Here is a 454666-nt window from a genome sequence, read left to right on the forward strand (position 1 = left end):
AACACCGTGTGTCGAGGGATGGATGGTGAGTCTGCCTCCGCACCGGAATCCGGTCGGAGGGGACGCGGCGCGATGACCACGTCGTTCGCATTCAAGACGAGGACGGGGTCCATACATAAGGCCGTCGTCTCGAGGAGCCACTGTTCCACGTTGACCGTTCTCGGGGGGAAGCCGCGCGTCTGACGCGACCCGTTCGATCCGGATTCGTTCGGGGGCGGTCAACTATCACCGAGCGGCCGCGTACGGCTCCGTTTCGGCATGCGACGTCCGAGCACATCCGAAATCGGGTGTGGTGTCGGTTCAGGTGGAGCTATGGTGGTCGCGTTCGGTCTCTCCTGTATGGATCGGTCGGGATTCGTCAGGCTCGCGGTGGTTGCCATCGGACTCGTCATCGCGAGTTTCTTCGTTCGCGGGTTCGGTCAACTCGTCGTCGGGCGGGGTAGTGCCGAGATGCTCCAGGCGCCGATACTCTTTGCTGGCTTCGGACTGTTAGTCTACTTGTTCGTGCGCGCAACCCTCGACGCGATCGGTCTCTGGTCGATCGGAAAGTGAACTCGAGCGGATAACAGTCAGTATTTACCACTGCACGGTCGGTCGTCCGTTCGCTCTACGATCTCGTGCGGACACCCCTAGTGGAAGGGCAATCGTTTTTTCGGCGCGCGCGAACGCTCGTGTATGAGTATCGAGATACAGGACGTAGCCGACCTCGGGCCGAACGAGCGTGTTGCCTTTTTCGACCGGGACGCAGGCGTGGAGGCGGTTCGAGGAGACGTTCGGAAGATCGTCGAGCGGGTCCGAGACGAAGGCGACGTCGCTATTCGCGAGTTCACGGGCGAGTTCGACGACGTGGCGGTCGGGAACATCGAGATCACGGATCAGTGCGAACGGGCGTACGACGGTCTCGAGGGCGATATTCGTGAGGCGATCGAGGACGCCGCGACAAACGTCAGGGAGTTCCACGAAGCACAGGTTCCGGAGGACTGGCGAAAAGCGTTCAGCGAGGGTCGAGAGCTGGGACGACGGTTTCGTCCGATCGACCGCGCCGGCGTCTACGTTCCCGGTGGGTCGGCGGCGTATCCCTCGAGTGCGATCATGGGGGTCGTTCCGGCCGTCGTCGCGGGCGTCGATCACGTCGCGGTCGTGACGCCGCCGGCCGACGAGATGAGTCCGGTGACGTTAGCAGCGATTCACGCGGCGGGGGCGGACGTCGTCTACAGTGTCGGCGGCGCACAGGCGATCGCCGGGTTGGCCTACGGAACCGAGACGATCGATCGGGTTCAAAAGATCGTCGGTCCCGGAAACAGGTGGGTTACCGCGGCGAAAGCCGAGGTTCGAGGCGACGTCGAGATCGATTTTCTGGCGGGGCCGAGCGAGCTGGTCGTCGTCGCGGATGAAACTGCAGATCCGGAGCTAGTCGCCGCGGAGCTGGTCGCACAGGCCGAGCACGATCCGAACTCGTCGGTCGTGGCGGTCACGGACGACGAGGGGATGGCACGGGACATCGAGGCTGCCATCGACGAGCAGACGAACGCGCGCGAGCGCGAAGGAACGATTCGCGATGCCCTCGACAACGACGCGAGCGCGGTCTTGCTCGCCCGGTCGATGAGCGAAGCGATTCTGTTCACCGAGGCATACGCCCCGGAGCACCTCACGATCATCGCTCACGACGACGAGTCGATCCTCGAGCGAATCGACAGTGCGGGGAGCGTGTTCCTTGGGCCGCACACGCCGGTCGCGGCGGGCGACTACGCGAGCGGGACCAACCACGTGTTGCCAACGAACGGCGGCGCTCGCGTGACGGGCGGGCTCTCCGTCGAGACGTTCCTCAGGTTGACGACGGTGCAGCGACTCTCCGCCGAGGGTCTCGCCGGACTCAGCGGGACGATCACGACGCTTGCCGACGCCGAGGGACTCGAGGCTCACGCCGAAAGCGTCCGGTTGCGAGTCGACGACCCGAATGGACGGTAGTTCCGTATATCCCCTGTGACGGTCTCAGCTCTCTAAGCACGTCTTACCGGATCTGTGGTGAACTGGTTTTACGTCGCTAGGTATCGTAGTCGAGCCATGGAACCGCGTGACGTCGATCCAACCGACAAGCGCGTCCTCGAGCGAAATTACGATTACGCCCAGAAGAACGTTCGACTGCTCTCGATGTGGTACGATTGTGAGCCGGAGCGAATGGTCGAACTGCTCGCAGACCGGGACATCGAGCTGTCTGGAAACGACTGGCGGCGTTTCGGTGCGTACTATCGATCGATCAGACGGCGCTCGAGGCGATGACGTCGCACCCACGGGGAATATCGTTTCCCCATGGCGTCACAGTTAACATCGTTGCGACGAAAGAGTCGTGTATGAGCACGGACAGTCTAGACGGCGGCGAGGCGGAGACGCGTCCCACGATCGAGGTGACCGAAGACGCGGCCGATCAGGCCCTCGCGTTGCTCGACGGTGAGGGACTCGACGCATCCGAAGCGGGATTGCGGCTGTTCGTCCAGCAAGGTGGATGTGCAGGACTCTCCTACGGAATGCGATTCGATGACGGACCCGACGAGGACGACACGATCTACGAACACCACGAGCTGCGAGTGTTCGTCGATCCGGCGAGCCTGAAGTACATCGGTGGGAGTATCCTCGACTACGAAAGCGGCCTTCAAGCCGAAGGGTTCAACGTGGAAAATCCGAACGTCGTCAGCGAATGTGGCTGTGGCGAGTCGTTCCGAACGTAACGCACGGTCGAGACGGCCGTCTAGTCCTCGAGTTCGAAGGCGACGGTGACTTCTGCCTGATACTCCCGGTTTTCGACGCTTGCGATCTCGACTCCGAGTTCGTCGACCTCGATCCAGTAGACGTTCTGGAGCGTTTCCTCGGCGCGATCGATGGCGTCGTCAGCGGCGGCGTCGAAACTTTCGGTGCTTGTTCCGATGAGGGTGATCTTCTTGAAAACCATTGCGTGTCGTAGTACATGATAAAACAACTTAAACGTACGCGCCGGTCGCCGTCGCGGGTCGGCCGGAGGTTTGGTTCGCGCGATGAACGTTTTTATGGGGGCGACACCAGTGTGAGCGTATGACAGAGAGAGCGGGGTCGACCGACGCGCCCGCCGTCGACGAGCTGACGCCGCCGAACCGTACGCTGATGGGGCCGGGTCCGAGCGACGTTCATCCCCGCGTGCTTCGGGCGATGAGTACGCCGCTGGTCGGTCACCTCGACCCCGCGTTCGTCGAGATCATGAACGAGGTCCAGGAGCTACTCCGGTATGCGTTTCGAACCGACAACACGTGGACGATTCCGGTCTCGGGAACCGGCTCGGCCGCGATGGAGGCGGCGATCGGAAACGTCGTCGAACCGGGAGAGACCATGCTCGTTCCGACGAACGGATACTTCGGCGGCCGAATGGCCTCGATGGCTCGACGCGCGGGTGGGACGGTCGTCGAAGTCGACGCACCGTGGGGAGAACCGCTCGAGACCGACGCGGTCGCTCAAGCCATAGCCGACCACGACCCCGACGTCTTCGGCTTCGTCCACGCCGAGACGAGCACGGGCGTCTGTCAGCCGAACGTTCCGGAGCTTTCGGCCGTCGCTCACGATCACGGCGCGCTGGTCGTTGCGGATGCCGTTACCTCCCTTGGCGGAGTCGAACTTCGCGTCGACGAGTGGAACGTCGACGTCGCCTACGCCGGTCCGCAGAAGTGTCTCTCCTGTCCGCCCGGAGCGAGCCCACTCACCCTTTCCGACGAGGCGATGGAAAAGGTTCTCGCGCGCGAGGAGGACCCCCGGTCGTGGTATCTCGATCTGTCGCTGCTCGAGGGGTATTGGGGTGACGAGCGCGCCTACCACCACACCGCGCCGGTTACGAACGTCTACGCGCTCCGGGAGGCGCTGCGACTGGTCGCGACGGAGGGGATCGAAAACCGGTGGGAACGCCACGAGCGGCTGGCGGGCGCGCTGAAAGCCGGAATCGAGGCGATGGGACTCGAGATGAACGCATCCGAGGAATACTGGCTTCCGAGCTTGAACGCGGTTCGGGTTCCCGACGGCATCGACGACGGCGACGTCTGTCGCGAACTACTCGAGCGCTACGACCTCGAGATCGCAAGCGGCCTCGGGGACCTGGACGGCGAGATTTTCCGCATCGGCTGTATGGGCCACTCCGCGCGTCCGGAGAACGTCGTCTACGTCGTGACGGCGCTCGGTGACGTTCTCGACCGGATGGGTGCTGCCGTCGATCCGAGCGCTGGCGTCACGGCCGTTCGACGGACGATACAATAGGATCGAAACGAGGGTTACGCCGATGCGCGCGGTCCGGGCGGGGCTCGTTCGACCTGATACTCGTCCCCGTCGACGACGATGATCGCCCACTCGTACGCCGGGTCGACGTTATTGAGTCTGTCCTCGAGGCGATCGGCATCGTCGGGTTCCGCGACGAAACAGTGGAACTGTCCCGCCGACGATGTCGGAAGTGAATCGGTCTCGAGGACCGTATTCACGTGGACGACCTTCCACGCACGCTCTGCGCGAAACGCCGGTCCGGTTCCTTCGATGGTGTATCCGAGTTCTGCGAAAATCGACCTGGCCTGCTCGACGAGTCGCATGTTAACAGGACCCATTCAATAGTCGATACACGGCCGACCACCATAAGTGTTAGTCCATACCATGGTATTAACGGTCGGCCGAACGCGAACGACAGCTGACCGGAAGTGGGTTCGAACTGACGCGAAGGTTACTCGTGGGCGGCGTCCCACTCCGTCGGCTTGCGAAAGTTTTCACAGACGTTGCACTTGATGCGCCCCATCGAGTCCATCGCGTTGTCGACGCTTTTGCAGTTCGTACAGAACCAGCCGTACCGGCTGTCGGCGTCTCGAGACTCGTAGGCGACGAGAAACGTGCCCTTGGACCCTCTGGCACCGTCGGCTTCGGAGACGTATATCGTCCCGGTGCCGTCGATCGAGATCGGCTGCATATCGACAGCTACCGTCGCGTTTGATAAATGGCTGTCCCTCTTCGCCGCGGGTCGTGAGGACGGCCACCGACAGCTCGGGTCGTCAGATCGCCAGCGTCCTCCTGTCGTTCCTGGTCGGACGGAAGTATGGTGTGCTTACACACCGCTTCACACACCATTTCCGGACAAACTGAAAAGTTTACCCGCGCGGGAATCGTTCTGGTTCGTAATGGCGCTGGTCGTGGTCCCCGTTCGATATCCCCTGACGAAGCACTCACGGCGAACTCTCGAGCGGGCGCTCGAGGTGGCTCGCGATCGTGACGCGGCGTTGACGATCTTACACGTCGATCTCTATCAGAACGGGCGGAAAGTCACCAGAATCGATCTCAAAGAGGCAGTCGAGGGGACGTTCGGTCCGCTCGAGAACGTCCGGTACATCGTCCGGAGCGGATTTCTGGTCGAGGAGAGTATTCTCGAGGAAGTGGCCGCCGAAGAGGCCGATGCGGTCGTGATCGGGGGCCAACAGGCGAGTCGACTCCGACGAATCTTTCGACGGTTCACCGACAATCCCGACATCAACCAGTATCTTCGGACGCACCTCGATTGTGAGGTCATCACCGTCGAACCTTCGAGGACGTAGATTGATCAGTGGCCGCTGACTCCCTTCATCGGCCGGCGACTCCCCATCTACGCCGGCGACGCGACCGGGCGCGACTAGTCGCTCGAGTCGACGTCCCGAACGACGAATACCGGAACCGACGCGTTGTCGACGACACGCTCGGAGACGCTCCCGAGCGAGGTTACCTTCTCTCGCGGACTCTTCCCTTTCGTTCCGATGACGATCAGGTCGATCCCCCGTTCGTCGGCGTAGTCGAGGAGTATCTTCGAGGGCGTTCCCTTTCGAATCTCGCTTGCGGTCTCGAGACCGGCGTCGGTGGCGCGTTCTTCGACCGTGTCGATCGCCTCGCGTCCGTCGGCCTCGAGCGATCGCTCGATCGCGGAACTGTTTTCTTCGCCCGCAGCTGCCGTTATTCGGCTGTCGACGACGTACAACGCATGAACGGTAGCGTCGTTGTCAGCCGCGATCGGAATGGCGTGTGCGAGCGTTTCTGTGATCGTATCGCTGCCGTCCGTCGGAACGAGAACGTCGTCGTACATCGTGGATCGATGAAGAATTGGATCACGAGGTGTATAATACGCCCGGCGTCACTCCTCGACGGCGTCGTCGTGGGATTGGGGGGACGGATCTGATTCTGGAGTGTCGACGGTCTCGGGGGTTCTGGATACCCGCGCAACGCCGCTGGTCTCGTCGAAGACGTGGTGTCGGTGGGGGTAGGCGAACTCGATGTCGTTCTCGAGGAACCGTTTGCGAACCGCGGCGTGAACCGACGAACGCGCGAGCGTCTGCTTGTACGGCCGTTTGGTCCAGAAGAACAACTCGAGTGCGATTCCGTCGTCGGCGTACTCGCGGATGGTACAGACCGGCGCGGCGGCGTAGCGTGCGCTTCCGATCCGGATATCCGGACCGCCGGAGATGACGGTGTCGACGCTGCGGGCCGCTCGTTCGGCGTGACGTCGTGCGGCCTCGAGATCGCTTTCGTAGGTGATCTCGAACTCGACCGAGATCCGCGTCCGTTCGTCCTCTGCCGAGTAGTTGATGACGTCGCGCTGTTGAATTTCGGAGTTCGGGATAACGATGAACGTGTTCTGGAGCGTGAATATCTTGGTGTACCTGATCGTGATATCCTCGACGAACCCCCGGTGGCCTTCGTCGGTGATCTCGATCATGTCTCCGATTTCGTAGGGACGATCCGCCAGGATGAACAGCCCGTTGATGAGGCTACCGACGAGCGGTGCGAGAACGACCGCGATCACGGCCGAGATGACGGTCACTTGAAGCAGGATTTCGCCGCCGCTGAGACCGAGAATCGCTGCGACGACGATCAGCGTGACGATCAACACGGAGACTCGGACGCCGCGTAACACCGTTCGCGTGACGCTCGGACGCTCGATACGGCGTGCGATCGTTCGACCGGCGAGCCGAACGACGAGCTTCGAGAGGAACCACCCGAAGATCAAAACGACGAGCGCGAGGCCGAGCTCGGTCGGTTCGGGGAAGGTAGACGGAAGCACTCCGTTTACGTCGTCCCCGTTGGATTCGCTCGTCTGGAGAACCTCGAGCATGGCAAAACAGTAATCTTCCCGGTGGTTAAGCGTTCTGAACGGCCCTGTCCACTGCCGTAACCCACGGTTGGGGCTGAGCGAACGGTCCGGTTCGAGGCACGAGCTGCGGCCCGTCGCTCGGGACAACTCGATTTCGAAAACAGGTGCTACTCGAGACATACTAAATCATTTATCCGTTCGGTTCGTCTGTTCCGATATGGCATCAGACGAACTGCGCTCGACCGTCGAGCGCGTGGGCGATCGATTCAACCTCGGGGAGTACGAAATCGACGCCTATCTCACCGTTCTCGAGCAGGGTCAGTTGACGGCCAGCGAGATTTCGGATCGAACCGACATTCCACAGCCGCGGGTGTACGATACGGTTCGCAGCCTCAGCGATCGAGGGCTCGTCGAGTTGCGGGAATCCCGGCCGATGAAGGTCGTCGCGCTGGATCCCGGTGACGCGTTCGACGACGTCCAGGAGTCGCTGACGAAGATGATCGACGAACTCGAGGCACGGTACACGGCACCTGCGCGAGATACCGAGGCCGTCTCGCTCGTCAAGTCGCGCTCGACGATTCTGCGATACTTCGAGGAGGTCATCGGGTCCGCAGAGTACGAACTCTCGCTTTCGTTGACGCCGGATCTCCTGATGCGATTCGAGACGGAACTCAGCGCCGTCGTCGACGCCGGTGTGAGCGTCGACCTGCTAGTGACGCCCGCGAGCGAGGCACCCGATCCGGACGAGTTCGATTACACGGCCGTCGCGACGTCCGCACGCGCTCGCCGCGGTATCACGACGCCGGTGATCGCCGTCGCGGACGGAAACTACTCGATCTACGCCACCCAGGATGCGCTCCGGGACGATCAGGATCGATACGGCGTCATATTCAACCGATCGGCGCTCGGGTTTCTCGTGTCCGGGTTCTTCGGAACCGTCCTCTGGACGACCGCAGAGGAAACTCTCAGCGAGGACGGTGCCGCGAGAACGTATCCTCGGAAGTACGCCTCGATCCGCCGGTGCGTCAAGGATATTCTCGAGGAAGGGGGAGAGTTCTACGCGACGGTCGAGGGACGGGACGTCGAACGCGGCGGCTCGCGGGTCGTTCGTGGCCGAGTTCTCGACGTGTCGTTCGAGGTGAGCGAAGAGGTCGCCGGCCTCACACTCGAGGACGACAGCGGCGAAGAGATCACCGTCGGCGGGCGCGTGGCCGCCCTAGAGGACATCGAATCCCACGAGATCCACATCGGTCGGAACGAACCGCCAGCGATAGACGAGTGACGGCGATTTGCGAGAGGGGACGACGGGAGAAAGCTCCGAAATGCCGTGTACGTTCTCGTTATACCGGTCCGAAAACGGGACTCTCACTGGTACGTTCAGCAATCCGCCCAACGATTAAAGCCCTCAAGCGGTGTGGTGTCCCGCCGGATGCCCCCCGGAAACGCAGGTCGCGAGGGTCCGGACGGGTCCTCACGTCGCCGCTTCGTCAGATCCGTTTCGGCCACGGCGATAGCCGGTGGGGCGGCGATCGCGGGCTGTCTCGGTCGGACGCGGGACGAGGAGACGGTCGTGATGAGCGGCGACACGGACTTCGAGGGTATCATGCACACCGACGACGGGGAACCGTCGGTTCAGGAGGCGTTGTGGGACGCCGGCCTCCCGGAGGAGATCACCGTCGAGGTACAAGCGAGCGTCGACGACTCCGCACAGCGGATGCAACAGTACCAGTCGGCGCTCCAGGCGGGTCGGTCACCCCCCGACATCTTCATGATGGACAGCGGGTGGACGATTCCGTTTATCCTGCGCGAGCAGACGATCAACCTGACCGACGCGCTCCCAGCGAACGTCGTAGAGCGAGTCGAGCGCGACTATCTCGAGGCGGCAGTGGAGACGGCGCGCCATCCCCAGACCGGCGACCTCCACGCGGTACCACTGTTCCCCGATTTCGGCACGGTGCTGTACCGACGCGACCTGCTCGAGAGCGCCGGCTACGACACCAGTGAGTGGGACGCCGATCCGCCAACGTGGCAGGAGTTCTCAAACGCCGTTTCTGACGCCCAGAACGAGGCTGAAACGGATTTCGGATTCACCACACAGGCCGCCGCCTACGAGGGTCTCGCCTGCTGTTCGTTCGTCGAAGTGATGTCCACGTGGGGCGGCGCGTACTTCGGCGGTACGGACACCCTGTTCACGGCCGGCGATCGGCCGATCACCGTCGACGAGGAGCCCGTACTCGAGGCGATTCGCATGATGCGGGCGTTCGTCCACGGCGAGGACGACGAGTACGCGCTCGAGGGATATCCACAGATCTGTCCGAGCGCGATCGTCCAGTGGTCAGAACAGGAGTCCCTCGACCCGTTCGCGAACGGCGACGCCATCGCAAATCGGAACTGGCCGTTCGCGATCGCCCAGACCGGCGCGGAGGACGCGTTCGGGGAAGACCTCGGCGTGACGACCATGCCCTACGCCGTTCCAGCTGAAGAAGCCGAGTTCGAGGGGGTCGGCGGCACTGCGGCAGGACTCGGCGGCTGGCACCTCGCGCTCAATCCGAACACCGATCGAACCGACGAGGCGCTGGCGGTCCTCGAAGCGTTCACTCACGACGACGTCATGCTCACCATCTTCGAGTTACAGGGGTTTCTCCCGCCGGTCTTGGAGCTTGTCGACGAGGCCGATCCGGCTGAGATCGGCCCGGTTGCACGGTACGCAGACGAGATTCGTCTCGCCGGCGACAACGCGGTTCCGCGACCGGTCACCGACGTCTGGCCCGAGCAGTCCGCGCTGATCTATCAGGAGGTCAACGCCGCCTACCGCGGCGTAAAAACGCCAGCGGATGCGATGACCGATCTCTCGGCGCGCCTCGAGCGAAGCGAACGGGACGTGGAGGGACAAAATGACGACTGAAACCGACTCCGATGCGACGACCACCGACGGCGAACGCACCGAGTTTCTGTCCGGTGGCGAACGAACTTCGCGCGATCGAACGGGGAATCCGCTGGTCAACTGGATGGAAAACCTGAGTGAGGCGGCCTACGCGTACCTCCTGTTGCTTCCGGCGTTCGCGTTGCTCGCGTTGATCGCGTTCTATCCGCTCGTGATGACGTTCGTCATGTCGCTCCGAGAGGATCGAACCCGGGGGCTCGAGCCCCTCGGTGGCTTCGTCGGCCTCGAAAACTACGCGGACATTCTCACGGGGAACGCACGCCTCGCCCGGCAGTTCGTCGACGTCACGGTGTCGACGTCGTACCCGTTCGTCGATCTCGGCGTTCCGTTCCTTCAGCAGGCGTTGTTCGTCACCCTCGCGTTCGCGATTATCAGCGTGGTCCTCGAGACGACGATCGGGTTCGCACAGGCGTACGTTCTCGATCAGGACTTTCGGGGGCGACGCTGGGTCCGCGTCGCGATCATCCTTCCGTGGGCCGTACCGATCGTCATTCAGGGGATGATATTCTTTCTGTTGTTCCAGCCGACGGTCGGGTTCGGGAGCGACCTCATGCAGTGGCTCGGCGTCTTCGGTCCCGATCCGCTTGCCGACAGCCAGGACGCGTTCATCATCATCCTCGTCGCTGACGTCTGGAAATCCGCCGCGTTCATGGCGCTGTTGATTCTCGCTGGTCTCCAGAGCATCGACCGAAGCCTGTACAACGTCGCGCGCGTGGCCGGCGCGTCGCCCTGGCAGCGGTTCAAGCTGATCACGCTGCCGCTTGTGATGCCCGCGCTGTTGGTTGCGATGTTGTTCCGGACGATGGACGCGATGCGCGTATACGGATTGATCGAGTCGACTGCTGGATGTACCACCGTTCCGTCCCTGACGTGTCTGGTCGTCGAAGCGATGTTCGGCGGCACCCGGATCTACGCGACGGCCGCTGCGGTGGCCTTTGCGACCGCGGTCGTGATCGGTCTGATCATCTCGGTCTACGTCGTTTTCTTCCGGGACACCGAGGGAGGGCTCTACTGATGAGCGACGAACCATCCACAGACGGCGGCTCCGAGGAATGCCCGTCGAGTGAGGAAACCGCTGCGGACCGACGCTCGAAAGGAGGGTCGACTGACGCCGATCGGTTCGGTGGGGATGCCGGCGGGATATTCGACGAAGAGGCTGACCGCGAACTCGACCGTGGCCCGTTCCAGCGGTGGGCCGCGAACGCAATCACGCATCCCGAGCGCGTCTACCGGTCGATGTTTTACGTCGCGACGATCTTTTTCGTGTTCACGACGCTGTTTCCGTTCTACTGGCTGCTCATGGTCGCGCTGACTCCCGAAGGGCGACAACAGGACATCGTCCTCACGCCGAACGGCTTCAACCCCGGTGCGTTCGTCGAGGTCTTCGAGGTCATCCCGTTTCACTGGTACATGTTCAACAGTTTCGTCATCGCGGCGGCTTCGACGATCATCGTCCTGGTCATCGCGAGCCTGGCCGGCTACGCCTTCGGACGACTCGAGTTTCCCGGAAAGGTTCCGCTCATGTTGATCGTACTGGTGATCTCGTTTTTCCCACCGGCCGCCTTTTTCATCCCGCTCAACGATCTGTTTAACACGCAGTTGGCGGTTCTCGAGCCGATTACGGGCGATGGAAGCCTCTACAATACGCCCGGGGCCATGGTGTTGCCGCTGTCTGCGATCTTCATGCCGCTCGCTATTTTCATTCTCACGACGTTTTACGCACAGATTCCGGACGGACTCGAGGACGCTGCGCGAGTGGAGGGGACGACCAGACTCGGTGCTCTCGTCCGCGTCATTATCCCGCTTTCGGCTCCCGGCGTCGCCACGGCCGGCGTGTTGACCTTCATCGCCGTCTACAACGAATTCTTCTTTTCGTTTCTGATGACCGACGGCCAGCCCGAAAACTGGGCCCCGATTCTCGAGGGTATTCTCGGCTATCAGGGGCAGTACGAGGTGCTGTACCATCTGATGGCCGCCGCGAGTATTATCGGGGTCATTCCGGTCGCGATCCTCGTGATCGTGGCCCAAGAAAAGATCGTCAGCGGACTGACCGCGGGCGCACTCAAAGAGTAAGTTATGGCACGAGTACGACTCGAGAACGTGACGAAACGCTACGAAGACGTCACTGCGGTAGACGACGTTAGCCTCGATATCGACGACGGCGAGTTCGTCACATTCGTCGGTCCATCGGGCTGTGGGAAATCGACGACGATGGAGACGGTCGCCGGACTCACCCGTCCATCAGGGGGACGAGTATACATCGGTGACGACGACGTCACCGATCTCGCCCCGAAAGACCGGGGGGTGGCGATGGTCTTTCAGAACATCGCGCTCTTTCCACACATGGACGTCTTCGAGAACATCTCCTTTGGACTTCGACTCCGGAAGTACGACGACGACGAGATCAGAAGACGGGTCGAAGGAGCCGCGGAAATCGTCCAGCTCGAGGGAATGCTCGATCGGATGCCCGACGAGCTGTCCGGCGGCCAGCGCCAGCGCGTCGCGATCGCGCGGGCGATCGTTCGGAATCCGGACGTCTTCTTGATGGACGAACCGCTCGCGAACCTCGACGCAAAACTCCGCGTCCACATGCGAACGGAACTCCAGCGACTCCATCGCGAACTCGGCACGACGGTCATCTACGTCACGCACGATCAGGCCGAGGCGATGACGATGTCCGACCGGATCGCCGTCCTGAACGAGGGAAAACTTCAACAGATCGCGCCACCGCTCACCTGTTACAACGAACCGGCCAACCGATTCGTCGCCGGTTTCATCGGATCGCCGTCGATGAACGTTGCCGAGGGAGAGCTGGTCGAAGGGGGGCTCGAGACGGAGCACTTCCGGATCGAGGTGGATCGAGCGGTCGTTTCCGACGCGAGCATCGGAGATGCCCTCACGTTCGGTGTTCGTCCGGAAGATGTCCACCTCGAGGCCGAATCGTCGTCGATCGAGTATCCGACGGATCCGATCACCGCCCGGACGGATGTCCTAGAGCCGATGGGCGACGAGGTGTTCGTCTACCTCGTCCTCGATGAGGGAAGTTCCCGGTCGATGGCCCAAGACCCCGCGACGGCAGCGGACCAGCTGTTGATGAGCGTGACGCCCGACACGGAGATCCGAGCAGAACAGTCGGTCGAGGTCGTCCTAGATCGATCGAAGTGCCACCTGTTCGAAACTGAGACCGGCGACGCACTGACACACGGAGTCGTCCGCCGTTCGGGAAGCGACTCCGGAACGGCTGAGACACAGGCAGATGACTGACGATCGGTCGCCGGCCGTCTGCGGACACGGTGGTCTCTCGCACAGGTACGTTTGCCAATGGACAGAAGGTACTCGAGCACGTATATTGGTATAGCTACATATGATGTATGCGGTTGAAGTAAGACGTCGCTTTCGCCCGCGATAATGACAACAAATTTGAAAGACATTCGAACCGGTATCGTCGGCCTCGGAAACATCGGCCAGTACCACGCCGAACGCCTCGTCGAGCTTGGAGTCCCGCTCGTCGGCGGGATGGACATCTCTCCGGAGGCGCGAAAGCGATTCGCGCGCCGATACGACGTCGACGTCTACGACGATCACACGGAGCTCTACGACACCGTCGATGCCCTGGTCATCACGACTCCGAACAAGTATCACGAGGAGTACGCGGTCGACGCCCTCGAGTGTGACCGCCACGTTCTCCTCGAGAAGCCGCTGGCTCACTCGCTCGATAGCGCCCGACGAATTGCCGAGGCGGCCGCGGCGGCCGACAGTCGGTGCATGGTCGGCTTCAACAATCGCTTTGCGAACACCGTCCGGATCGTTTCGGATCGAATCGACCGCGGAGAACTCGGAGCGCTGTCACACATCGAGGCGAACTACGTCCGACGGCGGGGGATCCCTGGCCGAGGCACGTGGTTCACCCGGCGTCAGATCGCCGGTGGCGGCGCACTCATCGATCTGGGCGTTCACGCGATCGATCTCGCACTCTACGTGCTCGACTATCCCCCCGTGGAGGAAGTAAGCGGTGTCACGCGATCCGAGTTCGGCTCGCGAAGCGAGTACGCCTACCTCGAGATGTGGGCCGAAGACGCGGGACCCGGCGGATTCGACGTCGACGACTCCGCGAGCGCGTTCATCCGCTGTGCTGGGGGAAAAACGATCTCCCTCGAAGTGGCGTGGGCGACGAACCGGCCGGAAAACCACGAATTCGTCATCCGGGGAACCGATTCCGCCGCTCGGTTCGATCTCCTCGACGGGGATCTCAGCTTCTATTCTGCGAAAAAGCACGGCCCGGACCACCTCGAGAATACGGTCATCGAAACCCCTCAAAACGATACGCACTCCGACGAGCAGGCTGCCTTCTTCGATCGGATTATCGCCGGTGAGGACGACCAGAGCGTCGAGCAGGCACTCGTCGTTCAGCGCGTCGTGGATGCGATCTACTCCTCGAGCGAGCTGGGAGCGTCGATCTCGATGGACGAATACGACACGTAGTGAGTCGTGACCGCGACCGACCTTTTTGTCGACGGACGTGGTCCGCGTGCACATGAGGACCGAACGAGACCTGATTCTCGAGATCGACCGACGCGAGACGACCGTCGAAACGCCACTCACCGTCCGGGTCCGGGATCGAGAGAACCGACCGATCGAGGACGCGATCGTTTCGGTGGGAACACAGCGCAGACGAACCGACTCAGCGGGTCGGTGTGAGATAACGATCCGGTCGCCCGGTTTCTGGAAACTGACTGCAACCAGACGGTCGTCGAACCGGGTGAGCTATCGCCCGACCGCCGCACTGGTGCGAGCCGTCTCGAGAGCAACACCGGTCAGACGAACACACCGTCTCCCCTCGCGATGAGCGACGGCGTCGTTCCGACGCTGAACGCACTTTTTTGACGGTAGCCGTCTAGCGGTAGACAATGGCCCGGATAGCGAACCTGTGGGTGTATCCCGTCAAAGGACTGGACCGGATGTCGGTCGAGGAGATCCGGATCAACGACGCTGGAACATTTCAGGGAGATCGTGCCTACGCGCTCGTCGATCCCGAAGAACGTTCCCGTATCGAAGATCGGACCGATTCGGTCGAAAAGACGTTCAACGGCAAGGAGATCGACGATCTGCACTCGTTCGAGTCGGCGTTCGATCCGGAAACCGAGACGCTCACCCTCCGAATAGACGAAACCAGCGAAACGTCACGGTTCGATCTCTCGACGGACCGCGATGAGGCGAGCGACTGGTTCAGTGAGTTCGTCGGAGAGGCCGTCGAGTTACGCGAACGTGGTCCACCGTCGTTTATCGATCGGCCGAAACTCGGTCCCTCAGTCATCAGCACCGGAACGCTCGAGGAGGTCGCCTCCTGGTTCGATTCGATGTCCGTCGAGGGTGCTCGCCGGCGGTTCCGACCGAATATCGAGATCAGCGGCGTTCCGCCGTTCTGGGAGGATCAGTTCCTCCGGGAGAATCCGTCAGGGTTCGACGTTGGACGGACTCGCTTCGAGGGGGCTGAGGCGTGCGCCCGGTGTGTCGTTCCATCGAGAGATCCCGACACTGGCCGGGAGACCGAGAATTTCTCGGCGCGGTTTTCCGAGCGACGCGAGCAAACCCTGCCCGAGTGGGTCGACGAGGACGCGTTCGAACACTTCTTTACGGTCATGCTCATCACGAGCGTTCCGGAACGCTCCCGTGGTACCACGGTCCGAGTCGGAGACGAAGTTTCGGCCAACCAGGACCTCGAAACGGCGTAGCTGGTCGCTTGCTGGTCGGCGAGTTGATCCGTTTCGAACGAGCGCTTTCGGCCAATACTGACGCGATCAGTCTTCGATCGGCGTACCGACCGAATTGTTGGAGTGGGATGAATCGGTCACCTCGACGCGACCGTCGCCATAGACAGTCACGTCGTAGCCTTCGTACTCGAGCAAGAGACGAGTGGTCTCTGACGTGCGCGCTGGTGTACGAAACAGAGAATCGAGGGCTTCCGGGTTCACGACTTCGTACAGCGGTTCGTACTCCGGAGGCTCGATTTCGGTCACATCGACGCCTTCGTGTGCAGCGATCGCTTCGATAATCGCCTGTGATGGAGGGACCGCGTCACGTGGCGGCGACGTCTTGTCCGGTGAGGACATATTCGCATCTAACACCTTCTGCCGGATAAGCATGATGGCGCGGCGGTCAGACACCACTGTCGACAGTTGTACTACTCTGTCCCCTTCGCACGTTTGAAGGTAGCAATCGCTCGTTCCCGCCGCTCTGCGTGGTCCACGATCGGGGCCGGATACGACGGTGCAACGCGCTCGCGCTCTGTGCCTGAGAGTTCGTGCCAGCCGTGAATCCGGTCGGGAGTGGCCGCCTCGAGTTCCGGAACGTAGGCTCGGATGTACTCGGCGTCGGGGTCGTACTCGCGTCCCTGTTTCATCGGGTTGAACACCCGAAAGTAGGGCTGGGCATCGGTTCCGGTCGATCCCGCCCACTGCCAGCCACCGACGTCGTTCGCCGTGTCGTGATCCGCGAGCTTCCGTCGGAACCAGTCGTATCCCTCACGCCAGTCGATGAGGAGATCCTTAGTCAGAAAGGATGCGACGAGCATCCTGACGCGATTGTGCATCCACCCGTCGTCTACGAGTTGGCGCATTCCCGCGTCGACGATCGGGTATCCCGTCCCCCCGTTCCGCCAGGCCTCGAGTTCGTCCGGGTCGTCTCGCCACTGTATCTCGCGATCGAACTGAGAGAAGTTCTCGGCCACCGTTCCTGGATTGTACGACAGGACGTGCGCGTAGAACTCGCGCCAGGCCAGTTGGCGCTGAAACGACTCGACGCTTTCGCGGTCGGTCGTCGACGAGGCCCGGTCGGCAGCCCGCTGGGTCGCTTCGAACAGCTCCCGAACTCCGATCGTCCCCCACTTGAGGTGGACGGAAAGCCGTGACGTTCCACCAGTGGCAGGATAGTCCCGAGTCCCTTCGTACTCGTAAATCGGCCCCGAACAAAAGGATGAAACGCGTTCACGTGCGGCTGACGGCGTCACGGTCGGAAGCGTCGCGTCCGGTTCCTCGAACCCGAGATCCGACAAAGAGGGGATCCCCTCAATCGACTCAGAGTCGGTGCTGACTTCGTCGTCGGCCGAGGGTACTGCAGCCAGGTCGGTTGGCTCCGGCGGGTCCACTGGCTCGCGTTTGTCCCGGTCTCGCCACTTCTTCCAGAAGTACGAAAAGATGGAGTAGTGGTCACCGCTGTTGGGCGTGATCGAACCCGGCTCGTGATGGATAGCGTCGTGAGCCGTCTTGCAGACGAACCCCTCGTCTTCGAGCGCCGCTGTCACTGCTCGGTCGCGCTCGCCCGCAAGCCCGCTGTAATCTTCGTTCCAGTAGACGGCATCCGCGTCGTACGCGGCCGCCACTCGAGGGAGAACGTCACTCGGCTCACCGTATTCGACGAGCAGGTCACTTCCCAGATCGAGGTACCACTCTCGAAGCGCACCCACGGCCTCGCGGAGACACGCGACCCGCGGCGGCGTTGCGTGCTCGAGGATCGTGGGATCGAAGACGAACAGCGGGACGACGGGATCGCCAGATTCGGCCGCTCGAGCGAGCGAGAGATTGTCGGATGTCCGCAGATCACGACGGTGCCAGTGGATGCCCATGTCTACGTAATACGCTTCGGAACGTGAAAACGTCCGGATACCGGCGAGGAGGTGGAATTATTCATACGGACTGCTGTGTGTTGTTTTCGGCGCAACCGAGACCAGTTCTGCGGTCGCTCCGGTGAACCGTTACAGCAGACCGCATCACTCACCGCCCGTTCGTCGCAACCGGTCATACCGCCGGTCGAGATACTGTCGCGTCGATTCGAGGATTCCGTCGACCGTGTACGTTCGGCCGATATAAACGCTGACGGCGGCGAGGATCGTTCCAGCGACTACGTCCGAGAACCAGTGAATTCCGAGATACATCGTCGAAAGCGCAACGCTGATCGCGAGGACGCCGGAGATCGGAAGCCAGAGTGGATACTTCGCTCGGGTCAGCCACGCGACGAAAAAGACCGTCATCGACAACGACGTGTGTAAGGACGGGAAGACGTTCGTATTCTGATTGACCCGATGAGTCAACAGTCCCGATTGGGGAAACGCATCGTAGAGCACTCCTTCGATGATCGTCGGATCGACGTTTCGCGGACCGTACGCGATAAAGAGCGCATAGCAGATCAATCCGATTCCGTAGTTCGCAGTAAACGCGAGCAACAGCGTCCGGAGGTCCTCTGAGTCCTCGAGTGCGAAGTACGCGATAAACGGAAACAACAGCAAGAATGCGTAGCCGTAGACGTAAACGAAGATGAAAAACGACGTTACCTCCGGTGACTGGATCGACTGGAGGAGGACGATCGGGTTTACGGGGAGAAGCGCCTGCTCACCGAACTCGAGTTCGAACAGAAGCGGCGTAATATTCGTTCCGAGTACCCGCCGCTCGAGGCGCATGAACGGATCTACCGTCGACCATCGGAGGGCGAGTACGACAGCGAGGGCGGCTAGAGGGAGCGTACAGACCTCGATACGTCTTCGAAATCCCGACAGAGAGGCCATAAACCGTCGAGGGCCGACGATGACGAGCGTTGCCGTTACGAGCATCGTCACCACGACGATCACCAGTTCTAGGACGAGACCGACGAGGGACATTCGGGTACGGTGCTAGCTATCGCCTGCAAGACACTAATACCGATCGGTTACTGCGTTCGGACGTTCCAGAGGCGATATCGACTCGGACGGTTCCGGGAGCCCGACTCGGGGGTTCCGAGAGCCGACTCGGACGATTTCGATAGTTCGACGGTCATTCGAGCAACCTTTCTTCTTCGTAGTGGTAGCCAGCCGCCTCGAAGAGCGAGCGTACCTCTTCGACGTCGATCTCACCGTCCGTTCCAGGAAACGTCGCGACCGTCGAGGTGGTATCGTCCTCCCGATCGTCCTCGAAGATGCCCAAAAGTGATCGTTTCGTCGTCGCCGGTTCGGCAAACCCATCAAAAAATTCCTCGACGACGTAGTCGCGATCGACCAGGCGAGAGAGGATCTGTCGGAACCGATGGTTACCAAGCGGTGTACGCTGATGGTTGTATCCAACCATGTAAAACGCAGGAGTTTGTCCCGTGAGAAGCCGCGTCCCGTCGTCGTTTTGAACCGTTTCGATCTGATCGGATGGTAAGGTGGTCGCAGTAACGTCGGTCATGCCCTCCCGTAGCGCATCGACCATCGCTCCCGGATTGGGATCGATTCGAAACTGGATCCCCGTATACTGCGAAAACCCGTCGAATACGGCGGGTCGATCCGCTGATTGTTCCCGGAGGACGTGCTCGTCGAACGGCTGGAGATCGACTTGATCACTCGTCACGTCGTCGATCGAGAACAGCCCCGATCCGACGGGTTCCTCGTTGTCCGAGACGAGCGCATCGGTCTGGCGCTCAGCGATCACTTCCGATCGAGCGTCCCAGATATGTTCCGGTAACAGCGGGACCGTTAATGCACGAACGGCAACGGATCTGTTCGGATACGTCTCGGGGTCTGTGACGGTGTTGCCAAACGAAAATCGCACGGTGCTGGCGTCGAGCCGTTCGATCTCCGAAACGAGCGTTTGGCGACTTCGAAACCGTTGTGCTGGAATGTGTCCCTCGACGTCACCCAGCGCCGTATCGTTGAGAAACCGGTTCGTAAAGACGACATCGTCGGCAGTGAGAGGAGTTTCGTCGTGCCACGTCGCCCCGTCTCGAAGCGTCACCGTTGCCCGCAGTTGATCCGCTTCGTGCCAGGAAACGGATTCTGCGAGCCACGGAACGTACTCTTCAGTGTGGGGGTTTCGAACCAACGGATCGTAGAGCAGATCCAACAAACCGGGTATCCGGTTTCGATCGACGACCACCGGATTCAACCGGTTAGCAAGCGCCTCGCCGGAGACGCCAACGGCGATCGGATTCTCGCGGGGACCATCAGCGGGCTCTCGAGCCATGAGATCGACGTACTCGTACGGATCGTGTGGTGGGACCGATGCGTCGGTCTCACGACGAGTTCCGCCGGTTCGTTCGGGAAACGCGACGACTGTATACGGGGCGGTTTCTTCGAGAAACTCGACCAGCTCGGAGAGAACGTCCCGACGCCGGTTCTCGGCCGAACGTTGTTCCTCTAACAGTTCGTCGACCGTTCGATCGGAAAACTGGAAGGGGTTTTGCCATCCACGTTCGCTGACGAACTGCGAGTGAAGCAGACCATACAGAGCGTCGTAGTCGTCGAATCCGGGATGACGAACGACGAAGACGTCGTAATCTCGCTCGAGGAGGACCTCCCTGTGAAGGTCGGCTTTCGCACTCGGGACGTGAGCGACGTCGATCCCAGCCGCCTGGAAGTTCTCCCGGAGCTGACTCAGAATCATCGCTGCGAACGGATCGTCGTCGGCGGGAACCGTCTTGATATCGAGTTCGATCTGATCGGGACCTGCGTTCTCGGCGCGAGACCAGAACACCTCCGAGCAGCCGGCGAAAGCACTAGAAATGCCAACACCAGTACCAGCAAGTAGATCTCGTCGCGTCGTCGACGAAGCGCCCTCGTCCATATATGCTTGTCCGTGGATATGCCACCGCCCTGTATATGGCTTACTCTCGAGGCGATGGCCCCGATCACTGCCTTCGATCGGGGTCGGTTCCGTCCTCGAGGATGCTGTCGGTTGGAGCGAACCGTCGTTAATGAGTGACTATTCGGCTGTCAGTAGTTTCTTCGATCGAAGAATCTCTTTTCCTCGTGTGTATGGAGGCCATAACAATGGCTGTAATCAGGTACTACGGTGACGTGGCATCCGTTCCCACGAACGTCCGATTCGTTCGGTAGAACCGGTCGGCTGTCCTGGGAGCGGCCACGAGAGACAACCATGAAACTCGCACTAATCGGCTTCGGTCAGGCAGGCGGGAAGATCGTCGACGAGTTCCTTGCGTACGACGAGCGGGTCGGTGACGGATTCGTCCAGACCGCGATTGCGGTCAACTCTGCAACGACGGATCTCCACGGACTCGAGCACATCCCGCAGGATAATCGCGTTCTGATTGGACAGGCACGCGTCAAAGGACACGGCGTCGGTGCCGACAACGAACTCGGTGCCGAGGTCACCGAAGAGGACATCGACGAGGTACAGGGCGCGATCGACAAGATCCCCATCCACGAGATCGATGCGTTCCTCATCGTCGCCGGAATGGGCGGCGGGACCGGCTCCGGCGGCGCTCCGGTTCTGGCGACGCATTTGAAACGAATCTACACCCAACCCGTGTACGGACTGGGCATCCTTCCCGCAACGGACGAAGGCGGAATCTACACGCTCAACGCGGCTCGCTCGTTCCAGACGTTCGTCCGCGAAGTGGACAATCTGCTCGTCTTCGATAACGACGTCTGGCGCAGCGCCGGCGAAACAGTTGCAAGCGGTTACGACCGAATCAATCAAGAAATCGTCGAGCGATTCGGACTCCTGTTCGCCGCCGGCGAAGTCAACCAGGGTGATCACGTCGCAGAGAGCGTCGTCGATTCCTCGGAGATCATCAACACGCTCGACGACGGCGTTTCGACGATCGGATACGCCCGCGAAACCGTCGACTCCTCGAGCGACGGCCTCCTCTCGACGTTTCGCGACACCGACGAGTTCGACGAGGGAGCAGCGACGAACAGAATGACGAGCCTCGTCAGAAAGGCTGCTCTCGGACGATTGACCCTGCCCTGTGATGTCGCGAGCGCAGACCGAGGACTCGTCGTCACGACCGGCCCGCCGGAGCACCTGAATCGGAAAGGTGTCGAACGAGGTCGACAGTGGCTCGAAGACGAGACCGGCAGCATGGAGATTCGCGGTGGTGATTATCCGATTCCGGATTCGAACGAAGTCGGTGCGATCGTCCTCCTTTCCGGCGTGACGGACGTTCCCCGGGTCAACCAGCTCCAGCAGGTAGCGATCGAAACGCAGGACAGAACGAACGCGCTTCAGGCCAAAGCCGACGAGGATCTCGCGTCGCTGGTCGATACCGGCGGGGAACTCGACGCGCTGTTCTGAGTTATACCCTTGGGATCAGCTGGTTTGCTCACGAATCGATCGGTTTTTCACAGCCCTCACCGACACGAGCGTTCGGTGAATCGCCTCGGGGTCTAACGGATTAGCTAAGTCCTGGGAATAGTTCTACTCCACCTGCCGACGGCTGGTTCCTGTAGTGGTACTATCTCGGACAGCTGTTCCCAATACTTCTCTCGATCATTAAGCCCCGAGGTATTCTCGGAGACCCTCGATAAACTTGATGCCACGATATCGAGCGGTGCTTTCGAACGGAGAGACCACAGGCGATAGTACTTCTGTACGGGAGTCACACGATTTCTCCCCGCCATCCGAACCGCAGAGCCAGCAGTCACCGATCAGTAATGGCCGCCTTCGTTCATTAAGTACGATATTTCTGTCTCGTGAGAACGATCAGTTCTCGTGTCACTCATAGTAACAAGACAATAACGAACTACGATATCACGGTTCGTTGTATCATGAACGGCCAGAAACAGACGAAGCCAACGACGTCGTCCACCGTGCGTGAAACCGTCAAGTCAGTGCTCTTTCGATCCGACAGCGTCACGGTCATCGAAGAATGTCGTCGGTGCGGGACGACGATCGAAACGTCGTGTTCGGACTGTCCGACCTGTGGCTGTGACGATATCGTCACCTATCGCATTCGGTAACTCGAGTATACTCGATCCCGTTCAGTGATCTCGGTCGGACGAACGAGTCTCGAACGCGCCGATCGATTCGATAGCGTCGCGTCGGCCGTCGAGTACGTCGAACCGTTCTTCGCGCCGTCGCTCGAGCCAGTAGAGTAGCCGCTCGGCCCACGCCAGCTTGTTCGCTTTGAGCTGATCGACGGTCGGGTCGTCGAACTCCCAGCCGGCGAAGACGAGTCGATCCGCGCCGAGGGAATCCGCGAGAAACGCCGCGCGATCGCCGTCAGTGAACCCGCCGAAATTTCGGACCGGACCGTTGGGACTGGCCTGTGTCGTGGGGAGGACGAACTCGTCGACGCAGTCGGGAACGGTCCGCCGAACCGCCGGGATGTTGTCGCCGTGGGCGTGAACCGCCGCGGGAACGGATCGCTCGGTCAACAGACGAACCGTCACCGGATTCTTGTCGAGGTCGGTGACCATGCAATCGACGCCGACACCGTTCGTCTCGAGGACGTCTGCTGCCGTCGAAGCCGCGAAAACGACGTCGGCGCACCGGACCCGCTCGAGTTGACCGGTCTCTTCGAGCGACGGTGCCCCACCCGCGATCGCGACCGTCGCTCCTCGAGCCATCGAGAGACGATCGGTATCGAACGGACCGGTCAGTGATCCGAGAACGTCCCGCGCACGTTCGTCGGCCACCCGATCGTAGCCGAAGTCCTCGAGAATATCGACGTAGACTGACTCCCACTCCGCGAAGTTCATGCGTCTTCTTGGCACTCGAGGCGGTAGTGGTTACTGATTCTTTGGATGGGACATCGTATCGTGGACCGCGTCACCGACCGGGTGCTCGAGAGTACCGTGTGACTGCAACGAGTGTCGCCACTCGGCGAGTAGTTCCACAATAATTCCATGTTGTGGGCCGGGAGTCGCCTCCAAAGTACCCCTACCCGGGAGGCCGCCCGGCGTCCACTCGTTCCTTTCGAAGCCTCCGGCATAAGCTTTCTCTTACTGTGGCATCTTTCCGAGCACTTCAATGAGTTGTCCAGTTTGCTCGGTTTCGGCCTCGATACGCGCTCTAACCTCCGAAAGACCACCAGGTGTGCCGATAAATAACACGGAATCGTCGGGAGTGCGGTATACCGTAGCATCCGGACCGACAGTTTCAGCGACGAGTCGGTCGATAGACTGCTCAGCCAGTCCGTCGATCTCGAGAACGCGCGTCTGCCAGTCGGCTGCGACGTCGGGGTCGATGCCGCGCTCTCCGAGGTGCGCTCGGAACGTTCGCAGCGAGTCGATCTCGAGCTCGGACACCGTCACCCCGCCTTCGGACGCGCTCGAACGAGTACGAAACTCCGAGCCGATCAGTGCAGCATCACGGGTTTCTGCAACGTCGTGGGTTCGAACGACGTGTGCACCTCGTTCGACGGCCAGCCCGGTCGCAGCGAGGCTTACCGGGAGTCGCGCATCGGTTTCGCGATCGGCAATCTCTCCGAGGAAGTTCTTGCGGTTGATCGAAACGAGCACCGGCTGTCCGAGTGCACGGAACTCGCGAAGTCGTCTGAACGTCTCTCGGTCGTCCTCGAGCGTCTGCGTTTGACTCCAGCCGCCGAATGCGGGATCGATGATCGTCCGTCCCGTCAGCCCGTTCTGTTTCAACGCCTCGTACACCTGGTCGACGTAGGATGCCCGTTTAGCCCAGTCAGGCGACCGTCTCGTGGACCAGTCGGTTGCTCCGACCGCACCTGGACGCTCGAGATCCGGTGGGCTCGCCATCTTCACAACGGCGGCGTCGCGTTCCGAACAGACTGTTGGCATCGCCGGATCAGCGAAACCACAGATGTCGTTGACCATATCGAAGCCCATCGAGAGCGCTTCGTCTGCGACCGACGCGTATCGGGTTTCGATCGAAAAGACGGCGTCGCCGGAAACGCTCTCGATCGTCTCGAGGGCGAGGTGGAGTCGCTCGAGTTCTTCGTCCGCAGAAAGCACTTCGAACCGTTTGTTCGCGGACTCGAGGCCGATGTCGACGATATCGGCGCCCTCACTGATGAGTTCGTCGTCGACGTACTGGGCCGCCTCGCCGGGGTCGTCGTAGACGCTTGGATCGTAGGGTGACTCCTCGCTGACGTTCAACACGCCCATGATCCGAGGCGGGTGGCCGTCTCCGATCTCGAGTCCGGCCGCATCGACGGTGTTCATACCCCCGTCTGAGCAGAGCAGACGGAAAGGAGCCCCGATTGCGGCGAAGCGAGTCGAACGGAGGAATCACCGACGGTGGACGCGAGTTGGTTCGTCAGGTCCGCCGGTTCGTCTCCGGCGAACGGGTGCTCGAGTCAGCGTTCTCGAGCGGTGCGAGCCGCGAATCACGTAGTAACACCTTTTTGACGATCGAGGGGTTCTCGAGGAGCCGGTGTTTCGCGTGAGCACCGCGACCGCGGCCGCGCCCCTCGCGTTCGGACTGAATAACGTTGAGGAAGTTTTGCTCCTGGAGAATCTCCTGGACGCGTCGTTCCGAGAGCACGTCAAAATCGAGTCGGCCGGCGATCTCTTTGTACTGGTTGTAGATAATCTTCGTCGGGAACTCCTTTTGAGTGCTGTTTTCGGTGAGCAGCGTTAGCGAGTAGAGGATCGCTTTTGCCTGCTGTGGCGATCCCTCGATCAGTTCGTTGAATCGGTCAGCTTCGGTCTTTTCTTTCGCATCGCGAACGTGTTCGGCGGTCACGCGAGTGTTAGCTTGCTTTTTCGCGATTCTACCGGCGTTGCGAAGGATATCGATCGCCTTGCGCGCGTCGCCGTGTTCCTGTGCCGCCAGCGCAGCCGTAAGCGGGATCACGTCGTCGGAAAGGACGCCGTCGTGAAACGCGTCTCGTCGCTTCTCCAGAATTTCGACGAGCTGGTTGGCGTCGTAGGGCGAAAAGACGAGTTCGTCGCGCGAGAGACTCGATTTAACTCGCTCGGAGAGGTGATCCGGGAAGTCAATCTTGTTGGAGATACCGATAATGCCGATGCTCGAGTCCGAAATTCGTCGGTTTTCACCCGCTCGCGAGAGCTTCCTGAGAACCTCGTCGTCCTCGAGCATATCGATCTCGTCGAGGATGACGATCGTGACGTCGGTACAGCGGTCGATAGCCTGCCAGAGGCGTTTGTAGTAGTCACCGGTACCGAGGCCCCGATCCGGAACTGACACGCCGCTTTCCGTCGAGTCGTTGACGATCTGTGCGATGGTTTTGATGATCGATGCCTCGGTGTTTTGCTCCCCACAGTCGATAAACGCGTACTTGACCGTCACGTCGTCGCGTTCGGCTTCCGAGATCACTCGCTTGGTGACCGACCGCGAGATGAGCGACTTGCCGGTTCCGGTTTTGCCGAAGATAAACAGGTGGTTCGGCTCGCTCCCGAAGATGGCCGGATTGAGCGCGTCCGCGACTCGTTGCATTTGTTCGTCGCGTCCGACGATCCGGTCGGGGCCGGGAAGGTGTGTGATCTCGAGCAATCGCTCGTCGGCAAAGACCGGATCGTCGTACCGAAAGAGTGGATCACGATCGTCGTTGGCGGACATTACAGTATCCAGTGTCTTTCAGCGGGGTTGAAATAAATGTGTGGGGTTCGGTCGCGGGTGTAAATACGGCGGTTCAGGAACCGGCTGCCTACTTCTGACCAAAATTTGATCGATCACAGTGAATCGCCCGCCTCGCGGGTGTGAGACGGAAACCGAACGTCGAAGCTACGGGAGAACGTGCCGACTGCGTCGATTCATACGGCTACGTTCGATGGTACCGACACCCCCCTCGCGGATGTAAGGGGTAGTTATCCACGTGCTCGAGCGGGTGATGAACCGTTGCATCGACCCGTCAGTTCGGGGAATTCGATCCCGAAAGCTGTCAACGCCTTATTCCAGAAAGGAAATCGGAGGCCTGGAACACCAATGTAGGTGGTCGGTAGGATCGGGACAGAAAACGACGAGGAAAGCGTTGAATCAACATTGCGGCCGGTATCGTTCGATATCGACGACCGATTCCTCACTACCGGACAGGACACACACCACCGTCGCGTTTGTAACGACATACTGACGGGTGGAGTACGATCGATTACCGAAATTCCGGAAGATAGGATCGATAAATACGTGGATTTTACATCCGCGACAGAGGTGTGTTCCACGACAGAACACCCACACAGACTCACCGTTACAAACGCGAGGGGGGTGTGTCCCCCTCACAGTGTACCCAAAAATCAACCGCGATGACCCCTCTAAAATCGATTCTGGGTAGACGATGGCGAGCAGGCAGCCGTTTCGGTACTGAATACGACCGCGTCGAGCCACCAGCCGACAGTCAGAAACCAGGCCTACGTCACGATACGGTTTCTCAGCTCATTCCCGAATCACGAAAACGATCGTTTGCATATCGGGAACGAACTGTTATCCTACTATCCTATCTAGTACTCTCTAGTCTCTAGTACTATCTCTACCTAGACACTAACCACTCCTATCATATATCATCATTATTATTAATGGTGCATGACTCGCCTCGGGTCTGGACCGAAACTAGTAACCCCCTTCTCGTCGCACTCGAAACGAATGAGCGACCAGTCGTCCAGATCCGACTCGACTACCCGATCATCGAAGCCAGCCGTCGCCGTCGTGGATGCTCAGTCGCCGGGTAACGTTGGAACCATCGCTCGAGCGATGAAGAACTTCGGCTTCGAGGAACTCCTTCTCGTCGATCCTCCCGAACTCGATCCCGACGGCGACGCCTACGGCTTTGCGGGGCACGCTCGAGAGGACGTTCTCCCGAACGCGACGGAGGTCACCTTCGACGAGATAGTCGAGAACTACCACACCGTCGGCTGTACGGCAGTCACGAACGAAGACGACCGTAGCCACGTTCGGTTTCCGTTCTCGACGCCTGCGGATCTGTCCGATCGGCTCTCGACCGTCGACGGACGGACCGCACTCGTCTTCGGCAGAGAGCGGGTCGGGTTGACCAACGAAGAACTCGCACGGATCGACGAGATCTGTTCGATTCCGGCGAACGCCGACTATCCCGTGCTCAATCTCGGTCAGGCGGCGACGATCGTCCTCTATGAAATCCGTCCACTGACACTCTCCGACGAGGATATCCAGCTCCCTGACGTAGAGCGTGTCCGGGCATCCGAGCCGACGCTGGATCGATTGTACGGTCAGTGGGAATCGCTCCTCGCGGAGATCAATCACCCCGAAGAGAAACGCGAGAAAACGATGCGAATGCTCAGACGCGTTCACGGTCGAGCCGATCTCACCGAACGGGAAGTGAACACCCTTCTCGGACTGGTCCGCCGCGCAACAGAGCGACCTGACCAACAGTGACCGAGACGGTCCGTTGGACCGACGTATCGGCGCAACCGCCGAACGGTTGCGGTCCCACGGAACCGACGGACGGCAACCCTCTCAGGCTCGCTTTTGAATCTCTTCGCGGAGGAGCTGACTGACGAGATCGCCATCCGCCTTTCCACGCAGTGCTCCCATACACTCGCCCATCAGTCCGGAGAACGCCCCCATCCCTTCCGTTTCGACCTGCGCTTCGTTTCGCTCGACGACCTCGACGACCGCTTCTCTGACCTCGTCTTCACCGGCCGAACCGAGTTCGGCGGCCTCCGCTGCTTCCTCGGCGGTGCGATCGGGGTCCTCGGCCAGCACGGTAAGGAGATCCGGAATCCCTTCCCGTGCGAGGTCGCCACCCTCGGCCAGCGCGAACGTTTCCTCGAGATTGGGTCGCGTCAGGCGTTCGACGGGGACTCCGTCACGTCGGAGTTCAGTCAGCGTCGACTCGAGGGTCGTCGCGGCGAGCGTCGGATCGACTCCGTCGTCGACGAGGTCCTCGAATAGCGGCATGTGGGTACCGTAGGCGACTTGTTCTGCGAGTCCCGTACCGAGGTCGTACTCGGCCGCGTAGCGGTCGACTTTCTCGGTCAACAATTCGGGTTCGGGAACGTCGCTGGGGTCTGGCTCGACCGGGGGGACGTCCGTTTCCGGGTACATCCGTGCCGCACCCGGAAGCGGTCGCAAATACCGGGTCGTGCCGTCCTCGTTGGCACCGCGGGTTTCCTCGGGAACGCCCTCGAGCGCGGTCGTGGCCCGATCGGTTGCGGCCTCGATCGCGGCTTCTGCGACGTCGCTTGCGGCGGCAACGATCGCAACGGCGTCTTCGGAACCGGCATCGACGGCGTCGCGAAGTGCGTTGACTTCCGCCTCGGTGATGCCGTACGCTGGCAGTTCGTCCGTATGGAAGATCCCACCCGCCCCGTGTCGCTTCGCGTGATCGGAGAACTCGGTTCCGAGACGCCGGTCGGGTGCGATTTCGCGTCCCACTACGCCATCGTATCCCACGAGCGGAACGGCCAGGACGGAGCCGCCGTCGTCCAGTGCGCTCTCGATGACGCCGCTTTCAGTCCCCTCGAAGACGTCCGTGACGTCCTGGACGTCACCGACAGCTGCTCCGCGCGCGGTGAGTTCGTCCGCAATAGCCACGAGTTCGGCCTGTCGAGCGACCTCGTTACGGACGATATCGTCGATGTCGTCCAGGCTCTGGACTCCCTTGACCTCGACGCGTGCACCGTCTGCGATCGAGACGTTGACGTCCTGACGGATCGTTCCCAGACCCCGTTTGACCTTCCCGGTCGACCGCAACAACATCCCGATCCGCTCGGCCGCCTCGAGCGCCTGTTCCGGCGAGGAGATGTCGGGGCTGGTCCCGATTTCGACCAGCGGAATACCGAGTCGATCGAGGCTGTATCGAACCCCACCGTCGGTCTCCGAGACTCGCTGGGCGCTCTCTTCTTCGAGCAGGAGATCCTCGATACCGACCGGACCGTCGCTCGTTTCGATCTGACCGCCGGTCGCGATCAGCGTCGAGCGCTGAAAGCCCGACGTGTTCGAGCCGTCGACGACGATTTTACGCATGACGTTCGCCTGATCGACAGGGTGCATATCCATGAGCTGTGCGACCTCGAGCGCCGTCTCGAGTGCTTCCTCGTCGAGTTCGTGCGGTGGTTCGTCGTCTTCCTCGACGAGACAAGTCGTCTCGTAGGCGAGATATTCGAACTCGCGGTCGACGCGGCTCTCTTCTACGGCGGCGTCGTCGATTTCGCCCAGTTCGCTCCGGGTGGGATGGAGATACCGGGTGAACGTCCGTGTCGACGCATCGGGCTCGCGAATCTCGGTGGGGCACTGACAGAACAGCTTCGTCGCCGTATCGAGTTGCTGGTGGATCTCCAGCCCGGCGACGAGTCCGAGTTCCTCGTAGTCGTACTCGCTCTCGGTCATTGGCGTCCACTCGGTGGCGGAGTGGTAAAAAACCGTCCAGTTGCGACCGGGTAAGGCCGTGGTGTCACTCCCGTCGAGTACCGATCGCCGGACCCGCGAGGAAGGTGGGACGTGAACCATCCGAACTGACCGTACGGGTTCGAATCTTCGGCATCGAACCGACGCTCGAGAGCAGCCTACTCCGGAACCGAATCCGACCCAGAGCCGAGTCGGTCCCGCACCGTCCCGAGAAGACTCTCGGGAGCCACGCTGTGTGCCCGGTCACGACACCCCTCGTATCGGCGGGCGACGGCACCGTCACCCGTGGTCAGCTCTTCGCTCGCTCGTCGCTCCAGAACGATCACCGGATCGGCGTCCTCGAGTGACTCGAGTAGCCGTCGGCTCTCGTCGGTCGGTCCTACGACGAGATCCGCGATGACGGTCGCGTCGGCGGTCCGAACCCGTTCGTCGAACGCGGCGAGTTGCCTCGAAGAAATCGTCGAGAGCGGATCGATCTCGATCCGGTCGACACCGAGCCCTCCCGCGGTTTCGGCCGCTACATCCCCCGCCGGAACGGGTCCTACCGAAACCTCGAGTCCCGCGCGCTCGAGACGAGTGAGCGCGCCGGCGGCGGCCGGTCCGGAGCCGACGATGTGTACGTGTGGACGGCCCCATCGTCCGCCGTCGGTTCGCTCACCCTCGCCCGATCGATCGCCGTCGGTGGCGCGTGTGGCCCCGTGAGGGAGTGTCGTCACCGTCGTCGTTCCGGTGACCGGATTCGGCGTCACCGTGGCGTTCGCGTCGAACGCCTCCGCGAGCGTCTCGGTCGTGAGAACCTCCGATGGAGGACCGGTGCTGTGTAGCGAGCCGTTCGCCAGCAGAACGAGCCGGTCGCAGTATCGCGCAGCTAAATCTAGATCGTGGATCGCTGCAACCACCGTTCGATCCTCCTCGACGAGTTCGCGGACCAGCTCTAGCGTCTCGACCTGATGGTTGATATCGAGGCTCGCCGTCGGCTCGTCGAGCAAGAGTACGGGCGTCTCCTGGGCGATTGCGCGTGCCAGGACGACCCGCTGGCGCTGACCGCCGCTCACTTCGTCGATCGACCGAGCCGCGAGTTCCGCGGTCCGCGTTCGCTCGAGGGCGCGTTCGACGGCCGCACGATCGTCGGCCGTCGGCGTCGAGAACCGCGATCGGTGGGGATGGCGTCCCATCTCCACGACGTCCCGGACCGGAAACGAAAACGAGAGTGACGTATCCTGGGGAACGACGGCGACCAGTCGACTCGTGGTCCGCGATGAAACGGCGTGAACGTCGGTGTCGTCGATCGTTATCGTTCCCGACGACGGCGCGATAGCGCCGCTGATCGCGCGAAGCAACGACGTTTTGCCGGCCCCGTTCGGGCCGACGAACCCGACGAACTCGCCCGGATCGACGCTGAGCGAAACGTCTTCGAGGACCGATAGCTCTCCGAACGTGATCCCGACGTCTTCTATACCGATCGGCGTCGGCTGGTGGAGCCGACGCTCGTTCCGTTGGAGGCGTCGATCCTCGGTCATACCGAGTGCACCTCCCTTCGTACGAGCAAGAACAGGAAAAACGGCGCGCCGAGTGCGGCCGTTACGATTCCGACCGGGACTTCGGCGGGGCCGGCTCGAGCGATCGTATCGGTCGCGACCAGAAACGAAGCGCCGGCCAGCGCGCTCGTCGGGAGCAAGATCCGGTGATCGGGACCGACGATGAGTCGCATGATGTGGGGAACGACGAGGCCGACGAATCCGATGACGCCGGCGACGGCGACGCCGGCTGCGGTGACGACGCTTGCGAGTGCGAGCAAGAGGAGCTTCGTCCGCTCGACGTCGACGCCGAGATGGTGGGCGTCTTCCTCACCGAGCAACAGGACGTTCAGTTCCCGGGTATACGCGAAGAGAACGAGAACGCCGACCAGCGTAACCGGAAGCGCGAACCCGACGTCGCTCCAGGTACTGTTGTGCAGGTGCCCCATCATCCAGATGATCGCCTGTCTGAGATCGTCGCCGCTGTGGACGAGCATGTACGAGATCATCGCGCCGAGAAACGCCTGGATCGCGACGCCCGCCAGCAACAGCGTCGCGACCGGCGTTCGGCCGCCGTCGGTCGCGATCGCGTAGACGAGAAACGCCGTGACGAGCGCACCGACGAACGCGGAGAGGTGGAGGCCCCCGAACGGAACGAGCGCCGGAAACGCGATGGCGGCGACTGCACCCGCTGCGGCTCCCGACGAGACGCCGATGATCGACGGATCCGCGAGCGGGTTTCGGAAGAACCCCTGCATGACCGTTCCGGCGGCCGCAAGCGCGAACCCGACGACGCTCGCGAGGACGATTCGCGGTAGTCGAATGTCGGCCACGATCGTCTGGTGCGTTTCTGGTACGTCGAACCCGAAGACGGCCGCGTACTCGAGGCGAGGGCCGTGAACGGTCCATCCGAAACCAGGGACGGTTACCGGCTCCTCCATCGTAAGCCCCGTCGGCACGGTGATCGCGTTCAACACGGCCTTTGCGACCACGACCGCGTCGATCGTGACCGGCCCGAGAGCGGCGCTGGCGATCGCTACGATGATCAGGACGATCACCAGGCCGACGGTCCACGACAGCGTTCGGACCGGCCGCATCATAGATACAATCTCGGTTGGAGTAGACAAATATTTGTTGAAGTGCCTGTTCGTACACACCGATGCAATACGGACGTGTCCTCCTGGTCGTCGCACTCCTGATCGTCGCAACGACAGTTCCCGTCGTGGGTGCTGGCGCGAGTCCGAGCGCGGCGGCCGATCCCGCCCCCAGTGTCGCACAGTCGATCGACGCCACCTGCGAGTATCCACTCGAGCGCACCGACGCACGTGGGGAGACGATCTCGCTCGAGGCCGAACCCGACGAGGTCGTGACGCTCTACCCTGGTGATGCACAACTCGCCTTCCAGATCGGGGCCGAAGACCGCGTCGTCGGGATGCCGGTCGGTCAGTACACGGACGGACTCGAGGCCGGAGATCGAACCGATATCAGCGCCGACGATGGCGTGACGCCGGTGGCAGAAGAGATCGTCGCGCTCGATCCCGACGTCGTTCTGGCGGCGAACGTCGCACTCACAGACGAGGACTTCATCGAGCAACTCGAGGATGCGGGAATCGCGGTGTACGTCCTGGATACGGCGACGTCGGTCGACGACGTCCGCGAGAACGTCGAAGTGGCCGGCGAGCTAACCGGCACCTGTGACGGTGCCGAGGAAACGGTCGCGTGGATGGACGACCGACTCGCGGTGATCGAGGACGCGCTCGAAGACGTAGACGAGCCACTCGCGTACTACGTCAGCGACGACGAGGGAACCACGCCGGGAACCGAGACGTTCCAGCACGACGTCCTGACGAGCGCCGGACTCGAGAACGTCGCAGAGCGTGCTGGTATCGATGACTGGCAGACGATCAGTGCGGAAGTCGTAGTCGAAGAAGACCCGGATTGGATCGTCTATCCGGACTGGATCGACGAACCGCCAGTCGAAGAGGGAATCGAAGCGACGACGGCGATGGAAGACGGGAACGTCGTTTCGGTCGACGACAACGCGATGAGCCAGCCCGCTCCCGAAATCGTCCACGTCGTCACGGCTCTCCTCGAAACGGTTCATCCCGACGTGTACGCAGACCTGGAAGCCGATCTCGATTCGATCGACGAACGGTACGACGTCGACACGGAGGTCGGTACTGAGGACGTGATCTCCGACGTCGGCTACGAGACGGACGACGAACCGAGCGCTGACGACGGATCGGACTCCTCGGACGACGCACAGGATGCCACCGATGAGGCGGAGGCGCTCGACGGCGAGGACGACGATGAAGGGGCCTTCCCGGTCCCCGGGTTCGGCATCGTCGCCACAGTGATTGTTCTGTGTTCGATTCTGGCAGTGTACGGATTGCGGTCCGAGTGAGCGCCGTCACGGACGATATTTCGCCGTCGTCGGTTCGCACGCCACGCCTCTCTGTCGGATTACTCGCGTCGATTCGACCCGAACGGCCGTTTCGTTTTGAAAAGGGTTTACTCGTCGGCCTCCACAGGTGAACGTATGGTCGAGAACGTCATCTGGCCCGCCTATCTCGATGTGGAACTCTCGCGGGCCGAGGGACGCCGTGTATCAGGGGAGTTGGCAGTCGACGAACCGACGGTCGACGAGATCGCGAAAGCGGTCCAACAGATCGGTTACGACGCCACGATCGAACGCGACAAAGCCTACTCGAGAGAGCCCTGGGCCGAGCGCGGTCGCGTCGTCGTTCGCGGAGCCGACGACTCCTCGAAAACCGACCTCGTTCAGGCCGTCGCGGCGTACGTCGTCGCGATGCGGGACTGATGCGTCGGGTTGGTTCCGTCGTCAGGACGGCTCAGGGACTCGCGATCCTCCGGACGGACGACACGGACGAGAGTGGGGTTAGCGAACGTCGTGGGACGGACGACGAGTATCGAGGCGAAATCGGAACCGTCGTCATCGACGACTCGCTCGAGAAAGTCGGCCGCGTCGTCGACGTGTTCGGTCCGGTCGACAGACCGTACCTGGCTGTGACGCCGGACGACGGCGTTCATCTCCCCTCGCTGGTCAGTTCGACGCTGTACGCCCGCTAGCGGTTTGGACTCGCAACTCCGTAACACCCAGAAGAAAACACCCATAGGACCGGGGGACGAACGCCGGGCTATGAACGACCGGATTCGGGTACTCGTGGCCGTTGGCGTGACGGTGTTGCTCTTTCTCGCCGTTCAGATCGGTGCACTGGCGCTGATCGAGCCGTTCCACGAGTCCGAACGGCAGGCCGTCGAGAATCCCGACGACCCGACGAACAGTTTCATCTACTTCGGTATCATCCTCGTTGCGACCGCGCTCATGCTCGCGGCGTTCAAGTACGATCTCCAGTGGCTGATTCGAGCGCTCATCGTTGGCGTCAGCGTAATGCTCGCCTGGTTCGTCTTCACCGAGTTCGTCCCGCCCGTGATTACCGTCGGGCCGGCCAACGTCCTCGCCGTTCTCGCCGCACTCGGGTTGGGGGTGGCTTTGCTTTCGTATCCCGAGTGGTACGTCATCGACGCCACGGGGGTGTTAATGGGCGCGGGCGCTGCTGCCCTCTTCGGTATCAGTTTCGGCCTCTTGCCGGCGATCCTCTTGCTCTCGGTGCTCGCGATATACGATGCCATCAGCGTCTACGGAACCGAACACATGCTCGACCTCGCGGAGGGCGTCATGGACCTGAAGATTCCGGTAATTCTGATCGTCCCGACGTCGCTTTCGTACTCCTATCTCGCGGCCGGGAGTACCGACGACGTCCTCGAGGGCGATGGCGACGGTGACGACGATGGCGACGACCGGTCTCGAGTCAGCGGTGACGAGCCAGCGGACGAAGACGACGGTTCCGAGGAGGCTGGCCATTCGGACGACGGCTCTCTCGATCGCGATGCCCTCTTTATCGGTCTCGGTGACGCCGTTATTCCGACGATCCTCGTCGTGAGTGCCGCCTTCTTCCTCGAGGCTGGAACGCTCGAGGTTCCCGGCATCGCCCTGAACCTTCCCGCACTGGGTGCGTTGCTCGGGACGATCGCAGGACTGCTCGTGCTTCTGTACATGGTTCTGAAGGGACGTCCACACGCGGGGCTCCCGCTGCTCAACGGCGGTGCGATCGGTGGCTACCTGATCGGCGCTGTCGCGAGCGGCCTCTCGATCGTCTCTGCACTCGGTTTGTAGTTTGCACTCGGCTTGTCCCCCTCCACCCGGCTTGTACGCGGACACCGAGTGTTTCGGATGCGGATTCTCGTTTCGACGGACACACCAACATTAACACTGATCCCGCCACTGTGTAGAATATGAACGTTCGCTTCGCGATACTATCCGAACGCCATCGTCACCAGCTATGAAGGGACGAATCACGATTGCGTTCGGCATTTCGGTCGTTCTTCTCGGGTTTTTGATTCTGGCCGTCGGCTGGGAATCGGTTCTCGCGTCGATAGGTCAGGCAACCCTCCGGATCTACGCCGTCGCGTTCCTCGCGATCTCCGGGTGTCTCCTCTTCCGGGCGCTCGTCTGGCATCGGGTGTTGAGCGTCGTCGACAGGCCGCGACCGTACTGGCTCGTTTCCGGCATCGTTCTCACCGCGACCTTTGCGAAGTACGTCGCGCCTTACGGACTGGTGACCTCCGGCGTCGGCGTTGCAGCCGTCGTGAGTCGATACTACGACTCGGCATACGAGGAAGGTCTCGCTGCGACAGTGAGTGCCGATTTCCTCAATTACCTTCCGTACTACTCCTTCGGAGCGGTCGGAGCTTCCTACGTGTTGTTCGTCTACTCACCGTCGATTCCGCTCCGTCAATATACGACGGTTGGCGTTCTCGTCGGATCGGGAGTTATCGCTCTGGTCCTCGTCGCCTGGCGCTCACAGCGGATTTTGATCGATTGCCTGCTGAGAATACTCGACAGCGCTCGCCGTGTCGTTGCGCGCGTCTCGAGTACCAAATCCCGCCACCTCCGTCGAGAGAACCTGTCCGCGCGCTTCGAGGGGTTCTCGACGACGGTCGAGCTCGTCTCTCGAAACCGATCATCGATGGCCATCGCGCTGGTGTACGCACACCTCGCCTGGCTCGGTCTGGCGATCGCTCTCTACGCCACCGCACAGGCTGTGGCGATGCCGATTCCGTTTGGCGTGGCGATACTCGGCGTTGCACTTAGCAAGCTCGGATTTCTCGTGCCGACGCCGGGCGGCGTGGGTGGTGTCGAGTTCACGCTGGCCAGCGTACTGTATCTGTTGACGCCGATGGGAATGGCCATTGCGACGTCTATCGCGATCCTCTTTCGGTTCGCTTCGTACTGGTTCCCGATGTGTCTCGGCGGTGTGATCTCGATGGCGCTCACGCTTTCCGATCCGCTTCCACCGGACGCAGAGTGACCGTGAGAGTGCGAAAATCGAGATCTCAGTCGTCTCGAGTGAATGATTTTTCCGGTCCGATAATGCGGCCGCGGAACGGAAGCGTCTCCTGGAGCCACCGAACGCTCGGCCGTTGTTCGATCCGGAGTCCGAAATGGGGGACTGCCATCACTGTCGCGGTGAGCGTCGCGTAGGCGATCACCTCGAGAACGAGCACGCCGGTGGTGTTGGTTCCGCCGGATACACCGTAGCCGATCAGGGCGGAAAGCCCACGCAACGCGATGATTCCACCGATTCCCACGAGACCGAGAACGAGTATCGACGCTCCCACGGTCGTGGTCCGGCGATTTCGGACGTAGTACCAGCCGATCGTTCCACCAATCGACGCTCCGAGAGTCAGCGTCACGAACACGCGCGACCCCAACAGCGCGGCGACCACGGCGATGGCCGTCGCGATGAGAAAGAGCGGACCGGGATCGAACAGCTCTTCTTCGCGAACCCAGAGCCCCACGCCGACCAGCGCCAGTCCGAGACCGACGCCAACGACGACATCACCTGCGTAGTGGACACCCATCACTACGCGAGAAACGGCAACAACCGTGATAATTGCACCTGCCATAAGATACCGAATCCCCTTGGTACCGCGTTCCATACTTACTGCCAGCGCACCGTAGAACGCCGCTGCCCCCATCGCGTGAGCGCTTGGAAAGGTAAACCCTGGATAGCCGTCCGGCGAAAACGCGAGTTCCGGACGTGGAATCTCCATGATCCCTTTCATGCCCGCAGAGAGGGCAAGCGCTGCCGTCCCCACGGCGATTACGAAGGCGCGCTTTCGACGGTTCCCTCGCGCGCCGAACCAGTAGATGAGGATTCCAGCAACGAGCAATACGGCCCCGTCTCCGAGGTGAGTGAGTAGTTCGAACGCTGGTGCGGCCGGCCCGACCGCGTCGCGTACGATCTCGTTCGTCGTTTCGTCCCACAGATACTCGAGTCTCATTCCCGACATCCGCCATAGAACCCCCGCGTGAATTTATTCTACTGGTTCTCGATTCCACCGCTACCCTCTGAGACCGAGACGTCGATGCGAGCGATTATTTGCCGGATGGCAGTCGATACGTCGCTCCCTCGTCGGTGTCCTGAACTTCGATTCCAAGCGCCTCGAGCTCGTCGCGCAGCTCGTCGGCGCGCTCGTAGTTGCCGTCATCACGCTCTCGCTCGCGGACGTCGAGAACGAGCTCGACGACGTCGCCAGCGAGGGTTGCGGTCCCTGAGGTTTCACCGACGAACGATAGCCCCAGTACGTTTCCGAGTTCCTCGAGCGTTTCCACCGCTCGACGAAGTCCGCGGTAGTCGAAGCCACGGTATTCGTCACGGCTCTCGCCGTTGCTGTCCGATATCGGCCCGTCCTCCAGATGGCGATTGATAGCGGTCGCGACCGACAACAGCGCTGACTGCGCCTCGCGCGTGTTGAAATCGTCGTTCATCGCGGCCGTGAACTCATCGCGAGCGATCGAAACCGCCGTTCGAAGGCCGTCGTCCTCGACGTTCGTCCGTGCGTCGGCCGAGTCGAGTGTCTCGACTGCGGATTCGTAGCCGCGCTCGAGATGTCCCCAGCGTTCTTCAGCTTCGGCAATCGTCTCGTCGGAATAGAGCTGTTTGCTGTTGTACGAACCCGCCGTCAGGAACGTTCGAAGGACGTTCGTTCCCCAATTGCTGACGGCCTCCTCGACGGTGACGAAGTTACCGAGACTGGAGGACATCTTCTCATCGTCCATCTGAAACAGCTCGCAGTGAAGCCAGTAGTTGGCGAACCGTCTGCCGGTCGCGGCTTCGGATTGGGCGATTTCGTTTTCGTGATGGGGGAAGACGAGATCCCGGCCGCCAACGTGGATGTCGAGCGTTTCACCGAGGTGTGTCATGCTCATCGCTGAGCACTCGATGTGCCAACCGGGACGACCATCTCCCCATGGTGAGTCCCAGGTCTGTCCGGTCGGTGGCTCGCCACCGTGATCGACGCACTCGTGTCGATGTTCGCGGACGGCGTCCTCGTCGACGCCACCGGCTTTCCAGAGCGCGAAGTCGGCCGGATGTCGTTTCTCGGACCGCTCGTCCGGCTCTCCCTGGGATTCGATCTCTTCGAGTTCCTGATTCGAGAGCGTTCCGTACTCGTCGAAGCTCGCCACGTCGAAGTAGACCGAGCCGTTCGACTCGTAGGCGTATCCCTTCTCGATCAACGTTTCGACGAGATCCACGATTTCGGGGACGTGCTCGGAGACGCGTGGGTAAACTTCCGCTCTGAGGAGGTTGAGCGAGCGCATATCCGCGATCGTCCGCTCGATGTACGTCTCGGCGACGTCGGCTTCGTCCCCGCCGAGGTCGTCCTCACCGACGCGTGCGACGATCTTCTCGTTGACGTCGGTGAAGTTCTCGACGTGACGAACGTCGTAGCCGAGATACTCGAGCCAGCGGTGCATGACGTCGACGTGGACCCACGACCGCGCGTGACCCAGGTGGGGCGGATCCGAGACGGTCAGGCCACAGTAATAGAGGAGAACGTTTTCGGGGTCCTGTGGCTCGAACCGTTCGATCTGGCCCGTTAACGTGTTCGTCACGTGCAGCGTCATTACGCTAACTTCCCGGCGACGAAAGTTAAAGCGTGTGATGGATGCCGAAACGAGGCTCGTTCACGCTGTACGTTCCGGAGTCGGTATCTTCTCGAGAGCGTTTTCGACCGCGCGGAGCGCGTTTGCACCCTTGAGTCGATCGACGACGACGATCAACGTATCGTCGCTGACACCTGCCGTGATCGGTTCGATCTCCTCGAGCGCGAGCCGACGAAGCACTCCGGCCAGAGCCAGGGCGTCGACGTCACCGGTGGCGAGGATCGCCGTGAGATCGTCACCGCCGGAGCCGAGTGCAGCGCCGGCGACCGAGACGAATGCGGTGTCGTCGGCCGGATCCACGGGTCCGATTCCGCTTTCCATCCTGACTCGAGCGTCCCGTGGCCTCGTCTCGTACGCCGGTAGTTCCTCGGCGTACCGTCGGAGTGCCGTCGCGATCGCGTCTGTCTCCCCGTCGATCTCGAGAAATCGAGCCGCAGCGGTGTAGTTAACGACGCCCGCACGCAGTGCCGTGACGAGAAACGGATGATCCTCGATTGCACGGCGGGTTTCGCCTGCCAGTGACATGGTCTCGATGGTGAGCCGCGAGAGTATAAAATCGCGGGCCGTTCCCGACCCGAGTCTCCGAACGACACCTGCTCCGAGATTGTAACCGTTGAGACGAGTGACGTGCAGTGGCTACTACGGGTGGCGGGTACGGACCGCGATATTTTTGCCTCGGGCGCTCTATCGGTTTCCTATGAAGCCAGCAGCGGTCGAGGAAATCATCGAATCGAAACTCGACGATTGCGAGGCGACGGTCACGTACGCGCGTGACGAACACGACGACGATCATCTGGCGGCCACGGTCGTCTCGCCGGCGTTCGATGGGATTCCGTTGGTCCAACAACACGAGACGGTTTACGACGCGCTCGACGGACACATGACCACCGACATCCACGCACTCGAACTTTCGACGTACACGCCGAACGAGTACGACGACCTCGAGTGACCGGGCCGACCGTCCGGTCTTCTCGGCCGCTCGGCGCGGCCGTCGTCGACCGCGGTTTCGGGTCGTCTCACCTGCGGAGTGGAACCGCAGGTTTATCCTTCGATGCTGATAGGATATCCGTATGGAATCGCTTCATCCTCGAATACGAATTCTCTGGATCGCTCAGTGGGCGATCACGGCGGGCATACTCGGCCTGATGGCGGCCGGCGTCGACCGGTTCATCGTCGACGTTCCGCTCTCCGTACAGGGCGGGATCGTCGCCGTGGGGATCGTCCTCGCGACGGTGTACGCGCTTCGCTTGTATCAGGTCTGGCAGTTCGAACTACAGCCCGACGCACTGTATCTCGAACGGGGCGTCGTCACGTTCGTCGAGACCGCAGTCCCCTTCGTTCGCGTCCAGCACGTCGATACCCAGTTCGGTCCGATCGAACGCGTTCTGGGTCTCTCGAGCGTCGTCGTCTATACGGCGGGCTCGCGCAACGCCGACGTCCGAGTGCCCGGGCTGACGCCGGATCGCGCCCGCGAGTTACAGGATACCCTTCGCGAGCTTGCAGTCGAGAGTGAAGCCGACGACGCCGTCTAACATGACCCGACTTCACCCACTCAGTGCAGTGACGATGGCCCTCCAGCAGGCGATCACCGGCTTTACCATCCCGTTTTTCCTCGTAATCTTTCTCGCGAGCGTGTTCGACGGCGTTACGACCACCTGGGGTTTCGTGCTCGTCCCGCTCGGTGTCCTACTCGGCATCGGGTATGGGTTCGCGTACTACTACCGCTTCGAGTACGAGATCACGTCCGATACGTTCGACGTACAGTCCGGTGTGTTTTCTCGACGATCTCGCGAGATACCGTACGGACGCATCCAGAACGTCGATGTCGCACGCGGCGTTCTCCAGCGCCTCCTCGGCCTCGCCGTCGTCTCGATCGAGACCGCCGGCGGCGGGAACACCGAAGCGACGCTTCGCTTCGTCAGCGAGGACGAGGCGACCCGGTTGCAACAGCAGATCCGTCGACGGACGGCGGAAGCGAAGAATCGTCAGCGAACGAGACGAGAATCGGCGTCCGATACAGAGGCTGAACCCGAACCGGAGACGGTCGACGACTCGAGAGACCGAGACGAGTCCGGACGGACTACCGAGACGCAGCCAGCCCCGACTGACGAACCGGAGCGAACCGCTGATCGCGACTCGCGGTCCGACGTCGCGGGCGTCTCTCGTCCCCAGCGACTGTTCGACCTCGAGTCCAGAGAGCTCCTCCTCTATGCGTTCACCTCGTTTCGACCTGCGGCGGTCGCCGCGGTCCTATTCATCTTCTTTCTCGCAACCGACACGATTCTCGAGTACTTCTTGACGGTCGCACAGCCCGTCGGTGGACCGACAGACCTCGAGAACGGAACGACCGGAAGCTACGGCGTCCTGACCGTGGTCTCGTTCGTCAACGGTCTCGTCATCACGTATCTGCTCAGCGTTGCCTACACGTTCGCGACGTACTACGGGTTCCGCCTCGGCCGGGTCGACGACGACTTCGTCTACGAGCGTGGACTGATCCAGCGTTATAGCGGATCTATTCCCGCCGAGAAGGTCCAGTCGGTGACCGTCACCGACAACCCAGCACAACGGCTGATCAGCTACGCCGGTCTGTGGGTCGAAACGGCCGGATACGGGCCGGACAGCGGTTCCGGAAGCCAGTCCGCCGTCCCACTCGCCGCCAGTCGGCGCGTCTATCGGTTCACCGAGAACCTCACCGGCGTCGAGCGACCGACGTTCGAGAGTCCACCGCCGATCGCCCGCCGACGGTATCTGGTGCGCTACTCGTTGCTTGCCGCCGTCGTCGTCGCGTTCGCCTTCGGCGTTACGCACGTGACCGGTCTCGAGCGATGGTATCTCGCCGCTCTCGTCTTCGTAGCCGTTCCACCCGCCGCCCATTTACGATACGTCAATCTGGGTTATTTCGTCGGGACGGACCATCTCGTGATCAGACGCGGTTTCTGGCGGCGGCGAACCACCGTTATTCCCTACTACCGGATTCAGACGGTATCGACGCGTCGTTCGATCTTCCAGCGCCGGCTCGGACTGGCGTCGCTCGTCGTCGACACCGCGAGTTCTCGAACGTTCTTCTGGGCGACGCCGACGATCTACGACGTGGATCTCGGAGACGCCCGAGACGCGAACGAAACCAGTCGGCACCGTCTCCAGTCGGCACTTCGCGACCGTGCTCGGTCGGACGAGATCGGTTTCTCGGTCGACTTCACCTGAGGGTTCGAACGTATCGTCGATCCGAGACTCCATCTCGACCGTTTCGGTGGATTTTACCTCGCTCACCGTGAGAGCCCGCGTATGGGAGACGAAGACGATTATCGACTCGAGCAGGACAGTCTCGGTGAGATGCGGGTTCCGACGGACGCCTACTGGGGCGCACAGACTCAGCGTGCTATCCAGAACTTTCCGATCTCCGGTATCTCGTTCGGCCGACGGTTCATTCGAGGACTCGGCGTGGTCAAAAAAGCCGCCGCTCAGGCCAATCGCGACCTCGATCTAGTCGACGACGATGTCGCGGACGCGATCGTCGAAGCAGCCGACGAGGTCATCGCCGGCGAACACGACGATCAGTTTCCGGTCGACGTCTTCCAGACGGGCTCGGGAACGTCTTCGAACATGAACGCGAACGAAGTCATCGCGAACCGTGCTGCCGAGAGAATGGGCGCCGATATCGGTGACCGAGTCGTCCACCCGAACGACCACGTCAACTACGGCCAATCGAGCAACGACGTGATCCCAACCGCGATGCACGTCGCCTCCCTCGAGGCGATCGAAAAGGACGTCATTCCGGCGCTCGATACGCTTCGAGAGGCTCTCGAGGAGAAAGAATCCGAGTTCGATGACGTCGTCAAAACCGGTCGCACACACCTTCAGGATGCGACGCCGGTCACCCTGGGACAGGAGTTCGGTGGCTACCGGACTCAGGTCGAAAAGGGGCTCGCCCGCGTCGACAAGGTCCGTGAACACCTCGCTGAACTCGCACTCGGTGGCACTGCAACGGGAACCGGACTGAACACGCACCCCGAGTTCCCCGGACGCGCTGCGGAGTACATCACCAAAGAGACCGGTGTCCAGTTCCGCGAGGCGGACAACCACTTCGAGGCTCAGGCCGCCCACGACGCGATGTCGGAAGCCCACGGTGCGTTGCGTGTCGTCGCCGGCTCACTCAACAAGATCGCAAACGACCTTCGCCTGCTCGCTTCCGGGCCGCGAAACGGACTCGGTGAGATCGAACAACCACAGAACCAGCCCGGCTCGTCGATCATGCCCGGCAAAATCAATCCGGTCGTCGCTGAAGCCGTCAATCAGGTTCACAAACAGGTCGTCGGCAACGACGCCGCGGTCACAGCCGGGGCAGCAGAGGGACAGATCGATCTCAACCTCTACAAACCAGTTCTCGCACACAACTTCTTGCAGTCGGCTGAACTCCTCGCGAACGCGAGTACCGTCTTCGCCGATCGGTTCGTCCGACCGCTCGAGGCGAATAGCGAACACTGTGCTGGGGCGGTTGAACAGTCGATGGCGCTTGCGACTCCGCTCAACGTTCACATCGGCTACGATAAGGCGAGCGAGGTCGCAAAGATCGCAACCAACGAAGGAAAGACCATCCGAGAAGTCGCTCTCGAGAAGGGATATCTCGACGAAGACGAAGCTGATGAGGTTCTCGACCCAGCCAAGATGACCGAACGGGGCATTCTCGGACAGGACGACTGAAAGATCGCACCGTCAGCGTACTGATCTCTCGCAGACGGCCTCCGTTCGCGATCTCGACATCCATTATCTCCGATGTGTCGAGAAAGCAGGTACTCGAGTCCGAATATACGCCCTCACGAACAGCTCTTTTTTGCCTGACCTTGAACGGCAAATCAGCGTAGCGAGTCCGAACCAACCGCGATACGAGCGTAATAAACGAACCCAAGCAGTTTTGCCCGATGCTCGCGTCTGACGACACATGCACACCTGTCGCAACTGTAACCAGTCGTTTCAGACCGAACTCGCACTCGAGTTACACCGGGATACGTGTCGGAAAGGACAACTGTTCTGCCAGATCTGTGGTGAGCGCTTCCGTGAGGGAGACGCGACGCAGGACGGCTGGCACTACGAATGTCCGAACGAGGACTGCGATGGCGACGGCCTCCAGCAGGACTTATATCACGTCGAAGACGTCAGAACTACAACTCACTAGTCCGTTCCCGGTTCGCTCCTGCCGCCGTTTTCGTATGCTCTCTTGAGAGATGCGCTGGATACTCCTCGTTAGCAATCCAGGATAGCGCGTCGCGGGTCACTTCAGTAACCCGTCCCCGGACCATCCCAGCGTATCAACGAACTCGCAGTCCGCAGTCGCGCACCGATCGCTTCGAACGGTCGCCCCACGAAAGCCATCACTCACCGGTCGGGCGTCCGTCAGCGACGACACAAGCTTCGACGTGCTCTCAGCAGACCCATTATGTATAGCGGAATATGATTTAGAATTCTACTGGTCTTCTAAGCGAAGTACAAGATCGGTTGACCGATCGGTGAACGTGTTTCTCGAGGTGGACTGTGCCGTCGAACTGCTCTCGAGTTGCCGAGATACGTTCTGACTCTCGTTTGCCAGAGTCGAGTAGACGGAATACGGGTCAACTGTCTCTCGGTGAACCATTCCGATCTCCTGAAGGAAGGTGTTCCATCGGAAACTCGACAACGGGCTTCGAAAACTCTCGTGCAGCCACCGGACTCTGATCGTTCATCGAACGACGACATAGTAGCTTAAAACGTATAGCAATATGAACGACGTGACGCCTCTTTTCTGCAGTTACATTCGGCTTCTCTCTACTGGCTCGCGCTAGTTGACTAATGTAATCCATTTATTACTATCTTTTTGCCGAAAAACGGACTCGAGGCGATGTCGGTGACGAATTTCGTCGATTCTCGGATGTAACTCGTCTGTCGAAAGACCAGAAAACCCACTGTTGCTCTGGTGCTTTCCCGTCGAGACGTCCAGGCCCGACGCTGGCCGGTTCGTTGTCCATGACCGTCCCGATCATCTGAAGGCGAATCAGTTGGATATCGAACTTCGATCAGTCGAATCTCGTAGCACTCATCAAAACTCCCACCGGAGCGAACCGAGTCGGGCCCGCGAAATCCGATAGGGCACTCGTACATCGGTGAATCGTTCCTCAGCGAATCGGTATACACACGGTCACATTGGAAGTGCTATACACCGGACATATGATCTCATTGTGCCTTTCAGCCGTCCAGTAACCCCACTGGTGCATTATCCTAACTAGTGACACCAATTGACTGACTTTACCTATCTTGTGTTATGGGCCGTTATTGAACCTTAATCTTATATTATGGGTTCTTAGGACCGATTTTCTATCACCAGAAAATGAGATAAGGTCACTTAGATGCATTCATAGATACATTGAAGGTCATCCCGTTTGATGAATCGCGTATGACCGATCGACCGGACACATCTAGAAAATCAATCAAAACGTACGTTCCGGCCTACCAGAAAGACGAGTGGCGATCTCATGCCGACGAACTCGACATGAGCCAGAGCGAGTTCGTTCGAACGATGGTTCAGGCCGGACGAAAGGGGTTTACATCCGGCTCCGAGGAACCCGATTCTCCGGCCTCTGACCCTGGGGGTAACGTCCTCGAGACCCGGGTCCTCGAGTTACTTTCGACTGACACGTATTCGTGGGACGAGTTGCTGGAGGCGGTCAGCGACGATATCGAATCCCGCCTCGACGAAACGCTCGAGGATCTTCAGTCTACCAATCGAATTCGATACAGTGGTCGACACGGCGGGTACACGCTCGTGGGGGACGGCGATGGCGACTGAGGCGACGACCGAGGACGTCGACGATCCGATCGTCTACTTTCTCGACGACCAGCGCTATCACGGGAAAAGCGATCGAACGATCGAGGCCTACGAACGTGTTCTCAGGGGGTTCGAGGCCTTCGTTTCCGAAGAATTCTCGGTCGAATCGCTTCCCGATGCGACCAGGCGGGAGTGTATGGCCTGGGTTCACTCGCTCCGTGGACAGTACGAACCGAGCACGGTCGCGACGTATGCGTCGTATCTCAACCGATTTTACGATTACATGAACCGCATCGGGATGTTCGAGGCCAACCCCATGGCGCTGGTCATGGAGGAAATGTCGGAATCGATCGATTCGGATCCGACGAGACGGGATATCTCGATCGACGAGATGCGCTCGTTCGTCGACACGATCACGCACCCGCTCGAGCGAGCGATCGTTCTCACGCTGTTGAAAACCGGAATGCGCGTCGGTGAGCTCTGTAATCTGGATCTTCGCGACCTGACCGTCGACTGTGACGAACTCGAGCTCCAGTGGGATGCAAGAGTCGAACTCGATCATCGTCCATCCTCCGTGTTCGTTTCATCTGATCCCGCACGCGGAACGGAAATCAACGGTGACGAACGAACTGCCTCGAACAAGAGAAAGCGTGATACCGTAATTCCCGTCGACGATGAACTCCGAAGCGTACTCGTGGCGTGGCTCGCGATTCGTCCCGATCCAATTTCACCAGCGAGACCGCTGTTCGTCGACACCCGAAACTCGTGGGGAGAACGAATTACACCGTCGGACGTGCGGTACGTCGTCGAAAAACACGGCCGAGAGTTCGGTTGGTATCGAACTGGTGGCGGAACGACCGAGAACGTAACACCTCACTATTTCCGTCATTTCTTTACGACGCATTTGCGGGATCGAACCGGTGACCGAGGTATCGTCCAGTATCTTCGGGGCGACGTCGCGAGCGAAGTGATCGATACCTACACGCACGACTGGGGTGATCGCGTCCGAACCACTTACCTCGAGTACATTTATTCGCTGTCCAGATGAGGGCGGTCACGTCCGATATGGTTTTGAACGTCTTTTTTACTGTGCCTATAGTAACATCTCGTGTTGCGCATGAGCCTCATAAAGTATATACTGATATATCTAATTTCTCGTGTTGTGATGCGAATGCCGGCCAAAACGTTCACGGGAATCGGATAGTCACCTTCGAAAACGGGTCATGACTGGTCGAAAACAGCGTCGCTAACTACAGACATCTCTCACGAAATGCAAACCAGAACGAGAATTAAATGAGCGTAATCAGCTCTTTATTGAGCCAATTGATAAATATGAGAGGGAGTACGGGGTTTCTTTCTCGTTTCGATCACCCAATCCGCTCCTGGGTGAGAAAGTCAACCAGCAGCCAAAAATTGTAAATGATACAGTCAAATCCAAAATGGAACTATCGGACTTTAAACTCTTTCGGGGTCGTCCAGGCAGCTGCCTCCTTAACCGAAGTGGACGAGTTCTCAATTGCCCCGCGATCAATATACTCTCATTTTCTGTTTCGCCCAGTGACGGTCTAATGCGAGCTCGTCTCTCACATCAAGGCTCGTGAGATGGTTGCGGAGATCTCCTCTCCGTGGACGTTATCTTGAATCGGTTGGAGATACAGACTGAATCATCATTGCCGCCATTCAATGTTAGATCAAAAACCTTGAGCAACCGAATATCGCGATTCAAGCCTGTGGAAATCTCACACCAGGTATTCAACTATTACTTATTGAAGGTTGAATCACGCCCATACCAATTCAGCGCACCTTGAACGGCCGACCAACTCATTCAACTATAATCGCTAAACCTTTAGTGAGATGGAACTGACCGTTGTATATGGACCGGAATCGCTTTGCAGAGAGCGCCCCCGGAGAACTCGTCACAACCACTATCGACGGGTACGAGACCCCCTCGTTTATTCCCGATTCCCTTGACACAATCGAACTCGATCAGGGAGAATTCACTAAGGAGATCGGGCAGGCAATGCGAATGCTCGGTGCGCTCGAATACATTGGCCCGAAAGCAGGTTCCAGCACGATGCTTATCGAAGCCTTTGCTCGTAAAGAAGCGGTTCACTCTTCCCGTATCGAAGGTACTCAGGTCACTCTCTCAGATATGTATCGATACGAAGCGCAGCAAGCAGTCGGCGAAACCTCATCTGATCACGAGGGGGCACGACAAGCAGAAAACTACCTCGAAGCACTTCAGACTGGACTCAAAGCCATTGAACGGGACGAGAGAATTACTGTAGACACGCTCTGTGAGATGCACTCAATCCTCCTTGATGGCGTCCGAAGCGAAGATCCGTCACCCGGAGAGATTCGGGACCAGCAGAATTATCTCGCCCCTTTCGAGGACGCCGACATTTCACAAGCGACATTCGTCCCCCCACCACCCACGCAAGCTCACGAAAAACTCGACGCGCTCCTCGAGTATGCGAATGCTCCACAGCCGATTCATTCGCTTCTCAAACTCGGAGTCATCCACTACCAGTTCGAAACCATCCATCCGTTCCGCGATGGAAACGGACGCCTTGGCCGTCTCTTAGTTAGCCTCGAACTTCAGCGAGAAGAACTGCTCACGGAACCATATCTGTACCTCAGTGCATATTTCAACGAGTACCGTGGTGACTACACGAACCTCCTCACGCAAGTCCGGACTCGTGGTTCGTGGGACGACTGGCTTCATTTCTTTCTTCGGGGAATCTGGCAGCAAGCCAAAGAAGGCGTCAAGCGTGGTGAACGGCTGTTGGAACTTCGACGAGAATACGTTACTGAATATCAAACTCACCGCTCTGAATATATTCTCCCGGTAACGCAACAACTCTTCAAAAATCCATATATCACCGCGAAACAGGCCGAACAACAGTTTAAATTCTCCCACACGACCGCGTACTCGCTGATTGAAACACTCGAAGAAGATGGAGTACTCACCGAGGTTGAGAGCGACGGAAGTAGCCGGCTCTACCAAGCAACCGAAATTTACGAACTCATCGATACACCTCTTTCAGAATCGTGATTTATAATCGCGAATGTGTTCCATCAGACATTAAATCACGACCCCGTCCGCCTCCGTATCCAGCTCTTCCGGAATATCTGTCATCAGTCGAAGTGGAACTGATTCCATTTCAGATAGAATACGATCAGGCATCTTCAAAGTCGCAATCGAATAGATATCGAACTCAGTACGATCACAAGCTATAGATATACATATACAGTACGGCCTTATATCAGAGGAATCATAACTAAAGTAACATTAAACGGAGTCGTGCACGTTTTCGTGTCGTTCGCAGCTCAACTCTAGCCTCACTCCCAGAAGTTCGGAAGATAGATTCCCACAAACTACTAAATTACATATTTTTATTCGAAGGAACAAACCGTCTTATGGGGTTTCGGTAGAGACCTGTCGGTCAAATGTACAATGTGGTGGTCCTCGTTCCAATATCATCCACAATGCATCCTGTGTTCAGATCGGCATAGGTATCCGTAATTCTGCTATCCTCGATCACATCGATAAACACCGTGTCTTGGCGGTTCTGGATCAATTGATGGTGTACTTGAGAAGGTTGGTTCTCTCGGAGAAATTTTTTGACGATGCTGGCTGGCTGGTAGCTGATTGTTGGAACCTTGGACTGTCGTTAACAGTAGATAGTACTGAAATTCTATTTAGAATCCCGTGCAAAAATTACGTGTGGTACAGATGCTTATTGACAGCAGATCCTCATACCGCCCGAAGTAACACTAGGGTAATCACCTGACACCGGTATCCGGGAGTGCTTAAGGTATTAATAGCCTCATTCAAGCATACGGATAGCTCACATGTCACAGCAAAAATCCGATTTTGTAGCCGAGACCGAAATCGACGCGACACTCGACGAACTACCGACCGACGAGGCTATCGAGGAGACCGTCAACAACCTCGAGAGTAACGGCTTCGACGTCGTCGTCACGGACTCGGCCGAGGACGTCCTCGAAGTGCTTCAGGCGCGAATCCCCGCCGACGCGTCGGTGATGAACGGCCACTCCACGACGCTCGAGGAGATCGGCTTCGACGAGCACCTCTCCGAAGGCGACCACGAGTGGGAGAGTTTGGCGGACGAAGTCTGGAGTATTAACGACGACGCGAAGCGCCAAGCCGCTCGTCGTGAGTCACAGACTGCGGATTACTTCCTCGGCGGGATTAACGCGATCTCCCAGACCGGCGAACTCGTCGCGGCCGACCGTTCCGGTAGCCGGATCGGCGCGTACCCCTTCGCCGCGAGCAATGTCGTCATCGTCAGCGGCGTGAACAAGATCGTTCCGACGCTCGAGGACGCACTCGATCGCCTCGAGTCCGTGGCCTACCCCCTCGAGAACGAACGAGCGAAAGAGGCCTATGGCGTCGAGTCAGCCATCGCCAAGCAACTCATCTACCGACAAGAACTCGAAGACGGCCGCACGACCGTCGTGCTCGTTCGCGACCAGCTGGGGTACTAACGAGCCAACAAGGCCGGATACAGGTTTCCGTAGTGCAGAGATTGCTGTGGGAAGTTTCTGTCCTTAGTAGGGGAGTGCAGCGTGAATCTCTCACTCAAGCACGAGGTCTGCAGCAATCTTGCTACCCTTTATACATGCGACAGTCCCGAGCCCCGGCCACGTGGTGTCTCCCGCAAGGTAGAAGCCATCTACACCGATATCCTGCGGAACAGCATGTTGATTAGAGTTTTGTATCGTTTGTCTGTATCCACCGGTCGCCCCACGTGGCCGATTTGTGAAGGATTCGTAGGTAACAGGCGTGCCAATATCGTACACGACCGGGTCAGTTGCCAAATCTGGATAGACCGTTCTGGCGTGTGAAATCAGTCGTTGACCTATTGCATCTTTGCGTCGTGCATACGTCTCATCGTCGAGTTCTTGCCAGAATTCGACATCACAGTGTGTCGATAACATCACCGCACGATACCCTTCAGGGGCACTCACCGTGTCTTCTGGCGCTGAGACGGTAACGAACATATTGTTTCCGTCGCCGAGCGGTTCATCGTACGCTGTGAGGATCTGATGATGGGTGATATCGTGATCATCGACCTCTGTCTCTGGGACACCGAGAAACACGACGGCAGCACCGCCTTCGTGAGCTCGAAGCATCTCGATGTGCTCGTCCAATGCATTACCCACGATCGATGATGCGATTGATTTAGTGAGATTGATCGGTACCGCACTCACGACTTGTCTGGCAGTGTATTGTTTGTCCTGTGTCGAGACCGTGTATGCACCATCGGTTCCCGTGATATCAGTTACTGTCTGCCCGGTTTTGATCGTTCCACCAAGCGTATGATACTGCTCCGTAAACGCGCCCCAGAACCCGTACATTCCGCCAGTGGCACGTCCGATCCCAGCCCGTCGGATCGTGATACCGAGAATCGAGTTCAACAGTGGCGCGTTGTCGAGCGTCGAATGAACGGTATCCTCAACCAACATGGCGACCGTTTTACGAAGCGGCGTGTCGTCGTAGACATCATATTGCCGTAGGGCGTCCGCCATAGTCCATTGGAGATACCGAACCAGGGGAATATTCGTCACACCTACCGCACGTACATTTTGGATGACATCTTGAACGCTCTGTATCGGCATCTTGATGTCCTGTCTCGTCATTTGCCAGAGCGTCTCAGACATCTCATCTAGAAATTTGTAGAATTCGAGGTGGCGGTCTTCGTTTCCGAGCTTTTCTCGTCGCTCCCGTCGCCATTTCTCTTGATCTCGATACAACGTCACCGTGCGGTCGGGAAGCCACACGCTGTAGGCATCTTGAATGGTGATATCCGAATATTCGAATCCGATTTCATCCAAGAGTTGTCCACCAACACCATCAAGGTGGAAGTCAACCAGCGTCGTCGCTCCAACATCGAATGTGAACTCGCCGGATCGGTAATAGCCGGCACAGCCGCCGATATGATCATGCTGCTCCAAGACCAGTGTCGAGCGTCCTTTCGACTGTAGCCGTGCGGCAGTGCTCATGCCAGCGACACCTCCGCCGACGATAATCACATCAAACCTGTTTCCGGTCATCTGTCGTTACAAGGACCGCTACTGATGCTGTGCCCAGTTCGTCATGGATCGCTTTTAGACACAGTACTGTCATCAAGAGGACCACCATTCACTGACCGTCTGTAAGGCGTTCTTACCGGACAGTGTGAACAAAGACACAGCAATACCAATGACAGCATACATTACCGTAAGAGAGACAACAAAGAGGCCAGCAGAACCGCTCGGTCCAAGCGCTGATGCAGTCTGATAGAACGTTTGGTCCATGATCGGATTGAGAACGAGGATTGAAAATATCGATGCCGGAAGGTAGGTAAAAACGAACCAGATGAACTGGACGACCTCGAAGGCGAGACTATCCTCAACACTGGCTGTTATGAATACGTATCCCAGGCCTATCGCAACGAGCTGGAGTGCCCACAGGCCGAGAATGATTTCGCCAACCAGTCGGTTGACAGTGATCCGCCGACCAACGTCCAAAACAGCACGTGTTCGGTGTTGGAGGACCGATCCCTGCGTCGTGGGAACCATGTCGAATTTCGGAAGGGCACGAAGTTAATGACATTCCTCGTCGGTTACGGCAAAATGGACACCCCGTGTCGATAATCCATCATTCGTCATTCGATGACCGGAGTTGCTGTCCCTCGGTTTTTCTGATATGTTTCCTTGGCTGCATTGACGACGGCTGGTTCGGCGGTCGAGAACGTTGCCTGAAGGATGCCATCCTCGTACGCCCCGAAAACCACCTGTTCGTCGCAGATGATCAACCCGAACCCCACATCATCGTGAACTGCGAGAGAGATATCAGCGAGGGTGGCAGCTAGCCGGATCCCCGCGTGGAGTTTCCCGCAGAACTCTTCGTAGGCGGTTGCATCGACGACTGCCTCAATATCGGCCCCATCTCGAACGCGTTCAGCGAATGGCCGCACGTATAGCGGTGACGCGATCGGAGCTAAGACTCGAATCGACGTTGCATCGGTAAGTGTATCGATGACGTTTGAGACCGGACCGTGTGGTTGAACGGATAAACGGCGAGTCGCAGTTCCACTAACCGTTTCAAAGTCAACGTCGACGGCATCTCGGGGAAAAGCATTCAAAAACGCTGCCCGATCGCGGCGTGACTCGATCTGCTCAATTAGCTCAAACACATCGGAGGCGGTGAGTTCGGCGTACGTCGTTGCGGAGTACGTCCGGCTGTTACTCGTCGCCAATCCTTCGTTCTCAAGTACATCTAACGCGCGAGAAACAGTTCTTCGTGACGCGTCCACGTGATCAGTGAGTTCGGTTGCGTTTGCCGGTCCGTAGTCGAGAAGGTGGCGGAGCACATCAAGGCGAACAGGAGACCGTGTCAGTTCCCTGAGTGTCTCAAACCCTTCCATAGGTAGATATCTTTTCAGGAGGACTAATAAAAGCACTATTGTTACTCATCAAACAGCACCAGTGGATATCAACGAGCCGGCGCAACACAGGTGTTGGTATGGTATCGACAACGATGACCGAGCGATTGAGCATCTAATCGCTTGCTCGAGTAACCCGGAAATCAATCCGTATTACCGTCCGACTGCGAGTGCCGTCTCGAGGTCGGTACCGTTCAACACCGTTCGAACCGTGGCGACGGATTCTGTGATTTCGGATTCGTTCTCGAGCAAGACGGTTTCGCTCGGAAAGAGCCGTTCTCCGAGTAAGAGACCGTGATCTCTGGCGGTCGATCCGGTCATCGTGAGGTAGACGCCCAGTCCCGTCTCTGCGATCGCCGCCTCTTCTTCGCGGTCGTCTCGAGGATACGAAAAGTCGACACCATCGAGGGTTTTTGTTCCGAGGACGGCTTGAACGAGCCGTTCGTATCGCGGTTCGATACAGAGTTCTCCCTGGTACGCTTCGAGAAAGTCCCGATCGATCGACGTGGCCGACGGGACGGTTTCGGGTGTTCCCATCAGGGTGTGATAGACGGTATCGCCAAGCCCCGTCACGACCTGTACGTCCGTATCGGCGGGATCGATCCGGGCGTTCACGTCACCGATCCGATCGAGCGGCTCCGGTCGTAGTTCGACGACTTCCTCGAGGACGAGGTCGGCGCTGTCGAATCCGAGCGCGAACTCGTGGGTCCGTAGCGCTCGGAACGGTTCTTCTCGGCCGACGAGCAAGACCTCCGTCCCATCGGAAACGCCCTCGACCTCGGTGAGCGGAATCGTGACGCTATCGAAGACGATTCGGCGGGGTTTGCCGGTCCGGTCGTCCCGTATGAGGGTGTACTCCGGCTTCGTCGGATCGGAAACGGTGCTGTAGTCTTCGAGACGATGGTAGACGCTGGTTCCCTCGCGCTCGAGGGTTCCCTTCGTGAGTGCTTTTTCGTGTCGAAGTGTCGACGTAATCTCGTCAGCGAGATCCGCGACGTCGAGTCGACGTGCGAAGCGCTCGAGAACGGTCTCGAGTGGCCGTCCTTTTCGAGGTACAGCAACGGGAATCGTCTCGCCCATCGACCGAATTTCGGCCGGCGACGGATAAACGAGTTGCGTTTTCGAACCTTCGATCAGCTGTCCGAGAACATCGATCCCAGCTGATCACGCCAGTCCTGGACGTCGGTGACGTCCTCGCGCAGGTCTTCGAGATCCGATTCGACGGCTTCGAGCGTTCCCTCGACGTCGTCGACGTCGGATTCGACTGCCGCGAGTCCGTCGTCGAGAGTATCGACCTCGCTTTCGAGCGTGTCGACGTCGCCCGTCAGATCCTCGACATCGTCCGTGGCGTCCGTGACGTCTTCTTCGACCGATGCGAGCGCTTCGTCGAACTCGGCAACGTCGCCTTCGACGGCGTCGACGTCCGTTTTCACCGTTTCGACGTCCGTCTGAACGCCCTCTACATCAGTCGTAACGGATTCGACGTCCGCTTCGACGTCGGCGGTTCGTCCGGCGATCGCATCGACTTCCTCTTCGAGTTCGAGGGCGTCCGAGACGTCGCGTTCGAGATCGGTGGTCCACTCGGTCAACGTCTCGAGTTCCGACTCGAATCCATCGACGCGTTCGTCGGTGTCGTCGAGACGGCCCGACAGCGACGCGAGTTCGGATTCGACCTCGCTGAGATCGGATTCGAGGCTCTCGATGAGCTGCGTGCCGGTACCGTATTCTCCGATGAACGTTTCGAGCGCGCCGGTGTACGCTGCGACCTCCTCGACTCGGGACTGGAGGTGATCGATCTTTACCTGTTCGAGGGTAGCGTTTCCTGTTTCGAACTCCGATCGAAGGACTTCGAGATCGTCCTCGTCGATTTGGCCGCTCTGGATCTCCGTGGCGAGGCGCGCACCGAGCGCGCCGTCGAACTCCTCTGGCACCGCCTCGTCCGTCACCGCCGGTGAGTGGTCGTCACCGTCTTCCGTCGGTGACTCCTGGTCGTGGATACCGTCTGACGGTTCGTCAGCTTCAGATGCATCCGCTTCGAGATCTCCGTCGTCCGTATCCGTTTCGACATCGTCGTCAGGATCGACCTCGAGTGAGTCCGACTCACTGGAGTCGGTCGACTGCTCCTCTTCGAGACTCGACTCGAGATCGAGCGTGATTTCCGGCTCGTCGTCTCCGTCTTGGTCGTTCCCACCGGCGTCAGCTTCGGCCGCGTCTGCGGAGTCGGGCTCCGGAATCTCTTCTTCACCGAAGTCGAGATCGATATCCGGTGCGTCGTCTGCGTCCGACTCCTCGTCGGAGACGTCGACGGGCTCCGTATCGACGTCGCCGAGATCGAGATCGAGTCCGCCCTCTTCGTCGTCCCCGTTTGGCTCCGCGAGCGGATCTACCTCGTCGGTTTCTTCGGTCTCGTCTTCGAGGCCCGGTACCGATTCGGTATCGCCAGCGAGCATGTCTTTAACGGGCTGGTTGCGGTCTTCGGAGACGATGGTGTCGATGACGCCGTCATCGACTTCTCTCCGGTCAGATCGACCGTCGTCTTCGGAGCTGACTTCGACGATGGTCGGCTCCGAGAGGAACTGCGTCGCCGCTTCTTCGTCGTCGATGCGGATCCCGTACACCGTGACGATCGTCTCGTCGGAGTCGAGCGTTCCGAGGAACTCGACGTGATGGTCCTGAAAGGCCGTCCAGTCGTCGCTGTGATAGTCGGGATGGAACCCGACTTTGTCCATCGGGAACGATTCGGGGATGTCTTCCGACAGTCGAAATGTGACCTGTTCGTCGCGGCTCGAGTCGATTTCGAATCGGATAGCAGGAACGGGAAACTCGTCCGCCGTGAACGTTTTCTTGACGGTCAACCCGTCGGCGCTGACTTCGATCACGTCGTCCGTGTCGGCGGTCGTACTCATGGAGACAACGTTACCTTACCATTACTATAAATGGTACGGACAGTATCAAATATGATTCATTAATTCTGAGCGAACGAATTAAGCGCCGGTGATGTCCACACGATCACCGATTTCGGTGATCTCGAGCCGGCTCGGATACTCGAAACTCTTTGCGTGGTGGTGCAACGTTTTCGGATCGGAGGTGAGTCCACGCCACATGTCCCAGTGGCTCGGGAGGAGCCGATCGATCTCGAGCGCTGTGGCGGCTTCGATGATCTGATTCTCGTCGTTGTACCAGCGCGTTCGCCGGTCGAGAACCATCCCGACGGTTCCGAAGGCGAGAACGCCGAGATCGATGTCGTACTCTCGACCGATCCGCTCGAACTCGTCGCTCGGTTTGGTATCGCCGCCGTGGAAGAAGGTGCCCGCATCGTGTTCGATGACGTAGCTTACGGGATGGCTCGCGTCGGAGTCGTTCGCGTGTTCGACGTGGACGGTAAACTCTCCGATCTCGACCGTCTTCCCTTCGGTGACCTCCGAAAGCTGACCTTCGTCGACGTTCCACTCCGTGAGCCACTCCTCGTCCTCGCGGACGACGCTGAGACTCTCGTCGGGCGCGTACAGGGTTGCCCCCGTCCGCTCTAAGATCGGTGCCTGGGTCGGTCCGTGGACGTGATCGGTGTGTTCGTGCGTGGCGAGAACGGCATCGGCGTCGGTCACGTCGTCGGGATCGAACGGAACGGGGATCATACGGACGGTCCGCGGTGGATCGCCAAGGCCGACGTACGGATCGATGAAGACGGTCGTTCCGTCGCTGCCTTTGAGAATGAATCCGTTACAGCCGAGATACCAGACCGCAAGGCCGTTCGGCTGGGCCGCTTCGACGTCTCGAATGAGCCAGTCTCCCCAGTCGCTTCGAATCTCCGTCATACTCGAGGGTGTGCGGACCGACCGTGTAAGTGTTGTTGTCTCGGCGCTCACTGAGTACGTATCGGAGCCTCGTCGCTCGCGGATTGTCAGTCGGCATGTCGGGAGAGCAGTTCGATCTCGAACTCGTCGTCGGTGATACTCCGATCTCGCTCCAGAATCGTCTCCGATCCGGCCGACAGCGCGGGGTGTCCCTCGTAGCGGACCCGTCCCGAATCGGGGTCGTACGCGATGAGATCCGCGTCGGACAGAATCGGGAGGTGAACGTGGACGAGAGAGACGTACACGTCGTCGACGTCGTCGCTCGATGATGGATAGACGACGAATCCGCTTTCGTCCGCGGTGACGGCTCGAGCGAGTGATCTCGTCGAAACCGATCCGTTTCGACGGTGGAGTACCGCGAGGATCGACCGTCGTCGCGAGTGAGCCAACGCGTCGGACACCGCTTCGAATCCGTCAGGGGGTTCCGTCGCGAGGATATCTAGGTGATCGAACAGTGAATGCCCCGTCGCGACGATCGTTCCGTCGTCCGCCGTGGTGAGTAACCCGACGTCGATCAAGGCTGGAAGGTCCCGATGGTGAAGCGAGGCGAGCATCTTCCGTCGTCCTTCGTCGGTCACTGATCCAGATCGGACGTCACCAGTTTCACAGAGTCGCGCGGCCAGTGTTTCCTTCGAAATTCCCGACGGCGACGCTCTGGCCACCAGACGGAGCAGTTCACGACGACGATCAGACGAAAGGACCGTACGTAACGCCTGGGGACGAGCGGTCGAACCGAGCGCGTGTGCCGAGTTTCGATCGGGTTCTGTGGTCGTCATCGATCGCTAGTCGGAACGTACCGACCATAAGAACTCTTCCAAACGTATTTGGGTTCAAATAATATAGAACAGGTGGGGAATGTATCCTGAAACTGAGTGTCTCCTGAGAATCAGTATGCGAGCGAGATCCGAATCGACTCGCGTTCTCCTCCCGACTTACCAGGTTCCGTGGAACGTATCGAACGACAGGTTCTCGAGCGGTTCGTTTCCGACTGCGATCTCGTACTCGCCGGGCGTCAGCATCGGTTTGTGGAACTGCGGGCCGTCGTCGGTCGTGATTCGGGGACAGCCGGTGTTGACGAAGGCGTCCATATCGAAGTTCCGCAGGCGGTCGGGCGTCACCTCGTCCATCGTGATTAGGTAGGCGTCGTCGTTGTCCGCGATAATATCCTGGGCCTGTTCCCAGCGGCCCTGACCGATCTTCGTACAGAAGATAACGCCCCACTTTTTCGCGTCCATGGCCCGGTGAACCGCGCCGTAGCGTTGTTTCATGAACTTATCGGTATCGGCAGGTGTGACGACGTTGTTGACCGGATCCGCGATGACGACGTGCTTGTCGGGATGTTCCATCGCGAGCCCGAGCGGGTGGAACTTTCCACCGCCGACGTAAAGCACCTGGTCTGCGGGAACGTCCGCGCTCGCGTAGTTACAGCCCAGTACCTGTCCTTCGTGGGTGAGCCGTTCGTCGCCGCGTCGGCTGTGGACTTCGTAGCCACGCTCTTCTAGGAACTCGGTCATCGCGTCGTAGCGGTTCATGTGCTGGGCGGTCGTGACGAGGCCGACGTCCTTCGTCTCCGAGGGATCCTCGAGGGTCTCGAGTGCCTCCTCCATGATCGGCAGTACGTCGACGTTCGAAAAGAGCGGGACGTAGATCACCTTGTCCGTGTTCTTCATCGGAGAGTGGCCGAAGTGGACGAACACGTCGGTCCGTTTCATGAGGTACGTATCCAGGTCACAGGCCCCATAACAGGGCTGACCGGAGAGCATGAACGTCACTCCGTCGTCGGCCAGTTTTCGGAGGTCGTCGGCAACGGAGGGACCGCGTCGTTTCAGGCCTTCCGGAAACTGCAACCCGACCGTCGTCGCGTCGCGGTCGTCGATCGCATCGACGATCCGCTCGAGTTCGTAATCCCACTCGCGATCGTGTTTGAGACGCATTCCGGTGTTCCGGAGGTCTCCGTCGGTGTAGGCCGAGTCCTGGCTCATTAGCCGCCATAACGGCCACGAACGTATAACGGCGGCGTTTTCGGATTCGAACTCGACCGTCGGCCGTTTCAGATCGATCACCGACAGGTAAGTTCAACCCAACAGTCATAGTACTGGAGTGAAAACAGGACGGTAATGCCAGCGGAATCGCTCGAAAGCGGGTATCTTTTCGACCTTTACCGCCGATATATCGGTGAACCCGAGGACAGAACCGACGTCTATCTGGGTTTCGGACTGTTCCTCGGTGGAATCGGACTGGCCATCGTTGCACTGGTGCTCTTTCTCTGGAGTAGCACGCTCGACGCGCAGTCGCCCGCCTACTCGTGGGCAGAGCCGGCCTACGCGCTCGTAATGATCTCCTTACCCGTGACCATGCTCGGTATCGTCGTCCTCTTACCGGCCGAACGACGGGTTCTGTACACCTCGGTCGTCGGCGTCGGCGTTACCCTGGCCGCAACGGCGGGATTCGTCTACGCCTATCCGGAGGACTGGTACTTCCACGGTGCCGATTACACCGTCGAAGTCATTGCGACGTACGCCGTCGGTCTCGCCGCGATCAGCGCTTCGACGGGGGCTGCGCTCATCGCACATTATCTCGACATGGCTCGAGCGGCAGAGCGGGTCGACCACGAGGACTCACCGGGAGAGTCCGAGGCAAAATCGTACTCGGACGAAGAGATTCAGGCTGATATCGACGAGGCGATGGAGGACGTAGAGCTCTCGTGGGGTGGCGTCGAAAAAAACGAGCAGACGCGATTGAGCTTCTCCGAGGACACGTTCGACGACGTCGACGTCGACGGTCAGGCGAAAACGACCCGCTCGTCCGGCGTCGACGCACAGGTTGCCGGGCTCAAGGGACTCAAAGGAGGCGAAACCACGACCACGACCTCGAGTTCCACCGTCGACGACCAGACCGAAAAGCTGCGCCAGCTTCGCGAGCAACAGCGCACGGAGGACGCGGTCGACGGTGACACCGATCGCTGGGCGTCCGTGAGGACGCTTCTCGACCGGATTCGGTCCGTTCTAGGCCGGAATTAATACTTTGCTACGTCAATAAATATCGCATTGTTCCTCCGGCTGTTCAAATATATTTAAGGCACATAGATTTATAATCCGTCGGGCACCTTGACCATTATGGCCAAAGGCCTAGACGTCGGAACAATGAACATCCTGTCTGCACAACAGGATGGGAACGACACGGTCTTCGTGCAACAGCGTAATTCCTTCGTGGAAATCGAGTACTCGGATATGGCCGAGCAGATGCTCTCACGGAGTGAAGTGCTTCACATTCGAAAAGACGACAAAGTGTACGTCGTCGGTGACGACGCTCTCAACTTTGCGAATATTTTCAACAAGGAAACCCGTCGGCCGATGAAACACGGGATCCTCTCGAACGACGAAAAGAGTGCGATCCCGATGATGAAACTCATCATCGAGCAGGTCGTCGGTGAGCCCGCCTATCCGGACGAGAAGCTCTATTTCTCCTCGCCGGCAGACCCGATCGATTCGGATCTCTCGACGCTGTATCACCAGAAAACGATCGAATCGTTCCTCGACGACATGGGGTACGATTCCGAACCGATCAACGAGGGAATGTCCGTCATCTACTCCGAACTCGCGGACAACAACTTCACCGGATTGGGTATCAGTTTCGGTGCCGGTATGACGAACGTCTGTCTGTCCTACTACGCGGTTCCCGTCATGAAGTTCTCCGTCGCCCGCGGTGGCGACTGGGTCGACGAGCAAGCCGCGCGCGCGACCGGCACGCCCGTCGACAAGGTCACCTCGATCAAAGAGGACGACTTCGAACTCGACTTTACCACGGACGTCGGTGGCGTCGAAGGTGCCCTCTCCATTTACTACGAAAACCTGCTCGACTACGTCATCGAGAACATCGTCGCAGAAGTCGACGACGAGGACGTCGAGGAGGGACTCGACGTCCCCGTCGTCGTCACCGGCGGAACCTCGAGTCCGAGCGGCTTCGAAGCGTTGTTCCGTGACCACCTCGAGGACGCGAACATTCCGTTCTCCATCAGTGGCGTCTCCCACGCGAACGAGCCGCTCTACAGCGTCGCCCGCGGTGGCCTCGTTGCTGCGCGTTCGGACGAGGATGTCGATCACGAGGAAGACGACGAGGCGGAAGCCGCCACGACGAGCGAATAGACGCCTCGGCTATCGTCGGTCTCGAACCGCGATTTCGGATGCCGTCCCGATTGAAATCTCGCTCGACGGCTCGATGGATACCTCTCGTCTCGAGGTGGAGTCTCGAAATAGTCTTCTTTAGCGCTGATAGAAGCGATTGAGTGCATCCCGCCAGGATTCTGGTTCGTCCCTCGGACGGTCGTGCTCGACCGGAATGTCTGCATAGCCACAGTTTGAACAGGCGACGGTCGACGCCTCTCCGAGAGACAGTCGCTCGAGCGAGCCCTGGCATCGGGGACACTCGTCCATACTGAAACTTCTCGCGGGCTGTCCTTAACTCTATTCGAACGTGTCGTGAAACCATACTGTTGGTCGCGGTCGATCGGGCCTTCGACCGCTCGAGTGATGGCTATCTCGGATTTGCGAGGACTTTTGGACGCGACTCGCGTAGCTGGTGCTAATGAGTGACACGTCTAATTTGGATCCGTCGTCGACGGTCGCCGGCATTCGCTCGACTCGCGTTCGGTCTCCCCCGTCCGGAGGTGTACGACCGGCGGTGGTGGTCAAAACGCGAGAATCGATCGGCCGATAATGGCTCCCCCCTCACGCCGGAATCTGGCCCGAGTCCTCGAGTCACTCGAGGACTTCTCGGATCCGTCTCCAGCGCTCGAGCAGTATCTGACGCCGTCGGATCTGGCCGCTCACCTCTGTCACCTGGCGAGGCTACAGGGTGATCTGGATCGTCGTGTTCTGGACCTCGGGACGGGAACGGGGATGCTCGCTATCGCCGCGGCGATTTCGGGGGCCGACGCCGTCGTCGGCATCGACGTCGACCCCGACGCGCTCGAATTGGCTCGACGAAACGAACGGGCGGTCGAACCCGGACTCGACAGCGGTCGAACCGACGGAATCGACTGGGTCCGCGGCGATGTCATCCGACACCCGTTTTCGGAGGAGGCGGGAACCGTCGTCTCGAACCCGCCGTTCGGCGCACAGCGTGGCAATCGCCACGCCGACCGTTCGTTTCTCGAAACCGCGCGCGAACTCTCTTCGGTCTCCTATACGATTCACAACGAGGGGAGTCAGTCGTTCGTCGAGTCCTACGCGGCGGATTTCGGTGGCGACGTGACCCACGCGTTCCGCGCCGAGTTACCGATCGATCGCCGTTTTGCGTTTCACACGGAGCGGACGGAAACGCTCGAGGCGGAAGTATTCCGTATCGAGTGGCCCGAGTGATGGCGCTTTCATACGGCCGTCAGGTCTCGAGTTTCCCGGACTACTCGAGGTGTTCGATCCGGGCGTATCGCCCGGCTCGCCAGCCGGTGACGAGGGCGACGGTGGTTCCGAGCATCAGCGCCAGTCCGATGCCGAGGACGTAGACCTCGAGTGGGGTTCGAAGGAGGCGCTCGAAACCGATGACGGCGGTCGAAATGTGGTTTAACCCCCGAACCAGCGGTGGCGTCGCTGCGAGGCCGACGATACCACCGAGCAGCCCGATACTGAGGCCCTGGACGCCGATCGTTCCCGCCAGAACGGGCCGCGAGAGGCCGATCGCTCGGAGCGCGGCGAGTTCGGTCCGCTGGTGGTAGGTGACGAGCGTGAACAGGTTTACCGTGAGAACGCTGCCGCCGAGGACGGCGAGCCCGACCAGTGTGAGACCACTGGCGATGACGAGCGGGCGCTCTTCGAGCATCGCGCCGACCTGTTCGTCGCTCGTGCGGACGTCGTAGTCGGGATACGCCGCTGTGAGTTCGTTGCGTACCTCGTCACGGTCGGCGTCGTCGGTCACGTTGGCGGTGATGAACGTCGACCGATCCGTTCCCGTCGTTCCGGCGACCGCCTGCAGATCGACCAGCGGGAGCGTCACCGTGTCCGAGCCGAGAAACTGCGAGTAGTACGCGGACGTTCCAACGACCGTGAACTCGTACTCCGGCGCGGACTCGCGGCTGGTCCCGACGTACACCGTATCGCCGGTCTCCGCGTCTAATTCGCCCGCGATGGCCGGATCGAGGACGATCTCTTCGACCACTGGATCGTCTGCTCGCGCATCCTCGTATGCTTCCTCGGGGGTTTCAAATCCGTCACCGTCCTCGAATCCGAACCCGTCGTGGGTTCGCTGGACGCCGACCGCCGGATTCCGCTCGAGATCGTCGGGTTCCGTTCCGATGTAGACGTCGTGCATCGCGATCGGAGAGGCTCCGGTGATATCTTCCCGTTCCGAGAGTTCGGCGGCGACGGCGTGTGAGCCCACGACGGAATTCTCCGTTCCGCTCGCACCAGGATCGACCGGATCGCTCGAGATCCAGATGTCTCGATCGGCGGTGTCGAGTCCGTCCTCCCCCATCGCGACGACGCCGGCACCCAGGCTCGTCAACAGCGTCACCGACAACACCGCGACCGCGACGGCGAGTATCGCGAGGACCGTTCGGCTCGGTGATCGGCGGAGTTGAACGAGGGCAATTCCGGCTACCGCGCGAGCCCGTACCGATCTCCCGCGAACGCTCACTGTCCGACCTCCTCTAGCACGGATGTTCGCGCGGCGACGGTGAGTGGGTACGGTATCGCGAGTAATCCGGAGACGAGCGAGATGACGACCGCGTAGGGGACAAGTATCGGATGGGAAAGCGCGATGGCTCCCGATGCGACGGTGGCGGTCGCGGCCGCGTTGACGGCGTGGATACCGACGATCCCGAGTCCGGCCCCAAGAAGTGCCCCACAGAGTGTAGTCGCGATCGTCGAGAGGGCGACCACCGATAGCCGGCCCAGAGTGGGAACGCCGATCGACTCGAGGACCGCGAGCGTGCGTCGGTCTTCGTTGACGGTCATTCCCGCGGTCGTCGCGACGAAGGAGGTGCAGATAGCGATGCCGACGACGAGGGCGAGAACGCTCGTCGCGAACGCCAGCCCGTCGTCGAACAGCGACGACGGATCGGCGGTGCCGGACGTTTCGACGGCGGCGTCCGGATACGCGTCAGCCGAACCCGACTGTGCTGCACCGGTTTCCCCCCAGATCAAAACCTCATCAGCGAGTTCGTCGTCACTCGATCCGGCGAACGACTGGAGCTCGCTCAGGTGGACGAGGGCGATCGGAGCGGACGCGTCGTCGTCTCGTTCGTCCGCGACCGCCGTCACGGTAAGCGAGAGCTGCGACGAACCGTCTTCGTGGGGCATCGGAACTGCGAGTTCGTCACCTTCGGCGGCCGCGAGTCGATCCGCAGCAGCCGCCGAGAGGACGACCTCGCCGCTCGGTGGTCCGTCGAACGAGCCGTTCGCGTAGTGGGGATCACCCGGTTCGAGGCCGTCGGTCGACAGCCCCGCGACCGTTCGCGGCTCTTCATCTGCGACCGCACCGACGAAGAGGACGGACCGTGCCTCCCCACCATCGGCGGTCTCGAGGCTCCCCGTTTCGGCGAGCACGGGTGAAGCGTGATCGACGCCGCTCGCGGAGCGAATCGTCGTGGCTCGATCGGTTGCGTCCCCGAGCCGCGGCCCCTCGACGCCGTCGACCGTCGACAGCACGCCGCTTTTTTCGGGGACGATACGAACGTCGGCATCGTTCTGACTCGCTACGCTTCCGTCTGCCAGCGCGAGTGCGACTCCGGAGACGATCACCAGTAGTGCGATCGTGAGTGCAACTGCACTGATCGTTGCGAGTATCCGACCCGAGCGTGTCCTGGTCGTCAGCGTCCAGAGCCGCGCGAGCGAGAAGCCGACGAGACCGCGCCAACGGCTTCGTCTCGTTCCCTCGGTATCATCACGCATCCGGTACCACCGCGCCGTCCCGGAGAGTGACGACTCGATCGGCGGCCGAGAGTGTGTCGTCGTCGTGGGAAGCGATTACGACGACGCGATCGCTGCCGACGTCCGTCAGCACCTCGATCACCTCGGCTCCGGTCGCCGTGTCGAGTTCGCCGGTCGGCTCGTCGGCCACGACCACGTCCGGATCGGTCGCAAGCGCCCTCGCTATCGCGACTCGCTGTCGTTCGCCCCCGCTCAGCTCCGAGGGGAGATGCGTGATCCGCTCCGCGAGACCGACCCGCTCGAGCAGTGTCGTCGCTCGGGTTCGTCGACGCGATCTCGGCACGCCCAACTGAACGAGCGGCAATGCGACGTTTGCCCGCGCCGAAAGCGATGGGAGCAGATGAAACCGCTGGAAGACGATACCGACGTGTTGGCGTCGATGACGCGTTCGCTTGCGATCTGAGAGTTTCGTGAGATCGGTCCCGAGCAATTCGACTCGACCCTCGCTCGGGACGAGCAATCCCGAGATCGCGTGTAAGATCGTCGACTTTCCGCTACCGCTTGGTCCCTGTAGCCCGACGATCTCTCCGCGATCGCAGGTTACCGTAACGTCTCGAAGGGCCCTTACCGCTCGATCCGGGCCCGAGCGCAGACGGCCACCGGTGTCACCGTACTCGTGGGACACGTTCTCGAGACGGACCGCAGGGATCGAGGCGTTGTCACTGTCCGTCTCGGAACTCCTCGAGGGCGACTGCCGTAGTACACGTTGAATCATCCGTCCACTCTCAACCCGATCGTGTCGACGGGACTCCGGACCATTGTTTCTGTCCGGCTTCCCGCCGTGGTCCGATCGTTAACCGCTGCCGGATCGTTCTCGGGACGGCCTGATACGGATCCTGAGAGGGGGTGAGTGCCCGAAACGTACACGTACAGTGGACTGTTCGTGGTGCATACCGTTCGGTTGCCCAGTGAGCATCTCGGTAGCGAGCACTCGAGAGCGCGATGTAGCGCTGGATCTGCGTCGATGGTTGCGTTTCCACTCGTTGTGGTTCCCTATCCGTTGTATGCCACTAGCCGCTGTGATCCACTAACCGTCGTAACTCTCCTCGTGAGCCACCGCAACCGTCGTTCCAGCGGTTTCGGCGTACAGGGTTCCGTCCTCGTTCTCGACGGTCAGCCCACCTGCGACGGCCGACTCGTTCAGTTCCGGAACGGGGACGCTCGAGACCGACTCGTCGCCGTCCGAATCGATCTCGAGGAGGAACTCTCCCTCGTCGGGGGCGATCGCGACCGTGCTGTTGTCGATGCGGACGTCCGCACGGGAGGCGTTCGACTCGTAGGCGAGTTGACGATCGGTTCCATCCTGCCAGAGCCACACCTGATAGACGGTGTCGTTTCCGACGGGGTCCCAGCCGGCGCGCTCGACGTGGACGGTTTCTCGCCAGCCAGGGCCGCCGACCGAAACCGTCTCCGATCCCGAAAACTCGAGCCGAGCGGCGGTGATCGCTTCCATCCAGAGGTTTCGCCGGTCGCTGGAGACGATTACGCCGTCTCCGGAGAGTCCAGCGTCGTCTTCGATCGCGTCGATTCCGATCCCGGAAACGAGTTCGTTTTCGACTCCTTCGGCGTACTGAACGGTGTAATCTTCGATCTGAACCGTCGGTCCGTCGGCGTCCGTGGCCCCCTCGATCACCAGCAGGTTGAGCGGGATCGCGACCCCGCCGAGGACGGCGAGGACCAGCAACACGCTCACGAACGCGGTGCCACGACGAGTGAGCGTCCCCGCCCCCCGTGATCCCGCGTCAAAACTCGAAGCTAGCTCCCGGATTCGCTCGAACCGAACGCCCGCTTCGCTGTGGGCGCTTTCCTCACCATCCAGTCGATCGATTGGACGATCGACAGGAGAGCCAGGTGCCCCGTCACGCGAACTTCGAGCGCGTTGAATCCGGGTTGCGAACCGGTCGGGGAGCACCGGCCGGTTCGAGGCGGCGATCGCGAGCGTGATAACGAGGGCGAGTGCCGCGACGAGTGCGACGCCGGGCCCCCGAAACAGATAGTACGTGTTCCCTTCTCCGAACCAGTATATCTGCCAGAGCCCCTTCGAGAACGCATAGAGGAGCACGGCGATCCAGATGCGCATCGCGCTCGGAGCGACTCCGGAGCCGCCGGTCCGATTTCGCCGGCGCTCGAGGAGCGCGATTCCGAGGACGAGCCCGATGAAAAAGCCGAGTGCGTGGCCCTGAATGGCGACGTTTGCCCACGACGGAGCGGATGGTGGACTCGCTTCGGCCGCGTAGACGAAGACCGGTGATCGAAGCGAGTTGTACACCGTTACCAGAGCGCTCTGAATTCCGATCGTTGCGATGAGCGTCGTAATCGGATATCGGACGATTGCGAACCCGGCAAACGCAAAGACGAGGCCCGAAAATCCGATGACGGGGCCGAGCGCGAAGAGACTCGTCACGATCCCGATACCGATGACCGCGAGCGGAAAGAGAACGAGTGCCCGAACCCACGGATTCGAACGCCACCACGGGAGGGTTTCAGCGATCTCTTCGTCGGGGTAGTGTCCCCAGACGTACTCTGCGATCGGCGCGACGGCCACCGTCGCGATCAGGTTCCCGACGAGGTGACCGAAGCTCGCGTGAGAGAACGACGACGTCAAGATACCCAGTGGATAAAAATACGACCAGGCTCGGTACGGGATCGTTACCGGATCGGAGAGATTCGATATCCCGTCCTGGACGAACAGGTAGACGGTGAGGACGATGGCGATGACGACCAGCGTTCCCCACGGCACTCCGAGGACGAACCTGGCTCGAGCGATATCGCGCCAGCGTCGATCAGTGTCGTCGAGTCGGCTCACGACTGCGAGTGATCCGAAAATCGCCACCGCGACGAGCAGCGTGAGCGCGACCGAAAGCATGTGCCTGTGGTTCGACCGGACGCCTATATACTGCTCGCTGTCCGTTCGTCCACTCGGGAGGTACCTTCGAAAGGTACAAGCGGCCGACGAACGCACGAGTAGGTATGGAACTGCGGGTTACCGAGAGCACCGAGGACGAACTCTCGATCGAGATCGCTGGGGAGGATCACACGTTCATGAACGTCCTCAAAGGCACATTGCTCGAGCACGACGACGTCAGCGCAGCGACCTACGACATGAATCCCGAACAGTCGGGTGGACAGACCGACCCCATCCTGACGGTCAAAACGGAAGCGGGAGTCGACCCACTCGAAGCGCTCGAGGAGGCCGCGGTTGACGTCCGTGAGAAAGCGGTTTCGTTTCGCGACGCGTTCGACGCTGCAACCTAATCCGGGCCGTCCCAGTAGTCGACGTCATCGTCGATTCGATAGTAGCCGGAGAGCGACCGCTCGCCTCGTTCCCCGGGTGCCAAACCGGCGAACACACCCAGTTTTTCCATCTCGGGATAAACCGTGACGTCGGGTTCGTTCATCGTCGAGAACAGAAGATAGCGAAGCGGACCGTCGGAGCCGTTGACGACGCGGTGATAGCCCGATTCGTCCGCGGGAAACGCGACGTACTCTTCCTCTCGGAAGTCGTACATCTCGCCATCGAGTCGAAGCGTCCCGTTCCCCGAACGGATGTACATCGCCTCTTCGTTGCCGTGAGATAGTGGTAGGGCCAGGATCGACAGCCAGCTGGAAGCTCGTAGAGACTACAGCCCGGCTGATCGGAGTCGGCCGCCCCTCCCAGTTGTTTCCGTCTGAACCGTACGTCGTCTCGCTCGAGATCGGATTCGTTGATCGGATCCATACGAGCCAGAAGAGATCTGGACGTATTAGTTCCAGTGGCTGAACTGACAGATGCGTGCGTCTGGTCCAACTGAATCCTAACAGGTGGCGTAGTAGACGTAGACGTCGCCGCCGGGGCCGACGTGAACGTCGATCCCCTCACCGTCGTATCCGTCGCGAACGTCGTCGCCGATACTAGAGACGAGTAGCCGATCGGTGATGTCGTCTGCGAGATCGGCTTCGTCGGCGTACTCCTGGATCGTCGGGCCGTCAAGTGAGAGCTGTCCGCCGATCGGTTCTCCGTGGCAGTCGGCTCCAAACTCGCCTGGGTCGGCCAGACCGGGGCGTTCGTCCTCGTACTCGACCGACACGAACGCCCTGTTTTGATACTCCGCGTAGGCGGCCAGTGCTCCATCGTACTCCCGCGGCTCGCCGCTGGTCGCTCGTTCGCTTTCCAGACGCTCGTGTACCTCATTTGCGGTGACCTCGAGATCGATGCCGGCCGCCTGTGTCCCCTCCCCAGGTGCGTCGGGTGGAGCGGGTGACCCGATGCCCGGAATAATCGTCGGAGAGACGATTCCCGTCGCGAACAGGACTGCGACGATACCGATGACGGCGAATATCGGCATATACGGCTTTGCGACCTCGAGCCAGCTCGGCGTCTCGAGGTCGCGGTCGACGTCGGCGTAGGTCTGTTCGGTCTTTTCGAGCTCGGGGTTCCCACACCGCGAACACGGCGGATTGTTCTTGACGTGGTCGCGGCCGCAGTTCGAACAGCGCCAGACGTACGGCGTGCCGGTATCGACGGTTCTGGCCGGCGAGTTGCGCGGCTCTTTGCCCGCCCTGACGACCGCCCGTTCGAAGGCGTTGTGCCCACACTCGTCACAGGGCGGATCGTTCTCTTCGTGGGGTTTCCCACACCACGTACACCGCCACTTCACTGAATGAAGGGCACAACTGCGAGAATATAAGCGTACTGGAAGGTCGACGAGGGACCGCTCCGGCGCTCACAGACGAACGGGCACGTCGTGTTCGTCGAGATAGGTCTTCGTCTCCTCGATCGAGTACTCGTCGAAATGAAAGATCGACGCCGCTAACCCAGCGTCCGCGTCGGCTTCGGTGAACACGTCGTACATGTCCTCGGGACTGCCACAGCCCGAGGAGGCGATAACGGGCGTCTCCACGGCGTCACAGACAGCACTGGTCAACGGAAGATCGTACCCGTCTTTGGTTCCGTCCTTGTCGATCGAGTTGACGAACAGTTCGCCCGCTCCGCGGGCCTCCGCCTCGCTTGCCCACTCGAGGACGTCGATCCCGGTTCCCTCGCGGCCGCCCTTTTTGGTACACTCGAACCAGCAGGACTCCCCGTCGATATCGACGTAGTGCTCTCCCTCCTCGTCGAAGCGGCGTCTCGCGTCGACGCTGATGACGATACACTGACTGCCGAACGCGCGTGCCCCTTCGGTGATCAGTTGGGGTCGCTCGATGGCACCCGTCGTGATGGACACCTTGTCCGCACCGGCACGAAGCGTTTCTTTGATGTCGTCGGTCGTCCGGATGCCGCCGCCGACGGTGAGCGGAATAAACACTTCGTCCGCGACGCGCTCGACGACGTCGAGCATCGTTTCGCGACCCTCGGCCGACGCGGTGATGTCGAGGAAGACGAACTCGTCGGCTCCAGACTCGTTGTACGCTTTGGCCATCTCGACCGGATCGCCGGTGTATTCGAGGTCCTCGAAGTGTACACCGGTATACACCGCCGGGTTCCCGTCTTCGTCCAGATCGACGTCGATACACGGGATGATTCGCTTGGTCAGCACCATTTCTTACGTGCCGGTTCGTTCCAGAGATAGTAAAGCCGACTGGATCGATCGTCTGACGCTCTGATACAGTTATACATATAATTTACAAGAAAATACTAAATAACCTATCGTAGTATTAAGAACGGTGCCTGATAACAATACACAGGTACAGTATCGAGCACCGTTCGGTCGACGACTGAACGCGAGGAGAGATCATGGGAATCGGGATTGGCCCATCTCAGGAACGCTGGCCGACATCGAAACCGCGCTCGAGGTAGCCCGACGAATGGCGGCGAACGAAAAATCACGTGATCAGACATGACAAAAGCACACAAACTCGATTGTGAATCGGTATCCGACGAGTGCCGATTCATCATCCAATCGGAAAACGAACAGGAAGCGATCGAACTGGCAAAGAAGCACATGAAGGAGGTCCACGAAGCCGATTACACGGATGAGGAGCTTCAGAACGAGCATCTACAGGTCGTCTGAGAAACGTCGTCTGGCCACGACCTTGGCCCCACGGTCGAGACGATCCCTGTCTCGAGTCGCTGTAGGTGTCTTTATGGTCGTGAGACGAAAAGACGCGCGTATGACAGACGACACCGACCAAGAAGTGGACCACGACTCGGGCGCAGATGTGGGTCACGACCTCGAGGCGGAACGGACGACGGCACCGATGAGCGAGTATTCAGCCCGAAGCGTCGCCGTGGGATTCCTCGTTCTCGTACTCGGTGCGCTGATCGCGTTCGGAATCCCGCTTGCAACGCTCGCAGCGTAGCGCCAGAACCGCAGTATTAGAAGACGTATTCGTCGTCGTGGCCCATCATTCCGTCGTCTTCGAGGCCAGGGCCGCCGGCCCCGTCCTCTTCGTCCATCGGTCCACTCGTCTTGTAGGCCTTGATACCCGTCGAGAGCAGGTCTTCGATGGCCTCTTCGCGGTTGACGAACTCGCCGCGTTCGACCATCTGGGCGATCTGCATCTCGAGGTGTTCCGGAATCGTGATCTCTACTTTCGGCATCTGATTCGGCTTTCGGCAAGGGGGTATTTAGGTTTGACGGGGATTTTCCACGAGTCGGATTCCGTCGGATCGTCCGGAAAAACCGAGAGACGAGAACGTGACTGTCTGCCCGACTCGGGAGCTACCGACTCCCCATCATCGAGTCGATCGCGTTCTTGATCGACGTGCCAGGTTTGGTTATCGTATCGAGTTGCTGGCGCATCTTTCGCTGGTTGAAGTAACTCGCGAACGCGAGGATCGTCGGCGGCCACAGGCCGATAAAGAGCCCTCGTTCGCGATCCCCGCGGAGGAAAAAGTAGTACCACGAGAGACCAACCGAGGCGGCCGACGCGAGAAAGGCGGGACCCATCGCCTGTTGGCCGAGTTCTTCTGCTCTCTCCGTGGGGACATCCCGTTCTGTCATCTGCTGTTTGGTCGCCATGCAAGGTTCGCAGTCGTGGAGGTCGTACTAAGGGATGGCGAGGGTTTCGATGGGAAGGATTCGACTTGCCTGAACAACAAGACGGTTTCGAACCGTTTCGACCGCGCTCTCGTCCTGTGAATCTCTGATTTCTCCGGCCGGAATAGGGCCGGTTCTTGGACGACGACCGACCTCCGACCGCCTGTGCGTCACATCTACGTCGGTTCGTCCCGATCCTCGAGTATGAGAGCGAACGACGTCACGGATGGAGGCGGCGATGAGGTCGAAGATGTAACCGACGACGCCACAGACGCGGTCGACAGCGACGTCACGGATCTCTATCGGGAGTTCGGTGACGAACGACTGCCGCCGGGACAGCGTGAGACGACGGCGTTTCCGGTTCTCTCGAAGAGCGGAACGCCGCAGTGGGACCCCGAGACCTGGGAGTTCACCGTCACCGGTGCCGTTGAGGAGGAACGCTCGTTCACCTGGGAAAAGTTCCGCGCCTTGCCGAGTGAAACTCAACGTCAGGACTTTCACTGCGTCACCGGCTGGAGCAAGTTCGACTGTGCGTTCACCGGCGTCCCGTTCACCGAGCTCGCAGACCGGGTCGGCGTTTCGTCGGATGCAGTCCACGTCATGTTCGCCGGACTCGACGGCTACACCACTGACCTGCCGCTCGAAGACTGTCTGCGCGAGGAGGTACTGTTCGCGTGGGGCTACAACGGCGAGCCACTGCCGGACGATCACGGTGGTCCGCTTCGGGTCGTCACGCCACACCGGTACGCGTACAAGGGTTCCAAATGGGTCGACAGCGTCGAGTTTCTTACCGAACCCGAACCCGGCTACTGGGAACGCCGCGGTTACTCACAAACGGCGAACCCGTGGGGTGAGGAGCGATATAGTTAGGCTGAAGACGCGTCGGTCCTGAACCACGGTCGATGGAGCGTACGTCGGGCGGGCGAGGGCTCGCGGCTGAATCGGCGTCGGTCGAGCACGAAGAGCCGATCGACCTCGTCAGCTGCAGTCGCGACGTGACGGACGTCTCGTTCGGTGCGATCGTCGACACCGACGACGAGCCGCGGATTCTGTGGACCGCACCGAACGGCCTCGAGATCGCCGGTCGGGGCGTTGCAGCCCGATTTACCGCAGCCGGTCCGAACCGGTTCGAACGAATTCGGACGTCAGCCGATCGGGTGTTCGACGCGCTCGAACACGACGGACCACCGGTCGCACGGCCACGAGCGTTCGGCGGGTTTTCATTTCACGATGGACACGCGCCCAACCCGCCGTGGACGGGGTTCGACGCGGCGTCGTTCGTCGTCCCGCGCGCATTCGTCACCAGAGACGATACGGGCGGGATCTGGGTGACGGCCGTCGGGAACGGTCCTGACGACGCTTACGATCGTCTCGATCACTGGCACGAGCGTCTTACCAGCGGTCCGGCGATGCGTGCGAGCGGATCGGGACCCGGCGTGACCTCGACCCGACGATCCACCTCGCCCGAGGAGTGGAACGAACAGATCGAGTCGGCGCTGGGACGAATCGAGGACGGCCGACTCACCAAGGTCGTCCTCGCCCAGGCCCTCTCGATCGATCTCGAGTCATCAGTCGACGTACCGACGATGTTAGAGCGGCTTCGACGCCAGTATCCGAACTGCTATCGGTTTCTCGTGAGCCACGAAACCGGCGGCACGTTCTTCGGAGCACCGCCCGAGCAACTGGTCTCGAAACGCGACGACCGCGTCGAGACCGAAGCGCTTGCCGGCTCCGTCGCGCGCGGTGAGACCCCTGAATCAGACGACGAACTCGCGACTCGCATGCTGGCCGACGAGAAACTCGAGCGCGAACACGAACTCGTCGTCGAAGCGATCCGCGACCAACTCGAGGCGCTCGCTTGCGAACTGGCGATCGGGGATCGAAGAGTTCGGAAGCTAAATACGATTCAGCACCTGCGAACACCACTGTCAGCCACGCTCGCGGGAGACCACCACGTCCTCGAACTCGTCGAGGCGTTACACCCAACGCCGGCCGTCGGTGGCGTTCCACCGACGAACGCCTGGGAGACGATTCGACAGACGGAAGCGTTCGACAGAGGCTGGTACGCTGCACCGATCGGCTGGTTCGACGCGGACGGTAACGGGGAGTTCGCGGTCGCCCTTCGATCTGCGCTCGCGGTCGACGACACCGTGACGCTGTTTGCGGGTAACGGGATCGTCGCGGACAGCGACCCGGCGGAGGAGTGGACTGAGGTACAGCTGAAGTTTCGACCGATCCTCGACGAACTCAAGACGAGGTGACAATGACCGCTCCGAACCGATCGACACTGTGGGGACGGATTCTGGTCGACGAACTGGCGAAGGGGGGACTCGAGGCGGTCTGTCTCGCGCCGGGAAGCCGGTCGACGCCGTTGACGGTCGCGTTTTCCGAACAGCCGGATATCGAGGTCTACTCGCATCTCGACGAACGTTCGGCCGCATTTTTCGCCCTGGGCCGGGCACGCCGAAACGGCGAATCGACGGCGCTCGTCTGTACGTCCGGAACGGCCGCCGCGAACTTTCATCCCGCCGTGATCGAGGCCGATCGGGCTCGGGTTCCACTGCTCGTTCTCACCGCGGACCGCCCGCCGGAACTCAGAGACAGCGGAGCAAACCAGACGATCGATCAGCGACGGCTCTACGGAAATGCGGTCCGCTGGAACGCCGATCTTCCCGAACCGAACGCGAACGAACGAACGGTTCGAAGTCTCCGAACGACCGCCGCGAGAGCGCTTTCGGAAACCCACGGCGTTCCTCCCGGTCCGGTCCACCTCAACTGTCCGTTTCCGAAACCGCTCGAGCCGACGCCGGTTTCCGACGCGATTCCGGAACGTTTCGTCGAGACGCTTGCGGGCTCGGGTCGGGAGGACGCGTTCGTCGAAACCAGTTCAGCGACGCAGACGCCCGATTCGGACGTAATCGACGCCGTCGCTCGAACGCTCGCGACCGCCGATCGGCCGCTGATCGTTGGCGGACCATCCGACCCCGAAGAGCTGTCGGCGATCGAACCCGAGACCGTCGTCGACGTCGCCGCTCGCGTCGGTGCGCCGATCCTCGCGGATCCACTGTCGTCCCTTCGATTCGGCTTGCATCAAAGAGTCACCGACGCCGAAGCGCCCGGTAATTCCAGTACCGATACCCGCGACGATCGACCGCTGGTTTACGGCGGCTACGATAGCTACGTCGACGCACTACCCGCGCCGGATACCGTTCTCCGGTTCGGAGCATCCCCGACATCGAAGTCCCTGCGTCACGCGCTCCGGGATGCGGAGGCGAGACAGTTCCTGATAGATCCCGCGGGAGGCTGGCGCGAGGCGACGTTCACGGCGACCGATCTGGTGTCTGGCGCGCCGTCGGCCGTGTTCGAACGACTCCGGACGACGCTCGAGGAACGCGAGACGAACGCGACCGACGATTCCTGGCTCTCGAAGTTCGCTGACGCGGAGGCACGTCATTGGAGCGTTCGAAACCGCGCAACGACCGTCGACTCGCTCGAGTCCGACCCGTTCGAGGGCGCTATTCTCGCATCGGTTCTCGACCACGCGCCGGATCCCGCGACGGTCTTCGTTTCGAACAGCATGCCGATCCGGGATGCCGATCGATTCGGTCGACCGCGAGAGGCCGAGTTGACCCTGCTTGCCAACCGCGGCGCGAGCGGCATCGACGGGATCACCAGTACGGCCCTCGGTGCTGCAAGCGCGACCGACGACCCGCTCGTCCTCGTGACGGGTGATCTCGCGTTTTACCACGACTCGAACGGGCTGCTCGCGGTCGGCCGCTGTGACGTCGATGCGACGATCGTCCTACTCGACAACGACGGCGGCGGCATCTTTCACAAACTCCCGATCGAGGAGTTCGATCCTCCGTTCACGGACCAGTTCAAGACACCTCACGGTCTCGATTTCGAGGCGCTCGCGGAGTTCTACGGGCTCGCATTCGAGCAGGTCGAGCCCGCAGCCTTCGAAGACGCATATCGCAGGTCGCTCGAGTCGACCGGAACGCAGATTCTCTCGGTCTCGTTCGACTCGGATCGGAGTCACGACCGACGCCGAGCCCTGAAAGATCGGACCAGGGACGGACTCGCGAGCGATCGACGATAGCTTACGGTCGTAGCGCCCACCAGACCGCCACGGCGTATCCAAACGGAATCCAGACGAACGCGACAGAAACTCCGCCGTGCAGTGAAAGTGGCTCGATCAGCTGGAGTTGGCCGACGCCGAGCGGAAACAGCACGCTCAGACTTCCGAAGACGAGCATCGCGACTCGCGGCATCGTAAGCAGGTAGCCGATCACACCGAGCGTACAGACGAGCAAAAGACCGTTGAGAATCGGTGAAACCATCGGCGTCAGGCTCGAATAGACGAACACCGGATACAGTATCCAGAGACAGGTAACCGTCACCGCCGTCGAGTGGTCGATCGATCGTCCCTCCCACTCGAGGTCGACGTCCTCGTCCCAGTCCTGAACCGTATACCGAAACGCCGAATTCGTCTCGCCGTTCGACGCTTCACTGTTTGTATCCTCCGTCGTTTCGCTCGACGCCCCGGGGTCGAACGATCGGTTCGATTCGGCCGACCGTCCGGTCGCTGTTCGCTGCTGGCGGTGCTGACGATGATTTCGCTGTCGGTTGGTTCGACGATTGCTTCGTTGTTGACGGTGTCGACGATGCGTTCCCTTGCTCCCCGTTCTCCGGTCCGAGCTCATCCCAGCCGACTCGCTAGAACGCCGATCATCGGTTCGCTGACCGGGAGATTCGGAGCTGGATGTCGGTCCTGCGTACCGTCCGAGTCGGACGTAGGCGTCGTGTCCGAGTCGGTCGTAGCGCGCTCGTTCGTCGCCGTCGGTGAGTATCGACTTCGCCGTCGAAACGCGCTGGAACTCGTCGATCGCATCGGGGTCGTCGTTGTGGTCCGGATGAGTCTCGAGAACACGCCGCCGGTAGGCGTCTTCGATATCCGTCCGCGTCGCGTCCGGTTCGATCTCGAGGACCTCGTAATAGTTCTCGGCCATCCGCCGGAAGACGATAGGGTTGCTCCGTTGAAATGTCCACCGGCTGTCGGATTCAGCGATCCTGTTATTCCGTGCCGTGGTAACCTGGAACTACCCGGATCGGTGGATCTCGGCCAGCGACTGATTGGGGGCTCGTAAATATCCTCTTATGGCGGATAACCGATGCAAACCTCCACTCGAGAACCCGTCTCTCAGGGTCAGTAGGTCCGGATTCCGGGGTGGGCGCTGCAACGGTCGATACGCTTTTTGGCGGCACGCAGGCAATCGCCAGACCGGGATCAACATGAGTGAATCCACGACGACCGATCCGGCCGGGGAGACACCACAGATGCAGGGACGAGACGAGCCCGAGGCTCAGAAGTGGCTCAGCGGAATCGTCTCGTTGATCGGCCTGTGGATCGCCGCGTCACCGTTCGTCTACGAAGCGGTGGTCGCGTTTACGTGGAACAACGTGGTCATCGGTGGGGCGATCTTCCTGCTTGCTGGCTACAACTACTACCGGATCGTGACCGACCATCCGACCAGCACGAGCGTGATGTCACTCGTCGCGTTGCTCGCACTGTGGACGCTCGTCGCCCCCTTCGCACTGGAGGGCCAGTTTGCGATGGAGGGCCTCGAGGTCGCGGCGTCCGCGCTTGTCTGGAGTAACGTCGTCTTCGGAATCATCGCCGCGGCGATGGCTGCGTACATCGCATACGCTGGCGGGCGTGGCGTCCGCGCCGGAACGGCGGCCGGAACCCGATAGCACGCGACTACGCGCTCTATCTGGGTTCACTTCCCGTAAAGGTGGATACCGACGACTGCGAGCGAGCTAAAGACCATTGCGGCGGCGAATCCCCAGGCCGCTTCGATGTCGGGTGCACCAGTGATCATCAACAGTGCGCCGATGGAAGCGAGCGCACCGAGCGCGAGCGCCAGTCCGACGCCCTTGTCCGTCGACTCCGATTGCGCGGTCATGCGCGCCAGTTCGAACGGGGGTCCCTTAATAGCATTTATTCGCGTCGGCGTCACCGCCCCTGCGACTCGACCCTCATTTGATCGTCGTGTGTTCGGACTCTTCGTTCAGTGCGAGGTTCGCGGCGATTTCGGCGTTTCGCATCGCGTACTGGGCGGTTTGCTGGAGGCTGACGAGAACCTCACGAACCCGAAGAAGCTCCGTATTCGGCATCTCCGGAAGATCGGCCAGGATCTCTTTTTCGCGGTCGGAAATCTCGTGGAACAGTCGTCTCACCTCGTTGGATTTGTCGTAGTCGCGTTCGACTGCGGACTCGACTGCAAGCGACGTGATCTCATCGACGAGATCGTTCAGCTCGCGGATATCCCGCATGACCGAGTTGTCCACGTCGAGCGTGTGACCCTCGGTTTCGATGACGATATCCGCGATGTCCTCGCCGTTGTCCGCGGTCAGTTCCAGGTTCTTCGCGATCGAGCGGTATCCGATCAACGGAAAACCGCTATCCAGGCCCACCGCACGGGCGAGGTTCGGATTCTGGTAGGCCGTAAAGATCAACCGAAGCAACAGGACGAAGATCTTGTTCGCCTGCCGTTCCCGGTTGAGTGCCCGCTGTGCGAGATCTGGGTTGCCGTGTGCAAGCGCTTTGATACCCTCTCCGCGCATCGTCTGTCCGGTCCGTTCCAGGCGCTCGAGCAAGTTGTCGAGCGTGAAGTCTTCGGGATCGACCGAACAGCGTATCGCGATGTTCTCGGGCGTCTCCTCGATGACCCCCAGTCCCATCAACTGCGTCTCCGCCTGGTAGACCGCGTTGATGTGTGCGGATTCGAGGGCGCCGTCTTCGCGTTCGATGCGGATCACGCGACGGCCGAGGACGTACTGGGCGACGATCGCACGCTCGACGGCGCTCGCGTCGAGATCGTCGGTATGGATGATCGCTTCGGTCTCTTCGGAGCTGGCTGACTCCGGCATCACCGTCAGGGTTCCCTTTCCGCTCGTACGAAGCGACACCTCGTCGCCCTTTTCGACGTCGTGCTCGGATGCCCACGCCGCAGGGAGCGTCATTGCGAGCGTGGAGGGACCGAGCCGCTGGACTTTCCGCGTTTCCATACCGGCTATAGTCGTGGCGCGGTCTTAATATTGACTATATCCACATTACCACGCCATCAAATAGTTATATTTTGCATCTACCATGACCTCTCTCCAATGGGCCTTATACTACTTTGACGAGCCGAGTCGTAAACCGGCCGGTTCGGACCCGTAGCCAGCCACGGAGTGCCTCATCGATCTCACCGTCGTCCGTATCGACGCGAAGGACGTCTATCCCGTCGAGTTTTTCGCCGGATGCGACGACCTCGATCTCGTCGGCACGTCCGATCACCGCCGGCGAAATCTGGTGGTTGCCACGGCCGAAGACGAATCCCTGACCGCCGATGGGCGAGACGATAATCGTAACCGGGTCCTCAAGAACCTCGAGAATCTCCGACTCCGCGGCGTCGCGAGCGAGTACCTCACCGTCTCGCCAGACGTCGACGCCGAGCGGTGAGGGTTCGATCTCGAGTTCGGTTTCGATCGCTCCGACGGTGCCGCCGGGACCGAACACGTACGTCCGGCTTGAATCGATCTCGCGAGCGAAACCGGCCGCAAGCGAGTCGACGCTCCCGCCGGAAATCTGCTTGCTCGACTGGACAGCGGGTGCGACGGGAACCGACACCACGGCCCGTAGTTGCGTTCTGACCTCGCCGTCGCGGTAGGCCGCTTCGTCGATATCCGTCACCTCGCGGGACTCGACGCGATCGAACTCGGCAGCGATCCGGCCTGCGTCGGACGGCGTCACGGCGAAGACCGACGAGTAGATTTTGACGCCTGCCGGGACACCCAGCATCGGAACCTGACTTTTGTCATCCGCGGTGTCGGTGAGTACGGACGCGACGTCGACGGCCGTTCCGTCGCCACCGACGAACAAAACGAGATCGACGCCCTGCTCCAGAAACGCACCGACCGCACCGCGAGTATCGTCCGCAGTCGTTCCGGCCTCGTCCGGTTCGAGACCGGACGAGTCGTGACCGGTCCGTTCGGACCGGTTCTCGAGACTCGAGGCGGTGTACACGACTTCGGGTTCGTAGCCCGCGTCTCGAGCAGCGTCCTCTCCCATAACGGCGGCGGCCGTATAGACGGTCAGGTCGGGCGTGCGTCGGTAGAGCGAGCGGAGCGCCTGGCGGGCGCGCTCCGGTGCTCGTGGCTCTGCACCCCGTTGCCGCGCCTCCTCGAGCGTTCCGTCGGTTCCTTTCAGGCCGACCCGACCGCCCATTCCAGCGATCGGGTTGACCACGACACCGAGTGAGTCCATAGCCGTGGTAAGGAGGGTCGGCCCAAAAGAAGTCTGATGTCCCTACGGGCGGATCAGGTCGATCTCGAGGCGAGTTCCTGTAGAACTAAGGGGGCTCGGAACCGAGCGGCGGACATGAACGCACTCACCGCAACGCTCCTTCAGACCGAACCGGCGTTACCGATGGACGTCGTTGGCTGGGGTACGTTAGTGCTGGCGCTGGTCGTCGTCCTCGTCTGGCTCGCGTACCTGTATCGCTAAGCATCTCCCGAGACGGTTTCCGATCGTTCCCGTAACCACGCCGTGGCCCGTTCGACGCTCGTCTCGTCGGTGCTTTCGATGGCGATCCGAACGAACTCCCCCGGATAGCTGCCGACGGAGACGTCGAACTCCGCACGGAGCCGTTCGACCCGGTCGAGCAGCGCGCTTTCGGGTTCGTCGATGACGACCACCTCACGGTGTGTCGGCGTCCCCGAAAACTCGGATTCCACCGTCTCGAACATCGCTCGCATTTCGCTGGGGACGCCGGGGAGAACGTAAACACCCTCGAGTACCGCACCAGGTGCGACCCCGACGTCGTTGTGAAGCGCCCGCGCACCTGCGGGAAGATCAGCCGTCCCGTCCGTCAGATCGTCGTTCGAGTACCCCTCCTGTTCGAGCCAGACGAGTGCGCCGTCGTGTTCCTCGAGTGATCGTCCGAGAGCGGCGGCGACTCCCTCCATCGTGACGTCGTCGTGAGTCGGTCCGAGCCCGCCGGTGACGATCACGGCGTCGTATTCGGCGCGATACTCGTTGACTACGCGGGCGATGTCCCCGATTCGGTCGGGGAGTGTCGTAATCCGGTCGACGGAGACGCCACGGTCCGTGAGTCGTTCACAGAGCCAGGTGGCGTTCGTATCCGTCGTCCGTCCCGCGAGCAGTTCGTCACCGACCGTTACGACAGCCGCGTTCATACGCCCCGTTTGTACCCCGCGTTCATAGGTATCTCGTCCGCCGGTCGTTGCCCGGGACGTGGATCGAACTGAATACCGGGCGGACGGCTGATACGGTCTGTTATGCTTCGGTACCGGTGATCGCTGCCAGGTCCGAGCCATCACCGGTAAAACGTTATAACGGTCCGTACGACGCAATCTCTGATCACGACTGTTCAGTACTGATGAGACTCACGACAACCGCAAGATTCAATTCTGATAATTGGGAACAGTGCAACGATGTCTCATCCGGACACAACCCCCACCGAGTCGGCTGGCATTCTTTCCGCACTCGGAAGCAAGTACAGTGCAGAGATACTCTGTGCTGCAGGAACCCCGAAATCGGCGCAGGCACTGAGCGACGACATCGAGATTCCGATCGCGACCTGCTATCGACGAATCGAAGAACTCGTCGACGCGGGCCTGTTGAGTTGTGAGGGACGGCAACTTTCCGAAGAGGGTCGTCGAACGAACATCTACCGGCGAACCCTCGACGAGCTCGAGGTCGATTTTGCGGACACGCGGCCACGGTTCTCTCGGAAACGACGCACCGAAGCCAAAAATCAACTCCAAGACCAACTCGAGGACTGATACGGCCTGTTATGATTCGTTACCGGTGATCGCTACCCCGTCCGAGCGAACACCGTAAAACGTTATAACGAACCGTACGGTTGCTCGACAGCCAGTGCATCGACAGCACAGTATTTCGTTCCTGCCTTCGATATCCCCGTCAGTACCGACCAACGGGGATCACGTAGAGTTAAGTATTCTCGAGAGAATATCTTGGTATGGCCACAGACTTCTCTGAAGATGGTGTGGATGTGTCCACCGATTCTCAGACAGCCGGGCTGCCAGTAGCAGGAACACGGCGTGTCCTGCACATCGGTCGCGACCGACCAATACGGGTCAGTGCTGGCCATCGGATTCTCCATCACGACGGCAAGTGTTCGCGACCGCACGGACACAACTACGAACTGACCGTCACCATCGCCGGAACCCTAACCGACGAGGGGTGGGTCGTCGACAAGAGCGAGGTCACGGAGGTCATCGACCAGTGGGACCACATGTTCTTGCTCGAGCGAGGAGACCCACTCATCGAGGCGTTTTCTGCGGCGGGTGACGAGGACGCGCTCGTCGTCCTCGAGCACCCGCCCACGGCGGAGGTGATGAGCCTCGTCCTCGAGGATCGCCTCGAGTCGGAACTCCCCGGGAACGTCTCTGAGGTGGCCGTGACGGTCAGCGAGACGAGCGAACTTTGTGGGGGGAGCGATCGCTGAGATGCCGGTATCGGAGACGACCGATCGGAAGGCCGTCGCGGGCCTCGACGGGACCGCGTCCGAAAGCGACCGAGATGACGCTACGACAGATCCCAACGGGCTCCCGATCAACGAGTTGTTCTACTCGCTCCAGGGCGAGGGTCGCCTGGCTGGAACGCCATCGGTGTTCGTCCGAACGAGCGGCTGCAACCTTCGGTGTTGGTTCTGTGATTCTTATCACACCTCCTGGGAGCCGACCCATGCCTGGCTCGAGCTGAGCGAAATCGTAGCCGAGATCGAAACCTACGACGCCGACCACGTCGTTCTGACCGGCGGTGAACCACTCCTTCACGAGCGAAGCGCCGATCTCCTCGACGAACTTGCCAGCCGCGACTATCACACGACAGTCGAGACGAACGGAACGATCTACCGGGATGGGCCGATCGATCTCGTTTCGATCAGCCCAAAACTCGAATCCAGTACGCCGACTCCGGAGCGCTCCCCGTCGGACGAGGACGATACTAGCTGGGAGCGCCGTCACGAAGCCGATCGGATCGATCTCGAGTCGTTCACCGCGCTCATCGAGGACACCGAGTTTCAACTCAAGTTCGTCGTCACCGACGACGGTGACCTCCCGGAGATTCTGTCCGTGATAGCGGAACTTCGGGACGCTGCCGACGTTCCGATCCGTGACGATGACGTCCTCCTGATGCCCGAGGGTGCGACGCGCGAACGGCTCGCGGAAACGCGCGGACGGGTCGCAGAACTCGCGATGGAGTACGGCTTCCGATATACACCGCGTCTGCACGTCGATCTCTGGAACGACGCGCCCGAAACGTAATTCGATACAGACCCGAACACACCATGACGATAGACGAAAACACTGACAGCGATACCGGAACCGACGATCCGGTCGAACCCGCCCTCGAGTTCGCGGCCGAACCGACCGACGGACGCGCCGTTGTCCTCCTGTCGGGCGGCATGGACAGCGCGACCGCCGCCTACGCCGCCCGCGACCGCGGGTACGAACTCTGTTGCTTGCACACCACCTACGGCCAGCGGACGGAAGACCGAGAGCACGACTGCGCCCGGAAACTCGCGAGCGAGCTCACAGCCTCCGATTTCCTGCGGATCGAGACCGACCATCTTGCAGAAATCGGTGCCTCGAGTCTCACCGACGACGGGATGGCACTCGAAGACGCCGATACGGAACGCGACGAGATTCCGTCTTCGTACGTCCCCTTTCGGAACGCGAACCTGCTCTCGATGGCCGTCTCTTACGCCGAGGCGACCGACTGTGAGACGGTGGTCATCGGCGCACACAGCGAGGACTTCTCGGGTTATCCCGACTGTCGTCCCCAGTTTTTCGAAGCGTTCGAGCGGCTGGTCGCGGTCGGAACGAAACCCGGAACCGAGATCACGATCGACGCACCGTTCGTCGACTGGTCGAAAACCGAGATAGCGGAGTACGGTATCGACCTCGGGGTTCCGTACGAACACACCTGGAGTTGCTACCGCGAGAACGAACCCGCCTGCGGGACCTGCGATGCGTGTGCGTACCGGCTGCAGGCCTTCCAGCGAATCGGCGTACGCGATCCGATCGCGTACGAGCGTCGACCGTCGTACACCGACGGCTGACGCTGTCGGATGGTGGTGCGGTGGGCGGACGTCTCCGAGACGGACGTCGACACCGATCTTTGTTACTTACGGGACCGAACACTGGTCGACACCAAAAATCGTGCACAACAGTTCCTCGTCGCCGGCATCGTCGTTGCTCGAGAACCCTACCAGGCTCGTTCGAGAACCCCTTCGATCTCCTCCGGGTCCGGGTCGAATCCCGGTGGGGCATTCGCCATGAACGAATCAGCGAGGATCGCTTTCGCGACGGCGGGGAACTCCGCGCGGGCAGGACCGTCGACGTCCCGAAGGCGGGTCGGAAGCCCCAGCGCGTCGCGAACGTCCATCACGCACTCGAGAACCGCTTTCGCCGGATCGGCCGCGTCGTCGACACCCAGTCCGGCCGCGAGCGTCGTCACTCGTGCGTCGACCGCGTCGTCGTCGAAGAGGAACTCGAGAACGTGGGGAACGACGATCGCGTGGGCGGCCCCTTGCTGGACATCGTACGTTCGAGTGAGTCCGTGACCGAAGGAGTGGACGACCGAGAGCGTCGTTTCGCCCGGACGCGAGATGCCGTACTGAACGAGAACGGTGCCCTCGAGCAGCGTTTCGAACGTGCCGATCCCGCGATCGCCGCGGCCGTACGAACGTATCCCGTCCGCGAGCAACCCGATCCCTCGGGAGGCCGTCGCGTCCGTCACCGGCGTCGCGTTGTTCGCATAGACCGTCTCGACTCCCTTGTCGAACCCGTTCATCACCGATCTCGACAGTATCGATTCGGGAGTCGTCGCGACGAGGCTCGGATCGTAGAACGCCGCCGTCGGCATCAGTTCCGGTCCGGAAATCCCGCCGCCGATCTCCTCGTCGACCAGTCCCGACTCGGGCGAGGCGGTGACGCCTGCGACCTGCGAGAGATCCGCCCCGGCAAGCGTCGTCGGAATCGCAACGATCGGAATCAGTCCCTCATCGGGAACGGTAATCGTTCCTCGATCGGAAAACTCCGCGCCGATGTCCGAACGCGAACGTCCGGACGCGGCGAGGGTGCTGAGTACCTTTGCGACGTCGAGGCTGCTCCCGCCACCGAGACTGATCAGAACGTCGACATCCTCCGCGTGGAGGCGCTCGAGTCCGTCGAAGGCGGTTCCGAGACGTTTTTTCGGCGTCGTTTCGTCGAAGACTGTCGCTAACCGGCTTCCCAGACCCGATTTCACCGGATCGATCACGTCTGGTGATCCTCCGACCGTCGATCCACAGACGATCATCGCTCGCTCGAATCCCCGTCGTTCGAGTTCGTCCTCGAGCCCGTCGACGGAATCCGCACCGAATCTGAGCGCGGGTGGCTCGTATTCGAATCTGAACGCTGATGTCCTCTCGTGATCGTCGATTTCCGAATCCGATCTCGTCATGCTCAGCCCTACGAACCGGGTCGTGTTAAAGACACGAACAGCGGCGATTCACTCCCTCGAATCCGGGACTCGAAAATACCAACGAGTATTCACCATCTAATGGTAATAGCTGTTGAGTCAATGACAACTATATGGTCCTTAGACCCGATATAATATCAAAAGTCTAATATTACTCGAAACTGAGCGCGTTTCATCCTGCTCAGAAGCGAGAATATGAACACAAAATATTACGTTTCTGAACGAGGATTGCTGATTGCAGGGGTGCGATGTGCGGTCTTATCTGGAACCTCGAACTCGAAATATTAAAAATATAACAACATAGGTGAAAACGATTTATACTGGGAGTGTAAGTATCCAGTACGACATTCAATAAGGTATCTACAGTATGACTATTAAACAGAGTAACCGCGGCCAAACTCATTTCGACTTTTTGATTGGATTTTCCGTTTTTATCGTTGCAGTCATGCTCGTCTTCGCCTCGGCGCCGCAGTTGATCGCCCCCTTTAGCGAGAGCGATGCGGCGGACCCGCTTCGAGCCGACCGAGTCGCCACCGATCTCGCGGAATCGACGTTCGTCGATACGCCATCCTCGACGCAGATCAATACGACGGCGGCTACGGCGTTCTTCGACGAACCCGACGACGTCCACACTACGGTCGGTCTCGATACCCGAACGCCGCTCAACATCTCTGTCGTCAGCACGGAGTCCGGAGAGCCGCTCTCGAGTAACGGCGTCGAGTACACGTTCGGTGAACCGGTCCCCGAACGAGCGGGGCAGGTCTCCGTCACGCAGCGGGTTCTTCAGGTGGACGACGAATCGTACTGGCTGTCCGTGAGGGTGTGGTAACGATGGCACGAGGACAGATACACGCACTCGAGGGGATTTTGGCCGCGGTGTTGCTCGTGTTGAGCCTCGTCTTCGCACTCCAGGTGTCGGCAGTCACTCCGATGACCGAGAGTACGTCGAGCCAACACATCGAGAATCAACAGCGAGCCGTTGGACAGGGGCTGCTCGAGGCGGCGGCCGAAGACGGATCGCTCAAAACCGCACTGTTGTACTGGGACAACGACGCCGAGACGTACCACGGTTCGAACGAGGATCACCGCTACACCAGCGGTTTGCCGGACGACCTCCGGTTGGGATCCGAGCTTCGGCGGACGATCACCGAGCGGGGAATCGCTTTCAATCTCCACGTCAACTACGTCGACGACGGGGAAATCAGTTCTCGAACGCTCGTTACGCAGGGTGAACCAAGCGACCACGCCGTGACCGTGACCGAGACGGTGACGCTCTTCGAGGACGACACGCTGTTCGATTCCAGCGGTGATCCCACCGACGTAACGCTTCAGGACGCCGAAGAGTTCTACGTTCCGAACGAAGCCGACGGGGCGCTATACAACGTGGTCGAAATCGAGTTGAGACTATGGCGGATGTGAGGGGACGGGATGCGCCCCGGAGAGACGAGGATGGGTCGGTCCACCGCGGACAGCTCCTCCTCGTCATGGGAGTGATGATCGCGCTCACACTCGTGTTCCTCGCCGTCCTATTGAACAGCGTCATCTACGCGGAAAACCTCGGAACACGAGGGAGCGATATCGGCGGCAACGACGCCGTTCAGTTCGAATCGGCGGTTCAGGACGCCGGTGAAGGTTTCGTAACCGCGACAAATCGGGACGCGGACTCTCAGGATCACGACCCCCTCGTCAGTGAGTTCGACGAATCGATAGCGGACTGGGACGACCTGTCGAGATCTCATCTCGTCCGGGACGGACACTACGCTTCGCTTTCGTTCGATCGGACGCCATCCAGCCCGTCGAATGGATCACAGATCCGACAAAGTGAGAGCGGCTCGTTCCAGAACGCCAACGACGAGAGCGCTTGGGCCGTCGTCGAGAACGCCGACGTTCGAAACTACTCGATGACGATCCACGACGTGAGTGACGACTTTCTGCTGTCGGTTTCGACCGCCGACGGGGAGTGGAACCTGACCGTTGGGGACGGAAGCGAGACGACGGTAACTACGGAGAGAGACGGAAACGTCATCGCCGACTGTACGGTGCACGACGAACCGTTCGAGATCGATTTCGTCGCCGGAACGGTCGATGGCGACTACTGTAACGGTGAGCCGGTGACGTTCGCGGGAGATCTCGAGGCACCCTACGGAACGATCGAGTACGCAAACGCCAGCGCGGTCGAAGGGACGTACACGCTGACGGTGAACAGTACCGACCCCCTGTCGTCGAACAGCTTCAACCAACCGGGCGAGGACGAGCCGGTTGCCGTCGCCGGAATCTACGCTGCCGACGTTTCGCTGATGTACGAAACCGAGCGAATCGAGTACGAATCGACCGTCACCGCCGCCCCAAACACTCATTATGGACGATAGAGCACTTTCGACCGCGTTGAGTTACGCCCTCTTGCTCGGCGTTACCGTGATGCTCATGGGTGGTCTCTCGGTGGCCGCCGGCGGATTGCTCGAGTCCCAACACGAACGTGCCGTCGAGGCCGAACTCGACGTGATCGGAGAACGCGTCACAGCGGACCTCCAGACTGCGGACAGACTCACGCACACGGCGGGCGAAACCGAATCCCTCGCCGTTCGCTCTTCGTCACCGCAGCTCGTGAGTGGTGGCCACTATACGATCGACGTCGTCAACGGTGGCGAGGAGACGACGCTCGTGGTCGAGAGCGCGGATGTCGACGTCACCACCGAAACGACCGTCCCGACCACGACGCCGGTCGCAGAGACGACGGTTATCGGGGGGGAACTCGAGATCACGTACGACTCCGAAAGCGACGAGCTGGTGATTGCGAATGGATGACCGTGGAGTAACCGAACTGATCGGGTACTCGATCATCTTCGGTCTGGTGTTGCTGTCGTTCAGCATGCTCTTTCTCGTTGGCACGACGACCGTGAGCGATTCTCGAGACCGAACCCAGATCAACAACGCCGAGGCCGCGTTCGAAATCCTCGCTTCGAACATGGACGATCACGCGAACGATCGGGAGGTCGGCCGAGCAACCGAGATCAGAGTTACGGATGCAGCCCTCTATTTCGGTCCGAGCGAATCGGTCAACGTAACCGTGTCCCCGGACGGATCTGAAGACAACGTGACAGTGTACGATCGGTCCACGGAACCGATCGTCTACGAAACTCAGCAGGGAGAACGTGTCGTGTACTCGAACGGAGCGGTGTTTCGAGAGGACACGGACACCAGCCGAATGGTCCGAGAGCCACAGACGAAAATCGACGAGAATCGAACCGTACTTCCACAGGTTCGGTTTACGAGTACAGAAGGTGGAATCTCGGTCGGCGGATCACAGACCGTCCTCGTCCGAACGGAACGCCTCACGTCGAGATTCGAACAGAACACCACCTCCGATGGCTACGAACTCGAAATCGAGATCACGACCGACGAACGTCGCGGGGACGCCTGGAGGTCGTACTTCGGATCGTACGAACTGCTCGAGTGTGCCGAGAGCGACGTGGTCGAGCAGCCCGACGGGAACGTCGCCGTAACCTGCGAGACGACTGGTCAAATGACGAGTGAAATCTACGTTCCTGAAACGAGACTTCAGGGGGAGATCAACTGAACCGGACGTCGGCCGTGTTCTCCGTGATCTGTAGATACGTCACGAATCCTTCGGCTTCGTAATCGATGTACCCCTCCGACTCGTCGTGATCGACCCGTTGAGCGCCGGATTTGTCTTCCACCGTTAGATCCACGTTCGGTCCGTACGCTTCGATCGTCTCGTTGAACAACGCCCCGAGTTCTCTCTCCGAACCGCTCGCGTTCTGTGCGATCACGTCGCTCGTCAAGTTGATCGTGACCGTTTCCGGGTCCGCACTCTGATTCACTTCGAACGCGTCCTCTGCCGTCCACTCCTCACCGGTTGCATCCGTGATCGTCGTATCGACGCCGCCGTGTCCCTGTCCGTGGACGTTAGCCACCTCCGTTCCGTCGACCTCGAGGCTCCAGTCGAGATTGTTCAGCCCCGAACTCCCGTCGCCGGCCAGCGTGAGCGTGAACTCGTTTATCGGGTCGTCTTCCTGAGCGGCCCGTATCCTGATGTCTCCGCCGTCGCTCAGCGGTGTGAGGCCCTGATCGCCCAGCGTGATTAATTCGACGTTCACCGTTTCGTTTTCGTGGTCGACCGACACGTTCCCTTGCGTTCGGTCCTGGAAGTAGCGCTCCCAGCCGAGGTAGTACTCGCTGTGAACCGTCACCTCGACCGTTCCGTTCTCGATCGGGTTTTGATACACCGTTCCATCGTCGTACGTTCTCGAGCTGTTGGGAAAGATTCGTTCCGTCTCGCTCGTTCGCTGAGCGACGATGTCGGTTTTCCCTGTTCGCTGTCCGTCCCCCGTCACGTTGATTATCGGCAAGGTGAGCGTGCCGTATCGGTAGTGGAATTCGGGCGGGGAGACCATCGTGGTGTGGTCCCCATCGTGCTTCCAGACGCCACCACCCTGGTACGCGATCGTCTCCCCATCGGTGGCGTACGTGATCTCACCGAGCGAGAACGTCTCGTTTCCGATCAACTCGCCAGTATCAGTCCCGGTCCGATTGTAGTGAGTGATCTCCATTCGACCCGCCGTTTCGTTGACGCCGTACGTGCCGCTCTGACCACTGACCGAAACCGTCTGCGCCGTCGACTCTCCGAGCGTCACTTCCGATATCTTCGATCCGACGAGCGAGAGTTCGTTTTCGGCGGCACCGACTTCGGTCGTCTGCTGGTGGCCGTCCACGATCGCCATTCCAGCCAAAAACAACCCCGTCGCTGAAATGATCGAAAATCCCAAAAGCAATACCAGGCCGATGATCTCCGATTGCGAACGCTCGTCCGGATTTGTTTCCGCGATCGAATCCGGGCGTGGGCCACTACTACTCACTGTGCGTGAGTCACAGCACACTGATAAAATAGTATCGGTAATTAGTATGTCATGCAAGTAACCGGACGCACAGATCGCGAAGAGACTGACACGTTAGTCTGACCCATGTGTCAGTGAATCATTAGAATACCGGCTTCCGTCTGCCGGGTCGAGAAGGTCTTTTTATACTGGATTACAAGGCGAATACCCCGACCTACCGTGGTCGGGGATGAAGCCGACAACTCGTGAGACAAACCATTAACTGAACACATATGTAATCAAGAGACAGCGATGGAGTACAGTCACCGCTACCGCGCCTACCCGACAAGTGAGGTAGCGGAGCGACTGGAACATCATCTCGATGTTCATCGCCAACTCTATAATCACGTCCGCTGGGACTACGAGCAAGCCCCAGAGGACGACAAACCGTCCGAGTACGGCCAGAACAACAAACTTCCCGAGTGGAAACGCAGGTGGCCGATATTCGCGGAGCTACACTCGAAAGCCGCCCAGGCCACTGTCGCCCGCTTCCACCACAACCTCACCGTCCTGAGCGAACTCAAAGAGAAAGGATACAGCGTCGGTCGGCTCAAACGGCAAGTACCCATCGACTACCGAAGCGTGACGTACAACCAGAGTGGCTTCGACCTCGATGAAAAGAAGGCCACGACAAGTACGCGTACGTCCGCTTCAGCAAAATTGGCTGGGTGAAAATCAGGTACTCACGCCCGATTCCCGACCACACCACCATCAAAGAAGTCACATTCAAAAAGGAGACGACCGGCGAGTGGTTCGTCTCCTTCGGCCTCGAAACCGACGACGCCAATCTGTCCGAGAAACCCGCTGTAGACTCACTAGATGCGAGCAATAGCGTTGGGATTGATCTCGGTATCCAGAACTACATCCACACCTCGGATGGTAAGACGGTGGATTGGCTCGCCCTCAAAGACGAGTACGAGCGATTGCGCCGAGAGCAACGCAAACTCTCACGGAAAGAACACGGCAGCCGAAACTACGAGAAGCAACGGCTGAAGGTTGCCAAGGCAAAGCGTCGTATCCAGCGGAAGGTGCTGGACTTTCAGCACAAGTTGACGACGTGGCTCGTCAAGGAGTACGATGCCGTGTTCGCGGAAGACCTGAACGTCCAGAGTATGCTTCAGGGCGATGGGAACGCTCGGAATAAGCAGGATGTGGCGTGGCGACAGTTCATCACACTCCTCGAATACAAGGGCGACCTGTACGGGACGCACATCGTTCAGGTAGAAGCGCGAGGTACTACCAAAGAGTGCGCGGCATGTGGCGTGGAGACACCAAAGCCTATCTGGGTCAGGGAACACTCGTGCCCTTTGTGTGGGTTCGAGACAGACAGAGATGCGAATGCGGCGATAAACATCTTACAGCGTGGGTTTTCTAAGTTAGGGCTGGGATGGCCCGAAACAACGCCTGTGGAGACTGTGACCGCTACGGAGGCCGATGACTTTCGAGAGGTGTCTGCAAGTCGCGTCATCGAAACAGGAAGCCTGCCCTCGTGAGAGCAGGATTCCCCGCGCCACCGTGCGCGGGGTAACATTCAACGAAGGTGGCTAGGGCGATCAGGACACTGTGGACCGTCGAATTCCAAACCCGATCCGTCTCTGTCTGCTCTGGATCGGGCTCGCGCTCGCTCGAGTCGGTCTGATCGACCCGGATCGAGCGCGTCGCGTGACGTCGCTCGCCTGGCCCCGAATCGTCACCGGTCTCGCCCGGATGTCAAAGAGCGCCGTCGACGTCGCGATGGTCGGGATCGCCGTCGGCTCGGCGGCCATCGCCGGCGTCGGCTTCGCCGCCCCCTTCTGGGGGCTCGCATTCAGCATCGGCGGCGGCGTTGCGGGCGGTACGATTGCGCTGGTCTCACAGCGCTACGGGGCCGAAACGTTCGATCAACTGGGGCAAGCAGTCCGCTCGAGTACCGTATTGGTGGTCGTCGTCTCACTGCCGATCACTGCGGCGTTCTGGCAGTACTCGGCCGAGCTGATCTCACTCATCAGCGACGATCCGGAGGCGATCGAACTGGGTGCTGCGTACCTTCAGATCGTCGGTCTCGGCGTCCCCTTCGCCGGGCTCAATCTCGTGGGAAGTCGCACGTTCGTCGGGATGGACGACGCCTGGAAGCCGATGATTATCCGGGCGGGGGGAGCCGTCGCCAACATCGCGTTGAACGCCCTCCTCATCTTCGGTCTCGAGATGGGCGTCGTGGGTGCGGCCCTCGGGACCGTGCTGGCGAACGTCGTCGTCACGGCGATGTTCGTCCTCGGGTTGACTGCGGGATGGCTCCCCGGTGTCGGTTCGTTTCCGACCGCCGTCGATCCGTACGGGAGCTACCTCCACGGACGGACGATCTGGGATCTGACGAAGATCGGGCTCCCGGTGTTCGGGACGACGCTGGTCTGGACCGTCGCGGAGTTTCCGATGCTGGCGATCGTCGACCTCTTCGGCCAGGATACGGTCGCCGCCTACGTCATCGTGCGTCGAATCTGGGGACTGATGAACACGCCCAGCTGGGGCTTCGGGCTCGCGGCCTCGAGTTTGGTCGGCCAGGAACTCGGCGTCGGAAACGAAGGCCGTGCAGCGCAGTACGGCCGGGAGATCGTCCGGTTTTCTGTGGCCGTCTACGTCCTCGCGGCCGGGATCGTTTTCGTCTTCGCAGGACCGATCGCGCTCGCGTTCGTCGACGATCCGTCGGAACTATCGATCCCGACGACGGTTTCGCTCATCTACGCCGCCTGCATCGCCGTCGTCCTCCAGGGAGTCTATACGGGTGCCGAAGGCGCACTCAGGGCCAGTGGCGACACTCGCTGGCCGTTTTACAGCCAGTTGCTCGGAATGTTCGGGCTCGCAATCCCACTCGCGTATCTCGGTGCGGCGGGGCTTACGATCCCGGCTCTCGGTCCGATTCCGGGAACGACAGTCACCGTGCCGGGCGTCACGGTTCCGCCGCTCGGACTGGCGGGCCTCGCTCTCGCGTTCCTCGCTGAAACGACCGTGCCGGCGGTCATCAACTACTACCGGTTTTCGACCGGCCGCTGGAAAGCGATCAGTCGAGACTATCGGCCACAGACGGAAACGTCCCCGACCGACGATTGAGACGGACTGCTGTAAGTCGTTACGAGCACAACTGCAACCGTCCGGCGGTCGCACCGGTAAACCGTTACAGCGATCCGTACGATCCCCTGCTCGAGCGGATTTTCCGACCCAGAAAACGCCCGTCCGTTTCTAATACGGTCTTCGACGAATGCTCGATTGGGGGGCGAAACAGGCGCACTGTCCGACGCCGTCTCGGTCCCCACTGCCCAACGAGCGAACCGGACGATGACTGCCCTCGAGGATCGTTCCTCATCACGTCATCCCTCTCCCGACCCGTCCGATTCGCCGCCACCACGCAGTTGGTCGTGCTGTTCGAGCCACGACAGTGGCCATCGACAGCCGTCTTCGCTGTTCGCTTCGGCCCTCATCCGCTGGGTGACCTTTTGGCGCGTTCGGAGATTGGACGAATCTCGAGTAACGATCGGTAAGCTCTCAGACGGCTTGCCGTACCGATCTACCGCCCTATCTACGTCCCGTTCTCGGGTGTGTGGAGACCTGACGTACGACGCGCTGTTTCATACGGATTGCTGTAACGATTTACCGGCGCACCCGCGACCCGGGCAGCGGGTGCGCCGGTAACGACTTACAGTAAACCGTATCAGTGGTGTCCGTACAGCGAGTACATGATCGCGACGAGGCCGAGCAGCCGACTCACGTTCTCGAAAAAGACCGTCACGATACGGGCCGTATCGACGAGCGTGTTGATCCCGACGTTGATCAGGAACGGACACAGGGTGAGCAACAGAAGGCCGATCGAAAGATAGAGCATCGACGGCACGCCGTTCCGCCGGTAGCCGCGATACGCCTGGTAGGCGATGAGCGTTCCGAGGACCGCAACGAGAAAGAGACTACCGACGGTTAACAGTTCGAACAGCGACGCCTCGTCGATTCTGACAATATCGCCGCTCATCGCATTCCCTCCCACATCCTCGTAAACCGATCCGCGACGTCTTCTTCCCGGTAAGTCAACTCGAGGTCGAAGCTCCCCTCCTCGAGCGAGAGTTCGAAACGATCGAGGTTCGCACTGTAGACGCTGTAGTGATTCCCATCCGGTGCGAGTTCGGTTTCTTCGGTGACGAGTCGGGATTCCTCGAGACGCTCGAGTCGCCGGTAAATCGTCGGAAGAGAGGCATCACACCGTTCACTCAAGGTACTGGCAGACATGGGTTCGACGCTCGTATGGGTGAGGATATCCCGTGCGTACTCGTCGTCGAGAATCGCGAGTATTCTCGACAGGTCGATCTCCTCACTCACTTGTAACTGTTCGTTCTGGCATCGGTATCAAAAGCAACCCGGTTTCTCTCAACGAGAAAACGCTCCGGTCAATGACCGTCCCGTTCTACGTCGGTGAATTGAGGAGTCGCACGAGTCGTCACTCGTCGATCTACCGAGGAGCGAGCGTAAGCGAGGATTAACGCCGTTCACTACGGACATAACTATTCCCTCGAGAGCGGCCTAGTCGACCGATGTGGCCGTGGGAACACGCGATCGTCGGCTACCTTGCGTACTCGGTCTTCAGCCATTGCTATTACCGCCGATCACCGGACGGACTCGAAGCCTTCACGGCAGTTTTTGCTTCGGTGTTGCCGGATCTCATCGACAAGCCGTTGGCGTGGGAGTACGGCGTCTTCACCACGGGCTACGCCCTGGGTCACTCGATTTTCTTTGCGGTTCCGCTTTCGATCATCGTCGGTCTCCTCGCGAGACGGGCGAGGCGAACGGGGGTCGGTATCGCGTTCGGTCTCGGCTACCTCCTTCACCTTCCGGCGGACGTCCTCGATGGCTATCTCAGAGGAGGTCGAGTTCGAACGGAACTGATGCTCTGGCCCGTCGAGACGGTCGGTTCGGCGGACGAACGCACCGGATTCTCGGCCGAGTTTTTACGACTGTTCGGTCGCTACCAACAGGAGCTGCTCGCCGGAGAGCTGTCGACCTACGTCCAACTCCAACTCGCGCTCGCGGGGGTCGTCTTCGCGCTGTGGATCGTCGACGGTGCGCCCGTTCTCCGCGAGTGTCTCGTCGGTAGCAAACGGCTACTGCGTCGGCTTCTAGGGCGCTCCGAACGGTCGGTTCCGTCCAGCGACGAGCGAACGTGAGCGTTGGTCTCTCGCACTCGAGACAATCCATCCGACGACGCCTCACTCTTGATGTGGCGGCTTTCGACCTTCCGTGCGTTCGAAATCACCGACCTTCGGATACCGGAAGTTCTCGTGCGTTGAACGGTCAGTCGAACGAGTACGTTGTCATTTACTATCGTATTCGTCTGGATGAGTGTACAACTGTGATGACTGATACGGTTCCCTCCGGTCTCCTCGAGCCGACGGGTACGTTCCCGCGGACTCGAGAGACGGCGCGAAGTCACGACCCGTGCACGTTCTCGTGGGTGAGCACATGACGAACGACTCAACCCGCCGACGAGACGGTGAGCCGAACGGTCCGGAGAACCGCGAGACGACCGGAGAGCAAGACAGGTACCACGCTTCGGAATGGACTCGCGTCGAGACGCTTCCAGTCGATGGAGAGTTCGCGCTCTGTCTGACCCACGACGTCGACCGGCCGTACAAGGGATTTCGATCGCTGTACTACGCGGCCGGCGGGCGACCGGGGTATCACCTTCGCACCGCGTTCTCGTCGTCGAACCCGTACTGGCAGTTCGAGGAGATCATGACGCTCGAAGACGACCTGGGCGTCCGCTCGGCGTTCTATTTTCTGAACGAACAACACTTGCTGTTGGACCGTCCGATCACCGAGTGGCTATCCCCGTCGAACTGGGTACAACACCTCGGTCGCTACGACGTTACCGGCGAGGACATCGTCGAGGTGATCCGGGCGCTCGAGGACGGCGGCTGGGAGGTCGGACTCCACGGTTCGTATCACACCGCCGACGATCCGGTCAGGCTCTCCCACGAGAAAGAGCGCCTGGAGACGATTCTCGAGGGGTCGGTGGTCGGTGGCCGACAGCACCACCTCCGACTCGAGGGAACGGACACCTGGGACCACCATCGGCGGATCGGTCTCAGCTACGATACGAGCCTCGGCTCGGGAACCGAATGCGGGTTTCACGATGGATACCGGCCGATTCGTCCCTTCGGAGACGAGTTCGTGGTCTTTCCGCTGACGATCATGGATCAGGCCCTTCCGGATCCTGGATCGGATCCGCAGGCGGCCCGTCGGGTGTGCGAACGCCTCTTGCTCGACGCGGCGAGAAACGACGCGGTGATGACCGTCCTCTGGCACCCGAGATTCTTCAACGAACGCGAGTTCCCGGGCCACCGGGCGCTTTACCGATGGTTCGTCGAGCGTGCGCTCGAACTCGATGGCTGGGTCGGACATCCGCACGCGTTCGTCCGGGCACTCGAGGAGCGCGCGCCGGTGCATGCGGAATCGGCGGTCGAGCGGCCGGACCGGCAACCGGGGTCAACGGTCACCGGACCGCTCGAAACCGGCCCGACAAACGATACGCCGTTGCGGGGTGACCCATGAACTCGGACGCCCTCGCGACGCTCGCCGTCGTTGCGCTCCTGGTGGTCAGTGGGATCGGCGGGTTCGCAGGCGTAGGATCGGCAGCTTCTCCCGCGACAACGCAGTCGTCCGACTCGTACGTCGTCGAACAGGGTGAGCTCTGTCAGCCCATCGAACCGCTGTCGACGAACAGAACGGTCGATTCGTTCTACGACTACCGGAATCACGAAACCAACCCCGACAGTGATCCGGAAGATCGGCAGTACAGCTCCTACGGAACGGCCCACCTCCAGGAGGACGATACGAGCCTTCTCATGCTCCACGAGGGGACTGATGGGATGAGCCTCGTCGTCGTCCACGACCGGGTTCACGGGGACAGCGACGGCGGTGTTGCGACGTTCGACATCGTCGGCCTCCCGGGCGAAAGCGAGTGGGTCGTCCAGGACGACCTCTACGAGGGCGAGTCGAACATGGCCGAGTGGGACGACGGGGACGGCTGGGCCAGTGCGTCCTGGATCTGGGCCGACGGACGAACCGACGGCGGCGCGATCAACGGTGGACTCAACGACGAGTTCGCCGTGACGATTCATCCGGCGTTCAACGAGAATTCGCCGTTCTATGACGACGACGACCTGTACGATCCGGAGTTCCACGAGGGCGGCGAGATCACCGACTGGCAGATCCTCTCGGGGGACTCGGACGATCCCGATCGAACCCCGCTTCCGTCGCTCGAGGAACCGGTTACGATCCGAACCGGGACGTGTGACGATCCGTCGATCACGTACGATCGGTCGGACGACGACGTAACCGCGACGATCACCGACGCCAGTCCCGAAGACGAGTTCTCCCTGGAAATCACGGGCGAATCCGACGGGGTCGTTCAGTTCGAGCGACTCGAGCTAACCGATCTCGACGGTGATCAGTCCTTCGCGTTCGAGCACGCCGCTCCCGACGGACTGCCGGCATCGCCAGACGACGCAGACTCCCTCGGCGGGCTGACCGTCACTGGAGAGTCGACCGATCAGCCCGGAGCGGTCACGTTCAGCGTCGACGCCGAACTGTTCGACGAGGACGACCTCGAGCCGGAGGCGATCGCCCTGTACGAGGTCAACGGCTCCAGCTGGAACGAATCGGAGACGACGATTCACGACGAATCGGGCGAGACGTACCAGTTCTCGGCATCCGTTTCCTCGCTGGACGGGTTCGTCGTCGCTCAACAGGACGTGGAGCCGGCCGAAGACAGTCAAACGTACCCGATGCCAGGGTTCGGAGCCGGAGCGGCGATCGGCGTCGTGGCGACCCTCTCGCTGCTGTGGGCTGTGAGATACCGAGAGTGAACGCGTTCGTGTTCTCCCTCCGGTGATAACCAAAGGAGTCGCCCGTACGAGACAGTGTCGAGTTAGCTACTCGAGGTCGCAAGCCACCTACTCGAGGTCGTACTTTGTGGCCAGATGCCCAACAAGCGAAGAGACCAGATCGGGATCGTAGGTCCAGAATCCGTAATACCGGCCCGGTTTGCGTTCCTCTGCGAGTAGCGCACACCGTTGGAGTTCGACTCCGGCCCCGTCGAAAATCACGAACCAGTAGTCACCGATCTCACCGTCCGTGTCCGTTACGACGGTCACGTCCCCGCTCCGTTTACTCCACTTTCCGTCGACAAAGACGGTCACGGAGAGCGATTTGTGGTTCGCCAGCCGGTCGTATACGGCAGTCTGCTCGAGCGCTGCGCGTTCCCGTTGGAATCCAGTATACAGCCGACCGTCACCGATACGAACGGCACGCTCTTCGATTTCGCGCGACGTGGCGAGCATCTGTCGACGGCTGTAGGATCCAAACAGCGTGTTCTCGAGGAAATCGAACAGCACGCTGGTATTCGCTGGCGAGTCCGAAAGCACCCACGGTGGATGAATGTCGGGGGAGAGAATCTCCGCGAACTGATCGAGGCCGAGCGCTCCGCGGAATTCACCGCCGGAAGTTCGGATCACGACGAAACCGGGATCACCGAGGATCGTCGTCGGTCGGTGTTCGACATCGACGTTCTGGGTCGAAAACTGCCGTTTCAGTTCCGCTGCGGTCCGCGGGTCGTCGGTGTATACCTCGAGACGCTTTCGATGGGCTTCGATCTCGTCGATCGCGTCACGAAGGCCGTTCATCGGTATCGACTCCGAGAAACGAACGGATCGCCTCGTGGATATCGGTTTCAGTAACGGTTCCGCTGTCGTACTCGTAGGTGATCATGTCGTGGTCGTCGAGCCGTGGTAATACCACGTGATGGAGACGAATACGTTCGCGTTCGTACTCCGACTCCGTCGCGATCGTCGCCTCGTCTGCGGCCTGTTCTGCGACGATAACCGAAGCGAGTTCGTCGATCGTCGTATCCGGTCTCTCGTAGAGCCATCTGATCGTCGCTCGGACGGACGGGTCCGAGAACAGTCGAAGGAGTTCCTCGACGGAGTGGTCGAGGTCGGCCTCCCGAAGCTCAGAGACGGATACTGAACGATCATTCATCCATGTTTGGACGGAGTTCGCTAGACGTTCGTAAATATTCGCGGGTGGAATAGGCCGACGTTTGACATCCTTCCCGCTTTACGGACGGGACGTTCACCTCGAATCGTTTGGACGGGTCTCGACGGTCGTCGAACGAAATCCCCCGATACGGTCTGTTATAAGTCGGTACCGGTACGCACAGACAGCAATCCGTTCAGTCGCTGCCGATACCGACCGATCTCGAGGGCTCCGAGGCGACGTCGCCGTCGAATTGACGAACTGACTCGAGTTCGTCCACCCGACCGTGTGCGGTCGCGACGTCGACGATCACGTCCGTGAGGTTTTCTCTGTCCGAAAGGAACTCGTCGCGCCGGCGCTGCCACACCTCGTCGACGGTTTCGCTCTCGAGTATCGCACTCGAGCGTTCGATGATCTCCTGGGCTGACGTGACGTTGTGAATGAGTCCGTGGTTCTCGAGTTCGACGAAGTTCCCCATGTCGTCGTCACCGACGAACGAGTTCGATCGGATCGCCGGCGTTCCGAGCAGTGCCGCTTCGGTGACCATCGTCTGGGTATCCGCGACGAGCAGCGTCGCCTCCGAGAGCGCATCGTGCATCAGCGCGGGGTGAAGGTCGAACGGACGAGCGGGCAGTCCCTCAAGGTCGGCATCACCGCCCTCGTCGGAGACGAAAACCGTCGCATCGTCGCTCAGCCGATCGACGATCCGATGCCGATCGTCGCCGGAAATCCCCGCTTTTCCAACGTCGTGTTGTGATCCGAAGGCGTTGAGCCGGAGGATGACGTACGACTCGTCGCGTCCGATCTCGAGTCGGTCTCGAATCGACGGATTCGGCTCGTAGACGTCCGGGTGCAGGTACGCACACTCTTTGAATCCAGAGAAGACGTAGTGACGTTCACCGAGATCCTTCTGGAACGTGTTGGGTGTGAGAACGGCGCGGGCGAACGGCGTCGAGATCGTGTGATCGAAGGACGCCGGCTCGGAATCGATGAACAGGACCGTCGGCGTCACGATCACCGCACCGGTGTGGGCGGCGTACCCGCCCATGCCGACGACCAGATCCGGATCGAACCGAAGCGCGAGTCGGATCGCACGAGCGTAGTGTGCCGGAAGCCGACTCAGCAACGACCCCTTCGTCGTTCCACAGCGACCGTAGATCTCGTAGGGGAGATCGTACCACTCGAGCAGGTCGACGGTGCAGGTGTAATCGCGTGCGAGGACGAGCACATCGTGTCCCCCCTCACGGAGCGTTCGAACCGCGTGTTTGTACAGATGGACGTGCGCTGGCGTGTTCGTAAAGAACAGATATCTCATTTGGAGGCCACCGTATCCTGTCCGTGAGATGCCGGACCGACGAGGTTTGTTATCTAGCTCATACCCGAACGAACGCTCTTCCAGCATCGAAACAGTACGGCTGTAACCGAGGTTCGCCGGCACGCGTTCTGGTCCTGTACTCTCGAATTCGCCGGTAGCGAGCGTATAATAATGTGAATACGTTCTGGATCTGTTGTGGATGCAGTCGCACGGCGTTACACAATCGGAGGCGAAGAACCAGACGATACCGCGTTCTCGAGCGCTCGACCGGTACGTTTCCGTTCTCGACTCGACTCTCGAGTACAGTCGTCGTCGCGGGTACGCCGGCCCGGACTACGGCGACGGAATGAGCAGCGAGCTCCTTCAGGCGTTCCCCCTCGAGAACCGACTCCTCAATCTGGGTGTTCAGGAGATCGTCAAACGGACGCCGGTGGACGTCAGACCGCTCTTGCGCGTCGAACACCGGCGAAACTACAAGGGAGCGGCCCTGTTTGCGATGGCCAACCTGAACTATCACGAACTGGCGTGCGCCCTGGGAACCCGGGCCGACGTTTCGTTCGATCCACAGGCCGAGGCCGCAACGCTGGCCGATTGGCTGCTCGAGGAACGGATCACGGGATACAGTGGCTTCTGCGGCGGTCACCGTCACGAGATCCAGCACTTGCACACGAAAGGCGTTCCGAGCGATCCGGACATCGTCTCCACGACCTACGCGGTCAGGGCGCTCCTTCGAGCGGCATCACTCGACGACCGATACGCCGAGATCGCTCGAACTGCGTCCTCGTTCCTGGTCGAGGACCTGAACTACCGGGAGGTGTCCGAAGGCGCGAAGATCGACTACCACATGAACCATCCCGAGGACTCGTATACGCTCAATTCGGCGGCGCTCGGCGCCGGGATGCTCGTCGACCTCTATGCGGACACCGGAGAGGACGAACTCCGACACCGGGCGGCACGGATCCTCGATCACGTCGCAGCCCACCAGACGGAGATCGGCGGCTGGCCGTACCGTCTCCCGGCCGATGCCTCGCACCTCTCGATGGACAGCCACCACAACGGATTCATCATCGAGTCCTTCCAGCGGTATCGAGACGTCGTCGACGACGGGCGATACAGCGACACGCTCTCGTCTGCCCTCGAGTTCTACCGAAACGAACTGTTCGAACTGGACGGCGCGCCGAACTTCGACGAAACGAACGCCTATCCCCGCGACATCCACGCAAGCACCCAGGGAATGCTCGTTTTCACTCGCGAGGGCGACCTCGAGTTTGCAGAGCGTCTCCTCCGATGGGTGCTCGCGAACTTGCAGGTCGAACCGGGACGGTTCTACTTTCGGAAACATCGATATCACACGAAACGGGTGACACTGATGCGGTGGTGTCAGGCGTGGATGTCGTACGCGGTCTCGGAGTTTCTCCTCGCTGCCTCCGATCGGATGGCAACCGAAACTGACGGATTTCGGTAACGTCACCGATCCTCCCCTACCGATCTGTGAGCGTTTATGACACTCTTCGATCGGTTACAGACCGGATAACAAGGGGGGTCGTGACCCCACGAGAAGATAGATCCCGATGGACGTCACACGAATCGGTCTCGAGGACTGGCGCGACGCCCTCCCGTCGAGCGGCTACGAATTCTTTCACGACCCGGACGCCCTCTCCGTTCTGGACGATCACACGACGGCCGATCTCAGACTGTACGGGGCGTACAAAGGTCAGCAGTCGGTCGGACTGTTGCCCGTCTTCGTCGGTGAAAAGTCTCTCGGGACGACCGCGCTCTCGCCTCCGTTGTCCCTCGGCGTGCCGCGCCTCGGCCCGTTGATAACCCCGAACAGCCCGAAACCACGGAAAGCAGAGCGAATCAATCGGGAGCTAGCGACGGCCGTCGTCGACGATCTCGCCGCGGACCGACGTTCGACGCTCTTTCGAATGACCTGCCCCCTCGAGTACACAGATCCGCGACCGTACGCCTGGAACGGGTTCACGGTCGAGCCACAGTTCACCTACGTCGTCTCCCTCGAGGACTGTGACGATCTCGAGGACGTCATGGCCGGCTTCAGCAAGAGCCTTCGAAACGAGATGCGTCGGTACGACGAGATCGACCTCACGATCGATACCGAAGGAATCGACGCGGCCCTTCGGGTCTACGACGACGTGGTCGCCCAGTACGAGGAGTACGGAGATACCGCGCCGATGTCTCGGCCGTTCCTGCGCGATCTCCTCTCGACGGTCGATGACGATCGATGGCGAGTGTACGTCGCCAGAACGCCCGACGGAGCGTACCAGAGCGCGATCCTGACGCTGTACTCTCCCGACCTCGCCTCCTACTGGCAGGGTGGCGTCACCGCGTCCTACGAGCACGTCAGTGTGAACAACCTCCTGCATCGGGCCATCCTCGAGGACCTCGTCACCGATCCCGAACTCGACTCGATAACGGGGTACGATCTCGTCGGCGCGAACACCGAGCGCCTCTGTGAGTACAAAGGGAAGTTCAACGGCGAGCTCAGCCCCTACTACGTGATCGAATCGTCGGGTCTCGAGATGTCGATCGCCAAATCGGCCTACCGGAAGTTCTCGAGTATGAAATGACGGGGCTGATCGATCCTGGCCTGCAGACGAAACTATCGATCGGAACCGTCCCGTCGAGAGCCTGATGATTCCCTCGAGAACTACGTTACGAACGTCCCGTGACGGGCGCGAGCGTGCCACGGACGGTGACACCCGTCGTCACTCGAACTCCGCAGTATCGCCGCGTCGGTAGCGGTCGAGTCGACGGTAGCCGTGGATCGTCGAGCCCTCGTCGAGCTCGATCTCGTACCGACCGATGATGTCCTGCGTGTCGGGGACGGCACGTCGTTCGACGACCTCGACGATGGCCCGCCAGCCGTCGTCCGTCGGCACGATCTCGCTGACGCCGTCGAACTCCCGACCGATGAGTTCCGTCGCGGTCGACTGGACGGTCTTTCGAACCGCGAGAACGCCCTCGATCTCCTCGTGATCGGTGTCAACGTCGGCGTCGACCGACTCGGGATCGGTCTTCTCCTCGGCCGTCATATCGACGCTCAGATCTCGACTTCGCTGTTGTGCGTTTTGGTCGTCGTCCTGTTCTCGTTCGTCGACTGTCTGACTATCGCTCACGGTTGAATCACTCTCGTCGTGCTGGTAACAGAAGCCGTCGTCCTGAGCCGGGCGCGAACAGCGCTCGCCGTCCTCGGTGAGCGCTTGGCACTGGTCCGGCGAGCGTTTGGTGTCGGCTTCAGCCATTGTCGGTGGTCGTGGGTCGGGTCGGTGGATTGCTTGTTCGTCCGTCGTCGTTACTCAAACCGCCTCGGTGATGGTCGATCGCAACTCGTCGATGCTTTCGGCGTCCTCGCTCGCAGTCTTCGGGGAGAGAACGTCCGTGAAAACCTCCGCCAGGAGGTCGTCGTCGAACTGGCCGCCGTCGTCATCGTCGTCGAAGACCGCAAGCCCCTTCGCGGCCGTGATCGCCGCTCGAGTTCCGACGACGATCTCGAGTTCTTCGCGGAGCGTTCGCGTCGTCTCGACAACTGCCTCGACGGATTCGTCCGACAGATCCACGTGTGCACGAACGATCTCTCCCTCGGTCTCGCCGTCGTAGTAGCCGACGTGAACGCCGACGAACCGATCCAGCAGCGCGTCTTGCTGGCGGTGGACGCCGGCGTACTCGACGTCGTTCGACGTGACTATCGCCCGGAACTCCGGATGGACGTCGATCGTTCGATCCTCGCCGCGTTTTCCCGGTCGCTCGAGGACGCCTTCCTCGAACACCGAGAGCAACACGTTGTGGGCCGCGGGGTTGCTGCGCGAGAACTCGTTGTAGACGAGCGTCGCGCCCTCTCCGACCGCGACGGAGAGCGGGTTGTCGACCCAGCGCTCGCGTACGATCTGGGTCTTTTTGTTCACGCCGCCGACGAACCGATCGTGTTCCTCGTAGCGCTCTCCGCCGGCGTGTGCGCCGACGAGCGCCGCAGTATCGACGGCGTCGTCGCCGTTCAGCCAGACGACCGGTCGTCCCCGCTGTGCCGCCGCCGAGAGCGCGAGCGCCGTCTTTCCACAGCCCGTCGGTCCGATCAGATGAACCGGCTGAGCCGCCTCGAGCCAGCCGTCGATCCTGTCTCGAACCTCGACGACGGCGTCGGTCTCGACGAACGGCTCGGGACGGACCTCGTCGGGGCTCTCGAGTGGACGGTCTCCGGTTCGCTCGCTCGCCGTGACTTTCGAAGCCGTTCGAGCGAGCTTCTTCCTGGCTCGTCGGCTCTCTTTCCGTTCGCGGTCGGCCCTGATCTTGCGACCGCGGACCGTTCGCTTGCGCGAGGAACCGTCCACCATCGGGATTACTCTGAAGCGGACTGTGGCGACGATTCGGGTCGGCGCTCGACCTCGAGCTGCTCGAGATCTTCGAGCTCTCCCTCCGCCGTCGCTTGCTCAATTTTTGCGATCTCCTCCGCGTAGTGCAGGAACGTATCGACCGATGCGACGACGACTCGTGCCTCGATCGTCAGGAGTTCGATTCCGACGACGGAGACTCGAGCCCAGACGTCGATGACGACGCCTTTGTCGAGAATTCGATCGAGCACTTCCGCGAGACTCGAGGAGTCGGGTCTGCGTTGTGGGTGTGCCATAAGACATCCATCCGTTCACGACTCGCTCGTAACACGGCTCGCGCTGCGATTGCAAGGTGCCTCGGCTGCTCGTTGTCGTGGCGAGTATCGACGGAATCCAACGGGATCTGTAGAGAATCGGCGGCCGACGCCCAGTCGCTCTTTCGGTGTCGAGTGGAGGCTGCGACTGCAAGCACCACGATGACACCACGAGCGATCGAAAACACCGCTACGAGTTGCTCGAGTACCCGCGGATACCGATCCCTCTCGAGAGAGTCGACAGCTCACACCCATGATATCCCCACGACACAACCCCCTCGAGATCGGCGGCGAACCGGACCGACGAGTGCGGAAGAGATCGGTGGATCACCGCCGGTGCGGTTTCGGGGTGAAGCGGCGATGAACAACCGGTACGTCTACGGCATCATCGACGGCGAACCGGTCGAGTTCGACGCGCAGGCGGTCGGCGGCGCTGATCGCGTCTATACGATCTCGCACCGGCGTCTCGGTGCCGTCGTCTCCGACATCGAGACGACCGATCCCGAGGAGACGGACGAAGACGCGACGCGACACGACGAGGTCCTTCGAACGGTTATGGATTTCGACGGTGGACGGCCGGTCGTTCCGATGCAATACGGCATGGCCTTCGAAAGCGATCGGGCGCTGAAAAACGTCCTCCGAGGAGCCCGACCCGCGTTCAGGCGCGCGCTAAACGACGTCGAAGACCGCGTCGAACTCGGCGTCAAAATCGTCCGCGACGAGGACGCCGTCGTCGACGCCGACGAAATCGACGCGACGGTCGAGTCGCGTCTCGAGCCGATCGCCGCCCAGTCGGTTCCGAACGATCTGTTCAGCGATCGACTCGTTCTGAACCGATCGTACCTGGTCGAGCGCGACGAACGCGAGATGTTCGACGAGGCGGTCGCCCGCTTCGAGGACGACCACGACGACCTCACAGTTCAGTACTCCGGGCCGTTCGCACCGTATAGCTTCGTCGACGTCGCGATCGGAGCCCAACGATAGCCATGTTCATCCTCGATGATCTCCTGTTTCGGCCGTTCGTGGGCATCGTCGATGCCTTACACACCATCGCTCTCGACGAACTGTACGACGTAGAGGGCCTCGAGGACGACCTCAAAGAGAACCAGTTGCTGTACGAACTCGGTGAGCGCTCCGAAGACGAGTACCGGCGTCGCAAGGACGAACTCGAGACGGAACTGGAGGTCGCCCGCGACGTCCACGAGCGGCTTGCGAGCGGTCGCGTAGAGGTGAAACGATAATGACCGAGGACGATCCCGACGTTTCGGACGACCGGTTCGATGAATCGAACGACGACCACTGGCTCTCGAGCCTACTGGCTGCCCTCGAGAGCCTCGAGCGGAGATCGGCGTCGGATGTCGATCGGCGCGGTCGATCGACCGTCGAATACGATCTCTCGATTCGAACGCTCGACGACCTGCTGGATAGCGGATCGGCGTTCGGGGGGGACCCGGTCGCCAGCGAAGGCTTCGACCAGCGAGATCCGGCGGTCAATGACGGTTCGGACGAGCGGACGAACGACCACAGACGCCGTCGTCGTCGACGATCGCGTTCATCGCGTTCGTATCATCTGACGACTCGACGGTACGACGACGAACTGGTCATCTCGGCCGACGTTACCAGTGCGGATCCCGGCGAGGTCACCGTCGGACTCGACGACGACGCGATCGTCATCGCCGTCGACACTCGAGAAATCGGCCGCGTGAACGTACCCTGGCCCGAACACACGACCGAGGCGGCGGTCCGAAACGGTGTCCTCACCGTTCGAATCGAGCCCGAATCCAGCGCGGGTTCGGCGGCATCGGGAACGGAAGTGGACCCGAACGAAGACACGGAGGACACCGATGAGTGACGGCTCTTTCGTCGACGAGGGATTCGACGAACTCCTCGAGGATGCCACCCGGAGCCTCGAAACCATCGAGGAACGTCTCGGTGGACTCGAGAGTCTCGACGAACTCGATGACGACGAACGGCAATCGATACTCGGTGACGTCGAGACGCTCACGACGGTCGCGATAGAGGCCGAAGAGTTGCTCGAGACGGTCGACTTCGGAGAGCTTCCCGAGGCGGTCGACGGCGACGATCTCGTCGAAGCGATCGAACTCGGAGAGCTTCCCGAGGTGCTGGGGGACGAAGACAGCGGCCCCGGCGACGTCGTCGATTTCGAACGCGCGTTCCGGGCGATCGATCTGCTTTCGGCCTGGGACGCGACCGATCTGGCCGACCTGTGGGAAGAAAAACGCGAACTCGAGGGCGCTGTCGACGACGTGGCTGCCGACGACGAAGACGCGAACGTCCTCGAAGAGACGGTATCCGCGGTAACGGACGAGAGTGACGATCTCCTCGAAGGAAACGACGACCTCCTCGGTGACGCCGAACCCACGGACATTCTCGGTGATATCGACGTCATGGAGGATCCACAGGCGTACCAGATCGCCATCCAGCAGGCGGCAATCGAGGGGATCGACGCCTTCCGCGAGGGCTTGCTCGAGGCCCACGAGACGTTCGAACGGCTCTACGAGCGAAACCGGGAGACGATGCGCCGACAGGACGCGAGCGCGAACTCGCGGAACCCGACCGCAGCGTCGACGGTACCGGTCGAACGGAGAGACCTCGGCGGCGGCGCCCGACACGCGACGGTTCCCCAGCAGGTTCGGCTCTCGACTGCGCCCAGCCGAACGCGAATCTACGGCCGTCGGTTCGAACTGGAGCGAGAGAAACGGAGGAACGACGATGGTCGATGACTTCCAGCCGAGCCGACAGAAGACCGACCTCGCGGAGGTCGTCGAGATGTTGCTCGACAAGGGGATCGTCATCAACGCCGACATCGCGGTCTCGATCGGTGACACACAACTGCTCGGCGTTCAGGTTCGTGCCGCGATCGCCTCCTTCGAAACCGCCGCGAAGTACGGTCTCGAGTTCCCCGAGGGGACGGACATGCGACGCGTTGCCGAGGCGGTCGACGACCCCGAAATCCTCGAACAGGAGCGACCGAACCCGGCGATCGATCCGACTCGAGGTGTCAACGTCTCCCCTGACAAGCGCTCCGACGACGAACGCGCCGAAGCCGACGAGGGAGGCGACGAAAACGCGGATCAGAGGGCCAATAGTCGATTCGAACGGTCCGACCGCGGAACCGAACGCGTCGGCGCGCGGCCGGATCCCGATCGGCCGACCGGCGGCGGGTTCGACATGGTCGGTGAGGACACCGAGACCGGACACGACGGGGGCGATGGCGGGGACGAATCGAACGCGGGGGACGACGCCGCGGCCGCAAAAACGGAGGGGAGCTAACGTGAACCAGATCGACGTCGGAGACGGTGAGGACGCGCGACAGGGGCTCCTCACGCTCGTCGTTACCGTCGTCGAGATTCTGATCGGCGCACTCGAGCGCGAGGCGGTTCGACGAATGGAGTCGGGAACGCTCTCGGAGGAGGAGATCGAACGCCTCGGATCCCAGCTCGCGACGATCGAGGCCGAAATCGAACAGCTAAAACGAGACGAGGAGATCGAGGAGGGTGTCGACGATCTTCGAGGAGATCTGGACGGGCTGGTTACCGACGCGATCGAACAACTTCACGGCGATCCCACAGGCGTTTACGAACCCGGCTACTCCGTCTTCGGAGGGGATCCGGAATGAGTTTCGACGACGGTTCCGATAGACTCGAGGGCGTCGACGCCGGAGCGCAAGGGGCTATCGACGCCGGAGAGCGGACGGCTACCGGCGCTGATACGGGCGACGTCCCGGCACTCGAGGAGGGCCGGTACCTCTACTGTCTGGTTCGTGCCGATTCTGAGGACACCCTCGAGACGACCGGCGTGGAATCACAGCCGGTCTCGCTCGTCGCATACGACGAGGTCGCCGCCGTTGTCCATCCCTGCGACGAGATCTACGACTCTGCGGACCTCGCACAGGTCCGGCGCTGGCTCGTCCGCCATCAGACGGTCGTCGACGAGGCCGGCGACCGATTCGGGACGCCGATCCCGTTCCAGTTCGATACGATCCTTCGCGGCGACGACGATGACGTTCGCGAGTGGATAAATCAGGAGTACGACACGATCGAGCCAACCCTGTCGGAGCTGGCAGACCACTGGGAGTATCGCGTCGAAGTCGTCGAAACCGATCCCGTCGACGATGAAGCGCTGGTGCAGCGCGACGATCGGCTGCGGGAACTCGACGCGAAAATCGGTAATTCTGAGGAGGGAACGGCGTATCTGCTCGAAAAGCAGTTCGACCAGCGGATCACCCAACTGCGGGTGTCCCGTCGGGAGTCGCTGACGGCCGATCTCGAGGATCGACTCGCCGACGAAGCCCGGGAAGTCCATTCACTCGAGCGATCACCGACGGTGTCGCTCTCCGACGATCCGGCAGACGAAACGAACGGGACGGCCGGCGAAGAGACGCTCTGTCGGCTCACGATTCTGGCTCACGAGGACGACGAGGGAGCGATCGGCTCGGTACTGGACGATGCGGCTTCGAACGACGGTCTCGAGATCAGGTTTACCGGCCCGTGGCCACCGTACACGTTCGCGCCAGAGCTGGGTGAGGACGCCTCGAATCGGGGACTGGCACGCGATCAGCGACCATGAGGCCGCGAAAGGACGACGAGGCGCTCGTGGACGTACTCGACGTGGTACTCAGGGATGGCGCAATTCTCCGCGCCGACGTGATCGTCTCGATCGCTGATATTCCCCTCGTCGGGATCAAACTCACCGCCGCCATCGCCGGAATGGAGACGATGACGGAATACGGCCTCTTCGAGGAGTGGGACGTCGAGCGAAGGCGATCGACGATCACCCGCCGTCAGTACGGGCGACGAGACGCCCTCGAGAGCGATCGAACCGGATCGGTCACCGTCGGCAGTCGAAACCGAGAGGAGACATAGCCAGACAGATCTGGACGTCCGAGGCGCTGGAAACCGAAGAAAGACGGGACAGAACGGAGCACGCTTGCTGTGGTGTCGACGATCACGTTTCGATTCAACTGCGTATTCGAACTGCCGTTCGTCTTCGTCCCTGCGGGGGCACGCTGTCAGGCGAACTTCGGCCGCTCGGTCGTCAGCTCGACGTCGCCGGAAACTCCCTCTTCGTTGTGTTCGTCGTCGTAGACGTACTGTCCGGTCGATCCACAGAGCGTACACTCGTACGACTCGGAAATCTCGTTGATCATCTCGCCGTTTTCGAAGTAGACGCGGCTCTGGGTGATCTGCAGGAACTGTGGCGTCTCGCAGTTTGTGCAGGTGATCATACCAGAGGCGTGGGTTCCTCCGGTTGTAGTTATCCGGCTTGTAACCGAAGGGAAGTCGGTTCTACGCCGGTATTACCGCCGTTTTCGACATCGTGGTAATCAAGCACAAGCCAACTGGGGGGAGAACCCCTGTACGCGCCCGTGACACGAGGTAATCACGACCTACTGCGAACTGAAACGGTGATGACGACCGACACCCGAGTAACCGAGCCACGAGTACGATCGCTCGAAAGACCCGGAATAAGTCCGGAAATTTCGGATTGACCACGTCGGGCGGACCGGATCGATAAGTCACAGCAGTTCCCTAGTACCAACCTGTCGGCACTGATCCACTCTGTATGACGTTCCCTCGAACCGAGGGAGAGTGTCTCTTCCACGAAGTGCAGACCACCCATTCGTTCCGTCCGCTCGTTCGTTCGACTCGAGCGTATTCGAACCCTTTCTCGAGGACGTGTCGACGTAGAAACCCCAAACTCACCCGTAGCACCGCGCTATACGCGCGGTATCCGGATCCTGTCAAAAGTTCGCGTGTGTTACGTGTGGCCAACCCACTCCATAACAAAGGGGGAACTCGCCGTTGGCTCGTGTGCGGGGATACAAACGCCCCGCCGGGTATTACGCTCGGCACAGGCGTCGACGCGCTGACCAGCCGATTGCGTGCGTTCGTGCCCGGATCGCTCGGAAGTGGACTCGCCCCCGCTTCGAGTTAGCTCATGTCTCTCACGCCAGGGTGGGCTCCCGCCCCCGCCCAGGTTACTCGTCGTCTTGGTCCTCGTCTTCGTCGAAACTGACGTCCTCGAAGTCGGCATCCACGAACTCTTCGTCGTCCGCTGTGGCATCCTGCGCCCCGGGGTTTGGACCGCCGGCCATGCCACCCATTCCTCCGGCACCAGCGCCAGCACCGGCTCCGGGACCGCCAGCGCCGGCAGCCGCACCGTCGGCACCCGCAGCACCTGCCTGTTGCTGGTACATCTGTTTGCCGATCTCCTGGAGTTCCGAACTCAGCTCTTCGGTCGCGGCCTCGATGTCTTCGGCCTCGGAATCGTCGTCGTCGATCGTTTCCTCGAGATCTTCGACTGCCGCTTCGATCGTCTCGCGGAGATCGTCGTCGACCTGCTCGTCGTTTTCCTCGAGCAAGGTTTCTGCGCGCTGGATCGTCGCCTCGGCGGTGTTTCGTGCCTCGATCCGCTCGCGCTTTTGCTCGTCCTCTTCGGCGTGTTTCTCGGCCTCCTCTTGCATCTTCTCGATCTCGTCGTCGGAGAGGCCGGCACCGCCTTCGATGGTGATCTCCTCGCTCTCGCCCGTCCCCTTGTCCTCTGCGGAGACGTTGACGATCCCGTTCTCGTCGATGGAGAACGTGACCTCGATCTGTGGAGTGCCTGCTGGGGCGGGCGGGATGCCCGTCAGGTGGAACTCACCGAGCATCTCGTTTTTCTGGGCGAGTTCGCGCTCCCCCTGGAACACCCGGACCTGAACCGACGTCTGGTTGTCCGCTGCGGTGGTGAATATCTTGGACTCCTCGGTCGGAATCGTCGTGTTCTTCTCGATGAGCCGTTCGAACAGTCCGCCTTTGACTTCGATCCCAAGCGACAGCGGCGTCACGTCGAGCAACACGATATCGTCGACTTCCCCGCCCAACACGCCGCCCTGGATCGCCGCACCCAGCGAAACGGCCTCGTCCGGGTTGACGTTCTTCTGTGGATCCTGTCCGGTTAGCTCTTCGACCTTTTCCGACACCTGTGGCATTCGCGTCGAGCCACCGACGAGCAGGACTTCGTCGATGTCGTCTTTGTCGTAGCCTGCGTCCTCGAGCGCTTGCTCGGTCGGTTCGACCGTCCGATCGATCAGGTCCTCGGTGAGCGATTCGAACGTGGCACGGGTGAGCGATTCCTCCAGGTGGATTGGGCCGTCGTCGGTCGCGGTAATGAACGGGAGGTTGATTTCGGTTTCCTTGCGCGAGGAGAGTTCGATCTTCGCCTCTTCGGCGGCGTCTTTGAGCCGCTGGAGTGCCTGACGGTCGTCACGGAGGTCGATGCCGTGTTCGTCCTCGAAGCTCTCTGCTAGCCAGTCGATGATGGCGTGGTCCCAGTCGTCGCCACCGAGTTCGTTGTCACCGTTGGTAGCGACGACCTCGTAGACGCCGCCGCCGAGGTCGAGGATCGAAACGTCGAACGTTCCGCCACCGAGGTCATACACCAGGACCGTCTGGTCGGAGTCGTCGTCGAGTCCGTAGGCCATCGACGCTGCCGTCGGTTCGTTGATGATGCGTTCGACCTCGAAGCCGGCGATCTCGCCGGCGTCCTTGGTCGCCTGACGCTGGCGATCGGAGAAGTACGCCGGGACCGTGATGACGGCCCGTTCCACCTCGTCGCCGAGATACTCCTCGGCGTCGCGTTTGATCTTCTGGAGGATCATCGCGGAGATTTCCTGGGGCGTGTACTCCTCGCCCTCGATCTCGACCGTGTAGTCGTCGTCACCGATGTGGCGTTTGATCGAGGCGATCGTCTTTTCGGGGTTCTGAATCGCCTGATTCTTCGCCGGCTTACCGACGAGACGCTCGTCGTCGTCGGTGAAGGCGACGACCGACGGTGTCGTTCGATCGCCTTCGGCGTTGACGATGATCTCAGGATCGCCACCTTCCATCACCGCGAACGCGCTGTTCGTCGTCCCGAGGTCGATACCGAGAATCTTGTTACTCGCCATTATGGGCGATATAGTGCGCACTTTGTTTTAAACGTTACTAGCTACGACGAACCGACGAATAAAAACTCGTGGCGGTGACTCGAGCGACCGTGAACGCACCGATCGACGCGACCCCTGTGACCGGTCAGGATGCTGTCTCGGTGACCAACCGTCGCGGTGACCAGCCGACTCGAATGCCGGAGAAGGCGAACGGGATTCGCGCCGAGTCAGACGTTTCTGCCACTATTTTCTAGCCCCTACGTCATGTGAAAAACGGAGCAACGAACCGACAGAATCTCGAGTCCGACCGGCTCACGGCTGTCGATCGCTCGTGGCGAGCGATCAGGACTGACTCGAGCCGTCGTCCGAGTCCTCGGTATCGCCGTCGGTCGCCTCGTCAGCGCCGTCGTCGACTGCTCCATCGAGTTCGATCGCATCCTCCTCGGGTTCGTCCCCGTCGTCACCAGTCTCGTCCGCGTCGTCTGCCTGTGAACCGGTCGAATCGTCCGCCGTCTCGGGCTCGTTGCCGCTGTCCGACGCCGGTTCGGATTCTCGTTCGGCCGACTCCTCCTCGAGTTCGCCGTTCGAAACCGTCACCTGTGCGTTCTGGATGACCTTATCGCCCATCTCGTACCCGGGGGTATAGACGTCCGCGATCGTCCCCTCCGGCAACGCGCTGTCGACGTTCATCATGACCTCGTGACGCTGGGGATCGGTTTCGGTTCCGGGTTCCGGATCGATCTCCGAGACGTTTTCGTCCTCCAGCACGCGGTCGAATTCTCGGAGCGTCATTTCGACACCGTCGCGGAGGCTGTCCGCGTCGCCGCTTTCGTCCTCGAGTGCGCGCTTTAAGTTGTCCCGGACGCCGATGAGGCGCTCGACCAGATCCTCAGTCGCCCGGTCTTTGATCTGTTGCTGGCGCTTTTTCGCGCGCTTTTTGTAGTTCTGGAAGTCGGCCTGCTTGCGCTTGAGGCGGCTCTGGAGGTCTTCGATCTCCGATTCGTACTCGACGACCTCCGCTTTGCGCTCCTCGAGTTCGCTCTCGTACTCTTCGAGTCGATCCTCGCGCTCGGAGATCACTTTCTCGCGTGCCTCTATATCCTCCTGAAGCTCGTCGATCGTGTCGGCTTGGGCTTCGATTCGCTCCGAGAGATCCTCGAGTTCCTCGCGCTGGTGATCGACCGTCGTCGAGAGCTGTCTAATTTCGTCGACGATCGAGTTGATTCGATCGCCAAGCTCGTCGTCGTACTCGGTGACACGGTCGAGGATCTGTCTGACCTCCTCGCTCGTCTCTTCGCGCGAGACCGATTCACTCGAGTCGGATCGCTGTCCGCCCTCGGCGGAGTCTCCCTCGGCCGATTCCGACGACGCGGGACTCTGTGGTGTTTCCGCGTTCGCATCGGCGTCGGTTTCACCGCGTTCGGGCTCGTTTTCGTCCGATTCTTCCTCGGACGGGACACTCTGGGCTGCGGAGTTCGTGCCCTCGTCTTCGCTCATGTTCGGACCAACGAACAGCGGTAATAAAAGGGTTGAGGTCCCCGCTCGAGACCGTGCATAGAAGTACCACCGTTACCATCTCGATGGTCTCCGATCCCGATAGTATATGGCCGTTCGTCTCCGATCGGAGGACGTGACGCGGTCATCGGACGGTGCTTCGACCGTCGAGCTTCGATACGAGGACGGAACGATTCGGATCGACGGGCTCGAGGACGAGCCGGCACTCGCGCGATCGGTTCGGGACGCGATCCCGGAGCTGGACGTGGACCCGCGAACCGACGGGTTTCGCGTTCCCGCGTTTCGGTACGCCGAGCTTCGAGGGGCGCTCGCGGGGAGCGGGCGCGCTATCGACGACCGGGTCCGATCGTTCGACGGGTCGCTTCCGGCGCTCGAGTCCGCCTACGAGCTTCGGGAGTACCAGTACGACGCGCTCTCGGCGTGGCTCGAGACGGATCGCTGGTCGAGCAACGGCGGGTCGTCGGAGGCGCTGACGACGGCGACTCGAGCGACCGTCGCTCCCGCGGGCGTCCTCGAGTTACCGACGGGAAGCGGCAAGACCGTCATCGCGCTCTATGCGATCGAACGTCTGGCGGTTCCGACGCTCGTCGTCGTTCCGACGATCGACTTGCTGGAACAGTGGCAGGGAGAACTCGAGGCGGAGTTCGGCGTGTCGATCGGCCGCTTCGGCGGCGGCGAGCAACGGCTCGAGCCGATCACCGTCTCGACGTACGACTCGGCGTACCTGAAAGCGGATTCGGTTGGCGACAGATTCGCACTCGTCGTCTTCGACGAAGTTCACCACCTCGGCGGCGAGGGCTACCGCGAAATCGCTCGGCTGCTCTCGGCCCCCGCACGACTGGGACTCACCGCCACGTTCGAGCGCCCCGACGACGCCCACGAAGTTATCGAAGAGATCGTCGGACCAGTCGTCTACCACCTCGAGCCAGACGATCTGGCCGGCGAGCACCTCGCCCCCTACGACGTCAAACAACTCGAGGTGGAGTTGACTCCCGACGAGCGCGAGGCGTACGACCGAAACCAGGAGATCTTTACGAACTATCTGGCGCGCTCGAATATCCGAATGCAACGTGGCTCGGACTACCAGGAACTCGTCAAACGCTCCGGGAACGATCCCGAAGCCAGGCACGCGCTGCTCGCGCGACAGCGCGCCCGTGAGATCATGCTGGGAAGCGACGCGAAGATCGAGGCACTCGAGGAAATTCTCGCGGATCACCGCGACGAGCGAACGATCGTCTTTACGGCGCACAACGACCTCGCCTACGACGTCAGCGAGCGATTTTTGATTCCGACGATCACCCACCAGACCGGGGCCAAGGAACGCCGGGGGATACTCGAGCGCTTTCGCGACGGAACCTACACCCGGATCGCGACGTCGAACGTGCTGGACGAGGGCGTCGACGTTCCTGACGCGTCCGTCGCGGTCGTGCTCTCGGGCAGCGCGAGCGAGCGGGAGTTCACCCAGCGTCTCGGCCGGATTCTGCGCCCGAAATCGGACGGGGGGCGCGCACTCCTCTACGAAGTCATCAGCGCTGAAACCGGGGAAAAGCGCGTCTCCCGGCGACGCCGGTGAGACCGTACACTCCGTCGGACCGCTTTTGACGGTCGGGGCGCAAGCGACGGGTAGATGCTGACGAAGGACCTGCTTCGGATCTCGCGGGCCGGTGGCGGCTATCACCCGCAGTTCGCCGCGCGCGAGCACCGGCCGCTCGCGGCTCGCGTCGTCGGAACCTATCAGGGCCACGTAGACGAGACTCGCGGGGAACTCGAGGACGCCCTGACCGACCTCGAGCGCGATGCGGACGACTTCAAGCTGGTCCGGGGGTTCGCCGCGTTGCTCGAGCGCGACGCGACGTTCGAAACCGAGGCTGCGATCGAGCCCGAACGCGCCCGACGCGCGGCGTTCGAAGCGGCCGAAGCCGTCGACGTCGTCACGGCCGACGAGCGAGCGATGGCGCTCGTGCGCGCCGGCGAGTCGTTCGGCGTCTCGGCCGACGACCTCGAGCGGTCGTTCTACGCCGATCTCGACGAACGTCAGGTTCTGACCGAGGTCGATCCGCGCTGGGATCCCGACGGACTGCTCGCCCAGTACAACCTCTCGCTCGCCCAGACCGCGCTGTTCGACGCCACGGAGCTTCGGGTCCGTTCGAGCGATCCGAACGGACTCGTATCGGCGGTCAAGCGACTGCGGCTGATGTACGAGATTCGAAAGCGAACCGAGAATGAGACGAGCGGCGATGCGAGTAACCGCGAGGTCGTCGTCACCGGACCAACGCACCTCTTTCGGTCGACTCGGCGGTACGGCACGCGCTTTGCACGCCTCCTGCGGACGGTCGCGAGCGCGAACGCGTGGCACCTGGAGGCGACGATCGACGACCGCGGAACCGAGCGACTCCTCGAGCTATCGGACGACGACCCGGTCGGCGTTCCCACCGCCGATCCGGTCGCGGACGTGAGCTTCGACAGCGGCATCGAGGCCGACTTCGCGGCTCGGTTTAGCGACCTCGACCTCGAGTGGGACCTCGTGCGCGAGCCGGAGCCCCTCGCGACGGGAACGCGAGTGATGATCCCGGATTTTTCCTTCGAGTACGAACACGCATCCTTTCGGGTCTTCTTCGAAATCATGGGGTTTTGGACGCCGGAGTACGTCGAAAAGAAGCTGAAACAACTCGAGGGGCTCGAGGAGGTCGAACTGGTCGTCGCCGTCGATGAATCCCTCGGCGTGGGCCAGGAGATCGCCGCCAGAGACTTCCGGGCGATACCGTACTCGGGATCGGTCAGAATCAAAGACGTCGTCGACGTACTCCGGGAGTACGAACGCCAGCTCGTGGCCGAGAGCGCCGCGTCCCTGCCCGGAGAGATCGTCCCCGACGACGACGTGATCTCGCTCGAGAAGCTCGCGAACCGACACGGCGTCAGCGTCGACGCGCTGGCCGACGTGACGGTTCCCGAGCACGACCGGATCGGCCGCACGTTGATCCGGCCGACCGTTATCGATGCACTCGAAGAGGCGCTCGACGTCGGAATGGACCTCGCGGATGCCGAAAGCCGACTCGAGGAGTACGGAGTCTCGGACTCGAGTGCGATGCTTTCGAGACTCGGCTACCGAGTCGAGTGGGACGGTCTCGCCGGCGGGACGATCGTCGAACGGTGAACCGACCGAAAACTGTTTGGATCGTTGACGAGTATCGAACGATATGGCCTACGCTCGAGACGAGTCCGACGGATACCGGGAGATCGATCGGTTCGACGACGGGGTCGGATGGATCGCACACCGAGAGGAGTTCGGCCAGCGTGCGAGTCACGCCGTTCGCGGCGAGGAGGGGATCTGGTTGGTCGATCCGCTTCGAGCGCCCGGCGTCGGCGACCTGATCGCGGCGCTCGAGGACGACGTCGTCGGCGTGACCGTCTGCTCGTGCTGGCACGCTCGAGATGCCGACTGGTTCGCGCGCGAGTACGACGTGCCCGTCTCCGTTCCCGAGTGGATGGGACGCATCGAAGAGCGCACCGACGCACCGGTTCGGCGCTACGACGACCGGCCGGCTCCCACGATCCGCGTCCAGCGCTGTGAGCCGGTGCCGATGTGGAGCGAGGCCATCCTCTTTTGGGAGTCGCACGAAACGCTGTACGTGCCGGACTCGATGGGGACGCTCGATCCGTTCGTCGTCGGAAACGAGCGGATCGGCCTCGAGCTTTTCCGACGCCTCGCGCCGCCGCGGTCGTTGCGTCGCCTCGAACCGGACCGAATCCTCGTCGGTCACGGAGACGGTGTCTTCGAGGACGCGACGCGGGCGCTCGAGAACGCGCTTGCGGGCGGACGACGACGGTTCCCACGGGCCCTCTTCGAGAACGGGCCGGGAACGGTTCGGTCACTCGTCGGAGCGATTCGTGAGTGAGCGGACGAAACCGTAATCGAGACGGTTCGGACCCGTCGATACAGTGAAAACCGAGCTACAGCTTTCGCTGTCGTCCCTTGGGCATCATCGAACGGAGTTCGCCGTGGACGTACATCCCGACGCCGATCGGCTCGAGGTCGCCGGCGAGTTCGTGGCCGACGACGAGGTAGCCCCAGTCGCCGTCCCACTCGAGTTCCTGGTCCTCGCCGGCGACGAACCGTCGGGCGGCCTCGGGATCGAGCTCGATCACGCACGTCTGGGCGTGGCGGCCGAAGCGCTGGACGAAGTCGGTCGTCGGCTTCCAGTGTTCCTGGCGGGTTCGCAGGCAGGTCATCCCGATCGCTTCGATCTCGAGCGGCGAAGACGCCTCGCCGGCGTAGATCCAGATCTTGCCCGCTCCCTTCTCCCAGAACGTGTAGTCGTCGAACGTTTCGGGCGGAATCCCGAATCGATCGTCGACGTACTCGAGGACCTCGCGTCGGCTGGCGCGGCCCTCGACGGTTCGCTCGGCCTCGGTGGCGGGCAGTCGATCGAACCGCTGGCCGTCGTTCGACTTCCGATCGGCGTCCCGATCCTCGGCGTCCGCTCGGTCACCGTCGGTCATTCGGCGGTCACCTCGAGTTTCGCGACGAAGAAGCCGCCGGTGTCGTTGTGGTGGGGGTAAATCCGCGCGGTCCGCTCGAGCGTCGGATCGAACGCCTCGCCGTTCCACTCCCGGAGGCCGGGCGCGTACTCGAGGTCGAAGTCGAAGTCGACGACGCGGCAGGGCTCGTTCTCTACGGCGTGCTGGACGACGGCCTCGTTTTCCTCGGGGGCGAACGTACACGTCGAGTAGACGACGGTGCCGCCCTCGCGCGTGGTCTGGATCGCCCGACGGAGGATCCCCTTTTGAATCCCGGCGACCGAGTGAAGGTGGTCCTCGGACCAGTTGTCCAGTGCGTCGGGGTTCTTTCGAATCGTCCCCTCGCAGGAACAGGGGGCGTCGACGAGCGACCGGTCGAAGGCGTCGAACGTGAACGGCTTCATCGAGAAGTTTCTGGCGTCGGCGTTGGTCACCGCGAGGCTCGTTGCGCCCAGTCGCTCGGCGTTGAACCGCAGTGCAGAGAGCCGACCGAGGTTGTTGTCGTTGGCGACGACGGTCCCCCGATCGTCCATTCGGGCCGCGATCTGGGTCGTCTTTCCCCCCGGTGCGGCACAGCAGTCCCACACCCGCTCACCCGGTTGGGGATCGAGGACGACCGGCGGCACGGCCGAGACCTCCTCCTGTCCGTGCGTAAAGCCGTGGACGGACGACCACGTCGATCCCGGCGAGTCCGTCTCGAGGCGAAGCACGCGCGGATTCCACGACGCCTGCTCGAACGCGACGTCTTCCTCTTCGAGCGTCGCCGTCGCCCGCTCGACGGGCGCCTTGATCGTGTTCACGCGGACCGCGTTTCCGAGCGGTCGCTCGCACGCCGCGAGAAACCTCTCGAACTCGTCGACGATCGGCCGGTACCGCTCGAGAGCCTCCATTTGTCGAGCGTTCGTCGGCGCGGCGCTTGTGGGTTTCGAAGCGATCGCGACGAGTAACCGCCATGCCCGGCCGGCCGAAGTTCGTCATCGCGTTCGTTACTCTCCGACTCCGGCCGTCGGTTCGCCGTCCCGACGGTTCCGTGCGTTCTTCGCGTACCATCGTTTTATGGTCACGCCGCGACTCCTCTCGCCTATGGCACAGATTCGCGTACAGGGTCCGGAGGCCGACCTCGAGGAGCCGACGATCGTCGAGGGATTCCCGGGCGTCGGACTGGTTGGAAAGATCGCGACCGACCACCTCGTCAGCGAACTCGACATGCGCTACTACGCGAGCGTCCACTGCGAAGGGCTACCCCGGATCGGCGTCTACCGCGGCGACGAGCGGTCGGTTCGCCCGCCGGTTCGCCTCTACGTCAGCGAAGAGCACGACCTGTTGGCGCTCCAGAGCGATGCACCTGTCAGCGCCCAGGCCGTCGAGAACGTCGCCGATTGCGTCACCAGCTGGATCGTCGAGCAGGACGCGACGCCGATCTATCTCAGCGGCCTTCCCGACGAGCGAGAGGACGACCGTCCGTCTCTCTACGGGATCTCGACCGGCGAAGCGGCTGAAACCCTCGAGACCCACGGTGTCGCCGTTCCGCCGGAGGACGGGGTCGTCACGGGACCCACGGGCGCACTGATCAACCGAGCTGCACAGCTCGAGTATGGGTGTCTCGGCCTCGTCGTCGAGTGCAGTCCGCAGTTCCCCGACCCCGAGGCCGCGAGCGTCCTGCTCGAGGACGGAATCGCGCCCATCGCTGACGTCTCGCTCGACGTTCGCGAACTCGTCGAACGGGCCGAAGAGATCCGCAAGAAACGCGAACAACTCGCCCAGCAGATGCAGGCGATGGGTCAAGACGAGAGTACACAGGCCCAGCCGTTGCGGATGTACCAGTAGTCACCTTCCGACCATCGAGCGGTCGGCCCGGCCACGATCCGTACGGCGAGCCAGCGTCGCCGATTCGAGCAACTCGATCGGCGGCGACGAATCACGCGCTCGGCGCGTTCCGTCGTCTCTTCGGCGTCAGAACAACCCCCATGTATTTTTTATTCTCGGCACCATTTCGAGGGAATAGAGATGACTTCGAGCACCGAGTCGTACGAGATGGTCGTCGTCGGCGGCGGAACGGCCGGCTGTTTCGCCGCGGCGACAGCGGCCCGAGACGGACTCGAGGTCGCCCTCCTCGAGCGAAAGACAGCCGACGAGGCCGGTAAGATCGCCTGTGGCGACGGTATCAAGGGGAAGAGTTCGTTTCCCGACGTCGTCGATCGCGATCGCCTCAAATCGGAATCGTTCACCAACCGCGAGATCAGTCGGGGTATCTTCGAGAACCCACGGACCGGCGAGTCGATCGAGATCCCGTTCGGTCAGACCGGCGCCGTGGTCGATCGACACGCCTACGGACAGGTCCTGCTCGATGAAACCGAGCGAGCGGGTGCCGAGATCCACTACGACACGGTCGTCAACGACGTCGTTCAGCCGAACGGTCGAGTGAGCGGTGTCACCGCGGTTCGCGACGGCGAACCCCTCGAGTACGAGGCCGACGTCGTCGTCGACGGCGCGGGCTCGCTGTCGGTGTTACAGGACAAAGCCGATCTCTCGTCGTCGACCTTCGATACGAACGTGAACTACTCGCAGTTCTGTTCGGCCTACCGCGAGGTGCTCGAGGTTCCAGAGCCCGTCGAGTGGGACGACGCGCTGGTGTTCAAGCCGACCGAGGAACTGGGCTACCTCTGGTACTTCCCGCGGTCGTCGACGGAGATCAACGCGGGACTCGGGTTCCAGATGAGCCAGAAGCCGATGGCGCTGGTCGACGTTCTGAAAGACGACATCGCCAGCCGACCGGAGTTTTCGGACGCGTCGGTCAAGAACAAACTCGGGGCGGCGCTGCCGACCCGTCGGCCGTACGACTCGGCCGTCCATCCCGGCTACCTTGCGGTGGGCGACGCCGCCGGCCACGTCAATCCGTGTACCGGCGGCGGGATTCCGGGCGCTGCGAAAGCCGGCCACTGGGCGGCACGAGTCGCGGCCGACGCGATCGCGGACGGCGACGTGAGCGAGGCAGCGCTCTGGGAGTACAACGAGCGCGTCCAGACCGATTTCGGCAAGCGCTTCGCCGCGATGGATCTCTACAACATCTTCGGTACCGCTCACGACCTGGACGAACTCGTGGCACTCATCACCGCACTTCCCGGCCAGCAACTCGTCGACGCGATCGGCAAGACGGGAACCGCGGACATGGGCCTGGGTCTCAAGCTACGGACGCTCCTCAAGACGGTCGGTCACTGGGACGTTCTCTACGAACTGTATCGGGTTCAGAACGCAGCCGGCTCGCTCAAGGACGTTTACGACGGCTACCCCGACGACCCATCGCGGTTCAGCGCGTGGCAGCGCGAACGCGACGCCGTGCTGGATCGGGTCTACGACGTTACCGGTGCCGATCCGAAGTACTGACGATCGACTGATTTCGACTCGAGCGTCGGGTTCGACCTGCTTCCCATCGGTCCCGTGACAACCCAAACCCATATTCTGTCGCCCCTCATCGTCTCCGCTATGGTACCCGGAGTCGACGATGCCGACGCGATATCGCCGGAGCACTGTCCGACCACGAACGGAATACCGATGCTCGGACTCGGAACCTACCGGAACACCGATCCCGACCAGTGTACAGAAAGCGTCAGGACGGCACTCGAGGTGGGTTATCGCCACGTCGACACCGCCCAGCTGTACGACAACGAGCGGGCGGTCGGTGCGGGGATCGATCGAGCGGACGTCGACCGCGAGGACGTCACTCTCGCGACGAAAGTCTGGTACACCGATCTGTCGTACGACGACGTCCTCGAGACGACTCGAGCGAGTCTCGCCCGACTGGGCGTCGATTCCGTCGACCTGTTGTACGTCCACTGGCCGGCGGACACCTACGATGCCGACGAGACGATGGCGGCGTTTTCCGAACTGGCCGACGACGGTCTCATCGACGCCGTCGGGGTGAGCAACTTCACGCCCGAGTTGCTCGGGGAAGCGATCGATGCCTGTGACGTCCCGATCGTGGCGAATCAGGTCGAGTTACATCCGTTGCTCCAGCAGCCCGAGTTGCGGGAGGTCTGTGCGAGCCACGACGTCGCGGTCGTGGCCTACGCGCCGATCGCTCGCGGCGCGGTGGTCGATCATCCGGTCCTTCGGGAAATCGCGGCCGACCACGATGGGACCGAAGTTCAGGTCAGCCTCGCCTGGCTTCGCCAGAACGGGATCGTCGCGATTCCGAAGGCGACCGGTACGGATCACATCCGCCAGAACTGGGCGTCGCTAGGGCTCGAACTCGAGCCGGCCGAACTCGAGCGGATCGACGCGATCGACGCCGGAAGGCGAGCGGTCGATCCCGACCTCGCAGCCTGGAACTGAGAAACGAAGCGTGATCGTCGGTCGATCGATCCGTCTCTGACCTGTCGGGTGGAAAGAAAGAGAAGGAAAGTTTACGGTTCACCGGCAGTTTTGCTTGCGTATGTCAACCCACTCTGGGAGGGGCGGCGGTGGTGGGGTCGTCGGCGCGATCAGGGCCGACCTCGGGCGGCTACACGGCGCGTGGATGGAACTCGCATTCCCGCGTCAGCGTGGCCGCGGCCACTCCGTCATGGGCAAGTGGAAACCCGAGACGCTTCCACAGAAGATCGGTTATCACGTCTGGAGCGTCCTCGGAACGATCGGCTTGCTCGCGCTTTATCCCCTCACCGTTCTCGGCTTTGCGACCCGCTACTACGCGGTGAAACTCGACTCGACGCGAACTCGTCTGGGTATCGTCGGCGTGACCGGCGTCGCCATCCTCGCCTGGGGGACCCTGACCGTCGTGGCTCACTTGCGACTGCCGTTCGACGCCTTCCTCGCCGTCGCTGCTGCGAGTCTCGTCGGGGTCCTTTCGACGGCGCTCGCGGCGGGGTTTTCGAAGACCGGCGGCCGACTCGTCTCCGTCCTCTTCGCCTATCCCTTCGCGATGACCGCGATCTTCCTGCCGCCGGTCGTCGCGGCGCTCGTGACGCCGTCGCTCGAGGGCGTCATCCTCGAACCGAGTTACGACTTCGCCATCTGGATCCTCGATACGATCTTGCACGTCGGCGGCCTCAACGAGTGGCTGCGCACGAACTTCACGCTCGAAGGTGCGGCCTACGCGGGAATGTGGGTCGGTATCTCGTTCCCGCTCGGTTGGTTCCTCGGGATTCCGATCGCGCTCGCGGATCTCGTCCGGCCGTCGAGCGACTGATCTCGAGGCCCGTTTTCGTCGGCCGGGACGATTTTCCGGTTTCCGACGATACTCGGTCGCTCGCGCCCTACCGCCGCGTATGAAGTTCGACCTCGCGAAAACGACTGTAGCGTTCGCACTGATCGTGGCTCTCGGGGCCGCCGCGTTGCTCGTAACCCCGATGATGGCGGTCGATACCGTGTTGATGATGGTCGTCCCGTCGATGATCGTCTTCGGTGCGATCGCACTCGTCATCGGGGTCAAACACGGCGAGTACCGCGCGGCGCGGTGAGCGGTGACGGCAGTTCGCGTCGACGGTCGAAACGGATCGACGGTATTCGTGGCGATAGAAATCGTTACGTCGGTTCGCGAAAAGTATGCGCCATGACTCGTGCCGAATCGGACGAGATCAACCTGCTGGACAGTCCGACGTTTCGATACGGGATCGCCGCCTCGACGACGGCAATCCTTTTCGTCGTGGCGTTCTGGCAGTTCGACGGGACCGTCCGATGGATCGTCGTCGCGCTTGCGCTGGCGAACGCCGTGATCGTTCCGCGGCGACTCGCGGCCGCCGCGGAGCAGGGCTGACTCGAGGATCAGGGACATCGGCGGCGAACGGTGACATCGGAACGGAGCACGAGCTCGAGGAGAACTCGACGATGGGTGTAAATCGATCCCTACGGAGGGAACGTCCGTCGATCGAAGTGACCTCCACCGCGGCCGTTACATGTAGCCGAGGTCGCGCAGGCGCTCCATCAGGTCCTCTTTGTCCTGGGCGCGGCCCGCACGCTCGGTGGTCCCCTCTAAGTCCTGGAGCCAGGCGGGGTCCTCGTCGCTCTTTTCGGTGCTGATCTCGCTTCCCAGCGAGCGGAAGCCGGCGAAGTACTTGGGCGAGACGGGGATGTCGTCCTGGGTGAGGTCGTTCGGCAGGTCGTCGTCGCTCTGTGGGACGTAGCCGTCGTCGGGGAACTCGGCGACGGTGTCGGGGACGACGAAGTTCCAGAACGCCTCCCAGACGGCGGCCTCGTCGAACTGGAGGATCGGCTGGACGCGGTCGTGTGGGGGGTAGATGTCCGGGTCGTGTCGCGGCGAGAAGAACGTCTCGTCGGCGCGTGCCTCCTGTTCGTCCCAGCGGACGCCGGAGATGACGCCGTCGACGTCGTACTCCTCTAAGGCGTCGTTGAGCGCGACGGTCTTCAGCAGGTGGTTGCCGGCGTAGGTGTCGAGCAGGAACGGGAACGCGTCTTCCTCGTACTCGAGGATGTTCTCGACGTGGTGGCGGTTGTGTTCGGAGAGCTCCGAGACCGGGACGTCGTCGCCGGGCTCGAGGCCGTTCTCTTCGACGTAGGTGCCGATGTCGTCGTTGCGCGCGTAGATGACTTCGAGGTCCCACTCGTCGGCCCAGTGGTCGACGAAGTCGTGGATCGCCTCGAAGTGCTGGTAGTGATCGATGAAGATGGCCGGGGGCACCTCGAGGTCGTACTGTTCGGCTACTTCTTTGACGAAGTAGAGGACGAGCGTCGAGTCCTTTCCGCCGGTCCACATGACGGCCGGGTTCTCGTATTGCTCGAGGCCCTGTCGGGTGACTTCGATCGCTTTCTCGATTCTGTCGTTGACGTGTGGATAGTCCGCTGGATCCTCGCCGTCGCCGTCGTCGTAGTCGACGTCGACGTACTCGGGGAAGTTCGGTGGCATCGTCTGTAATTAGATATAATTAGCACGGTTAAACCGTTTGGGAGTCCGGAAACCTCTGACGGAAGCTACGGTTCCGGTCGGCCTCAATCGAGCGCCGGAGCCTCGACCCGTCGTTCCGGGTCCGCGACGGCGAGGCGCTCCTGGAGAAGCCGAACGATGCGCCGGCCGGCCGCCCCGTCGCCGTACGGGTGAGGACTCGACTCAGGTTCCCAATCCTCGTGAAGGCTCTCGTGAATCGATCGAGCGTTCGGGCCGACCAGCCGATTCCAGCCGCAGTCGACGGTTTCGGTCCACTCGGTTTCCTCCCGGAGCGTGAGACAGCGCGTGCTGAGGAAGAACGCTTCCTTCTGGACGCCCCCCGAATCCGTCGCGACTCGCTCTGTCGCATCGAGCAGCCGAACGAAATCGAGGTAGCCCTGGGGATCGATGACCCGGAGGTCGCGGGTCGCCCGATCCCAGAGGTCGAACTCCCGCAGTCGGGACGCTGTGCGCGGATGTGCCGGAAAGACCACGGGGAGCGACGCGTCGGAAAGCCCGTCGATGATGGCGGCAAGGTTTTCTGGATCATCGGTGTTGCTCGCCCGGTGGACCGTCGCGAGCACGAACGACTCTTCGGCGACGTCGAGTTCCTCGAGGATCGTCGAGCGCCGTCTCGAGCGCTCCCTGGCGTCGAGGATCGCGTCGTACATCACGTCGCCGGTCCAGTGGACGCCGTCGGTGATTCCCTCCTCCGCGAGGTTGGTGACCGCTGTCCGACTCGGTGCGAAACACAGCGATGAGGCGTGATCCGTCAGCACGCGATTTACCTCCTCGGGCATCTCCCAGTTGTCGCTTCGCAGCCCCGCCTCGACGTGAGCGACGGTCAGGTCGCGCTTCGAGCCGACGATCGCGCCCGCCAGCGTCGAGTTCGTATCGCCGTAGAGCAAGATCGCGTCGGGTTCTGTCTCCTCGAGGATGGGTTCGAGCGCCGCGATCATCGCCGCGGTCTGGCGGCCGTGCGTATCGGACTGGACGCCGAGATTGTACTCCGGCTCCGGAATGTCGAGTTCGTCGAAGAAGACGCCGGAAAGCTCCTCGTCGTAGTGCTGGCCGGTGTGAACGAGTACCTCCTCGCCCACCTCCCGGAGCTTTCGCGAGATGACCGCCGCCTTGACGAACTGCGGACGAGCGCCGACGATCGAACACACCCGCATCAGCACACCTCCGATCGGTCGAGTCCGTCGCCTGGCGATTCGACATCGTGTCCGACGGTATCCGTCTCGAGCGGATCACCGGTCGCTTCGACGGGCTGGAGGGCTGTTCGGAGCTGGCAGAAAGATCGTCCCACCTGGATCACCTCGGAAATCATGGCAGTCTCCCCTTCTAGAACGGATTATTTCGTTATCGAGGCGTTACCTCGGAGAAGTCAGTGGCTGTACCTCGAGGCGAACGGACGCGACGTCGACGCCTCGAGGTACCCACTGCCAAACGGATCGGATGGGACGGGTTACCGTCCGAACTCGAGGGGTATCGTCACAGCTGCGCCGATCCACACCGACCGCGTCGCCATCGTCTGAGCGGGGATGGTGCGACGCGAAGTGGCGACTACCGTATCGGAACCCCGAAGAACGCGCCCGAGGTGCGGTCGTGCCCTTTACTTCGAAAATCAAAGTAATGGGCGAAAACGGATTTCCCGGCGTCTAAGCGGCGCTGTACTGTTCAATTTCACAGCGCGACTCGTCCGGATCGCGGTCCCAGCACGGAACTTATCAGAGTCGAGGTCCTCCCCCACGTATATGAGCGAACGGTCCGGATCTTCTGAAGCGGCGTTCTGGGGAGATGCGGACGACACCGAGGCCCTCGGGCACTACCGTTCCCTGATCGACTCGATCGACGCCGGAATCTACCGACTCGACGCAGACGGCCGCCTCCTCTCGGTCAACGACCGCATCGTCGAGATAACCGGGTTCGCGCGCGAACGGTTGCTCGGCGAGCACGTGTCGGTGCTCTTCGGCAGGGACAGTGAGACGATCGAACGCGAGATCGACCGCCTCCGAGCGACCCCCTCCGACGACAGCCGGTTACTCGATCTCACCGTGGAGACCGCCGACAGCGAACAGATTCGCTGTGAACTGCGGGTGAACGTACTCCGGTCGGATGATACCGTACAGGAAACGGTCGGTATCGTCCGCGAAACTGGCGGACGTCGACGGAGGAAACCGGAAGCCACCGAAGCGACCTTCCGCCGACTGTTCGAGAACGTGCCCGGAAACTATCTGATCGTACAGCCCGGAGGGTACGAAATCGTGGCCGTGAGCGACGCGTATCTCGACGCGACGATGACCGAGCGATCGGAGATCCTGGGTAAGACGTTGTTCGAGATCTTTCCGAACAACCCAGACGACCCGGCCGATGGCGTCGAGAACCTCCGTGAGTCGCTCGAGAGGGTAGCGGAGTCCGGGGAACCGGACACCATGCCGGTGACGCACTATCCGATTCCCGACCGCGGAACCGGTGGCGGTGAGCCGAGCGAAGCGAGGCGATCCCCATCGGGCGAGCGCACCGAGTTCGGCGGCGAAGAGTTCGAAGAGCGGTGGTGGAATCCGATCAATTCGCCGGTGTTCGACCCGACTGGCAAAATCGACTACATCGTCCACAGCGTCGAGGACATCACTCCAATCGTCCAGGAACTTCAGGCAGAGGACGAACAGGAGCTGTTACACGCTCCCGACACGTCGGATTCACAGCTCGTATCGGGGTCGAATTCACAGCTCGCATCTGACATCGCGCTGCGCGGACAGGAGTTACTACAGCAGGCGAAACAAAGCGCGTACGAACAACTGCACGAGAGCGAAGAGCGCTTTCGCGCGTTGGTCACCACCACGTCGGATGCGGTGTTCAGCACGAACGCGGACTGGAGCGAGATGCACAGGTTAGAGGGATCTGATTTCCTCGCTGACACCGACGAGGAAGGGCCGTCGTGGGTTGAAAAATACGTACCCCCCGATGACCGGCCGCGCGTTCAGCGAACTATCGACGAAGCCATTCGTGCGAAACGCAGCTTCGAGTTGGAACACCGGATCGTTCGTGAAGACGGCACAGCAGCCTGGATCGTCTTGCGCGCCACACCGCTCCTGAACGAGGACGGCGAAATCACTCGATGGTTGGGCGCGGCGAACGACGTGACCGAACGGGTCGAACGCGAGCGATATCTCGAGGATGCGAAAGAGCGACTGGAAGCGGCGACAGAAGCCGGCGCTGTCGGGACCTGGGAGTGGCACATTCCCGAAGACCGGCTGGTCACGGGCGTGTCGTTCGCCAAGAAGTTCGGGATCGATCCCGACGCGGCCTCGGAGGGCGTGTCGTTCGACCGGTTCGCCTCGGCCATCCACGACGACGACCGCGAGCGGGTCGAACGCGAGATCGAGGCCGCCATCGAATCGGGTGAGGAGTACGAAGAAGAGTACCGCGTCTGGGACGACGACGACGAACTCCGGTGGGTCGTCGCGCGCGGTCACGTCGAGTACGATGACGGAAACCCGACAACCTTCCCCGGTGCCCTGGCCGATATCACCGAGCGAAAGCGGTTCGAGCGCCGACTCGAGGAATCCAACAAGCGCCTCGAACAGTTCGCGTACGCCGCCTCACACGACCTCCAAGAGCCCCTGCGGATGGTCACGAGCTATCTCCAGTTGATCGAGCGCCGCTACGCGGATGAGCTCGACGAAGACGGTGAGGAGTTCATCCAGTTCGCCACCGACGGTGCCGACCGGATGCGCGAGATGATCGAGGGACTGCTCGAGTACTCGCGGATCGAAACGCGCGGCGATCCCTTCGAGCAGATCGATCTAGACGCCGTTCTGGCGGACGTTCGCCGGGATCTTCAGGTGAGAATCGAAGAGAGCGATGCCGAGATTACGGCCGAGCCGCTGCCCCACGTCGAGGCTGATCCGGGACAGGTACGTCAGGTATTCCAGAACCTGCTTTCTAACGCGATCGAGTACAGTACCGATCCGCCACGGATAGACGTTTCCGCTGTGCGGAACGGTTCGGAGGTGACCGTCTCGGTCGCCGACGAGGGAACTGGTATCGATCCGGACGACAGGGAGCGCGTCTTCGAAGTGTTCCAGAGCCTACACGCCCAGAACGAGCACTCGGGAACGGGGATCGGCCTCGCGCTCTGTAAACGTATCGTCGAGCGCCACGGCGGTACCATCTGGGTCGAACCCGAACCGGGCGAAGGCGCGACCGTCTCGTTTACGCTCCCTGCTGCAAGCGGTGACGAGACGTGAGTGTTCGACGAGGCTAATCCGGCCTCTTGGTCGCACCCTATACGTGGCGATTCGGACTCTTGACCGAGCGACGACGGAGAACGAGATGGATGACCATCGTCGTCACCACCTTTCGGACGGCCGTTCGACTCCAGAAGTCGCTACCGATCGTAGCGTATACTCGATCCGTCCGTTCCCTCAGTCGCTAATGAACTTGTTGTCCCGCCAGTTGACGCCGCTTTCGCCCGAGCCGTGATCGCGCGGCCCTTCGACGACCTCGATGTTAGCCGGACGCGGTTCGCCCTCGACGATTCGGGTGGCCTCGAGTTCGCCGCCGTGCTCTGAGATGGCGGTCAGCGTACCTTTTTCCGTATTTTCTGCGATCTCACAGAGGACGAGGAACATCTCGTACTGGAGCAAGGAGTTCTGCAGGACGGTTTCGCGGTCGCCTTTGAAGGCCGCGAACTCGACGAGTTCGGATTCGATCTCCTCTTCTTCTTCTTCGTCCCAGTGGAAGGAGTTGCGACGCTCGTCGGGGTCCTCCTCGTAGACGCGGTTTTCCGTCACGCTGGCTTTGAGCTGGGCGCTGGGGGTGTACTTGCTGACGGTTTCGTCGTTGGCGACGGCTTTTAAGATGAGCGTGTTGTTCCGCCGCGTGATTTCGACGTCGTCGACCCCTTCCGGGAACGTCGCGTCGTCGATATGATCGCGGAGTTCTTCGAGGGGGAGCTCGAGCGTCGAGTGCAACCGATATACGTGTCTGGATTCCTCTGTTGACATAGTGGGAAGGTTTGCGGCGACGGTCGCTTGGGTGGTACTACGTGGGCGTGACTTATATGATCTGCTATTAACTACGTGTCACTCGAGCCCGGATAAATTCAACCGCGGGGTTTCGGTACGGATTTTACTCTGGACCGAGGGTCGCCGCCAGTTCATCACGCTCTTCTAACTCAGCGAGAATATCCGACCCTCCGACAAATTCCCCGTCGACGAACGTCTGGGGGATCGTCTCCCAGCCGCTTTGGTTCTCGAGGGCGACGCGGAACTCGTCGAGTGACTCGAGGGCGTCGACCGTCTCGTACTCGTCGCGGTACTGGTCGATCAGCCCGAGCGCTCGCTTGGAGTAGCCACACTGGGGCATCAGCGCCGTCCCCTTCATGAAGAGAACGACTTCGTTGTCCTCGATCGCCGTTTCGACTCGCTCGTCGACCTCCTCCTGGTCGAGACCCTGGTTCGGTGGAAAGTCCATGTGGGGCTGTAGGTCGGTGAGCGGGATATGCCTTGCGTCCACGAGGATCCCGCGCCGTTCCCCACCGACGAACGCAGGCCCCTGGCCGATCCGGCGTCTCTCAGCCCGGTCCGGTCACGTCGACGCCGTCCGCGAGCAGCCGCCTGCGAACCAGATCCCGGTCGACGGTACCCGATGGCGTCCGGGGAATCGATCCCGCGAACCCGACAGTCTTCGGTCGCTTGAACGACGCGAGGCGCTCTTTACAGTGCTCGAGGATCGACTCGATCGCGCGGCGCTCGCGTGCGTTCTCTCCCGTCGAGCGCCGGGACGACTCGAGGACGACCAGCGCCGAGACGCGCTCGCCCCACTCCTCGTCGGCCAGCCCGACCACGGCGGCCTCCGCGACCGCCGAGTGCGACCGGAGCGCCTCGCGGACTTCATCGGGATCGACGTTCTCGCCGCCCGTGACGATTCGGTCGCTCCGTCGATCGTGAACCCAGAGCCGGCCGCTTTCGTCCCTGCTCGCCATGTCGCCGGTGTGTAAGCCTCGCTCGTCGACGGCGGAGACCGTTCGGTCGTCGTCGAGATAGCCCGGCGACACCGTCGGACCCGAGACGACGACTTCGCCAACCTCGCCCGTTCCGACCGGGTTTCCCTCCTCGTCGACGATCGAAACGTCGGTCGTGACGAGAGCCCGTCCGACGGTTCCCGGCCGCTCGACGGCGTCCGCCGGCCGCGCCGTCGCGATCTGCGAGGCGGTTTCGGTCATCCCGTAGGTCGGGTGGACCGGAACGCCGCGGTCGCGACAGCGCTCTATGAGGTCCCGCGAGGCCGGCGCGCCGCCGAGCAGGACGAACCGGAGCGTTTCGGGCGGCGTCCAGCCCGCCTCGAGTAACCGCCGGCACATCGTCGGGACGAGCGAGACGCCGGTGATTCCGTTCGTCTCGATGATGCGGGCCGTTTCCTCGGGATCGAACGAGCGCTGGATCACGGTGGTGGTTCCGTACAGCGTCGACCGGACGAGCGGCGCGAGCCCGCCCATGTGATACATCGGCAGACAGCAGAGCCACCGGTCGTCGGGGAGGACGCCCAGCCGAAACGCCGAGCCGATCGCGCTCGCGAGGAGGTTGCCGACGGTCAGGCGGACCGCCTTCGGCTCGCCCGTCGTCCCGGACGTGAACATGAGCAGGTGGGTTCGGTCTCGCTCGAGTTCGACCGGCTGCAAGTCGGTCACTCTATCCGGCCGAAGCGAATCGACGGCGTCGTGTCCGGAATCGTCGACCGAGACGATCGGACCGTCCGTGATCTCCGTGGCCAGTTCCGCCGTCGTCGACGAACAGACCAGTCCGTCGAGGTCGAGCCGATCCGCTTTCGAGCGCAGTTCGTCCGCCGTCTCCCGGACGTTGAGCGGAGCCACGGTGACGCCCCGGCGCATCGCGGCGAAGTACACCGCGGCGAAGGCGACTCGCGTTCCGACCAGGACGCCGAGTCGGGCTTCGGCGTCGTGGTCGCAATCGGGTCCGAAGACGGCGTTCTCGAGGCCGGCGGCGACTCCGTCCACGCGCCGGTCGAACGCCGCGTACGTCCACGACTCCGTCGTTGCTCCGTCCCCGCTTCCGGCCGAACCGTCCGCTTCAGCGTCGACGCTGACGATCGCCGTCGCCGCGGGCGTCGTCGACGCGCGCACGGACAGGAGATCCCGCGTCGGCCACTCGATCGATCCGATCACTTGTCCCACACCTCGTCGATGCCGAGCCCCTTCGCCTGTGGAACCACGGCCGACCCGTTCTCGAGCAAGACGGGATCGCGACCGAGGTCCTCCGCGAGCAGTCCCGCGGTTGCGAGCCCGCAGGCGGGGACGTCCGGAATCGAGGCCGCGAGATGGACGGCACCCGTGCGGGCGACGACGCCGTCGATCGTCGTCGTCACGATCGGCGTCAACTCGAGTTCGGTCGTCCAGGCGGCCATCCTGCGCGCGACGTCGATCCCGCCCACCGCCATCGGTTTCAGGACGACGGCATCGGCCGCGCCCGACTCACAGATCGCATCGATGCCGTGTTCGAGAACGCCCTCGTCGAGTGCGATCTTCACGTCTCGCGCGCGTTCGCGGAGGGCCGCGTGTCCCTCGAGCGCACCCGCCGGCAGCGGTTGCTCGAGGATCGAGACGTCGAACTCCTCGGCTGCCTCGAGGACGCTCTCGGCCTCCTCGTAGGTCCACGCCTCGTTGGCGTCGAGGCGCAACTCGACTCCTGACCCGGCCGCACGTCGCGCCTCTCGGAGCCGTTCGACGTCCGCATCGACGGATCTGAGTCCGACTTTGAGTTTACAGCAGTCGTATCCGCGCTCGACGGCCCGGCGCGTTTGCGCTCCGGTTTCGGACGGCGAGCCGTCGCCGACGGTCGCGTTCACGGGGACGCGCCCGATCATCGGCCCCCGACAGAGATACCGATACAGCGGCGTCGCCTCCCGGTTCGCCTGCAGGTCCGAAAGCGCGAGTGAGACGGCGTGTCGGGCCGCCACCTGTCGATCGACGCTCTCCAGTGCCGCCTCCGGGCCGTCGTCTCGAAACGCCGTTCGTGCGCGCTCGAGTGCTTCCTCACAATCCGCGGTGGATTCGGTCCAGCCAGCCAGCGGCGTCGCTTCGCCGTAGCCGACCGTAGCGGGATCCGTGACCCCCTCGCCGCGATCGACGAGGCGGACCAGAAACCCATCGCGGGAGTCGATCGTCCCCGACGCCGTCTCGAGCGGACTCGAGAGCGAAAGCGAGAAGGAGCGATACTCGAGGTCGAGATTGGATTTCCCGGTCATGCTAGCACCAGCCCCGAACCGAAGAGCACCGCGAAGATCGCGAGCAGTTTGCCGGTCTCTTCCAGGGCCGGATTGAGCGCCTCACCGTCGGTCCGGGTGCAGACGGTCCGGGCGATCAGCGCCGCGTAGGGAAGCGAGGCGACCGGGAGCAAGACCGCCGGCGAGAACCCTTCGATCAGCCAGAGCCAGACCGGCGTCAGGTACGCCAGCCCGACCATGGCGACGTACTCGAGGCGGGTCCACCGATAGCCGAGTCGAACGGCGAGCGTGCGTTTGCCGGTCTCGGCGTCGGTTTCTTTGTCCCTGATGTTGTTGACGACGATGATCGCCGTCGCGAGTCCCGCGATCGGGAGGCTGGCGACGATCGCCTCGCGAGTGATCGTCCCAGGCGGAACCGTCGCCGCGAGCGGCTCCGCGAGGACCGTCGCCGCCTGAACGTAGTAGGTTCCGACGACGGCGACGAGGCCGAAAAAGACGAAGACGAACAGATCCCCGAGGCCGTGGTAGCCCAGTGGGTAGGGGCCGCCGGTGTAGGCCCAGCCACAGAGAACGCTCACGAGTCCGATCACGAGGATCGGCAGGCCGCCTTCGTAGACGAGGTACGTTCCCGACAGGATCGCCAGCGCGAAGGTCACGATCGTCGCGAGTTTGACCTGGTCCGGGGGAATAATTCCCGCCTGCGTGACGCGGGTAAACCCCTTCCTGTCGTCCGTATCCGCTCCCTTGACCGCATCGTAGTAGTCGTTCGCAAAATTGGTCCCGATCTGGATCAGCGTCGCTCCGACGAACGCGATCAGCGCCGGAAGCGGTGCGAACACGCCGTCGTGGACTGCAAGCCCCGTTCCGACGATGACGGGAGCAGCCGCCGCGGGCAACGTCTGCGGGCGTGCGGCCATCATCCACGCCTTCGTCCGTGAGATCTCGTCGGCCGTACTCATTCGTTCGAGTGTCCCACTCGAGAGAGTGTCAACGTTGGCATTGCAACCGCCCCCGGTGCCACAGACGTGGCCGTCGAAACCGGTGACGTACACCAAAATCAGTTACGGACCAACGTTCAGGGTCGGTTTCGGACGACGAGACCGACGATCGCAGCGGTAATTCCCACGATCGCAGCCGGGATCGCGAACCCGGGGATCGGATCGTCGGACGTCGAGTCATCGCCGCTCGAGGGGGCGGCCGTCTCTCCGTCGCTGTCGTCGGTTTCGTCGGATGCGTCCCCGTTATTCGCGCTCGAACCGTCCGCCTCCTCAGCGCCGTCCGTTCCGTCACCGTCCTCGACCGCGGCGTCGTCGGCCAGCGTCACTCCCTCCGGTTCGTCGGCGTCGTCGTGTTCGCCTCCGGAGCCGTCGGATTCTTCATCGCCACCGTCGACGTGGACGGTCGCGTCGCGTTCGAACACCGACTGCGGATAATCGGTGACGAGTATGGCCGAGCCGTCGGTGAGTCCGATCGTCTCCGTCGTCGGCGGAGCGTCCTCGGCTACCTCGAGTGTGACCGTCGCCGCGGGTTCGGTCGCGACCGCGCCGTCGCCTGGGGGCTCGCGCTCCTGCTCGATCGTTACCGCCCCCGTCTCGTCGTCGATAGTCGCGGAGCCGATCACCTCCGCGTCGGAATCTCCCGCCGCGAGCATCGAACGGTGCTCGACCTCGGTAGCGGTGAAGACGTCGGTATCGTAGGTGAGATCGAACGAAAGCTCACCGAGTCCGTTCGCGTCGTAATCGCCGTGATCGCTCACCATCACCTCGAGTGCGATCGTTTCGCCGGGATCGGCGTCGATTTCGCTCTCTTCGACGTAGATGATGGTCACGCTGTCGCCCGCGATGACCGGTGCCGGGACGACCGCCCCGAAGGCGAGACCACACAGAACAACGACCAGCAGGACGGTGCGTCGTCGCGATCGACCGTCGGAGACGGACGCCCGTTCCATCACCGATCCTCCAGAACGAACTCGACCGGTGGCATCTCGAGGAACGCCGTCTCGTACCCCTGGTGGCGTGCAACCTGTGGCGGCGACTCGATCGTGATCGTCACCGAGTCTCCCGGCTCGATGTCCGCGATCGACGCCCCGTAGTGGAGATCGTACTCGCCGTCGAGAGTCTGCTCGAGCGTCGATTCACCGACCACCTCGCCGTCGCGTTCGACCGTCACCGAGAGAGACATATCCGCGAGCGGAACCCGGTTGTACGGTGTTCGAGGCGAAACGAGTAGGTACCGCTCGTCGCCGTCAGCGAGCCTGAAGCCGGACTCGAAGACGGTCGCAAGCATCGCCGCGTCGCCGCTTCGCGGGAGGTCTTCCGTTTCCTCGGGAACGGAGTCCGAGGTCGGGCCGACGAGTAGCGTTCCGGGGTACTCCTCGACTCGCGGGAGCGCGGAGTACGGGACGTGGTGGTCGTGGTCGTCGTCTCCGTGTTCGTCGTGGCCGTCGTCTCCGTGTTCGTCGTGGTCGTCGTCTCCGTGTTCGTCGTGGCCGTCGTCTCCGTGTTCCCCGTGGCCGTCGTCTCCGTGCTCGCCGTGGCCATCTCCGTGTTCCCCGTGATCCATCGGACCGATCGCACCCGGGCGGCCCCAGTACTCCTCGTCGAAGTACTCGACGCCGTCGACGACCTCGTGGCGGAACTCGTCGTCATAGACGAACTCGAACGTTGCAGTCCGGCTCTCCGTCAGCCGCCCCTCGAGCGCGCCGGTTCTCGTCGTCGAGATCGACGGAATCGTCACCTCGACGGTGTAGGTGCCGTCCTCGGGCAGGGGAACGTTGTCCCCGAAGTGAAAGCCCATCCCCTGGGAGATCATCGCCCACGGCGACCGCGGCGATCCGACGCTTTCGCCGTCCCGGAAGACCCTGATCTGGGCACCTTCGTCGGCCGGAAGGACGATTCCCGTTTCCGCGTCCCAGAGTGTGAACATCATGTGAACGCCGCGGCCGTCGTCTGGATCGACCCGTTCGACCTCGTCGTCGGTCCCGCCGCCGGCGATCACCCAGAACGGGTGGGGATACGAGAGCATCGGGGCAAGCACGAACTCGCCGGCCTCGATCGGCTCGAGCATCCGCATGGCCTCGCGGTGGGTGGGTAGGTAGACTGCGGCGGGGGGATCGTCGACTTCGACGAGTTCGGGTGCAACGGTCACGTCGTCGTCCTCGGTCGACTCCCCGGTGTCTTCGTCCGGATCCTCTCCGTTTCCGCCGAGTTCGAGACAGCCCGCGGCTGCGAGAAGCCCGGTCGCTGCGCCGAGTCGAATAACCGTTCGTCGATCGATGGTGTCGTGTTCCTGCATATGTCGTGTTTGTCTGAATCGTCGTGTGATTACGTTCTTCGAGTCGGGTTCGCCGGCGGCAACGAGCGAAGGGATCGCGGCGGAATCAGGGCGTTTCCCCGGCGGTCGATGAAGATGTAGTGGCGAATGCCGTTGTTCGCGAAGGGCACGTCGAGGTCGGCACCAGTCATCGCCTCGCGCACGCGAACGAACTCGCTGATCTCGCGCTGGAGCGAGACGAAGTGAAGTCCCGGGCCGTCGTCGACGGTGTTGAAATCCCGCCGCAAGAGGAGCGGATCGCCGTTTTCTCTGGCTCGAGCGGCCTTCTGGGCGTGTCCGACGACACCGCGTTCGCGGGCGTCCGCCTCGGTCGCCTCGATGCGCTCGTCGCTCAGTTCGCTCGTCGCACCGAGTCGTTCGCCGTGATCTCCGACCATCTCTCGCTCCGCGTGTTCCGGGCTGAACATCTTCGAGACGCGCTGGTAGTGGTTTTCCTGGTCGAACCAGACCTCGAGTTGGATGTCCATCGAGGAGACGTGCTGTGTCGTCCCGCCGGCGAACGGTCCCTCCGTGATCGTAACGCGATCTTCGGTCGCTTGACTCTCCCGAAAGCCCGAGCGAAACCCCATGAAAAACGGTGCCTCCTCGGGAACCGAGTCGGGAACGCCGTCGACGTCAGTTCGCTCCGCCGGCAATCCGTCTCCGACGAAGCCGGTCCGTCGGTCGTCCTCGAGTCGCTCGAAGACGTCCGAAAGCCCCGTCTCGACCGAGACGTCGTTCACCGTTTCGCACTCACCGAACAGCCCCTCCTCGGCCTCGAGGACGACCGACGGACGATCGCTCGCGAGGTGAAAGAGGGCATCGAACTCGTCGAACGTCGGACTCTCGCGATCGGTCAGTGCCGCCGGTTCGGGCAGATCGACCGAATCGGGTACCGGATCGTCAAACCGTTCGAAATACGAGGGCGTATAGCCGATGGTGAAGACCAGCCCCTCGTTGCTCCACTCGTAGGCTCGCTCGAGCGTTTCGAAGGCCCGTTCGACGGTCTCTCGGCTCGTCTCGTCCGGGTGGTCGACCAGAGAGAGCGCCACGAGGACGTGGTGTTCGGGCAACGCTACGTTGCCGTCGTCGTCGCTCGAGAGGGCGTCGTTCCAGGCGTGCTGGCGCTCCGGAAGCGAGTCGGGATCGTCCGTTCCCGTCGGCACGTCGGTCGCTCCGCTCGCGCCGTCACCATCGACGGCGTCGAGGCAGGCGGCCAGAGCGGAGACGCCGCCCGCCGCGACCAGTGACCGAACATATTCCCGGCGGGACAGCGAGGACCGGTCGGAGAGTGTCACCAGTCGGTATACGGGGACGGAACGTCCAAAACGTTGCGCTTCGTCGTCGAATATACCGTCACCTGTGACGCCGGTGTTCGATCGTTCGACTCCAGAACTGCTGTCACGAAACCGTCTCTGACTGAACCACCACCGACAATACAGTCGAACCGTGTCGCCCACATTTCGGTATAAATTGCCACCTTCTGAGGGGCGATCACAGAGTCAGGGGGACTCATCCGCGTCTCGCGGTCGGCTGAATTCGGCACCGCGTCTCGAGGTAGCCGAATTCAGCACCGTGACTCGAGGACGGTCGGATTCTGTCGGTCGAATTCAGTAGTGCCAGGGATACTCGTCGAACGACGGCTCCCGTCCTTCGACGAACGCGTCCCGTCCTTCCGCGGCCTCGTCGGTCATGTAGCCGAGGCGGGTCGCCTCACCCGCAAACACCTGCTGGCCGATCATCCCGTCGTCGGCCATATTGAAGCCGTATTTGAGCATCCGCATCGCGGTCGGACTCTTCGAGTTGATGCGCTCGCCCCACTCGAGGGCCGTCTCCTCGAGTTCGGCGTGTGGGACGACCTCGTTGACCATGCCCATATCGGCTGCTTCCTCGGCGGAGTACGTCTTCCCGAGGAAGAACACCTCGCGGGCTTTTTTCTGGCCGATCTGTTTCGCGAGGTAGGCGGACCCGAAGCCGGCGTCGTAGCTCGCGACGTCCGGATCGGTCTGGAGGAACTTCGCGTGTTCGTCGCTCGCAAGCGTGAGATCGCAGACGACGTGGAGGGAGTGACCGCCGCCGACGGCCCAGCCGGGGACGACGCAGACGACCACCTTCGGAACGTGTCGAATGAGCCGCTGAACCTCGAGAATGTGAAGTCGTCCCTGCTCTGAAGCCCGGTCTTCGTCCCCGTCGTACTGATAGCCGTCCTCGCCCCGGATCGTCTGATCGCCGCCGGAACAGAACGCCCACCCGCCGTCGTCCGGCGAGGGACCGTTGCCCGTCAGCAGAATACAGCCGACGTCGGTCTGACGCTTTGCGTGCTCGAGAGCGTCGTACAGTTCGTCGACGGTGCCAGGCCTGAAGGCGTTTCTGACCGACGGCCGATCGAAGGCGATCCGGACCGTCCCGGAGTCGACCGCCCGGTGGTACGTAATGTCACGAAAGTCGCGCTCGAGGCCGTCGACCGGCGTCCAGCGTTCCTCGTCGAAGAGTTCCGAAACCATCGCCTCGAATTTGGTAGGCGGTGGATGATAAGGTTCTGCCTTACTCTTCGTCCGACGCCACTTCGTCCGACGTCAGGTCGCTCGCTTCGAGTTCGCCCGCCAGAAAGCGCTCGCCACGCTCCGTAATGGCGTACATGCCGGTCGTGTACTTCTTCAAAAGTCCGTGCTCGGTCAACTGGCGGCACCGGTGGGCCGCGTACGGCCCGCGACAGATCCCTTCCTCGTCGATGTGCGTCGGTGAGAAGACGTCGTCCGATCGCATCGCTTCGAGGATAGCTTCGTCGGCGGGATCCATCCACTCCGCGGTGTCGTCGCCCATACGCTCCGATAGGCGCTCGCCTTTCAAGTAGAATTCGTTCCGAGCCCGAACTCACTCGAACGGTCGAGCGATCGAACGATTAGGACGGATGTTGGTGGCTGATCTTCTCCGCGACGATTCCCGGAACCGGCGTCCCACAGTCCGTACACTTCCAGGTGGGCGAAACCGTTCCGGACTCCTTTCGCAGATCCTGCCTGAACTCGAGAACCGCACCACAGATGCAGGTGTGCGTCGTCCGCGTCACGACTCGAGTAAGCCGAGTTCCTCCGCGATCAGGTCTGCGATGCGATCTGCAACGTCGGGATCGACCTCGGCAACGTCGTCGCCGTCGTGTAACTGCTCGTTGTGTCGCTCGATCGAGTCCGCCAGATCCGACAGCGGAACGCGCGAACCGGTCTCGCACTCGCCACAGACGATCGGAACCTGCGGATCGCCGTCGTCGGAATCGGGATTCGTCATCCTCGAATCCTCCGTTAGCGAACGGCAAAAACGTACCTGGTTCGTTTTCGACGCTGCTCCGATTCGACCCGGACGGTTCCCGAAGTCCCGGAAATCCCCGCTCTCAGACCGTTCGCTTCGTGAGGGCGACGATCAAAAGAGAGACGACCACAGCCAGGACGCCGAACCCGGGCGTTGGATCGATTCCGTCGTTAGCGGATTCGTTTCGCTCGCGTTCGGTTTCGCTCTCCTGGCCGGTTTCCGCCGCGTCGTCGGATTCGAAGTCGCTACTCGAATCGATCCCGTCGTGGCCCAGGCTGATTCCGTCGTCGCTCGTGTCTCCGTTCGCGCCACCTCCCTCGAGTTGAAGCACGACGACGGCCTGGCCGTGGGATCCGTCGGGGTGGTAAGTCCAGCCTCCGGCTTCCTCGTAGGGACGGGCGTCCGCGATCGGATCGACGTCGGTGTCCCAGGCCTCGTGTGCTTGCTGAACGTAGCCGACCAGCTCGATCCGATCAGCGTGTTCTCCGTCGATCTCCGCCGGACCGTACTCGACGGTCGCGTTCTCGGTCAGACCGTGCATCTCGATGCAGTGTGAGTCGAGGTATCCGTCTCCCTGTGGCAGATTCGACTCCGTTCCGAACTGATCGGCATCCAGTGGCCGATCGTAGTGCTGGGTCAGGGGATACTCGACCGTCATCGGATCGGCGTGGGAGTGCCACTCGAGTTCCTCGCCGGTCGCCACCGTGACGGTCGTGTTCGGGACGGTTTCTCCGACGATCGATTCGCCGGCTTCGTTGACCAGCGTGACACAGAGCTTTCCGGAGCCGTCGCCCAGATACGGCGTTCGATACTCGTCCCGGGGGTTGACGTAACTAATCCAGCTTCCGTCGTCCGCCCCGGCCTCGAAGTACGGATCGCCCTCGTCTGGAACCGGTTCGGTGTATGCCTCCTCCGAGACCGTATCCGAGGACTCTTGGACGGTCGAGTGGCTTGCCGGCGTCGGTGCGGCTGTCGTCACACCTCCCGCGGCGACAGCGCTTACACCGACCGACCCGACCAGTAGCAATACGAGCGCTCCAGTCAGAACCGACCGTCGCGATTCAGACATGACGACCTCCGAACCTCCCTCGACCATCGACCCTCGAGCGCGCTCGATGGGGACTTAACTGCGTTCGCCGGTGACTCGAGTGTGCGGTCGTCCGTGACTCGAGTGCGTTCGTCTCGAGCAGGTGTTTCAGGGACGGACCGTTCGAAGACGGTGACTGTCGTCGTCGAATACCTGTCATTGAAATTGAGTACCTGGGATACCGTCTTCGGTATGAGTCCCCTTCCACGGAGTATGATATCGTTACCGGGGAGACGAGCGCAGTACTGACCCGAAATATCGATCACAGCGGTGTTCGAGGTGTCGATTACAGGCTAGGTCCCGCCACTCGGGAATCGTCGCCTTTCAGGGTGTGGAGAGTCCAAAGTGGTGAACCTGTATGGGTTCGGGTTTGAATCGGAGTAAGTCGATCGTTCTTTCGTTCGACCGCTGCGACTTCCGTGGTCCGAATCGGTCAGCCGATTGCTGCCGCTCGCGGATTTACTCGTGGCAGCAATGTGCGGGACCGGATTCGAACCGGCGGACCCTTACGGGACAGGATTTGACCCGGTTGACGTAAGAACAATGTAACAGGGTCAGTTTTCCTGTCCCGTACCAGTTTAGTATCTGAACTGCAGGACAGATAACCTTCATTGACTTTCAAAACAAGATCGAACGCTCTTGTGTAAACTGGCGGAATAGTGCGTTAACAAGCCATACTGTCTTCCATATTACGGGCTGAGACGCCGGACACATGCGAATGGCGAATACTCGTCGGGTTGTTCGAGCCAGTTCCGCTGTACTACAGAAGAGCGAACGAAACAACAGTTGGTGAACTACCCTCCCCTACTCGCTTACGGCTGACGCCGTTCGCTCCTTGAGGAGAGGGCTTCCTGCTTCCACTGTGAGTTTCAGTGTGGCCCTGCGAATAGGAGTGCAGAATTCTTCAATTGATGGCGATACATTTATATAGAACCGCTATCAATTCGGTTGTTGTTATGGCAGAGCAAATGGGCAACCAGCCGATGGTCGTCATGTCCGAGGAGAGCCAGCGCACCTCGGGCGATGATGCACAGTCAATGAACATTACTGCCGGAAAAGCCGTCGCGGAGGCAGCCCGAACGACGCTCGGTCCCAAGGGGATGGACAAGATGCTCGTCGGCTCGACGGGCGGCGTCGTTGTGACGAATGATGGGGTCACGATCCTCAAAGAGATGGAGATCGAGCACCCGGCCGCCAACATGATCGTCGAGGTCGCTGAGACGCAGGAAGAGGAAGTCAGCGACGGCACCACCTCCGCTGTCGTCATCGGCGGTGAATTGCTCGATCAGGCTGAGGGTCTCCTTGACCAGGACGTGCACGCGACGTCCGTAGAACAAGGCTACCGCCAGGCCGCCGAGAAAGCAAAGCAGATTGTTGAGGAGATGGCGATCGACGTTGACGCTGACGATACTGAAATCTTACAGCAGATTGCCGCCACGGCGATGACTGGGAAAGGCGCAGAGGGGGCCAAAGATCGCTTGGCTGAACTTATTGTCAGCGCCGCCAGCAGCGTCGCTGCCGATGGCCGAGTCGAAACGGACAACATCAAAGTCGAGAAGGTTGTCGGTGGTGCAACCGAGGACTCAGAACTTATCGAGGGAGTTGTTGTCGATAAGGAACGGGTCAACGAGAATATGCCGTATTTCGCTGAAGAGGCCAACGTCGCGGTGCTCGACGACGCTCTCGAAGTTAAGGAGACGGAGGTTGATACCGAAGTCAACGTTACCGATCCCGACCAACTCCAGCAATTCCTCGACCAGGAAGAGGAGCAGCTCCGTGAAATGGTCGATACGGTTGCTGACGCCGGAGCAGACGTTGTCTTCGCACAGGACGGTATTGACGACATGGCTCAGCAGTTCCTCGCAGATGAAGGGATCATAGCGGTGCGCCGCACCAAATCCAGTGACGCCGAACAGATCGCTCGTGCAACTGGGGCCCGCATCGTCGGCAACGTCACCGACATCACCGTCGACGATCTCGGCAGTGCTGGTTCCGTGTCACAGCAGGATGTCGCTGGCAGTCAGCAGATCGTCGTCGAAGATGTCGAGGACGCCAAGTCCGTCACGCTGTTGCTGCGGGGAGGGACTGAGCACGTCGTCGACGAAGTCGAACGCGCGGTTGAGGACAGCCTCGGCGTCGTCAGCGTCACGCTCGACGAAGGCAAGGCATTGCCCGGCGGTGGCGCTCCAGAGACCTACCTGGCACTCGAACTGCGCGATTACGCCGACAGCGTCGGTGGCCGCGAGCAACTGGCCGTCGAAGCCTTCGCCGATGCTCTTGAAATCATCCCGCGCACACTTGCCGAGAACGGCGGACTCGATCCGATCGACTCCCTGGTCGAACTGCGGAGCCAGCACGACGCCGGGAATACGGTAGCTGGACTCAACGCCTACACCGGAGACGCCATTAACATGGATACAGAAGGCGTCTATGAACCACTCCGTGTCAAGACCCAGGCGATCGAATCGGCCACTGAGGCGGCCGTCATGCTCCTGCGCATTGACGATGTCATCGCAGCTGGCGATCTGAAAGGCGGTCAGGTCGACAGTGATGATGACGACGACGCCGGCGGCCCGCCTGCCGGTGGTCCCGGCGGCGGAATGGGTGGCGGTATGGGAGGCATGGGTGGCGGTATGGGCGGGATGATGTGAGTTCCACCAAGTAACGGAACAGCATACGATTGAGGGCACTCGGCTGCACGTCGAATACAAATCCCTCTTACGTCGTCGCCAAACTGCCAACTGATTTCCTTTGTATCGTACTGTGACCCCCCCTCACAATGGGAGGTGTCATTTGTGAGACACAGAGCTGCCTGTCATCGTATCTGCTTCATACGGTACTGTTGGCATGTGAGCTCTCAGCCCATCGGTTATAGTACAATCTGGGTTCGGTATGTCGCCTACCCCATTATTACGTCACAGTCCTTCAGCGCCGCTTTGGGTCTTCTTATTGATCATGATCTTATTTAGTGAAAATAGCGAGACGAAACGGAAATGGGATAGTACGCGGGGCCGGATTCGAACCTCGCCGAGACGATCACCCACGCTCCGCTCGGGTGCGCGACTCGTCTGGTTCGAATTGGTGCCTACTCCTCCGTCGCTTCGCTCCTCAGTGCGCGGGACCGGATTCGAACCGGCGGACCCCTACGGGACAGCGTCCTAAGCGCTGCGCCGTTGGCCTAGCTTGGCTACCCGCGCGCACACTGTGGTTTCTGCGATTCGAGTATGAAGGTGTCGATCCACGACCTTCCCGAGCCACCGGTCGCGCGCGTTACAAGTGGTCGACGACGACCCGACGACAACCGAGTGCCGTCCGGTTAGCTGCTATCCGGCGAGTAGTTCGGTGCTTCGTCGGTAATCACTACGTCGTGGGCGTGACTCTCGGCCTGGCCGGCCGAAGAGACGCGGACGAACTCAGAGCGCGTTTTGAACTCGGGAATCGTTCCCGCACCGACGTAGCCCATCCCCGACTGCATTCCGCCCGCTAGTTGGTGCAGTTCGGATCGAAGCGTTCCCTTGAACGGCGTCGCGGCTTCGACGCCTTCGGGAACGTACTCGTCGTCGTCGGGCTCCTCTTTGAGATAGCGATCACTGTCGCCGGATTTCATCGCGCCGACCGATCCCATCCCCCGATACTGCTTGTACTTCTTGCCGTTCATCGTGACGACTCGGCCGGGTGCCTCGTCGGTACCCGCGAAATACGATCCGAGCATGACCGCGTCGGCACCCGCGGCGATCGCCTTGATCGCGTCGCCGGAGTATCGGATTCCGCCGTCCGCGATGACGGGCACGCCGTGCTCGCTCGCCACGTCCGCGACCTGCGCGACGGCCGTGATCTGGGGCATCCCCGATCCGGAGACGACGCGGGTCGTACAGATCGATCCCGGTCCGATACCGACTTTGATCCCGTCCGCGAAATCGACGAGATCCGCCGCAGCCTCCCGAGTCCCAACGTTTCCGACGACGACATCGGCTTCGACCGCCGCTTTGATCTCTCGAGCGCCCTCGATGACGTTCCGGTTGTGTGCGTGGGCGGTGTCGATGAACAGCACGTCAGCGTCGGCGTTGTCGGCCGCTTCGGCGCGATCCAGTTCGAACGGGCTCACCGCGACGCCGAGACGGAGCCGGCCGTCCTCGTCGCGAACCGCTTCCTTGTACTCGCGGCGCTGGAGGATGCCCTGCATCGTCACCAGGCCGACGAGGAGGTTCTCGTCGTCGACGACCGGAACGCGCTCTATTTTGTGATCGTACATCAGATCGAAGGCGTCGCGTGCGTCGACGTCCTCGTGGACCGTGATGACCTCGTCCGTCATCGCTTCGGTGACGGGATCGTCTTCGTTGACCTCGAGGTGGGGACGGATATCCGTACTCGAGATAATACCGAGTACTTCCCCGCGCGTGTTGACGACCGGTGCGCCACCGACTCCCTCGCGGGCCATCAGATCGTCGACTTCGCGGACGCTCATCTCCGGGTCCGCGGTGACGACGGAATCGAGCGGAATAATGAGTTCGTCGGCGGTTTTGACGCGTTCGATCTCCTCGACCATCTCGTCGATGTTCATGTTACGATGGAGGACACCGAGACCGCCGTGGCGGGCCATCGCGGTCGCCATTCCGCTCTCGGTCACCGTGTCCATCGCAGCCGAGAGGATCGGGACGGAAACTTCGACCGTTTTCGAGACGCGAGAAGTCAGGTCGGCGTCGTCGGGTTCGACGCGGCTCTCTTTGGGTCGAAGGAGAACGTCGTCGAACGTCAGCGCTTCCGGTACGTCGAGTTTCGAAGAATATGACCCGTGCTCGGGAACATCGTTCGCCATGTAAACCGTCCGAAGCCGCGAGCAAAAAGCGTTGCGAGATAGAAAGCGGATTCGACCGCGTGACGCGGCCGTCAAGGATCGTCATGCGAGCGCATTCGCCCGATCCGTCACGGCGAGTCGTTGTCGAACTGATCCATGGAATACCGGCTGTGGCAGTTGTGACACTGATATCCTCCGTCGATGTGCTCGTAGAGTCGCTCTCCACACTGCTGACAGCGGCCGTACGGGTAATTCATCTGACCGATACCTGGAACGCGAGTGGATTAAGTTCTCCGGCCGCCGTCTCTTACGGTATGGACGATCACACTCGCGATCCGAGCGTCGATCCGCCGCCGACTGGTGATCCGACGGGGTGGCTCGAGGCGAAAGGGCGCTGGGAGCACGCGACGCTTCGACGGGCGGTCGTCCACGGCGTCCGGCTGTTCAACTCGGGGGCCTATCACGAGAGCCACGACTGTTTCGAACTCGAGTGGTACAACTACGGCCGTGGGACGACCGAAAGCGCGTTTCTCCACGGAATGGTTCAGGTGGCTGCGGGCGCGTACAAACGCTTTGACTTCGAAGACGACGACGGGATGCGATCGCTCTTCGAGACCGCGCTCCAGTATCTGCAGGGAACGCCGAGGGACTACTACGGCGTCGACGTCCTCCAGGTTCGAACGGTCCTGACGAACGCCATCAATGAGCCGGGCCGAATCGACGGCTGGGACATCCCACTCGACGGGGAGCGACCGGTCGCCCGTCCGGACGACTACGAATACCTCGACGAACTCGAAGGGTAACCGGATAGTCCGTGCCGGTCGTCTGCGATCCGACGCCCGCGCGTCCGGCCGGCGCTCTGGTCGGTCAGACTACCGAACTCGCAAAAGACCGAACGGCATTTGAAGACGTAGCCCAATCTGTACGTAATGAGAGTTGCACAGATCGGGTCGGGAACGCCGGAGATTGCAGTCGTTGCGGGCATCCACGGTGACGAGCCCTGTGGGGTTCGCGCCATCGAACGTCTCCTCGATGAGCGCCCGACCGTCGAACGTCCCGTCAAACTCGTCGTCGCCAACGAAAAGGCACTCGAGCGTCAGGTCCGATTCGTCGACGTGGATCTGAACCGGGCGTTCCCTGGAGGACCGAACGCAGGGACCCACGAAGGTGAACTCGCCCACGAACTGGTCGGGGAGCTCGAAGGGTGCCTGACGTTCTCGATGCACTCGACCCAGAGCCACGCCGATCCGTTTGCGATCGTCAATTCAGTCACCGAGACGGCGACGGACCTCGTTCCACAGCTTCCCGTCGCGGCGATGGTCGAGACGAGTAACTTCGCTGAGGGACGACTCTTTTCGGAGATCGAAACGATCGAAGTCGAATGCGGGCTGCAAGGATCGGAGACGGCCGCCCAGAACGCAGACCGGTTGACTCGAGCGTTCCTGACGGCCGTCGAAGCGCTCCCCGGCGATACGGTCCGACGGGATCTCCCGGTCTACCGCCTCACTGACGTTATCGGCAAGAACCGGGCCGACACGTACGAGGTGTTCGTCGACAACTTCACCGAGGTCGAACCCGGCGATCCGTTCGCCGCCGCCGACGGAAGTACACAGGTGGCATCGGACTCGTTCTACCCCGTTCTGATGTCTCCGAACGGCTACCGTGACGTCTTCGGCTACGCAGCCGAGAAAATCGACGTTCTGACGACGACGCCGACGGCGGATTGATCCGTCTCGTCCAGATCAATTTGGCCGTCCGAGATACGCACAATTTTCCCCGCCGGGGGAGGATTGATACCGCGAGGATCCCTTTCGGTGAGTGATGACTGCTACGCTTTCGCTGTTCGTCGCCCTGTTCGCGGAGCTGTTCCCGAACGGGATCAGCCACTACGCGATCGGCGGACTGTTCGTCGGCCTCGGGGTCGCCGTGATCTACCTCGGTACGGGGACCGCCGCCGGCGCGAGTACGTTCCTCGAGTCGACGCTCTCTTACGGATCGAGTCTCTCGCGGTTCCAGCAGTATCGTCCATCGCGCGACTGGCGCATCGTCTTCACGGTCGGCATCGTCATCGGAGCCGCCATCTACGCGGTGACGGTCTCACCACAGGACGGCCTCTGGACGACTGACGTCCAGTGGTGGAGGCTGTTCGTCGGTGGCGTCTTGATCGGGATCGGTACCCGCGTCGGGAAGGGCTGTACGTCGGGTCACGGCGTCTGCGGCGTCGGCTCGGTCTCGAGTGCTTCGTTCGTCGGCGTCGCGACGTTTCTGTTCATCGCGATCGGAACGGCACAGCTAATCCAGGCCGTGGGGGTGAGCCCGTAATGTCCCCAGAGCACGACCAACACCCGCTGTTCCTGCCGCTCGTGTTCGTCGGCGGATTGCTCTTCGGGTTCGGCCTCGGGTTCAGTCACATGGCTCAGCCGGAAGTCGTCCTGAGCTTCCTGCAGTTTACGGACTTCGGATTGCTGTTCGTGATGTTCGGAGCCGCAATCGTAACCGGAATCACGTTCTTCGGCGTCAAACAGTTCCGGAGTCGCGCTCCCCTGACGGGTGCGGTCTACGAGCGGCGGCTGAAGAGCCTCGACAAGAACGTCGTCATCGGCGGCGGAATATTCGGAATCGGGTGGGGACTGTCGGGTATCTGCCCCGGAGCAGCGTATGCCAGCCTCGGAATCGGGAACGTCCCGATCCTCTACGGTATCGCCGGAATGTTCGTCGGCGCTTACATCCAGGGATTCTGGCGCTCAGCGCGCACCGAGAGAAACACGCCTGCGACGACCGCCGACTGAGTTTATCACGTCTGTTCGTATCGAAAGACGCGTATCGACTCGTATGAAACCTGTCACTGTTCCATATAGAAGGGCCACAACAGTCAATGAGGAGAACCGTGATATGTTGACGTATGACTCAGCGAGTCGTCTGTCCGTACTGCGACGAACCGACGAGCGTCGACATTAATATGACAGTTATGAGAACTGTCAAATCGGCTGGCTCCCTGAAAGAGGGGTTCGCGAGATCCGCGACGTGTACGGAGTGTGACGAACAGTTCAGCTGCAAGACGAAGCTGTCCTGACGGGACGTCGATTCGATACGAGACCAACACGCCGATAGTTCTCCAGCCCTGCATTTCTCTCGATGAGTGAGGATCCGGAGCCGTCGATGAACATCAGCGGCGGGGAGAGCGGCGGCGGTATTGCCACCGAGTTCGATCCGTCGACCGCCGAAACGCGCGCCGAACGCGTTATCGACCGATTGGGCGAACTGTACTGGCAGAAGACCTACGGCGGTCAGGACGCGTTCACCTGTCTCGTCCGGACGATTCTGAGTCAGAACACGAGCGACAAGGCGAGTCAACCCGCTCACGACGACCTGCTCGAGCGATACGGGGGCGGAAACGTCGACCTCGCAGAATCACTCGCGAGCGCGGAACGATCGGAACTCGCGGAGACGATCAGCTCCGCGGGCCTCTACAACCAGAAATCCGAGGTCATCATCGAAACGGCCGAATGGGTCAGAGAACAGTTCGGCTCCGCTCGCGCGTTCGATGCGTTCGTCAAGGACGAAGAGCCGGAGACGGTCCGCGAGACGCTCCTCTCGGTTCGTGGAGTCGGCCCGAAGACCGCCGACTGCGTGTTGCTGTTTGCGGGCGGGCGCGTCGGTATCTTTCCCGTCGATACCCACGTCCATCGGATCTATCGCCGTCTTGGTATCGCCCCTGCGGACGCGGATCACGAGGGGGTTCGATCCGTCCTGGAACGCGAGGTTCCGGCCTCTAAGTGCGGGTTCGGGCACACGGCGACGATCCAGTTCGGCCGCGAATACTGTCGAGCTCGAAAGCCGGCGTGTCTCGAGGATCCCGACGCCTGCCCGATGGGTGATCTGTGTGATCAGGTCGGCGTCTATCCGGAGACGAACGAGATCGTCGACCCGTCGGACGCGTAGGTGCGGTTATCGTCCGAACGAGCTGTCTGTCAACCAATCGAAAACGTCGTATCGGAAGAAAGTCCTACAGGAATCGGAACGTCTCGAGGTTCTTCGGCGCGAACGTACGCATGTTGTACTCGTGATAGAGTGCCGAAGAAAGGTCCTGAGTCGATCGCTCGTCGCCGTGAACGCAGAGGACCTTTTCGGGTCGCGGGTTCATCGTTTTGACGAAGTTCTCGAGGCCCGCGCGGTCTGCGTGGCCGGAGAAGCCGTCGACAGTTTGGACGTCCATGTTCAACGAAAGGGTTCCGCGACTGTTGTCGTCGTTTCTCGCACCGACAGCGCTGGTCGGGATCTCGTCCCAGCCGTTCTGAATGCGTCGGCCGAGGGTTCCCTGTGCCTGGTAGCCGACGAAGACGAGCGTCGAGTCCGGGTCGGGACCGATGTGGCCGAGCCAGGACATGATGGGACCGCCGGTAACCATCCCGGACGTCGAGAGGATGATACACGGACCTCCGTCTGCGACCTCCTGACGTTCTTCTTCGCCGGCATCGATGTGATTGAACTCCTCCGCGAGGAAGGGGTTCTCGTCGTCGTGGAAGATCCGATCGCGAAGGTCGTCGCGGAGGTACTCGGGATAGGTGGTGTGAATCGCTGTCGCTTCCCAGATCATTCCGTCGAGGTGAACGGGCATCGATGGGATGTCTCCGCTGCGCATCGCCTCCTCGATAACAAGCATGATCTCCTGGGATCGACCGACTGCGAACGCCGGAATGACGACTTTCCCACCCTTGTCGTAGGTTTTCTGGACGACCTCTTTCAGTTTCGTCTCGGAGTCCTGTTGGTCCGTCTGATAGTCGTTTCGACCGCCGTAGGTCGACTCGAGAACGAGCGTCTCGACGCGGGGAAAGTCGTTGACAGCGCCGTTGAACAGGCGAGTATCCGTGTAGTGAATGTCGCCCGAGAACGCGACGTTGTAGAGGCCGTCTCCGATGTGGAAGTGACTCACTGCGGAGCCGAGAATGTGGCCCGCGTTGTGGAACGTGAGCTTGATGTCGGGTGCGATGTCCGTGACGTCGCCGTACTCGAGTGGAATGCAGTGTTTGATCGCCTCGCGGACCTGTTCAGACTCGTAGGGTGGCGTACGCCCTTCCTTGGCCGCAACGTCGAGGTAGTCGAGCGTGAGCAGGCCCATCAGGTCCCGCGTCGGCTCGGTACAGTAAATCGGCCCGTCGTAGCCGTACTTGAACAGAAGGGGAATAAGTGCGGAGTGGTCGAGGTGGGCGTGAGTGAGGACGACCGCGTCGATCGTCTGCGGTCCTGCTCCGAGCGCCTCTGGCGCGTGGAGGTACGGCACCTCGCCCTCGGCACCGGGTTTATCACCACAGTCGACGAGGATCCGCGTTTCTGCCGTCGAGAGGATGAACGAGGCACGACCGACCTCTCGACAGCAACCGAGCGTGCTGATACGGACGTACTCGTCGTCGGACATCTCCTCGCGGTGGATCTGTCGGCCGACTCGTTCGAGGATGTCCCGTCGTTCGTCGCGTTCTTGTTTGAGGAAACTCCGAACGTTCGAAACCGTCGACGATTCGATCGGTGGCGTGCGAACGACCTCCGGCGTCCAGCCGACGTTTTTCGTAATATCGCGGAGGGTCGAGCCGTGACGGCCGATGACCATTCCCGGTTTCTCGGCCTCGATAACGACCTCGCCAGTGTCGATGTGGAAATCCAGATCCGTGACCCCCGCTTCTTCGGGGATTACGTTCATAACCTGCTCTCGAGCCTCTTCGGGCCGAGAGAGAACGCTCGGATCGGGTCGGACGGTGATCCGCTTTCGGAGCTTGCTCGCGAGCTTCCGGACGAGATCACCCTGCCGGGCGAACTTCTTCGGGTCGCGCGTATAGAGGACCAGCTCCGGTCCTTCGTACTTCACCGAGGAGACCGAGATATCGCTCGGTAGCTCGCTCGTGATCTCTGCTTGCAAATCGTCGAGTTGCTGCTCTACAGTGCTCATAATCGCCAGATGTGGCTTGCGCGAACTCGCCGCCAGGGGTCGAGTTCGTCGAGATGGTGGGGAAACTGAGAGCGCCACGACCGTCCCCGACGGGACGGCGCAGCACGTCTCCTGTTCCGAATCATCCTGTGTAACTCCGTATCGTGACGAACACGTCCCCAGGTCGGTTATCCTGGTTTGTGCGGGAAGATTCCAGGGAGAACCCGCTTACCTGACGCTATTCCCTGCGTGGTATAAAAGCCTTCGCAAAAGCAAGGACGCTCGGGCCCGAACTCGAGTCGAGAGAGACCGATGAACGTCACACGAGAGCGCGTTGGCACCGAACGTGAGTGGATCAAAAACCGATCGAACACCGTCGTTCCCGTCATCAACGACGTCCGTGACGATCTAGGGGAGATATTCGACACCGACGTCGATCCGGTAACCGAGACGCAGTACGTCGACGAAGTCGATACGGTGTTCGCCGATGGGGATCTGGCGGTCAACGTCGCCGCGCTGGTCGCCATCCTCCGTGAACTCGACGTGACGGGAGATCATCCCGGATTCGTCGTCGACGAACTCCTGGGTCGCGAACTCGCGGCGACGATCGCCGGAACCCAACCGTTGCGGACGTTGGGTGAGGCGACGTTTCATTACGCGGACCTCCACGTTCACGGCGACGACGACGAAAACGCGGGCGTCGACGATCTCGAGGCAGCGCTCGCAGCAGGATTTCAAGAGCGAATACCGGGATGGAGCTGGACCGAACGCGAGAGCCCCTTCGCCCTCGAATCCACGGAACGTCCGTAACACCGGTCGTCGGAGCATCCATCCGATTATCGGAGAATCCGTCTCTCGAGCGAGACCCTCGTTTTCCGGTCCGGTTCAGCCGTCAGACGGTTCGACGTCTGATGAACCCCGCTCAGTTCTCGCCCGCCACACCGTCGTCAGATTACTCGTCTTCCTCCGATCCGTCCTGTCCCTCGATCTCCTCTCCGTCCGGCACTTCCTCGGGTTGTTGTTCCTGTTGTTGCTCCCGTTGCTGGATGATTTGATCGTAGAGATCGGTTCCAGCCAGTACGGAGATTTCTCCCGTTCGGAGTGCATCGACAAGCACGTCGGCAGAGCCGTCGACGCGATAGACGCCACCCTCTTGTTCTTCCTCTTCGATACTGAGATCAGCTTCGGCTTCCGAGTCCACGCGACCCTCGAAGTCGTCTATCGCGTCCTCGAAGAGTTCCTGTTGTCGTTGAATCGCCTCTTCCTCCGAGAGTTCCCCCGCCATCGCTCGTTGTTGGAGTTCCTGAAGATCGCTCGCGTCCGGTTCAGCGAGCGCGGTGAGGTGGCCGTCCTCTTCGGCCCCGTCGCCGTTCTCGCCGTCGATGGCGCTGAGATCCGAACAGCCAGCGATCGAAGCCGCGATACCCGTGCCGGTAAGCTGAAGAACCCGTCGACGGGTTCGGAGGTTCGTCATCATTCACTAGCTCGCGGGTTCGACCGACCGTAAGGCTTTATCTACGACTCGGCTTCACACGTTCGAGCGTGTCGTATTCCTTTTATCCAACCGACGGCTAGCGGTCCCCAGTGACCACGACGGAAAACGCGGCTATCCACACCATAGAGCAGCCGTCGATCGCGGCCGGCCACGACCTGATCGAAAGCGGGCTCGAGCGAGACGCGCTCGTGACGGTGTTCGGACGATGCACGGTCGACTACGACGGGCGGGCCTCGAGTCAACTCGACGCCGGCGACCGCCACGTGATGCTCAAACCCGACGGGACGACGCTGGTTCACACCGACGAGGGACAACAGCCGGTCAACTGGCAGCCGCCCGGCTGCGAACACGCCGTTCGGCGCGTGGCCGCGGACGACGGTACCGAGGAACTCGTTCTCGAGACCAATCGATCGACGCCGGCGGAACGGCTTCTCGTTCGATTTTCGACCGTGCGACAGATATCTGCGTTCTCGGGAACCGACGAGAGCGATCTCACGCTGTCGGGAACCGAAGAGGATCTCCGGACGCGCATCCTCGACGAGCCGGAGCTGCTCGGGACGGGCTTTACACCGCTTGCGACCGAACGGGAGACGCCGGCCGGAGCGATCGACATCTACGGCGAGGATTCTTCGGGACGGGCCGTCGTCGTCGAACTCAAACGCCGCCGAGTGGGTCCGGACGCGGTGAGTCAGCTTCGCCGCTACGTTGATTCGCTGGGCCGAGACCTCCACGCCGACGCGTCGATCCGCGGAATTCTCGTCGCACCGTCCGTGACGGATCGCGCCGACCGACTGCTGGCCGAGCACGGACTCGAGTTCGTCTCGCTCGAGCCGATAGCGGAGTGAGAAAGACACGGGACCGTCCAAAAACACGGCTGTCGGCCAAAGCCACAGTCACTGTCCGGAACAACAGTTGAACGATACGGAAAACGTCCGTCCGATAGTACTCGTTCGTTCGCCAGTACCTGAACGCTCGAGACACTCGTCGGTTCGGTATACGGTTTTCTACTCCTCGAGCAGTCGCTTTAGTCGATCGAGTTCCGTCAGCGCTTCGACGGGGGTGAGGTGGGCGAGATCGAGCGACCGGAGTTCGGCGGCGACGTCGACGGGGACGTCCCCGCCATCCGCGGTTGCGGTCGCCGTCGAACCGTCCGGTACTCGCCTATCGACCGCCCGCTCGTCTCCGAGCGTTCCCTCCGCCTCGAGTTCGTCGCCGTCGGTCTCGGCGGCCAGCTCTCGAGCGCGGTCGACGACGTCCCCGGGAACGCCAGCCGCTGTCGCGACCTCGACGCCGTAGGACCCCGTCGCCGCACCGGGAGCGACTTCGTGGCGGAAGACGACGTCGCCGTCGTCCTGACCGACCTCGAAGTGGAGTGTGAACGCGGCCTCGAGATCGTCCGCGAGTTCGGTTAGAGCGTGGTGATGGGTCGCAAATAGGGTCGTCGCGCCGACCACGTCGTGGACGTGTTCGGTGATCGCTCGCGCGAGTGCGAGGCCGTCCGCGGTCGACGTTCCCCGGCCGACCTCGTCGAGCAAAACGAGCGAGCGGTCGTCGGCCTCGCGGAGGATCGTCGCCAGTTCGTCCATCTCGACCATGAACGTTGAACGTCCGCCCGCGATGTCGTCGCTCGCGCCGACGCGCGTGAAGATCTGCTCGACCGGAGTGAGTCGGGCTGAGTTCGCGGGGACGAAGCTCCCGACCTGTGCCAGCAGTACGATCTGGGCGATCTGTCGCATGTACGTCGACTTCCCCGACATATTCGGCCCAGTTATCACCGCCAACCGCTGATCTCTGGACAGGTGTACGTCGTTTGGAACGAACGACTCCTGGGTCCGCTCGACGACCGGATGGCGACCGCCCTCGATCTCGATCTCGAGACCGGGTTCCCCTTCGCCGCCGCCGTCCATCCCGCCGGTGCACCCGTCGATCTCGGGTCGACAGTAGTCGTACTGAGCGGCGACCGTCGAAAGCGAGACCAGCGCGTCGAGGGTCGCAACTGCCTCCGCGAGTCGCTGAACCCGCTCGACTTCGGTTGCGATCTCGCGACGAACCGCACAGAAGATATCGTACTCGCGCTCGTCCGCTCGCTCCTCGGCGCTGACGATCCGATCCTCGCGATCTTTGAGTTCCGGCGTGACGAACCGTTCTGCGTTCTTTAGCGTCTGACGGCGCTCGTAGTTCTCCGGGACCGATTCGAGGTTCGGATTCGTCACCTCGAGATAGTAGCCGTGGACCGAGTTGTAGTCGACCTTGAGCGAGTCGATGCCGGTCCGCTCTCGCTCTCGCTCCTGTAGGTCGTCGATCCATTGCTTCCCGTCGCGTGCGCTCGAACGCAGATCGTCGAGCCGCCCGTCGTAGTCCTTCGCGATGATTCCACCCTCCGTGATCTCGATCGGCGGATCGTCGACGATGGCGTCGTCGACGAGCGTCCGGACGTCCGAGAGAGGGTCGAGCTGGTCGAAAAGTCGCTCGAGTCGCTCGCACTCACAGTCGTCGAGGTGCTCGCGAAGTGTCGGAATCACCGCGAGAGTGTCGCGAAGGGATCGGAGATCCCGAGCGTTCGCGCGTTCTCGCGAGATCCGCCCGATGAGGCGCTCGAGGTCGTAGACGTCTCGAAGGAGGTCGTGTACGGACTCGCGGGTCTGGACGTCACCGGTCAGCTCCTCCACGGCGTCGAGTCGCGACTCGATTCGATCGGGATCGAGCAGCGGCCGTCGAAGCCAGTCTCGAAGTTTCCGACCGCCGAGGGCGCTTGCAGTCTCGTCTACGACGCCGGCGAGCGTCGCGTCCTCGTGACCGCGGACGGCCCGCGGCTCGAACAGCTCGAGGCTTCGCAGTGCAACGGCGTCGAGCAGCAGGTACTCGCGGGGATCGTATCGGGTGAGGTGGGTGAGATACTCGAGGCGGGTTCGCTGTGGATCGTCGACCGCAGCGAACCCCTCCCGGTCGTCGTCAGCGGTTTCGCGTTCGGTTTCCCCCCGTTCGCCCTCGTGTTCGCCGCCGCGAACGTACTCTGCGTACGCCAGCAAGGCACCGCAGGCTCGTATCTCGGCGTCAGCAGCGAGCAGCGCATCGGGGTCTCCGAAGTACGACGACAGCAGGTCCGTCCCGCGAGCGAGTTCGAACGCGTCGGGATCGAACGGCGTCACCATACAGTCGTCGGGAAGGACGTCCTCGGATGCGAACGGACCGACGACGGCCTCCGCGGGATCGAACCGGCTGATCTCGTCAGCGATCGTCTCGCTCGAGTTCGAACTCGTCGCGAGGAAATCGCCGGTCGAGACGTCGAGGAGAGCGAGTGCGAGTGTCTCAGCCACGTCTTCGCCGTCCGCGGCATTCGCGCTGGTCGTCGCGTTTTCCCGATCTTGGGCGCCTTCACCTCCCGATCGAGCCCCGCCGCCATCGCCGCGTGCGACCGCGGCGACGAAGTTGTTGTCGTCGCTCGCGAGCAGTTCGTCCTCGGTAAGCGTCCCCGGCGTGATGACGCGAGTCACCGCTCGTTCGACGACGCCGGGCGACTCGCCTGGCTCTTCGACCTGATCGGCAACGGCCACGCGATAGCCCGCCTCGAGAAGCGTTTCGATGTACGATTCGGCGTTGTCGATGGGAATGCCGGACATCGGATACTCTCCCGTGCTGTCCTCGCGACTGGTGAGTGCGATCTCGAGTAGCCGCGCCGTCCATTCGGCGCCACCACAGAAGGTCTCATAGAAGTCCCCGACCTGAAAGAGGACGAGCGCGTCGTCGTAGCGCGCACAGAGATCGTGGTATTGACGCATCATGGGCGTCAGCTCGTCGCGTTTCTCGGCCATCTCTTCGGGAGGGCCAAGCGCCGGATCCATACTCGAAGTCCGCCACCGGACGCGGAAATAGCTTGCTGGTCGTGAACCGACCGCCGATTGCGACGTCGGACGTAGGTGCCCCGAGGACGATCGATCAGCACAGCTTCGGAGGTGTTCTGTTGGATCGGTAGCTACTCCTCGAGCGGCGTCCCGGAGGTCCGGTCACGAAGGTCGACGCCGATGGCGAAGACGATTCCGAGAACAGTGCCGAACAGGACGTGACCGATCAGGCTCTCGATGGCTATCCCCGGAAAGTCGCCGGCCGCCTGAGTTCCGATCGTTTCGAGCCAGACTGGGAGAACGATCAGCGGAAGGATCGCCCAGATCGCTAGCCCGAAGACGAAGCCAGCGGCGATAACGCGGAGTGTCACGCCGGTTCGTGAGAGCACTTCCGTTTCGGGAGTCGTCTTCAACACGCCAAGGACGGGATCTCTGCTGACGACGTATCCGAAGACGAGACCGAGGACGGCTCCATGTGCGAGATGGATTCCCCAGCCGACGACCCCGACGGCCTCGAGACCGTAGATAGCGGGGATCGCTCCCGACAGAATTTCGGGATCGACCAGCCACATGATGAGGCCGAAGGCGGCCGCTCCGATCACACCGCCGACGATCCCGCCGATTGACCATCCCCAGCTACTGCTGATGCCGAACGCGGACACGGTATCGGACTCGGTGCTCATGGCGAGGCAGTCTACCACAAGTGGTGGTAAAAGCGTTTGTCCGTCACGAGCGACGACCCCTTCTGACGATCCCTTATCCGGGTTTCGATAGTAGCCACTGCACATCAATACATCTCTGTAGGACTGCAGGGCCAGACGGACGTCTCGAGGGTGAATACGATGTGTCGGAGGTGACCGACGGTGGTCCGTCTAGGTTGGAATTATATGGATGAGACTCGATAAGATACCGTGGAGTACGAACTGCTCGGCTGGCCGCCAGACGGACCGACGCTTCGACTCGATTACGAGCGGTTCAGTTATGCGGGCAAATTCGTCATGTCGAACACCGGCAAAGCAGTCGCCCGAACCGAAGACGACGAGGCGAGCGAACGACTCGATCTGAACGGCGATACCGACGGTGAACGCGACCACGATGTCGGACGGATCGTCGCCGCCGCGGCGTTCAACGAGGACCGCACCGACGACGAAACGTTGTGGATTCGGTACGTCACGGTCGACCGCGCACACCGCGGCGATGGTATCGGTCCGAAACTCCTCTCCCTCGTGCGCGAGCGCGCCCTGAAACGCGGCTACGATCGCCTCCGAATCGCCGTCAATAATCCGTTCGCCTACGAAGCACTCTATCGGACCGGATTCGTGTACACCGGCGAGACGACGGGTATCGCTGAACTCCTCCTCGAGTATCCGTCGCCGCTCGAACTCGACGAGCGAAGTGGCGACGGGGTAGCCGATTCACAGAGCCGCCACAAAGACGTCCGCTTCGAACGCTACCAGGCCGGCCTCGAGGAATTTCGCGAACGCGATCTCTCCGAGGCCGAAGAACGATTTCTCGAGGACCGGCGAGAGCGGACACCGCCGAATCCGAGAGCCAGTCGATAATCACAACTCTATCCCGTACAGCGATCCCGACGACTTGCTTCTCTTTATCATGGGACCGTATCGGATTCTCGATCCTACGTATCCGTACCCGAAAGGCGAATATCAACTTCCGCCGGACCCTCTCGCACCAACCGACTCATACGGTCTACTGTAAGTCGTTACCGGGGCGACCGCGAGCCTTCCTGCGGTCGCTCCGGTAAAAAGTCACAGCAAACCGTATGACTCCACCTGCTCACGTAACCTCGGTCGGTGTGGATTTGGATCTCGTGACGACCACAGCAACAGCGAATCGAGATCCGGTAGCTCATAGCCCAGCTCAAGCATCATGTACAGGATGTTTGTGACAGGTACGTCGTCTAGTACATCGACTGGTGAAGGCGCTTGAGAGGACACACTTAAACCGCCATCACCGGCCACGTTCACACTTACACCGACAGAATAACCGATAGCCAGCGACGGGTTGAATAAGTCAGTGCATTACCGAACAGGGTCTCTTACTCAGGGAACGTGCGTCGTCAGTGACGATCGTGACTCCCCACATCCTCGTGGCGAGTGTGACGATCGGACTCGAGGAACCGTTCCTCGAGGTCCTGTTTCGACCACTGGTCGTCGATCCCGCGGATCTCGAACCGTGCGCCGCCGTCGGCGCTTTCGTGAACGGAGATGTTCCACCCGTGTCCGGCGACGACCTCCTGGACGATCGAGAGGCCCAGTCCGGTCCCGGACTGTGCGCTCGTGTATCCGTACTCGAAGATCCGGTCGCGTTCGGCTGGCGGGATCCCCGGCCCGTTGTCCTCGACTGCGACCCCGTCGTCGATCGCGGTGACTCTGATGGTATCCGCACCTGATGCGTGATCTTGTACGTTTCTAAATAGGTTCTCGAACAGCTGTCTGAGTCGCGACTCGTCGGCTTCGACGACGCCGAGATCCGGATCGATCTCGACTCGGATTCCCTCGAGGGCGACGCCGTTTCGAGCCCCCTCGACGACGGATTTCAGGCTCGCAGGAGTGGTCTCCCGGATCGGCTTGCCGCTTTCTGCCAGTGCCAGTAAATCGTCGACGAGCGTTTCCATTCGATCGAGGGCCGTTCGGATCTCGTCGAAGTGTTCCTCGGACCCCGTCTCTTCGGCCAGCGTGAGGTAGCCTGACATCACGTTGATCGGGTTTCGGAGGTCATGAGATGCGACGCTCGCAAAACGCTCGAGTCGCTCGTTTTGCTGTTTCAGCTCTGCTTCGCGAACGCGCAAGCGCTCGGTTCGCTCGAGGCGATCGAGAACCAGCTCCGTGTGGGCGGCGATCACTCGAGCGAGCTCCAACTGTAACGAGCTGAATCCGCCTTCGGAGAGCGTCCCGCTTATCATCACCCCGTGTTTGCCGATCGGGACGATGTACTCCGCCTCGACCGGCGTCTCGGGGTTGTGTGCGTCCTCGTGATTTTCGATGTCCTCGAAGAGTTCGGGGGTGCCCTTCTCGAATGCGTTCCAGGCGAGGCTCTCACCGCTGTCGAACGTTGGTGGATGTTCGAACGTCTCGAGGGCGGTCTCTGACATCGCAGCCGGCGCTAACTGCGTATCGTTTCGGAGCCAGATCCCCGTCAGCGAGAGCTGGAGGATAACCTGTGCCGCATCGACGGAGACCTGACACGCGTCCCTCTTCGATCTCGCCTCGATGAGGTTCTGCGTCGCATCGTGGAGTCCGAGGAGGATCCGATCGCGCTCTTTGCTCCGGACGTCGTACAGACCGACGAGTAACCCGATTCCGACACCGGCCGTCGCGCTGTTAACGACGAGGTAGTACGGGAGGTTCAACGCGACACCACCGGATTGCTGAGTGAACACGATGAGGAATCCGATCCCACCGAACGTCGTCATCCCGGCGACGAACCACGCACAGATCCAACACGCCGCGTTCGAACCGAGGTTCCGGGTCGTGAGCCAGTAAATCGCAATGGCGACGAGGAGGGAAACCAAAAGCGGTCCCACATCTCGAAACAAAAACGCAACTGTCGACGCGCTCTCGACGACGACGAGCCGATAACCGTGAACGCCGACGAGAAGCATCGACAGCGCTCCCATTACGTAGACTGCTAGTTTACTATTCGACTCGCATCGCCTCATCACGGTCGGTATCGTATCTCTGCTTCTCCCTGAAAAGCTAATCTATGCGATATTCTGACAATTAGTGCGAGAATTCGACGGCGAAGACCGGAGCGAGTGACGTCCGAGAACGCGAGTCGAGCTTTCGACGGATCGACCGAACCGTTTTTGCGATGGCGGCGGATAGCTGGAATCGATGGACGTACTGATCGTCGGCGCGGGATCGATGGGGACGTGGGTCGGCCGAACCATCGATGCTGACGTCACCTTCGTGGATATCGATGCCGATGCCGCATCGGATGCCGCCGCCGCGATCGGCGGCGACGCCGACGATCTCGACGGATCTACGCGGTACGAGGTCGTCTGCCTCGCCGTTCCGATGACACACGTCACCGACGCGGTCGCCGGTCAGGCCGATCGTGCACAACGAGCGCTCGTCGACGTCTCCGGTGTGATGGGGCCGCCTCTCGAGTCGATGAAAGCTCACGCACCCGGACTCGAGCGAGCGAGCCTTCACCCGCTGTTCGCGCCGGAACGTGCACCCGGCACGATCGCCGTCGTTCGTGACCGATCGGGACCGGTGGTCGACGAACTCCTCAGACGATTCGAGAGGCGCGGAAACGATCTCGTCGAGACCGACGCGATAGAACACGACGAGGCGATGGAGACGGTACAGGCGACGACGCACGCGGCCGTCCTCTCGTTTGCTCTCGCGGCGAAGTCGGTACCTGACGGATTCGAGACGCCGATTTACGAGCAGCTGCGGACGCTTGCCGAACAGATGACGGAGGGGACGCCGCGCGTCTACGCCGATATCCAGGAGACGTTCGACGGCGCGGATGCGGTTGCAGAGGCGGCCACCGAGATTGCGGCTGCCGATGGTGACGAACTCGAGGCGCTGTATCGCGATGCGGCGACACGGTGGCAGGCCAACGACGCGTCGGGCGGCACGGAAGACGGACGGAAAAGCGAGGCCAGAGAACGCGAGAGGGCGGACGAGGACGGGCGATCGGGTGAGTTCGAGTGAACGATCAGCGCGAGGCGATCCGCTCGAACGCCAAGTACTTACGAAACGTGCGACCGATCGACCCCGACGAGATCTGTACGTACGTTCCAGACGATCCACATCCCGCGGTCGTTCGACAGCACCTCCGGGAAGACGCCGTCGATCTCGGACTCCTCGAGCGTGACGACGGAACGTTCGTTCCCGTTACCGAGGAACCGGTTTCGCCACGAACCGAGCCGGTCCGTTCGATTCCCAGCGCGTACGAACAGCGGCTCGAGGACCTGCTGGTCGAACGATACGGCGTGAACTGGCACGAAGACGCGACGGGCGATCTCCTCCGGTCGACGATCCGGCGGTTCAAATCGAACTACCTCGCGGGTCGTCCCGTCGAGTACGACGAGGACGTCGCCGCGGGCTATGCGATCTATCACCTCCCCGGATACTACGCCGCCGCCCAGTACGCGCTCGACGATCTGGCCGAACGCGGCCGACTCGGTCGGCGGTTGCGGGTCCTGGACATCGGTGCCGGCGTCGGCGGCCCGGCGATCGGTCTCTGTGAGTATCTGCCCGACGACGCGCTTCTCGAGTATCACGCCGTCGAGCCCAGTTCAGCGGCCGACATCCTCGATGGACTTCTGGACGAAACCGGACGGAACGTTCACTCGACGATTCACCGAACGACCGCCGAGGCGTTCGATCCGACGGCCGTCGACGAGACGGGAACGTTCGACCCGACGCTGCCGGACGACGGCTTCGATCTCGTACTCGCCTGCAACGTCCTGAGCGAACTCGAGGATCCGGTGAGCGTTGCTCGCTCTGCGCTCGAGTCGCTCGCACCGGACGGGACGATGCTCGCGATGGCGCCGGCGGACAAAAACACCAGCATTCAATTGCGCGAGGTCGAGCGAGAACTCGAGGACGAACGCGTCGGCGGTCAGGACGATCGACGAGGACCGGTGACGGTCTACGGGCCGACGGTTCGGCTCTGGGGAACCGACCGTCCGTCGGATCGCGGCTGGACGTTCGACGCCAGGCCGGACCTGGAGGTTCCGTCGTTTCAGCGCCGGCTCGACGACGCAACGCCCGAGTCTGACGCCGACCACGCACCCGACGAGTTCGTCAACGTCGACGTCCAGTTTTCGTACGCTATGCTCCGTCTCGATGGAGCTCGTCGAGTCGACGTAACGCTCGAGACGGCCGATTGGGCGAAGATGGCCGAGATGGACCGGCACGTCCCGAACCGAATCGATCTCGTCGCGGCGAAACTCAGTCGATCGCTGAGTGCTGGGGGAGGGGAAACGACCGGTTCTGGACGTGACGGCGGTGCCGAGTCACAGTCGGGTTCTGACTCGAGCGGCAACTCCGGTTCACGAGCGAATCCGGTGTTCAAGATCAGCGACGGAAGCGAATCGATCGATCACTACGCCGTGCTTACGAAGGAGACGTCGCTCAACCGACCGTTGCTCGAGGCGGAGTACGGCGACCTCTGTTCGTTCGAGCGGGCCCTCGCGCTCTGGAACGACGACGAAGGGGCGTACAATCTGGTCGTCGACGGCGAGACGATCGTCGACCGGATCGCGTGAGGGCCTCACGAAGCGGAGGGCTTTTCGCGATCGCATCCGAGACGCATCGTATGAGCGACACCCTCGAGATCCTGTTGACGAACGACGACGGGATCGACAGCACCGGCATCAGCGCCCTGTACGAGGCGCTTTCCGACCATGCGAGCGTTACGGTCGTCGCGCCGGCAAACGACCAGAGCGCCTGTGGCCGGTCGATCTCACACGAGGTCGAGGTCTCCGAGCACGAACTCGGCTACGCCGTCCACGGAACGCCCGCAGACTGCGTCGTCGCGGGGCTCTCAGAGCTCGGCCCCGATCCGGATCTCGTCGTCTCGGGGTGTAATAAGGGTGCGAACCTCGGTGAGTACGTTCTCGGCCGGTCCGGAACGATCGGTGCCGCCGTCGAAGCCGCCTTCTTCGATCTCCCCGCGATCGCGACTTCCATGTACGTTCCCGTCGGCGAGGCGCCGCTTTCGGACGTCGACCTGACGACGGCGGACTACGCTGAGGCGACGCGCGTAACCACGTTCCTTGCCGAACACGGACTCGGTTCGGGAGTTTTCGATCACGCGGGCTACCTCAACGTCAACGTGCCACCGGTACGCGGTGAGCCTTCCCCGATCGAGATTACCCGTCCCTCGAAGCGATACGAGATGGGTGCAGAACGTGCTGGTGGCTCGATCCGCCTCACCGATCGGGTCTGGGAAACGATGGATCCCGAGGTGATCCCAGATCCGGAAGGAACGGACCGCCGTGCCGTTGCCGAGGGTCGAATCAGCGTCTCTCCGCTGACGATCCCTCACTCGACGAATCACCACGAAATCCTCGACGATCTCGTCGCGGCGTACGCCGACACCGTCGTCGGCGTCGACCACCTCCTCGAGTGAGCGCCGGTGTGAGCGATCCGAACGCATCTCGAACGACCGTCTCGATCCGGGGCGATTTCTACCCTGGAAGTGATCGCGTAGTCGAATTGTCACCGTCCAGACGAGGGTATCCGCTCACGGTCGGATTGTTGTTGTCGGCCGAGAACGTCCCTGTAGATATATCGTCTCGATGATGGATAAGCAACTTGCGGCTCGCAAGGCGACTGCCCTTCCACGGCGGAAGCATCAACAAAGTCATGAGCCGATTAGCGGCGGCAAAGATATACATGAGAGTACAGTATGACAACCCAACAGCAGCCAAGCAGTCACCCAACAGGTGATCTGATCGATTATGGTATTCAGTACACTCTGGACCCGTCTCTCGTCTCTGTGGCCAGGTTCGTCGGCCGGAAAGGTCACGTCCGAGGAGTCCACAGCAGAGACGGAACGGGAATCCGAACGGGGCGAATCGAGCGACAGAACGCTGAGCTATGCCGAGCAGATCGAGTACGGCGTGGACGAACGCGACCTTCCCGACGAGGATAAGGTCCTCCGACTGCTAGTCAAACGGGGCGGTCGAATCGACGAAACGACGCTTCGAGAGGAAACGGACTGGCGCGGAGATCACCTCGAGAACGTAATCGATCGGATGGAAGACGACGGACAAATCAGTGCGATTACCGTCGGCCGGAAGCGAGTGATCTGCCGCCGTGGGTTCGAGCCGAAGGGCTACCGATCACATCTCAACGAATGAGTCACCGCCTCAATGACGAAAACGGACTTCAGGTATCCGGCCGGCATACGACTGCCGAACCGATTCCAGGCGGGCCACCGTTACGAAACCTATGCTCGAACTTGCCCTGTTGTTCGTCGTGATCGCAATCATCGCGGGTGCACTCGGAGCAACCGGTGTGGCCGGACTGACGATGTCTATCGCGAAATGGCTCGTATTACTGTTTCTCGTCCTCGCGGTCATTTCGTTCGTTCTGTAGACGGATGGGACGGGTTCAATCGTTTCGTTTCTCCTCGAACCGCTGGTATCCGTCGATAAGCTGGTCGGGGATCTCGTCGATGCGAGCCTCGAGAGCGGTGAAAATCGTCGCTACCTCGACGAATCGAACGCCACGTTGGGCACAGAACGGATCGGTCGACCAGTCGACAAAGCCGCACTCGGCAAGCATCGGGAGGTGATGGTGGATGAGTTGAATCCGAAGCTGCTCGAGATCGAACGAGTCGGCCGCGGTGGTCGCGGCGTCGGGGAGAAGAACGCGTCGACCCGCCGGTGCGTTCATCAGCGTCACGATGAGCTGTCGTCGTGGCTCGGCCGAGAGTGCAGTGAAAATGTCGTCCCACCGTTCGATAACGTGTTTCGTGTCTCGTACCCGTTCGATGGTCATAGTACGATAAGATGACCCCACACCAATAGTAATTAGGATATCCAATAATATAGATAGTTCATCGGAGATCAGACTCTCGAGGGCCGATTCGATCGTCTTACTCCTTGAGACCAAACATTAAGTACAGCTATGTTAGTGGTACCAATATTTGGGCCATCGATCGACCGCTCGGCCAGTGAGATGATCGACCGGTCATTGAGCGCTCGACGGATCGGCGCCGCCGACGGAGAGCGACGGATCAAGCGTGTCGATCAGCTCGAGCCCGCCACGTTGACGACGTTTTTTCCTTACTCGATGGTGATCACAACCGGTTTCGGGCGACTGTGAACTCGAAGAGGCCGACGTAATCGTCTTTACCGGCTACTACCGTATCGATCGATACTGACCGTCGTGACGGTCTCGAGTTGAGGGGCCACGATGGACTCGCCGTATCGAAGCCGTTTTCCCCGGTGCGGTCGTCCGCAGACGTATGAACGGCGGTAGCGACATGACCCTGGCGTTCGAGCTCGAGGCGCTGACGGAACTCGCCTCACCAGAAAGCGTCTTCGAAGACGCCAGAGGCTGGAGTGAGTACATCGGAGTCGTTTCTGAAAAACCGACCTACGTCGTAACGAACTTCACCAGGAAAAACCGGATCCGACAGGATTTCTTCTCCGGTCCGCGGGGCAAAGCCGAGAGCCTCGAGGGCGTTAAAGATCAGTTCGATACCGAGCGGTACGTCTTTATCGGGGCCGGAGAAGACGACAGCGACCTGGCAGAGGACGTCGGCTGGGAGTACCTCGGCATCGAGGACGCCGCCGAGTCCGCAGACTGGGTGCTGGCGACGAGCGTCGACTCCGAGGACGAAGACAGCGACCCGGTTCGGGACGACTGGCCGTAGTGACCGAGTCACACGACAGCCACCGCTTCGAACGGCAGTTCGTATCGTCAACTATCCCATTCTATCTATACAGCGATAGGTAAAGCATCCCGAAGCCGACGATGAACGGAATCGTCTCTACGATGTAAAAGACGGTCAACGACGTCGAAATCTGTGATACGATCGTCGTCACGGCGACACCCATGCTGAGAAAGGCGAACCCGATGAACGCGGACTCGAGGCGTTTGGACGGATTCGTTCGGTAGGACTGGAAACTGATGAGCGTCAGGCCCAGCGCGAGCGCGAAGACCGCCATCTGCATCACCATGAGGAGCGCGTCTGCCAGTTCGCTCTGCATCAACGACAGGACGGTTTCGACGAGCTCACTCACCGCGCTCACCTCCGCTCGAGGCCGATATCCAGAGATTGTTCTCTGGGCCGGACGCAGACAGATCGACGCTCCCCGCAGATTCGTTCTCGCTCATTCTCGGTTAGTTCACACCCAGGTCGTCCCAGAGCCGTGAGAATCGGTCCGGTAAGTTTTCTTCTCGAAAGATACGAACGTCGTACTCGTCGCCTTCCAGGGAAATGACCGTGCTGTTGAAATTACTCGTATACTCGTTGTAGTGGTTGCCATCGTCCGCGACGAGCGTGCGTTCTTTGATGAGGTCGTACTCCTGAAGGAGATCGATTCGTCGATAGATCGTCGGTTGGGAGAGATCGAGTCGCTCGGCTAGTTCCTTTGCCGACCCCGGTTCCCGACTGATCGATGCGAGGACGGTCCGAGCGTGTTCGTCCCCGATCGTGTTGAGGATCTCTTCGATTGGGACCTCATCATCCATGTATAAGTGAACAGAACCTCTCAAGCAAAAGGTTTCTGGGTTGAAGGAATAGCTTCGCTGCCTTTCAATTTCCACGGATCGTCGCTATTCCAACTCGGTTGACGAAACCGGCTCCCGTCGATCGAACTGGTACGGGTCTCGAAGATCAACTCGCTCGTCCGGTATTGATCCCCGTTATGCGTCGGAAATGACGATACATCTCTCCTGGCTGTCGAACATGTTGGCCGTTGTGGCTTTCTCACGGCGAGAAAATACCTTTATATATCAATTATCGAGAGTTGAAGTCAATCTCGACGATATATGTGTTATTGGTGTGTGCGGGACGTATGGCAACGACTAATGACGTCTCAAACGGGATGACCGAACCGTGTGAGGTGTGTGAGAGAGACACCTTACACGACGTTAGCGTTCAACTCGTTACGGAGGGTGGCGAAGGGAAAAACGCACGGTACTCGAGAGAGCCCTACCGGGTCCGGGAGTGTCTTCGCTGTGGGAATCGCGACAGCCAGCGAATGAACAACGCCTGATACGGACCGTTGTGAGTCGTTACCGGTGCAACCGCGACCATCCTACGGTTGCACCGATAAATCGTCGCAACAGACCGTATGAGACGGTCCACTGTGCCGACGTGGTGGTACAATCGCGGACGGCCGCGGATCCGCTGAAACTAATGGACTGGAGTCCGCTCGAGTCGGGATGCTGCTTTCTCCACCGGGATCGAGTCGTCCGCGACTCGTTTCGACGGCAACTATCGGTAACCGACTACTCGCTCCGGCGGTCTTCGACGATCCGAAACAGGACCGTCGTGAATCCCGCGATCGTAAGCACGAACCGCTCTCCAGTCCCAGCGATCGGAAAGATCCGCTCGACGTCCGCCGGTGGCTCCTCCCGGGTTGGATCGAATCCCGTCGAATAATGCATATCCTCCGTCGTCCCGCGAGTGGTCGACTCGTCGACCGCACCGGTACTCGAGTCGATCTCGACGAACGTCTGGACGAGTCCGCGCTGATCCGTAACGACCAGCTTACCAGAGAGATCGTAGAACCGGTCGTGGACGGGCCAGAAGAGATTGACGCCGTTGAAGAACGCATCGAGGAGGATGTGAGCGAACAGGACGGTGACGAGCGTCACCCACGCGACTCGATAGCCGTACGCACCCCAGCGCTCGAGAACGAACGATCGCTCGCGGAGTTTGACGTCCCACGCCAACACGACGGCCGGGATCACGACGATCCAGACGTTGTGCAACGCCGCTCGGTGAGTTCCCGGGACGTAGATCCCGATCAGCGTATCGAGATCGATCAGGGCCGTTGCGCCCATGACGATGAGGATCGCTTTCGTGTCGAATCGGTTTCCGAGCAGCGCAACACCCATCATCCCGGCGATCGCAACGTGGACGACTGTCGATGGCATGTCCTCCGTCTCGAATCGAGATCGCTTGATTGTTACCCCGAACTCTCGCCGTTTTTCGTCGCTCTCGGGCCGTCCGTCCCGAGTTGTGACGCTCCGGTAGCTACTTGAGGTGACCGTGTGATCCGTCGCACATGGGCGGACGTGGACCGAAACGGGAACTCGCGGAGAAGATCGCTGGCGAGATTACGCTGAGCAACGACCCCGGAGCCACGTTACGAAAGTGGCGAACCGACTTCGATATCTCTCAAACTGATCTGGCGTCGGAACTCGACGTCTCCTCGTCGGTGATATCCGATTACGAGAGTGGCCGACGGGAGAGTCCCGGAATCGGCGTCGTCGGACGGCTCGTCTTCGGATTGCTCGAGATCGACGAACGGCGCGGCGGCGATCGCATTCGCCAGTACGGTCGCGTACTCTCGGCCGGATTCGACAGCGACGTCGTTCTCGATCTCCGCGAGTACGCGACGTCGATTCCCGTCTCTCGGCTGTACGACGAACTCGAGGCCACCCAGATCGCACCAGGGAGTACGGATCGGATCAGCGGCCACACCGTCGTCGACAGCATCGAGGCGATCACCCGACTCTCGAGCGAGGAGTTCTTTCGTCTCTACGGACAGAGTACGAACCGCGTGCTGGTGTTCACCAACGTTACTCGGGGCGAAGGTGTCGGCATCGCGCTCCGGGTCGTCAATCCGACACCGAACGCCGTCATCCTCCACGGAATCGAAGAGGACGAACTGTGGGATCACGCACGCGATCTCGCCCGGATCGACGGCTACTCGCTCGGCGTTACGACCGCCCCGCTCGAGGACGTTCTCGAGCGACTGGTCACGCTCGAGTGACGCGGATGACTCCTCCTACCGAGAGTGGCGGCGGATGAGCCCGGAACTCGTTGGTCGCCTAACCCGATCGGAACGGTGGACGGCGGTGCTGGTCGTCGTCTTCACCGCGACGATCTACCCGGTGTACGCGGTCGCGAACCCGTCTCTCTGGCTCGCGTGGGCAATCGGAACGGTCGCAACCGCCGGCTCGTTGCTGGTGATTCTGAACCGGTCACGCTCGACGTGAGCGACCCGGAAAACGAACAGTATCGTGCAAAAACCGACAAGATACTGCAACACAGCCGACGATTCCCAAGCGTTGAGGAGTGTCGGCGGACGCTCCCGGTGAATCCCGCGAACACGAGAACGGGGGCCGGCATCAGTCAGCAACCAGCCACCGAGAACGCCGACGCAACCACGGGTTCGATACGCATCACGAGCAGTCTTCGGTACGGATCAGGCGATCTGATCGTCGTACTCTTCGGCCGACAGTAGCCCCTCGAGCTCCGCGTCGTCGTTGGGTTCGATCTCGATCATCCAGCCGTCGCCAAGGGGATCTTCGTTGACGAGTTCGGGAGTGTCGAACAGCGCGTCGTTGACAGCGACGACGTCGCCGCTGATCGGCGCATAGAGATCCGAGACGGCCTTGATCGACTCGACGATGCCGAACTCGTCGCCTTGCGTGAGAGCGTCGCCGTCGTCCGGCAGTTCGACGAACACCACGTCGCCCAGTTCGTCCTGGGCGAAGTCCGTGATACCGATACGGACGACGTCGCCCGTCTCGTGTGCCCACTCGTGCGATCCCAGGTACCGTCTGTCTTCAGGAACGTCGAAGCTCATGTTATACTGTGTCGATGAACGGCATCGTTTCAACTCTTGCCTTTTTCGATCGGCCACGGACGACGACGTGTACGGTCGTTCCGGGCTCTGCGTACGCCGTCGGCACGTAGCCGAGACCGATCGCCCGCTCGAGCGTCGGGCTCATCGTTCCGCTGGTAACGGTCCCGACGACTCGCCCCTCCGTGCTCGTGATGTCGTAGCCGTGACGCGGGATTCCAGGATCGATCAACTGCAAGCCGACGAGTCGTTCGTCGAGGTCCTCTTCGGAGATGCGTGCCAGTGCGTCCCTGCCCACGAACTCGGTCTCGAGCGCAACGGTGAATCCGACGCCGGCTTCGTAGGGAGTCCGGGGGTTCGACTCGCGATCGAAATCCTGACCCGCAAGCAAGAAACCCGCCTCGATCCGCAGCGTGTTGCGGGCACCGAGCCCGCAGGGCTGGCAATCGAACGCCGACCAGATCCGCTCCGCCTCGTTCCAGGGAACGAAGAGCTCGAAGCCGTCCTCGCCGGTGTACCCCGTCCGGGCCGTCCAGCACTCGATCCCGTCTATCTCGGCGTATTTCGCTTCGAACCGCGCGAGTTCGGTGACTGACCCCTCGGTCTCCTCGTCGACGAGATCCGGCGTCGCCGGCCCCTGGAGGGCGAACATCGCGTACTCGTCGGTGCAGTTGTCCACGGTCGCCTCGAGATCCCACTCGTTTCGATACGCGAGCCAGCGCTCGTGGGTCGCTTCGTCGGTGCCGGCGTTCGGGACGAAGAGGTACGTCGCGTCTCCGGTTTCGTCGGGGAGCCGATAGACGACGGTGTCGTCGACGATGATCCCGTCCTCGTCGGTGATCGTGGCGTACTGAGCGTCCCCGACCTCGAGTCGGGCGACGTCGTTCGTGGTGAGCCGTTGCATCAGCGTCGTCGAATCCGGGCCAGTGACGTGAATCTGGCCCATGTGCGAGACGTCGAATCGACCCGCATTCTCTCGAACGGCGGCGTGTTCCGTTCGGATCGAGTCGAACTCGACCGGCATGTCCCAGCCGCCGAACGCCGTGAACTTCGCTCCACGCTCGTCGTGGACCGCGCGCAACGGCGGCGTCTGAATCGGCATAGTCTGGTGGACACCTCCGACGTAGTAATGTCTTTTCGTCGGCTCCCTGCTCGAGACGGTCCCGAACGCGCTGACCGAACTTCGAACTCCACAACGGCGCGCCGTCGATCCTCTGTCGTCAGCGGCTCAGATAGCCGCCGTCGATCGCCATCGCCTCGCCGGTCGCGAACGAAGCTTCGTCCGAGCAAAGCCACGCGATCGCGTCAGCGATCTCCTGTGGCTCACCGAGGCGTCCCTGCGGATGGAGTTCTCGAAGCTGTTCGACGGTCGCTTCGTCCTCGTAGAGCCCCGCTTCCTCGAGCATCGGCGTGTCGATGTATCCCGGGCAGACCGCGTTGACCCGGATGTCCTCGCTCGCGTAGTCGAGTGCGGCGACTTTCGTCAGCCCGAGGACGCCGTGTTTCGAGGCGGTGTATGCGGGCGCACCCTGTGTGCCGACCCGACCGAGGATCGAGGCGGTGTTGACGATCGCTCCGCCGTCATCCTCGACCATCGCATCGATTTCGGAACGGAGACAGCGCCAGACTCCGGTGAGGTTGACGTCGATCGTTCGCTGCCAGTCGGATTCGGACACCGCAGCCGTCGGCTCGAGTTTACTCCCGATACCGGCGTTGTTCACGGCGATATCGAGGCCACCGTACTCCTCGAGTGCGGTCTCGACCATTCCCTCGACATCGTCGTCGTTCGTGACGTCGACGTCGACGAACGTCGCATCCGAGTCGGTCTCGTCGACGATCTCCGCTGTTGTCGCCTCGCCGTTCTCGCTGTCGACATCCGCGATCACGACGTTCGCGCCGTCCGTTGCGAGCGTTCGAGCCGTGTGTTCTCCGATACCGGATCCGCCGCCGGTGACGATCGCCGTCGTTCCGTCGAATCGTGTCATCTGTGGAACCTCCGTGGAACTACACGTCGTCGCGGGCCAAAAACGCAGGACCTCGTGCCACAGTTCGAGACCGATATCCGACCGATCGCACGTTCGCGAGTCCGTTCGCCACCGTGAACGGCCGTTTCGTCACACCTATCTGTCCCCTCCGGAAAGGACGCCCATGTTCGACCGCGTTCGCGCGATTTTGGCCCCCGACTCGAGCGAGACGACGGCCCGCGACCGCGGCGTCGGTCTCTTCGTCGACGGCCCGAACGTCCTCCGCGAGGAGTTCGACGTCGACCTCGACGATCTCCGAGACGCCGCGCGCGATCTCGGACGGGTCGGCGTCATCCGGCTCTATCTCGACGAACACGCGACGCCAGGACTCATCCAGGCGGCAGAGGCGCGCGGCTTCGAAGTGATCGTCACCAGCGGCGACGTCGACGTGAAACTCGCTGTCGACGCCACGGCGCTGACCGGCGACGGTACGATCGACAGCCTCGCGATCGCCTCCCGGGATACGGATTTCAAACCCGTCCTCGAGTACGCCGGCACCGTCGGCGTCGAGACGATCGCCATCGCACCGGGTACCTACGGTCGCTCGGACGCGCTGCAGAACGCGGCGGATCGAGCGGTGACGATCGAAACGTAGTACGCTCTTGGAGCCGATTCACAACGTTCGGGGCCGCGTTCACGGCGGCTGTGACGGTGATCCACTCACGGAGCGGTGGCGGCTCACCGCCGATAACGAAAACGATACGGTCGTGCCACGACCGAGGGCTGAGTCGATCCAGATTTCACCGCCGTGACGCTCGACGATGCGGCTACAGAGTGCGAGTCCGATCCCGGTACCGGGGTGTTCCTCGTGGCTGTGGAGTCGCTGGAAAACCTCGAATATCCGCTCCTGGTCGGCCGGGTCGATGCCGATCCCGTGGTCCCGAACCGAGAGGATCCACCGGTCACCGCTGGGGTCGTCGGTCCGTTCTCGCTCGGCGCTGATCTCGATTCTGGGTCGGTCGTCTCCGCTGTATTCCATCGCGTTCGACAGGAGGTTCTGGAAGAGTTGGCGCAGTTGGCTCCGATCCCCGTCGACGCGTGGCAACTCGTCGACGGCGATCTGGGCACCGGTCTCTTCGATCCGGACGACCATATCCTCGCGAACGTCCGAAACGACCTCGGAGAGATCGACCGGTTCGAACTCCTCTCCCCGCGTATCGACCCGAGAATACTCGAGAAGTGCGTCGATCATCCTCGTCATCCGTTCAGCGCCGTCGATCGCGTACTCGAGGAACTCTTCGCCGTCTTCGTCGAGATCGTCACGGTAGCGGTTCTCGATGAGGTGAAGGTAGCGCGAAACCATCCGGAGCGGTTCCTGTAGATCGTGCGACGCTGCCGAGGCGAACTGCTCTAGGCGCTCGTTCGACGCCGAAAGTTCCTCCCGCGTCTTCTCTAGCCTCCGATTCTGGCGCTCGAGTTCGAGTGCACGCGTGTTGGCTTTCGCATCGTAGACGCCGACGCCGAAGCCAGCGACGCTGCTGAACCCGGTCAGGATCGAGACGGATCGAACGGGATCGGAGAGTTCGACGGTCGGCTGAACGTGATAGAGAACGAGGATGAGGCTCATCACGACGATCCCGCCGAGACACCACCGAGCGATAGTCGCGTAAAACCGCCGGTCAATATCCGTCCGGGACAATCGGTATCCACCGAGACACAACACGGCTCCGGAGCCGCCGATAAAGGCGGAAATGACGAGGACGCTAGAGTGTGGCGTCGCGGTCGGGAGCTGTCGGAATCCCCAGACGACCGCGACTACGATGTAGAATACACCGAGGACGAAGATTACGGTCCGACCGTCGATTACGGATCCGAAGCGGTTCGTCTGCGCCATCGTAGCCTATGCGTGAGTGCGACCAATAACCGTTTCGCGTGATACCGTTTCGAGTGTTAGTACCCGTTCGACTGCTACTGTCTATCCGTCCGGTTCCATCGCATTCGCGTGTCTCGACGCCGTCACCTCCCGAGCGAGCCCGCGGAAAGCGAAACCCCCTAACCCCGTCCACGACTGGATTCGGGCATGAACGACGAACCAGAGGTCGCCGTCCTCCGACTCGGCCACCGGCCCGGACGCGACGAACGGATGACGACCCACGTCGGGCTGACCGCTCGAGCGCTGGGCGCAGACCGCGTGCTCCTCCCCGATAACGCCGGCCAGTCCCTCGAGACGGTGGTCGACATCACCGATCGGTTCGGCGGCCCCTTCGAGGCCGAACTGACCGGCTCTCCAAAGGCGGTTATCCGCGAGTGGGAGGGACGGGTAGTCCACCTGACGATGTACGGCGAGCGTGTCCAGAAAGTCGAGTCCGACGTTCGGGACGCCCACCGAACCGTCGGCGAGGCGCTGTTGGTCGTCGTCGGCTCCGAAAAAGTCTCGTTCGACGTCTATGAGGCCGCAGACTGGAACGTCGGCGTCACCAACCAGCCTCACTCGGAGGTCGCCGGCCTGGCCGTCTTTCTCGATCGGTTGTTCGAGGGCGCTGAACTCGATCGCGAGTGGGAAGGCGCGGACCGCCGGGTCGTTCCGATGGAGACCGGAAAGCGCGTGGAACCGGCGGAAGACGGCGAACGTGCCGCGAATGACGACGACAGCGGGAGCGACGATCACGCCGCGGATGACGACCACACCGCGAACCGAACGGACGGGTAACGCACGTCGACAACTCATTTTTCCCGTCCCTCGATCCTCGAGTTCTGCGCGGTCCCCCCTCGACTGCTGGATTCGGGTCAAGACGACTCTCGCTCTCCGATTCTGTCCGGATACGGATCGTTCGCGGACCGCGATCTGGATCGTCAGCGGACCGCTTTTTCCGGTCGTGTCCGGGCGGTCGCGTACCCGTCGTACGCACGCACATCCGCGCTGTCGTCCGGTTTTGGCGAAAGCGTTATCAGAACGTCAGTCGTAGCGGCCGACGATGCAGGATATTGGTTCGTCCATCTCGCCACTGGTGACTCGAGACCGTGGAGGTGAGCCACGGTGGAACTGATCATCACCGAGAAGGACAACGCGGCGCGACGGATCGCTGACATTCTGAGTGGCGGCACGTTCGACTCGAGCCGAGAAAACGGCGTCAACGTCTACGAGTGGGGCGGCAAACGGTGCGTGGGGCTGTCGGGCCACGTCGTCGGCGTCGACTTCCCCGCGGAGTACTCCGATTGGCGCGACGTCGAGCCGGTCGAGCTCATCGACGCGCGGATCGAAAAGACCGCGACGAAAGAGAACATCGTCGCGACGCTCCGGATCCTCGCCCGGAAAGCGACTCGAGCGACGATCGCGACGGACTACGACCGCGAGGGCGAACTCATCGGCAAGGAAGCCTACGAGATCGTTCGCGACGCGAACGAGGACGTTCCGATTCGTCGCGTCCGGTTCTCCTCGATCACGGAGAACGAAGTTCAGAGCGCGTTCGACGAACCCGACGAACTCGATTTCGATCTCGCGGCGGCGGGCGAGGCCCGCCAGATCATCGATCTCGTCTGGGGCGCTGCACTCACGCGATTCCTCTCCCTTTCGTCCGGCCAACTCGGTAACGACTTCATCTCCGTCGGTCGGGTCCAGTCACCCACGCTCAAACTCATCGTCGACCGCGAACGCGAGATCGAGGCGTTCGATCCCGAGGAGTACTGGGAACTGTTCGGTGATCTCCAGAAAGCGGACGAGGACGACGCCTTCGAGTCCCAGTACTTCTATCGAGACGAGGACGACAACGAGGCCGAGCGCGTCTGGGACGAAGCGACCGCCGAGGAGGTCTACGACACGCTCTCGAGTCACGACGCGGCGACGGCCGTCGACGTCACCCGACGAACCCGGACGGACACCCCGCCGACGCCGTTCAACACGACGCAGTTCATCCGCGCCGCGGGCTCGCTGGGGTACTCCGCAAAGCGAGCGATGTCGATTGCGGAGGACCTCTACACGACCGGCTACATCACGTATCCACGGACCGACAACACCGTGTATCCGGACGACCTCGAGCCCGAGGACTTGCTCGACGAGTTCGTCGGCCACCCGACGCTCGGTGAGTCGGCCGAATCGCTTCTCGAGGCCGACGAGATCAGCCCGACGCGGGGCGACGAGGAGACGACGGATCACCCGCCGATTCATCCGACCGGCGAGATCCCGGCACGCGGGGACGTCTCCGACGACGAGTGGGAGGTGTTCGAACTCGTCGTGCGGCGCTTCTACGCGACGGTCGCCGATGCGGCCGTCTGGGAGCACCTCAAGGTCGTCGCATCGGTCGCGGACTGTCGGCTCAAGGCCAACGGCAAGCGACTGGTCGAGTCCGGCTATCACGACGTCTATCCCTATTTCAGCACCACCGAGAACTACGTCCCCGACGTCGAAGAAGGCGAGACGCTGTCGCTTTCGAACGTCGAACTCGAGGAAAAAGAGACCCAGCCGCCACGCCGGTACGGTCAGTCTCGGCTGATCGAGACGATGGAAAAGATGGGGATCGGCACCAAGAGTACGCGCCACGAAACGATCCAGAAGCTCTACGATCGCGGCTACATCGAGAGCGATCCACCCCGTCCGACCAGACTCGCCGTGGCCGTCGTCGAGGCAGCCGAGAACTACGCCGACCGCGTCGTCTCCGAGGAGATGACCGCACAGCTCGAAGCCGACATGGACGCCATCGCCTCGGGCGAGGCGGGACTCGAGGACGTCACCGCCGAATCGCGCGAGATGTTAGAGGAGATCTTCGCGAGCCTGGCCGACTCGCGCGACGAGATCGGAGCGCACCTCCGAAAGTCGCTCAAAGACGACAAGCGTCTCGGTCCCTGCCCCGACTGTGGCGAGGACCTGCTCGTTCGCCGGAGCCGCCACGGCTCGTACTTCATCGGCTGTGACGGTTATCCCGACTGCGAGAACACGCTCCCGCTCCCCTCGACTGGAAAGCCGTTGATTCTAGAACAGGAGTGCGACGACCACGGCCTGAACGAGGTGAAGATGCTCGCTGGCAGACAGACGTTCGTCCACGGCTGCCCACTCTGTACGGCCGAAGAGGCCGGCGAGGGACCAATCCTGGGGGACTGCCCCGACTGCGGCGACGAGGGTGGCGAGCTCGCAATCAAGACCCTTCAAAGCGGCTCACGGCTGGTCGGCTGCACCCGCTATCCCGACTGTGAGTACTCCCTTCCGCTTCCCCGCCGCGGCGAGATCGAAGTCACCGATTCCCACTGCGACGAACACGAACTTCCCGAACTCGTCATCCACAGCGGCGACGAGCCCTGGGAACTCGGCTGTCCGATCTGTAACTACCAGGAGTTTCAGGCTCGAGAGAGCGAAACCGGCTCCGACCTCGAGGCACTGGATGGGGTCGGCGCGAAGACCGTCGAGAAGCTCTCGAATGCGGGCATCGACAGCATCGAAGACCTGACCGACGCCGACCCGGACGACGTCGCGGCGTCGGTCGAGGGAATCAGTGCCGATCGCATCCGAAACTGGCAGGTCGAAGCCTGACGACACCCACTCGAACTCGATGGCGAGCGTCTAGTCGCCACCTGCCTCGAGAACGGATTCGGCGGCTCGAACGATTCGGTTGGCTCTCTGGACGCCGTTTTCGTGCCAGTGTTTCTCGCCGTTTTCGTCGACGACGATGGTGACGGGGTAGCCAACGGCACCGTACGTCGCCGCGAGGCTGGGACTCGGGTCGTAACCGACGGACCAGTTGCCGCCGAGGTCGGCCCACCACTCCCGGAGTTCGTTCTCGGGCATCGTCTCCGGCGTCTGGTACGTGACCGAGAGGACGGCGACGTCGTCTCCGTGGCGCTCCTCGAGCGTCGAATGCGCCTCCGCGAGTCGCGGCATCTGTGCCTGGCACTGGCCACAGCCGGTGACAAAGAACGTGGCGACGGTCGCGCGACGGTCCGGCACGGTGAGCGCCCCCGCCTCGCTCCCGTTCGCGTCGATCGTCGGGACCTCGAGCGAGCCGTCCGTTTCGCCGCTTTTCTCCTGATTTTCCGCATCCTCGAGGTCCGACGATCCATCCGCTGGATCGGCAAATGCGGGAAGCCCACGCCACATGACTCCACCTGCGCCGGCGAGAAGGACAACACTCCCGATTCCGGCGACCAGTTCGCGTCGATTCACTACGTCTACCGTTCGATCGGTGCGATACTAAACGTGACGGACACTCCGCCAGAGCAGACAGCACGGGTCACGTCCGAGCAGGAATCATCCGCAGTCGACTTTCGATCCGAGTAGTCACGTCCGCCGTCGCCGTCTCTGTCGGCGAACCTCCGCTTTCGCATCTGTTTTATTTCTCGGATCCACACCGTTTAGTATGGAGTACACCACGCTCGGAAATACTGGTACCACGGTCTCCACGCTCTGTTATGGCACCTGGCGATTCGGCCGAAACACCGGCGGCGTCGTCGAAACCGATCGCGAGGAGGCACACGACCTGCTCGACGCCTGCTGGGACAGCGGGATCAACTTCATCGACACGGCGAACGTCTACGGCGACCCCGACGGTACCAGCGAGACGTGGATCGGCGAGTGGCTCGAAGAGTACGACCGCGAGGATTTCGTGCTCGCCTCGAAGGTCTACTTCCCCTTCGACGGCTGGGGTGACCCCCGACCGAACGACTCGGGACTCGGTCGCAAGCACATCCGCAGACAGATCGACGGAACTCTCGAGCGACTCGGCACGGACTACCTCGACGTCTACTACATCCACCGATGGGACGAGGACACCCCCATCCGCGAGACGCTTCGAACTCTGACCGGGCTCGTCGAGGAGGGGAAAGTTCACCACCTCGGCGCGAGTTCGATGGCGGCCTGGCAGCTCGCGAAGGCGCTGTGGCAAAGCGACGTTGAGGGACTCGAGCGCTTCGACGTCACCCAGCCGATGGTCAACGCGGCCGAGTACGACGCGGTCGCTGAGTATCTCGACGTCTGTGCCGACCAGAACCTCGCGGTCTGTCCGTACTCGCCGCTGGCCGGCGGTTTCCTGACCGGGAAATACGACCGCGCGCCGGACGGTTCCGTCGAAGCGCCGGACGGCTCGCGGGGGAGCCTCGACGACGTGTTCGACGACTGGTATGCGACCGAGCAGGCCTGGGACGTCCTCGATGAGGTCCAATCCGTCGCCAGCGAGGTCGATGCGACGCCAGCACAGGTATCGCTTCGCTGGTTGATGGACCAGGAACGATTTACCTGCGTTCCGATCGTCGGTGCCCGAACTCCCGATCAACTCGCAGAGAACGTCGGTGCCGTCGACGTCGGCCTGACGGACGACCAGTTCGAGCGCATCGGTTCGGCTCGAGGGGACGGAGAACAGTAGCGGATCACGACGGCGCGTCGTTCCGGTTGACCGCGCGGCCCGTCACAGAACCAGCGCATCGACGACGATCACGATCAGGATCGCTCCGAGGAACGCATTCGACGCGTGAAACGAGCGGAACGCCGCGGACTCGGTCTGTTCGAAGTGAAGGGTAACGGCGGTCCAGAGGAAGATCCCGCCGAAGATCGCGACCGTCGCCGCATAGAGCACGCCCAGATCGGTGATCCACGCGAGACCAACGGTTCCGACGAGCGTCGCGGCGATGTAGTAGACGATGTGTTTTCGCGTCTCGGTCTCGCCGCGGACGACCGGCATCATCGGAAACCCGCCGCGAGCGTAGTCGTCCTGATAGGCGAGTGCGAGGTTGTAAAAGTGCGCCGGCGTCCACAGGAAGATGACGCCTGCGAGTGCGAGTGCGGGCATTCCGATCTCGTTCGTCACGGCGGCCCAGCCGATGAGCGCCGGCAGCGCGCCGGCGGCACCTCCGATGACGGTGTTCTGGACCGTATTGGGTTTGAGCAACAGCGTGTAGACGACGCTGTAGAACAAGATCGCGGCGAGACCGAGGGCGGCCGCGAGCGTATTGATCGTCAGGAAGACGGAAAGCGAGGCGACCGTCAACAGTCCACCGAAGGCGATCGCGTTGCGGACGGGAACCAGTTCGGTTGCAAGCGGCCGATCGGCCGTCCGCGACATCCGCTGATCGACGTCGCGCTCGAGAACGTGGTTGAACGTTCCGGACGCGCCGATGGCGAGGACGCCGCCGCCGAGCGTGGCGACGATCACGTCGGGCGTCAGATCCGGACCGGCCGCCAGTGCCATCCCCGCCGCGGCGACGAGACAGAGCAGCCACATCAGCCGCGGCTTCATCATCTTGAAGTACGCGAACGCGGTGAGCCGTCTCCGCGTGAGCCGACTCGAGGGCAGGGACCGGGCCTGCGCCGTCGACCCGCTTTCGATCGGTGCGGGCGACGGAGTCTGCAGTTCGTCGTCGCTTCCCGTTTCGGTCTCGAGATCCCAGGCGAGAGCGAGAACGATCGACGTAAAGATCACGATTCCGAGGCCGAGATGGAGGCCGGGCGTGATCGCGGCCGGGCCGAGCGTCGCGGTCGCAGCGCCGATTCCGACCTGAACCACGTAGAGCGTGCCGCCGGCGAGGATGGCCCAGCGAACGCGCCTCGAGACGTCACCGAGGACGGCGGCGACGACGGTCGCGGCGACGAGCAGGCCGACGAGAACGGCGGCGATGCGATGGCCCCAGGCTATCGCGAGCTGGGTCTGGTTCAACGGATCGGCGGGGAGGTGACAGGTGGGCCAGGTCGAACAGGCGGACGTCGCGTCCGTAAGCGAGGTCGTCGCGCCGACGATCAACAGAAGATAGACGCCCAACGCGGTCGCTGCGAGCAGTCCTGAAAAGCGTCGCCGCGTCCCGATCGGTGATGGAAACGACTCTGATACCACGGCAGTTCTCGTGTGAACACTTCGACTCGGCGTATTTATGATTCCCGTTTTCGTCGGCCACCGAGCAACCTCTGATACGGTCTACTGTAAGTCGTTACCGGAGCGACCGCAGGACGGCTCGCGGTCGCCCCGGTAAAAAGTCACAGCAAACCGTATGAGCCCCATCGTCGTTCGGGAGCCGAACCGGTTCGGGCGGGCGGGACTGCTCACTCAACGTCAGGGAAAGCGCCTCGCGCTTCAGCACGAAAAGGATGGCAAGTGATGCCTGCACTCGAATTCGAGATTACATTCCCATGTCGTCCGCTGCCGGCGGGATCGGAAGGTCCTGGGGCGAGACGCCGAGCAGTTCGGCAGCGTGATCGAGCGCCATGTCGAAGCCGTAGTAGCGCTCTAGCTCGTCGCCGTCGGCCGTGGGTCGTACTTTCAACATGGCGTATCCCTCGCGGTTCTGTGCGATCGCGGCAGTTCCGCCTGCGGTGGCCCGCCCGCTGGCCGTGGGTTCGCTTCCCTCGAACTCGAGGAGGCGCTCGGTCTCCGTCTCGTCGTAGGTCGCGACGATCCCGTCGGTCTCGACGATCCGCTCGCCGTCTGCATCGGTCATGGACGACACTCGTGGCTCGGAGACTTCGAAGCTATCGGTTCGTTCCGGGGTCGTCTCGAGAGAGGCGGTTCCCCGGGAGTGCTTCGATCCAGACGTTCCGACTTCTCGTCCGATCCGAAAAGGGGTGCCGAAAATCGACATCACTTTTCCGTCGGCGTCTGGAGGGGGAGTCGTGAGTCGAACGGATTCGCAGACGACCGCCAGTCCGCTCGCCGAGTTTCGACTCACTCGAGCGGTCGCGTCGCAGTGGCTTGTCGTCTCCGTCGTCGGCTTTTTCGCGTTCGCCTACACGTTCGGACGCGTCCTCGCGTTCGCTCGTGGTCGCCCGCTCGAGCCGATCGTGATCTCTCCGCCCGATCCCGCGAGTGCGCTGGGATGGATCGTCGTCTCGGTCGCGCTCGTGGGAACCGTCGTTATCCTCCACGAACTGCTTCACGGCGTCGCGATGAGACGATACGGTGGAACGCCGAGCTACGGCGTCGGAGTCTCGCAGTTCGTCTTTCCCGCCGCCTACGCCACCTCCGGGAACGCAGAGTACACGCGAACGCAGCTGATCGTCGTCCTGATCGCCCCGTTCGTTGGACTCACCGGGATCGGTCTCGCTCTGATGGCCGTCTACCCGACGCCGCTGGTACTCGTCGTGCTCGCGGTGAACGCAGCCGGCTCGGTCGGTGACCTCTGGATGGCTTCGATCCTGGCTCAGTATCCCGACGGCGCGCAGGTGGTCGGCCTCCCCGACGACGAGCGCGGGTTCGCACTCGCGGCACCGAACGGCGACTCCGTCGACCGACTTCCCCGGACGGTCACGCTCTCGAGGCTGGTCGTCGGTTCGATCGGAACGCTCGTCGTGCTCGTCGCGTCGGTCCTCCTCGTCGTTTTCGGTTCGCTCGCGTTCGGAACGGGAACCGTCGTGATCGGCGATCCGACCGGCCGCTGGTTCCTCGTCCGTCACGAGCTTCGATCCGGCGTAGCTCACCTCGAGGTCGGCGCGTCGTTCGTCGTCGGAACGTCGGCCGTCGCCGGCTTCGTCTGGGCGCTCCTCGCCGGAATCCTCGAGCGTACGAGCGACCGGCTCGGGCCATCCGAATGAACGAACGGAGAACACTCGAGAGAACTGCGCCCGGATGCGAGAACCGAAACGCTCGAGCGCGCGGCGTCCGAACTGCGATCACCGATATGACAAAGTGGCTCCAGAGCGGTCGTCGTCGGGATATCTGTGTCCTGCTCGCGGCCGACGGCGAGTTGCGGGGGCAGAAGGTGAAATCGCGCCTCGAGTCGCACTACGACGACCGGATCGATCCGAAATCGTTCTACGGCTCGCTATCGGCGCTCGTCGACGCCGGGTTCGTCGAAAAGCGGACGGACGGACTCCACGACGCGTACGCGCTCTCGGACGCCGGAGAGCAACGGACGAGCGCACACTACGAGTGGATGCGATCGTGTCTTCGGGCGGACGGAGACACGGAATGACGACGGATTCAGAGCGACACGGCGCGATTGTCACGGAGACGACTCATACGGTTTGCTGTGACTTTTTACCCGAGCGACCGCAGGACGGCTCGCGGTCGCTCCGGTAACGACTTACAGTAGACCGTATCAGTGCAGTAATCTCGGGACCGACGACCCAACCGTACTCGAGTTCGAGGGCGACCTCAATCCTCGAGCAGCCGGTCACCGATCGTGTTGCGTAACACTTCGCTCGTCCCCTCGTAGATCTCGTTGAGTTTGGCGTCGCGGTAGAATCGTTCGGCCGGGAAGTCCGTCGTGTAGCCGTAGCCGCCGTGAATCTGGATCCCCTCGTTTGCGACCTCACGGCTGACCTCGCTGGCGTACAGCTTCGCCTGGGCCGCCTCAGTGATGTAGTCCTCGCCGCGTATTTTCCTGTCTGCGGCCCGGTGCATCAGCATGCGTGCGGCCTGAATCTTCGTGTCCATGTCCGCGAGCTTGTGCTTGATCGCCTGGAACTCCCCGATCGGCCGACCGAACTGCTCGCGCTCGTTCGCATAGGAGACGGCCTCGTCGAAGGCGGCTCGAGCGATGCCGACGCCGCGTGCGGCGATCGTGATCCGACCGGCGTTGAGCGTTTTGAGCGCCTGAACGAAGCCCTCACCCTCCTCGCCCAGCAACCGGTCCTCGGGGAGACGGAGGTCGTCGAATCGGAGCTCGGCGGTCGGACAGCCCTTGTCCCCGAGTTTCTCCTCCGTCCCCTCGACGACGAATCCGTCGTCCTCCTCGGGGCGGACGATGAACGAGGAAATCCCGTTGTTCCCGGCGTCGGGATCGGTCTTGGCGAACACCGTCACGGTGTCGGCAACCGAACCGTTCGAAATCCAGAGTTTCCCCCCGGTGAGGACGTACTCGTCTCCGTCCCGCTCGGCGGTCGTCTCCATCGCCGGCACGTCGCTTCCCGCACCGGCTTCCGAGAGGGCGAACGCGCCGACGTCGTCGCCCCCGGCCAGCGGCGTGAGGTACTCGTCTTTCTGGCGCTCGTCTCCGAACTCGTAGAGCATGTTGCCCGCGAGCGAAGTGTGTGCGGCGACGACGGTTCCGAGCCCTCCCGAGCCGCGAGAGATCTCCTCGAGACCGATCACGTAAGAGTGGTAATCGAGCCCGGCGCCGCCGTACTTCTCGGGGAAGGGCATTCCGAGGAGCCCGAGGTCCGCCATCTCGTCGATGAGGTCGCGTGGAAACTCGTCCTCGTGGTCGATCTCCGCAGCGACAGGAACGATCTCCTCGTCGACGAACTCGGATACCATTTGGCGGATCTGGGTCTGCTCGGCCGAGAGTGCGAAGTCCATGGGAGACGGTTCACTGGGTTCGGCCTTGATTGTTGGGCCACGGACGTCGCGTTTACCTCTCGCGTGTTGGGGCGAGCCGTCGGTCGTCAGTACGGACGGCGTCGCACCTCCTCGCCAGCGCGATCGTTTTCTCACCCGGTCGTCACGGTGTTTCGAGGTCAGTACTCGGAACGTTCCGCCGGGACCGGGGTGTTTTTCCCGGATGCGCCCAAACGGGAATCCAGTAGATGACTCCCGCCCAGTCAGAAATCACAACCAACGCCGACCTTGAGTGGTGTTACGACGCGGTTCACGGCGTCTCACGGACTTTCTCGATCACGATCGACCGTCTCGAGGAGCCGATGGCGAGACACATCTGTCTCGGCTACCTCCTCTGTCGAATAGCTGACACGATCGAAGATGCGGGACACATTCCTCCGAAAACGCAAACGGACCTGCTGAACGAGTACGACCGGCTTCTCGATCACGAGGACGACCGGGCGGTCGAGACGTTCATGACCGACGTCGAACCGTGGATTCCCGAAGAAGCAAACGAGGACTGGGAGGTCGTCGCACAAACGCCGCGGGTGTTACGAACCTTCGAATCGCTCGAGGACGAACCCCGCGAAATCATGCGCGAACCGGTTCGCGAACTCGTCGACGGGATGGCCATGTTCACCGCACGGTACGCCGACGAGGGCGGGCTCCGACTCCAGACGCTCGAGGAACTCGAGGAGTACTGCTGGTACGCAGCGGGAACCGTCGGAACGCTCATCACGGGGCTGGTCGCTCGCGGGGCCTCCCAGGAACGAGCCGACGAGATGCGATCGAACGCCAGATCGTTCGCGCTGCTTTTACAGCTGGTCAACATCGCGAAGGACGTCGACGCGGATTATCGCGAGGAGAACAACGTCTACCTCCCCGCTGAGTGGCTCGAAGAAGAGGACGTCGCCCTCGACGCGGTCACCGACGAAGAGAATCACGGCGGCGTAACGAACGTCATCCGTCGGGTCACGGGCCGCGCCGAGACGTACCTCGACGACGCTCAGCGGTACCTCGAGGTCGTCCCCGAACAACACGGCAACCGGCTCTCGGCCTGGGCGATTCCCTACCTGCTCGCGGTCGGCACGATGCGCGAACTTCGCGAGCGTCCGGAAGACGTCGTTCGCGAGGGTGACGTGAAGATCACTCGAGCCGAGGTGTACGCACTGCTTCAGACGTTCGAAGACGACGTTTCGCGCTCGCACCTCGACGAACTCCGAAGCGAAATGGCGGAACGACCGCTTCATCAGTAGCTAACGGTACCACGCGTTAGCTGGCGGCGTCGGCGGTTTCTTCCTCGGCCAGTTTCCGTCCGAGAAGCGAGAGTGGGTAGCCGAACGCGACGGTGATTCCGCCCCAAAACGCTAGCAGGAACCAGTAAACGATCGTGCCGATTACGGTCGGGAGAACGAACGAGAACAAAACGATACCCCCGAGGACCGGTAAAATCCCTGCGAGAATCACCGTTCCGACCGGTCGTGACCGACTTCCGTACGCGTATCCGATCGGCAAGAAGAGCCCGGTCGCGAGCGCAAACGGGAGGAGGATCGTCACCGACCAGTCGCCAACGAGCCACATGAGTATCCCGGAAACGGCCGCCGCGAAACCTGCCAGACCGGCCAATCCTCGGATCTCGAGTCGATCGCCGCCCCCTCGGACCGCGATCCCGAGCAATGCGTATCCGATTCCGAGCGAACTCACGCCGCCGATTCCAGGAGTGAGGGGACGGCCGGTCGTCACCAGGCTCACGAGGACGAGGGCGAGCGCGCCGACCAGCCCGATCCCGACGATCAGCCGTTCGAGCCTCGGCCGGTCGAACGAGGCGCGGCCGCGGTCGACGCGACCGATCGCGAGTCCCGAAACCGCGATCAGTATGGCGGGAGCGATCCCGACGATAACGCCGAGTTTCAACGCCTGTGGTCCGATCTCGAGGCCGATCGTCGCGTAGCCGAGGGCCGTGCCGCGAACGCCGTTCGAGCCGTGGGTGAGATACGTCTGGCTGGCGAAGTCACCCCCGATCGATTCCCCCGCGTTCGCGTTCCACGTCGCGGTGTTTCCGTCGACGGTCGCATACCGCGGCTCGGTGATAACGTCGGTATCCGGTGGCGTGTGGATTCGGACGCGCTCTGCCGCCAGATCATAGCGTTCGTTGCCACTGTCGAGGGCGAAATAGTCGACGAGCCAGGTTCCGCCGACGCCGGGGCGGGCGACGGCGTCGACGGTGTAGGTCACCACGACGCCCCCATCCTCGAGTGAGACCGTTCTGTCCGCCGTCTCACCTCGAGCGACGTGCCAGCTTCGTCCGTCTTCTATCTCCCGTTCGAGCGTCTTGGGCTCCTCGCGGTACCGATCGGCTGCCGAATCCGTGATGGGAACTCGTTCGGTCCACCGGGAGTCGCCGTTCGAGTCGACCGAGACGTCGAGGGTTCCCGGTCCGGTTGCGCCGTCGACGTCCGAGGCACAGACGTCACAGAGCTGCGTGGGAGGTGGTGCGCCGGCGACGACCGCGACGCCGGTGATCGCGACGATACAGAGGAGGGCGACGGGGACGATTCGGGCGAATCGCATCGCGTCTCTTTTTTCACGTCACGTATAAATACATTTCAGCCACTCAAACAGCTCTTGTAGCCGCTCGAGGTGGGAACGCCGCATCGATCACTCGTAGTCGTAGAAGCCAGTTCCCGTCTTCTTTCCGAGATCGCCCGCTTCGACCTTTCGTTTGAGGAGGTAGGCCGGCTTGAATCGCTCTCCGAGTTCCTCGTACAACGTCTCGGAGGCGTGTAGACAGATGTCGAGTCCGATGTGATCTGCCAGGCTCAGAGGTCCCATCGGAACGTTGGTTCCGAGTTCCATCCCGGCGTCGATGTCGTCCCTCGTCGCGACGCCTTCGTCGAACACCCGAATCCCCTCGTTTATCCAGGGCATGAGGATCCGGTTCGTGACGAACCCCGGTTTGTCGTCGGACTCCCAGGTCGTCTTTCCGAGGGTTCGTGCCACCTCGTGTGCGAGTTCGGTCACCTCGTCGGTGGTCTTTTCTCCGACGACGATCTCGACGCCGTCCATGATCGGAACGGGATTCATGAAGTGGATACCGACGACGCGTTCGGGCCGGTCGAGCACCGAGGCGATCGACGTGATCGATAGCGTACTCGTGTTCGTCGCAAGCAGGACGTCCTCGCCGCAGACCCCCTCGAGATCCGCGAAGATTTCCCGTTTGATCGAGAGGCTCTCGACTGCGGCCTCGACCACGAGATCGCAATCGGCCAACGCGTCGATCGCCGTCGTTCCCTCGATCCGGTCGCGGATTCGGTCGGATGACTCCTCGAGATCCTCGCGTGACTCGAGGCGCTCGAGGCTACTTTCGACCGTCGCGATACCGTCCTCAATCAGCTCGGGTTCGAGATCACGCATCACGACGTTGTAGCTGTGGGTCGCGCCGACCTGTGCGATCCCGCTCCCCATCGTTCCCGCACCGACGACGCCGATCCGGTCGATTTCAGTTCGGAGCATACGACGGGATACGACGGCGGCGTCCGAATATACTTGGGGCCGGTTCACGCACGTGGAACCGAGTCGACGAACCGCCGATGGCTGGAAATGAGCGAACGTCGGCTGGACCGTGTTGGAGACGCGTCGACGCTGGTACCGACCGCCCATCGGACGCGTGGTCTGTTTCACGTCACAGTCGTCCGAGGAAAACCTTCAAGACCGGTGGGTGTGAGGTACGGACGATCGGTGAATCGCGTGAGTAACGAACACGTCGCTGGCGAATCAGCCGCAATCGACGTCGAAATCGACTCCGACGAACGGGACGCACTCGAGGCGGCGAACGTCGACGCAGTCGACGTCACGGCCAGAGACTGCTCCTATCGAGTGCTGCTCGATGCCGGCGTCGACGAAGAAATCGCGGACGCACTCCGCAGACGGTTCTCGCTTCCGTGGTCGTTCGAGACGGACGGCGACCTCGATCGTCGATCCACCGAGGTCAAGGGTCTCGGAGACGGCGAACGTGCGTGGATCGCCGCCAGCGAAGACGACGGCTGGCAGGCGTTCGAACGTGCACACTCACGGGCGACTCGAGGCGAAAGCGACGACGTGGCCCGCCCCTGGCCACGACCGACGCCGGTCGAGGCGGTCGCGGGTATCGGTCCCGAGGATGCCGACGCGCTGGCCGAAGCCGGAATCGTCTCGGCCGAGCGTCTCGCCACGATCGACGCGACCCAGATCGCAGACGTACTCGAGTTCGACGTCTTGCACGTCCGAACCTGGCGATACAACGCTCGCGAACTGATCGAGTGAGCGCCGCCTCTTCGAACCGAGCGACGGACCGTCGTATTCGGTTGCTCCGACTTTCGGTCCGGTACGACCGTTTCGGTCGCTCGCTCTTATCCGGCCCGACAAGAGAAGAATACAACCGTATCGGTCACCCATGTTGGGCAAACTTACTACTAAAATAAGTAATTTCGATAATGCGGATCATCAGAGATTTATACTGGACTGATGGACCATTTAACAGATGATTCCGATCGACGACTCCCCGATCGTCCGCGACGGCAAGTCACTGATCCTCGCCATGGATCACGGACTCGAGCACGGCCCGGTCGACTTCGAAGACGTCCCCGGGAAGCTCGACCCGGCGGCCGTCTTCGAGACGGCGACCCACGACGCGGTCACGGCGATGGCGGTCCAGAAGGGTATCGCCGAGGGCTACTATCCGAGCTACGAGGACGACGTCAATCTGCTCGCGAAGATCAACGGAACGTCGAACCTCTGGATGGGCGAACCGGACTCGGCGGTCAACTGGTCGGTCGAGTACGCCGCCGAGCTTGGAGCCGACGCGGTTGGCTTTACCGTCTACGGCGGCTCGAACCACGAGATCGAGATGGTCGAGGAGTTCCGCGACGTTCAAGAGAGCGCCCGCGACCACGATCTTCCCGTCGTTATGTGGTCGTATCCCCGCGGGCAGGGACTCAAAAACGACACGAAACCGAGTACGATCTCCTACGCGTCCCGTCTCGCGCTCGAACTCGGTGCCGACATCGCGAAGGTCAAATATCCCGGCAGTAGGGATGCGATGGCCCACGCCGTCGACTGCGCCGGTGACATGAAGGTCGTGATGAGCGGTGGCTCGAAAACGTCCGACTACGAGTTTCTCTCGACCGTCGAGACCGTCATGGACGCCGGGGCGAACGGTCTCGCCGTCGGCCGGAACGTCTGGCAACGAGAGGATCCTACCCCCCTCCTCGACGCTCTCGAGAAGGTTATCTACGAGGGTGAGACGGCCGACGCAGCTCTGGAGGAATGACCGACACCGTCGAGGACGTCGTCCGCGTGATCGCTCGCTCTGCGACCGAGATACGCCGGGGTCTGGTCGGCAGACGAGGGAAAGTCGACGAGGAGAACCCAAGCGGCGAAACGCAAGCCGAGGCGGATATCTGGGCGGACGAACTGCTCGCGGACCGGTTGTCGACGACCGACGGCGTCGTCCAGTACGCAAGCGAAGAGCGAACCGACGACCTCAACTGTGGCGACGAGGGTCTCGCAGTCGCCGTCGATCCGCTGGATGGTTCGTCGAACCTCCGATCGAACAACACGATGGGAACGGTGTTCGGGATCTACGACGAACCGATTCCCGCTCCGGGAACCGCCCTCGTTGCCGCGGGATACGTTCTCTACGGACCGATCACGACGATGGTGTACGCTCGTGACGGACAGGTGACGACGTACGAACTCTCCGGTGGCGAGCGAACCGTCGTCGACGAGGACGTTATCGTCCCCGACGATCCCGTCGTCTACGGCTTCGGCGGACGCGTCCCCAACTGGACCGACGACTTCCATCAGTACGCCAACGAAATCGAGGACGAACTCAAACTCCGCTACGGCGGGTCGATGATCGGTGACGTCAACCAGGTGCTCAGCTACGGCGGAATCTTCGCCTATCCAGCGCTCGAGGACAGTCCGAACGGAAAGCTCCGACTACAGTTCGAGGGGAATCCGATCGCCTACGTGATGGAGTCGGCCGGCGGGCGTTCCTCCGATGGAACCCAGTCGATACTCGAGATCGAACCGACCGATCTCCACGGACGGGTTCCACTCCACGTCGGCAACGCCGACCTGATCGACCGACTCGAGGCCGCACTCGAGTAGGACGGTCACCGCCGATGACGTCGAGAACGTATAGGGTCGAGCGTCGTGGCTCTCTGCGTTCAGCGCACGAACCGAACTACGGCTCACGACGTGCCGTGGATCGACTCTGAGCCCACGGAGCCGTGACGAAGACGTAGACCCCGACGCCGATCAGCATCATCCCGTAGAACGCCCAGCGTGGCCACGCGGTCTCGAGAAAGAGAAGCGTCAGAAACAGGACCCAGAGTGCGATCGCGAGTAGATCGACGGCGAGTCGAGCGACGGTTCGGAGCCCGGATCGAACGACGCTCGTTTCAGCGGACTGTCGATCGGTCGGTTTCGAGGATCCCGTCATCAGTCTCTGTCCGATCAGAAGTGATAGCCGTGCTCTGCGGTTAGTTTGTAGGCCGATACGCCCCAGACGTAACTCTGTCCCGGCCACCACGTTCGGGCGTTGTTGAAGCCGGCGACGAGAACGTCGTCGTCACGGCCATCCGGGTCCGAATGGTAGCTGACCGAGCCGCTGTCACCGTCGGTCAGGTCCATCTCGCCCCCCCACCGGATCTGTCCGCGACGACAGAACTCGTCGGTGAAACACGTCACGGCATCGACGCCCTGGATTCGCCCCGTCGTGTGCCCGGTTAGCGCACCGACTTTTTCGAGTTCCTCTCCTCGCGCGACGAGGTCAGCAAGACCGAGCCTGGTGTACTGTCCGCGAACCCGAACTGGTGACGGTGCCGCGATTCGGCTCACAGGTCGCATCTCCCCGTTCGGTTCGACCGCGACGAAGTCTTCGCCGGGATGGGCGTAGACAACGGTCCCTAGCTCGAGCCGTTCCACCCGGTCCAGAGGGAGTGCCAGCGGGTGTCCCACCGGATCGGGCTCGTCTTTGAACGCGTGTTCGGCGGTGACGAAAAACGCCTCCTCTTCGTCGGGATGGTACAGCGCGGGGCTGAGCGTGGCCAGGCTCGACGGCGTTTCACAGGCGATCCCGCTCGGGACACGACCATCGTCGACGCTCTCTACGTATCGTGGCTCAGCGTACTCGAACCCGTCCTCGATCTCCTCGATCTCGATGATCGTCTCGGTGTTTATCGAAATTCCCTCGGAAACGTCTCGAATCATCTCCCGTGCGGATTGTCCCTCGTTCGAGACGCCGATCGAGATCGACGCCGTTCCACTCGCGTAATCGCCCGGAACGACGGCGCTACCGAGGTAGCCGGTGTAGGCGATCCGGGCCAGCCGCTCGTTGAGCTCGAATGCGTTCTGGACGGCGGCGTACCACTCTGCGGGCACGTCGCGCGTTTGCTCGACGAGCGAGAACGGATCGTCGGGGTTCTCTCTGACTCGTGCAGTGACGATCGGAACCTCGCCGTCGTCGGCCGCGAGAAAGTCCTCGACGCCGAGAAGCTGTGCCATCCCGAGAGCGTATCCGCCGGTAACGAGCGTTCGGAGGAATTCTCGCCGATCCATCTCGGGCTGGAGCCGTTCGCGGAGGGTCGCGAGTCGGTGTACCAGTCTCGCTGTGTTCGTCTCAGGCATACGTTCGGTAGTGCCGATTGTGACACCTGCGTGGGTGACACGCTACTGTTGGGTGGCGTTGCGTCGGGAGTTCCGGCTTACCGACGGCTGATAACTATCGCGTGGACGTTCGCGAGACGGTCGGTAGCTACCCACAAATACTCCGAAACCGGCTAAACCCGTTCTGCCTGCAGGTGCCACTCGTTATCGGGGGGACCGATCGATCGCCCCCGACTTCTCACGCGGCGTAGTCCTCGACCTTCCTACCACTTTAAATACCTATCTTTACCGATACGATCGACCATTCACTAGAGTCCACTCTATCATCGGGAGAAAATAAGTGTTTGTACGAACATTACGAATTATAACCAACATATAACCCAATTGACTGTTAGTGCCGCTCTACGTCTTCCGGTTAATAATATAGTCGAAGATCTAGTATCACCTTCTTCCTCTATTTTGGATGGTTCTTCGCGGAATCAATTAGTCTCGCCTGCTCTATAAGTTTTTTATAAGTTATGAAACTCATCAATATATCGTACGAGTTTCAAACCTATTCACTATCAGCTAATTATGGGAAATACTTATATACCTATTTCTCCTACTATCTATTAGATTATGACTGGATATTATGACATTGTTCTCGGACTCATTCCGGTCGCACTGCTCGGTATTACCGCAGCGCTCACGCTCGTCGGTATATCATTGACCACAGCGATCCCTGCCGGCGCATTCGTTTCGATGATGATCATCGGACACGCGATGTTCGTCAATACGCCAGCCGACTCCTCGGACGATACCCAGTCTCCGCGGCCTCCGCTGAACGCGGATTGATCTCTTCGAGTCCTTTATTTCGTTTCGCGTTCGGTTTTCCAGTATGACCGACACGCTGTTTCTCACCAGTTCCGACGTCGCAGACCTCGCAACTCCGGCCGAGTACGTCGACGCCGTCAGAGCGGGATACCGCCAGCGCGGTAACGGCGCACCCGCCAAACCGCGATCGAAATTCTTCCGTTCCGATCCCGGCGGGATGCTCACCAGTTACGCGGCGGTCCTGCCGGAAACGGGTGCGATGGGTGGATACATGTACAGCGCAGGTTTCGGGGCCGAGGACGCCTGGTTCATGACACCGCTTTTCGATGCCACCAGCGGCGCTCCCCTCGCGCTCCTCGACGGCGCGAGTATGAACCCGTTCAAGACCGGTGCCGCGGGTGCCGTCGCCGTCGACGAACTCGCTCGCGAGGACGCCGACGCGCTCGCCGTCATCGGAAGTGGTGCTCAGGCCCGCGGTCAGCTGCGAACCACAGCGACTGTTCGAGCGTTTTCGGACGTGCGCGTCTACTCGCCTACGGCCGACCATCGCGAATCGTTCGCGGCCGACTTCGACGACCAACTCGAGGCCACGGTCCGGGCGGTGGACTCGAGTACGGCGGCGATCACCGGTGCCGACGTCGTGATCACGGCGACGAGAGCGGACGACCCCGTCTTCGACGGCTCGAAACTCGAGGCCGGAACGCACGTGACGGCGATGGGCCAGTACGCACCGGAACGGTGCGAACTCGACACGACGACGATCGAGCGAGCGACGTACGTGCCCGACCTCCGCGAACGGGCGACGTTCGATGCCGGATCGTTTCTGGCTGCGCTCGATGCGGGCGTCGTCACCGAGGACCATATTCATGCCGAACTCGGTGAGATCGTGGCGGGCAACGCGAGGGGACGGACGAGCGACGACGAAATCACGGTGTTCGACAGCGGTGGGACGGGCATCGAAACGGTCGCCGCAGCGTACATGTTATACGAGAAGGCTCGCGCCGAGGGAATCGGGACCGAGATCGCGTTCGAACCGGCGAGTGAGGCGTTGACGGGGAACTGAACCGCAAACGGACTACTCGACTGCCGAACGAAGTATTGAACTATCGACACGATCTCGAGGGCCCGACTCCTCGGTTCCGGTGGCAGTAGTTCTTGACTACCTCTCACTCAATACGGTATTTCCGCACCACCGCGCTCGTTAGCGACCGGAAGTTCAAACGTCTGTTCACCGTACGTTCGTTCAACATGTCCCGCGCGGTGGAACTCGAGTCCACTCTCGAGTCGGCCGAATCGCTGGCGATCGTCTGCCACGACAATCCGGACCCGGACTGTCTCGCCAGCGCGCTGGCTCTCGAAACGGTCGCGAGGGACCTCGGAATCGCGGACGTGACGATCGCCTACGGCGGCGAGATATCCCATCAGCAAAACCGGGCGTTCGTCAATATGCTCGCGATCAGCCTCGAGCCGATCACCGACACTGACGTAGGAGAGTACGACTGTATTGCCTTTGTCGATCACGCCCAGCCAGGCGTCAATTCCGATATTTCAGCAGATACCATCCCGGACGTCATCGTAGACCACCACCCCGGCGAGACGCCGGGGGCGACGTTCGAAGACATCCGAACGGAGTACGGCGCGACGGCGACGATCTTCGTCGAGTACCTCCGTGACCTCGAGATCGAGCTCACGTCACGGCTCGCCTCTGCGCTGCTCTTTGCGCTCCACCGTGAGCGGTTGGACTTCGTCCGTGAACCGACGAGACGGGAGTACGAAGCGGCGCTCTCGGTCTACCCCGACGCCGATCTCGAGGCGCTCGAACAGCTGTACGGGAGCGCGTTTTCACCCGGAACGATCGACGCGATCAGCCGTGCGATCGACTCCAGAGAGCGTCGCGGATCGTCGCTCGTGGCGAACGTCGGTAAGACCTCGGAGACGGACGCTCTTCCACAGGCGGCGGATTATCTCCTCAACTTGGAGGGCGTCGATACCGTCCTCGTCTACGGTGTCGTCGGTTCAGCAATCCGGATGAGCGCGCGGTCGATCGATCCGAGAGTACACATGGGTGAAACGCTCTCCGACGGTTTCGGAGAGCTCTGTACCGTCGGCGGTCATCACGACATGGCCGGCGGCCGGATCGAACTCGGTATCTTCGCGGATGACATGGGTGATGCCGACCAGCTCATCGAGTTCATCGACGGGCGGATAACGCGTCGGTTCTTCGACGCGCTCAATCTCGACGACGAGCGCTGACGGTCGGGACTCGCCTCCGATCGTACCACTGTGTTCGACGACGGTTCCCCTCCCGTCGCCGTCTTACTCGACGTTGATCGAGTGAGATTCGCCCTCGAACTCGAGTTTTGGGAGCTTGATCGTCAGGATTCCGTTGTTGACCGTTGCGCTCACGTCGTCTACGTCGACCGGGTCAGGGAGGCGAACGTGACGGTTGAACGACTGGAGCTCTCGCTCGCGGCGGATGTACATCTCCTCGCCGGCTTCGTGTTCCTCAGTTCGTTCGCGTTCTCCGGTGATAGACAACGTCTCGCCGGTGAGTCGAATGTCGAGGTCGTCCCTGTCGTATCCTGGAACGTCGACGGTGACGATGAACTCCTCGCCTTCGTCCGTCAGATCGAGGTTGGTCGCCTCGCGTCCCATCGAGAGATCGAGACGGCTTCGGTTGTCGATTTCCGTCTCCCACGAGCGAGCAGCCGTCTCGAGCTGGCGGGCCAGTTTGTCGAACAGTTCTGCGAGACCGTCGAACGGGCTGGATCGTCGTGACATGGGTTCTTCTAACACGGATGTTCGCGTGCGAATGCGAAAAAGCCCATTACACGGTAGTTTGACGGTCAGGGTAACAAACAAATCCGACGATAACCCCCATAATATTTGACTCATGCAGGGGAATTTTACATCCAGTCGACGTACCGTCAGCCATGACCGAAGCACTGTTCGTCGTCAGCGAAAACGGATACTGGGGAGAAGAGTGTACCGAGCCCCTCGAGACGCTGTCAGAGGCGGGCGTCGAGATCACGGTCGCAACGCCGTCGGGCGGACCGCCCCAGATCGACGAGCAGTCGATCGATCCCGATCAGGTCGGTGAGGAAACCGCGTCGCACGTTCTCGATGTCCACGAGAGCGACGACCGACTGAACGATCCGATCCCGACCGCTCGTGCCGACGCAGAGCTCTACGACGCGGTCGTCTACCCGGGTGGCCACGGAACCGAGTGGGACGTCAACCAGGACAGTGACGCGCGAAGACTTCTCCGAGAGACGATCGAAGGTGACGGCACGGCGCTCGTCGTCTGTCACGCCGTCGGTATCCTCGCGTTCGCACGCGACAGCCACGGCGCGTTTATCGTCACCGGTCGCGACGTGACCGGCTTCCCGAACGAGTGGGAAGAAGACACCGTGGACGAGGACGGCCGCCTTCCGGACGGTCGAAAGCTCCCCTACTGGGTCGAAGACGAGGTGATCGCCGCCGGCGGTAACTGGGACGCCGAACTCGAAAGCGAAGCGAGCGTCACCGTCGACGGCGATCTCATCACGGCCCGCGGTCCCGAGTCGTCGACTGCGGCGGCAGAAACGCTCCGCGAGAAACTGGATCGCTGAGCGGACGATGACGTCCACTCTCCGGTCGTGCCAGACGGGCCAGTTCACGATGGTCGAATCAGTTCCTTTTTACGCGGCGGCGGGGAATTTCGAGTATGAGCTTCGAGGAAGACGACCGTGTCGTCCTGAACGACGAGCACAGCGAGTTCGACGGCGAAACCGGAACCATCACGCAGACGATGGAATCGATGTTTGGCGACGTCACCTACACCATCAGCTTCGAGGACGGACAGGAAGCCGGCGTTCCCGAGGATTCCCTCGAGGCCGCCGCCGATGACGACGCCGACGAATCCGACGAATAGCGACCAGATCGAGACGACGCCGCACCGTAGATGCCACAGATTCCCCTTCACTACGTCGACCTTCGGACGTTTTGTTACGCCACAGAAGATCAAAAGCGCGTCGAACAGGCGCTTCGAACCTTCCTGCCGGAAGAGTTCGAAATCGACCGCACGGAAAGCGAAGGCCACTACGGCGATCGGATTCTCGTCCTGTCGACGCGTCTCGAGAAGGCTGACGACGTTCGATACGTTCTCTCGCGACTTGCTGACCTCGAGACCTACGAGACGCTGATCGACGAACTCGACGAGCGAGTCACCGAAAACACCGAACTCTTCTTGCGACTGGACAAACAGGCCGCTTTCGAAGGGGACGTTCGCCTCGGTGAGGGGATCACGTTTCGTGGAAAAGTCGAAGCCTATCCCGCAAAGAAAGAACAGGCCGTCGAAAACGCCGAAGAGGTTCTGACGCGACTGCGAGACGAAAAGTGACGAGGCCGTAAAACGAAGAGTAGCAGTTGTCGTCGTGAGTTACTGTCGATCGGTTACCGTGATCGGAACCGTCCATTCCGACTCGTGGCGAGGGTGGCCCCGTGGCCAAGAGCTATTCGGCTACAGGACATACCATCGGTTATGCACCCGATCGCACTCACCGCACGTCCGCTGCAACTCGAGGTTGGCGACCCTCTCGTGATCGTCGGCGCACTGGCCCTCTTTCTCGTCATCGCGACGGTCTGGTCGATGGTCGAGATCGTCGACGCGTACAATCGGGGCGCACTCACCGTCTTCGGTGAGTACCGCAAACTCCTCGAGCCGGGGCTGAACGTCGTCCCGCCGTTCGTCTCCCGGGTCTACACGTTCGATATGCGAACGCAAACGATCGACGTGCCGAGCCAGGAAGCGATCACGCGGGACAACTCCCCGGTCACGGCCGACGCCGTCGTCTACATCAGGGTGATGGACGCCAAACGCGCGTTTCTCGAAGTCGACAACTACCGCCGGGCGGTCTCGAATCTCGCCCAGACCACGCTTCGAGCCGTCATCGGGGATATGGAACTCGACGACACGCTGAGCAGGCGGGAGATGATCAACGAGCGGATCCGTCACGAACTCGACGAACCGACCGACGAATGGGGGATCCGCGTCGAAAGCGTCGAGGTTCGTGAAGTGACGCCCTCCCGTGACGTCAAGGGAGCGATGGAGAAACAGACCTCCGCTGAACGGAAACGCCGCGCGATGATCCTGGAGGCACAGGGTGAACGCCGCAGCGCCGTCGAGAAGGCAGAAGGTGACAAGCAATCTAACATCATTCGCGCACAGGGTGAAAAACAGAGCCAGATCCTCGAGGCGCAGGGTGACGCCATTTCGACCGTCCTGCGCGCTCGCTCGGCCGAATCGATGGGCGAACGCGCGGTCATCGACAAGGGAATGGACGCGCTGACCGATATCGGGCAGAGCGAGTCGACGACGTTCGTGTTGCCACAGGAACTGTCATCGATGGTCGGTCGCTACGGTAAACACCTCTCCGGCAGCGACGTTCAGGCGGACGGGACCGATCTCGAGAGCCTCGAGTTCGACGAGGAGACTCGCGAACTGATCGGGCTCGACGATATCTCCGAGATGATCGGTGAGATCGAGGACGCCGACGTCGACGTCGAGGCCATGGAAGCCGAAGCTCAGGCGATCAAAGAAGGCGAGGACGTGTCCGACTCCCCGGACGATACGGTCGGTACGAACCGGTAGGTTTGTCGTCTGGGGTAGCGGCCGTCGAGCGTCGCGTTTTTCCCCTCCGGTCGAGTGCGTTCAGCTATGCAGGTACACGTCGTCGGTGACGATCCGGTCCGCGAGGCCGTCGTCGCCGCGCTGGGAGACGTCGATGTCGACATCACTGACGGCACGCCAGACGACCTCGTCGAGGCCAGATTCGCGGTCGTCAGCGACGTCGCCGGCTCGAGTACGTTCGAGCGGGCAAACGAGGCTGCACGCGCCGGTGGAACGCCGTGGATCGCCGTCGAGATCGGCGGCGTCGGCGGTCAGCCGATCTCGACGGTCGATGCCGCTATCACTGGGTTTGCTCCTCGAAGCGGTTGTTTCGAGTGTCTGTCCGCGCGCGTCGCCGCGAACGATCCGGAGTCCACAGAGCGGCCGTCGGCCGATCGATCGACAGCCCGTCTCGCCGGTGCGCTCGCGGGACGGGAGTGCGTGGGCGTCCTCTCCGGCGACGAGCGATCGGTGATCGGCCACGTCGTCGAACTTCCGTACAGACGCCGCCGAATCCTTCCCGTTCCGAGATGTGACTGTGATGAAGACGGCCGGGATCGGGAACTCGAGCGCGACGACGAGGTGCTCGATCTCGAAACGGCGGTCGAGCACGTCGAGACGGCCATCGACGACCGGGTCGGCATCGTGTCCAGTATCGGTGAGATCGAGTCCTTTCCAGCGCCGTACTACCTGGCGACGAACGCGGATACGAGCGGGCTCAGCGACGCGAGTGCCCCGACACAGGCCGCGGGCGTCGCTGACGACTGGAACGCCGCGCTGATGAAGGCCGTGGGCGAGGGTCTCGAACGCTACTGTGGTGGCGTCTACCGCGACTCCGAGTTCGTCCACGCGAGCGAACGGGACCTCGAGAGCGTGATCTCGCCGTCCGCGCTCGTCCGTCCAGACGACGCGCCAGCGTACGACCCGGATGCGGAGCATCGGTGGGTTCCGAGCGAAAACCTCCTGACGGGCGAATCGGTTCACCTTCCCGCCGCAGCGGTTCAGTTCCCTCAGCCGGGCGACCGGCTCGTTCCGGCGATCACGACCGGACTCGGACTCGGATCCTCGAGCGTCGGTGCGCTCCTGTCGGGCCTGACAGAGGTCGTCGAACGCGACGCGACGATGCTCGCGTGGTACTCGACGTTCGATCCGCTCGGGCTCGAAGTCGACGACCCCACGTTCGACACGCTCGAGCGCCGGGCACGAAGTGAGGGGCTGACTGTAACGCCGTTGCTCGTCACACAGGACATCGACCTCCCGGTCGTCGCGGTCGCCGTCCACCGGGATCCGTCCGAAAGCGCCCCCGACGAAATCGGTTCGAGCGACGACGCCTGGCCAGCGTTCGCGGTCGGCTCGGCGGCGGATCTCGACGGGACGAGCGCAGCGACGGCGGCGCTCGAAGAAGCGATACAGAACTGGATGGAGCTACGAAACCTCGGACCGGACGACGCGGACGACGCCTCCGGTGCGATCGGTACGTATGCCTCCTATCCTGCGGGGGCTCGTTCGTTCGTCGACACGGACCGGACGATTTCTGCGGACGAGGTCGGCCCCGACCCCACCCCGACCGGCGTGGAGGCACTCGAGGCGGTCGTCGAGCGAGTGAACGACGTCGGGCTGACGCCGTATGCGGCCCGGCTGACGACTCGCGACGTGGAGGCGATCGGCTTCGAAGCCGTCCGTGTCGTCGTCCCCGGCGCACAACCGCTCTTTACCGGCGAGGCCTTCTTCGGTGAGCGAGCGCGATCAGTCCCGGAAACGATGGGCTTCGAGACACGGCTCGAGCGGCCGTTCCATCCCTATCCATGACCGACGACCCGCGCGGCGGTCAGGGTTCAGGCGGTTTGCTGGTTTCGCTTCGGGGATCCATCCCTCACTCGTCTGCTTCTGATCCGTTCGTCCCTGGATCGTCTGAATCGGCCGTATCGTCCTCAACATCCTCCTCGTCTGGAGGAGTGGGGGTTTCGTTTGCCGCGCCGTCGACGTCCCCTCGGTGGACGTCGAGAACGAGGTCGTCGTCGTAGATCCAGATCAGGACGAGTTCGGTTTCGGGGGTGATCGTCACCTCCCGGACGTCCGCCTGTTCCTCGCCGTCGGCACCGAACTTGACGACGCGAAGGCTCTGGCGAGTCGCCTCGAGGTGCGGGGGGATGACGCTGTCTCCGCCGGTCACCGAGTAGCCTTCGTCGTAGGTCTGGCGGTTCGTTTCGTGTTCGTAGGCCTGAAGTTGAACGTTGTAGTACTGGTCCGCTTCGCTGTAGATCTCGATCGGAACGATGCCCTGGACGCCCCCCTCGAAGTGGTCTTGGACACCTTCGAGACAGCCTGCGAAGGAGATCGCTACGAGGGCGCCTGCTGACTGGAGTACTCTCCGGCGGTTCACACGCGCTGCTCGGTGCTCGATGAACGTATGCGTTACCGATTCGATCCTCTCCGTTATAACCGACCCGCACGTAGCTGCAGAGGATGCCTGAAGACGAGATGATCGGTGATCCGATCGACATTCTGCTGGTCGAGCCAAACCCCGGTGACACCCGTCTTTTTACGGAAACGTTCGAGGAAGCGAAAGTGATGAACGCGGTTCACGACGTTTCTAGCGGAGAGGACGCCCTCGATTTCGTTCACCAACGCGGTGCGTACGAAGATTCGCCCCGCCCGGACGTTATCCTGTTGGATCCACAGCTGCCCGGAAAGAGCGGAATGGACGTCCTGGCCGAACTGAACGACGATCCCGAGTTGTGCGAGACCCCCGTCGTCGTTCTTACGAGCTCCGAAGTAGGAGAGAAAATAATCAGATCACACGGTCTCGAGGCCGACACCTATATTCAGAAACCGGTCGAGGTCGGAGAGTTCGTCGAATTCGTCCAGTCGATCGAGGACTTCTGGCTCGCGTTCGTTCAACAGCCAACCGACCGATAGGATCGCCGTCATCCGTCTACGAGGTCGTCCAATCGGTCGAAGTACCGGTCGCGAGGAACCTGATATCGCTCGCGGTAGTCTACCTCCCCGTCTGCGAACCGTCGAGCGAGATCGATCGCGTGCTCGAGTGCGTCCGCTCGCGTCGAAAACCGGGCCGATCCGTCGACGGTGACGTCCGGTTCGAGATAGAACGTGACGAACCAGTCGTCACCGGCAGTGGTGTCCGTCGGGTTCCGTCCGGGACGGCGCGTTCGTCGGCCGTGAGTCAGATACAGCGTCGGAAGGCAGGCGGCGGGAAACGCCTCGCCGTTGAAGACGTCCGGTCGGTAGGCGAGGACGAGCCGCCCGTCTTCGCCTTCGGACCAGACCACCCAGCCGTCCGGAACCACCGTCTCGTCGGTCATCGTTTCGCTTTCTGTCTGACGTGAACGTTCTCGACTCCCGTCTCTGGATACTGTCCGTCGTCGTCTTTCTCGACGGCTTTGACCATGTCCCAGACGACGTTCAGTCCGGTCGTGACGCCCTCGAGCGCCTCCATCTCACAGCCCGTTTTGCCGGTCGTTTCGACGGCGACCTCGAGTTCGATCCGCGCTTCTGACAGCGAGAATTCGGTATCCACGTTCGTAATCGGGATCTGATGGCACATCGGAATCGTCTCCCAGGTGTGTTTGACGGCCTGAATCGCACCGATTCGAGCGGTCGCGAGGACGTCTCCCTTGCCGACTTGATCCTCGCGAATCGCGTCGATCGTCGAGGGCCGGAGGTGGATCTCACCGGCGGCGACTGCCCGGCGTTCGCTGTCGGGTTTCTGGCCGACGTCGACCATCTGAACGTCACCGTCGTCCGTCGTGTGCGTGAGATCGTTCGCACTCGAGTCCCCGAACTCGTCACCGCCTTCGCCGTCGTCCGCCGGTTCTCGAGCGCCGTCACTCATCGGCGTCACCCCACAGCGCTGCCGGAATTTCTGCGAGCATATCCGACGCGAGGAACCCCTCGTGTTTAGTTTCAGCGAGTCGCTCGCCGGCGATACCGTTGACGCGAGCGCCGGCGGCCGCGGCCTCGAGCGGATCGGCGTGGTCGAGTAACGCTGCGACGATTCCGGCGAGCAGGTCGCCGGTTCCGCCGACGCTCATCCCAGTCGTCCCCGACCGATTGATCCGCGTGCGCTCGCCGTCGGTAACTACGTCGTCCGCCCCTTTCGCCAACACGACGTGACCGAGATCGGCCGCGAACGATTCGATCTCGTCGACAGCCTCACCAATCGAGTCAGTGGCGGGCCCACCCATTCGTTCGAGTTCGCGTCGGTTCGGCGTACAGACGAGCGTCGCCTCGGTCTCGACTTCGGTGACGACCGCGAGCGCGTCCGCGTCGACGACCGCGGGACCCGTATACGACGAGAGGAATCGTCGGGTCGCCTCGAGCGTCTCGTCGGCGGTACCGAGGCCGGGGCCGAGCACGACGACGTCGTCGTATCGCTCGGCGGTCTCGACGAGGTCGTCGACCCGTGCCGTCGTCAGGCGATCGCTCTCGTAAGGCTGGACGATGAGGTCCTCGCTGTACCCCTGAATCTCGCCGGCGATCGAATCGGGTGCGGCGACGAACGACAGCTCAGCGCCGGCACGCAAAGCGGCCTGGGCCGCGAGAGCGGGCGCACCGGTGTAGGGGCCACCGCCGATGACGTACGGTCGTCCCTCGCGACCGGCGGGACGGGCGAGGTCGACGTCCCCGGGCCCGACGAACCGTTCGGCTGCAGCAGGAATGCCGATGTCAGCGACGGTGACGGTCGCCTCGAGAGCCTCGAGTCCTGGCTTCGTATCGTGAAAGGTGACGACGTGATCGGCGCTGACGGCGTCGTCGGAGTGATCGCCGCCGTCCGCGTCGAATCCCGACGGAACGTCGACCGAGACGACGGTCGCATCCGCGGCGGTGATCGCTCGAGCAGCGGTCGCCGCTGGCTCGCGAAGATCGCCGGCGATCCCCGTTCCGAGTATCGCGTCGACGACCACGTCCACCGTCGGCAACTCGAGGTTTTGGGAGTCGGTGACGACGCGCGTCTCGTACGCCGCTTCCTCGAGTGCGTCCCAGTTCTCTCGGGCGATTTCGGTGCCGATCGTCTCGGGACGACCGAGCAAAAGCGTTCTCAGGTCGAACTCGTCCAGAAACCGGGCGGCGACGAACCCGTCACCGCCGTTGTTTCCGCGGCCGGAGACGATCGCGACGCTCGAGCCCGGTTCGGCCACCTCCCGGACCACACGGGCGACGGCGTTTCCGCTCGATTCCATCAACTGTCTTCGCGGAACACCGAGCGCGGCGGCGTTTTCGTCGACAGCGCCCATCCGCTCGCCTGTGATCATAGGCGCAGATACATCTGCTGGTGCGTTAAGCCTGGGGGATTTCGCCGGCTGTCGGCCGGCCGACGACACCGAGCGCCACTCACACTCCCCGGTAGATCGGTCGACTAGTATCTGACCTCGAATCCGTCCTCGCTCCGTGGCTGTTCGTATTCGACGTCGACGTCGTCTACGATGGCCGCCTGGCTCCCCTCGTGACACCACTCGACCATCGATTCGACGGCATCCCCGGGCCCCTCGAAAACCGCCTCGACGCGCCCGTCATCGAGGTTTCGCACCCAGCCATCGATACCGTGGTCGCGAGCCGTGTCTCGAGTCGTTGCGCGGTAGAAGACACCTTGTACCGTCCCCGAAATGAACACGTGTGCGCGAGTTCGCTCGCTCATGGGCAAATCGGATGCGCGGAGTCATCAAAAATCCCCACCGTCTATCGCTCGGCAGACGGTTGGCTGACAGACGCCGTGCGAGAGTTACACACGCGACGTACTCCCCAGATCCATCCGTAAGCGAATACGTCGGTGAGCGACGGCGTCGCTGGCGACGAAACGGTTCGTTCGAGATGCGGTGGACTCAGTCGCCAGTTCGGAGATGGTGGAAAATGTACGTCTGAGCGTATCCTGCGTACTCTCCGCCGAGTCGCTCACGGATAGCCCGCGACGTCGTCGCGTACGAACCACGGTCGCAGTCCGGATAATACTCCTCGATGGCGGATTTGATCCAGGTATCGAGGGGAACTGCTTGCGTGAACTCGAGCGAAAAGAGGAGCACACAGTCTGCGACCTTGTCTCCGACGCCGACGAATCGCGTCAGGTACTCGCGTGCTTCCTCGTAAGGGAGATTACGTGCCTCGGCCGGATGTGCGTCGCCGCTTGCAACCATCTCCGCCGTTCGAACGACGTACGGTGCGCGATAGCCGAGCCCGAGCGCTCGAAGTTCGGCTTCGGTCGCACGAGCAAGTCGGTCCGGCGTTGGAAAGGCGTGATAGGTTCGTCCGTCGAAGGCGATTTCGTCACCGTACTCACGAGCGAGCGTCGTCACCATCGAGTGGATTCGACTCACGCGCATCTGGGCCGAACAGATGAACGAGATCAACGTCCCAAAGAGCGGGTCGGAGACCAGCCGCATTCCACGATGGGCGTCGTAGGCCGTCTCGAGCAACCGATCGTCCGGGGCGGCCTCGATGATCGCCTCGAGGTCGTCCTCGAGACACAGGAGTCGGCTGACGGTTCGGTGGGCGTCCATCGTCGACTCCCACTCGAGGCGGTCGTCGTGACGGCGGACCCGGATCACCGTTCCGTCGACGACGGTCGTATACCACGCGTCCGGCGCGGGTTCGCCGCCGTACATTTCGCCGTCCTCGCGTCGCCAGAGGTAACTCTGGCCGCTCTCGAGCGTTCGATAGAGATCGAAACCACCGGACAGGTCGTCTATTGGGATCGTTCCCGACTCCATTCGTCCGCACCTTCGGGGCTGCGGGCTTGGGGCTTTCGAACTCGAGTGTGCGTGCCTCCGAGCCAGCTCATCTCAGGACCGAGGCGAACCTTCATACTGGAGGCGACGTATGGTCTATGCATGAACTGCAGGGTCGTCGTCGAGGCTGCCGTGCCGGTATTCGACGTAGGGACGGAAGACGAGGCGATCCGAATCGCCATCTCGAAGACGGGCGAGATGCTGAACCCTGATCTGAACTACGTGGAGATCGATATGGGCGAGCGGACGTCACCCTCCGGTGAGGAACTTCCACCGGCGTTCATCGCGGCCGACGAAGCGCTCGTCGCACTGGAACTCGAGATGACCGTGTTCAACGTCGAACGCGAGGAACACGCCTCGCGTATCGCCAGAAAGGAGATCGGTCAGCGACTCGAGAACATTCCGCTCGAAGTCATCGACATCGACGTTATCGAAGACGAGGATACCGATGGCGATACCGACGACGAAGACGAGACCGTCGATGACGCCGAAGACTCCGACGACGATCCCGCCGATGAGGATGATTCTTCGCAATCGGAGACAACGGACGAGGAGTCGTCGGACGAAATCCTTCCGGAGTTCGAAGACCTCGTCGAGTAGGCGTTTTTGGTACGCTCTCGGCTCAGTGTTCTTCTCCTGCGTGTCAGTACGGTCGGCTCCACCAGTCATACTGTCGCTGTACGGTACTGACCAACACCAGTCGTCACTATCGGAGTCGATCGTCTCGAGAATACGTCGCGTTTTTCAGTCAGCAGTAGCGGCGACGACTTCCTGCTCGTCGTCACGCATATTGGTCGTGATTCCACCGGCGATCGCAAAAACGGCAGCCTTATGATCTGTTTTCGATTTGTGAATCGATGTCGGCCGAATACCGAGAGATTCGTACTCCTCGAGGTCGATCTGACAGTTGTTCCACTCCGCACACTGGTTCGATACCTCCGCGAGAAGGCCGTGAAGGTGAATGAGCTCCTGTTTCTTCATAACCATGCAGTCCTACCCACTGCAGGGTTATATTATTATCTTGAGTCGCGTTACCACACGGGCAGTCGATCCGGGTACGACGGTCAGCATCGCTTACCTGATCGAAGCGACTGCATACTCGTTCGTCTCGCGAGCTCCCCGATTCGTCTCGCTCGCCTGGTCGGCGTAATATCTGATTTATTCCGTCAATATATTGTTTCGGACATACAAACAGGTTATCGATCGCGTTACCCGAGTTGTTTCAGCGTCTGGAGATCGCGATCGGTCCGCATAAACTCGCCGGTGCGACGGGACGCGTGACAGTTCGGACAGTGAAACATACCCGTTGACTCGGGGAGTTCAGAGGGAGAGACCTGCCAGTCTTTTGCACACTCGGGACACAACAGTCGAACGGTCGTTTCGTCCATGACACTCAGTTACACACCAGACGTCAAAAGCTTTGTCGCACTCACGAACAGCGGCGTGGTAACAGCTAACCAGTCGTTGCCCCGTCGTCCGTATCGTAGCCCTCGACTACGTCAGGCTGGTGCCGCTGAGTCGGACGCCTCGAGCAGTTCCTTGTACCGGTTCCGAATAGTGACTTCGGAGATGCTCGCGACCTGGCTGACCTCGTTCTGGGTGACCTTCTCGTTGGTCAACAGCGCGGCGGCGTAAACGCCGGCCGCCGCGAGACCGACGGGGGACTTGCCGCTGTGAACCCCCTCGTTACGGGCGGAATCGAGCAGTTCACGGGCCATTCGTTCGGTTTCGTCGGAGAGATCGAGATCACTGACGAATCGGGGCACGTAGCTTTCCGGATCGGCGGGTTTGACCTCGAGGCCGAGTTCGCGGATCACGTACCGGTACGTTCGCGTCAACTCCATCTTGTCGACGCGGGAGACGGCCGAGATCTCGTCGAGACTTCGCGGAGTGCCGGCCTGGCGGGCGGCGGCGTACAGCGACGACGTCGCCACGCCCTCGATCGACCGGCCGGGAAGCAGGTCCTCCTCGAGGGCGCGGCGGTAGATGACGCTGGCAGTTTCGCGGACGTTCTCGGGGAGGCCGAGCGCGCTGGCCATGCGGTCGATCTCGCCGAGCGCCTGTTTGAGGTTGCGCTCTTTGCTATCGCGAGTTCGGAAGCGCTCGTTCCAGGTGCGCAGGCGCTGCATCTTCTGGCGCTGGCGGCTCGAGAGGGACTTGCCGTAGGCGTCTTTGTCCTGCCAGCCGATGTTGGTCGAGAGCCCCTGATCGTGCATCATGTTGGTGGTGGGAGCACCGACGCGGCTCTTGCTGTCCTTTTCGGCGGAGTCGAAGGCGCGCCACTCGGGACCGCGATCGATCTCGTCTTCGTCGACGACGAGGCCGCACTCGGCACAGACGGTTTCGCCGTGTTCGTCGTCGCTGATTACGCGACCGCCACACTCGGGGCACCGCTCGCGTTCGTCGACGTCCGTCGATTCGGTTTCGTCTTCCGGTCGTTCGTTCGTATAGGTTCGAATTCGAGTATCGGTCATGGTGTGTTGGGTGAGTTACTCGGGGCTCCCGGGTGGGGGAACCAGAAGAAACCCGGTCGCCTCGGCTAACGTATAGTTAGCACCAAGGGCTTATAACTGTGTCGCTTACTTTATAAACTCGTCGGCAAATGAGTTATATGTGTTCCGGTATATTTTTATTAATCATGTACTCCATCTCGTCCTCAGTGTTTCGGTTATTTGATCGTCGTCTCTGCCGGTGCGAACGCTTTTCGGACGCTCGAGCGAACGTCGAGACATGACCGTTCAGTTCGGTGCGGTAACAATCGAGTGGCTTGGTCTCGGTACCGTTCGTCTCGAGGGGGAGACCGGCGTCGTTATCTACGTCGATCCCGGTCCGGAGGAGTACGGAATTCTCGACGGATACCGCCCCCGTGACGGAGATCTAGTTCTCGTCTCTCACGGCCACCACTACGATCCCGACTCGATTCGTCGCGTCGCACACGAGGAGGCGATCGTCGCGGTACACAACTCGATCGACGTTCGCGAACTCGATCACACCGACGAATCCCCCGAAACGCTCCCGTTCGTCGTCGAACGGGTCGGCGCGGACGAGTCGTTCGTCCTCGGTCCGCTCGATCTGTTCACGACGCCAGCGTACAATGATCCCGCTGGATCGCACACCGACGAACGCGGAGCGCCGTACCACCCCGAAGGAGACGGATGTGGGTTCGCGGTCACCGTCGACGGCGTCTCCGCGTTCTGGCCCGGCGATACGGACGCACTGGCGTATCACGAAAACCTGGATATCGATCTCTTCGTCCCGCCGATCGGCGGGACGTTCACCATGGACCGCCACGAAGCCGCGGAATTGGCTGCAGCGATCGCTCCCGATCTCGTCTTGCCGATCCGCTACGACACGTTCGAGGAAATCGCCGCGGACGAGGCAGCGTTCGTCGTCGACGTCGCACGACGGGGGGTTCCCGTGGTCCTCGACGATCAACCGGACTCAGTCCCTGAACGGCCCGGACGGCCCTAGATGACGCCCATCTCGTCCAGTCGCTCGGGCAGGTAGGTGTCGGTCACGAAGTCCAGTCCGTGTGAAGCCAGTGACTGCTGTTCGGACTTTTTCTCGATTTCGAGCTGGAGTTCGATCTGTTCTTCCCAGTACTCGGTCTGGAATCGCGGATCCTCGAGTTCGCTCTCGAGGGCGTTGACGTCCGAATCCGAAAGAGGGTCAGTCGGGAGGTCGTACTCGACGATATCCGCGGGCTGAATGCCGATATACTGTGCTTCGGGTGTCGCGAGGTACTCGGAGAGATGGGCCGACTTGATCGACCCGTACGCGACCGAACCGTAGATGCGATACGACCACGGGTCGCCGTCAGCGAACACCAACACGGGGAGATCGAGTTCGTCGTGAAGCCGTTTGGTTATCCGTCTCGTCGCCCGCGCGGGCTGGCCCTTGAGGTGGACGAGCAGCGCGTTGTATTCGTCGTCGAAGCCGTTCTCGACCAGCCGATCGCGCATTCCGCCGGTCTCGACCGCGAGAATAAAGTCCGCCTCGGAGCCGAGGAACTCGATCGTATCGGGGTTGTTCGGGATCTGGTATCCCCCCTCTCCGACGTCCTCCTGGCAGTGGATCTCTCGTTCCCCGCGACGGGTCTGCTCGCGCAGGTGTAGCGGCCCCATGATCGTCGCGCCCGACTCCTCGGGACGCATGTGGAAATCCTCGCGGGTGACGCCCGAGACGATTTCCAGGTCCTCGATCAGACCGTTCGATTCGTCCTGGTCCGAGAACTGGGCCTCCTTGTTGTCCCAGCTTTCGGAGAGGTAATACAACTCACGCAGCGTCGACGAGCGATCCTGTTCGAGCTGATTCGCGAGGAACTCGATCGTATAGACCGCCTTGAGCAACTTTCTGGCACCTCGGACGGAGTTCGCTGATCTGGTCGACTCGCGGTCGCCGTAGACCCAGACGCCCATCTCCTCGTCGTACTCGATGTTGTTTTTCGTCCGCGTCGGAACGGACATGTGGGGTATCTCGCCCAGTTCGAACTGATCGTAGAACTGCGCTGCGAGGTCGATTAGCTGTTCTCTGGCCTGCTGATCGCTGTCCGTACTCATTGTTTCACCGTAAGTTTCTCCGTTTCAACGCCCTGTACGTCCAGATCGAACGTCGCGTCCTCGGAAACGGCGTACTCGAGGGTCGCATCGTCGCCGCTTGGAACGTCAGCCTCCCACTTGATGAACCACTCGCCGTCCATCTCGACGACAGTCGCGCCGTCGCTTAGGCTCGTCGGCTCTGCCGTGACGATATCCGTGACCTCTACGGATTCGTTCGTACTCGAGTTGTTCTCGACGACGACCGACACCGTCCGTCCGTCTCCGTTCTCTTCGATCTCGCGTTCGACGAGGACGTTGTTCATGATCCGGGCGATCGCATCACCGATATCCGGTTCCTCGCGACCGGTAACCTCCGCGACCTTCTGGGCCATCTCCGGGAGGATCTCTCCGAGGACGTTCTGTTTCTTCCGGCGCTGTTGCATCGAGCGGCGCTTGTTGAGGTAGGTCTTTAACTCCCGGGCGGCCTCGCGGACCGCGAGTTCGATCTCGTCTTCGATCTCGGGAACGTTGGCGACGGCGTCTTTCGACTCGCTCGTGAACGGGACGTTCGTCGAGGCGACGTGGACCATGAGCACTGCGGGTCCGTTGGGAAGCCCGGAGCCGCCGGGCTGGTCGAGCCCGTAGTTGCGCCAGCCGATCGATCTGAGGACGTCGGTCGTCGCACAGGCCCCACGCTGGTAGACGAGCGGTACCCGGTTTGCAAACCGAAGTACGTCGACGCTTCCATCTGCCTCGAGTTCGCCTCCGTAGGCGATACCCGCTTCGACGATGAACGGATCGCCGCCGTGAACTTCGGCGTCCCGCGTCGACGACGCGTAGAAGTCCGCGTCGAACTCCTTTTCGAGACCTGCGGAGACGAGGTCGGCGGAGATCGGTGAAAGACACCGCGTCGGCGGTGCCATGATATCCGTCTCTCGCATCCCATCGACGAGATTGCTTACGGCATCACGATCGCTCTCGAGTTCTCGCACGAGCGGCGGATCGTCGGGAACGGTCGTCATCACCGCCCAGATCGCCTCGATGACGTTCTCCCGAGCGGTTTCACCGAACGCGACGTCGTCGTACTCCTCGGTTAGCTCTGCGGCCCTGTCGACGTACTCGCTGAGCGTTCGATGCGAGAGTCGGTGGCGAGCGTTCTCCTCGCGTTCGTCGTCGAACGTTCCTGCGAGACGCTGTGCGAAGGCGTAGACGATCTCGTCGTCCTTGCGCGTACTCGTCGCGTCGTCGACGAGCTCGTAGAGGTCAGAAGCGAGCCTCGAGTCGTTCTCGGATCCAGACGAGGCTTCGTCTTCGCCCGCCGCCTCCCCGTCGAACTCCGCCCCGTCGCCGGTCGCCACGGCGTCGATCAGCTCGAGCCAGACGGCTTCGACGGCGTTCTCACGGACTGTCTCCCCAAAGGCGGTTCCGTGATCCGCTTCGACGTCTTCGGCGGCCGAGTCGACGACGGCGGACAGCTCGTGGTGGGCGATCCTGTCGCGATCGTCGACGGCGGAGGAGATGGCGTCCGCGAAGGCGGCCGTGGCGTCCGCGCCTTTGTTCGCGGTCGCATCTTCGACGGTTTTCCGGAGATCGAAGTCCTCTCGAGTTTCGGGTGGTCGCCAGCGCATCTCCCGTCCGTAGTGGCGGTCGCGAAAGGCGTCGACAACCGAGTCGGCCGTCTTCTTTCCGACTCTTGTGAACTCCTCCTGGAGGAATCCCGACACGGTGTGAGAATCCGTCGCCGTGAGCATCTTCATCACGGTTCCGAGTTCGACGCCGTGGGGGTGCGGCCGAATCTCTTCGGTCTCTTCGGGAAGCTGGTCGGTCGCCCGCTCGAACTTGAACGCCGCGTTCGGCTCGCGCAACTCGAGGCGGGCGTGGGGGTTGACGACCGCCGTGTGCTTGATGTAATCGTGGAGCTGCTGGCGGGCGCGCATGTTGGCTTCCATCTCGAGTTCGATTCGCGTTCCGTGTGGCCGATCCCAGGACGTCGTCTTCTCGACGCTGATTTCGGGCTCGTTATCGTCCGTATCGACGATCAGTTCGAAGTATCGAGCCTCGCTCGATCCCTGGGTTCGACTCGTGATCTTCGCGGGCTTGCCGCTCGTGAGCTGAGAGTACAGAACCGCAGCGGAGATTCCGATCCCCTGTTGTCCGCGGCTTTGCTCGCGAACGTGAAACCGCGAGCCGTACAGCAGCTTCCCGAAGACTTTCGGGAGCGACTCCTTCGTCAGCCCCGGCCCGTTGTCCTCGACGATCAGGCGGTAGTAGTTTCCCTCTTCTTGAATCTCGACGTAGATATCCGGGAGAATTCCGGCTTCTTCTGCGGCGTCCAGAGCGTTGTCGACGGCTTCTTTGACAGCCGTGACGAGGCCCCGAGCGCCGCTGTCGAAGCCGAGCATGTGCTTGTTCTTTTCGAAGAACTCGGCGATCGAGATCGCCTGCTGGTTCTCGGCCAGCTCCTCGGCGATCCCCGGCTCTTCGCCGAGTGTCGACTGGAACGACGTCATTATCCCCTCATACTAACGGCGGGGCTAAAAGGTGTGCGTTACCGGAGTGAAAGTGAACCCCTCGCCCCACAAAGGTTTAACCTCGAGCGAGACTTCGTCCCATACGAGAGGACACATGAGCCCCGACGACCACAGCGGACGTGAGGACGGCGAAGAACAGCCACTCGAGGGAGAGGAGGCCGTCGTCGACGAGGAGGAGGAAATGGTCGTCGATGATGACGAAGGGATCGCCGTCGAGGCCGATCGCGTTCGAAACGCCGCGGCCGAAGAAGTCGATCAGCGGATCGTCGATCTGCTCTCGTGGATCCTCGATACGGAAACCCGCGCGAAGATCTACGTACACCTGCTCGCAAACCCGGGGAGCACGTCCGAAGAGGTCGCAAAGGGAACGGGACTCTATCCGAGTACGGTTCGGGAGGCGCTTGCGGAACTCCACGACGAAGAACGTGTCACGCGGGAAAAACGCGCGAGCGAAGGGGCGGGAAACAACCCGTTCGAGTACACGGCGATACAGCCGAGCGAACTCGTCGGCGGCGTCGTCGATCAGGTCCAACGGGAGCTGAACACGATCTTTACGCTCGATCGTGTGCTCGACCGGAACGAGCGATCCGACCCAGCGATCGAAGGGGACGTCGAACCGGTGACGATCACCGTCGACGAGATCGATCCGTTTGGAGACGACGCTCACCCGTCCAGGGTCGACGAGTCCGCAGACGATGGCCAGGAGGACGACGGACGGACGGACATCGAGATCAGCGAACCGGACGACGACACCGACCAGTAGCGAGCAATCCGACTATCGTCGAAGAGAGAGCAATCCGATAAGCGGACGAAAGCGAGCAACGGAAAAGACGCACGGGCTCGAAGCACGGACGATCTGTCGCTGGCTACTCCTCGAGAACGAGCACGTCCGGGCGCTCGAGCGATTCGTCTACCCCGGCCGCGTCGACCGTCGTCATCGGCCAGTTGTCCGTTCGCGTCAGGATTTCGTAGTCGTCGTCGGTTATCAGGACGGTATCTTCGCTCTTTGCACCCTGAACGGTCGGGTTCCAGGCGTAGGCCATCGGCAGCTCGACCGACGCCTCGTGATCGGGCGTCGCGATCCACTCTCGGCCGGAGAACCCGGCTGCGCCACCCTGATGGTGGTGACGCCACTCTCCACCGTAGCCGACGTCGTCGTAGGCCTCCTGAATCGCTGTAAAGACGTCACCGGCGGTCCCGCCGTCCGCGGCGACCGACCGCGTCGCCGCAAGTGCGGCTGTTTCGACCCGTGTTGCCGCCTCGTGGCGCTCCTCGAGCCACTCCGGCGGATCGAAAGCGACGGTTCGGGAACAACTCGCGTGGAGCCCCCAGCGCTGGGTCGTAACCGAGACGAGCGCGTACTCTCCGAGTTCGGTGCGTTTCGGCGTGTAATGGCGATATCGCTGTACTCGTTCGGAGCCGCCGACGAGGACGACGGGCGCTTCGATCTCGCGTGCAGAGAGCGCGACACGGATCGCGGATGCGACCTCGAGTTCGGTGTCAGTCGTTCGAAGCTCGCGACAGACCGACTCGACCGCGGCGGCGGTCTCCTGTGCGAGCCTCCGGTAGCGCTCTCGATCCTGCTCGGTCAGAGGCTGTCGCAACGGCGTCGGATCCACGGTCTCGAACCCCGGAACGGCGACATCCGCTGACGCCCGTCCATCGTTTTTCACGTGCGCTTCGATCGCCTCCGCAAGCGACGAGGCGTGCCACGGAAAGCGCTCGAGAGAGAACTCGCTCGTTTCGAGGTCGGGAAGCTCTTCGTCCACGATTCGATCCGCCTCGATGTTGTCCGTGAGGACCGTCAGATCCGCACCATCGTAGCCAACCGCGGCGACTCCCGCGTCGGTCTCGCGGTCGACGACGTTGGTACCGCCGGTGAGCCAGGCGAAGGAGTTCGGACGCGCAAACCAGACCGAATCGAGATCGCGTGTCTCGAGGTACGACTCGAGGCGCTCTCGTTTGTCCATGCCGAATACTCTCGTGGCCGACTCTTGAATGTCGTGACATCGGACCGGGGAACGAGCGGAACGACGACTCTCGAGTTCGAGATGGACGCGACCCGTTTCCGGTCGATCGACCTCGCGAACGCGGCTTTCGCTCCCTCTCTCGTGCGATTCCAGCGAGATAAGAACGACTCGGGTAACCTAAATACCGTCAAACCCAACCACCGTCCGAACGCCCGTGTCGACCGATAACAGCCTCTCTCGTACGGTAGCACGTCCGATAATCGCTCGGTTTGGCTTCCCGCAGTTGCTCGCAACGACGCTCGTCCTCGTCGGCGCGACGATCTTACTCGGCGTCGCCGCCAAAGCCACCGGATCCGGATTGGCCTGTGAGGCCAACTGGCCCCAGTGTGACGCCGGCCCGTACAACCTGTTTCCGGCGAACCTCCCCAGTTTCTACGAGTGGTTCCATCGGTTCGTCGCGATGTTCGCCGGGTTCGCGATCATCGGTTCCGCGCTCGCAGCCTGGCGGATTCCCAGTGTGGACAAACGCGTCGCGACGCTGGTGATTCTCGGAACGATCCTGACGCCGATTCAGATCGTTCTCGGCCGTGAAACCGTCCTTCAGTACGAGATGACGATCCTCTCGTTGCACTTCTGGACGGCGGTGCTCATCTTCGTCCTGTTCGTCGTTGCAACGGCGTTCGTCTGGAAGCCACGGCTGGATCGAACCCACGTCACAGGTGCGCTCGTGCTCACCGCCGCGTCGCTGCCGCTTCACGTTGCACTGAGTCCGCTCGCGCTCACGGATATCACGGAGTACTCTCCGACCGTCCAGATGATCCAGTACGCCGTTACGCTCGCGTTGCTCGCGGGCGTCATCGTCGCTGTCATGGTCGGCCGCTGGCGATTCGAGGACGAACGGGTTAGGTTGCTTTTATCCGTGGCGGCCGGGCTAGCACTCATCGTGGTCTTTCTGGGTCGGCGCGCCGTGATGACGTTCAATCCGGCACTCGACTATCTGTACGTCGTCGCTTCCGCCGTCCTCTTCGTGGTCTGTCTCGGTGGCATCTGGCTCAGCCGTCGTGATCCGAGCGACTCGTCGAACTCCCCGTCGCGATAGTGACTGAACCGGGCCGTCGTACCGTCGACGCTTTTTAGCTCACGGTCGAAGCATTCCCCATGCGCACGAGTCTTAACATTCCCGAAGAGATGCTGGCCGAATTCGACCGGACCTGGCAGGCGGAGGGGCTCGACTCCCGATCACGGGCGCTTCGAGAGGCGATTCAGGAGTACGTCGAGTCGCACCATCGCCTCGAGACGGCTCGTGGAACCGTTGCGGCGACGATCGTCTTCGATTACGTCCACGACGAGATCATCGGGGAACTCCACGAGCTCCAACACGAGTTCCAGGCCGAAATCGATACGACCTGTCACGTTCATCACGGAGAGTGGTGTCTGGAGACGATTTTTTGCCACGGATCGGCGGACGACATTCGATCGCTCGTCTACCAACTGAAGGACTTCGACGCCGTGAGCCGCGTTTCGGTGACGCTGTTGCGGTCTGAGACCTGAACAACCAGAAACTGTAACCCTCACTTCCGATCGTTCTCGGCCCGGAGTCGGTCGATTCGCGTCTGTAACGGCGGGTTCGTCGCCAGCCAGTTCCGGCCCGGCGTCTCCGCGAGGTCGAACCCGGCCGCTTCGGCTGCCCGCTCGAAGGCGTCTGCGAGTTCGTCGGCACCGATTCGCTGAGCGGCACGCGCATCGGACCGATACCGAAGCCGGCGTGCGAGTGCGAACCCACCAAGTACCACGACGACGGCCACGGGTCCGCCGACGACGATCGAGAGGTCGCCCAGAACCATCCCGATGACCACCACCAGCGCGGCGAAGATCGGTGCGACCGCGACGAGCCGTTCGAACCGAGCGGCCTGCTCGCGCCGCGCGACGAGCATCGCACGAAGCGTCCCGTCCTCGAGATTCGAGAGCGCCCCCTCGGAGACGAACAAGTATCGGCCACGAGGCGCACCCGAGAGCTCGAGCGAGAGGCGACCGTCGCCGCTGTCGACGATACGAACGCCGCGGACGCCGGTATCGACGGAAGCGAGCAGCTCCTCGAGTCGATCCCGTTCGCGCTTCGTCGGTCGTCGCGTTCGCGACGTCACCGAGCTGATCAGCGGTGCAAGCGCCCAGAGACAGACGAACAGGACGGCGAGTGCGACCACGAGCGCTCCCGGACCCGCACGGATCGCGGGGGTGATGAGGGTGACGAGAGCGAAGACCCCCAGAAACAGGACCGTCAGATACCGGGCGTACTGGCGTCTGGTCGCGGCCGGATCGTCGACGTGAGGGAGGTCCGGGCGTGCGCGAAGGATCCCGGACAGCGCTGCGGTTCCGACGATCCCGGCGACGACGCCTGCGACGATCGCCGCGACGAGATTCGAACCGATCTCGGGGCCGGGCACGAAGGCCGGTTCGACGCTCGAGGCCGCATCGACCACGATCCAGGACGAAATGGCCGCGATCGTCGCTGAACCGACGGTGACCACGTTCGTCCATCGCGTGGCCGTCTCGTCTCGCCGTCGTCTCGAGAGTCGGCCGAACAGGTACCCGACGACCGCGGCGATGGCTGAACCGACCACGACGGCGACGAGGAGACCGATCCAGAGGGCGAGGGCGATCAGGGGGGACATACCGATCGGTGGATGTGGATCTGTCAAAAACGTTGGGATCGACCGTTCGAATCGCGACCCGTTCGGCACTGGCGAACGGTTCGCGCGGACTGTTGTACCGTGTCACCGGTGGGACTGCAGACGGGTTGCGGGCCCACCGGTACTGACTGACAGCAAACCGTATCAAACGCCGCCGGAATTACGCCGTGGACATCGCCATCACACCTCGAGTACCGCCGGAGATTTGACGGTTGGCTGCGTACAAAGGCACATGCCAGTCGAATCCGATGTCGAGCTTCGGGATGTGCTCTCGCACGAAACGATCGCCGTCGTCGGCTGCTCGAGTACCCCGGGCAAGGCGGCCCACGACGTACCGTTGTACCTCGACGAACGCGGGTACGACGTGATACCCGTCAACCCGTTTGCCGATGAGATATTCGGCCGGTCGGTCCCGGATACGCTCTCGGATGTCGACGAAGGAGTCGAGGTCGTCTGCGTGTTCCGTCCCAGCGAGGAGGTTGGTGGTATCGTCGACGGATCGCTCGAACGCGAGGACGTCGAGGCGATCTGGATGCAACAGGGGATTCGAGACGACGAGGCGGCCGCCCGGGCCGAAGATGACGGCCGAACGGTCGTCCAGAACCGGTGTATGAAAATCGAACATCGCCGCCTCGTCGCATAGTACAATCGGGTCAGCGGCGAGTTCGGTTCGAACGATCGTTCCGTTTTCTACACCCACCGACAGAGACTTATCTCCAACCGGTGTACGTGGTATCAGTACCCATGTGTGACCGGTTCGGGAACTGTTCGAACGACGGGACGTGTCAGCTCGTCCTCAGAAACCGGATTACAGGAATGGAACGCGTCGAATATCACTGCAAAGCTCATCTGGTGCTTCGAGTCTGGGAACTCGAGGACGATGACGCTCACGACGTTATCGACGCGACGCCGCTCAATCGATCGTCGTCGCCCACCGACCAGCCCGAACCCGGCCAGCGCGTTCAGTCCACGGATCCGTCGCCCGAATCGATCGAACCCGCCTCGAACCGGTTCGAGTAGCTTCGAGTCGTCCCGAGTCGGGATTCGGCTCGGTTCAGTGATCGACCGATCACTCGGCGGCGGATTCGCTCGAGTGAGTTTCTGCGTTTTCGATCGGTTGTTCCGTCGCCGAGTCGTCCGCTTGCGAATCGTCCTCGAGTTCTGCCTCGTCGATCGCCGCCTCCGCGAGAATCTCCTCGCCGTCGATTCCCTGTTTGTCCGCGATCGCGAGCAACAACGCTCGCTGTTCCCCGAGTTGGTGATCGAGACGCTTGACCGTGTCGTGCGTATCGTCCATCTCCTCTTCGAGGCCGATGATTCGCTGCTGGAGTTGCTGTACCTGTTTGTACATGGCCTCGGCGCGGTCCGAAAGGCCCTGAATTTTCTTTGCAGTGCTTCCAAGTCCCATGGTCGATCCATGTGGCGGACGGCTAATGGGCCTTTTCCTTCCAGCGCCGTCGGTTCTGTACTGATTCTCGGTTCGGATCGTGACGAAAGCGCTTGCGGGCGATTGGAGAGACGAAAGGCCCTTAAGTTCAACCCCCATATCCTCCAGTGGATAGGTCGAGCAGTTTGGCCCTGCTCGTCACCCGCACTATGGTCATTAGCGGGGACCGAACGCCGCGGGCGTCCGGTCAGACCGACCGGGGCCCCGGGAGCCAACGTGGAAGCCTCGTCCGTCGGGGATAGCGGTCTACGGTGGCCGTCCGCAGGGACGACCCATCGTAGTTAACCGGCGACAGCCCATCAGGCGCGGAAGCGAGCAGTGGACCGCCGGACACCTGTCGCTCGACGGGTCGCGGGGTGGAGAAGGCAACTGGGATTCCCCCGGCCGGAACGCCGGGCAACCGCGGCCCTCCACACTCATACTTCATACGACATCGCACTCGAGCGACCGCGCCGTTCTGGGTTCGATCCACACGACCGATTCGAGGTAACCGCGCGAGGAGTCGGTCAGGGTTCCCAACCGTGCCGTTCCGGATCGCGAGCCGCGAGCGCCGTTCGGACGGCGGCGACGTTTTCGGGAACGTCGTGGACGCGGACGATGTCCGCTCCGCGATCGGCGGCGATCGCGCTAGCGGCGACTGTCGCCTCGAGACGCTCGTCAACGTGACAGTCGACGTGAGCGAACATCGACTTGTGCGAGTGGCCGACGAGGACTGGGCAGCCGAGCGCCCTGAACTCGTCGACGCGACCGAGCAGTTCGAAGTTCTCGCGGGCGGACTTGCCGAAGCCGATCCCGGGGTCGACGACGATCTGCTCCCGGTCGAGACCCGCCTTCTCGGCCAGCAACACTCGCTCCGTCAGCTGATCGATGACGTCCTCGACGACGTCGTCGTAGCTCACTTCCCGGTCCGGGACGACCGGCGCGTCGATGCTGTGCATCAGAATCAGCCCCGCGTCGTGATCCGCGACGACGAACCGCATCTCGGGATCCTCGAGCCCCGAGACATCGTTGACGACGTCAGCGCCGGCCTCGAGGGCGGCGTCGGCGACCGCGGCTTTGCGGGTGTCGACCGAGATCATCACGTCGACCTCCTCGAGTCGTTCGATCACGGGGACGACGCGATCGATCTCGTCGTCGGTCGGGACGGGATCGGCTCCGGGTCGAGTCGACTCACCGCCGACGTCGATCACGTCCGCGCCCGCCGCGATCATCTCCTCGGCCTTCGAGACGGCGTCTCCTACGGCATCGTATGCGCCGCCGTCGTGGAAGCTGTCGGGCGTGACGTTGAGGATTCCCATCACCGCGGTTCGGTCGTGCCACGGGAACCGCGTCGAGTCGTCACCGTCGTCGATCTCGATCGCGTCGCGAAGCCCCCGTACGGTGTCGCCGAGTCCGTCGCCGCGACCGGACGACGGATCCTCGAGCGTCGCGATCAGCCGACGCAACTGCCCGAGCGTTCCCATGAGAACGGCATCGATTCGTTCGTCGTCCCGCGTTCGCGACGAAAGCGAACACTCACCGCCGAGGCGCAACAGTTCCCGTTGCAACCGACGAGCCTGCTGGGCCCGCAGATTCGTCTTCACAACGCGGTGGACGGCGTCGGCGTCAGTTCGACGAATCTCCCGTTCATCGACGTCCGCACCCGCCAGCGCGGTGCGAGCGCCCTCGAGATCCCGAATTCGCTTCGGGATCCCCACGCTCGTCCATCGTGAGCGTCCCTCTGCAACGGCGAACAGCGAACCGGTGACGAGCACGCAGTCGTCGCAGTCGGCCCCCTCGAGTGCGATCTCGAGGGCGTCGCCGACGTCGGCGTTCGTGCGAACGTCCGGTGCGCCCGCCTCCTCGAACACCCGCGCAAGCACGTTTCGGTCCTCGGCGCGGTCGAGTGGCGGTTCGGCAGCGATCACCGTCTCCGGCGTCGGTAACGCCGCGGCCATCTCTCGGTGGTCCTTGTCGTGCATCGCTCCGAAGACGACGTGCAAGTCGTCGTAGGCGTACGTCCCGATCGTTTCCGCGAGCGTCCGGCAGGCGCCCGGGTTGTGCGCCCCGTCGAGGACGACTAACGGGTCGGTGTCGACGACCTCGAACCGCCCCGGCCAGTGGGCGCTTCGAAGCCCGCGCTCGATGTCGCGCTCGGAGACGTTGGCGACCTGTCTGGCAAGTACGGCCGCGATCCCCGCGTTTTCGGCCTGGTGTTCGCCGGGAAGCGGAACGTTCGTCTCGATGCTCCACCCGCCGGCGTGAATCGAGACACCCGACTCCGTGTGGTTCGTTCGACCCAGATAGTCGACCCGGACGTCCGACTCGACGTCGGGGCCGACGGTGACGACCTCGTCCGCGACCTCGTGTACCGCCTCGAGGACCGATCCCGTCACTCCAGTAACCAGTGGCGCGTCCGCGGGAGCGACGTGAGCCTTGTCGCGGGCGATCGCCTCCTCGGTGTCACCGATTATGCCCGTATGTTCTAGCGTGACGCTCGTGACCGCGCTGGCGACCGGATCGACGACGCTCGTCGCGTCGTACCGGCCGCCGATCCCGACCTCGAGGACGGCGATATCGACGTTCTCTCGACTGAAGTGCCACAGTGCGAGCGCCGTCATCGTCTCGAAAAACGTCGGTGACTCGCCGTCGCCAGCGCGCTCGGTGACGTACTCCTGGACGGTATCGACGTACTCCCGGACCGCCGATCGAGGAATCTTCCGACCGTCGACGCGAACCCGTTCGCGGAGGTCCTCGAGATGGGGGGAGGTATACAATCCGACAGAGAGACCGGTTTCGCGGAGCGTCCGCTCGAGCATCCGGGCCGTGCTTCCTTTTCCGTTGGAACCGGCGATCTGTACGCACTCGATCGACTCGTGGGGGTCCTCGAGGTGAGCGAGGAGTCGCGCCGTCGACTCCGTCCCGGGTTTCGGGCGGAACCGTCGCAGACCGAAGAGAAAATCCGCCGCCTCGTAATACTCCATACTCGAATCACAGAGTCCGATCGCTTTAGGGTGTCGGAGTCCGATCCAGCGTCCGGCTCTGTGCAGGAAAAACCGGATGATCAGGTCCCGCCATCGGAGACGAATCGACCGCCATCCCAGCCCCGAACGCGGGATCTGACGGTCGCCTCGAGGACCCACGCGACGACGAGGACGACCGCGTACGGTCCGAACAGGAGGAGGTGAACCGGACTGTCGGTCGTTGTGAAAACCTCCACGGACAGAACGTATGGAACCAGCACCGCGAACAGAATAGCGGGTGAAACGATTCCTCTGGCGAGTACGGCCGCCAGCGGAACGGCCGTGACCCCCACGGCACCGACGAAAACCCCCACGGCTGCGATCGGTGGCCGAATTCCGGCACGGAGCGCCAGCAGGACGGTCGATACACCGACGAGCGACGCGAAACCGAGGACGACCCAGGCGAGTGTCCCGGGCGAGAACGGCGGTGTGGGGAGGTTTCGAAGTCGTCGCGTTTCGATCCCGTACCCCTGGCGGATCCCACACTCGAGGACGCCGGCGAGCAAGAACAGCGAGAGCCAGACGTACCAGGTGTTCGCGTAGCTCCCAACGTGCGTCGGCCCATCGACGACCAGGTACCCCTCGAGTTCGCTCCACTCCGGAGATGGGGTCGTCAGTTCGACGAAGACGGTGCCGGCGAGGGCGGCCAAAAATCCGATCGCGGGGACGATCAGCCGGGTGTGAGCCGAGACGAACGCCGGAACGAAGCCGAGTACGAAACCGGTGACGACCAGCAGGGAGACGCCGGCGTACGTCTCGAGCGTCGGATAGCCGGCGCGGGCGTACAGCGCGAGGACGAGCGCGACGTTCACACCGCCGCCGACTGCGCCGAGTGCGATCGAAGACGGGGACGGACGGACCATAGGTTACCAGTCGGCGTCGAGGCTCATGTGCTTTTTCCTACTAGTTTGCGTCGGTCGACAACGGGTGTAGTCCCGGACTGTCCGCACCCTCGCATGCAGCAGTGTCTTCGTCTGGACGGCCTGTTTCTGGGTGTCGTGCTCTCGTGGTCGCGGTTGTGTCTCGGCAACTGTTTTGTATCTCTGGGACCAGAATAGCGAGCATGTACCAGGTGTTGCTTCCGGTCGATTCGAACGAAGACCGCGCGATCGATGCGGCGAACGTCGTTAGGTCGTTACCCGGCCCTCCCGGCGACGTTCACGTGACGATTCTCAACGTGCAAAAAGAACTCGACGTGTCCGATGGCGACGGGAACGCACGCTCCGAAGACTGGTACGACGAAACGGACTTTCCACCCGCCATCGATGCAGTGAAACGGCACCTGGAAGACGACGGATTCGTCGTGGAGACGCGACGAGAACACACCGATCCTGCGGAGGGGATCATCACGGTCGCCGCGGAGATCGGTGCAGATCAGATCGTCATGTCGGGACGAAAGCGCACACCGGCGGGAAAGGTGCTCTTTGGCAGCGTCACGCAATCGGTGTTACTCAACGCCGAGACGTCCGTGACGGCCGTCATGACTGACGACTGATCTGGTTCGACGGTCAGTCGTCCGCTGAACGCTCGGCTGACGTCGACTCGAGACCGACCTCGATTTCTGCTGCGGCAGCCTTGTACTCGGGGATCTTCGCTCGCTCGTCGAGAACGTCGTTGGTGAGGCGATTTGCGGACGCCGCGGCGAAGTGCGGCGTCGTCCAGACGACACCCTCTTTGATGTCGTCGGTGACCTGTGCGACGACCGAAATCTCGCCGCGTCTCGAGGTGAGGGTTACCTCGTCGCCGTCCTCGATGCCGTAGCGTTCGGCGTCGGCGGGGTGGACGTCGACGAAGTTCTCGGGCCTCTGTCTGTTGAGGGTCGGTGATCGCCGACTCATCGTCCCCGTGTTATAGTGTTCTTCGAGCCGAGCGGTCGTCAGGATCAGCGGGTACTCGTTGTCCGGCGTCTCGGCCGGCGGCGTGTGGCTGACACCCTCGATGTGACCGAGCCCGCTTTCGGTGTCGAACTCCTCGGCGTAGAGGAACGGATCACCCTCGTCACCCGGTTCGTAACAGGGCCAGTGCAGTCCCGTTTCGTCGAGCAACTCGTAGGTCATTCCGTGATATATCGGACAGACCTGGCGAAGTTCCTCGAAGACGTCCTCGGGATCGTCGAAGTCGAACCCTTCGGGTCCGAACAGCCGACTACCGACCTCCGAAAGGATTTCGAGGTCGTGTTTGGTGTTTTCGTGGACCTTCTCGACGCCGCGCATTCGCTGGACGCGCCGATCCGTGTTCGTGACGGTGCCGGCGCGTTCGGCCCACGTCGTCGCCGGAAGAATCACGTCGGCGTACTCCGCCGTCTCGGTCATGAAGATGTCCTGGACGACCACGAACTCGAGGTCCTGAATCCGTTCTGCGACGCGGTTCGCGTCGGGTTCGGACATGACGGGATTTTCGCCCATAACGTAGAGACCGCGGACCGAATTGCCGAACTCGTGGGAGACTTCGACGTTCGTCAGTCCCGGTTCGGGAGGAACGTCGAATCCCCAGACGTCCTCGACCGACTTCCGAGCCTCGTCGTCGTCGACGAGCTGGTACCCCGGCAGCACGTTGGGCATCGCACCCACGTCACAGGTTCCCTGGACGTTGTTCTGACCGCGCAGCGGATTGACGCCGGTGCCGGGCCGGCCGACGTTGCCCGTCACGAGCGCCAGGTTGATTTCGTTCTGGACGTTGTCGACGCCACAGCGGTGTTGGCTCATTCCCATCCCGGTGAAGATCGCCGCGTTGTCCGCCATCGCGTACGTCTCGGCGGCCAGTTCGATCTGCTCGAGCGGAACGCCACACTCCTCGGCGGCCGCCTCGACGTCGACGTCCTCGAGCGTCCCTCGTAGGTGCTCGAAGCCTTCGGTCCGTTCTTCGACGAACTCCTCGTCGATCCATCCCGCGTCGGGGTTCGCTTCGTGTTTCTCGAGAATCGTCTTCAGGACGACGTTGAGCAGGGGGATGTCGGTCCCCGGCTCCAGCTGGAGGTGCATGTGTCGGTCCGTCTCGTCGATCTGGAACGATCGCGTCGTCTTGTTCGCGTGGGGGTCAACCTGGATGACGGTCGCTCCCTCGAGGACGGCCTGACGGAAGTACTGACTGTTCGCGATGGGATGCTGTTCGCCCGGATTCGCCCCCTGGATCCAGAACACGTCGGCCTCCTCGCGAAGGTCGTGCATGCTGTTGGTCATCGCGCCCGCACCCAGGCTGGTTCGGAGCGCCCAGACGGTTGAGGCGTGACACATCCGCGTGCAGTTGTCGACGTTGTTCGTACCGTACCGGCGGGCGATCTTCTGGAGGAGGTAGTTCTCCTCGTTCATCGTCTTCGAGGATCCGAAAAAGCCCATCGCGTCCGGCCCGTAGTCGTCGTGGATCCGCTCGAGTTCGGAGACGACGTACTCGTAGCACTCGTCCCAACTGGCTTCGCGGAACTCCCCGTCTTCCCTGATGAGTGGCTCGGTCAAGCGGTCTTCGTGATCGACGACCTCCGTCGCCGCGCCGCCTTTGATGCAGATTCGACCCTCGTTGACCGGTGCATCGCCCCACGGCATAAATTGGACGTCACCCGGTTCGTCGCCCTGTTTGACCTGAATACCACATCCGACGCCGCAGTACGGACAGATCGTCTTGACCGAATCATGTTTTTCTCCTGTCATATTTTGGGGCCTCCTGCTCGGTCCGCATCGGGCATATCCACGGCTCCCGCGTGTATCAGTCTTTCTCACGCACGAAGATTGACGGGAATCCGGACGAAACCTCTCCCCAATGAAGCTGACGCGTTCGCTCGTAACGGCCGAGGCTCGCCAGTACCGCGAGCAGGAACCGCTGTTCGTCGTCGAACGCGAGAACCTCAAGACGCTACCCGGCGCGCTCGAGTCCGGCGAGTACGGCCGGCGAGATGCGGCCTGGATCGTCCGATGGTACTACCGGCGCTTTCTCGGAGAGTATCCCGACGAAGCGCGCCGGAACGCAGAAGAACGGTTCTGGGAAACCGACTTCGACGCCGTTCGAACGGCGATTTCCGGCGCCATCGACGCTCCCGACGCCGCCGTCGCTGTCGACCGACTCACCGATCTGGAGGCCGTGGACGTCCCCGTCGCGTCGGCGTTTCTGATGTTCATCGATCCCGAAGCGTACGTTGTCGTCGGTCCTCGCGAGTGGAGCGTGCTTTCGACGACGGGCGAACTCTCGGAGCCGTATCCCGACCCGCCGTCGGTCGCGCAGTACCAGCGCTATCTCGAGCAGTGCCAATCACTCGCCGATGAACTCGATTGCGACCTCGAGACGCTCTATCGAGCGCTCTGGCGACTGTCCGACTGAGCGGGGTCGGGTCCCGGCGTTCGAAAGTTCGTCGATCGAAACGAGGCGGTCGGTTCGTCGTCCCGGTCAGAGTGCTCGGTCGTGTTCGGTTTCGAACTCCCGCTGTGCTCGGTACTGATCGACGAACTCGCTGACGTCGAACTCGAGCATCTGTGATTCGAACTGCGTTCTCGAGTGATCGTCTTCGGCGTGGCTGATCGCGTGTTCCATGAGTTCGACCACGAGTTCGACCACGATCTCGTGGAGTCGACGGGCGTCGAAGTCGCTGATCCACACCATCGAGTAGCCAACGGCACCGTCGCCGCTCGCATCGTGGACGGCGGTGCGGTCGGGGAACTCCTCGAGGACGACGCCCATCAGATGTGGCGTTCCGAACTGGTCGAACTCGTCTGCGGTTTCGATCGTTTCTCGAAGCACGGAGACGAGCGATTCCGGGAAGAACCGCGACGGTGGGTGAACGTCGGTGACGACGGCGTGTGCCGTCCCACAGGAACAGGTGTACTCGCGCATTCCGAGATCGATCTCGTGTGGATCGATCGTCTCACCACAGGGGAGCTCGAGACGGCGATCGGTGCCGGAACCCGGTACGCGGGGTTCTACCATTATCGATCGTTCATCCGGGACAGGCATAAGCGCGACGACTCGGGGAACGATCACGTTCCGAAAGCGATCAGTTTCGATAACGATCAGCGAGATGGATGACGACGGCGGGCGGCGTACAACGGCGGCTGTGTCCGAGCGTCGATTCGGGAGGAGTGGGACGTTCCGAACCACCTGTAACGGGAAATCGTCTGTGGTGTCCGGAATCGTCCGCAGAAGACGCGGGTCTAGGTCGAACACGGAGAGTTATCTGTGTTCTGACAACTCAACTATGCCCAATCGTGGTCCTCTATCCCTTCGTAATGTTTGAGCCGACTGTCGATCTCCCATTTCTCCCAATTGCACTCGTGATAGAGAACGTCGGCAAGCCCGTCGAAGTTGCCCTTATCAAGTTCGATCCCCCGATTGCCGCGGTACGTAATGTACGGTTCACTTCGAAGGTCATCGTAGACATCTCGGGCGGTCGGGTAGTTGCCGTCGATGGCTGAGAGGCTAAGGAGGCCTTCCTTCGTAATCGGTGTCCCCCACTTGTGTTTCGCAATCATCGTCGCCAAGAGGGCGCATTTCACCGACGGCTTCTGCATACCCGGGCTATTGAACCACCGTTACATAAATACTGTTAATAGCTGTTAACGGTGGTGGAAACGCTTATAAACTCACGTAGCTTGGACTCTGTATGAGCAGTACGGAGCACGCGGAAGGCGGCCGCGAACAGAAAAAGGAACTCCGCAAGGACCACCCCAGCGGGTGGCTCCACCTCACGCAGCACGACGCGATTCCGATTCTCGTGGATGCGCTTCTCGATCTTCCGCCCAACCGGGAGTTCAATAAGACCGAGTTCGCGGAACACGCGGGCGTTACGCGGCAGACCGTTGGCAACTACACGGACCTACTGCTGGAAGTCGAGTTGATCGAGGAAGTCCCGAACACCTCCCCACGCCGATACCGGGTCGCAGATAGCGACGTTGTTCGGGAACTCTTCGAGCTGAATAGTGCGCTCAACAACGTCGGCGAATAACCCTATCCGAAATCCGGTGGTGAATCTTCGAAGGGTCAGGTCTGTTGCTCTCGTCGCTCAATGATGCACTATCGGTGGCTCACCAACTGAATTCCGGAAAAATGTTCTGAGCGCAGCTACGAGGACGATCCTAGGGGAGGCTTGAGACATCTTCTCGGCGGTAAAATCGAGAGTTTCGAGAATGTTACAACCCCCGAAAGGGGGCATTTGTTAAACGAGCGTTTTACGCCGTTGATTAGATGACGCGGTTCTCTTCACTGTCATGCTTCCATCTCTCCGAATTACGTTGTTAAAACTACCGTAGTCTAAACTACGATAGTTTGAGCTACGCTATCTATACGTTTTATACGCTGGTGAGTCGAAGGTGAGCGTATGCCCGCCTTCGTCAACCGAGAACAGGAACTCGACAGGCTCCACGAGTTGTACGGGAGTGATTCTGCGGAATTGAGCGTCGTCTACGGGCGTCGGCGGATGGGAAAGACAGCTCTCGTCGTCAAATCTATCGAAAATCGTGATGACGCCGTGTATCATCAGGCCGCACACGGGACGACGGAGCAGCAACTCGACTCCTTCATCGCTGATGCTGCAACGGTGTTCCCGGGAGTCAACCGAATTCGGAAAGACTGGGAGAACGTTCTCACGTATCTCGCTGAACAGGACGCGATCGTGATCCTCGACGAGTTCCCGTACCTCGTAGACGAGAACGAAGCGCTCCCGTCTCTCATCCAGCGGCTCTGGGACCACAACGTCGAAGAGACGGCTGCGAGCTTCGTGCTGACTGGGTCGGCAATCGGGATGATACACAAGATAGCGCTCGACGGGAGTTCACCACTGTACGGCCGTATCTCCAAACGACCGAACGGGAAACTCGAAATCGGCCCGCTCCCGTTCGCTGCCGCGATGGAGTTCTTCCCGAATTACGCGCCGGCCGAACAGGTAATCGCGTACGGCGTGTTCGGGGGAACACCGGAGTACCTCAGGGCCGTGGACGACGCGCAGTCACTACAGGGGAACATTACGGAAACCCTACTGCTCCGTGACGGCGGCCTCCACGAGGAACCCGAGGACGTTCTGTACCGGGAACTGGACGAGGTGGATCGGTATTTCGCCGTTCTGAAAGCGATGGCCGAGGGGAATCATAAGCGAAACGAGATCATCCAGGCCGCCGGGATCAACGCCAACAGCGCGAGTTACTACCTCTCGCGCCTGCGGGAACTCCAGATAATCGAGCAGGAGTATCCGGTTACCGTTGACCCGTCCCGGAGCCGGAACAGCCGATATCGAATCCGAGACCAACTGTTCGCGTTCTGGTTCCGGTTCGTACACGGCCGTTCGTCCCGGTACGAAGTGTTTGGGGCGGATGCGTACGACGAACTCGTCGAACCCCATCTCCCGGACTTCGTCAGTACGACGTTCGAATGTCTCTGTCAACGAGCAGTTCTTTACGAGTACGGGGATGTCTACAGGTTCACGGAAGTCCCGGATCGGTGGTGGGACACCGACGGACGCGAGATCGATATGGTGGCCCCGACGAACGACGGGACCTTACTGGTCGGGGAAGCGAAGTTCCAGCAACAGCCGATGGGGTACGATGTTCTCGCCCAGCTTGAGCAAGAGGCTCCAGAAGTCGAGTGGTCGCCGACCGACGGCGACGTGAACTACGAATACGCACTGTTCAGTCGAAGCGGGTTCGCGTCGTCACTGGAGGAAGCAGCCGAGAAGCGCGACGACCTCGGTCTCTTCACGGTTGACGATGTCGTCGAGACACTGTCCGATTGATAACGGAGGGAGCAGTCCGTTTTGCACGCGGTTAGCGGTGAAAGCGACGCCTGGTTCTGTTTGCAGTCCAAGCCTCAGCGTAGAATAGTCATTAGATGGCCTAATGGTGGATAGTTCCCGTGGATCGGTGGCCGCGCGATCCCGGGATACGGTTCATTTGTTTAACGCACGTTGTACGCTGTTTTCTAGATGACGCGGTTCTGCCGAGCCACACAAGAACTCCGTTCCTGTACGTTCCGACACAGAAATAGGAATCCCCTCACTAGACGAGGGTCGAGTAGCCCCGGGCGCGGTAGGATGGGGAGTTGGCGAGATGTTCGGTACGAACCCACCACTAATACTTAAACTCCTTCGATATCTAACCTCCCGATTCTTGGGAACATGGCCGAATACAGTATCGAACGAACGCACTATGTATCGCTCTATTCAAGACCGGTCCCGAGTTCAATCTGCCGATGGAATAGACGTAAACGGTTCCCCCCGTTCTTACCGTCTCCCTTCCGAGACAGATCGATGAGCGTCATCGCGACGATTTCGGTCCCTACGACGGAGTTCCCGTTCGGAACCTTGCTCGAGGCGGATCCGGAAACGACCCTTACTGTGGAGACGACGGTTCCGACGAGCACCGGTGCAGTCCCGTACCTCTGGATCTCTGCACCTCAGCCCGACTGCGTCGTTGGCGCGATTGACGCCGCATCCACCGTCGAATCCGTCTCGATCGTCGATCGGATGAACGGCCACGTCCTCGTGTCGATCGACTGGATCGATCGGATCAACGGCGTTTTACGGGCGATCGAACGCGGTGACGCGATCGTCACCAGCGCCGTCGGAACACACGAGGGATGGTCGTTTCGGCTTCGTTTCCCCGCATACGAGGAACTTTCTACGTTCTATACGGACTGTGCCGATCGTGGCATCTCGATCGAACTCGTTCAGCTTCACGAAACGGTCAGTCCGGACTGTGACGGACGGTTCGGGCTGACCGCAGCCCAGCGTGAACTCGTGATCGCGGCCTACGAGTCGGGCTACTTCGACGTTCCTCGAGAGACCACGCTCGTCGAACTCGGGGATCGGTTCGGAATCTCCGATTCGGCGGTCTCACAGCGGCTTCGACGCGGGCTCGCTGCCCTGATCGATACCACGATGGCCGTCGAGACGGACACACAGAAGTCGGTGAACTCTGACGGACAGGCGACGCCCGAGACCGGGACCGAGACGGACTAGCGGCGCATCCCTCGTCGATCTCGAGAAATCGAAAATTCGGCGTTCGAATTCTCGAAAAATCGGTGATTTATCGGCCGGACGAAAACGGCTCTTCGCCGGTCACTCTTTCGACGTAATCGTGGCCGTTATGGGTTCACGGAGCGTTTCCCTATCCGTGAGAAACGTCACTGACAGGACGAGCAATCCGTTCGGCCTGCGTCCGCCGTTCGACCGGACGGAGCCGACCGAACGAACGGCGGTTTTCGGGTACGGCGACGCCAACGCCGATTTCCACGTCATCGGGGATTATCCCGGTAACCACGGTGGAACGCGTACGGGCGTTCCGTTCACGGAAACCGATGCCGGTTCGGCGATCCAGGACGTCCTTCGAGAACTCGAGTTCGTTCACGGCTTTCGGGAGCGGCCTGATCTCGAGAACTTGTACCTGAGCTACGTTCACATGTGTTGTCTGCCCGACGGACACGAGCCGACCGAGTCGGAGTACGCCGAACTCGAACGGTTCTTCGACGCCGAACTCCGGGCGATCAACGCACACGTCCTGTTACCGGTCGGAGAGCGACCGACCGACCACGTCCTTCGGGAGTACACCACCCAGCGAGACCGCCTCGAGTTCGACATGCCGACGCTTCACGCGAACGAGGTCCGTGGAAGGGGGTTCATGGTCGTTCCGATCCGCGACCCGTCCGAGTGGACCGACGGCGACCGCGAGGCGCTGGTCTCGAAGCTCGAGTCGATCCTCGAGAGCGACTATCGACAGACGAAGGGCGTTGCGACGAGTATCGGATGAGCCGTCGTCGATTCCGTACGGTTCGCTGTGGACGGTCTCGAGTCGGTCACCGGCCCATGTGTTTCCTGATCGTCGCACGAAGCGGTAGCCCGAGCGCACCGATCATCGGCAGCAGTACGAACGCGACGAGATCGAACACCAGCGATACCTCGCCGATCAGTCCGGCTGCGAATCCGAGGGCAGGGGCGAGTACCGGGAGGACGTACAGATACGACGGCTGCCAACCGGGACCGCGCCTCGTATGGTAGACGACGACGCCGAACAGAAACGGCATGAGAACCGCACCGGAAAGCAGTGGACCGCCGACCATGCTCGTCGGGACCGTCACCGCAAGCGCGATCAGGATCGTCTCGTCGATCGTGATCGGTCCCCAGGTGTCCTCTCGCCATCTCAGTCGGGCAAAGAGAACGACCGCGAACGCAACACCGACGATCCCGGCGAGTACGGCGGTCGAGGGCACCGACTCGAGAAACGGGGGGACGAGTTCGACGCTCGAGACGAAACCGATCGAACTGTCGAGCCCGTACCGGCCGCTCGAGAGAACGCTCAAAACACCCTCGACGTCACCACCCACAGCGGCCAGTTCAGCGCGGAGCGTGTCGACTGCGGCCTCGTTCTCGGAGACGGCGTGACCGAGCCCGGCGACGTAGACGAGCACCGCCAGCCAGATCGCCGGTAGTGCGACGTTTCGACGGCGCCACCAGCGAACGAGACCATCGATCCGTCCCGTTCGTCTCGCGTCCGAGCGCCGGGAGTGCTGGGAACGACGGTGTCCGTGAGCGGTTCCACCGTCGGTGGAGCTGACACCGTGGTCCTCGGTGGCGGCCGTGGTCGAGTCGGCTCCGGCGGATGATGCCGTCGCGCGTCCGCTGGCCGACGTCGCACTGGTACCGGTCGACGTCGTTCGAGTCCCCGTCGCGCTCGTCGTCACGTCTTCCGTCCTCGTGGCCGTCGCCTCGTGGTCGCTTCCGACGGCTCCTCGCGTCGAAGCCGCCGTCGAAGAGCGCCTCGATCTCGATGATCGCGGGTCGGAAGTCGTCGATCCCGTCCCGGCTGTCGATTCGTCCTCTGCTGTCTCGCTCGAGGATCGACCCGGCCGGGTTCGTGTCGTCGACTCCCTTCGCTCGCCACTCTCAGTCGACGTCTCGCTCGTGTTCGTCCAGACGTCGGGAGACGGGATTCCACTGGTTCGCTTTGCGACGTACTCGCGGTGTCCCAGTCGGTCGTACGCCTTTCGTTCGGTCGGGTCTCCGAGGATATCGTGAGCCTTTTTGACGGCGGTAAACTGCGCTCGGGCCCGGTCGTCGTCGTTGACGTCCGGGTGATACACGCGGACCTTCTCGCGATAGGCATCCTTGATCTCGTCCGGGGATGCGTCGGGAGGGATCTCGAGAAGATCGTAGAAATCTGCTGTCATAGCGAGTCGGAAACCCTGTTGGGCTACTGCAATCTACTCGGGGACTTATAAAATCGTTACGTCCGACAGACGGGCCGTGTCGCAGGCCGTTGGGTCCGGTCGAACCGATCGCGAGCTGCTTTCACAGGGTCTGCTGTAGTTGACTCGATCGAACCGCGGACGGTTCGCGGTTACGGAGAATCAACGAGAAAAGCTCGCGTTTCGGCGCAGGGAAGACGGTAACCAGACCACACGGCAGCAGTTCCTACCTGTGGATCGGGCAGCGGATGGCGGCTCGCGGATTGGGTACGACACCTAGCAGAAATCCGACAGCGACGTCTGGTCGTCCGGGAGATCCGTCAAAAACACACCAGCAGTCGTTTCGTCGTCCGCTTCGGTCCGTTCGTCTCCACCCTCGATATCGGTCCGTTCGTTCCCACTTGCGCTGGATTCGCCCTCTGTCCGTCCGAGGGCCGTCCGTTCGTCCCGATCCGTCTCCCAGCTATCGAGGCTGGCCTGGTCGACCGATGCGAACTCGAGGTTCGCGACGCGGACGCCGAGTTTTCGCACCGGACTGTCGTCGAACTCGGTAAAGAGGTCGCGTGCGAGTCGGCCGACGAGGTCGGGATCGTCGATGGGACCGGGTACCGATCGCTCGCGGGTGTTGACGTCGTACGGCGGCGTGACGGCTTTGACGCCGACAGTCCGGTACAGCGCACCCTCGCGGCGAGCCCGATCGGCAACAGCCGCCGCGAGCGTTTCGATCTGGTCGTACTTCGGTTTCGGCTCTTCGACTGGCTCCGGGAAGGCGGCTTCTCGCGAAAAGCTCTTTGGCTTTCCCTTCGGCTCGACGCGCCGGTCGTCCTCACCGCGTGCACGGTCGAAGAGCTCCCGTCCTCGCTCGCCAAAGCGCTCGACCAGCGGCTCCGGATCCGCCGCCGCGACGTCACCGGCCGTCTCGAGACCCATCTCCCGGAGTTCGCGTGCGGTTACGGGACCGACGCCGTGGAGCAACTCGACGGGGAGCGACGTGAGGAACTCGCGGACTTCGTCGGGTTGGACGACCGTCAGTCCGTCCGGTTTATCGAAGTCGCTTGCGATCTTCGCTGCGCTCATCGACGGTGCGACGCCGACGCTGACGGTGAGCCCGACCTCCCGACGGACTCGGTCTTTGACGTGACGGGCGAAGCCGTCTGCGACCTCCCAGGCCGTTCGACTCGTGACGTCGAGATAGGCCTCGTCGATACTCACCTCCCGGACGACGTCGGCACACTCGTGGAGGATCTCGCGGACGTCGGCCGCGACGGACTCGTAGTAATCCATATCGACCGGGCGATAGTATCCGGTTTCCTCGAGTTCGAGGTCGGAACTCGAGTCGGCGTCGCTATCGAGGTCGACGGAAGCCCGCCGCGGAAGCCGCTCGAGCGCCGTCGAAATAGCCTGTGCGCTTTCGACGCCGACCGCTCGAGCTTCGTAGCTTGCGGTCGCGACGGCTCCGACGGTGTCTCCCGGCTCGTATCCCATTCCGACGACGACGGGTTCGCCGCGCAGTTTCGGCTCGCGAAGCCGCTCGCACGACGCATAGAAGCAATCGGCGTCGACGTGACAGACGATTCGATCGGCGCCGTCCGCTCGTTCGACGCCGGGCAATCGCGATCCGTGAGCCATTCGTTCGGAGTTAGTGGCTGGTGCTGTTGAGACTGTCGGACGAGCCGGACGGTGCCGTGGTCGTGAACGTGGTGGTCGGTGGCCGGACCGATGACGGGAGTGCTGACGCTATTGGCGGCCGTGATCGCGGCGAGTCGCTGTCCGGAAGTCGATGGGTGGACGGTACAGCATCGATTTACACACCCATCGCACAGCCGTCGTTCGATCACGAGTGCGTCGACTTCCAGCGGCTACTTATACTGAACCGGGCGCGCTCGACGAACAAAGTTTATTACCGCGTCGTTATTTCGAGAAGTTATGAACGATCTCCAGAAGGGAACCGATCTGCGGCGACGAACGGTTCTTCTCGGATCCGGCCTCGCCGTCGCCGGGTTCGCAGGGTGTCTCGACGACGAACCGGAGGGTAACGGCGAAAACGACGGCAAAAGCGACGGCGGAAACGACGGCGGAGACGAGAACGGAGGTGAAAGCGACGACGATAGCGAGGACGAGACCAACGACGACGAACAAACGGAAGACGACGGGCCGCAGCCGCCCGAACCCGACTTTCTGGTCGGCTCGAGTCAGGATGCCGACTACGAAACGCTTCAGGAGGCCTACGACTCGCTTCAGTCCGGCGACGTGATCGGTATAGAGCCCGGTACGTATACCCTCCAGCAGTCGGTCGACTCCGCCGAGGTCGACGGCGAAATCCTGACCAGGAGCTACACGTACGTCGGAGAATCACCGGATGAGACCACTATCGAGATCCTGGTTCCGGACGAGCCTTCGTTTATCGTCCAGGGCCTCGTCCACTACGATCCCGAGGACGGCGCACCCGAATTCTGGAACGTGGCCCTCGAGATTCCCGCGGATCTCGAGTACGCCCGAACCGAGGACGAGGATGCCTACGAGGACGGTGAGGCACAGATTAACGCACACTTCTGTACGGTTGAGGGGACGCTTGGCGGCCCGACGGCTGCACACGGGACGGTTTTCATGGATGACCTCTCCCACGAGATCTCACCGACCGACTGTCGCTTTCACGGGGAAGTCGGCGGCCGGTCGATTGCCGGACGAGAGTGTCGGTTCGATGGTGATCTCAAGAGCAGGAACGGATACGTACTGGACAGCGTAATCGACGGGACGGTCAACCTGAACAGCGTTCTCTTACGTCGATGCGAGATCAGACGCGGAATCAACGTCAACGGGGGCGGCAGAGTCGAGGACTGTCTCGTCGAGCCCAAACCCGACTCCAATCTCGCCATCGACATCAGAAGCGAGTACGCTGCGACGGTCACCGGATCGGAGATCCGAGGAACCGTCCGCTCGAACCAGGACGGATCGCACATCGATCGCTTCGAGCTGAACCGGTTCGACGTCCCCGGGGCGAGGTACATCATCGATGGCGCGCCGGCGACCGATATCTACCTGAACGCGTTCGTCGGCGGCGACGTCAGAATTACGACCGATACCGGCGATCTCGCCTCGTTCCCGGCCGAGGAACTCGACGTGTACGATCCAGAGCGCGAACTGGGGAACTACTACTCGGAGTGGGACGAGACGAGCGACGCCGACGAGGGTATCCTCGGAACGCGAACGCTCCCCGGCGAGGACGGGGCCATGGATCGACATCCGCTCGCAACTCCCGACGTCGAGGCCTACGCGAAGGCCGCGACCGAAGCCGACGAAGACGACTAATCTTCGTCGAGAGCCGGAGGGTCAACTCAATTGTACTCTCGCCACCGGTGACCACATTCGGTGCACTTGAAGAATCGGGTCGGCGGTTCGTCCGCAGAAGCCGTCTGTTTCAACGTATACCACGCCTCCTGATTGCCACACTCGTCACAGACAACGTCCGACGCCTTCGGCTTTCCCTCGAAATTGGCGTCCTCGCTGGATTCGATCACGTCTCCGTCGGTCTGTGACTCCGTCGTGACGAACTCGTCCTCTCGGTCACGGTTCCGTTCGGTCGACGCCCCGCAGTCGTCGTTCGTACAGATCATGCGCTCGCCGCTGGCTTTCATCATCGAGCCACAGTCGTCACAGAACTGCATCGGAGAACGCTACGGCTGCGAGCGCAAAAACCCCCACGTCCTAGCTTCGAGCGCGGTCGGGACTCTTCTGTCCGTCCGCCGCTCGAGTGTAACTCCGACGACGGCGGTCGAAGCCTCTCCCCGAGAAGATCTGCTATCGTCGTGTCGGACTCCCCGCTATCGTCGTCTGGTTTGACCTGGACGACGCGTGAGCGAACGTCTTCGATGAGATCAATGAACCCCTCGCGCTGTGCATCGAGCGCTCCTTCCAGGAACTCGATCTCGCTTCGGTCGACGAGTTCGGCGCCGGGATCGAGTCCGTCGTCGGCCGAGACGTGGTGGGCGGCGACCACCATCTGACGGCACATCTCTTCGCGCGTTTCGCCGCGTCGATCGGCTTCCGTTCGGATCCAGTCGTCGACGTCAGGGGGAAGCGCGAACGAGACGCCGCCATCCTGATGGTCCTCGCTCGCCATTACCCTGTTTACGGACTCGCTTACCTGTTGTGGCACGTCACTCGGGATCGTCGGTTCGGATCCGGGCTCCCGTCGACGTCGCGGCCGAGAGAACGATCCGTCCCTCGAGACCACACCGCTCGAGTGCGTTCTCGGCGGCGGCGACTGCCTCCTCAGCGTGGGCCCGATCGGTCAGCCCGTAGACGACGGGACCCCAGGAGGACTGGCCGACACCCGAGAGGACGTGACAGCGCTCGAGCGCCTCCACGAGGGCACCTGCGGGCGGCCTGAAGACCCCGCCCTGCGCGTCGGTGTACCAGCTTCCGTTCTTGCGGCCGATTTCAGCGATGGCCTCCCCGAACGCCTCGAGGCGTCCCTCCGTCGCTGCCGGCAGGAGCTTTCGGGTGATAACGCCAGCGATCTCGTCGGCCACGGCCGGATCGGCGCGCTCGATTACCGCACGGAGGCTCTCGTCTTCGTCCTCGCCGCTCCGACCGGGGTCGCCGTTCGGAACGACGACCAGAAAGCGCCACTCCGAGGGCAGGTCGTGGCGGGCGACGACCGGAGGGACCGTCCAGTCACCCTCGATCGGTGGCTCGGTCGTAAACCGGGTCGTCGGGTGGCCGGCGTCGACGACGAATCCGCCGCCTTCGAACGTCGCCACACCGACGCCGCTTCGACCGCCACGACCCATCTCCGGCGCGAGTTCCCGCAGGCTCACCTCGAGGTCGTGTGCGCGTGCCGTCGCGGCGAGCGTCGACAGCGCGAGTTGCGTGCCGCTTCCGAGACCGACGTGTCGCGGAAGTTCCTCCTCGAGTCCGAGTTCGACGCCCGGAACGTCGAGTACGTCGCACGCTCGCGTCGCGTAGGACCCGGCGAGCGGATCGTCGGCGATGACGGTGTCCGCGGAGCGGGCGATGACCGACACCCTCGGTTCCTCGAGGGCGATCCCGATGCCGCCGTAGAGACGGCTCCGTGCGAGCGAAAGGTTCTGAAATCCGACGTGGAGGCGCGCACCCGTACTCACGGTCGCCCTGGACATCTCTTGTCCGCCGATACGTACGCCCCGTCCAAGGGGGTTTCGACGCTGGCAACGACTGACGGATGGTGTCCGTCACCGTCGTCACTGGTCGAGCAGAGTCCAGTTGCAATCGGAGAACGTCGGAAGCTCGTGTTTCAGCGATCTGGAACGTCGTAATCGATATGAATAGTGGGCGTACTCGGTGAATCGGGTGCGGGGACGCCGTTCCAGTCGACCACGGTGACGTTGGCCATGCGTCCGGAGAATCGAAACCGTCTGACGCCGACGTCGATCGTTCCCTCGGCGACCTTCTGCGAGACGACCGTCGCATCCTCGGCCGGGTCGTCTCCGAGCATTTCGAGTTCGCCGTCGACGGCGATTTCGAACATCGAGGGAACGCCGCGTCCCACGATGGTTATGAGGTTGGGAAGTCTGTCGTCGGTCGTCGTATCTGTCTGGCTTCGTACCGGATTTTCGCGTGCCATGGTTCGATGAGTCGGAGCGTGCGGTATAAGCTTTCTTCCTCGAGAAACGGTAAGAATACGCGACTTATCGTAACCGGTGTAAGTCGGAGCGTGATCGAGTAGCTATCACATTTCGAGCACTGCCTCGAGAACGAGCCCGAACCGGTTCGGCCGGGCGGTTACCGCTGATCGATAGACCGAGAAAGGGTGACTTATAGTCTCTCGACGCAAGATTCGATCATGAGCAGCGACGAGTTCGATTACGGCAAGGACGAACGACTACCGAGTCGGGACGTGACACAGGGCGCAGAGAAGGCACCGCATCGGGCAATGTTCCGTGCGATGGGATTCGACGACGACGATCTCTCCTCACCGATGATCGGCGTTCCGAACCCGGCTGCGGATATCACCCCGTGCAACGTTCATCTGGACGACGTCGCGGACGCAGCGATCGACGGCACCGACGCGGCCGGTGGCATGCCGATCGAGTTCGGGACGATCACCATCTCCGATGCGATTTCGATGGGAACCGAAGGAATGAAAGCGTCGCTCATCTCCCGTGAACTCATCGCTGACAGCGTCGAACTCGTCAGCTTCGGGGAGCGGATGGACGGGCTCGTTACCGTTGCCGGCTGTGACAAGAACCTCCCGGGAATGATGATGGCCGCGATCCGAACCGATCTTCCGTCGGTCTTTCTCTATGGCGGGTCGATCATGCCCGGTGAGCACGAGGGTCGCGACGTGACGATCGTCAACGTCTTCGAGGGCGTCGGTTCATACAGCACCGGCGAGATGGACGCCGACGAACTGGACGAGTTAGAGCGCCACTCGTGTCCCGGTGCGGGCTCGTGCGGCGGCATGTTCACCGCGAACACCATGGCTTCGATTTCCGAAGCATTGGGACTCGCCCCGCTCGGAAGCGCCTCTCCGCCGGCAGAGGACGACGAACGCTATGCGGTCGCGAGACGAGCCGGCGAACTCGCAGTCGAGGTCGTCGAGGAGAACCGCCGCCCCTCGGATATCCTCTCGCGGGAGTCGTTCGAAAACGCGATCGCGATCCAGACCGCCATCGGCGGCTCGACCAACGGGGTCCTCCACTTGCTCGCACTCGCTCGAGAAGCCGGCATCGACCTCGAGATTGCGGACTTCGACGAAATCTCGCGTCGAACACCCAAGATCGCGGATCTCGCCCCCGGCGGCTCGCGGGTGATGAACGATCTTCACGAAATCGGTGGCGTTCCGGTCGTCATCCGACGCCTGCTCGAGGCCGATCTGATTCACGGCGATGCGATGACGGTCACCGGCCGAACGATCGCAGAGGAGTTGGCAGTTCTCGAAGACGACGGGCTGCCGGGCGACGACGAGATCGACGCCGACTTCCTTTACTCCGTCGACGATCCCAAAGAGGAAGAGGGCGCAATCAAGATTCTTTCGGGCAATCTCGCGCCGGACGGTGCGGTTCTCAAGGTCACCGGAGACGACGAGTTCTACCACCAGGGTCCGGCCCGAATCTTCGAAGACGAAGAGGACGCGATGGCCTACGTCCAGGAGGGACACCTCGAAAGCGGGGACGTGATCGTCATCCGCAACGAGGGCCCGAAGGGCGGGCCCGGAATGCGCGAAATGCTCGGCGTCACCGCAGCGGTCGTCGGCGCGGGTCACGAGGACGACGTCGCGCTCATCACGGACGGTCGGTTCTCCGGTGGCACCCGCGGCCCGATGATCGGTCACGTCGCCCCCGAGGCGTTCGTCGGCGGTCCGATCGGCCTCATAGCGGACGGCGACGAGATCACCGTCGACATTCCGGAGCGAACGCTCGCAGTCGATATCGACGACGCAGAACTCGAGGCTCGTCGCGAGGGGTGGGATCAGCCCGACCCGGTCTACGACGGCGGCGTTCTGGCCAAATTCGGCCGCGACTTCTCGTCGGCGTCCGACGGCGCAGTGACGAATCCCGGCGTCAAACGCGACGAGTAACGCACCTCCCCTTCGATTTCCTGCACGACGCTTTCGGAACCACGTCTCCGACCTTCAGCCACGATGAACAAGTACTGCCTCGAGTGTCACTGGTATGCCAGTACGGCGGAGGGAGACACCGAAGCGGAGGTCTCGAGGAGAGCTATCGAACACTTCGTCGAGACGGGTCACACGGTCGATTCGGCACGCCTCCCACCGCCGGTGATGCTCGAAAAGTAAGCGACCGTTCTAGAACGGCGGCGAGGTCGGAATACCGGTCTCGAAGTCGTCGATCGGTCGGACACCGATGCCGTGGAAATCAGGTACTTCTTCGGCGTCGATATCGTCTTGGTCGTAGTTCTCGATCGGATCGGGTTCGACGACGTCGACGATCTCTCGCGTTTCGGTGTCGAGGACGGAGAAACCGGGGATCACGCCGGTCGCGGCGTGTGGATCGCCGGACTGTGGCGCAGGACCACGGAGCGTAACGAACATGTACTGTCCGTCGGGCGACGACCACATGATGTCGGGCGAATCGCGCTCGCTCGAGTCCTCGGACTGGTTTTCTCCGTAGGCGTCGATCTCTTCGATGACCTCGTCGGTTTCGGGGTCGAGAACGATACCGTCGTTCGTCTCACGGTTGAGCACCCACAGCTCCTCGCCGTCGGGGGTGAACCAGAAGCCGTGTGCGTCGATACCCTCGGTCGACTCGCCGTCGACGGCGATCTCGTCCGCCTCGGTGTCGTAGACGTAAAAGTCTCCGACGCCCTCTTCGTCCTCCTCGGGGTCGGACGGGAGGCCCGCGGTGAGGTAGAACTTCTCTTCGCTCGGGTGTGGCATCGTGCCACAGTTGGTGGGCAACTCGTCGCCGGAGTAGGCTTGATCCACCGAGAAGTCGTCGTGGTCGACGATGATGAGCGCGCCGTCGTGGTAGCTCGGACCGACGGTGTGCAGCGAGCGGCCGTCGTGGGCGTACTGGTGACAGATCGGTGAACCCGAGTCGATTCCGGCGTCGAGGATCGCCTCGTTTTCGTTGAGGTCGATGTCGTCTTCGATGCTGAACTCCTCGGCCTCGAGGTCGGCATCGACGCGGACGATCTTTCGGTCACCGATGACGTCGACGTGGATGTACTCGTCGTCGGGCGAGAACGCCGCCATGTGCGAACTCGGTCCGGTTTCGATGTTGCCGACGAGTTCGTGATCTTCGGTCCGGAAGACGAGCGTCCGCGCGCCCGCCGTACAGGCGATGGCGGCGTACTCGTAATCCGAGCTGTAGTCGATCATGTGCGGGACGACGCCCTCGTCCGGGACGCCCTCGAGTTCGTTCAGGTCGATCGTGTTCGTGTGGTCGAACTCGTCGTCGCCGTCGCCGGGCTGATAGAGGTGAACGTTGTCCATCCCCTGATCGAGCGCCCAGATTTCGTACTGAAGGGTCGTCTCTTCGTCTTCCTCCTCTTCTTCGTCGTCGTCCTCCGGCTCCTCGTCCGTTCCGTCGTCTTCCGATTCTCCGTCCGTTCCGTCGTCGTCGGACGGATCCGGATCTTCGATCGGTTCTTCTTCTTCCGAGCAGCCGGCGACTGCGATGATGCCGGCTGTCGCGCTGCCCGCGAGAAATCGTCTGCGAGTTGGGTCGAACTCCATACCGACGAATTCCGAACTGCGTGTTCAAAAGTTTGCGGGTTTCAGTCCGTCTCCGTGGCAAATATCGCACTTGAGCAAGTTACCGGCAATACTTGGACGGGGTTTCGTTGAGCCGCGTCGAGAACTACTGTTTTCGGTGAGTACTCGAGAATTTGGACCGATACCGACGAAACAAGTGGCAATACTTTCCCACTCCTACGTCGGGTCGTGGTGCGTCGAGTCGGCTCGAGTCGGGATTCACTCGCCGCGTCGCTCGAGAATCCGGTCGACGATCAGTCGGGTCGAGAACAGCTCGTCGCCGCTCGCCGGTTCGCGAGCACCGGCACGGACGATTTCACAGTCGATTCCGCGCCGCTCGAGTTCGGTGTCGATCCGCGACTCGTCGTGGTGTTGATCGTGACCGAGGGCGATGACGTCGGGACCGATTTCTTCGATCGGAACGAAGATATCCGTTTCGTGGCCCAGAACGGCTTCGTCGACTGATTCGAGTGCGGCGACCACGTCCCGGCGCTGCGTGGCCGGGCAGATCGGCGCTTTCTTGTGATCGACGTTCGTCGAGCGAGCGACGATAACGTACAGCTCGTCACCCATCGCAGCGGCCTCCTCGAGGTAGTGGACGTGGCCGGGGTGGAGGATATCGAACGTACCCTGTGCGATAACTGTGCGCGTCATGTGTCCTCGGTCGTCGGTTCCGTAGTCGTCGTCATCCTCGTAGTTCCTCGTCGATGTCCGCCTGCGTGAAATCGAAGAAGTCCTCGCTCTCGGGAAGGGCGACGTCGATCACGTTCAGGTTCGTCGGTCGTCCCTGTGAATCGAACGCCTTCCAGTCGGTGCGTCCGTACGGCGCGCCGATGATAATGTGGACGCTCCCGCGACCGAACGTCTCCAGGTCCGCATCGCTCGGACGAATAACGCCGTTCGGGTGCGAGTGAACGCTTCCGAGCGCCTTCACGTCGTTCGGAATCTGGCTCGTTCTGACGGTTGCGCTGACGCTGTTGGACTCGGTTCCCGGCACTACCAGAATATCGGTAATAACGAGTCCGTCTCGATCCAGTTCGAGCCGGTGCGCCTCGGTTCCTCGAAGGAAGCCCATGTACTCCGCCGGATGGCTCGCCTCCGAGGACTCGATGGCGAACTCGAGAGTTTCCTCGGCGATACCGAGGATCTCGTTCGAGCGAAACAGCGCGTCGAGCAGCCCCATACCACCCCATCCGAGCCTGCGGTTGCTAAACGTTCCGGAAGCGGTGTCTCGTGATTGAGCACGGCAACCGCATTTGTCCCTCGTGTCGCTCGCCACCGATCACGACGCTCGAGGCTCGTCTCGAGGCCGAGCGGATCACGTCTTGGCAAGGGTTATACGCGACCGTCCCAAATCACCGATCAAGATGACACAGGAGTCTGCCGGGGAACCCGGCGACGGCGACGGGGATTCCGTCGTTTACGATCTCGATGCTGATTGTACCGCAGACGACGTCGAACGCAACCGGCCTTATCTCGCGGAAATCAACGGTATCGTCGACTACGGCGTCTTCGTCGATCTCTCCGAATCGGTCTCCGGCCTCGTCCACGAATCCGTCCTCGAAGGCACGTTCCGCGTCGGTGACGAACTCGTCGTCGAACTCGAGAGCGTCCGTGATAACGGCGATATGGCGTTCGAACCCGTCGACACCGAGGGGTACGAACTCGAGGACGTCTCGCACGATTACTCGTTGACAGGAACGAACCGCCTCGAGGCCAACGTCGGGGAACAGGTTCACCTCGAAGGCGAAGTCGTACAGGTCAAACAGACCGGCGGACCGACGATTTTCCACGTCTCGGACGAATACGGCGTCGTCCCCTGTGCCGCGTTCGAAGAGGCGGGCGTCCGCGCCTACCCGAAAATCGAGGTCGGGGACGTCGTCCGAATCACCGGAACGCCCGAACACCGCGACGAGTCGGTCCAGATCGAGGTCGACGGTATCTCGATCCTCGAGGGCGAGGACGCAGACGACGCACGCGAGCGCATCGAAGCCTCGCTCGACTCCCGCGCCGAACCGCACGACGTCGATCCGTTGATCGACTGGCCCGCCTTCGAAAAGCTCCGTCCCTCCCTTCGAGAGGTCGCGAAGTTGCTTCGACGAACCGTTCTCGAGGGCCGTCCGATCCGGGTTCGACATCACGCCGACGGCGACGGAATGTGTGCCGCCGTTCCGGTCCAGATCGCCCTCGAACGGTTCATCTCGGAGGTCCACGAGGACGAAAACGCGCCGCGGCACCTGATCAAACGGCTGCCCGCGAAGGCACCGTTCTACGAGATGGAAGACGCGACGCGCGACCTCAACTTCGCGCTCGAGGACCGCGAGAAACACGGCCAGCAGCTGCCGCTGCTCTTGATGCTTGACAACGGTTCGACGGCCGAGGACGTTCCGGCGTACGAGACGCTCGCACACTACGACATCCCGATCGCAGTCGTCGACCACCACCATCCCGACCCCGAGGCCGTCGAGGACTTGCTCGACGCGCACGTCAATCCGTACCTCCACGACGAGGACTACCGGATCACGACGGGTATGTGCTGTGTCGAACTCGCGCGGATGATCTACCCCGACCTGACGGACGAACTCCGACACGTCCCAGCCGTCGCCGGTATCGCGGACCGATCGAAAGCCGATGCGATGGGGGACTACCTCGCGCTCGCGGAGGAGGTCGGCTACGACGAAGATCGACTTCGAGACCTGAGCGAGGCGCTCGATTACGCCGCCTTCTGGCTGCGATACAACTCCGGCGATCAGCTCATCCAGGACCTCATCCAGATCGACGGCAACGACGACGAACGCCACCGCGAACTCGTGTCGTTCTTTGCCGACCGCGCTCGAGCGGAGGTCGACGAACAGCTCGACGCCGCGATGGCCCACCTGGAACACGAGGATCTGGACAACGGTGCCCACCTCTACCGGATCGACGTCGAGAACTACGCACACCGGTTTACCTATCCCGCACCCGGAAAGACGACGGGCGAGATCCACGACCGAAAGATCGAAGAGACCGGGGACCCGGTGATTACGGTCGGCTACGGTCCGGATTTCGCCGTTCTTCGCAGTGACGGCGTCCGCCTCGACATTCCACAGATGGTCTCGGAACTCGAAGCGGAAGTTCCCGGCGGCGGCGTCTCCGGCGGCGGACACCTCGTCGTCGGCTCGATCAAGTTCGTCAAGGGCAAACGCGAGGAAGTGATCGACGCGCTCGTCGAGAAGATGGAAGACGCGGAGATCGACGAGGCGCTCTCGAGCGCAGCGCCGATCGACGACTGATACGGTTTGCTGTGACTTTTTACCGGGGCGACCGCGAGCCGTCCTGCGGTCGCTCCGGTAACGACTTACAGTAGACCGTATGAAACGGACCGCCGTCAGTCAGTTTTCATCCAATCTCGACTACCGTCTCAGAACTGATATCGTCGCTCGTCGTCCATCGACGGATACTGATCGGCACCCGTCATCTCGTCGAACGTCATTCCCGTCAAGTACTCGTCGTACGTCACGTCGAATCCGGACCGCAGGTGGAAATCGAGTGTTCCGGTGTCGACGGTCGTCTGAAACAGCATGTGGATCGCCCGGCGCACGAGTTCGTCGGTTTCTGCGGGCTCCAGTGCGGTCTCGAGCAGCGCGAGTTCGTTTCGGGTCTCCCGGTCGAGCGAGACGGCGAGTTCGTCGTCGAATTCGGTGTACGATTCCTGTACTTCGTCGTTGAGATCCTCGAGGCTCACGGCGGAAGGAAGGACAGCCCGCTGGATATGCCTTTCTGGTTCGATCGGCGGTGAGGTGTCCTAGCGATTCGCGTGTTCGAATCGTCGATCGACGGCCGTTCGAACGCGTTCGAGGACGATCGGATCGGTACTCGGCCGGCCAACGCTGACCGCGTCGGCTCCGTACTCGACGTACTCCCGAACGGTTTCGTCGTCTCGAACCCCGTTGTTAGCGATCACGAATAGCTCGGTCGCGTCGACGATCTCGGAGATCACGGCCTCCGAATCCATCGCGTCGACGTGGACGAATCCAGCGCCGGCGCGCTCGAGTTCTCGAGCGAGCGTTGGAAGATCGACTCCGGACACGTCCGCCCGGACTTTTACTCCGACCGTGACGCCGGTTTCCGCGGCGGTCTCGACGTACGTGCAAAGTCGGTCGCCGTCCCGAAGGAGCGACTCGCCACAGCCGACCGCACACAGTTCGTCCTGACGGCAGTGGGCGTTTATCTCGAGAAACGCACCTCGATCCCGACAGACTGTCGCGACGTCGCGGATCGGATCGATCGTCGCGGTCCTGACGTTGAACCCGGTCTGGAGTGGGGCGTCGTCGAGTCGAGCGAGTTCGCGGTCGACGAAGGCGATCGGATCCGACGGGAGGAACTCGTTCCGGTCCCGGTCGCGGAGTGCCCGTGCCCCGGCCCTCGAGTCCTCGTCGAGAGCGATACCGCCGAGGAACGCGGCCCCGACGAAGCTGGCTCCGGCTCGGGCCCAGTCCGCGTCGGACTCGCCGCTCAGACTCGAGAGCGCAAGCGGCGGTGAGAACGTGACGGAGGACATCAGTGCTATCTCACGATCTCGACCGCCTGCTCGATCGCCTGTACGACCCGTACTGCATCGCCGGGCGCGTCGATTCGGATATCGGTCTGAATCGTCGGTCGGTCGAACTCGGCACCGTCCGTCTCGTCGATGACGAAGGCGTCTGCGAACGGGTACGCGTCAGCGAGCCCTTCGGTGCTCGGATCGGCGTTGACCGCTTGCATCAACTCGCCGGCGGGCCCAGAGAAGGCCTCCTCACCCAGAAACGGAGAGACCGCAACCACCGTCGTCCGTGCGAGCGCGTCCGCAAACCCGGGTAACGCGAGCATCGGACCGATGCTCGTCACCGGGTTCGAGGGGCCGATAACGACCGTGTCCTCGAGCGCCTCGAGGACGCCGGGTGCCGGCTCGGCCGTCGACGAGCCGCGGAACTCGACGGTTTCGACCGCGGGCTCTCCCCGGCGAGCGACCCAGTACTCCTGGAAGTGCATCATTCCCTCGTCGGTGTGGATGAGACTGGCGATCGCGTCGTCGCTCATCGGGAGAAGCTCGATCTCGAGGCCGAACGCGCTCGCCAGGCGCTCGGTTGCCTCGCTTAGCGTGTGTCCCTGATCGAGCAGGCTGGTTCTCGTGATGTGGACGGCTCGATCGCGGTCACCGATCGTCATGAACTCCGCGGAGCCCGAAAACCGTCGCCAGCTCGAGAGATCGCGTCCGGCCGTCTGTTTGTCCTCGGGAAGGTACTGCGGACCGTCGGCAAGTCCCGCGGCCGAGGCGATATCAGACAGCGCCGCGTTGGTCCGATGGGTATCGCCATCGATTCCCCACCACGTTTCCCTGTCGAGGACGCCACCCCCCTGAAACAACAGCGTATCGACGTCCGGCGAGACGAACAGTCCGCCGAGTTCGATGTCGTCGCCGGTGTTGGCGACGATCGTGGTCTCCTCCGGTGAAAACACGGCTCCAGCGCCGTCTAACAGCTTCGGCGTGCCGGTGCCCCCGGAGAGGAAGGTTACCATATTCTACAGTTCTCGTCGCAGGGTACTTAACCGCTTGCGCCGCCCGGTCATCGTCCGAACGTCCCCGATCACTCACTCGACGATCCAGTCGGCAAAGCTTCCCTCGAGGAGCGTCTCCCGCTGTCGGCTCACGTACTCGCGTTGCATCGATTCGATCGCACCGCCGAGAGAGGTTCCGTTCTCGAGCGCGGCGCGGACCTGCTCTCGTTTCCAGCGTCCCGGCGTCAAGTGCTGTCGGACGCGCCGCCGAAGCGGGTACAGATACTTCGCCGCGTCCTCCTCGCTCAGACCGCGATTCACCAGCCCGTCCTCCGCGTGAGCAAGCAGGTCTTCGTAGAGCTGGAGGCGATTCGTCGTGACCTTTCCGTCGTTCGTGATCCACGTCATATCCGCCTCGAGACCGTCGCGCATCGCGGCGTAGAAGTTCTCGCGGGCGATCTCCCAGTCGAGATCGTTGACGGGGTGTTCGAGGCGGGTCAGGCTCTCCATCAGCCCGGCAAACGCCGCGAGAAACGACACCGAGTCCCGGACCGTCGGCTGAGCGGGAATCGGGCGGAACTCGATTCGAGCGTTCGCGGCCGACCGCGTCGGACCGCCGAAAACCGGACGGACCCACCGCCAGTACGTGCCGTGTTTGCGACGGAAGTGTGGGAACTCGTCGTCGAAGCGTTGTCCCGACTCGACCGGCATCGGCACCACCGTATCGTCGTTCGCGATCCGATCGACCGCGTCCTCGATCGCCGCCAGATCGCGCGGAAAGCGAACCTTGCCTTCGCCCGTCGCTGGATCGTTCAGGACCGTCTCGAAGACGCTGATCCGGTGTTCCATCCAGCCGTCCTCGAGGACCTCGTCGGCGGTTACGTCCTCGTCGTAGAGATCCGGCGGGAAGAACGGGGAGTTCACGCCGAGAGCGAGAAGCGGACCTGCCGCGCGGAGGGCGTAGTTGAAATACAACGGCAAGTCGAGCGCGTGGGGGACCTGGTAGTGCGGTTGGATGGACGTGATGAGGCTCTCGGGCATGACCGTGTCGGCCTCGAGCGAGACGTGTGGCGCGCGAATACACATCCCGGCGGCCTCGGCACGGTTCGTGTTGGCCATCGCGTGATACCGAGCGGAGGCGCTCATGTTCGTCGCGACGCGGATCGAGCGATCGGAGCCGGCCTCGCCGGGAACCGTTCGCTCGACGCTGTCGGTGAGATACGTCCCGCTATCTTCGCCCTCGGGCGGAATCGTCCAGAGGGCGTCGCTGACCGGACGCATCCGCTCGGACTTGGTCACGTCGAGCGCCGTTCGGAGGCGCGCCTTGACTTCCGACTCCTGGGCGGCGAGACCGTCCGCGTTCAGCGGCTGGGGACTCGTCGTCATCTCCGCGTTGTGCAACCCGAGTTCCTTCTCGAACCCGATGAGTTCGAGCAGTCGGCGGGGAACCCTGCGGAGCTCACAGCCGTCGTCTTTGATCGCGTAGAACTCGTACTCGAGGCCGATGATCGCCTGTGGATTGTCGAATACGCCGTTCTCGATACCCTCTTTGATCACCGCGGCATCGTCTTCGGCTCGCGCTCGAAAGTCGTCGGCGTCGACCGACAGCACGTCAGCAACTCGGGCGGCGAGTTCCTCCTCTGGCATATCTCCGAGTGTGAGGCGGACCGCCTTTAAAACCGTCCCTTACTGGATGGGAACGGACTGTGGGCGACTCCCAGTGCACCTTCGGCCGAACGCTTATGTTTCAGGTGGTTGCTCTTATCGACATGGATGCGATCCGCTCCCCGCCGATCGAAACGCTGGCGATCGCCTGCAAGCGCTACGGGCCGGGTCGAATGCCCGGGGCCGGCCGGCGCGATATCGGGGCCGGCTACGCTGGGAGCGCCGCTGCGCTCGCCATCGCCATCGGGTTCGCACTCTCGATGGCCGTTCTCCCCACACTCGGTCTGTCGTCCGATTTTGCTCATCCGTTCTGGGGGCTTGCCGCGCTCGTTTCCCTTCCGATCGTTGTCCCGGTCGCATTCGTCGCGAGCGTCTTCGTCTGGCGCGCGCTCCCGAGCGATGTGCCGTACTTCGGCGTCGTGGCTGGATTTCTCGCGACCGTGGTGACGTATCTCGCCTCGCTCGCGATCGTTTTTCTGATCCGATTGCTCTGGTTCTGGTGGACTGGAGCCGAAAGCGTTCTAGTCGATGTCGGTGGTTTCGTCGCGTTGATCGGGCTCTTTGCGACAGTTCTCACCGTCTGGCTGACGATCCCGGTCGGCTGTGTCAGCGGTGCCATCTACGAATACGCTCGCCGGATTTCGTCGGCGTGATGGACACAGCCGTCGCACCCCCTCGAGGGGTCTCAGAACCGTTTTATCGCTTCCCGCGATAGACTTCCCCGATGGAGTTCGCCACCTTCGCTGACCGCGCCGGGACGATCGAAGCCGAACCGGCGGATCTCGAGATCGTCGCGCACGTCGAGACGCTGCTCGAGGAGGCGGGCGACGACGATCTCGAGATCGTGGCTCGGTTCGTTCAGGGACGAGTCTTTCCCGCCTGGAACTCGACGACGCTGGATATCGGGCCCAGTACCTGTTACGAGGCGATCGCTCGCGCTGGCGGAACGAACGTTAGCGCCGACGACGTGGAGGATCGGCTGGCCGAGCTCGGAGAGATCGGGGCCGTAGCCGCGAGCTACGATTTCGGCGGCCAGCAGGGTCTAGACGCGTTCACCGGCGGTGGGGCGGGCGACGGGGACCTCACCGTTCGCGAGGTTCACGGGACGCTCACCGATCTCGCGGCCGCCGAGGGATCAGGCAGTCACGACCGGAAAGTCGATCTCCTGTTCGGCCTGTTCAACCGGTGTTCGAGCGACGAGGCGCGCTATCTCGCTCGACTCGTGCTCTCGGAGATGCGAATCGGCGTCGGTGAAGGCTCGGTCAGGGACGCCATCGCTGACGCGTTCTCCGTGCCCGAAGATCGGGTCGAGCGTGCCCTGCAGGTGTCGAACGACTACGGACGCGTCGCACGGATCGCCCGCGACGAGGGACTCGACGGTCTCGACGCGATCGATCTCGAGGTGGGTCGGCCCGTCCAGGCGATGCTCGCACAGGCGGGAACCGTCACCGACGCGCTCGAGGAGTGGGACGAAGCGGCCGTCGAGTGGAAATACGATGGGGCCAGAATCCAACTCCACCACCAGCCGGCAGCCACCGCGGACGGCACCGATCCGGGGTCAGGAGAAACCAGGGTCTTTTCGCGGAACATGGAGGCGGTCACCGATGCGCTGCCGGAAGTCGTCGAGTACGCCGAGGCGACGCTGTCGGAGTCGGTGATCTTAGACGGCGAGGTCGTCGCGGTCGACGAGGAGGGCGAACCGCTCCCGTTCCAGGACGTTCTCACGCGATTTCGCCGGAAGCACGACGTCGAAAAGGCCCGCGAGGACGTCTCCGTTCGACCGGTGTTTTTCGACTGTCTCCACGCGGACGGTGAGGATCTGCTCGAGAAACCCCTGACCGATCGTCACGATCGGCTCGAGTCCGTCCTGACAGCCGGTTCGGACGCATCAGATCCGGCCGACGTCGAGGGGCTGTCGTTGCTGTGGCTCACCGACGACGCCGACGAGATCGAGTCGATCGACGCCGAAGCGCTCGCGGCCGGCCACGAGGGGATCATGCTCAAAGCGCCCGACTCGAGGTACTCGCCCGGACGCCGCGGCAAGCACTGGCGAAAGCACAAACCCGAGGTCGAGACGCTCGACTGCGTCGTCACCGGAGCCGAGTGGGGCGAGGGGCGACGCGCGACCGTTCTCGGAACGTTCGAACTCTCCGTTCGCGACGGCGACGACCTGGAGACCGTCGGCAAGGTCGCAACCGGGATCACCGACGAGAAACTGACCGAGCTGACAGAGCTGCTCGAGCCCCACATCGTCACCGAAGACGGTCAGACGGTCGATCTCGAGCCGGCGGTCGTCTTCGAGGTCGGCTACGAGGAGATCCAGACCTCACCGACGTACTCCTCGGGCTACGCGCTTCGATTCCCGCGGTTCGTCGGCGTTCGCCACGACAAAGGTTTCGACGACGCGGAGACGCTCGAGCGCGTAGAATCGCTTCGGTCGTGAACCGGCTCGGATGGCTACCGCCGTGATCCGGCTCGGGCGACCATCGTTCCGAACCGAGTCGATCGTTCAGTCGGCCCAAATCGAACGACAGAGGCCGCCTTCGCAACCGGACAAAGGACTCTTTTACCTTGACGAATCCATTTATGTTTCCTGACCCTACAGTGGGATATGAATCGGTTCACGCGACGCGATGTCCTCCTCACGACTGGATCGTTCGGTGCGATCACCGTCAGTGGCTGTCTGAACGATCCGAGTACCGGTGATGGGAACGGAGGTAGCGGCGGAAACGGCGACGGCAACGGTAGCGGGAACGACAACAGTGTCGATAACGGTGACGCCTCCTTCGACACCTTTCAGCTCGGCCCGTCGCTCTCACGGCCGCTGTGGGCCGAACGTGCGGACGATCCTCCCGGATTCGTCACCGTCATCGAAACTGAGCGCGACGAGCCGTGGATGGTCGACGATCCCGACGAGATAGACGGTCTCGAGGAGTGGTACGGAGAGACGGATTTCGACGAGTCGGTGATCGTCTTCGTCGGAACGGTCGGCCCGAACACGTGCTACAGCGAGGTCGACGTCGACGACGTGACGATCTCGACGGTCACGCTCGAGGGCGAGGATTCTCGTCCTGCGATAACTGCGGCGGCCCGTCCCGTGGACACGAGCGACGAGGACGAGGCCTGCGGCGAAGCGGTCACCTACCCGAGCGCATTCGTGCGCGTTACCGGGGACGACCTCCCCTCCGAGGCGCTGTTTACGGTCACGAACGGCTGGGACGAAACCGACGACGTCGACAGCGCGGGCGGGCTGATCGATCCGGCGGAGCTACCGGGATTCGTTCGGCCGCCGCACGATCCCGAAACCGTTCCCGAGGCCCTTTCGTGCGACGAAGACGAGTTCGAGCGACACTGGTCGCCCGACGACGAGATCTCCTGGGGCGAAACGACCGACGACGACGGGAGTCCGAAGCTCTCTCTGCGCGCCGAGAACGCGGAGTACAGCGGCGACGACGCGGCCGAGGCCCTCGAGTTCGGACGCGGAGACGAGATCAGAATCCGGATGCGAAACGTCTCCGATCGGCCGGTAATGACCGGCAACCGGAACAAGTACAATCTCGAGGTCTCGACCGAGGACGGCTGGGCGGACGTCCGCGGTACGACCGACGATGACCCGATCGACTACACCGATGAGGGGGTCGTCCACTCACCGGGCGATGGCTTCGAGTGGACGATCGAACTCACGGAGGCCGGTATCCTCTCGGCCAGCGCCCACGAGGATCGCTTCGAGATCTGCCCGGACCTTCCAGACGGCCGGTACCGATTCGTCTTCAGGGGGACGTCAGGGGACGCCACGCTCGCCGTCGCGTTCGACTACGGCGGAGCGTGATCTCCCCACGTCGCGACAGGTAAGCACCCTTAAGAGCCGCGGGAAACTGGATCTTCGTATGCAACCGCGCGACCTGTCCGATCACGTCGCCTACGAGGCGGGTCGGGGTATCGAAGAAGTCGCCCGTGAGCTCGGGCGCGATCCCACGGAGTTCGTCAAACTTGCCTCGAACGAGAACCCCCACGGTCCCTCGCCGGCCGCCGCCGTCGCCATCCGCGAGACGGCATCGAGCGTGAGTTCGTATCCCAAATCCGCACACGCCGATCTCGTCCGCGCGATCGCTGATCGGTTTGGCGTCGACGACCAGCAGATCTGGCTGGCGAACGGCGGCGACGGTGCCATCGACTACCTCCACCGGGCCACCCTCGAGCCAGGAGACGCTGTTCTCACCCCGACGCCGGGATTCGCTTACTACGGAATGAGCGCCAGGTTTCACCACGGCGACGACCGAGCCTACTCCCTCGAGCGAGCGGACGACTTCGAGCAGACGGCGGCCGGGGTGCTCGAGTCCTTCGACGGCGAGCGAATCGTTTGGGTGACGAGTCCGCACAATCCGACGGGGACCACCATGGCGCTGGCGGAGATCGAACGGCTTGCCGAGGAAACGCCCGCGGAGACGCTCGTCGTCGTCGACGAAGCGTACGGCGAGTTCGCGGACCGCGACAGCGCCGTTGCGCTGATCGAGGGACGGGCGGGATACGACGCTCGGGACGACGTCGCCGTCTTGCGAACCTTCTCGAAGGCGTACGGACTAGCCGGCCTTCGACTCGGCTACGCGATCGTTCCGGAGGAGTGGGCCGAGGCGTATACGCGCGTGAACACTCCGTTCGCGGCGAGCGAACTCGCCTGCCGGGCCGGTCTGGCCGCGATCGACGACGACGAGCACGTCGAGCGAACCGTCGAGACGGCGCGGAACTCCCGCGACGCGATGTGCGATCGGCTCGACGCCCACGTCTGGCCGAGCGAGGGGAACTTCGTCCTCGTCGACGTCGGGAACGCGACGGCCGTCTCAGAAGCGCTCCGAGAACGCGGCGTCATCGTCAGGAATTGCTCGAGTTTCGGCCTTCCCGACTGTCTCCGGATCACTTGCGGAACCGAGGAAGAAACCGAGCTGGCGATCGAAACGACAAACGATGTCCTCGCTGATCGAGCCGCCGGGACGGGAACGCGACTGGGGGTCACCGACGAATGAGGATCGCCGTCACCGGAACGCCCGGAACCGGGAAGACGACCGCGACCGATCTGCTCGAGTCGCGGTTGGATATCGTCCACCTCAACGAGATCCTCGAGTCGGAGGAACTCTACACCGAGGTCGACGCCGAGCGTGAGAGCAAGGTCGCTGATCTCAATGGGCTTTCCGACTGGCTCGACGGCCGCGACGACGCGATGATCGAGTCACACCTCGCACACCGCTTCGAGGTCGACCGAGTCGTCGTGCTCCGGTGTGAACCCGAATCGCTCGAGGATCGACTACTCGAGCGTGGCGAATCCCGCGCGAAAGCGAGAGAGAACGCGGAGAGCGAGGCACTCGACGTGATCCTCGCGGAGGCCGTCGAAGAACACGGCCTGGAGTCGGTGTACGAGGTCGACACGACCGATCTCGAGCCGGAGACGGTCGCGGACGAACTCGAAGCCGTCGTCGCGGGTGACCGAGAGCCAGGTGCAGGTGAGGTGGAGTTCGTGGGGTATCTCCAGTGACGCTCGATCAGCTTCGTCCGTACGTCTCTCGGTTTCTCGATCCGTTCGTCGAGGGTTTCGATCGGATCGGAATGACTCCCGACGGCGTCAGCGTGCTCGCGTTCGGGATGGCGATTTTAGCCGCCGTCGCGTTCGTTCTCGGCGGGCGCGCGGACCCGATCTGGTACGTCGGTGCTGCGGCGTTAGTCTTTCTCAACGGCTGGCTCGACGTAATCGACGGCGCGCTCGCGCGCGAACAGGACGTCGCTTCCGCCGGTGGCGACCTCCTCGATCACGTCCTCGACCGCTATGCGGACATCGTCATCATCGGTGGTCTGGCCGCGGGAGTCGAGAGTTACTTCCTCGGATTCCTCGCCGTTACCGGCGTCGTCATGACGTCGTATCTGGGAACCCAGGCACAGGCTGTCGGTCTCGAGCGCGTCTACGGCGGACTCGTTGGCAGAGCGGATCGACTGGCAATCATCGGCTTCGTCGGATTTCTCGCCTATCCGATCGAGGGAACCTACGGCGGTCTCACGCTCGTCGGCTGGCTGCTGGTCTTTCTCGCCGTCGTCGGTCATCTGACTGCCCTACAGCGGTTTTTCTACTCCTGGACGGCCCTCGAGTGACGGATTCGTGACGGGTGTCTCGCCGCATCCTTTATCACTCGCCACGATATAGGTGCGGACATGGTTCAGTGCGAGATGTGTGGCGCCGAGACGTCGTCTCCGAAGACTATCAAGGTCGAGGGTGCGAAACTCGACGTGTGTTCGAACTGCACCGACTTCGGCACTGAAGTCAAACAGCCCACCAGTTCGACCGCGTCGACGAAGTACTCGACGGGATCGAGCTCCGGGGAGAGTTCGGGCACGTCGAACAGTCAGTCCGCTTCCTCCTCGAGTTCGGGCGGCTCGAGTTCTCGCCGGAAAGATATGTTCGACGACATGGACGAACTCGTCACGGACTACGACGATCGCGTCCGAAACGCTCGTGAAAAAAAGGGAATCAGCCAGTCGGATCTCGCGAACGAACTCAACGAGAAGGCGAGTCTGATTCGTAAGATCGAGCGCGGCGATACGCTTCCGAGCGATCGCGTACAGTCGAAGATAGAGCGGTTCCTCGAAATCGATCTCAGTGCGGAGGGGGGTTCAGCCGACGATGCGGAGTGGTCGGGCGGATCGTCCTCGGGGAGTTACACGCTCGGTGACGTCGTCAAGCGAAAGGATTGACGACCGTCGAGCGTCTCGAAACCGTCGTCGGTGACTCGCAAGCTATTTCTTCGATGCGAATCCGATCTCTGGTATGTTCATCCTCGTCAATCTGAAGACGTACCCGTGTGATCCGGTCGCAGTCGCTGAAGCCGTTCGCGACGTCGACGAATCCACCGACGCCCGCATCGGCGTTGCGCCGCAGGCGACTCACCTCGAGCGCGTCGCTGAGACGGGAGCCGAGACGTGGGCCCAGCACGTCGATCCGATCGAGTACGGCAGCAACACCGGACACACGCTCGCGGAATCCGTCGCCGATGCCGGCGCGGTCGGCACGCTGATCAATCACTCGGAGCATCGACTCAAACTGGCAGATATCGACGGTGCAGTTCGGGCAGCATCGCGAACGGATCTCGAGACCGTCGTCTGTGCGAACAACCCCGCCCAGGTCGGTGCCGCAGCCGCGCTCGGTCCGGATGCGGTCGCCGTCGAGCCACCGGAGCTCATCGGGACCGGAACGCCGGTCAGTCAGGCCGATCCCGAAGTCGTCGAAGGAGCGGTCGGGGCCGCTGCGAGCGTCGATATCGACGTCTCAGTTCTCTGCGGTGCGGGAATCAGCACAGGCGACGACGTCGTCTCCGCCCGCGACCTCGGCTCCGAAGGCGTTCTCCTCGCAAGCGGCGTGGCCAAGGCGGACGATCCACGGACCGCACTCGAGGATCTCGTCGACCCCCTCTGAAGTCACCGATCCGGGCGACCGGCCGTCGGGAGATACGACTTTTTGTCTCGCGACCGAAGACGTTAGTATGAGCGACCTCGCCGCCGCGGGCGTGACACTCGAGAACCGACTCATGAGCCACGGTATCTACGTAATCGACTTCGAACGGGACGAACGAACGGTCTCGATCGAGTACGAAGTCGTCGCCAGCGCGCCGGCGGTGACGACGGACGAAGTCGGCGCCGTCGTTCGAACGCTACTGACCGTCGCAGACGAGCGCGAGTGGGCACCGGGTCGACTCGAGGCGACCTCCCGAACGACGGACGGCGACGTTCGAGGTCACTGGCACGTCGAGAAGGAGTGGTTCGATCGACTGTCCAGCGATCTCACCGAACTCGAATTTTCGAACCTCGTTCTCGGAACGATCACGGACGATCCGATTGAAGAGTAGTTAGATTAATGCGCATTGGCGAGAGTATTTTCTGCGATCGACATCATGACCGGAGAACAGGTGTACGTTTCGCACGCACCCGGCGACCTCGAGTTCGTTCAGGAGCTGCTTTCGACGGTTCGAAACTTCCCGTTCGGTATTCACATCGCACTCGAAGAGGTCGAGTCCAACAGTATGCGTGCCCGTCTCGAAGGACGACTCGTCGAGAGCGACGTCGTCGTCGCCGTTCTGACCGAGCAAGCGTCGCGTTCGCGGTGGGTCAATCAAGAACTCGGGTACGCTCGCTCGCAGGAAGTTTCGATCCTTCCGGTCTTCGACGACGAACGGTACCGGGGTGGATTCATCTCCGATCTCGAGGGTGTACAGATCGACCGCGAGCGTCCCGCAAAGACGATTTTCGAACTCCTCTCGAGGCTTCGGTGCGAACTCGAACCGCTCGGTCCGCTGTCCGTGCCGAACTGGTTCATCCAATTTCCGTGTCCGAGTTCTCACTGCCCAGAACGCGTCACCCTCGACATCGAACGATCTCAGTCGAAACTCTGGAACCGACACCGCCGCGGCCACGTCCTCACGGCGTCGTGTGACCACTGCCGTGCGACCTATTCGTTCGATCCGGCAACGATCGGCTTCGTTCGGCGCGACGAACGCGGTCAGTAACCGTCCCGGCGGAGACGCTCGTAGGCGTCCGTAACGAGTTCGAACGCCGACAGGCTTCCAGTCGGCCGATCGGGGTGTGCGCGTTTGACCTGTCCGCGGTACGCAGTTTGAATCTCGTCCGGACTTGCTCCCTTCTCGACGCCGAGAACGTCTCGAGCTTTCGTCTTTCGCATGGCGACGCTGGCGATGATCCCGTCGGCTTTGGCCCGCTCTTTACACGACGGACAGAACCGCTCGGTTCGTCCGTCCACGGTCGTTATCCTGAACGGTTCGACCTCGATCAGTTCGGTACACTGCGTACACCGGTACGACTGCTCGTCCCCGAGTTCGTCGGTCGGTTCTTCGACGATCTCCCCTTGGCCGCGGTCGTCGGTTCGACCGTCGTCCCCAGATCGGTTGGCGTCATCTTCGGCCGTCGCTGTTGCGTTTCCGTCCGACGACGTCTTCGCACACGACCGACAGCAGGAGACGACCGTCCCGTCGGCCAGTGGAATCTCCTCGAGTTCGCTCTCGAGAAAGACGCTCTCACAGCCGTCACAGCTATTCCGCCGCTGATCGAGCGTCGAAACGCTCTCTGCAGCTCTTCGTGCGTGTGGTTCACAGTGTGGACAGCAGGCGACCGCGTCACCGTTGGGCATCGTCACCGTCGACAACTTCTCGAGTGGGACCGTCCGGCCACAGCCGTCACAGCCGGCTCGGTTCTTTTCGGTGACGGTCATCAGTGTTGATATTTATCGTCGTCATATAGTAGTTATGGTGTCGTCGGTCTACAGGCTCCGACGGATGCGGCGGTGGCGTACTGAGACACATCCGGCGTTGGAGTACGCTACGTTGCCGGAGTACGTTGGTGTCACGTGAGGTGTCCGACGCGGTACTGGTTTTTTGCCCGAGTCAGCGTCCGAATCGGCCGATCAGTTCCGGATGCGTACGATCTCCTCTTCGAAGACCTTCCGGTTCGGGATGATGTACTCCTCGGAGTCGTCTTCGATTTTCGTGACGAACAGGTCGACTTCCTGGACGATTCCGGCCTGGTTGCCGATACGAATCCGGTCACCGATACCGTACGGTTGATTGAGCAACAGGTAGATACCCGCCGCACTCGAGACCAGAAAGTCCTTGAACGTGATCGTGCCGACGATGACGATTCCCGCCGCGTACACCACGAGCAGAATCAACAGCGGGTAGACGAAGACGCCGATCTGTCCGAGTGCGATCACGAAGGCCACGTACAGGACGGAGTATTTGACCAGCTTCGGGATCACCGAGACCTCCGGAAGCTTCACACCGCGGAGGTACTCGCTAACTACAAGCTCCGATTTGTCCGCGACGATAAATCCGAGAATCAGGACCAGAACGGCGATAAACGCCCGGGGAATAAACTCGACGATCCGAAACGCGAACGCATCGGTGTCCAGCAACTGGGCGATGTAGATGGCTGTCAACACCGCAATGCCGTAGATAAACCACGAACTCAGGCGCGCGACGATGTCCACCGTCGAGGTGCCGATCGACTGTGCGGTCCGCTCGAACGGCGTTCCCTCGACGGCCTCTGGAACTCCGGACGCCGTCAGTAACTCCCTGTTGAGTCGCCCCACGAGATAGCCCACGACGAGACCGAGCGCGAGTACTGCGGCCGCGATGACCGCAGGCTCGTCGATGAGCGTCTGCCAGTCCATATCAGTACGCCTCCGGATCGACCTCGAGAATAAGTTCACCCGCTTTGAACGCCCGGACGAGTCCGTCGCTCTCCGAGAGAACGATCGCGATCGCGTTCGTGTCCCGCGTGATCGCACCGCCGGCCATGTGGCGTGCACCGAGCCCCTTCGGAATATCGACGCCCTCCGCGGAGGGCTCGAGATACCGGTAGGCCGAGACGATCTTCCCCGCATCGGAGATGACGAACGCCCCGTCGAGTCGAGAGAACTCCTTTAGCATGACGTTGACGATCGGATCACCGACGTGGACGTGGGACTTTTCGAAGGGGTTGTACGACAGTGGTCGGGATTTGTTCATCACCTTTCCGGCGTCGCCGACGATGAACAACGCACCGACGGGTTTGCCTTTTTGCCCTTTCTGTCCCAGTTCAATCGCCAACTCGAGGACGGCTTTGATCACCTGTGGCTCGGCGCGGGATTTCGAGAACAGGTCGTAGATCCCCGTCCGGGAGCTGGAGTTAGCCCGGACACGAGAGATCGTGTCGATTTCGTCACCGAAGACGCTGGTCGCACAGACGATTTCGTCGCCGTCCTCGACGATGTCCTGCTCGAGTGCGCCCTCGAGACCGAACCGGATGCGCTCGGAGACGTCGTCGAACTCGAGGGGCAATTCGACGAACACCTCGGCTCCGACCTCGTTTTCCGTCCCGACGACGATCGCATCGATATCCTCGGTCTCGGCAAACTGCTCGTAGTACGAGCCACTGGGCCCAAAGAGCATGATCGCATCGACACTCGAGAAGAGTTCCCCGAACACGTCGTCTAACCCGGCCATTGCTCATACAAGCCGCGCCCGCGCGAATAAGCGTTTTGGGACGTCTGACGCGCGTCTGTCGCTTTTCTCACACATCTCAGTGGTTCAATTATCCGACACAGCCACGGACGGTCGGGGTTCCACCGGTAAATCGTTACAGCAATCCGTATGAAACGTGGTGCTTATCCGCCGGTCGTCCCTAGCGGCGTCGATGACAGACGGGGACGTTGCGGCCTTTACACACCTCGGACCCACGGTTCGAGATGCACTCTCCGAACGTGGGTTCTCGACGCCGACCGCCCCCCAACGCCTCGCAATCCCGCCGCTTTCGGCCGGCCAGCACACGCTCGTGATCGCTCCGACCGGAAGTGGGAAGACCGAAACGGCAATGTTACCCGTTTTCGACGACCTCGTCTCCGATGGTCCGCCAGCGGGGTTCGGTGCGCTCTACGTCACTCCCTTGCGAGCGCTCAATCGGGACATGCGCGAACGCCTTGAGTGGTGGGGTGACGCGCTCGATCTCGACGTCGCGGTACGCCACGGCGATACGACCCAGTATCAGCGGGGAAAACAAGCGGAGGATCCGCCGGAGATCCTGATCACCACGCCGGAGACGCTCCAGGCGATGTTGACGGGTGAACGCCTTCGGGAAGGACTGACGGACGTCTCCCACGTCGTGATCGACGAGGTCCACGAACTTGCGGCATCGAAACGCGGCGCACAGCTATCGGTCGGCCTCGAGCGTCTCGCGGATCTGGCCGACGGCTTTCAGCGCATTGGCCTTTCTGCGACCGTCGGTGAGCCGACGTCGGTCGGGCAGTTTCTGACCGGCGGAAGACCCTGCGAGGTTCGCCAGATCGACGTCGGAAGCAACGTCGACGTGACGGTTCACGAACCCGAGATCACCGCGGAGGACGAAAAACTCGCAGGGACGTTGCTGACCGAAGCCGATACAGCGAGCCACGTCAGGCTGATCCGAGAGCTCGTCGACGACCACGAGTCGACGCTGATCTTCGTCAACACGCGACAGACTGCGGAGGCGCTTGGATCGCGATTCACCGAACTCGGGGCCCCGATCGGGGTCCACCACGGATCGCTCTCGAAGGAGGCGCGGATCGACGTCGAGGACCGGTTCAAGGCGGGCGAACTCGACGGGTTACTCTGTACGTCCTCGATGGAACTCGGGATCGACGTCGGTCGGGTAGACCACGTCGTCCAGTACAAGAGTCCACGACAGGTCACGCGGTTACTCCAGCGGATCGGCCGCGCGGGCCACCGCCGAGACGAGGTCTCGAGCGGAACCATCGTCACGACCCGGCCCGACGACACGTTCGAGGCCATCGCAATCGCACGACGGGCCTGTTCCGGCGAGGTCGAACCAGCGGCGATCCACGAGGGAAGCCTCGACGTGGTCGCCAACCAGATTCCGGGAATCGTCCAGAGCCGCGGCTCGACGCCCGTTCGAGAAGCGTACGACACCGTGAGCCGTGCCTATCCGTTTCGCGATCTCCCCGAGGCGACGTTTCGGGAGGTTCTCTCGGAGCTTCACCGCAATCGGGTCGTCTGGTTCGACGAGGGCGACGACCGAATCGAGACGTCGGGGAGTACCTGGCAGTACGTCTATGCGAATCTCTCGATGATTCCCGACGAGGAGACCTACGAGGTCCACGACATCGCCTCGGGTACGCAGATCGGGACACTGGACGAGCGGTTCGTCGTCAACTTCGCCCGCCCTGGAGAGGTGTTCATCCAGCGCGGCGAGATGTGGCGGATCGCTGAGATCGACGACGACGAGGCCGTCGTCAAGGTCAGCCCGATAGAGGACCCCGCAGGCGAGGTTCCGTCGTGGATCGGCCAGGAGATTCCGGTCCCGTACGAGATCGCTCGCGAGGTCGGTGAGATTCGAACCGCCGCGGAACCACAGTTCGGTATCGGAGCTGACGCCGCCTCGGTCGGCCGAGAACTCTCCGGCCGATATCCGGCCGACGAGCGCACGCTCGCGAACGCCTGTGAGCAACTCGAACGCCACGTCGATGCCGAGGCGGCGATGCCGACGGCCGATCGCATCGTCTGCGAACGGCACGGACGAAGCGTCGCGTTGAACGCCTGTTTCGGCCACGCGGCGAACGAGACGCTGGGACGGCTTCTTTCCTCGCTGCTCGGCCAGCAGGCCGGCTCGTCGGTCGGCCTCGAGACGGATCCCTACCGAATCGAACTCGAGGTACCGAGTTCGATCGGGACGAGCGACGTGCTCGCCGTCCTCGAGGACACTGATCCCGGACACGTCGAGGCGATCATCGAACTCGGACTCAAGCGCTCGGATGCTCTCGCGTTCAGACTCGCACAGGTCTCTGCGAAGTTCGGCGCGCTAAAGCGCTGGCAAGGCTCCGGTCGAATGTCGAACGAACGGCTGCTCGCCGCACTCGAGGGGACGCCGATGTACGAGGAAGCGATCCGCGAAGTGTTTCACGAGGATCTGGCCGTCGACCGCGCCCGAACGATCATAGAGCGAATCCAGTCCGACGATCTCGAGGTGGTGAGCCAGCGGGGCAGAACGCCGATCGGTACGGATGGTCGATCGTCGGGAACGGAGCTGTTAGCTCCCGAGAATGCTGATGCGAGCGTCATCAAGACGGTCCGCGAGCGCATTCAAAACGACCGAATACTCCTGGCCTGCACCCACTGTCGAGAGTGGAAGGCAAAGACGACGGTCAAGCGAGTCCAGGACCAACCCGAGTGTGGCAACTGCGGTTCGACCCGGATCGCGGCGTTGAACCCGTGGGCCGACGAGGTCGTACAGGCAGTTCAGGCCGAAGAGAAAGACGACGAGCAGGAACGGGTAACCGAACGTGCCTATCGGAGCGCGAGTCTCGTCCAGGGACACGGTAAACGGGCCGTGATCGCGATGGCAGCCCGCGGAGTCGGCCCACATAACGCGGCCCAGATCATCAACAAACTCCGTGAAAGCGAAGACGAGTTCTATCGCGACATCCTTTCGAAAGAGCGCGAGTACGCACGAACTCAGTCGTTCTGGGACTAGTTCTACCGGAACCGGCTGACACCAGTCCCTGCGATCTCACTGTCAGGATTGCGGCTACCAGAACCACGCCGACTACAACGCTTCCAAGAACATCGGTTTGCAGTATCTCCGGCGTCGGCAAAACGCAGACGACGGAGGCGCACCCGTAGACGTGCGCTTGAATCGCGGGACGCTGAACGTGAGTGGAGAGTACGACCTTCTCGCCTCGTCCGAGGCGTAGAACTGGAGTCCACGCGAAAGCCCTCCCTTCAACGAGCGAGCGGGGCCATTGCCCCCGAACGAAGTAGGGGAGGGTAGTTTACTCGTAACGCTGCGTATCGTCACCTCATCCCAGTTTGCCACACAGTATCTGCAACAAGAGTTATTAGACGATCCCGTGTCAGCATCGAGTATCTATGTCACCGTACACTCTCCTTCTCGTCGAGGACAGCGAATTCATCACGCAACACGTCAGTCAGACGCTCGAGTCGAAACACGGATTCGAAATCGAGACGGTTCCGACGGCCACGGGGACTCGCGATGCCCTCGAGGACGGCTCGTTCGACTGCGTGATCTCGAGTTACGAACTGCCGGACGAGACGGGGATCGATCTCGCCGCGTCGATCAACGGGCGGACCGGATCGCCGGCGGTTCCGTTTATTCTCTTTACGGGGAATCCGCTCGAGTCGCTGGCCGAAGAGGCGCTCACGTCCGGCGTGTCCGCGTTCGTCAGCAAGAGCAGCCACGCGACGGGCGATATGAACGTCTTCGCCAATCGGATTCGACTCACGATACAGGCACACGAGTGAGCCTCGTTCAGGACCGACCGAAAGCGCATCCGTAACGGCCATAGGATTCACGCGCGTCGGTACGGACATGAAATTCGCGCCGGATGCCTGGAAGTACGCCATCGTTCCCCTGCTCGCCGCGCCGTTCGCGTTCATCTTCAGCACCACGCTCAGTATCCTTGCGCTCGCAACCGGTATCGGGACACTCGCGTTCTTTCGCGATCCGGACCGAACGCCGCCGCTCACCGGCGTCGTCACGCCGGCCGACGGAACGGTCTCCGTGCTTCGCCAGGAGGGCGATCGGGTTCGTCTCGGCGTGTTCATGAACGTCTGGCACGTCCACGTCGTTCGCGCTCCCGTCGACGCGACAGTCTCCGCCGTCGAACACGTCCCCGGCGCGAACCGACCAGCCTTTTCCAAAGAGTCCGATCGAAACGAACGAGTGCGTATCCGACTCGAGACGACGGACGGTCGATTCGAAGGAGAGACTCCACTCGACGCCGAGATCACGCTTATCGCGGGCGCGTTCGCCCGTCGAATCCACCCCTACGTCGAACCGGGTGACGAACTCGAGCGAGGCGATCGAATCGGGCACATCGCGTTCGGCAGCCGCGTCGACGTCCTCTTTCCACCGTCGGTCGATCGAGAGGAGATCACCGTCTCTGTCGGTGACTCGATGACGGCCGGCGAAACGGTCGTCCTCGAGTCGAACGGACCGACGCTCGAGTAGTCCGTCTCACGCGCCGTCGGTCCCTCGATCTGCCGCCTCGAGATGGCGGCGTTCGACGACGACCTCGCTCGCTTTCGCGTTCGCTTCGGTGGGGTCGTACTCGGTCGCGACCTCCCGGATCGCCTTCATCGAGGCGTCCCTGACGAGCGCCTCGAGATCGGCACCGGTGTATCCCTCGAGGTCGGCTGCAACCGCCGAGAGATCGACGTCGGCGGCGATCGGTTTTCCGCGGGTGTGTACGTCGAGAATCTTCTCTCGAGCCTCCCGATCGGGTTCGGGGACGAGAACGTGAGTGTCGAGACGGCCGGGGCGGAGCAACGCGGGGTCGATGTGGTCTTTCCGATTCGTCGCCGCGAGAACCACGAGATTGGGGTTCTCGCGCATTCCATCGAGTTCGGTCAGGAGCTGTGAGACGACGCGTTCGGTGACCTCGTGACCCTCGCCTCGAGCCGACGTGATGGCGTCTATCTCGTCGAAAAAGACGATCGACGGGGCGGCCTGGCGGGCGCGTTCGAACACCTCTCGGATCGCCTTCTCGCTCTCACCGACGTAACGATCGATGATCTCCGGCCCGTCGACGCGAACGAAATTGACGTCGGTCTCTCCGGCGAGCGCTCGAGCGAGCAGGGTCTTTCCGGTTCCGGGTGGGCCATAGAGCAACACGCCCGAGGGCGGCTGGGTGTTCGTCTCCTCGAAGAGCCGATCGTAGGTCAGCGGCCACTCGACCGATTCGCGAAGGATCCGTTTTGCGTCCTCGAGACCGCCGACGTCGTCGAAGTCGGTGTTCGGTGATTCAGCGACGTACTCCCGCATCGCGGAGGGTTCGACGGATGCGAGCGCCTCGTCGAAGTGGCGCTTGTGGACGGTCGGATCCTGGTTCCACGCCGTTCGCTCGTCCGCGTCCGTCGGTCGGTCGCGGACCGCCGCCATCGCGGCCTCGCTCGCAACGGTGTCGAGGTCGGCACCGACGAACCCGTGGGTCCGACGGGCGATCGTCTCGACGTTCACGTCGTCGGCGAGGGGCATTCCGCGGGTGTGTACCTCGAGGATTTCGGTGCGACCCTGTTCGTCCGGCACGCCGATCTGAATCTCGCGGTCGAAGCGTCCACCGCGTCTGAGCGCGGGATCGATCGAATCGACCCGGTTGGTCGCCCCGATGACGATCACCTCTCCGCGGCCGTCGAGACCGTCCATCAGCGTCAGGAGCTGGCCTACGATCCGGTTTTCGGCGTCGCCGTCGTCGTCGCGAGCTCCCGCGATCGAGTCGATTTCGTCGAAGAAGACGATCGTCGGCGCGTTCTCGCGGGCGGTCTCGAACGTCTGTCGGAGCTGTTCTTCCGACTCCCCTTTGTACTTGGACATGATCTCCGGCCCGGAGATCGTCTCGAAGTATGCGTCGACCTCGTTCGCGACTGCGCGTGCGATCAGCGTCTTTCCGGTTCCCGGCGGACCGTACAACAGCACGCCCGAGGGCGGCTTCACACCCAGGCGCTGGAACAGCTCCGGTTCCGAAAGCGGTAGTTCGATCATTTCCCGGACGAGTTCGAGTTCCTCGTCCAGCCCGCCGATGTCCTCGTAGGTGACACCCGAGCTCGGACCCGGTTCGTATTCGCCCTCGTCGTCCGACCGATCACCGACCTCGGCCGACCCGCTATTCGATGTTTCCCCATCGGTGTGACTCGATGAGACCGCGTCCTCTGTCGGACCGCGGTTCGTGTCGACGATTCGTATCGTGGTGGTACTGGTGATTCGGACGTCACCCGCGGGACTCGTATCGACGACCCGAAACGGTTCCTGGCCGATTCCCTCGATCCGAATCTGCTCGCCGGCTCGAACCGGACGGTTACGCAACTTCTTGGTCGCTTCTCGGGTTGCAACCTGCTGGTGGGCGTTCGAAAGCGACGGCGGCGGCGTCAACGTCACCCTGTCCGCTTCGCGGATCGTCGACGTGTCTTTCGTTCGGACGACGACGGTATCACCGACGTGGACACCGGCGTTCGCACGGGTATCGCCGTCGATCTGGATGACGTTTTCGGGAACCGAAGAGTCGGCGGGCCACATCTTCGCGACCGTCGACGATCCCCCTTCGATGACGACGGAGTCACCGCTGAGGACGCCCAGTTGACGACGCGCCATCTCGGGAATTCTGGCGACGCCACGTCCAGCATCGCGTTTTTCTGCGGCACGAACCGACAGCGAAACGCCTTCAGTATCCGACCCGCTCATACCCCTTCTTTTCGGTCCGTCGTCTTGAGAATTGCCCCGCCACCGTGGCGCATCCCGACCGAAGAAACGCATTTGTGGCCTCGCCACGGACTTGAGAATATGGTGGAACAGACCCAGCGAGACGACGCCACCTGGCACGAGTGTGAAACGTGCGGGTTGCTTTTCGACGAACGGTCGGATGCGATCGAACACGAAAAACGGTGTGACGACAGTGATCCGTCCTACATTCAGTGATCGACGCGAAACCGATGGCTCCGGTGCGAACGAACGCCGGCCCTCATTCGCGTTCGGTCCCGTCGCGGTGATCGGCCGCAAGGGACTGGGCGCGCTCTAGGGTATGCGTCTCCGTCCAGCGGACGCGGTCTGCGTCCCCGTAGGCCAGCACCGTTTTGAGTTCGTCACGCAACACGCCGTGATCGACTGCGAGGACGGTTCCGGAGCCGTCACCGAGTTCGTAGACGCCGGGCCGATCGGGCGCACTCGCCACGGTCTCCCGATCGAGTTCCCGCCAGGGTTTCCGGAGCGCCATCAGGATCGAGACTCCTCTCGGGAGGCGTCACCGGACGAACGAGATCCTCGGGTCTCCGACGATCCTCCGCCGTCGGCACTCTCGTCGACCAGTTCGTAGGCGTGTTCGCTCATCTCGTCTTCCGCGAAAACGAAGACTCGACCGTCGACGCTCGAGTGATCCGCCTCGACCCGGATCGAGTAGGCGTCCGTCGAGACGGTGACGCCGGGAAACAGTCGCTCCTCGTCGCTGCCGTCGAGCATCACGCGACCGACGCCGGTCGTCTCGAGGATTCCATCGTGCGTATCGCGGTCGTTGACGTACGTCATGACGCCCTCGATGCCCTCGGGGTCGGTAACGAGGACGTGAACGTCCTTTCCCGGCGGGGTCGTGATCGGTCCCTCGACTGGCTTTGGCGGACCGTGGTAAAACACCTCTCGCCCGTCGAGATACTCGACGACGACGCCACCCTCGACGAAGTCGACGCCGATCGTGCTGGGTGCGACGTTGTTTCGCGCGCTCATAATCGGCGTCTTCGGCCGGGCCGGGGAAAAACGGTGTGTTCTTTCCTCGAGGAACACGCGGACGGTCCGGCGAGACCGTCAGCCGTAAATACGCCCTCTGAGAGTATTTTCGTATGGACGGCCGCGCCGTCGCCCCGGCAGCTGGAACGGTTCTCAACGCGCTCGCGACCGGAACCGGTGCAGCGTTTGCGATCGATCTCGAGACGACAGCGACCGTCGATCTCACCGACACTGGCGAGATCGTCGGTGAGATCGTCGGCCGACCCGACGCCGATACCTCACTCGTCGAGCGCTGTGTCGAACTGACGATCGAAACGCACGCCGAATCCGCTGGACTCGACGAATCCGCCGTCGGTGCAAGGGTACGCACCGAGAGCGACGTTCCGATGGCCTCCGGATTGAAAAGCTCGAGCGCCGCGGCCAACGCAACGGTGCTCGCAACGCTCGATGCGCTGGCAGTCGTCGACTCGGTGGACCGAATCGATGCGTGTCGTCTGGGTGTCCAGGCCGCTCGAGACGCTGGCGTAACCGTTACCGGCGCGTTCGACGACGCAAGCGCAAGCATGCTCGGCGGCGTAACCGTCACTGACAACGCGACGGACGACCTCCTCGTTCGCGACGAACTGGACCGGCACGCCCTGGTGTATACTCCCCCCGAACAGTCTTACAGCGCTGACGCCGACGTTTCGGCCTGTGAACGGATCGCGCCGGTGGCAGAACTCGTCGAAGAACTCGTCCTCGAACAGCGGTACGGCGAGGCGATGACCGTCAACGGCTTTGCGTTCTGTGGCGCGCTCGAGTTTTCGACGGGGCCGATGATCGACGCGCTTCCCGACGCGGCCGGCGTCTCGCTGTCGGGAACCGGGCCGAGCTACGTCGCCGTCGGGGACCGAGATACGCTTGCGGACGTCGAAACGCGCTGGACCGAACGCGACGGAACGGTCCGGCTGTTACAAACGCGAACGGATGGAACACGAACGATATGACTCGAGATACTGAGACGACCGAAAATCAGATCGGAGATCGGACGACGGACGACATGGCACTCGACGAGCTTCGCGAGGAGATCGAGACGATCGATCGGGAGATCGTCGAGCTGATCGCCCAGCGAACGTACGTCGCGGATACGATCGCACAGGTCAAAGAAGAAGAAGGGCTACCGACGACCGACGAGAGTCAAGAACAGCAGGTGATGGACCGAGCCGGTTCGAACGCCGAACAGTTCGATGTCGATGCGAACCTCGTGAAGGCGATTTTCCGGCTTCTGATCGAGCTGAATAAGGTTGAGCAAAGGAATACTAGATAACACTAAGCGGGTTTCTGAGAGCGTGTGACGCGTAGTCCGGACTCAGAAATCTTCTGGTTGTTGTTCAGTTGGTTCGTATCGAAGGGTATGAGCTGTGGACCGATCATCGGAACCAGCGGACACGACACGTGCGAATGGAACGATTATCAACGACCCAGTTCATCAATCGCGGTGAGTAACTGTTGAAGACCCGATGCACGAAGTGCTGGTGCGTTCGTTTTGAGTTCGTCCCGTGACCAAAAGCGAGCAGCAGCTGCATCATCATCCGCTTGAAGCGTACCTTCTGCCGCGACCTTGGATGCAGCGTAATTGAACGAAACCATTGTGAGACCGTTGCCAGCATCCAGAAATCCGTCTCCAATGAGCGTCAGGTCAGTCGGTGAAACTGAGAGGCCTGTTTCTTCCCCCAGCTCACGCGCTGCACCTTCACGAGGTGATTCATCGTATTCGAGATATCCACCTGCAAGGAACCATTCTCCAATGTCTAAACCTCTTCCGCGTTCAATCAATAACGCACTGTCTCCGTCAATTACTGTCGCTCGCGCCATTGGACCTGGATTTCGGTGAACAGTAAGGACACATTCACGACAATATGGAATTGATTCCTCAGCCCTTACTCTGGTAGTGATAGGGATTATCGTAGCCAACCGCAGGGTTTGACGCCCGTCCGTCGACGCTGTGTCTCGGTACGTTGAGGGAGAAACTATGAACTCCTACGATAATCCCTATGAGTGCGCATCCACACAGTGGACAATTCGTGATGTGATCTGTTTCAATCGTCCATGCCATGATGGTAATTCATACCAATAGTTCTTCTGCTAACACCACTCAGTTCGCCGTTCCTCTATACTGATCACAGCAGATACGTCAGTCCAATCCGAGACTCAGTTTCAACGCTTCGTCCACTGCCTCCATCGTTTCTGTGTCGAGGCCTCCAAGTACCGAGTGAATCCGCTTTTCAATGGAAACGGCACGAATCTGGTCGAGACGAACAGACGAATCCTTCTCGAAGGGCGACTCTGCTGCTTCGACGAGAACCTCGAATGGATAGCCTCGATACGTCCCTGTCGCAGGGGCAACGATAGTCGTACTGGCATTTTTGTTCCCAACGTCGTTTTGGACGACTACTGCAGGACGAGTTTTCTTCATCTCGTGGCCTTCTGCAGGATCAAGTCGAACGATAACGACGTCACCGCGACGAACCTTCGTATCCTCGCTCATTTATCCAGCTCGCTCCACGCGTCGTCCGACGCGTCGTCCCACTCTTCTGCAAGTTCTTCTGCACTCTCAGACGCCTCGCGGTAGGCGGCTGCCAGTTCGTCTTCGTCGGGATGGTCGGATTCGACCTCAACGACTGCGACGGTTACGCGCTTGTTCGCGTACTTCGTCCCGAGATAGATTCGACCACGGTCGTCAGTTTCGTTGGTCTGGAGGTCTCGCACATCGACTTTCGTCATGTTCCCAACTAGATGCTACTACTGAATAAGTTTTGCCCACTATTACCCACGACAAATATTTTCTGTGACTCGTACCATGGATTTCATCTACCTGAACAAGGTCGAGCAAAGAAGCAATAGATGAGCACTGAACGGATTTCTAAGCGCGTTTGCCTACCTGATTAGCGTTCCGGATTTTCCGGTTGCTGATCAGTTGGTTCGCGTCGAATGGGTTGTGTAACGGACCGATCACCAGAACCAGCGGACACTACACGTGCGAATGTAGTGTGAGGAGTCGTGGTACCGCGACCCTCGGAAGAGTTATCCCTCATCCAACCCTCCGTTTATTTGTAATGGCAAACGGTAAGGTTGATTTCTTCAACGACACTGGCGGCTACGGTTTCATTTCGACTGATGACGGCGACCTCGACGACGACGAAGACGTTTTCTTCCACATGGAGGATGTCGGCGGCGAAGACCTCACGGAAGGTACTGAGGTCGAGTTCGACATCGAGTCCTCGCCCAAGGGACCTCGTGCGACGAACGTCGTCCGGCAGTAACACTGAGGCATAATTGTCGTTCACAGCGACAGACAATAATTTCGATTTTTTAGAAGGTTGCGCGTCCGAGCTGACGCTATCTGTACACTCTGGACTGGCCGAAGCAGATACGTCAATCGAGTCCGAAACTCAGTTTCAACGCTTCGTCCACCGTCTCTCTATCGAGGCGGATCGACGAACTTTTTTCGAACGACGGCTCCCCCGCTTCGACGAGAATCTCAAGTGGATAGCCCCGAGATGTCTCCGTCGAAGGTGCAACGATAGTTGTACTGGCGTTTTTGTTCCCAGCGTCGCCGCATAAGGTCGTGCAGAGCGGTGCTCGGTAACAACTGAGTGTAGTCCTGCGTCATTCGTCCGTCGGTTCTATGGCCACTCGTGCTAAGTTGAGTCGTCTCCAGATGCTCCTCTCGCTCTGTCGCTCATCGGGATCTCGTTCTCAAGGAGTTCTATAATGTGTTCAGCAGTGACCGCCGACGAATCGATACTCCCCGCGGCACCAGCTTCGAGCAACTCGTCGGTGTCGTCAGGTTGATTGGTGCGGACAAGAAGCGGCGTATCGACGTCGACATCCACTATCGCGTCCGTGCGATCTCGGTCGGGATACAGGGAAACGATAAGCGCGGCGTTCTCTGCCTGAGCACGCTCCCATACGTCGTCGTTCGAGACTGCACCGTAGATGTAGTTGTACGACTTGGTCGTGTCGGTGATCGACTCGCGGTCGTCGCCGACGAACACCAGTGTTCGATCGATCCGTTCGTCTCGAAGCCCACCTGAGCCGTATCTGCTCCCGGCGATGATCACGTGGTCGGTGAGTTTTGCTTCGTCGGAAATGTTCGTGGTGATCGTTTCACCGGCTCGGTCGAAGAACTTCTTTTTTCGAAGTGTCCGTTCGATCTGTCCGGCACGGGACGAGGTGAAGGCGGCTGCGATCATCGTCACGACAGCAGCGAGAACGATCGCGTTGAACACGGCACGGTCGATGGCCTCAGCACCGAGGGCTTCGATAGCTATGAACAGGCTAAACACGCTGACGTGGTCGAGTGAAAGTCCGGTCGACACCGCCGTTCGACCGTCGTATTCACGGGCCAAGAGCAACACCGCGACGAGCAGCGGATTGATAACCAAGATCGCAAGGACGAGCACGAGTGTCAAACCAAGCGATTCGACCGTCGGAACCGTGAGCAACGCGCCGAGCGTGATGAAAAAGATCGGGGCGAAGAAGTCCTCGAGGTCTTCGATCGTGTCCGTGAGAGTCAACGATTGTGGGTACTCGTCGACCACGGCGATACCGGCCGCGAACGCGCCGACGACGATCGACAGTCCGACCGCTTCTGCGATCGCCATCGCACCGATCGCGAACGTGATCGCCACCAACATCAACAACTCAGCGTCGTCGTTGATCGGTGAGATCATCCGGACGAACAGTGCGTACCGAACGACAAGCGCCAGTGCGAACAACCCAACCGCGGCGACGGCGGGTTCCCACGACGGCGTCGATACGTAGACCACGGCACTGAGTACGATGATGGCGATTATTCCCAGTATATCCTCAACAAAGTGGATCGAACGCGCTAGCTGCTCGCTGGCCGAGGACGCTCTACTCGAGTCCTGCAGGTAACTGGTTGCGATCAACGACGAACTCAGTCCAGCCGCGATCCCGAGAAACGCTGCGTTCTCGAGATCGAGCCCCAGGCCGACACCCGCCGCGAATCCAAGGAAACCGACGATCGATACCTGAACGATGCCGATGATAGTACTCGTTCGTCCCTGCGATCTGACGGTCCCTATGTTCACGTTCACGCCGAAGACGAATACGATGAAGGCGATACCCCACTGGGCGAGTTCGAGCAGTTGCGTTTCGTCGATGACGAGCCCCGCGAGGATCCCAGCGACGATATAAAACGGCGTTATCGGAAAGGAACGTTGAGTAACGACAATCAAAACGGCCGCTGCGATCACAAAGATCGCCGTTATCGCGAACAGGGTATCATACATCGAAATCGCCCTCTCGAGAGCGCGTGCCAGCTTCGTTTTTCCATCGTATCACGTCGTTTTTCTCCCCGATCGTCCCCTCGTCATCCACTCCGGCGAGGATCGTTGACACCGCGTCCTCGAGTAACTGCTGTTCACGAATCACGTGGCTAGCGCCGGTCTGCTCGAGTTCGTTCGCGTCGGCTTCGTCGTTTGCCAGTACGATGACGTCTGCGTTGCCGGCATCTTCGATCAGTCGACGATTGATATCCGTTCGGTCGAGGGTGCTGAGAACGAGAGCCGCCTCACGTACGTTCGCGTCCTTTCTGATCTCGCCGTGACGGGAATCGCCGAAAATGAATTCGAGATCTTTTCGCCGTAGTGTCTCGATGCGTTCCCGCTGATCTTCGACAAAGACGACGTCTTCGAACCGATTCTCGAGCGTTTCAGTGAGTCGCCCGGTCACGCCGTCGTACCCAACGATAACGGCGTGATTCTCGTAGGTGAGCGGATCGAACTCGATCGGATCGTCGTGTTCGAATCGCTCGAGGTACGGCCGAACACGCTCGTAGATCTCACGGTTGTAGATCACGTAGTACGTCGAAATCGGCATGGTGATCAGGGCCATGAGACTCAAGAAACCAAGAATTGCCTCAGCAACGAATCCTTCGTTGACGGCGAGGGCCCCAAGCACGATCGAAAACTCGCTAACCTGTAGCATAGAAATCGTTCCGAGGAACGACGTTTCCATATCAAATTTCTGGCTGTAAAAGAGTCCAAAGACGATGAAGAAATTGATTGTGAGGAGTGCGAAGGAGGCGATCACCGCTTCCTGCCAGTAAACCAGCAACTGTCCTCGTTCCATCTGGAGTGCGATACTGGCAAAGAAAACCGCGATGAATAGATCGGTTACCGGCCGCATCTGCTCTTTGAGCTCCGTACTGTAAGGCAGGTTCGCGAGCGCGAGTCCGGCGATGAACGCGCCAAGCTCAACCGACAGATCAAGCACTTCAGCGGCGTAAATGAAGACGAACGCCCACGCGATGCCGACGGTAAACAGTGCGCTCTTGTTTGTGGCACTGGCTCGCAAAAGCGTAGGAAGCACGTACTTGCTCGCTAAGTACGCGCCGACGCCCATGACGATCATCAGGACGATGACTCGAGAGATGCTAAATGCGATCTGCTCGGCGCTATCGACGGTTCCAACGGCCAGAATTGCGAGCGCGAAAACCAGATAGATGTCCTGAAAGATGAGCACGCCGATATCGACCCTCCCGTAGAGGGATTTGAGTTCGTCTTTGTCGCTGAGCACCTTGACGATAATCGGCGTTGCGCCGAACGTGGTCGCCAGTGCGAGTATGAGCGATTGATAGAGCGTAAAGCCAAGCAACAACGCGAGCGTCGTCGATGCGACCGCCTGTAAAATTGCTTGCCCGACTGCGATTTTGCCGACGGGCCGCATGATCTCTTTGATGTCCTCGAAACTCATCTTGATTCCGAGCAAGAACAGGAGGAATCCCAGCCCCAACTCGGCGATGACCTCGATTAAACCCGACTCCCCAGTGATGAGACCGAGTCCGATCGGGCCGATAACGACGCCGGTAAGTACGTATGCGACGATCGTCGGCTGCTTTGTCAACCGAGCCACGTAGCCGAGAATCGCAGCCGAAGCGAGAAGCAACGCGAAATCCGCCGAGACTGCAATCTCCTCAAGAGGCACAGTGGTCGATTTCAGATGTCGAGATACAAGTATATTCTGACAAGATCGGTGAATAGTTCCTATCGGAACCCTTCCGACCGTTGTTCAGGGAAAGCTTCCTGCTTCGTCGAACGCATCAGCAACCCGTTGGATCGCGACGACGTAAGCGGCAGTTCGCGGATTCTCGAGGTCGTACTCCTCGATCGTTTCGACGAGGGCGTCGAAGGCGTCGACGACGATGTCTTCGAGTTCGTCGTTGACCGTCTCTTCGGTCCAGTAGAAGCGCTGGCGGTTCTGGACCCACTCGAAGTACGAGACGGTCACACCGCCGGCGTTGGCGAGAATATCCGGGATGACGAAAACGTCCTCACCTTCGAGAATTGCGTCGGCTTCGGGCGTCAACGGACCGTTTGCGGCCTCGGAGATGACGTCGGCCGTTACGTCCGTCGCGAGGTCGCCGTCGATCGCGTTCTCGAGGGCCGCAGGGATGAGCAAGTCGACGTCGAGCGTGAGGACGTCCTCGTTGGTGATCTCCTCGTCGGCGTTCGGGTAGCCGACGACGCTTCCGGTCTCGTTTTTGTGCTCTTTCGCATTGACGGGATCGAACCCATCCGGATTGTAGATACCGCCGCTCGAGTCGCTCGCAGCGACGACGGTTGCCCCCATCTCGTCGATCAGCTTTGCGGCGATCCAGCCGGCATTTCCGTACCCCTGGACGGCGACGGTCGCGCCCTCGAGGTCTTTGCCGAGGTAGTCGAACGCTTCGCGGGCGGCGATAACCGTGGATCGGCCGGTGGCTTCGACGCGTCCTTCGCTTCCGCCGCTTGCGAGGTTTTTCCCGGTGATGACGCCGGGCTCAGTGGTGTTTTCGAGGGTTTCGTAGGTGTCTTTGATCCAGTTCATTTCCCGCTGGCCCGTGTTAACGTCGGGTGCGGGAACGTCGCGGTCTTCACCGATCATGGGCCGCAGTTCGGTTGCGAACGCGCGAGTGAGTCGCTCGAGTTCGCTCTCAGAGTATTCGGCCGGATCGACGATGATTCCTCCTTTTCCGCCGCCGAGCGGAATGTCGACGATCGCGGTCTTGTAGGTCATCCAGCCGGAAAGCGCCTTGACTTCGTCGCGCGATACCTGCGGGTGATAGCGGATACCACCTTTGTAGGGGCCACGATCACCGTTGAACTGTGACCGAAACGCCGTGAACCGTTCCAGTGAGCCGTCGTCGAGTTCGACCGTCAGATTGGTCTCGAGCACTCGTTCCGGATGCTTCAGACGCTCGATGACGTCGTCGTTGACGTCGAGGTACGTCGACGCCTCGTCGATCTGTGACTGCAGACTTTCGAACGGATTCGTGGTACTGGACATTACGAGACGGTTTCGGGGAAACTAAAATAAGCGTGACGAATGCCCATGATACACATAATCTAATAATATAAGGTATTTTAATGTGGTTGTATTTCTTCTAGATGGTAACTTCACTCGTCGATCTCGCCACCTCGAGAGACGCAGTGACGGCGACGAATTCGTTCGGCGCGAGCGATCAGCGGCGCGTCGATCATCTCTCCATCGAGTTCGAACACTCCCCGTCCCTCTCTATCCGCGTGGCGTTTGGCCTCGAGAACGGCAGTAGCCCACTCGAGTTCGTCGTCGTTGGGTGTAAACGACTCGTTGATCGGTTCGATCTGTGCGGGATGGATGGCGAGTTTTCCGTCGTAGCCGAGGGTGATCGCAAACTCGGTCTCCTCGCGAAGCCGCTCCTCGGCTTCGAAGTCGGGAACGAGCGTATCGATCGCGTCGCAGCCGTGTACACTCGCGGCGATGACGACGCGTTCGCGTGCGTAAAGGACCTCTGTTCCGTCGTCCGTTCGTCGCGCGCCGATATCCGCGGCGAGATCTTCGGCACCGAACACCAGCGCGTCGGTGGCGGGAACCGAAGCGATCTCAGGCGCAGCCAGGACACCACGTGCAGTTTCGATCAGCGCGAAAACCGGGCACGACTCGCCGTACGACTCGAGGGCGTCGACCAGCTCCCGAACGTCGTCCGGAGAACCCGCTTTCGGACACATCACGCTATCGAGACTGACGTCGGCGTCCTCCGAGCCGAACACGGCGTCTATATCCGCTTCGAACTCGTCGCGTTCCGCATTGGTCCTGAGACAGATCTCCGGCTTCGGGTCGAAGTCGGAGTCAGCGAGGACGGTTCGAACGTTCTCCCGTGCGGTGGACGTTCGATCGGGCGAGACGGCGTCCTCGAGATCGAAGACGACGACGTCGGCGCTCGAGTTGGCCGCCTTCCGAAGCATCTCCGGCCGATCGCCGGGTGTAAAGAGCACGCTTCTGCGGACCATACCGGAGACTGCGGGGAGGAGGGTCCTGAAAGTACGGGCTGCTGCCCAGATGCTGCGAGCGGACGATCACGGGTGGCCGTCCACCCACACCCGGCGTGACAGCAGATTTTTATCGCCACTGTTCGATTCCGAACCTATGTCCGGACGATACTACGAGGAGTTCACCGTCGGTGAAACGATCGAACACGGTCGACGGCGAACCATCTCCGAAAGCGACAACCAGCGCTTTTGTGATCTGACCATGAATCAACAGCCGTTGCATCTGGACCGGGAGTTCGCACGGGAGTCGGCGTTCGGTGAGCGGGTGGTCAACGGCCTCTATACGATGTCGCTCGCGGTCGGCATCGCGATCCCGGAGACGACCGACGGAACGATCGTCGCGAACCTCTCTTACGACGAGGTCTCCCATCCGAACCCGGTCGTTCACGGCGATACGATTCGCGTCACCTCGACCGTCACCGAAAAGCGCGAAACGAGCGACGGCGAACGCGGCATCGTCACCATGCACCTCAAGGTATTCACCCAGAACGACGACCTGGTCTGTGAGTTCGATCGAACCGTGCTCTCGCTGAAACGCGAACACGAGGAGAGATCCTAATGGCCGAGTCGACTCCGGGATCGACCGACGGAACCGGACGGTCGGGTCCGACCAACGCAGACGCCGGCACGGACCCGAACGACCGGGACCTCGAGTGGCTTTCGCTCGACGACGGAGAGGAGATCGTCTGGGCGGATGGGCCCGACAGGAGAACGCTCGTTCCGGCGTTCGTCATCGGCGTCCCGCTGGCGATCGTCCTGATCGGTATCCTCATCATCGTGGGCGAGTACCTCCGCGTGACAAACACGCACTACGTCGTCACGGATCGCGCCCTCTATCGAAAAAGCGGCGTCCTCTCGCGGGACGTAAAGCGAATCGATCACGAAAAGATTCAGGACATCTCCTACTCCCAGTCGGCGCTCGGAACCGTCTTCGACTACGGGACGGTGGAGGTCAGCACCGCCGGTGGATCGGGCGTCGAGATGGCGTTCAAATCCGTTCCGGAGCCCAAAGCCGTCCAGCAGCTCATCAGCGAGCTGATCGACCGCGACCACCGCGAAAAGACCGACGACCGGTCGAAGGACGACGTTCTCGAGGAGATCCTCGCGGAATTGCGATCGATCCGGACGACGCTCGAGGAGCCAGATCATGACTGACCGCAGCCGGTCGAACAACGGGCGACAACCGGTCTCCGGAACGGGACCGAGCCACGACCTCCAGCCATCCACCGAGGCCCACGGATCGCTCGAGTGGCTGGCGCTTATCCGAGAGGGGGGTAGCGCACCGGGCGAAACGATCGTTTGGCGTGATGGTCCGCGAATGCAGACGGCGTATCCGTGGGGTGCACTCGCCCTCGTGGGCGTCCTTGTTCCCCTCGTAACGATCGCGCTCGATATCTTTTCTGCGCTCGCACTCGTCTGGGCACCGGTCGTCTCGATTCCGGCGGTGTGGGGGGTCCTCCGGATCGCTCGGACGGAGTACGTCCTCACGAGCCGGCGGGTCGCCATCAGGCGTGGCGTCCTCGGTATCAGCGTCGAGACGGTGGACCTCGAACGCGTCCAGAACACGACCCTCACACAGCATTCGGTCGCCCGTATCGTCGGCTACGGAACCGTCACGATCGAAGCCGCGAGCGGCGAGACGTTCACGCTCCGCAACGTCGAAAAGCCGGATGCCGTTCGGAATCGGCTCGAGGCCCAGCGTGAACTCGGCCGTTCGACCGACGTTCCGGGAGCGATAGAGCAGTGGGAGGCGGTGCTCGAAGAGATTCGTGGCTTGCGTCGTACGATCGATCCGTCGACGTAACGCTGCTCCGGGCGACCGATCTCGATTCCGTCGGAAGCTGACCAGATTCAATCGTCGGCCGATCCGTTCATATAACCATGGAGATCATGTAGACGTTGATGCAGACGGCGACGGTCCACGGGACCGCGAGTCCGGCGGGAACGATCGGCCGGTACTCTCGAGGAAGCAGAGATCGACAGAACAGCGCGACGCCGACGGCGAGACCTTTGAGAACGATCATTCCCACCAGCCCGTAGCCCTCGATCGCGCCGCGAGCGACCGGGTTCGACTCGGCCAATCCGAGATGGAGGCCGACGAACGTCGTCACGATGTCACCGACGAGCGAGAGCGCAACGAACACCCAGAGCAGTCGCTCGAGTTCGGCAGGCGTGGCGGTTACTGGTATTCGGGGGTGTGAGTAAACCCCGTCTGAACTCATAGGCTCCCCGCCGGAGTCGAACCGACCGTGGGGCCACCGGGAGCGTGCGGAGACCGCACGCGTCGGTTCCAGTACGGTCGGTATTGTTATGCAAACCGTAGCGAATAGAAATCGGTCCATAGCGTCGGTCAACCGAGTCGTAGAGACGGGTATCCTGTAACAACCATCGACCGACGGCTGGCGGTAATCGTCACCGGTGTGTCCCGACAGTCGTGACTGGTGGCGATTGCGATCGATCCCAGGGCGGGTCGACGTCAAATCGCCTTCAAAGAACCGTGCCGTGTTTTTTGTCGGGAAGCGATTTCTCGACGTCCTCGTAGAACGCGAACCGAGCGGCCAGTTCCTCTCGAAGGGAACTCGGCGGAACGATCTCGTCTATGACGACCTCGCTCGCCATCCGATGAACGTCGATGTCCTCGCGGTACTCCTCCCGGAGTTCGCGCTCCCGGCGATTTCGCTCCTCCGGATCGTCGATCTCCGAGAGCTTTCGTGCATAGACCGCGTTGATCGCGGCCTCGGGGCCCATGATCGCGATCTCGCCTGACGGAAGTCCGATGACGCTCTCGGGATCGTATGCGGGACCACCCATCGCGTAAATTCCCGCGCCGTAGGCCTTGCGAACGACGACCGTCTGTTTCGGCACCGTCGCCGACGAGGTCGCGTAGATCATCTTCTTTCCCTTCTCGAGGATTCCGTTCTTTTCCACCTGCGATCCGGCCATGAACCCGGGCGTGTCACACAGGTACAGTAGCGGGATGTTGAACGCATCCGACGTCCATACGAACTCGCCCGCCTTCTCGGCGGCGTCCGGAAAGATCGCACCCGCGCGGTGGGCGGGCTGATTGGCGACGATTCCGATCGGGCGACCGTCGATGCGAGCGTACGCCGTGATGATCTCCTCACCGTACTCCGGCCGGAGTTCGAGAACCGATCCCGCGTCGACCACGCGATCGATCACGTCCCGCATGTCGTAGCCTTTGTTCGGATGCGGTGGAACGACGGCATCGATCCCCGCGGGCCGATCGTCCGGTGGCATCGACTCCCGTTGTGGCGGCTTCTCGTCCGCGTTATCCGGGAGGTACGCGATCAACCTGGCGACGAGTTCGCGGGCGTGTTCTTCGTCCTTCGCGACGAGATCCGCGGAGCCGGACTCGCGCGCGTGAACCGCCGGTCCGCCGAGTTTCTCGAGGTCGATGTCCTCGCCGGTAACCATGCGGACCATCCTGGGTGAGGCGATCGCCATCGCGGACATTCCCTCGACCATCACCGTGAAATCAGCGAACACCGGGGTGTACGCCGCACCGGCGATACACGGACCGTAGAGGACGCAAATCTGCGGGACCCGCCCCGAGAGCATCGAGTGATTGTAGTAGTACTTTCCGATCCCCTCGCGGTTGGCGAAGAAGCCGGTCTGGCGATCGATTCGCCCGCCCGAGGAGTCCATCAGATACAAGACAGGACGGCCGGTTTTCAGCGCCCGCTGTTGCATCCGGAGAAACTTCTCGACCCCTCTGGCGGCCATACTCCCACGCTTGACCGTGTAATCGTTCGCCATGAAGTGAACGTCCCGTCCCTCGAAGGTCGCCCCGCCCGTGATGAGACCGTCCGCTGGCAGCCGGTCGTCGGTCTCTTCGCCCGCACCGTCCGGATGCCAGTCGTCGAAGGCGGCGAATTTCCCGTCCTCGAAGAGGAACTCGTCGTTCTCACCGCCGAACCACAACTCGAGGCGATCCCGGACGAAGAGCTTGTCTTCCTCGGAGAGCTGCGCTCTGTATCGTTCGGGCCCGCCCTCGAGAATGTCTTCGATCTCATCGACGAGTCGCCGCTCCCGATCGGTCGGCTCGAATCTCTCGCGATCCGCGTTCTCGCTTTCCTCACCGGTTGCTGTCGGCGGCGCTGCCGACGATTCGCGCTCGCTCGCGGAGACGGCGGTCGGTTCGTCGTCGTCACCGAGGTACACCTCGACCGTCTCCTCGAGGTGTTCCGCCAGGGCAGCGGCGATCACCGATGCCTCCTCGTCCGTCGCCGTCGCCGTGATACGAACGTGCATACCTATTCGTGTGTGGAGATCGATAAAAAATCCAGCGTGCCTCCCCTTTTCGAACTGATCGTTCGATTCCCCGTCGAAGAGAGCCGTCCGCACCGAGACGGACACCGCGTCGACCTCACCGTGGGGCGAGGACCGGAGGGGTGTCAACGCGGCGGTGCGGACGAGTAGAGAGTGGATCGCTGTCCCCGTGGTCACCATCACGGAGACAACCGTTCTGATCGGGCTGGAGGGACGTACGTTCGCGTTCAGTCGTTCACGTGTTATTTATACTTACAGTATCACGCGGCGAAACGAGCCGCTCGAAGTGGATGTCCGCTCGTCGATGGCCGTGAGAACTATTGTTCGACGCCGACAACGATTGCATCGGTTATCGAACAGCGTCGCTCGTCTTTGGGACACAGTAGAGGCGCGGGCTGCGACGAGCGTCGGGGGAACGAAACGCGCGCCGGAGCCGAGATGAGGGGGATAACCGTAACACTTCAAAAAGGGGGAGTAGGAAAGACCACGGTCGCGATCAACCTGGCAGAACGACTCGCGACTCGAGACAACGACGTGCTTCTCGTCGACGTGGATCCACAGGGAAGCGCCACGGAGGGCGTCGGATGCGGGGACGCCTACACCGCAGAGAGGTCTCTCAGGCACGTCCTTGAGCGAACCGATCCGCTCGATCCGGGCGCGCTCTGTCGGCCGGTGGCGGGCGATACCCGGTTCGATCTCCTTCCGTCGAACGCGGAACTGCAGCACGTGAGTCGCCGGATTTACGGCGATGACAGCGGTGAGCTGTTGTTTTACCGGCGAATCGTCAAGCCACTCGCAGACGAGTACGACTGGGTCGTCTTCGATGCGCCGCCGACGATCGGACCGCTTTCGAACGCCGCGTTGATCGCGACGCGACAGGTTGTTCTCCCGCTTCAGCTATCCAAACCGAGTGCGGATGCGCTGATCCGAACCGTCACGAACCAGTTGTTTTCGCTCAACGACCGCCTCTCCGATCCGATCGATATCCTCTCGATCGTTCCGAACCGGGTCAAAGGCGATAACGAGGAGAAACGCGTCCTCGAGGCGATCGAGGACAGCCAGTTCGAGCCGTATCTCCCGTCGTTTTCCCGCTCGGATCGCCTGGAAACATCACCTGGGCCCGGTATCCGAGAACGGATCGCGTTCCGTCGCGCGTACCGGGACGGCGTCCCGCTGTCGACGTACGATCCGAACGCGGACATGCTCGAGCGATTCGAGACGCTCGCGGCCATCGTCGAGAACCGATCGACCGAGTCGGTGTGAAGTACGAGCTATCCGTCTCCGTGGAACCGTCGACACCACTCCGTTCGAGGGATCGCAGCCCACTTACGGCCACCCCGAGAACGGGCGATCATGCAGATCAAAGACCGGGAGCGGATCGAGGGTGGACGCGAACGGGTCACGGTCGTCCCTGAGAGCGTCGACGACCTCTGGCACTTGCAGTACGTCCTCGAGCCCGGCGATCGCGTCGCGGGCGATACGACCCGACGGATTCAGCGCAACGACGAACAGATGCGCGATACCGGTGGCGAACGCGAACACATGTGGGTCGCAATCGCCGTCGACGACGTCGAGTTTCACAAATTCGCAAATCGGCTGCGCGTCGGGGGAGAAATCGTCGCGTGCTCGCGAGAAGATCAACTCGACTTTCACCACACGCTGAACGTCGAAGAACGCGACGAGCTCTCGATCGAGAAACAGTTCAAGCCGGATCAGGAGGCACGCCTCGAGGAAGCCGAGGAGGCGACCGAGAATCCGGACGTCGCTATCGCCACGGTCGAGGAGGGGCAGGCACACGTCCACACCGTCGCCCAGTACGGGACCGAAGAACGGGCGACGATCACCGGGCCGACAGGGAAAGGTGAGTACGCCCGCGAGCGCTCGGAGCTATTCAGCGAGCTCGGTGACGTCCTCAAACGGATGGACGTCGACGCGATCATCCTCGCCGGTCCCGGATTCACGAAACAGGACGCCAGGAAGTACCTCGAGAACAACGAGCCGGAGGTGGCGGCGCTCTTGACGATGGTCGACACGGCGAGCGTCGGTGACCGCGGCGTTCACGAGGTGCTCAAACGCGGTGCCGTTGCTGACGTCCAGCAGGAAACGCGAATCGAGAGCGAGGCCGAGTACATCGACGAGCTCACCAGGCGCATAGCGGAGGGCGCAAAGGCGGCCTACGGCCCCGAACAGGTCGAACAGGCCGCAGAGTTCGGTGCGATAGAACGCCTGCTCGTTCTGGACGACCGACTCCGCAAGGAACGCGGTCCCGACGGCGAGTGGAGCGTCGACGTCGACGAAATCGTCAGAACGACCGAACAGAAAGGCGGCGAGGTAACCGTCTTCTCGAGCGAGTTTCCACCCGGCCAGCAGCTCTCGAACCTCGGCGGAGTCGCGGCGCTGTTGCGCTACCGACTCGAATGAGTTCGTTGATTCCGTGGTCTGGGCTGCTCTGGGCGCTCGCGGTACTGACGTACGGTTTCGGTGACTTCCTCACGACGATTCGAGGGCTACAGCGCGATGGCATCGAAGAGCGACAGTCCGGGGCGCGGATCGTCCTGGGCGAACCGCCCTCCATGTGGCGGTTCGGTCTCTTCAAGGGGCTTCTTTTGACCGTCTTTTTCGTCGGCTACGTCCTGCTCGAGGGATATCGGTTCAGGATCGCGATTCCCGCTGGGATCGCCGTGATCGGATCGTACGCCGTCTTGAACAACGGACGGGTGCTTCTCGACGGGTCGGACTGATTCGACGACGGGATCGACCAGTACGGTGGTGGAGGGAAAGACTCGCCTGCGTTGGCATCTGTCTCTCACTGAGACGGATATTACACCCACCTGTCATCTTACGGGAACGGTACTGGGAAGTCTCCAATCGAACCCTTGTTTCGACAGTCACTGACGTTCACCATCGCGCTCAATGAGTATCGGCTCCCACTCGGAGGAATAGATACATTAATTGGAGGACTGATACGTTATTCGTAGTGTTGCATGGCGAACAGAGATGATGTCACGAGAGAGTTAGCGAGATGTACGGAATGTGGATCGGTGTATGCAGCGCGACAGTGGCCGGGCGGTACTATCCAGCCCATCGGAGCGGGCAACTGCGATTGTGGATCTACGAACTTCGTTCTCGTCACCGACGCCGGTGAGGACCCCTCCACAGGGGGAGTCAACGCGGAGTAGTCAGTAGATCAGCTCGTCGTCGTTTTCGACCATGTACAGCGTTCGTGCGGCGATATTGACCGCGTGATCCCCGACGCGCTCAAGATCCCGAATCGTCAACAGAAGCCGCGACACGTCCTGTAGGATCAACTCGACTTCGTCGGGAGAGTCGAGTTCGCGCTCGATCAGGTCGCGAACGACGATGCTGCTGGCTCGCTCTGCAAAGTTGTCGACGTCGTCGTCGTCGACTGCGAGCCTCCGGCACGCGTCGACGTCCTCGCGTTCGTACGCACTCATCGCCTCGGACACCATCTCGAGTGTCATCTCGCCCATCGCCTGAACGTCGACGTCCGGAAAGAGGTCCCGCTCCGCTTCGAGCGTGTACTCTCCGAGGTTGACCGCGAGATCACCGATCCGCTCTAAATCGGTGATGATCTTGAACGACGCGGCGATGAACCGAAGATCGCTCGCGACGGGTTGCTGGAGTGCGAGTAGATCGATACAGTCCTGCTCCAGATCGAGGTACATCCGGTTGATTTCGCCGTCGCCGGTGATGACCTCGTTGGCCAGATCGTCGTCCTTTTGCTCGAGAGCGTCGAGTCCCATGCGGAGTCGCTCGAGGACGACTTCGCTCATGTAGAGGATGTCCTCGCGTAGCTCCGCGAGTTTGTCCTGATACGATTGTCGAGCCATAGTTCAGCCACCCGTGCGTGCGGGGATATAGTTTTTGCACCCCGCTGTCTGAAACGGAACCTTGTACCCCGGCGTATGAATCAGAACCGGGAGTTCGACCCACCTATCCGAAGTTTTCGATCAGCGCGTCGTCGGCGTCACCGCCGGCCCCATCGATCACGTCGGCAACGAACGTGACGAAGTCGTCGAACCCGAACGCGTAGAGCCGTCCCTCCTCGAGATGCGCCTCGAGTGCATCCGCTAGATCCCCGTCCGCGTCTTCTTCGAGAACGAGTACCGACGCCCCATCGTCTGCAAGCGCCTCGAGGCGGTCGAGGTGTGCTGGCTCGTCGTCCTGATAAATGACGACGGCGGCGTGGCTGGCCTCTCGAGCGGCTTCTGCGATCGAAATCGCGGGGCCAACGCCCGGTCCTCCCGCCACGGCGACGACGTCTTCGTCGCGTTCGTAGGTGATCGTCCCGAACGGACCCTCGAGGTGAACCGTCTCGCCACCATCGAGGTCGGCAAGCCACGGCGAGAGATCGCCGTCCGGGTCGATTCCGACCGTGATCTCGAAGCTGTCGGTCACCGACGGCGACGACAGCGTGTAGTGTCGACTGATCTCTTCACCCGTGGGTGCGGCCCGGAGCAACACGAACTGACCGGGCGCGGCCGCGAACTCCTCGGGCGTCTCGAGTTCGATTGCGATCGTATCCGGGCCGACGTCCGCTACTGACTCGACGGTGACTGGCGTCCCCTCCATATCAGCGGGTTTGTGGCCGGACTGAAAAGGGGTTTCGTTCCCGGCGACGGTTCCACTGAACGGGCGATTCGACGACGGGCGCTTCGACCGGGCCGATACGGTGCTCTCTCGAACCGTTATCGTTCGATCGATGATCCGGGGTCGTCGGCGAGTGCGTGGAATCGGGGCGATCGAACAGGGAGTCGCCTACGAACCGCTATCCTCTTTGTGATTTCTGTTCGAAGATGAGTGTATTTTGGTCGAAGCGGAGAGGTGGAACCTCTCGCTCGGTATCTCGAGTTACGGTATACGGTTCATAACTATAAACCAAACTCACATTCAGTTGGAAACCAGTTAGCTAGCACGACGGTATCTCGATTGGGGTTTCAGAAGCCTTTTCATTTACTGGGGGCAAGTTCGCCATAACATGGCTGAGGATCTCAACTGGGCGATCGGAGGCGAAGCCGGAGACGGTATCGACTCCACTGGAAAGATTTTCGCTCAGGCACTTTCCCGGGCCGGACGGCACGTATTCACCTCGAAAGATTTCGCCTCACGAATCCGCGGTGGATACACCGCCTACAAGATTCGTACTTCCGTCGACGACGTTCAAAGCGTTGTCGACAGGCTCGATATTCTGGTCGCACTCACCCAGCGGACGATCGACGAAAACCTGGACGAACTCCACGAAGGAAGCGCAGTCATCTACGACGGCGAACGGTCCTGGGAGGCCGACGTCCCGGACGAGGTGACTGCCGTCGACGTTCCGCTCAAGTCGCTTGCCGAAGACGCGGGCGGTGCGATCATGCGAAACGTCGTCGCCCTCGGTGCCGCGTGTGAAATCACCGGTTTCGACGTCGGATATCTGGACGAGTCGCTCGAGAAGCGATTCGGCGGCAAAGGCTCGAAGATCGTCGAGAACAACAAGGATGCGGCCCGACTGGGCCAGGAGTACGTCCAGGAGAACTACGATCTCTCGCATCTGGGCTACGACCTCGAGACGACGGACAACGATTACGTCCTGTTGAACGGCGACGAGGCGATCGGAATGGGCGCACTTGCGGCCGGCTGTCGCTTCTACGCCGGGTATCCGATCACGCCTGCGACGAACGTCATGGAGTACCTGACGGGACGGATCGAGGAGTACGGCGGGCACGTCGTTCAGGCGGAAGACGAACTCTCCGCGATCAATATGGCCCTGGGCGGGGCTCGAGCGGGTGCACGCTCGATGACGGCGACTTCCGGGCCGGGTATCGACCTGATGACCGAAACGTTCGGACTCGTTGCTACCAGCGAGACGCCGCTCGTTATCGTCGACGTCATGCGCTCCGGTCCCTCGACCGGGATGCCGACGAAACAGGAGCAGGGTGACCTGAACATGACGCTCTACGGCGGTCACGGCGAGATTCCACGCTTCGTCGTCGCACCGACGACGATCGCTGAGTGTTTCTGGAAGACCGTCGAGGCGTTCAACTACGCCGAGAAGTATCAGACGCCGGTGTACGTCGTCTCGGACCTCGCGCTTGCAGTAACCGAACAGACGTTCCCACCGGAAGCCTTCGATATGGACGAGGTCGAAATCGACCGCGGGAAGCTCGTCGACGAAGACGAGGTTGACGAGTGGCTCGACGCGCAGGATCGGTTCCGCGCTCACGCCGTCACCGACGACGGAATCAGCCCGCGTGCGATTCCCGGGACGACCGACGGCGCACACATGTCCACCGGCCTCGAGCACGACGAACTCGGCCGTCGAACCGAGGACGAGGGCGAACGCGTCAGACAGGTCGACAAGCGAAACCGCAAGGTCGAAACGGCCAAAAACGAGGAGAACTGGGACTACCGCGAGTTCGGAGATCCGGACGCGGACAACCTCGTCATCTCGTGGGGGTCGAACGAGGGTGCGCTGGTCGAAGCGCTCGACTACCTAGAGGAGGACGGCATCGACGTGCGCGTGATCTCGGTTCCGTACATCTTCCCGCGACCGGATCTCACCGGTGAGATCGAGGCGGCCGACGAGACGATCGTCGTCGAGTGTAACGCGACCGGCCAGTTCGCAGACGTGATCGAACACGACGTCCTTACCCGCGTGAAACGCATCAACAAGTATACCGGCGTCCGCTTCAAAGCGGACGAACTCGCGACAGAGATTACCGACAAACTCTCCGAAGAGGTGCCAGCACAATGAGCTCCGACGTCAGATTCACCGACTTCAAGTCCGACAAACAGCCGACCTGGTGTCCCGGATGCGGCGATTTCGGGACGATGAACGGGATGATGAAAGGCCTCGCTGAAACCGGCAACGATCCCGACAATACGTTCGTCGTCGCCGGCATCGGCTGTTCCGGGAAGATCGGGACCTACATGCACAGCTACGCCCTTCACGGGGTCCACGGCCGCGCGCTTCCCGTCGGAACCGGCGTCAAGATGGCCCGACCCGATCTCGAGGTTATGGTCGCCGGTGGTGACGGTGACGGTTACTCGATCGGTGCCGGTCATTTCGTCCACGCCGTTCGACGGAACGTCGATATGACGTACGTGGTCATGGACAACCGGATTTACGGCCTGACGAAAGGACAGGCGTCCCCGACCTCGCGCTCGGACTTCGAGACGTCGACGACTCCCGAGGGGCCGAAGCAACCTCCGGTCAATCCGCTCGCGCTTGCACTCGCATCGGGTGCGTCGTTCATCGCACAGTCGTTCAGCTCCGACGCGCTTCGTCACCAGGAGATTATTCAGGAGGCCATCGAGCACGACGGGTTCGGCTTCGTCAACGTCTTCAGTCCGTGCGTGACGTTCAACGATGTCGACACCTACGACTACTTCCGCGACAGCCTCGCAGACCTCGAGGAAGAAGGTCACGATCCGACGGACTACGAGGCCGCAAAGGAGGTCATCCTCGACGGTGAAAAGGAGTATCAGGGAGTCATGTATCAGGACGAAAACTCCGTTCCGTACCACGAACAACACGGCGTCACCGAGGACATGTCCGACATTCCGGACGGCGCACCCGAGGACGCGATGGACCTCGTTCGCGAGTTCTACTGAAACCCCTCGATCTGGCGACTGTTTTTCGTTCGACTACCTCTCGAGTCACCACCGTCATACGAGACCGAATACCTGTGGTCGAGCGGCATTCGGTGACGGACGCCGAATCAGACCGGGTGCTCGGCGGACTCCATCAGTAGCTCGACGTTTGCTGACTCCTCGGCGAGCAGTTCCGGGTGGGTACCAAGCAAGACGATCGAGTCGTCATTGTGGCGGAACGACGTCAGTGCGAGTTCGACCGCGATCGTTTCTCCGCCCTCCCGAGTCTCCCCGGTGAACCGATCTACGTCACGACCTTCGCCCAGGGTTTCGAGCGAAAACGAGTCCTTGTGCTGGATGTCGTCGACGTCGACGTTCGCCTGACCGACGAACTCCTCGAGCAACTCCTCGTTGCTCATATCCTCGAGCGGGTTGAACGATCGTCCCATCACCTCCATTCCGGGAACTGAGACGGCCACGAAGGAGTTCGCATCGTGTTCGATGCCCTCGATCGTACGCGTTTTCGTGTACGTCGAAAGCCACAGCGTCGCCCGGACCTCACGCTCGAGGCCGCCGACTTCGACCGTTTCCTCGATCGTTTCCTCGTCGACCTCGGCTTCGTTGTATCCCGTCTCCGAAAGCGCAGACTCACTGGGAGCGACGCGTCCGGCCTCGAACTCGAGGGGGCCGTCTCCGAGAACGAAATCCAGACAGCCGGCCGTTACCGCGAGCGTTCCAGTCGCTCCAGCGGCAAGTATCGATCGTCGAGCGAATGGCATTACCGAAGACTGGTAAACCAGGTTGTTATTCGTTTCGGCCAGGTGATCACGCACGGACAGATCTCGACGGTCGCTGATCGTCGTCTCGGTTCCGCCGATGCTCGGAGAACCGTCGTCGGGTGACACATCAAGAGTTATCGGGTTCGGTCGCGCCCGTTCAGGCATGACGGAGTTTTCCCACCGCGTCGAGCAGGTTTCGATCAGCGGCATTCGTAAAGTGTTCGAAGCCGCCGGCGAGGACGCGATCAACCTCGGGATCGGACAACCGGATTTCCCGACGCCCGAACACGCTTGCCAGGGAGCGATCGACGCGATCGAGAACGGTCGAACTGACGCCTACACGTCAAATAAAGGAACGCACAGCCTTCGGGAGGCGATTGCGACCAAGTACGACCGCGAGTATGGACTCGAGATCGACCCCGAAGACGCGATCGCCACGTCGGGTGGAAGCGAGGCGTTACACCTCGTTCTCGAGGCCCACGTCGATCCGGGACAGGAGGTGATATTTCCCGATCCAGGGTTCGTCTCCTACGACGCGCTGACGAGAATTGCCGACGGTACGCCGAAGCCGGTGTCGCTCCGGGAGGATCTCACGCTAGATCCGGCGGCGGTCGAAGCGGCGATCACGGACGAAACCGCCGTCTTCGTGGTCAACAGTCCCGCGAACCCGACGGGCGCGGTCCAGAGCGAGGCGGACATGCGGGAATTCGCCCGCATCGCGGACGAGTACGACGTACTCTGTCTCTCCGATGAGGTCTACGAACACATCGTCTTCGAGGGCGACCACCGCTCCCCGCTCGAGTTCTCCCGAACCGACAACGTGGTCGTCGTCAGCGCCTGCTCGAAGACCTACTCGATGACCGGCTGGCGACTCGGCTGGGTCGTCGGCTCCACCCGTCGAATCGAACGCATGCTTCGGGTCCACCAGTACGCTCAAGCGTGTGCCTCCGCACCCGCACAGTACGCCGCCGAAGCGGCGCTCACTGGACCGCAAGAGCCGGTCGACGAGATGGTCGCCGCCTTCGAGCGTCGGCGCGATGTCGTTCTCGACGGACTCGAGGACGCCGGACTCGAGGTGCCGACGCCACAGGGTGCGTTCTACGTCATGCCGAAGGTTCCGGAGGGATGGTGTGAGGAGGTACTCGACCGCGACGTGATCGTCGTCCCCGGAGACGCCTTCGGAGCCAACGGCGAGGGATACGCCCGAATCTCGTACGCGACCGGTATCGCGGAGCTGAAAGGCGCACTCGAGATCATCGACGACGCGACAGCAGCTGTCAAGTAAGACACCCGGTTCCTGGATACACATTCTTATCCCCAACCGTGCCGTGATCTCCGAACGAGATGCGAGCTGTCCACCTACACGAACAAGGCGATCCTGACGTACTGCAGGTCGAAAATATCGATCGACCGGAGCCGGCAGACGACGAGATCCTGGTCGAGGTGGCTGCCGCGGGCGTCAACCCCGTCGACACCTACTTCCGAGACGGTTCTTACGAACCCGCTGAGGTTCCCTTTACACCTGGCGTCGACCTCGCCGGTGTCGTCGCGGAAACCGGAGAGAGCGTAACGGAGTTCGACGACGGCGATCGAGTCTACGGAACCGGTATCGGAAACGGAACCTTTCAGGGAGCGTACGCCGAGTACGCGACGGTTCCGGTCGATCGTGTCGTCTCACTCCCCGACGGAGTCGACCTCGTCGATGCGGGTGCGGCCGGCGTCGCAGCCGTTACCGCCTGGCGTGCACTCATCGACCACGGCGACCTCGAGCCGGCCGAGTACTGTCTCGTCCACGGCGGTTCGGGAGGCGTCGGCCACGCCGCCGTCCAGATCGGTGCCGCGGTCAGCGCTCGAGTCATCACGACGGCTGCACCGGAGTACCACGACGAGCTTCGGAACCTCGGCGCAACGGCGGTCCTCGATTACGTGCGCGACGATCTCGAGGACGCGGTTCTCGAGGCGAGCGACGGCGGCGTCGACGTAATCCTCGACCATCGTCTCGACGACTACCTGCAGTTCGATGCGGACGTCGCCGCCAAGAACGCTCGCGTCGTCGGCATCGGTGAGAACAGTCCGGACCCGGCGTTTTCGAACGACGGGACCGCTCGCTCGAAGGACGTTACCTACACATTTATGAGCATGTTCAACGCGCCCGATCTGCGCGTGCCGCTCCGTGGGACCGCCCACCTCATGGACGCCGGTGAGCTGTCGATCGAACTGGCCCGACGCTACGACCTGGACGAAGCCGGGGAGGCACAGCGAGCGGTGATGGAAGACAGCGTCTTTGGAAAACTAGTTATCGAGCCCTGAGATGGACGAGAGCCACGACTGTTCGTTCCTGGGAGAAGTCGGCCTCGAGGACGACCAGTACTCGTTCGCGGCGGGCCGACGCGACTCATACGGTTTACTGTAAATCATTGCCGACGCACCCGCCGCCCGGGTCGCGGGTGCGCCGGTAAATCGTTACAGTAATCCGTATCACACGCCGCCGACTTCGGAACGGAACACCGCGGAGACGGCGTCAGACCGGATGCGGTGGTCTGGCCCGAATCCGCCGGCGACGTCTCCGCCGTCCTCTCGGCGGCGACCGACCACCGCGTTCCGGTCACCCCGTATGCGGCCGGGACGGGGCTGGAAGGCAGTGCAGTCCCGAGATACGGGGGTATCAGTCTGGATCTCACCCGGATGGATGCGATCTTCGACTATCGCCCGGACGATTTCCAGATCGACGTCGGACCCGGACTCATCGGGAAAGCCGTCGACGAGTACGTCGCTGCCGATGGACTGTTCTTTCCGCTGCTGCCATCGTCGGGCGATATCTCGACGATCGGTGGTATGATCGCGACCGATGCGAGTGGCATGCAAACCGTCAGGTACGGCGAGGTTGCTGACTGGGTGATCGGACTCGAGGACCGAAGCCCTGGCAAGGACGGTGGGCGGTAGCGATCAAAAGCAACTCGGGTCGCACTCCGAGCCGTCCCGCCACGTCGCACCATCGAAGTTCACGTCGGAAATCGTCGCCCCGCTCAAGTTCGCGTTTTCGAGCGTTGCATCTCTCAGATCGGCACCGGTTAGATCGGCGGTCGTGAGGTCCGAGTTCGAGAGATCCGCACCCGAGAGCGTCGTTTGGGAGAGATCCGCACCCGAGAGATCGGTCCCGGAGAAATCGGTGTTCGAGAGATCTTCGCCGGAGAGATCGATCTCCGGAAGCGCCACACCGCTCGCGATCGTCCCGGTCAGAGTGACGTTTTCGATGGTTGCGTCCTCGAGTATCGTCCCGGAGAGATCGGCTCCGCTGAGGTCCGTCCCGGTGAGAAGCGCCTCGGAGAGGTCGACGCCGGAGAGTTCGGCGTCCGACAGGTCCGCATCCGAAAGGTCCGACGACGAGAGAGTTCCGTCAGCGAGGATGACTCCGGAGAGGTCGTCGTTCGAGAAGTCTCGACCGGGAAGGTCGGCCCCCGAAAAATCGGTTCCCGAAAGCTCCGCTGCGGCGAGTTCGCTGACCAGAATGTCCGCGTCCCTGATATCCGCATCAGAGAGATCCGCACCCGAGAGATCCGCGAGGAAGAAGTTCGCTTCCCTGAGATTCGCGCCGGAGAGATCCGCGTCCGAGAGGTCGGCTTCGGTAAAGTCCGCACCGCGGAGTTCACACCCGCTCAGGTCAGCGCCAGCGAGATCGGCTTCCGGCTCGATCGTGTAGCCGTTACACGCTCTCGTTTCACGGTCCCCGCGTGCCAGACAGCCTGCGAGCCCTGTGATCGCTCCGGCCGTCCCGATCGCACCGAGACGCTCGAGTAGCTTTCGTCTGGACGCACACGCTTTCGAATTCGGACTGAAGCGATCGAATTGCATGATCTGGAGGGCAGTGGTCGACTCCCACTTCGATGTGAATACTGAAGCCATCTCCCAAATCAGTTGCGGTCGACGATACGGACGAGCCCGACGATCGGAATCCGTGACAGCCGTTCCGTAGCGAGTAACGTTTCCGTTTCGTGGAAAATATCGCGATTAACCCGTGTCAGACTCGTGGTGAGTCTCGGGGATGGGATATATACATCAGCTCGTCATCACACTGCGTATGTCCCTGGTTCGACATGGCTCGGGCCTCGAGGCGAACGTACGGGCGTTCTGGTCCCAGGTCCACCCCGTTTTTATGCTGCCCCCACTTGCCGCGTCGCTGTTCGGGGCGCTCCTCGCAACCACTATCGATCCGACGCTCGCCGCTGTTCACGTCACCGCGATGTTCGCCGCGGTCTATACGGCACACGTCAAGGACGGATACGTCGACTTCCACGTCAGGGACGAAGACGACGATCATCCGCTCACGGTGGGCGGGTGTCGGATCGGGATCGCAGCTTCGACGACGATCTTCGTCGGCTGTTGTCTCCTCCTCGTCGTTCTCGCAAACCCGTTGGCAGTTGGACTCACCGTTCCGACGTGGCTGATCGCGTTCTTTCACGCCCCCCAGCTCGATACCAACCCGCTCACTGCGACGACGGGATACCCGATCGGAATCGCGCTCGCGATTCTCGGCGGCTACGCGACTCAGACCGGGACGCTTTCGGCGGTCGTGGTCGGATTCGCCCTCGTCTTTCTGTTCTTGCTTTCCGGGATCAAGGTGATCGACGACGCCCAGGATTACGAGTACGATCGCTCGATAGCCAAACGGACCGTCGCCGTCGTTGTCGGCCCCCGTCGAGCCTACTCCATCGCGTACGGGCTGATACTGACTGCGCTGTTCGGCGTCGCTGCACTGGCCGTTGTCCGCGTGTTCCCCCCGGGTGCGGTCCTCGCCGCGCTCGCGTTTGCCGCAGTTGCCGTCGTTGCCCGCCAAGCCGATCCGGAGATCGCAACCATGTTGCTCATTCGCGGTTCGTACGTCTTTCTGGCGGTGCTCGTCGCGGCCGTCTGGTTCGAGCCGCTTGCGGCGCTCGGATGAATCGCTCGAGCTGTCCGCTCACGTTCAAAAGACGCCAAGTAGCCAGAGCAGCCACGACGCCAGGCTCGTGAGACCGAACGCGGCGAACAACAGGCCGAACCATCGTCTGGTCATCATCGTCGTCAGTCTGTATCCGCTGTAGGCCGCGAGGATTCCGACGATCGGAATCACGACCGAAACGGCCGCCGAAATGATCGCGCTCCACAGGTGGATCACGTTCTCTTCGCGGACGTACTCGATGTCATCCATCAGCGTCGGTGTCGGTTCGCTCATCTCTTACCTTGGCGTAAGTAGTCGACCACAATAAACTGACCGGTCAGTCAGCTTCGATCTGTGCCATCCCCTGAGTTACAGCGTTCGAGGCCGCTTTCGGATTGGCCTGCGTCGTCGACGATCGTTCGCTCGAGTAGTTGGTCGTCGCTCTCGAGACCGGGCCCGCAGCCATCTCGACCCTGCGTACGGTACACGTTCACAAAGGAATGCCGTGGCGGTTCGCCCGGTGATTACTGCTATGTATGAAACAGGATGGAAAATATTAAGCGTCGGTATAGCCTAGCCGGACCTACGATGACTGAGTACGTTTCGACCACACCGGGGCTCTTTCCGCTCCCCGACTGGGCGAAAGACGACCTTTCGGATCTCAAGGGCCACCAGAAACACGACCTCATCACTGGGGACGAAGACGACGCGATCACGGCCGTCTACGAGGACGCCCGCGAGGAGGTACTCGACCGACAACGGGAGGCCGGCCTCGATCGAATCGCTGAGGGACAGCTTCGCTGGGACGACATGCTCGCCCACCCGCTCGCCGTCCACGATTCCGTCGAGACGGAGGGAATCGTCCGCTACTACGACAACAACAACTTCTATCGGGACCCGGTCGTTACCGGCGATCTCACGTTCTCCGGCGACGTCGCCTCGGAGCTCGAGACGACCGCCGAGTTGACGGACGGAGACGCTTTGCAGGCGGTTCTTCCGGGGCCCTACTCCCTTTCGGATCTGGCCACCGACGAGCACTACGGCGACGAAGCCGAGTTTCTCGGTGCCGTGGCCGACTTCCTCGCGGGCGAGGTCGATGCGTTCCCCGACGTCGAGACGCTGTTCTTGCTCGAGCCATCGCTCGTCGAGAACGCCCCCGACGACGGTCAGGACGAACGGGCCAGTGAGGCGATCGATCGGGTCGCAAACGCGACCGACGCCGACGTCGTCGTCCAGCCCTACTGGGGCGCACTCTCGGAGAAGGCGTACGCCCACCTGCTCGATGCCGATATCGACGCGGTCGGTTTCGACTTCGTTGCCGACCAGGACGACAACGTCTACAACATCCAGGAGTACGGCGCGACGGACGACGTCTCGCTCGGTCTCGCTGATGGACAGAGCACGCTCGTCGAGGATCCCGAAGCGATCCGGGACCGCGTCGACTGGGTCTTCGATCAGATTCCAGTTTCCGAGTTCGAGACGGTGTACCTGACGACGAACACGGAGACGTTCTACCTACCCTACGCGAAGTTCGAGGAGAAACTCGCCGTCCTCGCAGAAGCCGCGGAGCTCGCGGAGGTGAAAGCAGCATGACCACGAACGAGAACAAAGACCAGTTCCGACCGGACGATCACGAGAACGATCACTTCCTGCTGACGACCGTCGTCGGCAGCTATCCGAAGCCGAAGTGGCTCAACCGCGCAAAAGAGCTCTACCAGGACCCCGATCACGACTTCGACGATGACGACTATCAGGAAGCCAAAGACGACGCGGCTCGCCTGATCACGAACGAACACGAACGCGCCGGCCTGGACGTCGTCGTCGACGGAGAGATGCGGCGCAACGAGATGGTCGAGTTCTTCGCCCACCGAATCGAGGGCTACGAGTTCAACGGCCCGGTCAAAGTCTGGGGACACAACTACTTCGACAAACCGAGCGTCGTCAGCGACGTCGAGTACGACGAAAGCTGGCTCGTCGACGAGTACGAGTTCACCGCCGCCGCGACCGATCGCCCGGTCAAGGTGCCCATCACGGGACCGTACACGCTCGCGAGCTGGTCGTTCAACGAAGCCTACGAGGACGATGCCGAACTCGCATACGACCTCGCGGACCTCGTCAACGAGGAGATCGAAAAGCTCGTCGAGGCCGGCGCTCGCTACATCCAGATCGACGAACCCGCGCTCGCGACCACGCCGGACGATCACGCCATCGTCGGCGAAGCGCTCGAGCACATCGTCGCGGACATCCCCGAGGACGTCAGGATCGGCCTCCACGTTTGTTACGGCGACTACTCCCGGATCTACCCCGAGATACTCGAGTTCCCCGTCGACGAGTTCGATCTCGAACTCGCCAACGGCGACTACGACCAGCTCGACGTCTTCAAAGACCCCGAGTTCACGAAAGACCTCGCGCTCGGCGTCACCGACGTCCACGTCGGCGAGGCCGAATCGGTCGAGCAGATCGAGCGAAACATCCTGAAAGGACTCGAGGTCGTCCCGCCGGAACAGCTGGTTCTCTCGCCGGACTGTGGCGTCAAGCTCCTGGACCGCGAGGTCGCCTACGGCAAGATGGCGAACATGGTCGAGGCCGCCCGCAACGTCGAGGCGAAACTCGACGCCGGCGAAATCGACGTCGAGCGCGGTGCGCCGACGCCGGCCGACGACTGATCCCGACACGATCGAGTCGACGAGAGGACCAGGCTCGAATCGGAGAGGACGCGACTCGAGTTAACGAAAGAGTGCGACTCGAGCCGGCGGGAAAATACCAGAGCACGCGACGTCGCGATCGCGAGCCCCGACACGACGCGACCGATCACGGGAACCTGAGAGATGAGCAACGATATCCTCGTCGCCGGCGAAGCGCTCGTCGACTTCATTCCCGTTCGGCCCGGACCGATCTCGGCGGTCGAGGGCTTTCGTCGTCGGGCCGGCGGTGCGCCGGCGAACGTCGCCGTCGGACTCGACGCACTCGCGGAGATAGTCGTTCATTGGCCGTGAATATTCGTTCCCGGACCGATCTCGGCGGTGTCGGCCGGGACTCAAGGGATTCGACGAGTCGTTTCGTTCCTCACGTACCTTTTCGACCGCGGTGGCGTGCGCTGTTGAGGGGGCGAGTGACGACGAGACGGCTCCACGAGCGTACACGAAATCTTCAAGAATCCGTGAGCAGACAGCGCTGTGTGCCGGCAAGGAGAAACCTAACTGGAAAGACACGATTACTTTCAACTGTAATGATAGTACAATTCTCCCGCCGAACCTCTCCGAAAGGCCAGTCCCGGCGTACGACTCGTTCGATGTGACGCGAGGGTAGTCAGTCGGTGTAGACGGTCAGTGACGGAAAGTATGTCTCGAAGAATCCACCGTGGAAATTGACCAACGCGTCCGCGTCTACGGTTCCATGTCCACCGATGAGGTAATCCGCGGCGATATGCTGACGCTGTGTGAGACTTTCATCACACACTTCACAGAAGATTGTCTATTTCACCCCACACATTGGGCACAGAAGCCAATCCGTCCGTCGAGTCGTGTCCTGCTGGAAGCGTTCCTCGCTCGAAACAACGCCGCTCGTGATGGTTCGATGAGTTGAGCAGTGAGATTTTCGAGAAATTAATTGATTCCGACACAGTAACGAAACTCAGTGTATACACAATAGTTCTTAACAGAATGATTATATATTTAACGTTAACTAAAGTGTTAATTTCCAAAACTGAAGAGGGGAAGGTAAATTGGAAGCAGTATGATCAGCAGGCAGAGGGTAAAAATATATCATGTCCAATTGTAATTGCGATTCACTCAGTTGTTGGTAACACCCGACGGGCACTGTCTAGTTCAGGACCTCCTCAGCTGGCGTTCGGCCATTGAGCGCTTGATTCGGTCGATCGTGGTTATAGTGGTGTCTGAAGCGTCTGAGCCAGCGTCTTGCGCTGGCCGGACTGCCCCGCCAGAAGGAGTGAAAGCGGTCGATCCGCATTGAGACGGTCTGAAACCACTTTTCGACGTGGTTTCGGTCGCTGTAGTTGGGGTGACCGCTCAATTCGTGGCGCGCGAGGGCAGTCAGATAGCCGCCAGCATCGACGAGAAACTCTGTCTCGTCGAGATCGTATTTCTCGGTGAGCCGATGCAGGAACGCCGCCGCGGGGTCAGTCCCGCGGCGTTGACAAGACGCTACGCGTCTCGTTCGCACACCAGAACGCTCGCGTTCTGGGGACGGCTGAAGACGTCGATTTCGAGCAGTAGCTTCGATTCCGTGTCGATCGCGGCGTACAGCCACTTTTTCTCACCGTTAACCTCGATCTGTTTCTCATCGACCGCGACCCGCGACGGCGTCGCCGTCGGCGGGTCGCTCTGGGCCTCCGACAGCTTGTGCGTCCAGTTCCAGATTGCACCGTGAGAACGCTCAATACCGAGTAATTCGAGGACCGCGACGACTTCTCGAACCGACAATCCCATCGAATGCAGGCGCACCCCGAACACCCTGACGGGTGTCGGGTGCGCTCGTTCTCCCAAACCTCACCACAATCCACGTTCAAGGTTTCTCTGAGCAGGTCGGCGAGTTGCATGAGCACTTCTCGCCACCACCTGCTCGCTTCTCAAACCCTCATCTACACAGTGCCGGGCAATTTAATTTATAAATATATTATGAATACTTAATAGAATTAAGAATATATTAAGAGTGTATTTATCGGCATATTCAATACGTAGCAACTCTCCTTTCGGCGATTGTTCGTGGGAGACAGCACCGAAAGGAAATGGGTGTGATGCCGAGTGGCAGGCCTCAACAACAGATACTCGGACCAAACTCCGTACGCTCTACCCTGCCTCAAATAACGTTTGAACTAGACAACTTCCGATACACCACTAAACAACATAGATCAATATAGAAAAATTTATATAATAGAGAGTAGAATATAGTAATATGGCCGAGACTCGAATGAAAACTCATAAAATTGGATTGATTTTAATTTCCATATTAGGTTTATCATTCGTCGTTCTCAACCCTGGTGTTACTGTAATCATGCTAACTATATTGCTCCTCATAAATTTATACGCCATCAGTTTAGCAATTGGTATTTTGGATGAGATTAAAGATTTGCAATAGGACAGGATATAACTGAAGCATGTGCAAATAAGCTATTTCGGACGTTCTTGTGAAGAACATTGTTGCTGAGTCAGAGAACCGTTCAATCATTTTGAATGATATGACCGTGGTGAATCGCCATACGCCGTTGGATTTGCCTAGCTCACGGCACGTTTGATGTTGTAGACAGCACACATCAGAACGATTTCACGGAATTCACGATACCCAGCTTCGCGCACGCACGTCGTCGCCGAGCGTGCGCTTGATCACCGAGAAGACGGTCTCAGATAACGCTCTCGGCGCCGGCCCGCACACGGTGTTCGCGACGCGAGGGTCGGACGGTTCGATCGCGGTCGCGGCGGAAGAATCGCCGTGGTCCGTGGCGGAGGCCGTCCAGACAGGAGCGATCTCGAGTCGATGCTCGAGTGAACGCCATCCGCATTGTCACTCGCCAAACTGTCGCTCGAACCGACGGAAGGAACCACTTAGTCGATGGCTGGTGTAGCCCGGTCCATGGAGATCGGTGTTCACACGCCACCGCTCGCGGACGAATCGCTCGAGGGCGCGCTCGCGTACCTCTCGGAATTCGGCGTCGACGCGATCGAACCGGGCGTCGGTGGCCACCCCGGCGACGACCACCTCGTTCGCCGGGAGTACCTGGACGACGAGCAGGCTCAGGCCGAACTGCGAGAGTTGCTCGAGACGTACGACGTTCGGATCAGCGCGCTCGCCATCCACAACAATCCGCTTCACCCCGACGACGACCGAGGCGATCGAGCGGACACCGAACTCCGCGAGGCGATCGAACTCGCGTCCCAACTCGAGGTCGGAACCGTCACCTGCTTTTCGGGGCTCCCGGCCGGCGGCCCGAACGACGAGGTTCCCAACTGGATCACGACACCCTGGCCGCCCGAGCACGCCGAGGCCCTCGCGTATCAGTGGAACGTCGCCCTCGAGTACTGGGACGACCTCGCGGCCCACGCGGCGGACCACGACGTCGACGTCGCGATCGAGATGCACCCCAACATGTTGGTCTACGAGCCCAGCGGGATGGCGCGGCTGCGCGAGGAGACCAACGATCGCATCGGCGCGAACTTCGATCCCTCCCACCTCTACTGGCAGGGCATCTCCGTCACGGACGCCATCCGGTTTCTCGGCGAGCGAAACGCGATCCACCACGTCCACGCCAAGGACACTCGGATATACGACGAACAGGCGCGCCTGAAGGGCGTCCTCGATACGACCGCCTACGACGACGAGCCGAACCGGTCGTGGCTGTTCCGATCGGTCGGTTACGGCCACGACGAGTCCCACTGGAAGGAAATCGTCTCGACGCTCCGGATAGTCGGCTACGACGACGTCCTGAGCATCGAACACGAAGACTCGCTGACGAGTTCGCGTGAGGGCCTCGAGAAGGCGATCGAACTGCTCGAGCGGGCAGTGTTCCGGACCGAGCCGGGCGAAGCGTACTGGGCGGAGTGAGCGCCGGCGGCCGCGTTCGCGCCGGTTCCCCGTGGTACTATGTCGGTCGCTGTTGGGAGTGTCTACGTATGACGCTGTCAGTCGGTGTCCTCGGCTACCGGTTCATGGGGAAAGCACACGCGAACGCGATGGCTCGGCTCCCGATGTTCTTTCCCGACGCTCCGGCCATCGATCGACACGTCCTAGTCGGCCGCGACGAGCGGGCGCTGTCGGAGGCCGCAGATCGACTCGGATTCGCCTCGATTTCGACGGACTGGGAAGCGGTCGTCGACGACGTCGACGTCTTCTACAATCTCGGTCCGAACCACGTCCACGCCGAGCCGTCGATCGCCGCCCTCGAGGCGGGGACGCCGGTGTTCTGCGAGAAGCCGCTCGCGCCGACGCTCGAGGAAGCAGAACGAATGATCGAGGCGTCGCGCGAGGCCGGCGACGACGTTCCCGCGGGCTGTGCGTTCAACTACCGGTTCGTCCCCGCGATCCGGTACGCGAAGGGACTGCTCGAGGCGGGCGAACTCGGCGAGATCCACCACGTTCGCGGGCGGTACCTGCAGGACTGGCTGGTCGACCCAGACGCGCCGTGGTCCTGGCGCAACGACAAGGAACTGGCGGGATCGGGCGCACTCGGTGATCTGGGTGCCCACACGATCGATCTCGTTCGTTTTCTCGTCGGGAGCGACGACCTCGCTGGCGAGATCGAACGCGTTAGCGGCCACCTTCAGACGTTCGTCGAGGAGCGGCCGGTGGAGGGGGCCGGAACATCAGCGGAGCCTCGAGCGACCGAAGACGACAAGGCCGTCGAGCGCGACGACACGCGCCCCGTGACCGTCGACGATGCCTACACCGCCCAGCTCGCGTTCGAAAGCGGTGCGATGGGAACGCTCGAGGCCTCCCGGTTCGCGACGGGACACAAGAACGATCACACGATCGAGATCCACGGCTCCGAGGGGAGCCTGCGATTCTCGCTCGAGCGCATGAACGAACTCGAGGTACTGCGTGGCGACGCTCGAGGCTACGAGACGGTGCTGGTTACCGACGAGGACGATCCCTACGTCGACCACTGGTGGCCACCCGGCCACGTCCTCGGCTGGGAGCACACGTTCGTCCACGAGAACTACGAGTTCCTCTCTGCGGTGGCGAACGGAACGTCGTTCGAGCCGAGCTTTGAGGACGGCCTCGCCGCCCAACGCGTCCTCGCGGCGATCGAAACCAGCGACGAGCGTCGAACGTGGGTCGCGCCGGACGAATCGTCGTAGCTCCAGCTGTCAGGACGACTCGAGTCTGGTCACGGTGTGGATCTCGTCGTAGCGGACGCTGCCCTCGGTCAGGGGCTGTCCGTCGAGTTCGAGATATCCCGGATCGATGCCGGTGACTTCGCCCGTAATCGTCGGGCTATCGCTGCCGGTCCGCTCGGCCTCGCGTATCTCGACGGTGTCGCCAACGTCGACGTGCTCTTGAATCAGTTTCGCGGCTCGTTTCTGGTCGGCTTCCGGAGGAATCGTTAGTTCGGTCATCGTACGCCACCGGAGGGCCGCTACCCTCGTAATCGACGGCGCGTCAGGTGCCGGGCACTTTTGTGCGGTCCCGGTGATGGCGATCGACTGAACGGGATTAGGCCGGTAAAGAGAGGGTCGAATATAATTCGGAAGAGGATCGGGACTGAAACGTTTCGTATCAAGTAGAGTAACAAACTACTCCTCTCGATCCAGTACTGATTCCAGTCTGGAGTTCCGGTTCATAGTTGGAATATCGGATTCGATGAGTTTGGCACAGGCTTCGACGAAGTTGGTGTTTCCCATTCGTCCGCAGACTGTGTAGAGGTCATCATCAGTTTTGATGCAAATATCGATGACGTCGTGATTTTCGTGGCGGAAGAAGTTGCGCGTAGTTGCGACCCCGCCGATGATCAAGAAGATTGTAAAGATAACGATCACGTTCTGATCCGGTCCCGGGTCTGGATCAGCGAAGGCCAGTAAGTAAGCGAACGCAACCAGTACGAGTGTGAGAATACCGAAGAAGAACCCAAGGAAGCGGAATCGGTGAAGGGTCGTGTCTCGGTCGAATGTAACGTCGTTAATCTCGGAAATTGGAACGCTGATAGAGGACTCTTCATCATCTGTGGTGTACGTAATGGTGCTGTTATCCATACCGAACGTCCCGAGGTCATCGTCATCGATGACGTATTCATCTAGGTGAGCCTGACAAGTGAACTGCGACACTACTGATCTCGTGACTTTCAATCTATTTGATTTCTTTGGTGTCTCATCAATTCTATGAAATTCTCGTGAGGGATACGCGCCCTGTCTCTCGTACCGTCTTTCTAATTCCCATGGGAATCGACGGAATTCCCCAGGTCAGTTACTCCTCCCACTGCGTCGATATATACAGGAGTGCGATCAAACAGAGGATAACGATTACGAACAACGCCACCGTCATGGGCCGGAGTTCGATCATATCGGGCGTTCGGACGCGACGAGCAAGTCGGTACCGGTTTCGGGAGCGAAGCTCCCCGTCTTCACCTGCGAACACCGCTCTCTCTGTACCGCTCACCGTTGAACGGTCACAACGGTTTTTGTCCGAACCGCCCCAATTACGGACAGTGAAAGTCATCAAAGATAGCGTCCACGACCACATCCAGGTCAACGGCGTGGCACGCGACCTGATCGACACGCCGGCGCTCCAGCGGCTTCGACGGATCAGCCAGCTCGGCACCGTCTCGTTGGTCTATCCCTCGGCCAACCACACTCGCTTCGAACACAGCCTCGGCGTCTATCACCTCGCGTGCAACGCGCTCGAGGGACTCGCAGTCGAGGGTCAACGGGCCGAACGGGTTCAGGCGGCCGCCCTGCTCCACGACGTCGGCCACGGTCCGTTCAGCCACAATCTCGAGGAACTCACGTACCGGCGAACGGGACGATACCACGACGACGTTCACGATCTCCTGGCGGACGGCGAGGTCGGATCCGTGCTTCGCGACCACGACCTCGAGCCGGGGACGATCGCGGATCTCGTCGCCGGAGAGGGACGCTTCGGACAGATCGTGTCGGGCGAACTCGACGTCGATCGGATGGACTACCTCGTTCGAGACGCCCACCACACGGGCGTTCCGTACGGAACGATCGATCACGGTCGCCTGGTCCGAGAGCTCACGTTCGTCGACGGCGAACTCGTCCTCGGGGAGGGAAACGTCCAGTCGGCAGAGAGCCTCCTCGTCGCGCGGGCGCTGATGAATCCGACCGTTTATAGCCACAGCGTCGCCCGCATCGGCAAGGCGATGCTCCGGCGAGCGGCCGAACGCCTCCTCGAGTCGACCGATATCGATGCCGACCGTCTCCAGCGAATGGACGATTCGGACGTGATCGCCTCGTTGCGAGCAACCGAGGCGACCGCGGAGTTTTCGAGACGGCTGGATCACCGAGATCTCTACAAACGGGCCGTCTGGGCCGAAATGGACGACGTTCCGGGCGGTATCATCGAGGCCGATCACCGGACGATTCGAGAGTTCGAACGCGATATCGCCACCACCGCTGACGTCGATCCGGACTGCGTTATTCTCGACGTGCCGAGCCGGCCGTCGATGACCGAATCGACGTCTCGAGTGGTGGTCAACGGGGAGGTTCGGCGGCTCGAACAGCAGTCACCGCTGGTCGGGGCGCTCCGGGCAGCCCAGTACTCTCAGTGGCGACTGGGCGTCTATACGCCGCCCGAATTCCTCGAGAGCGTCGGACGTGCGGCGGTCTCGGTGCTCGGTCTGGACATCGACGGCGCGCTGGTAACCGAGGTTCGTGATGGACTCGATGCGACACTCGATCAGTTCATGGAATAAACGCAGTACGTCGCGATCCAGACTATGACATATTAGTGTTATTTTCATAAAAGAGTCCTACTCACATCATATACTAGATTATTATATTTCCAGATTCAATTAGAGTCCTGCAGCTCGTATGGACGACGAACTCTGTCGAACCGATCGCATCGTTAACAGTCACAACCGCCCTGCTCGAGCAGGTCGCGGACCGTATACTGCTGTTTGCAGTCCTTGCAGGTCACGGTGACGTTGACGAGGACGTCGAACTCCCCGACGTCGAGCACGTCGTTTCGATCGAGCTGGGCGACCGTATCCTCGGTTACTGCGGCGGTTCGGTTTCGAAGTGCACCGAGTTTGTCCCTGCTTCGCTCGAGTCGCTCTTCGTCGGAGGGGGACTCGAGTTCGGCCTCGAGACAGTTCGTCAGATGGTTGTAGACGGTCTGGTGGGAGACGAAATCGCCTTCAATGTCCTCGACCGGCACGGAATCGCGCTCGAGCTCCTTTCGCGTCTGGACGCGCGTTCCGCTGCTGACGTCGTCCCCCGTAAGCAGCCGGTAGGTGTTCTCTATTTCGCCGTCTCTGTACTGGAGGCCCGCATCGTCCAGGGCCGCCTGGAGGACGCGTTGATTCATGTGCTCTGCGAGCTCGCGGGTGCTGTAGCGTTCGTCGGTTCGATCGGTCCAGTAGCGAACGAGTTCGTCGTCGAGATTCGAGAGACCGTATCGCTGACCGATGCGACCGACTTTGCATCCACACGTCACGTTGGACTCGTCGGTAGTTGATTCGCTCACTACCGGTCGATAGTCGGGTTGTCCTCAAAAACGTTCCGGAGGTGTATCTATTTACACAAATACGTACGTAATGGGTTGCTCGTCACGATACGCGCTGGTTCGGCCACCCTCCCATAGTGATCCTTTTACGTCATGATCACGGATTAAGCAATTGCGGAGGTATATATCTAGACAGACATTAATGGGCGGTCGGACGGTATCCTTTCGCGCTCGGCTACGAGCGTTTCGATTTCCGTCGGCGTCCGGAGAGATGTGCCGCCGGTGCGTTTACGAGCGCGTCCGTCGATAGCTCCGATATGGAACTCTCAGACGAACAGGAGCTCGTTCGGGAGACGGTTCGGTCGTTCGTCGCGAACGAGGTAGCTCCCGCCGTCGGAGAGGCGGACGCAACCCAGACGTTTCCCGAAGGCGTCTGGGACGGACTGGCCGAGTTGGGGCTGACCGGGCTCTCGGTTTCGGACGCGTACGGGGGAGACGACGCCGGTGCGGTAACTCAGAGCATCGTCAACGAAGAACTCGCATACGGCCACCTCTCGGTGGCAACGGCACTGTCCGTCCACATCCTGGCGACCGCCTGTATCCGGGAGTTCGGCACGGAAGACCACCGCGAGGAGTGGCTCCCGAAGATGGCCGCCGGTCGACCGGTCGGCGCGTTCGCGCTGTCGGAAGCCGACGCCGGCTCGAATCCGGCGGAGATGAGTACGCAGGCCCGCCTCGAGGACGGAGAGTACGTCATCGACGGGCGGAAACAGTGGATCACGAACGGCCAGCGTGCCGGTGTCGTGATCCTCTTTGCGAAGACCGACCGCGACGACCCCGACACTGTCACGCAGTTTCTTGTTCCGACGGACGTCGACGGATTCTCCGTCGGCAAGAAAGAGGACAAGCTCGGATTGCGGGCCAGCGATACGACGTCGTTGATCTTCGACGGCGTTCGGATCCCGGAGGCTAACCGCCTGACAGACGTCGGTGCCGGTCTGAAAGCGGCGTTCTCGACGCTGACCGGCGGCCGAATCGCCATCGCGAGCCAGGCCGTCGGACTCGCACAGGCGGCACTGGATGACGCACTCGCCTACGCGAGCGAACGCGAGCAGTTCGGCCGGCCGATCGCTGACCATCAGGCGATCGCACACAAACTCGCGGAGATGGGAACCGACGTTCGGGCCGCGCGGCTGCTCACTCGAGACGCCGCCAGAAAGAACGACGGAGACGTCGATCCGATGGCCGCGAGCATGGCGAAGTATTTCGCGAGCGAGACGGCCGTCGACGTCACAAACGAGGCACTACAAGTTCACGGCGGCTACGGATACACGACGGCGTTCGACGTGGAGCGCTACTACCGCGACGCCAAGGTTACGACGATTTACGAGGGGACGTCCGAAATCCAAAAGAATATCATCGCACGGCACCTGACGGAGTGACGTCAACGGGGGCGTGTCCCGCTGTCGCCGTCGACTCGACTGCGGGAGGTTTCGGATGGATCATACACCAACGTCCGGCACACCGACCGGTCGGTCACGGTTCCACCGGAACCGACTGGTAGCGGTCGGTCTCTCTCCGCCGTTCGTCGGTTCGTCTCGCACGGAACAAGACTTTAGGACGCTGACAGCGATATCAGTGGCATGTTCGACCAGGACGACCTCGAGGGAATCCGGGACCACCGCGAGCGTTGGCGGACGAACACCCTCGAGCCGACGCTCGGCCGACACGGCGAGCGCAAAGACCGGTTCGCCACGGTTTCGAACCGCGAGGTCGGTCGCCTCTATACCCCCGAGGACGTCGCTGAGTTGGATTACGAGGAGGATCTCGGCTTCCCCGGCGAGCCGCCGTACACGCGGGGACCGTATCCGACGATGTATCGCGGACGTCTCTGGACGATGCGTCAGTTCGCCGGCTTTGGGACTGCAGAAGAGACAAACGAGCGGTTTCACTACCTCATCGACGAGGGACAGACAGGGCTATCGGTCGCCTTCGATATGCCGTCGCTGATGGGTATCGATTCGGACCACCAGATGAGCGAAGGGGAAGTCGGAACGGAGGGCGTCGCCGTCGACACGCTTCGGGACATGGAACTGCTTTTCGACGGAATCGATATCGGTGAGGTGTCGACGTCGTTTACGATCAATCCCTCCGCGCCGGTCATCTACGCGATGTATATCGCCCTGGCAGATCAACAGGGCGTTTCACGCGAGGAAATTAGAGGGACGCTCCAGAACGACATGCTCAAGGAGTTTATCGCCCAGAAAGAGTGGGTGATTCCGCCCGAACCGTCGCTCGCGGTCGTCACCGACACGGTCGAATTCGCCGCGGCGGAGACTCCGAAGTTCCATCCGGTCTCGGTTTCGGGCTATCACATCCGCGAGGCCGGTTCGACCGCCGCACAGGAGGCCGCTTTTACGCTCGCGGACGGCTTTGCGTACGTCGAGGATTGTCTCGATCGCGGCCTCGACATCGACGAGTTCGCACCGCTGCTTTCGTTTTTCTTTAACTCCCACAACTCGATCTTCGAGGAGATCGCGAAGTTTCGGGCCTCGCGTCGCGTCTACGCCCGCGTCATGGACGGGCGATACGGTGCCTCACAGCCTGAATCGAAGCGACTGAAGTTCCACACCCAGACCGCCGGCCAGTCCCTGACCGCCCAGCAGCCCCTGAACAACGTCGTTCGCGTCACAATCCAGGCGCTCGCGGGCGTCCTCGGGGGAACGCAATCCCTCCACACCAACAGCTTCGACGAGGCGCTTGCACTTCCCACCGAAGAGGCGGTCCGAGTCGCCCTCAGAACCCAACAGATCATCGCAGAGGAGTCCGGTGCGGCCGACATCGTCGACCCGATGGGCGGAAGCTTCGCGATCGAGGCGCTCACCGACGAGATGGATACCGAGATCGAACGCTACCTCAAGGAGATCGAGGAACTCGGGAACGGCTCGATTCGCGATGGCGTCCTCGAAGGGATCGAGCAGGGCTACTTCCAGCGCGAGATTCAGGACGCGAGCTACGAGTACCAGCGGCGGGTCGAACGCGGCGAGGAGGTCGTCGTGGGCGTCAACGAGTACACGATCGAAGAGGACACCGCGCCGGAGACCCACGAGATCGACGAGACGACCCGTGATCGACAGATAGAGCGCCTCGAGCGCGTCAAATCTGAACGCGACGGGGACGCCGTCGACGCGGCACTTTCGGCGCTGTCGAGTGCGATATCGACCGACGAAAACACGATGCCCTACATCGTGGATGCGGTGAAAGCGTACGCGACGATGGGCGAGATCATGGCGGAGTTCGAAGCGCACTTCGGCTCGTACCGAGAAGAACTCAGTCCCATCTAAAACCGGTTGGTGTCCATCGGGTGGCGTCGCTTTCTCCGATCCGTCAGGTTGTCCGGATGGCCGGCCCGGCGACCTTACACGTTCCGGGCAAGCGCCGAAGTGGGTGTACGTCGAACCGGCACTGTCGATCGCTTGCACGGCGGTCCGAGCGGTCGAGGACGGAACTACCCATGACCAACATCGGCTATCACGCCTCACACGAACAGTTCGCGCCGTCGAAACTCCTCGAGTTCGTAACGCTAGCTGACGAGTACGGGTTCGACGACGTGCTGGCGTCCGATCACTTCCATCCCTGGAGCGAGCGTCAGGGTGAGTCGGGATTCGTCTGGTCCTGGCTCGGTTCGGCAATGGAAGCGACCACGATGACCTTCGGAACCGTCAACGCACCGGGCTATCGTTACCATCCCGCGATCGTCGCACAGGCCGCGGCGACGCTTCGGGAAACGTATCCGGAACGCTTCTGGCTCGCCGTCGGGAGCGGCCAGTTGCTCAACGAAGGTATTACGGGCGGAAACTGGCCCACCAAGGCGGACCGAAACGAGCGCCTCGAGGAATCCGCACGGGTAATCCGTCGCCTCTGGGACGGCGAGGACGTCACGCACGACGGTCGAATCGACGTCGAACGGGCGACGCTCTATACGCGACCCGAAACGTCCCCCCCGCTGGTCGGTGCGGCGCTCTCCGAGGAGACCGCAGGCTGGCTCGGCGCTTGCGAGTGGACCGACGGACTGATCACGATCGCGACGCCGGATCACGAGGGCCTCGAGCGGCGGATCGACGCGTTTCGAGAGAACGCACCGGACGAACCGGTCTTCCTCAAGGTTCAGCTCTCGTATGCGACGGACGAGGAGACCGCACTCGATGGAGCCTACGACCAGTGGCGAACGAACTGCATCCCCGGCTCCGTGACCCAGGAACTCCGGACCCCCGAGCAGTACGACGAGTTAGCCGAGAGGACAAGCCGGGAACACGTAAGAGAGAACGTTCGCGTCTCGGCCGATCTCGATCGTCACCTCGAGTGGCTCCACGAGGATCTCTCCCTCGACGTCGACAAGCTGGTGTTACACAACGTCAACCGCGAACAGACGCGCTTCGTCGAAGACTTCGGTGAGACGGTGATCCCGGCGCTCGAGTGACCTCGTATCGAAAGCGTCCGGTCGCTTTGAGACCGCCGCGTCGTTCTCAGGCCTGCGGTATCGTTCTCAGGCCTGTGGCGTCGGTCTCGGATCCGATCTCGAAGATCTCCTCGAACAGGCTGTCCGCGAGCCGATCGAGGTTCGCTTCGGCGTCGGCCGCATCCATCGAGTCGCTGACGCCGTGCCACTCGACCGAGAGCCGCGCGATTGGAACCACGGCGACGCCGCCGATGGTGACCGTTCCCGCCGTCGTCCTGATCGTCCACTCGGTTCGCATGCCTCCGGACGATCGCGTGACCGACTCGATCTCCCCGCCCGCTTCGACCCATCGTTCGACGAGTCCGTCGGTGATTCGTCGGAGCTTACGCTGGCCGAGGGCGTGAACGACGAGGCCACCCCCGGCGAGGATCCCGAACGCGACGAGCGCGAACGCGATCCCACCGTAGGGGACGTTCAACGACGCCGCAAGGGCCGCTATCACTCCAACGAACCCCAGGATTCGAAGATCGAACGCGTTCGGAACCGTCCCGTTCCAGTCGGTTTCTCCGGTCTGCTGCTCGAGTTGCACGTGCCGCTTTCGGGGTGACCTCCGGGTAGTCGTTGGCCTGTTCACGTGTGGCCTTTATCCGTGATGAGGTCCGGAGCCGATCCGCGGTCACTCGCCCTCGAGCAACTCGTCGTCTCCGTGTCTCGAACGGAGTTTCGCCAGGGATTCGCGCTGGGCCTCGAGTCGTGGCGTCGGGTCGTCGTAGACGTGCTCGAACAGTTCCTGTGGATCGGGATCGACGGACTCTGCGCGTTCGATCAGTTGCTCTATAGTGTCGTCGATCTCGGTTTCGATCGTTTCGATCCGATCCGCGTCGAGCAGTCCGCGATCTTCGAGGTAGGCCTCGAAGCGGTCGATCGGATCGCGCTCGCGCCAGCGTTCGACCGCGTCGTCGTCGCGATAGACGGACGGATCGTCGGCGGTCGTGTGAGCGCCAAAGCGGTACTGGACCGCCTCGATCAGCGTCGGGCGTGGGTTCTCCGACTCCGAATCGAGCGCCTTCGCTCGAGCCGCCGCCGTGACGACGTACGTCGCCAGCGGATCCATGCCGTCGACCTGTACCCCATCGAAGCCGTAGGCCGACGCCTTCTGAGCGAACGTATCGCTCGCAGTCTGGCGATCCTGTGGCATCGATATCGCCCACTGATTGTTGTTACAGAAAAAGAGCGTGGGTGTGTCGAAGACGCCGGCGATGTTCATCGCCTCGTGGAAGTCCCCCTCGGAGGTCGAGCCTTCCCCGAAGTGGACGACGGTCACGGCCTCGTCGTCGTTCAACTTTTCCGCCCACGACCAGCCGACCGCGTGGGGAATGTGGGCTCCGATCGAGATGTTGAGCGGAAAGACGCTGACGTCGGCCAGCGCCGCGTTTCCGTCCTCGTGGCCCATCCAGTACAGCAGATACTCCCAGGGCAGCCCTCGAGCCACGACGGCTCCGTGCTCCCGGTACTGATACGAGATCATATCGTCCCCGGTCAGTGCGTAGGTGGACCCGATCTGTGATCCTTCCTGACCGGCAAGCGACGCGTACGTCCCCATCCGTCCCTGTCGCTGCAGGCTGATCATCCGTTCGTCGAAGCGTCGAGAGAACCGCATATCCCGATACATCGACCGAAGCGTCTCGTCCTCGAGATTCGGCTCGAGTTCGGATGCAACGACGGTCCCATCGGCGTCGAGTACACGAACGCAGTCGTCGGGTTCCCACTCGAGGAGGTCGTACTCGAGCACGTCCCGTGTCATGACACTACCGTAGGGCTCGTGACACATATACTGATCGTCTCGTGAGACGACGACGAACGATGAATAGATATCTGAATACTGCTATATATCCAAACGTACCAGAATTCGAATTAATCAGCCTGGAGAGAATCCACGGGATCGACGTAAGAACAATTCGGGCGTACTGAGAGAGATCCGACGACGTCAGTCGAGGGCCAGACGACGGCCGTTATCCGCGTGCAATCGGCTCCAGAGGGACTGATCCGGCTGCGGACGCGCTCTCGTTCTGGCTGTAGGTCTCCTCGATGACGTAGCGCTGGCCGAGCATGGGGTCGAGCAGTCCGTCAACACCGCCACGGTCGTCTCGGAGAACCGGTGCGTCGTCGGTTTCGAGTTCGGATCCGGGGCCGGCCATGTAGTTGTCCACCGCCTCCTCGAGATCGACTTCGAGCGTTCGCGCATCGTTTCGTTCGGCCAGGTCGGCCTGCGTGAAGCCGGTTTCGTCGTTCGTCGCGACGAGCTGGACGTTCTGGACGGCACTCGAGTCCGACGTTCGAAAGCTGTAGACGTCCGGAAAGACGGTCTCCATCGTTCTGTACTGGGCGTGGTAGAACTCCGATCCAGCTCCGCTGGGAGAGGAGACGACGTTGGCGTGAAGGATTCCGTCGTCGCTCAACCGGTCGGAGACGAGCTCCATGAACTCGACGGTCGTCAGATGAAACGGAACCTGGTCGTGCTTGTAGGCGTCGAGGACGATCAGATCGTACGGCTCGTCTGTCGACTGGAGGAACTGGCGACCGTCCGCTGCGTGCACGTCTAGCTCATCGGTCGTTTCGAGGCCGAAGTACTCCTCTGCGGCGGCGGTCACCTCTGTATCGATCTCGACGACATCGACGGTGACGTCGTACCGTTCCTCGAAGTCTTGGGGACCGGTGTATCCGCCGCCGCCGACGAACAACACCCTCTCGACGTCGTCTTCGTCCGCTGCCATGAGCATCGGCAGATGGAAGTACTTCGTGTAGGCAAACACGTGTCGATCGGGGTTCTCGAGATCTATCGCGCTGTGTCGAGAGCCGTCGAGGTACATCGTTCGAACGTCGCCGTCGTCGACGATCTCGAGTTGCTGGTGCGGGGTTCCGGTCTCGTGGACGACGTCCCCTCGATAGTCGAACGCGACGGGACCGCTGCCCGCGGCGACGACGAGCAACAGCGCGACGAACACGCTGGCAACTACGGATTTTCGTGACACCGATGGGAGCGTGAGGCCGACGGCCGTCGCGACCAACAGTAATCCGAAGATGAGTCCGATCTCTTCGATGGTCAGCGCGGGGATGAGAACGAACGTCGTCCCGGCGGAGCCGACGATGCTGCCGATCGTTCCGAGCGCGTAGACGTGACCCGACGCTTCGCCAGTTCCCTGTTTGCTCGAGAGTTCGGCGGCGTACGGGCTGATGAACCCGAGTAGATAGGTAGGCGGACCGAAGAGTGCGACGACTGCGGGGAGCGACGCGTACCGCGGTGGAAGCGCGAGCGTCGACGTCTGAGCGAGCAAGAGATCGCTCGCGTAGACGACCACCGCGACGTAGACCGCCGTCGCGAGCATTATCCATCCCATCTGGCGATCCGTCGCGCCGGCGGCTCGTTTCCCACCCTGCCAGTAACCCAGACTCAATGCGATGAGAAAGACGGTGAGGATGCCCCCGACCGTGTAGATGTGGCTTCCGAACTGCGGTGCCACGATTCGAACGGCCAGAATCTCGAGACCCATACTGGTGATCCCGGAGACGAATACCGCGATTTCCGGCTTCGTTGGTCGGTACGACACGAGCGACCGTCCGTCCATACCGTGACCAACCGTCGCCCGGTTGAGTACCTGTCGACTCACCGTGTACAGTTCATACGACAGTACGGATCTGACCTAACTGAGCCTATATATCTAAATTTTTTCTATCAAATATATATTTCAAATCTGGCTCTATCGTTCTGGTTGGGAGACGACTTCCCGCGGATCGCGTCACCACCGACGGACCGGACAGACGTCTGGATGATTCGCCCCCACTTTACGAATGTACGCTTGTATATCCTGGCACCGTAGTACCACTCAAGTCGGGAAAATCGGTGTGTTGTGAGTTCGCTATCCCATCGGGACCGGACCAATTCCTGGTCACAGAGCGGATCGGTTTCCCATATTGGGAATAAGCTCAAACTGATCGACCCGTTTTCTTCGGTGTCCTGGAACGACTCGAAACCGTTTCAGTCTCATCTCCCGCTATCATAGCAGTGATTTCCGTTCTAAACCGTGTTCGACTTCGTGAACGATAGGATCTATCGCTATCGACGAGGTGCTATCCCCACTTTGAGGAATCGTATCTGGCGGTATTTTCGAGAAAGTTATCCGATTGGTCGAAAGAATCACGGATAGGTACTCGATAAATATTTTCATCTCCTAACTAGTAAAATATTCCTATCCGTATTCGAACTCGATCGGTATAGTTCCAAAGTAGACATTTTTTGGCGGTGTGTTCCCCATATTGGGACACAAACTACGGGCGGGAACGGAAACGTGGCGGCGAAGATGATACGGAACGATATCACCGATGGAGCTTACGTCGCGGCGAAGGGACCGCGCATACGTCGCTGATCCAGTCGAGACTCTCGGATCGAGAAGGCATCTCTGAATATCGATGCTCTCTCGACGGTCCGGTAAAAAATTAGTATCTGGGTTGGACGGATTACTTTGGTATCGTGTTCACCGTCTCCTCGTCGTAGAGCACACACCGAGCCTGTTGGCCTGCCTCCGTGGGATACATCGCTGGCTCCTCGGCGGTACACTCGTCCATCGCTTCAGGGCAGCGAGGCGCGAACCGACAGCCGGACGGCAGGTTCACCGGGTCAGGGATCTCTCCCTGTAACTCGACGGATTCACGTCTATCGTCCGGATCGACGGTCGGAGTGGAGCCGACCAGCGCCTTGGTGTAGGGATGTTGTGGATCGTTAATGACTTCGGTTGCTGATCCGACTTCGACGAGTTTTCCGAGGTACATGATACCAATTCTGTCACACATATGCTTCAACAGCGAGAGGTCGTGACTAATGTAGAGAATCGAGATTCCGAGTTCCTCTTGCAACCGGTCGAGTAGATCGAGGATGCTCGCTCTGACGCTCACGTCGAGCATACTCGCCGGTTCGTCGGCCAGGATGAACGATGGCTCAAGAATAATCGCTCGAGCGATACTCACACGCTGTCGTTCACCGCCGCTGAGCTCGGAGGGATACTCGTGCATGTACGCCTCTGGAGGATTCAGCCCGACGCTTTCGATCGTCTCGATGACCGTCTCCTCTCGCTCCTCTGCAGTGCCGATTTCGTGGACGTCCAGTGGTTCTTTGATCCAGTCGAAGACGCGGTACCGTGGATTGATCGACTCGTACGGGTTCTGTTGGATGATCTGTGCCTCGGTCCGAAAGTCCATTTCGTCGCGAACATCCGGGTCCGTCACGTCGCGGCCGTCGAAGCGGACCGATCCCGACGTCGGCTCCAGGAGGTGAAGAAGGGATTTCCCACACGTCGTTTTCCCGCACCCACTCTCGCCAGCCAGTCCGAATGACTCTCCCTCCGCGATGTCGAAGGAGACACCGTCGACGGCCTTTACGTACTCGACCTCACCCCACCCGAAAAGGCGAGTGAACAGGTCTTCGTTCGACTTGAAGTGTTTCTTGAGGTCGGTGACTTCGATTTTTGGATCAATCATTGGCTTCCTCCACCTGTAGGGCCGCATCGGTTTCGTCGTCCATCCAGGTCTCTTTTTGCTTTGCTTTCTCGGTCAACAGTTCCTGTTCGTCCGCTCTGTGGCACTCGACGATGTGGCCGTCGTCGTACTCCGTCGGCTCCGGCGTGACGTCCCAGCACTCGTCTGTGGCGAACGGACAGCGTGGTGCAAAGCCACACCCCTCCTCGAGATCGACGAGGTCCGGCGGCGTTCCGGGGATGGATATCAGGTCCTGATCGTCCTCTTCGATATCCGGGAAGGCGTTTCGAAGTCCCAGGGTGTAAGGGTGGCGGGGCTCTTTGATGATCGTCCCGACATCGGCGTGTTCGACGACACGCCCGCCGTACATCACGGCGATATCATCACAGATGTCGGAGACGACGGAGATGTCGTGCGTGATGAGGATGATGCTACTCTGGAACTCGGTCTGTAAGTCCCTGAGCGTCTGGAGAATCCGATCCTGAATCACGACGTCCAGTGCGGTCGTCGGCTCGTCAGCGATAATAAGGGATGGATCCAGACACAGCGCGAGTGCGATCATCGCTCGCTGGGCCATTCCACCCGAGAACTGGTGTGGGTAGTCGTCGATCCGGCCTGGATCGATACCGAGCTGTTCGAACAGCTCTCTCGCTCGTTCTCGAGCGTCGGCCTTCGAGACGTCTTCGTGCGTTCGGATCGCTTGAACGATCTGGTCACCGACCGTGTAGACCGGATCGAAACCGTTCATCGCGTTCTGGGGAACCATCGATATTTCGTCCCATCGCATCTCCTTTCGGAACGCTCTGTCGCTGAGTTCCGTCAGGTCGGTCCCCTTGTAGTCGATCTCGCCTTCGGGGACGTGACCGTTTTTCGCCAGCAAGCGAATAATCGCTTTGGCGAGCGTCGATTTCCCCGAACCGCTTTCACCGATCAGCCCCAGTATCTTGTCCTCCTCTAGGGAGATACTGACGCCGTTGACGGCTTTTACGGAGCCTCCATCCTCCATCTCGTACTCTACGTGCAGGTCAGTTAGTTCTAACATTGGTATCAGTGGCGAATTTCTGGGTTGGTTATCTCCTCTAGGGTCCGACCGATGAAGAACACCGATGAGACGAGCAACATGATGCACACTCCCGCGGGAAGAACCCACCACCAGGCCTCACGAATCGCTCCGTGCGTGTACGCCTGATACATCATTCGACCCCAGGAGTAGACGTTCGGATCACCGAATCCGAGGAACGCGATGCTCGCCTCGTACATGATCGCGTACGCGACTGCAAACGCCATATACAGCACGGTTAGTGGAAGAACGTTCGGGAATACGTGGCGATAGAGGATGCGAAAGTCGCTTGCTCCGATCGCGTTCGCTGATTCGACGTACGGCCGTTGTTTCTGCGTGAGTACTTCGGATCGAACGACTCGTGCCGAGTCCCGCCAGAGGATCGCGGCGATGACCAGCATGATGTTGACGATGTTCGCACCGAAGATGAACACGAGAACGATCACGAACGGCAAGAACGGAAGGCCGTACGCGATGTCGACGATTCTCATCAGCAGGTCGTCGACCCAGCCACCGTAATACGCACTGAGTAGTCCGACGTTCGTTCCGATGAAAACGGCGATGAACGCCGCCAGGAATCCCACGAAGACGGAGACTCGAGAACTGATCAATACCTGTGAAAGGATATCCTGTCCGTGGTGTGTGGTTCCGAGAAGGTGGTCCGCAGACGGCCCGTCCAAACGTGCGAGCGATCCGTCACTTCGACGGTGGCGTTCACCGGGGTTGTACGGCGCGAGAATCGGCGCAAAGACGGCGACGAAGATGAACGCGGTAAGCACGACGAGACCGAACTGTCCGAGGCGGTCCGACCGATACAGTTCGAACGCGGTCCGGAGGCCGTCTTTGAGTTGGCTGATCGCGCGGCTCGACGAGAGCCTCGATTCGACAGCAGTCGGGAGATGGTCTTTGACACTCATGTTAATCGTACCTCACTCGCGGGTCCAGATAGACGTACGCAAGGTCTGCGACGAAGTTCATCCATATCACGATGCTCCCCATCAGGAAGAAAATCGCCTGTGCGAGCGGATAATCGTTGTACGTCACGGATTCGACCATTTCGCGACCCATGCCTGGCCAGCTAAAGACGGTCTCGATGACCAGCGATCCGCCGATCGACATGCCAACGACCAGCGCAACGACGGTCGTCATGGGGAGAATCGAGTTCCGAGCGGCGTGTTTGTACAGGATGATGTACTCCGGAATCCCTTCCGCTCGCTTTATCTGTATGAAGTCGGAGTTCAGGACGTTGATCATGCTGCTTCGCATGAGCAGCGTCGGCGTCGCCATGTAGTAAATCACGCCGGTCAAGACGGGAAGGACGAGGTGGTGGGCGACACCCCAGTTGACGTATCGTCCGAGGAAGCTTTCGTATTCCATTCCCGGCGGTCGAATTCCACCGGACGGGAACCACCCCAGATAGAACGTAAACACCATCAATGTGAGAATACCGATCCAGAACTCCGGTGACGAGCGGGCCACGAGCGTGACGATGATACCCGCCTTTTCCTTGCGAGTTCCTCGCACCCAGCCGATGAAGGCACCGACGGTGACGCCGATAACGTACGCGATCGAAAAGGCAAGTCCCATCAGGATAATCGTATTGAAGAATCGAACGACGAGAACGTCCCAGACGGGGACCCCGTGTCGAAATGACTGACCCAGGTCTCCAGTGAGATACTGGGCCATGTACTCGACGTACTGAATGTGTAAGGGTTGGTCCAGCCCGTGACGGGCCAGTATTTCCTGGCGTTCTTGGGCGCTCAACCCTTCCTGAAGGTACATGGACGTCGGATCTCCTGGTGCGAGCCGAAACACGACGAACAGGAGTGTGAGAAACGCCCAGTACGTGACGATTAGTTGACCAATACGGCGAACGACATACTTTTTAAGACTCATTATTGTGCTCGTATTTTCCGTTCTGAGTAACTCGGTTTCTGTAGGTAGCGGCCATCTTTCACGCGTCTCGCTCGGATAGCGAGGAATTCAGTAGACTGCATTGTATTCCCACACCATATGCGTTTCTAAATCAATCCACTTATACTATGCGCCTTGTCCCGACTGACGTGCACAGACAACACGCTGGACTGTCCGATCAGGCCTGTTCGAATCCGGGACCGCACTGCCTCTGGTAGCCACTGGAAGTCGGTAAATATTCGACAGAACGACGACCCCCTCATACGGTTTACTGTAAATCATTGCCGGCGCACCCGTCGCCCGGGTCGCGGATGCGCCGGTAAATCGTTACAGTAATCCGTATCACTCGCTATCGATCGAGCCGAACTCAGCGACTGCGTGTTCCAACGCGCGATCCCATTCGCCGGTCCGACGTGGCTCGTAATACGCGAACTCGATCCGTTCGTCGATGATCTCGCGGCCCTCGCTGTAGGACGCGATCTCGTCGGCCGCGTTCATCTGCGAGAGGAGATTTCCGATCGCCGTCGCTTCGACAGGACCGGCCTCGACCCGAAAGCCAGTTGCCGACGCCACCATCTGACAGAACAGCTCGTTTTCGACGCCACCCCCGACCAGGTGGAGTCGATCCGTGTACGTTTCTGACGCAGCCATCAGCTGTTCGAGCGTTATTGCAGTCCTGATGGCGAGGCTCTCTAGCAAACAGCGAGTCACCTCGCCTTCGGACTCCGGGATCGGTTGCTCCGTCTCGGTACAGTACGTTCGGATCGCCTCGATGACGTTCCCCGTCGACTGTGCTTCGAAAAACAGGGGATCGGCCGTATCGACGATCGATCGGAACGACTCACTATCGCGTGCGTGCTCGATCAGTTCGTCGTAGGCGTGGCGGCCTCCCTCCTCTCGCCACGTATCGCGGCAGTGCTCGAGGAGGCTAAACCCCGGGAGATTGCGCAGGTAGCGGATGCGTCCGTCGACGCTCAGCTCGTTCGAAGAGGGGACGTCGAACGCGGCGTCGTTGATCACCGGCTCCTCGAGTTCGAGGCCCGGGATAAACCACGAGCCGGTACAGAGAAAGCCGGGGCTCTCGGGAGTGAAAGGGATCGCCGCCATCGCCGCGGCCGTATCGTGGCTGGGAGCGAGAAGGATATCGACGTCGTCCGAAATCGACTCCGACAGTGACGGATCGACCGTCCCCACGTTCGTCCCGGCTTCGACAGGAGTCGGGAGCACGTCGATCGGAAGATCGAGTTCCGACAATAGCTCGGTTGCCCACTCCCGAGTTCGAATGTCCATCATTCGAAACGTCACGCCAAAGCTCGTTTCACACGTCGGCTTCGCACCTAATTCGTACGAGAGGAGCTGTGGGAGCGCTACCAACGTGTCCGCGCGTTCGAACAACTCCGGATGGGTCTGGTACTGATAGTAGTACGAACTCGGCAGGCCGTTATGTCCGGTCGATGAAAAGATATCCCTCCGAGCAACCGTCTCGAGCAACTCTTCGTCTTTCGAGTACAGCGACTGATCGAGGTAACAGTAGGGATTCGCGAGGAGTTCCCCGTCCTCGAGCAGTCCGAAGTCACACGCCGTCGTATCGATCGCGAGTGAGTCGATCGACTCGCCATCCGCAACCACCGCCTCCAGCCCGGCCCGGATCTCCTGAGTCAGGTATTCGATATCCCAGACGAGCCGTCCGTCTTCGGTTTTCATGTTCGTTTCGAACCGGTGTGCTTCTTCGATTTCGACTCCCTCGTCGACCGTCCCATAGTATACCTTCCCAGAACTGGATCCGATATCGACTGCGACACGGACAGACATGGCTGGTTCCATGAACACCAGTAGTATAACTATTCGCATTACCCGCCGGTGCTCGGACCGTCTGATTGGCCTATTCGAAGATGGTCACCTGGACCGTCCTCGTCGATGGACCGTCCGTATCGAAACAGAGAACGTCCTCCCAGTTACCGAACCGGAGCGCCCCGTCCTCGAGTACGACGAAAACGGGCGTGTGGAGCATCGAACAGACGATGTGGGCGTGTGCGTTCAGCTGCGTCTCCGTCGCAACGTGGTGGCGATCGTGTAGATAGCCGTCCTCCGGGGGGACCAGTTCCTCGAAGTAACCGATAATGTCCTCTGTGAGGCGCTTTTCGTACTCGTTGGTGAAGAGCGCAACCGTGGTGTGTGGAGTCGAGACGAACACCAATCCGTTTTCAGCGCCCGACTCGGCCACTGCCTCCTCGACCAGATCCGTGATCGCCGTCAGTTCCCATCGATCCGTACTCGTCACCTCGAACGCGTGACTCTCGATTTCCATTGACTAAACCATCATACGGCCGGCTAATAAATGACGCGGGTCTCCGTCCCGGCGTGATCTCGAGGAAACGAAACGGTATCGGAGCGACGTCGGTCGCTCTATCCACGGAACTATTATGTAGCTAGTCTACAAACGGAGAACGGTATGACGGAACAAGAACCGTACCCGCGGAGTCTCGGACACATTGGAATCACCGTCGACGACATCGAGGAAGGAGTCGAATGGTACGAAAGCGTTCTCGGATTTACACACGTCATGGGCCCCGAGAAGATCCATGCGAACGAAGGCCACTTCGGAAAACTCGTCGCCGATGGGATGAGCGGCTTCGAGTGGATGAAAATCGCGCACATGGCCACGGGGAATCAGGTTGGAGTCGAACTCTTCGAGTACGATACGACGGAAGGTGAATCGAATCCGGAGATGATGACCCCCGGACTCAATCACATCTGCGTCCAGGATCCGAACATCGAAGAGCTCGCCGCTCGAATCGAGGAGACCGGCGGAACCCAGCTAAAAGACATCTGGAAGGTGTATCCGGACGAAGAGTACGAAATGACATACTGCGAGGACCCGTTCGGAAACTTCGTCGAAATCCACACGCATGGGTACGAGCACGGCCATGCGAACATGTCGTACTGAGGCTTTCCGGTGCTTTGCGGTCTAATAGTCACTGAATCGAAAGTAACGGCTATCATCTTCTCTGTACATCTTTGGACCGGAACGCATATAATTTCACTCGATAAAGTATCAGAACTTATTTCAGAATATACAGCACAGTTACAATAGATTTAACTGATTGTGATGTTTTGACCGTACAGTATGCGGCAAAGTGATACTCACGGGAAGGGTGCAGCGAGTTCGAGTCGACGATCGGTGCTCAAGGCAGCGGGTGCAACGGGTGTTGCAGCCGGTCTTGCGGGATGTTCAGGATTCTTTGGCGGCGGCGGCGAAACCGCCGACGGAGACTACGGGATCGAATTCGTCGAGGATCCGGCCGGCGAACCGTGGGACGAAATCGATTACCTCACGACACCGGAGGACACCAGTCCGATCCGGTACACGTACGCGAACCTTCACGCCGAGTATCTCGAGGAGATCGGCTTCGACGTCTCGGTTCGTGCACCGAGTATTCCACAGTACGTCGACGACGGGTTCGTTCACCGCGACTTCGATATTTACGTCGTTCGTCAACTCGATGGATGGGATCCGGATCGATACCTTCACGATGCGTTTCACTCCTCTGCGCTCGCGGAGGGTGAAGTGAATATTTCCGGCTATGACAACCCCGACTACGACGAGATGGTCGACCAACAGCGCGGGGAAATCGACCTCGAGGCGCGTCAGAATCTGGTCTTCGAGATGCAAGAGCAGTTGATGGAAGAGCAGATCATCTCTCCGATCCTCGTCCAGAACCGGATCATGGCGTACAACGCCGATCGGTACCAGAATGCGTACTCCGGTCCCGAAGAGGGGCTCGGGCGCTTCTGGAACGCACTCAGTATCGAGCCGACCGACGAGGGTGACGAATCGCTCGTCTACTCTCAGGTCAGCGATGTAAACACGCTGAACCCGCTCAGTGCGGAGCGGGTTCGCGTCGAGCGTAACATCATCAAGCTGATGTACGACCGACTGATGCGCATCCCCGAGGAGGGTGTCGTGCCGGAACCGTGGATGGCCGAATCCGTCGAGTCGCCCGACGAGCTAACGACCGTCGTCACGCTTCGTGACGACCTCGAGTGGCACGACGGTGAAGACGTGACCGCAGAGGACGTCCAATTTACGTTCGAGTACGGACAGGAGCACTCCTCTTCGATCGAGAGTACGCTCAGCCCGCTCGAGAGCATCGAAGTCGAGGACGATCTGACGGTCGTCTTCAACTTCGACGAGCCGATGGCGACGTTCCAGAGCTTCCTCGCTGGTCGGAACGGATCGATCCTTCCACAGCACGTCTGGGAGGACGTTCCCGACTCCATCGACGCGGACACCGTTGGCGAGTGGACCAACACCGACGAACCCGTGGGAAGCGGTCCGTTCATGCTTACGAATTTCGAAGGTGGCGAAGAGCTCTCGCTCGAGCGTTTCGACGGATACTTCGAGCAGCCGAACATCGACGAAATCATTCGGATCGAGTCCGCCGATACGCGCGGCATGGTGAACGCACTCGAGGACGGAACATCGGATATGGTACCGTGGGAACTCGCACCCGAGGACGTGGATCGGTTCGACGACGACGATTCGTTCCAGACCGTCGATGCGTTCATGACGTCGATCCACTACGCGTGTTACAACATGCGTCGTCATCCGTACGACATTACGGAGGTTCGACGAGGGCTCGCACACTGTATCCCGAAAGAAGAGGCGGTCGAAATCGCCACGGCCGGAACGGCGGAAGTGATTCAGGCACCGATTTCGCCCGCACTCGACGAGTGGTACCACGACGGCGTCGAACACTTCAACCTCGACCTCGAAGCCGCAGTCCAGGAGCTAGAGGAAGCCGGCTGTGAGTGGGATATGGACGGTCAGATCCACCTCCCACCACAGTAAGACCGGGATTCGACTTTAACGTCACTTCGCGTCCTCTCGCGTTCTCCGACCTCATCTCGCGTCTTTTCGCGTTCTCTCTTCGGGTAGTAAAAGGATTCGTCGACAGCGGACGACGGACAGTCCCCTCGAGCAGGAACGGAAGCTTAACTCGCCCCGAGTCGAAGGAGAGTCGAACACAGATGCCCGAACCACAGATAGCCACGATCGACGTTCGTCGGCAGTTTCACGCGTACCCCGAGCCCTCGTGGTGTGAGTTCTACACGACGAGCCGACTGGTCGACTACGTCGAGTCCCTCGGCGTCGACGAGGTATTCGTCGGAGACGAGACCCTCGACGTAGACGAGCGGTTGGGCGTGCCCGACGAGTCGACGCTCGAGCACTGGTACGACAACGCCGCCGCGATGGGAGCACGATCGGACGTTCTGGAATCGACCGCCGGAGGGAACACCGGTCTGGTCGCCGTCGTAGAGCGGGGTCCAGGTCCCGTCGTCGGCCTTCGGGTCGATATCGACGCGCTCCCGTTCGAGGAAGCGTCCGACTCGAGTCACACACCGGCGGCCGATGACTTTCGCTCGGAAAATACGGGCGTCATGCACGCGTGCGGCCACGACGGACATATGGCGATCGGACTCGGCGTCCTCGAAACACTGATGCACGAGGAGTTTTCCGGAACGCTGAAAGTGTTTTTCCAGCCCGCCGAGGAAGTTCTCGGCGGTGGACGGGCGATGGCCGCAACCCGTCACACCGCCGATCTCGACGCGTTCTTCGCCGTTCACCTCGGACTCGGTCATCCGACGGGCGAGATCGTGGGGGGAAGCGATAGGCCGCTTGCACTGCGACAGAGCCGTGCGACATTTCACGGGGAGTCTGCACACGCGGGGTTTGCACCAAACGAGGGTCGAAACGCCATGCAAGCGATGAGTACGGCTATTCACAACCTGTACGGCATTCCCCGTCACGAGGACGACCTCACCCGAGTCAACGTCGGTCGTGCTCGAGCGGGAGCGGCGTCCAACGTCGTCGCCGATAGCGCAACGATCGATCTCGAGGTCCGGGCCGGAACGAACGACGTCCTCGACTACATGCTTTCCCACGTCGATCGCATGCTCGAGGCCGCTGCTTGCATGCACGACTGTTCGGTGTCGACGACGACCATCGGACGGGCACCGCGTGTCGACAGTGACGGCGTTCTCTCCGAGCTCGTCGCGGACGTCGCGAGTCGTCACCCGGGCGTCTCGTCGGTGAAACGCCACGCCCCGTTCGGTGCGAGCGAAGACACGACGTACTTCATGCGACGGGTGCTCGAAAACGGCGGGAACGCGACGTACGTCATCGTCGGAACCGATCATCCGAGCGGGCATCACACGCCTCGGTTCGATATCGACGAGCGGAGCCTCGAGATCGGACGTGTGGTTCTCAGTGATGCGATTTTCCGGGTACTCACGGGCGAAAGGGCCCAGGACGACGACCTCTGAGAGGGCGTCTTCCCGATTCACTGGAAACGCTTTTGGTACAGTACGGTCCTACTGTAGGTGTGACACACACGTATCCGTACTTCGGCGTCAACTTCAAGGTGTATCCGAACACGATCGGTGAGGGTGGACTCGAGCTGGCGAAAACGGTCGAACGAGTACACGAAGAGACCGGTGCGAACTTCGTCGTTACGCCACAGATCCCCGATCTCCGGTTGATCACCTCGGAAACGGATCTGACCGTCTCCTCGCCCCACGTCGATCCAGTTTCGCCCGGGCGAGGGATCGGAAAAGTACTTCCGGAGACGCTCGCGGATGCCGGGATCGCGGGAGCGACGATCAATCACGCCGAGAACCGCGATACGCTCACGGATATCGCGAAGAAAATCGACCGGTGCAACGAGGTCGGACTCGATAGCTCCGTCTGCGTCGACAGCATCGAGATGGGGGAGGCCGTTGCGGCGTTCGATCCCGATGCACTCATCTACGAGAAACCGGAGGACATCTCGACCGATCGGGCGATCACCACGACCCACCCGGAGCGGGTCGAACGCTTCGTCGAAATGATCGAGTCCACGAACCCCCGAACGAAGGTCCTCGTCGGCGGCGGCATCCGTACGGCAGAGCACGTCCGAGCGGCGTTCGAACTCGGTGCCGATGCAACCGGAGCGGCGTCCGCGATTTCGACGGCCGACGACCCCTACGAGCGACTAACCGAAATCGCCGGTGCGCTCCCGGAGTAGATCACTGGCCACAATATCGACGGGGAGCGATAGGTGCGTAAATCGGTGCAGCCGTTACTATAACAGACGTTTCGCTTCGCCTCAGAGACGTCTCGTGACGATTCCTTCCGACGTCTGATAGCGCTTTGGAAGGCGAACGTAACCGGTTAGCTCTGGTCCTCGACGAGCACCTCGTTTAGCTCCTCCTGTCGATTCAGTACGTCGTCGATGTCCGTCTCTTTGTCGCTCATCACCGTTTCATCGAACAGGTGACACGACACGAGATGGCCGTCCGAAACCGACTGGGAAGCGGGCGGGGATCGTTCGCAGTCGGGCATCGCGTGAGGACACCGGCTGTGGAATCGACAGCCGGCTGGCGGATCGCTCGGATCGGGAAAGTCACCTTCCGGTTCGATTCGAGAGCTCTCGGCCCCCGGGATCGGTCTCGGAATGGACGACAGCAGAATTTCCGTGTAGGGATGATACGGCGGATCGAACAGTTGGTCGACGGTCCCGATTTCGACGATCTCTCCGAGGTACATGACCGCGATTCGATCGGAGATGTGCTGAACGACGTTCAGGTCGTGAGCGATGAAAAGGTACGATATGTCGTACTCCTGTTGAATGTCCATCAGGAGGTTCAGTATCTTCGCCTGAATGCTTACGTCGAGTGCGCTGACGGGCTCATCCGCGATGATGAAATCCGGATCGACGGCCAGCGCTCGAGCGATACCGATTCGTTGTTTCTGTCCGCCACTGAACTCGTGTGGGTATCTATCGAGGTGGCTTTCGTTCAGTCCCACCTCGCTCAACAGCTCTCGAACCCGTTCTTCTTTTTCGGTCTCAGAGTCGACGAGACCGTGGATCTCGAGCGGGCGGCCGATGATCTGTTTGATCGTCTTTCGCGGATTGAGACTCGAGAACGGGTCCTGAAAGATCACCTGAATGTTGGATCGTTCGCGCTTGAGCTGGCGTTTGCTCATCGCAGTCAGATCTGAGCCGGCGTAAACGACCCGTCCGTCGTCCGGTTGATAGAGGTGAGCGAGAGTCTTGCCGAGCGTCGATTTCCCACACCCGCTTTCGCCAACCAATCCCAGCGTTTCGCCGCGATTTATCGAGATATCGATGTCGTCGACGGCCCGAATCTGATCGCCGTGTCCGAGCAGTTCGTCGATCCATCCCGACGAGGTCGAGAAGTACTTGTGAACTCCTTCCGCGACGAGCAGCGGCTCCTGTTCCCGTTCGTCTCGACGGTCGTCGGAACGGTCGAGTTCGTCGTCGGACGAAAACTCCGGTGTGAGCGTGAGTTCGTCGGTTCGAATACACGCCGAGTGATGATCGTCGCCGGCCTTCTCGAGCGGCGGCTCGTCAGTGCGACACGCAGGCTTTTCGTACGGACAGCGGGTCCGGAACGAGCACCCGGAGGGCGTCTCGACCAGATCCGGCATCTGACCGGGGATCGTCGGTAGTCGCTCGCGCGGATCGTTGATCTTCGGGATCGCCTCGAGCAGCCCCTTCGTATAGGGGTGGCTCGTCTCCCGGAATATGCTGGAAACCGGACCGGTTTCGACCAGCGTTCCGGCGTACATCACGCCGACGCGGTCGCACATCTGAGCGACGACACCCATGTTGTGCGTGATGAGCTGGACGGCGATATCGTTCTCTCGCTGGAGTTCCTGGAGCAAGCTCAGGATCTCGGCCTGAATCGTGACGTCCAGTGCCGTGGTTGGCTCGTCTGCGATAATCAGGTCGGGCTCACAGGAGATCGCCATCGCGATCATCACGCGCTGGCGCATTCCACCACTGAGTTGATGTGGGAACTGATTCGCTCGCTCGCTGGCGTTTGGAATGCCGACCCGATCGAGCAGGTTCACGGTTCGTTCTCTGGCTTCAGCGTCGGTGGCGTCGGTGTGGTTTCGAATAACGTCGTCGATCTGGGTTCCGATAGTGAACGACGGATTGAGCGCACTCAACGCGTCCTGAAAGATGACTGCGATATCGTTTCCACGGATCGATCGCAGTTCGGATTCCGACAGCGAGAGGAGGTCAACACCGTCGAATCGGATCTCCCCGTCGGTTATCTGGCCCGGTGACTGAATCAGGTCCAGCACTGAGAGTCCGGTCACCGATTTTCCCGCGCCGCTTTCTCCGACCACACCGTACACCTCACCGGGATAGATCTCGTAGCTGACGCCATCGACTGCCTTGACAGTCCCTTCTTCCGTCTGAAACTCGGTGTGTAAGTTCCGAACCTCGAGCAGGGGTTCTCGGCTCATATTCCACCCGTTGTATCAGCATCGACATCCGTCTTCGGATCGAGCGCATCTCGAAGTCCGACGCCGAGGAACGTAAGTCCCAGGACGGTACTCATGATCGCGATCCCCGGAAAGAGGCTGATCCACGGAGCGGTCTGGAGATTTCGCTGTCCCTCGCTGATCATGACGCCCCACGTCGGGGTCGGCGGCTGTGCGCTCAGTCCGAGATACGACAGTCCGGCTTCTGCGAGGATCGAAAACGCGAAGATGATCGTTGCCTGAACCATCACTGCAGAAACCATATTCGGCAACATTTCACGGAACATGATGTTGAACGAGTGTTCTCCGTACGATTTCGCAGCAAGTACGTACTCCTCTTCTCTCACGGAGATCGCACTCCCTCTCGTGATCCGGGTCATGATCGGAGCGAACGCGATTCCGAGTGCCAGAATAATCTGGTTGAGGCCGGGACCCAGAATCGCGACGACGATCAAGCCGAGGAGAATGTTCGGAAACGCAAAGAAGACGTCGACCGTCCGGCTAATCGCCTCGTCGACCCAGGAGCGATAGTAGCCGGCGACCAGTCCGGTGACGACTCCGGTGACGGTCGCGATCGTGACGACTAGGGCTGCGACACGGAGGCTAATTCGTGTTCCGTACAACACTCGAGAGAAGACGTCGCGACCGTATCGATCCGTCCCGAACGGGTGCTCGAGCGACGGTGCCAGTAGCCGTCGAGCGCCGTCCGTCGATCCCGGATCGTACGGCATGATAAGTGGCGCAACGATCGCAACGATAACGTAGATGATGGTAAAGTAGAGCCCGAACATCGCCAGCGTGTTTCGTCTGAATCGGGCGTAGATCCGCCGATAACGCGTATGTTCCTCGAGAAAGTTGTGAAAATACGTATGAACGAACGAGATCATAGGAGGAGTTTTAAACCGAGTAATATATAGCTATCGATGGCAACAGTACCGGAACTGTTTTATTAGCGCAGGAACGCTACTTTCGTCAGATGAGTTGGAGCCAGTACGCGATAAAACGTACCCTGTCCAGTCTATTCGTTCTGTTCGGTGCGTCGGTCGTCATTTTCTCTATCGTTCGGTTGATCCCCGGCGACCCGGCGCAAGTCTTACTGGGTGATACTGCACGCGAAGCACAACTCGAGGTCGTTCGTCGCGAACTCGGCCTCCATCGACCGGTCTGGGAGCAGTATTTCATCTGGTTGTCCGACGTTCTCACGCTCGACCTCGGTCGGAGCTACATGAACAATCAGTTGATAACCGAGCTCATCGCGATCCGTTATCCGCGTTCGCTTCAGCTGGCGATATTCACGATGATCTTTGCGTCGATGATCGGGATTCCACTCGCCATCTGGGGTGCCAGCAACCGAAACAGCTCCAGAGATTACCTCGCGTTGTTTTTCTCCCAGTTCGGCGTCTCGATTCCGAGTTTCTTTCTCGGCGTCGTCCTCATCCTGCTCTTTGCGAACTACATTCCGCTCTTTCCGCCGTCGGGATACATGTCATTCTTCGATCACCCACTCGGTAACGTCGTCCACCTCTTCTTGCCAGTCGTGACACTCACGGTGATCAACGCCGCGATCATCACGCGCTATTTGCGTTCGGAAATGCTCGAAAACCTGAACTCCGAGTACGTTCAGACCGCTCGAGCGTACGGGCACTCCGAGCGACGGATCATTCTGAAATACGTCGCGAAGAACGCGATGATCCCGACGATAACGGTCATCGGGATCCAGTTCGGCGGAATCATCGGCGGCGTGGTCATCATCGAGGAAGTGTTTTCCTACCCGGGAATCGGGCTGTTGCTTCTCGATTCGATTCTGCGACGCGATTACCCTGTGATTCAGATCTCGTTGCTGGCCATCGCTGCGACGTTTATCTTCGTCAATTTGATCGTCGACCTGATATACGGCTATCTCGATCCGCGGATCAGACATTAGCGTCCCGTCGTCGCCACGGACACACTCGACTGGGCTCACAGATTCCACCCACAAGGCGCCATCGACGAAGGTCGATAATACGTATATTTCGTCCCGGTGACAGCTGAAGGGGACAGGTACACTTATCTGGTTCGTCCCACATCGTCCACCGGTAGGGAATAACATGAAGTCAGAGAATACAGTAACAGAACTGAACAGGCGTCAGGCGCTTACCCTCCTCGGTGGGGCAGGTAGCGCTGCGATGCTCGCAGGGTGTCAGGACGTCGGTGATGACGGCGACGATGACAGCTCCACGCTGCACGTCCAACTTGGTGGCTCGCTCGACTCGCTCGATCCACAGTTAGCGGGATTGCGAAACACGCAGGTCGTCGTCAACAGGGTCGTCGAAAAGCTGTTCGAACCGGATATCGAGATGGAGATGGAACCGGTGCTCGCAGAAGGATACGAGCTGACCGACGACGGCGGCTCCGTGATTATTCAGCTTCGGGACGGCGTGATGTTCCATCCGCCGTACGAGCGAGAGATGGTCGCTGAAGACGTCGTCTACAACTTCGATCGGGTCTCGGATCCGGATACCGGCTCACCGCGTCAGGACAACTTCGACAATCTCGAAGACTGGTACGCAGAAGGCGATTACGAACTTCGAATCGACTTCGAAGAGCCCGAAGCGGCGCTCGAAGCGACGCTTGCGAACACTGGAATGCACGTTCTGTCTCCGGACGCACTCGAGGAGGAGGGCGATGCCTCGAGTCACCCGGTGGGGACCGGACCGTTCGTGTTCGAGGAGTGGGTTACCCGGGACCACATCCACCTCGTCGCTCACGACGACTACCGGGTCGACGGTGTTCCCGGCGTCGAAGAAGTCTATTTCAGGCCGATCGAGGAACCTGCGACGGCGATTACGGAAATTCAGGAAGGGGAGATCGAAATGCTTCACGACGTGCCACTCGACAACGCCGGCCAACTCGAGGACGACGACGATATCCAGGTGCAGTTCGTCGAAGCGCCGGACCTGCGGTTCCGGATGATGGTCAACGCCTCCGACAACGAAATCGACGGCCGCGCACCCGGCGCACCGACCCAGAGTCAGAACATCCGTCAGGCGATTGCAGAGGCAATCAACCAGCCCGACTTCGTCGAGATTGCAGCGGGAGGACACGCGGACGTTGGGCAGACGGTCTATCCGGAAGATAACGTCTGGGGAGTCGACTACCAGCCGTTCAGCGTCGAAGCCGATCCCGACCGGGCGCAGGAGCTGATCGAGGAGTCCGACTTCGACGCGCCGGTCGAATTGACCATGATCTCCGCGTCCGACGAAGACGACCTTCGAACCCTCGGCCAACTCGCTCAAGATCAGTTGAACGACGCCGGTTTCGAGGTCAACCTCGAGGAGATGGAGGTCGCCTCGTGGGTCGAACGGCTGAACGCCTTCGAGTGGGACATCACTCCGAACCACGGCTCACACAGCCCGGACCCCGCCCTGAAGCGCTTCGAGCGAATGTTCTGGACGGACGAGGAGAACGTGCCGTACTACGAGAGTCCCGACTCGAACGCCGACCGCGTCTTCGAAATCTTCGAGGAAGACAGTAGCGAACTTTCACAGGACGAACGATACGAACTGTACGCCGAATTCCAGCGCCTTCTCTGTGACGACGCCGTGTATCTCATCTGTTGTCATCCACAGAACGCACACGCGCTGCGAACGTACGTCGAGGACTTCGAGATCCACCCGATGGACATGTACTTCCCGATCCACAACGCCCGTCTCGAGCAGTAGTCGGACCGCTTGCCGAAACCATATTTGACTCGGTTTTCAGTTCCGCTCGTCGTTCCAGGGTGCAAATTCGAAATCGATGATCCGTTGTTCCTGGTCGATACTATCGATCGTGTCGATATCTTCGTCGTCTAACTCGAGACGGATCGCCTCTGCGTTTTCGCGACGGTGCGTTTCGCTGCTCGCCTTCGGAACCGGGACGACGTCCTTTTGGGCCATCCACGCGAGACTGACCTGGGCCGGAGAAACATCGTGTTTCGCCGCGACTGAAGCGAGTTCGGGTACGTCTCCGACGCGTCCACGGATCAGCGGCGAATAGGCGACCATTCGGTGGTCGTGTCTCTCCGCGTACTCGCGAAGCTCGGTCTGCTGTAACAGCGGGTGAAGTTCGACCTGATGGGCGACGATCGGTGGTTCGAGCAGATCGCGTGCTTCGTCGAGCAGCGCCGGCGTGAAATTGCTCACTCCGACGTTCGCGACGACGCCCCTGTCGTGGAGTTCGTTGAACGCTCGCAACGTCCCTTCGGGATCGTAGGTCCCGGCTGGCCAGTGGACGTACAGCAGATCGATCTGCTCGAGTCCGAGGTCCTCGAGACTCTGCTCGACCGACTCGAGTGCGTCCTCGTACTCGGCGCGTTGATAGTGAACTTTCGTCGCGACGAAGAGGTCGTCTCGGGGGACGGTCGACCGTTCGATAGCGGCTCCGACGCACGGCTCCGTCCCGTATATCTGGGCGGTGTCGATGTGTCGATAGCCGATTTCGATGGCGTTCGTGACCGTCTCGACGCAGGCCTCGAAGTCGACCTCGAAGTCGTCCTCGAGTGCGGTATTCTGGTCCGTTCCGAGTCCGATCGGCGGAATATCTGGTGTCATCGATAATAGCGCTCGTCTCGGTAGTGTTCGTCCTGCTACCAGTAGATTTCGATTACCCGATTGACAGAATCGCAGATGACTCGATCGGTTCGTCGAAACGGTACAGCCTCGATCCGCGTCAGTTCACGGTCAGTGGAGGTGGTCGGCGGCGTCCTGGACCGACGCGTCCTCGTGGACGATCGATTTGATCGCGGCGATCATGCCGGCCGGGTCGTCGTGTTTCCAGATCGTTCGGCCGAACATGACGCCGTGTATACCCGCGTCCATTCCGGATCGGACCATCTCGAGGACCGCCGCGTCGTCGTCCTGTGCGGGTCCACCGGCGATGTACATCGGTACCGGTGCGTCTTCAGCGATCGGTGCGAAGGACTCTGGATCGCCGGTGTACGGACTCTTCAAGATGTCGGCTCCGATTTCGAAACCGATCCGATTCGCGTGAGCCAGATACTCCGCGTCGAGTTCGTCTTCCGCCCGCTGTCCCCACAGCGTCGGTTCGACGACCGAGTCGATCCCGTACGCGCGTGCGGTTTCCGAGACCTCGCTGATGAGTTGCAGATTGTTCGCGAGGACGTCGGGATCTTCCCGACCGAAGACGAGTGCCGTTTTGATCGCGTCGACGCCGACGCGCGCCGCCTCCTCGACGCTGAATGCCTGGTGGTGGATTTCGGCGTTCTCTCGATCGCCGGGGAGCGTCGAGTCGACCGGCTGATCGACGGTTCCGACCGTGACGAGGTCCGGATGCTCGGACAGCAGCGAGTCGAACCGTCGAAGGAAGGGAATTCCGGCAAGGATGCCGTCGGGATTTCCCTCGAGAACCGTCTGAAGGGTCGCTTCCGGGTCTTCAAAGCGCTCTAGTCGGCCGTGACTCAGTCCGTGGTCGATTGCGACGATGACGGCGTTCCCCGTACTCGTAGGTAACATTTGGTATCCGTTTCGTCCTGTTCTCGCTAACGACGAAAAAGCTTCCGATGCGACCGTCACGAGGGCGAGTACGACGTTCGAGGACGGAATCTGGGCGCGTCGACGCTCGAGTAAGATGGGTGTCGACGACGGCGTCTCGGCCGTCTCGAGTTCCGGTCTCGATTAGACCGGTTCGTCGGAGATGTTGATCGTCTTCGTCTGCGTGTAGGCCGTAAGCGTCTCGAGGGCTCGCTCTCGGCCGATCCCTGACTGTTTGTACCCGCCAAACGGCATCCCCTGTGGGAAGTCGTTGTACTGGTTGACCCAGACGGTTCCGGCCTCTATGTCCTTCGCCGCGGTCTGTGCGTCAGTGATGTCGGAGGCGATGACGCCGGCGGCGAGTCCGTGATCGACATCGTTGGCCAGCTCGATCATCTCGTCGTAATCGGACCAGGAAAACGCCCGGAGGACGGGTCCGAAGATCTCCTCCTGGACGGCCCGGTGATCGTGGTCGATCTCGTTGATGACCGTCGGCAGGACGAACTGACCGTCACCGAGGGACTCGTCGTCGGGGACCGACCCACCCGTCACGACGTTCGCGTCGTCGCCGGTGGCGGCCGCGATGAACTCGAGCGTCCGGTCGCGCTGGGCAGCGCTGACCTTCGGGCCGATGGCCGTCGACTCCAGAAGTGGATCGCCGGGACGGTACTCCGTCGCAACCTCGGACAGCGCTTCGAGCACGTCGGTTTCGATCGCTTCGTGGACGAAGAGGCGGCTTCCGGCACAGCAGTTCTCCCCGGTGCTGGTGAAGATCGCACCGGCGGCGATCTCCGCTGCCCGCTGTGGATCGGCGTCGGGGAAGACGACGATCGGGCTGTTCCCGCCGAGTTCGAGCGAGATGTCGGTGACGTTCTCGGCGGCGCTCTTCATGACGGTTTTTCCGACGGCGGTCGATCCAGTGAACGCCAGCTTGTCGATATCGGGGCTGCTCGTGAGTGCGGCGCCCGTCGGTTCGCCGCGACCGGTGACGACGTTGACGACGCCGTCCGGAAGGAGGTCTTCGATCTCTTCGAGGAACGCGAGGATCGAGATCGGGGTCTGTTCGGCCGGTTTGAGAACGACCGTGTTGCCCGCAGCCAGCGCGGGTGCGAGTTTCCAGGAGGCCTGGGCGATCGGGTAGTTCCAGGGAATAATCGCCCCCACGACGCCGTGGGGCTCTCGGACGGTCATCACGGTTTTGGTGCCCTCGCTCGGGATCGTCGTTCCGTGATTGGCCTGGGTCATCCCGGCGAAGTACCGGTACTGTTCCGCGGTCCGTTCCATATCCCAGTGGGCGTCACCGATCGGCATGCCGTTGTTGAGCGTCTCGATCGTGGCGAGTCGCTCCGTTGCGTCTTCGATCCGATCCGCGATCTCGTTTAAGATGTTCCGTCGTTCGGTCGCGGAGTACTCGGACCACGTCTCCTCGTAGGCTCGTCTGGCGGCGTCGACAGCCTCGTCGACGTCCGCCTCCCCGGCCTCGGGCACCGTCGCGATCGTCCGTCCCGTCGTCGGATTGCTCGTTTCGAAGGTCGATCCGGACGTTCCCTCGACCCACTCCCCTCCGATGAACAGTCGTGGCGTCCACTCGAGATACTCGGCTTCGGCTCGCTCGTGGCGCTCTAAGACGTCGGATTTCGTCTCGCGTACTGATTTGTCCGAGGACATACCCCACGCTATACAGTATACTTACAAATATCTTATCCCGGCCGTCGGATCGACTGCCGCGAGATCGACCGAGTGACACGCCACCCGTTTCCACTTCCTTTCAGCGCCGTCGCGAACCGTCTCCCAGAGAGTCACCGGGGTTCCGGTGGTCAGACGATTCCGGGCGATCACCGATAGATGGGATACACCGTACAGAGCGAGTCGACTTCTTCGGCTACCGTCGCCGCCAGCTCCTCGTCGTCGGGAGTATCGAGCAACTCGACGATGTGCGTCGCGACGGTTTCGATCTCGTCTCGTCCGAATCCACGAGTCGTCACGGCGGCGGTCCCGATCCGAATACCGCTCGTGACGAACGGCGAGCGCGATTCGCCCGGGACGGTGTTCTTGTTGACCGTGATCCCGACCGACTCGAGGGCGGTTTCGGCCTCCTCTCCGGTCAGGTTCGGGTGGGAATCGCGCAGGTCGACGAGGAGCAGGTGCTTGTCGGTTCCACCGCTTACGACGGAAAGACCGTGTTCGACGAACACGTCGGCCATCGCCTTCGCGTTCGCGACGACCCGTTCTGCGTATCGCTCGAACGCCGGCTCCGTGGCCTCTCCGAACCCGACCGCTTTTCCCGCGATGTTGTGCATGAGCGGCCCGCCCTGTCCACCGGGGAAGATCGCCCTGTCGATTTCCTCTCCGTACGCATCGCTCGTCATGATGAATCCGCCCCGGCCCGCCCGGATCGTCTTGTGCGTGCTTCCGGTGACGAAATCCGCAACGCCGACGGGGTTGTCGTGGACTCCGGCGGCGATCAGGCCGGTGACGTGAGCGATATCCGCCATATGGTAGGCGTCGACCGCGTCGGCGATCGCCGCGATCCGATCGAACTCGAATTCGCGCGGATACGCCGAGGAACCACTGACGATCAGCGCTGGATCGCACTCCTCGGCCAGGGTCGCGAGCTCGTCGTAGTCGATGTATCCCGTCTCGGGATCGACGCCGTACTGCGTGACGTCGTAGAGCTGACCGGAGAAGTTGACGTGATGGCCGTGCGAGAGGTGACCGCCGTGGTTCAGGTCGAGTGAAAGGATTCGATCACCCGGCTCCAACGTCGCGAAGTAGACGCCCATGTTCGCCTGCGTACCGCTGTGGGGCTGGACGTTGACGTGCTCCGCACCGAACAGGGTTTTCGCCCGATCGATCGCGAGCTGCTCGACCCGGTCGACGTGTTCACACCCGCCGTAGTACCTCGCACCGGGATACCCTTCGGCGTACTTGTTCGTGAGGACGCTCCCCTGTGCCTCGAGAACGGCCTCGGAAACGTGGTTTTCGGAGGCGATCAACTCGAGGGTGTTCTCTTGGCGCCTGCGTTCGTTTCGAATCGCGTCGAAGACTTCCGGATCCGTCGCTGTAAGCGCATCGCTATCCACCATGATGGTAGTCGATGACGTGACACGACAAATATCTTGCGCTGACCGTTTCCGCCAGCCGTCCCACAGAAATCCCTCCAGCTGTCCCACGGACGTTTCTCCGATTGGTCCTCAGAATTCGGTCGCACGCGTGGAGACCAGAACCCATATGTCCCGTTCAACTGTACTGATTCTCGATGCCTCGAATCATCTCGACCGACGACGCACCGGCCGCGGTCGGCGCGTACAGTCAGGGAACGACGAACGGCCAGCTCGTGTTCACGGCGGGTCAGATACCGGCGACGCCCGACGGCGAGATTCTGGCCGATGAACCGATCGGAACGCAGACCGAACGATCACTCGAGAACGTCGAAGCCGTTCTCGAGGCGGAAGGGGTCGGACTCGAGAACGTCCTCAAAGTCACCGTCTTTCTCGACGATATCGACGATTTCGAGGAGATGAACGACGTCTACAGCGAGTACTTCGAGTCCGATCCACCGGCTCGAAGCGCACTCGAGGTTGCAAACCTGCCGAAAGGAGTCGGAATCGAAATCGAAGCGATCGCAGCACACGAGTAACGAAGATTCGCGTTTCGGGCGCGAGAACGCCTTTCGGCCGCGATTGTCGTCGTTTTACGGAATCACTCCAGAGCGCTCAGATCGTGTGAATCGCGCCGCCGCCGATGTCGAGTGCGGCCTCCTCGATTCCTTCGGAAAGCGTTGGATGGGCGTACACCGCCGCGGTGAGTTCGGAGACGGTGAGCTCGTTCGCGACTGCGAGGCCGATGGTCGCGACGAGTTCCGAGGCTTCCGGGCCGACGATCTGGCCGCCGAGGATTCGTTCGGACGAGTTATCCGCGACTATCCGGATGAAGCCGTCGCCGGCGTTCGACGTCAGGGCACGGCCGTTCGCCCGGAACGGGAACGTACCCGTTACGGGATCGTGGCCTCGATCGGCGGCGGCCGCTCCCGTGAGTCCGACGGTCGCGATCTCCGGATCGGTAAAGACGACGGACGGAATCGCGGCCGCCGCTCCGATCGGCTCGCCGGTCGCGATCGACTCGACGACCAGCGTCCCCTCTTCGCTCGCTGCGTGTGCGAGCAACGGTTCGCCGGCGACGTCTCCGATCGCGAACACGCGGTCGTTCGACGTCTCGAAGCGATTCGGCCCCTCGACGAATCCGTTCGAATCGAGATCGATACCCGCGTTCTCGAGGGCCAGCGAGTCGGTGACGGGTTCGCGACCGACGGCAACCAACACGGCGTCACCGGCGATCGAGTCGGCTCCGTCGTCCGGCGGTCCGTCTCCGATCGTATCGAGATCCACCCGGACGGAGCCGTCCTGGCGCTGGGTCCAGCCCGCCGCGGCTCGTTCGAACACGAAGTCGATTCCGAGGTCAGCCGCGTTGCGCTCGACCGGCTCGGTCAGCTCCTCGTCGTATCTGGGCAACATTCCCTCGAGCGCTTCGACGACGGTCACGTCCACGCCGAGTTTCGCAACGGCCATCGAGAGCTCCATTCCGATGTAGCCCGCCCCGACCACGACGAGTCGATCCGGCAGCTCGGCGAGTTCGAGTGCCTGTTTGGCGTCCAGTATCGGCTCGTCTTCGTAGGAAAAGCCCGGTAGCTCGATCGCACGACTTCCCGTCGCGACGATCGCCCGGTCGAAGCGGATCCGCTCGTCGTCGCCGTCCGCTCCAGCGACCGAGACGGATTTCTCGTCCTCGAACGTCGCCTCGCCCTCGAGGAGCGTGACGTCGTTTCGATCACAGAGCATCTCGACGCCTTTGGTCAGTCGACGGACGTTTCGGTCCTTCCACCGACGGATCTCCGTGACGTCCACGCTGACGTCGGCGTGGACGCCGATCCGGTCGGCCTCTCGAGCGGTGTTCGCGACGTCGGCCGCGTGAATAATCGCCTTCGAGGGGATACAGCCGTGATTGAGACAGGTTCCCCCGGCGCTGTTTCGCTCGACGAGCGTCACGTCGAGGCCCAGTTGTCCGGCTCGAATCGCGGCGACGTAGCCGGCCGGCCCAGCGCCGATAACGAGCAGTTCCGTCTCGGTCGTCGGTGTCGTACTGTTCGGTGTCATACTATCGTTCGGTTACTCATCCGTCTCGATCGGATGGTCGGAGAGCCACCGTGTCGAAGGTTCCAGGACAACGGGTTTCGTTCCCCGAGGTTCCCGGGATAACGGGTTGTGGCTCTCGGACAACCCGTTGCGTGTTCGTCCGGCGATTCGACGAGCGGTGACCGTCTCGAAACGGTCTCGTAGGGACTGTTGCAAATCGTTTCCGGAGAAACCACGGACGAGTCGTGGCTTCACCGGTAAACCGTAACAACGTTCCCGATCAGCTATCGTCCAGTTGCTGCCAGGAGAGACGCGGGTTCCGGGCCGCGCTCGTCTGGTCGATCCGGCCCGCCGACGTCTGTCGTGGCGCGTTCTCGAGTTCCGAGACGTCGTCGGTACTGGCCGCGGCGAAGGCATCGGCCAGCTGATCGAGCGTCGCTTTGCTCTCGGCTTCGGTCGGCTCGGTCATGAGCGCCTCGGTGACGTTCTCGGGCCACTTCGTCGTCGGCGGGTGAACGCCGTAATCGAGCATTCGCTTGGCGAAATCCGCGGCGTCCCTGTCGCCCGCGCTGGCGACGAACTCGTGGTGGAACGGCTCGAAGGGAATCTCGAGGTCGATCTGCGAGGCGAGGTAGTTCGCGTTGAGCACGGCCTTGGCGCTCGCGTCGCGAAGTCCGTCCCCGCCGAGACGTCTGATGTAAGCGTGGGCCTTGAGCAGGACGAGCCAGTTGCCCATCGCGCCGTGGACCTTTCCGATCGTCTCGTCGGGTTCGAATAGCTCGTATTCGCCGTCGTTCTCGCGAACCTGCGGCGTGGGGAGGAACGGCGCGAGCCGTTCGCAGACGCCGACTGGACCCGCGCCGGGACCGCCGCCGCCGTGGGGCGTCGCGAACGTCTTGTGAACGTTGTAGTGCATGATGTCGAAGCCCATGTCGCCGGGTCGAGCGCGTCCGAGCAGCGCGTTCAGGTTCGCGCCGTCGTAGTACATCAGGCCGCCGGCGTCGTGGACGATCGTCGCAATCTCCTCGATGTTTCGCTCGAAGAGTCCGAGCGTGTTCGGGTTCGTCAGCATGAGCGCGGCGGTCGACTCCCCGACGGCAGCCGACAGCGCCTCGAGATCGACCCGTCCGTCCTCGTTTTCGGGCAGTTCGACGACGTCGTAGCCGGCCATCGCGGCGCTTGCGAAGTTGGTCCCGTGTGCGCTCGTGGGGACGATCACTTCCGATCGGTGATCGCCCTCGTCGTTGGCTTCGTGATAGGCCTTCGCGACGAGAATGCCGGCGAATTCGCCTGCGGCACCCGCGGGCGGCTGGAGCGTGACGGCGTCCATGCCGCCGATTCGTCCGAGGTACTCCTGAAGTTCGTGGTAGATCTGGAGCGTCCCCTGGACGCTGTCTTCCTCGCGGTCCGGGTGGACCGCAGCCGACGGTAGCGACGCGACGTCCTCGGTGAACTTCGGATTGTACTTCATCGTACAGGAGCCGAGTGGGTACGGCCCGCTGTCGATTCCGTAGTTCATCTGTGAGAGTCGCGTGTAGTGACGCGCCAGTTCCGGCTCGGAGAGTTCGGGTAACTCGAGTGAGTCCCGCGTGAGGTGGTCGGGGAGGTCGGTGCCGTCCACCTCGACGGTATCCATGTTTCGCTCGGAGAGCAGGGGCTCATAGCCCGCTGAATCGCTGTCGTTCCAGATCGTCTGGGTGTGGTGTTGCATTAGCTGAGCACCTCCTCGAAGGCCGCGGTCAGTTCGTCGATCCGATGTTCGTTGACGTCGCTGACACAGAGCTGGATCGTCCCTTCGTCTATCGCGTGAACCGCGAACCCGTCGGCCGAAAGCGCCTCGACGACGGCGTCCGCGTCGTCGACGTGCGCCCGGAACTCTCGGAAGTGATGTCGATCGCGAACGGGAGCGGAGACGCCGTCGATTTCGTCGAGCCTGGTCGCGGTCCGTTCGGCCAGGTTGTGACACTGCTCTGCCAGCGACACGAGCCCGGACGGCCCGAGCGAGGCGGCGTGAATCGACGTCCGCAGGGCGACCCAGGCCTGGTTGGTACAGATGTTGCTCGTGGCTCGCTCACGACGGATGTGCTGTTCGCGCGTCTGGAGCGTCAGCGTGAACGCGCGGTTGCCGTCGGCGTCTTCTGATGCGCCGACAAGTCGCCCCGGTACCTGCCGGAGGTACTCTTTGCGGCAGGCAAACAGGCCGAGTCCCATACCGTAGCTCGCCGGCATGCCGAGAACGCTCGCGTCACCGATCACGACGTCGACGCCGACCGACGCCGGCGACCGCAAGAGCGAGAGCGCCACGGGGTCGGAGCCCAGGCAGAACATCGCGTCGTGGTCGTCGACGAGGCCGCCGATCTCTTCTAGGTGTTCTTCGATGACGCCCTCGGTCGTCGGACTCTCGAGGTAGGCCATCACCACGTCGTCGTCGATGGCTCGCTCGATGGCGTCCGGTGTCGTCACACCCTCTTCAGTTCGAACCTCCTCGACGGTGAGGCCCGCACCTTCGACGTAGTTCTCGAGGACGTCCCGCCGTTCCGAACGGAGGTAGTCGGGCACGAGGACGCGAGAGCCGCTCGTCGATCGAACGCGATCGGCCAGCGTCGCGGCCTCACCGAGTGCCGTCGAGGCGTCGTACATCGAGCAGTTCGCGATCTCGAGGCCCGTCAGTTCGACGAGCATGGACTGGTACTCGAAGAGCACCTGGAGAAATCCCTGCGTGACCTCCGGCTGATACTGCGTGTACGACGTGATGAACTCGGATCTGAGCGAGATGTGGTCGACGAGCGAGGGGATGTGATGCGAGTAGTGTCCCCTGCCGAGAAACTCGACGGCGTCGTCGTTCCGAGCGAGCGTTTCCGTCAGTTCGCGGGTGACGGTCTGTTCGGTGGCTGCGTCGATGTCGAACTCGCCGTCGAATCGTATCGAAGCGTCGATGTCGAACAACTCGTCGGCATCGTCGACGCCGACGGCCTCGAGCATCGCCTCCACCTCGTCGTCGGTGTGGGGCGCAAACGGCGTCCCCTTCCGCTCGTCGTCTGTGCGTGTCATGGTCGTGAGTTCAAGATTTCCGCTCATCGTCTTCAGATCTGCTCGCTGTACTCGTCCGCATCGAGCAGGTGATCGACGGTGTCAGTCGTCTCGAGTTCGATCATCCAGCCGTCTCCGAACGGGTCCTCGTTGATCAGTTCGGGCCGGTCGATGATCTCGTCGTTCGTTTCGGTGACCGTTCCTGCCACGGGAACGTAGACGTCCGAAACGGCCTTGATACTCTCGACGAGTCCGAACTCGTCACCGCGTTCTAGGGTCTCTCCCTCCGATGGGAGCTCGACGAAGACGATGTCACCCAGTTCGTCCTGTGCGAAGTCCGTAATACCGATACGGACCGCGCCGTCTCCTTCGTCCACCCATTCGTGTGATTCTTCGTACAGCAGTTCGTCGGGAATCGTAAATTCCATTCTTAGTCCTCCGTGGTCTCTGGTTCGAGCGATTCCAGGAATCGCTGATCGATGATCGTTGCCTCGACGGTTCTATTCCTGACTTCGACGTCGACCGACGTGCCCTCGTCGGCGTACGACGAATCGACGTATCCGAGCGCGATCGGCCGTTCGAACGTCGGACTCAGCGTCCCGCTCGTGACGTGACCGATCTCGTTACCGTCGACTTCGATCGGATAGCCGGTTCGGGCGATCGATCGTCCCTCGACGCGAAGGCCGACCAGCGTCTCGTCGACGCCGTTTTCGTTCTGTTCGCGCAGGGATTCCTGTCCGACGAACTCCGGCTTCTCGAGGTCGACGACGAACCCGAGTCCGGCCTCGAGCGGTGTTCGGGGTTCGGTCTCCGGATCGAAGTCCTGGCCGGACAGCAACAGTCCGGCCTCGAGTCGAAGCGTGTTCCGAGCGCCGAGCCCGCAGGGTTGAACGCCGTCGAACGCGTTCCAGACCGCGGTCGATTCTGCGGACGGGAAGAAGATTTCGACCCCGTCCTCGCCGGTGTATCCGGTTCGTGCGACGAGACAGTCCACGCCGTCGATCTCCGTGCGCATCGAGGAAAACCTGGAGAGATCCGCAACCGAACCCGTGCCAATCGAATCGACCGTCTCGATGGCGCCGGGGCCCTGGATAGCGACCAGTCCCGTCTCCATCGTCCGATCCTCGACGGTGACCGACAGCTCGCGTCTCGAGGCCGTTGAAGACCATCGATCGACCATCTGTGTCCCGTGGCCCGCGTTCGGAACGAACAGATAGCCCTCCCGATCGGGGTATCGATAGATGACGATGTCATCGATAATGACGCCGTCACTGTCGAGAATGCACGAATACTGTGCGTCGCCGTCCTCCAGCGTTCGAACGTCGTTCGTCGTCAGGATATTCATCAGTTCGGTCGCATCCGGTCCACTGACCGAGACCTCGCTCATGTGACTGACGTCGAAGATTCCGACCGCGTTCCGGACGGCAGCATGCTCGGTTCGAATAGAGTCGAACGTGACTGGCATCTCCCACCCGCCGAAGTCGGTGAAGTCCGCTCCAGCGGACTGATGAACCTGCGAAAGTGGCGGCTTTTGTAACGACACATCTACTTCATACCGGTAGCCGATTAAATAGATTTCCCTGTGTGCGAGATATGGGACGGTCACCACGGTGTCCCACTGATCGACGGAAGTCATCGCGGGCTACTGGCCGTCAGTACATCAGCCGACCGCACGGCCCACGCGCGGGCGAACACTCACCCCATCGGTTCAGTACCACCCCATCGGTTCAGTACCACCCCATCGGTTCAGTACCCGCATTCGGAATTCAGTACTCGCCCTCGCCACAGGTGCGCACGTCGTATCCCATCTCTCGAATCGACTCGACGATTCGCTCCGTCTGATCGGATCCACTCGTCTCGATTCGAAACTGGAGATACGCGTCCCCGACGTCCAGGTCTTTGGCCGAGCGTTCGTGACTCACGTCGGAAATGTTCGCGCCGTGGTCGCCAATGGCCTCCGAAATCCGGTTCATCTCTCCCGGTTGGTCGACGATCTGGACCCGCAACCGGACGAGTTGGTCTCGGTGTGTGAGTCCGTGCGTGAGTACCGTCTGAAGATCGGTCATGCTCAGATTGCCACCACAGAGCAGCGGGACGACGACCTCTCCCTCGACGTCTAGCTGACCACTACGGAGCGCTGCCACGGAGATCGCCCCTGCCCCTTCGACCATCTGTTTGGTTCGCTCGAGCAAGAACAACACGCTCTCTGCGATTTCGGTATCCGTAACGGTGATGACGTCGTCGACGTACTCCGTGATGAGCTGGTAGGTCAGATCGGAGATTCCGCCGGTCGCGATCCCGTCTGCGATCGTCTGTACCGACTCTCGAGTCCGTGGAGCACCCGCTTCGAGGCTCTCTGGAACGGTCGCGGCTCCGTCGGCCTGAACGCCGATTATTCGGGTTTCCGGCGAACGCTCACCGATCGCGGTCGCGATTCCGCCGATCAGTCCGCCGCCACCGATCGGGACGATCACGGTATCGACGTCTGGAACCTGCTCGATGATCTCCAGCCCGAGCGTTCCCTGTCCGGCGACGATGTCCGGATCGTCGTAGGCGTGGACGAAGACGCTATCGTCGTCGGCGATCGACTTCGCATAGCCCATCGCGTCGCGAAACGTCTTTCCGTGAAGGTCGACCGTCCCACCGTACCCCTTCGTTGCGTCGATCTTCGCTTGCGGTGCGTTCTTCGGCATCACGATCGTCGAGTCCAGACCGGCTTTCGTCGCGGCGAGTGCAACACCCTGTGCGTGGTTTCCCGCACTCGCCGCGATGACGTCCGTCCGGTCGGTGCCGGACTCGGTGAGCTTCGTCAGCTTGTTGTACGCACCTCGCGTCTTGAACGAACCGGTTCGCTGGAGGTGTTCCATCTTGAGCCGAACGTCCGCTCCGACCTCCGAATCGAGCGTTCGACTCGTCTCGATCGGCGTCACGCGAACGACGTCGTCGTCGTCACATCGGTTCTGAGCCCGTCGAATGTCGGATATAGTCACGGTCATATCTCTGAGTTACTCGCAGTTGTACACCATCCCAGTGGGCCGCCCGAGCGTGGGATCTGGCGCGGTTCACACCGACCGCCCACCAGTCCTCGTTCGAGGTGTTCCTCTGGAGGATATCCCCTCAGTCCTATTATAGCTACGGGTACGATAGCCATCGCAGGCGAGGGGACGCGCGATCCACGAGCGCTGCGACCAGCCGATAAACCGTCGTGATCGCCAGTGTAGCTCAGTCTCGGAGCCGTCCGCCCTCGATCGAACCGACCGAACACGCGTTATTCCCACAATAGGGAAACTATTTGATCGACGAATATGATTCCCCAAGGAGATAGTTAATAAATACGGTGTAGAATTGATTGCCGACCAGTGAATGACTATTATCCAGAAAGAGTGGATATTTCACGAAATAGCAAACCTATTCTGCGCTATCGTACTATTCATTCATATTAGTAATCCCCACAATCGGAACCGGGCTCCGGTGACGATCTCGAGTCCTCGAGTTCAGGTAACTTTATAGGAGAGATTATCCACACTAGAGCTATGAGCGCCACCGACGGTGGGGACACGCGAAAGACCACGAAAACTTCACTCGCCGTAGTCGAGGCAATCAACGAACTCGATGGCGCGACGCTGTCGGAACTGGCGGATCACACCGGTCTCGCGACCAGTACGCTGCATACCCATCTCCGAACGCTCGAGGAGACGGAGTACGTCACTCGGATCGACAATACTTATCAGCTCGGGTTGAAACTTTTCTACCTTGGGGAAAACGCCCGGCGGCGGGACTCGAGATACACCCTGGCGAAAGAGAAAGCGTTCCGGCTGGCAAATCAGGTGAGCGAGGAGGTGAACTTCGCGGTCGAGGAGTACGGTCGGTCGATCATGCTGTTCGACGAGACGCCGTCGCCGTCGGATACCGGCTTTCAGGTCGGTCGGTACTTCCACATGCACAGTTCTGCCAGCGGGAAAGCGATGCTCGCTGAGTATTCCGAACAGCGCGTCGACGAGATTATCGACAAGTGGGGGTTGCCGAAGTACACCGAGAACACGATTACCGACATAGACGAACTCCGGGGCGAACTCGAGACGATCCGGGAGCAGGGGTATGCGGTAAATCAACAGGAGGAACTGGAAGGTCTTCATTCGGTCGCGATGGTGATCAACAACCCCGACGGCTCGGTGTTTGGCTCGCTGGACGTTTCGGGGCCGCCGTACCGGCTGCCGGAAGACCACGAAATCGCAGCCCAGCTTCAGCCGGTCGTCGAGGAACTCGAATCCGAGCTGGAAGACGCCGGTTGACTGCGGCCCGCGAGTGTCACTCGAGCGCGTCAGTATACAACCGTACATTCGTAATAGAAGCAACGAGCACCGATCGTGTTCCGATAGAATCACGCATACATATTTACTCAACAGGTATTATATATATGTTATATCTTGCGCATCCCCATCGCTCGATACCGGAGACCGAGACCGTGAAATGTGATGTGAACTACTCAGAACTGATGGTACAAAAGAAGTCCAAATCGCGTTTAATGCATCGTGTTATTGAGATACAAGCTTCAGTCACGATAATATCCCGTCAATCGTCCATATATTTCTCGAGTTCGCGTACCGTCCTCGTGGTTTGGCGATTCTACAGCACACGTGTGTTCGATCTCGTAAGGTCTATAACAGCCGTTCCAGGCGGTATGTCCGTCTTATGGAACTACGACTCCAACAGACGGTGGCTGAACAAAGTGGCGTGGATCGGTTCCGCTGGAATACCATCAGCCTGGAACTCCTCGTTCCGAACCGTCATATCGATCGAACGTGGGCGATCGAGATCAAGTCTAAATAAATAGGAATTCCCAATAATATCTGAATTATTATCATTATACGGGCTGATTGGTCTCAGTATACACAGTCAGTTCTTCGACGGTTTCCTCGTATACGCGTCGGCGTGACAAAAAGCGGACCCGCACTCGAGCGATCTCAGTTGGTCGTGATGACTTCGATCACGTCGCGCGGTTCGACCTCGTAGTCCTTCCCCAACTGTCGGTTGGATCGACAGTCGATGGCGTGGAGGAAGCCGTCACCGATGTCAGAGTGGAGGCTGTAGGCGAAATCCTCGGCGGTAGCGTTCGGCGGGACCAGATAACAGTCGGGGAGGACCTCGCCGCGTTCGTTTCCGAGCCCGTTCGCGCCGCCGGGGAACACCGGTTTCACGCCCAGAACGTCGAACAAGGCCGTCTCGAGGGCCGCCTGGACGCCGGTCGCGCCGTACGTCGCGAGGAACTCTCGGATTTGCTCGAGTCCCTGGGTCTGTTCGCCCGAAACGTCGCCCGTAATCTCGAAGTCCGAATCGCCGGGCCGGTAGTCGACGACGCCGGCCTTGTCGGCGGATTTCAGTGCCTTCTCGGCGTGGGCGCTACAGGGGACGATCGTCAGGTGATCGTAGTCGGAGTCGGACGTGATCTCCTCGTAGTTTTCCTGGGCCTCGGTCGTGTCCATCTTGTTTGCGGCGATCACCATCGGCTTGGTTTCGGTTCGAATTTCCCGGGCGAGGGCGAGTTTCGCCTCCGGGTCCCACTCCTCGGGGTCGAAGCCGACGTCGGTTCGACGGATGAGGCGCTTGATCTCGTCTTCGTTCGTCTTGAAGGCGCTCATCTGCGTTGCGAGTTCCTCCTCGATGGCGTCGTCTTCGGTGGTGTAACCCGACTCGTAGCGTTCGATCCCTTTCTCTAAGACGCCGAGGTACCACTGGTCGAGTTCTTCCTCCAGAAAGGCGATATCGTCGCGCGGATCGTGATCCTCGGTTGGTTCACCCTCGAGATCGGTTTCACCGGAAAAGTCGACGACGTGAATGAGAACGTCGGTTTCGTTCAGATCCGAGAGGAACTGGTTTCCGAGGCCGTTCCCTTCGTGTGCGCCGGGGATTAACCCGGCGACGTCGACGAGTTTCGTGGGGACGAATCGGGTGCCGTCGTCGCAGTAGCCGACGTTCGGCGTACACTGCTCGTCGAACTCGGGCGCTGCACACTCGACGCGGACGTAGGCCTCACCGACGCTGGGATCGATCGTCGTGAACGGGTAGGCCCCTTCGGGAACGTCGTTCATCGTCGCCGCATTGAAAAAGGAGGACTTGCCGACGGACGGTTTGCCGACGAGTCCGATTCGATGACTCATTGCTCACGTTCTGCGAGGGGGACCTATACGGGTTACTGTCTTCGCCTCCAGTGCGGCGTGTTCACTCCCCACGCTCGGATTCGAACGGAGGGCGCGGACGAATTCGCTCTATAATCTATCGACCCTCCGTACTGTAATCAGATCGTGACAGTCAGGCGGACGTATTTATAACAGTTCGTGGAGGTACCGGTATGGACTCGAACGGTGATCCAACTCCCGGATCGGTCGTCGCGGGGCTACACCCTCGTTTCGCAGCCGGTGGCCGCGAACACGTCAGCGAGAACGAAGACTCGAGCGACGAACTCGATGCCGGCGTCGTCCGCTGTGGAACGTGCGGATCGACGATCGGGCTACGAGAGTATCGACTGACCGTGATCGTTAGCGAGGACTCGACAGCGATCGAACACCACTACTGCAGCGACACCTGTCTTCCCGACCGGGGAGAGAGTGAGCGAGCGGACCGATCGTCGTCGTCAGAGGACTGGTCGTACTGTCGGTAATCCCGCGGAGCTGATCGGTCGTCGGGGTCCGTGAAACCGGCCGACAGCCGCGATCGGCGCGCTATCCAACGATCGCGCTCCAGCTCCAGCCGGCGATGGCGATGACGACGACAGCGAGGATCGCGAACACGCCCCACTGTTGTCCCTCCGTCCCAACTACCGGGGCGAAGAGATCGACGAGTCCCGTCGCCTGCAGTAGTCCGACGGCGAGCAACAGCGCCGCCAGTATCGAGACGACGGCGATGGCGATCCAGTTGCGGGCCATCCAGCGCCCCTCGCGCTCGGCTTCTTCTCTGTCCGTGGTCGGTTTCTCGGTCGGCTCTCGATCTGGTTCGGACATGCAAAGAGCTAGCGGGGAAGCGGAGGAAACGGTTCTACCTGCAGGTTCCGGCCGCGGGGTCTCGGTCGCACACTCGACTCGGCTACGATTTCAGTACTTGTAGTCGCCAGGGGAGAGATCGAGAGCGTCGTAAAATTCCCGATCGATTCGGTCGCGTTCGGAGAGCCAGTCCTCGAAGGTCGAACGCTCTTCCGGATAGGCTTCGTACTGGTTTTCGTACGCAGAGACGTAGGTCCGCGTCGTTCTGACGGAGCGAACGGCCTCGTATAGCTCACCCGTGCCCACGTCGAGCGCGTCGAAGCTGCCCCTCCGATACTCCGAAACGAAATTCTTGAGGACCCCGGTCCCCACGAGGGCCTTGCTTTTGAGACTGTCCACTTTCGTGGAGGTGCCGACGATTTCCCGAAGCTCCCGTTCGGGAAGCAACGCGGTGACGGCCCGGAGAACGTTCACCTCGATGGAACTCGCGGCGACGTTGTAGGCGTCCCACGAGGCGAGTTTCGCCGCCTCTCCGTGTTCGCGGTACAGAAAGCGATTGTGCTCCCAGAGCCCGCTCTCGGAGACGTCCCCGTCTTCGATGGCCTGTGCGGCTGCGCGCCCGGCGGAGTACCCCGAGTACGCCGCGCCGCGGATTCCTTTGCCCGTGATCGGATGCGTCGTCCCCGCCGCGCCGCCCGCGGCCAGGTAGCCGGGAGCGACCATCGAATCCAGCGGCCGACGAAGCGCGATCGCCGCCCCAAGCTTGTTTTTCCTCTCGAACCGGTCGGAGACCGTTGCATCCTGGTATTCGGGCCGGTTTTCGATGTCGCGGCGCAGGCGGTCCGCGAGCGGGATCGGCTCCGTGTTCATCTGGAAGCCAAGGCCGACGTTGATTTCCGTCGGCGTACGCGGGAAGTACCAGATGTACCCCATCCGTTCTAGGGGTTTGCCGACGATGGCGTTGTGATACTCCACCGGTTTTTCAGTCTCGATGATTTCGCGGTAGGCCGACCCGAAGTGTGTGTAGTGGGGCACCTCGAACGTCGGATCACCGGACGTATCGAGTCCCTCGAAATCGATCATGTCCTGCAGGATCGACTGTGCGCCTGCGGCGTCGATCAACACGTCACACTCGTAGCTCACCGGATCGCCGTTTCGAATCGCGTCGACTCCGGTGACGCGATCGGTCTGGATCACCTCGTTGACCACCGTATCGTAGTGTTGCTCTGCTCCCCGGTCGGCCGCCTGCTCAAGAAGGCGCTGCCCGAACTCGTAGCGATCGATGACGTTGCTCCCCGTCTCGTAGGGCAGTACCTTCCGCACGCCGAGTTCCTCGTCCCAAAACTCGATCTGATCGATGTTGTTGTCGACGAGGACGGACTCGTCGCCTGCGATCGCGTCCATGTCGATCGGACCGGGATAGTTCTTCGGATTCCGAGGGCTCTTCATCGCGTCGCCACAGGCGATAAAACCACCCTCCTCGCGGGGTTTTCGCTCGAGTTGGACGACGTCGATTCCCTCGGCCGCCGCCGTTGCCGCCGCGAAACAGCCCGCTACCCCTCCCCCGACGACGACCACGCCGTACTGATTGCGCACCATTGGGTACCGATCGTGTTTTGGGAAATACGGAACGTAACTCTTGCTCTTGGGGTGGTACCCCCGCAGTGAGTCGGTCGCTCACTCGAGGACGTCAGCGAGCGCGTCCATCGTCCGGTCGACTCGCTCGAGACGCGCGTTGTGACCCATGTGTCCGATCCGGAGGACGTCGTCCGCGAGCTCCCCGAGACCCGTTGCGAGGACGATTCCGTGCTCGTCGAGCATCGCCCGCTGGAGCGCTTCGGCCCGCCCGTCGACTGTGAGCGCCGTCACGGTCGGTGAGGAGTCCGCCGCATCGTCGGGGTACGTCTCGAGGCCGAGCGCCGCGGCCCGTTCTCGACAGCGCGTTGCCGCCGTCTCGTGGCGCTCGAAGACGGAGTCGATTCCCTCCTCGAGCACCAGATCGGCGGCGGCGTCGAGGCCGGCGAGGTTCGACGTGAGGTGGGTGTACGGGAACCACTCGTCGTCGACGGCGCCCCGCCAGGGCTCGAGATTCGTGTAGAAGGAGTCGGTTTCGACGGCTTCGATGCGGTTCCAGGCCCGCTCGCTGACCGAACACACCGTGAGTCCCGGCGGCGCGCTGAAACACTTCTGGCTCGCGCCGAGACAGATGTCGATCTTCTCGGCGGGAACGGGCGTTCCCCCGAGCGAGGAGACCGCATCGACGATCGAGAGAACGCCGTGGTCGTCGAGAACGTCGAGGATCGGCTCGAGGTCGTTCAGCGTTCCCGTCGGCGTCTCGCAGTGGACCATCGTGGCGACATCGTACTCGCCGTCTTCGAGTTCGCTCGCGATGACGTCGGCCGCAAGTGTTTCTCGGGGCGAGACGCCGCAAATGAGTGCCTCCGCGCCGGTCGCCTCGACGAACTCCGCGAACCCGTCGCCGTACAACCCGTTCGACAGACACAGCACGCGGTCGTCGGGTCCCACCAGCGAGTCGACGGCCGCCTCGAGGCCGAGGATTCCCTCGCCGCCGAGAACCAGCAGGTCCAGCTCCGAGTCGGGGCCGCGGTCGACGGCCTCGCTCGAATCCGCCCGAAAGATCGCTTCGAGCTTCGCCGTCAGTTCCCGGTACTCCTCGAAGAATTCGGGCTCAACGTCGGGGTTCGGCATCGGTTCGGCCATCCGGTCGCGAACTGCTTCGGGGACCTCGGTCGGTCCCGGCGTCATCCGCAATCGATCGGTCGTCATACTGCAATCGGAGGCCGCCGTGACGATAAATCCCAGAGACCGACCATGACGGCGCATCCCGTCGTCGCATCGGCTACAGCGACCGGGGTTTCCCTCACCGTCGACGAAGCGTACCCCGGACGAACGGTCGCACGGGAAAGATTCCGAACCTCAGCCGCTCGATTTCGACGACGGAGAAGGCGTCGTGGGAGACGAACCGGGGGATCGTCTCGCGGTTCAACTGACAGCCACCAGCTGCCCGCTTCCAGAGCGGATTCAGAAGGTCCTGTCCCGACCCGCGCCAGCCGTCGGCGCGAACGTGCTCCAGAAACCGGAACTCGCCCCCGGGTTTCAAGACGCGAGCGGCCTCCGCGAGCGCGGCGTCGGGGTCCTCGATGGTACAGAAAACGAGCGAAGCGAGGACGACGTCGACGCTCTCGTCGGGGTAGGGAAGCGACTCGGCGCGGGCGCTCCGGAGGTCGACCGGGAATCCGCGCTCGCGGGCGGCGCTCTCCGCTCGAGTTCGCATGTGCGGGTCGGGTTCGATCGCGTGGTACTCGATGTCCGTCCCGGCGGCGGCCGCGTACGGGAACATCGCGCCGTCGCCGGCCCCGATCTCGAGGACGCGACCGGAGAGCGCTCGCGTGAGATACTCCCGGTGCGATCGGAGGAGCCACGACTGGGGAACCCGATCGTAGATCGCGGCGAAGACGGGATGTGAGATCTCGCGGTCGTCTCGAGGCGTCTCCTGCGTGCTCCGTTCGCTCATAGGTGAGCTATCCGCCCGCGGCGGGTAATCGTTTCCCCGTGCGGTCCTGATCGGTATCACTTTGAAAATCAAAGTATAGGGATAGAGTGACCAGAGAGACTATATAGAGGATTTGACCGGCTTTGCTTTCCTTCGAATTCGTACGCGGTCCGATATCCATCACCGCCGGTGTGCCACGGCGGCCGTCGTGTGCTACCCAAATCCATAGTAGCTGGCGGTCGTATCGGACGCCATGTTCGAGGACAGAGCGGACGCCGGCGACCGACTCGCGGCGGAACTCGAGCGACGCGGCCTCGAGGCCGACGTCGTCCTCGGGATCCCGCGCGGCGCGTTGCCCGTGGCAAAACCGGTCGCGAACGCGCTCGAGGCCGACCTGGATATCGTGGTCGCACGAAAGATGGGGGCACCGGGTAACCCCGAACTCGCCCTCGGTGCGGTCGCGAGCGACGGCACCGTCTGGCGAAACGACGCGCTCATCGATCAACTGGACGTCTCGGAGGCGTACGTAGAGGACGTCCGGACGATGGAGGCCGACAACGCTCGGGAAAAGCTGGCGCGGTACCGCGAGACGGACGAACTACCCGATCTCGCGGGTGCTCGAGTGGTCGTCGTCGACGACGGCGTCGCGACCGGCGCGACGGCGACGGCCTGCCTTCGACAGATACGCGAGGCCGACGCGGCGTCGCTCGTGCTGGCGGTACCCGTCGGTTCGCCCAGCGCCGTCGACTCGCTGAGGAGCGAAGCCGACGACGTCGTCGCGCTTCGAACGCCGGAGAACTTCCGCGCGGTCGGGCAGTTCTATCGAACCTTTGGACAGGTGAGCGACGCGGACGCGATCGACTACCTCGAGAGCTGATCGAAACGGGACTGTCGTCCACGGGATCGGTTTCGCCCGTCCCATCGAGCCCGTCTCAGGGCCAGAGCCCACGCATTTCGTGGGCTTCGTCGATTCGCGAGAGGGCAACGACGTACGCGCCGTCGCGCCAGGTGACGTCGCGGCGGTCGACTTCCTCGCGAACGACGTTCCAGGCGCGGACCATCTCCGACTCGAGTTCCGTGGTGACCTCCTCCAGCGTCCACCGCCGGCGGTTGATATCCTGGAGCCACTCGAAGTAGCTGACCGTCACGCCGCCGGCGTTGGCGAGGATGTCCGGAATCACCGGAATCTCGCGCTCTTCGAAGATTGCACTCGCGGCGAACGTCGTCGGGCCGTTCGCGCCCTCGACGACGAGGTCCGCTCGGACGTCGTCCGCGTTGTCCGCGGTGAGGACGTTGCCGACGGCCGCCGGGATCAGAACGTCGACGTCCAGTGCGAGCAGTTCCTCGTTCGAAAGCCGAGTCACGTCGCTGTTCTCGGTGGCGTAGCGCGTGACCGCCTCGGGTTCTTCGTCGTGACCGGGGATCGCCCCGACGTCGAACCCGTCCGCATCGTAGATCGCGCCGTTGACGTCGCTGATGGAGACGATCGTCGCCCCCCACTCCTGGAGCAGGCGAGCGGCGTTCGCACCGACGCTGCCGAAGCCCTGGACCGCGACGGTCGTCTCCGAGAGGGGCCGGTCGTAGTAGTCACAGGTCTCACGCGTGACGATGGCGACGCTCCGTCCCGGCGCTTCTTCCCGGCCGTGTGAGCCGCCGATGACCGGCGGCTTGCCGGTGACGACGCCGGGGATGGTTTCGCCCTCTTGCATGCTGTAGGCGTCCATGATCCAGGCCATCGTCTGTGGGTCCGTTCCCATATCCGGTGCGGGAATGTCCCTCGTCGGTCCGATCACGTCTCGGATCTCCTGGGTGAACCGCCGGGTGAGTCGCTCGCGTTCGCCCTCGCTGAGCGATTTAGGATCGACGACGATCCCCCCTTTGGCCCCGCCGAAGGGGAGATCCATCACGGCACACTTCCAGGTCATCCACATCGATAGCCCGACGCATTCGTCTCGAGTGACGTCGGGGTGGTACCGGAGCCCGCCTTTGTAGGGACCCCGAACGCTGTCGTGTTGGGCACGGTAGCCCGTAAACATCTCGACGGTTCCGTCGTCGCGTTCGAGCGGGACCGTCACCTCGTGGACCGTCGTCGGATGGCGGAGTCGCTCGCGGACGGCGTCTCCGAGTTCGAGGTGTGAACTGCCCCGAGAAAGCTGTCGTCGCGCGGTCTCGAGGGCGCTTTCGGCCGCTCCGTTCGAAGAGCGCCGTTGCTCTTTTGCCGGAGGAGACTGCTGATCCGATTCCATCGCTACTCGATCGGTGTCCGTCGATTACGCATGTCCGCGCCGCATTTCGGGCACGAACCCGGCGCCGTGGCGTGGACGACGGTTCCACAACTGAAGCACTCGTACGCTGATTCCGCCTCGGGATCGAGTTGAACGTCTTTCATGGGTACTACGACGAGCGAATCGGAAGCGATGTTCGTCGCATTTAGGAATATTAGGTATATTATGATGAGACTGTCCGTTCACTATCTAGCGTTAGATAATCAGACCGGTTCACTATTCAACCCTACTTGCGATCGTCGCCTCGACGCCGATCTCTTCGAAGAGCAACTCGAGGAGCTTTCGTTCGACGGTCCGGACGTGGCGATAGAACGCGGCCGGAGAGATCTCGAGCGCCTCCGCGACGTCCTCGCCCGAGCACCCTCGCGGCGACTCGAAGTAGCCGCTGTAGTATGCGAGTTGGACGACCTCGAGCTGTCGGTCCGTCAGCCGCTCGATCACCTTCGACCGAACGTCCTGCGACGTCGCCCGGTCGACGGACTGCTTCGACCTGAGGTCGGCGTTCGAAAAGCACCGCGAGACGAGATCCGCACTCCCCCTGTCGTCGACCGCGCTCGGAACGTCGACGACGACTCGCGTGCTCGACGGCGTCGCGTCGACGCGTTGCAACACGATGCCGTGATCTGCGAGACGAAGCGCGAGAAACGGCGGTGACAGCAGGAGGCGGACCGTCCCACCGCCCGTGGTGGTACCCTCACCGGCGGCGTCCGGTCGGCCGCCGCTGACGATCTGGGCGTCCTCGACGGCGACGAGCTCTCTCGCCGCGTCGACGACGGTCGAGACGGGCGCTCCCTCGACGGTGGCGAAGACGGTTGCGCCGCCCTCGTGCTGGCGAACGCCGCCGTCGAAGGAGATCGTACAACCGGACCGCTCGGCCAGCCGCGAGAAGACGAAGCTCTCGTCGGCGACGTCGAACTCGAGGCGCGTTCGCGAACTCGAAAGCAGCGCGGTCTTCCGTTCGACCGCCGCGACCGCGGATGCGATCGTCTCGCCCAGCTCCTCGAAGACGGCTCGAGTGACCTCGCCGAACGCGTCCGGACGGTCGGCGTAGACTGTCAGGACCCCGTAGGTGAACTCGTCGTAGGACAGCGATACGGCGAGTGCGGACTGGTACTCGCGGGCGAGCGCCTCCCTTCGCCAGCGATCTGCGCGCAGCCCGTCGGCGACGTTCCCAACGCTAGTGACTCCGCCGCCGATCGCCGACCTGACCGCTGGCTCGCGGCCCGCCGCCGAGATCTCGGAGCCCGACCGAAGGTCGTCCTGGCTGGCGATCGAAAGCGAGACGCTGTCGAGATACTCCTTTCCGCGGCTCGTTCCGCCGTGAGCGCGGGGCTCTAAGCGTTCGGTGGCGGTGTCGATCGTTCCGATCCAGGCGAACGAAAACCGATCGGCCGTCGTCAGCCGTTCACAGACGGCCCGTTCGATCTCGGCTCGAGTCTCGGCCCGGACGAGCGCGCCGTCGATCTCGCGAATGAGTTCGTTGATCCGGTTGAGCCGGGAGAGCTGCCGGTTCCGTCGCTTGAGCTCACGGTCTCGTTCGCGCAGCGTTCGATCCCGCTCGACGCGATCGAGGGCGGCTTCGGCCGTGGCCGCGAGGAGATCGGTCAACTCCCGGGAGAGCTCGTCGAACTCCTCAGCGTTCGCGGATCCGGCGACGAACACCCCGTGGTCACCCAGCGGAACGAACGCCGCACTCCGGACGTCACTCGTCGGGTCCCCCTCCATCGGTGATCCGGCCGTTCCGAGGAACCGGCTCTCGCCCGCGACGAAGACCTCGCTCGGAACGGTCCCGTCTCCGGTGTGGTGCGTCGAGAGCGGGCCGTGGAGCGACGCCATTCCCGGCGAGCGAGCGGCCGGCCGCAACACGTTTTCGTCCGTATCGAACAGGTAGGCGGCGCTCGCATCGAGGTCGAGCACGTCCGTCGCGTCCTCGACGACGAGGCTCGCGATCTCCTGGTCGGTTTCCGCGTACAGCAGTTCTCGCGTCGATCGGTGAAGCGCCGTCAGTGCCTCCTCGCGTCGCTTTCGCTTCGTGATGTCTCGACAGCTATAAAGCGTCGTTCCGTCCTGAATCGACACCTGCCTGACGTTGACCAGCAGGGTGTGCTCTCGTCCCGCCTTGTCGGTCGCCGTACACTCGATGTTGGTCAGAACGCCCGCCGCGGCGAGTTCGTCCGGATCGAAAAGCGCGGGCTCGAGTAACTCGTCGATCGTCTCCATCTCGCGAATCTCGTCGTCGTCGTAGCCGAAGATGAAGTGGACGTTCGGGCAGACGTACGTGAACCCACCGTCGTCGTCGGTGACGAGGACCGTATCGGTCATGTTGTTGAGCGTCACCCGGTGAAGCTCCTCCGAGTCGCGTAGTTCGGCTTCGAGGCGCGCCCGATCGGTGCCGTCGACCGCCCGCGCGAGCAGCGAAACGACGGCTCCAGACTCGTCGCGAACGGGCCGGATCGTCACCTCGAGTATCCCCGAGTCGTCACGGTCCGGCGTCGAGCGCCGGAGGTCCCGACGGACGACGTCGCCGCCGGCCGCCGCCTCGACCGCATCGGTGATCGTCCCTCGTCGCTCACGGCCGTCCTCCCACCAGGGAATCCGTTCGAACGAACGACCGCGGAGGTCGCCCGGGTCCACACGGAGCGTCTCGTGGACCGCCTCGTTCGCTCGCTCGACGACCCCATCCGGATCGAGCAGCCACCAGTACGTCTCCGGATCGTCGAACAGTGCGGAGAACCCGCGTGCCCGCGACCGGCACAGGTGTCGTTCTCGCCCGTCCTCGATCGCCCGTTCGACGGCCCCCTCGAGATCGTCAGCACGTCGATCCGCGGGAACGTAGGCCGCTACTCCGGCGGCGACCGACTCGCTCGCCAGCAGTTCATCGCCCGCAGCCGGCGCGAACACCACCGGGACGCACGGCCGACGATCGCGGATCGTCTCGAGCAGCTCGAGGCCGCTTCCGTCCTCGATGTGGTGGGCCGCCACGACGCAGCCGACCGACCGGTCGAAAGCCGTCACGGCGTAGTCGGCCGTTCGGTCTGAAAGCTCCTCGAGCGCCCCGTCCACGCTCGAGACGGCGGTCACGGTCCCGACGAGTCCGCCCCCGGTTTCGCCGTCGAGAACGTTCGAGATGGGCGTCACGTTTTCGTCCGCGTCACCCTCGACGACGAGGAGATGTACGTCGCGGATCGGTGCCGGTTCCATTCGGCGGCTCTACAGCGTCGGCACCATAGAATCCATCGGTCTCGAGACCATCACGCCTCGCCGTAGACCGGGACCGCTGCACCGCTCGTCACGGACGCGCCGTCGCTACAGAGAAACGCCATGACGTCCGCGATCTCGCCGGGATCGACCCACTCGTCGTGATCCGAGTCGGGCATCATCTCTCGATTCATCGGCGTATCGATCACGCTCGGCATCACGCAGTTTGCCCGGACCGTCCCCCGGTTTTCGGCGGCGATCGTCTCCGTCAACAGCCGGATTCCGGCTTTCGTGATCCGGTACGGACCGTCGCCTTCCCCACCCTCGAGCGAGGAGCGAGCGCTGACGCTGACGATCGATCCCGCCGACTCCTGTAGGTGTGAGAGCGCGTGTTTCGATGCGAGAAACGCCGTCGTCAGATTGACGTCGACCAGCATCTCGAACTCCTCGAGGTCGGTCTCCGCGATCGGATCGCCGCCCCGCCAGGTGCCGGCGATGTTGAGAAGGTGATCGATTCGGCCGTGATCGTCGACGATCTCTGAGACGACCGACTCGACGTCCCCTTCGTCCGTCAGGTCGGCTTCGTAGAACTCGGTATCCGGTCCGAGATCGTCCTCGAGCAGGCTCTCGTCGTCATCGGGAGCGACCACGTCGACGGCACAAACCGTTGCGCCAGCCGATCGAAACCGATCGAGGGCGGCACTCCCGAGCGCTCCACTCGCTCCGGTAACGATCGCGACGGATCCGTCGAAGTCGACGTCGAACGCGTTCACTGCGGACATACGACACACTGCGACGGCCGAACGGATCAATTGCGGGGCTGCGTTCACCGGGACGCGACGATCGGAACGCCGCTCAGGGAACGCTCGATGGCAGGCTCGCTCGTTCGAACCAGAACGCGACGACGGCGTCCGCGATCGCGGCGTACTCGTCGGGATCGGTTGGCTTCGTGAGATAGGCGTTCGCCGCGAGTTCGTAACTCTCGAGGACGTCCTCGGAAGCGGTCGAACTCGTCAACACTAGCACGGGCAGGCGCGTGAACGCAGAATCGGCCTTGATCGTTCTCAGGAACTCGAAGCCGTCCATTCCCGGCATGTTGAGATCGAGCAAGACGAGGTCCGGGACGGTGGCCGGATCCTCGTCGCGCCGCTTCCGGAGCACCTCGAGCGCCTCGTCTCCGCTGGTCGTGACCGACAGCGTGACCTCGTTCGAGTGCGCCTCGAACGCCTCCTCCGTGAGCCGTGCATCTCCCGGGTTATCCTCGACGAGCAGGATGTCGATCGGCGCTTCGATGCGACTGTTCACCGATCGGTCACCCCGATCGACATCGGTGGAGGGAACTGCGATCAATCATTGGACAACGTAACCGTGTGGGTGTAGTTCCCTCGTCGGTTTAAACGTACGTACTACAGTATTTGGAACCGGCCACCGTCGACGCGGAAACTGCCCGTCGAGGCGAACCCGGCGATCGCATCCGTTCTCGAGAGCCGTCCGACATTATAAGCGTTCTCGAGCACATGATACGGATCGAATGCGTCTGATCGCCCATCGAGGATTCGCCGCAACCGCACCCGAGAACACGATCGCCGCCGTGAAATCGGCCGCCGAACACGCTGACGCCGTCGAGTTCGACGTCCGGCGATGCGGTTCCGGCGAACTCGTCGTGATCCACGACGAAACCCTAGAGCGCGTCACCGGGAGTGAGGGGACAGTCGCAGACAGCAGCCTGGAGGAGCTGAGGACCAGATCGGTCCTCGGCTCCGGCGAGCGAATCCCGACCCTAGAAGAGATGCTCGCCGTCGTTCCCACGGACACCGAGATCAATCTCGAGATGAAAGATCACGACATCGCAGCCGACGTCCTCGAGGCCCTGGAGGGCGTAGATAACCGCGTCGTCGTCACCTCCTTCCTCTCCCCCGAGCTTCGAACGATCACCGACCTCGATCGTTCACAGCCGACCGGACTGCTCGTCAACCGCCGACTCGAGACGCCCGTGACGACGGCGGTCGAACTCGGCTGTGACGTCATCGGTGCGAACTACTGGCGCTGTCTGGGGACCCGGCTCGTGCCCCGAGCGAAGTCCGTCGACCTCGAGATTCACGCGTGGTCGATCGAGCGACGCCTGACGGCGATAGTGCTCGGACTGCGCGGCGTCGACTGCGTCTCTGCGGACCGGCCGATTCGGATCTAGCCGGTCACCGGTTCTCGGACGGCTCGGGAGAATCGGTCGAGACCAGCGTCGATATTCGGGCGTTTTCTTTGATCTTCACCCCGCCGCCGGCAACCGAGATCGGAACCAGCGGGAGGTGTGACGCGACCAGCATCGACGGATGGGAGACGCCTCGAGCCAGCAGCTCGTTCCGGGGCTGAAGTTGCAGCGTCCGTTCGGCGTCCGTCAGAAACTCGTTGTGCTGGACGACGTACTGGCCACCTTCGAGTTCCCACCAGCCGAACTCGTCGTCGGGACTGCGAAGCGACGTCGGGACGGGTTCGAGGTCGGCGTCCTCGAGTTCGTCGCCGCCGAAATCGATACGCCCCGGAGCGGCGACCTCGTAGATGGCACTTACCGTCAGATCGATACCGTGTTCGTGAACCTGGGTCGGCTCGTACACCAGATTATCGATACACTCGACGAGGGGATGTTCGGCGGACATTTCGATCGGACGAACGGTTCGAAGCGTCAAAAAGAATGCTCTCTCGCCCGTGAACTCGAGGGCGGAGTTCGATCGATCGGGACCGCTATGGTGGTGGCACGTAACTGGAACCCATGGACGTACTCTCCGACGATATCGTTCGATTCATCAGCGCGATCGGCCCCGAACCGGACGCCACCCTCCGCGAGATGGGCGAGTACGCGCGTAGCGAGGGGTTCCCGTTCGTCGGCCCGGAGGTCGGTGGGTTTCTCCGGTTCGTTGCACGCGTGAGCGACGCCCGGCGCGTCTTCGAGTTCGGCTCCGGGTTTGGCTACTCGGCGTACTGGCTCGCCGGTGCGGTGCCCGAAGACGGCGAGATCGTCCTCACCGAAGTCGACGACGACGAACTCGAGCTGGCTCGAGCGCACCTGGCGGACGGAGGGTACGACGATCGTGCCCGCTACGAGCTGGGAGACGCGATGGACACGATCGAACGATACGACGGGCCGTTCGATGTCGTCCTGATCGACCACCAGAAACACCGGTACGCTGACGCATTCGAGGCCGTCCGGCCGAAGGTTCCGGTGGGCGGCGTCGTCGTCGCTGACAACGCGATCACGGCGGGTCCCATCGAGTTCGAGACGCTCCTCGAAATTCTCGAGGCCGAAGGGAGCGCCGACGGCGACCCCGATCCGATCCAGCGGGCGAACGAATACACTCGCGGGATCGCGGATTACCTCGGACGCGTTATCGACGATCCCGCGTTCGAGACGATCGTGTTGCCCCTCGGCGAAGGCATCGCCGTCAGTTACCGCGTCGAATAATCGGAACTCTCTCCGTCGAGGATCTGCTCCTCGGGTATCTCGGACGTACTGGCAGAGCCGAGCTCGCGGAATCCGAGGAACACCGTAGTCGAAGCGGCCGAAAACAGCGTCCCCCACGTGATCGCAGTCAGCGAGAGCGAAAGCGCCTCGGACGGGCCAGGAACGGCCGCTATGACCGCGTCGGGTCCGATGGCGTACAGTCCGGCGACGGCCAGGAACGCGACCCACAGCGCGAACGACAGCCGGGCCAGTTCCGGCCGGGAAATCGTCGTTACGAACCGTGCAGCGAGGTAGACGCCGACGACGGCAACGCCGGTGGTCCCGATGGTCGCCGCGAGGCCGGCGGCGCCACCGTTGGCGATGCCGGCAACGGCGAAACAGGCGAACGAGGCGGCGAGTGTCGGCCAGTTTGAGCGGAGTGATCTCGGAATCACGTCGGACACGTGTTTGCTGGCACCTGTCCCCGGTTGATTATATAGTTGTTGGCTGGCGACCGATCCTCCGCCGAGATGGCGACCGATCCACCGTCAGGAGTATAATGACCGCCAGGAACTGATCACTGCGGAGAATTCAGTCGCGACCTCGGCATCAGGTCGTCGAAAGGCTGGTCGTCCATCCACTCGATCAACGCGACCAGCTGGTCGGCCGCGGCCTCGAACAGTCGTTCTCCGATCTCGGGCGTGGCGTCGGTTTGGTCCCCGAAAACGCCGTTCGAGCTGTTTTCGATCGAATCGTAAAACGTCGTCGCCCCGTGGACGCGCTCGCTGTCGTAGTCGAAGACGGCACCTCCATCGCGGGCTTCCTCGAGGCGTCCCTCACGAACGAGGTCGCGGGCGATGTGCATGATCATCGCTGTCTCTTTTGGTCCTCCGTGGGGACCGGGCGTTTCGAAGACGTCCTCGATCAGATCCGGAATCGATTCGTCCCACATCCACTCGATCGCAAACGCCGTCTCGTCGTCACGGAGTCGCCGGCCGACCTCGCGGAGATGGGGGACGTTACCACCGTGTGCGTTGACGTAGACGATCCGATCGATTCCGTGATAGGAGAGGTTTCTCGAGAAGCTCTCGACGTAGTCACGAAAGACCGGCGGTTCGACCCACATCGTCCCGGGAAACTGTCGGTGGTGTGCGCTGACGCCGATCGGAATCACCGGTGTACAGAGATGGCCCGTTCGGTCGGTCGCCGCGCGGGCAAGGCTCTCCGCGATCAGGTGATCCGTTCCTTCCGGGAGATGCGGGCCGTGCTGTTCGGTCGATCCGAGCGGAACGACGGCGAGGGACTCGTCGGCGCCGTCGACGAGGTCGGGCCAGCTTCGGTGTGGGAGATACATACATCACGCTTGGAGGCCAGGTGCAAAACGGTGTATGGCCGATCCAGCGAGTACGCCCGCTGAACGACGTCGAACCGGTGAATTTTGCCTGTGCCTGCTCGCAGGAAACCCGATGGATGATAAGGCTTAATATATTTTGACCACCGAGTTATTACATGGCAGTCGTAAGCGTCTCGATGCCGGACGAGCTTCTCGATCGACTCGACGAGTTCGCACAGGAACACGGCTACACGGGCCGGAGCGAGGTCGTCAGAGAGGCCTCGAGAAACCTCCTCGGTGAGTTCGAGGACACCCGTCTCGAGGAGAGAGATCTGATGGGGATCGTCACGGTACTGTTCGATTACGAGACGACCAGCGTCGAAGAACAGATGATGCACCTGCGTCACGAGCACGAGGAGCTGGTCGCCTCGAACTTCCACAGCCACGTCGGTGACCACTACTGTATGGAGCTGTTCGTCCTCGAGGGACAACTCGAGGACATCTCGACGTTCGTCGGCAAGATCAGGGCCACGAAAGACGCACTCACCGTCGACTACTCCGTTATTCCGGTCGACGACTTCGATCCGATTTCACAGGGACGGTGAACTGCCCCGGGGTCAAGCCCCGAGGCGCTCGTCTTGCTCATCCGTAGATTTTCGATGCGAATTTTTCCTCGCACTGCGCCGACCTCACACCGTTCGCTCCGACCTCATACGGTCTACTGTAAGTCGTTACCGGAGCGACCGCAGGATGGCTCGCGGTCGCTCCGGTGAAAAGTCACAGCAAACCGTATCAGTCCGTTCGCGGGATCGATCGCGCGCCGAGTGCGAACGCGACTCCGGCGAGTACAGCCAGGACCACGAGGTTCGCAAGCACGGGATCGATTCCGACACCGTTCGGAGCGGCCGCATCCGGATCGGTCGCCGCCCGGACGCCGCGAGCGAAGTACGTAAGCGGCGAGAGTCCGACCAGGGGCTCGAACCAGTCGGGAAGCTGCTCGAGTGCGATGAACGTCTCGGAGAGAAAGAGCAACGGAAGCCCGATCGCGTTGCTCGCGGCGACCGCCCCGTCGCGGGAGTCGGTGTAGCTCCCCAGCATCGCACCCACGCCACAGAAACAGACCACGCCGAGGAGGACGTACGGAACGAGAAGGGGCGAGAAAACGATCTCCGCACCCGTCAGGGCGATCACGAGCGCGAGGATGAGCAGGCTCGCGAGTCCGATGATCACCGCGTTGACGAGCGTCTGGGCGAAAAGCCACTCGAGGCGGGTGAGCGGCGTCGTCGCGAGCTTTTCGAAGCGATTGCCTTCGCGATGGCGGGCGACCTCGCTTCCCATCCGAGACAGCGGCGTAAAGAGGACGACGACGGCGAGATATCCGGGGACGTAGTACGCCGCCGGCTCCGCGAACAGACCGCCGCCGGTCGGGTCAGTTCGGATCAGCGCGCCGAAGATGACGATGAGAATCACCGGGAAGAAGAACGTGAAAAAGACCGCCGTTCGTCGGCGAACGAACGACCGCCACCCGGCGGTCGCTTCCGACCGAACTCGTCCGACCCGACTCACGCGGTTTCACCTCGTTGCGTACCGCCGCCGTCGCCGTCCGCCGGATCAGTTCCCTCGGGCTCACCGCCGGAGCGGGTTCCGGGTCGACCCGTTCGACTCCGCTCCGTCTCGGCTGCGAGCTCGAGGTAGACGTCGTCGAGATCAGGTTCGGCCCAGCTCAGGCCGGTATACTCGATGCCGTGGCTCTCGAGTTCGTCGACGACCGATCCGACGGCTGTGGCTTCGACGTCGGAGACGACCACGGCACCGCTCGCGCTCGAGGTGGGGCCACCGCGTCGATGCCGTACGGGTCGCTCGACGGGATACTCGAGGAAATCGAACGCGGCCGGATCGGCGCTCGTCTCGATCGTCACGCGACTCGAGCCGCCGTATTCGCGGACGAGTTCCGCCGGGGGGCCGCGAGCGACGAGCGAACCGTCGGCAAGTAAGCCGACCCGATCGGCTAGCCGTTCGGCCTCGGCCATATCGTGCGTCGTAAGAACGACGGTCGTCCCGGTCGCGGCGAGGTCCTCGATCAACCGCCACACGGTCCGTCGACCGGCGGGATCGATTCCGGTCGTCGGCTCGTCGAGAAAAAGGACGTCGGGATCGTTGACCAGCGTCGAGCCGACGCAGACGCGTCGCTGCTGGCCGCCCGAGAGATTCTCGTAGGCCGTCCCGCCTGCATCGCTCAGGCCAACGGCCGCGAGGACGTCGTCGGGGTCGCGGGGGGTGGCATAGAGGTTTCCGTAGTACGAGAGCAACTCGCGAGCGGTGAGGCGATCCGGTGGCGAAAACGCCTGTGGCAACGCTCCGAGTCGATTGCGGTCGACGGTCGTCGGGGACGTCTCGAGGATGCGGACGGTCCCCGAATCGAGATCGGTCGTGCCCGTCAGCGCACGGACCAGCGTGGTCTTTCCGGCTCCGTTCGGTCCGATCAGCGCGAATACCTCGCCGCGTTCGACGGCCAGGGAGGCCCCCGAAAGCGCGACCGTCTCGCCGTACGTTTTCTCGACCCCTGTCGCCTCGACGACGGCTTCCATACCGTCGAGTACCGACCCGGTCCGGGTAAGGGGTTCGATTCGGCCGTGGGCGGTCCGTCTCGGTAGCCGGACCGTCGCCGCTCTTGCCGTCGCAGGCCCAACCGTTACCGACCGGCTCGTGATAGGCGAACGAGTGACTCAGCTTGGTTACACGCTCTCGAGTGAAGAACACGGACCGATGGAGCTCGTCGAGAACGCTCGACGAGCCGAAGCTGCCGGCTTCGACTTCGTCTCGATCTCGGATCACTTTCACCCCTGGATCTCGGCACAGGGGGAGTCGCCGTTCGTCTGGTCGACGCTCGGCGCGATCGCCGCCGCGACGGACGAGATCGACGTCGGCGTCGGCGTCACCTGCCCCACGATGCGGATCCACCCGCTCAACGTCGCACACGCGGTCGCCACCGTGGACGAAATGCTGGACGATCGGTTTACGTTCGGCGTCGGGACCGGCGAGAATCTGAACGAACACGTCGTCGGCCACCGATGGCCCGAACACGACGTTCGCCTCGAGATGCTCGAAGAGGCGATGGCCGTCATGCGATCGCTGTGGACCGGCGAGACGATCAGTCACCGAGGCGAGTACTACACGGTCGAAAACGCCCGGCTCTATACGGTTCCGGACGACCAGCCGACGACGATCGCGAGCGCCTTCGGGCCACGGACCGCCGAGTGGGCCGCCGAATACGGCGACGGAATCTGGTGTTCGGGGCCACAGACTGAGATCGTCGATATCTACGAGGACGCCGGTGGCGAGGGGCCGCGATACACGCAGGTCCACTGTTGTTACGCCGAAACCGAAGCCGAGGCGATCGACACCGTCCTCAAGTACTGGCCCAATGGCTCGTTGCCGGGCGAGCTCGCACAAGAGTTGCCAACCCCTGCACATTTCGAGCAGGCTGCATCGATGGTCGACCGCGAGGACGTTGGGGCGTCTGGGACGATCACTGATCCGGATCCGACAGCACACGTCGAGGGTATCCAGGAGGCGATCGACGCCGGCTACGATCACGTCTACGTTCACCAGATCGGCCCCGATCAGGCGGAACTCCTCGAGTTCTACGAGGAAGATGTGTTGCCGTCCTTCGAGTGAGAACCGCGAGCGGAACGATCGCAACGGTCGGATCCGGACAGCAACGGCCCCATTCCAGTGAATCACTGTGGTCCGGGTCGCTGGCCTTTTGTCGTCCCGTCACGGACTCGAGAGCGAACACCGTGGCACTCCTCGTGACCGCGCTCGCGGGGGTCGTCTTCGGACTCGCCCTCGCCGCACCGCCCGGACCGATGAACGCGATCATTGCCGAAGAGAGCGTCGTCAGCGGCTGGCGGGCGGGGTTCAGAGCGGGCCTCGGCGCGATGGTCGCGGACGTGCTGTTTTTCGTTCTCACCCTGGCCGGCGTCGTCACCGTCATCGACCGATACCAGGTCGTTCGACCGGCCCTCTACCTCGCCGGTGGACTCTTGATGCTCTACTTCGCCGTCGGCGCGATCAGGGCGGCCCGATCCGCAGCCTCGTTCACGGGCGACGGCCAGCGCGCGTCGAAGGGATTTCGTAAAACGTTCGCGCTTTCGCTGACCAATCCGTACCAGATCGGGTTCTGGCTCACCGTCGGCGTCGGGTTGCTCGAGTCGGGCAGCCTGGACGTCCTCTCGTACGTTCCTGCGGCTGGCGATGGTCTCGCTGGCCTGCTTGTCGTCCAGACCGGCTCACCTGCGCTCCTGTTCGGCTTCTTCGCCGGGATCGGACTCTGGATCGTTACCTACCCCGCAACACTGGTGTCGATCGGTCGTCGAGTCGATCGGTTCGCTCCCGCGGTTTCCGCCCTCAGCGCGGTCGTTCTGGCGGGGTTCGGACTGGTGTTCTTCGTGGTGGGAGTGGGTCAGATCGGTTGATCGGGGGGGCTCGAATCGTCAGCCCATGCCGGCGATTTCGTCCTCGAGCCACTCCTGAAACCATTTAACGCGTTTGAGGCGCTGGTGAGCGATGCTCTCTGCAGTGTCGCTTTCGACGCGCGAGGCGGCGTCGTAGCCACGATCGAGAACGCGCTCGACCATCTCGTCTGCGTCCATGTGCGTTCGGGCTTCGTACCCCATGCGCAACAGCATCAGCGCCGTTCCGTTCGCACCGATCTTGTCGAGGAGATCCGCCTCGATGAGAGACTGCGTCTCGAGCGACAGGTCCTCCAGATCCCCCCGGTAAGAGTGGTGTTCGATCGCGCGACACACCTGATGAATGAACGATTCGGGATACTCCGAGCGCGATTCGAGATACTCGCGGGCGATCCGAGCGCCAGCTTCGGCGTGAAGTTCCTGGTCGGTCTCGAGTTTCGCGACGTCGTGAAAGAGCGCAGCGACGCGAGTCACATCGACGTCTGCGCCCTCCTTGTTGGCGATCTCTTCAGCGAGATCGACCACGTTCAGGATGTGGTTGTGGCGGTACTCAGCGGAGTGCCACGGATACCACCGCATTCGCCCACCCTCCTCTTCTTTTTCCACGCTGGCCGAGAGGTACTCGAAGACGAACCCTTTCATCTCCTCGAACTCGACGTCGGGTACCCTGTTCTCTTTTATTTCGACGCCCACGAGAGATCCCTCCGCAATAGACGAACGATAGTCATTGAGTGAATGTTCGGGAGTTTCGCTCTTTAGCCTTTGGTTCGCCGTACTGACCAGTTCGACGACCGTCACGAAAAGGCGACCGTTCGTGCGACGTGAACTATGGAGCGCTCGCTCGTTACTATCCCCTCGAAGTGTCGCGGAAACACCACCGGTAAAACCAAACATACACCGACGGAAATAGGGGTATGGTCAGTACGCAGGAGGGACGATCGATCAGGTGTCTCGTCTCGAAAGTGGGGCTCGACGGTCACGACCGCGGCGCACACGTCATCGCTCGAGCCTTCCGGGACGCCGGCTTCGAAGTCATTTACTCCGGTCTGCACAAGGCACCCGAGGAGATCGTTCAGGCGGCGGTCCAGGAGGACGTCGACGTGCTCGGAATCTCTATTCTTTCTGGTGCCCACGACACGCTCGTCCCGAAGATCATGGACGGGTTAGCGGAGTACGACGCCAAAGACGACACTCTCGTCCTCGTCGGCGGGGTCATCCCCGACGAGGACCGCCAGGAACTCAGGGACGCCGGCGTCGCGGCGATCTTCGGTCCAGGGACGTCGATCGAGGAGACGATCGAGTTCGTCCGCGAGAACGCACCCGAACGATGAGTCCCGACGACGACTCGCTGATCGCGGAGCTACTGGCGGGCAAACACCGCGCTCTGGCCCGCGTCATCTCGAAGATCGAGGACCGCTCGCCGGGGTACAGAGACCTCGTCTCCGCCCTCTACGAGCACACCGGCGGGGCCGACGTGATCGGAATCACGGGAAGCCCCGGTGCGGGAAAATCCACGCTCGTCGACAAGCTCGCACAACGCTATCGCGACCGGGACGAGACGGTCGGCATCATCGCGATCGATCCGTCCTCACCGTTTACCGGCGGTGCCGTACTCGGAGATCGCATCCGAATGGCCTCAGCCGTCGGAGACATGGACGTCTTCGTGCGCTCGATGAGCGCGCGCGGAACTCTGGGCGGGCTTTCGACCGCCACGATGGACGCCGTCACCGCCATGGACGCCTTCGGGAAGGACAAGATCATCGTCGAGACCGTCGGTGCGGGCCAGAACGAGATCGACGTCGTCAGGGCAGCCGAGACCGTTGCAGTCCTCGTCCCGCCGGGATCTGGCGATTCGATTCAGACGCTCAAAGCAGGAATCCTCGAGATCGCGGACGTCTTCGTCGTCAACAAGGCCGATCGCGACGGAGCCGATCGAACCGTCCAGGAGCTTCGGGAGATGATCGAACTCGAGTCGGGACACGGGTTCGAAACCGCAGGTCATCACGGTTCGAACTCGACGAGAAACCGTCACGGGACAGTGCTCGACGAGGGTCGCGGTGGCGCAGACGACGGCGACCGGGACGCGAGCCAGCAACGGTGGCGGCCGCCGATCGTCGAAACCGTCGCCACCACGGGCGAGGGCGTCGACTCGTTCATCGGGGAACTCGGCGCTCATCGAGAGTTCCTCGAGCGCTCCGGCGAGGGCGTCGAGAAGGCACGCAAGCGACACGCCGAAGAGATTCGAACGCTGCTTCGAGAGGACCTCAACGCCACCCTCGAGACCGAACTCGATCGGTCTGGAGGCGTCGAGACTCTCGCGGAGACAGTACGGCGCGGCGAGACCGATCCCTACACCGTCGCAGATGAGGTACTGGCACCCGTCACGGACTGTCTCGAGGAACTCGACGCGGACGAGAGCGACTGCGAGTAGGGCGGGAACCCGAGAAATCACTCGGATCGGAGACGCATACATCGTAACCCCAGGTCTAAGACTGTCGCCGGTGTAGGAGACGGTATGAACGCGCGAACAGTCCTCGGTGTCGCCGCCGGAATCGTCGGTGGCGCGGCCCTCAGTAACCGATTGCTCGCGAACCGCGCCGGCGGTCTCGAGAGTCGACTGCCGGGTGTCGAGCGGAACTATCGGTGGCGGGGCATCGATATCGAGTACACCGTCGCCGGCGAACCCACCGATCCGGACATGCTGTTGCTCCACGGAATCCACGCGGGGGCCAGCAGCGACGAGTTCGAACCGGTGTTCGAGCGGCTGGCAGATCAGTACCACGTCATCGCCGTGGATCTCCCCGGGTTTGCACGATCCGAACGGCCGCCGCTGGTGTACTCACCGACGCTGTACGCCGACTTCGTTCGCGACTTCGCAAGCGACGTGACCGATGAACCGATCGTGGTCGCCTCCTCACTCACCGGCTCGTTCGCCGTCGACGCGGCCGACGAAACGACGTTCGACTCGCTCGTGTTGATCTGTCCGACCGACGAAACCCGTGACGAACGGCCGCGGCTTCGGTCGCTCCTGCGAACGCCGCTCGTCGGAACGACGCTCTACAACGCACTCGCCAGCAAACCCTCGATAGAATACTTCTACGATCGCGACGGCTACTACGACAGCGACCGACTCGAGACGGAGACGATCGATTACGCCTGGCGCAGTGCCCACCAGCCCGGCGCTCGGTACGCTCCCGCCTCCTTCGTCGCCGGCTCACTCGACCCCGATTTCGATCTCGCGACGAAGCTCGCCTCCCTCGAGACGCCGACGACGCTGGTCTGGGGCCGAGACGCCGAACTCGTTTCGCTTCGAGACGGTCGCGATCTCGCGGAGGCCGCCGACCTCGAACTGGTCGTCATCGACTACGCGACGCAGTTGCCACACGTCGAACATCCCGAGAAATTCGCCGAGTACCTCTCCGCAGAACTCGTTCACAGCGATCTCGAGTCCGGCCGGGACGAGTAGTGACCAGTCACCGCACCAGCGGATCGAACCCGATTACCCGTTCGCCAGTCGTCTGCGAGACGGTGATCTCGAGTTCGACCTCGAGGCCGTCCTCGACGACATCCGGATCCGTACCGACGACTTGGCCGGTAATTCTGACCGGACCGAAATCCGCGATGGCCGTCGCGTAGGGTGCGTCGTCCTCGAAGGCGGGCGTCGGAACGTGCGTGACGGTGTACGTCTCGACCGTTCCGGTTTCGGGCACGTCGACGCGCTCTAGGTCCGTCAGGCCGCACTCGGGACAGACCCGCCGCGGTGGCAAGGACCCGTGTCCGTCAGGACACTCGAGATAGTACGCCGTCCCCTCCTCTGCGGCGTCGACCCAGTCGTCGAAGCCGGCGTCCTGGACGCCCTCTGACTCGCCGCTGTCGCTCACGGGATCACCTCCAGTACGTGAACGGTCGCACTGGCAACCGTTCCGCCTGCGTTGTGGGCCACGCCGGTGGTCGCACCCTCGACGAACTCGCTGTTGGGGTGTGTGCCGGCCAAAAGGGCCGCGATCTCGGCAATTTGAGACGCGCCGGTGGCACCGACGGGGTGTCCTTTCGCTTTCAACCCTCCCGAGAGGTTGACCGGGGTGTCGCCGTCCGCGGTCGTGCGCCCGTCTCGAGCCGCCGAAATTCCCTCACCGACACTCTCGAGACCGAGCGCCTCGATCGCGAGGACCTCCGCGATGGTAAAGCAGTCGTGGACCTCCGCAACGTCGACGTCGCCCGCGTCGACGCCGGCATCGGCGTACGCCTCCTCGCTCGCCTCGCTGGCTGCGGGCGAACGCGCGAGATAGTCGCGATCGTGGAGGGCCATTCGGTCGCCGCCCTGTCCCGTTCCCGTGATCGCGACCGGGGCCTCGAGGCCGTGTTCCTCGGCGTAGGCCTCGCTCGTCAACACGAGTGCGGCCGCGCCGTCGGAGATCGGACAGGAATCGTAGAGACCGAGCGGCGAGGACACCTGCGGGGCCTCGAGGACGTCTTCTACCGTAATTTCGCTCCGGTACTGTGCCTTCTCGTTGGGCAGCGCGTTCTCGTGATTTTTGACCGCGACGTGGGCCAGTCCCTCGCGGTCGCCGCCGTACTCCGCGAAGTAAGCCTGTGCCATCAGCGCGTATGCCCCGGGAAACGTCATCCCTGCGCGGACTTCCCAGAGGTCGTCGGCGGCGATGGCCAGCGCCTCGGTCGCGCCAGCGGTTCCGAGGTTCGTCATCCGTTCGGTACCGCCGACGAGGACGACGTCGGCCTCGCCGTTTCGAATCCGGAAGACGGCGTCTCTGACCGCAACGCCGCTCGAGGCGCACGCGGATTCGTACCTGGTTGCGGGTGCTCGGACGCCTGCTGCCTCGGCCATCAGCGGCCCCTGGTGGCCCTGGTGCTCGGAGAGTTCGCCCATGAAATTCCCGTAGAAGACGGCTTCGACGTCCTCGCGTTCGACACCGCTGTCTTCGAACGCAATCGTACTCGCCTCGGCAAAGAGGTCTCGGCCAGTCCGTTCGGGAACGTTTCCGAACGGAGTCAGCCCCGCTCCTGCGACACGGACGGGAGACATACACTCCCATAGCAGGTCGAACCGTTAATATCCCGCGGTCGAAGAAGACTCGAGACGGCGCCACCGAGACGGTCCGCTGAAACGAACCCGGTAGCCCGATCGAAAAGCCGGCTCAGGCGAACGTTTTGGAGACGTCGTCAGTCTCGTCGCCATCGGCCTGGATCTTCTCCCAGGCGTCGCGGAAGTCGTCCATCCTGATCTCGGTGCGATCGTCCCTGATCGCGAACATGCCGGCTTCGGTACAGATAGCCTTGATATCCGCTCCCGAGGCCACGTCGGCTTCCTCTGCGAGGGCCGTGAATTCGACGTCGTCCGAGACGTTCATCCCGCGCGTGTGAATCTCGAAGATGAGTTCGCGTCCCTCCTTGCCGGGTTTGGGAACCTCGATGAGGCGGTCGAATCGACCGGGACGCAAGATCGCCCGATCGAGCATATCGAAGCGGTTGGTCGCGGCGATAATACGGATCTCGCCCCGCTCTTCGAAGCCGTCCATCTCTGCGAGCAACTGCATCATCGTCCGCTGGACCTCGGCATCGCCTGACGTCTTCGATTCCGTTCGCGTGGCGGCGATGGCGTCGATCTCGTCGATGAAGATAACCGCAGGCTCGTGTTCTCGAGCGACCTTGAACAGGTCGCGTACGAGCTTTGCGCCCTCTCCGATGAACTTGTGGACCAGCTCCGAGCCGGCCATCTTGATGAAGGTCGCGTCGGTCTGGTTGGCGACGGCCTTTGCGAGCATCGTCTTCCCGGTTCCCGGTGGCCCGTAGAGCAAGACGCCGCTCGGGGGCTCGATTCCGACGTCGTCGAACATGCCCGGGTTTTCGAGGGGCATCTCGACGGTTTCGCGGACCTCCTGCATCTGATCTTCGAGCCCGCCGATGTCCTCGTAGCTGACGTCGGGACTTTCGGTGACTTCCATCACGCGAGCGCGGACGTCGGTCTCGCTCGAGAGAGACTTGACGATAGACAGCGAGTTGTTGACGGCCACGCGAGCGTCCGGTTCGAGGTCTTCGCGCATCTCCGCGGTGACCTCGGTCAGCGCCTCCTGGTTGTTCCCGTGCTGTTTGATGATGACGCCCTCGTCCGTAATCTCCTGGATCGTGGCGACGAACAGTGGCGACTGCTTGAGCTTTTTGTTCTCGTGAGTGAGCCGTTCGAGCTTCTGCTGGTATTTGTTGTTCTCAGCGTTCGCGTCGAGGAGTTTGTCTCTCATCTCCTCGTTTTGGGCCTCGAGGATTTCCAGCTGGTCCTCGAGCGCCTGGATCTTCTCCTGTTGGGACGTCTCGTCCTCGTCGTACGGGAGGTCGACGTCGTCCACAGTGTCACTCATCACCCAAGCTTTAGGTGTTTGTTCATAAGAGGCTTCGGGTATATGCAGGTGGCCCTAATATAACCACAGAGCATTAGATTAAACAGAAAATATTATTAGCTCGTATTGGGAAAGGGTATACGATGAGTGCATCAGAGACGGTTCGGCGGGAGGCCGACCAACGAGGAACGTGGGAGGACGTGCGGGATCTACCACCGAGTGCGAAACTCGTCGCGAAGGTACTCGAGTACAACGATACGATGACCCAACAGCAGATCGCAGACGAGACGCTGCTCCCCTCTCGAACCGTTCGATACGCGCTGAATCGCCTCGACGAGGAGAACGTTATCGACTCGCGATTTTCGTTCTCGGACGCTCGCAAGCGGCTGTACAGCCTGGACATCGACTCGTAGACTTCGAGCCGTTTTTGTACTCCCTCTAGTCTCCGCTCGACTTTCCGTTCGATCCGACCGCGAACGATAAGACACGACCGAAGTGGTCGATTGGAGTTGCGTTCTCGTCCGTTCACGAGCACTGGTCACGTTCGCTCCGGTCACGGAATCCCTATAGGGGCGACTCTCCAATGGCCGGATAGATGACACGGGTGATACACACGGGCGACACCCACATCGGGTATCAACAGTACAACGCGCCCGAGCGACGACGGGACTTCCTCGAGGCGTTCCGGAGCGTCATCGAGGACGCCGTTACCGCGGACGTCGACGCCGTGGTCCACGCCGGCGACCTCTTTCACGACCGTCGACCGGGACTGATCGACCTCCAGGGAACCGTCGAGGTCCTGCGGACGCTCGCCGACGCCGAGATTCCGTTTTTGGCCGTCGTGGGAAATCACGAAGGGAAACGCGACGCCCAGTGGCTCGACCTCTTCGCGGATCTCGGGCTCGCCGTCCGCCTCGGTGGCGAACCGGAGGTCGTCGACGACGTCGCTTTCTACGGTCTCGATTTCGTTCCTCGTTCGCGACGCGACGACCTCGAGTACGACTTCGGGCCGGTTCCCGACGACGCCGACCACGCGGCGCTCGTGAGCCACGGCCTCTTCGAGCCGTTCGCCCACGCCGACTGGGATACCGAACGGCTGCTCTCGGAGTCGACCGTCGAGTTCGACGCCGTCTTGCTGGGGGACAACCACAAACCCGATACCGCCGAGGTGCTCGACACCTGGGTCACCTACTGCGGGTCGACCGAACGCGCGAGCGCGAGCGAGCGCGATGACCGGGGCTACAATCTCGTGAGCTTCGAGAGCGAGGTCGCGATCAGCCGGCGCGGTCTCACCTCGACGCGCGAGTTCGTCTTCGTCGACGTCTCCCTCGAGGACGACGAGGGAGTGGATCGCGTCCAAGAGAGCGTCCGTCAACACGACCTCGAGGACGCGGTCGTAATCGTCACGATCGAGGGAGACGGAAGGCCAATCGCGCCGGCAGCGATCGAAGAACTCGCCGTCGACCGCGGTGCCCTCGTCGCTCGGGTCAACGATCGTCGCGAGCTACCCGACGAAGAGGAGGCGGTCTCGGTGAGTTTCGCGGACCCCGACGACGCCGTTCGTGATCGCGTCCGCGAACTCGGATTCAGCGACGCCGCACTCGAGATCGACCGGACCGTCCGAGACGGCGATCTGCCCGATTCGACCGTCCGTGAGAGCGTCGAACGGCGGGTTCGGGAGCTGCTCGAGGACGACCACGACGCCTTCGAACCGACATCCGAGCGCGACCCGGAGACGATAACGACGGTCGCAGACCGCCGTGGAAACGGTGGTGATGAGACGGATGGGGGTGCCATCGAGTCGGCGGCCGTCGAGGACGAGACCGACTCCACCGACGGAGTCGACGAATCCGATACTGACTCCACCGACGAGATCGACGGGTCCGACACGAACGACACCGACGAGCGGATTGAGAGAGCCGATCGAACCGATGAATCCGACTCGACGGAGTCGGACGAACAGGCCGATGCGTCACTGGGTGATTTCGCGTGAAAGTCGACCGGATTCGGCTCCGAAACTTCAAGTGCTACGGCGAGGCCGACCTCGATCTGGATCGCGGCGTCACGGTCGTCCACGGCGTCAACGGCAGCGGGAAATCGACGCTGCTCGAGGCCGTCTTCTTCGCGCTGTACGGCTCGAAAGCACTCGACAATCGGACCCTCGACGACGTCATCACGACCGGCGCGGACGACGCCGAAGTCGAACTCGAGTTCACCCACGACGGACGGGCGTTCCACGTCGAGCGCCACCTCACGCTGCGCGGCGATCGAGCCTCGACCACGAAGTGCGTCCTCGAGACGGGGACGGAGACGATCGAGGGCGCTCGCGACGTGCGCGCCGAGATAACGACGTTGCTGCGGATGGACGCCGACGCGTTCGTCAACTGCGCGTACGTCCGCCAGGGCGAGGTGAACAAGCTTATTCACGCCTCGCCGGGCGAGCGCCAGGACATGATCGACGACCTCCTCCAGCTGGGCGCGCTCGAGGAGTACCGCGAGCGGGCGAGCGACGCGAGACTCGGCGTAAAGACGGTACTCGACGGACAGCGTGAGGTGATCGAGGACGTCCACGGACAGGTCGAGACCAAGGAGGAAAAAGACCTTCACGAGCGCCTCAACGGTCTCGAATCCAAAACAGCCGAACTCGGAGAGCAGATCGGTAACTACGAGTCCCAGCGCGAGCACGCACAGCGAACGCTCGAAACCGCTGAAGACGTTCTCGACCGTCACGAGGAGACGAGAGCGGAGATCGAGACCCTCGGTGACGAAATCGAGACGCTCCGATCGAAGATTTCGGAGACCGAACGCGACCGAGACGACGCGAAAGACGAGATCCGCTCCCTCGAAAGCCGACGGGAAGAACTCGAGGAGGAACGATCAGCGCTGCTTGCCGACTCCGATCTCGAGGACGGAGCCGACATCGAAGCGATCGAGTCACACATCGACGACAGAGAAAAGCGAGACGACGAGCTTCGGGACGAACTAGAGGAGGTTCACGTCTCGATCACGGAGACGAACGGGAACGCGGATCGGCTCCGGGAGGAAGCCGCCGATCTCGAATCCCGCGCGAGTGACGCCCGCGAGGAGATCGCTGACCTCGAGTCGAGACTCGAAGCGGACGAAGAAACGATCACCGAACGCGAGGAGAAACTGGCGGATCTCGACGGCGAGATCGAATCGGCGCGGGCGACGTTCGACGACGCCGAGGTCGCCTTTGGCGAGACCGAATCGTACCTCGAATCACTTCGGGACGACCGCGACGAGCTGGTCTCCGAGATCAACGACGTGACCGCGGAGATCAAGACGGTCGAAAACGCGATCGAGGAGGGGACTGCGCTCCTCGAGGCGGGAAAATGCCCCGAGTGCGGTCAACCGGTCGAAGACTCCCCCCACGTCAACGTTCTAGACGACAAGCGCGACGACCTCGAAACTCTCGAGGAGCGTCTCGAATCCCTCGAAAACGATCGCGACGAACTCGACGAGCGGATCGAACGTGCCGACGCGCGACGGGAGAGCGAACGACGGCTCGAGCGACTCGAGGAAAACCGAGAGAACGCCTCACAGCTACTCGCGGAGAAACGCGAGGCGGTTCAAGAGCGACGCGAGCAACGCGAGCAACTGCGTGAAAACGTCGAGACGTACGAACGGGAGGTGGCGGAAAAACGCGAGAAAGCCGAGGAACTGACTGACGAAGTCGAGACGCTGCAGGCCGAAATCGGAGAGATCAACTCCGAACGCGGGGAGATTTCGACTCGTCTGGAAACGCTCGAGCGGTTGACGGAGATCCGGGACGAACGCGCGGAACGTCTGAACGAGATCGAAACGCTGCGCGAGCGTCGCAGCGACTGGCGGACGCTGAACGACGAGCGTCGCGAGCAACTCTCGGACAAGCGCGATCGAAAGGAAGAACTCGAAGCGGAGTTCGACGAGGAACGAGTAGCGACCGCTCGAGAGGACAGAGAGAGCGCCCGAGAGTATCTCGAGAAGGTCGACGAGAAGCTGACGGAGCTGCGCGAGAGGCGCGACGAAGTCCAGAACGCCATCGGGGCCGTCGAGAACGAACTCGACGAACTGGATCGTCTCCGCGAGCGTCTCGAACGCCTCCGCGAGCGCTGTGATCGCCTCGAGTCGCTGTACGAAGAGGCCGAGACGTTACAGACGACTTACGGTGACCTTCGTGCGGAGCTTCGACAGCGAAACGTCGAAACCCTCGAGCGGTTGCTCAACGAGACGTTCGATCTGGTGTACCAGAACGACTCGTACGCGTCGATCGATCTCGATGGAGAGTACCGGCTGACCGTCTATCAGAAAGACGGCGAGCCGCTCGAGCCCGAACAGCTCTCGGGTGGGGAACGAGCGTTGTTCAACCTCAGTCTCCGGTGTGCGATCTACCGACTTCTCGCGGAGGGCGTCGAGGGGAACGCGCCGATGCCGCCGTTGATTCTCGACGAACCGACCGTCTTTCTCGACTCCGGGCACGTCACCCAGCTCGTCTCGCTCGTCGAATCTATGCGGAATCTGGGCGTCGAACAGATCCTCGTCGTCAGCCACGACGAGGAACTCGTCGGCGCGGCCGACTCGATCGTTCGCGTCGAAAAAGACGCGACCTCGAATCGCTCCCGTCTCGAGCGACGGTCGCCGCCGGAAACGTCGCTTCTCACGTCTGAGACGTAGCGCGGGTCGTTCGATCACCGCGCGGCGGACCGAAACGCGAGAGCACCGTGGCTCTGATTCCGCGTCAGGGCTCACCCTCGAGTCGCGTTTCCGACGGCGAATCGACGATGGGTCCGGTTCGGAAAGTCTCGAGTGCGGTCCGGCAGGACTCGGTGAGTTGATACGCGGGCTCGCCGGCGACCGCCGTCTCTGCGAGCAGTCCGGCGGACGTCAGGACCGTCAACCTGCCGTGGAGGTCGCTCTCACATAGCGTGTAGCGATCGAGCAGCGTGCGGACGTCGATGGGTCCTCGCTCGGACAGTTCGATAAGCAATCCCAGCGTCTCTTCGTCGTGGACGGTCGTCAGGAGTCTTCGGTGTGGGTCGGGGATCGTTCGCGCAGCGGTTTCGAGGGCGGTCGCATCGTCGACAGTTTCGAGGCGGTCGTTCCGTACGTAACACTCGTTTCCGTTCTGTGGGTCACGTACGAGACTCGCGTGTTCGGACTGCTTGAGCAACAGGTATCGCTTGCCGGTGTCGTCCTGGACGGTTTTCATGATCGTTCTGATTCGTCCGGTATCTGTTCCGATGTGTCGTTGGCGGCTTGATAGTTGTGGTATCGTCTGACAGCCAACGCGAACAACACCACGCCACCAACGACAAGCGCGATGCCGTGCGTCGAGAGACCGTTGAACAGCGAAAGGATGAGGCCGAGCGAAACCGCGAGAACGGCGGCATTGACGACGAGAACGATTACCCAGAAGGTCCGTCGAAGGTCAGCGGGTACCTCCGACGGCTCGGGCAACGAGTCGGGTATCTCCGGTGTACCGTTGCCGAACTCGGCCGCGAGGTCGGCGCGTAACGTCGAGCCAGCGTCCTCGGTCGGAACGCGGGGGATCGTAATCGAATCGCTGTCGGGATCCCGAAACTCCGCTTCGGGGTCGTACTCTTCCGGTTCGTTTTCTGCCCGGTCTGGGGCCACACGCGAGTAGTCGACGGGCAAGACGAAAAAACGTTCGCGTTCGACCCGTGCTCTCGAGGTCGTCTCCGATCGGATCGACGCCGGGTAAGCGGTAAAAAGCGAGTCTTCCGGCGATATCAGGCGAGTTCAGCGAGCGGAATCGTCTCGGAGGTTTCCACCCATGCGAGTGGATTTTCGGCGTCGTAGAAGACGACACCGTCGTCGATTTCGTAGGTCTCGATCGTCGCAGTTCCCTTGGGCAGGGTTCGGTTCTCGCTCCGATCCATCACGTCGTCATCGTTCAGGGTAGACACATCGATCACCTGGTTCGTGGTATGTGTTACCATATTATATGTCTTTTTGCTCCTGCAATATCACGTCGTTCGATCGGTCGGATCGCGGATACCACCACACCCGACACGCCGTGAGTCGATTCGCAGGGGTTTTTATTCGGTGGCTTCGAACTCCGATATCATGACTGAGGCGGGCCAGACCGGACTCGCGGAGTTCGGCACGAAGTCCGAAGACCGGCCGGACGAAGAGGCAGTCGCCGTCGCGGGTAACGGTGGCTCGAGCGCCGCTGACGTGGTTGACGTCGTCGAAGAAACCCTCCCGGAATCCCAGGGTTCGCTCGAGCTCGCCGTGATGCAGGTCGACTACACGATCGCGGGCTACGGCGACGACGAACGGCCGATCATGCACGTGTTCGGTCGGACCACCGACGGCGAACTCGAGCACGTTCGGGTCGTCGGGTTCCGTCCATACTTCTATGCGCCGACGGAGACGCTAGAACGGCCGCCCGAAGAGGAATACGACCGACTGACGGGAAGTGCACAGTCGGACGAGGACGGCGATCCCTACGAGAGCATTCGCGGCGAGCGCCTGACAAAAGTGTTCGGACAGACGCCACGTGACGTCGGACAGGTCCGCGACGACTTCGAGCACTACGAAGCGGATATTCTCTTTCCGAATCGGTTTCTGATCGACAAAGACGTTCGCAGCGGCATTCGGGTGCCGGAACGACGGGCCGACGACGACTCGCTGGTCGTTCCACACGTGGAAGTCGAGGCGACGGACGTCGACGCCGAGCCTCGCGTGCTTACCTTCGACATCGAGGTTGAGGATCGTCGTGGCTTCCCGGAGGACGGCGAGGAGCCGATCGTCTGTCTCACCAGCCACGACTCCTACCGCGATGAGTACGTCATGTGGCTCTACGAGGCACCGGTCGGAGACGGCGAGATCCCGGCCGAAATCGACGCCTACGAGCCGATCGAGGGCGACATCGACCACGAGATCCGCAGCTTCGACGAGGAAGAAGCGATGCTCGAGGCCTTCATCGAATACGTCCGAGAAACCGATGGAGACGTCCTCACCGGCTGGAACTTTGAGGATTTCGACGCACCGTATCTCCTAGATCGCCTCGAGGAACTACAGGATCCCAACCACGACTACGACCTCTCGATCGATCGACTGTCGCGGGTCGACGAGGTCTGGCGGAGCAACTGGGGCGGCCCGGACATCAAAGGGCGCGTCGTCTTCGATCTATTGTACGGCTACCAGCGGATGGTCTTCTCCGAACTGGATTCCTACCGGCTCGACGCCGTTGGCGAGGCCGAGCTAGGTGTCGGGAAGGAACGCTACGCCGGTGACATCGGTGACCTCTGGGAAGGCGATCCAACCCAACTGCTCGAGTACAACCTTCGGGACGTCGAACTCTGCGTCGAACTCGATCGCCAACAGGAGATCATCCCGTTCTGGGACGAGGTCCGCTCGTTCGTCGGCTGCAAACTCGAGGACGCCCCGACGCCCGGAGATGCGGTCGACATGTACGTTCTCCACGAGGCACACGGTCGCTTTGCGTTGCCCTCGAAAGGCCAGCAGGAAGCGGGCGAAGAGTACGAGGGTGGGGCGGTGTTCGAACCGATCACGGGCGTCAAAGAGAACGTTACCGTACTCGACCTGAAAAGCCTGTATCCGATGTGCATGACGACGGTCAACGCCTCGCCGGAGACGAAGGTCGACCCCGACGAGTACGACGGGGAGACGTACGTCGCACCGACCGAACCCGACCCGATTCACTTCCGAAAGGAACCGGACGGCGTGATGCGCGAGATGATTACGGAACTGCTGGCCGAACGCGAGGAGAAAAAGGGGCTGCGAAACGAGTACGAACCCGGATCGGCGGAGTACGAACAGTACGACCGTCAGCAGGGGGCTGTCAAGGTTATTATGAACTCCCTCTACGGAGTATCGGGGTGGGAACAATTCAGACTCTACGATAAGGAAGCAGCATCAGCGATCACCGCGACCGGGCGTGAAGTGATCGAATTTACCGAGGTTGCCGCACAGGAACTCGATTACGACGTCACGTACGGTGATACGGACTCAGTGATGCTCGAACTCGGCTCGAGCATCTCGAAAGACGACGCTATCGAGCAATCCTTCGAGATCGAGAAACACATTAATGGGCGATACGACGACTTCGCTCGCGAGGACCTGAACGCCGGCTCCCACCGCTTTCAGATCGAGTTCGAGAAACTCTACCGCCGGTTCTTCCAGGCCGGGAAGAAGAAACGCTACGCCGGTCACATCACCTGGAAAGAGGGGAAAGACGTCGACACCGTCGACATCGTGGGCTTCGAGTACCAGCGATCCGACATCGCACCGATCACGAAAGAAGTCCAGCACCGAGTCATCGAGATGATCGTCAAAGAAGGCGACGTCGAAGGTGCAAAAGAGTACGTAAACGGCGTCATCGAGGACGTCCTCGCGGGCGATATTTCGCTCGAAGAGATCGCTATCCCCGGCGGAATCGGAAAGCGCCTCGACAATTACGACACCGACACGGCCCAGGTGCGGGGTGCGAAGTACGCAAACTGTCTGCTCGGAACGAATTTCCAGCGCGGCAGCAAACCCAAGCGTTTGTACCTCGATCGGGTCGATCCCGCGTTCTTCGAGCGTCTCGAGAACGAGGGGGCGTTCGACGCGCGCACCGATCCGATTTACGGTGCGTTCAAACGCGATCCGGACGTCATCTGCTTCGAATACGACGATCAGATCCCCGGGGAGTTCGAGATCGATTACGACACCATGCTCGAAAAAACGCTCAAGGGTCCGATCGAACGTATCCTCGAGGCGCTCGGCGTCTCCTGGGACGAGGTCAAATCCGGACAGGAACAAACCGGGCTCGATACGTTCATGTGAGCGGGTTCGAAACGCCCGGGCGTTCTCGAATTTCATTTCCGCGGTTCGAAGCGTTCATTCCGACTCGTCCGTGACACCCACCATTTGACGGGAAATATCACCGTATATCGGCCGTTGTACAGCATGAACGATTCTATTTTACCGTTTCGGAAAATTATCTTCTGGCTTTGTTATTGTATTCAATCAGATACGAAACCGTTATCAGGTGGACTCACTAGTACTCACACGACAGAACATATGGCACGTCTCGAACTACGTAACCTACACGCAGAAGTCGCGGAGGGCGACGAGAAGATCCTCGAGGGTGTCGATCTCGAGGTCGAGTCGGGTGAGATCCACGCGCTGATGGGACCGAACGGCTCCGGAAAGTCGACGACGGCAAAGGTCATCGCCGGCCATCCGGCCTACGAGGTCACGGAAGGCGAGGTCCTGATTCATCTCGACGCGAACGAGTTCGGTTCGGACGTCGACATCGACGACGACCAGCGCACCTGGAACATCCTCGAGCTCGAACCCAACGAACGCGCAGCGCTCGGGGTCTTCCTCGCGTTCCAGTATCCGGCCGAAATCGAAGGCGTCACGATGACGAACTTCCTTCGAACGGCGCTCAACGCGAAGATCGAAGAGCGTGAGGAGCTCTTCGAGGGTGCAGACGAAGACGACGAAGAGGCTGGATTCGAGTCGTCTCCGATGGAAGGACCGCAGGACGACGGCGAAGTCGGCGTTGCCGAGTTCCAGGAAATCCTCGCGGAGAAGATGGAACAACTGGATATGGACGAGAAGTTCGCCCGCCGCTACCTCAATGCTGGCTTTTCCGGCGGGGAGAAAAAGCAGAACGAAGTCCTCCAGGCGGCCATCCTCGAGCCGTCGGTCGCCGTCCTCGACGAGATCGACTCCGGGCTCGACATCGATCGCCTGCAGGACGTCTCGAACGGGATCAACGCCCTTCGTGACGAGCAGGGAACCGGTATTCTCCAGATCACGCACTACCAGCGCATCCTCGATTACGTCGAACCCGATCACGTCCACGTGATGCTCGATGGAAAGATCGCAAAGAGCGGCGGGCCCGAACTCGCTGAGGAGCTCGAGGACAAGGGGTACGACTGGGTCCGTGACGAAGTCTACGGCACCGCGTAACCGAATGTGCCTAGAACAACGGTAATAACCCTGCAGCCGTAACCATATACACAATCACATTATGAGTTCCGAACAAGATCACCTCAAAGAGACGGACACCGAAGCTCGGTTCGAGTTCAAAAAAGAGCAGAACGCCGCGGTCAAATCGGGCAAGGGTCTGACCGAGGAGGTCATACGCATGATCTCCGAGGACAAGGACGAACCCGACTGGATGCTTGAGCGACGCCTTCGTGCGCTCAAGCAGTATCACAACATGCCGATGCCGACGGACTGGCCCGGCCAGCCGGACCTGACGCAACTGGATATCGGCGAGATCGTTCCGTACATCCGCCCGGACGTCGACAAGCGCGAAGGCGTTGACGACTGGACGGAACTCCCCGACGAGATCAAAGACACCTTCGACAAGCTGGGCATCCCAGAAGCCGAGAAGAACGCTCTCTCGGGCGTCGGCGCACAGTACGAATCGGAGGTCGTCTACCAGAACATGCAAGATCAGTGGGAAGAAAAGGGTGTCGTCTTCATGAACATGGACCGCGCGGTCCAGGAACACCCCGACCTCGTCAAAGAACACTTCATGACGACGTGCGTGCCGCCGAGCGACAACAAGTTCGCGGCGCTCCACGGAGCCGTCTGGTCGGGCGGTTCGTTCGTCTACGTTCCCGAAGGCGTCACCGTCGAGATGCCGGTTCAGGCCTACTTCCGAATGAACTCCGAGGGAATGGGGCAGTTCGAACACACCCTCATCATCGCAGAAGAAGGGGCGGAAGTCCACTACATCGAGGGCTGTTCCGCGCCGAAGTACGGGTCCCACAACCTCCACTCCGGTGGCGTCGAAGTCTTCGTCGGTGAAGACGCTCACGTCCAGTACTCGACCGTCCAGAACTGGTCGAAGAACACGTTCAACCTCAATACCAAACGTGCGATCTGTGAGGCCGACGGAACGATGGAGTGGATCTCCGGCAGCATGGGATCGAAAGCGACCATGCTCTATCCCTGTACGATCCTCAAGGGTCGCGGCTCGACCGACACCCACATCACCATCGCCTTTGCGGGCGAGGGTCAGGATATCGACACCGGGGCAAAAGTCTATCACAACGCGCCCGACACCAGCTCGACGATCGAGTCCAAATCGATCTCGAAGGACGGCGGCCGGACCAACTACCGCGGCCTCGTTCACATCGCAGACGGCGCGGAGAACTCGAGCACTGCGGTCGAGTGTGACGCGCTGATGTTCGACAACGAATCGACCTCGGACACCATGCCGTACATGGAGATCGAAGAGTCGAAAGTCGACGTCGCCCACGAGGCCACCGTCGGTAAAATCGGTGACGAGGACATCTTCTACCTTCAATCGCGTGGACTCGACGACGACGACGCAAAGAAGATGATCGTCGCCGGCTTCATCGAGCCGATCACGGAGGAACTGCCGATCGAGTACGCGGTCGAACTCAACCGCCTCATCGAACTCGAGATGGAAGGAAGCCTCGGATAACATGTCTATGAGTACGCAGGTACACGCCAACCTCACGGAAGAACAGGTTCGGGAGATCAGCGGTGGCCTCGACGAGCCGGACTGGCTCACGGAGACCCGTCTCGAGGCGCTCGAGGCACTCTCCGACCTGGAGATGCCGGACGTCATCCGGACGCCCGGTCGGGACTGGACCAACCTCCACGAACTCGACTTTGAGTCGCTTGTGGACCCGTTGAACGCGGCCGAAAACAAAGATCAGGTCGGTCCAGCCGACGTGGACGTCCTTCCGTGGACACAAGCCGTCGACGAACACGAAGAGCTGCTGAAAGAGCACTTCGGTTCCGTCGTCGACCCACAGGAGAACTACCTGACGGCCCTGTCGACCGCGCTCTTTAGCACCGGAACCGTCGTCTACGTTCCCGCGGGCGTCGACGCCGAGGACGTCACCATCCGAACCGAGCAGAACTCCCGATCGCTGTTCAACTACACGCTCGTCGTCACCGAGGAATCGTCCTCCGTCACGATTCTCGAGCGTCAGGCGACCGGATCGGAGCGAGACGAACAGTACTACAGCGGCATCGTCGAAGTCGCCGCGGGCGAAAACAGCTACGTCCAGTACGGCGGACTCCAGAACCTCTCGGAAGACGCCTACAACTTCACCGTCAAACGCGCCGACGCGGGCACGTACGCGACGGTCAACTGGATCGAAGGCAATCTCGGAACCCAGCTGACCAAGACCGAGGTTTCGACGGAACTCAACGGCGACTCCTCCGAAACGCAGATCGTCGCTGCCTTCTACGGTCACAACGACCAGCACTTCGACCTCGATGTCAAAGTCTGGCATCGCGCAGAGCACACGACGGCCGATCTCGTTACCCGTGGCGTCACCGACGACGTCTCCCGATCGGTCTACGAAGGCGTCCAGGACGTCGGCCGAAGCGCCTGGGATACGAGTTCCTATCAGCGCGAGAATACGCTCATGTTGAGCGACGAGAGCGAGGCCGACGCCTCCCCGAAGCTCATCATCAACAACCACGATACCGAGGCGAGTCACTCCGCAACGGTCGGCCAGATCGACCAGGAAGATCTGTTCTACATGACCTCTCGGGGCGTCTCGCCGCGCGACGCGCGAAACATGCTCGTCGAGGGATTCTTCGTTCCCGTTCTCGAGGAGATCGCCGTCGACGAACTACGCGACGACCTCGAGGAACTCATTCGGGCGCGGCTTCGACAGCGCGAGTAACACCTCTCGCGTCGGCTCTCGTTTTTGTCTTCCGATATCCGGTGTGAACCGTTCGACCGACTGACGTTCCGGTCGGCGCGACAAACCGTCGATACTTAGGTATCGTCTCTCGAACGTGTCCCACATGGCCACCGCTGAGGACGACGACAACGCCGACGAGACCGGGGGCGTCGGCTCGACCGGCGAGGATCGCTGCACCCGAAAGAAGTGCGTCCTGATCACCGGCTGCTCGTCCGGGATCGGACGGGCAACCGCGCTCGCCTTTCTCGAGGAAAACTGGCAGGTGATCGCGACCGCACGAAACGTCGACGATCTCACCGCTCTGGACGAAGCGGGTTGTACGACGCTCGAACTGGACGTCACCGATCACGACCAGATCACACGCGTCGTCGAACGGACCGTCGAGATCGGCGGTGCGATCGACTGTCTCGTCAATAACGCGGGGTACGCACAGCTGGGACCGCTCGAGGACGTCTCGACGGTCGATCTCCACCGCCAGTTCGACGTCAACGTCTACGGTCCACATCGGCTGATCCGGGCCGCGCTTCCGCACATGCGCGCACAGGGAGACGGTCGGATCATCAATATCTCGAGCGTCATGGGTCGGCTATCGCTACCGGGTTCGGGGGCGTACTCCGGCTCGAAACACGCACTCGAGGCGATGAGCGATTCGCTCCGCGGTGAAGTCGAAGAGTTCGGTATCGACGTCGTCGTGATCGAACCTGGGACGGTCGAGACGAACTTCGAAGAGCGTACCGCGGAGGAGCTTCCGGGAGCCGAACGAACGCCAGCATACGGGACGCTCTACGAGATTATCGGAGACGTTCAACTGATCGGTGGCGGGAACGGAGGACCGTTCGCATCCGATCCCGAGGACGTCGCACGGGCGATCATAGAGGCTGGAACGCATCCCGAGCCGCCGGCCCGATATCCGGTCGGCCCGCTCGGCCGGTTCGGCGTCTACGCGCGATTCCTTCCGGACCGACTGCGGGATGCAGGGTACGTACTCCTGCGAAAAGTCGTCTGAAGGGAGTGTTGTGTTCCGGCCGACAGCTACCGTTTGCCCCCGGTCGTCCGCCCTGAGCCGCTCAACGCAACGTATTTCCAGATCGTTCCCGTTAGCAACACGATAGCACTCACGATGTCGGATGCGACACCGGATATCGTCGACCTCGCGGACACCGTCTCGGCGCTGCTGTATGCGGTTGCCGGATGGCTGTCGATCGCCTTCGGGATCATCGTCGCCGGCGGAGCGATCCTCGGTCTCGTCCAGAGCGGTATCTCTACCGGATCGGCGCTACTCGCGGGATTTATGCTCCTCTCTGCGTTCGTTTTCGTCTCGCTCGGCGTCTTCGTCAATCCCCGGTTTCGCCGCCGGCTGAATCGTCGTCACGGCCGCTCACAGTTCGGCAAAATCCGATCCGTCGATCAACGGGTCGTTCGACCGGACGAATCCCACTCCCAACGCTGCGTTGCCTGTCGGTCTCGAGTCGAAAAGGGACTCGTTCGCCGCTATCGAGAGGAGTACGCGGTCGCAGGGGTTCCCGTCTACACCAGCTCAGAGGGATACAACTACTACTGCCTCGAGTGTGCAACGAGCGATTTTCTCGGTGAGACGACGACCGGGGCTTCTAAACGCGACCTAGCGGTGGGCGACGATCGTCGCTCGACTTCGGCGGACGATCGGACGGAGCCGCCTGACGAACCGAGGGGTGAATCCACAAATCCAAGACGCGAGCGCGAATCCGACGACCAGCTTCGCGAACGGGAGTGATCGAGCCAGCCGGTCTACTGAACCGATCTCTCGGTACAGTCCCAGACGAGTCGCGGCCCCACCGGAACTGATGTCCACCGCAGACCGTCCCATACCTTCCCCGTCTCGGTGGCTACGACAGCCGCCGTGCGATGTCGGCTTCCGTGATGATGCCGACGGTTTCGCCGGCCTCCGTGATCATGACGGCCTTGTAGTGTTCGAGCAGGTTACTGATCTCGTCCAGGGTTGCGTCCTTCGAGACGGTGGGGAAGCTTTCGCTCATGTGTTCTTCGACAGGCTCGTCGCGAACGTCCGAGTCCAGGTGGACGAGGTCTCCCTGGCTGATCGAGCCGACGGGAATTCCGTCCTGAATGATGGCGAGTTGCGAGTACGCTTCGGCCTCCATCTTTCGTGCGGCCTCGCTCACGGGGTCTTCTGGAGCGATACTCACGACGTCTTCGTTCATCAGGTCGTCGGCGCGGACGACGTCGCTTTCTGCCTTCTCGAGGGCGTTGACGATGCGTCGGAGCGTCGAAAGTCTCGGATCGACGTCCCCGCCTTCGATACGCGCGATCAACGGCTGTGAGACGTCGGCTTTCTCCGCGAGCTCGCTCTGGGTCAACCCGAGGTCGGTGCGGCGCTGGCGCAGATCCGCAGGGGTCGGAAGCTCCATACCAGTAGATAACCACGGGTTATAGAAAGTACTTTGGATGGACGCCAATCCGTCGCGATCCGTTGACGCGACGAACGGATTACTCGTCTTCGTCGGTTTCGATGACTTGAGACACCGACAACGGGACGTCCCGGAGTGCGCCGCCGACCTCGCTCTTTGCGATCCGAGAGGCGTGTTCCTCGTTGTCGGCGTTGAACACCTCCATCTCGAGTCCGAGACCGACGAGGGACGTCTGGGCGGCGATAAACGCCGAATCGAACGGCTCGCCGCAGGCGGGACAGCCCGTTGCGCCCACTTCGACCTCGACGTATTCCAGCCCTTCACTGTTGAGTCGTTTCCCCGCTTCGCTGACGGCGACACCGATCGCGTCGTCGATTTCGTTGACGTCACGAACGAGCCACGCTGCTTCCATCGCGACGAGATAGTTTCCCATACGCTGTGGTCGGTCCGGGGGGTTTCCTGCTTTGCGGTTCCGATCCATCACTGCAAAACGGAGAATCCGGGGTCGAACTCTCCCGTACTCGAGTGCGCACGAGAATCCGATGATGCTCATAAGTTACGAGAAATGCTCGCGTCGATTCCCTCCCGCTTAGTTGGATTTCGTCTCGAGTGCAGGCTCGCTTGTCTCCTTCGAAACTACAGTTGAATCGCATGACTGCGCCGACCCGGTTTTGAATTAACGATCAGGATACTCTCTCTGAGTTGAGAAAGCTTATATACTACCTGCGTCTGGGGTCGTCTGAACGCCGATGATATCCCGCGTGTACCGCGCAACGCTGTTCGCACTGTACCAGCTCTGTATTGTACTCGGCATCGCCGCGATGCCGGTCGCAATGGCTGTCCGTCAGGCTGGAATCTCGCTCCCAGTCCACCGTCTCCTCGCAAACGTAGAGCAGGCCTACGAGGGAACGGGCCAGTAAGCGGTCCTCGAGCAGTCCCGTCAGCCGCCGTTCTCTCGAAGTCGTCCCGTTACGCTTTACCCCTGCCAGCCCGAACCGAGGGCTAATGACTGCCCAAACCGTCCAACAGGGCGATCTCGTGACCGTTATCGGCCTCGAGGTCCACGTCCAACTGGAGACCGATACGAAGATTTTCTGTGGATGTTCGACCGATCAGCAGAACGGGCCGAACGAAAACGTCTGTCCGGTCTGTCTCGGCCTGCCGGGTGCACTCCCCGTCGTCAACGAGGGTGCGGTCGAAGCCGCCGTCAAGATCGGCAAGGCGATCGACGCCGACATTCCCGAGGAAACCCGGTTTCACCGCAAGAACTACTACTACCCCGACTTGCCGAAGAACTTTCAGATCACGCAGTACGACGAGCCGATCTGTGCCGACGGCGAGCTCGAGGTCTCAGTCGAGAGTACCCGGCGAACGATCGCGATCGAGCGCGCTCACCTCGAGGAGGATCCCGGAAGCCTCCAGCACGTCGGCGGCGGAATCGACACCGCGGAGTACACGCTGGTCGACTACAACCGTGCCGGAACGCCGTTGATGGAGATCGTCACGGCACCGGACTTCCGAAGCCCGGACGAAGTACGTGCGTTCCTCGCGGAACTCGAGGAGGTCCTCGAGTATCTCGGCGTCTTCGATGCGGAGCGAGACGGTAGCCTGCGTATCGACGCCAATCTCTCGATTATTCCGTCGGAAGAAATCGACGGAGATGGCGAAGACGACATCGGCGCGGATGCACTCGAGACGGCAAACCGGACCGAAGTCAAGAACATCTCGAGTCACAAGGGCGCACAGAAGGCGCTGGCGTACGAGGAAACCCGCCAGAAGAACGCGATCCAGCGCGGGCGCGCGGTCGAACAGGAAACGCGCCACTGGGACGAGAGTCGAGGGATCACGGTGTCGATGCGCTCGAAGGAGGAAGAAAAGGACTACCGCTACTTCGAGGAGGCCGATCTACCCCCGCTGCGAGTCTCTCACTGGAAAGACGAGATCGCGATCCCGGAACTGCCGACGGCCCGCCGAGAACGCTTTCAGGCGGAGTACGAGCTGACCGAAGAAGCGGCCTCGAAGCTCACCTCGACGAAACAAGTTGCGGACTTCTACGAGGATGTCGCCGGCGAGTACGATCCCGACCTCGCCGCGACCTGGGTCGCAGACAACCTGCTCGGTGAACTCAACTACCGCGACATGGAGATTACGGACATCGAGGGGCGACTCGAGGAGGTTACCCGGCTCGTCGAGCTCGTCGCGACGGACGAGATCACGGCGAAAAACGCCCGCGAAACGGTGCTTCGAGCGATGCTCGATGGCGGCCGAACGCCGGACGAGGTCGTAGCCGAAGCGGATCTCGGAAAAACCGACGAAGGCGAGGTGAAACGGGCCGTCGTCGATGCGGTCGAGGAGAACCCCGATGCCGTCTCCGACTACGAGTCGGGCGACGACGGTGCGATCAACTTCCTCGTCGGTCAGGTCATGCAAAAGACCGGCGGCAGCGCAGATCCCGGCGACGTCAACCAGCTGTTGCGCGCCGAACTCGAAGAGTAGCGACGGAGCGAGAGCGCCCGGGCCCGGCGAGGGGTTCAAATTGTTCGGATCACTAGGATCGCTCGAGCATGGAGCGAACCCCGAACGGGACCGCCGTGGGAGTCGACGACCCCTACGAGTTCGCCGGCATCTGTGACTATCTCACGAACGACGGACGATGCCGATACGCCTTCGATCACTACGAAGCCGACCCGGAGTTCGCTCGCGACCGGGCACGGGAGGACTACGCCTGCCCGGTCGTCGACTCTGGATCCGAGGCTGATAGCGGCGCGCCGGACCGCGAGAGCGACGCTCTCCCTGGCTGGTCCGACTGTCCCCACTTCCGGTCGCGAAATCACGACCGCGAGTGCGTCCGCTGTGGCCTCGAGGAAAAGCGAATCGCTCACGACGACGAGCGCCCGTTACTCGAAGAACACCACCTCTCCTACGCCGACGGGCTTCGGTCCTCGGGCGAATCCGACGCGTCGGATTCTGTGAACCTCTCTCACGAGATCACGATCTATCTCTGTCGGTGGTGTCACGCCAAAGTCCACACGTCCTGGGCGCGGATCACCGACGACGTCGCGCCCGACCCGGACGCGATCGCCGCACTCGAGGATCGCCGGGGACGGGAGTACGACGAACTGGGGTTCGAATCGGCGGCCGAGCGGCGTGACGAACGGTAGGCGGTCGATTGCTGGAAGAAGGGACGAGGCGTGGTCTCGGAAACCCACGGAGGGAAGCGGGAAACGACCGAGTCGAGTCGTCGGGTTCGAAACCGTCGTCAGTCGAGGATATCACCGACGCGCCGGGGCTCTCCCTGCAGGTTCGGCTGTTGGGCGACGATCTTCAACACCTCGTGGTCGGTCACGTCGTAGTAGGATTTCTCCGTCGCTTCCTCGATGAGTTCACGCTCGAGGCGAAACTCGGTTCCTTCGTAGACGACGTCGACGCCGTCGTCGTCGAACGCAAGCGTTGTCATCGCCGGTCGTACGCGCCGGGAGTGTAAAAACGAGACGACTGCGACTCACCGTTCGTCCGCGAGACGGACGTCAGACGGACGTCAGCGCTAACGACGAAGTTTATTACCGGGCGGTCACATTGGACCGGAGTGTGGCCGTACGCAGGGATCCACTCGACGAACTCGTCGTCCCCGACGGAACGCAAGCCAAAGAAGTCGCCCTCGAGACCGGCGGAGACGTCCTCGTCGGTGCCCGATCGACCGTCGAGTTCGGCGTGCGCGGTCGGAACGTCCTCGCCGGCGAGAACGTCGATTTCGGCGGCGAGATTGAAGCCGACGGCGACTGTCGGCTCGATATGTGGTGCGACGTCGCGGCGAACGTACTGGTCGGACAGGACGCCTACATCGGTGAACGAGTCCACATCGGCGGCGAGCTCAGGGTCGCTGGTGACCTCGATATCGGTGACGACGTCGATATCGAGGAGGGCTTCGAGGCCAACGGCTGGATAGTTATTCGAAACCCGATGCCGACGATCGTCTTCCTGTTCGTCTATCTCAAACACCTCCTCCTCCTCGGTGAAGAAGACACCGCCCAGCGGCTCATCGACGAACTGGTCGACGACGACGGAGAACCCGATGCCGAGCCGCTCGTGATACCCCGAAACGCGACCGTCGGGGACGACGCCTGGCGCGTCTCGACGCCCGCGACGATCGGTTCCGACTGTCGCCTGCACGGAAACGTCCGGGCCGAAACGATCGAGGTCGACACCGACTGCGACATCTTCGGGAGCCTTCGCGCTCGAGGCGAGGTCACGGTCGGTGAGGGAACCCGAATCCACGGAGATCTGACGACCCGAGACGGAAACGTGCTCATCGAAGCCGATGCGCGCGTCCTCGGTGACGTTTCCTGTACTGACCTCGAACTCCGTCCGGGTGCCGAAGTCGACGGAACGATCCGCGCCGACGGCGAGATTACGATGGGAACGTCCGAGCGTGACCTCGAGTGAGGATTGGGTCGATGTTCGAGCGAGGTGAGGTCTCGTGGTCGACGCCGACTTCGAGTCGAGAGTTGATGATGGCGACGTCGATGACCATTCCCTCGTGGTCACCGATCAGGACTCGTCACCGATCCCGAATAGGCGCGAGAACACCAAGACGAAACCGGCGATAAACGACCTCGGCGTCCGGCGAGCGGTCGTCTCCGGGACGGTTCCGAGAAATCCTGCGCTGACGAGTGAGCCGACGAGATCGACCGTCAGTATCCCTCACCTTCGCCAGTGAACGGATTTTCTGTGGATTGTTACCCACATCCTTAATATCAACAACTACGATAGAGAAAAACGAGCATGATACTACTAGACATACTGCCGGGATGGAGGTATCCATGCGGTCGATCGTACTGACGAAAGGCGTTCCCGACTTCTCGGAGGGTGCTGTGTCCTTCGACGAAGACGGCCACCTGGAGCGAGGAAAGACACCGACAGTCATGAACCCGAACGACGGCTTCGCCGCCGAGGCGGCCTTACAGACGAGGGTTCGCCACGGCGGGCACGTCAGCGCGATGAGCATGGGGCCGCCGGGGTATGCCGAAGTACTCGAGGAAGCGATGGAGTCGGTGTACGCCGACGACAGCTACCTGCTTTCGGATCGCGAACTGGCCGCGTCGGACACGTGGGCGACGGCGATCACGCTCAGCGCCGGTCTCGAGAAGTATCAGGAAGAAGTCGGTGAGATCGACCTCGTCTTTGCCGGCTTCAAGTCGGCCGACGGGGAAACGGGCCAGACCGGTCCCCAGACGTCCTGGGCGCTGGACTGGCCGATCGTCACCCACGTGATCGCGCTCGATATCGATCCCGACGAGCGCCTCCTGCGGGCGAAGCGCCTCGTCGAGGGAGACGTCGACGAGATCGAGACCGTCGAAGCACCGCTCCCGTGTTTCGTCGTCACCGATCCGGAGTTCGAACCGACGTACCGCAAAGCGTCCCATCGACTGTCGCACAAACGGCTTCGATCGGAGACCCAAGGGCGAGCGAGCGACCACGAAGAGCATCTCACGACCTGGAGTCAGGAGGATCTCAACCTCGATCCGGAGTACATCGGACTCGATGGCTCTCCGACGATCGTTTCCTCGGTCGACCCGATTCCCAAAGCGCCGTCGGAGCGCGAAGCGACTATGATCGAGTTCGACGATGACGACGGGATGGGACAGGTTCTCGGAGAAATGCAGCCGTTCGCCGCGAGCGGAGGTGACGGTCCGTGACGGAGATCGAACCCGGCGAGCACACGGTCGACGAACTGAACGAGCGCCTCGAGACGGTCGACGATGAAGAGGTCTTAGAAACCGTCCTCGAGGCCGAGCAGTCCGGACAGGATCGAAAGACGGCCCGCGAAGCGATCCGCAGTCGACTCGAGGCCGTCGATGCGCCCGGTAACGAGGAGAACGGAGCGAGCGGCGGCGATGAAGACGACGAGAGTGCTGGCGAAGAAGAACCCGACGCGGGAGACGACGAGAGTGCTGGCGAAGAAGAATCCGACGATGGAGGCGAGGAAGACGACGGGCTCACTCACCCCACCCGTGACAAACGCCACGTTCGGGCGCTTGCGGACGGTGACTACGAGGACATGTGGGTCTTCTGTGAGACGCAGGGTGGCGAGTTGCTCGAGGTGTCGCGTGAGATGCTCGGCAAGGCTCGCCGGCTGATGGACCAGTTCTCAGAGGACTACGGGGACGAAGAGCGCGTCGTCGCGTACCTCATGGGTGACGACTGCGAGGGGCTGGCCGAGGAGTGCATCGCCTACGGCGCGGACGTCGCGCTCTACCACGACGATACGCGACTGGAACGGTTCCTCCACAAGCCGTACACCGAAATATCGGCTCATATGGCTCGCGGCGAGGGGACGGCCGAGAGTACGGACTGGCGCGACTACGACAAGCCCCGGTATATCCTGTTCCCGGCGACGAACAACGGACGGGATCTCTCGGCAAAGGTACAGGCGGAGCTCGACTCGGGGCTCGCCTCGGACTGTTCTGACCTGTTCATCGAGGAAAACGAGGTCTCGAATCCCGTCAAGACCGGCGAACCCGGCGTCAAAAAGACCTTCGAGAAGGTACTTCACATGAAGCGACCGGACTTCTCGGGCTTCGAGTACTCGACGATCCTCTGCCTCGACAACCCGGGTCGAGAGTTCCACCCCCAGGGGGCATCGATTATTCCGGGTAGCTTCGACCCGATCGAGCGCGACGACGACCGGGAGGGGGACGTGATCGAACACGACATGGAACTCGACGAGGACTGGTTCCGCGTCGAGATCACCGAGTACGACCAGCTCGAGGCCGGCGTCGATCTGACGGGCCACGAGGTCGTCGTCTGTCTCGGTCGCGGCATCGCGGACGACCCGACCGTGGGGATGGAGCTCGGACTCGATCTGGTCGACGCGTTCGAGGACGCCGAACTCGCCATTACTCGAGGAATCGTCACCTCCTCGTACCAGTTCGAGGGCCACGTCGAACGGTACTCGAAAGAAGAACGCCAGATCGGTGAAACCGGACAGGTCGTCGCCCCCCAGCTCTACATCGCAGCGGGTGTCTCGGGTGCGGTCCAACACAAGGTCGGCATGGACCAATCGGACACGATCGTCGCGATCAACACCGACACCGACGCGCGGATCCGAGACTTCAGTGATTACTTCATCGAGGGTGACCTGTTCGAGGTCCTGCCACGGTTGACCGACGCGGTCGAAGCGGGCGAGACGACGCTCGAGGCGGTTGCGGACGGACATGGAGGTGACGGACATGAGTAACCAATCCGAGAGAGAACACTACGACGCGATCGTCGTCGGCTGTGGTCCCGGCGGGGCGGCCGCCGCCGTACGACTTGCCGATCACGGCATCGAAACGCTCGTCTTAGAGCGCGGGACGGAAGCAGGTTCGAAGAACGTCTCCGGCGGTCTGATCTACGCGGAGGAGTCGGCACCGTACACCATCGACAGCCTCTTCGATGGCTTTCGCGAGCAAGCGGCCGAACGGCCGGTCACGGAGTACCGCATTCACAACGTTGCGGGAAACAGCGTCAAAACGTACGATCTCACCGACCTCCACGAACACGACACCGACTGGTGTGACGCCGTCCTCCGGCGACGGATGGACTCGTGGCTCGAGGACCGCGTTCACGAGAAGACGAGCGAAACCGGCGGCGGCGTACTGACCGATGTCCGTGTGAACGGCCTCCTGCGCGAAAACGGGGAGATCGTCGGCGTCACCTGCGACGAACTCGATCCGATCGAAGCGGATCTGATCGTCGCCGCAGACGGGGTTAACTCCGAACTCGCCCGTGATGCGGGACTGATGGACTGGGACGAGCCCGATGAGTGGTTCCAGGGCGTCAAGGCGGTCGTCGACATGGAGCCCGACGTGATCGACGATCGATTCGATCTCGAGGCCGACGAGGGCGTTGCTCACCTGTTCTCGGGCGACCTCTTCGAGGACGTTCGCGGCGGTGGCTTCCTCTATACGAACGAAGACTCGCTGTCGATCGGGACCGTCTTCCACCTCGACAGCCTCGTCGAACAGCAAGCGGAGCCACACGAGCTGCTCGACGCGCTGCTCACTCATCCGCTCCTCGCGACCTGGCTCGGGGACGAGTACGACGAGCGGGAGTACGCCGCAAAGCTCGTACCAGACTCGAAAAAGGTCGCCCATCCAGAACCCTACCAGGATCGGCTCGTCCTCGTCGGAGACGCCGCCGGCCAGATGCAGGCACAGGGACCCATTATCAAGGGAATGAACCACGCGGTGACGGCGGGTGCGCTCGCGGCCGACGCGTTCGCGGTTACCCGCGGCAACGCCGATCCCGAGGCTGCCGGCCGACGGTACGCACAGATGCTCGAGGACTCGGGAACGATGGACAAACTCCGTCCCCGACGGTACGAGGTCGCCCGCGCCGTCGGAGAACGCGACCTCGTCACGAACGCCGTCGATCGCGTTCTCGAGTCGCCGATCGGATCGATCGCGGTTGGTAACCCGATCTCGAACCGACTGCTAAAGCGGGCGTACAACTCGCCGTTCCTCGTGTCGATGCTTCCCGACACCAGCACGGGCTACGTCACGCTCCCGTCCGTCATCGGTGAGACTCACGGAAAAACGATCCACTGGGACAACGAGATCGAACCGCCGACGCTCGAAGAACGCATCGGGGATCTCACCTACGACACGGACGTCGGCAACCCGCACATCGAACTCGTCGACGAGTCCTACGACGCGAGCGGGGCCGCAGTCGCCACCTGTCCGGTCAGCGCGGAGGACTTCGGCGGCGGCTGTTATCGCTCGGAGACCGTCCAGACGAACGGAACCGAAAAGACGGTCGTTAGCCTCGACACCCAGCCCTGCGTCGAATGCGGGACCTGCGCCGTCGTGGCCGAAACCGAGTGGGAACACCCACGTGGCGGCAAGGGCGTCGAGTACCGGGAGGGATAACGTGAGTCGGTACGGTCCTCGAATCGCCGCGCTCGAGCGCCGGGCGCTGCGCGAGCGCGCATCCCTCGACGCGGCCGACCTCGAGTCGGACGAGGCGACGAGGTTCCTTCGGGACGGTGCCGGGCAGGCGATCTGGCTCTACGTCGAGGGCCGAACCGGTGGCCGGATGGTTCGGTTCCCACCGGCGGAGATGCGAGCTCTCGAGTGCGCGATGAACGCGTGGCTCGAGTGTTACACCCGGTGTTACGGAGTCGAACTCGACGCCGAGTTTACCGTCCGAGAAGCCGCGGAACTACTGCTAGAGACGCATAACATCGTCGACGTCGCTCAGTTACTCACCGGTGTGCCGTCGCGTGAGTGTCAGAGCAGTCGAGACGCTGTAGACACTACGACGTAAGCGAGCGTGAGGGAACTGACGCCTCGACGTGAGCGATCTGAAGCCGTTCGAGTCGGTGGCTAATCGCGCCTCCGGCCGGTGAACGACCGTCCGGATATAAGTCCACTCCGGTGGTACGATCTCAGCGACCATGTCCGTTCAATTCGAAAAACTCACGTTCGATCGACTGGGACACGCGACCGTTCGCGTCGAAACCGACGACGAGACCGTCATCTACGTCGATCCGTGGGGGGAGGTGCTAGAAGAAGAGACGGGCGATGGCGATATCGTACTCATCACCCACGACGATTTCGATCACTACGATCCAGCCGCGATCGATACGGTATCCTCGCCGGCGGCGACGGTCGCCGCCTACGAGGCGATCGACACGTCCGACCTCGATTTCGACGTCGTCGACCTGCCACACGACGGCAAAACGATGGTCGAGGGAATCGAGATCCGAACGGTCCCGGCCTATAACGATCCGAACGGTGCCCACGTCGACGACGATGGGAACCCGTTCCACGCGGAGGGGGAGGTCGTCGGTCTCCAGTTCACGCTCGCGGACGCGACGATCTATTTTCCGTCGGATACCGACTTCCTCGAGCATCACGGGTCGATCGATGCCGACGTATTCGTTCCACCGATCGGGGGTCACTACACGATGGATCGCAACGAAGCCGCAGCGTTCGCCCGGAGCGTCGATCCGGAGCTCGTGCTTCCGGAGCACTACGATACGTTCGAGGCGATCGAAACCGACGCCGAGGCGTTCGCCGCGGACCTCTCCGAGGACGGTATCCGAGTCGAACTGTTCTGATCGTGACGTGCGCGCCGGTCAACAGACGGAGAGTTTGATACGGATTACTGTAACGATTTACCGGCGCACCCGCGACCCGGGCGGCGGGTGCGCCGGCAACGATTTACAGTAAACCGTATGAGGGGATTTGGTCACTGAATCCGACCGTATTATCCACGAGTCATACAGGAAGAACGAAACCTATAGACGAACAGAAAGTCGCTATCGACGCCTCTAATCCCTTTGGAAGTGCTGTTAATGCCGTTGCAGATGTACCCGATTACGAGAACCATGACATCGATAGCTGACATAGAAATTCCAGCCGACGGAACCGGATTGGGGGAGCTCTTCGACGACGTCCCCGGGCTGACCTGTGAGATGGAACGCGTTATCGCCTCGAGCGGCCACGGCCTGTGGCTCGCTGGTAGCTCCCGATCGAAGATCGAGGACGCCCTCACGGACGCAGCAGCGATCGACACGTACTCGTGCATCACTGATGACGAAGAACGGTATCTGTACGACATCGAGTTCGACGACGGGACCGTCGATCCCTTCGAAGTCGTCCTCGAGCAGAACGGAACGGTTCTGAGCGCGTCGGCGTCGAACGGATCCTGGCTGTTGAGCGTTCGCGTCATCGATCGAGAAAACGTCAGCACGCTGTACGACCGGCTGGTCGAGTACGACGTTTCACCGACCATCGTCCGGCTGTTCGATCTAGCCGAAGAGAGCCGCACCCAGTGTGGCCTGACCGCGCGCCAGTACGAGACGTTGGTCGCTGCGATCGATCACGGCTACTTCGAGATCCCACGCGAAGTCTCGATGCAGGAACTTTCGGACGAGCTCGACATCTCCCACCAGGCGCTGTCAGAGCGCCTCCGTCGGGCGTACCGAGCGCTCGTCACCTCCGAACTCAACGTCACCGAGGAAGAAGCCACCGCACCGCCGCTTGCCTCGGACTAGCACACGCAACACGGGTCGTCGTCGGTACGCCCCCTCGTCCCGCCGACGAAGAGATCGAAATTTGGCAATCACTCGTTGTAGACTCGCCCCTACCTTTTTGTACGGGGTTGCTAATCGAATAGGCGTGACCGTTGATCCGTTCAACCGCGGTAAACATCACGGCGCAGTCGTCGTCGGGAGCCTCGCGCTCGCATCGCTGTTGTGGGCGGTGGGATATCCGTTTTCGCGGATTGTCGCCGCCATCCCGTGGTTTCTTCTATTTTTGGTGATGATCATCGGCCCGGTCACGAAGATCTGGCCGTCGATCAGTCGCCGCTATTCGGGGAACTTCCCGTTGAACTGGCGATCGGAACTCGGAATCTGGTTCGTGGGTTGGTCGCTGGCACACGTGGCCCTCGTGTTCCGATCGATGGGGTGGGACGTCGTCGGATTCGTCGTTGGCATGAGCGCGTGGGCGTTCGCCGCAACGGTCGGAGTGATCATCGCCGTGATTCTGGCGATCACCTCGAACAACGTGGCCTACCAGTATCTCGGGCCGAAAGCCTGGAAGTGGCACCAGAGTCACGGAACGTACGTCATGTTCTGGCTCCTGACGGTACACATCTATGATCAGACGTTCCTTCGGGGAGGGGTTCCGCCGGAGGATCCGCTTCACTTGCTGTACGTGGCCACTATTCTCGTCGTCGTGGGGTTGCACATTTGGGCGTTCCTTACCGTCGTCTTCCACTACCGAACGCACGGTTCGTATCCACCGAACATCTAGTGAGAGTACTGGCTACACTCAGAGTGTTCAGTAACAACGAGGACGCTCGTTCGACGCGCCAAAGCCGGCGGAGAAGATAGTTCATTGCGGAGCCGTCGTCTCGAGGTCGGTCCCGATTGACTGCTGATACGGTCTGCTGTAAGTCAGTACCGACGTATCCGGAGACCGGGTGCCGGATGCGCCGGTAAACAGTTACAGCAGACCGTATGACACGAAAGCTACGGTGATTCGTTTGCTTATTCGCTCGAGACCGGATGGATCAATCGGGCTATGCACTCTTGAGTAGCCGAAGCGCGATTCCGACGAGGATTACCAGGATTCCGGAAATCGTCGCGATCGGCGGAATCGGAACGAAAAGCAACACGACACCAGCGAGGATGACGACCGTCGAGAGTCGAACCATGTGGGTCGTTCGACGACTGGCGAAGTAGAATTGTGGCCGGCATTCTCAGCTAGCCACGTCTCACTCGATCGTTCCGACGATCTCCTCGAGATCGACGTCCGACTCGATCAGCCGGTACTCTCCGCCCTCGAGCGAAACCACGCCTTCGTGATGGAGGTGATCGAGGTGTGCGAAGGCCTCCCCGGGACCGTGAACGATGTGGATACCCGACAGGTCGCCAAACAGATGGGCGCTGACGGTCCACGGATCGGCCGGGCCGTGTTCTTCGAGAACGTCGAGAACCCGTTCGGTTCGGTCGCGGTGGTGATCGGCGATCGCCAGCGCGCGGTCGGTCGGCTCGTCGATGGGATCGCGGTGACCGGGCCAAACTCGGTCGTAGTCACGGTCGACGATCGTTCGAAGCGTCTCGAGATACTGCTCGAGCGGTCGATCGACTCGGACGTCAGCTCCGCCGACGTTCGGCGTGTAGACCGGTAAAATGGCGTCGCCGACGAACGCCTCGCTACCGTCCCCACCATCGCCGCCGTCGACGATCTCGAAGCAACAGAGCCCGGCCGCGTGCCCGGGTGCGTGAACGGTTTCGATCGTCCGTCCACCAACCTCGAGGATCGTCCCGTCCTCGATCGGCGTGGCGTCCGCCGGTTTTCCGTCGATCTCCCTCGTTCCATCGAGTATCGAGAGAAGCTCTGCAGTTGCCTCCGCCGGAACGCCCCAGACGTCGAGGAGCTCCCGTCGTCTCTCATCGAGTTCCGTCATCGCCTCGGGGTCGTGTTCGACGAGCGGCGCGTCGGCCTCGTGAACGAAGACGGTCGCGTCACTTTCGGCCTGAATCTCACCGGCGAGTCCCGCGTGGTCGACGTGAAAGTGGGTGAGAACGATATCGTCGACGTCCTCGAGTCCGTAGCCACGCGCGGCGAGACCGTCCTCGAGATCCGCTCGAATGTCCGGCGCGGAGACGCCGGTGTCGACGAGAGCGAGATCGTCGGTCTCCTCGTCGAGGAGAACGTAGACGTTGTTTCGCCCCTCAAATTCGTCGTTCCCCAGCGTGATTCGGTCCATGGTCGAACCCATTCTCCGGCGAGTATTAACGTGACTGATCGCGGAACGCTGATCGCTCTGTAGGTCCACGTTCGGGACAGCGCTTTCCTCGCTGGACAAACTACGTCGAATCGAAACCGATGCAACCGGTCGTTCACCTGATAATCGGATACCTCTGTTATGCGGTTTACACCCGCTGGCAGCGCGACGAGGTGCCTACCGATCGGGGAGCACTCGTGGCGATCGTCGCCGCGGCGCTGCCGGATCTCGTGGATAAGCCGCTCGCGGCCGCCGGGGTCGTACCCGTCGGACGAACCGTCGGTCACTCGTTGCTGGTCGTCGTTCCGGTCACTCTCGCCGTCTGGCTCGCCGCAGACCGATACGGTCGTCGAACGCTGGGAACCGCGTTCGCTATCGGGCTGCTTTCACACGTCGTAACTGACGTCCCCTGGCACGTTCTCTCCGGAGAGTTCCACGAACTCGGTTTTCTCCTCTGGCCGATCACGGAAATGCCGTCGTACATCGGAATCAAGCCCCTCGGTACGGTCCCTATCCTCGGGGTAGAGGCGACGACGCTGTGGCTCGAGGCGGTTATCTTCGTCGTCGGAGTCGCGCTGTGGATCCGCGACGGAAAGCCTGGATTCGACCCCATCGCGGAGCGGCTACTTCGGTAACTTCGCTCGTCTCGACGACCGCCCAACGTCGTGAACCGATGGAACGGTTTCGCGTCGCAATCTATCGATCTGACTTGCGGTCGCGAACCGACGGTTCAACTCACCGTTCGGTCTCGTTCGACTCGAGGTCCGCCGGCGTCTCGGGTTCGACGTCCGCGAGTCGCATCGCGTTGCCCGTCACACCGAGGCTCATCCCCATGTCCCCGATGAGGACCGCATGGATGACGGTGACGATACCGACCGGGGTTCCGGCGGCGAGGACGGCCTTCACCGCGAGACTTGCCCAGATGTTCTGTCGAATGACGTCGTTGGCCTTCCCAGAGAGTTCGTAGAGATACGGCAATCGAGTGAGATCGTCGCCCATCAGCGCCACGTCGGCGGTCTCGAGCGCCGTGTCGGTTCCCGCGGCACCCATCGCGATACCGACGGTCGCGGTGGCGAGTGCGGGGGCGTCGTTGATCCCGTCACCGACCATGGCGACGTGACCGCGTTCGTCCCCGCCAGTTCCGTGCTCGCGCTCGAGTCGGTCGATCCACTCGAGTTTCTCGTCGGGGAGCAACTCGGCGTGGTACTCGTCGATGCCGACCTCGGCCGCGATCGCACGGGCGGTCCCCTCGTTGTCGCCGGTGAGCATGACGACGCCGACGCCCTGATCCTGCAGTCGCGAGACGGCCCACTTCGCTTCCGGCCGGACCCGATCCGAGACGGCGACGATCCCGAACGGCTGGTCGGCGGTTCCGACGATGACGACCGTCTTCCCCTCGGCCTCGAGTCTCGGAAGGACGTCCTCGAGCACGTCGAGACAGCCCGCGCGGTCGCACTGAGACGTCGACTCGTAGCCCATCGACTCGAGCGTCACCCCTCCGTCGGTCGTCGCGTGGGCGTGAGAGAGGTTCGCCAGCCCGTCGAAGAGATCGGGTTTACCGACGTAGTGTGTCGTGCCATCGATCTCCGCGCGGACGCCCTCGCCGGTCAGCGCCTCGAACTCGTTGATGCGGATGTCGTCCGTCGAGACGCCGCGTTCGTCCGCGTAGCCGACGATCGCGCGTCCGACGGGGTGTTCGCTCCGGTCTTCGACAGCGCTCGCCCGCCGGAGTACGTCGTCCTCGTCGGCTCCCTCGAGCGGAATCACGTCGGTGACCGAGAGGTCGCCCTCGGTCAGCGTTCCCGTCTTGTCCACCGCGAGGACGTCGCTGTCGCCGACGGCCTCTAAGTGACGGCCGCCCTTGATGAGGACGCCGTTTCGTGCGGCGCTCGTGATGCCCGAAACCACGCTGACGGGCGTCGAGATCACGAAGGCACAGGGACAGGCGATAACGAGCAGCGTCAGCCCCCGCAGGAACCAGGTGTTCCAGGACGCGCCGGCGAGAAGCGGCGGACCCACCGCAAGTCCGACCGCGAGGACGACGACGATCGGCGTATAGACGCTCGCAAACCGGTCGACGAACTGCTCGCGTTTCGTCTGCTCGCGTTCTGCGTCTTCGACGAGCCGAACGATCCGGGCGATCGTCGAGTCGTCGGCCTCGCGGTCGACCGAAATCTCGAGATACCCCGATTCAGCGATCGTACCGGCGTACACCTCGTCGTCCGCCGCCCTGTCGACGGGAACGCTCTCACCGGTGATCGGTGACTGGTCTACGGCGCTTTCACCCGCGAGAACGACGCCATCGGCGGGAATCTTCTCACCCGGTCGAACCACCACGACGTCGCCGACCTCGAGGGCCTGGACCGGAACCGTCTCCTGACTGCCGTCTTCGCGCCGAACGGTCGCCGTTTCGGGGGAGAGATCCATCAGCTCGCGCAAGGAGTCCCGAGCACGATCCATCGAGAATCGCTCCAACAGTTCAGCGACGGAGAACAACACGGCCAGCATCGCCCCTTCGAAGGGGTGGTGTGCCGCGACGCTGGCGACGATACCCACGCTCATCAGGAAGTCGATGTCCAGACTCCGATTGCGAACGGAGTAGTACCCGTTGCGAATGATCGGCGTGCCCGCGATCACCACAGCTCCGATGAACAGAAGATGCGAGAGGGCGTACGTTCGCCCGGCGACGCTCGCCAGCGCCGGATCGAGAGCGGGAACGACGAACTTCAACGCCATTCCGGCGGTCACGAAGACGGCACCGATCGCGGTAGCGACCGCGCGACGGCTCGTCAGGATGGTCCGCTTTTCGATGAGTCCGTCGTCGTGTTCGCCGTGGAAGGTCGCCTCGTATCCGGCGGACTCGATCGCGCCGGTGATCGCGCTCCGATCGATTCCGTCGGTGACGGCGACGGTGACGCGTCCAGACGCCGGCTGGGTTTCGATTCTCTCGAGATCCTCGAGGCCATCGAGTGCGTTCTCGACCTTCGACGCACACGAGGCACAGTCCATATCGGGGACCGAAAGCGTCAGTTCGGATTCGCCGGAGTCGACTTCGTAACCGGCCGCCCGAACACGCTCGCGGACTTCGTCTTCGCTCGCGAGCGCCGGATCGTACTCGACGAGCAATCGCCCGCTCGTTACCCGCGGCTCGAGATGGTCGATGCCCTCGAGCCGTTCGACGCTGTTCGTCACTTTCCCGGCACAGGACGGACAGTCCATGTCGGGGACCCGAAGCTCGAGCCGACGAGTCGTGCTCGTGGTTCCCGGCCGGGGAGAAGCCGACGGATCGGAATCGCTCATTACCGCTCCGTAATCACCGAGTGACTATACAGGTTATTTGGCGTGCGCTAACTCTATCGTTGCAGAGTGCCAATCGAGCCACACTCCGACGGAATCTTCTCGTCCCAGGCCGTCTCATACGGTTTGCTGTGACTTTTTACCGGAGCGACCGCGAGCCGTCCTGCGGTCGCTCCGGTAACGACTTACAGTAGACCGTCTCAAAGGGACGCAGCGAGCCCGTCGATCGGTTCGGATCCGTCGACGAACGTCGTCGCAAGCGTCGCCTCAGCTCGACGGAGGCGATACGAAAGCGTCGATCGCGGCACGTCCAGTCGGTCTGCGAGATCGGAGAGTTCGATCGCTCTCGGCGTCTCGTAGTAACCGTAGTCGACTGCGGCGCGAAGGGCGTCCCGCTGCTCGTCGGGGAGAGTCTCCTCGGGTTCGATGCCGGCACGCTGGGGATCGAGTTCCGTCAATCGGAGCATCTCCATTCCCGTACACTCGCCGACTTCCTCGCCCAGCGCGTCGAAAAACTGGTGGATCGGTGCCTCGTTCCCGAGAACGATTCGCCACCGGTATCTGCGGCCCTCGCGGTAGGTCTCGAACAGCAGTCCGTCACCGAGATGCTCGAGGGCGACGTGGGGCACCGACGTACAGACGGAGGTCCGCTCCCAGTACGTGTAGACGACGAGGGTGTCGTTGGACCGATCGAGAACCTGAACCTCACAATCCGCGCCACAGTCGTCCTTGACGAGACAGTCCGCGAAGTAGTCGGCGTTCTCGTAGGCGCGCTCGAGCGCCTCGAGGGCCTCACCGGATCCGCTGGCGTGGTCGACCCGCCAGAGACTGTCCGCGCTGACGTGACACGACAGCGATCGGATCGACGTGTCGGGGTAGTCGGCAAGTACGTCTGCGACCGGATTTGTCCCCGGATCGTACTCGAGGGCGAAGACGAATTCTCGCATGGTTCTAGAGAGGGGAGGACGCATCAAATGGTTTCCTCCTCGGCGTCGTAGCTCGGACAATGACCGAGCCGGCCGACTCGAGTGAAACGAGCGGGTTCCGTGATTTCTGGTCGTTTTACCGACGGTACACGGCTACGGCCGTCCACACAGCCGCAACAGCGGGACTCGCGATTTTCGGCCTCCTCGTGTTCGTCGATCCGCTCTTTGCGGTGGTCGCGATCGCCTGTTATCTCGCTCCACCGATCGTCTTGTACGTCCGGACCGACGAGCCGACGTATCCGCAGGCATCCGATCCGAGCACGAACGCCAGCGGACGTGAACTCGACACTGAAGCCGACCCGGTCGCTGATGAGATGACCGAAACCGCTGTCAACGGCGTTTCTGAGTCGACCATATCAAATACCGACACCGACAGCGACAACGGTGATAGCGACACCGACAGAGACAACGGTGATACCGACACCGACAGCGACACCGATTCTGACAGCGATGACCGTGATGCCGACTCCGATGGCTGATCGGTCGGTTCGAGGAAGTCGATGACTGCTCGAGTCGGATCGATCCGAAACGGATTCGTTTTCAGGCGCGCTTTTTCTCGGGATCGGCTCCCTGTGGGTGATAGTCCCAGAAGTCACCGGCACGCATCGCCGCACCGACGGCCTTGTGCATATCCGTGATCGTCTCGAACTCCGTCTCCTCGACGTACTCGAAAATTTCGCTGAGCGGGACGACCGTCTCGTAGTTGATTCGGATCGGGTCGTCTCCATACTCGGCGACGAACTCGTCGCGCTCGAGCGGGAAGTCCGCCTCTTCGTCGACCTTCTTGGCGATGATCGCCATATCGTACTTTCGTCCACCCTCGCTGCCCTCCTCGCCGTCCGGATCGTGGGGCCACTCGCTCATACGCTGACGTGTGTGTGGCTCGCGCAAAAGGGTTTCTCTCCGCTTCCAGACGCACGCTCGAATGCCGTGACCTTTAAGCAGCCTTCACTCACGTGTGAGGGTATGAAAGCAACCGCGATGGCCCATCCGATTCAGGGGCTGATCAAGTATCACGGGATGCGCGACGATATCGAACGCCTCCCGTATCACGACAGCATCAGTCTCTGTACCGCGCCGAGTCACACCCGGACGACCGTCGAGTTCTCGATGGAGTACGACGAGGACACGTTCGTCGTCGACGGCGAGGAACTCGACGGGCGCGCGTACGAACGCGTCGAAGCCGTCGTCGAGAAGGCCCGCTCGCTGTCGGACGCCGCACACACGGTGTATCCCGTTCGTCTCGAGAGCGAGAACAGCTTTCCCTCGAACGTCGGACTCGGCTCGTCGTCGTCTGGCTTCGCTGCCGCGGCGGTTGCACTCGCTGAGGCGGCGGAACTCGACCTCTCGCTGTCCGAAATTTCGACGATCGCCAGGGTCGGCTCGGCGTCGGCCGCCAGGTCGGTGACCGGCGCGTTCTCGCAACTCGATTCGGGATTGAACGACGATGACTGTCGGTCCCGCCGCCTTCCGACGAATCTCCACGAAGATCTGAAGATTATCGTCGGGCTGGTTCCCTACCACAAAGAGACCGAAGACGCCCACCAGGAAGCCGCGGAAAGTCACATGTTCGACGCCCGGATGGCACACGTCCACGACCAGCTGGTGGAGATGCGAGACGCGCTCAGAGCCGACGATTTCGAACGCGCGTTCGATCTCGCAGAGAAGGACTCGCTGTCGTTGACGGCGACGACCATCACCGGGCCCTCGGGATGGATCTACTGGCAGCCGGCGACGCTGAAGATATTCAATCGGGTCCGCGAACTTCGCGAGGAAGAAGAGATTCCGGTTTACTTCTCGACAGACACCGGCGCGACCGTCTACGTCAACACCACTGAAGACCACGCCGAGTACGTCGAGGAAGAAATCGCAGATTGTGGCGTCTCGACGACGACGTGGGAAGTCGGCGGTCCGGCGCGCCTGCTCGAGGATGACGACCACCTGTTCTAGAGTCGAACTGTCTTTCGGTCCACGCGCTTTTCGATCTCGCTGACGTCGTCGCAGAGCGCAGGTGACGAATCGAGTCCCGAGACGCGAGGAAGGTCACGTCCAGCGATCGAGTCCCGTCTGCGTGAGGCTCTCCTCGATGCGCTCGAAGCCGCGTTCGACCTCCCCGGCGTCGACGTTCCACTCGTCGGTGACGTACTCTCGAGCCGCCTCGATATCCGGGTCGAGCGACGGTTCGACGTCGTAGTCGTCGGTCACGTTCGGCTGTCGGAAAAGCTGTCGAACGCGGTCGCCGTACTCGATGCTGTCACCGCGGGCCTCGAGGACGCTCCAGAGGTCGCCGTGTTCCGTGATCTCCGCGATGGCCGTCTTCGGACCGATTCCCGACACGCCGTCGTTGAAGTCGGTCCCGATGAGAATCGCGGCGTCGATGAGTTGCTCGAGGGTGAACTCGTGGTGATCGAGGGTCGCCTCGAGGTCCATCGACTCGGGATTTCCCTTGCTGGTAAGCTGGCGCAGCGTCAGCGGCGCACCAAAGAGCAGCGCATCGTAGTCCTCCGATCCGACGTACTCTGCGTCGCCGCGACGGGCCATGTGTGCCGCCTGTGCTTCCCCCTCCGCGGGGGCTTCGACGATCGGAACGTCGAGCAATCGGAGGAGCTCGCGGCTGGTCTCCTGGATCGTCGGCGTCAGCCGCTGGGTACGCGACTCGAGTTGGGCGATCGCGACCGCATCACCCTCCTCGCGGGCGACCTCGAGTTGTTCCTCGTACGTCTGGCGTTGTTCGCGTCGGGACTCGATCTCGTCGGCTTTGAGTTCGGAGGGGCCACCGTCGAACACCATAACCGGCGTAACGTCGTTCTCGAAGAACTTCGGGAGTCCCTGAACGATTCCGATCAGGTTGGCGACTTCCGTTCCATCACCCGTCGTGTATTTCTCGCTGTTCGTCCACTTTACCGTTGTCGTCAGGTACCGGTAAAGCCAGTTGTGTGCGTCGACGGCGACGACACCTTCGATCTCCTCGAAGGGAACCTCTTCGATCACGGCGATATCCCGGAGCGCAGCGTTTCCCATTGCAGTGGTCTTCGCAGGAGTGGGATTTGAATCGTTGGCTTCCGGCGTGGCCGGGACCCGTCCGGATTATTCGACCTCGTGTTCCATCACGTAATCGCACTCCCACTCGTCTGCAGACCACGGGAACCGAGTCAACGTCTCGGAACGATCACTGTCGCTTACAGTTACCTCGCTATATTATTGATCCGCGTGCAGGCTGTACCTCGTCAGCGTATTCGTTGACGTTGATATCCAGCCTTCCACCAAGTTCCGGTAAGACAGTGGCAGTCGAGAGATCGAGTACGACTCGTTCTGGTTCATCGCCTGGCTGGGCCAGCATCTCGTGACCAATATAAGCGACGGGAATATTGACGAAATCGGCACGTCCGGTGTGATTCGATAATTACGCACGAACAGTTCCGCGTTGTGACTTCGATGAAGTCTATTCTGTAAGAGAGAAGTTCTCAGCCGAAAAGTGGGGAGTCCAGCCGTTTCGAAGGTCCTACCTCGGGGTAGAGAACCCTCTCCATGGCTTTAATTCCGAGTGGACTCGCCGCGCGGGCAACTGAAATCCGCCGTCATGGGCAATCGCAGTACGGAGGTGGCGGATCGTGATCCGACACCGCCTGGCTTCCTATGGTCGAACGGGTGATGAAAATCTCTCGGAAACCATCCGGACGAAGCCGTCGTCGAACTTGTCCCCGCGAGTCGACTGTACGACGTCGAAAGCGGATTCGTCACCGTCCATCCCGCTTTGCAAGCGACCGACGAACAGGTTCGTCGCGCGCTCGAGAATCGAGGTGAGTCGGCTTGACCTCCTTCCAAGACGATGGTTCTACTCGACGCGAGTGCAGAAAAGGGGCGACTGCATCGGTTCATCTGAGCGCTCGGAACTCGTTCGGCCCACAGGAGCAACGCTCTGTTCCGATAGGGCGAATACTCCCATCCGAGAGTTGTTTCGCTGCATATGACGAATTGCAGCGGTTGCACACGCCCACAACGCGGCTGTGGTCGCGCAAGACAATCACCCCGCTCGGTGTTGTGCATGAGTCTAACTTCAACCCCTATGAGAACGCACGTGTAAGTCGACGAGAAGCGATATTCACGATCCCGAACCGGTCGCGAACGATCGATTCTCCGAAGGAGTCGATCGGTCTCGAAAAGCGTCCGAACGAGACGCTCTACAACGAGATCGACCACTCGTGGTCACAGCTCAGACACCGAAAGTTCGCGAGCGTATCTCCTCGCTCACGTACTTCTCTAGTTCTCCCCAGCCATCGCCACACGCCGGACAGCGGGCGTTCATTCCCACTCTGTTTAGCGACCCGACCCGTTTCGGTACCGTCCCTGAACGTTTTGGTATTCCGAGCGGTGCACAACTCTCCCGTCTCGACCATCGGACGCGCTACACCAGAACCGTTCCCGAGGACGGTGATTCTCGATGAGTCGTCTCGTCGAATCGGACGAGTGCGACCGGTGTGATGCGTCCGTTCCAGCAACGCGTCGTCTCTGTCCTGCGTGCGCTCGAGAGGTTCGGCGCGCTCGAGGTGGGTCCGCTGTGAGTTCTCGAGCGTCCGCCCTCGAGAGTCCGAAGGCCAGCGGTGCCGCTCTCGAGGCGCACCTGATTCAGTCGATCGAGGCGCTCGAGTACGCCGGTGACCGAACGGCGACCTGGTACGACGCGCGGACGACGACAATTCTCGAACCGAGTTCGTCATTGCTGTTCTTTGGCATCGTTCTCGTCGAGCCGGACGTCCCGGTCGAGATCAAAGGCTGCCAGATCGAGACGAGTGACGGAAGCCGGTCGACTCGAGGGCGCTTCTACGTCAAACGTGACGCCCACGAGCAACTGATCGAGCACCAAAATCGCTCGAGCCGCGATCTGTGGCGGCATCGTCCGAGCGACTTCCTTCGTTCGCGTCGACTCACCTTCGACAGCGTCCTCTCGATTGACTTCGACGGTCTCAACGCTGTAAATCCACGGATCAAGGTTCTTTAGCCCTTTCACCCATCCTTGGTCGTTCTTGTAGAGCTGCGCTTGCTCACAGTAGTAGTCGGAGGTCAACGCCCATGGGCGAAGTGACACCCAATAGTGGACGACAGCAACGTGTAGCGTCGTTTTCGCCTGCTCGAGAATGTCCGAATCTTGCTGTCTCGCCATCGTCTCGTTGAATTTTCGGAGGGCAAGGCGTGTTTCTCGAGCTGCCTGTTGTGTATCTCGGACTACTAAACCAGTATTGTTTGTTTGCACAACTACCGCTTTCAAATTACCTCCCTTATACATTCGGTTAGTACGACCAATAGGGCTACGATGATCGAAAACTATGAGGGGGCTTCAATCGTTAACATAATTATTTTTATGTTCCAGGAAAAATTTTAATATAGTACCTATTGTGGTAGTGTCATAGTTGTTGAAAAAACCAGCAGAAGGACGGTATTGAAGGTAGTTGGAGGAACCACGGCTCTGAGCGGGACAAGCTTAGCTACTGGTCAACGGCCAGAGAAAGATTTCGCAGGAATTGCGTACAATATGAAGACCGGTGACGTGCTCGAAGAGATGACGGCAACAATTGAGAACAGAAGAGCAAAGCTGAGTGGAGATCTCCGATTTCATCGATCACCATCTGTGTTGACAGAGAACTCATTAACCATTAGCAGTAGCAATCTCATAAGTCAAGAGACGAATGCATTCCCACAAGTGACTGACGAACGCTTTGATAAGGATGTTGGACGAGAAGCGGTATCTCACTTTGCCACGAGCATAGATGATGGCGATGAGAATTCCCCACCTGTGAGAATACAAGCGAGCTCAGTCGGCAATGCAGGGGTATCCGGGATTATCAAGCCAACATTTGACCGAAAGGATAGATTTGGGTTCCTATTGGAACCAATATCGAAGAATGAGCGAAAGGGGCAGGTAATAGATGAAGTTGAGACACAAATAATCAGGCTCTTTTCAGGAGGTGATCAGTAATGCCTCCAACTGATGGGAATGATGTCGGCGTAGCAAAATATGATTCCTACTATGATTCCTCTCCAGCAGTAGGTGATAACTATGAACTACACCTCGCGGTTACGGGCGCCGACGATAAGCCCGGGTACGGACACGGTTATTATGAGGTTCCAGATGGTAATCGAAATAGATTTTATGTGGCAAGCTGGTGGGATAACCAACCTGAAATAGAGTGTGAAGATTGTCGTTGCGCTGGCTGTTGTACATGGACGGCGACTGGATCAGCGGTGAACATTTATACGGGTATCACCTCAAAAAACCCTGGCGGTGTGGCTGATTTCGAAGCATATTATCCGAATTCGATCACTCAAGATGAACGAGAATATCCAATTACAGTTAGTGTTTCACTAGGCCATATTCTTGGAATTTCTGTCGGGTTTGATACTAGTGAAGGGGATGATGTTACTTATGATCCGTATGATAAGCTAGAATACGACATGGGTTTATATGGTGATCAACCAGACTCTCAAGAAGAATCTGCAGGATTCGAAACAGACATCGCAGGGGATGGTTCTGCATATGACGATGATTGGGTTCATTTTGACGCATATACTGAGTTTGACTATCAAATAGGGTGTACATCTCTAGTACCGGTCTCAACAGACGAATTTAAATTTGAGGTACCACTGGCCTTGACGGTTTAGAACAGACATTATTGCCCTCGCCACTGCCACGCTATTACAATTGCACAGAAACCTAGTAGAAAAAGAGTAAGACGGATAGGAATAATATGCTGATGAGGGCTACCCCTGTGAGAAACCTGACTTACATAGTACACTTCTCCCTCGTGTTCAATTGGAACTTGTCTCTCAAATTCGGGAATTGTCTTATCGATAAGAGTAATCGATCCGGTGTCAACAGCCTCTTTAACTTCCACTGAAGTTTGATTACTTGAAATTGAAGTATGATTGAGTGCTTCTGCTGTTGTTACTTGTTCATGAGTTAATACTGTTTCCTGGTTTGTGATTTCTTCTCTTGGCAAATAAAAGTCCCCGTCGAAACTAACAATCGAATATTTCCTCCAACTATTGCTATAATATCCCAGTTGATCTTCTGATTCTATTTCAATTGTCCCATTATATTTTACATCTCCTTCCGCCATTATTTTTTCTTCAAGTACACATGAGCGCTCATTTCCGCACCGAAGTGTTTGGTCTGAAAATCTAACAACTGATCCTGCGATAGTTTCATTTTCAATTGGAGCCACTTCGTACGTGATTTCGGTCCCTACCCCATCAAGTGAATGGGGCGAAAAATAGACCGGATTTAAAAGCAATCCAATCCCTACAAGCAATAGAATAGTGGCTTTGGTGTCTCTAGATACCATAATTCAATTCATATGTGTGGATAATAATATCTTTCGATCCTCGTCAAAATACACAAGAGCTGTTCAGGTATGGTCACAAAATTAATGTTATAATAGGTTCGGGAAGTTTAAGTACAAGCGTTTGACCACACCGCGGGCATGGCTACATCAAGCCAGACCGCTGACGAGATCGAAATCGAGGTGGCGCGTCCGACCGAAGAGCAGAGTTTCAAGGAACGGATCGCAGACGTCGCGACCGTCGGAGGCATTTCTGGTGCGGGAGACGCCGCGATCGCGGCGAACGAACACGCCGAAGAAGTGGCGGATCAGCACTTCGACAACGTGCTGATCAACGGTATCATGACCGTCCTTATCGGCGGGATTCTCCTCACGCTAGCGGGGGTGATCATCACCGACTTCGTCGAGATCATGCCGGAGGAAGGCTTCATGGATCAGGGTGATATCACGTCGCCGCTCTCGACGGCGCTGGGACTGACGGCAATTTCCCTCGTTGTTCCTGTCGTCGCTGGCGTCGTTGCGTTGCTGATGGGGTCGTTCGGCGGCTTCATGGGTACGGCGGTGGAATCGGCGCTCGAAAACGCTAACGCGGCCTCAGTGATTTTTTATGAAGCCCACGGGAACGCTGGCATCGCTGATACTCGTTGCTGTCCTGGCAGTAACCACAACCATCGCACCGTCCGGGTTTTACGCAGGTGACGAAGAGGCAACCGACGTCGAATACGCACTCTTCGGAACCTTCGAATCTCTCTCGGCACCGCTGTTCGGTGCGCTGATTCTGCTGCTGTTTGCCGTTTTCGTCCTGGCGATCGCAATCACCGCTCGAGACAGCACGTACGGAGGCGGTGGCCGATGATCTGGCCCGTATTCCTCTCCCTGTTCTGGGCGGGAATCGCCACAGCGTACGTCTCGGTCGTCCGTCGAGAGGTCGAGCTGCTGTTCGCCGGGCTCTCGTTTCTGTGCTGGCTCGGCGTCGCGTTCTCGTCGACGTCGATCCAGGTCGCGGTCGGAGAGTCGCTCGAAACCGTCGGCGAGCCGGGACTGACCGCGACCACTGGCCGAAGCCCGATCCAGGGAGTCGCCCGCCGGCCGCGAGGAAAACCCGAATCGCTCGGCTCGAAAGACAGCGAGTACGTCGATACGATCGTCGAGGCCGACAAGATACACGAGCGGTGGGAGTCCTGGCTCGAGACGGACTTCAGCAAGGACTTCCCGCTGGCGAAGTATCCTGGCGGTCACGCCGAAGACGAGGAGCTACTGGTGCTGAACCGGATGGACATGTTCCTGGATCGCCACTACGACCGGCGTACGGGCCGAGAAGATGGAACAGCGACGAAAATTCATCGCAGACCTGTAACTGAACATGACACACAATTAGCGCGGAGAACGCGTCGACTCAGTCAGTGACAACGAAAACCCTGAGAGAACGGAATTCGTAGGGCAGCGGGCATGAAACCCTTTTTCGTTAATGGACTCGCCGGGATTTGAACCCGGGGCCTCTCCCATGCCAAGGGAGTGATCTACCGCTGATCTACGAGCCCGCGTTCGCAGTTGCTGGTTTCCCGGGAGAACAGATAAACCCCTCGAAACGCTCGAGACCCTGCAGATACTCGCATGCGAACGAGTAACTGGCGGGCTGGAACTGGTGAACGTGACTAGCGGTACGGACAGCCGGAGGCGTTCTATCGGTTCTCGAGGTGGCCACTGGTGTGGACGCTGGAGTGCGTCTAGAAACTCTTTAGTTGGTTCCGAAGAAAGCAGTGGTGGGAAGCGCACGGCCGCAAATCCGACTCGTCGTTCACTCTTTCGAACGGCTTGGGATTGCGGAAGTGCACCGACAGCCCGCTGTTGGGCCGTCGCACGTCTCGAGCGGTCAGTGCGGTTCCTATCCTCGAACAATGGCACGAATGCACACACGCCGTCGCGGCTCGTCCGGTTCGGACAAGCCAACGGCAGACGAACCACCGGAGTGGAGCGACGTCGACCCCGAGAAGATCGAACAGCGGGTCGTCGAACTGGCAGGACAGGGTCACGATCCAAGCCAAATCGGGATCAAACTGCGTGACGAAGGCGTGACCGGGGTTCCCGTCCCGGACGTCAAGCTGGCGACTGGAAAGAAAATCACGCGAATTCTCGAAGAGAACGATGCCGATCCAGCGGTTCCTGAAGATCTTCGAAACCTGATGGAGCGCGCGGTGGGTCTGCGCGACCACATCCGAGAGAATCCACAGGACTACCAGAACAAGCGCGCCCTGCAGAACACCGAGTCGAAGGTGCGCCGACTGGTCGAGTACTACCGTGGCGACGAACTCGATCCGGACTTTGCGTACTCCTACGACGTCGCAGCGGAGATCATCGACGAGAACTAATCGACCGATATGTCCACAGAGGGCCGTCCCGCCGGCGCGACGTACGCCGTTTCGGATCTCGAGAGCGCGAGCTTCGTCAGGCTCGTAACGAGAGCCGACGGCGACGCGCTCGCTGCGAGCGGTCTCGTGGCGAGGGCGCTCACAGCCCGCGGAACGCCGTTTCAGCTGACCGTCGGCCGGACGGTTGCGGAGCGAACCCGTCGGGTAGAGACGGCGACGGAACACGTGGCGGGGGCGCACGATCTAACAGTCGCCGTCGGCGCGGTTGATGCGGACGTCAGCCGGCTCGACGTCGACGATCGACCGGCCACGCTCGCCGCCGTCGACCTCGTTCGCGACCTCGAGGCGACGCCGGATCCGGATCCGATACTCGCGCTGGCTGGTCTCGTCGCTGCAGGCGTCGACCCCGGTGCGGGCGAAAGCGAGTGGATCCTCGAGACTGCACGCGATCGGGGGCTCGTCGAACGTCGGCCTGGTGTCGCGGTTCCGACCGCGGATCCCGTCGATGGGCTGGCACACTCGACGCGCCTTCGTGCGCCGTGGTCGGGGGATCGCGACGCGACGCACGAGGCGCTGAAGAGCGTCGGCGTCGAGACGCCGACTGAGCTCGACGCTGACGATCATCGAGCGATCGGGTCGCTCGCGGCACTCGACGTCGTCGGTGCGGACGAGACGTCTGATGTCGCCGCGAAGTCGATTCAACGCGTTCTACGACCCTACGCAACGCCGGACGCTCCGTTCGAGACGCTCGGTGGATACGCCGACGTTCTCGAGGCGACAGCCCGGAGCGAGCCGGGGACGGGCGCAGCGCTGGCGATGGGCCACGATGCTCGCGAGCCGACGTGTTCGGTCTGGCGTGAGTACGGCCGAACCGTCCACGCCGGGTTGGATCGTGCGTCGACGGGCCGGTACGACGGACTGTTCGTCGTCGATATCGACGACGGTCCGGTCGAAGCGGCCGCGCGAACCGTCGTGGCGTATCGCTCGCCCGAACCGGTCGTCCTCGCGGTCGGCAACGGCGAGGCCGCGATCGCGACTCGAGGCGGTGGTGCTGTTGGACCGACGGTCGAACGGATCGCTCGTGAACTCGAGGGTGCGTTCGATGGTTCGGCCGGGGGAGAACCCGGAGCGACGGCGGTCGACGACCGTCCCGACGAGGCCGGCGTCGAGTACGACGTGGGCCACCACCGCGGGTATCTGCGGTACGACCCGTCCGTGGACGAGTCGACGATCATCGCAATCGTTCGGGAGGTGAGCCGGCAATGAGCCGTCGACCGACCGATCCGGCGACGAGCCGACGAGCGACGATCCGAACGAGAAACGACGATCCCGAACTCGTCGCACGGGCATTGCGTCCAGATAACACCGACGAGATGGAGACGGATGTCGAGCACAGTGGCGCCACCGGCCGTTCCGAAAGCGGTACCGAACGTGCTGGCAGGGTCGTCACACGGATCGAACGCGAGTCGACTGCCGGACTGCAGTCGACGGTCGACGATTACGTAGTCAATCTCGCAGTCGCGATCGACGTCGCCCACGGTGGACGAGATGAACAGTGCGGAAAACCGACGGACGCGGGCGAAGTGTCCGATAACGAATCAGAATACGACACAATACACGATGAGTGAACGATCAGTTTCACGTGCGAAACAGGAGAAGCGGTGGTACACCGTCCTGGCACCGGAGCAGTTCGACCGCCAGGAACTCGGAGAGACACCCGCAGACGAACCCGAGAAAGTCTACGATCGAACGGTCGAGACGACGCTCGGTGAACTAACGAACAACGCGAGCGAGAACAACACGAAACTCACGTTCAAGGTGACCGACGTCGGCAGCGACTCGGCGTACACGGAGTTCAAAGAGCACTCGCTGACCCGCGACTACCTGCGTTCGCTGGTCCGACGCGGTGCCTCGAAGGTCGAGGCGTACGTCACCGTTCTCACGACCGATGACTACCGCGTCCAGATCCAGCCGGTCGCGTTCACGACCAAAAAGGCCGACGCGAGTCAGGAAAAGGCGATCCGTGAAACGATGGTCGAGATGGTCGAGTCCGCCGCCGAAGAGCGAACGTTCGAGGAGCTGATCTCAAGCATCGTCGAGGGACGGCTCTCCTCGGCAATCTACGGCGAAGCCAAGACGATCTATCCCCTTCGACGCGTCGAGATACAGAAGTCGACGCTCGAGGCCCACCCCGACGAGGTCGCAGAGGAAGAGGCGACCTCCGTCAACGTCGACGAAGAAGACGTCGCGACCGACGACTAACGGACGAACGAACGCCGTTTTCGATTTTATCCGAGATCCACCGGATCGGTCTTCAGGAACTCCCGCAAGACGACCGTGGCGTAGGAACCTTTCGGCAAGGAAAACGAGAGGGAGAGCGGATCCCGTTCGAGATCGATTCCGGTACGAACGAGGATCGCACGGCGGGTTCCACTCGAGTGGAACTCGTCAGGAAGATCGAAATCTGCAGGATCGAGGTCGAGGTCAGCGAGGACGGCCCGTTCGATCTCACCCTGTTCGCCGTCAGCGAGGTCGGTGTCGGTGCCGACCAGGGGGGCAGTCACGAACGCTCGCCCGCGTTCGCAGTGGCGGGTCACTGCCTCGACTCGACGGTCGTCGACGCGCTGGCTGCGGTCCGTATCCGGCAACTCGAGGCCTTCGGGCGCGTCCGTGTCGGAAAAACAGACCATGTCACCGGCGACGGGTCGTTCGAAGGGGAGACCGCGTTCGAGACGCTCGCTCACCATCAGGTTGAACGCGTACGACTGGGCGGCATGGACGAACAGCCGCTGGAGATTGGATGGGAGTCGCTCGAGGGCGGCACGGAACGTCTCCTCGTCGGGATCGCCGGCACACTCGGTGAGTTCGTGGAGCATCGAGCGTTCGTATCGCAACCGGTTCGGAAACCGCTCGAGAGCTTCCTTCCAGTCACGGGTTTCCTCGACGAACGTCCGTGCGTCTTGCGTTCCGTCGGGTTCGGCGTCGGTCGGATTGCCGAGGTAGGCCATCACTGCACCCTCCCAGTCGCCTCTGACGATCTCGAGTCCGACTGCGTGTGTGACCGGGCGACGGCTGCCAAAGCGCTGCTGACCGAAGAAGTTGGGGACGCCGATCGGCGTCGAACCACCGGCGTCTCTCCCGTCACTGTCCGGGCCGCTTCCGCCGCCGAAGCCGCCGAAATCCCGAAGTTCGTCACCGATCTGGGAGGCGTTCTCCGGGTGGTCGGGACCGCTCACGACGATCTCGAAGCCGTTTCCCGCGAGATCTCCGAACTCGAGGCGTCGTCCCGCCCGCCCGAGAACCTCGAGATCCGCGCCGTCGACGGACGGAAGCGCCGACGGGTCCGTACCGTACACCGAAAACAGTTGCGTGGTCACGGCGTACTTGTCCTTCGTGCCGGCCCAGTTGACTCGCTCCCGGGAGATGCCGAGGGCATCGGAGAGTCGTGAGGCGAAGTCGTTCGTATCCCAGCCCCGAAGCGTTGCACGAAAGACGAGATGCGGGTATGCGTCGGTCGAGGCCCCGACCGGCTCTGTCGAGAACCGCTCGAGCTCGCGGACGCGAAAGTGGTCATCGTCGTCACGTAGGCGGCCACCGACTCCGTCGACGTCGCTGACGTAGTATTCCATGCCGACGGCCTGTTCCGTGAGATGGGCTGGGCGCATGCTGAGTACCGACAGTTCGGGTGCCGGGATTAAATCGGTTCGTTCTCGAGCCCACCGGACGATACGGTTATTAGCGTCGGTTGCCTCTCGGCGTCAAGAGATCGAGCATACCTGATTCTCTCCCCTGACATGGACTCAAATCACACCTCATCACCTCCAACCGACGCGACCGAACGATTCGAACGGGATCTGGAGGAGCTTATTACGACGGCCTTCGCACGCGGCGCTGCAGTCGAAGCGACGTGGATGGTTACGACCCCCGTGGCCGATGCTCCGGACTGGTCGATTACGATCGAAAAGGAGTACTCGAGAACCGAGTCCGGGTTCGAACCCCGATTTCTCGAGGAATAGTCACTCGGCACTGATCAGTCGAAATGACTCTTTGTTTTTCCTATACAAATGAAACAAAAAAGACTATATGCTCTTGCGGATACCAGTATCTGTACTCAGCTGAAGTCGCCATGCGAGACGTGCCGATCCCGGGGAGCCGTGTAGGTGAAGTACGGAGTCAGTATGAAGCCCCAGACAGAAAATCCTAACGACGGTGAGACGCCCTCAGTCGCCTCGACGGATCTGTTCGTCGCGTTTTCGGCGGAACGACGTCAACACGCGCTCGCTTATCTGGCACAGAAACCAGCGGCGATTCCGCTAGGTGATCTCGCAGAGTATCTCACCCTTGTGGAAGGTGACCCCTCCTACGACCGATACGAACGCGTGCTAACCGATCTGTATCACAATCACGTACCCAAGCTGGTCGACGCCGGTATCGTCACCTACGAGCGAGAAACCGAGCTCGTGGCTCTCTCGGTCACTCGTCGGGTCCTCTCGCCGTATTTGCAGCTTGCAGAGTTGGAAACGGTATCGTCGGCTTCGAACGACTAGCGGACCGCCGGAAGTCAGTCTTTCTCGAGCATTCGACGACGATCTCTCACCGGAGTGTACGACCGTGAGGTGGTCGGGTCCGACCCGTCTCAGCATCAATCGTAATCCGAGTCGCTCGGCCGATTAAAAGAGCGAAAGTTCGCCGGTAACCGCGTCGACGCGATCATCACCGGCCGGGCCGACTGCCAGCGCAGTGACGGTTCCGGGCTCGAGTTGCGTGTGACCGGCGTCGCGGACGAGCGCGTTCGGGATTCCCTCGCTATCAGCGATCGCGGAGAGTTCGTGGAGCTGACGTTCGCTGTCGCCTTTGAGAACGACCTTCTTCTGGCCGTTTCGTTTCCACTGATCGCGAAGCTGGCTGTCGGCCTTCTCGGAGGCCGACAGTGAGGCGTGGGCGACCTGTGCCGCGAGCTTTCCCTGGCCCATCCCGATGTCCGTGCGGGCGACGATGGCCTGTTTCATAGAACGGACGACGCGACGCCGGGCTATAATCCCGGTGATCCGACGTTCGCTCTCGGTGACTCGGTTTCACGTCTCGACGACACGGCCTCGCGTTCGGGACGGCGTCGCGAGTCCGCGGCCGGAACGTTTCGGTAGGTTTTACGAACGCTGGTGCGACTGCTACCGTAATGATCCTCTCCGACGCGGACATCCTGGACCGTCTCGATAACGGCGATCTCGTCGTCGACCCCCTCGACGACCTCGAGTTGCAGATTCAGCCCGCGAGCGTCGACTTGCGACTGGGACGGGAGTTTCTCGAGTTTCAGCGCACGAACATTCCCTGTATCCATCCGAACTCCGAACGGGAAGTGGACGAGTACGTCACCGAGACGGTCGTCGAGAACGGGGACGATTTTATACTCCATCCCGGGGATTTCGTTCTGGGGACGACCCACGAGCGCGTCGAGATTCCGGCGGATTTGATCGCACACGTAGAGGGACGGTCGTCGCTGGGACGGCTCGCCGTCGTCGTCCACGCGACGGCCGGTCTCTGCGATCCGGGCTATCGTGGCCAGATCACGCTCGAGCTTTCGAACCTCGGCTCAGCGCCCGTCGCGCTCACTCCCGGCATGCGAATCTCGCAGCTCACGTTTACGGAGCTCAGGACGCCTGCCGAGCGACCCTACGGGAGCGACCGCGGCTCGAAGTATCAGGATCAGGACGGCCCGCAGGCCTCGCGCATCCAGAGCGACGACGAATTCGGCGGCGACCAACTCGAGCGGGACGAGTGACGAAGCGGCGGCCTCTCGCGTTCTATCAGCGCTCCGGATGAACCGGTGCGTCGAAGCCGCCTCGAACGAGCGGCTTTGCGATGTGTCGGCGCGCACACGGTGGAACCTCGTACCATCCGTTCTCGAGGTCGCGCTCGACACCGATCACCGACTTCTTCGACGCGGTCGTCCCGCAGTCTCGACAGCGATACCCCTGTCCGCGGCCGGCGCTCTCCATCGTTCGCTCGCAGTCGGGACAGACCGGTGTCACGCTCGCGGTCGTCACGAGGCCGCGAACGGCGACCTTCTCGAGTTTGAGCGTTCCGCGCGACACCTCGCCGCAAGCGGTGATCCGGTCGCCGGTCCTGAGCGCGCGGATCCGATCACGAAATCGCTTGGTCGGCTCGAAGGCGGCACACTCGAGGATCGGGCCGTCGACCCCTGCGGTTGAGTTCGCGGAACGGTCGGCGTCGTTGCGTGGCTCGACGAGGTCGAAGAAGACGTGTCCGCCGCGGCGGGTCTCGGGGTCGCTCGCGACCCGTCCCTCGAGTCGGTAGGCGTGGCCGTCGCGAACGTCGGCTATCGCGCCGTCCTGGAGGTGTGCGTCCGTTCCCTGATTGGTGACGAACAGCTGACTCGAGGCGACGGGTTCGCCGTCGATTCGTCGCGCGACCTTTCGAACGGTTTCCGGATCGTCGCCGCGGATTCCGTACAGGATCGGTCCCGGCGTGTGTGGAACGCAGACGGGTTCGTTCTCGCCGCGGTCGACCGTATCCCACGCCGCGGGATAGCCCGCCTCGGCCGCGTCGAAGACGCTTCCGACGTCGACGTTTCGGGGAGTCCCCCAACGGTTCTGATTCCGGTAGCTAATGTGCTCGTAGGTCCACTCGGAACGCCCGCGCCAGCTTCCGATCGCGGCCAGTGCGCCGATGCGACCGCGACCGTCGCCGGACGACCAGGACCGATAGCCGTGGCGCTCGATCAGCGAGACGGCGTCGTCGATCTCGAGGTGTTCGCGAACGGCCCGTCGGGCGAACCGGACCACGTCCTCGGGGATCGACCCTGATCCCGTCGGTTCGTGGCTGGCGAACTCGAGGGGACAGTCGGCCACGACTAGTCCCGGATTCGTCCGCTCGTCGCCGGTCACGGCGAGCGATTCGAGTCGCTCACGTGCGACAGCGAACGCACGGTCGGGATCACAGTCGGTGTGAATCGCGAGGGCCGCGTTCCCTCGCGTCTTGTATTCGACTGCAGGGTTGAGTCTCACGAGACACAATCGCGGCTCATCCCCCCTCTCGTTCGGCTGGTCGGTCGTCGAGGGCTCCCGTTTCAGTCGCGCAGCGACGCTCGCAGCGACGTAGGTCGTACACATCCCGTGCTCTCGAGAGTCCGTATCGTCGAGGCCGACGACGGTCATCGTCGACTCTTATCGGTGGATCGAGTAACCCCTTTCGAACGATCGTGCGGACCGTTCTAGCAACTACGCTGATACGCTTTGCTGACTGAATCGACATCCGTCTGGCAACTGTATCGAGACGGTTCCGATGGCACCGATCGGTGAAAAACACCTATTTAACGATATCTCCCGAGGACCCCCGTAATTGCGACACAGCTCCCGGACATACCTGGGAAATGCTTTTATATGAGTAGTAGCTTACATCCGTCTATGTCCCGATCCGCACTGGTCGGAAACGTAACCGCGATGCTAGAGGACGCGGGATTCGTGGTGAGCGATCGGTGTGCGATTCGGCCAAAGAGCTTCGATATCGCAGCACGCCGCGATGAGGATCTCATCCTGGTAAAGATCCTGGGGAACATTGACGCGTTCAACGAGGCGACGGGTCACGAGATGCGCCGTCTGGGGACCTATCTTCAGGCGACGCCGCTCGTCATCGGCCTCCGGAGCCGCGATGAGGACCTCAAACCGGACGTGGTTTACTTCCGACACGGGGTTCCAGTGTTCAGTCCCGACACGGCGTACAACCTCTTTATCGAGGGCGTTCCACCGCTGATCTACGCCGCACCAGGTGGTCTCTACGTCAACATCGATGGCGATCTGCTCGCGGACGAGCGAGAAGACCGCGAGTGGAGTCTCGGTCAGCTCGCGACCGAACTGGGCGTCTCCCGCCGAACCGTCTCAAAGTACGAAGACGGGATGAACGCCTCCGTCGAGGTGGCGATGGCCCTCCAGGAGCTGTTCGAGGCACCGTTGACCAGTCCCGTCGACGTCCTCGACGGGGCCGAAGACGTCCACGAAACCCAAGCGACGCCCGACGATCCCGAAGCCGACCCCGACGACGAGCAGGTCGTCACCGTGCTCACGCGAGCCGGCTACAGGGTTCACCCGACCATCCGCTCGCCGTTCAAAGCAGTTAGCCGAGACGAAGAAGACGCCGACGAGGAGGTCGTCCTTACCGGCCACTCCGAGTTCACCAAGACGGCGGAGAAACGCGCCCGAATCATGAGTTCGATCAGCCACGTTACCCGAACGCACTCGGTGTACGTCGTCGACCGAGCCAAACGCGAGTCCGTGGACGGAACCGCACTCGTCGAACGCGACGAACTCGAGGAGCTTCACGACGCCGACGATCTGAGAGCGGTTATCCGAGAACGGGCAGAGCGAGAGGAAGCGACCTGACAGCCGCCACCGCGATTCTCTTTCGGCGGTTTCGCCTCCAGTCTGTAGTTTCAGTTCGGTTCGATTTGTACAGCTCCGGTTCGTCTCGTCCGGAGTTTCCAGTCCGTTTCGTCTCCGATAGCGCTCGTCGGGTCAACTATTCACTCGACGCGACGTCGACGCATTGAACAGCACCTCGAGAGAGGAGACGGCCGGACGGCGTCTCTCGAGAGCGACGAAATAAATCCGTCGACAAAGTCGGGATCGACCGATCCGGCGTTGAATCTTCACAGTTATATCGGGTGAGTGGTAACCGAAGGACAATGCGAGAGGAGGCGACAGCGTTCGTGCCCGGACACATCACCGGATTCTTCAGCGCACACACCGATACCGATCCCACGAAAGCCGGCTCCCGAGGTGCGGGCGTGACTCTCACCGACGGGGTCGACGTCACCGTCCGACGGCATGCGGGTGCGAACGCGGCGGACTCGAGCGTCGTTCTCGACGGCGAATCGATCACGGTCGAACCGGTTTCGACCGTCCTCGAGACGCTCGGAGTGTCGGCTCGCGTCGAAGCCGAAGCCGATCTTCCACTGGGCGCGGGATTCGGCGTCTCCGGAGCGCTGACGCTCGGGACCGCACTCGCCGCGAACCGCGTCTTCGAACGTAACCTCTCCTGGAACGAACTCGTCACGATCGCTCACGGAGCGGAGGTTCAGGCGGGAACGGGCCTCGGTGACGTCGTCGCACAGGCGTACGGCGGTATCCCGATCCGACTCGAGCCGGGGGGACCCCAGGTCAACCGGATGGACGCGATTCCCGAACGAGCGCGCGTCGAGTACGTTTCGTTCGGTGAGCTCTCGACGGAGGCCGTTCTCGCGGGTGACATGGAGGCGGTAACCGCCGCGGGCAAACAGGCGCTCTCGAGGGTCGTCGAGGAACCGACGCTACTGTCGTTCATCTACGCTTCGCGGGTGTTCGCTCGCGAAGCCGGCCTGCTGACCGACCGAGTCAAAACGACGATCGACGACGTCTCGGACGCCGGTGGTCAGGCCTCGATGGCAATGCTCGGAGAGACGGTCTTCGCGTTCGGAACGGGACTCTCGGACGCCGGATACGAGCCGACCGCCTGTGCGACCCACCCCGCGGGGGCGATGATTCGGTGATCGGACGGCTCTGCGACCGGTATCCTGGTGATCGGCGGCGTTCGAGAGTGCGACGACGAAACACCTAACACGGCTCCCGGCGGTACCAGCACGTATGAGCGACGCCGCCTGAGTCCGTCGTCGGTCTCGAGGCACGATCACGTACCGCAGGTTCCGGAGAGACCGTTTATCGTAGCCACCGTGCGTGACTGTACACCTCGACCGCACGGCTGCTGTGCGGTGGATGCGTCACACGGCGCAGTTGGCACGATCCCCCACACAGCCGCCCCGTTTCGACGGATGTATTGTCACCGACCAGAATTCACCGATCAACGTCCAGTCGCAGCTATGACCGACCGATCACACGACCGACCGAGACAGACGCACAGCCGATGCCCACGCCGGGCGGTGAGACTATGAGCACGGACGCACCCGACCGAGACGACGTCGACCAAACCGAACGAGAACCGACGCTCGAGGGATCGTACGATCCCGAGGAGATCGAATCGCGCTGGCAACGGCGCTGGGTCGACGACGAAACCTACGCCTACGAGCGCGATTCCGAGCGGGATCCGAACACCGTCTACGCGATCGATACGCCGCCGCCGACGGTCTCGGGAAGCCTGCACATGGGCCACCTCTACGGCCATACGCTCCAGGACTTCGCCGCGCGTTTCCAGCGAATGTACGACGGCGACGTCCTCTTTCCGTTCGGCTACGACGACAACGGAATCGCCTCCGAGCGCCTGACCGAGAGCGAACTGGACATCCGTCACCAGGACTACGAGCGCAGGGAGTTCCAGACGCTGTGCCGAGAGGTCTGTTCGCAGTACGAAGCGGAGTTCACCGAGAAGATGCAGTCGCTTGGCACCTCGATCGACTGGAACAGCACCTACAAGACGATCGAACCCCGCGTCCAGCGGATCTCACAGCTTTCGTTTCTGGATCTCTACGAGAAGGGGCGCGAGTACCGCAAGAAAGCGCCCGCGATCTGGTGTCCGGACTGTGAAACGGCTATCTCGCAGGTGGAGATGGAAGACGACGAGCGTGGCTCGCACTTCAACGACATCGCGTTCGGAGTCGCGGGCGAACATCCGTCGCGAGAGGAGTTCGTCATCTCCACGACGCGACCGGAGCTCATTCCCGCTTGCGTCTCCGTTTTCGTCCATCCCGACGACGACGAGAATCAGGACCTCGTCGGTGAACGCGCCAAGGTTCCGCTCTTCGGTCACGAGGTGCCGATCATCGCTGACGAGCGCGTCGACATGGAGAAAGGAAGCGGGATCGTCATGTGCTGTACCTTCGGTGACCAAAAGGACATCGAGTGGTACCAGGCACACGACCTTCCACTTCGCGTCGCGATCGACGAATCCGCGACGATGACCGACCTCGCCGACGACTACGAGGGGCTCTCGACCGAGGCGGCGCGCACGGCTATCGTCGAGGATCTCGAAGACGAGGGCTCCCTCCGGGATCGGTGGGAGATTACCCACGCAGTCGGCGTTCACGAACGCTGTGATACGCCCGTCGAATTCCGCGTCTCCAAGCAGTGGTACGTCGAGATCTTGGATCACAAAGACGAGTATCTCGAGGCCGGCGAGGCGATGGAGTGGTATCCCGAGAAGATGTTTACTCGGTATCGCCACTGGATCGAAGGCCTCGAGTGGGACTGGCTCATCTCCCGACAGCGCGATTCGGGAATCCCGTTCCCGGTCTGGTACTGCGAAGAGTGTGACCATCCGATCATGGCCGATCGGGAGGATCTCCCAGTCGATCCGCTTTCGGACGAGCCGCCGGTCGATGCCTGCCCGGTGTGTGGACACGGCGGATTCGAACCCGAAGAGGACGTCTTCGATACGTGGGCGACCTCCTCGCTGACGCCGCTGATCAACGCCGGCTGGGACTGGGACGACGAGGTCGAGGAGTTCGCGATGGACAGCCCGGAGCTGTATCCCTTCGACCTCCGACCACAGGGTCACGATATCATCTCGTTCTGGCTGTTCCACACCATCGTCAAGTGCTACGAACACACCGGAGAGGTACCGTTCGACGCGACGCTGATCAACGGCCACGTTCTGGACGAAAACCGTGAGAAAATGTCCAAATCACGCGGTAACGTCGTCGCACCCGACGACGTCCTCGCGGAGTACCCCGTCGATGCCGTGCGTTTCTGGGCCGCGAGCGCGGCCGTTGGTGACGACTTCCCCTACCAGGAAAAGGATCTGCGAGCGGGCGAGAAGCTCCTTCGAAAGCTCTGGAACGCGTCGAAACTCGTCGACAGCCTCGCGCCGGTCGAGCCCGACGAACCCGACGAGCTCGAGGCCATCGACCGCTGGCTCCTCGCGGAACTCGACGACGCGACCGACGAGTTGACGGCTAACTTCGAGAACTACGAGTTCGCGAAGGCTCGCGATCGCCTGCGTACGTTCTTCTGGAACACGTTCTGTGACGACTACCTCGAGATCGCCAAGGGTCGAGAGGACAATCCCTCGACGCAGTACGCGCTTCGGACGGCACACCGGGCGTTCCTCGAGCTGTGGGCGCCGTTTTTGCCACACGTCACCGAGGAGATCTGGCAGGCCGTCTACGCCACGGACGGGGCGAGCCGCGACGACGCGATCGACAGCGTTCACACCCGCGATTGGCCCGATCCGCAGGGATACGAGGCCGACCTCGAGGCCGGCGAGACCGGGATGGAGGTCATCTCTGCGCTCCGACGCTACAAGAGCGAAAACCAGCTGCCGCTGAACGAGGACCTCGAATCCGTCGCCGTCTACGGTTCCATCGAGGGCTTCGAGGACGCGATCCAGCAGGTGATGCACGTCCAGCACCTCGACCTCCTCGACGAGGAGCCGGAAGTGACGACCGATATCGCCTCGATCGATCTCGATTACTCGACGCTCGGACCGCGGTTCGGCTCGAAAGTCGGCGAGATCGACGCCGGTATCGAACGCGGCGAGTACGAGATCGACGAGGACGCGGACGTGTTGCGAGTCGCCGGTGAGGAACTCGAGGACGACCTCTTCGCCGTCGAACTCGAACGGTCGTACTCCGGCGAAGGCGAGATGCTCGAAACCGAGTCGGCGGTTATCGTCGTCGAGTAACCCGTCCCATTCCTCGAGAGACGAAACGACTCCGGAACCGGGTTCAAATGACTGTCTCTCGATTGTTCCGTCGTTGATTCCGAAATTGTACGGCCGGTTCGCTACGAGGTTCGCGCTCGCTCGAGCGCTATTTCGTACGTTTTGGCCCGAGTCGACAGCGCGAGAAAGAGCGCGAGGAGCGTAAACGTCACTTCGCCGGCGGCGATGACGCCGAGTGCGTCCGCGCCGAGGAACATCGCGGTGTCGCGGGCGACCGGGATCGTCGTGTGGTGTGGTTCACCGACGACCGGAACGAAGTAGTCGACGATCAGGTTGCTCGTATACCAGAGCGCGGCGACGGCGACGGCGTGGATCGAGAAGTCGGTGATTCGGTGAAGGACGAGAGCCTGGACGACCATCCCGAGGTGACTCCAGAAGAGGAACTGATACATCACCGGATGCGTCTGAGTCGCGTAGGTTTCATAAAACACCAGCAACGTGTACGGCGTCCAGAGCCCGAGGATGATGTTTCCAAAGAACGCGAGCGCCGTCAACCATGGCTGTTCGTACCCCAGCTTCCAGCTGGCGATCGCGAGCGCGATCAACAGCGTCGCCATCGGGCTGTCGGGAACCCACGGCCACATCACCGCGGGCGTCCGAGCGAACTGTCCGGAGTAGTACCAGAACCCGAAGGCCGTCCCCGCGAGGTTGATCGCCACCACCACCCAGGCGAGTCGCAACCCGAGGTCCTCGAGCGCCTTCGGGACTGGCGCGAGGTATCTCGGCAACGGATCTCGAGCGGGCAACTCAGTCACCACGGACATCGTTCGTCTCCCGTGAGGGACGACACTCGCAAAACAGTAGCGGTTGCTACCCGTCGTCCGGGGCGGATTACGTTTACGCACTCGGCAGAGTGTCGGTGACTCTGTGAGGAATGTACGCGCCTTACTCGAGAGTGTAGCGATTTACGGAGGATGTACGCACCTCACCGGAGAAACACGACACGCGTAAGTGGAGCGGATTCTAACGCCGGGGTATGTCAGGAGAGACCGACCTCGAGGAACTAAAACGCGGAACCGACCTCGTCAAGCGTGGGTTCGCCCGGATGCAAAAGGGTGGCGTGATTATGGACGTCGTCAACCCCGAACAGGCCAGAATCGCGGAGGACGCCGGTGCAGTCGCCGTGATGTCGCTCGAGGCCGTTCCGGCAGATATCCGCAAGCGCGGCGGCGTCGCTCGGATGGCCGATCCCGCGGACGTCACGGAGATCGTCGACGAAGTGTCGATTCCGGTGATGGGAAAATCCCGGATCGGCCACGTCAAAGAGGCACAGATCCTAGAATCGGTCGGCGTCGACATGATCGACGAGAGCGAGGTGCTGACACCCGCCGACGACGCCTACCACATCGACAAGCGCGAGTTCACCGCGCCGTTCGTTTGCGGTGCCAGAAACCTCGGTGAGGCGCTTCGCCGGATCGACGAGGGCGCGGCGATGATCCGGACCAAAGGCGAGGCCGGAACCGGGGACGTCAACCAGGCCGTCCACCACCAGCGCACGATCAAGGGTGCGATCCGCGAACTCGAAGGGATGACCCACGAGGAACGCGAGTCCTACGCCCGCGACATCGAAGCCCCCGCAGAACTGGTCCACGAGACCGCTGAGATGGGGCGTCTCCCGGTCGTCAACTTCGCGGCTGGCGGCATCGCAACGCCGGCGGACGCGGCGCTCATGATGCACCACGAGTGTGACGGTATCTTCGTCGGCAGCGGGATCTTCGGTGCGGAGAACCCGCCGGAGATGGCCGAAGCCATCGTTGAGGCGACGAACAACTGGGACGATGCCGACCGACTCGCCGCGATCTCGAGTAACCTCGGCGAGGGAATGAAAGGGGACGCAAACGCCGACCTGCCCGAAGAAGAGCGCTTGCAGGATCGCGGCGTCTAGTGGCGTTCCGAGCGTCGACGCTCGGGAGGGAACCAGTTTTGCTCCAGAACTGAATAGCAGGATCGAGAGCAGTGACGTGGCTCGATTCGACCCTGTAGCCGACGCCCGAACGGTACTGGTGATCGGAGGTCCGGGACGAAGATATCCGACAGCGGCCACACGACAGCGCGTCTTTTCCAGACTGTTACCCGAGAACGCGGGCGTTCGAGAGAACCTCCGCGACCCGACAGATATCCTCGTCATTTACTATACAGGTGTTTGACGTATTGAAATGAAATTCGAGTAAGATGATTACACATCTTTATTAACTATTGATCTAGTTATGGATTGAGTTTGCGATGACGCACGCAATGAAAATATACCAGAACCTGTTCCGGTTGTACGAACGCTACGTCGGTGAACCCGACTCGAAAAAAGACGTCTACGGCTACTGGTTGTTCGTTCTCGGCTATCTCATCGCGGCGGCGGGCGTGTTCGCGTTCGTCGTCGGTTACGCGGGCGACACCGGCTCGTACGTCCTCATCAGAATCTCCGGCGTGACGGCTGCGGCGGGACTGTCGGTCTGTCTGTTCGGGCTGGTCCTCATGCTCCCCGTCCGACGACGAGGGATACAGGCGAGCGCGTTCGGTCTCGTGATCTCGCTGGTCGGCGTCGTCTTTTTCGCCGCGGTCTATCCACACGACTGGCGAGGTCACGGTGCGGACTGGAGCGTCGAAGTGATCTCGGTTTATGCGGTCGGCATCGGTATCATCGCTGGCGTCACCGCGCTCGTTCCGGTCGTGACCGGCCAGCGAGGAATGTTCGTCGAAGAGGAAGGGCAGACGGAGGATCCGCCGATTCTAACCGGCGACGCCCTCGAGGGGGCACAGTTTGCCGTCTTCCGCGACGAGGCGGGTGACTGGAGATGGCACGTCCTTCACCTCGAGGCGCTTGCCGCGAGCACCGAACGCGCGGTGACGCGCCCAGAGGCCACCGAGGGGATCGAACGCGTCAAATCCCAGATCAGCTCGGCGGGGCTGTTGGAGTTGACGACGTCGGCGTTCAGGCTCTACGAGGATCGAAACGGTGCCTGGAAGTGGACGCTCGCACGAGACGACGGAAGCGTGGTCGGCTCCTGCGTAGACGAGTTCGACTCTCGCGACGAGGCGGAGGGATCGGTGAGCTTTCTGAAAGACCGCGGCCCCGATGCGGACGTCATCGAGATCGACGGTGCCGCGTTTACGTACACCGAAGAACGCGACCAGTGGTACTGGCAACTCATCGACGACGAGCGAAGGGCACTGGCGTCGGACGACGTTGGCCACCGAAGCCAGAAGCGAGCCGAAGAAGCCGCCCGGACGTTCGCGGAGCGTTTCGAACACGCACGCGTACTCGACGTCGCGGATGTCGGCGTCGAACTCTACGAAGGCGAGAGCGGCTGGGCGTGGCGCGCCGTCGACGATTCGGACGACGTGATCGCGACCGCGACCGACGAGTTCGAATCGCGACGCGATGCCGAGGAAGCCGTCGAGGCGATACTTCCCGCCCTCGAGTCGGCGTCGATCACCGTAGCCGGCGAACCCACCTACGAACTCTACCAGTCGGGCGAGGAGTGGCAGTTCCGCCTGATAGACGAGGCCGAACGCGTGGTCGCCCGGAGTCCGGAGGAACGACGGGATCACGAGGGAACCGAACGCCGCGTCGAACAGTTCAGTGAACGCGCTCGCGACGCCGATATCGTAGAGATCGACGACGCCGAGTACGAGGTGTATCCGGCCGCGGACGGACGAGAATTCTCTTTCGACGACGGTGACGACCTGCCGGCGACCGTCGACGAGACGGAGAGACGAGAGGCGGAGCTGTCGGCCGACGGCGGCGTCGTCGGAGAGGACGGACGGGAGACCGGACCTGACTGGAACTGGCGACTCGTCACGGAGGGACGGGACGTAATCGCCGCGAGCAACGAACCGCATTCCGACGCCGAAACGGCCGAGGAGGCGATCGATCGGGTTCGAGAACAGGCGAGCGAGGCCGAACTCATCGAGTTCGAAAACGCGGCGTTTCAGGTCTACGAGGCGGACTCCGGCGAGTGGCGCTGGCGGCTCATCGACGAAGACGGGAACGTCCTCGCAGACAGCGGCGCAGAACACACCTCCCGAAACGAAGCTGCCGAAGCGATGATGACGCTGAAAGAACAGGCCCCCGAGGCCGAACTGCTCGAGATCGAAACCGCCGCATTCGAGCTGTTCGTCGACGAGGACGACGAGTGGGGCTGGCGGCTCATCGACGAGGGCGGCAAGCTCGTCGCCGAAGATCCAGCGACTCATCCGACCCGAGAAGCTGCCAAAGCGGCGATGGATCGCGTGCTCGAGCACCTCGAGTCGGACGTTCGAACGATGCACGAGGCTATCTTCCAGCCGTACGCGGCCGAAGACTGGCACTGGCGGTTCGTTCTGCCAAGCGGCGAAATCGTCGCCGTCGACGGTCAGGAACACCCGACGCGAGACGATCTCGTCGAACGGCTCGAAGCCGTTCGTGATGCGGCCGCGTCGGGACACCGATACACGATCGGTGACGTGACCGTCCAGCTCTACGGGACCGATGACTGGCAGTTCCGGTTGTTGAATCGAGATCGAGAGACGATCGCGGACTCGACCGTGTCCTATACCAGCCAGAGTGAGGGACGCGCAGTCGTCGAGACGATAACCGACCACGCGACCGACGCTCCGATATTCGCGATCGAGGACGCTGTCGTCCGTCTCGAGAGCGACGGTGGATGGCAGTGGAGTCTGATCGACTACGAACGAGACGTGATCGGTTCGTCGGTCGACCCGGCGGCTGACAAATCGGCGCTGAAATCGGAAGTCGAAACCGTCCGTCGGCTCGCACCGCTGGCCGGTCGGGTCGACTTCGACGTCGCGTCGTTCGAACTCGTCACCGACGAGGACGACCGCTGGCGGTGGCGACTCCTCGACGAGGACGGCCGCACCGTCGCGATCAGCTCCGAGACGTTCGACTCGATCGAGGTCGGCCGGGAAGCACTCGAGGGGGTCCGTGAACTGATCGACGCGGCGAGTATCCTCGAGATCGACAGCGTCTCCTTCGAGTTACACGCGGCCGAAGACGACGATGGCTGGGTGTGGCAACTGGTCGATGAGTACGGAACCACGATGGCCGAGAGCACGCGGGTGTACGACACACGAACGGCCGCTCGCGAGGCCATGAACAACGTGAAGGCTCAGGCACCTGGGGGATGGATCACATTCACTGACTGACACCCTCGTGAGGTGTAATGCGATCTACGAGTGGAAAAATAACTGTAGCCAGGAGCGTCGATCGAATCGGGACTCGAGCGAACGGCGTTACCGATCGAATCGGTCGCCTTTTTATTACCGACGCCTACCCATCGACAGTGAGCGACTACGACACCGTCTCTGCCGACGTCGAACACGAAGACGAGATTCCGGAGGATCACCCGCGTTATCAGGATCTCCTCACCCGCCACCGAATCGAGAAGGGCGTCGACAAGGGAATCACGCATCTCCAGGGAATGCACGCCGAGGGCCGTGGTAGCGCCTTCGATTATCTGCTCGGTGAAGAGACGATTCCCAGCGCGAACGACGCAGAGCGGGCGGCCGCCGCGGAACTCCTGCTCGCGGAGCGACCGGTGCTTTCGATCAACGGTAACGTCGCGGCGCTCGTCCCCGGCGAGATGGTCGACCTCGCGGACGCCGTCGGCGCCGACCTCGAGGTCAACCTGTTCAATCGAACTCCCGAACGCATCGCGGCCATCGCGTCCCACTTGCGCGAACACGGAGCCGAGGAGGTAAAAGGACTGGAGGGCGACGCACGCATTCCGAACCTCGACCATCAGCGTGCGAAAGTCGATGCCGACGGCATCTACGCGGCGGACGTCGTGCTCGTGCCGCTCGAGGACGGTGATCGGGCCGAGGCGCTCGACGAAATGGGAAAAACCGAGATCGTCATCGATCTGAATCCGCTCTCGCGCTCCCCGCAGGTCGCAGAGGTTCCGATCGTGGACAACATCGTTCGAGCGGTGCCGAATATGACCGAACACGCGCGCGAACTCGCGGGGTCAAACGAGGATGCTCTCCGCACCATCGTCGACGAGTTCGACCGGACGAAAGCCCTCGAAGCGGCTGAATCCCGTATTCGAAACGGCCTCTGATCGACGTCCACCCCTGTCCTGTGATACGGGTTACTGTAACGATTTACCGGCGCACCCGCCGCCCGGGTCGCGGGTGCGCCGGCAATGATTTACAGTAAACCGTATGAAAGGTTTATCATCTCGATCGGTGTGAGTCCACTGAACATGTCTCGAGTAGTCCTCCGAACGGTCGACTCGGCAATCAGCGCGGAACGCACCGACGCGTTCGTCACGAACCAGCCCAGCCGGACTCTCGGTCGGGTCCGATCGAAGGAGTCGTCCCCGGGACGGGCGTCGCTCCGTTCGGTTGACTTGGAACCGGGTTGGGGGTCGATCGTGACTGTGGAGGGGATAAACTGATGTGTACTCGTCTGGTCTATCTCGGTCCCGAAAACCGCGTTCTCACGGCTCGATCGATGGACTGGAAGGAAGATATCGGGACGAACATCTGGGTGCTTCCTCGCGGTGTCGAACGCGACGGCGAGGTCGACTCGAACTCGATGACCTGGACGTCCGAGTACGGAAGCGTGATCGCGACCGCTTACGACATCGCCACCACCGACGGCATGAACGAAGCCGGTCTGGCGGCCAACCTGTTGTGGCTGTCCGAGTCGGAGTATCCCGAACGGGGCGGCGAAACGCCGGCAATGTCGATCTCGCTGTGGACTCAGTATATGCTCGACAGGTTCGCCACGGTTGCCGAGGTCGTCGCACACATCCGTCGAGAGGACGTTACGGTCGTAACCGAGCAGGTGCCGGGTGACGATCGTCTGGCGACGGTCCACCTCTCCCTGTCGGATGCCACGGGCGACAGCGCGATCCTGGAGTATATCGACGGCGAACTCGTCGTTCACCACGATCGTGACTTTCAGGTGATGACAAACTCTCCCACGTTCGACAAGCAACTTGCACTGGCCGAGTACTGGGAGGAGATCGGCGGCACGGTTATGTTACCGGGGACGAACCGGCCGGCCGACCGGTTTGCGAGGGCGAGTTTTTACGTCGACGCGATACCACAGGTCGAGGATCGTCGAACAGCGACCGCCGGCGTATTCGGCGTGATTCGGAACGTCTCCGTTCCACACGGCATCACCACGCCCGACGCACCGCACATCTCTTCGACGCGTTGGCGATCCGTCGCAGACCACAAAGACCGCATCTACTACTTCGAGTCGGCGCTCGCCCCGAACGCATTCTGGGTGGAACTCGACGAGCTCGACTTTTCGGTCGGTTCCGAGACTCGAGCGCTCGATCTCGGACCCGATCAGTCCACCGTCTACGCCGGGGACGTTTCCGACCAGCTACAGATCACGGATCCGTTCTCGTTTCTCGGAGCAGCCACCGGATAGGATGACCGTCGACGGACGACATTGAGAAACCGTAGCCACCGAGCGATCGTTCCAACCGTGGTGATGCAGACGTCTCTCGTACGATCCTCGATTTCCCCATGCTGGCATCGAACCGTGCCTCCGTCGTCCGAGTAGTGTGGAGTGACGTACAGTGGCTACTATCGAGGCCCCGATGGGAATACACGGGACACCATCGAAGACGGCGACAGCGGCCAGCGTTCGGCCGACATCTATTTACCCGGATACTGATACTACTACAACGACCGAGAGAATCGTGTTTCGGGCGACGAAAACGGTCTCAGTCGGGGAACCAGCACTGCATCAGCGGCTGCGATGAACGGTCATGTCAGGAACGACAGCAACGCATCTCGTGTTCTTCATCATCCTCCTGGTCGCCTCGTCAGCGTTTGCGCTGACGCTCGTCGGCCACACTCACGTGGTCAGCGACGCAATCGACGGATACGGATCGACGACGGTGGACGAAATCGAGACCGAGATCGCCGTGATCAGCGATCCCGAGAGTCACGCAACAATCTACGATCCGCGGGACGAAGACGATCAGGTGAGCGTTCTCGTTTCGAATATCGGTGATAGTTCGATCCCGCTCGGCGGAAACGATGTCGGAATCGTGATCGACGGCGAGTACGTTTCCGATCCACACGTCGAAATCCTCGAGGATCCGTCGGCGTCGGTCTGGCAACCGGAGTCGACCGCACGGATCAGCTTCGATCGGGAGCTGGATCCGGGAGCCCACCGGCTGGTCGTCAGCGTCGCTTCGAACGAGGACGTCCTCGAGTTCGAGGTTCCGGAAATCGGTGATCCTGCGGCGGTGTCCTACGAGGCCGAGCCGGACAACGAGACGGTCGACGACGGCGAGACGATCGCGTACGAGGTGACGATCGAGGACGGGTTCGGTGATCCCGTCGGAGAAGACGTCGAGGTGGAAGCCGACGCGACGGACGGGTTCGACGTCGAGATCAACGGAGACGGGGACGTGACGACCGAACTGACCGATGCCGACGGAAAGGTGACGCTCGACGTGAGCTCCGATACGACGCAGGACGACGTCGACGTCGTATTCACCGAACTGGTGAACGGGAATTCGGCCACCGGGAACGCCACCTGGGAGGGCGAACAGGAGGACGGCTCGCTCTCGGGAATCGTCTCGACGGAGACGGAAGACGGTGATGACGAGGATCTCGAAGGCGAAACCGTGACCATCGAGAACAGTCCGGAGCAGACGGCCACGGTCGACGCCGACGGCAGCTACGAGTTCGACGACGTCGACGGCGGAGAGTATACCCTCTGGATCGACGCCGACGGCCACCGGTACTACGAGACGACGGTCATCGTCGACGGCTCGACGACGCACGACGTTCCGCTTCTCGGGAACGTCGAGAACGTCGACGCGGAGACGAGTTATCGGTCACTCGACGCGGCTGCTGACGACGTGGCCGACGAGGAGACACTCGAGCTCGCTGAAACGACGTACGATGCCTCCGAGGGCGGGTCCTCGGCGGTCGACGTCACCGCCTCGAACGTCACGGTTCGGTCGCTCGGAACTCGCGAGGAAACCGTCCTCGACGCTGGCGGCGCGGACGTCGGCCTCTCGGTGAGGGGAGAAGGAGGTACGGTCGACGGGCTCACACTTACGAACGTGGATCCGTCCGGCACCGGGATCGAACTCGCGTCCGCGCCCGGTGCGACGCTCGAGAACGTCGACGTCAGTGAGACGGGGGTCGGAATAGCCGTCGACGGATCCGACGCCGTCCAACTGACGAAGCTCGAGGCAACCGGAAACGACGATGTCGGCGTCCGCGTATCGGACAGCGACGAGATCGAACTCGAGGACGTATACCTCACCGGAAACGGTGACGGGATTCGGATCTCCGAGAACACGATATTCACGCTCCGGCACAGCACCGTCTCGAACAACGTGGGAGATGGTGTATCAGTTACTGACAGTACGGATCTCACCCTCAGTGATACCGTCGTTTCCGACAACGGCGGAGACGGATTGCGGATATTCGACGGCACCTCGATTTCCGTCGACTACACCCGCTTTGCGGATAACGGCGTGGACGGAATCCACCTGAGAGACACGAATAACGTCGATATCGTCTACGTCGAGTTACTCGAGAACGAACGCAACGGAGCGCTCGTTCAGGCGGACGAAGCGGTCATCGATCCGAGCGAGAACTATTTCCGCATCTGGTACAGTAACGTCGTCGACAACGGCGAGCACGGGATGTGGGCCGAGGACAGCGAGAAACCCGACGGCGGAAACGGCGATCTCGGTGATGGTGAACTCCGGGTCGACGACGAGAAAATAACCGGCGAAGAAAACTGGTGGGGTGACGAAGACGGTCCCGAAGCGGCCGGGGCAAACGGCGTGAGTGATGAAACCATCCGGTTCGAGCCCGTCTCCGAAGGCGAACACGGACAGGCCGGACCCCGGTAACGAGATCACGATTCGATGCGCTCGAAACCAGACAGGAGGTGGACACGCTATCATCGTTCACAAAGTCATAAATCCGTCCGCTGATTTCGCTCAGACAGAGATGGATACCTACGACCTGATCATGCGAAACGCCGAGGAGGTCGTTACCGACGAGGAGGTGCGCGAGCTCGCGGACGATCCGGCGGGCAAACGCGCCTACGTCGGTTACGAGCCCTCCGGCGTTCTCCACATCGGCCACCTGTTGACGGCGAACAAACTGATCGACCTCCAGGAAGCTGGTCTGGACGTCGTCGTTCTCCTCGCGGACGTCCACGCCTACCTCAACGGAAAAGGGACCTTCGAGGAGATCCGCGACACGGCGGAGCGGATGAAAGCCCAGTTCATCGCCTACGGTCTCGAGGAGGACAAAACCGAGTTCGTCTACGGCTCGTCGTTCCAGCTCGAGGAAGACTATACGCTCGACCTGCACGAACTCGAGCTTTCGACGACGATGAACCGCGCCCAGCGAGCGATGGCCGAGCTGCAATCGGGCGAGACCGCAAAAGTGAGTCACCTCGTTTATCCGCTGATGCAGGTCCTGGATATCGAGTACCTCGATCTGGATCTCGCGGTCGGTGGACTCGATCAGCGCAAAGTCCACATGCTCGCTCGCGAGGAGCTTCCGGAACTCGAGTACGACGCTCGACCGTGTCTGCACACGCCAATCGTGGCCGACCTGACGAGCGGGGAGGGCAAGATGTCCTCGAGCGAGGGCGCGACGATCTCGATGGAGGACTCGACCGAGGAACTCGAGGAGAAAGTCAACTCGGCGTTTTGCCCGCCGACGCGCGATCCCGAGGGCGATCTCGAGAACCCGGTGCTCGAACTGTTCGAGTACCACGTCTTCCCCCGATTCGAAACCGTGGTCGTCGAGCGACCGGAGGAGTACGGCGGTCCCCTCTCGTACGAGGCGTACGACTCCCTCGCGGACGACCTCGAGTCCGGCGAGCTCCATCCGGCCGACGCCAAGGGGACCCTCGCGAGTTACCTGGACGAACTTATCGAACCGGGTCGACGGACGTTACGAGAGCTGCGAGCCGAATCGTAGCCGCCGAGTGGAACACGCGATCGTCAGTGACCGAAACGAATCGCCGGGCCGGTCGTAACTACTCGAGTGAGTCAGGTCCTCGTGGCTCCGATGGAAGGGAAGATTCTTCCGACTGCCTGCCGGAGTGTGAGCCATGAGTCAATTTACGGTCACCGGTCGGTTCAAAAGCCGCGACGGACTCGCGGAGTTCGAAACGACGATCGACGCCGAAAACGAGAACGTGGCTCGCGAGCACGTACTCTCCCAACTCGGCAGCCAGCACGGACTCAACCGCACCCAGATCGACCTCGAGGAGGTCGCCCAGCGATGAGCCAGCAACAACTCCAGCAGCTCTCCCAGGAGATTCAAGAGATCCAACAGCAGATCGAGGCGATGCAGGCGAACGTCGAGTCGGTCCAGCAAGAAAAGACCGAAGCCGACGAAGCGATCGACGCACTCGAGACCCTCGAAACCGGATCGACCGTTCAGGTTCCCCTCGGCGGCGGTGCCTACCTTCGTGCGTCCATCGAGGACATCGACGAGGCGATCGTCGAACTCGGTGCCGAGTACGCCGCTGAGTTCGAGCAGGACGGTGCTATTTCCGTACTCGAGAACAAAAAGGAGAACCTCGACGACCGCATCGACGAGATCAACGAGGAGATCGCTGAACTCGAAAGCGAGAGCACCGAGCTCGAACAGCAGGCCCAGCAGATCCAACAGCAGGCGATGCAACAGCAGATGCAGGGGATGGGTCAGGGGCCCAGCCCTGACGAGTAACGCAGGAGCCCCCCATGTTCGACAACCTGAAGAAGAAGCTCGGGAGCTTCCGCGAAGACGCCGAGGAAGCTGCCGAAGAGAACGTCGAAGACGTCGAGGAAGGCGATCTCGAGGAAGATGATCTCGAGACCGGTGACGAAGACCCATCGACAAACGAGACGACGACCAGCGTGGACGCGGCGGCCGATCCACCGTCCTCCCGGAACGAAGGGGCCGAGGGCGCTCCGAAAACCGCTGTCAGCTCCGATCGTCAGGATGGGAGCTCCGATGGGGATCTCGAGACGGACCGCGACGAACGGACCGATCCGGGAGCAGGCCGCGCCGGAGTCGTCTCCGACGACGGTCCCGCGGACGACGCGACCGGAGACGAACCGGATGAAGATAGCGGATCGACCGGCTTCGGACGGAAAGCCAAATCGCTCGTCAAAGGGAAGTTCGTAATCGAAGCGGAGGACCTCGAGGGGCCCCTTCACGAACTCGAGATGGCGCTGCTCTCGAGCGACGTCGAGATGGGCGTCGCAGAGGAAATCCTCGACAACATCCGCGACGAACTGATCGGTGAGACGCGAACGTTTACGACCTCGACGGGCGACGTCGTCGAAAACGCGCTTCGGGATGCCATCTACGACGTGATCAGCGTCGGGCAGTTCGACTTCGACGAGCGTATCGCCCTCGAGGACAAGCCCGTCACCATCGTCTTTACCGGCGTCAACGGCGTCGGAAAGACCACCTCGATCGCGAAGCTCAGTCGCTACTTCGAAGACCGAGGCTACTCGACCGTGGTGGCAAACGGCGACACCTACCGCGCCGGGGCAAACGAACAGATCCAGGAGCACGCAGACAGGCTCGAGACGAAGCTCATCGCCCACGAGCAGGGCGGTGATCCCGCAGCAGTGTTGTACGACGCCGTCGAGTACGCCGATGCCAACGACGTCGACATCGTCCTCGGTGACACTGCAGGGCGCCTCCACACCGACGAGGGACTGATGGATCAACTCGAGAAGATCGATCGCGTCGTCGGTCCCGACATGACGCTGTTCGTCGACGAGGCAGTCGCCGGTCAGGACGCGGTCAACCGTGCACGAGAGTTCGACGCCGCTGCCGAGATCGACGGTACGATTCTGACGAAAGCCGACGCCGACTCGAACGGTGGGGCCGCGATTTCGGTCGCCCACGTCTCCGGAAAACCGATCCTGTTTCTCGGCGTCGGACAGGGCTACGACGACCTCGAACGGTTCGATCCCGACGAGATGGTCGATCGGCTGCTTGCCGAGGAGTAACGAACTCGAGGCACTCGGTAGCCGCCTTTTCCTCAGCCACCCTTGATCAGCCGCAAGACGGTAACGTGGTCGGCGTCGACGGGCTGATCCTCCGGTACCGGTCGGCCGTCGACGAGGACGCTCACCTCGTGAGGGCTGAGATCGACCTCGTGAAGGAGATCGGTGTACGTCGGGCTCGAGTCGCCGTCGGTAGCCAGATCGATCTCGTAGGTTCCTTCCCCCTTGACGTCGACGGTGACGCACATACGAACCGTTGGGACAGTGCAGACTTGAGGGCGTCGCTCGTGGATCGTTTTTGAATCTCGAGCGAGCGATCGGGGCGGGTGACCGGTCGTCAGTCCGTCGGGGTTTCTTCGGGTCTCACGCCCGGCTCTCGATCGCGATCCCGAAGCGCCCGGCGATGGCCGTAAACGCCGCGTGCGAGCGCGCCGAGACCGAGCAGGAGGACGATCAGGTTGATCGGGGTCCCGAGATAGGGAATCTGAACGACGGCGGCTCCGGCGACCAATCCCACAACGAGCGCGATCCATCGGTTTCCCACGCCGACGGCCGAGAGGAGCCACGCCGCGACGGCGAATCGGCCGTAGATGATCGCGATCCAGATCGCCAGTGCGAACGCGAACCCGCCGACGAACGAGAGCGGAATCCCGACGACAGTGATCGCGAGCGCGATCAACAGGATCGGCACGCCGACGAGCACGCCGAGTCCGACGAGCCCCGTTCGGACCGGATCGGTCGCGACGCTCGCGGAAACGCCAGCGGAGAATCGCGGAAACAGTGCGAGCAACGCGGCACCGATCAGCAGGTTCAACGCGAGGACGTACAGCGAGAACACCCACGATACGATCGGATCGAGCGTCGGGGCGAACTCGCCGCCGAGCGAGGAATCGTGACGAATGTCGCCCGCGACGGCACCCGTGTTCCCGACGAGATCGCCGCCGTAGCGCAGATCGCCGGCGATTGCGGCCTCGTCTCCGAGTCTGATCGTGTCCGCCCCGATGGCCACGTCGCCGTCGACGACGCCGTCGACGGTCGCGCTTCCGGCACCGGCCGAGAGGTCCCCACCGACGGTCGCACCGTCCGTGATCTCGAGGCTACCGGAGGCGGCCTGAACGTCGCCGTCGACGGTGCCGGCGATCGTGACGCTTCCGCCGGCTGCCTCGACGTCCCCGCCCACGTCGCCGTGGATGCGAATATCGCCCGCAGCGGCGCTGACGTCGCCGGTAACCGTTCCCTCGACGACGACCGTTCCCGCGAACGCCTCGAGGCTGTCGACCGTTTCTCCCTCGGAAACGGTGACGGTACCGCCGACCTGCGAACTCGACTGGGCGGCGGCCGTCGCCGGCACCGTCGCACAGAGAACGACGGCGAGGGCGACGAGGACGACGACTCGTCTCCGGAGTGTGGACCGTTCGGGCATGCGGACTCGTACCACACGGAGTCGCAAAAAGCTATCAGTGATGTCTCAGTATCGTCGACTGGCCCGCCGGATCGAGATCGGCCACACCGCGCTTCGGTCGATTTATTTCCCGTCCCACCGTTGGGCCGGTATGAGCGAGGCCGACGCCGAGACAGTCGAGGGAACTCCCGGCAGGACCGAAGTCTGGATCGAGAAGTATCGGCCCCAGCGGCTCGCGGATATCAAGGGTCACGAGGACATCGTCCCACGACTCCAGCGCTACGTCGAGCGGAACGATCTCCCTCATCTCATGTTTGCCGGTCCTGCCGGAACCGGGAAGACAGCGAGCGCTCAGGCGATCGCCCGGGAAGTCTACGGCGACGACTGGCGCGAGAACTTCCTGGAGTTGAACGCCTCCGACCAGCGCGGGATCGACGTCGTCCGGGATCGAATCAAGGACTTCGCACGCTCGTCGTTCGGGGGCTACGATCACCGGATCATCTTTCTAGACGAGGCGGACGCACTAACCTCCGACGCCCAGTCCGCCCTCCGCCGGACGATGGAGCAGTTCTCGAACAACACCCGGTTCATCCTCTCGTGTAACTACTCGAGTCAGATCATCGACCCGATCCAGTCCCGATGTGCCGTCTTTCGCTTTACCGAACTGGCCGACGGCGCAGTCGAGACGCAGATACGCGAAATAGCGGACGTCGAAGGGATAACGGTGACCGACGACGGAATCGCCGCGCTCGTGTACGCGGCAAACGGCGACATGCGAAAGGCGATCAACGCCCTCCAGGCCGCCGCAGTGATGGGCGAGACCGTCGACGAGGAAACGGTGTTTACGATCACGGCCACCGCCCGTCCGGAGGAAGTCGAGGCGATGGTCGACCACGCCATCGGCGGCGATTTCACCGCCGCCCGCGCCGCCCTCGAGGATCTGTTAACTGACCGCGGACTCGCCGGCGGCGACGTCATCGACCAACTGCATCGCTCGGCCTGGGAGTTCGAGATCTCCGAGCAGGCAACCGTGCGATTGCTCGAGCGACTCGGGGAAGTCGACTATCGCATCACGGAGGGGGCGAACGAGCGCCTGCAACTCGAGGCGATGTTGGCGTCGCTGGCGCTCGAAAAAGAGTAGGAGCGGACGACTCGGCCGGACACGTTCGTAGCCAGTCCGTTCGACCGATTCTACCGAACGACGTCACCCATTTGGTTGCTCTAATCGATCGCGATCCGGTGACTCGGAGCGATCGCGATCCAGTCGTACCGATCGGCTACGATCCCTGCTTGCGATCTGGGCCAGTCCGTCGACGAGTTCCAGGAGTCGATCCTGTGCAGCTTCGACCTCCGAAAAGTGTTCTCGGTCGCCGGTCTCCTCTGCGAGTTCGAGAAATCCACGAGCGACGTTCAGCGGTCGTCGAACCTCCTCCTCGACCAGCGTGTCGATGGTTTCTATGCGCTCGTGGGCGTCGGCCAGTTCAGACTCGGTGCGCCGGCGCGCCGTGAGATCCCTGTAGACGATCAGCCCCTCGAGGACGGAATCGGCCCGCCGTTCGCAGGCCGTCTCTGCCTCGATGGCGACCACGGTGAGGCGGAACTCGCGAACGCCGTCGGCGGTTTCGATCTCGGCTGTGAACTGTCGACGTTCGGCTCGTTCGATCGCCTCGAGAACGGCGGATCGGCGGGAGTCTGGAGCCACGGAGGCGATGCTCTCGTCGAGAGGGGTGTCGATCACCGTCTCGCGATCGCCTCCGAAGACGTCGGTGTAGCGATCCGTAACGTTCCGGACGACCGGTCGGTCGTCTTCGATCTCGTATCGAACCATGGGCTCCGGCAGGCGTTCGAACAGTGCCCGGTCGCGGTTTTGGCGGGCCCGAAGCCGGTCTCGCTCCGTTCGAAGTGCGTTGCGATCGTTCACCAGCTGATCTCGCCTCGTCTGGAGTCGATTTCGCTGTCTACGTAGCCGATCGCACTCGCTCGTAAGCTGCGATTCGGTTTCGGTCCATTCGAGAAGCGTGGCGATCACCCGGCTATAGGAAACGAGCAGCTCGCAGTCGCGGTCGTCGAACGCCGCTCGCTCTTTTTCACCAACACACAGGAAGCCGACGTCAGAAACGGGGACACAACACACCGATCGGTTCGCCCCGTCGATCGACAGCTCGAGGCGATCGTCGGCCGCCCGATCGTCGATCCTGATCGGATCGCCGGTCTCGAGCGCATCGTCGAGGACGCTGTTTCGCGACAGCCCGTCGAGGTCCTCGGGAACGCCCGTCGTCGCCGCGCGCAGGGTCAATTCACCGAAGTGGACCGTCGAAAGCCAGCAGTCGTCGGTTCCGAGGGCGTCAGCGACGTCGTCGACCAGCAGTTCGAACAGCGGTTCGCGCTCGCGCTGGGTCGCGGCCGCGGCAAGCGACTCGAGGAGCGCCTCGGCTGGTTGGCCGTCCGCGGTCGATTGCTCCCCGGGCATCGCGATCGCGTTCGACGAGGGAGTCGACGACGGTTCGTCCGTGGCGCTACAGATCCATTCGATCTCGTCGGCGAGGTGGGAAAGAGCGTCGTCGGTGTTGCGCCTGACGTAGCCGTCCACCCCGTCAGTCGAGCGTGCCGCGGCCGGCGCGTACACCGCATCGGTAAAGAGCACGACCGGCGTCGAGCCACAGGCCTCGACGATCTCGAGCAAGGTCGCTCCGGCCTCCGTCGTCGGCGTCTCAGCGAAGACGACGCAGTCCGCATCGGCTGCCCAGCTGTCCACCCGCTCGAGATCGGTCGTCGACAGCGAGGCGACCGTTCGATCCGGCCCCGAGGAAACGGCCTCGAGGTCGGTCGCGCTCTGTTGGGCGTCCGCGTCGCTGGCCGCGAGATAGAGAACTGTCCGCGGTTGCGATTGCGATAAATCGATCATTACACTGGCCGACGTCGTTGTACGAGAGTACGTTTCCATCAGGATAAAGCTACGCTGAAGCGATTGACCGCTGACGTGTCTCCACGGCGAATCCCATCAGTGGAGTGGTTAGGCGGGCGAGAGCGCGGGACGACGACGCACGATCGATCGAAGCCGCTTAGTGTGATCACCGTCGAATATTCATCATGAATTTTCCGAACTGGCGAACCTACCTCGTCACTCAGGCATCCGTCTCGGCGGGGAGGCCGACCGACGAGATCGTCTCCGAGGCTATCGACGGCGGAATCGATGCCGTACAACTCCGCGAGAAGGGAACCGAGGCGGTCTCGCGATACGAACTCGGCCTCGAGGTGCGCGAACGCACCGCCGAGGCCGGCGTGGATCTGATCGTCAACGACCGGATCGACATCGCAGCGGCGATCGATGCCGACGGCGTCCACGTCGGCCAGTCCGATCTTCCGGTCGCGGTCGCTCGAGAGCTACTCGGCCCGGACGCGATCGTGGGTTGCTCAGCGGCGACCGTCGAGGAGGCCGGGCAGGCCGAAGCCGACGGTGCGGATTATCTCGGTATCGGAACGATTTACGGAACGGCCTCGAAGGAGGTCGAAGAGTACAAAGACGGCGTCGGACCCGATCGCGTCGCCGCAATCGCGGACGCGGTATCGATCCCGGTCGTCGGGATCGGTGGCGTGACGGCCGAAAACGCCGCCCCAATCGTGGAAGCCGGGGCGGTCGGCGTGGCCGTCATCTCCGAGATCACGGCGGCCGACGAGCCACGAGCCGCGACGGAGGCGCTTGCACGCGCCGTCGAAACCGCGAAGGATCCCGAGGGCGACGGTGACAGTCGATGAGCGAATCCATCGACGTTACCGGCGACGAACTCGCGGCGTCGTTGCGGGCGGTCGACGCGACGGAGCCGCTGGTGCAGTCGTTGACCAACGAGGTGACGATGAACGACGTGGCGAACCTGATCCTCCACTGGAATGCGCTTCCGGTGATGGCCGACTCACCCGGCGACGCCGGGGAGATGGCCGATCTCTCGAGTGCGGTTCAGATCAACACCGGGCAGCTCCCGGACGCGAAGATCGAGGCGATGGCAGAAGCGGGCCGACGGGCGAACGAACGCGGCGTCCCGGTCGTGCTGGATCCCGTCGGCGTCGGCTCGACGCCGTCGCGTGAGGCCGTAGCCGAGCGACTCCTCTCGGAGATCGAGTTTTCGATCATCAAAGGCAACTACGGCGAAATCAGCGCACTCGCCGGCGTCGAAGCCGACGTCAAAGGCGTCGAATCCGTCGGCGACTACGAAGAGATCGAACGAACGGCTGGCTCGCTTGCCGACTCGACCGGCGCGACCGTCGTCGCCTCCGGCGTCGACGACATCGTCGCGGATCCGGACAGCGTCTACCGACTCACTGCGGGCCACGAAATGCTCGCCGCGGTCGTCGGGACCGGCTGCATGCTCGGGGCAACCCTGGCCGTCTTCTCCGGCGCGCTCGGGGACGAACACGCGGCGGCCGTCCACGGCACGCTGGCATTCGGGATCGCCGGCGAACGTGCGGCCGGCCGTCCGTACGACGGCCCGGCGAGCTACCGGACGAACTTTCACGACGCAGTCTACGGCTTTTCTCCGGACGTCGCGGCCGATCTCGACCTCGAGAACCGGATCGAGCGCGTCGTCTGAGTTTTTTGAGACGATCTCGTGATCGCCACTCCGCAGGAACCGTTTTGTCGGCCCGGATCGAACCCTCGCGTATGACGCGCGAACACCTCGCGGAGGCGGCAACCTCGATCCAGAGCGCTTCGGACGCGGCCGATGACGACGAGACGATCGAACGACTCCGGAACCAGTCGGAACAGTTCTCGACGCTCGCGGACGCCGACCGCGGCCCCGACCACGGGAAGCTCGCCCGTCACGAACACGTTCTCACCGAAATCGCAGACGGCGAGAGTAGCGACGTCGCCAGTCACGTCGAGCGCGCACTCGAGTCGATCCACGCCTACCGGGAGACGCTCGAGGGCGTCTGACGCCCAATCGGGGACGACAGCTTCAACAGACCGGCTTCGGGTTCGCGCCCATCGCTTCCAGGTTCTCGACGTACTCGCCGTAGGCGGCTTCGATCGCACCCGTTGCGGCTTCTAGGGCGCGCTCGCGGTCGTCGTCGCTCTCACAGACTGCCGAGAGGAGATCCGTCGCGCGCTCGAGTTGGTCGTCGAGGTCCGAACCGAACCCGCGGAAAACGCTCGCTGTCTGTGGGTCCGCATCACCGACGAAGTAGCCGACGACCTGTTCTTTCGAGCGCTTGCTCGCGAGGATCCGTCCGACGAACGCGCCGACCCGTTCGGGCGTGGACCCGAGGCTCCGCAAGTAGTCGTGGAGTGCCGGTACCGCCTGGGGCTCGTAGTCGTCATCACCGAGGTGGTCGACGACCGCTTCGAAGTGCTCGCGTTCCTCTTCGGCGGTGGTTTCGAACGCGTCTCGAGCGGCCTCGTACTCTTCGCTGTCGGCCCACGAGAGGAAGGTCTGCCAGGCGGCGTGTTCGGCGTCTGCCGTCGCCTCGAGCACCGGTTCGGTATCGATGTCGCCGCCGGTGTCGGCGTAGAGTGACTTCGAAGAGCCGAGGCGCGAAAGCGGCGTCTGATTTTCCTCTCGAACGGTCTCGAGAAACGCGTCGGAACTGGTCATGGACGAGAGTTGGGCGGGACTCGAGTTAGGCCTGTCGTCGCGCGCCGTCGACCAGGTGTCTCTTTACGTCGGGGGATCAAGTGATGACGTATGGCAATCCTCGTGGCGTACGACGGATCGGAGCCTGCACAGGAGGCCGTCGAACACGCCGTTCGAAACTATCCCGGCGAGGAGATCGTCCTGTTACGAGTCGTCGAGGCGGCGGGAGGATCGACCGGTGCGGGAATGAATCTCGCACGGGAGTTTCTGAAGGAACGACGGACGGAGATCTCGGAGTCGATCGACGAAGACGTCGCGGAGATCGCAGCCGATGACGACGTCGAGTTCAGAACCGAGACGGCCGTCGGAGATCCCGCCCGGGCGATCGTCTCGTTCGCGGAGGACCACGACATCGACCACATCGTCGTCGGAAACCACGGTCGATCTGGCGTCTCTCGCGTTCTCCTCGGCAGCGTCGCAGAAGGGATCGTCCGTCGCGCTCCGGCCCCGGTAACGGTCGTCCGGTGAGCGTCCCACCCCGCTGACGACTTCTCGACCGTCGATCCGCCAGCGGATCAGCCGTCGACGACGTCGATCGAACCGTACTGGATCGCAGGCTGGTGTTCACAGATGTATCTCACCATCTCCGAGCGCGCGACGAACTCGAGGGTGGTCGTGGCACCGATCTCCTCGGTCACGCCGGTCGCGTACTCCCCGACGACGGTCTCCTCGACGTCGTGGAGCGCCAGATTGTGTTTGACGCCGTCCCTGTTCATCCAGGTGATCTCGTACTCGCTTCCGTCGAAAAGCACCAGCGTCGGGTTCTCGATCCGATCGATGTGGGGAGGTTCGACGCCGACCCATCCACCCACATAGCCGTCGAGACGGATCGATTCGACGTCCGTCCACGCGTCGGGATCGGCGTCACCCTCGAGAGCCGTCGCCTCCGCCTCCTCGACGATCGGCTCGTCGGCGTCGTCGGTTCGGGGTTCGGTATTACGATCCAGACAGCCGGCCGACGCCGAAAGCGATCCCGCAAGCGTCGCGCCGACGTGCCGGAGGATCGTTCGTCTATCCGTCTCGCTCGGGGTCATCGTTCTCGGTGACGGTACGCACTCGAGCGGGATAAGGATGCGACTCGACGGGAGCACGAACCGAACGGTGGTACGCTCGAGGACTCGATCCGTTGGTTCGATCGGACCGTTATTCGTCCGTGACCAGCCGCTCGATCATCCCCGAGACGAACGCCAGTTCGTCCTCGTTGACGCCGTGGCCCATGCCCTCGTAGATTCGTTCGGTGACGTCGGCCGAAAGCGCCTCGAGAACGCGCGTCGTCTCGTGAACGCGCTCTTTGGGAATGTGCGGGTCGACGTCGCTGCAGCCGAGGAACGCGGGCATCCCCTCGAAAGTGGCGTCGTTTTCGGTTCCGTGCGCGTACTCCTCAACGTCGACCGACTCACCGATGAGGCCGCCGCTCAGGGCGACGATCCCGCCGTAGCGGCGGGGATTTCGGGCGACGAACTCGCTCGCGAGGCAGGCACCCTGCGAAAAACCGAGCACGACGACGCGGTCGGTCGGAACCCCGGCCGTCACGGCCTCGTCGATCGCGTCCGCGATCGCGCGTAATCCCGAGGTTCGGCCCGGCTCGTTGGACTCGACGGGAGCGAGAAACGAGTTCGGATACCACTCGTTGCGTGCCGCCTGTGGCGCGAGGAGGGCGACGCCGTCTTCGTGGATCTCCTCTCCCATCCCGAGGATGCTTCGGGCGGTCGCTCCGCGACCGTGAACGAGCACGACGGCCGCTTCGCTCTCCTCGAGTGGCGTGCCTGCCGCGACGAGCGGCTGATCCTGGTGTGGCCCTTCCACGTCGTCCGGACCGGCGGCCGATCCGGCGGTCATTCGACGCCGCCCACCCCCGCGCTCGCGTCGGGGAGGTCGTGTTTGACGACCTCGAGTCCGAGTTCCTCGATCGCTCCACTGAGATGTTCGTCTTTCGCGTAGTCCGAACCGTCCTCTTCACGAAGACGCTGGGCCGTCGCCAGCACTTCGGCGCGGCGGTCGTTCGGGATCTCGTACTTGTCCGTACTGATCTCGATGACGAGACCGTTATTGTCGTTGGTGTAGATTGAGTGGAAGATTCCGCGGTCGAAGACGTTGTAGCGGTGACCCGCGTCCTCGAGTGCGTTCATCACGTCCTCGTACTCATCGGGATCGACGCTGAAGCAGAGGTGATGGACCGCTCCGACGCCCCCGCGCTGGCCGCGTCGGTTCGACGGACGGTCGTCGCTGACGAAGAACGTCAGGATGCGACCGTCCCCGGTGTCGAAAAAGAGGTGCGTCTGGGAAGGATCGTCGAGGTTCGGCTGTCGAAGGACGAGGGGCATTCCGAGCAGGTCGCGATAGAACGCGACGGTATCCTCCTCGTTGCTCCCCCAGATCGTGATGTGATCGGTCCCCGTCGTGTGGAACGGACTCTCTGGCAGTTCGGCCGTGATCGGATTGTTGGTTTTTTCTGACATTTAATTCACTCCGCGAGTACTTCACCGAAGACGCGTCCGGCGTCGTCGGGAACATCGAAGTCGTGGAACCGAGCGCCGCGAACCGTCGAAAGAATGTTCAGTGCCGCGGCGGCACCGTCACCGACGGCGATCGCTGCCTGCCACTCCTCCGGACGGATCATCGCACCGGTGGCGTACACGCCGTCGACGCTCGTTTCCATGTTCACGCCGACGTCTACGACGTCCGTCGACGTAAATTCACAGCCAAGATCCTCCGCCAGCTTGCGGTCGGCACCGGTAGCCAACACGACGTAGTCGGATTCGTCGATCCCGTCCGCGGTTTCGACTGCGAACCCGCCGTCGACGATCTCGATGGTAGTCACCGGCTCGCCCTGTCGTCGATCGACGCCGAAGTCGTCGACCTGCTGGCGCGCAGTGGCCATGAACTCGCTTCCACCGACCGATCCGACGCCCAGATAGTTGAACAGGTGGGCCTTGTGCATCCACGTCTCGTCCGTGTCGAACACCGTCGTCTCCAGGCCGTTTTTCGCCGTAAAGAGCGCGGCGCTCAAACCGGCGGGTCCACCACCGACGACGATCACCGACGCTTTTCGTTCTCCGTCGCTCGCTGTCGTCTCGTTGCTCACGTGTGGTTACACAATGTTACTGCACGGCTATGAACCTAGTAGAGACTCCGGAACAACTACGTAACACTCGTGTTAGTGGCTCGACGCGCTTCGTCTCGTTGAATCGAACGGAGATCTGTCGTCGGCCGCTCGTGAATGCAGAGACAAACTCCGACAAGTGGACGTGAAATGGGAATCCACATATATCGGGGAATGCTTTTACTTTCGCCCACCGTACACCGAGGTATGTCAGACGTAGCGCTTGACGACCGTGGTCGTCTCACGCTCCCGAAGGAGGTCCGAGAGCGATACGGGGACCGATATCACGTCGTTCAGCTTCCCGACGGTGTCAAACTGGTTCCCGTCGCCGACGACCCGCTCGAGGCCCTCAGGGACGAATTCGCGGACGTCGAAAAATCGGTCGACGAGCTCCGTGAAGAAGCGCGCAATGCAGCGCTCGACGAGGCCGGACGATAGATGTATGCGGAAACCGACTTCCTTCTCGCACTGATTAAGGACGATGACTGGCTCGGCGAGGCCGCCGAGTCGGCGTACCGGGAACACCGTGACGAGTTGTGGACGTCACAGTTCACGCTCGTCGAACTCCTGATGGTCGCCTATCGCGAGGACCGGGACACCGAACGTGTCGTCACGAACGCCGCCACCCTCGTCGAGGTACGTGGTGATGTAGAGACCGTCGTCTCCGCAGCAACCTACGTCGAAGACCACGGGTTCACACCGTTCGATGCGCTCCACCTCGTCGAATCAGACGGTGATACCATCGTTTCTAGCGACGGCACGTATGACGACGTTACACCGCGTCTCGATCTGAAAACGGTCACCGAGGAGTGACGCTCCGCAACCACTAAACGCGACTCACACCAACCATCTCTCAATGAGCGACTGGACCGAGAAGTACCGTCCGACCACGCTGTCGGAGGTACGTGGGAACAACAAAGCTCGTGATACGCTCGAGGAATGGGCCAGAGGCTGGGACGACCACCGGAAGGCGGTGATCGTCCACGGGAGCCCGGGTGTGGGGAAAACCTCGGCTGCACACGCGCTCGCCAACGATCTGGGATGGCCGGTGATGGAGCTCAACGCCAGCGACAACCGCCAGGCCGACGTGATCGAGCGTGTTGCAGGCGAGGCCTCGAAAAGCGGTACGCTCACTGCCGGCGAATCGGGACGGCGACTCGTTATTCTGGACGAGGCCGATAACTTTCACGGCAACGC

At 61.6% G+C, this 454666-nt stretch carries 455 protein-coding genes, 2 tRNA genes, 1 other RNA gene and 9 pseudogenes (1 of these 467 cut by a window edge); 246 read left to right on the forward strand and 221 right to left on the reverse strand.

Annotated elements, in window-relative coordinates; all coding sequences use genetic code 11:
• Positions 1-339: 339 nt before the first annotated feature.
• The 4 genes from EA462_RS06890 to EA462_RS06905 all read left to right on the forward strand — a co-directional run bounded on the left by EA462_RS06890 (position 340) and on the right by EA462_RS06905 (position 2726).
• Complete coding sequence (locus EA462_RS06890; protein WP_124178451.1) at positions 340-552, forward strand: hypothetical protein; 213 nt, start codon at positions 340-342, stop codon at positions 550-552.
• 123 nt (positions 553-675) lie between these two features.
• Entirely contained in the window at positions 676-1968 is a 1293-nt protein-coding gene (hisD, locus tag EA462_RS06895; protein WP_124177837.1) for a histidinol dehydrogenase, read from the forward strand.
• Between the two features lie 96 nt (positions 1969-2064).
• Entirely contained in the window at positions 2065-2280 is a 216-nt protein-coding gene (locus tag EA462_RS06900; protein WP_124177838.1) for a hypothetical protein, read from the forward strand.
• 71 nt (positions 2281-2351) lie between these two features.
• The gene (locus EA462_RS06905) at positions 2352-2726 is read left to right on the forward strand and encodes a HesB/IscA family protein (RefSeq protein WP_124177839.1); all 375 of its coding nucleotides are present in this window, start codon (positions 2352-2354) and stop codon (positions 2724-2726) included.
• 20 nt (positions 2727-2746) lie between these two features.
• On the opposite strand, the gene EA462_RS06910 is transcribed toward EA462_RS06905, so the two are convergent.
• Positions 2747-2947 carry a dodecin gene (locus EA462_RS06910; RefSeq protein WP_124177840.1) on the reverse strand — a complete coding sequence of 67 codons (201 nt, stop codon included), beginning with the start codon at positions 2945-2947 and terminating at the stop codon, positions 2747-2749.
• 119 nt (positions 2948-3066) lie between these two features.
• On the opposite strand from EA462_RS06910, the gene EA462_RS06915 reads away from it, so the two are divergent.
• A complete protein-coding gene (locus tag EA462_RS06915; protein ID WP_124177841.1) occupies positions 3067-4269 on the forward strand; it encodes a pyridoxal-phosphate-dependent aminotransferase family protein in 1203 nt (400 codons plus the stop codon).
• A gap of 14 nt (positions 4270-4283) precedes the next feature.
• Here EA462_RS06915 and EA462_RS06920 read toward each other — a convergent pair whose 3' ends face one another.
• Together EA462_RS06920 and EA462_RS06925 are read right to left on the reverse strand one after the other, a co-directional pair.
• Positions 4284-4592: a DUF7116 family protein gene (locus EA462_RS06920; protein WP_124178452.1), complete on the reverse strand. Its 309-nt coding sequence runs from the start codon at positions 4590-4592 to the stop codon at positions 4284-4286.
• A gap of 128 nt (positions 4593-4720) precedes the next feature.
• Complete coding sequence (locus EA462_RS06925; RefSeq protein ID WP_124177842.1) at positions 4721-4960, reverse strand: DUF5816 domain-containing protein; 240 nt, start codon at positions 4958-4960, stop codon at positions 4721-4723.
• A 208-nt stretch (positions 4961-5168) separates the two neighbouring features.
• Between EA462_RS06925 and EA462_RS06930 the strand changes: the two genes are divergently transcribed.
• On the forward strand, positions 5169-5579 hold the full coding sequence (locus tag EA462_RS06930; protein ID WP_124177843.1) for a universal stress protein: 411 nt from the start codon (positions 5169-5171) through the stop codon (positions 5577-5579).
• A gap of 74 nt (positions 5580-5653) precedes the next feature.
• Here EA462_RS06930 and EA462_RS06935 read toward each other — a convergent pair whose 3' ends face one another.
• The gene (locus tag EA462_RS06935) at positions 5654-6097 is read right to left on the reverse strand and encodes a universal stress protein (protein WP_124177844.1); all 444 of its coding nucleotides are present in this window, start codon (positions 6095-6097) and stop codon (positions 5654-5656) included.
• Positions 6098-6145: 48 nt separating this feature from the next.
• Complete coding sequence (locus EA462_RS06940) at positions 6146-7123, reverse strand: mechanosensitive ion channel family protein (RefSeq protein WP_124177845.1); 978 nt, start codon at positions 7121-7123, stop codon at positions 6146-6148.
• Between the two features lie 196 nt (positions 7124-7319).
• Here EA462_RS06940 and trmB point away from each other — a divergent pair, with 196 nt between their 5' ends.
• The 8 genes from trmB (at position 7320) to EA462_RS06980 (ending at position 15778) form a co-directional block, all read left to right on the forward strand.
• On the forward strand, positions 7320-8384 hold the full coding sequence (trmB, locus tag EA462_RS06945; protein ID WP_124177846.1) for an HTH-type sugar sensing transcriptional regulator TrmB: 1065 nt from the start codon (positions 7320-7322) through the stop codon (positions 8382-8384).
• A 147-nt stretch (positions 8385-8531) separates the two neighbouring features.
• The gene (locus EA462_RS06950; RefSeq protein WP_124177847.1) at positions 8532-10007 is read left to right on the forward strand and encodes an extracellular solute-binding protein; all 1476 of its coding nucleotides are present in this window, start codon (positions 8532-8534) and stop codon (positions 10005-10007) included.
• Positions 9997-11061 carry a carbohydrate ABC transporter permease gene (locus EA462_RS06955; RefSeq protein ID WP_124177848.1) on the forward strand — a complete coding sequence of 355 codons (1065 nt, stop codon included), beginning with the start codon at positions 9997-9999 and terminating at the stop codon, positions 11059-11061. Before EA462_RS06950 ends, EA462_RS06955 begins: the two co-directional genes overlap by 11 nt.
• Positions 11061-12119: a carbohydrate ABC transporter permease gene (locus EA462_RS06960; RefSeq protein WP_207891638.1), complete on the forward strand. Its 1059-nt coding sequence runs from the start codon at positions 11061-11063 to the stop codon at positions 12117-12119. The genes EA462_RS06955 and EA462_RS06960 overlap by 1 nt, the downstream gene beginning before the upstream one ends.
• A 3-nt stretch (positions 12120-12122) precedes the next feature.
• On the forward strand, positions 12123-13310 hold the full coding sequence (locus EA462_RS06965) for an ABC transporter ATP-binding protein (protein ID WP_124177849.1): 1188 nt from the start codon (positions 12123-12125) through the stop codon (positions 13308-13310).
• 144 nt (positions 13311-13454) lie between these two features.
• Positions 13455-14528 carry a Gfo/Idh/MocA family protein gene (locus EA462_RS06970; protein WP_124177850.1) on the forward strand — a complete coding sequence of 358 codons (1074 nt, stop codon included), beginning with the start codon at positions 13455-13457 and terminating at the stop codon, positions 14526-14528.
• A gap of 52 nt (positions 14529-14580) precedes the next feature.
• The gene (locus EA462_RS06975; RefSeq protein WP_124177851.1) at positions 14581-14892 is read left to right on the forward strand and encodes a carboxypeptidase regulatory-like domain-containing protein; all 312 of its coding nucleotides are present in this window, start codon (positions 14581-14583) and stop codon (positions 14890-14892) included.
• 61 nt (positions 14893-14953) lie between these two features.
• Positions 14954-15778: an MOSC domain-containing protein gene (locus tag EA462_RS06980; RefSeq protein WP_124177852.1), complete on the forward strand. Its 825-nt coding sequence runs from the start codon at positions 14954-14956 to the stop codon at positions 15776-15778.
• 66 nt (positions 15779-15844) lie between these two features.
• Here EA462_RS06980 and EA462_RS06985 read toward each other — a convergent pair whose 3' ends face one another.
• The 4 genes from EA462_RS06985 to EA462_RS07000 form a co-directional block, all read right to left on the reverse strand.
• The gene (locus EA462_RS06985) at positions 15845-16156 is read right to left on the reverse strand and encodes a HalOD1 output domain-containing protein (protein ID WP_124177853.1); all 312 of its coding nucleotides are present in this window, start codon (positions 16154-16156) and stop codon (positions 15845-15847) included.
• Positions 16157-16227: 71 nt separating this feature from the next.
• The gene (locus EA462_RS06990; RefSeq protein ID WP_124177854.1) at positions 16228-17667 is read right to left on the reverse strand and encodes a cryptochrome/photolyase family protein; all 1440 of its coding nucleotides are present in this window, start codon (positions 17665-17667) and stop codon (positions 16228-16230) included.
• A gap of 144 nt (positions 17668-17811) precedes the next feature.
• Complete coding sequence (locus EA462_RS06995; protein WP_124177855.1) at positions 17812-18696, reverse strand: phosphatase PAP2 family protein; 885 nt, start codon at positions 18694-18696, stop codon at positions 17812-17814.
• A gap of 151 nt (positions 18697-18847) precedes the next feature.
• Positions 18848-20614: an ABC transporter substrate-binding protein gene (locus EA462_RS07000; RefSeq protein WP_124177856.1), complete on the reverse strand. Its 1767-nt coding sequence runs from the start codon at positions 20612-20614 to the stop codon at positions 18848-18850.
• A gap of 312 nt (positions 20615-20926) precedes the next feature.
• Between EA462_RS07000 and EA462_RS07005 the strand changes: the two genes are divergently transcribed.
• Both EA462_RS07005 and EA462_RS07010 read left to right on the forward strand, forming a co-directional pair.
• Entirely contained in the window at positions 20927-22087 is a 1161-nt protein-coding gene (locus EA462_RS07005) for a tubulin/FtsZ family protein (RefSeq protein WP_124177857.1), read from the forward strand.
• A 473-nt stretch (positions 22088-22560) separates the two neighbouring features.
• Entirely contained in the window at positions 22561-22752 is a 192-nt protein-coding gene (locus EA462_RS07010) for a hypothetical protein (protein ID WP_124177858.1), read from the forward strand.
• A gap of 21 nt (positions 22753-22773) precedes the next feature.
• Here the strand turns inward: EA462_RS07010 and EA462_RS07015 are convergent, their stop codons facing one another.
• The 3 genes from EA462_RS07015 to EA462_RS07025 form a co-directional block, all read right to left on the reverse strand.
• Positions 22774-23493 carry a 6-hydroxymethylpterin diphosphokinase MptE-like protein gene (locus tag EA462_RS07015; protein WP_124177859.1) on the reverse strand — a complete coding sequence of 240 codons (720 nt, stop codon included), beginning with the start codon at positions 23491-23493 and terminating at the stop codon, positions 22774-22776.
• Positions 23494-23736: 243 nt separating this feature from the next.
• The gene (folP, locus tag EA462_RS07020; RefSeq protein WP_124177860.1) at positions 23737-24930 is read right to left on the reverse strand and encodes a dihydropteroate synthase; all 1194 of its coding nucleotides are present in this window, start codon (positions 24928-24930) and stop codon (positions 23737-23739) included.
• A 94-nt stretch (positions 24931-25024) separates the two neighbouring features.
• On the reverse strand, positions 25025-26290 hold the full coding sequence (locus tag EA462_RS07025) for a Cdc6/Cdc18 family protein (protein WP_124177861.1): 1266 nt from the start codon (positions 26288-26290) through the stop codon (positions 25025-25027).
• 1017 nt (positions 26291-27307) lie between these two features.
• On the opposite strand from EA462_RS07025, the gene EA462_RS07030 reads away from it, so the two are divergent.
• Positions 27308-28075 (forward strand): RNA methyltransferase, encoded by a 768-nt coding sequence (locus EA462_RS07030; RefSeq protein WP_124177862.1) that lies wholly within the window; start codon positions 27308-27310, stop codon positions 28073-28075.
• An 81-nt stretch (positions 28076-28156) separates the two neighbouring features.
• Here the strand turns inward: EA462_RS07030 and gatE are convergent, their stop codons facing one another.
• The 3 genes from gatE to btuC all read right to left on the reverse strand — a co-directional run bounded on the left by gatE (position 28157) and on the right by btuC (position 32666).
• Positions 28157-30031 (reverse strand): Glu-tRNA(Gln) amidotransferase subunit GatE, encoded by a 1875-nt coding sequence (gene gatE, locus EA462_RS07035; protein ID WP_124177863.1) that lies wholly within the window; start codon positions 30029-30031, stop codon positions 28157-28159.
• Positions 30032-30207: 176 nt separating this feature from the next.
• Positions 30208-31569 (reverse strand): heme ABC transporter ATP-binding protein, encoded by a 1362-nt coding sequence (locus tag EA462_RS07040; RefSeq protein ID WP_124177864.1) that lies wholly within the window; start codon positions 31567-31569, stop codon positions 30208-30210.
• Positions 31566-32666 carry a vitamin B12 ABC transporter permease BtuC gene (btuC, locus tag EA462_RS07045; protein ID WP_124177865.1) on the reverse strand — a complete coding sequence of 367 codons (1101 nt, stop codon included), beginning with the start codon at positions 32664-32666 and terminating at the stop codon, positions 31566-31568. Before btuC ends, EA462_RS07040 begins: the two co-directional genes overlap by 4 nt.
• Before the next feature lie 59 nt (positions 32667-32725).
• Between btuC and EA462_RS07050 the strand changes: the two genes are divergently transcribed.
• The 5 genes from EA462_RS07050 to EA462_RS07070 all read left to right on the forward strand — a co-directional run bounded on the left by EA462_RS07050 (position 32726) and on the right by EA462_RS07070 (position 36959).
• A complete protein-coding gene (locus EA462_RS07050) occupies positions 32726-33970 on the forward strand; it encodes a PGF-CTERM-anchored ABC transporter substrate-binding protein (RefSeq protein WP_124177866.1) in 1245 nt (414 codons plus the stop codon).
• Positions 33971-34105: 135 nt separating this feature from the next.
• The gene (gene srp19, locus EA462_RS07055; RefSeq protein WP_124177867.1) at positions 34106-34387 is read left to right on the forward strand and encodes a signal recognition particle subunit SRP19; all 282 of its coding nucleotides are present in this window, start codon (positions 34106-34108) and stop codon (positions 34385-34387) included.
• The gene (locus tag EA462_RS07060) at positions 34387-34656 is read left to right on the forward strand and encodes an H/ACA ribonucleoprotein complex subunit GAR1 (protein WP_124177868.1); all 270 of its coding nucleotides are present in this window, start codon (positions 34387-34389) and stop codon (positions 34654-34656) included. The genes srp19 and EA462_RS07060 overlap by 1 nt, the downstream gene beginning before the upstream one ends.
• A gap of 70 nt (positions 34657-34726) precedes the next feature.
• Positions 34727-35764 (forward strand): presenilin family intramembrane aspartyl protease PSH, encoded by a 1038-nt coding sequence (locus tag EA462_RS07065; RefSeq protein ID WP_124177869.1) that lies wholly within the window; start codon positions 34727-34729, stop codon positions 35762-35764.
• 166 nt (positions 35765-35930) lie between these two features.
• The gene (locus EA462_RS07070) at positions 35931-36959 is read left to right on the forward strand and encodes a lysylphosphatidylglycerol synthase transmembrane domain-containing protein (RefSeq protein ID WP_124177870.1); all 1029 of its coding nucleotides are present in this window, start codon (positions 35931-35933) and stop codon (positions 36957-36959) included.
• A 25-nt stretch (positions 36960-36984) separates the two neighbouring features.
• On the opposite strand, the gene EA462_RS07075 is transcribed toward EA462_RS07070, so the two are convergent.
• The 3 genes from EA462_RS07075 to EA462_RS07085 form a co-directional block, all read right to left on the reverse strand.
• Complete coding sequence (locus EA462_RS07075; RefSeq protein WP_124177871.1) at positions 36985-37935, reverse strand: phosphatase PAP2 family protein; 951 nt, start codon at positions 37933-37935, stop codon at positions 36985-36987.
• Between the two features lie 94 nt (positions 37936-38029).
• A complete protein-coding gene (gene cysS, locus EA462_RS07080) occupies positions 38030-39562 on the reverse strand; it encodes a cysteine--tRNA ligase (protein WP_124177872.1) in 1533 nt (510 codons plus the stop codon).
• A 60-nt stretch (positions 39563-39622) separates the two neighbouring features.
• The gene (locus EA462_RS07085; protein ID WP_124177873.1) at positions 39623-40126 is read right to left on the reverse strand and encodes a DUF7523 family protein; all 504 of its coding nucleotides are present in this window, start codon (positions 40124-40126) and stop codon (positions 39623-39625) included.
• 172 nt (positions 40127-40298) lie between these two features.
• Between EA462_RS07085 and EA462_RS07090 the strand changes: the two genes are divergently transcribed.
• From EA462_RS07090 to EA462_RS07130, 9 genes are all read left to right on the forward strand, one after another.
• Positions 40299-40550, forward strand: a complete 252-nt coding sequence (locus EA462_RS07090; RefSeq protein WP_124177874.1) for a BolA/IbaG family iron-sulfur metabolism protein — start codon at positions 40299-40301, stop codon at positions 40548-40550.
• 121 nt (positions 40551-40671) lie between these two features.
• Positions 40672-41133 (forward strand): PH domain-containing protein, encoded by a 462-nt coding sequence (locus tag EA462_RS07095; protein WP_124177875.1) that lies wholly within the window; start codon positions 40672-40674, stop codon positions 41131-41133.
• 1 nt (position 41134) lies between these two features.
• A complete protein-coding gene (locus tag EA462_RS07100) occupies positions 41135-42805 on the forward strand; it encodes a PH domain-containing protein (RefSeq protein ID WP_124177876.1) in 1671 nt (556 codons plus the stop codon).
• A gap of 81 nt (positions 42806-42886) precedes the next feature.
• The gene (locus EA462_RS07105; protein WP_124177877.1) at positions 42887-44302 is read left to right on the forward strand and encodes a class II fumarate hydratase; all 1416 of its coding nucleotides are present in this window, start codon (positions 42887-42889) and stop codon (positions 44300-44302) included.
• A 238-nt stretch (positions 44303-44540) separates the two neighbouring features.
• Positions 44541-44774 carry an HVO_2901 family zinc finger protein gene (locus EA462_RS07110; protein ID WP_124177878.1) on the forward strand — a complete coding sequence of 78 codons (234 nt, stop codon included), beginning with the start codon at positions 44541-44543 and terminating at the stop codon, positions 44772-44774.
• A 1251-nt stretch (positions 44775-46025) separates the two neighbouring features.
• Positions 46026-46418 (forward strand): DUF5805 domain-containing protein, encoded by a 393-nt coding sequence (locus tag EA462_RS07115; RefSeq protein WP_124177879.1) that lies wholly within the window; start codon positions 46026-46028, stop codon positions 46416-46418.
• Positions 46408-47445 carry a tyrosine-type recombinase/integrase gene (locus EA462_RS07120; protein ID WP_124177880.1) on the forward strand — a complete coding sequence of 346 codons (1038 nt, stop codon included), beginning with the start codon at positions 46408-46410 and terminating at the stop codon, positions 47443-47445. Before EA462_RS07115 ends, EA462_RS07120 begins: the two co-directional genes overlap by 11 nt.
• An 825-nt stretch (positions 47446-48270) precedes the next feature.
• Positions 48271-49452: a Fic family protein gene (locus EA462_RS07125; protein ID WP_124177881.1), complete on the forward strand. Its 1182-nt coding sequence runs from the start codon at positions 48271-48273 to the stop codon at positions 49450-49452.
• Between the two features lie 800 nt (positions 49453-50252).
• A complete protein-coding gene (locus EA462_RS07130) occupies positions 50253-50909 on the forward strand; it encodes a lactate utilization protein (protein ID WP_124177882.1) in 657 nt (218 codons plus the stop codon).
• Between the two features lie 90 nt (positions 50910-50999).
• On the opposite strand, the gene EA462_RS07135 is transcribed toward EA462_RS07130, so the two are convergent.
• The 8 genes from EA462_RS07135 to dph2 form a co-directional block, all read right to left on the reverse strand.
• Positions 51000-52478, reverse strand: coding sequence for a phytoene desaturase family protein (locus tag EA462_RS07135; protein WP_124177883.1), 1479 nt, complete (start codon positions 52476-52478; stop codon positions 51000-51002).
• Between the two features lie 72 nt (positions 52479-52550).
• Positions 52551-52985 (reverse strand): hypothetical protein, encoded by a 435-nt coding sequence (locus EA462_RS07140; protein ID WP_124177884.1) that lies wholly within the window; start codon positions 52983-52985, stop codon positions 52551-52553.
• Between the two features lie 86 nt (positions 52986-53071).
• On the reverse strand, positions 53072-53833 hold the full coding sequence (locus tag EA462_RS07145; protein ID WP_124177885.1) for a helix-turn-helix transcriptional regulator: 762 nt from the start codon (positions 53831-53833) through the stop codon (positions 53072-53074).
• A gap of 171 nt (positions 53834-54004) precedes the next feature.
• Entirely contained in the window at positions 54005-54931 is a 927-nt protein-coding gene (locus EA462_RS07150) for a hypothetical protein (RefSeq protein WP_124177886.1), read from the reverse strand.
• 53 nt (positions 54932-54984) lie between these two features.
• Positions 54985-56757, reverse strand: a complete 1773-nt coding sequence (locus EA462_RS07155) for an AAA family ATPase (RefSeq protein ID WP_124177887.1) — start codon at positions 56755-56757, stop codon at positions 54985-54987.
• 78 nt (positions 56758-56835) lie between these two features.
• The gene (locus tag EA462_RS07160) at positions 56836-57666 is read right to left on the reverse strand and encodes an MBL fold metallo-hydrolase (protein ID WP_124177888.1); all 831 of its coding nucleotides are present in this window, start codon (positions 57664-57666) and stop codon (positions 56836-56838) included.
• An 86-nt stretch (positions 57667-57752) separates the two neighbouring features.
• On the reverse strand, positions 57753-58481 hold the full coding sequence (locus tag EA462_RS07165; RefSeq protein ID WP_124177889.1) for a DUF7344 domain-containing protein: 729 nt from the start codon (positions 58479-58481) through the stop codon (positions 57753-57755).
• Between the two features lie 156 nt (positions 58482-58637).
• On the reverse strand, positions 58638-59687 hold the full coding sequence (gene dph2, locus EA462_RS07170; RefSeq protein ID WP_124177890.1) for a diphthamide biosynthesis enzyme Dph2: 1050 nt from the start codon (positions 59685-59687) through the stop codon (positions 58638-58640).
• Between the two features lie 135 nt (positions 59688-59822).
• Between dph2 and EA462_RS07175 the strand changes: the two genes are divergently transcribed.
• Both EA462_RS07175 and EA462_RS07180 read left to right on the forward strand, forming a co-directional pair.
• Entirely contained in the window at positions 59823-60725 is a 903-nt protein-coding gene (locus EA462_RS07175; protein ID WP_124177891.1) for a DUF7139 domain-containing protein, read from the forward strand.
• A gap of 96 nt (positions 60726-60821) precedes the next feature.
• Positions 60822-61850 (forward strand): hypothetical protein, encoded by a 1029-nt coding sequence (locus EA462_RS07180; protein ID WP_124177892.1) that lies wholly within the window; start codon positions 60822-60824, stop codon positions 61848-61850.
• A 117-nt stretch (positions 61851-61967) separates the two neighbouring features.
• Here the strand turns inward: EA462_RS07180 and EA462_RS17245 are convergent, their stop codons facing one another.
• Positions 61968-62138, reverse strand: a complete 171-nt coding sequence (locus EA462_RS17245) for a hypothetical protein (protein ID WP_165872031.1) — start codon at positions 62136-62138, stop codon at positions 61968-61970.
• 282 nt (positions 62139-62420) lie between these two features.
• On the opposite strand from EA462_RS17245, the gene EA462_RS07185 reads away from it, so the two are divergent.
• On the forward strand, positions 62421-63065 hold the full coding sequence (locus EA462_RS07185; protein WP_124177893.1) for an METTL5 family protein: 645 nt from the start codon (positions 62421-62423) through the stop codon (positions 63063-63065).
• Between the two features lie 40 nt (positions 63066-63105).
• Here the strand turns inward: EA462_RS07185 and EA462_RS07190 are convergent, their stop codons facing one another.
• The 4 genes from EA462_RS07190 to EA462_RS07205 form a co-directional block, all read right to left on the reverse strand.
• Positions 63106-64335: an ABC transporter permease gene (locus tag EA462_RS07190; RefSeq protein ID WP_124177894.1), complete on the reverse strand. Its 1230-nt coding sequence runs from the start codon at positions 64333-64335 to the stop codon at positions 63106-63108.
• Positions 64332-65591, reverse strand: coding sequence for an ABC transporter permease (locus EA462_RS07195; RefSeq protein WP_124177895.1), 1260 nt, complete (start codon positions 65589-65591; stop codon positions 64332-64334). The genes EA462_RS07190 and EA462_RS07195 overlap by 4 nt, the downstream gene beginning before the upstream one ends.
• Entirely contained in the window at positions 65584-66345 is a 762-nt protein-coding gene (locus tag EA462_RS07200) for an ABC transporter ATP-binding protein (RefSeq protein ID WP_124177896.1), read from the reverse strand. The genes EA462_RS07195 and EA462_RS07200 overlap by 8 nt, the downstream gene beginning before the upstream one ends.
• A gap of 312 nt (positions 66346-66657) precedes the next feature.
• Positions 66658-68496: a rhomboid family intramembrane serine protease gene (locus EA462_RS07205; protein WP_124177897.1), complete on the reverse strand. Its 1839-nt coding sequence runs from the start codon at positions 68494-68496 to the stop codon at positions 66658-66660.
• 104 nt (positions 68497-68600) lie between these two features.
• Here EA462_RS07205 and EA462_RS07210 point away from each other — a divergent pair, with 104 nt between their 5' ends.
• The gene (locus EA462_RS07210; protein WP_124177898.1) at positions 68601-68885 is read left to right on the forward strand and encodes a DNA-directed RNA polymerase subunit L; all 285 of its coding nucleotides are present in this window, start codon (positions 68601-68603) and stop codon (positions 68883-68885) included.
• On the opposite strand, the pseudogene EA462_RS07215 reads toward EA462_RS07210, so the two are convergent.
• From EA462_RS07215 to hisF, 3 genes and pseudogenes are all read right to left on the reverse strand, one after another.
• Positions 68882-69348 (reverse strand): annotated as a pseudogene (locus EA462_RS07215) (cupin domain-containing protein). The gene EA462_RS07210 and the pseudogene EA462_RS07215 sit on opposite strands and share 4 nt — an antisense overlap.
• A 76-nt stretch (positions 69349-69424) precedes the next feature.
• Entirely contained in the window at positions 69425-70267 is an 843-nt protein-coding gene (locus EA462_RS07220) for a hypothetical protein (protein WP_124177899.1), read from the reverse strand.
• Positions 70268-70333: 66 nt separating this feature from the next.
• Positions 70334-71149, reverse strand: coding sequence for an imidazole glycerol phosphate synthase subunit HisF (gene hisF, locus EA462_RS07225; protein ID WP_124177900.1), 816 nt, complete (start codon positions 71147-71149; stop codon positions 70334-70336).
• 297 nt (positions 71150-71446) lie between these two features.
• Between hisF and EA462_RS07230 the strand changes: the two genes are divergently transcribed.
• Complete coding sequence (locus tag EA462_RS07230) at positions 71447-71620, forward strand: DUF1059 domain-containing protein (protein WP_124177901.1); 174 nt, start codon at positions 71447-71449, stop codon at positions 71618-71620.
• A gap of 100 nt (positions 71621-71720) precedes the next feature.
• A complete protein-coding gene (locus EA462_RS07235) occupies positions 71721-71909 on the forward strand; it encodes a DUF7550 family protein (protein WP_124177902.1) in 189 nt (62 codons plus the stop codon).
• A gap of 16 nt (positions 71910-71925) precedes the next feature.
• Here EA462_RS07235 and EA462_RS07240 read toward each other — a convergent pair whose 3' ends face one another.
• The gene (locus tag EA462_RS07240) at positions 71926-72150 is read right to left on the reverse strand and encodes a ribbon-helix-helix domain-containing protein (protein WP_124177903.1); all 225 of its coding nucleotides are present in this window, start codon (positions 72148-72150) and stop codon (positions 71926-71928) included.
• A 121-nt stretch (positions 72151-72271) separates the two neighbouring features.
• A complete protein-coding gene (locus EA462_RS07245; protein WP_124177904.1) occupies positions 72272-72571 on the reverse strand; it encodes a hypothetical protein in 300 nt (99 codons plus the stop codon).
• Positions 72572-72793: 222 nt separating this feature from the next.
• Between EA462_RS07245 and EA462_RS07250 the strand changes: the two genes are divergently transcribed.
• From EA462_RS07250 to menD, 3 genes are read left to right on the forward strand one after another with little or no spacing between them, the layout of a single operon-like run.
• Positions 72794-73459 carry a sulfite oxidase-like oxidoreductase gene (locus tag EA462_RS07250; protein ID WP_124177905.1) on the forward strand — a complete coding sequence of 222 codons (666 nt, stop codon included), beginning with the start codon at positions 72794-72796 and terminating at the stop codon, positions 73457-73459.
• 32 nt (positions 73460-73491) lie between these two features.
• The gene (locus EA462_RS07255) at positions 73492-74850 is read left to right on the forward strand and encodes an isochorismate synthase (protein ID WP_124177906.1); all 1359 of its coding nucleotides are present in this window, start codon (positions 73492-73494) and stop codon (positions 74848-74850) included.
• 2 nt (positions 74851-74852) lie between these two features.
• Entirely contained in the window at positions 74853-76688 is a 1836-nt protein-coding gene (gene menD, locus EA462_RS07260; RefSeq protein WP_124177907.1) for a 2-succinyl-5-enolpyruvyl-6-hydroxy-3-cyclohexene-1-carboxylic-acid synthase, read from the forward strand.
• Position 76689: 1 nt separating this feature from the next.
• Here the strand turns inward: menD and EA462_RS07265 are convergent, their stop codons facing one another.
• Positions 76690-77598 carry a J domain-containing protein gene (locus EA462_RS07265; protein WP_124177908.1) on the reverse strand — a complete coding sequence of 303 codons (909 nt, stop codon included), beginning with the start codon at positions 77596-77598 and terminating at the stop codon, positions 76690-76692.
• 283 nt (positions 77599-77881) lie between these two features.
• Between EA462_RS07265 and EA462_RS07270 the strand changes: the two genes are divergently transcribed.
• The gene (locus EA462_RS07270; protein ID WP_124177909.1) at positions 77882-78343 is read left to right on the forward strand and encodes an SPW repeat protein; all 462 of its coding nucleotides are present in this window, start codon (positions 77882-77884) and stop codon (positions 78341-78343) included.
• Between the two features lie 26 nt (positions 78344-78369).
• On the opposite strand, the gene EA462_RS07275 is transcribed toward EA462_RS07270, so the two are convergent.
• From EA462_RS07275 to EA462_RS07285, 3 genes are all read right to left on the reverse strand, one after another.
• Positions 78370-78555: a DUF7525 family protein gene (locus EA462_RS07275; RefSeq protein ID WP_124177910.1), complete on the reverse strand. Its 186-nt coding sequence runs from the start codon at positions 78553-78555 to the stop codon at positions 78370-78372.
• A 73-nt stretch (positions 78556-78628) separates the two neighbouring features.
• Positions 78629-79660, reverse strand: coding sequence for a phosphate signaling complex PhoU family protein (locus EA462_RS07280; protein ID WP_124177911.1), 1032 nt, complete (start codon positions 79658-79660; stop codon positions 78629-78631).
• Positions 79661-79763: 103 nt separating this feature from the next.
• A complete protein-coding gene (locus EA462_RS07285) occupies positions 79764-80900 on the reverse strand; it encodes an ATP-NAD kinase family protein (protein WP_124177912.1) in 1137 nt (378 codons plus the stop codon).
• A 36-nt stretch (positions 80901-80936) separates the two neighbouring features.
• Here EA462_RS07285 and EA462_RS07290 point away from each other — a divergent pair, with 36 nt between their 5' ends.
• Complete coding sequence (locus EA462_RS07290) at positions 80937-81140, forward strand: hypothetical protein (protein WP_124177913.1); 204 nt, start codon at positions 80937-80939, stop codon at positions 81138-81140.
• Here the strand turns inward: EA462_RS07290 and EA462_RS07295 are convergent.
• Complete coding sequence (locus EA462_RS07295) at positions 81137-81832, reverse strand: competence/damage-inducible protein A (RefSeq protein WP_124177914.1); 696 nt, start codon at positions 81830-81832, stop codon at positions 81137-81139. The two genes, EA462_RS07290 and EA462_RS07295, sit on opposite strands and share 4 nt — an antisense overlap.
• 258 nt (positions 81833-82090) lie before the next feature.
• Here EA462_RS07295 and EA462_RS07300 point away from each other — a divergent pair, with 258 nt between their 5' ends.
• From EA462_RS07300 to queC, 4 genes are all read left to right on the forward strand, one after another.
• Complete coding sequence (locus tag EA462_RS07300) at positions 82091-82441, forward strand: winged helix-turn-helix domain-containing protein (RefSeq protein WP_124177915.1); 351 nt, start codon at positions 82091-82093, stop codon at positions 82439-82441.
• Positions 82442-82638: 197 nt separating this feature from the next.
• Positions 82639-83127, forward strand: a complete 489-nt coding sequence (locus EA462_RS07305) for a 6-pyruvoyl trahydropterin synthase family protein (RefSeq protein ID WP_124177916.1) — start codon at positions 82639-82641, stop codon at positions 83125-83127.
• 1 nt (position 83128) lies between these two features.
• Positions 83129-83947 (forward strand): 7-carboxy-7-deazaguanine synthase QueE, encoded by an 819-nt coding sequence (locus EA462_RS07310; RefSeq protein ID WP_124177917.1) that lies wholly within the window; start codon positions 83129-83131, stop codon positions 83945-83947.
• Between the two features lie 23 nt (positions 83948-83970).
• Positions 83971-84744, forward strand: a complete 774-nt coding sequence (gene queC, locus EA462_RS07315) for a 7-cyano-7-deazaguanine synthase QueC (RefSeq protein ID WP_124177918.1) — start codon at positions 83971-83973, stop codon at positions 84742-84744.
• A gap of 146 nt (positions 84745-84890) precedes the next feature.
• Here queC and EA462_RS07320 read toward each other — a convergent pair whose 3' ends face one another.
• Positions 84891-86129, reverse strand: coding sequence for an iron-containing alcohol dehydrogenase family protein (locus EA462_RS07320; protein WP_124177919.1), 1239 nt, complete (start codon positions 86127-86129; stop codon positions 84891-84893).
• Between the two features lie 385 nt (positions 86130-86514).
• Here EA462_RS07320 and EA462_RS07325 point away from each other — a divergent pair, with 385 nt between their 5' ends.
• From EA462_RS07325 to EA462_RS07345, 5 genes are read left to right on the forward strand one after another with little or no spacing between them, the layout of a single operon-like run.
• Complete coding sequence (locus EA462_RS07325; RefSeq protein WP_124177920.1) at positions 86515-86976, forward strand: DUF7287 family protein; 462 nt, start codon at positions 86515-86517, stop codon at positions 86974-86976.
• A gap of 2 nt (positions 86977-86978) precedes the next feature.
• Positions 86979-87566: a DUF7288 family protein gene (locus EA462_RS07330; RefSeq protein ID WP_124177921.1), complete on the forward strand. Its 588-nt coding sequence runs from the start codon at positions 86979-86981 to the stop codon at positions 87564-87566.
• Positions 87554-88516, forward strand: coding sequence for a DUF7261 family protein (locus EA462_RS07335; RefSeq protein WP_124177922.1), 963 nt, complete (start codon positions 87554-87556; stop codon positions 88514-88516). Before EA462_RS07330 ends, EA462_RS07335 begins: the two co-directional genes overlap by 13 nt.
• Positions 88506-88952 (forward strand): DUF7266 family protein, encoded by a 447-nt coding sequence (locus EA462_RS07340; RefSeq protein WP_124177923.1) that lies wholly within the window; start codon positions 88506-88508, stop codon positions 88950-88952. Before EA462_RS07335 ends, EA462_RS07340 begins: the two co-directional genes overlap by 11 nt.
• Entirely contained in the window at positions 88945-89724 is a 780-nt protein-coding gene (locus EA462_RS07345) for a DUF7289 family protein (RefSeq protein ID WP_124177924.1), read from the forward strand. Before EA462_RS07340 ends, EA462_RS07345 begins: the two co-directional genes overlap by 8 nt.
• Here the strand turns inward: EA462_RS07345 and EA462_RS07350 are convergent.
• Positions 89717-91024: a DUF7289 family protein gene (locus EA462_RS07350; protein ID WP_124177925.1), complete on the reverse strand. Its 1308-nt coding sequence runs from the start codon at positions 91022-91024 to the stop codon at positions 89717-89719. The two genes, EA462_RS07345 and EA462_RS07350, sit on opposite strands and share 8 nt — an antisense overlap.
• A gap of 270 nt (positions 91025-91294) precedes the next feature.
• On the opposite strand from EA462_RS07350, the pseudogene EA462_RS07355 reads away from it, so the two are divergent.
• Together EA462_RS07355 and EA462_RS07360 are read left to right on the forward strand one after the other, a co-directional pair.
• Positions 91295-92535 (forward strand): annotated as a pseudogene (locus EA462_RS07355) (RNA-guided endonuclease InsQ/TnpB family protein).
• A gap of 70 nt (positions 92536-92605) precedes the next feature.
• On the forward strand, positions 92606-94126 hold the full coding sequence (locus tag EA462_RS07360; RefSeq protein ID WP_124177926.1) for an MATE family efflux transporter: 1521 nt from the start codon (positions 92606-92608) through the stop codon (positions 94124-94126).
• 598 nt (positions 94127-94724) lie between these two features.
• Here EA462_RS07360 and EA462_RS07365 read toward each other — a convergent pair.
• Positions 94725-95036, reverse strand: coding sequence for a DUF7521 family protein (locus EA462_RS07365; RefSeq protein ID WP_124177927.1), 312 nt, complete (start codon positions 95034-95036; stop codon positions 94725-94727).
• Entirely contained in the window at positions 95033-95380 is a 348-nt protein-coding gene (locus EA462_RS07370) for an ArsR/SmtB family transcription factor (protein ID WP_124177928.1), read from the reverse strand. The genes EA462_RS07365 and EA462_RS07370 overlap by 4 nt, the downstream gene beginning before the upstream one ends.
• 212 nt (positions 95381-95592) lie before the next feature.
• Between EA462_RS07370 and EA462_RS07375 the strand changes: the two genes are divergently transcribed.
• The 3 genes from EA462_RS07375 (at position 95593) to EA462_RS07385 (ending at position 98925) form a co-directional block, all read left to right on the forward strand.
• Complete coding sequence (locus EA462_RS07375; RefSeq protein ID WP_124177929.1) at positions 95593-96222, forward strand: metal-dependent hydrolase; 630 nt, start codon at positions 95593-95595, stop codon at positions 96220-96222.
• A gap of 295 nt (positions 96223-96517) precedes the next feature.
• On the forward strand, positions 96518-97609 hold the full coding sequence (locus tag EA462_RS07380) for a polysaccharide deacetylase family protein (protein WP_243641383.1): 1092 nt from the start codon (positions 96518-96520) through the stop codon (positions 97607-97609).
• Positions 97606-98925 carry a hypothetical protein gene (locus EA462_RS07385; RefSeq protein ID WP_124177930.1) on the forward strand — a complete coding sequence of 440 codons (1320 nt, stop codon included), beginning with the start codon at positions 97606-97608 and terminating at the stop codon, positions 98923-98925. Before EA462_RS07380 ends, EA462_RS07385 begins: the two co-directional genes overlap by 4 nt.
• An 87-nt stretch (positions 98926-99012) precedes the next feature.
• On the opposite strand, the gene EA462_RS07390 is transcribed toward EA462_RS07385, so the two are convergent.
• The 3 genes from EA462_RS07390 to EA462_RS07400 form a co-directional block, all read right to left on the reverse strand.
• On the reverse strand, positions 99013-99741 hold the full coding sequence (locus EA462_RS07390; RefSeq protein WP_124177931.1) for a DICT sensory domain-containing protein: 729 nt from the start codon (positions 99739-99741) through the stop codon (positions 99013-99015).
• Positions 99725-100096, reverse strand: a complete 372-nt coding sequence (locus EA462_RS07395; protein ID WP_124177932.1) for a DUF7344 domain-containing protein — start codon at positions 100094-100096, stop codon at positions 99725-99727. The genes EA462_RS07390 and EA462_RS07395 overlap by 17 nt, the downstream gene beginning before the upstream one ends.
• A 193-nt stretch (positions 100097-100289) precedes the next feature.
• Entirely contained in the window at positions 100290-101408 is a 1119-nt protein-coding gene (locus EA462_RS07400; protein ID WP_124177933.1) for a DUF354 domain-containing protein, read from the reverse strand.
• A 199-nt stretch (positions 101409-101607) separates the two neighbouring features.
• On the opposite strand from EA462_RS07400, the gene EA462_RS07405 reads away from it, so the two are divergent.
• Positions 101608-102873, forward strand: a complete 1266-nt coding sequence (locus tag EA462_RS07405; RefSeq protein ID WP_207891641.1) for an antibiotic ABC transporter permease — start codon at positions 101608-101610, stop codon at positions 102871-102873.
• Between the two features lie 106 nt (positions 102874-102979).
• Positions 102980-103996: a GNAT family N-acetyltransferase gene (locus EA462_RS07410; RefSeq protein ID WP_124177934.1), complete on the forward strand. Its 1017-nt coding sequence runs from the start codon at positions 102980-102982 to the stop codon at positions 103994-103996.
• A gap of 138 nt (positions 103997-104134) precedes the next feature.
• Here the strand turns inward: EA462_RS07410 and gvpO are convergent, their stop codons facing one another.
• Genes gvpO through gvpA form a run of 3 tightly spaced genes read right to left on the reverse strand, consistent with a single transcriptional unit; the run spans position 104135 to position 106050 of the window.
• The gene (gene gvpO / locus EA462_RS17720; protein ID WP_124177935.1) at positions 104135-104671 is read right to left on the reverse strand and encodes a gas vesicle protein GvpO, halophile-type; all 537 of its coding nucleotides are present in this window, start codon (positions 104669-104671) and stop codon (positions 104135-104137) included.
• 54 nt (positions 104672-104725) lie between these two features.
• On the reverse strand, positions 104726-105757 hold the full coding sequence (gene gvpN, locus EA462_RS07420; protein ID WP_124177936.1) for a gas vesicle protein GvpN: 1032 nt from the start codon (positions 105755-105757) through the stop codon (positions 104726-104728).
• Between the two features lie 5 nt (positions 105758-105762).
• Positions 105763-106050 (reverse strand): gas vesicle protein GvpA, encoded by a 288-nt coding sequence (gvpA, locus tag EA462_RS07425; RefSeq protein ID WP_124177937.1) that lies wholly within the window; start codon positions 106048-106050, stop codon positions 105763-105765.
• Between the two features lie 378 nt (positions 106051-106428).
• Between gvpA and EA462_RS07430 the strand changes: the two genes are divergently transcribed.
• From EA462_RS07430 to gvpM, 8 genes are read left to right on the forward strand one after another with little or no spacing between them, the layout of a single operon-like run.
• Positions 106429-107052: a GvpL/GvpF family gas vesicle protein gene (locus EA462_RS07430; RefSeq protein WP_124177938.1), complete on the forward strand. Its 624-nt coding sequence runs from the start codon at positions 106429-106431 to the stop codon at positions 107050-107052.
• 2 nt (positions 107053-107054) lie between these two features.
• Complete coding sequence (gvpF, locus tag EA462_RS07435; RefSeq protein WP_124177939.1) at positions 107055-107309, forward strand: gas vesicle protein GvpF; 255 nt, start codon at positions 107055-107057, stop codon at positions 107307-107309.
• Entirely contained in the window at positions 107309-107920 is a 612-nt protein-coding gene (locus EA462_RS07440) for an Hsp20/alpha crystallin family protein (RefSeq protein WP_124177940.1), read from the forward strand. Before gvpF ends, EA462_RS07440 begins: the two co-directional genes overlap by 1 nt.
• Positions 107913-108812 (forward strand): hypothetical protein, encoded by a 900-nt coding sequence (locus EA462_RS07445; RefSeq protein WP_124177941.1) that lies wholly within the window; start codon positions 107913-107915, stop codon positions 108810-108812. The genes EA462_RS07440 and EA462_RS07445 overlap by 8 nt, the downstream gene beginning before the upstream one ends.
• Positions 108802-109362, forward strand: coding sequence for a gas vesicle protein GvpJ (gvpJ, locus tag EA462_RS07450; RefSeq protein WP_124177942.1), 561 nt, complete (start codon positions 108802-108804; stop codon positions 109360-109362). Before EA462_RS07445 ends, gvpJ begins: the two co-directional genes overlap by 11 nt.
• 1 nt (position 109363) lies before the next feature.
• Positions 109364-109708 (forward strand): gas vesicle protein K, encoded by a 345-nt coding sequence (locus EA462_RS07455; protein ID WP_124177943.1) that lies wholly within the window; start codon positions 109364-109366, stop codon positions 109706-109708.
• A complete protein-coding gene (gene gvpL / locus EA462_RS07460) occupies positions 109705-110658 on the forward strand; it encodes a gas vesicle protein GvpL (protein WP_124177944.1) in 954 nt (317 codons plus the stop codon). Before EA462_RS07455 ends, gvpL begins: the two co-directional genes overlap by 4 nt.
• Positions 110655-110954 (forward strand): gas vesicle protein GvpM, encoded by a 300-nt coding sequence (gene gvpM / locus EA462_RS07465; protein WP_124177945.1) that lies wholly within the window; start codon positions 110655-110657, stop codon positions 110952-110954. Before gvpL ends, gvpM begins: the two co-directional genes overlap by 4 nt.
• Before the next feature lie 146 nt (positions 110955-111100).
• Here gvpM and EA462_RS07470 read toward each other — a convergent pair whose 3' ends face one another.
• The 3 genes from EA462_RS07470 to grpE all read right to left on the reverse strand — a co-directional run bounded on the left by EA462_RS07470 (position 111101) and on the right by grpE (position 115495).
• Complete coding sequence (locus EA462_RS07470) at positions 111101-111316, reverse strand: hypothetical protein (RefSeq protein WP_124177946.1); 216 nt, start codon at positions 111314-111316, stop codon at positions 111101-111103.
• 753 nt (positions 111317-112069) lie between these two features.
• The gene (gene dnaK / locus EA462_RS07475; RefSeq protein WP_124177947.1) at positions 112070-114019 is read right to left on the reverse strand and encodes a molecular chaperone DnaK; all 1950 of its coding nucleotides are present in this window, start codon (positions 114017-114019) and stop codon (positions 112070-112072) included.
• A gap of 321 nt (positions 114020-114340) precedes the next feature.
• Positions 114341-115495, reverse strand: a complete 1155-nt coding sequence (gene grpE / locus EA462_RS07480; RefSeq protein ID WP_124177948.1) for a nucleotide exchange factor GrpE — start codon at positions 115493-115495, stop codon at positions 114341-114343.
• Between the two features lie 106 nt (positions 115496-115601).
• Here grpE and EA462_RS07485 point away from each other — a divergent pair, with 106 nt between their 5' ends.
• The 3 genes from EA462_RS07485 to EA462_RS07495 are packed head-to-tail and all read left to right on the forward strand — an operon-like array spanning position 115602 to position 119409.
• Entirely contained in the window at positions 115602-117086 is a 1485-nt protein-coding gene (locus EA462_RS07485; RefSeq protein ID WP_124177949.1) for a DEAD/DEAH box helicase family protein, read from the forward strand.
• 54 nt (positions 117087-117140) lie between these two features.
• Positions 117141-118667 carry a DUF790 family protein gene (locus EA462_RS07490; protein ID WP_124177950.1) on the forward strand — a complete coding sequence of 509 codons (1527 nt, stop codon included), beginning with the start codon at positions 117141-117143 and terminating at the stop codon, positions 118665-118667.
• A 43-nt stretch (positions 118668-118710) separates the two neighbouring features.
• Positions 118711-119409, forward strand: a complete 699-nt coding sequence (locus EA462_RS07495) for a hypothetical protein (protein ID WP_124177951.1) — start codon at positions 118711-118713, stop codon at positions 119407-119409.
• 55 nt (positions 119410-119464) lie between these two features.
• Here EA462_RS07495 and EA462_RS07500 read toward each other — a convergent pair whose 3' ends face one another.
• Positions 119465-120013 (reverse strand): DUF7122 family protein, encoded by a 549-nt coding sequence (locus tag EA462_RS07500; protein WP_124177952.1) that lies wholly within the window; start codon positions 120011-120013, stop codon positions 119465-119467.
• Positions 120010-120921 carry an RsmB/NOP family class I SAM-dependent RNA methyltransferase gene (locus tag EA462_RS07505; RefSeq protein ID WP_124177953.1) on the reverse strand — a complete coding sequence of 304 codons (912 nt, stop codon included), beginning with the start codon at positions 120919-120921 and terminating at the stop codon, positions 120010-120012. The genes EA462_RS07500 and EA462_RS07505 overlap by 4 nt, the downstream gene beginning before the upstream one ends.
• A gap of 193 nt (positions 120922-121114) precedes the next feature.
• Here EA462_RS07505 and EA462_RS07510 point away from each other — a divergent pair, with 193 nt between their 5' ends.
• From EA462_RS07510 to EA462_RS07535, 6 genes are all read left to right on the forward strand, one after another.
• Positions 121115-121858, forward strand: coding sequence for a proteasome assembly chaperone family protein (locus EA462_RS07510; RefSeq protein ID WP_124177954.1), 744 nt, complete (start codon positions 121115-121117; stop codon positions 121856-121858).
• A gap of 180 nt (positions 121859-122038) precedes the next feature.
• Positions 122039-123415: a geranylgeranyl reductase family protein gene (locus tag EA462_RS07515; protein ID WP_124177955.1), complete on the forward strand. Its 1377-nt coding sequence runs from the start codon at positions 122039-122041 to the stop codon at positions 123413-123415.
• 99 nt (positions 123416-123514) lie between these two features.
• Entirely contained in the window at positions 123515-124363 is an 849-nt protein-coding gene (locus tag EA462_RS07520; RefSeq protein WP_124177956.1) for an aldo/keto reductase, read from the forward strand.
• 100 nt (positions 124364-124463) lie between these two features.
• Positions 124464-125216: a hypothetical protein gene (locus EA462_RS07525; RefSeq protein WP_124177957.1), complete on the forward strand. Its 753-nt coding sequence runs from the start codon at positions 124464-124466 to the stop codon at positions 125214-125216.
• A 79-nt stretch (positions 125217-125295) separates the two neighbouring features.
• Positions 125296-125487, forward strand: a complete 192-nt coding sequence (locus EA462_RS07530) for a DUF7333 family protein (protein WP_124177958.1) — start codon at positions 125296-125298, stop codon at positions 125485-125487.
• A 92-nt stretch (positions 125488-125579) separates the two neighbouring features.
• The gene (locus tag EA462_RS07535) at positions 125580-125783 is read left to right on the forward strand and encodes a hypothetical protein (RefSeq protein ID WP_124177959.1); all 204 of its coding nucleotides are present in this window, start codon (positions 125580-125582) and stop codon (positions 125781-125783) included.
• A 135-nt stretch (positions 125784-125918) separates the two neighbouring features.
• On the opposite strand, the gene EA462_RS07540 is transcribed toward EA462_RS07535, so the two are convergent.
• The 3 genes from EA462_RS07540 to EA462_RS17725 all read right to left on the reverse strand — a co-directional run bounded on the left by EA462_RS07540 (position 125919) and on the right by EA462_RS17725 (position 128217).
• On the reverse strand, positions 125919-126890 hold the full coding sequence (locus EA462_RS07540; protein WP_124177960.1) for a phosphoadenosine phosphosulfate reductase family protein: 972 nt from the start codon (positions 126888-126890) through the stop codon (positions 125919-125921).
• Positions 126891-126973: 83 nt separating this feature from the next.
• Positions 126974-128083 carry a non-hydrolyzing UDP-N-acetylglucosamine 2-epimerase gene (wecB, locus tag EA462_RS07545; RefSeq protein ID WP_124177961.1) on the reverse strand — a complete coding sequence of 370 codons (1110 nt, stop codon included), beginning with the start codon at positions 128081-128083 and terminating at the stop codon, positions 126974-126976.
• Entirely contained in the window at positions 128083-128217 is a 135-nt protein-coding gene (locus EA462_RS17725; RefSeq protein ID WP_279387007.1) for a hypothetical protein, read from the reverse strand. Before EA462_RS17725 ends, wecB begins: the two co-directional genes overlap by 1 nt.
• Before the next feature lie 19 nt (positions 128218-128236).
• On the opposite strand from EA462_RS17725, the gene EA462_RS07550 reads away from it, so the two are divergent.
• Both EA462_RS07550 and EA462_RS07555 read left to right on the forward strand, forming a co-directional pair.
• Positions 128237-128446 (forward strand): hypothetical protein, encoded by a 210-nt coding sequence (locus EA462_RS07550; protein ID WP_124177962.1) that lies wholly within the window; start codon positions 128237-128239, stop codon positions 128444-128446.
• Between the two features lie 219 nt (positions 128447-128665).
• A complete protein-coding gene (locus EA462_RS07555) occupies positions 128666-131161 on the forward strand; it encodes a PAS domain S-box protein (protein ID WP_124177963.1) in 2496 nt (831 codons plus the stop codon).
• A gap of 177 nt (positions 131162-131338) precedes the next feature.
• Here EA462_RS07555 and EA462_RS07560 read toward each other — a convergent pair whose 3' ends face one another.
• The 13 genes from EA462_RS07560 to EA462_RS07615 form a co-directional block, all read right to left on the reverse strand.
• Positions 131339-131920 carry a DUF7110 family protein gene (locus EA462_RS07560; protein WP_124177964.1) on the reverse strand — a complete coding sequence of 194 codons (582 nt, stop codon included), beginning with the start codon at positions 131918-131920 and terminating at the stop codon, positions 131339-131341.
• 124 nt (positions 131921-132044) lie between these two features.
• Complete coding sequence (locus tag EA462_RS07565; protein ID WP_124177965.1) at positions 132045-132389, reverse strand: glutaredoxin family protein; 345 nt, start codon at positions 132387-132389, stop codon at positions 132045-132047.
• A gap of 100 nt (positions 132390-132489) precedes the next feature.
• Entirely contained in the window at positions 132490-134100 is a 1611-nt protein-coding gene (locus tag EA462_RS07570) for a class I adenylate-forming enzyme family protein (RefSeq protein ID WP_124178455.1), read from the reverse strand.
• Positions 134097-135179: a mandelate racemase/muconate lactonizing enzyme family protein gene (locus EA462_RS07575; protein ID WP_124177966.1), complete on the reverse strand. Its 1083-nt coding sequence runs from the start codon at positions 135177-135179 to the stop codon at positions 134097-134099. Before EA462_RS07575 ends, EA462_RS07570 begins: the two co-directional genes overlap by 4 nt.
• Positions 135176-136117 carry a 1,4-dihydroxy-2-naphthoate polyprenyltransferase gene (locus tag EA462_RS07580; RefSeq protein WP_124177967.1) on the reverse strand — a complete coding sequence of 314 codons (942 nt, stop codon included), beginning with the start codon at positions 136115-136117 and terminating at the stop codon, positions 135176-135178. Before EA462_RS07580 ends, EA462_RS07575 begins: the two co-directional genes overlap by 4 nt.
• A 116-nt stretch (positions 136118-136233) precedes the next feature.
• On the reverse strand, positions 136234-137106 hold the full coding sequence (locus tag EA462_RS07585) for a cohesin domain-containing protein (RefSeq protein ID WP_165872032.1): 873 nt from the start codon (positions 137104-137106) through the stop codon (positions 136234-136236).
• Entirely contained in the window at positions 137106-138452 is a 1347-nt protein-coding gene (locus EA462_RS07590) for a DUF7350 domain-containing protein (protein ID WP_124177968.1), read from the reverse strand. The genes EA462_RS07585 and EA462_RS07590 overlap by 1 nt, the downstream gene beginning before the upstream one ends.
• 29 nt (positions 138453-138481) lie before the next feature.
• On the reverse strand, positions 138482-139768 hold the full coding sequence (locus tag EA462_RS07595; protein WP_124177969.1) for a DUF7405 family protein: 1287 nt from the start codon (positions 139766-139768) through the stop codon (positions 138482-138484).
• Positions 139769-140080: 312 nt separating this feature from the next.
• Positions 140081-140974: a 1,4-dihydroxy-2-naphthoyl-CoA synthase gene (locus EA462_RS07600; RefSeq protein WP_124177970.1), complete on the reverse strand. Its 894-nt coding sequence runs from the start codon at positions 140972-140974 to the stop codon at positions 140081-140083.
• Between the two features lie 40 nt (positions 140975-141014).
• Entirely contained in the window at positions 141015-141293 is a 279-nt protein-coding gene (locus EA462_RS07605) for a hypothetical protein (protein ID WP_124177971.1), read from the reverse strand.
• Between the two features lie 79 nt (positions 141294-141372).
• The gene (locus EA462_RS17250; RefSeq protein WP_165872033.1) at positions 141373-141537 is read right to left on the reverse strand and encodes a hypothetical protein; all 165 of its coding nucleotides are present in this window, start codon (positions 141535-141537) and stop codon (positions 141373-141375) included.
• Positions 141534-141752 (reverse strand): hypothetical protein, encoded by a 219-nt coding sequence (locus tag EA462_RS07610; protein WP_124177972.1) that lies wholly within the window; start codon positions 141750-141752, stop codon positions 141534-141536. Before EA462_RS07610 ends, EA462_RS17250 begins: the two co-directional genes overlap by 4 nt.
• Before the next feature lie 103 nt (positions 141753-141855).
• Positions 141856-142842, reverse strand: a complete 987-nt coding sequence (locus tag EA462_RS07615; RefSeq protein ID WP_124177973.1) for a PGF-CTERM sorting domain-containing protein — start codon at positions 142840-142842, stop codon at positions 141856-141858.
• Positions 142843-143828: 986 nt separating this feature from the next.
• Between EA462_RS07615 and thsA the strand changes: the two genes are divergently transcribed.
• Positions 143829-145511 carry a thermosome subunit alpha gene (thsA, locus tag EA462_RS07620; RefSeq protein WP_124178457.1) on the forward strand — a complete coding sequence of 561 codons (1683 nt, stop codon included), beginning with the start codon at positions 143829-143831 and terminating at the stop codon, positions 145509-145511.
• A 461-nt stretch (positions 145512-145972) separates the two neighbouring features.
• Here the strand turns inward: thsA and EA462_RS07625 are convergent.
• Positions 145973-146057: transfer RNA gene (locus tag EA462_RS07625), tRNA-Leu, on the reverse strand.
• A gap of 119 nt (positions 146058-146176) precedes the next feature.
• Complete coding sequence (gene guaB, locus EA462_RS07630; protein ID WP_124177974.1) at positions 146177-147676, reverse strand: IMP dehydrogenase; 1500 nt, start codon at positions 147674-147676, stop codon at positions 146177-146179.
• Positions 147677-147969: 293 nt separating this feature from the next.
• Here guaB and EA462_RS07635 point away from each other — a divergent pair, with 293 nt between their 5' ends.
• From EA462_RS07635 to EA462_RS07655, 5 genes are all read left to right on the forward strand, one after another.
• A complete protein-coding gene (locus EA462_RS07635; protein WP_124177975.1) occupies positions 147970-148458 on the forward strand; it encodes a DUF309 domain-containing protein in 489 nt (162 codons plus the stop codon).
• A gap of 126 nt (positions 148459-148584) precedes the next feature.
• Positions 148585-149382, forward strand: coding sequence for a succinylglutamate desuccinylase/aspartoacylase domain-containing protein (locus tag EA462_RS07640; RefSeq protein ID WP_124177976.1), 798 nt, complete (start codon positions 148585-148587; stop codon positions 149380-149382).
• A gap of 94 nt (positions 149383-149476) precedes the next feature.
• A complete protein-coding gene (locus EA462_RS07645; RefSeq protein ID WP_124177977.1) occupies positions 149477-149977 on the forward strand; it encodes a YeeE/YedE family protein in 501 nt (166 codons plus the stop codon).
• Positions 149977-150444 (forward strand): DUF6691 family protein, encoded by a 468-nt coding sequence (locus EA462_RS07650; protein WP_124177978.1) that lies wholly within the window; start codon positions 149977-149979, stop codon positions 150442-150444. The genes EA462_RS07645 and EA462_RS07650 overlap by 1 nt, the downstream gene beginning before the upstream one ends.
• Before the next feature lie 346 nt (positions 150445-150790).
• A complete protein-coding gene (locus EA462_RS07655) occupies positions 150791-151597 on the forward strand; it encodes an endonuclease III domain-containing protein (protein ID WP_124177979.1) in 807 nt (268 codons plus the stop codon).
• Between the two features lie 64 nt (positions 151598-151661).
• On the opposite strand, the gene EA462_RS07660 is transcribed toward EA462_RS07655, so the two are convergent.
• Positions 151662-153596 carry a beta-CASP ribonuclease aCPSF1 gene (locus EA462_RS07660; RefSeq protein WP_124177980.1) on the reverse strand — a complete coding sequence of 645 codons (1935 nt, stop codon included), beginning with the start codon at positions 153594-153596 and terminating at the stop codon, positions 151662-151664.
• Between the two features lie 291 nt (positions 153597-153887).
• Here EA462_RS07660 and EA462_RS07665 point away from each other — a divergent pair, with 291 nt between their 5' ends.
• Positions 153888-154385 carry a hypothetical protein gene (locus EA462_RS07665; RefSeq protein ID WP_124177981.1) on the forward strand — a complete coding sequence of 166 codons (498 nt, stop codon included), beginning with the start codon at positions 153888-153890 and terminating at the stop codon, positions 154383-154385.
• A gap of 142 nt (positions 154386-154527) precedes the next feature.
• Here the strand turns inward: EA462_RS07665 and EA462_RS07670 are convergent, their stop codons facing one another.
• Positions 154528-155052, reverse strand: a complete 525-nt coding sequence (locus EA462_RS07670) for a hypothetical protein (protein WP_124177982.1) — start codon at positions 155050-155052, stop codon at positions 154528-154530.
• Positions 155053-155183: 131 nt separating this feature from the next.
• On the opposite strand from EA462_RS07670, the gene nucS reads away from it, so the two are divergent.
• Positions 155184-155915: an endonuclease NucS gene (gene nucS / locus EA462_RS07675; protein ID WP_243641391.1), complete on the forward strand. Its 732-nt coding sequence runs from the start codon at positions 155184-155186 to the stop codon at positions 155913-155915.
• A 159-nt stretch (positions 155916-156074) separates the two neighbouring features.
• Here the strand turns inward: nucS and mutS are convergent, their stop codons facing one another.
• Complete coding sequence (gene mutS, locus EA462_RS07680) at positions 156075-158912, reverse strand: DNA mismatch repair protein MutS (protein ID WP_124177984.1); 2838 nt, start codon at positions 158910-158912, stop codon at positions 156075-156077.
• A gap of 131 nt (positions 158913-159043) precedes the next feature.
• Positions 159044-159595, reverse strand: coding sequence for a hypothetical protein (locus tag EA462_RS07685; protein WP_124177985.1), 552 nt, complete (start codon positions 159593-159595; stop codon positions 159044-159046).
• 228 nt (positions 159596-159823) lie between these two features.
• On the opposite strand from EA462_RS07685, the gene EA462_RS07690 reads away from it, so the two are divergent.
• The gene (locus tag EA462_RS07690) at positions 159824-160474 is read left to right on the forward strand and encodes a GNAT family N-acetyltransferase (protein ID WP_124177986.1); all 651 of its coding nucleotides are present in this window, start codon (positions 159824-159826) and stop codon (positions 160472-160474) included.
• 515 nt (positions 160475-160989) lie between these two features.
• Here EA462_RS07690 and EA462_RS07700 read toward each other — a convergent pair.
• On the reverse strand, positions 160990-162549 hold the full coding sequence (locus tag EA462_RS07700) for a sensor histidine kinase (protein ID WP_165872034.1): 1560 nt from the start codon (positions 162547-162549) through the stop codon (positions 160990-160992).
• A 217-nt stretch (positions 162550-162766) separates the two neighbouring features.
• Between EA462_RS07700 and EA462_RS07705 the strand changes: the two genes are divergently transcribed.
• From EA462_RS07705 to EA462_RS07725, 5 genes are all read left to right on the forward strand, one after another.
• Positions 162767-163597 carry a prephenate dehydrogenase/arogenate dehydrogenase family protein gene (locus tag EA462_RS07705; protein WP_124177989.1) on the forward strand — a complete coding sequence of 277 codons (831 nt, stop codon included), beginning with the start codon at positions 162767-162769 and terminating at the stop codon, positions 163595-163597.
• A complete protein-coding gene (locus tag EA462_RS07710) occupies positions 163594-165159 on the forward strand; it encodes a small ribosomal subunit Rsm22 family protein (protein ID WP_124177990.1) in 1566 nt (521 codons plus the stop codon). Before EA462_RS07705 ends, EA462_RS07710 begins: the two co-directional genes overlap by 4 nt.
• A gap of 50 nt (positions 165160-165209) precedes the next feature.
• The gene (gene surE / locus EA462_RS07715) at positions 165210-166025 is read left to right on the forward strand and encodes a 5'/3'-nucleotidase SurE (protein WP_124177991.1); all 816 of its coding nucleotides are present in this window, start codon (positions 165210-165212) and stop codon (positions 166023-166025) included.
• Between the two features lie 331 nt (positions 166026-166356).
• Positions 166357-166758, forward strand: a complete 402-nt coding sequence (locus EA462_RS07720) for a helix-turn-helix transcriptional regulator (RefSeq protein WP_124177992.1) — start codon at positions 166357-166359, stop codon at positions 166756-166758.
• Between the two features lie 91 nt (positions 166759-166849).
• On the forward strand, positions 166850-166996 hold the full coding sequence (locus tag EA462_RS07725; RefSeq protein ID WP_124177993.1) for a DUF1328 domain-containing protein: 147 nt from the start codon (positions 166850-166852) through the stop codon (positions 166994-166996).
• A 15-nt stretch (positions 166997-167011) separates the two neighbouring features.
• Here the strand turns inward: EA462_RS07725 and EA462_RS07730 are convergent, their stop codons facing one another.
• Positions 167012-167401 carry a hypothetical protein gene (locus EA462_RS07730; protein ID WP_124177994.1) on the reverse strand — a complete coding sequence of 130 codons (390 nt, stop codon included), beginning with the start codon at positions 167399-167401 and terminating at the stop codon, positions 167012-167014.
• A 469-nt stretch (positions 167402-167870) separates the two neighbouring features.
• Here EA462_RS07730 and EA462_RS07735 point away from each other — a divergent pair, with 469 nt between their 5' ends.
• Positions 167871-168281 carry a DUF7124 domain-containing protein gene (locus EA462_RS07735; RefSeq protein ID WP_124177995.1) on the forward strand — a complete coding sequence of 137 codons (411 nt, stop codon included), beginning with the start codon at positions 167871-167873 and terminating at the stop codon, positions 168279-168281.
• Between the two features lie 61 nt (positions 168282-168342).
• Here the strand turns inward: EA462_RS07735 and EA462_RS07740 are convergent, their stop codons facing one another.
• Together EA462_RS07740 and EA462_RS07745 are read right to left on the reverse strand one after the other, a co-directional pair.
• Positions 168343-168618 (reverse strand): DUF7521 family protein, encoded by a 276-nt coding sequence (locus EA462_RS07740; RefSeq protein ID WP_124178458.1) that lies wholly within the window; start codon positions 168616-168618, stop codon positions 168343-168345.
• A 133-nt stretch (positions 168619-168751) separates the two neighbouring features.
• Positions 168752-169102: an ArsR/SmtB family transcription factor gene (locus EA462_RS07745; protein ID WP_124177996.1), complete on the reverse strand. Its 351-nt coding sequence runs from the start codon at positions 169100-169102 to the stop codon at positions 168752-168754.
• A gap of 326 nt (positions 169103-169428) precedes the next feature.
• Here EA462_RS07745 and EA462_RS07750 point away from each other — a divergent pair, with 326 nt between their 5' ends.
• A complete protein-coding gene (locus tag EA462_RS07750; protein ID WP_124177997.1) occupies positions 169429-169629 on the forward strand; it encodes a DUF7835 family putative zinc beta-ribbon protein in 201 nt (66 codons plus the stop codon).
• 235 nt (positions 169630-169864) lie between these two features.
• Here the strand turns inward: EA462_RS07750 and EA462_RS07755 are convergent, their stop codons facing one another.
• On the reverse strand, positions 169865-170515 hold the full coding sequence (locus EA462_RS07755) for a metal-dependent hydrolase (protein ID WP_124177998.1): 651 nt from the start codon (positions 170513-170515) through the stop codon (positions 169865-169867).
• Between the two features lie 131 nt (positions 170516-170646).
• On the opposite strand from EA462_RS07755, the gene EA462_RS07760 reads away from it, so the two are divergent.
• Positions 170647-171357, forward strand: a complete 711-nt coding sequence (locus EA462_RS07760; RefSeq protein ID WP_124177999.1) for a helix-turn-helix domain-containing protein — start codon at positions 170647-170649, stop codon at positions 171355-171357.
• Positions 171358-171391: 34 nt separating this feature from the next.
• Positions 171392-171583: a hypothetical protein gene (locus EA462_RS07765; protein WP_124178000.1), complete on the forward strand. Its 192-nt coding sequence runs from the start codon at positions 171392-171394 to the stop codon at positions 171581-171583.
• A gap of 209 nt (positions 171584-171792) precedes the next feature.
• Here the strand turns inward: EA462_RS07765 and gcvH (EA462_RS07770) are convergent, their stop codons facing one another.
• The 3 genes from gcvH (EA462_RS07770) to EA462_RS07780 form a co-directional block, all read right to left on the reverse strand.
• A complete protein-coding gene (gcvH, locus tag EA462_RS07770; RefSeq protein ID WP_124178001.1) occupies positions 171793-172176 on the reverse strand; it encodes a glycine cleavage system protein GcvH in 384 nt (127 codons plus the stop codon).
• 1 nt (position 172177) lies between these two features.
• A complete protein-coding gene (gene gcvT, locus EA462_RS07775; RefSeq protein WP_124178002.1) occupies positions 172178-173275 on the reverse strand; it encodes a glycine cleavage system aminomethyltransferase GcvT in 1098 nt (365 codons plus the stop codon).
• A gap of 118 nt (positions 173276-173393) precedes the next feature.
• Positions 173394-174158 (reverse strand): SDR family NAD(P)-dependent oxidoreductase, encoded by a 765-nt coding sequence (locus EA462_RS07780; protein WP_124178003.1) that lies wholly within the window; start codon positions 174156-174158, stop codon positions 173394-173396.
• A gap of 163 nt (positions 174159-174321) precedes the next feature.
• Between EA462_RS07780 and EA462_RS07785 the strand changes: the two genes are divergently transcribed.
• Complete coding sequence (locus EA462_RS07785) at positions 174322-174792, forward strand: NYN domain-containing protein (RefSeq protein ID WP_124178004.1); 471 nt, start codon at positions 174322-174324, stop codon at positions 174790-174792.
• A gap of 39 nt (positions 174793-174831) precedes the next feature.
• On the opposite strand, the gene EA462_RS07790 is transcribed toward EA462_RS07785, so the two are convergent.
• Positions 174832-176031 carry an ATP-binding protein gene (locus EA462_RS07790; RefSeq protein ID WP_124178005.1) on the reverse strand — a complete coding sequence of 400 codons (1200 nt, stop codon included), beginning with the start codon at positions 176029-176031 and terminating at the stop codon, positions 174832-174834.
• A gap of 186 nt (positions 176032-176217) precedes the next feature.
• On the opposite strand from EA462_RS07790, the gene EA462_RS07795 reads away from it, so the two are divergent.
• Both EA462_RS07795 and EA462_RS07800 read left to right on the forward strand, forming a co-directional pair.
• Positions 176218-176847 carry a tRNA (cytidine(56)-2'-O)-methyltransferase gene (locus tag EA462_RS07795; protein WP_124178006.1) on the forward strand — a complete coding sequence of 210 codons (630 nt, stop codon included), beginning with the start codon at positions 176218-176220 and terminating at the stop codon, positions 176845-176847.
• 327 nt (positions 176848-177174) lie between these two features.
• Positions 177175-179658 (forward strand): DNA topoisomerase I, encoded by a 2484-nt coding sequence (locus EA462_RS07800; protein WP_124178007.1) that lies wholly within the window; start codon positions 177175-177177, stop codon positions 179656-179658.
• Between the two features lie 30 nt (positions 179659-179688).
• On the opposite strand, the gene EA462_RS07805 is transcribed toward EA462_RS07800, so the two are convergent.
• Positions 179689-180288 carry a TlpA family protein disulfide reductase gene (locus EA462_RS07805; RefSeq protein WP_124178008.1) on the reverse strand — a complete coding sequence of 200 codons (600 nt, stop codon included), beginning with the start codon at positions 180286-180288 and terminating at the stop codon, positions 179689-179691.
• Positions 180289-180481: 193 nt separating this feature from the next.
• Between EA462_RS07805 and EA462_RS07810 the strand changes: the two genes are divergently transcribed.
• Positions 180482-181483, forward strand: coding sequence for an aldo/keto reductase (locus EA462_RS07810; protein WP_124178009.1), 1002 nt, complete (start codon positions 180482-180484; stop codon positions 181481-181483).
• A 42-nt stretch (positions 181484-181525) separates the two neighbouring features.
• Here the strand turns inward: EA462_RS07810 and EA462_RS07815 are convergent, their stop codons facing one another.
• Both EA462_RS07815 and EA462_RS07820 read right to left on the reverse strand, forming a co-directional pair.
• The gene (locus tag EA462_RS07815; RefSeq protein WP_124178010.1) at positions 181526-182944 is read right to left on the reverse strand and encodes a heme o synthase; all 1419 of its coding nucleotides are present in this window, start codon (positions 182942-182944) and stop codon (positions 181526-181528) included.
• Between the two features lie 283 nt (positions 182945-183227).
• Positions 183228-183545: a DUF7111 family protein gene (locus tag EA462_RS07820; protein WP_124178011.1), complete on the reverse strand. Its 318-nt coding sequence runs from the start codon at positions 183543-183545 to the stop codon at positions 183228-183230.
• Positions 183546-183717: 172 nt separating this feature from the next.
• Between EA462_RS07820 and EA462_RS07825 the strand changes: the two genes are divergently transcribed.
• The gene (locus EA462_RS07825) at positions 183718-184635 is read left to right on the forward strand and encodes a DUF3267 domain-containing protein (protein WP_124178012.1); all 918 of its coding nucleotides are present in this window, start codon (positions 183718-183720) and stop codon (positions 184633-184635) included.
• Positions 184636-184721: 86 nt separating this feature from the next.
• A complete protein-coding gene (locus EA462_RS07830) occupies positions 184722-185015 on the forward strand; it encodes a PadR family transcriptional regulator (RefSeq protein WP_124178013.1) in 294 nt (97 codons plus the stop codon).
• A 182-nt stretch (positions 185016-185197) separates the two neighbouring features.
• Here EA462_RS07830 and EA462_RS07835 read toward each other — a convergent pair whose 3' ends face one another.
• Complete coding sequence (locus EA462_RS07835; RefSeq protein ID WP_124178014.1) at positions 185198-186343, reverse strand: acyl-CoA dehydrogenase; 1146 nt, start codon at positions 186341-186343, stop codon at positions 185198-185200.
• A 227-nt stretch (positions 186344-186570) separates the two neighbouring features.
• On the opposite strand from EA462_RS07835, the gene EA462_RS07840 reads away from it, so the two are divergent.
• On the forward strand, positions 186571-187617 hold the full coding sequence (locus EA462_RS07840) for a phytoene/squalene synthase family protein (protein ID WP_124178015.1): 1047 nt from the start codon (positions 186571-186573) through the stop codon (positions 187615-187617).
• Between the two features lie 16 nt (positions 187618-187633).
• On the opposite strand, the gene EA462_RS07845 is transcribed toward EA462_RS07840, so the two are convergent.
• Together EA462_RS07845 and EA462_RS07850 are read right to left on the reverse strand one after the other, a co-directional pair.
• Positions 187634-188932, reverse strand: a complete 1299-nt coding sequence (locus EA462_RS07845) for a hypothetical protein (RefSeq protein ID WP_124178016.1) — start codon at positions 188930-188932, stop codon at positions 187634-187636.
• Between the two features lie 87 nt (positions 188933-189019).
• Positions 189020-189874, reverse strand: coding sequence for a 3-hydroxyacyl-CoA dehydrogenase family protein (locus tag EA462_RS07850; protein ID WP_124178017.1), 855 nt, complete (start codon positions 189872-189874; stop codon positions 189020-189022).
• 234 nt (positions 189875-190108) lie between these two features.
• Between EA462_RS07850 and EA462_RS07855 the strand changes: the two genes are divergently transcribed.
• The 3 genes from EA462_RS07855 to EA462_RS07865 all read left to right on the forward strand — a co-directional run bounded on the left by EA462_RS07855 (position 190109) and on the right by EA462_RS07865 (position 192511).
• Complete coding sequence (locus EA462_RS07855; RefSeq protein ID WP_124178018.1) at positions 190109-190663, forward strand: helix-hairpin-helix domain-containing protein; 555 nt, start codon at positions 190109-190111, stop codon at positions 190661-190663.
• A gap of 217 nt (positions 190664-190880) precedes the next feature.
• Positions 190881-191669, forward strand: a complete 789-nt coding sequence (locus tag EA462_RS07860; protein WP_124178019.1) for a class I fructose-bisphosphate aldolase — start codon at positions 190881-190883, stop codon at positions 191667-191669.
• Positions 191666-192511 carry a class 1 fructose-bisphosphatase gene (locus tag EA462_RS07865; RefSeq protein ID WP_124178020.1) on the forward strand — a complete coding sequence of 282 codons (846 nt, stop codon included), beginning with the start codon at positions 191666-191668 and terminating at the stop codon, positions 192509-192511. The genes EA462_RS07860 and EA462_RS07865 overlap by 4 nt, the downstream gene beginning before the upstream one ends.
• A 76-nt stretch (positions 192512-192587) precedes the next feature.
• Here EA462_RS07865 and EA462_RS07870 read toward each other — a convergent pair whose 3' ends face one another.
• Together EA462_RS07870 and EA462_RS07875 are read right to left on the reverse strand one after the other, a co-directional pair.
• Positions 192588-192845: a hypothetical protein gene (locus EA462_RS07870; protein WP_124178021.1), complete on the reverse strand. Its 258-nt coding sequence runs from the start codon at positions 192843-192845 to the stop codon at positions 192588-192590.
• Between the two features lie 14 nt (positions 192846-192859).
• Complete coding sequence (locus EA462_RS07875; protein ID WP_124178022.1) at positions 192860-194032, reverse strand: hypothetical protein; 1173 nt, start codon at positions 194030-194032, stop codon at positions 192860-192862.
• A 597-nt stretch (positions 194033-194629) separates the two neighbouring features.
• Here EA462_RS07875 and EA462_RS07880 point away from each other — a divergent pair.
• The 3 genes from EA462_RS07880 to EA462_RS07890 all read left to right on the forward strand — a co-directional run bounded on the left by EA462_RS07880 (position 194630) and on the right by EA462_RS07890 (position 197077).
• The gene (locus EA462_RS07880; protein ID WP_124178023.1) at positions 194630-194845 is read left to right on the forward strand and encodes a hypothetical protein; all 216 of its coding nucleotides are present in this window, start codon (positions 194630-194632) and stop codon (positions 194843-194845) included.
• Between the two features lie 43 nt (positions 194846-194888).
• On the forward strand, positions 194889-195887 hold the full coding sequence (locus tag EA462_RS07885) for an ornithine cyclodeaminase family protein (protein ID WP_124178024.1): 999 nt from the start codon (positions 194889-194891) through the stop codon (positions 195885-195887).
• 185 nt (positions 195888-196072) lie between these two features.
• Positions 196073-197077, forward strand: a complete 1005-nt coding sequence (locus EA462_RS07890; RefSeq protein ID WP_124178025.1) for a DHH family phosphoesterase — start codon at positions 196073-196075, stop codon at positions 197075-197077.
• Between the two features lie 63 nt (positions 197078-197140).
• Here the strand turns inward: EA462_RS07890 and EA462_RS07895 are convergent, their stop codons facing one another.
• Positions 197141-197605 carry an Hsp20/alpha crystallin family protein gene (locus EA462_RS07895; protein WP_124178026.1) on the reverse strand — a complete coding sequence of 155 codons (465 nt, stop codon included), beginning with the start codon at positions 197603-197605 and terminating at the stop codon, positions 197141-197143.
• A gap of 152 nt (positions 197606-197757) precedes the next feature.
• Between EA462_RS07895 and EA462_RS07900 the strand changes: the two genes are divergently transcribed.
• From EA462_RS07900 to EA462_RS07920, 5 genes are all read left to right on the forward strand, one after another.
• Positions 197758-198435, forward strand: a complete 678-nt coding sequence (locus EA462_RS07900; protein ID WP_124178027.1) for a type 1 glutamine amidotransferase domain-containing protein — start codon at positions 197758-197760, stop codon at positions 198433-198435.
• A 95-nt stretch (positions 198436-198530) separates the two neighbouring features.
• A complete protein-coding gene (locus EA462_RS07905; protein WP_124178028.1) occupies positions 198531-198737 on the forward strand; it encodes a DUF1918 domain-containing protein in 207 nt (68 codons plus the stop codon).
• Between the two features lie 30 nt (positions 198738-198767).
• Positions 198768-199205 carry an RNA-binding protein gene (locus EA462_RS07910; protein ID WP_124178029.1) on the forward strand — a complete coding sequence of 146 codons (438 nt, stop codon included), beginning with the start codon at positions 198768-198770 and terminating at the stop codon, positions 199203-199205.
• A 141-nt stretch (positions 199206-199346) separates the two neighbouring features.
• Complete coding sequence (locus EA462_RS07915) at positions 199347-200456, forward strand: SPFH domain-containing protein (RefSeq protein WP_124178030.1); 1110 nt, start codon at positions 199347-199349, stop codon at positions 200454-200456.
• Between the two features lie 66 nt (positions 200457-200522).
• Positions 200523-202283 carry a YcaO-like family protein gene (locus EA462_RS07920; RefSeq protein WP_124178031.1) on the forward strand — a complete coding sequence of 587 codons (1761 nt, stop codon included), beginning with the start codon at positions 200523-200525 and terminating at the stop codon, positions 202281-202283.
• Positions 202284-202347: 64 nt separating this feature from the next.
• Here EA462_RS07920 and EA462_RS07925 read toward each other — a convergent pair whose 3' ends face one another.
• Positions 202348-202857 (reverse strand): hypothetical protein, encoded by a 510-nt coding sequence (locus tag EA462_RS07925; protein WP_124178032.1) that lies wholly within the window; start codon positions 202855-202857, stop codon positions 202348-202350.
• A gap of 83 nt (positions 202858-202940) precedes the next feature.
• On the opposite strand from EA462_RS07925, the gene EA462_RS07930 reads away from it, so the two are divergent.
• Positions 202941-203393: a response regulator gene (locus tag EA462_RS07930; RefSeq protein WP_243641384.1), complete on the forward strand. Its 453-nt coding sequence runs from the start codon at positions 202941-202943 to the stop codon at positions 203391-203393.
• A gap of 8 nt (positions 203394-203401) precedes the next feature.
• On the opposite strand, the gene EA462_RS07935 is transcribed toward EA462_RS07930, so the two are convergent.
• The 5 genes from EA462_RS07935 to EA462_RS07955 form a co-directional block, all read right to left on the reverse strand.
• Entirely contained in the window at positions 203402-203797 is a 396-nt protein-coding gene (locus EA462_RS07935) for a DUF5820 family protein (protein ID WP_124178033.1), read from the reverse strand.
• Positions 203794-204327, reverse strand: a complete 534-nt coding sequence (gene moaC, locus EA462_RS07940) for a cyclic pyranopterin monophosphate synthase MoaC (RefSeq protein WP_124178034.1) — start codon at positions 204325-204327, stop codon at positions 203794-203796. The genes EA462_RS07935 and moaC overlap by 4 nt, the downstream gene beginning before the upstream one ends.
• A complete protein-coding gene (locus tag EA462_RS07945) occupies positions 204320-205747 on the reverse strand; it encodes an NAD(P)H-hydrate dehydratase (RefSeq protein ID WP_124178035.1) in 1428 nt (475 codons plus the stop codon). The genes moaC and EA462_RS07945 overlap by 8 nt, the downstream gene beginning before the upstream one ends.
• 104 nt (positions 205748-205851) lie before the next feature.
• Positions 205852-206130 (reverse strand): acylphosphatase, encoded by a 279-nt coding sequence (locus tag EA462_RS07950; RefSeq protein ID WP_124178036.1) that lies wholly within the window; start codon positions 206128-206130, stop codon positions 205852-205854.
• Positions 206131-206314: 184 nt separating this feature from the next.
• The gene (locus EA462_RS07955) at positions 206315-207196 is read right to left on the reverse strand and encodes a DNA-3-methyladenine glycosylase family protein (RefSeq protein WP_124178037.1); all 882 of its coding nucleotides are present in this window, start codon (positions 207194-207196) and stop codon (positions 206315-206317) included.
• 120 nt (positions 207197-207316) lie between these two features.
• On the opposite strand from EA462_RS07955, the gene EA462_RS07960 reads away from it, so the two are divergent.
• The gene (locus EA462_RS07960; RefSeq protein WP_124178038.1) at positions 207317-207814 is read left to right on the forward strand and encodes a DUF555 domain-containing protein; all 498 of its coding nucleotides are present in this window, start codon (positions 207317-207319) and stop codon (positions 207812-207814) included.
• A gap of 144 nt (positions 207815-207958) precedes the next feature.
• Here the strand turns inward: EA462_RS07960 and EA462_RS07965 are convergent, their stop codons facing one another.
• From EA462_RS07965 to EA462_RS07975, 3 genes are all read right to left on the reverse strand, one after another.
• Positions 207959-208195 carry a UPF0058 family protein gene (locus EA462_RS07965; protein WP_124178039.1) on the reverse strand — a complete coding sequence of 79 codons (237 nt, stop codon included), beginning with the start codon at positions 208193-208195 and terminating at the stop codon, positions 207959-207961.
• Between the two features lie 227 nt (positions 208196-208422).
• Entirely contained in the window at positions 208423-208602 is a 180-nt protein-coding gene (locus tag EA462_RS07970) for a DUF7836 family putative zinc-binding protein (RefSeq protein ID WP_124178040.1), read from the reverse strand.
• Positions 208603-208713: 111 nt separating this feature from the next.
• Positions 208714-209688 carry a transcription initiation factor IIB gene (locus tag EA462_RS07975; protein ID WP_124178041.1) on the reverse strand — a complete coding sequence of 325 codons (975 nt, stop codon included), beginning with the start codon at positions 209686-209688 and terminating at the stop codon, positions 208714-208716.
• Between the two features lie 256 nt (positions 209689-209944).
• Between EA462_RS07975 and EA462_RS07980 the strand changes: the two genes are divergently transcribed.
• Positions 209945-210685 carry an MBL fold metallo-hydrolase gene (locus tag EA462_RS07980; RefSeq protein ID WP_124178042.1) on the forward strand — a complete coding sequence of 247 codons (741 nt, stop codon included), beginning with the start codon at positions 209945-209947 and terminating at the stop codon, positions 210683-210685.
• Here EA462_RS07980 and EA462_RS07985 read toward each other — a convergent pair.
• Complete coding sequence (locus tag EA462_RS07985; protein WP_124178043.1) at positions 210682-211773, reverse strand: DNA topoisomerase IV subunit A; 1092 nt, start codon at positions 211771-211773, stop codon at positions 210682-210684. The two genes, EA462_RS07980 and EA462_RS07985, sit on opposite strands and share 4 nt — an antisense overlap.
• Entirely contained in the window at positions 211770-214262 is a 2493-nt protein-coding gene (locus tag EA462_RS07990; RefSeq protein WP_124178044.1) for a DNA topoisomerase VI subunit B, read from the reverse strand. The genes EA462_RS07985 and EA462_RS07990 overlap by 4 nt, the downstream gene beginning before the upstream one ends.
• Before the next feature lie 115 nt (positions 214263-214377).
• Between EA462_RS07990 and EA462_RS07995 the strand changes: the two genes are divergently transcribed.
• Complete coding sequence (locus EA462_RS07995) at positions 214378-215046, forward strand: helix-turn-helix domain-containing protein (RefSeq protein ID WP_124178045.1); 669 nt, start codon at positions 214378-214380, stop codon at positions 215044-215046.
• Between the two features lie 103 nt (positions 215047-215149).
• Here EA462_RS07995 and EA462_RS08000 read toward each other — a convergent pair whose 3' ends face one another.
• Positions 215150-216253 (reverse strand): M24 family metallopeptidase, encoded by a 1104-nt coding sequence (locus EA462_RS08000; protein WP_124178046.1) that lies wholly within the window; start codon positions 216251-216253, stop codon positions 215150-215152.
• A gap of 214 nt (positions 216254-216467) precedes the next feature.
• On the opposite strand from EA462_RS08000, the gene EA462_RS08005 reads away from it, so the two are divergent.
• A complete protein-coding gene (locus tag EA462_RS08005; protein WP_124178047.1) occupies positions 216468-217352 on the forward strand; it encodes a cytochrome oxidase assembly protein in 885 nt (294 codons plus the stop codon).
• Between the two features lie 59 nt (positions 217353-217411).
• Positions 217412-217804 (forward strand): CopG family ribbon-helix-helix protein, encoded by a 393-nt coding sequence (locus EA462_RS08010; protein WP_124178048.1) that lies wholly within the window; start codon positions 217412-217414, stop codon positions 217802-217804.
• 20 nt (positions 217805-217824) lie between these two features.
• Here EA462_RS08010 and EA462_RS08015 read toward each other — a convergent pair whose 3' ends face one another.
• The gene (locus EA462_RS08015) at positions 217825-218925 is read right to left on the reverse strand and encodes a peptidase (RefSeq protein WP_124178049.1); all 1101 of its coding nucleotides are present in this window, start codon (positions 218923-218925) and stop codon (positions 217825-217827) included.
• A 250-nt stretch (positions 218926-219175) separates the two neighbouring features.
• On the opposite strand from EA462_RS08015, the gene EA462_RS08020 reads away from it, so the two are divergent.
• Positions 219176-219586 (forward strand): CoA-binding protein, encoded by a 411-nt coding sequence (locus EA462_RS08020; protein ID WP_124178050.1) that lies wholly within the window; start codon positions 219176-219178, stop codon positions 219584-219586.
• A gap of 101 nt (positions 219587-219687) precedes the next feature.
• Positions 219688-219873, forward strand: a pseudogene (locus EA462_RS08025) (hypothetical protein); the annotation flags it as partial.
• Between the two features lie 139 nt (positions 219874-220012).
• Here EA462_RS08025 and EA462_RS08030 read toward each other — a convergent pair.
• Positions 220013-220351, reverse strand: coding sequence for a DUF5798 family protein (locus tag EA462_RS08030; protein WP_124178052.1), 339 nt, complete (start codon positions 220349-220351; stop codon positions 220013-220015).
• A 145-nt stretch (positions 220352-220496) separates the two neighbouring features.
• Here EA462_RS08030 and ffs point away from each other — a divergent pair.
• An RNA gene (ffs, locus tag EA462_RS08035) (signal recognition particle sRNA) lies at positions 220497-220807 on the forward strand.
• 89 nt (positions 220808-220896) lie between these two features.
• On the opposite strand, the gene folP (EA462_RS08040) is transcribed toward ffs, so the two are convergent.
• Entirely contained in the window at positions 220897-223353 is a 2457-nt protein-coding gene (folP, locus tag EA462_RS08040) for a dihydropteroate synthase (protein WP_124178053.1), read from the reverse strand.
• A gap of 80 nt (positions 223354-223433) precedes the next feature.
• Positions 223434-224255 (reverse strand): hypothetical protein, encoded by an 822-nt coding sequence (locus tag EA462_RS08045; RefSeq protein ID WP_124178054.1) that lies wholly within the window; start codon positions 224253-224255, stop codon positions 223434-223436.
• 200 nt (positions 224256-224455) lie between these two features.
• Here EA462_RS08045 and EA462_RS08050 point away from each other — a divergent pair, with 200 nt between their 5' ends.
• Complete coding sequence (locus EA462_RS08050) at positions 224456-224887, forward strand: universal stress protein (RefSeq protein WP_124178055.1); 432 nt, start codon at positions 224456-224458, stop codon at positions 224885-224887.
• A gap of 13 nt (positions 224888-224900) precedes the next feature.
• On the opposite strand, the gene fdhF is transcribed toward EA462_RS08050, so the two are convergent.
• Positions 224901-227036, reverse strand: coding sequence for a formate dehydrogenase subunit alpha (gene fdhF / locus EA462_RS08055; protein ID WP_124178056.1), 2136 nt, complete (start codon positions 227034-227036; stop codon positions 224901-224903).
• A 109-nt stretch (positions 227037-227145) separates the two neighbouring features.
• Between fdhF and EA462_RS08060 the strand changes: the two genes are divergently transcribed.
• Positions 227146-227700 (forward strand): hypothetical protein, encoded by a 555-nt coding sequence (locus EA462_RS08060; RefSeq protein WP_124178057.1) that lies wholly within the window; start codon positions 227146-227148, stop codon positions 227698-227700.
• A 66-nt stretch (positions 227701-227766) separates the two neighbouring features.
• On the opposite strand, the gene EA462_RS08065 is transcribed toward EA462_RS08060, so the two are convergent.
• Together EA462_RS08065 and EA462_RS08070 are read right to left on the reverse strand one after the other, a co-directional pair.
• Complete coding sequence (locus EA462_RS08065; protein ID WP_124178058.1) at positions 227767-228303, reverse strand: DUF5815 family protein; 537 nt, start codon at positions 228301-228303, stop codon at positions 227767-227769.
• 266 nt (positions 228304-228569) lie between these two features.
• Positions 228570-228884 (reverse strand): hypothetical protein, encoded by a 315-nt coding sequence (locus tag EA462_RS08070; RefSeq protein ID WP_124178059.1) that lies wholly within the window; start codon positions 228882-228884, stop codon positions 228570-228572.
• A gap of 92 nt (positions 228885-228976) precedes the next feature.
• Between EA462_RS08070 and EA462_RS08075 the strand changes: the two genes are divergently transcribed.
• From EA462_RS08075 to EA462_RS08090, 4 genes are all read left to right on the forward strand, one after another.
• The gene (locus EA462_RS08075) at positions 228977-229318 is read left to right on the forward strand and encodes a hypothetical protein (protein ID WP_124178060.1); all 342 of its coding nucleotides are present in this window, start codon (positions 228977-228979) and stop codon (positions 229316-229318) included.
• Between the two features lie 372 nt (positions 229319-229690).
• Positions 229691-231097 carry an ATP-binding protein gene (locus tag EA462_RS08080; protein WP_124178061.1) on the forward strand — a complete coding sequence of 469 codons (1407 nt, stop codon included), beginning with the start codon at positions 229691-229693 and terminating at the stop codon, positions 231095-231097.
• A 513-nt stretch (positions 231098-231610) separates the two neighbouring features.
• Positions 231611-232321 carry a helix-turn-helix domain-containing protein gene (locus EA462_RS08085; RefSeq protein ID WP_124178062.1) on the forward strand — a complete coding sequence of 237 codons (711 nt, stop codon included), beginning with the start codon at positions 231611-231613 and terminating at the stop codon, positions 232319-232321.
• Positions 232322-232448: 127 nt separating this feature from the next.
• Complete coding sequence (locus EA462_RS08090; protein WP_124178063.1) at positions 232449-233108, forward strand: uracil-DNA glycosylase family protein; 660 nt, start codon at positions 232449-232451, stop codon at positions 233106-233108.
• A gap of 46 nt (positions 233109-233154) precedes the next feature.
• Here the strand turns inward: EA462_RS08090 and EA462_RS08095 are convergent, their stop codons facing one another.
• Together EA462_RS08095 and dinB are read right to left on the reverse strand one after the other, a co-directional pair.
• A complete protein-coding gene (locus EA462_RS08095; protein WP_124178064.1) occupies positions 233155-234525 on the reverse strand; it encodes a J domain-containing protein in 1371 nt (456 codons plus the stop codon).
• 294 nt (positions 234526-234819) lie between these two features.
• Positions 234820-236172 (reverse strand): DNA polymerase IV, encoded by a 1353-nt coding sequence (gene dinB / locus EA462_RS08100; RefSeq protein ID WP_124178065.1) that lies wholly within the window; start codon positions 236170-236172, stop codon positions 234820-234822.
• Between the two features lie 297 nt (positions 236173-236469).
• Here dinB and EA462_RS08105 point away from each other — a divergent pair, with 297 nt between their 5' ends.
• Positions 236470-237852 carry a hypothetical protein gene (locus EA462_RS08105; protein ID WP_124178066.1) on the forward strand — a complete coding sequence of 461 codons (1383 nt, stop codon included), beginning with the start codon at positions 236470-236472 and terminating at the stop codon, positions 237850-237852.
• A 26-nt stretch (positions 237853-237878) separates the two neighbouring features.
• Here EA462_RS08105 and EA462_RS08110 read toward each other — a convergent pair whose 3' ends face one another.
• The 4 genes from EA462_RS08110 to EA462_RS08125 all read right to left on the reverse strand — a co-directional run bounded on the left by EA462_RS08110 (position 237879) and on the right by EA462_RS08125 (position 240148).
• The gene (locus tag EA462_RS08110) at positions 237879-238208 is read right to left on the reverse strand and encodes a transcription factor S (RefSeq protein ID WP_124178067.1); all 330 of its coding nucleotides are present in this window, start codon (positions 238206-238208) and stop codon (positions 237879-237881) included.
• Positions 238178-238663 (reverse strand): hypothetical protein, encoded by a 486-nt coding sequence (locus tag EA462_RS08115; protein ID WP_124178068.1) that lies wholly within the window; start codon positions 238661-238663, stop codon positions 238178-238180. The genes EA462_RS08110 and EA462_RS08115 overlap by 31 nt, the downstream gene beginning before the upstream one ends.
• 37 nt (positions 238664-238700) lie before the next feature.
• A complete protein-coding gene (locus EA462_RS08120) occupies positions 238701-239684 on the reverse strand; it encodes a beta-ribofuranosylaminobenzene 5'-phosphate synthase family protein (protein WP_124178069.1) in 984 nt (327 codons plus the stop codon).
• Between the two features lie 134 nt (positions 239685-239818).
• On the reverse strand, positions 239819-240148 hold the full coding sequence (locus EA462_RS08125; RefSeq protein WP_124178070.1) for a hypothetical protein: 330 nt from the start codon (positions 240146-240148) through the stop codon (positions 239819-239821).
• A gap of 219 nt (positions 240149-240367) precedes the next feature.
• Here EA462_RS08125 and ilvD point away from each other — a divergent pair, with 219 nt between their 5' ends.
• The gene (gene ilvD, locus EA462_RS08130; RefSeq protein ID WP_124178071.1) at positions 240368-242104 is read left to right on the forward strand and encodes a dihydroxy-acid dehydratase; all 1737 of its coding nucleotides are present in this window, start codon (positions 240368-240370) and stop codon (positions 242102-242104) included.
• Between the two features lie 63 nt (positions 242105-242167).
• Positions 242168-242323, forward strand: coding sequence for a hypothetical protein (locus tag EA462_RS17255; protein ID WP_165872035.1), 156 nt, complete (start codon positions 242168-242170; stop codon positions 242321-242323).
• Positions 242324-242332: 9 nt separating this feature from the next.
• Here EA462_RS17255 and EA462_RS08135 read toward each other — a convergent pair whose 3' ends face one another.
• The 3 genes from EA462_RS08135 to EA462_RS08145 form a co-directional block, all read right to left on the reverse strand.
• Positions 242333-243724 carry a YncE family protein gene (locus EA462_RS08135; RefSeq protein WP_124178072.1) on the reverse strand — a complete coding sequence of 464 codons (1392 nt, stop codon included), beginning with the start codon at positions 243722-243724 and terminating at the stop codon, positions 242333-242335.
• A gap of 237 nt (positions 243725-243961) precedes the next feature.
• Entirely contained in the window at positions 243962-244396 is a 435-nt protein-coding gene (locus EA462_RS08140) for an adenylyltransferase/cytidyltransferase family protein (RefSeq protein ID WP_124178073.1), read from the reverse strand.
• Between the two features lie 31 nt (positions 244397-244427).
• Positions 244428-244925, reverse strand: coding sequence for a Mov34/MPN/PAD-1 family protein (locus EA462_RS08145; RefSeq protein ID WP_124178074.1), 498 nt, complete (start codon positions 244923-244925; stop codon positions 244428-244430).
• Between the two features lie 184 nt (positions 244926-245109).
• Between EA462_RS08145 and EA462_RS08150 the strand changes: the two genes are divergently transcribed.
• Positions 245110-247014 (forward strand): DHH family phosphoesterase, encoded by a 1905-nt coding sequence (locus tag EA462_RS08150; RefSeq protein ID WP_124178075.1) that lies wholly within the window; start codon positions 245110-245112, stop codon positions 247012-247014.
• Between the two features lie 128 nt (positions 247015-247142).
• On the opposite strand, the gene EA462_RS08155 is transcribed toward EA462_RS08150, so the two are convergent.
• From EA462_RS08155 to EA462_RS08170, 4 genes are all read right to left on the reverse strand, one after another.
• Positions 247143-247466, reverse strand: a complete 324-nt coding sequence (locus EA462_RS08155) for a hypothetical protein (RefSeq protein ID WP_124178076.1) — start codon at positions 247464-247466, stop codon at positions 247143-247145.
• A gap of 60 nt (positions 247467-247526) precedes the next feature.
• The gene (locus EA462_RS08160) at positions 247527-248282 is read right to left on the reverse strand and encodes a tRNA-dihydrouridine synthase (protein ID WP_124178077.1); all 756 of its coding nucleotides are present in this window, start codon (positions 248280-248282) and stop codon (positions 247527-247529) included.
• Positions 248283-248287: 5 nt separating this feature from the next.
• A complete protein-coding gene (gene cofD, locus EA462_RS08165; protein ID WP_124178078.1) occupies positions 248288-249280 on the reverse strand; it encodes a 2-phospho-L-lactate transferase in 993 nt (330 codons plus the stop codon).
• A gap of 72 nt (positions 249281-249352) precedes the next feature.
• Complete coding sequence (locus tag EA462_RS08170; RefSeq protein ID WP_124178079.1) at positions 249353-250906, reverse strand: hypothetical protein; 1554 nt, start codon at positions 250904-250906, stop codon at positions 249353-249355.
• A gap of 122 nt (positions 250907-251028) precedes the next feature.
• Between EA462_RS08170 and EA462_RS08175 the strand changes: the two genes are divergently transcribed.
• The 10 genes from EA462_RS08175 to EA462_RS08220 all read left to right on the forward strand — a co-directional run bounded on the left by EA462_RS08175 (position 251029) and on the right by EA462_RS08220 (position 259464).
• A complete protein-coding gene (locus EA462_RS08175; protein WP_124178080.1) occupies positions 251029-251577 on the forward strand; it encodes a hypothetical protein in 549 nt (182 codons plus the stop codon).
• A gap of 71 nt (positions 251578-251648) precedes the next feature.
• A complete protein-coding gene (gene ligA / locus EA462_RS08180) occupies positions 251649-253367 on the forward strand; it encodes an ATP-dependent DNA ligase LigA (protein ID WP_124178081.1) in 1719 nt (572 codons plus the stop codon).
• 168 nt (positions 253368-253535) lie between these two features.
• A complete protein-coding gene (locus tag EA462_RS08185) occupies positions 253536-254753 on the forward strand; it encodes a hypothetical protein (protein WP_124178082.1) in 1218 nt (405 codons plus the stop codon).
• Positions 254754-254811: 58 nt separating this feature from the next.
• Entirely contained in the window at positions 254812-255945 is a 1134-nt protein-coding gene (hisC, locus tag EA462_RS08190) for a histidinol-phosphate transaminase (protein WP_124178083.1), read from the forward strand.
• Positions 255942-256451: an adenylate kinase family protein gene (locus EA462_RS08195; RefSeq protein WP_124178084.1), complete on the forward strand. Its 510-nt coding sequence runs from the start codon at positions 255942-255944 to the stop codon at positions 256449-256451. The genes hisC and EA462_RS08195 overlap by 4 nt, the downstream gene beginning before the upstream one ends.
• On the forward strand, positions 256448-257059 hold the full coding sequence (locus tag EA462_RS08200; RefSeq protein WP_124178085.1) for a CDP-alcohol phosphatidyltransferase family protein: 612 nt from the start codon (positions 256448-256450) through the stop codon (positions 257057-257059). The genes EA462_RS08195 and EA462_RS08200 overlap by 4 nt, the downstream gene beginning before the upstream one ends.
• Before the next feature lie 48 nt (positions 257060-257107).
• A complete protein-coding gene (locus EA462_RS08205) occupies positions 257108-257659 on the forward strand; it encodes a multiprotein bridging factor aMBF1 (protein ID WP_449289206.1) in 552 nt (183 codons plus the stop codon).
• Positions 257660-257732: 73 nt separating this feature from the next.
• The gene (gene tpiA / locus EA462_RS08210) at positions 257733-258377 is read left to right on the forward strand and encodes a triose-phosphate isomerase (protein ID WP_124178087.1); all 645 of its coding nucleotides are present in this window, start codon (positions 257733-257735) and stop codon (positions 258375-258377) included.
• A gap of 67 nt (positions 258378-258444) precedes the next feature.
• Positions 258445-258807, forward strand: a complete 363-nt coding sequence (locus EA462_RS08215) for a hypothetical protein (RefSeq protein ID WP_124178088.1) — start codon at positions 258445-258447, stop codon at positions 258805-258807.
• A 45-nt stretch (positions 258808-258852) separates the two neighbouring features.
• A complete protein-coding gene (locus EA462_RS08220) occupies positions 258853-259464 on the forward strand; it encodes a toll/interleukin-1 receptor domain-containing protein (RefSeq protein WP_124178089.1) in 612 nt (203 codons plus the stop codon).
• Here the strand turns inward: EA462_RS08220 and EA462_RS08225 are convergent.
• From EA462_RS08225 to dacZ, 3 genes are all read right to left on the reverse strand, one after another.
• Entirely contained in the window at positions 259458-260183 is a 726-nt protein-coding gene (locus tag EA462_RS08225; RefSeq protein WP_124178090.1) for a J domain-containing protein, read from the reverse strand. The two genes, EA462_RS08220 and EA462_RS08225, sit on opposite strands and share 7 nt — an antisense overlap.
• A gap of 192 nt (positions 260184-260375) precedes the next feature.
• Positions 260376-261140: a mechanosensitive ion channel domain-containing protein gene (locus EA462_RS08230; protein WP_124178091.1), complete on the reverse strand. Its 765-nt coding sequence runs from the start codon at positions 261138-261140 to the stop codon at positions 260376-260378.
• A 1-nt stretch (position 261141) separates the two neighbouring features.
• Positions 261142-261954 carry a diadenylate cyclase DacZ gene (gene dacZ, locus EA462_RS08235; protein WP_124178092.1) on the reverse strand — a complete coding sequence of 271 codons (813 nt, stop codon included), beginning with the start codon at positions 261952-261954 and terminating at the stop codon, positions 261142-261144.
• Positions 261955-262144: 190 nt separating this feature from the next.
• Here dacZ and EA462_RS08240 point away from each other — a divergent pair, with 190 nt between their 5' ends.
• From EA462_RS08240 to EA462_RS08255, 4 genes and pseudogenes are all read left to right on the forward strand, one after another.
• Positions 262145-264973 carry a DEAD/DEAH box helicase gene (locus EA462_RS08240; RefSeq protein WP_124178093.1) on the forward strand — a complete coding sequence of 943 codons (2829 nt, stop codon included), beginning with the start codon at positions 262145-262147 and terminating at the stop codon, positions 264971-264973.
• Between the two features lie 40 nt (positions 264974-265013).
• Positions 265014-265193, forward strand: a pseudogene (locus EA462_RS17800) (RNA-guided endonuclease TnpB family protein); the annotation flags it as partial.
• A gap of 175 nt (positions 265194-265368) precedes the next feature.
• Positions 265369-265761, forward strand: a complete 393-nt coding sequence (locus EA462_RS08250) for a response regulator (protein WP_124178094.1) — start codon at positions 265369-265371, stop codon at positions 265759-265761.
• A 67-nt stretch (positions 265762-265828) separates the two neighbouring features.
• Positions 265829-266470, forward strand: coding sequence for a protein sorting system archaetidylserine decarboxylase (locus tag EA462_RS08255; protein WP_124178095.1), 642 nt, complete (start codon positions 265829-265831; stop codon positions 266468-266470).
• A gap of 6 nt (positions 266471-266476) precedes the next feature.
• On the opposite strand, the gene EA462_RS08260 is transcribed toward EA462_RS08255, so the two are convergent.
• Positions 266477-268696 (reverse strand): AAA family ATPase, encoded by a 2220-nt coding sequence (locus EA462_RS08260; RefSeq protein WP_124178096.1) that lies wholly within the window; start codon positions 268694-268696, stop codon positions 266477-266479.
• A 99-nt stretch (positions 268697-268795) separates the two neighbouring features.
• On the opposite strand from EA462_RS08260, the gene EA462_RS17730 reads away from it, so the two are divergent.
• Positions 268796-268930: a DUF7128 family protein gene (locus EA462_RS17730; RefSeq protein WP_279387008.1), complete on the forward strand. Its 135-nt coding sequence runs from the start codon at positions 268796-268798 to the stop codon at positions 268928-268930.
• Positions 268931-268973: 43 nt separating this feature from the next.
• Here the strand turns inward: EA462_RS17730 and EA462_RS08265 are convergent, their stop codons facing one another.
• Both EA462_RS08265 and EA462_RS08270 read right to left on the reverse strand, forming a co-directional pair.
• The gene (locus EA462_RS08265) at positions 268974-269225 is read right to left on the reverse strand and encodes a DUF7508 domain-containing protein (protein WP_124178097.1); all 252 of its coding nucleotides are present in this window, start codon (positions 269223-269225) and stop codon (positions 268974-268976) included.
• Entirely contained in the window at positions 269225-269728 is a 504-nt protein-coding gene (locus EA462_RS08270) for a DUF5796 family protein (RefSeq protein ID WP_124178098.1), read from the reverse strand. The genes EA462_RS08265 and EA462_RS08270 overlap by 1 nt, the downstream gene beginning before the upstream one ends.
• A gap of 113 nt (positions 269729-269841) precedes the next feature.
• Between EA462_RS08270 and EA462_RS08275 the strand changes: the two genes are divergently transcribed.
• Positions 269842-270714 carry a shikimate kinase gene (locus EA462_RS08275; protein ID WP_124178099.1) on the forward strand — a complete coding sequence of 291 codons (873 nt, stop codon included), beginning with the start codon at positions 269842-269844 and terminating at the stop codon, positions 270712-270714.
• Complete coding sequence (locus EA462_RS08280; protein ID WP_124178100.1) at positions 270711-271034, forward strand: chorismate mutase; 324 nt, start codon at positions 270711-270713, stop codon at positions 271032-271034. The genes EA462_RS08275 and EA462_RS08280 overlap by 4 nt, the downstream gene beginning before the upstream one ends.
• A gap of 146 nt (positions 271035-271180) precedes the next feature.
• Here the strand turns inward: EA462_RS08280 and EA462_RS08285 are convergent, their stop codons facing one another.
• The 3 genes from EA462_RS08285 to EA462_RS08295 form a co-directional block, all read right to left on the reverse strand.
• The gene (locus EA462_RS08285; RefSeq protein WP_124178101.1) at positions 271181-271582 is read right to left on the reverse strand and encodes an NUDIX hydrolase; all 402 of its coding nucleotides are present in this window, start codon (positions 271580-271582) and stop codon (positions 271181-271183) included.
• A 319-nt stretch (positions 271583-271901) separates the two neighbouring features.
• Positions 271902-272255, reverse strand: coding sequence for a type II toxin-antitoxin system PemK/MazF family toxin (locus EA462_RS08290; protein ID WP_124178102.1), 354 nt, complete (start codon positions 272253-272255; stop codon positions 271902-271904).
• A complete protein-coding gene (locus EA462_RS08295; protein WP_124178103.1) occupies positions 272252-272491 on the reverse strand; it encodes a hypothetical protein in 240 nt (79 codons plus the stop codon). The genes EA462_RS08290 and EA462_RS08295 overlap by 4 nt, the downstream gene beginning before the upstream one ends.
• 332 nt (positions 272492-272823) lie before the next feature.
• Between EA462_RS08295 and EA462_RS08300 the strand changes: the two genes are divergently transcribed.
• A complete protein-coding gene (locus tag EA462_RS08300; RefSeq protein ID WP_076581923.1) occupies positions 272824-273030 on the forward strand; it encodes a cold-shock protein in 207 nt (68 codons plus the stop codon).
• Between the two features lie 112 nt (positions 273031-273142).
• Here the strand turns inward: EA462_RS08300 and EA462_RS17805 are convergent.
• The 5 genes and pseudogenes from EA462_RS17805 to EA462_RS08325 all read right to left on the reverse strand — a co-directional run.
• Positions 273143-273322: pseudogene (locus tag EA462_RS17805) on the reverse strand (type II toxin-antitoxin system PemK/MazF family toxin); the annotation flags it as partial.
• Between the two features lie 86 nt (positions 273323-273408).
• A complete protein-coding gene (locus tag EA462_RS08310; protein ID WP_124178104.1) occupies positions 273409-275025 on the reverse strand; it encodes a cation:proton antiporter domain-containing protein in 1617 nt (538 codons plus the stop codon).
• Positions 275018-276721, reverse strand: coding sequence for a cation:proton antiporter (locus EA462_RS08315; protein WP_124178105.1), 1704 nt, complete (start codon positions 276719-276721; stop codon positions 275018-275020). The genes EA462_RS08310 and EA462_RS08315 overlap by 8 nt, the downstream gene beginning before the upstream one ends.
• Before the next feature lie 84 nt (positions 276722-276805).
• The gene (locus EA462_RS08320) at positions 276806-278062 is read right to left on the reverse strand and encodes a Glu/Leu/Phe/Val family dehydrogenase (protein WP_124178106.1); all 1257 of its coding nucleotides are present in this window, start codon (positions 278060-278062) and stop codon (positions 276806-276808) included.
• A gap of 110 nt (positions 278063-278172) precedes the next feature.
• Positions 278173-279045 carry an HpcH/HpaI aldolase/citrate lyase family protein gene (locus tag EA462_RS08325; protein WP_124178107.1) on the reverse strand — a complete coding sequence of 291 codons (873 nt, stop codon included), beginning with the start codon at positions 279043-279045 and terminating at the stop codon, positions 278173-278175.
• A 136-nt stretch (positions 279046-279181) separates the two neighbouring features.
• On the opposite strand from EA462_RS08325, the gene EA462_RS08330 reads away from it, so the two are divergent.
• From EA462_RS08330 to EA462_RS08340, 3 genes are read left to right on the forward strand one after another with little or no spacing between them, the layout of a single operon-like run.
• Positions 279182-279643: a MaoC family dehydratase gene (locus EA462_RS08330; protein ID WP_124178108.1), complete on the forward strand. Its 462-nt coding sequence runs from the start codon at positions 279182-279184 to the stop codon at positions 279641-279643.
• On the forward strand, positions 279643-280239 hold the full coding sequence (locus EA462_RS08335) for a PH domain-containing protein (protein WP_124178109.1): 597 nt from the start codon (positions 279643-279645) through the stop codon (positions 280237-280239). The genes EA462_RS08330 and EA462_RS08335 overlap by 1 nt, the downstream gene beginning before the upstream one ends.
• The gene (locus EA462_RS08340; protein WP_124178110.1) at positions 280232-280888 is read left to right on the forward strand and encodes a PH domain-containing protein; all 657 of its coding nucleotides are present in this window, start codon (positions 280232-280234) and stop codon (positions 280886-280888) included. The genes EA462_RS08335 and EA462_RS08340 overlap by 8 nt, the downstream gene beginning before the upstream one ends.
• A 67-nt stretch (positions 280889-280955) precedes the next feature.
• On the opposite strand, the gene EA462_RS08345 is transcribed toward EA462_RS08340, so the two are convergent.
• Complete coding sequence (locus EA462_RS08345) at positions 280956-281306, reverse strand: DUF5658 family protein (protein ID WP_124178111.1); 351 nt, start codon at positions 281304-281306, stop codon at positions 280956-280958.
• Positions 281307-281571: 265 nt separating this feature from the next.
• Positions 281572-283356, reverse strand: a complete 1785-nt coding sequence (locus EA462_RS08350) for an acyl-CoA carboxylase subunit beta (protein ID WP_124178112.1) — start codon at positions 283354-283356, stop codon at positions 281572-281574.
• Between the two features lie 36 nt (positions 283357-283392).
• Between EA462_RS08350 and EA462_RS17735 the strand changes: the two genes are divergently transcribed.
• The 4 genes from EA462_RS17735 (at position 283393) to EA462_RS08365 (ending at position 286115) form a co-directional block, all read left to right on the forward strand.
• The gene (locus tag EA462_RS17735) at positions 283393-283524 is read left to right on the forward strand and encodes a hypothetical protein (RefSeq protein ID WP_279387009.1); all 132 of its coding nucleotides are present in this window, start codon (positions 283393-283395) and stop codon (positions 283522-283524) included.
• 222 nt (positions 283525-283746) lie between these two features.
• A complete protein-coding gene (locus EA462_RS08355; RefSeq protein ID WP_341538901.1) occupies positions 283747-284637 on the forward strand; it encodes a ParA family protein in 891 nt (296 codons plus the stop codon).
• 90 nt (positions 284638-284727) lie between these two features.
• On the forward strand, positions 284728-285795 hold the full coding sequence (locus EA462_RS08360; RefSeq protein ID WP_124178114.1) for an mRNA surveillance protein pelota: 1068 nt from the start codon (positions 284728-284730) through the stop codon (positions 285793-285795).
• Complete coding sequence (locus EA462_RS08365) at positions 285792-286115, forward strand: hypothetical protein (protein WP_124178115.1); 324 nt, start codon at positions 285792-285794, stop codon at positions 286113-286115. Before EA462_RS08360 ends, EA462_RS08365 begins: the two co-directional genes overlap by 4 nt.
• Positions 286116-286553: 438 nt before the next feature.
• Here the strand turns inward: EA462_RS08365 and phoU are convergent, their stop codons facing one another.
• Positions 286554-287225 carry a phosphate signaling complex protein PhoU gene (gene phoU, locus EA462_RS08375; RefSeq protein WP_124178117.1) on the reverse strand — a complete coding sequence of 224 codons (672 nt, stop codon included), beginning with the start codon at positions 287223-287225 and terminating at the stop codon, positions 286554-286556.
• Between the two features lie 103 nt (positions 287226-287328).
• Positions 287329-287967, reverse strand: coding sequence for an FAD-dependent oxidoreductase (locus EA462_RS08380; RefSeq protein WP_124178118.1), 639 nt, complete (start codon positions 287965-287967; stop codon positions 287329-287331).
• 406 nt (positions 287968-288373) lie between these two features.
• Here EA462_RS08380 and EA462_RS08385 point away from each other — a divergent pair, with 406 nt between their 5' ends.
• Complete coding sequence (locus tag EA462_RS08385; RefSeq protein ID WP_124178119.1) at positions 288374-290131, forward strand: 2-oxoacid:acceptor oxidoreductase subunit alpha; 1758 nt, start codon at positions 288374-288376, stop codon at positions 290129-290131.
• Positions 290128-290991 carry a 2-oxoacid:ferredoxin oxidoreductase subunit beta gene (locus EA462_RS08390; protein WP_124178120.1) on the forward strand — a complete coding sequence of 288 codons (864 nt, stop codon included), beginning with the start codon at positions 290128-290130 and terminating at the stop codon, positions 290989-290991. The genes EA462_RS08385 and EA462_RS08390 overlap by 4 nt, the downstream gene beginning before the upstream one ends.
• Before the next feature lie 107 nt (positions 290992-291098).
• Here EA462_RS08390 and EA462_RS08395 read toward each other — a convergent pair whose 3' ends face one another.
• A complete protein-coding gene (locus EA462_RS08395; protein WP_124178121.1) occupies positions 291099-291749 on the reverse strand; it encodes a DUF6517 family protein in 651 nt (216 codons plus the stop codon).
• 163 nt (positions 291750-291912) lie between these two features.
• Between EA462_RS08395 and EA462_RS08400 the strand changes: the two genes are divergently transcribed.
• From EA462_RS08400 to EA462_RS08410, 3 genes and pseudogenes are all read left to right on the forward strand, one after another.
• A complete protein-coding gene (locus EA462_RS08400; protein WP_124178122.1) occupies positions 291913-293034 on the forward strand; it encodes a pyridoxal phosphate-dependent aminotransferase in 1122 nt (373 codons plus the stop codon).
• Between the two features lie 59 nt (positions 293035-293093).
• Positions 293094-294059, forward strand: a complete 966-nt coding sequence (locus tag EA462_RS08405) for an NADPH:quinone reductase (RefSeq protein ID WP_124178123.1) — start codon at positions 293094-293096, stop codon at positions 294057-294059.
• Between the two features lies 1 nt (position 294060).
• Positions 294061-294659 (forward strand): annotated as a pseudogene (locus EA462_RS08410) (FAD-binding oxidoreductase); the annotation flags it as partial.
• Positions 294660-294695: 36 nt separating this feature from the next.
• On the opposite strand, the gene EA462_RS08415 reads toward EA462_RS08410, so the two are convergent.
• A complete protein-coding gene (locus tag EA462_RS08415; RefSeq protein WP_124178124.1) occupies positions 294696-295601 on the reverse strand; it encodes a pentapeptide repeat-containing protein in 906 nt (301 codons plus the stop codon).
• Positions 295602-295827: 226 nt separating this feature from the next.
• On the opposite strand from EA462_RS08415, the gene EA462_RS08420 reads away from it, so the two are divergent.
• Entirely contained in the window at positions 295828-296688 is an 861-nt protein-coding gene (locus tag EA462_RS08420; protein WP_124178125.1) for a UbiA family prenyltransferase, read from the forward strand.
• A 24-nt stretch (positions 296689-296712) separates the two neighbouring features.
• On the opposite strand, the gene EA462_RS08425 is transcribed toward EA462_RS08420, so the two are convergent.
• Both EA462_RS08425 and EA462_RS17740 read right to left on the reverse strand, forming a co-directional pair.
• Complete coding sequence (locus tag EA462_RS08425) at positions 296713-296961, reverse strand: hypothetical protein (protein WP_243641385.1); 249 nt, start codon at positions 296959-296961, stop codon at positions 296713-296715.
• A 43-nt stretch (positions 296962-297004) separates the two neighbouring features.
• Complete coding sequence (locus EA462_RS17740) at positions 297005-297133, reverse strand: hypothetical protein (protein ID WP_279387010.1); 129 nt, start codon at positions 297131-297133, stop codon at positions 297005-297007.
• A gap of 122 nt (positions 297134-297255) precedes the next feature.
• Between EA462_RS17740 and EA462_RS08430 the strand changes: the two genes are divergently transcribed.
• The 3 genes and pseudogenes from EA462_RS08430 to EA462_RS08440 form a co-directional block, all read left to right on the forward strand.
• On the forward strand, positions 297256-298260 hold the full coding sequence (locus EA462_RS08430; RefSeq protein WP_124178126.1) for a 5-methyltetrahydropteroyltriglutamate--homocysteine methyltransferase: 1005 nt from the start codon (positions 297256-297258) through the stop codon (positions 298258-298260).
• Positions 298257-299333, forward strand: coding sequence for a methionine synthase (locus tag EA462_RS08435; RefSeq protein WP_124178127.1), 1077 nt, complete (start codon positions 298257-298259; stop codon positions 299331-299333). Before EA462_RS08430 ends, EA462_RS08435 begins: the two co-directional genes overlap by 4 nt.
• Positions 299334-299495: 162 nt before the next feature.
• Positions 299496-299657: pseudogene (locus EA462_RS08440) on the forward strand (carbohydrate kinase); the annotation flags it as partial.
• Positions 299658-300489: 832 nt separating this feature from the next.
• Here the strand turns inward: EA462_RS08440 and EA462_RS08445 are convergent.
• Positions 300490-301225: pseudogene (locus EA462_RS08445) on the reverse strand (IS6 family transposase).
• 676 nt (positions 301226-301901) lie between these two features.
• Positions 301902-302040, reverse strand: a pseudogene (locus EA462_RS08455) (IS5/IS1182 family transposase); the annotation flags it as partial.
• Positions 302041-302256: 216 nt separating this feature from the next.
• Between EA462_RS08455 and EA462_RS08460 the strand changes: the two are divergent.
• On the forward strand, positions 302257-303225 hold the full coding sequence (locus EA462_RS08460; RefSeq protein WP_124178130.1) for a sugar phosphate isomerase/epimerase family protein: 969 nt from the start codon (positions 302257-302259) through the stop codon (positions 303223-303225).
• Positions 303226-303293: 68 nt separating this feature from the next.
• Positions 303294-304478 carry a Gfo/Idh/MocA family protein gene (locus EA462_RS08465; RefSeq protein ID WP_124178131.1) on the forward strand — a complete coding sequence of 395 codons (1185 nt, stop codon included), beginning with the start codon at positions 303294-303296 and terminating at the stop codon, positions 304476-304478.
• Between the two features lie 9 nt (positions 304479-304487).
• Here EA462_RS08465 and EA462_RS08470 read toward each other — a convergent pair whose 3' ends face one another.
• Positions 304488-304736 carry a hypothetical protein gene (locus tag EA462_RS08470; protein ID WP_124178132.1) on the reverse strand — a complete coding sequence of 83 codons (249 nt, stop codon included), beginning with the start codon at positions 304734-304736 and terminating at the stop codon, positions 304488-304490.
• A gap of 177 nt (positions 304737-304913) precedes the next feature.
• Complete coding sequence (locus EA462_RS08475; RefSeq protein WP_124178133.1) at positions 304914-305441, reverse strand: hypothetical protein; 528 nt, start codon at positions 305439-305441, stop codon at positions 304914-304916.
• 380 nt (positions 305442-305821) lie between these two features.
• Here EA462_RS08475 and EA462_RS08485 point away from each other — a divergent pair, with 380 nt between their 5' ends.
• Positions 305822-307048: an HD domain-containing protein gene (locus EA462_RS08485; protein WP_124178135.1), complete on the forward strand. Its 1227-nt coding sequence runs from the start codon at positions 305822-305824 to the stop codon at positions 307046-307048.
• A gap of 152 nt (positions 307049-307200) precedes the next feature.
• Here the strand turns inward: EA462_RS08485 and rdfA are convergent, their stop codons facing one another.
• Positions 307201-307821 carry a rod-determining factor RdfA gene (gene rdfA, locus EA462_RS08490; RefSeq protein ID WP_124178136.1) on the reverse strand — a complete coding sequence of 207 codons (621 nt, stop codon included), beginning with the start codon at positions 307819-307821 and terminating at the stop codon, positions 307201-307203.
• A 296-nt stretch (positions 307822-308117) separates the two neighbouring features.
• Between rdfA and EA462_RS08495 the strand changes: the two genes are divergently transcribed.
• The 3 genes from EA462_RS08495 to EA462_RS08505 all read left to right on the forward strand — a co-directional run bounded on the left by EA462_RS08495 (position 308118) and on the right by EA462_RS08505 (position 312280).
• A complete protein-coding gene (locus EA462_RS08495) occupies positions 308118-309242 on the forward strand; it encodes an acyl-CoA dehydrogenase family protein (RefSeq protein ID WP_124178137.1) in 1125 nt (374 codons plus the stop codon).
• A gap of 201 nt (positions 309243-309443) precedes the next feature.
• Complete coding sequence (locus EA462_RS08500) at positions 309444-311144, forward strand: acyl-CoA mutase large subunit family protein (RefSeq protein WP_124178138.1); 1701 nt, start codon at positions 309444-309446, stop codon at positions 311142-311144.
• Positions 311145-311314: 170 nt separating this feature from the next.
• Entirely contained in the window at positions 311315-312280 is a 966-nt protein-coding gene (locus tag EA462_RS08505) for a TIGR03885 family FMN-dependent LLM class oxidoreductase (protein WP_124178139.1), read from the forward strand.
• A 46-nt stretch (positions 312281-312326) separates the two neighbouring features.
• On the opposite strand, the gene EA462_RS08510 is transcribed toward EA462_RS08505, so the two are convergent.
• From EA462_RS08510 to EA462_RS08550, 9 genes are all read right to left on the reverse strand, one after another.
• Complete coding sequence (locus EA462_RS08510; RefSeq protein WP_124178140.1) at positions 312327-312848, reverse strand: hypothetical protein; 522 nt, start codon at positions 312846-312848, stop codon at positions 312327-312329.
• An 87-nt stretch (positions 312849-312935) separates the two neighbouring features.
• Positions 312936-314063, reverse strand: a complete 1128-nt coding sequence (pdhA, locus tag EA462_RS08515) for a pyruvate dehydrogenase (acetyl-transferring) E1 component subunit alpha (protein ID WP_124178141.1) — start codon at positions 314061-314063, stop codon at positions 312936-312938.
• A 208-nt stretch (positions 314064-314271) separates the two neighbouring features.
• The gene (locus EA462_RS08520) at positions 314272-315885 is read right to left on the reverse strand and encodes a spermidine synthase (RefSeq protein WP_124178142.1); all 1614 of its coding nucleotides are present in this window, start codon (positions 315883-315885) and stop codon (positions 314272-314274) included.
• Between the two features lie 889 nt (positions 315886-316774).
• Positions 316775-317791 (reverse strand): ABC transporter ATP-binding protein, encoded by a 1017-nt coding sequence (locus EA462_RS08525; RefSeq protein WP_243641386.1) that lies wholly within the window; start codon positions 317789-317791, stop codon positions 316775-316777.
• Positions 317784-318836: an ABC transporter ATP-binding protein gene (locus EA462_RS08530; RefSeq protein WP_394341820.1), complete on the reverse strand. Its 1053-nt coding sequence runs from the start codon at positions 318834-318836 to the stop codon at positions 317784-317786. Before EA462_RS08530 ends, EA462_RS08525 begins: the two co-directional genes overlap by 8 nt.
• Positions 318836-319765: an ABC transporter permease gene (locus EA462_RS08535; RefSeq protein ID WP_124178145.1), complete on the reverse strand. Its 930-nt coding sequence runs from the start codon at positions 319763-319765 to the stop codon at positions 318836-318838. The genes EA462_RS08530 and EA462_RS08535 overlap by 1 nt, the downstream gene beginning before the upstream one ends.
• A 1-nt stretch (position 319766) precedes the next feature.
• Positions 319767-320744 carry an ABC transporter permease gene (locus EA462_RS08540; protein ID WP_124178146.1) on the reverse strand — a complete coding sequence of 326 codons (978 nt, stop codon included), beginning with the start codon at positions 320742-320744 and terminating at the stop codon, positions 319767-319769.
• A 360-nt stretch (positions 320745-321104) separates the two neighbouring features.
• Positions 321105-322574, reverse strand: a complete 1470-nt coding sequence (locus EA462_RS08545; protein ID WP_165872036.1) for a rhamnulokinase — start codon at positions 322572-322574, stop codon at positions 321105-321107.
• 70 nt (positions 322575-322644) lie between these two features.
• Positions 322645-323070 (reverse strand): secondary thiamine-phosphate synthase enzyme YjbQ, encoded by a 426-nt coding sequence (locus EA462_RS08550; RefSeq protein WP_124178148.1) that lies wholly within the window; start codon positions 323068-323070, stop codon positions 322645-322647.
• A gap of 144 nt (positions 323071-323214) precedes the next feature.
• On the opposite strand from EA462_RS08550, the gene EA462_RS08555 reads away from it, so the two are divergent.
• The 4 genes from EA462_RS08555 to EA462_RS08570 all read left to right on the forward strand — a co-directional run bounded on the left by EA462_RS08555 (position 323215) and on the right by EA462_RS08570 (position 327829).
• The gene (locus EA462_RS08555; RefSeq protein ID WP_124178149.1) at positions 323215-323709 is read left to right on the forward strand and encodes a VOC family protein; all 495 of its coding nucleotides are present in this window, start codon (positions 323215-323217) and stop codon (positions 323707-323709) included.
• Between the two features lie 180 nt (positions 323710-323889).
• On the forward strand, positions 323890-325614 hold the full coding sequence (locus EA462_RS08560) for an ABC transporter substrate-binding protein (RefSeq protein ID WP_124178461.1): 1725 nt from the start codon (positions 323890-323892) through the stop codon (positions 325612-325614).
• A 179-nt stretch (positions 325615-325793) separates the two neighbouring features.
• On the forward strand, positions 325794-327089 hold the full coding sequence (locus EA462_RS08565; protein WP_124178150.1) for an amidohydrolase: 1296 nt from the start codon (positions 325794-325796) through the stop codon (positions 327087-327089).
• A gap of 59 nt (positions 327090-327148) precedes the next feature.
• Positions 327149-327829, forward strand: a complete 681-nt coding sequence (locus EA462_RS08570) for a triose-phosphate isomerase (protein ID WP_124178151.1) — start codon at positions 327149-327151, stop codon at positions 327827-327829.
• A 146-nt stretch (positions 327830-327975) separates the two neighbouring features.
• On the opposite strand, the gene EA462_RS08575 is transcribed toward EA462_RS08570, so the two are convergent.
• Together EA462_RS08575 and EA462_RS08580 are read right to left on the reverse strand one after the other, a co-directional pair.
• Positions 327976-330084: an ABC transporter ATP-binding protein gene (locus EA462_RS08575; RefSeq protein ID WP_124178152.1), complete on the reverse strand. Its 2109-nt coding sequence runs from the start codon at positions 330082-330084 to the stop codon at positions 327976-327978.
• The gene (locus EA462_RS08580; RefSeq protein ID WP_124178153.1) at positions 330081-330989 is read right to left on the reverse strand and encodes an ABC transporter permease; all 909 of its coding nucleotides are present in this window, start codon (positions 330987-330989) and stop codon (positions 330081-330083) included. Before EA462_RS08580 ends, EA462_RS08575 begins: the two co-directional genes overlap by 4 nt.
• Positions 330990-331078: 89 nt before the next feature.
• Here EA462_RS08580 and EA462_RS08585 point away from each other — a divergent pair, with 89 nt between their 5' ends.
• Both EA462_RS08585 and EA462_RS08590 read left to right on the forward strand, forming a co-directional pair.
• Positions 331079-332026, forward strand: a complete 948-nt coding sequence (locus EA462_RS08585; RefSeq protein ID WP_124178154.1) for an ABC transporter permease — start codon at positions 331079-331081, stop codon at positions 332024-332026.
• A gap of 163 nt (positions 332027-332189) precedes the next feature.
• Positions 332190-333803, forward strand: a complete 1614-nt coding sequence (locus EA462_RS08590; protein ID WP_124178155.1) for an ABC transporter substrate-binding protein — start codon at positions 332190-332192, stop codon at positions 333801-333803.
• Between the two features lie 36 nt (positions 333804-333839).
• Here EA462_RS08590 and EA462_RS08595 read toward each other — a convergent pair whose 3' ends face one another.
• From EA462_RS08595 to glyA, 4 genes are all read right to left on the reverse strand, one after another.
• The gene (locus EA462_RS08595; protein WP_124178156.1) at positions 333840-334673 is read right to left on the reverse strand and encodes an aldo/keto reductase; all 834 of its coding nucleotides are present in this window, start codon (positions 334671-334673) and stop codon (positions 333840-333842) included.
• A gap of 129 nt (positions 334674-334802) precedes the next feature.
• Positions 334803-335594 (reverse strand): class I fructose-bisphosphate aldolase, encoded by a 792-nt coding sequence (locus EA462_RS08600; protein WP_124178157.1) that lies wholly within the window; start codon positions 335592-335594, stop codon positions 334803-334805.
• 162 nt (positions 335595-335756) lie between these two features.
• Entirely contained in the window at positions 335757-337280 is a 1524-nt protein-coding gene (locus EA462_RS08605) for an aldehyde dehydrogenase family protein (protein ID WP_124178158.1), read from the reverse strand.
• Positions 337281-337447: 167 nt separating this feature from the next.
• On the reverse strand, positions 337448-338698 hold the full coding sequence (gene glyA, locus EA462_RS08610) for a serine hydroxymethyltransferase (RefSeq protein ID WP_124178159.1): 1251 nt from the start codon (positions 338696-338698) through the stop codon (positions 337448-337450).
• A gap of 173 nt (positions 338699-338871) precedes the next feature.
• On the opposite strand from glyA, the gene EA462_RS08615 reads away from it, so the two are divergent.
• The gene (locus EA462_RS08615; protein ID WP_124178160.1) at positions 338872-339252 is read left to right on the forward strand and encodes a Rid family detoxifying hydrolase; all 381 of its coding nucleotides are present in this window, start codon (positions 338872-338874) and stop codon (positions 339250-339252) included.
• A gap of 76 nt (positions 339253-339328) precedes the next feature.
• Here EA462_RS08615 and lpdA read toward each other — a convergent pair whose 3' ends face one another.
• The 6 genes from lpdA to ilvA form a co-directional block, all read right to left on the reverse strand.
• Positions 339329-340765, reverse strand: a complete 1437-nt coding sequence (gene lpdA / locus EA462_RS08620; protein WP_124178161.1) for a dihydrolipoyl dehydrogenase — start codon at positions 340763-340765, stop codon at positions 339329-339331.
• Positions 340766-341024: 259 nt separating this feature from the next.
• Positions 341025-342455: an aminomethyl-transferring glycine dehydrogenase subunit GcvPB gene (gcvPB, locus tag EA462_RS08625; protein WP_124178162.1), complete on the reverse strand. Its 1431-nt coding sequence runs from the start codon at positions 342453-342455 to the stop codon at positions 341025-341027.
• A complete protein-coding gene (gene gcvPA / locus EA462_RS08630) occupies positions 342455-343795 on the reverse strand; it encodes an aminomethyl-transferring glycine dehydrogenase subunit GcvPA (protein ID WP_124178163.1) in 1341 nt (446 codons plus the stop codon). Before gcvPA ends, gcvPB begins: the two co-directional genes overlap by 1 nt.
• 32 nt (positions 343796-343827) lie before the next feature.
• Positions 343828-344202: a glycine cleavage system protein GcvH gene (gcvH, locus tag EA462_RS08635; RefSeq protein WP_124178164.1), complete on the reverse strand. Its 375-nt coding sequence runs from the start codon at positions 344200-344202 to the stop codon at positions 343828-343830.
• Between the two features lie 2 nt (positions 344203-344204).
• Positions 344205-345317, reverse strand: coding sequence for a glycine cleavage system aminomethyltransferase GcvT (gcvT, locus tag EA462_RS08640; protein ID WP_124178165.1), 1113 nt, complete (start codon positions 345315-345317; stop codon positions 344205-344207).
• A 223-nt stretch (positions 345318-345540) separates the two neighbouring features.
• Positions 345541-346770, reverse strand: a complete 1230-nt coding sequence (gene ilvA, locus EA462_RS08645; RefSeq protein ID WP_124178166.1) for a threonine ammonia-lyase — start codon at positions 346768-346770, stop codon at positions 345541-345543.
• A 537-nt stretch (positions 346771-347307) separates the two neighbouring features.
• Between ilvA and EA462_RS08650 the strand changes: the two genes are divergently transcribed.
• On the forward strand, positions 347308-348066 hold the full coding sequence (locus EA462_RS08650) for an IclR family transcriptional regulator (protein ID WP_124178167.1): 759 nt from the start codon (positions 347308-347310) through the stop codon (positions 348064-348066).
• A 672-nt stretch (positions 348067-348738) separates the two neighbouring features.
• On the opposite strand, the gene EA462_RS08655 is transcribed toward EA462_RS08650, so the two are convergent.
• Entirely contained in the window at positions 348739-349932 is a 1194-nt protein-coding gene (locus tag EA462_RS08655) for a redox-regulated ATPase YchF (RefSeq protein WP_124178168.1), read from the reverse strand.
• A gap of 191 nt (positions 349933-350123) precedes the next feature.
• Here EA462_RS08655 and EA462_RS08660 point away from each other — a divergent pair, with 191 nt between their 5' ends.
• Positions 350124-350432, forward strand: coding sequence for a DUF7576 family protein (locus EA462_RS08660; protein WP_124178169.1), 309 nt, complete (start codon positions 350124-350126; stop codon positions 350430-350432).
• Positions 350433-350493: 61 nt separating this feature from the next.
• Here the strand turns inward: EA462_RS08660 and EA462_RS08665 are convergent, their stop codons facing one another.
• The 4 genes from EA462_RS08665 to EA462_RS08680 all read right to left on the reverse strand — a co-directional run bounded on the left by EA462_RS08665 (position 350494) and on the right by EA462_RS08680 (position 354286).
• A complete protein-coding gene (locus EA462_RS08665; RefSeq protein ID WP_124178170.1) occupies positions 350494-350772 on the reverse strand; it encodes a hypothetical protein in 279 nt (92 codons plus the stop codon).
• A gap of 90 nt (positions 350773-350862) precedes the next feature.
• Positions 350863-352350, reverse strand: a complete 1488-nt coding sequence (locus EA462_RS08670; RefSeq protein ID WP_124178171.1) for a geranylgeranyl reductase family protein — start codon at positions 352348-352350, stop codon at positions 350863-350865.
• Between the two features lie 78 nt (positions 352351-352428).
• On the reverse strand, positions 352429-353538 hold the full coding sequence (locus EA462_RS08675) for a pyridoxal-phosphate-dependent aminotransferase family protein (RefSeq protein ID WP_124178172.1): 1110 nt from the start codon (positions 353536-353538) through the stop codon (positions 352429-352431).
• 94 nt (positions 353539-353632) lie between these two features.
• The gene (locus EA462_RS08680; RefSeq protein ID WP_124178173.1) at positions 353633-354286 is read right to left on the reverse strand and encodes a class I SAM-dependent methyltransferase; all 654 of its coding nucleotides are present in this window, start codon (positions 354284-354286) and stop codon (positions 353633-353635) included.
• A gap of 232 nt (positions 354287-354518) precedes the next feature.
• Here EA462_RS08680 and EA462_RS08685 point away from each other — a divergent pair, with 232 nt between their 5' ends.
• Positions 354519-355142: a phosphoribosyltransferase gene (locus tag EA462_RS08685; RefSeq protein WP_124178174.1), complete on the forward strand. Its 624-nt coding sequence runs from the start codon at positions 354519-354521 to the stop codon at positions 355140-355142.
• A 55-nt stretch (positions 355143-355197) separates the two neighbouring features.
• On the opposite strand, the gene gdhB is transcribed toward EA462_RS08685, so the two are convergent.
• The 5 genes from gdhB to EA462_RS08710 all read right to left on the reverse strand — a co-directional run bounded on the left by gdhB (position 355198) and on the right by EA462_RS08710 (position 361053).
• Positions 355198-356511 (reverse strand): glutamate dehydrogenase GdhB, encoded by a 1314-nt coding sequence (gdhB, locus tag EA462_RS08690; RefSeq protein ID WP_124178175.1) that lies wholly within the window; start codon positions 356509-356511, stop codon positions 355198-355200.
• A 2-nt stretch (positions 356512-356513) separates the two neighbouring features.
• Positions 356514-356654, reverse strand: a complete 141-nt coding sequence (locus tag EA462_RS08695; RefSeq protein ID WP_124178176.1) for a rubrerythrin-like domain-containing protein — start codon at positions 356652-356654, stop codon at positions 356514-356516.
• A 112-nt stretch (positions 356655-356766) separates the two neighbouring features.
• Positions 356767-359751, reverse strand: a complete 2985-nt coding sequence (locus EA462_RS08700) for a bacterio-opsin activator domain-containing protein (RefSeq protein WP_124178177.1) — start codon at positions 359749-359751, stop codon at positions 356767-356769.
• A gap of 50 nt (positions 359752-359801) precedes the next feature.
• Complete coding sequence (locus tag EA462_RS08705; RefSeq protein ID WP_124178178.1) at positions 359802-360530, reverse strand: SDR family oxidoreductase; 729 nt, start codon at positions 360528-360530, stop codon at positions 359802-359804.
• Positions 360531-360603: 73 nt separating this feature from the next.
• Positions 360604-361053, reverse strand: coding sequence for a response regulator (locus EA462_RS08710; RefSeq protein WP_124178179.1), 450 nt, complete (start codon positions 361051-361053; stop codon positions 360604-360606).
• 226 nt (positions 361054-361279) lie between these two features.
• On the opposite strand from EA462_RS08710, the gene EA462_RS08715 reads away from it, so the two are divergent.
• A complete protein-coding gene (locus EA462_RS08715) occupies positions 361280-361939 on the forward strand; it encodes a glycerophosphodiester phosphodiesterase (RefSeq protein ID WP_124178180.1) in 660 nt (219 codons plus the stop codon).
• Between the two features lie 4 nt (positions 361940-361943).
• On the opposite strand, the gene EA462_RS08720 is transcribed toward EA462_RS08715, so the two are convergent.
• Positions 361944-362402 carry a dCTP deaminase gene (locus EA462_RS08720; RefSeq protein ID WP_124178181.1) on the reverse strand — a complete coding sequence of 153 codons (459 nt, stop codon included), beginning with the start codon at positions 362400-362402 and terminating at the stop codon, positions 361944-361946.
• Between the two features lie 113 nt (positions 362403-362515).
• On the opposite strand from EA462_RS08720, the gene EA462_RS08725 reads away from it, so the two are divergent.
• Positions 362516-363205, forward strand: coding sequence for an O-methyltransferase (locus EA462_RS08725; protein WP_124178182.1), 690 nt, complete (start codon positions 362516-362518; stop codon positions 363203-363205).
• Here EA462_RS08725 and EA462_RS08730 read toward each other — a convergent pair.
• Both EA462_RS08730 and EA462_RS08735 read right to left on the reverse strand, forming a co-directional pair.
• Positions 363190-363648, reverse strand: a complete 459-nt coding sequence (locus EA462_RS08730) for a hypothetical protein (protein ID WP_124178183.1) — start codon at positions 363646-363648, stop codon at positions 363190-363192. The two genes, EA462_RS08725 and EA462_RS08730, sit on opposite strands and share 16 nt — an antisense overlap.
• A gap of 113 nt (positions 363649-363761) precedes the next feature.
• Entirely contained in the window at positions 363762-364538 is a 777-nt protein-coding gene (locus EA462_RS08735; RefSeq protein ID WP_124178184.1) for a creatininase family protein, read from the reverse strand.
• A 155-nt stretch (positions 364539-364693) separates the two neighbouring features.
• On the opposite strand from EA462_RS08735, the gene EA462_RS08740 reads away from it, so the two are divergent.
• Positions 364694-365122 (forward strand): CopG family ribbon-helix-helix protein, encoded by a 429-nt coding sequence (locus EA462_RS08740; protein ID WP_124178185.1) that lies wholly within the window; start codon positions 364694-364696, stop codon positions 365120-365122.
• A gap of 187 nt (positions 365123-365309) precedes the next feature.
• Here EA462_RS08740 and EA462_RS08745 read toward each other — a convergent pair whose 3' ends face one another.
• Both EA462_RS08745 and EA462_RS08750 read right to left on the reverse strand, forming a co-directional pair.
• Positions 365310-366083, reverse strand: a complete 774-nt coding sequence (locus EA462_RS08745; protein WP_124178186.1) for an ABC transporter permease — start codon at positions 366081-366083, stop codon at positions 365310-365312.
• A complete protein-coding gene (locus EA462_RS08750; RefSeq protein ID WP_124178187.1) occupies positions 366080-367105 on the reverse strand; it encodes an ABC transporter ATP-binding protein in 1026 nt (341 codons plus the stop codon). The genes EA462_RS08745 and EA462_RS08750 overlap by 4 nt, the downstream gene beginning before the upstream one ends.
• A 133-nt stretch (positions 367106-367238) precedes the next feature.
• Between EA462_RS08750 and EA462_RS08755 the strand changes: the two genes are divergently transcribed.
• Together EA462_RS08755 and EA462_RS08760 are read left to right on the forward strand one after the other, a co-directional pair.
• Positions 367239-368195 carry a TIGR03557 family F420-dependent LLM class oxidoreductase gene (locus EA462_RS08755; protein ID WP_124178188.1) on the forward strand — a complete coding sequence of 319 codons (957 nt, stop codon included), beginning with the start codon at positions 367239-367241 and terminating at the stop codon, positions 368193-368195.
• A 122-nt stretch (positions 368196-368317) separates the two neighbouring features.
• On the forward strand, positions 368318-368995 hold the full coding sequence (locus EA462_RS08760) for a LysE family translocator (RefSeq protein ID WP_207891643.1): 678 nt from the start codon (positions 368318-368320) through the stop codon (positions 368993-368995).
• Between the two features lie 18 nt (positions 368996-369013).
• Here the strand turns inward: EA462_RS08760 and EA462_RS08765 are convergent, their stop codons facing one another.
• Positions 369014-369685, reverse strand: a complete 672-nt coding sequence (locus EA462_RS08765; RefSeq protein WP_124178189.1) for an HD domain-containing protein — start codon at positions 369683-369685, stop codon at positions 369014-369016.
• A 221-nt stretch (positions 369686-369906) separates the two neighbouring features.
• Between EA462_RS08765 and EA462_RS08770 the strand changes: the two genes are divergently transcribed.
• The 3 genes from EA462_RS08770 to EA462_RS08780 all read left to right on the forward strand — a co-directional run bounded on the left by EA462_RS08770 (position 369907) and on the right by EA462_RS08780 (position 372458).
• Complete coding sequence (locus tag EA462_RS08770) at positions 369907-370323, forward strand: cobalamin B12-binding domain-containing protein (RefSeq protein WP_124178190.1); 417 nt, start codon at positions 369907-369909, stop codon at positions 370321-370323.
• Entirely contained in the window at positions 370320-371423 is a 1104-nt protein-coding gene (gene meaB, locus EA462_RS08775) for a methylmalonyl Co-A mutase-associated GTPase MeaB (protein ID WP_124178191.1), read from the forward strand. The genes EA462_RS08770 and meaB overlap by 4 nt, the downstream gene beginning before the upstream one ends.
• Before the next feature lie 84 nt (positions 371424-371507).
• Entirely contained in the window at positions 371508-372458 is a 951-nt protein-coding gene (locus EA462_RS08780; RefSeq protein ID WP_124178192.1) for an alpha/beta fold hydrolase, read from the forward strand.
• Positions 372459-372465: 7 nt separating this feature from the next.
• On the opposite strand, the gene EA462_RS08785 is transcribed toward EA462_RS08780, so the two are convergent.
• From EA462_RS08785 to pan1, 3 genes are all read right to left on the reverse strand, one after another.
• Positions 372466-372873 (reverse strand): Zn-ribbon domain-containing OB-fold protein, encoded by a 408-nt coding sequence (locus EA462_RS08785; protein WP_124178193.1) that lies wholly within the window; start codon positions 372871-372873, stop codon positions 372466-372468.
• A complete protein-coding gene (locus EA462_RS08790; protein ID WP_124178194.1) occupies positions 372870-374036 on the reverse strand; it encodes a thiolase C-terminal domain-containing protein in 1167 nt (388 codons plus the stop codon). Before EA462_RS08790 ends, EA462_RS08785 begins: the two co-directional genes overlap by 4 nt.
• A gap of 112 nt (positions 374037-374148) precedes the next feature.
• A complete protein-coding gene (gene pan1 / locus EA462_RS08795; RefSeq protein WP_124178195.1) occupies positions 374149-375366 on the reverse strand; it encodes a proteasome-activating nucleotidase Pan1 in 1218 nt (405 codons plus the stop codon).
• Positions 375367-375488: 122 nt separating this feature from the next.
• Between pan1 and EA462_RS08800 the strand changes: the two genes are divergently transcribed.
• The 3 genes from EA462_RS08800 (at position 375489) to rad50 (ending at position 380019) form a co-directional block, all read left to right on the forward strand.
• On the forward strand, positions 375489-375758 hold the full coding sequence (locus tag EA462_RS08800; protein ID WP_124178196.1) for a MarR family transcriptional regulator: 270 nt from the start codon (positions 375489-375491) through the stop codon (positions 375756-375758).
• A 182-nt stretch (positions 375759-375940) separates the two neighbouring features.
• On the forward strand, positions 375941-377338 hold the full coding sequence (gene mre11 / locus EA462_RS08805; protein ID WP_124178197.1) for a DNA double-strand break repair protein Mre11: 1398 nt from the start codon (positions 375941-375943) through the stop codon (positions 377336-377338).
• On the forward strand, positions 377335-380019 hold the full coding sequence (gene rad50 / locus EA462_RS08810) for a DNA double-strand break repair ATPase Rad50 (protein ID WP_124178198.1): 2685 nt from the start codon (positions 377335-377337) through the stop codon (positions 380017-380019). The genes mre11 and rad50 overlap by 4 nt, the downstream gene beginning before the upstream one ends.
• 64 nt (positions 380020-380083) lie before the next feature.
• On the opposite strand, the gene EA462_RS08815 is transcribed toward rad50, so the two are convergent.
• The 3 genes from EA462_RS08815 to EA462_RS08825 form a co-directional block, all read right to left on the reverse strand.
• Positions 380084-380554, reverse strand: a complete 471-nt coding sequence (locus tag EA462_RS08815) for a DUF7346 family protein (protein WP_124178199.1) — start codon at positions 380552-380554, stop codon at positions 380084-380086.
• Positions 380551-380979, reverse strand: a complete 429-nt coding sequence (locus EA462_RS08820) for a DUF805 domain-containing protein (RefSeq protein WP_243641387.1) — start codon at positions 380977-380979, stop codon at positions 380551-380553. The genes EA462_RS08815 and EA462_RS08820 overlap by 4 nt, the downstream gene beginning before the upstream one ends.
• Positions 380980-381095: 116 nt before the next feature.
• Positions 381096-381281: a DUF7331 family protein gene (locus tag EA462_RS08825; RefSeq protein WP_124178463.1), complete on the reverse strand. Its 186-nt coding sequence runs from the start codon at positions 381279-381281 to the stop codon at positions 381096-381098.
• A 151-nt stretch (positions 381282-381432) separates the two neighbouring features.
• Here EA462_RS08825 and EA462_RS08830 point away from each other — a divergent pair, with 151 nt between their 5' ends.
• From EA462_RS08830 to EA462_RS08855, 6 genes are all read left to right on the forward strand, one after another.
• Entirely contained in the window at positions 381433-384162 is a 2730-nt protein-coding gene (locus tag EA462_RS08830; protein ID WP_124178201.1) for a DNA-directed DNA polymerase, read from the forward strand.
• Positions 384163-384399: 237 nt separating this feature from the next.
• Complete coding sequence (locus EA462_RS08835) at positions 384400-385299, forward strand: ABC transporter ATP-binding protein (RefSeq protein ID WP_124178202.1); 900 nt, start codon at positions 384400-384402, stop codon at positions 385297-385299.
• 61 nt (positions 385300-385360) lie between these two features.
• Entirely contained in the window at positions 385361-386791 is a 1431-nt protein-coding gene (gene sufB / locus EA462_RS08840; RefSeq protein ID WP_124178203.1) for a Fe-S cluster assembly protein SufB, read from the forward strand.
• A gap of 7 nt (positions 386792-386798) precedes the next feature.
• Complete coding sequence (gene sufD / locus EA462_RS08845; RefSeq protein WP_124178204.1) at positions 386799-388013, forward strand: Fe-S cluster assembly protein SufD; 1215 nt, start codon at positions 386799-386801, stop codon at positions 388011-388013.
• 124 nt (positions 388014-388137) lie between these two features.
• Positions 388138-389040 carry an SDR family oxidoreductase gene (locus EA462_RS08850; protein WP_124178205.1) on the forward strand — a complete coding sequence of 301 codons (903 nt, stop codon included), beginning with the start codon at positions 388138-388140 and terminating at the stop codon, positions 389038-389040.
• Between the two features lie 114 nt (positions 389041-389154).
• Positions 389155-389787, forward strand: a complete 633-nt coding sequence (locus tag EA462_RS08855) for a hypothetical protein (RefSeq protein ID WP_207891644.1) — start codon at positions 389155-389157, stop codon at positions 389785-389787.
• A 112-nt stretch (positions 389788-389899) separates the two neighbouring features.
• Here the strand turns inward: EA462_RS08855 and EA462_RS08860 are convergent, their stop codons facing one another.
• Together EA462_RS08860 and EA462_RS08865 are read right to left on the reverse strand one after the other, a co-directional pair.
• Positions 389900-390439: a CBS domain-containing protein gene (locus tag EA462_RS08860; protein ID WP_124178206.1), complete on the reverse strand. Its 540-nt coding sequence runs from the start codon at positions 390437-390439 to the stop codon at positions 389900-389902.
• A gap of 79 nt (positions 390440-390518) precedes the next feature.
• Positions 390519-390872, reverse strand: a complete 354-nt coding sequence (locus EA462_RS08865) for a DUF555 domain-containing protein (protein WP_124178207.1) — start codon at positions 390870-390872, stop codon at positions 390519-390521.
• Between the two features lie 316 nt (positions 390873-391188).
• Here EA462_RS08865 and EA462_RS17260 point away from each other — a divergent pair, with 316 nt between their 5' ends.
• The 3 genes from EA462_RS17260 to EA462_RS08875 all read left to right on the forward strand — a co-directional run bounded on the left by EA462_RS17260 (position 391189) and on the right by EA462_RS08875 (position 393600).
• On the forward strand, positions 391189-391359 hold the full coding sequence (locus EA462_RS17260) for a hypothetical protein (protein ID WP_165872037.1): 171 nt from the start codon (positions 391189-391191) through the stop codon (positions 391357-391359).
• Between the two features lie 85 nt (positions 391360-391444).
• Positions 391445-392935 (forward strand): Asp-tRNA(Asn)/Glu-tRNA(Gln) amidotransferase subunit GatB, encoded by a 1491-nt coding sequence (gatB, locus tag EA462_RS08870; protein ID WP_124178208.1) that lies wholly within the window; start codon positions 391445-391447, stop codon positions 392933-392935.
• A 68-nt stretch (positions 392936-393003) separates the two neighbouring features.
• Positions 393004-393600: a DUF7097 family protein gene (locus EA462_RS08875; protein WP_124178209.1), complete on the forward strand. Its 597-nt coding sequence runs from the start codon at positions 393004-393006 to the stop codon at positions 393598-393600.
• A 98-nt stretch (positions 393601-393698) separates the two neighbouring features.
• Here the strand turns inward: EA462_RS08875 and EA462_RS08880 are convergent, their stop codons facing one another.
• Positions 393699-393896 carry a DUF5800 family protein gene (locus EA462_RS08880; RefSeq protein WP_124178210.1) on the reverse strand — a complete coding sequence of 66 codons (198 nt, stop codon included), beginning with the start codon at positions 393894-393896 and terminating at the stop codon, positions 393699-393701.
• A gap of 131 nt (positions 393897-394027) precedes the next feature.
• On the opposite strand from EA462_RS08880, the gene EA462_RS08885 reads away from it, so the two are divergent.
• From EA462_RS08885 to EA462_RS08925, 9 genes are all read left to right on the forward strand, one after another.
• Positions 394028-394882, forward strand: a complete 855-nt coding sequence (locus EA462_RS08885) for a polymer-forming cytoskeletal protein (RefSeq protein WP_124178211.1) — start codon at positions 394028-394030, stop codon at positions 394880-394882.
• 34 nt (positions 394883-394916) lie between these two features.
• Positions 394917-395156: a hypothetical protein gene (locus EA462_RS08890; protein ID WP_124178212.1), complete on the forward strand. Its 240-nt coding sequence runs from the start codon at positions 394917-394919 to the stop codon at positions 395154-395156.
• Positions 395157-395259: 103 nt separating this feature from the next.
• The gene (locus EA462_RS08895; RefSeq protein WP_124178213.1) at positions 395260-396135 is read left to right on the forward strand and encodes an electron transfer flavoprotein subunit beta/FixA family protein; all 876 of its coding nucleotides are present in this window, start codon (positions 395260-395262) and stop codon (positions 396133-396135) included.
• Positions 396132-397676: an electron transfer flavoprotein subunit alpha/FixB family protein gene (locus EA462_RS08900; RefSeq protein ID WP_207891645.1), complete on the forward strand. Its 1545-nt coding sequence runs from the start codon at positions 396132-396134 to the stop codon at positions 397674-397676. Before EA462_RS08895 ends, EA462_RS08900 begins: the two co-directional genes overlap by 4 nt.
• Positions 397669-399348 (forward strand): FAD-dependent monooxygenase, encoded by a 1680-nt coding sequence (locus tag EA462_RS08905; protein ID WP_124178214.1) that lies wholly within the window; start codon positions 397669-397671, stop codon positions 399346-399348. The genes EA462_RS08900 and EA462_RS08905 overlap by 8 nt, the downstream gene beginning before the upstream one ends.
• 1 nt (position 399349) lies before the next feature.
• Positions 399350-399745, forward strand: a complete 396-nt coding sequence (locus EA462_RS08910; RefSeq protein ID WP_124178215.1) for a hypothetical protein — start codon at positions 399350-399352, stop codon at positions 399743-399745.
• A 130-nt stretch (positions 399746-399875) separates the two neighbouring features.
• Positions 399876-400541, forward strand: coding sequence for an MBL fold metallo-hydrolase (locus EA462_RS08915; RefSeq protein WP_124178216.1), 666 nt, complete (start codon positions 399876-399878; stop codon positions 400539-400541).
• Between the two features lie 270 nt (positions 400542-400811).
• Entirely contained in the window at positions 400812-401480 is a 669-nt protein-coding gene (locus EA462_RS08920) for a helix-turn-helix domain-containing protein (RefSeq protein ID WP_124178217.1), read from the forward strand.
• A 124-nt stretch (positions 401481-401604) separates the two neighbouring features.
• Positions 401605-402243, forward strand: coding sequence for a hypothetical protein (locus EA462_RS08925; RefSeq protein ID WP_124178218.1), 639 nt, complete (start codon positions 401605-401607; stop codon positions 402241-402243).
• 268 nt (positions 402244-402511) lie between these two features.
• Here EA462_RS08925 and EA462_RS08930 read toward each other — a convergent pair whose 3' ends face one another.
• Positions 402512-402646: a transporter gene (locus tag EA462_RS08930; protein ID WP_124178219.1), complete on the reverse strand. Its 135-nt coding sequence runs from the start codon at positions 402644-402646 to the stop codon at positions 402512-402514.
• A gap of 60 nt (positions 402647-402706) precedes the next feature.
• Positions 402707-403705 (reverse strand): MBL fold metallo-hydrolase, encoded by a 999-nt coding sequence (locus tag EA462_RS08935; protein ID WP_124178220.1) that lies wholly within the window; start codon positions 403703-403705, stop codon positions 402707-402709.
• Positions 403706-403824: 119 nt separating this feature from the next.
• Between EA462_RS08935 and EA462_RS08940 the strand changes: the two genes are divergently transcribed.
• Positions 403825-404358 (forward strand): metal-dependent hydrolase, encoded by a 534-nt coding sequence (locus EA462_RS08940; RefSeq protein WP_124178221.1) that lies wholly within the window; start codon positions 403825-403827, stop codon positions 404356-404358.
• A gap of 100 nt (positions 404359-404458) precedes the next feature.
• On the opposite strand, the gene EA462_RS08945 is transcribed toward EA462_RS08940, so the two are convergent.
• Both EA462_RS08945 and EA462_RS08950 read right to left on the reverse strand, forming a co-directional pair.
• Positions 404459-407023, reverse strand: a complete 2565-nt coding sequence (locus EA462_RS08945) for a heavy metal translocating P-type ATPase (RefSeq protein WP_124178222.1) — start codon at positions 407021-407023, stop codon at positions 404459-404461.
• 197 nt (positions 407024-407220) lie between these two features.
• Positions 407221-407967, reverse strand: coding sequence for a helix-turn-helix domain-containing protein (locus EA462_RS08950; protein ID WP_124178223.1), 747 nt, complete (start codon positions 407965-407967; stop codon positions 407221-407223).
• Between the two features lie 59 nt (positions 407968-408026).
• On the opposite strand from EA462_RS08950, the gene EA462_RS08955 reads away from it, so the two are divergent.
• A complete protein-coding gene (locus tag EA462_RS08955) occupies positions 408027-408485 on the forward strand; it encodes a hypothetical protein (protein WP_124178224.1) in 459 nt (152 codons plus the stop codon).
• A 61-nt stretch (positions 408486-408546) separates the two neighbouring features.
• On the opposite strand, the gene EA462_RS08960 is transcribed toward EA462_RS08955, so the two are convergent.
• On the reverse strand, positions 408547-408870 hold the full coding sequence (locus tag EA462_RS08960; protein WP_124178225.1) for a DUF5785 family protein: 324 nt from the start codon (positions 408868-408870) through the stop codon (positions 408547-408549).
• A 102-nt stretch (positions 408871-408972) separates the two neighbouring features.
• On the opposite strand from EA462_RS08960, the gene mvaD reads away from it, so the two are divergent.
• Entirely contained in the window at positions 408973-409956 is a 984-nt protein-coding gene (mvaD, locus tag EA462_RS08965) for a phosphomevalonate decarboxylase MvaD (RefSeq protein ID WP_124178226.1), read from the forward strand.
• A gap of 93 nt (positions 409957-410049) precedes the next feature.
• Here mvaD and fen read toward each other — a convergent pair whose 3' ends face one another.
• Positions 410050-411027 (reverse strand): flap endonuclease-1, encoded by a 978-nt coding sequence (gene fen, locus EA462_RS08970; RefSeq protein WP_124178227.1) that lies wholly within the window; start codon positions 411025-411027, stop codon positions 410050-410052.
• 1537 nt (positions 411028-412564) lie between these two features.
• Here fen and EA462_RS08975 point away from each other — a divergent pair.
• The 3 genes from EA462_RS08975 (at position 412565) to EA462_RS08985 (ending at position 414663) form a co-directional block, all read left to right on the forward strand.
• The gene (locus EA462_RS08975; protein ID WP_243641392.1) at positions 412565-413005 is read left to right on the forward strand and encodes a hypothetical protein; all 441 of its coding nucleotides are present in this window, start codon (positions 412565-412567) and stop codon (positions 413003-413005) included.
• A gap of 531 nt (positions 413006-413536) precedes the next feature.
• Positions 413537-413980 (forward strand): hypothetical protein, encoded by a 444-nt coding sequence (locus EA462_RS08980; protein ID WP_124178228.1) that lies wholly within the window; start codon positions 413537-413539, stop codon positions 413978-413980.
• Positions 413980-414663 (forward strand): hypothetical protein, encoded by a 684-nt coding sequence (locus EA462_RS08985; RefSeq protein ID WP_124178229.1) that lies wholly within the window; start codon positions 413980-413982, stop codon positions 414661-414663. The genes EA462_RS08980 and EA462_RS08985 overlap by 1 nt, the downstream gene beginning before the upstream one ends.
• 8 nt (positions 414664-414671) lie before the next feature.
• Here EA462_RS08985 and EA462_RS08990 read toward each other — a convergent pair whose 3' ends face one another.
• A complete protein-coding gene (locus tag EA462_RS08990) occupies positions 414672-415346 on the reverse strand; it encodes a hypothetical protein (protein ID WP_124178230.1) in 675 nt (224 codons plus the stop codon).
• Between the two features lie 138 nt (positions 415347-415484).
• On the opposite strand from EA462_RS08990, the gene EA462_RS08995 reads away from it, so the two are divergent.
• The gene (locus EA462_RS08995) at positions 415485-416042 is read left to right on the forward strand and encodes a hypothetical protein (RefSeq protein WP_124178231.1); all 558 of its coding nucleotides are present in this window, start codon (positions 415485-415487) and stop codon (positions 416040-416042) included.
• 153 nt (positions 416043-416195) lie between these two features.
• Positions 416196-416750, forward strand: a complete 555-nt coding sequence (locus EA462_RS09000) for a hypothetical protein (RefSeq protein ID WP_124178232.1) — start codon at positions 416196-416198, stop codon at positions 416748-416750.
• Positions 416751-416812: 62 nt separating this feature from the next.
• Here EA462_RS09000 and EA462_RS09005 read toward each other — a convergent pair.
• Positions 416813-416884: transfer RNA gene (locus EA462_RS09005), tRNA-Ala, on the reverse strand.
• Positions 416885-417241: 357 nt separating this feature from the next.
• Between EA462_RS09005 and EA462_RS09010 the strand changes: the two genes are divergently transcribed.
• From EA462_RS09010 to EA462_RS09025, 4 genes are read left to right on the forward strand one after another with little or no spacing between them, the layout of a single operon-like run.
• Entirely contained in the window at positions 417242-417712 is a 471-nt protein-coding gene (locus EA462_RS09010) for a 30S ribosomal protein S15 (protein ID WP_124178233.1), read from the forward strand.
• Between the two features lie 9 nt (positions 417713-417721).
• Complete coding sequence (locus EA462_RS09015) at positions 417722-418978, forward strand: exonuclease (protein WP_124178234.1); 1257 nt, start codon at positions 417722-417724, stop codon at positions 418976-418978.
• Positions 418975-419340, forward strand: coding sequence for a KEOPS complex subunit Pcc1 (locus EA462_RS09020; protein WP_124178235.1), 366 nt, complete (start codon positions 418975-418977; stop codon positions 419338-419340). Before EA462_RS09015 ends, EA462_RS09020 begins: the two co-directional genes overlap by 4 nt.
• A complete protein-coding gene (locus EA462_RS09025) occupies positions 419333-419974 on the forward strand; it encodes a 30S ribosomal protein S3ae (protein ID WP_124178236.1) in 642 nt (213 codons plus the stop codon). Before EA462_RS09020 ends, EA462_RS09025 begins: the two co-directional genes overlap by 8 nt.
• Before the next feature lie 26 nt (positions 419975-420000).
• Here EA462_RS09025 and truD read toward each other — a convergent pair whose 3' ends face one another.
• Complete coding sequence (gene truD, locus EA462_RS09030) at positions 420001-421377, reverse strand: tRNA pseudouridine(13) synthase TruD (RefSeq protein ID WP_124178237.1); 1377 nt, start codon at positions 421375-421377, stop codon at positions 420001-420003.
• A 129-nt stretch (positions 421378-421506) separates the two neighbouring features.
• On the opposite strand from truD, the gene EA462_RS09035 reads away from it, so the two are divergent.
• Both EA462_RS09035 and EA462_RS09040 read left to right on the forward strand, forming a co-directional pair.
• Positions 421507-421728 carry a hypothetical protein gene (locus EA462_RS09035; RefSeq protein ID WP_124178238.1) on the forward strand — a complete coding sequence of 74 codons (222 nt, stop codon included), beginning with the start codon at positions 421507-421509 and terminating at the stop codon, positions 421726-421728.
• Between the two features lie 162 nt (positions 421729-421890).
• The gene (locus EA462_RS09040) at positions 421891-422259 is read left to right on the forward strand and encodes a DUF7344 domain-containing protein (RefSeq protein WP_207891646.1); all 369 of its coding nucleotides are present in this window, start codon (positions 421891-421893) and stop codon (positions 422257-422259) included.
• Positions 422260-422382: 123 nt separating this feature from the next.
• Here the strand turns inward: EA462_RS09040 and pth2 are convergent, their stop codons facing one another.
• The gene (gene pth2 / locus EA462_RS09045) at positions 422383-422721 is read right to left on the reverse strand and encodes a peptidyl-tRNA hydrolase Pth2 (RefSeq protein ID WP_124178240.1); all 339 of its coding nucleotides are present in this window, start codon (positions 422719-422721) and stop codon (positions 422383-422385) included.
• Positions 422722-422888: 167 nt separating this feature from the next.
• On the opposite strand from pth2, the gene dcd reads away from it, so the two are divergent.
• Positions 422889-423491, forward strand: a complete 603-nt coding sequence (gene dcd, locus EA462_RS09050; protein ID WP_124178241.1) for a dCTP deaminase — start codon at positions 422889-422891, stop codon at positions 423489-423491.
• 25 nt (positions 423492-423516) lie between these two features.
• Here the strand turns inward: dcd and EA462_RS09055 are convergent, their stop codons facing one another.
• Complete coding sequence (locus tag EA462_RS09055; RefSeq protein WP_124178242.1) at positions 423517-424887, reverse strand: tRNA(Ile)(2)-agmatinylcytidine synthase; 1371 nt, start codon at positions 424885-424887, stop codon at positions 423517-423519.
• A 249-nt stretch (positions 424888-425136) separates the two neighbouring features.
• Here EA462_RS09055 and EA462_RS09060 point away from each other — a divergent pair, with 249 nt between their 5' ends.
• The 3 genes from EA462_RS09060 (at position 425137) to EA462_RS09070 (ending at position 430336) form a co-directional block, all read left to right on the forward strand.
• Positions 425137-426108, forward strand: coding sequence for a transcriptional regulator (locus EA462_RS09060; RefSeq protein ID WP_124178243.1), 972 nt, complete (start codon positions 425137-425139; stop codon positions 426106-426108).
• Between the two features lie 302 nt (positions 426109-426410).
• A complete protein-coding gene (locus EA462_RS09065; RefSeq protein WP_124178244.1) occupies positions 426411-427253 on the forward strand; it encodes a pantoate kinase in 843 nt (280 codons plus the stop codon).
• A 284-nt stretch (positions 427254-427537) separates the two neighbouring features.
• Positions 427538-430336, forward strand: a complete 2799-nt coding sequence (locus EA462_RS09070; protein ID WP_124178245.1) for a valine--tRNA ligase — start codon at positions 427538-427540, stop codon at positions 430334-430336.
• 101 nt (positions 430337-430437) lie between these two features.
• Here the strand turns inward: EA462_RS09070 and EA462_RS09075 are convergent, their stop codons facing one another.
• On the reverse strand, positions 430438-431139 hold the full coding sequence (locus EA462_RS09075) for a DUF1405 domain-containing protein (protein WP_124178246.1): 702 nt from the start codon (positions 431137-431139) through the stop codon (positions 430438-430440).
• 212 nt (positions 431140-431351) lie between these two features.
• Here EA462_RS09075 and pdxS point away from each other — a divergent pair, with 212 nt between their 5' ends.
• The 9 genes from pdxS to ftsY all read left to right on the forward strand — a co-directional run bounded on the left by pdxS (position 431352) and on the right by ftsY (position 443340).
• Positions 431352-432260 carry a pyridoxal 5'-phosphate synthase lyase subunit PdxS gene (gene pdxS, locus EA462_RS09080; RefSeq protein WP_124178247.1) on the forward strand — a complete coding sequence of 303 codons (909 nt, stop codon included), beginning with the start codon at positions 431352-431354 and terminating at the stop codon, positions 432258-432260.
• Between the two features lie 338 nt (positions 432261-432598).
• The gene (locus tag EA462_RS09085; protein WP_124178248.1) at positions 432599-435514 is read left to right on the forward strand and encodes a DUF1508 domain-containing protein; all 2916 of its coding nucleotides are present in this window, start codon (positions 432599-432601) and stop codon (positions 435512-435514) included.
• Positions 435515-435651: 137 nt separating this feature from the next.
• Positions 435652-436428 carry a 4-phosphopantoate--beta-alanine ligase gene (locus EA462_RS09090; protein ID WP_124178249.1) on the forward strand — a complete coding sequence of 259 codons (777 nt, stop codon included), beginning with the start codon at positions 435652-435654 and terminating at the stop codon, positions 436426-436428.
• Between the two features lie 338 nt (positions 436429-436766).
• A complete protein-coding gene (locus EA462_RS09095) occupies positions 436767-437756 on the forward strand; it encodes a linear amide C-N hydrolase (protein ID WP_124178250.1) in 990 nt (329 codons plus the stop codon).
• Between the two features lie 343 nt (positions 437757-438099).
• Positions 438100-440217, forward strand: coding sequence for a right-handed parallel beta-helix repeat-containing protein (locus EA462_RS09100; RefSeq protein ID WP_124178251.1), 2118 nt, complete (start codon positions 438100-438102; stop codon positions 440215-440217).
• A gap of 100 nt (positions 440218-440317) precedes the next feature.
• The gene (locus tag EA462_RS09105; protein ID WP_124178252.1) at positions 440318-441304 is read left to right on the forward strand and encodes a tyrosine--tRNA ligase; all 987 of its coding nucleotides are present in this window, start codon (positions 440318-440320) and stop codon (positions 441302-441304) included.
• Between the two features lie 133 nt (positions 441305-441437).
• On the forward strand, positions 441438-441614 hold the full coding sequence (gene rpl18a / locus EA462_RS09110; RefSeq protein ID WP_124178253.1) for a 50S ribosomal protein L18Ae: 177 nt from the start codon (positions 441438-441440) through the stop codon (positions 441612-441614).
• Positions 441611-442060 carry a prefoldin subunit alpha gene (gene pfdA, locus EA462_RS09115; protein WP_124178254.1) on the forward strand — a complete coding sequence of 150 codons (450 nt, stop codon included), beginning with the start codon at positions 441611-441613 and terminating at the stop codon, positions 442058-442060. The genes rpl18a and pfdA overlap by 4 nt, the downstream gene beginning before the upstream one ends.
• 14 nt (positions 442061-442074) lie before the next feature.
• Positions 442075-443340 carry a signal recognition particle-docking protein FtsY gene (gene ftsY / locus EA462_RS09120; RefSeq protein WP_124178255.1) on the forward strand — a complete coding sequence of 422 codons (1266 nt, stop codon included), beginning with the start codon at positions 442075-442077 and terminating at the stop codon, positions 443338-443340.
• A 32-nt stretch (positions 443341-443372) separates the two neighbouring features.
• Here ftsY and samp2 read toward each other — a convergent pair whose 3' ends face one another.
• A complete protein-coding gene (samp2, locus tag EA462_RS09125) occupies positions 443373-443585 on the reverse strand; it encodes a ubiquitin-like small modifier protein SAMP2 (RefSeq protein ID WP_124178256.1) in 213 nt (70 codons plus the stop codon).
• A gap of 89 nt (positions 443586-443674) precedes the next feature.
• The gene (locus EA462_RS09130) at positions 443675-444760 is read right to left on the reverse strand and encodes a bactofilin family protein (RefSeq protein ID WP_124178257.1); all 1086 of its coding nucleotides are present in this window, start codon (positions 444758-444760) and stop codon (positions 443675-443677) included.
• A 130-nt stretch (positions 444761-444890) separates the two neighbouring features.
• On the opposite strand from EA462_RS09130, the gene EA462_RS09135 reads away from it, so the two are divergent.
• On the forward strand, positions 444891-445880 hold the full coding sequence (locus tag EA462_RS09135) for a replication factor C small subunit (protein WP_124178258.1): 990 nt from the start codon (positions 444891-444893) through the stop codon (positions 445878-445880).
• Positions 445881-445943: 63 nt separating this feature from the next.
• Here EA462_RS09135 and EA462_RS09140 read toward each other — a convergent pair whose 3' ends face one another.
• Entirely contained in the window at positions 445944-447644 is a 1701-nt protein-coding gene (locus EA462_RS09140; protein ID WP_124178259.1) for a GAF domain-containing protein, read from the reverse strand.
• 185 nt (positions 447645-447829) lie between these two features.
• Here EA462_RS09140 and thiE point away from each other — a divergent pair, with 185 nt between their 5' ends.
• The 3 genes from thiE to EA462_RS09155 all read left to right on the forward strand — a co-directional run bounded on the left by thiE (position 447830) and on the right by EA462_RS09155 (position 449669).
• A complete protein-coding gene (thiE, locus tag EA462_RS09145) occupies positions 447830-448495 on the forward strand; it encodes a thiamine phosphate synthase (RefSeq protein WP_124178260.1) in 666 nt (221 codons plus the stop codon).
• Entirely contained in the window at positions 448492-449325 is an 834-nt protein-coding gene (thiM, locus tag EA462_RS09150; RefSeq protein WP_124178261.1) for a hydroxyethylthiazole kinase, read from the forward strand. Before thiE ends, thiM begins: the two co-directional genes overlap by 4 nt.
• Positions 449326-449396: 71 nt before the next feature.
• The gene (locus EA462_RS09155) at positions 449397-449669 is read left to right on the forward strand and encodes a DUF7553 family protein (RefSeq protein WP_124178262.1); all 273 of its coding nucleotides are present in this window, start codon (positions 449397-449399) and stop codon (positions 449667-449669) included.
• A 22-nt stretch (positions 449670-449691) separates the two neighbouring features.
• On the opposite strand, the gene EA462_RS09160 is transcribed toward EA462_RS09155, so the two are convergent.
• On the reverse strand, positions 449692-450327 hold the full coding sequence (locus tag EA462_RS09160) for a rubrerythrin family protein (RefSeq protein ID WP_124178263.1): 636 nt from the start codon (positions 450325-450327) through the stop codon (positions 449692-449694).
• 90 nt (positions 450328-450417) lie between these two features.
• On the opposite strand from EA462_RS09160, the gene EA462_RS09165 reads away from it, so the two are divergent.
• Positions 450418-450834, forward strand: a complete 417-nt coding sequence (locus tag EA462_RS09165; protein WP_124178264.1) for a universal stress protein — start codon at positions 450418-450420, stop codon at positions 450832-450834.
• A 47-nt stretch (positions 450835-450881) separates the two neighbouring features.
• Here the strand turns inward: EA462_RS09165 and EA462_RS09170 are convergent, their stop codons facing one another.
• From EA462_RS09170 to EA462_RS09185, 4 genes are all read right to left on the reverse strand, one after another.
• Positions 450882-451400 carry a hypothetical protein gene (locus EA462_RS09170; protein WP_124178265.1) on the reverse strand — a complete coding sequence of 173 codons (519 nt, stop codon included), beginning with the start codon at positions 451398-451400 and terminating at the stop codon, positions 450882-450884.
• A gap of 109 nt (positions 451401-451509) precedes the next feature.
• Positions 451510-452205, reverse strand: coding sequence for an alpha/beta hydrolase (locus tag EA462_RS09175; protein ID WP_124178266.1), 696 nt, complete (start codon positions 452203-452205; stop codon positions 451510-451512).
• Positions 452202-452825, reverse strand: a complete 624-nt coding sequence (locus EA462_RS09180; RefSeq protein ID WP_124178267.1) for a VOC family protein — start codon at positions 452823-452825, stop codon at positions 452202-452204. Before EA462_RS09180 ends, EA462_RS09175 begins: the two co-directional genes overlap by 4 nt.
• 5 nt (positions 452826-452830) lie before the next feature.
• Positions 452831-453451 (reverse strand): NAD(P)/FAD-dependent oxidoreductase, encoded by a 621-nt coding sequence (locus EA462_RS09185; RefSeq protein WP_124178268.1) that lies wholly within the window; start codon positions 453449-453451, stop codon positions 452831-452833.
• 225 nt (positions 453452-453676) lie between these two features.
• Here EA462_RS09185 and EA462_RS09190 point away from each other — a divergent pair, with 225 nt between their 5' ends.
• The 3 genes in view from EA462_RS09190 to EA462_RS09200 are tightly spaced (at most 43 nt apart) and all read left to right on the forward strand, a layout consistent with a single transcriptional unit that may run on beyond the window.
• Positions 453677-453907 carry an AbrB/MazE/SpoVT family DNA-binding domain-containing protein gene (locus EA462_RS09190; RefSeq protein ID WP_124178269.1) on the forward strand — a complete coding sequence of 77 codons (231 nt, stop codon included), beginning with the start codon at positions 453677-453679 and terminating at the stop codon, positions 453905-453907.
• Positions 453908-454282: a type II toxin-antitoxin system VapC family toxin gene (locus tag EA462_RS09195; RefSeq protein WP_124178270.1), complete on the forward strand. Its 375-nt coding sequence runs from the start codon at positions 453908-453910 to the stop codon at positions 454280-454282.
• A gap of 43 nt (positions 454283-454325) precedes the next feature.
• Positions 454326-454666, forward strand: the 5' portion of a protein-coding gene (locus tag EA462_RS09200) for a replication factor C large subunit (protein ID WP_124178271.1). 1210 nt of this gene lie beyond the right edge of the window; only the first 341 of its 1551 coding nucleotides appear in the window; its start codon is at positions 454326-454328; the stop codon falls past the right edge of the window.

Source organism: Natrarchaeobius halalkaliphilus, assembly GCF_003841485.1.
GTDB classification, from domain to species: Archaea; Halobacteriota; Halobacteria; order Halobacteriales; family Natrialbaceae; genus Natrarchaeobius; species Natrarchaeobius halalkaliphilus.

Bases quoted from the DNA above. Each gene is read 5' to 3' on its own strand.
- EA462_RS09025 (WP_124178236.1), top strand. From the start codon at position 419,333: ATGAGTGAACGATCAGTTTCACGTGCGAAACAGGAGAAGCGGTGGTAC.
- menD (WP_124177907.1), top strand. From the start codon at position 74,853: ATGACCGCTCCGAACCGATCGACACTGTGGGGACGGATTCTGGTCGAC.
- EA462_RS08735 (WP_124178184.1), bottom strand. From the start codon at position 364,538: ATGTATCTCCCACACCGAAGCTGGCCCGACCTCGTCGACGGCGCCGAC.
- EA462_RS07085 (WP_124177873.1), bottom strand. From the start codon at position 40,126: ATGTCACTGGCAGGCGAAACCCGCCGTGCAATCGAGGATCATCCGTTT.
- folP (WP_124177860.1), bottom strand. From the start codon at position 24,930: ATGAACACCGTCGATGCGGCCGGACTCGAGATCGGAGACGGCCACCCG.
- EA462_RS07275 (WP_124177910.1), bottom strand. From the start codon at position 78,555: ATGACCGCGCAATCGGAGTCGACGGACAAGGGCGTCGGACTGGCGCTC.
- EA462_RS07750 (WP_124177997.1), top strand. From the start codon at position 169,429: ATGGCAACGACTAATGACGTCTCAAACGGGATGACCGAACCGTGTGAG.
- EA462_RS08385 (WP_124178119.1), top strand. From the start codon at position 288,374: ATGGCTGAGGATCTCAACTGGGCGATCGGAGGCGAAGCCGGAGACGGT.
- EA462_RS08320 (WP_124178106.1), bottom strand. From the start codon at position 278,062: ATGTCCAGTACCACGAATCCGTTCGAAAGTCTGCAGTCACAGATCGAC.
- EA462_RS07240 (WP_124177903.1), bottom strand. From the start codon at position 72,150: ATGCCGAAAGTAGAGATCACGATTCCGGAACACCTCGAGATGCAGATC.
- EA462_RS17740 (WP_279387010.1), bottom strand. From the start codon at position 297,133: ATGGCTGCGGGCCCGGTCTCGAGAGCGACGACCAACTACTCGAGCGAA.
- EA462_RS07285 (WP_124177912.1), bottom strand. From the start codon at position 80,900: ATGGACTCACTCGGTGTCGTGGTCAACCCGATCGCTGGAATGGGCGGT.
- EA462_RS08580 (WP_124178153.1), bottom strand. From the start codon at position 330,989: ATGATCTCGTTCGTTCATACGTATTTTCACAACTTTCTCGAGGAACAT.
- surE (WP_124177991.1), top strand. From the start codon at position 165,210: ATGAGCGACACCCTCGAGATCCTGTTGACGAACGACGACGGGATCGAC.
- EA462_RS08300 (WP_076581923.1), top strand. From the start codon at position 272,824: ATGGCAAACGGTAAGGTTGATTTCTTCAACGACACTGGCGGCTACGGT.
- EA462_RS08895 (WP_124178213.1), top strand. From the start codon at position 395,260: ATGCGGTCGATCGTACTGACGAAAGGCGTTCCCGACTTCTCGGAGGGT.
- EA462_RS07470 (WP_124177946.1), bottom strand. From the start codon at position 111,316: ATGATCACCTGCACAAACTGCGAGACGCCACAGTTCCTGCAGATCACC.
- EA462_RS08105 (WP_124178066.1), top strand. From the start codon at position 236,470: ATGAACGATCTCCAGAAGGGAACCGATCTGCGGCGACGAACGGTTCTT.
- EA462_RS09170 (WP_124178265.1), bottom strand. From the start codon at position 451,400: ATGACCCCGAGCGAGACGGATAGACGAACGATCCTCCGGCACGTCGGC.
- EA462_RS08955 (WP_124178224.1), top strand. From the start codon at position 408,027: ATGACCGAGCCGGCCGACTCGAGTGAAACGAGCGGGTTCCGTGATTTC.
- EA462_RS08980 (WP_124178228.1), top strand. From the start codon at position 413,537: ATGAAGACCGGTGACGTGCTCGAAGAGATGACGGCAACAATTGAGAAC.
- EA462_RS07330 (WP_124177921.1), top strand. From the start codon at position 86,979: ATGGCACGAGGACAGATACACGCACTCGAGGGGATTTTGGCCGCGGTG.
- EA462_RS08080 (WP_124178061.1), top strand. From the start codon at position 229,691: ATGCCCGCCTTCGTCAACCGAGAACAGGAACTCGACAGGCTCCACGAG.
- EA462_RS08865 (WP_124178207.1), bottom strand. From the start codon at position 390,872: ATGGGAAACTATCTCGTCGCGATGGAAGCAGCGTGGCTCGTTCGTGAC.
- EA462_RS08575 (WP_124178152.1), bottom strand. From the start codon at position 330,084: ATGAGCCGAGAACCCCTGCTCGAGGTTCGGAACTTACACACCGAGTTT.
- EA462_RS07780 (WP_124178003.1), bottom strand. From the start codon at position 174,158: ATGACACGATTCGACGGAACGACGGCGATCGTCACCGGCGGCGGATCC.
- EA462_RS07090 (WP_124177874.1), top strand. From the start codon at position 40,299: ATGAAGCCAGCAGCGGTCGAGGAAATCATCGAATCGAAACTCGACGAT.
- EA462_RS08725 (WP_124178182.1), top strand. From the start codon at position 362,516: ATGGACGTACTCTCCGACGATATCGTTCGATTCATCAGCGCGATCGGC.
- EA462_RS08770 (WP_124178190.1), top strand. From the start codon at position 369,907: ATGGTCAGTACGCAGGAGGGACGATCGATCAGGTGTCTCGTCTCGAAA.
- gvpF (WP_124177939.1), top strand. From the start codon at position 107,055: ATGTTCATCCTCGATGATCTCCTGTTTCGGCCGTTCGTGGGCATCGTC.
- EA462_RS09015 (WP_124178234.1), top strand. From the start codon at position 417,722: ATGTCCACAGAGGGCCGTCCCGCCGGCGCGACGTACGCCGTTTCGGAT.
- EA462_RS07865 (WP_124178020.1), top strand. From the start codon at position 191,666: ATGACCGACACCGTCGAGGACGTCGTCCGCGTGATCGCTCGCTCTGCG.
- EA462_RS08495 (WP_124178137.1), top strand. From the start codon at position 308,118: ATGGAACTCTCAGACGAACAGGAGCTCGTTCGGGAGACGGTTCGGTCG.
- EA462_RS07390 (WP_124177931.1), bottom strand. From the start codon at position 99,741: ATGAACGGCCTTCGTGACGCGATCGACGAGATCGAAGCCCATCGAAAG.
- EA462_RS08880 (WP_124178210.1), bottom strand. From the start codon at position 393,896: ATGACAACGCTTGCGTTCGACGACGACGGCGTCGACGTCGTCTACGAA.
- EA462_RS07885 (WP_124178024.1), top strand. From the start codon at position 194,889: ATGACCGACACGCTGTTTCTCACCAGTTCCGACGTCGCAGACCTCGCA.
- EA462_RS07645 (WP_124177977.1), top strand. From the start codon at position 149,477: ATGACTGCTACGCTTTCGCTGTTCGTCGCCCTGTTCGCGGAGCTGTTC.
- EA462_RS08565 (WP_124178150.1), top strand. From the start codon at position 325,794: ATGCCCGAACCACAGATAGCCACGATCGACGTTCGTCGGCAGTTTCAC.
- EA462_RS06935 (WP_124177844.1), bottom strand. From the start codon at position 6,097: ATGTACGACGACGTTCTCGTTCCGACGGACGGCAGCGATACGATCACA.
- EA462_RS08720 (WP_124178181.1), bottom strand. From the start codon at position 362,402: ATGTCCGCCGAACATCCCCTCGTCGAGTGTATCGATAATCTGGTGTAC.
- EA462_RS08265 (WP_124178097.1), bottom strand. From the start codon at position 269,225: ATGGCGCTCCGGAAACCCTGGCGGGAACTCGATCGGGAGACCGTGGCG.
- EA462_RS07875 (WP_124178022.1), bottom strand. From the start codon at position 194,032: ATGCCTGAGACGAACACAGCGAGACTGGTACACCGACTCGCGACCCTC.
- EA462_RS08520 (WP_124178142.1), bottom strand. From the start codon at position 315,885: ATGGACGGACGGTCGCTCGTGTCGTACCGACCAACGAAGCCGGAAATC.
- EA462_RS07615 (WP_124177973.1), bottom strand. From the start codon at position 142,842: ATGTCTGAATCGCGACGGTCGGTTCTGACTGGAGCGCTCGTATTGCTA.
- EA462_RS07175 (WP_124177891.1), top strand. From the start codon at position 59,823: ATGCCAGCGGAATCGCTCGAAAGCGGGTATCTTTTCGACCTTTACCGC.
- EA462_RS07295 (WP_124177914.1), bottom strand. From the start codon at position 81,832: ATGAACGCGGCTGTCGTAACGGTCGGTGACGAACTGCTCGCGGGACGG.
- lpdA (WP_124178161.1), bottom strand. From the start codon at position 340,765: ATGACACCGAACAGTACGACACCGACGACCGAGACGGAACTGCTCGTT.
- EA462_RS07785 (WP_124178004.1), top strand. From the start codon at position 174,322: ATGTTCGACCGCGTTCGCGCGATTTTGGCCCCCGACTCGAGCGAGACG.
- gcvPB (WP_124178162.1), bottom strand. From the start codon at position 342,455: ATGCAACACCACACCCAGACGATCTGGAACGACAGCGATTCAGCGGGC.
- EA462_RS07790 (WP_124178005.1), bottom strand. From the start codon at position 176,031: ATGGCGCAGACGAACCGCTTCGGATCCGTAATCGACGGTCGGACCGTA.
- EA462_RS07135 (WP_124177883.1), bottom strand. From the start codon at position 52,478: ATGACCGGAAACAGGTTTGATGTGATTATCGTCGGCGGAGGTGTCGCT.
- EA462_RS08935 (WP_124178220.1), bottom strand. From the start codon at position 403,705: ATGGACCGAATCACGCTGGGGAACGACGAATTTGAGGGGCGAAACAAC.
- EA462_RS08540 (WP_124178146.1), bottom strand. From the start codon at position 320,744: ATGAGTCTTAAAAAGTATGTCGTTCGCCGTATTGGTCAACTAATCGTC.
- EA462_RS07760 (WP_124177999.1), top strand. From the start codon at position 170,647: ATGGGCGGACGTGGACCGAAACGGGAACTCGCGGAGAAGATCGCTGGC.
- EA462_RS08420 (WP_124178125.1), top strand. From the start codon at position 295,828: ATGTCCCTGGTTCGACATGGCTCGGGCCTCGAGGCGAACGTACGGGCG.
- EA462_RS08945 (WP_124178222.1), bottom strand. From the start codon at position 407,023: ATGAGCGATTCCGATCCGTCGGCTTCTCCCCGGCCGGGAACCACGAGC.
- EA462_RS08705 (WP_124178178.1), bottom strand. From the start codon at position 360,530: ATGTCCGCAGTGAACGCGTTCGACGTCGACTTCGACGGATCCGTCGCG.
- EA462_RS07610 (WP_124177972.1), bottom strand. From the start codon at position 141,752: ATGACGAATCCCGATTCCGACGACGGCGATCCGCAGGTTCCGATCGTC.
- queC (WP_124177918.1), top strand. From the start codon at position 83,971: ATGACGATAGACGAAAACACTGACAGCGATACCGGAACCGACGATCCG.
- EA462_RS08085 (WP_124178062.1), top strand. From the start codon at position 231,611: ATGAGCGTCATCGCGACGATTTCGGTCCCTACGACGGAGTTCCCGTTC.
- EA462_RS06950 (WP_124177847.1), top strand. From the start codon at position 8,532: ATGCCCCCCGGAAACGCAGGTCGCGAGGGTCCGGACGGGTCCTCACGT.
- EA462_RS07910 (WP_124178029.1), top strand. From the start codon at position 198,768: ATGCCACAGATTCCCCTTCACTACGTCGACCTTCGGACGTTTTGTTAC.
- EA462_RS07015 (WP_124177859.1), bottom strand. From the start codon at position 23,493: ATGAACTTCGCGGAGTGGGAGTCAGTCTACGTCGATATTCTCGAGGAC.
- EA462_RS08680 (WP_124178173.1), bottom strand. From the start codon at position 354,286: ATGAGCGAACGGAGCACGCAGGAGACGCCTCGAGACGACCGCGAGATC.
- EA462_RS07050 (WP_124177866.1), top strand. From the start codon at position 32,726: ATGCAATACGGACGTGTCCTCCTGGTCGTCGCACTCCTGATCGTCGCA.
- EA462_RS08275 (WP_124178099.1), top strand. From the start codon at position 269,842: ATGGACGGCCGCGCCGTCGCCCCGGCAGCTGGAACGGTTCTCAACGCG.
- EA462_RS09165 (WP_124178264.1), top strand. From the start codon at position 450,418: ATGGCAATCCTCGTGGCGTACGACGGATCGGAGCCTGCACAGGAGGCC.
- EA462_RS07150 (WP_124177886.1), bottom strand. From the start codon at position 54,931: ATGGGCGAGACGATTCCCGTTGCTGTACCTCGAAAAGGACGGCCACTC.
- EA462_RS08280 (WP_124178100.1), top strand. From the start codon at position 270,711: ATGACTCGAGATACTGAGACGACCGAAAATCAGATCGGAGATCGGACG.
- EA462_RS06925 (WP_124177842.1), bottom strand. From the start codon at position 4,960: ATGCAGCCGATCTCGATCGACGGCACCGGGACGATATACGTCTCCGAA.
- ilvA (WP_124178166.1), bottom strand. From the start codon at position 346,770: ATGACCGTGACTATATCCGACATTCGACGGGCTCAGAACCGATGTGAC.
- EA462_RS07930 (WP_243641384.1), top strand. From the start codon at position 202,941: ATGCCTGAAGACGAGATGATCGGTGATCCGATCGACATTCTGCTGGTC.
- EA462_RS07490 (WP_124177950.1), top strand. From the start codon at position 117,141: ATGCTGACGAAGGACCTGCTTCGGATCTCGCGGGCCGGTGGCGGCTAT.
- EA462_RS08595 (WP_124178156.1), bottom strand. From the start codon at position 334,673: ATGACACCAGATATTCCGCCGATCGGACTCGGAACGGACCAGAATACC.
- EA462_RS07515 (WP_124177955.1), top strand. From the start codon at position 122,039: ATGACTTCGAGCACCGAGTCGTACGAGATGGTCGTCGTCGGCGGCGGA.
- EA462_RS07430 (WP_124177938.1), top strand. From the start codon at position 106,429: ATGAACAACCGGTACGTCTACGGCATCATCGACGGCGAACCGGTCGAG.
- EA462_RS08365 (WP_124178115.1), top strand. From the start codon at position 285,792: ATGAGTTCGTTGATTCCGTGGTCTGGGCTGCTCTGGGCGCTCGCGGTA.
- dacZ (WP_124178092.1), bottom strand. From the start codon at position 261,954: ATGGCCGGGTTAGACGACGTGTTCGGGGAACTCTTCTCGAGTGTCGAT.
- EA462_RS07300 (WP_124177915.1), top strand. From the start codon at position 82,091: ATGTCTCATCCGGACACAACCCCCACCGAGTCGGCTGGCATTCTTTCC.
- EA462_RS07270 (WP_124177909.1), top strand. From the start codon at position 77,882: ATGAGTGAATCCACGACGACCGATCCGGCCGGGGAGACACCACAGATG.
- EA462_RS07345 (WP_124177924.1), top strand. From the start codon at position 88,945: ATGGATGACCGTGGAGTAACCGAACTGATCGGGTACTCGATCATCTTC.
- fen (WP_124178227.1), bottom strand. From the start codon at position 411,027: ATGGGAAACGCTGCGCTCCGGGATATCGCCGTGATCGAAGAGGTTCCC.
- ilvD (WP_124178071.1), top strand. From the start codon at position 240,368: ATGAGCAGCGACGAGTTCGATTACGGCAAGGACGAACGACTACCGAGT.
- EA462_RS07920 (WP_124178031.1), top strand. From the start codon at position 200,523: ATGCAGGTACACGTCGTCGGTGACGATCCGGTCCGCGAGGCCGTCGTC.
- EA462_RS08070 (WP_124178059.1), bottom strand. From the start codon at position 228,884: ATGCAGAAGCCGTCGGTGAAATGCGCCCTCTTGGCGACGATGATTGCG.
- EA462_RS07250 (WP_124177905.1), top strand. From the start codon at position 72,794: ATGAGAGCGAACGACGTCACGGATGGAGGCGGCGATGAGGTCGAAGAT.
- EA462_RS07755 (WP_124177998.1), bottom strand. From the start codon at position 170,515: ATGCCATCGACAGTCGTCCACGTTGCGATCGCCGGGATGATGGGTGTT.
- EA462_RS07980 (WP_124178042.1), top strand. From the start codon at position 209,945: ATGACCGTTCAGTTCGGTGCGGTAACAATCGAGTGGCTTGGTCTCGGT.
- EA462_RS08090 (WP_124178063.1), top strand. From the start codon at position 232,449: ATGGGTTCACGGAGCGTTTCCCTATCCGTGAGAAACGTCACTGACAGG.
- EA462_RS07110 (WP_124177878.1), top strand. From the start codon at position 44,541: ATGCACACCTGTCGCAACTGTAACCAGTCGTTTCAGACCGAACTCGCA.
- gcvPA (WP_124178163.1), bottom strand. From the start codon at position 343,795: ATGACACGCACAGACGACGAGCGGAAGGGGACGCCGTTTGCGCCCCAC.
- EA462_RS08830 (WP_124178201.1), top strand. From the start codon at position 381,433: ATGACTGAGGCGGGCCAGACCGGACTCGCGGAGTTCGGCACGAAGTCC.
- EA462_RS09020 (WP_124178235.1), top strand. From the start codon at position 418,975: ATGAGCCGTCGACCGACCGATCCGGCGACGAGCCGACGAGCGACGATC.
- moaC (WP_124178034.1), bottom strand. From the start codon at position 204,327: ATGAGTGACGGCGCTCGAGAACCGGCGGACGACGGCGAAGGCGGTGAC.
- EA462_RS08545 (WP_165872036.1), bottom strand. From the start codon at position 322,574: ATGTCTGTCCGTGTCGCAGTCGATATCGGATCCAGTTCTGGGAAGGTA.
- sufB (WP_124178203.1), top strand. From the start codon at position 385,361: ATGAGTTCCGAACAAGATCACCTCAAAGAGACGGACACCGAAGCTCGG.
- EA462_RS08905 (WP_124178214.1), top strand. From the start codon at position 397,669: ATGAGTAACCAATCCGAGAGAGAACACTACGACGCGATCGTCGTCGGC.
- EA462_RS09155 (WP_124178262.1), top strand. From the start codon at position 449,397: ATGACGCGCGAACACCTCGCGGAGGCGGCAACCTCGATCCAGAGCGCT.
- EA462_RS08920 (WP_124178217.1), top strand. From the start codon at position 400,812: ATGACATCGATAGCTGACATAGAAATTCCAGCCGACGGAACCGGATTG.
- EA462_RS09000 (WP_124178232.1), top strand. From the start codon at position 416,196: ATGATCTGGCCCGTATTCCTCTCCCTGTTCTGGGCGGGAATCGCCACA.
- phoU (WP_124178117.1), bottom strand. From the start codon at position 287,225: ATGGCTCGACAATCGTATCAGGACAAACTCGCGGAGCTACGCGAGGAC.
- EA462_RS08160 (WP_124178077.1), bottom strand. From the start codon at position 248,282: ATGTCCTCCGTCACGTTCTCACCGCCGCTTGCGCTCTCGAGTCTGAGC.
- EA462_RS08405 (WP_124178123.1), top strand. From the start codon at position 293,094: ATGCGAGCTGTCCACCTACACGAACAAGGCGATCCTGACGTACTGCAG.
- EA462_RS08110 (WP_124178067.1), bottom strand. From the start codon at position 238,208: ATGCAGTTCTGTGACGACTGTGGCTCGATGATGAAAGCCAGCGGCGAG.
- EA462_RS07995 (WP_124178045.1), top strand. From the start codon at position 214,378: ATGAGCCCCGACGACCACAGCGGACGTGAGGACGGCGAAGAACAGCCA.
- EA462_RS07445 (WP_124177941.1), top strand. From the start codon at position 107,913: ATGAGTGACGGCTCTTTCGTCGACGAGGGATTCGACGAACTCCTCGAG.
- pth2 (WP_124178240.1), bottom strand. From the start codon at position 422,721: ATGAAACAGGCCATCGTCGCCCGCACGGACATCGGGATGGGCCAGGGA.
- EA462_RS08030 (WP_124178052.1), bottom strand. From the start codon at position 220,351: ATGGGACTTGGAAGCACTGCAAAGAAAATTCAGGGCCTTTCGGACCGC.
- pdhA (WP_124178141.1), bottom strand. From the start codon at position 314,063: ATGACACGGGACGTGCTCGAGTACGACCTCCTCGAGTGGGAACCCGAC.
- EA462_RS09055 (WP_124178242.1), bottom strand. From the start codon at position 424,887: ATGACCGTCGTCGGCCTCGACGATACGGACTCTCGAGAGCACGGGATG.
- EA462_RS08525 (WP_243641386.1), bottom strand. From the start codon at position 317,791: ATGATTGATCCAAAAATCGAAGTCACCGACCTCAAGAAACACTTCAAG.
- EA462_RS07970 (WP_124178040.1), bottom strand. From the start codon at position 208,602: ATGGACGAAACGACCGTTCGACTGTTGTGTCCCGAGTGTGCAAAAGAC.
- gcvT (WP_124178002.1), bottom strand. From the start codon at position 173,275: ATGCCGATTCAGACGCCGCCGTTGCGCGCGGTCCACGACGAGCGTGGA.
- dcd (WP_124178241.1), top strand. From the start codon at position 422,889: ATGATCCTCTCCGACGCGGACATCCTGGACCGTCTCGATAACGGCGAT.
- rpl18a (WP_124178253.1), top strand. From the start codon at position 441,438: ATGAGTCAATTTACGGTCACCGGTCGGTTCAAAAGCCGCGACGGACTC.
- gvpM (WP_124177945.1), top strand. From the start codon at position 110,655: ATGAGGCCGCGAAAGGACGACGAGGCGCTCGTGGACGTACTCGACGTG.
- gdhB (WP_124178175.1), bottom strand. From the start codon at position 356,511: ATGGAATCGGATCAGCAGTCTCCTCCGGCAAAAGAGCAACGGCGCTCT.
- EA462_RS17730 (WP_279387008.1), top strand. From the start codon at position 268,796: ATGGTGGAACAGACCCAGCGAGACGACGCCACCTGGCACGAGTGTGAA.
- EA462_RS07245 (WP_124177904.1), bottom strand. From the start codon at position 72,571: ATGGCGACCAAACAGCAGATGACAGAACGGGATGTCCCCACGGAGAGA.
- EA462_RS07120 (WP_124177880.1), top strand. From the start codon at position 46,408: ATGGCGACTGAGGCGACGACCGAGGACGTCGACGATCCGATCGTCTAC.
- EA462_RS08115 (WP_124178068.1), bottom strand. From the start codon at position 238,663: ATGGCGAGCGAGGACCATCAGGATGGCGGCGTCTCGTTCGCGCTTCCC.
- EA462_RS07835 (WP_124178014.1), bottom strand. From the start codon at position 186,343: ATGGACTTCGCACTCTCGGCCGAGCAGACCCAGATCCGCCAAATGGTA.
- EA462_RS08800 (WP_124178196.1), top strand. From the start codon at position 375,489: ATGAGTGCATCAGAGACGGTTCGGCGGGAGGCCGACCAACGAGGAACG.
- EA462_RS07255 (WP_124177906.1), top strand. From the start codon at position 73,492: ATGGAGCGTACGTCGGGCGGGCGAGGGCTCGCGGCTGAATCGGCGTCG.
- EA462_RS06985 (WP_124177853.1), bottom strand. From the start codon at position 16,156: ATGTCCTCACCGGACAAGACGTCGCCGCCACGTGACGCGGTCCCTCCA.
- EA462_RS08750 (WP_124178187.1), bottom strand. From the start codon at position 367,105: ATGGAAGCCGTCGTCGAGGCGACAGGGGTCGAGAAAACGTACGGCGAG.
- EA462_RS07670 (WP_124177982.1), bottom strand. From the start codon at position 155,052: ATGATGACGAACCTCCGAACCCGTCGACGGGTTCTTCAGCTTACCGGC.
- EA462_RS07305 (WP_124177916.1), top strand. From the start codon at position 82,639: ATGGCCACAGACTTCTCTGAAGATGGTGTGGATGTGTCCACCGATTCT.
- EA462_RS08585 (WP_124178154.1), top strand. From the start codon at position 331,079: ATGAGTTGGAGCCAGTACGCGATAAAACGTACCCTGTCCAGTCTATTC.
- EA462_RS08185 (WP_124178082.1), top strand. From the start codon at position 253,536: ATGAATCGGTTCACGCGACGCGATGTCCTCCTCACGACTGGATCGTTC.
- dph2 (WP_124177890.1), bottom strand. From the start codon at position 59,687: ATGAGCCAGGACTCGGCCTACACCGACGGAGACCTCCGGAACACCGGA.
- EA462_RS17255 (WP_165872035.1), top strand. From the start codon at position 242,168: ATGAACAAGTACTGCCTCGAGTGTCACTGGTATGCCAGTACGGCGGAG.
- EA462_RS08290 (WP_124178102.1), bottom strand. From the start codon at position 272,255: ATGAGCGAGGATACGAAGGTTCGTCGCGGTGACGTCGTTATCGTTCGA.
- EA462_RS08255 (WP_124178095.1), top strand. From the start codon at position 265,829: ATGAAATTCGCGCCGGATGCCTGGAAGTACGCCATCGTTCCCCTGCTC.
- EA462_RS06900 (WP_124177838.1), top strand. From the start codon at position 2,065: ATGGAACCGCGTGACGTCGATCCAACCGACAAGCGCGTCCTCGAGCGA.
- EA462_RS09040 (WP_207891646.1), top strand. From the start codon at position 421,891: ATGAAGCCCCAGACAGAAAATCCTAACGACGGTGAGACGCCCTCAGTC.
- EA462_RS09140 (WP_124178259.1), bottom strand. From the start codon at position 447,644: ATGATCGATTTATCGCAATCGCAACCGCGGACAGTTCTCTATCTCGCG.
- EA462_RS07605 (WP_124177971.1), bottom strand. From the start codon at position 141,293: ATGGGCGACGACACCGCGGAGTGGATGGATCCCGCCGACGAAGCTATC.
- EA462_RS08655 (WP_124178168.1), bottom strand. From the start codon at position 349,932: ATGAGTCATCGAATCGGACTCGTCGGCAAACCGTCCGTCGGCAAGTCC.
- EA462_RS07735 (WP_124177995.1), top strand. From the start codon at position 167,871: ATGAACGGCGGTAGCGACATGACCCTGGCGTTCGAGCTCGAGGCGCTG.
- EA462_RS08380 (WP_124178118.1), bottom strand. From the start codon at position 287,967: ATGGAGGGGACGCCAGTCACCGTCGAGTCAGTAGCGGACGTCGGCCCG.
- EA462_RS07560 (WP_124177964.1), bottom strand. From the start codon at position 131,920: ATGTCAACAGAGGAATCCAGACACGTATATCGGTTGCACTCGACGCTC.
- EA462_RS07380 (WP_243641383.1), top strand. From the start codon at position 96,518: ATGACGAACGACTCAACCCGCCGACGAGACGGTGAGCCGAACGGTCCG.
- EA462_RS07990 (WP_124178044.1), bottom strand. From the start codon at position 214,262: ATGACGTCGTTCCAGTCGACACTCGGCGAAGAGCCGGGGATCGCCGAG.
- EA462_RS08700 (WP_124178177.1), bottom strand. From the start codon at position 359,751: ATGGAACCGGCACCGATCCGCGACGTACATCTCCTCGTCGTCGAGGGT.
- EA462_RS07180 (WP_124177892.1), top strand. From the start codon at position 60,822: ATGGCCAAAGGCCTAGACGTCGGAACAATGAACATCCTGTCTGCACAA.
- EA462_RS07985 (WP_124178043.1), bottom strand. From the start codon at position 211,773: ATGAGTACGGACAGCGATCAGCAGGCCAGAGAACAGCTAATCGACCTC.
- EA462_RS07140 (WP_124177884.1), bottom strand. From the start codon at position 52,985: ATGGTTCCCACGACGCAGGGATCGGTCCTCCAACACCGAACACGTGCT.
- mre11 (WP_124178197.1), top strand. From the start codon at position 375,941: ATGACACGGGTGATACACACGGGCGACACCCACATCGGGTATCAACAG.
- EA462_RS07410 (WP_124177934.1), top strand. From the start codon at position 102,980: ATGGACGTCACACGAATCGGTCTCGAGGACTGGCGCGACGCCCTCCCG.
- EA462_RS07095 (WP_124177875.1), top strand. From the start codon at position 40,672: ATGGAATCGCTTCATCCTCGAATACGAATTCTCTGGATCGCTCAGTGG.
- EA462_RS08220 (WP_124178089.1), top strand. From the start codon at position 258,853: ATGACCGGAGAACAGGTGTACGTTTCGCACGCACCCGGCGACCTCGAG.
- trmB (WP_124177846.1), top strand. From the start codon at position 7,320: ATGGCATCAGACGAACTGCGCTCGACCGTCGAGCGCGTGGGCGATCGA.
- EA462_RS07505 (WP_124177953.1), bottom strand. From the start codon at position 120,921: ATGGAGGCTCTCGAGCGGTACCGGCCGATCGTCGACGAGTTCGAGAGG.
- EA462_RS08915 (WP_124178216.1), top strand. From the start codon at position 399,876: ATGTCCGTTCAATTCGAAAAACTCACGTTCGATCGACTGGGACACGCG.
- EA462_RS08175 (WP_124178080.1), top strand. From the start codon at position 251,029: ATGGATGCGATCCGCTCCCCGCCGATCGAAACGCTGGCGATCGCCTGC.
- EA462_RS09085 (WP_124178248.1), top strand. From the start codon at position 432,599: ATGACGCACGCAATGAAAATATACCAGAACCTGTTCCGGTTGTACGAA.
- EA462_RS07030 (WP_124177862.1), top strand. From the start codon at position 27,308: ATGAGCGACCAGTCGTCCAGATCCGACTCGACTACCCGATCATCGAAG.
- gatE (WP_124177863.1), bottom strand. From the start codon at position 30,031: ATGACCGAGAGCGAGTACGACTACGAGGAACTCGGACTCGTCGCCGGG.
- EA462_RS08950 (WP_124178223.1), bottom strand. From the start codon at position 407,967: ATGCGAGAATTCGTCTTCGCCCTCGAGTACGATCCGGGGACAAATCCG.
- EA462_RS07385 (WP_124177930.1), top strand. From the start codon at position 97,606: ATGAACTCGGACGCCCTCGCGACGCTCGCCGTCGTTGCGCTCCTGGTG.
- EA462_RS06955 (WP_124177848.1), top strand. From the start codon at position 9,997: ATGACGACTGAAACCGACTCCGATGCGACGACCACCGACGGCGAACGC.
- EA462_RS08415 (WP_124178124.1), bottom strand. From the start codon at position 295,601: ATGCAATTCGATCGCTTCAGTCCGAATTCGAAAGCGTGTGCGTCCAGA.
- EA462_RS07840 (WP_124178015.1), top strand. From the start codon at position 186,571: ATGACTCCCGCCCAGTCAGAAATCACAACCAACGCCGACCTTGAGTGG.
- thiM (WP_124178261.1), top strand. From the start codon at position 448,492: ATGAGCGAATCCATCGACGTTACCGGCGACGAACTCGCGGCGTCGTTG.
- EA462_RS08330 (WP_124178108.1), top strand. From the start codon at position 279,182: ATGTCCGGACGATACTACGAGGAGTTCACCGTCGGTGAAACGATCGAA.
- EA462_RS07935 (WP_124178033.1), bottom strand. From the start codon at position 203,797: ATGACCGACGAGACGGTGGTTCCGGACGGCTGGGTGGTCTGGTCCGAA.
- EA462_RS08075 (WP_124178060.1), top strand. From the start codon at position 228,977: ATGAGCAGTACGGAGCACGCGGAAGGCGGCCGCGAACAGAAAAAGGAA.
- EA462_RS07705 (WP_124177989.1), top strand. From the start codon at position 162,767: ATGGACGTACTGATCGTCGGCGCGGGATCGATGGGGACGTGGGTCGGC.
- gcvH (WP_124178164.1), bottom strand. From the start codon at position 344,202: ATGGAATTTACGATTCCCGACGAACTGCTGTACGAAGAATCACACGAA.
- thsA (WP_124178457.1), top strand. From the start codon at position 143,829: ATGGGCAACCAGCCGATGGTCGTCATGTCCGAGGAGAGCCAGCGCACC.
- EA462_RS07320 (WP_124177919.1), bottom strand. From the start codon at position 86,129: ATGACGAGATCGGATTCGGAAATCGACGATCACGAGAGGACATCAGCG.
- EA462_RS07510 (WP_124177954.1), top strand. From the start codon at position 121,115: ATGGCACAGATTCGCGTACAGGGTCCGGAGGCCGACCTCGAGGAGCCG.
- EA462_RS07130 (WP_124177882.1), top strand. From the start codon at position 50,253: ATGTCACAGCAAAAATCCGATTTTGTAGCCGAGACCGAAATCGACGCG.
- EA462_RS07145 (WP_124177885.1), bottom strand. From the start codon at position 53,833: ATGGAAGGGTTTGAGACACTCAGGGAACTGACACGGTCTCCTGTTCGC.
- EA462_RS08605 (WP_124178158.1), bottom strand. From the start codon at position 337,280: ATGTCCTCGGACAAATCAGTACGCGAGACGAAATCCGACGTCTTAGAG.
- gcvH (WP_124178001.1), bottom strand. From the start codon at position 172,176: ATGAGCTTCGACGTTCCTGAAGACAGACGGTACCTGGGATCGCACGAG.
- EA462_RS09160 (WP_124178263.1), bottom strand. From the start codon at position 450,327: ATGACCAGTTCCGACGCGTTTCTCGAGACCGTTCGAGAGGAAAATCAG.
- EA462_RS07975 (WP_124178041.1), bottom strand. From the start codon at position 209,688: ATGACCGATACTCGAATTCGAACCTATACGAACGAACGACCGGAAGAC.
- mvaD (WP_124178226.1), top strand. From the start codon at position 408,973: ATGAAAGCAACCGCGATGGCCCATCCGATTCAGGGGCTGATCAAGTAT.
- EA462_RS07540 (WP_124177960.1), bottom strand. From the start codon at position 126,890: ATGCCACCGAACTTCCCCGAGTACGTCGACGTCGACTACGACGACGGC.
- pfdA (WP_124178254.1), top strand. From the start codon at position 441,611: ATGAGCCAGCAACAACTCCAGCAGCTCTCCCAGGAGATTCAAGAGATC.
- EA462_RS08615 (WP_124178160.1), top strand. From the start codon at position 338,872: ATGCCTCGAATCATCTCGACCGACGACGCACCGGCCGCGGTCGGCGCG.
- EA462_RS08260 (WP_124178096.1), bottom strand. From the start codon at position 268,696: ATGAGCGGGTCGGATACTGAAGGCGTTTCGCTGTCGGTTCGTGCCGCA.
- EA462_RS06990 (WP_124177854.1), bottom strand. From the start codon at position 17,667: ATGGGCATCCACTGGCACCGTCGTGATCTGCGGACATCCGACAATCTC.
- EA462_RS08240 (WP_124178093.1), top strand. From the start codon at position 262,145: ATGACAGACGGGGACGTTGCGGCCTTTACACACCTCGGACCCACGGTT.
- EA462_RS06995 (WP_124177855.1), bottom strand. From the start codon at position 18,696: ATGTCCCTCGTCGGTCTCGTCCTAGAACTGGTGATCGTCGTGGTGACG.
- EA462_RS07125 (WP_124177881.1), top strand. From the start codon at position 48,271: ATGGACCGGAATCGCTTTGCAGAGAGCGCCCCCGGAGAACTCGTCACA.
- EA462_RS08230 (WP_124178091.1), bottom strand. From the start codon at position 261,140: ATGGACTGGCAGACGCTCATCGACGAGCCTGCGGTCATCGCGGCCGCA.
- EA462_RS07660 (WP_124177980.1), bottom strand. From the start codon at position 153,596: ATGAGCACTGTAGAGCAGCAACTCGACGATTTGCAAGCAGAGATCACG.
- tpiA (WP_124178087.1), top strand. From the start codon at position 257,733: ATGTTCATCCTCGTCAATCTGAAGACGTACCCGTGTGATCCGGTCGCA.
- samp2 (WP_124178256.1), bottom strand. From the start codon at position 443,585: ATGTGCGTCACCGTCGACGTCAAGGGGGAAGGAACCTACGAGATCGAT.
- EA462_RS08350 (WP_124178112.1), bottom strand. From the start codon at position 283,356: ATGCACGTTCGTATCACGGCGACGGCGACGGACGAGGAGGCATCGGTG.
- EA462_RS09180 (WP_124178267.1), bottom strand. From the start codon at position 452,825: ATGTCAGAAAAAACCAACAATCCGATCACGGCCGAACTGCCAGAGAGT.
- EA462_RS08535 (WP_124178145.1), bottom strand. From the start codon at position 319,765: ATGAGTGTCAAAGACCATCTCCCGACTGCTGTCGAATCGAGGCTCTCG.
- EA462_RS08740 (WP_124178185.1), top strand. From the start codon at position 364,694: ATGGCAGTCGTAAGCGTCTCGATGCCGGACGAGCTTCTCGATCGACTC.
- EA462_RS08020 (WP_124178050.1), top strand. From the start codon at position 219,176: ATGCCAGTCGAATCCGATGTCGAGCTTCGGGATGTGCTCTCGCACGAA.
- EA462_RS08500 (WP_124178138.1), top strand. From the start codon at position 309,444: ATGTTCGACCAGGACGACCTCGAGGGAATCCGGGACCACCGCGAGCGT.
- EA462_RS08195 (WP_124178084.1), top strand. From the start codon at position 255,942: ATGAGGATCGCCGTCACCGGAACGCCCGGAACCGGGAAGACGACCGCG.
- EA462_RS06940 (WP_124177845.1), bottom strand. From the start codon at position 7,123: ATGCTCGAGGTTCTCCAGACGAGCGAATCCAACGGGGACGACGTAAAC.
- EA462_RS09010 (WP_124178233.1), top strand. From the start codon at position 417,242: ATGGCACGAATGCACACACGCCGTCGCGGCTCGTCCGGTTCGGACAAG.
- EA462_RS07115 (WP_124177879.1), top strand. From the start codon at position 46,026: ATGACCGATCGACCGGACACATCTAGAAAATCAATCAAAACGTACGTT.
- EA462_RS08345 (WP_124178111.1), bottom strand. From the start codon at position 281,306: ATGAGTTCAGACGGGGTTTACTCACACCCCCGAATACCAGTAACCGCC.
- EA462_RS07210 (WP_124177898.1), top strand. From the start codon at position 68,601: ATGGAACTGCGGGTTACCGAGAGCACCGAGGACGAACTCTCGATCGAG.
- EA462_RS08015 (WP_124178049.1), bottom strand. From the start codon at position 218,925: ATGTCCCCCCTGATCGCCCTCGCCCTCTGGATCGGTCTCCTCGTCGCC.
- EA462_RS08590 (WP_124178155.1), top strand. From the start codon at position 332,190: ATGAAGTCAGAGAATACAGTAACAGAACTGAACAGGCGTCAGGCGCTT.
- EA462_RS08555 (WP_124178149.1), top strand. From the start codon at position 323,215: ATGACGGAACAAGAACCGTACCCGCGGAGTCTCGGACACATTGGAATC.
- EA462_RS07525 (WP_124177957.1), top strand. From the start codon at position 124,464: ATGTCAACCCACTCTGGGAGGGGCGGCGGTGGTGGGGTCGTCGGCGCG.
- EA462_RS08875 (WP_124178209.1), top strand. From the start codon at position 393,004: ATGGAGCGAACCCCGAACGGGACCGCCGTGGGAGTCGACGACCCCTAC.
- EA462_RS07280 (WP_124177911.1), bottom strand. From the start codon at position 79,660: ATGGAAACGCGGAAAGTCCAGCGGCTCGGTCCCTCCACGCTCGCAATG.
- EA462_RS07550 (WP_124177962.1), top strand. From the start codon at position 128,237: ATGGCAGTCTCCCCTTCTAGAACGGATTATTTCGTTATCGAGGCGTTA.
- EA462_RS07335 (WP_124177922.1), top strand. From the start codon at position 87,554: ATGGCGGATGTGAGGGGACGGGATGCGCCCCGGAGAGACGAGGATGGG.
- pdxS (WP_124178247.1), top strand. From the start codon at position 431,352: ATGTCAGGAGAGACCGACCTCGAGGAACTAAAACGCGGAACCGACCTC.
- EA462_RS17245 (WP_165872031.1), bottom strand. From the start codon at position 62,138: ATGGACGAGTGTCCCCGATGCCAGGGCTCGCTCGAGCGACTGTCTCTC.
- EA462_RS08600 (WP_124178157.1), bottom strand. From the start codon at position 335,594: ATGTTACCTACGAGTACGGGGAACGCCGTCATCGTCGCAATCGACCAC.
- EA462_RS07685 (WP_124177985.1), bottom strand. From the start codon at position 159,595: ATGAGCACCGAGTCCGATACCGTGTCCGCGTTCGGCATCAGCAGTAGC.
- EA462_RS08060 (WP_124178057.1), top strand. From the start codon at position 227,146: ATGAAGCTGACGCGTTCGCTCGTAACGGCCGAGGCTCGCCAGTACCGC.
- EA462_RS07960 (WP_124178038.1), top strand. From the start codon at position 207,317: ATGAACTGCAGGGTCGTCGTCGAGGCTGCCGTGCCGGTATTCGACGTA.
- EA462_RS06980 (WP_124177852.1), top strand. From the start codon at position 14,954: ATGGCCCGGATAGCGAACCTGTGGGTGTATCCCGTCAAAGGACTGGAC.
- EA462_RS07500 (WP_124177952.1), bottom strand. From the start codon at position 120,013: ATGACCGACGGTGACCGAGCGGACGCCGAGGATCGGGACGCCGATCGG.
- EA462_RS07325 (WP_124177920.1), top strand. From the start codon at position 86,515: ATGACTATTAAACAGAGTAACCGCGGCCAAACTCATTTCGACTTTTTG.
- EA462_RS06890 (WP_124178451.1), top strand. From the start codon at position 340: ATGGATCGGTCGGGATTCGTCAGGCTCGCGGTGGTTGCCATCGGACTC.
- EA462_RS07400 (WP_124177933.1), bottom strand. From the start codon at position 101,408: ATGAGATATCTGTTCTTTACGAACACGCCAGCGCACGTCCATCTGTAC.
- EA462_RS07850 (WP_124178017.1), bottom strand. From the start codon at position 189,874: ATGCTCCGAACTGAAATCGACCGGATCGGCGTCGTCGGTGCGGGAACG.
- EA462_RS07025 (WP_124177861.1), bottom strand. From the start codon at position 26,290: ATGTCCGCCAACGACGATCGTGATCCACTCTTTCGGTACGACGATCCG.
- EA462_RS07075 (WP_124177871.1), bottom strand. From the start codon at position 37,935: ATGAGACTCGAGTATCTGTGGGACGAAACGACGAACGAGATCGTACGC.
- EA462_RS07070 (WP_124177870.1), top strand. From the start codon at position 35,931: ATGAAGGGACGAATCACGATTGCGTTCGGCATTTCGGTCGTTCTTCTC.
- EA462_RS06905 (WP_124177839.1), top strand. From the start codon at position 2,352: ATGAGCACGGACAGTCTAGACGGCGGCGAGGCGGAGACGCGTCCCACG.
- EA462_RS07730 (WP_124177994.1), bottom strand. From the start codon at position 167,401: ATGACCATCGAACGGGTACGAGACACGAAACACGTTATCGAACGGTGG.
- EA462_RS07205 (WP_124177897.1), bottom strand. From the start codon at position 68,496: ATGCTTTCGGTCGCGCTCACGCTGCTCGTCGCGGTGGCGATTTTCGGA.
- EA462_RS07530 (WP_124177958.1), top strand. From the start codon at position 125,296: ATGAAGTTCGACCTCGCGAAAACGACTGTAGCGTTCGCACTGATCGTG.
- EA462_RS08270 (WP_124178098.1), bottom strand. From the start codon at position 269,728: ATGAGCGCGCGAAACAACGTCGCACCCAGCACGATCGGCGTCGACTTC.
- EA462_RS07700 (WP_165872034.1), bottom strand. From the start codon at position 162,549: ATGGGAGCGCTGTCGATGCTTCTCGTCGGCGTTCACGGTTATCGGCTC.
- EA462_RS07745 (WP_124177996.1), bottom strand. From the start codon at position 169,102: ATGGATGATGAGGTCCCAATCGAAGAGATCCTCAACACGATCGGGGAC.
- EA462_RS08215 (WP_124178088.1), top strand. From the start codon at position 258,445: ATGAGCGACCTCGCCGCCGCGGGCGTGACACTCGAGAACCGACTCATG.
- EA462_RS08695 (WP_124178176.1), bottom strand. From the start codon at position 356,654: ATGAAAGACGTTCAACTCGATCCCGAGGCGGAATCAGCGTACGAGTGC.
- EA462_RS09100 (WP_124178251.1), top strand. From the start codon at position 438,100: ATGTCAGGAACGACAGCAACGCATCTCGTGTTCTTCATCATCCTCCTG.
- EA462_RS09105 (WP_124178252.1), top strand. From the start codon at position 440,318: ATGGATACCTACGACCTGATCATGCGAAACGCCGAGGAGGTCGTTACC.
- EA462_RS08560 (WP_124178461.1), top strand. From the start codon at position 323,890: ATGCGGCAAAGTGATACTCACGGGAAGGGTGCAGCGAGTTCGAGTCGA.
- EA462_RS07740 (WP_124178458.1), bottom strand. From the start codon at position 168,618: ATGCAGAGCGAACTGGCAGACGCGCTCCTCATGGTGATGCAGATGGCG.
- EA462_RS08430 (WP_124178126.1), top strand. From the start codon at position 297,256: ATGACTGAGTACGTTTCGACCACACCGGGGCTCTTTCCGCTCCCCGAC.
- EA462_RS07395 (WP_124177932.1), bottom strand. From the start codon at position 100,096: ATGAATGATCGTTCAGTATCCGTCTCTGAGCTTCGGGAGGCCGACCTC.
- EA462_RS06910 (WP_124177840.1), bottom strand. From the start codon at position 2,947: ATGGTTTTCAAGAAGATCACCCTCATCGGAACAAGCACCGAAAGTTTC.
- EA462_RS08860 (WP_124178206.1), bottom strand. From the start codon at position 390,439: ATGGAGCTTCCGACCCCTGCGGATCTGCGCCAGCGCCGCACCGACCTC.
- cofD (WP_124178078.1), bottom strand. From the start codon at position 249,280: ATGGTAACCTTCCTCTCCGGGGGCACCGGCACGCCGAAGCTGTTAGAC.
- thiE (WP_124178260.1), top strand. From the start codon at position 447,830: ATGAATTTTCCGAACTGGCGAACCTACCTCGTCACTCAGGCATCCGTC.
- EA462_RS07795 (WP_124178006.1), top strand. From the start codon at position 176,218: ATGAACGACGAACCAGAGGTCGCCGTCCTCCGACTCGGCCACCGGCCC.
- EA462_RS08985 (WP_124178229.1), top strand. From the start codon at position 413,980: ATGCCTCCAACTGATGGGAATGATGTCGGCGTAGCAAAATATGATTCC.
- folP (WP_124178053.1), bottom strand. From the start codon at position 223,353: ATGGAGTATTACGAGGCGGCGGATTTTCTCTTCGGTCTGCGACGGTTC.
- EA462_RS07375 (WP_124177929.1), top strand. From the start codon at position 95,593: ATGTGGCCGTGGGAACACGCGATCGTCGGCTACCTTGCGTACTCGGTC.
- EA462_RS06915 (WP_124177841.1), top strand. From the start codon at position 3,067: ATGACAGAGAGAGCGGGGTCGACCGACGCGCCCGCCGTCGACGAGCTG.
- EA462_RS08670 (WP_124178171.1), bottom strand. From the start codon at position 352,350: ATGGTGCGCAATCAGTACGGCGTGGTCGTCGTCGGGGGAGGGGTAGCG.
- EA462_RS08310 (WP_124178104.1), bottom strand. From the start codon at position 275,025: ATGTATGATACCCTGTTCGCGATAACGGCGATCTTTGTGATCGCAGCG.
- EA462_RS08140 (WP_124178073.1), bottom strand. From the start codon at position 244,396: ATGACGCGCACAGTTATCGCACAGGGTACGTTCGATATCCTCCACCCC.
- EA462_RS08780 (WP_124178192.1), top strand. From the start codon at position 371,508: ATGAACGCGCGAACAGTCCTCGGTGTCGCCGCCGGAATCGTCGGTGGC.
- EA462_RS07965 (WP_124178039.1), bottom strand. From the start codon at position 208,195: ATGAAGAAACAGGAGCTCATTCACCTTCACGGCCTTCTCGCGGAGGTA.
- guaB (WP_124177974.1), bottom strand. From the start codon at position 147,676: ATGGCGAACGATGTTCCCGAGCACGGGTCATATTCTTCGAAACTCGAC.
- EA462_RS06965 (WP_124177849.1), top strand. From the start codon at position 12,123: ATGGCACGAGTACGACTCGAGAACGTGACGAAACGCTACGAAGACGTC.
- EA462_RS08460 (WP_124178130.1), top strand. From the start codon at position 302,257: ATGGAGATCGGTGTTCACACGCCACCGCTCGCGGACGAATCGCTCGAG.
- btuC (WP_124177865.1), bottom strand. From the start codon at position 32,666: ATGATGCGGCCGGTCCGAACGCTGTCGTGGACCGTCGGCCTGGTGATC.
- EA462_RS07010 (WP_124177858.1), top strand. From the start codon at position 22,561: ATGAACGGCCAGAAACAGACGAAGCCAACGACGTCGTCCACCGTGCGT.
- EA462_RS08835 (WP_124178202.1), top strand. From the start codon at position 384,400: ATGGCACGTCTCGAACTACGTAACCTACACGCAGAAGTCGCGGAGGGC.
- EA462_RS07665 (WP_124177981.1), top strand. From the start codon at position 153,888: ATGAACGTCACACGAGAGCGCGTTGGCACCGAACGTGAGTGGATCAAA.
- mutS (WP_124177984.1), bottom strand. From the start codon at position 158,912: ATGGATCCGGCGCTTGGCCCTCCCGAAGAGATGGCCGAGAAACGCGAC.
- EA462_RS09190 (WP_124178269.1), top strand. From the start codon at position 453,677: ATGTCAGACGTAGCGCTTGACGACCGTGGTCGTCTCACGCTCCCGAAG.
- EA462_RS07200 (WP_124177896.1), bottom strand. From the start codon at position 66,345: ATGATTCAACGTGTACTACGGCAGTCGCCCTCGAGGAGTTCCGAGACG.
- dinB (WP_124178065.1), bottom strand. From the start codon at position 236,172: ATGGCTCACGGATCGCGATTGCCCGGCGTCGAACGAGCGGACGGCGCC.
- EA462_RS07590 (WP_124177968.1), bottom strand. From the start codon at position 138,452: ATGCAGGAACACGACACCATCGATCGACGAACGGTTATTCGACTCGGC.
- gvpL (WP_124177944.1), top strand. From the start codon at position 109,705: ATGAGTTTCGACGACGGTTCCGATAGACTCGAGGGCGTCGACGCCGGA.
- EA462_RS17260 (WP_165872037.1), top strand. From the start codon at position 391,189: ATGATATCCCGCGTGTACCGCGCAACGCTGTTCGCACTGTACCAGCTC.
- EA462_RS08855 (WP_207891644.1), top strand. From the start codon at position 389,155: ATGTCGGATGCGACACCGGATATCGTCGACCTCGCGGACACCGTCTCG.
- EA462_RS08045 (WP_124178054.1), bottom strand. From the start codon at position 224,255: ATGGTCCGTCCGTCCCCGTCTTCGATCGCACTCGGCGCAGTCGGCGGC.
- EA462_RS07945 (WP_124178035.1), bottom strand. From the start codon at position 205,747: ATGATCACAGGCGAGCGGATGGGCGCTGTCGACGAAAACGCCGCCGCG.
- EA462_RS07310 (WP_124177917.1), top strand. From the start codon at position 83,129: ATGCCGGTATCGGAGACGACCGATCGGAAGGCCGTCGCGGGCCTCGAC.
- EA462_RS07230 (WP_124177901.1), top strand. From the start codon at position 71,447: ATGACAAAAGCACACAAACTCGATTGTGAATCGGTATCCGACGAGTGC.
- EA462_RS07100 (WP_124177876.1), top strand. From the start codon at position 41,135: ATGACCCGACTTCACCCACTCAGTGCAGTGACGATGGCCCTCCAGCAG.
- EA462_RS08145 (WP_124178074.1), bottom strand. From the start codon at position 244,925: ATGGGGCTGCTCGACGCGCTGTTTCGCTCGAACGAGATCCTCGGTATC.
- wecB (WP_124177961.1), bottom strand. From the start codon at position 128,083: ATGCGGGTGTGTTCGATCGTCGGCGCTCGTCCGCAGTTCGTCAAGGCG.
- EA462_RS07155 (WP_124177887.1), bottom strand. From the start codon at position 56,757: ATGAGTACGACCGCCGACACGGACGACGTGATCGAAGTCAGCGCCGAC.
- EA462_RS07040 (WP_124177864.1), bottom strand. From the start codon at position 31,569: ATGACCGAGGATCGACGCCTCCAACGGAACGAGCGTCGGCTCCACCAG.
- EA462_RS07160 (WP_124177888.1), bottom strand. From the start codon at position 57,666: ATGACGGAGATTCGAAGCGACTGGGGAGACTGGCTCATTCGAGACGTC.
- EA462_RS08050 (WP_124178055.1), top strand. From the start codon at position 224,456: ATGTACCAGGTGTTGCTTCCGGTCGATTCGAACGAAGACCGCGCGATC.
- EA462_RS08335 (WP_124178109.1), top strand. From the start codon at position 279,643: ATGGCCGAGTCGACTCCGGGATCGACCGACGGAACCGGACGGTCGGGT.
- EA462_RS07105 (WP_124177877.1), top strand. From the start codon at position 42,887: ATGGGAGACGAAGACGATTATCGACTCGAGCAGGACAGTCTCGGTGAG.
- EA462_RS08360 (WP_124178114.1), top strand. From the start codon at position 284,728: ATGCAGATCAAAGACCGGGAGCGGATCGAGGGTGGACGCGAACGGGTC.
- EA462_RS07265 (WP_124177908.1), bottom strand. From the start codon at position 77,598: ATGGCCGAGAACTATTACGAGGTCCTCGAGATCGAACCGGACGCGACG.
- EA462_RS08675 (WP_124178172.1), bottom strand. From the start codon at position 353,538: ATGACGACCGATCGATTGCGGATGACGCCGGGACCGACCGAGGTCCCC.
- EA462_RS07495 (WP_124177951.1), top strand. From the start codon at position 118,711: ATGGCCTACGCTCGAGACGAGTCCGACGGATACCGGGAGATCGATCGG.
- srp19 (WP_124177867.1), top strand. From the start codon at position 34,106: ATGGTCGAGAACGTCATCTGGCCCGCCTATCTCGATGTGGAACTCTCG.
- EA462_RS07830 (WP_124178013.1), top strand. From the start codon at position 184,722: ATGACAAAGTGGCTCCAGAGCGGTCGTCGTCGGGATATCTGTGTCCTG.
- EA462_RS07845 (WP_124178016.1), bottom strand. From the start codon at position 188,932: ATGCGATTCGCCCGAATCGTCCCCGTCGCCCTCCTCTGTATCGTCGCG.
- EA462_RS07535 (WP_124177959.1), top strand. From the start codon at position 125,580: ATGACTCGTGCCGAATCGGACGAGATCAACCTGCTGGACAGTCCGACG.
- EA462_RS08960 (WP_124178225.1), bottom strand. From the start codon at position 408,870: ATGAGCGAGTGGCCCCACGATCCGGACGGCGAGGAGGGCAGCGAGGGT.
- EA462_RS08650 (WP_124178167.1), top strand. From the start codon at position 347,308: ATGAGCGCCACCGACGGTGGGGACACGCGAAAGACCACGAAAACTTCA.
- EA462_RS07235 (WP_124177902.1), top strand. From the start codon at position 71,721: ATGACAGACGACACCGACCAAGAAGTGGACCACGACTCGGGCGCAGAT.
- EA462_RS08095 (WP_124178064.1), bottom strand. From the start codon at position 234,525: ATGACAGCAGATTTCTACGATCTTCTCGAGATCCCTCCCGACGCATCC.
- EA462_RS08815 (WP_124178199.1), bottom strand. From the start codon at position 380,554: ATGAAAACCGTCCAGGACGACACCGGCAAGCGATACCTGTTGCTCAAG.
- EA462_RS08325 (WP_124178107.1), bottom strand. From the start codon at position 279,045: ATGGTCCGCAGAAGCGTGCTCTTTACACCCGGCGATCGGCCGGAGATG.
- EA462_RS06920 (WP_124178452.1), bottom strand. From the start codon at position 4,592: ATGCGACTCGTCGAGCAGGCCAGGTCGATTTTCGCAGAACTCGGATAC.
- gvpA (WP_124177937.1), bottom strand. From the start codon at position 106,050: ATGGCACACCCACAACGCAGACCCGACTCCTCGAGTCTCGCGGAAGTG.
- EA462_RS07565 (WP_124177965.1), bottom strand. From the start codon at position 132,389: ATGGACTTTCCACCGAACCAGGGTCTCGACCAGGAGGAGGTCGACGAG.
- EA462_RS07915 (WP_124178030.1), top strand. From the start codon at position 199,347: ATGCACCCGATCGCACTCACCGCACGTCCGCTGCAACTCGAGGTTGGC.
- EA462_RS08225 (WP_124178090.1), bottom strand. From the start codon at position 260,183: ATGACCGTCACCGAAAAGAACCGAGCCGGCTGTGACGGCTGTGGCCGG.
- EA462_RS07440 (WP_124177940.1), top strand. From the start codon at position 107,309: ATGACCGAGGACGATCCCGACGTTTCGGACGACCGGTTCGATGAATCG.
- EA462_RS08850 (WP_124178205.1), top strand. From the start codon at position 388,138: ATGGCCACCGCTGAGGACGACGACAACGCCGACGAGACCGGGGGCGTC.
- EA462_RS07485 (WP_124177949.1), top strand. From the start codon at position 115,602: ATGGCCGTTCGTCTCCGATCGGAGGACGTGACGCGGTCATCGGACGGT.
- EA462_RS07585 (WP_165872032.1), bottom strand. From the start codon at position 137,106: ATGGAACGGGCGTCCGTCTCCGACGGTCGATCGCGACGACGCACCGTC.
- EA462_RS08425 (WP_243641385.1), bottom strand. From the start codon at position 296,961: ATGAGCGAACCGACACCGACGCTGATGGATGACATCGAGTACGTCCGC.
- EA462_RS07060 (WP_124177868.1), top strand. From the start codon at position 34,387: ATGCGTCGGGTTGGTTCCGTCGTCAGGACGGCTCAGGGACTCGCGATC.
- EA462_RS07890 (WP_124178025.1), top strand. From the start codon at position 196,073: ATGTCCCGCGCGGTGGAACTCGAGTCCACTCTCGAGTCGGCCGAATCG.
- EA462_RS08715 (WP_124178180.1), top strand. From the start codon at position 361,280: ATGCGTCTGATCGCCCATCGAGGATTCGCCGCAACCGCACCCGAGAAC.
- dnaK (WP_124177947.1), bottom strand. From the start codon at position 114,019: ATGGCGAGTAACAAGATTCTCGGTATCGACCTCGGGACGACGAACAGC.
- grpE (WP_124177948.1), bottom strand. From the start codon at position 115,495: ATGAGCGAAGACGAGGGCACGAACTCCGCAGCCCAGAGTGTCCCGTCC.
- EA462_RS06970 (WP_124177850.1), top strand. From the start codon at position 13,455: ATGACAACAAATTTGAAAGACATTCGAACCGGTATCGTCGGCCTCGGA.
- truD (WP_124178237.1), bottom strand. From the start codon at position 421,377: ATGCGCCCAGCCCATCTCACGGAACAGGCCGTCGGCATGGAATACTAC.
- EA462_RS08790 (WP_124178194.1), bottom strand. From the start codon at position 374,036: ATGTCTCCCGTCCGTGTCGCAGGAGCGGGGCTGACTCCGTTCGGAAAC.
- EA462_RS08170 (WP_124178079.1), bottom strand. From the start codon at position 250,906: ATGCCAGAGGAGGAACTCGCCGCCCGAGTTGCTGACGTGCTGTCGGTC.
- EA462_RS08000 (WP_124178046.1), bottom strand. From the start codon at position 216,253: ATGGACAAACGAGAGCGCCTCGAGTCGTACCTCGAGACACGCGATCTC.
- EA462_RS07870 (WP_124178021.1), bottom strand. From the start codon at position 192,845: ATGACGGGATCCTCGAAACCGACCGATCGACAGTCCGCTGAAACGAGC.
- gvpO (WP_124177935.1), bottom strand. From the start codon at position 104,671: ATGGCTGAAGCCGACACCAAACGCTCGCCGGACCAGTGCCAAGCGCTC.
- EA462_RS08125 (WP_124178070.1), bottom strand. From the start codon at position 240,148: ATGGCACGCGAAAATCCGGTACGAAGCCAGACAGATACGACGACCGAC.
- EA462_RS07895 (WP_124178026.1), bottom strand. From the start codon at position 197,605: ATGTCACGACGATCCAGCCCGTTCGACGGTCTCGCAGAACTGTTCGAC.
- EA462_RS07765 (WP_124178000.1), top strand. From the start codon at position 171,392: ATGAGCCCGGAACTCGTTGGTCGCCTAACCCGATCGGAACGGTGGACG.
- EA462_RS08010 (WP_124178048.1), top strand. From the start codon at position 217,412: ATGCGCACGAGTCTTAACATTCCCGAAGAGATGCTGGCCGAATTCGAC.
- EA462_RS08340 (WP_124178110.1), top strand. From the start codon at position 280,232: ATGACTGACCGCAGCCGGTCGAACAACGGGCGACAACCGGTCTCCGGA.
- gvpN (WP_124177936.1), bottom strand. From the start codon at position 105,757: ATGGTGGACGGTTCCTCGCGCAAGCGAACGGTCCGCGGTCGCAAGATC.
- EA462_RS07650 (WP_124177978.1), top strand. From the start codon at position 149,977: ATGTCCCCAGAGCACGACCAACACCCGCTGTTCCTGCCGCTCGTGTTC.
- sufD (WP_124178204.1), top strand. From the start codon at position 386,799: ATGAGTACGCAGGTACACGCCAACCTCACGGAAGAACAGGTTCGGGAG.
- pan1 (WP_124178195.1), bottom strand. From the start codon at position 375,366: ATGAGTGACACTGTGGACGACGTCGACCTCCCGTACGACGAGGACGAG.
- EA462_RS08120 (WP_124178069.1), bottom strand. From the start codon at position 239,684: ATGTCCAGGGCGACCGTGAGTACGGGTGCGCGCCTCCACGTCGGATTT.
- EA462_RS08135 (WP_124178072.1), bottom strand. From the start codon at position 243,724: ATGGAGTTCGACCCAACTCGCAGACGATTTCTCGCGGGCAGCGCGACA.
- EA462_RS07575 (WP_124177966.1), bottom strand. From the start codon at position 135,179: ATGACCGGGAAATCCAATCTCGACCTCGAGTATCGCTCCTTCTCGCTT.
- EA462_RS09095 (WP_124178250.1), top strand. From the start codon at position 436,767: ATGTGTACTCGTCTGGTCTATCTCGGTCCCGAAAACCGCGTTCTCACG.
- EA462_RS06975 (WP_124177851.1), top strand. From the start codon at position 14,581: ATGAGGACCGAACGAGACCTGATTCTCGAGATCGACCGACGCGAGACG.
- EA462_RS06930 (WP_124177843.1), top strand. From the start codon at position 5,169: ATGGCGCTGGTCGTGGTCCCCGTTCGATATCCCCTGACGAAGCACTCA.
- EA462_RS07555 (WP_124177963.1), top strand. From the start codon at position 128,666: ATGAGCGAACGGTCCGGATCTTCTGAAGCGGCGTTCTGGGGAGATGCG.
- EA462_RS07655 (WP_124177979.1), top strand. From the start codon at position 150,791: ATGAGTGAGGATCCGGAGCCGTCGATGAACATCAGCGGCGGGGAGAGC.
- hisC (WP_124178083.1), top strand. From the start codon at position 254,812: ATGCAACCGCGCGACCTGTCCGATCACGTCGCCTACGAGGCGGGTCGG.
- EA462_RS09060 (WP_124178243.1), top strand. From the start codon at position 425,137: ATGTCCCGATCCGCACTGGTCGGAAACGTAACCGCGATGCTAGAGGAC.
- EA462_RS08250 (WP_124178094.1), top strand. From the start codon at position 265,369: ATGTCACCGTACACTCTCCTTCTCGTCGAGGACAGCGAATTCATCACG.
- EA462_RS08435 (WP_124178127.1), top strand. From the start codon at position 298,257: ATGACCACGAACGAGAACAAAGACCAGTTCCGACCGGACGATCACGAG.
- EA462_RS07000 (WP_124177856.1), bottom strand. From the start codon at position 20,614: ATGGACGAGGGCGCTTCGTCGACGACGCGACGAGATCTACTTGCTGGT.
- EA462_RS07600 (WP_124177970.1), bottom strand. From the start codon at position 140,974: ATGGTTTCGGAACTCTTCGACGAGGAACGCTGGACGCCGGTCGACGGC.
- EA462_RS08990 (WP_124178230.1), bottom strand. From the start codon at position 415,346: ATGGTATCTAGAGACACCAAAGCCACTATTCTATTGCTTGTAGGGATT.
- glyA (WP_124178159.1), bottom strand. From the start codon at position 338,698: ATGGTGGATAGCGATGCGCTTACAGCGACGGATCCGGAAGTCTTCGAC.
- EA462_RS08390 (WP_124178120.1), top strand. From the start codon at position 290,128: ATGAGCTCCGACGTCAGATTCACCGACTTCAAGTCCGACAAACAGCCG.
- EA462_RS07880 (WP_124178023.1), top strand. From the start codon at position 194,630: ATGACTGGATATTATGACATTGTTCTCGGACTCATTCCGGTCGCACTG.
- EA462_RS08150 (WP_124178075.1), top strand. From the start codon at position 245,110: ATGACACAGGAGTCTGCCGGGGAACCCGGCGACGGCGACGGGGATTCC.
- EA462_RS07365 (WP_124177927.1), bottom strand. From the start codon at position 95,036: ATGAGCGGCGATATTGTCAGAATCGACGAGGCGTCGCTGTTCGAACTG.
- meaB (WP_124178191.1), top strand. From the start codon at position 370,320: ATGAGTCCCGACGACGACTCGCTGATCGCGGAGCTACTGGCGGGCAAA.
- hisF (WP_124177900.1), bottom strand. From the start codon at position 71,149: ATGGTGCTGACCAAGCGAATCATCCCGTGTATCGACGTCGATCTGGAC.
- EA462_RS07520 (WP_124177956.1), top strand. From the start codon at position 123,515: ATGGTACCCGGAGTCGACGATGCCGACGCGATATCGCCGGAGCACTGT.
- EA462_RS08285 (WP_124178101.1), bottom strand. From the start codon at position 271,582: ATGGCGCGAGCGACAGTAATTGACGGAGACAGTGCGTTATTGATTGAA.
- EA462_RS08470 (WP_124178132.1), bottom strand. From the start codon at position 304,736: ATGACCGAACTAACGATTCCTCCGGAAGCCGACCAGAAACGAGCCGCG.
- EA462_RS09195 (WP_124178270.1), top strand. From the start codon at position 453,908: ATGTATGCGGAAACCGACTTCCTTCTCGCACTGATTAAGGACGATGAC.
- EA462_RS08665 (WP_124178170.1), bottom strand. From the start codon at position 350,772: ATGTCCGAACCAGATCGAGAGCCGACCGAGAAACCGACCACGGACAGA.
- EA462_RS08065 (WP_124178058.1), bottom strand. From the start codon at position 228,303: ATGGTAGAACCCCGCGTACCGGGTTCCGGCACCGATCGCCGTCTCGAG.
- EA462_RS07405 (WP_207891641.1), top strand. From the start codon at position 101,608: ATGCAGTCGCACGGCGTTACACAATCGGAGGCGAAGAACCAGACGATA.
- EA462_RS09175 (WP_124178266.1), bottom strand. From the start codon at position 452,205: ATGACCGCCGGATCGGCCGCCGGTCCGGACGACGTGGAAGGGCCACAC.
- EA462_RS07720 (WP_124177992.1), top strand. From the start codon at position 166,357: ATGGTATTCAGTACACTCTGGACCCGTCTCTCGTCTCTGTGGCCAGGT.
- EA462_RS07185 (WP_124177893.1), top strand. From the start codon at position 62,421: ATGGCTCCCCCCTCACGCCGGAATCTGGCCCGAGTCCTCGAGTCACTC.
- EA462_RS07950 (WP_124178036.1), bottom strand. From the start codon at position 206,130: ATGAGCGAGCGAACTCGCGCACACGTGTTCATTTCGGGGACGGTACAA.
- EA462_RS09130 (WP_124178257.1), bottom strand. From the start codon at position 444,760: ATGCCCGAACGGTCCACACTCCGGAGACGAGTCGTCGTCCTCGTCGCC.
- EA462_RS08395 (WP_124178121.1), bottom strand. From the start codon at position 291,749: ATGCCATTCGCTCGACGATCGATACTTGCCGCTGGAGCGACTGGAACG.
- EA462_RS09075 (WP_124178246.1), bottom strand. From the start codon at position 431,139: ATGTCCGTGGTGACTGAGTTGCCCGCTCGAGATCCGTTGCCGAGATAC.
- EA462_RS07195 (WP_124177895.1), bottom strand. From the start codon at position 65,591: ATGCGTGATGATACCGAGGGAACGAGACGAAGCCGTTGGCGCGGTCTC.
- EA462_RS07340 (WP_124177923.1), top strand. From the start codon at position 88,506: ATGGACGATAGAGCACTTTCGACCGCGTTGAGTTACGCCCTCTTGCTC.
- EA462_RS07900 (WP_124178027.1), top strand. From the start codon at position 197,758: ATGACCGAAGCACTGTTCGTCGTCAGCGAAAACGGATACTGGGGAGAA.
- gatB (WP_124178208.1), top strand. From the start codon at position 391,445: ATGACTGCCCAAACCGTCCAACAGGGCGATCTCGTGACCGTTATCGGC.
- EA462_RS08505 (WP_124178139.1), top strand. From the start codon at position 311,315: ATGACCAACATCGGCTATCACGCCTCACACGAACAGTTCGCGCCGTCG.
- EA462_RS07955 (WP_124178037.1), bottom strand. From the start codon at position 207,196: ATGGAGTCGGGAACGATCCCAATAGACGACCTGTCCGGTGGTTTCGAT.
- EA462_RS07290 (WP_124177913.1), top strand. From the start codon at position 80,937: ATGTCCCTACGGGCGGATCAGGTCGATCTCGAGGCGAGTTCCTGTAGA.
- EA462_RS08995 (WP_124178231.1), top strand. From the start codon at position 415,485: ATGGCTACATCAAGCCAGACCGCTGACGAGATCGAAATCGAGGTGGCG.
- fdhF (WP_124178056.1), bottom strand. From the start codon at position 227,036: ATGACAGGAGAAAAACATGATTCGGTCAAGACGATCTGTCCGTACTGC.
- ligA (WP_124178081.1), top strand. From the start codon at position 251,649: ATGGAGTTCGCCACCTTCGCTGACCGCGCCGGGACGATCGAAGCCGAA.
- EA462_RS07810 (WP_124178009.1), top strand. From the start codon at position 180,482: ATGGAGTACACCACGCTCGGAAATACTGGTACCACGGTCTCCACGCTC.
- cysS (WP_124177872.1), bottom strand. From the start codon at position 39,562: ATGACGCTGCACGTGACGAACACGTTAACGGGCCAGATCGAACGGTTC.
- EA462_RS07905 (WP_124178028.1), top strand. From the start codon at position 198,531: ATGAGCTTCGAGGAAGACGACCGTGTCGTCCTGAACGACGAGCACAGC.
- EA462_RS08685 (WP_124178174.1), top strand. From the start codon at position 354,519: ATGTTCGAGGACAGAGCGGACGCCGGCGACCGACTCGCGGCGGAACTC.
- EA462_RS08940 (WP_124178221.1), top strand. From the start codon at position 403,825: ATGCAACCGGTCGTTCACCTGATAATCGGATACCTCTGTTATGCGGTT.
- EA462_RS08465 (WP_124178131.1), top strand. From the start codon at position 303,294: ATGACGCTGTCAGTCGGTGTCCTCGGCTACCGGTTCATGGGGAAAGCA.
- EA462_RS07065 (WP_124177869.1), top strand. From the start codon at position 34,727: ATGAACGACCGGATTCGGGTACTCGTGGCCGTTGGCGTGACGGTGTTG.
- EA462_RS09135 (WP_124178258.1), top strand. From the start codon at position 444,891: ATGAGCGAGGCCGACGCCGAGACAGTCGAGGGAACTCCCGGCAGGACC.
- gvpJ (WP_124177942.1), top strand. From the start codon at position 108,802: ATGGTCGATGACTTCCAGCCGAGCCGACAGAAGACCGACCTCGCGGAG.
- EA462_RS07005 (WP_124177857.1), top strand. From the start codon at position 20,927: ATGAAACTCGCACTAATCGGCTTCGGTCAGGCAGGCGGGAAGATCGTC.
- EA462_RS09065 (WP_124178244.1), top strand. From the start codon at position 426,411: ATGCGAGAGGAGGCGACAGCGTTCGTGCCCGGACACATCACCGGATTC.
- EA462_RS07635 (WP_124177975.1), top strand. From the start codon at position 147,970: ATGGACGATCACACTCGCGATCCGAGCGTCGATCCGCCGCCGACTGGT.
- EA462_RS07820 (WP_124178011.1), bottom strand. From the start codon at position 183,545: ATGACCGATGCAGACGGCGAGCGGATCGTCGAGACCGACGGGATCGTC.
- EA462_RS07725 (WP_124177993.1), top strand. From the start codon at position 166,850: ATGCTCGAACTTGCCCTGTTGTTCGTCGTGATCGCAATCATCGCGGGT.
- EA462_RS07860 (WP_124178019.1), top strand. From the start codon at position 190,881: ATGATTCCGATCGACGACTCCCCGATCGTCCGCGACGGCAAGTCACTG.
- hisD (WP_124177837.1), top strand. From the start codon at position 676: ATGAGTATCGAGATACAGGACGTAGCCGACCTCGGGCCGAACGAGCGT.
- EA462_RS08930 (WP_124178219.1), bottom strand. From the start codon at position 402,646: ATGGTTCGACTCTCGACGGTCGTCATCCTCGCTGGTGTCGTGTTGCTT.
- EA462_RS08400 (WP_124178122.1), top strand. From the start codon at position 291,913: ATGACGGAGTTTTCCCACCGCGTCGAGCAGGTTTCGATCAGCGGCATT.
- ftsY (WP_124178255.1), top strand. From the start codon at position 442,075: ATGTTCGACAACCTGAAGAAGAAGCTCGGGAGCTTCCGCGAAGACGCC.
- EA462_RS08550 (WP_124178148.1), bottom strand. From the start codon at position 323,070: ATGGAAATCGAGAGTCACGCGTTCGAGGTGACGAGTACGGATCGATGG.
- EA462_RS06960 (WP_207891638.1), top strand. From the start codon at position 11,061: ATGAGCGACGAACCATCCACAGACGGCGGCTCCGAGGAATGCCCGTCG.
- EA462_RS08295 (WP_124178103.1), bottom strand. From the start codon at position 272,491: ATGACGAAAGTCGATGTGCGAGACCTCCAGACCAACGAAACTGACGAC.
- EA462_RS07580 (WP_124177967.1), bottom strand. From the start codon at position 136,117: ATGAGTACGGCCGACGAGATCTCACGGACGAAGGCGTGGATGATGGCC.
- EA462_RS08660 (WP_124178169.1), top strand. From the start codon at position 350,124: ATGGACTCGAACGGTGATCCAACTCCCGGATCGGTCGTCGCGGGGCTA.
- EA462_RS09035 (WP_124178238.1), top strand. From the start codon at position 421,507: ATGGACTCAAATCACACCTCATCACCTCCAACCGACGCGACCGAACGA.
- EA462_RS07640 (WP_124177976.1), top strand. From the start codon at position 148,585: ATGAGAGTTGCACAGATCGGGTCGGGAACGCCGGAGATTGCAGTCGTT.
- EA462_RS07165 (WP_124177889.1), bottom strand. From the start codon at position 58,481: ATGACGACCACAGAACCCGATCGAAACTCGGCACACGCGCTCGGTTCG.